This window comes from Amycolatopsis sp. NPDC001319, assembly GCF_042896185.1.
In the GTDB taxonomy this organism is placed as follows: domain Bacteria; phylum Actinomycetota; class Actinomycetes; order Mycobacteriales; family Pseudonocardiaceae; genus Amycolatopsis.
Map to the genome: position 1 here is coordinate 245,273 of NZ_JBIAWY010000001.1, position 391,064 is coordinate 636,336.

At 69.7% G+C, this 391,064-nt stretch carries 364 protein-coding genes, 4 tRNA genes and 2 pseudogenes (1 of these 370 cut by a window edge); 166 read left to right on the forward strand and 204 right to left on the reverse strand.

Features of this window, described 5'->3' with window-relative positions:
• The 7 genes in view from ACFY1H_RS01195 to ACFY1H_RS01225 are tightly spaced (each overlapping or abutting the next) and all read right to left on the reverse strand, a layout consistent with a single transcriptional unit that may run on beyond the window.
• Nucleotides 1–640, reverse strand: partial view of an SDR family NAD(P)-dependent oxidoreductase gene (locus tag ACFY1H_RS01195; RefSeq protein ID WP_366586054.1) — the 5' portion only. Its footprint begins 119 nt before the window's first position; the window shows 640 of its 759 coding nt (coding positions 1–640); its start codon is at nucleotides 638–640; the stop codon falls past the left edge of the window.
• Entirely contained in the window at nucleotides 637–2,061 is a 1,425-nt protein-coding gene (locus ACFY1H_RS01200) for an aldehyde dehydrogenase family protein (protein ID WP_386943772.1), read from the reverse strand. Before ACFY1H_RS01200 ends, ACFY1H_RS01195 begins: the two co-directional genes overlap by 4 nt.
• Complete coding sequence (locus tag ACFY1H_RS01205) at nucleotides 2,054–2,845, reverse strand: ATP-binding cassette domain-containing protein (protein ID WP_366586050.1); 792 nt, start codon at nucleotides 2,843–2,845, stop codon at nucleotides 2,054–2,056. Before ACFY1H_RS01205 ends, ACFY1H_RS01200 begins: the two co-directional genes overlap by 8 nt.
• Complete coding sequence (locus ACFY1H_RS01210) at nucleotides 2,842–3,642, reverse strand: ABC transporter ATP-binding protein (protein ID WP_366586048.1); 801 nt, start codon at nucleotides 3,640–3,642, stop codon at nucleotides 2,842–2,844. Before ACFY1H_RS01210 ends, ACFY1H_RS01205 begins: the two co-directional genes overlap by 4 nt.
• Nucleotides 3,639–4,469, reverse strand: coding sequence for an ABC transporter permease (locus ACFY1H_RS01215; RefSeq protein ID WP_386943774.1), 831 nt, complete (start codon nucleotides 4,467–4,469; stop codon nucleotides 3,639–3,641). The genes ACFY1H_RS01210 and ACFY1H_RS01215 overlap by 4 nt, the downstream gene beginning before the upstream one ends.
• Complete coding sequence (locus ACFY1H_RS01220) at nucleotides 4,469–5,413, reverse strand: ABC transporter permease (RefSeq protein WP_386943776.1); 945 nt, start codon at nucleotides 5,411–5,413, stop codon at nucleotides 4,469–4,471. Before ACFY1H_RS01220 ends, ACFY1H_RS01215 begins: the two co-directional genes overlap by 1 nt.
• A complete protein-coding gene (locus tag ACFY1H_RS01225; protein WP_386943778.1) occupies nucleotides 5,410–6,900 on the reverse strand; it encodes an ABC transporter substrate-binding protein in 1,491 nt (496 codons plus the stop codon). The genes ACFY1H_RS01220 and ACFY1H_RS01225 overlap by 4 nt, the downstream gene beginning before the upstream one ends.
• Before the next feature lie 98 nt (nucleotides 6,901–6,998).
• On the opposite strand from ACFY1H_RS01225, the gene ACFY1H_RS01230 reads away from it, so the two are divergent.
• Nucleotides 6,999–7,739 (forward strand): FadR/GntR family transcriptional regulator, encoded by a 741-nt coding sequence (locus tag ACFY1H_RS01230; protein ID WP_366586040.1) that lies wholly within the window; start codon nucleotides 6,999–7,001, stop codon nucleotides 7,737–7,739.
• 4 nt (nucleotides 7,740–7,743) lie between these two features.
• Here ACFY1H_RS01230 and ACFY1H_RS01235 read toward each other — a convergent pair whose 3' ends face one another.
• Nucleotides 7,744–8,643, reverse strand: coding sequence for a LysR family transcriptional regulator (locus ACFY1H_RS01235; RefSeq protein WP_386943780.1), 900 nt, complete (start codon nucleotides 8,641–8,643; stop codon nucleotides 7,744–7,746).
• 93 nt (nucleotides 8,644–8,736) lie between these two features.
• On the opposite strand from ACFY1H_RS01235, the gene ACFY1H_RS01240 reads away from it, so the two are divergent.
• Both ACFY1H_RS01240 and ACFY1H_RS01245 read left to right on the forward strand, forming a co-directional pair.
• Nucleotides 8,737–9,834 (forward strand): alcohol dehydrogenase catalytic domain-containing protein, encoded by a 1,098-nt coding sequence (locus ACFY1H_RS01240; RefSeq protein WP_386943781.1) that lies wholly within the window; start codon nucleotides 8,737–8,739, stop codon nucleotides 9,832–9,834.
• 46 nt (nucleotides 9,835–9,880) lie between these two features.
• On the forward strand, nucleotides 9,881–10,276 hold the full coding sequence (locus tag ACFY1H_RS01245) for a hypothetical protein (protein ID WP_386943783.1): 396 nt from the start codon (nucleotides 9,881–9,883) through the stop codon (nucleotides 10,274–10,276).
• 16 nt (nucleotides 10,277–10,292) lie between these two features.
• Here the strand turns inward: ACFY1H_RS01245 and ACFY1H_RS01250 are convergent, their stop codons facing one another.
• From ACFY1H_RS01250 to ACFY1H_RS01265, 4 genes are all read right to left on the reverse strand, one after another.
• The gene (locus ACFY1H_RS01250; protein WP_366586117.1) at nucleotides 10,293–10,889 is read right to left on the reverse strand and encodes a class F sortase; all 597 of its coding nucleotides are present in this window, start codon (nucleotides 10,887–10,889) and stop codon (nucleotides 10,293–10,295) included.
• Nucleotides 10,890–10,993: 104 nt separating this feature from the next.
• A complete protein-coding gene (locus ACFY1H_RS01255) occupies nucleotides 10,994–11,743 on the reverse strand; it encodes a hypothetical protein (protein WP_386943784.1) in 750 nt (249 codons plus the stop codon).
• A gap of 248 nt (nucleotides 11,744–11,991) precedes the next feature.
• Nucleotides 11,992–13,020, reverse strand: coding sequence for a trans-sulfuration enzyme family protein (locus ACFY1H_RS01260; RefSeq protein ID WP_386943785.1), 1,029 nt, complete (start codon nucleotides 13,018–13,020; stop codon nucleotides 11,992–11,994).
• A gap of 187 nt (nucleotides 13,021–13,207) precedes the next feature.
• Nucleotides 13,208–16,429 (reverse strand): penicillin acylase family protein, encoded by a 3,222-nt coding sequence (locus ACFY1H_RS01265; protein WP_386943787.1) that lies wholly within the window; start codon nucleotides 16,427–16,429, stop codon nucleotides 13,208–13,210.
• A 149-nt stretch (nucleotides 16,430–16,578) separates the two neighbouring features.
• On the opposite strand from ACFY1H_RS01265, the gene ACFY1H_RS01270 reads away from it, so the two are divergent.
• From ACFY1H_RS01270 to ACFY1H_RS01280, 3 genes are all read left to right on the forward strand, one after another.
• A complete protein-coding gene (locus tag ACFY1H_RS01270) occupies nucleotides 16,579–16,953 on the forward strand; it encodes an FKBP-type peptidyl-prolyl cis-trans isomerase (protein ID WP_364043517.1) in 375 nt (124 codons plus the stop codon).
• 132 nt (nucleotides 16,954–17,085) lie between these two features.
• Nucleotides 17,086–17,841, forward strand: coding sequence for a S1 family peptidase (locus tag ACFY1H_RS01275; RefSeq protein ID WP_386943788.1), 756 nt, complete (start codon nucleotides 17,086–17,088; stop codon nucleotides 17,839–17,841).
• A gap of 147 nt (nucleotides 17,842–17,988) precedes the next feature.
• Nucleotides 17,989–18,735, forward strand: a complete 747-nt coding sequence (locus ACFY1H_RS01280) for a S1 family peptidase (protein WP_386943790.1) — start codon at nucleotides 17,989–17,991, stop codon at nucleotides 18,733–18,735.
• Nucleotides 18,736–18,902: 167 nt separating this feature from the next.
• On the opposite strand, the gene ACFY1H_RS01285 is transcribed toward ACFY1H_RS01280, so the two are convergent.
• From ACFY1H_RS01285 to ACFY1H_RS01380, 20 genes are all read right to left on the reverse strand, one after another.
• Nucleotides 18,903–19,070, reverse strand: a complete 168-nt coding sequence (locus tag ACFY1H_RS01285; RefSeq protein WP_220245467.1) for a hypothetical protein — start codon at nucleotides 19,068–19,070, stop codon at nucleotides 18,903–18,905.
• Nucleotides 19,071–19,109: 39 nt separating this feature from the next.
• Complete coding sequence (locus tag ACFY1H_RS01290; protein ID WP_366586021.1) at nucleotides 19,110–19,913, reverse strand: thiopeptide-type bacteriocin biosynthesis protein; 804 nt, start codon at nucleotides 19,911–19,913, stop codon at nucleotides 19,110–19,112.
• On the reverse strand, nucleotides 19,906–22,143 hold the full coding sequence (locus tag ACFY1H_RS01295; RefSeq protein WP_386943793.1) for a hypothetical protein: 2,238 nt from the start codon (nucleotides 22,141–22,143) through the stop codon (nucleotides 19,906–19,908). The genes ACFY1H_RS01290 and ACFY1H_RS01295 overlap by 8 nt, the downstream gene beginning before the upstream one ends.
• A gap of 4 nt (nucleotides 22,144–22,147) precedes the next feature.
• Nucleotides 22,148–23,632, reverse strand: a complete 1,485-nt coding sequence (locus ACFY1H_RS01300; protein ID WP_386943795.1) for a SagB family peptide dehydrogenase — start codon at nucleotides 23,630–23,632, stop codon at nucleotides 22,148–22,150.
• Nucleotides 23,629–25,962 (reverse strand): TOMM precursor leader peptide-binding protein, encoded by a 2,334-nt coding sequence (locus ACFY1H_RS01305; protein ID WP_386943797.1) that lies wholly within the window; start codon nucleotides 25,960–25,962, stop codon nucleotides 23,629–23,631. The genes ACFY1H_RS01300 and ACFY1H_RS01305 overlap by 4 nt, the downstream gene beginning before the upstream one ends.
• Nucleotides 25,963–25,972: 10 nt before the next feature.
• Nucleotides 25,973–27,868 carry an ATP-binding cassette domain-containing protein gene (locus ACFY1H_RS01310; protein ID WP_386943799.1) on the reverse strand — a complete coding sequence of 632 codons (1,896 nt, stop codon included), beginning with the start codon at nucleotides 27,866–27,868 and terminating at the stop codon, nucleotides 25,973–25,975.
• The gene (locus ACFY1H_RS01315; protein WP_386943801.1) at nucleotides 27,865–29,988 is read right to left on the reverse strand and encodes an ATP-binding cassette domain-containing protein; all 2,124 of its coding nucleotides are present in this window, start codon (nucleotides 29,986–29,988) and stop codon (nucleotides 27,865–27,867) included. The genes ACFY1H_RS01310 and ACFY1H_RS01315 overlap by 4 nt, the downstream gene beginning before the upstream one ends.
• Nucleotides 29,985–31,226 (reverse strand): cytochrome P450, encoded by a 1,242-nt coding sequence (locus ACFY1H_RS01320; RefSeq protein WP_366586009.1) that lies wholly within the window; start codon nucleotides 31,224–31,226, stop codon nucleotides 29,985–29,987. Before ACFY1H_RS01320 ends, ACFY1H_RS01315 begins: the two co-directional genes overlap by 4 nt.
• A 127-nt stretch (nucleotides 31,227–31,353) precedes the next feature.
• The gene (locus tag ACFY1H_RS01325; RefSeq protein ID WP_158688140.1) at nucleotides 31,354–31,497 is read right to left on the reverse strand and encodes a hypothetical protein; all 144 of its coding nucleotides are present in this window, start codon (nucleotides 31,495–31,497) and stop codon (nucleotides 31,354–31,356) included.
• A gap of 50 nt (nucleotides 31,498–31,547) precedes the next feature.
• Nucleotides 31,548–31,697 carry a thiocillin family RiPP gene (locus tag ACFY1H_RS01330; RefSeq protein ID WP_220245459.1) on the reverse strand — a complete coding sequence of 50 codons (150 nt, stop codon included), beginning with the start codon at nucleotides 31,695–31,697 and terminating at the stop codon, nucleotides 31,548–31,550.
• Nucleotides 31,698–31,742: 45 nt separating this feature from the next.
• Nucleotides 31,743–31,892 (reverse strand): thiocillin family RiPP, encoded by a 150-nt coding sequence (locus tag ACFY1H_RS01335; protein ID WP_220245458.1) that lies wholly within the window; start codon nucleotides 31,890–31,892, stop codon nucleotides 31,743–31,745.
• A gap of 13 nt (nucleotides 31,893–31,905) precedes the next feature.
• Complete coding sequence (locus ACFY1H_RS01340) at nucleotides 31,906–32,064, reverse strand: RiPP peptide (protein WP_285971290.1); 159 nt, start codon at nucleotides 32,062–32,064, stop codon at nucleotides 31,906–31,908.
• Between the two features lie 41 nt (nucleotides 32,065–32,105).
• On the reverse strand, nucleotides 32,106–32,249 hold the full coding sequence (locus ACFY1H_RS01345; protein ID WP_220245456.1) for a thiocillin family RiPP: 144 nt from the start codon (nucleotides 32,247–32,249) through the stop codon (nucleotides 32,106–32,108).
• A gap of 40 nt (nucleotides 32,250–32,289) precedes the next feature.
• Nucleotides 32,290–32,430: a hypothetical protein gene (locus tag ACFY1H_RS01350; protein WP_386943805.1), complete on the reverse strand. Its 141-nt coding sequence runs from the start codon at nucleotides 32,428–32,430 to the stop codon at nucleotides 32,290–32,292.
• Between the two features lie 297 nt (nucleotides 32,431–32,727).
• Nucleotides 32,728–33,879 carry an amidohydrolase gene (locus ACFY1H_RS01355; RefSeq protein ID WP_366586003.1) on the reverse strand — a complete coding sequence of 384 codons (1,152 nt, stop codon included), beginning with the start codon at nucleotides 33,877–33,879 and terminating at the stop codon, nucleotides 32,728–32,730.
• Nucleotides 33,876–34,484 carry a response regulator transcription factor gene (locus ACFY1H_RS01360; RefSeq protein WP_285971294.1) on the reverse strand — a complete coding sequence of 203 codons (609 nt, stop codon included), beginning with the start codon at nucleotides 34,482–34,484 and terminating at the stop codon, nucleotides 33,876–33,878. Before ACFY1H_RS01360 ends, ACFY1H_RS01355 begins: the two co-directional genes overlap by 4 nt.
• Nucleotides 34,481–35,602: a histidine kinase gene (locus ACFY1H_RS01365; protein ID WP_366586001.1), complete on the reverse strand. Its 1,122-nt coding sequence runs from the start codon at nucleotides 35,600–35,602 to the stop codon at nucleotides 34,481–34,483. The genes ACFY1H_RS01360 and ACFY1H_RS01365 overlap by 4 nt, the downstream gene beginning before the upstream one ends.
• A gap of 12 nt (nucleotides 35,603–35,614) precedes the next feature.
• A complete protein-coding gene (locus ACFY1H_RS01370) occupies nucleotides 35,615–36,472 on the reverse strand; it encodes an ABC transporter permease (protein ID WP_366585999.1) in 858 nt (285 codons plus the stop codon).
• Nucleotides 36,472–37,389, reverse strand: a complete 918-nt coding sequence (locus ACFY1H_RS01375; RefSeq protein WP_386943808.1) for an ABC transporter ATP-binding protein — start codon at nucleotides 37,387–37,389, stop codon at nucleotides 36,472–36,474. The genes ACFY1H_RS01370 and ACFY1H_RS01375 overlap by 1 nt, the downstream gene beginning before the upstream one ends.
• A gap of 251 nt (nucleotides 37,390–37,640) precedes the next feature.
• Nucleotides 37,641–37,723 (reverse strand) — tRNA-Leu (locus ACFY1H_RS01380).
• Between the two features lie 130 nt (nucleotides 37,724–37,853).
• Between ACFY1H_RS01380 and ACFY1H_RS01385 the strand changes: the two genes are divergently transcribed.
• The 7 genes from ACFY1H_RS01385 to pknB all read left to right on the forward strand — a co-directional run bounded on the left by ACFY1H_RS01385 (nucleotide 37,854) and on the right by pknB (nucleotide 47,334).
• Nucleotides 37,854–39,098, forward strand: a complete 1,245-nt coding sequence (locus ACFY1H_RS01385; RefSeq protein WP_366585995.1) for a DUF3662 and FHA domain-containing protein — start codon at nucleotides 37,854–37,856, stop codon at nucleotides 39,096–39,098.
• Between the two features lie 101 nt (nucleotides 39,099–39,199).
• A complete protein-coding gene (locus tag ACFY1H_RS01390; RefSeq protein WP_037718919.1) occupies nucleotides 39,200–39,661 on the forward strand; it encodes an FHA domain-containing protein in 462 nt (153 codons plus the stop codon).
• A complete protein-coding gene (locus tag ACFY1H_RS01395) occupies nucleotides 39,658–41,061 on the forward strand; it encodes a PP2C family serine/threonine-protein phosphatase (RefSeq protein ID WP_364043452.1) in 1,404 nt (467 codons plus the stop codon). The genes ACFY1H_RS01390 and ACFY1H_RS01395 overlap by 4 nt, the downstream gene beginning before the upstream one ends.
• The gene (locus tag ACFY1H_RS01400) at nucleotides 41,061–42,554 is read left to right on the forward strand and encodes an FtsW/RodA/SpoVE family cell cycle protein (RefSeq protein WP_364043449.1); all 1,494 of its coding nucleotides are present in this window, start codon (nucleotides 41,061–41,063) and stop codon (nucleotides 42,552–42,554) included. Before ACFY1H_RS01395 ends, ACFY1H_RS01400 begins: the two co-directional genes overlap by 1 nt.
• The gene (locus ACFY1H_RS01405) at nucleotides 42,551–44,014 is read left to right on the forward strand and encodes a penicillin-binding transpeptidase domain-containing protein (protein ID WP_366585992.1); all 1,464 of its coding nucleotides are present in this window, start codon (nucleotides 42,551–42,553) and stop codon (nucleotides 44,012–44,014) included. Before ACFY1H_RS01400 ends, ACFY1H_RS01405 begins: the two co-directional genes overlap by 4 nt.
• A gap of 3 nt (nucleotides 44,015–44,017) precedes the next feature.
• Complete coding sequence (locus ACFY1H_RS01410; protein ID WP_386943810.1) at nucleotides 44,018–45,328, forward strand: serine/threonine-protein kinase; 1,311 nt, start codon at nucleotides 44,018–44,020, stop codon at nucleotides 45,326–45,328.
• Nucleotides 45,325–47,334, forward strand: a complete 2,010-nt coding sequence (gene pknB / locus ACFY1H_RS01415) for a Stk1 family PASTA domain-containing Ser/Thr kinase (RefSeq protein ID WP_366585988.1) — start codon at nucleotides 45,325–45,327, stop codon at nucleotides 47,332–47,334. Before ACFY1H_RS01410 ends, pknB begins: the two co-directional genes overlap by 4 nt.
• 81 nt (nucleotides 47,335–47,415) lie before the next feature.
• Here pknB and ACFY1H_RS01420 read toward each other — a convergent pair whose 3' ends face one another.
• The 4 genes from ACFY1H_RS01420 to ACFY1H_RS01435 all read right to left on the reverse strand — a co-directional run bounded on the left by ACFY1H_RS01420 (nucleotide 47,416) and on the right by ACFY1H_RS01435 (nucleotide 50,234).
• Nucleotides 47,416–47,766: a hypothetical protein gene (locus tag ACFY1H_RS01420; protein ID WP_366585986.1), complete on the reverse strand. Its 351-nt coding sequence runs from the start codon at nucleotides 47,764–47,766 to the stop codon at nucleotides 47,416–47,418.
• A gap of 379 nt (nucleotides 47,767–48,145) precedes the next feature.
• Nucleotides 48,146–48,790, reverse strand: a complete 645-nt coding sequence (locus tag ACFY1H_RS01425; RefSeq protein ID WP_386943812.1) for a hypothetical protein — start codon at nucleotides 48,788–48,790, stop codon at nucleotides 48,146–48,148.
• Entirely contained in the window at nucleotides 48,778–49,581 is an 804-nt protein-coding gene (locus tag ACFY1H_RS01430) for an ABC transporter ATP-binding protein (protein WP_366586115.1), read from the reverse strand. Before ACFY1H_RS01430 ends, ACFY1H_RS01425 begins: the two co-directional genes overlap by 13 nt.
• Before the next feature lie 8 nt (nucleotides 49,582–49,589).
• Nucleotides 49,590–50,234, reverse strand: a complete 645-nt coding sequence (locus ACFY1H_RS01435) for an aminodeoxychorismate/anthranilate synthase component II (protein ID WP_366585982.1) — start codon at nucleotides 50,232–50,234, stop codon at nucleotides 49,590–49,592.
• A 214-nt stretch (nucleotides 50,235–50,448) separates the two neighbouring features.
• Between ACFY1H_RS01435 and ACFY1H_RS01440 the strand changes: the two genes are divergently transcribed.
• Nucleotides 50,449–51,768: an FAD-dependent oxidoreductase gene (locus ACFY1H_RS01440; RefSeq protein ID WP_386944820.1), complete on the forward strand. Its 1,320-nt coding sequence runs from the start codon at nucleotides 50,449–50,451 to the stop codon at nucleotides 51,766–51,768.
• Between the two features lie 12 nt (nucleotides 51,769–51,780).
• Here ACFY1H_RS01440 and ACFY1H_RS01445 read toward each other — a convergent pair whose 3' ends face one another.
• The gene (locus tag ACFY1H_RS01445; RefSeq protein WP_386944821.1) at nucleotides 51,781–52,380 is read right to left on the reverse strand and encodes a LuxR C-terminal-related transcriptional regulator; all 600 of its coding nucleotides are present in this window, start codon (nucleotides 52,378–52,380) and stop codon (nucleotides 51,781–51,783) included.
• Nucleotides 52,377–54,239, reverse strand: coding sequence for a histidine kinase (locus ACFY1H_RS01450; RefSeq protein WP_386943814.1), 1,863 nt, complete (start codon nucleotides 54,237–54,239; stop codon nucleotides 52,377–52,379). The genes ACFY1H_RS01445 and ACFY1H_RS01450 overlap by 4 nt, the downstream gene beginning before the upstream one ends.
• Before the next feature lie 169 nt (nucleotides 54,240–54,408).
• Here ACFY1H_RS01450 and ACFY1H_RS01455 point away from each other — a divergent pair, with 169 nt between their 5' ends.
• From ACFY1H_RS01455 to ACFY1H_RS01465, 3 genes are all read left to right on the forward strand, one after another.
• On the forward strand, nucleotides 54,409–55,119 hold the full coding sequence (locus tag ACFY1H_RS01455; RefSeq protein WP_386943816.1) for an ABC transporter ATP-binding protein: 711 nt from the start codon (nucleotides 54,409–54,411) through the stop codon (nucleotides 55,117–55,119).
• A 2-nt stretch (nucleotides 55,120–55,121) separates the two neighbouring features.
• Nucleotides 55,122–55,856, forward strand: a complete 735-nt coding sequence (locus ACFY1H_RS01460; protein ID WP_386943818.1) for an ABC transporter permease — start codon at nucleotides 55,122–55,124, stop codon at nucleotides 55,854–55,856.
• A gap of 93 nt (nucleotides 55,857–55,949) precedes the next feature.
• Nucleotides 55,950–56,342, forward strand: coding sequence for an SCO5389 family protein (locus tag ACFY1H_RS01465; protein ID WP_360598601.1), 393 nt, complete (start codon nucleotides 55,950–55,952; stop codon nucleotides 56,340–56,342).
• Here the strand turns inward: ACFY1H_RS01465 and ACFY1H_RS01470 are convergent.
• The 3 genes from ACFY1H_RS01470 to ACFY1H_RS01480 form a co-directional block, all read right to left on the reverse strand.
• Complete coding sequence (locus tag ACFY1H_RS01470) at nucleotides 56,339–57,274, reverse strand: LLM class flavin-dependent oxidoreductase (RefSeq protein ID WP_386943819.1); 936 nt, start codon at nucleotides 57,272–57,274, stop codon at nucleotides 56,339–56,341. The genes ACFY1H_RS01465 and ACFY1H_RS01470 overlap by 4 nt on opposite strands.
• Before the next feature lie 62 nt (nucleotides 57,275–57,336).
• Nucleotides 57,337–57,495 (reverse strand): hypothetical protein, encoded by a 159-nt coding sequence (locus tag ACFY1H_RS01475; protein ID WP_364174134.1) that lies wholly within the window; start codon nucleotides 57,493–57,495, stop codon nucleotides 57,337–57,339.
• Nucleotides 57,495–58,478: a class E sortase gene (locus tag ACFY1H_RS01480; RefSeq protein ID WP_386944823.1), complete on the reverse strand. Its 984-nt coding sequence runs from the start codon at nucleotides 58,476–58,478 to the stop codon at nucleotides 57,495–57,497. The genes ACFY1H_RS01475 and ACFY1H_RS01480 overlap by 1 nt, the downstream gene beginning before the upstream one ends.
• 799 nt (nucleotides 58,479–59,277) lie before the next feature.
• Here ACFY1H_RS01480 and crgA point away from each other — a divergent pair.
• Nucleotides 59,278–59,544, forward strand: coding sequence for a cell division protein CrgA (gene crgA / locus ACFY1H_RS01485; RefSeq protein ID WP_220245435.1), 267 nt, complete (start codon nucleotides 59,278–59,280; stop codon nucleotides 59,542–59,544).
• A gap of 118 nt (nucleotides 59,545–59,662) precedes the next feature.
• Nucleotides 59,663–60,034: a PH domain-containing protein gene (locus tag ACFY1H_RS01490; RefSeq protein ID WP_366585968.1), complete on the forward strand. Its 372-nt coding sequence runs from the start codon at nucleotides 59,663–59,665 to the stop codon at nucleotides 60,032–60,034.
• On the opposite strand, the gene ACFY1H_RS01495 is transcribed toward ACFY1H_RS01490, so the two are convergent.
• Together ACFY1H_RS01495 and ACFY1H_RS01500 are read right to left on the reverse strand one after the other, a co-directional pair.
• On the reverse strand, nucleotides 60,031–60,783 hold the full coding sequence (locus ACFY1H_RS01495; protein ID WP_366585966.1) for a rhomboid family intramembrane serine protease: 753 nt from the start codon (nucleotides 60,781–60,783) through the stop codon (nucleotides 60,031–60,033). The genes ACFY1H_RS01490 and ACFY1H_RS01495 overlap by 4 nt on opposite strands.
• Nucleotides 60,784–60,985: 202 nt before the next feature.
• Nucleotides 60,986–61,510 (reverse strand): peptidylprolyl isomerase, encoded by a 525-nt coding sequence (locus ACFY1H_RS01500; RefSeq protein ID WP_285971318.1) that lies wholly within the window; start codon nucleotides 61,508–61,510, stop codon nucleotides 60,986–60,988.
• Nucleotides 61,511–61,716: 206 nt separating this feature from the next.
• On the opposite strand from ACFY1H_RS01500, the gene ACFY1H_RS01505 reads away from it, so the two are divergent.
• On the forward strand, nucleotides 61,717–62,340 hold the full coding sequence (locus ACFY1H_RS01505) for a hypothetical protein (protein WP_386943823.1): 624 nt from the start codon (nucleotides 61,717–61,719) through the stop codon (nucleotides 62,338–62,340).
• A gap of 65 nt (nucleotides 62,341–62,405) precedes the next feature.
• Here ACFY1H_RS01505 and ACFY1H_RS01510 read toward each other — a convergent pair whose 3' ends face one another.
• Nucleotides 62,406–62,858, reverse strand: a complete 453-nt coding sequence (locus ACFY1H_RS01510) for a DUF6918 family protein (RefSeq protein WP_366585962.1) — start codon at nucleotides 62,856–62,858, stop codon at nucleotides 62,406–62,408.
• Nucleotides 62,859–62,997: 139 nt separating this feature from the next.
• Nucleotides 62,998–63,534 carry a DUF2020 domain-containing protein gene (locus ACFY1H_RS01515; protein ID WP_386943825.1) on the reverse strand — a complete coding sequence of 179 codons (537 nt, stop codon included), beginning with the start codon at nucleotides 63,532–63,534 and terminating at the stop codon, nucleotides 62,998–63,000.
• 157 nt (nucleotides 63,535–63,691) lie between these two features.
• On the opposite strand from ACFY1H_RS01515, the gene ACFY1H_RS01520 reads away from it, so the two are divergent.
• The 3 genes from ACFY1H_RS01520 (at nucleotide 63,692) to ACFY1H_RS01530 (ending at nucleotide 65,750) form a co-directional block, all read left to right on the forward strand.
• Nucleotides 63,692–64,102, forward strand: coding sequence for a DoxX family protein (locus ACFY1H_RS01520; RefSeq protein WP_366585958.1), 411 nt, complete (start codon nucleotides 63,692–63,694; stop codon nucleotides 64,100–64,102).
• 66 nt (nucleotides 64,103–64,168) lie between these two features.
• Nucleotides 64,169–65,110: a hypothetical protein gene (locus ACFY1H_RS01525; protein WP_386943827.1), complete on the forward strand. Its 942-nt coding sequence runs from the start codon at nucleotides 64,169–64,171 to the stop codon at nucleotides 65,108–65,110.
• Between the two features lies 1 nt (nucleotide 65,111).
• Nucleotides 65,112–65,750 carry a pyridoxal 5'-phosphate synthase gene (locus ACFY1H_RS01530; RefSeq protein WP_386943829.1) on the forward strand — a complete coding sequence of 213 codons (639 nt, stop codon included), beginning with the start codon at nucleotides 65,112–65,114 and terminating at the stop codon, nucleotides 65,748–65,750.
• 962 nt (nucleotides 65,751–66,712) lie between these two features.
• Here ACFY1H_RS01530 and ACFY1H_RS01535 read toward each other — a convergent pair.
• Both ACFY1H_RS01535 and ACFY1H_RS01540 read right to left on the reverse strand, forming a co-directional pair.
• The gene (locus ACFY1H_RS01535; RefSeq protein ID WP_386943830.1) at nucleotides 66,713–66,841 is read right to left on the reverse strand and encodes a hypothetical protein; all 129 of its coding nucleotides are present in this window, start codon (nucleotides 66,839–66,841) and stop codon (nucleotides 66,713–66,715) included.
• Nucleotides 66,842–66,909: 68 nt separating this feature from the next.
• Nucleotides 66,910–67,122 (reverse strand): hypothetical protein, encoded by a 213-nt coding sequence (locus ACFY1H_RS01540; protein ID WP_386943832.1) that lies wholly within the window; start codon nucleotides 67,120–67,122, stop codon nucleotides 66,910–66,912.
• A gap of 552 nt (nucleotides 67,123–67,674) precedes the next feature.
• Between ACFY1H_RS01540 and ACFY1H_RS01545 the strand changes: the two genes are divergently transcribed.
• Both ACFY1H_RS01545 and ACFY1H_RS01550 read left to right on the forward strand, forming a co-directional pair.
• A complete protein-coding gene (locus ACFY1H_RS01545; protein WP_366585952.1) occupies nucleotides 67,675–68,559 on the forward strand; it encodes a hypothetical protein in 885 nt (294 codons plus the stop codon).
• Nucleotides 68,560–68,568: 9 nt separating this feature from the next.
• On the forward strand, nucleotides 68,569–69,495 hold the full coding sequence (locus ACFY1H_RS01550; protein ID WP_386943833.1) for a PHP domain-containing protein: 927 nt from the start codon (nucleotides 68,569–68,571) through the stop codon (nucleotides 69,493–69,495).
• On the opposite strand, the gene ACFY1H_RS01555 is transcribed toward ACFY1H_RS01550, so the two are convergent.
• Nucleotides 69,401–70,033, reverse strand: a complete 633-nt coding sequence (locus ACFY1H_RS01555; protein WP_366585948.1) for a TetR family transcriptional regulator — start codon at nucleotides 70,031–70,033, stop codon at nucleotides 69,401–69,403. The two genes, ACFY1H_RS01550 and ACFY1H_RS01555, sit on opposite strands and share 95 nt — an antisense overlap.
• A 73-nt stretch (nucleotides 70,034–70,106) precedes the next feature.
• On the opposite strand from ACFY1H_RS01555, the gene ACFY1H_RS01560 reads away from it, so the two are divergent.
• Nucleotides 70,107–71,516 carry an FAD-dependent monooxygenase gene (locus ACFY1H_RS01560; RefSeq protein ID WP_386943835.1) on the forward strand — a complete coding sequence of 470 codons (1,410 nt, stop codon included), beginning with the start codon at nucleotides 70,107–70,109 and terminating at the stop codon, nucleotides 71,514–71,516.
• Here the strand turns inward: ACFY1H_RS01560 and ACFY1H_RS01565 are convergent.
• Nucleotides 71,495–72,157, reverse strand: coding sequence for a RibD family protein (locus ACFY1H_RS01565; RefSeq protein ID WP_386943837.1), 663 nt, complete (start codon nucleotides 72,155–72,157; stop codon nucleotides 71,495–71,497). The two genes, ACFY1H_RS01560 and ACFY1H_RS01565, sit on opposite strands and share 22 nt — an antisense overlap.
• Nucleotides 72,158–72,255: 98 nt before the next feature.
• On the opposite strand from ACFY1H_RS01565, the gene ACFY1H_RS01570 reads away from it, so the two are divergent.
• Nucleotides 72,256–73,239: a methyltransferase gene (locus tag ACFY1H_RS01570; RefSeq protein WP_386944825.1), complete on the forward strand. Its 984-nt coding sequence runs from the start codon at nucleotides 72,256–72,258 to the stop codon at nucleotides 73,237–73,239.
• 135 nt (nucleotides 73,240–73,374) lie between these two features.
• Here the strand turns inward: ACFY1H_RS01570 and ACFY1H_RS01575 are convergent, their stop codons facing one another.
• Nucleotides 73,375–74,037, reverse strand: a complete 663-nt coding sequence (locus ACFY1H_RS01575) for a class I SAM-dependent methyltransferase (RefSeq protein WP_386943839.1) — start codon at nucleotides 74,035–74,037, stop codon at nucleotides 73,375–73,377.
• Nucleotides 74,038–74,576: 539 nt separating this feature from the next.
• On the opposite strand from ACFY1H_RS01575, the gene ACFY1H_RS01580 reads away from it, so the two are divergent.
• On the forward strand, nucleotides 74,577–75,041 hold the full coding sequence (locus tag ACFY1H_RS01580; RefSeq protein ID WP_386943840.1) for a DUF732 domain-containing protein: 465 nt from the start codon (nucleotides 74,577–74,579) through the stop codon (nucleotides 75,039–75,041).
• A 1,306-nt stretch (nucleotides 75,042–76,347) separates the two neighbouring features.
• Here the strand turns inward: ACFY1H_RS01580 and ACFY1H_RS01585 are convergent.
• The gene (locus ACFY1H_RS01585; RefSeq protein WP_386943842.1) at nucleotides 76,348–76,905 is read right to left on the reverse strand and encodes a PIN domain-containing protein; all 558 of its coding nucleotides are present in this window, start codon (nucleotides 76,903–76,905) and stop codon (nucleotides 76,348–76,350) included.
• A gap of 90 nt (nucleotides 76,906–76,995) precedes the next feature.
• Entirely contained in the window at nucleotides 76,996–77,484 is a 489-nt protein-coding gene (locus ACFY1H_RS01590; RefSeq protein ID WP_386943844.1) for a helix-turn-helix domain-containing protein, read from the reverse strand.
• An 837-nt stretch (nucleotides 77,485–78,321) separates the two neighbouring features.
• On the opposite strand from ACFY1H_RS01590, the gene ACFY1H_RS01595 reads away from it, so the two are divergent.
• From ACFY1H_RS01595 to ACFY1H_RS01615, 5 genes are all read left to right on the forward strand, one after another.
• Entirely contained in the window at nucleotides 78,322–81,651 is a 3,330-nt protein-coding gene (locus ACFY1H_RS01595) for an error-prone DNA polymerase (protein WP_386943845.1), read from the forward strand.
• 226 nt (nucleotides 81,652–81,877) lie between these two features.
• On the forward strand, nucleotides 81,878–82,402 hold the full coding sequence (locus ACFY1H_RS01600) for a hypothetical protein (protein WP_386943847.1): 525 nt from the start codon (nucleotides 81,878–81,880) through the stop codon (nucleotides 82,400–82,402).
• Between the two features lie 377 nt (nucleotides 82,403–82,779).
• Nucleotides 82,780–84,726 carry a hypothetical protein gene (locus tag ACFY1H_RS01605; protein WP_386943849.1) on the forward strand — a complete coding sequence of 649 codons (1,947 nt, stop codon included), beginning with the start codon at nucleotides 82,780–82,782 and terminating at the stop codon, nucleotides 84,724–84,726.
• A gap of 205 nt (nucleotides 84,727–84,931) precedes the next feature.
• Nucleotides 84,932–85,531, forward strand: a complete 600-nt coding sequence (locus ACFY1H_RS01610; RefSeq protein ID WP_386943851.1) for a hypothetical protein — start codon at nucleotides 84,932–84,934, stop codon at nucleotides 85,529–85,531.
• A gap of 911 nt (nucleotides 85,532–86,442) precedes the next feature.
• Nucleotides 86,443–89,496 (forward strand): hypothetical protein, encoded by a 3,054-nt coding sequence (locus ACFY1H_RS01615; RefSeq protein WP_386943852.1) that lies wholly within the window; start codon nucleotides 86,443–86,445, stop codon nucleotides 89,494–89,496.
• Between the two features lie 757 nt (nucleotides 89,497–90,253).
• On the opposite strand, the gene ACFY1H_RS01620 is transcribed toward ACFY1H_RS01615, so the two are convergent.
• Complete coding sequence (locus ACFY1H_RS01620) at nucleotides 90,254–91,060, reverse strand: hypothetical protein (RefSeq protein WP_386943853.1); 807 nt, start codon at nucleotides 91,058–91,060, stop codon at nucleotides 90,254–90,256.
• Nucleotides 91,057–91,815, reverse strand: a complete 759-nt coding sequence (locus tag ACFY1H_RS01625; protein WP_386943855.1) for a hypothetical protein — start codon at nucleotides 91,813–91,815, stop codon at nucleotides 91,057–91,059. The genes ACFY1H_RS01620 and ACFY1H_RS01625 overlap by 4 nt, the downstream gene beginning before the upstream one ends.
• A gap of 248 nt (nucleotides 91,816–92,063) precedes the next feature.
• Between ACFY1H_RS01625 and ACFY1H_RS01630 the strand changes: the two genes are divergently transcribed.
• Nucleotides 92,064–93,323 carry an HNH endonuclease gene (locus ACFY1H_RS01630; RefSeq protein WP_386943857.1) on the forward strand — a complete coding sequence of 420 codons (1,260 nt, stop codon included), beginning with the start codon at nucleotides 92,064–92,066 and terminating at the stop codon, nucleotides 93,321–93,323.
• On the opposite strand, the gene ACFY1H_RS01635 is transcribed toward ACFY1H_RS01630, so the two are convergent.
• Nucleotides 93,308–94,027, reverse strand: a complete 720-nt coding sequence (locus tag ACFY1H_RS01635) for a hypothetical protein (RefSeq protein WP_386943859.1) — start codon at nucleotides 94,025–94,027, stop codon at nucleotides 93,308–93,310. The genes ACFY1H_RS01630 and ACFY1H_RS01635 overlap by 16 nt on opposite strands.
• 52 nt (nucleotides 94,028–94,079) lie before the next feature.
• On the reverse strand, nucleotides 94,080–94,478 hold the full coding sequence (locus ACFY1H_RS01640) for a hypothetical protein (RefSeq protein ID WP_386943861.1): 399 nt from the start codon (nucleotides 94,476–94,478) through the stop codon (nucleotides 94,080–94,082).
• 616 nt (nucleotides 94,479–95,094) lie between these two features.
• Between ACFY1H_RS01640 and istA the strand changes: the two genes are divergently transcribed.
• Both istA and istB read left to right on the forward strand, forming a co-directional pair.
• Nucleotides 95,095–96,744, forward strand: a complete 1,650-nt coding sequence (gene istA / locus ACFY1H_RS01645; RefSeq protein ID WP_386943863.1) for an IS21 family transposase — start codon at nucleotides 95,095–95,097, stop codon at nucleotides 96,742–96,744.
• Complete coding sequence (gene istB, locus ACFY1H_RS01650; protein ID WP_386943865.1) at nucleotides 96,741–97,556, forward strand: IS21-like element helper ATPase IstB; 816 nt, start codon at nucleotides 96,741–96,743, stop codon at nucleotides 97,554–97,556. Before istA ends, istB begins: the two co-directional genes overlap by 4 nt.
• Nucleotides 97,557–97,653: 97 nt before the next feature.
• Here the strand turns inward: istB and ACFY1H_RS01655 are convergent, their stop codons facing one another.
• The 4 genes from ACFY1H_RS01655 to ACFY1H_RS01670 form a co-directional block, all read right to left on the reverse strand.
• On the reverse strand, nucleotides 97,654–97,932 hold the full coding sequence (locus ACFY1H_RS01655) for a hypothetical protein (RefSeq protein WP_386943867.1): 279 nt from the start codon (nucleotides 97,930–97,932) through the stop codon (nucleotides 97,654–97,656).
• Nucleotides 97,933–98,307: 375 nt separating this feature from the next.
• The gene (locus ACFY1H_RS01660) at nucleotides 98,308–98,481 is read right to left on the reverse strand and encodes a hypothetical protein (protein WP_386943869.1); all 174 of its coding nucleotides are present in this window, start codon (nucleotides 98,479–98,481) and stop codon (nucleotides 98,308–98,310) included.
• A 29-nt stretch (nucleotides 98,482–98,510) separates the two neighbouring features.
• Nucleotides 98,511–99,107 (reverse strand): hypothetical protein, encoded by a 597-nt coding sequence (locus ACFY1H_RS01665; protein WP_386943871.1) that lies wholly within the window; start codon nucleotides 99,105–99,107, stop codon nucleotides 98,511–98,513.
• Nucleotides 99,108–99,328: 221 nt separating this feature from the next.
• A complete protein-coding gene (locus tag ACFY1H_RS01670) occupies nucleotides 99,329–99,568 on the reverse strand; it encodes a hypothetical protein (RefSeq protein ID WP_386943873.1) in 240 nt (79 codons plus the stop codon).
• A gap of 374 nt (nucleotides 99,569–99,942) precedes the next feature.
• Here ACFY1H_RS01670 and ACFY1H_RS01675 point away from each other — a divergent pair, with 374 nt between their 5' ends.
• Nucleotides 99,943–100,356, forward strand: a complete 414-nt coding sequence (locus ACFY1H_RS01675; RefSeq protein ID WP_386943875.1) for a hypothetical protein — start codon at nucleotides 99,943–99,945, stop codon at nucleotides 100,354–100,356.
• 4 nt (nucleotides 100,357–100,360) lie between these two features.
• Here the strand turns inward: ACFY1H_RS01675 and mobF are convergent, their stop codons facing one another.
• The 10 genes from mobF to ACFY1H_RS01725 all read right to left on the reverse strand — a co-directional run bounded on the left by mobF (nucleotide 100,361) and on the right by ACFY1H_RS01725 (nucleotide 112,914).
• A complete protein-coding gene (mobF, locus tag ACFY1H_RS01680; RefSeq protein ID WP_386943877.1) occupies nucleotides 100,361–104,830 on the reverse strand; it encodes a MobF family relaxase in 4,470 nt (1,489 codons plus the stop codon).
• A gap of 220 nt (nucleotides 104,831–105,050) precedes the next feature.
• Nucleotides 105,051–105,962 carry a DUF2637 domain-containing protein gene (locus tag ACFY1H_RS01685; protein WP_386943879.1) on the reverse strand — a complete coding sequence of 304 codons (912 nt, stop codon included), beginning with the start codon at nucleotides 105,960–105,962 and terminating at the stop codon, nucleotides 105,051–105,053.
• Nucleotides 105,963–106,012: 50 nt separating this feature from the next.
• Complete coding sequence (locus ACFY1H_RS01690) at nucleotides 106,013–108,634, reverse strand: hypothetical protein (RefSeq protein ID WP_386943881.1); 2,622 nt, start codon at nucleotides 108,632–108,634, stop codon at nucleotides 106,013–106,015.
• On the reverse strand, nucleotides 108,631–109,383 hold the full coding sequence (locus ACFY1H_RS01695) for a hypothetical protein (protein WP_386943882.1): 753 nt from the start codon (nucleotides 109,381–109,383) through the stop codon (nucleotides 108,631–108,633). Before ACFY1H_RS01695 ends, ACFY1H_RS01690 begins: the two co-directional genes overlap by 4 nt.
• On the reverse strand, nucleotides 109,380–109,589 hold the full coding sequence (locus tag ACFY1H_RS01700; protein ID WP_386943884.1) for a hypothetical protein: 210 nt from the start codon (nucleotides 109,587–109,589) through the stop codon (nucleotides 109,380–109,382). The genes ACFY1H_RS01695 and ACFY1H_RS01700 overlap by 4 nt, the downstream gene beginning before the upstream one ends.
• Nucleotides 109,586–109,996 carry a hypothetical protein gene (locus tag ACFY1H_RS01705; protein ID WP_386943886.1) on the reverse strand — a complete coding sequence of 137 codons (411 nt, stop codon included), beginning with the start codon at nucleotides 109,994–109,996 and terminating at the stop codon, nucleotides 109,586–109,588. The genes ACFY1H_RS01700 and ACFY1H_RS01705 overlap by 4 nt, the downstream gene beginning before the upstream one ends.
• Complete coding sequence (locus ACFY1H_RS01710; protein ID WP_386943887.1) at nucleotides 109,993–110,151, reverse strand: hypothetical protein; 159 nt, start codon at nucleotides 110,149–110,151, stop codon at nucleotides 109,993–109,995. The genes ACFY1H_RS01705 and ACFY1H_RS01710 overlap by 4 nt, the downstream gene beginning before the upstream one ends.
• Nucleotides 110,148–110,531, reverse strand: coding sequence for an SsgA family sporulation/cell division regulator (locus ACFY1H_RS01715; protein ID WP_386943889.1), 384 nt, complete (start codon nucleotides 110,529–110,531; stop codon nucleotides 110,148–110,150). Before ACFY1H_RS01715 ends, ACFY1H_RS01710 begins: the two co-directional genes overlap by 4 nt.
• Entirely contained in the window at nucleotides 110,528–112,573 is a 2,046-nt protein-coding gene (locus ACFY1H_RS01720; RefSeq protein WP_386943891.1) for a type IV secretory system conjugative DNA transfer family protein, read from the reverse strand. The genes ACFY1H_RS01715 and ACFY1H_RS01720 overlap by 4 nt, the downstream gene beginning before the upstream one ends.
• Nucleotides 112,573–112,914 carry a helix-turn-helix domain-containing protein gene (locus tag ACFY1H_RS01725; protein WP_386943893.1) on the reverse strand — a complete coding sequence of 114 codons (342 nt, stop codon included), beginning with the start codon at nucleotides 112,912–112,914 and terminating at the stop codon, nucleotides 112,573–112,575. Before ACFY1H_RS01725 ends, ACFY1H_RS01720 begins: the two co-directional genes overlap by 1 nt.
• A 212-nt stretch (nucleotides 112,915–113,126) precedes the next feature.
• On the opposite strand from ACFY1H_RS01725, the gene ACFY1H_RS01730 reads away from it, so the two are divergent.
• Both ACFY1H_RS01730 and ACFY1H_RS01735 read left to right on the forward strand, forming a co-directional pair.
• On the forward strand, nucleotides 113,127–113,969 hold the full coding sequence (locus ACFY1H_RS01730) for a GntR family transcriptional regulator (protein ID WP_386943894.1): 843 nt from the start codon (nucleotides 113,127–113,129) through the stop codon (nucleotides 113,967–113,969).
• Entirely contained in the window at nucleotides 113,966–114,634 is a 669-nt protein-coding gene (locus ACFY1H_RS01735) for an HAD family hydrolase (RefSeq protein ID WP_386943896.1), read from the forward strand. Before ACFY1H_RS01730 ends, ACFY1H_RS01735 begins: the two co-directional genes overlap by 4 nt.
• Before the next feature lie 20 nt (nucleotides 114,635–114,654).
• Here ACFY1H_RS01735 and ACFY1H_RS01740 read toward each other — a convergent pair whose 3' ends face one another.
• The 15 genes from ACFY1H_RS01740 to dnaA form a co-directional block, all read right to left on the reverse strand.
• Nucleotides 114,655–116,754 (reverse strand): tyrosine-type recombinase/integrase, encoded by a 2,100-nt coding sequence (locus ACFY1H_RS01740; protein WP_386943898.1) that lies wholly within the window; start codon nucleotides 116,752–116,754, stop codon nucleotides 114,655–114,657.
• A gap of 84 nt (nucleotides 116,755–116,838) precedes the next feature.
• A tRNA-Ala gene (locus tag ACFY1H_RS01745) sits at nucleotides 116,839–116,911 on the reverse strand.
• 36 nt (nucleotides 116,912–116,947) lie between these two features.
• Nucleotides 116,948–117,121, reverse strand: a complete 174-nt coding sequence (locus tag ACFY1H_RS01750; protein WP_386943900.1) for a DLW-39 family protein — start codon at nucleotides 117,119–117,121, stop codon at nucleotides 116,948–116,950.
• Between the two features lie 283 nt (nucleotides 117,122–117,404).
• Nucleotides 117,405–117,584 carry a hypothetical protein gene (locus ACFY1H_RS01755; protein WP_386943902.1) on the reverse strand — a complete coding sequence of 60 codons (180 nt, stop codon included), beginning with the start codon at nucleotides 117,582–117,584 and terminating at the stop codon, nucleotides 117,405–117,407.
• 3 nt (nucleotides 117,585–117,587) lie between these two features.
• A complete protein-coding gene (locus tag ACFY1H_RS01760) occupies nucleotides 117,588–118,172 on the reverse strand; it encodes a phosphotransferase (protein ID WP_386943904.1) in 585 nt (194 codons plus the stop codon).
• A gap of 142 nt (nucleotides 118,173–118,314) precedes the next feature.
• Nucleotides 118,315–119,475 (reverse strand): hypothetical protein, encoded by a 1,161-nt coding sequence (locus ACFY1H_RS01765; RefSeq protein WP_386943905.1) that lies wholly within the window; start codon nucleotides 119,473–119,475, stop codon nucleotides 118,315–118,317.
• A gap of 195 nt (nucleotides 119,476–119,670) precedes the next feature.
• Nucleotides 119,671–119,744, reverse strand: a tRNA-Ile gene (locus ACFY1H_RS01770).
• 50 nt (nucleotides 119,745–119,794) lie between these two features.
• Nucleotides 119,795–120,463 carry a DUF3566 domain-containing protein gene (locus ACFY1H_RS01775; RefSeq protein WP_386943907.1) on the reverse strand — a complete coding sequence of 223 codons (669 nt, stop codon included), beginning with the start codon at nucleotides 120,461–120,463 and terminating at the stop codon, nucleotides 119,795–119,797.
• A 35-nt stretch (nucleotides 120,464–120,498) separates the two neighbouring features.
• Nucleotides 120,499–123,129 carry a DNA gyrase subunit A gene (gyrA, locus tag ACFY1H_RS01780; protein WP_366589859.1) on the reverse strand — a complete coding sequence of 877 codons (2,631 nt, stop codon included), beginning with the start codon at nucleotides 123,127–123,129 and terminating at the stop codon, nucleotides 120,499–120,501.
• A gap of 48 nt (nucleotides 123,130–123,177) precedes the next feature.
• A complete protein-coding gene (gene gyrB / locus ACFY1H_RS01785) occupies nucleotides 123,178–125,145 on the reverse strand; it encodes a DNA topoisomerase (ATP-hydrolyzing) subunit B (RefSeq protein WP_366589861.1) in 1,968 nt (655 codons plus the stop codon).
• A gap of 197 nt (nucleotides 125,146–125,342) precedes the next feature.
• Entirely contained in the window at nucleotides 125,343–125,876 is a 534-nt protein-coding gene (locus ACFY1H_RS01790; protein WP_386943910.1) for a DciA family protein, read from the reverse strand.
• A gap of 208 nt (nucleotides 125,877–126,084) precedes the next feature.
• Nucleotides 126,085–127,239, reverse strand: a complete 1,155-nt coding sequence (gene recF, locus ACFY1H_RS01795; RefSeq protein WP_386943912.1) for a DNA replication/repair protein RecF — start codon at nucleotides 127,237–127,239, stop codon at nucleotides 126,085–126,087.
• Between the two features lie 12 nt (nucleotides 127,240–127,251).
• On the reverse strand, nucleotides 127,252–128,142 hold the full coding sequence (gene gnd / locus ACFY1H_RS01800; RefSeq protein ID WP_366589863.1) for a phosphogluconate dehydrogenase (NAD(+)-dependent, decarboxylating): 891 nt from the start codon (nucleotides 128,140–128,142) through the stop codon (nucleotides 127,252–127,254).
• A 47-nt stretch (nucleotides 128,143–128,189) separates the two neighbouring features.
• Entirely contained in the window at nucleotides 128,190–129,323 is a 1,134-nt protein-coding gene (gene dnaN, locus ACFY1H_RS01805) for a DNA polymerase III subunit beta (RefSeq protein WP_285971339.1), read from the reverse strand.
• A gap of 1,067 nt (nucleotides 129,324–130,390) precedes the next feature.
• Nucleotides 130,391–132,109, reverse strand: a complete 1,719-nt coding sequence (gene dnaA / locus ACFY1H_RS01810; RefSeq protein ID WP_386943915.1) for a chromosomal replication initiator protein DnaA — start codon at nucleotides 132,107–132,109, stop codon at nucleotides 130,391–130,393.
• A 599-nt stretch (nucleotides 132,110–132,708) separates the two neighbouring features.
• Between dnaA and rpmH the strand changes: the two genes are divergently transcribed.
• The 9 genes from rpmH to ACFY1H_RS01855 all read left to right on the forward strand — a co-directional run bounded on the left by rpmH (nucleotide 132,709) and on the right by ACFY1H_RS01855 (nucleotide 141,761).
• Complete coding sequence (gene rpmH / locus ACFY1H_RS01815) at nucleotides 132,709–132,852, forward strand: 50S ribosomal protein L34 (protein ID WP_285971341.1); 144 nt, start codon at nucleotides 132,709–132,711, stop codon at nucleotides 132,850–132,852.
• Between the two features lie 21 nt (nucleotides 132,853–132,873).
• Nucleotides 132,874–133,305 (forward strand): ribonuclease P protein component, encoded by a 432-nt coding sequence (rnpA, locus tag ACFY1H_RS01820; protein WP_360607482.1) that lies wholly within the window; start codon nucleotides 132,874–132,876, stop codon nucleotides 133,303–133,305.
• 5 nt (nucleotides 133,306–133,310) lie between these two features.
• Entirely contained in the window at nucleotides 133,311–133,643 is a 333-nt protein-coding gene (gene yidD, locus ACFY1H_RS01825) for a membrane protein insertion efficiency factor YidD (protein ID WP_366589870.1), read from the forward strand.
• 4 nt (nucleotides 133,644–133,647) lie between these two features.
• Nucleotides 133,648–134,844, forward strand: coding sequence for a membrane protein insertase YidC (gene yidC / locus ACFY1H_RS01830; RefSeq protein ID WP_386943917.1), 1,197 nt, complete (start codon nucleotides 133,648–133,650; stop codon nucleotides 134,842–134,844).
• A gap of 28 nt (nucleotides 134,845–134,872) precedes the next feature.
• On the forward strand, nucleotides 134,873–135,448 hold the full coding sequence (locus ACFY1H_RS01835) for a R3H domain-containing nucleic acid-binding protein (RefSeq protein ID WP_366589876.1): 576 nt from the start codon (nucleotides 134,873–134,875) through the stop codon (nucleotides 135,446–135,448).
• Between the two features lie 2,836 nt (nucleotides 135,449–138,284).
• The gene (gene rsmG, locus ACFY1H_RS01840) at nucleotides 138,285–138,965 is read left to right on the forward strand and encodes a 16S rRNA (guanine(527)-N(7))-methyltransferase RsmG (protein WP_220245399.1); all 681 of its coding nucleotides are present in this window, start codon (nucleotides 138,285–138,287) and stop codon (nucleotides 138,963–138,965) included.
• An 87-nt stretch (nucleotides 138,966–139,052) separates the two neighbouring features.
• Nucleotides 139,053–139,979 (forward strand): ParA family protein, encoded by a 927-nt coding sequence (locus ACFY1H_RS01845; protein WP_366589879.1) that lies wholly within the window; start codon nucleotides 139,053–139,055, stop codon nucleotides 139,977–139,979.
• Complete coding sequence (locus ACFY1H_RS01850) at nucleotides 139,976–140,995, forward strand: ParB/RepB/Spo0J family partition protein (protein WP_366589882.1); 1,020 nt, start codon at nucleotides 139,976–139,978, stop codon at nucleotides 140,993–140,995. The genes ACFY1H_RS01845 and ACFY1H_RS01850 overlap by 4 nt, the downstream gene beginning before the upstream one ends.
• A gap of 154 nt (nucleotides 140,996–141,149) precedes the next feature.
• Nucleotides 141,150–141,761: a DinB family protein gene (locus ACFY1H_RS01855; RefSeq protein WP_386943920.1), complete on the forward strand. Its 612-nt coding sequence runs from the start codon at nucleotides 141,150–141,152 to the stop codon at nucleotides 141,759–141,761.
• Here ACFY1H_RS01855 and ACFY1H_RS01860 read toward each other — a convergent pair whose 3' ends face one another.
• Complete coding sequence (locus ACFY1H_RS01860) at nucleotides 141,762–142,706, reverse strand: D-alanine--D-alanine ligase (protein WP_366589886.1); 945 nt, start codon at nucleotides 142,704–142,706, stop codon at nucleotides 141,762–141,764.
• A gap of 34 nt (nucleotides 142,707–142,740) precedes the next feature.
• Complete coding sequence (locus tag ACFY1H_RS01865; RefSeq protein ID WP_366589888.1) at nucleotides 142,741–144,060, reverse strand: PLP-dependent aminotransferase family protein; 1,320 nt, start codon at nucleotides 144,058–144,060, stop codon at nucleotides 142,741–142,743.
• 183 nt (nucleotides 144,061–144,243) lie between these two features.
• On the opposite strand from ACFY1H_RS01865, the gene ACFY1H_RS01870 reads away from it, so the two are divergent.
• Nucleotides 144,244–144,888, forward strand: coding sequence for a GNAT family N-acetyltransferase (locus ACFY1H_RS01870; protein ID WP_360607498.1), 645 nt, complete (start codon nucleotides 144,244–144,246; stop codon nucleotides 144,886–144,888).
• Here the strand turns inward: ACFY1H_RS01870 and ACFY1H_RS01875 are convergent, their stop codons facing one another.
• The 10 genes from ACFY1H_RS01875 to ACFY1H_RS01920 all read right to left on the reverse strand — a co-directional run bounded on the left by ACFY1H_RS01875 (nucleotide 144,889) and on the right by ACFY1H_RS01920 (nucleotide 159,418).
• Nucleotides 144,889–145,524, reverse strand: coding sequence for a DUF4287 domain-containing protein (locus tag ACFY1H_RS01875; protein ID WP_386943922.1), 636 nt, complete (start codon nucleotides 145,522–145,524; stop codon nucleotides 144,889–144,891).
• Between the two features lie 2,663 nt (nucleotides 145,525–148,187).
• The gene (locus ACFY1H_RS01880) at nucleotides 148,188–149,336 is read right to left on the reverse strand and encodes an N-acetylmuramoyl-L-alanine amidase (RefSeq protein ID WP_366589893.1); all 1,149 of its coding nucleotides are present in this window, start codon (nucleotides 149,334–149,336) and stop codon (nucleotides 148,188–148,190) included.
• Nucleotides 149,337–149,618: 282 nt separating this feature from the next.
• The gene (trxA, locus tag ACFY1H_RS01885; protein ID WP_220240252.1) at nucleotides 149,619–149,945 is read right to left on the reverse strand and encodes a thioredoxin; all 327 of its coding nucleotides are present in this window, start codon (nucleotides 149,943–149,945) and stop codon (nucleotides 149,619–149,621) included.
• A gap of 29 nt (nucleotides 149,946–149,974) precedes the next feature.
• On the reverse strand, nucleotides 149,975–150,967 hold the full coding sequence (trxB, locus tag ACFY1H_RS01890; RefSeq protein ID WP_386943925.1) for a thioredoxin-disulfide reductase: 993 nt from the start codon (nucleotides 150,965–150,967) through the stop codon (nucleotides 149,975–149,977).
• A 104-nt stretch (nucleotides 150,968–151,071) separates the two neighbouring features.
• Nucleotides 151,072–151,875 carry a hypothetical protein gene (locus tag ACFY1H_RS01895; protein WP_386943927.1) on the reverse strand — a complete coding sequence of 268 codons (804 nt, stop codon included), beginning with the start codon at nucleotides 151,873–151,875 and terminating at the stop codon, nucleotides 151,072–151,074.
• The gene (gene sigM / locus ACFY1H_RS01900) at nucleotides 151,872–152,534 is read right to left on the reverse strand and encodes an RNA polymerase sigma factor SigM (RefSeq protein WP_220245388.1); all 663 of its coding nucleotides are present in this window, start codon (nucleotides 152,532–152,534) and stop codon (nucleotides 151,872–151,874) included. The genes ACFY1H_RS01895 and sigM overlap by 4 nt, the downstream gene beginning before the upstream one ends.
• 31 nt (nucleotides 152,535–152,565) lie before the next feature.
• Entirely contained in the window at nucleotides 152,566–154,164 is a 1,599-nt protein-coding gene (locus ACFY1H_RS01905; RefSeq protein WP_386943929.1) for a protein kinase family protein, read from the reverse strand.
• An 82-nt stretch (nucleotides 154,165–154,246) separates the two neighbouring features.
• The gene (gene murJ / locus ACFY1H_RS01910) at nucleotides 154,247–156,229 is read right to left on the reverse strand and encodes a murein biosynthesis integral membrane protein MurJ (protein ID WP_366587805.1); all 1,983 of its coding nucleotides are present in this window, start codon (nucleotides 156,227–156,229) and stop codon (nucleotides 154,247–154,249) included.
• A gap of 502 nt (nucleotides 156,230–156,731) precedes the next feature.
• On the reverse strand, nucleotides 156,732–158,897 hold the full coding sequence (locus ACFY1H_RS01915) for a DUF6049 family protein (protein ID WP_386943931.1): 2,166 nt from the start codon (nucleotides 158,895–158,897) through the stop codon (nucleotides 156,732–156,734).
• A gap of 14 nt (nucleotides 158,898–158,911) precedes the next feature.
• Complete coding sequence (locus ACFY1H_RS01920; RefSeq protein WP_285971360.1) at nucleotides 158,912–159,418, reverse strand: NUDIX hydrolase; 507 nt, start codon at nucleotides 159,416–159,418, stop codon at nucleotides 158,912–158,914.
• 113 nt (nucleotides 159,419–159,531) lie between these two features.
• On the opposite strand from ACFY1H_RS01920, the gene ACFY1H_RS01925 reads away from it, so the two are divergent.
• The 3 genes from ACFY1H_RS01925 (at nucleotide 159,532) to ACFY1H_RS01935 (ending at nucleotide 163,178) form a co-directional block, all read left to right on the forward strand.
• Entirely contained in the window at nucleotides 159,532–160,977 is a 1,446-nt protein-coding gene (locus ACFY1H_RS01925) for a CCA tRNA nucleotidyltransferase (protein ID WP_366587800.1), read from the forward strand.
• A 197-nt stretch (nucleotides 160,978–161,174) separates the two neighbouring features.
• Entirely contained in the window at nucleotides 161,175–162,515 is a 1,341-nt protein-coding gene (locus tag ACFY1H_RS01930) for an ATP-binding protein (protein ID WP_366587798.1), read from the forward strand.
• Between the two features lie 138 nt (nucleotides 162,516–162,653).
• Nucleotides 162,654–163,178 carry a DUF4232 domain-containing protein gene (locus ACFY1H_RS01935; protein ID WP_386943934.1) on the forward strand — a complete coding sequence of 175 codons (525 nt, stop codon included), beginning with the start codon at nucleotides 162,654–162,656 and terminating at the stop codon, nucleotides 163,176–163,178.
• 223 nt (nucleotides 163,179–163,401) lie between these two features.
• Here the strand turns inward: ACFY1H_RS01935 and ACFY1H_RS01940 are convergent, their stop codons facing one another.
• The 6 genes from ACFY1H_RS01940 to ACFY1H_RS01965 form a co-directional block, all read right to left on the reverse strand.
• Nucleotides 163,402–165,294 (reverse strand): TNT domain-containing protein, encoded by a 1,893-nt coding sequence (locus ACFY1H_RS01940; RefSeq protein WP_386943936.1) that lies wholly within the window; start codon nucleotides 165,292–165,294, stop codon nucleotides 163,402–163,404.
• A gap of 41 nt (nucleotides 165,295–165,335) precedes the next feature.
• Entirely contained in the window at nucleotides 165,336–166,409 is a 1,074-nt protein-coding gene (locus ACFY1H_RS01945) for an ADP-ribosylglycohydrolase family protein (RefSeq protein ID WP_386943938.1), read from the reverse strand.
• A gap of 28 nt (nucleotides 166,410–166,437) precedes the next feature.
• Complete coding sequence (locus ACFY1H_RS01950) at nucleotides 166,438–168,684, reverse strand: ADP-ribosylglycohydrolase family protein (RefSeq protein ID WP_386943940.1); 2,247 nt, start codon at nucleotides 168,682–168,684, stop codon at nucleotides 166,438–166,440.
• A complete protein-coding gene (locus ACFY1H_RS01955; RefSeq protein WP_386943942.1) occupies nucleotides 168,685–170,067 on the reverse strand; it encodes a TNT domain-containing protein in 1,383 nt (460 codons plus the stop codon).
• Nucleotides 170,068–170,096: 29 nt separating this feature from the next.
• Nucleotides 170,097–170,483, reverse strand: a complete 387-nt coding sequence (locus tag ACFY1H_RS01960; protein ID WP_366587782.1) for a hypothetical protein — start codon at nucleotides 170,481–170,483, stop codon at nucleotides 170,097–170,099.
• Nucleotides 170,484–170,599: 116 nt separating this feature from the next.
• The gene (locus tag ACFY1H_RS01965; protein WP_366587779.1) at nucleotides 170,600–171,898 is read right to left on the reverse strand and encodes an MFS transporter; all 1,299 of its coding nucleotides are present in this window, start codon (nucleotides 171,896–171,898) and stop codon (nucleotides 170,600–170,602) included.
• 168 nt (nucleotides 171,899–172,066) lie between these two features.
• On the opposite strand from ACFY1H_RS01965, the gene ACFY1H_RS01970 reads away from it, so the two are divergent.
• Together ACFY1H_RS01970 and ACFY1H_RS01975 are read left to right on the forward strand one after the other, a co-directional pair.
• A complete protein-coding gene (locus ACFY1H_RS01970; RefSeq protein ID WP_366587777.1) occupies nucleotides 172,067–173,359 on the forward strand; it encodes a cyclopropane-fatty-acyl-phospholipid synthase family protein in 1,293 nt (430 codons plus the stop codon).
• 196 nt (nucleotides 173,360–173,555) lie between these two features.
• Entirely contained in the window at nucleotides 173,556–174,137 is a 582-nt protein-coding gene (locus ACFY1H_RS01975; protein WP_285974395.1) for a YqgE/AlgH family protein, read from the forward strand.
• Here the strand turns inward: ACFY1H_RS01975 and ACFY1H_RS01980 are convergent.
• Complete coding sequence (locus ACFY1H_RS01980) at nucleotides 174,134–174,553, reverse strand: SdpI family protein (RefSeq protein ID WP_366587774.1); 420 nt, start codon at nucleotides 174,551–174,553, stop codon at nucleotides 174,134–174,136. The two genes, ACFY1H_RS01975 and ACFY1H_RS01980, sit on opposite strands and share 4 nt — an antisense overlap.
• 65 nt (nucleotides 174,554–174,618) lie before the next feature.
• On the opposite strand from ACFY1H_RS01980, the gene ACFY1H_RS01985 reads away from it, so the two are divergent.
• From ACFY1H_RS01985 to ACFY1H_RS01995, 3 genes are all read left to right on the forward strand, one after another.
• The gene (locus tag ACFY1H_RS01985) at nucleotides 174,619–175,791 is read left to right on the forward strand and encodes an esterase-like activity of phytase family protein (RefSeq protein WP_386943945.1); all 1,173 of its coding nucleotides are present in this window, start codon (nucleotides 174,619–174,621) and stop codon (nucleotides 175,789–175,791) included.
• A gap of 261 nt (nucleotides 175,792–176,052) precedes the next feature.
• Nucleotides 176,053–178,941: a leucine--tRNA ligase gene (leuS, locus tag ACFY1H_RS01990; RefSeq protein WP_386943947.1), complete on the forward strand. Its 2,889-nt coding sequence runs from the start codon at nucleotides 176,053–176,055 to the stop codon at nucleotides 178,939–178,941.
• Between the two features lie 77 nt (nucleotides 178,942–179,018).
• The gene (locus ACFY1H_RS01995; protein WP_386943949.1) at nucleotides 179,019–179,642 is read left to right on the forward strand and encodes a hypothetical protein; all 624 of its coding nucleotides are present in this window, start codon (nucleotides 179,019–179,021) and stop codon (nucleotides 179,640–179,642) included.
• Here ACFY1H_RS01995 and ACFY1H_RS02000 read toward each other — a convergent pair.
• The 4 genes from ACFY1H_RS02000 to ACFY1H_RS02015 form a co-directional block, all read right to left on the reverse strand.
• Nucleotides 179,639–180,424, reverse strand: a complete 786-nt coding sequence (locus ACFY1H_RS02000) for a hypothetical protein (protein WP_386943951.1) — start codon at nucleotides 180,422–180,424, stop codon at nucleotides 179,639–179,641. The two genes, ACFY1H_RS01995 and ACFY1H_RS02000, sit on opposite strands and share 4 nt — an antisense overlap.
• Nucleotides 180,421–181,296 (reverse strand): ATP-binding cassette domain-containing protein, encoded by an 876-nt coding sequence (locus ACFY1H_RS02005; RefSeq protein WP_366587764.1) that lies wholly within the window; start codon nucleotides 181,294–181,296, stop codon nucleotides 180,421–180,423. Before ACFY1H_RS02005 ends, ACFY1H_RS02000 begins: the two co-directional genes overlap by 4 nt.
• A 155-nt stretch (nucleotides 181,297–181,451) precedes the next feature.
• Nucleotides 181,452–182,189 (reverse strand): TetR/AcrR family transcriptional regulator, encoded by a 738-nt coding sequence (locus ACFY1H_RS02010; protein ID WP_366587762.1) that lies wholly within the window; start codon nucleotides 182,187–182,189, stop codon nucleotides 181,452–181,454.
• A gap of 9 nt (nucleotides 182,190–182,198) precedes the next feature.
• Nucleotides 182,199–182,609 carry a hypothetical protein gene (locus ACFY1H_RS02015; protein WP_366587759.1) on the reverse strand — a complete coding sequence of 137 codons (411 nt, stop codon included), beginning with the start codon at nucleotides 182,607–182,609 and terminating at the stop codon, nucleotides 182,199–182,201.
• Nucleotides 182,610–182,707: 98 nt separating this feature from the next.
• Here ACFY1H_RS02015 and ACFY1H_RS02020 point away from each other — a divergent pair, with 98 nt between their 5' ends.
• The 3 genes from ACFY1H_RS02020 to ptsP all read left to right on the forward strand — a co-directional run bounded on the left by ACFY1H_RS02020 (nucleotide 182,708) and on the right by ptsP (nucleotide 186,692).
• Complete coding sequence (locus tag ACFY1H_RS02020; protein WP_366587757.1) at nucleotides 182,708–183,724, forward strand: hypothetical protein; 1,017 nt, start codon at nucleotides 182,708–182,710, stop codon at nucleotides 183,722–183,724.
• Nucleotides 183,725–183,985: 261 nt separating this feature from the next.
• Nucleotides 183,986–184,858: a ribokinase gene (locus tag ACFY1H_RS02025; protein WP_386943954.1), complete on the forward strand. Its 873-nt coding sequence runs from the start codon at nucleotides 183,986–183,988 to the stop codon at nucleotides 184,856–184,858.
• A gap of 187 nt (nucleotides 184,859–185,045) precedes the next feature.
• The gene (ptsP, locus tag ACFY1H_RS02030; RefSeq protein ID WP_386943956.1) at nucleotides 185,046–186,692 is read left to right on the forward strand and encodes a phosphoenolpyruvate--protein phosphotransferase; all 1,647 of its coding nucleotides are present in this window, start codon (nucleotides 185,046–185,048) and stop codon (nucleotides 186,690–186,692) included.
• A gap of 60 nt (nucleotides 186,693–186,752) precedes the next feature.
• Here ptsP and ACFY1H_RS02035 read toward each other — a convergent pair whose 3' ends face one another.
• On the reverse strand, nucleotides 186,753–187,406 hold the full coding sequence (locus ACFY1H_RS02035; RefSeq protein WP_386943958.1) for a DUF1707 domain-containing protein: 654 nt from the start codon (nucleotides 187,404–187,406) through the stop codon (nucleotides 186,753–186,755).
• A 141-nt stretch (nucleotides 187,407–187,547) separates the two neighbouring features.
• Here ACFY1H_RS02035 and ACFY1H_RS02040 point away from each other — a divergent pair, with 141 nt between their 5' ends.
• On the forward strand, nucleotides 187,548–188,531 hold the full coding sequence (locus ACFY1H_RS02040; protein WP_386943960.1) for a hypothetical protein: 984 nt from the start codon (nucleotides 187,548–187,550) through the stop codon (nucleotides 188,529–188,531).
• A 3-nt stretch (nucleotides 188,532–188,534) separates the two neighbouring features.
• On the opposite strand, the gene ACFY1H_RS02045 is transcribed toward ACFY1H_RS02040, so the two are convergent.
• The 3 genes from ACFY1H_RS02045 to ACFY1H_RS02055 are packed head-to-tail and all read right to left on the reverse strand — an operon-like array spanning nucleotide 188,535 to nucleotide 191,547.
• Nucleotides 188,535–189,185 carry a response regulator transcription factor gene (locus tag ACFY1H_RS02045; protein WP_366587746.1) on the reverse strand — a complete coding sequence of 217 codons (651 nt, stop codon included), beginning with the start codon at nucleotides 189,183–189,185 and terminating at the stop codon, nucleotides 188,535–188,537.
• A complete protein-coding gene (gene macS, locus ACFY1H_RS02050; RefSeq protein WP_386943963.1) occupies nucleotides 189,182–190,339 on the reverse strand; it encodes a MacS family sensor histidine kinase in 1,158 nt (385 codons plus the stop codon). The genes ACFY1H_RS02045 and macS overlap by 4 nt, the downstream gene beginning before the upstream one ends.
• Nucleotides 190,336–191,547, reverse strand: coding sequence for an AI-2E family transporter (locus ACFY1H_RS02055; protein ID WP_366587742.1), 1,212 nt, complete (start codon nucleotides 191,545–191,547; stop codon nucleotides 190,336–190,338). The genes macS and ACFY1H_RS02055 overlap by 4 nt, the downstream gene beginning before the upstream one ends.
• A gap of 338 nt (nucleotides 191,548–191,885) precedes the next feature.
• Between ACFY1H_RS02055 and ACFY1H_RS02060 the strand changes: the two genes are divergently transcribed.
• Complete coding sequence (locus tag ACFY1H_RS02060; RefSeq protein ID WP_386943965.1) at nucleotides 191,886–192,950, forward strand: hypothetical protein; 1,065 nt, start codon at nucleotides 191,886–191,888, stop codon at nucleotides 192,948–192,950.
• A 220-nt stretch (nucleotides 192,951–193,170) separates the two neighbouring features.
• Nucleotides 193,171–196,344, forward strand: a complete 3,174-nt coding sequence (locus ACFY1H_RS02065; RefSeq protein WP_386943967.1) for a PE-PGRS family protein — start codon at nucleotides 193,171–193,173, stop codon at nucleotides 196,342–196,344.
• Between the two features lie 64 nt (nucleotides 196,345–196,408).
• Here the strand turns inward: ACFY1H_RS02065 and ACFY1H_RS02070 are convergent, their stop codons facing one another.
• Complete coding sequence (locus tag ACFY1H_RS02070) at nucleotides 196,409–197,176, reverse strand: class III extradiol ring-cleavage dioxygenase (protein WP_366587736.1); 768 nt, start codon at nucleotides 197,174–197,176, stop codon at nucleotides 196,409–196,411.
• 214 nt (nucleotides 197,177–197,390) lie between these two features.
• Here ACFY1H_RS02070 and ACFY1H_RS02075 point away from each other — a divergent pair, with 214 nt between their 5' ends.
• Nucleotides 197,391–197,702, forward strand: a complete 312-nt coding sequence (locus ACFY1H_RS02075; protein ID WP_386943970.1) for a hypothetical protein — start codon at nucleotides 197,391–197,393, stop codon at nucleotides 197,700–197,702.
• A gap of 87 nt (nucleotides 197,703–197,789) precedes the next feature.
• Here the strand turns inward: ACFY1H_RS02075 and dnaB are convergent, their stop codons facing one another.
• The 14 genes from dnaB to ACFY1H_RS02145 all read right to left on the reverse strand — a co-directional run bounded on the left by dnaB (nucleotide 197,790) and on the right by ACFY1H_RS02145 (nucleotide 209,329).
• On the reverse strand, nucleotides 197,790–199,193 hold the full coding sequence (gene dnaB / locus ACFY1H_RS02080) for a replicative DNA helicase (RefSeq protein ID WP_366587732.1): 1,404 nt from the start codon (nucleotides 199,191–199,193) through the stop codon (nucleotides 197,790–197,792).
• Between the two features lie 701 nt (nucleotides 199,194–199,894).
• Entirely contained in the window at nucleotides 199,895–200,713 is an 819-nt protein-coding gene (locus tag ACFY1H_RS02085; protein WP_386943972.1) for an ESX secretion-associated protein EspG, read from the reverse strand.
• Nucleotides 200,710–202,089, reverse strand: coding sequence for a hypothetical protein (locus ACFY1H_RS02090; RefSeq protein ID WP_386943973.1), 1,380 nt, complete (start codon nucleotides 202,087–202,089; stop codon nucleotides 200,710–200,712). The genes ACFY1H_RS02085 and ACFY1H_RS02090 overlap by 4 nt, the downstream gene beginning before the upstream one ends.
• A 39-nt stretch (nucleotides 202,090–202,128) precedes the next feature.
• Nucleotides 202,129–202,743 (reverse strand): DUF3558 domain-containing protein, encoded by a 615-nt coding sequence (locus ACFY1H_RS02095; RefSeq protein ID WP_386943975.1) that lies wholly within the window; start codon nucleotides 202,741–202,743, stop codon nucleotides 202,129–202,131.
• A gap of 8 nt (nucleotides 202,744–202,751) precedes the next feature.
• On the reverse strand, nucleotides 202,752–203,120 hold the full coding sequence (locus tag ACFY1H_RS02100; protein ID WP_386943977.1) for a hypothetical protein: 369 nt from the start codon (nucleotides 203,118–203,120) through the stop codon (nucleotides 202,752–202,754).
• Between the two features lie 156 nt (nucleotides 203,121–203,276).
• Nucleotides 203,277–203,807, reverse strand: a complete 531-nt coding sequence (locus tag ACFY1H_RS02105; protein ID WP_386943979.1) for a DUF3558 domain-containing protein — start codon at nucleotides 203,805–203,807, stop codon at nucleotides 203,277–203,279.
• Nucleotides 203,808–203,959: 152 nt separating this feature from the next.
• On the reverse strand, nucleotides 203,960–204,586 hold the full coding sequence (locus ACFY1H_RS02110; protein WP_386943980.1) for a DUF3558 domain-containing protein: 627 nt from the start codon (nucleotides 204,584–204,586) through the stop codon (nucleotides 203,960–203,962).
• Nucleotides 204,587–204,711: 125 nt separating this feature from the next.
• Entirely contained in the window at nucleotides 204,712–205,173 is a 462-nt protein-coding gene (gene rplI / locus ACFY1H_RS02115) for a 50S ribosomal protein L9 (RefSeq protein WP_220245348.1), read from the reverse strand.
• A gap of 11 nt (nucleotides 205,174–205,184) precedes the next feature.
• Nucleotides 205,185–205,433 (reverse strand): 30S ribosomal protein S18, encoded by a 249-nt coding sequence (gene rpsR / locus ACFY1H_RS02120; protein ID WP_003098744.1) that lies wholly within the window; start codon nucleotides 205,431–205,433, stop codon nucleotides 205,185–205,187.
• Nucleotides 205,434–205,476: 43 nt separating this feature from the next.
• A complete protein-coding gene (locus tag ACFY1H_RS02125) occupies nucleotides 205,477–205,992 on the reverse strand; it encodes a single-stranded DNA-binding protein (protein WP_386943983.1) in 516 nt (171 codons plus the stop codon).
• Between the two features lie 17 nt (nucleotides 205,993–206,009).
• A complete protein-coding gene (gene rpsF, locus ACFY1H_RS02130; protein WP_220245346.1) occupies nucleotides 206,010–206,336 on the reverse strand; it encodes a 30S ribosomal protein S6 in 327 nt (108 codons plus the stop codon).
• 92 nt (nucleotides 206,337–206,428) lie between these two features.
• Complete coding sequence (locus ACFY1H_RS02135; protein ID WP_386943985.1) at nucleotides 206,429–207,331, reverse strand: hypothetical protein; 903 nt, start codon at nucleotides 207,329–207,331, stop codon at nucleotides 206,429–206,431.
• Nucleotides 207,332–207,416: 85 nt separating this feature from the next.
• Nucleotides 207,417–208,346, reverse strand: a complete 930-nt coding sequence (locus ACFY1H_RS02140; RefSeq protein WP_366587711.1) for a hypothetical protein — start codon at nucleotides 208,344–208,346, stop codon at nucleotides 207,417–207,419.
• Nucleotides 208,347–208,489: 143 nt separating this feature from the next.
• A complete protein-coding gene (locus ACFY1H_RS02145) occupies nucleotides 208,490–209,329 on the reverse strand; it encodes a hypothetical protein (RefSeq protein ID WP_366587709.1) in 840 nt (279 codons plus the stop codon).
• A 111-nt stretch (nucleotides 209,330–209,440) separates the two neighbouring features.
• Between ACFY1H_RS02145 and ACFY1H_RS02150 the strand changes: the two genes are divergently transcribed.
• Nucleotides 209,441–210,214 carry a deoxyribonuclease IV gene (locus ACFY1H_RS02150; RefSeq protein ID WP_386943988.1) on the forward strand — a complete coding sequence of 258 codons (774 nt, stop codon included), beginning with the start codon at nucleotides 209,441–209,443 and terminating at the stop codon, nucleotides 210,212–210,214.
• A gap of 97 nt (nucleotides 210,215–210,311) precedes the next feature.
• Here the strand turns inward: ACFY1H_RS02150 and ACFY1H_RS02155 are convergent, their stop codons facing one another.
• A complete protein-coding gene (locus ACFY1H_RS02155) occupies nucleotides 210,312–211,172 on the reverse strand; it encodes an SDR family oxidoreductase (protein WP_386943990.1) in 861 nt (286 codons plus the stop codon).
• 88 nt (nucleotides 211,173–211,260) lie between these two features.
• Here ACFY1H_RS02155 and ACFY1H_RS02160 point away from each other — a divergent pair, with 88 nt between their 5' ends.
• Complete coding sequence (locus tag ACFY1H_RS02160; protein ID WP_386943992.1) at nucleotides 211,261–211,989, forward strand: TetR/AcrR family transcriptional regulator; 729 nt, start codon at nucleotides 211,261–211,263, stop codon at nucleotides 211,987–211,989.
• A gap of 187 nt (nucleotides 211,990–212,176) precedes the next feature.
• Here the strand turns inward: ACFY1H_RS02160 and ACFY1H_RS02165 are convergent, their stop codons facing one another.
• Nucleotides 212,177–213,760 carry a glycosyltransferase family 87 protein gene (locus tag ACFY1H_RS02165; RefSeq protein ID WP_386943994.1) on the reverse strand — a complete coding sequence of 528 codons (1,584 nt, stop codon included), beginning with the start codon at nucleotides 213,758–213,760 and terminating at the stop codon, nucleotides 212,177–212,179.
• Nucleotides 213,761–213,796: 36 nt separating this feature from the next.
• Nucleotides 213,797–214,864, reverse strand: a complete 1,068-nt coding sequence (locus ACFY1H_RS02170; RefSeq protein ID WP_386943996.1) for an ROK family transcriptional regulator — start codon at nucleotides 214,862–214,864, stop codon at nucleotides 213,797–213,799.
• A gap of 57 nt (nucleotides 214,865–214,921) precedes the next feature.
• On the opposite strand from ACFY1H_RS02170, the gene ACFY1H_RS02175 reads away from it, so the two are divergent.
• Nucleotides 214,922–216,004: a Gfo/Idh/MocA family oxidoreductase gene (locus tag ACFY1H_RS02175; protein ID WP_386943998.1), complete on the forward strand. Its 1,083-nt coding sequence runs from the start codon at nucleotides 214,922–214,924 to the stop codon at nucleotides 216,002–216,004.
• Between the two features lie 211 nt (nucleotides 216,005–216,215).
• Here the strand turns inward: ACFY1H_RS02175 and ACFY1H_RS02180 are convergent, their stop codons facing one another.
• The 3 genes from ACFY1H_RS02180 to ACFY1H_RS02190 all read right to left on the reverse strand — a co-directional run bounded on the left by ACFY1H_RS02180 (nucleotide 216,216) and on the right by ACFY1H_RS02190 (nucleotide 222,663).
• Nucleotides 216,216–218,858 carry a transglycosylase domain-containing protein gene (locus tag ACFY1H_RS02180; protein ID WP_386944000.1) on the reverse strand — a complete coding sequence of 881 codons (2,643 nt, stop codon included), beginning with the start codon at nucleotides 218,856–218,858 and terminating at the stop codon, nucleotides 216,216–216,218.
• Between the two features lie 276 nt (nucleotides 218,859–219,134).
• Nucleotides 219,135–221,744 carry a transglycosylase domain-containing protein gene (locus tag ACFY1H_RS02185; protein ID WP_386944827.1) on the reverse strand — a complete coding sequence of 870 codons (2,610 nt, stop codon included), beginning with the start codon at nucleotides 221,742–221,744 and terminating at the stop codon, nucleotides 219,135–219,137.
• A gap of 517 nt (nucleotides 221,745–222,261) precedes the next feature.
• Complete coding sequence (locus ACFY1H_RS02190; protein ID WP_285971410.1) at nucleotides 222,262–222,663, reverse strand: DUF5318 domain-containing protein; 402 nt, start codon at nucleotides 222,661–222,663, stop codon at nucleotides 222,262–222,264.
• A gap of 257 nt (nucleotides 222,664–222,920) precedes the next feature.
• Here ACFY1H_RS02190 and ACFY1H_RS02195 point away from each other — a divergent pair, with 257 nt between their 5' ends.
• Both ACFY1H_RS02195 and ACFY1H_RS02200 read left to right on the forward strand, forming a co-directional pair.
• Nucleotides 222,921–223,466 carry a PadR family transcriptional regulator gene (locus ACFY1H_RS02195; RefSeq protein ID WP_366587689.1) on the forward strand — a complete coding sequence of 182 codons (546 nt, stop codon included), beginning with the start codon at nucleotides 222,921–222,923 and terminating at the stop codon, nucleotides 223,464–223,466.
• Between the two features lie 72 nt (nucleotides 223,467–223,538).
• Nucleotides 223,539–224,627: an inositol-3-phosphate synthase gene (locus tag ACFY1H_RS02200; protein ID WP_285971412.1), complete on the forward strand. Its 1,089-nt coding sequence runs from the start codon at nucleotides 223,539–223,541 to the stop codon at nucleotides 224,625–224,627.
• 58 nt (nucleotides 224,628–224,685) lie between these two features.
• Here the strand turns inward: ACFY1H_RS02200 and ACFY1H_RS02205 are convergent, their stop codons facing one another.
• Nucleotides 224,686–225,327 (reverse strand): HAD family phosphatase, encoded by a 642-nt coding sequence (locus tag ACFY1H_RS02205; RefSeq protein ID WP_366587687.1) that lies wholly within the window; start codon nucleotides 225,325–225,327, stop codon nucleotides 224,686–224,688.
• A 65-nt stretch (nucleotides 225,328–225,392) separates the two neighbouring features.
• On the opposite strand from ACFY1H_RS02205, the gene ACFY1H_RS02210 reads away from it, so the two are divergent.
• The 6 genes from ACFY1H_RS02210 to ACFY1H_RS02235 all read left to right on the forward strand — a co-directional run bounded on the left by ACFY1H_RS02210 (nucleotide 225,393) and on the right by ACFY1H_RS02235 (nucleotide 233,288).
• On the forward strand, nucleotides 225,393–225,869 hold the full coding sequence (locus ACFY1H_RS02210; protein ID WP_366587685.1) for a MarR family transcriptional regulator: 477 nt from the start codon (nucleotides 225,393–225,395) through the stop codon (nucleotides 225,867–225,869).
• A complete protein-coding gene (locus ACFY1H_RS02215) occupies nucleotides 225,859–227,079 on the forward strand; it encodes an MFS transporter (RefSeq protein WP_386944002.1) in 1,221 nt (406 codons plus the stop codon). Before ACFY1H_RS02210 ends, ACFY1H_RS02215 begins: the two co-directional genes overlap by 11 nt.
• A 92-nt stretch (nucleotides 227,080–227,171) precedes the next feature.
• Nucleotides 227,172–229,271, forward strand: coding sequence for a PhoX family protein (locus ACFY1H_RS02220; RefSeq protein ID WP_386944004.1), 2,100 nt, complete (start codon nucleotides 227,172–227,174; stop codon nucleotides 229,269–229,271).
• 55 nt (nucleotides 229,272–229,326) lie between these two features.
• Nucleotides 229,327–230,778, forward strand: coding sequence for an SdrD B-like domain-containing protein (locus ACFY1H_RS02225; RefSeq protein WP_386944006.1), 1,452 nt, complete (start codon nucleotides 229,327–229,329; stop codon nucleotides 230,776–230,778).
• Between the two features lie 144 nt (nucleotides 230,779–230,922).
• Nucleotides 230,923–232,593, forward strand: a complete 1,671-nt coding sequence (locus ACFY1H_RS02230; RefSeq protein WP_386944008.1) for a hypothetical protein — start codon at nucleotides 230,923–230,925, stop codon at nucleotides 232,591–232,593.
• A gap of 17 nt (nucleotides 232,594–232,610) precedes the next feature.
• Nucleotides 232,611–233,288: an SDR family oxidoreductase gene (locus ACFY1H_RS02235; protein WP_386944010.1), complete on the forward strand. Its 678-nt coding sequence runs from the start codon at nucleotides 232,611–232,613 to the stop codon at nucleotides 233,286–233,288.
• A 4-nt stretch (nucleotides 233,289–233,292) separates the two neighbouring features.
• Here the strand turns inward: ACFY1H_RS02235 and ACFY1H_RS02240 are convergent, their stop codons facing one another.
• Nucleotides 233,293–234,600 (reverse strand): amidohydrolase, encoded by a 1,308-nt coding sequence (locus tag ACFY1H_RS02240; RefSeq protein WP_366579988.1) that lies wholly within the window; start codon nucleotides 234,598–234,600, stop codon nucleotides 233,293–233,295.
• Nucleotides 234,601–234,634: 34 nt separating this feature from the next.
• Nucleotides 234,635–235,105, reverse strand: coding sequence for a hypothetical protein (locus ACFY1H_RS02245; protein ID WP_366579989.1), 471 nt, complete (start codon nucleotides 235,103–235,105; stop codon nucleotides 234,635–234,637).
• Nucleotides 235,106–235,246: 141 nt separating this feature from the next.
• Here ACFY1H_RS02245 and ACFY1H_RS02250 point away from each other — a divergent pair, with 141 nt between their 5' ends.
• Nucleotides 235,247–236,269 carry a CHRD domain-containing protein gene (locus ACFY1H_RS02250; RefSeq protein WP_386944012.1) on the forward strand — a complete coding sequence of 341 codons (1,023 nt, stop codon included), beginning with the start codon at nucleotides 235,247–235,249 and terminating at the stop codon, nucleotides 236,267–236,269.
• A gap of 61 nt (nucleotides 236,270–236,330) precedes the next feature.
• Here ACFY1H_RS02250 and ACFY1H_RS02255 read toward each other — a convergent pair whose 3' ends face one another.
• Nucleotides 236,331–236,984: a response regulator transcription factor gene (locus ACFY1H_RS02255; RefSeq protein WP_366579993.1), complete on the reverse strand. Its 654-nt coding sequence runs from the start codon at nucleotides 236,982–236,984 to the stop codon at nucleotides 236,331–236,333.
• On the reverse strand, nucleotides 236,981–238,780 hold the full coding sequence (locus tag ACFY1H_RS02260) for a histidine kinase (protein ID WP_366579995.1): 1,800 nt from the start codon (nucleotides 238,778–238,780) through the stop codon (nucleotides 236,981–236,983). The genes ACFY1H_RS02255 and ACFY1H_RS02260 overlap by 4 nt, the downstream gene beginning before the upstream one ends.
• Before the next feature lie 178 nt (nucleotides 238,781–238,958).
• Here ACFY1H_RS02260 and ACFY1H_RS02265 point away from each other — a divergent pair, with 178 nt between their 5' ends.
• Together ACFY1H_RS02265 and ACFY1H_RS02270 are read left to right on the forward strand one after the other, a co-directional pair.
• Nucleotides 238,959–239,669: an ABC transporter ATP-binding protein gene (locus tag ACFY1H_RS02265; RefSeq protein ID WP_366579997.1), complete on the forward strand. Its 711-nt coding sequence runs from the start codon at nucleotides 238,959–238,961 to the stop codon at nucleotides 239,667–239,669.
• Nucleotides 239,666–241,930, forward strand: a complete 2,265-nt coding sequence (locus tag ACFY1H_RS02270; protein WP_366579998.1) for an ABC transporter permease — start codon at nucleotides 239,666–239,668, stop codon at nucleotides 241,928–241,930. Before ACFY1H_RS02265 ends, ACFY1H_RS02270 begins: the two co-directional genes overlap by 4 nt.
• A 123-nt stretch (nucleotides 241,931–242,053) precedes the next feature.
• Here ACFY1H_RS02270 and trmB read toward each other — a convergent pair whose 3' ends face one another.
• The 8 genes from trmB to ACFY1H_RS02310 form a co-directional block, all read right to left on the reverse strand.
• On the reverse strand, nucleotides 242,054–242,761 hold the full coding sequence (gene trmB, locus ACFY1H_RS02275; protein ID WP_366580000.1) for a tRNA (guanosine(46)-N7)-methyltransferase TrmB: 708 nt from the start codon (nucleotides 242,759–242,761) through the stop codon (nucleotides 242,054–242,056).
• A 119-nt stretch (nucleotides 242,762–242,880) separates the two neighbouring features.
• Nucleotides 242,881–243,456 (reverse strand): hypothetical protein, encoded by a 576-nt coding sequence (locus tag ACFY1H_RS02280; protein ID WP_386944015.1) that lies wholly within the window; start codon nucleotides 243,454–243,456, stop codon nucleotides 242,881–242,883.
• Nucleotides 243,457–243,659: 203 nt separating this feature from the next.
• Nucleotides 243,660–244,403 (reverse strand): hypothetical protein, encoded by a 744-nt coding sequence (locus ACFY1H_RS02285; protein WP_386944017.1) that lies wholly within the window; start codon nucleotides 244,401–244,403, stop codon nucleotides 243,660–243,662.
• Nucleotides 244,400–245,308: an ABC transporter ATP-binding protein gene (locus tag ACFY1H_RS02290; protein WP_386944019.1), complete on the reverse strand. Its 909-nt coding sequence runs from the start codon at nucleotides 245,306–245,308 to the stop codon at nucleotides 244,400–244,402. The genes ACFY1H_RS02285 and ACFY1H_RS02290 overlap by 4 nt, the downstream gene beginning before the upstream one ends.
• Before the next feature lie 158 nt (nucleotides 245,309–245,466).
• Nucleotides 245,467–246,219 carry an ABC transporter permease gene (locus tag ACFY1H_RS02295; RefSeq protein WP_366580006.1) on the reverse strand — a complete coding sequence of 251 codons (753 nt, stop codon included), beginning with the start codon at nucleotides 246,217–246,219 and terminating at the stop codon, nucleotides 245,467–245,469.
• Between the two features lie 38 nt (nucleotides 246,220–246,257).
• Nucleotides 246,258–247,199: an ABC transporter ATP-binding protein gene (locus ACFY1H_RS02300; protein ID WP_366580008.1), complete on the reverse strand. Its 942-nt coding sequence runs from the start codon at nucleotides 247,197–247,199 to the stop codon at nucleotides 246,258–246,260.
• A gap of 202 nt (nucleotides 247,200–247,401) precedes the next feature.
• Nucleotides 247,402–248,058 carry a response regulator transcription factor gene (locus tag ACFY1H_RS02305; protein ID WP_366580010.1) on the reverse strand — a complete coding sequence of 219 codons (657 nt, stop codon included), beginning with the start codon at nucleotides 248,056–248,058 and terminating at the stop codon, nucleotides 247,402–247,404.
• Nucleotides 248,055–249,257: a sensor histidine kinase gene (locus tag ACFY1H_RS02310; RefSeq protein ID WP_386944829.1), complete on the reverse strand. Its 1,203-nt coding sequence runs from the start codon at nucleotides 249,255–249,257 to the stop codon at nucleotides 248,055–248,057. Before ACFY1H_RS02310 ends, ACFY1H_RS02305 begins: the two co-directional genes overlap by 4 nt.
• Nucleotides 249,258–249,457: 200 nt before the next feature.
• Between ACFY1H_RS02310 and ACFY1H_RS02315 the strand changes: the two genes are divergently transcribed.
• The 9 genes from ACFY1H_RS02315 (at nucleotide 249,458) to ACFY1H_RS02355 (ending at nucleotide 259,626) form a co-directional block, all read left to right on the forward strand.
• A complete protein-coding gene (locus ACFY1H_RS02315) occupies nucleotides 249,458–250,957 on the forward strand; it encodes a dynamin family protein (RefSeq protein ID WP_386944831.1) in 1,500 nt (499 codons plus the stop codon).
• A 32-nt stretch (nucleotides 250,958–250,989) separates the two neighbouring features.
• Complete coding sequence (locus ACFY1H_RS02320) at nucleotides 250,990–251,616, forward strand: hypothetical protein (protein WP_366580012.1); 627 nt, start codon at nucleotides 250,990–250,992, stop codon at nucleotides 251,614–251,616.
• A gap of 119 nt (nucleotides 251,617–251,735) precedes the next feature.
• The gene (locus ACFY1H_RS02325; protein ID WP_386944021.1) at nucleotides 251,736–252,149 is read left to right on the forward strand and encodes a nucleotide exchange factor GrpE; all 414 of its coding nucleotides are present in this window, start codon (nucleotides 251,736–251,738) and stop codon (nucleotides 252,147–252,149) included.
• Nucleotides 252,146–253,972, forward strand: a complete 1,827-nt coding sequence (locus ACFY1H_RS02330; RefSeq protein ID WP_386944023.1) for a dynamin family protein — start codon at nucleotides 252,146–252,148, stop codon at nucleotides 253,970–253,972. Before ACFY1H_RS02325 ends, ACFY1H_RS02330 begins: the two co-directional genes overlap by 4 nt.
• 98 nt (nucleotides 253,973–254,070) lie before the next feature.
• Complete coding sequence (locus ACFY1H_RS02335) at nucleotides 254,071–254,766, forward strand: hypothetical protein (RefSeq protein WP_386944025.1); 696 nt, start codon at nucleotides 254,071–254,073, stop codon at nucleotides 254,764–254,766.
• A 354-nt stretch (nucleotides 254,767–255,120) separates the two neighbouring features.
• Nucleotides 255,121–256,941 carry a phosphoenolpyruvate carboxykinase (GTP) gene (locus ACFY1H_RS02340; RefSeq protein WP_366580018.1) on the forward strand — a complete coding sequence of 607 codons (1,821 nt, stop codon included), beginning with the start codon at nucleotides 255,121–255,123 and terminating at the stop codon, nucleotides 256,939–256,941.
• Between the two features lie 137 nt (nucleotides 256,942–257,078).
• Nucleotides 257,079–257,684 carry an ATP-binding cassette domain-containing protein gene (locus tag ACFY1H_RS02345; protein WP_386944832.1) on the forward strand — a complete coding sequence of 202 codons (606 nt, stop codon included), beginning with the start codon at nucleotides 257,079–257,081 and terminating at the stop codon, nucleotides 257,682–257,684.
• Nucleotides 257,685–257,727: 43 nt separating this feature from the next.
• Nucleotides 257,728–259,005 carry a DUF6297 family protein gene (locus tag ACFY1H_RS02350; protein ID WP_366580020.1) on the forward strand — a complete coding sequence of 426 codons (1,278 nt, stop codon included), beginning with the start codon at nucleotides 257,728–257,730 and terminating at the stop codon, nucleotides 259,003–259,005.
• A 45-nt stretch (nucleotides 259,006–259,050) separates the two neighbouring features.
• On the forward strand, nucleotides 259,051–259,626 hold the full coding sequence (locus ACFY1H_RS02355; protein WP_386944027.1) for an EndoU domain-containing protein: 576 nt from the start codon (nucleotides 259,051–259,053) through the stop codon (nucleotides 259,624–259,626).
• Here ACFY1H_RS02355 and ACFY1H_RS02360 read toward each other — a convergent pair.
• Nucleotides 259,623–259,898 (reverse strand): helix-turn-helix domain-containing protein, encoded by a 276-nt coding sequence (locus tag ACFY1H_RS02360; protein WP_386944029.1) that lies wholly within the window; start codon nucleotides 259,896–259,898, stop codon nucleotides 259,623–259,625. The two genes, ACFY1H_RS02355 and ACFY1H_RS02360, sit on opposite strands and share 4 nt — an antisense overlap.
• Before the next feature lie 373 nt (nucleotides 259,899–260,271).
• Between ACFY1H_RS02360 and ACFY1H_RS02365 the strand changes: the two genes are divergently transcribed.
• Together ACFY1H_RS02365 and mctP are read left to right on the forward strand one after the other, a co-directional pair.
• Entirely contained in the window at nucleotides 260,272–260,550 is a 279-nt protein-coding gene (locus ACFY1H_RS02365; RefSeq protein ID WP_386944031.1) for a DUF3311 domain-containing protein, read from the forward strand.
• A complete protein-coding gene (gene mctP, locus ACFY1H_RS02370; protein WP_386944032.1) occupies nucleotides 260,547–262,208 on the forward strand; it encodes a monocarboxylate uptake permease MctP in 1,662 nt (553 codons plus the stop codon). Before ACFY1H_RS02365 ends, mctP begins: the two co-directional genes overlap by 4 nt.
• Before the next feature lie 3 nt (nucleotides 262,209–262,211).
• On the opposite strand, the gene ACFY1H_RS02375 is transcribed toward mctP, so the two are convergent.
• Nucleotides 262,212–262,871: a hypothetical protein gene (locus ACFY1H_RS02375; RefSeq protein WP_386944034.1), complete on the reverse strand. Its 660-nt coding sequence runs from the start codon at nucleotides 262,869–262,871 to the stop codon at nucleotides 262,212–262,214.
• Nucleotides 262,872–262,941: 70 nt separating this feature from the next.
• Between ACFY1H_RS02375 and ACFY1H_RS02380 the strand changes: the two genes are divergently transcribed.
• Nucleotides 262,942–263,511, forward strand: coding sequence for a peroxidase-related enzyme (locus ACFY1H_RS02380; RefSeq protein WP_366580030.1), 570 nt, complete (start codon nucleotides 262,942–262,944; stop codon nucleotides 263,509–263,511).
• Here ACFY1H_RS02380 and ACFY1H_RS02385 read toward each other — a convergent pair.
• From ACFY1H_RS02385 to ACFY1H_RS02405, 5 genes are all read right to left on the reverse strand, one after another.
• Complete coding sequence (locus ACFY1H_RS02385) at nucleotides 263,499–263,786, reverse strand: hypothetical protein (protein WP_366580032.1); 288 nt, start codon at nucleotides 263,784–263,786, stop codon at nucleotides 263,499–263,501. The genes ACFY1H_RS02380 and ACFY1H_RS02385 overlap by 13 nt on opposite strands.
• Entirely contained in the window at nucleotides 263,787–264,716 is a 930-nt protein-coding gene (locus ACFY1H_RS02390; protein WP_386944036.1) for a GNAT family N-acetyltransferase, read from the reverse strand.
• Between the two features lie 245 nt (nucleotides 264,717–264,961).
• On the reverse strand, nucleotides 264,962–265,111 hold the full coding sequence (locus ACFY1H_RS02395) for a hypothetical protein (protein ID WP_162836041.1): 150 nt from the start codon (nucleotides 265,109–265,111) through the stop codon (nucleotides 264,962–264,964).
• 255 nt (nucleotides 265,112–265,366) lie between these two features.
• Nucleotides 265,367–266,557 carry an AAA family ATPase gene (locus ACFY1H_RS02400; RefSeq protein ID WP_386944038.1) on the reverse strand — a complete coding sequence of 397 codons (1,191 nt, stop codon included), beginning with the start codon at nucleotides 266,555–266,557 and terminating at the stop codon, nucleotides 265,367–265,369.
• Nucleotides 266,558–267,323: 766 nt separating this feature from the next.
• The gene (locus ACFY1H_RS02405) at nucleotides 267,324–268,073 is read right to left on the reverse strand and encodes a MerR family transcriptional regulator (RefSeq protein ID WP_386944040.1); all 750 of its coding nucleotides are present in this window, start codon (nucleotides 268,071–268,073) and stop codon (nucleotides 267,324–267,326) included.
• 189 nt (nucleotides 268,074–268,262) lie between these two features.
• Between ACFY1H_RS02405 and ACFY1H_RS02410 the strand changes: the two genes are divergently transcribed.
• Nucleotides 268,263–268,766, forward strand: a complete 504-nt coding sequence (locus ACFY1H_RS02410; protein ID WP_366580041.1) for a DoxX family protein — start codon at nucleotides 268,263–268,265, stop codon at nucleotides 268,764–268,766.
• Nucleotides 268,767–268,800: 34 nt separating this feature from the next.
• Here the strand turns inward: ACFY1H_RS02410 and ACFY1H_RS02415 are convergent, their stop codons facing one another.
• A complete protein-coding gene (locus ACFY1H_RS02415; RefSeq protein ID WP_386944042.1) occupies nucleotides 268,801–270,090 on the reverse strand; it encodes an acetyl-CoA C-acetyltransferase in 1,290 nt (429 codons plus the stop codon).
• Between the two features lie 94 nt (nucleotides 270,091–270,184).
• On the opposite strand from ACFY1H_RS02415, the gene ACFY1H_RS02420 reads away from it, so the two are divergent.
• Both ACFY1H_RS02420 and ACFY1H_RS02425 read left to right on the forward strand, forming a co-directional pair.
• Nucleotides 270,185–271,519 carry a 3-oxoacyl-ACP reductase gene (locus ACFY1H_RS02420; protein WP_386944044.1) on the forward strand — a complete coding sequence of 445 codons (1,335 nt, stop codon included), beginning with the start codon at nucleotides 270,185–270,187 and terminating at the stop codon, nucleotides 271,517–271,519.
• A gap of 1 nt (nucleotide 271,520) precedes the next feature.
• Nucleotides 271,521–272,357 carry a MaoC family dehydratase gene (locus ACFY1H_RS02425; protein WP_386944046.1) on the forward strand — a complete coding sequence of 279 codons (837 nt, stop codon included), beginning with the start codon at nucleotides 271,521–271,523 and terminating at the stop codon, nucleotides 272,355–272,357.
• On the opposite strand, the gene ACFY1H_RS02430 is transcribed toward ACFY1H_RS02425, so the two are convergent.
• On the reverse strand, nucleotides 272,346–273,020 hold the full coding sequence (locus ACFY1H_RS02430) for a TetR/AcrR family transcriptional regulator (RefSeq protein ID WP_386944048.1): 675 nt from the start codon (nucleotides 273,018–273,020) through the stop codon (nucleotides 272,346–272,348). The genes ACFY1H_RS02425 and ACFY1H_RS02430 overlap by 12 nt on opposite strands.
• A 116-nt stretch (nucleotides 273,021–273,136) precedes the next feature.
• On the opposite strand from ACFY1H_RS02430, the gene ACFY1H_RS02435 reads away from it, so the two are divergent.
• The 3 genes from ACFY1H_RS02435 to ACFY1H_RS02445 are packed head-to-tail and all read left to right on the forward strand — an operon-like array spanning nucleotide 273,137 to nucleotide 275,326.
• Complete coding sequence (locus ACFY1H_RS02435; RefSeq protein ID WP_366580051.1) at nucleotides 273,137–273,751, forward strand: SCP2 sterol-binding domain-containing protein; 615 nt, start codon at nucleotides 273,137–273,139, stop codon at nucleotides 273,749–273,751.
• A gap of 19 nt (nucleotides 273,752–273,770) precedes the next feature.
• Nucleotides 273,771–274,373, forward strand: a complete 603-nt coding sequence (locus ACFY1H_RS02440) for an SCP2 sterol-binding domain-containing protein (RefSeq protein ID WP_386944051.1) — start codon at nucleotides 273,771–273,773, stop codon at nucleotides 274,371–274,373.
• Nucleotides 274,374–274,429: 56 nt separating this feature from the next.
• Nucleotides 274,430–275,326 (forward strand): YDG/SRA domain-containing protein, encoded by an 897-nt coding sequence (locus ACFY1H_RS02445; protein WP_386944053.1) that lies wholly within the window; start codon nucleotides 274,430–274,432, stop codon nucleotides 275,324–275,326.
• Here ACFY1H_RS02445 and ACFY1H_RS02450 read toward each other — a convergent pair.
• The 6 genes from ACFY1H_RS02450 to ACFY1H_RS02475 are packed head-to-tail and all read right to left on the reverse strand — an operon-like array spanning nucleotide 275,323 to nucleotide 281,389.
• Complete coding sequence (locus tag ACFY1H_RS02450; RefSeq protein ID WP_386944055.1) at nucleotides 275,323–275,787, reverse strand: FxsA family protein; 465 nt, start codon at nucleotides 275,785–275,787, stop codon at nucleotides 275,323–275,325. The genes ACFY1H_RS02445 and ACFY1H_RS02450 overlap by 4 nt on opposite strands.
• 49 nt (nucleotides 275,788–275,836) lie before the next feature.
• Entirely contained in the window at nucleotides 275,837–276,337 is a 501-nt protein-coding gene (locus tag ACFY1H_RS02455; protein WP_386944057.1) for a DNA topology modulation protein FlaR, read from the reverse strand.
• 10 nt (nucleotides 276,338–276,347) lie between these two features.
• On the reverse strand, nucleotides 276,348–278,222 hold the full coding sequence (locus ACFY1H_RS02460; protein ID WP_386944059.1) for a hypothetical protein: 1,875 nt from the start codon (nucleotides 278,220–278,222) through the stop codon (nucleotides 276,348–276,350).
• Between the two features lie 55 nt (nucleotides 278,223–278,277).
• Nucleotides 278,278–278,868: an ATP-binding cassette domain-containing protein gene (locus tag ACFY1H_RS02465; RefSeq protein WP_386944061.1), complete on the reverse strand. Its 591-nt coding sequence runs from the start codon at nucleotides 278,866–278,868 to the stop codon at nucleotides 278,278–278,280.
• Between the two features lie 5 nt (nucleotides 278,869–278,873).
• Nucleotides 278,874–280,808 (reverse strand): ABC transporter ATP-binding protein, encoded by a 1,935-nt coding sequence (locus tag ACFY1H_RS02470; RefSeq protein ID WP_386944834.1) that lies wholly within the window; start codon nucleotides 280,806–280,808, stop codon nucleotides 278,874–278,876.
• Between the two features lie 14 nt (nucleotides 280,809–280,822).
• Nucleotides 280,823–281,389: a TetR/AcrR family transcriptional regulator gene (locus tag ACFY1H_RS02475; RefSeq protein WP_386944836.1), complete on the reverse strand. Its 567-nt coding sequence runs from the start codon at nucleotides 281,387–281,389 to the stop codon at nucleotides 280,823–280,825.
• A gap of 129 nt (nucleotides 281,390–281,518) precedes the next feature.
• On the opposite strand from ACFY1H_RS02475, the gene ACFY1H_RS02480 reads away from it, so the two are divergent.
• The 5 genes from ACFY1H_RS02480 to ACFY1H_RS02500 all read left to right on the forward strand — a co-directional run bounded on the left by ACFY1H_RS02480 (nucleotide 281,519) and on the right by ACFY1H_RS02500 (nucleotide 283,876).
• Nucleotides 281,519–282,508, forward strand: coding sequence for a LuxR C-terminal-related transcriptional regulator (locus ACFY1H_RS02480; RefSeq protein WP_386944063.1), 990 nt, complete (start codon nucleotides 281,519–281,521; stop codon nucleotides 282,506–282,508).
• Between the two features lie 70 nt (nucleotides 282,509–282,578).
• Nucleotides 282,579–282,950, forward strand: a complete 372-nt coding sequence (locus tag ACFY1H_RS02485) for a hypothetical protein (RefSeq protein ID WP_366580077.1) — start codon at nucleotides 282,579–282,581, stop codon at nucleotides 282,948–282,950.
• A gap of 15 nt (nucleotides 282,951–282,965) precedes the next feature.
• Nucleotides 282,966–283,352 carry a hypothetical protein gene (locus ACFY1H_RS02490; protein WP_366580079.1) on the forward strand — a complete coding sequence of 129 codons (387 nt, stop codon included), beginning with the start codon at nucleotides 282,966–282,968 and terminating at the stop codon, nucleotides 283,350–283,352.
• 12 nt (nucleotides 283,353–283,364) lie between these two features.
• Nucleotides 283,365–283,547, forward strand: a complete 183-nt coding sequence (locus tag ACFY1H_RS02495; RefSeq protein ID WP_366580081.1) for a hypothetical protein — start codon at nucleotides 283,365–283,367, stop codon at nucleotides 283,545–283,547.
• Nucleotides 283,544–283,876, forward strand: coding sequence for a hypothetical protein (locus ACFY1H_RS02500; protein ID WP_366580083.1), 333 nt, complete (start codon nucleotides 283,544–283,546; stop codon nucleotides 283,874–283,876). The genes ACFY1H_RS02495 and ACFY1H_RS02500 overlap by 4 nt, the downstream gene beginning before the upstream one ends.
• 48 nt (nucleotides 283,877–283,924) lie before the next feature.
• Here the strand turns inward: ACFY1H_RS02500 and ACFY1H_RS02505 are convergent, their stop codons facing one another.
• Genes ACFY1H_RS02505 through pdhA form a run of 3 tightly spaced genes read right to left on the reverse strand, consistent with a single transcriptional unit; the run spans nucleotide 283,925 to nucleotide 287,458 of the window.
• Nucleotides 283,925–285,244, reverse strand: a complete 1,320-nt coding sequence (locus ACFY1H_RS02505) for a dihydrolipoamide acetyltransferase family protein (RefSeq protein WP_386944066.1) — start codon at nucleotides 285,242–285,244, stop codon at nucleotides 283,925–283,927.
• Between the two features lie 16 nt (nucleotides 285,245–285,260).
• Nucleotides 285,261–286,253 carry an alpha-ketoacid dehydrogenase subunit beta gene (locus ACFY1H_RS02510; RefSeq protein ID WP_366580087.1) on the reverse strand — a complete coding sequence of 331 codons (993 nt, stop codon included), beginning with the start codon at nucleotides 286,251–286,253 and terminating at the stop codon, nucleotides 285,261–285,263.
• Nucleotides 286,253–287,458, reverse strand: coding sequence for a pyruvate dehydrogenase (acetyl-transferring) E1 component subunit alpha (gene pdhA / locus ACFY1H_RS02515; protein ID WP_366580089.1), 1,206 nt, complete (start codon nucleotides 287,456–287,458; stop codon nucleotides 286,253–286,255). The genes ACFY1H_RS02510 and pdhA overlap by 1 nt, the downstream gene beginning before the upstream one ends.
• Before the next feature lie 352 nt (nucleotides 287,459–287,810).
• On the opposite strand from pdhA, the gene ACFY1H_RS02520 reads away from it, so the two are divergent.
• The 4 genes from ACFY1H_RS02520 to ACFY1H_RS02535 all read left to right on the forward strand — a co-directional run bounded on the left by ACFY1H_RS02520 (nucleotide 287,811) and on the right by ACFY1H_RS02535 (nucleotide 292,175).
• Nucleotides 287,811–289,241 (forward strand): M20/M25/M40 family metallo-hydrolase, encoded by a 1,431-nt coding sequence (locus tag ACFY1H_RS02520; RefSeq protein WP_386944069.1) that lies wholly within the window; start codon nucleotides 287,811–287,813, stop codon nucleotides 289,239–289,241.
• Between the two features lie 232 nt (nucleotides 289,242–289,473).
• Nucleotides 289,474–290,415 (forward strand): ABC transporter substrate-binding protein, encoded by a 942-nt coding sequence (locus ACFY1H_RS02525; protein ID WP_386944071.1) that lies wholly within the window; start codon nucleotides 289,474–289,476, stop codon nucleotides 290,413–290,415.
• A gap of 24 nt (nucleotides 290,416–290,439) precedes the next feature.
• Entirely contained in the window at nucleotides 290,440–291,405 is a 966-nt protein-coding gene (locus ACFY1H_RS02530; RefSeq protein WP_386944073.1) for an amino acid ABC transporter permease, read from the forward strand.
• The gene (locus ACFY1H_RS02535) at nucleotides 291,402–292,175 is read left to right on the forward strand and encodes an amino acid ABC transporter ATP-binding protein (RefSeq protein WP_386944075.1); all 774 of its coding nucleotides are present in this window, start codon (nucleotides 291,402–291,404) and stop codon (nucleotides 292,173–292,175) included. The genes ACFY1H_RS02530 and ACFY1H_RS02535 overlap by 4 nt, the downstream gene beginning before the upstream one ends.
• A gap of 57 nt (nucleotides 292,176–292,232) precedes the next feature.
• Here the strand turns inward: ACFY1H_RS02535 and ACFY1H_RS02540 are convergent, their stop codons facing one another.
• From ACFY1H_RS02540 to ACFY1H_RS02555, 4 genes are all read right to left on the reverse strand, one after another.
• Complete coding sequence (locus ACFY1H_RS02540; protein WP_386944077.1) at nucleotides 292,233–292,979, reverse strand: ESX secretion-associated protein EspG; 747 nt, start codon at nucleotides 292,977–292,979, stop codon at nucleotides 292,233–292,235.
• Nucleotides 292,980–293,253: 274 nt separating this feature from the next.
• Nucleotides 293,254–294,510: a hypothetical protein gene (locus ACFY1H_RS02545; protein WP_386944079.1), complete on the reverse strand. Its 1,257-nt coding sequence runs from the start codon at nucleotides 294,508–294,510 to the stop codon at nucleotides 293,254–293,256.
• A gap of 2 nt (nucleotides 294,511–294,512) precedes the next feature.
• A complete protein-coding gene (locus ACFY1H_RS02550; protein WP_366580101.1) occupies nucleotides 294,513–295,115 on the reverse strand; it encodes a DUF3558 domain-containing protein in 603 nt (200 codons plus the stop codon).
• Nucleotides 295,116–295,628, reverse strand: a complete 513-nt coding sequence (locus ACFY1H_RS02555; protein ID WP_366580103.1) for a hypothetical protein — start codon at nucleotides 295,626–295,628, stop codon at nucleotides 295,116–295,118. It lies immediately after the preceding gene.
• Between the two features lie 281 nt (nucleotides 295,629–295,909).
• Here ACFY1H_RS02555 and ACFY1H_RS02560 point away from each other — a divergent pair, with 281 nt between their 5' ends.
• Nucleotides 295,910–298,210 carry an oxidoreductase gene (locus ACFY1H_RS02560; protein WP_386944082.1) on the forward strand — a complete coding sequence of 767 codons (2,301 nt, stop codon included), beginning with the start codon at nucleotides 295,910–295,912 and terminating at the stop codon, nucleotides 298,208–298,210.
• Between the two features lie 17 nt (nucleotides 298,211–298,227).
• Entirely contained in the window at nucleotides 298,228–298,689 is a 462-nt protein-coding gene (locus tag ACFY1H_RS02565) for an SRPBCC family protein (RefSeq protein ID WP_386944084.1), read from the forward strand.
• A gap of 717 nt (nucleotides 298,690–299,406) precedes the next feature.
• Here the strand turns inward: ACFY1H_RS02565 and ACFY1H_RS02570 are convergent.
• Entirely contained in the window at nucleotides 299,407–300,063 is a 657-nt protein-coding gene (locus tag ACFY1H_RS02570) for a hypothetical protein (protein WP_386944086.1), read from the reverse strand.
• Between the two features lie 151 nt (nucleotides 300,064–300,214).
• Between ACFY1H_RS02570 and ACFY1H_RS02575 the strand changes: the two genes are divergently transcribed.
• The 3 genes from ACFY1H_RS02575 to ACFY1H_RS02585 are packed head-to-tail and all read left to right on the forward strand — an operon-like array spanning nucleotide 300,215 to nucleotide 304,249.
• A complete protein-coding gene (locus ACFY1H_RS02575) occupies nucleotides 300,215–302,059 on the forward strand; it encodes an NHL domain-containing thioredoxin family protein (RefSeq protein ID WP_386944087.1) in 1,845 nt (614 codons plus the stop codon).
• Between the two features lie 39 nt (nucleotides 302,060–302,098).
• Nucleotides 302,099–302,392: a co-chaperone GroES gene (locus ACFY1H_RS02580; RefSeq protein ID WP_360598303.1), complete on the forward strand. Its 294-nt coding sequence runs from the start codon at nucleotides 302,099–302,101 to the stop codon at nucleotides 302,390–302,392.
• Between the two features lie 24 nt (nucleotides 302,393–302,416).
• Nucleotides 302,417–304,249, forward strand: a complete 1,833-nt coding sequence (locus ACFY1H_RS02585) for a VanW family protein (protein WP_386944089.1) — start codon at nucleotides 302,417–302,419, stop codon at nucleotides 304,247–304,249.
• 57 nt (nucleotides 304,250–304,306) lie between these two features.
• Here the strand turns inward: ACFY1H_RS02585 and ACFY1H_RS02590 are convergent, their stop codons facing one another.
• The 4 genes from ACFY1H_RS02590 to mug form a co-directional block, all read right to left on the reverse strand.
• Nucleotides 304,307–304,582 (reverse strand): GlsB/YeaQ/YmgE family stress response membrane protein, encoded by a 276-nt coding sequence (locus ACFY1H_RS02590; RefSeq protein WP_354865225.1) that lies wholly within the window; start codon nucleotides 304,580–304,582, stop codon nucleotides 304,307–304,309.
• A gap of 229 nt (nucleotides 304,583–304,811) precedes the next feature.
• On the reverse strand, nucleotides 304,812–306,656 hold the full coding sequence (locus ACFY1H_RS02595; RefSeq protein ID WP_386944091.1) for an acyl-CoA dehydrogenase: 1,845 nt from the start codon (nucleotides 306,654–306,656) through the stop codon (nucleotides 304,812–304,814).
• A 159-nt stretch (nucleotides 306,657–306,815) separates the two neighbouring features.
• Nucleotides 306,816–307,604, reverse strand: coding sequence for a response regulator transcription factor (locus ACFY1H_RS02600; RefSeq protein WP_366580117.1), 789 nt, complete (start codon nucleotides 307,602–307,604; stop codon nucleotides 306,816–306,818).
• Nucleotides 307,605–307,900: 296 nt separating this feature from the next.
• The gene (mug, locus tag ACFY1H_RS02605; protein WP_386944093.1) at nucleotides 307,901–308,449 is read right to left on the reverse strand and encodes a G/U mismatch-specific DNA glycosylase; all 549 of its coding nucleotides are present in this window, start codon (nucleotides 308,447–308,449) and stop codon (nucleotides 307,901–307,903) included.
• A gap of 552 nt (nucleotides 308,450–309,001) precedes the next feature.
• On the opposite strand from mug, the gene ACFY1H_RS02610 reads away from it, so the two are divergent.
• Nucleotides 309,002–309,667 (forward strand): class I SAM-dependent methyltransferase, encoded by a 666-nt coding sequence (locus ACFY1H_RS02610; RefSeq protein ID WP_366580121.1) that lies wholly within the window; start codon nucleotides 309,002–309,004, stop codon nucleotides 309,665–309,667.
• Nucleotides 309,668–309,712: 45 nt separating this feature from the next.
• Entirely contained in the window at nucleotides 309,713–309,889 is a 177-nt protein-coding gene (locus ACFY1H_RS02615; protein ID WP_220245205.1) for a hypothetical protein, read from the forward strand.
• Here the strand turns inward: ACFY1H_RS02615 and ACFY1H_RS02620 are convergent.
• Entirely contained in the window at nucleotides 309,830–310,471 is a 642-nt protein-coding gene (locus tag ACFY1H_RS02620) for a VanZ family protein (protein WP_386944095.1), read from the reverse strand. The genes ACFY1H_RS02615 and ACFY1H_RS02620 overlap by 60 nt on opposite strands.
• Nucleotides 310,472–310,562: 91 nt before the next feature.
• Complete coding sequence (locus ACFY1H_RS02625; RefSeq protein ID WP_364169609.1) at nucleotides 310,563–310,694, reverse strand: hypothetical protein; 132 nt, start codon at nucleotides 310,692–310,694, stop codon at nucleotides 310,563–310,565.
• Nucleotides 310,695–310,815: 121 nt separating this feature from the next.
• Here ACFY1H_RS02625 and ACFY1H_RS02630 point away from each other — a divergent pair, with 121 nt between their 5' ends.
• Nucleotides 310,816–311,607 (forward strand): alpha/beta fold hydrolase, encoded by a 792-nt coding sequence (locus tag ACFY1H_RS02630; RefSeq protein ID WP_386944098.1) that lies wholly within the window; start codon nucleotides 310,816–310,818, stop codon nucleotides 311,605–311,607.
• 109 nt (nucleotides 311,608–311,716) lie between these two features.
• Entirely contained in the window at nucleotides 311,717–313,405 is a 1,689-nt protein-coding gene (locus ACFY1H_RS02635) for a bifunctional metallophosphatase/5'-nucleotidase (protein ID WP_366580127.1), read from the forward strand.
• Between the two features lie 154 nt (nucleotides 313,406–313,559).
• Here the strand turns inward: ACFY1H_RS02635 and ACFY1H_RS02640 are convergent, their stop codons facing one another.
• The gene (locus tag ACFY1H_RS02640) at nucleotides 313,560–314,507 is read right to left on the reverse strand and encodes a LysR family transcriptional regulator (protein WP_386944100.1); all 948 of its coding nucleotides are present in this window, start codon (nucleotides 314,505–314,507) and stop codon (nucleotides 313,560–313,562) included.
• A gap of 132 nt (nucleotides 314,508–314,639) precedes the next feature.
• Here ACFY1H_RS02640 and ACFY1H_RS02645 point away from each other — a divergent pair, with 132 nt between their 5' ends.
• The gene (locus tag ACFY1H_RS02645) at nucleotides 314,640–315,917 is read left to right on the forward strand and encodes an MFS transporter (protein WP_386944102.1); all 1,278 of its coding nucleotides are present in this window, start codon (nucleotides 314,640–314,642) and stop codon (nucleotides 315,915–315,917) included.
• Nucleotides 315,918–316,067: 150 nt separating this feature from the next.
• On the opposite strand, the gene ACFY1H_RS02650 is transcribed toward ACFY1H_RS02645, so the two are convergent.
• Together ACFY1H_RS02650 and ACFY1H_RS02655 are read right to left on the reverse strand one after the other, a co-directional pair.
• Nucleotides 316,068–316,598: a GNAT family N-acetyltransferase gene (locus tag ACFY1H_RS02650; protein WP_366580133.1), complete on the reverse strand. Its 531-nt coding sequence runs from the start codon at nucleotides 316,596–316,598 to the stop codon at nucleotides 316,068–316,070.
• A gap of 9 nt (nucleotides 316,599–316,607) precedes the next feature.
• Nucleotides 316,608–316,985 carry a nitroreductase family deazaflavin-dependent oxidoreductase gene (locus ACFY1H_RS02655; RefSeq protein ID WP_366580135.1) on the reverse strand — a complete coding sequence of 126 codons (378 nt, stop codon included), beginning with the start codon at nucleotides 316,983–316,985 and terminating at the stop codon, nucleotides 316,608–316,610.
• Between the two features lie 114 nt (nucleotides 316,986–317,099).
• Here ACFY1H_RS02655 and ACFY1H_RS02660 point away from each other — a divergent pair, with 114 nt between their 5' ends.
• From ACFY1H_RS02660 to ACFY1H_RS02675, 4 genes are all read left to right on the forward strand, one after another.
• Complete coding sequence (locus ACFY1H_RS02660) at nucleotides 317,100–317,750, forward strand: hypothetical protein (protein WP_366580137.1); 651 nt, start codon at nucleotides 317,100–317,102, stop codon at nucleotides 317,748–317,750.
• 99 nt (nucleotides 317,751–317,849) lie between these two features.
• The gene (locus ACFY1H_RS02665; RefSeq protein ID WP_366580139.1) at nucleotides 317,850–318,197 is read left to right on the forward strand and encodes a YciI family protein; all 348 of its coding nucleotides are present in this window, start codon (nucleotides 317,850–317,852) and stop codon (nucleotides 318,195–318,197) included.
• The gene (locus ACFY1H_RS02670) at nucleotides 318,194–319,387 is read left to right on the forward strand and encodes an RNA polymerase sigma factor (protein ID WP_386944105.1); all 1,194 of its coding nucleotides are present in this window, start codon (nucleotides 318,194–318,196) and stop codon (nucleotides 319,385–319,387) included. The genes ACFY1H_RS02665 and ACFY1H_RS02670 overlap by 4 nt, the downstream gene beginning before the upstream one ends.
• Nucleotides 319,388–319,494: 107 nt before the next feature.
• Entirely contained in the window at nucleotides 319,495–319,887 is a 393-nt protein-coding gene (locus ACFY1H_RS02675) for a nuclear transport factor 2 family protein (RefSeq protein WP_366580143.1), read from the forward strand.
• Nucleotides 319,888–320,164: 277 nt separating this feature from the next.
• On the opposite strand, the gene ACFY1H_RS02680 is transcribed toward ACFY1H_RS02675, so the two are convergent.
• Together ACFY1H_RS02680 and ACFY1H_RS02685 are read right to left on the reverse strand one after the other, a co-directional pair.
• Complete coding sequence (locus tag ACFY1H_RS02680) at nucleotides 320,165–320,479, reverse strand: hypothetical protein (RefSeq protein ID WP_386944107.1); 315 nt, start codon at nucleotides 320,477–320,479, stop codon at nucleotides 320,165–320,167.
• A 341-nt stretch (nucleotides 320,480–320,820) separates the two neighbouring features.
• The gene (locus ACFY1H_RS02685) at nucleotides 320,821–321,510 is read right to left on the reverse strand and encodes a hypothetical protein (protein ID WP_386944109.1); all 690 of its coding nucleotides are present in this window, start codon (nucleotides 321,508–321,510) and stop codon (nucleotides 320,821–320,823) included.
• Between ACFY1H_RS02685 and ACFY1H_RS02690 the strand changes: the two genes are divergently transcribed.
• Nucleotides 321,488–322,045 (forward strand): tyrosine-type recombinase/integrase, encoded by a 558-nt coding sequence (locus ACFY1H_RS02690; RefSeq protein ID WP_386944111.1) that lies wholly within the window; start codon nucleotides 321,488–321,490, stop codon nucleotides 322,043–322,045. The genes ACFY1H_RS02685 and ACFY1H_RS02690 overlap by 23 nt on opposite strands.
• 412 nt (nucleotides 322,046–322,457) lie before the next feature.
• On the opposite strand, the gene ACFY1H_RS02695 is transcribed toward ACFY1H_RS02690, so the two are convergent.
• The 6 genes and pseudogenes from ACFY1H_RS02695 to ACFY1H_RS02720 all read right to left on the reverse strand — a co-directional run bounded on the left by ACFY1H_RS02695 (nucleotide 322,458) and on the right by ACFY1H_RS02720 (nucleotide 326,216).
• Nucleotides 322,458–322,685, reverse strand: a complete 228-nt coding sequence (locus tag ACFY1H_RS02695; protein WP_386944113.1) for a hypothetical protein — start codon at nucleotides 322,683–322,685, stop codon at nucleotides 322,458–322,460.
• Between the two features lie 249 nt (nucleotides 322,686–322,934).
• Nucleotides 322,935–323,837, reverse strand: coding sequence for a hypothetical protein (locus tag ACFY1H_RS02700; RefSeq protein WP_386944874.1), 903 nt, complete (start codon nucleotides 323,835–323,837; stop codon nucleotides 322,935–322,937).
• A gap of 87 nt (nucleotides 323,838–323,924) precedes the next feature.
• A pseudogene (locus tag ACFY1H_RS02705) lies at nucleotides 323,925–324,137 on the reverse strand (DUF6575 domain-containing protein); the annotation flags it as partial.
• Nucleotides 324,134–324,529: a hypothetical protein gene (locus ACFY1H_RS02710; RefSeq protein ID WP_386944114.1), complete on the reverse strand. Its 396-nt coding sequence runs from the start codon at nucleotides 324,527–324,529 to the stop codon at nucleotides 324,134–324,136. The pseudogene ACFY1H_RS02705 and the gene ACFY1H_RS02710, both read right to left, overlap by 4 nt.
• A 241-nt stretch (nucleotides 324,530–324,770) precedes the next feature.
• On the reverse strand, nucleotides 324,771–325,433 hold the full coding sequence (locus ACFY1H_RS02715) for a YdcF family protein (protein ID WP_386944116.1): 663 nt from the start codon (nucleotides 325,431–325,433) through the stop codon (nucleotides 324,771–324,773).
• A gap of 15 nt (nucleotides 325,434–325,448) precedes the next feature.
• Nucleotides 325,449–326,216, reverse strand: coding sequence for a GntR family transcriptional regulator (locus ACFY1H_RS02720; RefSeq protein ID WP_386944118.1), 768 nt, complete (start codon nucleotides 326,214–326,216; stop codon nucleotides 325,449–325,451).
• A 183-nt stretch (nucleotides 326,217–326,399) separates the two neighbouring features.
• Here ACFY1H_RS02720 and ACFY1H_RS02725 point away from each other — a divergent pair, with 183 nt between their 5' ends.
• The 8 genes from ACFY1H_RS02725 (at nucleotide 326,400) to ACFY1H_RS02760 (ending at nucleotide 332,856) form a co-directional block, all read left to right on the forward strand.
• Complete coding sequence (locus tag ACFY1H_RS02725; RefSeq protein WP_386944119.1) at nucleotides 326,400–326,852, forward strand: hypothetical protein; 453 nt, start codon at nucleotides 326,400–326,402, stop codon at nucleotides 326,850–326,852.
• 276 nt (nucleotides 326,853–327,128) lie between these two features.
• Complete coding sequence (locus ACFY1H_RS02730; RefSeq protein WP_386944121.1) at nucleotides 327,129–327,374, forward strand: hypothetical protein; 246 nt, start codon at nucleotides 327,129–327,131, stop codon at nucleotides 327,372–327,374.
• Nucleotides 327,358–327,606 carry an AMED_5909 family protein gene (locus tag ACFY1H_RS02735; protein WP_386944123.1) on the forward strand — a complete coding sequence of 83 codons (249 nt, stop codon included), beginning with the start codon at nucleotides 327,358–327,360 and terminating at the stop codon, nucleotides 327,604–327,606. The genes ACFY1H_RS02730 and ACFY1H_RS02735 overlap by 17 nt, the downstream gene beginning before the upstream one ends.
• Before the next feature lie 313 nt (nucleotides 327,607–327,919).
• Entirely contained in the window at nucleotides 327,920–329,464 is a 1,545-nt protein-coding gene (locus ACFY1H_RS02740; protein WP_386944125.1) for an FtsK/SpoIIIE domain-containing protein, read from the forward strand.
• Complete coding sequence (locus ACFY1H_RS02745; RefSeq protein ID WP_386944127.1) at nucleotides 329,461–329,847, forward strand: hypothetical protein; 387 nt, start codon at nucleotides 329,461–329,463, stop codon at nucleotides 329,845–329,847. The genes ACFY1H_RS02740 and ACFY1H_RS02745 overlap by 4 nt, the downstream gene beginning before the upstream one ends.
• Nucleotides 329,847–331,439 (forward strand): replication initiator, encoded by a 1,593-nt coding sequence (locus ACFY1H_RS02750; protein ID WP_386944129.1) that lies wholly within the window; start codon nucleotides 329,847–329,849, stop codon nucleotides 331,437–331,439. The genes ACFY1H_RS02745 and ACFY1H_RS02750 overlap by 1 nt, the downstream gene beginning before the upstream one ends.
• 18 nt (nucleotides 331,440–331,457) lie before the next feature.
• Nucleotides 331,458–331,676 carry an excisionase family DNA-binding protein gene (locus ACFY1H_RS02755; RefSeq protein WP_364169546.1) on the forward strand — a complete coding sequence of 73 codons (219 nt, stop codon included), beginning with the start codon at nucleotides 331,458–331,460 and terminating at the stop codon, nucleotides 331,674–331,676.
• A gap of 1 nt (nucleotide 331,677) precedes the next feature.
• Nucleotides 331,678–332,856, forward strand: coding sequence for a tyrosine-type recombinase/integrase (locus tag ACFY1H_RS02760; RefSeq protein WP_386944131.1), 1,179 nt, complete (start codon nucleotides 331,678–331,680; stop codon nucleotides 332,854–332,856).
• A 94-nt stretch (nucleotides 332,857–332,950) separates the two neighbouring features.
• Here the strand turns inward: ACFY1H_RS02760 and ACFY1H_RS02765 are convergent.
• Nucleotides 332,951–333,021 (reverse strand) — tRNA-Gly (locus ACFY1H_RS02765).
• A gap of 118 nt (nucleotides 333,022–333,139) precedes the next feature.
• On the opposite strand from ACFY1H_RS02765, the gene ACFY1H_RS02770 reads away from it, so the two are divergent.
• Together ACFY1H_RS02770 and dcd are read left to right on the forward strand one after the other, a co-directional pair.
• Nucleotides 333,140–334,336, forward strand: a complete 1,197-nt coding sequence (locus ACFY1H_RS02770; protein WP_366580543.1) for an oxygenase MpaB family protein — start codon at nucleotides 333,140–333,142, stop codon at nucleotides 334,334–334,336.
• 83 nt (nucleotides 334,337–334,419) lie between these two features.
• Nucleotides 334,420–335,001 carry a dCTP deaminase gene (gene dcd / locus ACFY1H_RS02775; RefSeq protein ID WP_366580153.1) on the forward strand — a complete coding sequence of 194 codons (582 nt, stop codon included), beginning with the start codon at nucleotides 334,420–334,422 and terminating at the stop codon, nucleotides 334,999–335,001.
• A 240-nt stretch (nucleotides 335,002–335,241) separates the two neighbouring features.
• Here dcd and ACFY1H_RS02780 read toward each other — a convergent pair whose 3' ends face one another.
• Nucleotides 335,242–336,429, reverse strand: a complete 1,188-nt coding sequence (locus tag ACFY1H_RS02780) for an FAD-dependent oxidoreductase (RefSeq protein ID WP_386944133.1) — start codon at nucleotides 336,427–336,429, stop codon at nucleotides 335,242–335,244.
• A gap of 105 nt (nucleotides 336,430–336,534) precedes the next feature.
• Here ACFY1H_RS02780 and ACFY1H_RS02785 point away from each other — a divergent pair, with 105 nt between their 5' ends.
• Together ACFY1H_RS02785 and ACFY1H_RS02790 are read left to right on the forward strand one after the other, a co-directional pair.
• Nucleotides 336,535–337,005, forward strand: a complete 471-nt coding sequence (locus ACFY1H_RS02785; RefSeq protein WP_366580157.1) for a MarR family transcriptional regulator — start codon at nucleotides 336,535–336,537, stop codon at nucleotides 337,003–337,005.
• Nucleotides 337,006–337,068: 63 nt separating this feature from the next.
• Nucleotides 337,069–342,423 carry a hypothetical protein gene (locus ACFY1H_RS02790; RefSeq protein WP_386944135.1) on the forward strand — a complete coding sequence of 1,785 codons (5,355 nt, stop codon included), beginning with the start codon at nucleotides 337,069–337,071 and terminating at the stop codon, nucleotides 342,421–342,423.
• A gap of 299 nt (nucleotides 342,424–342,722) precedes the next feature.
• Here ACFY1H_RS02790 and ACFY1H_RS02795 read toward each other — a convergent pair whose 3' ends face one another.
• Nucleotides 342,723–342,962 carry a hypothetical protein gene (locus ACFY1H_RS02795; protein ID WP_366580161.1) on the reverse strand — a complete coding sequence of 80 codons (240 nt, stop codon included), beginning with the start codon at nucleotides 342,960–342,962 and terminating at the stop codon, nucleotides 342,723–342,725.
• Between the two features lie 25 nt (nucleotides 342,963–342,987).
• Here ACFY1H_RS02795 and ACFY1H_RS02800 point away from each other — a divergent pair, with 25 nt between their 5' ends.
• Nucleotides 342,988–343,350: a CAP domain-containing protein gene (locus tag ACFY1H_RS02800; protein WP_366580163.1), complete on the forward strand. Its 363-nt coding sequence runs from the start codon at nucleotides 342,988–342,990 to the stop codon at nucleotides 343,348–343,350.
• Between the two features lie 7 nt (nucleotides 343,351–343,357).
• On the opposite strand, the gene ACFY1H_RS02805 is transcribed toward ACFY1H_RS02800, so the two are convergent.
• From ACFY1H_RS02805 to ACFY1H_RS02820, 4 genes are all read right to left on the reverse strand, one after another.
• Entirely contained in the window at nucleotides 343,358–344,359 is a 1,002-nt protein-coding gene (locus tag ACFY1H_RS02805; protein ID WP_386944138.1) for a cation diffusion facilitator family transporter, read from the reverse strand.
• A gap of 27 nt (nucleotides 344,360–344,386) precedes the next feature.
• Nucleotides 344,387–344,848: a DUF742 domain-containing protein gene (locus tag ACFY1H_RS02810; protein WP_386944140.1), complete on the reverse strand. Its 462-nt coding sequence runs from the start codon at nucleotides 344,846–344,848 to the stop codon at nucleotides 344,387–344,389.
• A gap of 252 nt (nucleotides 344,849–345,100) precedes the next feature.
• A complete protein-coding gene (locus ACFY1H_RS02815) occupies nucleotides 345,101–346,036 on the reverse strand; it encodes a hypothetical protein (protein WP_386944142.1) in 936 nt (311 codons plus the stop codon).
• A 149-nt stretch (nucleotides 346,037–346,185) separates the two neighbouring features.
• Nucleotides 346,186–348,486, reverse strand: a complete 2,301-nt coding sequence (locus ACFY1H_RS02820; RefSeq protein ID WP_386944144.1) for a (Fe-S)-binding protein — start codon at nucleotides 348,484–348,486, stop codon at nucleotides 346,186–346,188.
• A 178-nt stretch (nucleotides 348,487–348,664) separates the two neighbouring features.
• Here ACFY1H_RS02820 and ACFY1H_RS02825 point away from each other — a divergent pair, with 178 nt between their 5' ends.
• The 3 genes from ACFY1H_RS02825 (at nucleotide 348,665) to ACFY1H_RS02835 (ending at nucleotide 350,101) form a co-directional block, all read left to right on the forward strand.
• A complete protein-coding gene (locus ACFY1H_RS02825; RefSeq protein WP_366580175.1) occupies nucleotides 348,665–348,991 on the forward strand; it encodes a multidrug efflux SMR transporter in 327 nt (108 codons plus the stop codon).
• The gene (locus ACFY1H_RS02830; RefSeq protein WP_364054429.1) at nucleotides 348,988–349,548 is read left to right on the forward strand and encodes a TetR family transcriptional regulator; all 561 of its coding nucleotides are present in this window, start codon (nucleotides 348,988–348,990) and stop codon (nucleotides 349,546–349,548) included. Before ACFY1H_RS02825 ends, ACFY1H_RS02830 begins: the two co-directional genes overlap by 4 nt.
• A gap of 112 nt (nucleotides 349,549–349,660) precedes the next feature.
• The gene (locus tag ACFY1H_RS02835) at nucleotides 349,661–350,101 is read left to right on the forward strand and encodes a GNAT family N-acetyltransferase (protein ID WP_366580178.1); all 441 of its coding nucleotides are present in this window, start codon (nucleotides 349,661–349,663) and stop codon (nucleotides 350,099–350,101) included.
• A 17-nt stretch (nucleotides 350,102–350,118) separates the two neighbouring features.
• Here ACFY1H_RS02835 and ACFY1H_RS02840 read toward each other — a convergent pair whose 3' ends face one another.
• The 3 genes from ACFY1H_RS02840 to ACFY1H_RS02850 form a co-directional block, all read right to left on the reverse strand.
• Complete coding sequence (locus tag ACFY1H_RS02840) at nucleotides 350,119–350,934, reverse strand: IclR family transcriptional regulator (protein ID WP_366580180.1); 816 nt, start codon at nucleotides 350,932–350,934, stop codon at nucleotides 350,119–350,121.
• Nucleotides 350,935–351,177: 243 nt separating this feature from the next.
• Nucleotides 351,178–352,086, reverse strand: coding sequence for an amidohydrolase family protein (locus tag ACFY1H_RS02845; RefSeq protein WP_386944147.1), 909 nt, complete (start codon nucleotides 352,084–352,086; stop codon nucleotides 351,178–351,180).
• Nucleotides 352,087–352,245: 159 nt separating this feature from the next.
• Nucleotides 352,246–352,785, reverse strand: a complete 540-nt coding sequence (locus tag ACFY1H_RS02850) for a YbhB/YbcL family Raf kinase inhibitor-like protein (protein WP_366580184.1) — start codon at nucleotides 352,783–352,785, stop codon at nucleotides 352,246–352,248.
• Nucleotides 352,786–352,956: 171 nt separating this feature from the next.
• Between ACFY1H_RS02850 and ACFY1H_RS02855 the strand changes: the two genes are divergently transcribed.
• The 6 genes from ACFY1H_RS02855 to ACFY1H_RS02880 all read left to right on the forward strand — a co-directional run bounded on the left by ACFY1H_RS02855 (nucleotide 352,957) and on the right by ACFY1H_RS02880 (nucleotide 358,508).
• On the forward strand, nucleotides 352,957–353,727 hold the full coding sequence (locus ACFY1H_RS02855) for a DUF4097 family beta strand repeat-containing protein (protein WP_386944149.1): 771 nt from the start codon (nucleotides 352,957–352,959) through the stop codon (nucleotides 353,725–353,727).
• A gap of 21 nt (nucleotides 353,728–353,748) precedes the next feature.
• Nucleotides 353,749–353,991, forward strand: a complete 243-nt coding sequence (locus ACFY1H_RS02860) for a hypothetical protein (protein WP_386944151.1) — start codon at nucleotides 353,749–353,751, stop codon at nucleotides 353,989–353,991.
• Nucleotides 353,992–354,304: 313 nt separating this feature from the next.
• Nucleotides 354,305–356,164: a molecular chaperone DnaK gene (dnaK, locus tag ACFY1H_RS02865; RefSeq protein WP_386944153.1), complete on the forward strand. Its 1,860-nt coding sequence runs from the start codon at nucleotides 354,305–354,307 to the stop codon at nucleotides 356,162–356,164.
• Entirely contained in the window at nucleotides 356,161–356,856 is a 696-nt protein-coding gene (grpE, locus tag ACFY1H_RS02870; RefSeq protein ID WP_366580192.1) for a nucleotide exchange factor GrpE, read from the forward strand. Before dnaK ends, grpE begins: the two co-directional genes overlap by 4 nt.
• 33 nt (nucleotides 356,857–356,889) lie before the next feature.
• Nucleotides 356,890–358,068: a molecular chaperone DnaJ gene (gene dnaJ, locus ACFY1H_RS02875; RefSeq protein WP_386944155.1), complete on the forward strand. Its 1,179-nt coding sequence runs from the start codon at nucleotides 356,890–356,892 to the stop codon at nucleotides 358,066–358,068.
• A 5-nt stretch (nucleotides 358,069–358,073) separates the two neighbouring features.
• Nucleotides 358,074–358,508: a heat shock protein transcriptional repressor HspR gene (locus ACFY1H_RS02880; RefSeq protein WP_366580196.1), complete on the forward strand. Its 435-nt coding sequence runs from the start codon at nucleotides 358,074–358,076 to the stop codon at nucleotides 358,506–358,508.
• Between the two features lie 494 nt (nucleotides 358,509–359,002).
• Here the strand turns inward: ACFY1H_RS02880 and ACFY1H_RS02885 are convergent, their stop codons facing one another.
• The 3 genes from ACFY1H_RS02885 to ACFY1H_RS02895 form a co-directional block, all read right to left on the reverse strand.
• A complete protein-coding gene (locus ACFY1H_RS02885; RefSeq protein ID WP_386944158.1) occupies nucleotides 359,003–359,719 on the reverse strand; it encodes a dienelactone hydrolase family protein in 717 nt (238 codons plus the stop codon).
• An 11-nt stretch (nucleotides 359,720–359,730) separates the two neighbouring features.
• On the reverse strand, nucleotides 359,731–360,903 hold the full coding sequence (locus tag ACFY1H_RS02890) for a globin domain-containing protein (RefSeq protein WP_366580200.1): 1,173 nt from the start codon (nucleotides 360,901–360,903) through the stop codon (nucleotides 359,731–359,733).
• A 252-nt stretch (nucleotides 360,904–361,155) separates the two neighbouring features.
• The gene (locus ACFY1H_RS02895; protein WP_366580202.1) at nucleotides 361,156–362,331 is read right to left on the reverse strand and encodes a globin domain-containing protein; all 1,176 of its coding nucleotides are present in this window, start codon (nucleotides 362,329–362,331) and stop codon (nucleotides 361,156–361,158) included.
• A 376-nt stretch (nucleotides 362,332–362,707) separates the two neighbouring features.
• Between ACFY1H_RS02895 and ACFY1H_RS02900 the strand changes: the two genes are divergently transcribed.
• Nucleotides 362,708–363,193 (forward strand): MarR family winged helix-turn-helix transcriptional regulator, encoded by a 486-nt coding sequence (locus tag ACFY1H_RS02900; RefSeq protein ID WP_366580204.1) that lies wholly within the window; start codon nucleotides 362,708–362,710, stop codon nucleotides 363,191–363,193.
• Between the two features lie 37 nt (nucleotides 363,194–363,230).
• A complete protein-coding gene (locus ACFY1H_RS02905; RefSeq protein WP_386944839.1) occupies nucleotides 363,231–365,315 on the forward strand; it encodes an MFS transporter in 2,085 nt (694 codons plus the stop codon).
• A gap of 67 nt (nucleotides 365,316–365,382) precedes the next feature.
• Here the strand turns inward: ACFY1H_RS02905 and ACFY1H_RS02910 are convergent, their stop codons facing one another.
• Nucleotides 365,383–365,700, reverse strand: coding sequence for a hypothetical protein (locus ACFY1H_RS02910; RefSeq protein ID WP_386944161.1), 318 nt, complete (start codon nucleotides 365,698–365,700; stop codon nucleotides 365,383–365,385).
• A gap of 156 nt (nucleotides 365,701–365,856) precedes the next feature.
• Here ACFY1H_RS02910 and ACFY1H_RS02915 point away from each other — a divergent pair, with 156 nt between their 5' ends.
• The 3 genes and pseudogenes from ACFY1H_RS02915 to ACFY1H_RS02925 all read left to right on the forward strand — a co-directional run.
• A complete protein-coding gene (locus ACFY1H_RS02915; RefSeq protein WP_386944162.1) occupies nucleotides 365,857–367,044 on the forward strand; it encodes an MFS transporter in 1,188 nt (395 codons plus the stop codon).
• Nucleotides 367,045–367,138: 94 nt separating this feature from the next.
• On the forward strand, nucleotides 367,139–369,733 hold the full coding sequence (clpB, locus tag ACFY1H_RS02920; protein ID WP_386944164.1) for an ATP-dependent chaperone ClpB: 2,595 nt from the start codon (nucleotides 367,139–367,141) through the stop codon (nucleotides 369,731–369,733).
• 240 nt (nucleotides 369,734–369,973) lie between these two features.
• Nucleotides 369,974–370,634, forward strand: a pseudogene (locus ACFY1H_RS02925) (hypothetical protein); the annotation flags it as partial.
• Between the two features lie 511 nt (nucleotides 370,635–371,145).
• On the opposite strand, the gene ACFY1H_RS02930 reads toward ACFY1H_RS02925, so the two are convergent.
• Nucleotides 371,146–372,021, reverse strand: a complete 876-nt coding sequence (locus ACFY1H_RS02930; protein ID WP_386944166.1) for a hypothetical protein — start codon at nucleotides 372,019–372,021, stop codon at nucleotides 371,146–371,148.
• 55 nt (nucleotides 372,022–372,076) lie between these two features.
• Between ACFY1H_RS02930 and ACFY1H_RS02935 the strand changes: the two genes are divergently transcribed.
• The 11 genes from ACFY1H_RS02935 to ACFY1H_RS02985 all read left to right on the forward strand — a co-directional run bounded on the left by ACFY1H_RS02935 (nucleotide 372,077) and on the right by ACFY1H_RS02985 (nucleotide 380,350).
• A complete protein-coding gene (locus ACFY1H_RS02935; RefSeq protein ID WP_386944168.1) occupies nucleotides 372,077–372,844 on the forward strand; it encodes an SDR family NAD(P)-dependent oxidoreductase in 768 nt (255 codons plus the stop codon).
• Between the two features lie 76 nt (nucleotides 372,845–372,920).
• On the forward strand, nucleotides 372,921–373,664 hold the full coding sequence (locus ACFY1H_RS02940; protein WP_366580217.1) for an ABC transporter ATP-binding protein: 744 nt from the start codon (nucleotides 372,921–372,923) through the stop codon (nucleotides 373,662–373,664).
• On the forward strand, nucleotides 373,664–376,162 hold the full coding sequence (locus ACFY1H_RS02945; protein ID WP_386944171.1) for an FtsX-like permease family protein: 2,499 nt from the start codon (nucleotides 373,664–373,666) through the stop codon (nucleotides 376,160–376,162). The genes ACFY1H_RS02940 and ACFY1H_RS02945 overlap by 1 nt, the downstream gene beginning before the upstream one ends.
• 39 nt (nucleotides 376,163–376,201) lie before the next feature.
• Nucleotides 376,202–376,765 carry an orotate phosphoribosyltransferase gene (pyrE, locus tag ACFY1H_RS02950; protein ID WP_366580221.1) on the forward strand — a complete coding sequence of 188 codons (564 nt, stop codon included), beginning with the start codon at nucleotides 376,202–376,204 and terminating at the stop codon, nucleotides 376,763–376,765.
• 80 nt (nucleotides 376,766–376,845) lie between these two features.
• Nucleotides 376,846–377,394 (forward strand): sigma-70 family RNA polymerase sigma factor, encoded by a 549-nt coding sequence (locus ACFY1H_RS02955; protein WP_366580223.1) that lies wholly within the window; start codon nucleotides 376,846–376,848, stop codon nucleotides 377,392–377,394.
• The gene (locus ACFY1H_RS02960; protein WP_386944173.1) at nucleotides 377,385–377,942 is read left to right on the forward strand and encodes an anti-sigma factor family protein; all 558 of its coding nucleotides are present in this window, start codon (nucleotides 377,385–377,387) and stop codon (nucleotides 377,940–377,942) included. The genes ACFY1H_RS02955 and ACFY1H_RS02960 overlap by 10 nt, the downstream gene beginning before the upstream one ends.
• Nucleotides 377,939–378,307, forward strand: coding sequence for an Asp23/Gls24 family envelope stress response protein (locus ACFY1H_RS02965; RefSeq protein ID WP_386944175.1), 369 nt, complete (start codon nucleotides 377,939–377,941; stop codon nucleotides 378,305–378,307). The genes ACFY1H_RS02960 and ACFY1H_RS02965 overlap by 4 nt, the downstream gene beginning before the upstream one ends.
• The gene (locus ACFY1H_RS02970; RefSeq protein WP_386944177.1) at nucleotides 378,304–378,561 is read left to right on the forward strand and encodes a hypothetical protein; all 258 of its coding nucleotides are present in this window, start codon (nucleotides 378,304–378,306) and stop codon (nucleotides 378,559–378,561) included. The genes ACFY1H_RS02965 and ACFY1H_RS02970 overlap by 4 nt, the downstream gene beginning before the upstream one ends.
• 109 nt (nucleotides 378,562–378,670) lie before the next feature.
• A complete protein-coding gene (locus ACFY1H_RS02975; RefSeq protein ID WP_364054515.1) occupies nucleotides 378,671–379,108 on the forward strand; it encodes an Asp23/Gls24 family envelope stress response protein in 438 nt (145 codons plus the stop codon).
• Between the two features lie 182 nt (nucleotides 379,109–379,290).
• Nucleotides 379,291–379,677 (forward strand): DUF2784 domain-containing protein, encoded by a 387-nt coding sequence (locus ACFY1H_RS02980; RefSeq protein WP_366580545.1) that lies wholly within the window; start codon nucleotides 379,291–379,293, stop codon nucleotides 379,675–379,677.
• Between the two features lie 16 nt (nucleotides 379,678–379,693).
• Nucleotides 379,694–380,350 (forward strand): TrmH family RNA methyltransferase, encoded by a 657-nt coding sequence (locus tag ACFY1H_RS02985; protein WP_386944179.1) that lies wholly within the window; start codon nucleotides 379,694–379,696, stop codon nucleotides 380,348–380,350.
• A gap of 305 nt (nucleotides 380,351–380,655) precedes the next feature.
• Here the strand turns inward: ACFY1H_RS02985 and ACFY1H_RS02990 are convergent, their stop codons facing one another.
• Nucleotides 380,656–381,561 (reverse strand): hypothetical protein, encoded by a 906-nt coding sequence (locus tag ACFY1H_RS02990; RefSeq protein WP_386944181.1) that lies wholly within the window; start codon nucleotides 381,559–381,561, stop codon nucleotides 380,656–380,658.
• 132 nt (nucleotides 381,562–381,693) lie between these two features.
• Between ACFY1H_RS02990 and ACFY1H_RS02995 the strand changes: the two genes are divergently transcribed.
• Nucleotides 381,694–382,716, forward strand: a complete 1,023-nt coding sequence (locus ACFY1H_RS02995) for a glycoside hydrolase family 76 protein (protein WP_366580236.1) — start codon at nucleotides 381,694–381,696, stop codon at nucleotides 382,714–382,716.
• A gap of 181 nt (nucleotides 382,717–382,897) precedes the next feature.
• Here ACFY1H_RS02995 and ACFY1H_RS03000 read toward each other — a convergent pair whose 3' ends face one another.
• Both ACFY1H_RS03000 and ACFY1H_RS03005 read right to left on the reverse strand, forming a co-directional pair.
• Nucleotides 382,898–383,764 (reverse strand): substrate-binding domain-containing protein, encoded by an 867-nt coding sequence (locus ACFY1H_RS03000; protein ID WP_366580238.1) that lies wholly within the window; start codon nucleotides 383,762–383,764, stop codon nucleotides 382,898–382,900.
• Nucleotides 383,765–383,871: 107 nt separating this feature from the next.
• Entirely contained in the window at nucleotides 383,872–384,900 is a 1,029-nt protein-coding gene (locus ACFY1H_RS03005; RefSeq protein WP_366580240.1) for a LacI family DNA-binding transcriptional regulator, read from the reverse strand.
• Between the two features lie 106 nt (nucleotides 384,901–385,006).
• On the opposite strand from ACFY1H_RS03005, the gene ACFY1H_RS03010 reads away from it, so the two are divergent.
• The 7 genes from ACFY1H_RS03010 to ACFY1H_RS03040 all read left to right on the forward strand — a co-directional run bounded on the left by ACFY1H_RS03010 (nucleotide 385,007) and on the right by ACFY1H_RS03040 (nucleotide 390,787).
• Nucleotides 385,007–386,029, forward strand: a complete 1,023-nt coding sequence (locus ACFY1H_RS03010; protein WP_366580242.1) for a substrate-binding domain-containing protein — start codon at nucleotides 385,007–385,009, stop codon at nucleotides 386,027–386,029.
• Complete coding sequence (locus ACFY1H_RS03015; RefSeq protein ID WP_386944184.1) at nucleotides 386,026–387,021, forward strand: ABC transporter permease; 996 nt, start codon at nucleotides 386,026–386,028, stop codon at nucleotides 387,019–387,021. The genes ACFY1H_RS03010 and ACFY1H_RS03015 overlap by 4 nt, the downstream gene beginning before the upstream one ends.
• Entirely contained in the window at nucleotides 387,018–387,842 is an 825-nt protein-coding gene (locus ACFY1H_RS03020) for an ATP-binding cassette domain-containing protein (protein ID WP_366580246.1), read from the forward strand. The genes ACFY1H_RS03015 and ACFY1H_RS03020 overlap by 4 nt, the downstream gene beginning before the upstream one ends.
• A gap of 7 nt (nucleotides 387,843–387,849) precedes the next feature.
• Nucleotides 387,850–388,704, forward strand: a complete 855-nt coding sequence (locus ACFY1H_RS03025; RefSeq protein ID WP_386944840.1) for a PfkB family carbohydrate kinase — start codon at nucleotides 387,850–387,852, stop codon at nucleotides 388,702–388,704.
• Nucleotides 388,701–389,336: a nucleoside/nucleotide kinase family protein gene (locus ACFY1H_RS03030; RefSeq protein WP_366580250.1), complete on the forward strand. Its 636-nt coding sequence runs from the start codon at nucleotides 388,701–388,703 to the stop codon at nucleotides 389,334–389,336. The genes ACFY1H_RS03025 and ACFY1H_RS03030 overlap by 4 nt, the downstream gene beginning before the upstream one ends.
• Nucleotides 389,333–390,079 (forward strand): SDR family oxidoreductase, encoded by a 747-nt coding sequence (locus ACFY1H_RS03035; protein WP_386944187.1) that lies wholly within the window; start codon nucleotides 389,333–389,335, stop codon nucleotides 390,077–390,079. Before ACFY1H_RS03030 ends, ACFY1H_RS03035 begins: the two co-directional genes overlap by 4 nt.
• Before the next feature lie 294 nt (nucleotides 390,080–390,373).
• The gene (locus ACFY1H_RS03040; protein WP_366580254.1) at nucleotides 390,374–390,787 is read left to right on the forward strand and encodes a VOC family protein; all 414 of its coding nucleotides are present in this window, start codon (nucleotides 390,374–390,376) and stop codon (nucleotides 390,785–390,787) included.
• Nucleotides 390,788–391,064: the final 277 nt, after the last annotated feature.

The following is a 391,064-nucleotide window of genomic DNA, read 5'->3' on the forward strand; positions in this document are numbered from 1 at the left end:
GCTCGTCGGCGCGCGCCCAGCGGCCGAGGGCGCCCTTGGTGGCGTAGGCGTCGTACCAACCGGGATTCTGCTTGATCTGCGCGGTGAGCGGGGTTTCGACGACACCCGGCGCGATGGCGTTCACGCGGACGCCGCTCGGTCCGAACTCCGCGGCGGCCGTGCGGAAGAGCTGCACGAGGCCGGCTTTCGTCGCCGCGTACGGGCCTTGGCCCGGCTCGACGGTCGTGCCGCGAATCGAGGAGAACCCGATGATGCTGCCGCGGCCGCGCGCGACCATCGGCCCGCCGAACGCGCGCACCACCTCGAACGCGACCCCGAGGTTGAGCTCCACGACCCGGTCGAACTCCTCGCGGGTGTAGTCGAGGAGGCGTTTGCGGACGTTGACGCCGGCGGTGAGAACGACGACGTCGAGCTCACCCAGCTCCGCGGCCGCCTTCTCGACGGCGCCCGGTTCGAGGAGATCGATCTCGTACGCCTCGGCCACGCCCGTCTCGCGCGCGGCGGCGACATCACGGTCCGCGCAGATCACGTGGGCACCGTGCGCGGCCAACGCGCGGGCGGCTTCGCGGCCGATGCCGCTGCCGCCACCCAGGACGACGGCGCGGCGGCCGTCGAGGCGGAAGAGGTTTTCGTAGCTCACGGGCGCAGCACCGCCATCCTGGTCACGGTCAGTTCTTCCACGGCGAAGCGGGGGCCTTCGCGGCCGATGCCGGAGTCCTTGACGCCGCCGTACGGCATGGTGTCGGAGCGGAAGCCAGGCACCTCGTTCACGACGACGCCGCCGACGTCCAGCTCGTCAAGCGCGCGGAAGGCCGTGCTGAGGGAGCGGCTGTAGACGCTGGCGTGGAGGCCGTAGCGGGAGGCGTTCACGGCCGCGAAGGCAGCGTCCACATCGGACACCGTGCGGAGGCAGACGACGGGGCCGAAGATCTCCTCGTCCCAGCATTCGACGCCGTCGGGGACGTCGGCCAGGACCGTCGGTTCCAGGGCGCCGTCGACCAGCGAGCCGCCGGCCAGCACGCGGGCGCCGGCAGCGGTCGCTTTGTCGACCCACTCGACGACGCGGTCCGTGGAGCGGGAGTCGATCAGCTTGGACACGCGGGTGGTCTCCGCGCGCGGGTCGCCGACGACGACTTCACCGAGGCGAGCCAGGACGCGAGCGGTGAAGTCCGAAGCCACCGACGAAACGACCAGCACCCGCTGCACCGAGATGCACGCCTGGCCGGACGCGTAGAACCCTCCGCGCAACACGGCGTCCGCGGCGGCTTCGAGGTCGGCGTCTTCAGCAACCACCAGAGCCGCGTTCGAGCCCAGCTCCAGCAGGGTCTTGGTCGGAGCGGCGTCGCGGGCGATCTGGTGACCCACCGCGGCCGAGCCGGTGAATGACACCGCGCCGACGCGGCGGTCGGTGACCAGCGCGGACCCGACCGCGGCGTCGCCCGTGACCAGCTGCACCATGGCCGGGATGGGCGCCACCGAGCGGACGAGGTGGACCAGCCACAACGTGGCCAACGGCGTCTGCGGAGCGGGCTTCACCACCACCGGGCAGCCGGCCGCGATGGCCGGCGCGATCTTGTGCGAAGCCAGCAGCACCGGGTAGTTGAAGCCCGCGATCCCGACGACAACGCCGATCGGCTTGCGCTTCCAGAAGCCGACGAGGCCGTCGCCCGAAGGGAGCAGGTCCAGGGGCACGGTTTCGCCGTGCAGGCGCGACACCTCCTCGGCCGCCGCTTCCCACGTGACGATCGTGCGCGCGACCTCGACCCGGCAGTCGCCCAGTGGTTTTCCGGTTTCCAGGACCAGAAGCTGTTCGAACTCCTCCCGATGCGACCGCAGCGCAGCGGCCACGTCGTTCAGCAGCTGCCGCCGCGTCCGCGAAGGAAGAGCCGCGACCTCGTGTGCGACAGCCACGGCCTCGTCGATCGCCCGGGTCGCCAGGTCGGGAGTGCCAACCGGCGCAGACCCGATCACACTGCCGTCGTAGGGAAAAACCACGTCCGAAGCGTCCGAAACAGACACCCAGCCGGCGCCGATCGGCAGTCCTTCAGGGTATTCAGGCATCCGCACTCCCTCCGCTCGGCCTTCCACTCAGCCGGGCCAGCTCGGCGCGCAGGTTGGGCGCGGCCGCCAGCAGTTCCCGGGTGTACTCGTGCTGCGGTGTTCCGTAGACCTCCTCGACGGCGCCGATCTCCACGATCTCCCCGCGCCGCATCACGGCGACGCGGTCGCACACGTGCCGCACCACGCCGAGGTCGTGGGAGACGAACACGAGCGTCAACGAGAACTCCGCCACCAGGCGCGCCAGCAGCTCGAGGATCTGGGCGCGCACGGAGACGTCGAGAGCGCTCACCGGCTCGTCGGCCAGCAGCACTTTCGGGTTCGGCGCCAGGGCGCGGGCGATGGAGATGCGCTGGCGCTGACCGCCGGAGAACTGGTGCGGGTAACGCGAAGCGGCGTCGGCGGGCAGGCCGACGGCTTCCAGCAGCTCGGCCACCCGCAGCGGCGAACGCCGCCCCAGCGGCTCGGAAATGATGTCCCGCACGCGCATCCGCGGGTCGAGCGAACCCATCGGGTCCTGGAAGACGATCTGCAGCGACGACCGCAGGAACCCCAGCCTCCGCTCCGGCAGGGTGTCGATCCGCTGCCCGGCGAAGGAAACCGTGCCCGACGTCGGCCGGTCCAGCGCGGCGAGCAGCCGCACCAAAGTCGACTTCCCGGACCCCGACTCACCGACGATGCCGAACCGCTGACCGGCCTCGACGTCGAAGCTCACGCCCCGCAACGCCTGGACATCGCGGCGCTTGTACACGCGCGTCAGGTCGCGGACCTCGATCACGGGACTCATCGCAACGCCCCATCCTCTGGGGCCGAGCCCCAGACCCCAGCCGGGGGGCGAGCCCCCCTGGACCCCCCAACCGCGTCGAGATCCGAAGCAGCCAGCAAGGCCTTCGTGTACTCATGCTGCGGCGCTGTCAGCACCGATCGCGTCGAGCCACGCTCCACGATCTCCCCGTCCAGCATCACCAGCACCCGCTCGCACACCGCCGCCACCACCGCCAGGTCGTGCGTGATGAACAGCAACGCGGCCTCAGCAGACAACGAACCCTTGATCAACGACAGGATCTGCGCCTGCACCGTCACGTCGAGCGCCGTCGTCGGCTCGTCGCAGATCAGCAGCGACGGCTCGTTGGCCAGCGCCATCGCCAGCACCACCCGCTGCCGCTGTCCGCCCGAAAGCTGGTGCGGGTACGCCCGAGCGGTGCCCGGCAGCCCGACCGCCGCCAGCAGTTCCTCTGCCGGACGCCCGCGCCGGCCGTGCACGCGGAACGGCTCCGTCACCTGCCGGCCCACGCGCATCGCCGGGTTCAGCGCCGTCATCGGCTCCTGGAACACCATCGACAACCCGTTGCCGCGCAAGCGAGACAGCTCGCGTTCGGACGCGCCCAGCAGCTCGCGATCGTTCAACCGCACCGAACCCGTCGCGCGCAGCTCGTCCGGCAGCAGCCCCATGATCGACAACGCCGTGAGCGACTTCCCCGACCCCGACTCGCCGATCAGCCCGACGCGTTCGCCCGCGCCGATCGAGAACGACACGTCCCGCACCAGGTCAGCGACCCGCAGGTCTTGCACCGTGAGAGTCATGCGCGGGCCGCCAATCGCGGGTCGAGCCGGTCGCGCAAGCCGTCGCCCAGCAGGTTGAACCCGAGCACCGCCACCGCGATCGCGACGCCCGGCACCAGCGCGAGCCGCGGGTGGCTGGTCAGCAGCTCCTGCGACTCCTGGAGCATCCGGCCCCACGACGGCGTCGGCGGCCGCGTGCCGAAGCCGAGGAACGACAGCGCCGCCTCCGCCAGCACGGCGATCGCGAACGACACCGACGACTGCACGATCAGCAGGCCCGAGATGTTCGGCAGCACGTGGCGCACGGCGATGTTCCCGCGCGAGCGCCCGGCCGCGCGCGCCGCGAGCACGAACTCGCTGCTGCCCACCTGCAACGTGCCCGACCGCGCGATCCGCGCGAACGACGGGATGGTCGCGATGCCGATGGCGATCATCGCCGTGAGCGTGTCGGCGCCGAACACCGCGCCGAACATGATCGCCAGCAGCAGCGCGGGAAACGCCAGCACCAGGTCGTTCACGCGCATCACGAACTCGCCCAGCCACCGCGGCGCCAGCCCCGCCAGCACACCCAGCGGCGTGCCGATCACCGCGGCGATGCCGACGGCCACCACACCGACGTACAACGTGGTGCGCGCGCCGACCATGATCTGGCTGAACACGTCACGGCCGAACTTGTCGGTGCCGAACAGGTGCTCGGCCGAAAAGCCCAGCAGCTTGTCGGCCGCGTTGACCTGCACCGGGTCGTACGGCGTCCACACGAACGACACCAGCGCGGCCAGCACGACGAGCGCCACCAGCACCGCGCCGAGCACGAGGCTGCGGTTGCGCACCGGGGTGAGCGTGGTCATCACGAACCCCGCAATCTCGGGTCGAGCACCGTGTAGAGCACGTCCACGACGAAGTTCACCAACAGCACTCCCGCCACAAGCACCAACACGATCCCCTGCACCGTCAGCAGATCGCGCGACGACACGGCGTCGAGCAGCATGCTGCCCAGGCCGGGCAGCACGAACACGCGCTCCACCACCACCGCGCCGATCAGCAGCGTCGCGAGCTGCAGCCCCAGCACCGTGACCACGGGCACCGACGCGTTGCGCAACCCGTGCCGCCGCAACGCCTGTGCCGGCAACAGGCCTTTCGACCGCGCCGTGCGCAAGTAGTCCTGTCCGAGCGTGTCGAGCACGGCCGAGCGGACGTAACGCGTGAGCACCGCGCCCTGCACCAACCCGAGCGACAACGCGGGCAGGATCAACCCGCGCACGAACTGCCCCGCATCCTGGTCCGGCGGCGTCCACCCGCCGCTCGGCAGCCAGCGCAGCTGCACCGCGAAGATCTGCACCAGGATGATCCCGGCGAGGAACGCGGGGATCGCCACGCCGATCTGCGACAGCCCGGAAACCGTGACCCCGCTGGGCTTGCGGTGCCGCACGGCCGCGAACATCCCCACCGGCACCGCGATCACGAGCGCCACCACCATGCCGGCGCCGACCAGCCACAACGTCACGCCGAGCCGGTCGAGCAGCTGCGGCCCGATGGCTTCGCGCGTGACGTAGGAGCGACCGAAGTCTCCGTGCAGCACCCCGCCGATCCAGCTGAAGTACTGCGTGACCAGCGAGCGGTCGATGCCGAACTCCGCGCGCGTCTTCGCCAGCAGCTCCGGAGTCGCGTTGACGCCGAGCGCGACCTGCGCCGGATCGCCGGGCAGCACCGCCATGAACAGGAACACCACGATCGACGCCACGAACAGGCTGACCACGAGGATCGCCACGCGGCGGAGCACCTTCACCGTCATGCCGGCCTCAACCCCGTGAGGTCGAACGACTCACTGACCTGGTTCTTCGCGAACCCGGTGACCTTGTTCTTCGCCACGATCACGTTGGGGTAGAGGAACAACCAGTCGGCCGCGGCGTCGGTGTTGAGCTGCCGCGCCACCTGCTTCATGTCGGTGACCTGCTGCTGCGGCGTGCCGCTGTCGGCCTCGGCGAGCAGCTGCTGCACGTGCGGGCTGTCGTAACCCCAGTAGTACGCGGGTTTCCCGAACGTCGTGATGTCGCGGGCCTCCACGTGCTGGATGATCGACAGGTCGTAGTCGTGGTCGGTGAACACCTGCTTGAGCCACACGGCCGGGAAGTCGAGCGGCTCGATCGTCGTCCGCACGCCGACGTCGGCCAGCTGCGACTGCACCACCTGCGCGGCCGACACGGCGTAGGGCAGGTTCGGGATCCGCAGCCGCAGGTTGAGGTTCTTCACACCGGCTTCGGCGAGCAGCTGCTTCGCCTTCGCCGGGTCGTACGGGTAGGCGCCGGAAAGGTCCTCGTACCACGGGTCCGTGGGCGGGACCATGCTGCCGATCAGGGTGCCGCGGCCGTTGAAGACGAGGTCCAGCACGGCTTTCCGGTCGATCGCGTACGTCAGGGCCTGGCGCACGCGTGGGTCGTCGAGCGGCGCTTTTCGATTGTTGAACGCGAGCGTGACCTCGCTGTTGGTGGTGCCCTGCAGCACGGTGAAGCGGTCGTCGCCCTGGAACTGCGGGATCGAGTCGGCCGAGGTGAGTGAGGAGATCACGTCGATGCCGTTGCTGAGCAGGGCGTTGTTGAGCGCGGTCGGGTCGGCGATGTACTTGAGCACCACCGTGGAGTACGCGGGTTTGCGGCCCCAGTAGGCCGGGTTCTCCTTGAGCACGATCGAATCCCCGCGCCGGCGCGACGCGACCTCGTACGGCCCGGTGCCCACGGGTTTGTTCGCCAGGTCGGCCACCCCGGTCGGGCTGAACATCGCGCCGAGGCGGCTGGTGAGGCTGAACAGCCAGCCGTTGCTGGGTTTCGACAGCACCACGCGTGCGTGGTCGGGCGAGACGACGTCGACGTGGTCGACCACGTCCATGGCCGACTTGATCGAGATCGTCCAGTCGGTCTTCACGCGCAGCAGCGAGAACTTCACGTCCGACGCGGTGAACGGCGCGCCGTTGCTGAACTTCACGCCCGGCTGCAGCTGGAAGTCGTAGGTCTTGCGGTCGGGGCTCACGGTCCACGACTTGGCGAGCAGCGGCACGATCCGGCCCTGCGCGTCGAGCTTCACCAGGCCCTCGTAGACGTTGTACAGCAAGGCCTGCGGGATGGCGGCGCCGTCGGCGTGGGTGAAGTCGAAGTTCGCGGGCTCGGCCGTGAAGCCCACCGACAGCGTGTCGGGACCGCTCGACACGCTCGCGCTGGAGCCGGCCGAGCAGGCCGACGCCGCGAGCAGCACCGCCAGCGCCGCGAGGTGGAGCCGGGCTCTCATTCAGCCTCCTGTGACGGGCCCTCGGCCGCTACACTGAGCAAGTACACTGGTCAGACCAGTAGCCTGAGGTTCGCACCGCACGACGCTGAGGTCAAGGGATGAAGTTCGAGCCGGTGGCCCCGGTCCGCGCGTACGAGCGGATCGTGGAGCAGATCGAGGAGGCCGTGGTCAGCGGCCGCCTCAAACCCGGCGAGCGCCTGCCCGGTGAACGCGAGCTCATGACCCAGTTCGGCGTCGGCCGCTCGACGGTGCGGGAAGCGTTGCGCGTGCTGCAGGCCGCCGAGCTGATCCGGTCGCGGCCCGGTGACCCGCGCGGGCCCGAGGTGCTGGCCGCGTCACCGGCGGCGTTGCACCGCTCGATGCACCGGCTCGCCCGCGCCGACCACGTGGGGCTGGCGGAGCTGCTGCAGTTCCGGATGGTGCTCGACGGTTCGGCCCACCTGCTGGCCGCACAGCTGCGCACCGACGACGATCTGTCCGCTTTGGACACCGCACTCGCGGCCATGCGCGCCGGCGCCGAGGAGGGCTTCGCGCAGTTCAGCCACGCCGACGTAGCGTTCCACGAGACGATCGCCCGCGCGTCGCGCAACCCGCTGCTGGTGGTGAGCGCCGAGGTCGTGCGCGGCGTGGTGCTGGAGCTGATCGAGGACAAGCTCTCGCACGCCCGCGACCGTTCGGCGTTGATGCAGTCGTGGCTGCGCCACCACGCCGAGGTGCTCGAAGCCGTGCGCGCGGCCGACGGCGAGCTGGCGGCGCGGCTGGCACGGAGAGCGTTGTACGACAATTACGCGGAGTACGTACCGGAAGAGCAGCGGGCGTTGCTCACGCCGTTGCTGTGAATCGTCACGGCCGGCCGGTGGCGGCGATCGCCTGGGTGACCGCGGTCATCGCCGACGTGGGAGGGCCGGGGAGCCGGGCCACGAAAACCCTGCGGATCTCGGCCGGCGCGCCCTCGACGCGCAGGGAAATCACCCCGGCCGGGGCAACCGGCGCCAAGCCTTCCGGAACGGTGGTGACGCCGAACCCTCCGGCGACCAGGTGCAGTTTCGTCAGCCAGTCCCGTGCACTGTGGACGATGCGTGCTCGCCCCGGCAGACCGGGCCAGACCCCGAGCAGCGGCTCCGCGCTCGACGAGGGGCTGGCGATCCACGGTACGTCGACCAGTTCGTCGACGTGCACGGACGTGCGGCCGGCAAACGGGCCGGTGGCCGAGGCCGCCACGAGGAGCTCGGTGTCCTGAACGGCCGTGAGGTGCAGGCGAGGTGACTCGCCGTCAGGTGGCCGGTGCGGTGGGCGCGAGGTGAGCACGGCGAGATCGATCGAACCGGTGCGCAACGCCCGGGCCAAGCCGGGCGTGGTGCCCTCGCGGGTGGAAACCCGGACGCCGGGCGCGGTCCTGGCGAGCCGGGCGAGCGCGGCGGGCAGGATCACCGGGCCTGCGCTGAAGACCGACCCGAGCCGCACCAGTTCCGTGCGAGGAGCCTCGTCGGTCAGGTCGCGCTCAGCCGCGTCGACCGACGCCAAGATCGTTCGCGCGTATCGCAGCAACGTCAGTCCGCGCGGCGTGAGCCGCACCCCGTCGGTCCGCCGCTCGAACAAGGTGGCTCCGACGCTTCGTTCGAGGGCGATCGCCTGGCGCGAGACCGCGGACTGCGTGTAGCCCAGCTCCGCGGCGGCCGCGGTGAAGCTTCCCGACTCGGCGATCTGGCACAGCACGCGGAGGGTCGCGCTCGAAACGTCCATGCCGACTACGCATAGCGCAGATACCGGATCATCGCTTCCGGCATGCGCCTGACGTACCTAGCGTGGCGAAGGACGAAACAGAAAGGCGTTTCCATGCGTGCAGCGACACTCACCGCGTTCGGTTCCCCGCTCCAGGTGCACCACGTACCCGACCCGCGAACCGGCAACGGCGAGGTACTGGTCGAAGTTCTGGCGACCTGCGTGCCGCCGTATGCGGCCGAGGTGTTCAGCGGTGAACGGCGCTATCCGCTCGAACCACCGGTCGTGCCAGGTGTCGGCGGGATCGGCCGGGTGGTGAGTGTGGGACCGGACGCGACCAAGCTGAAGGCGGGTGACCTGGTGTGGTGCGACTCGACGGTCCGCGCTCGCGACGACGCCCTGACCCCGGACATCACGCTGCAGGGCTGGAGCTCCCGCGGCGAAGGCGGCGCCAAGCTGGCCCGCTACCTGCACGACGGACCGTTCGCCGAGCTCATGCGGGTTCCGACCGAGAACGTGCACCCCCTGCCCGGATCGGCCGCGGCCGATCCCGCCCGCTGGGCCGCACTGGGTGTGCACACCATTCCCTACGGCGGCCTGGTGGCCGGCCGGCTCGCGGCCGGTGAGACGGTGCTGGTCAGCGGCGCGACCGGCAATCTCGGCAGCAGCGCGGTGGCTGTCGCGCTCGCCATGGGTGCCGGGCACGTGGTGGCCCCGGGCCGCAACCGCGCCGTCCTCGACCTGCTCGCCGACCGGTTCGGCGCGCGGGTGAGCCCGGTCGAGCTCAGTGGAGACGAAGACACCGACCGCAGGAGAATGGCAGCGGCCGGCCCGATCGACCTCGTGGTGGATCTACTGCCACCCCAGGCACCCAGCTCGGTGACCCGGGCGACGGTCATGACCGTGCGCGAGTACGGGCGGGTCGTGCTGATGGGTGGCGTCGGCATGCTCGGCGGTGCGGATCTCGCCCTGCCCTACCCGTGGATCATGCGCAACTCGGTGACCGTCCGAGGCCAGTGGATGTACCCGCGGACAGCGAACGTCGCCATGATCCGGCTCATCGCGACGGGGGCACTGGACCTCGCCCCCGAACGCGTCACCCGGTTCGACCTCGACCAGGTCAACGACGCTGTCGCCCACGCCGCCATGCACAGCGGGCCGTTCGACCGCACCGTCCTCACGCCGGGAGCGACGCACCTCGGCGACGGGTGAACCGCCGATGCCACCCCGCCCGTGTCAGAAGGCGAGGAGGTGGGTGATGGAACCCGCGAGTTTCCCGGTCGGCAACGCCACGATCATGTACTTCGGCGAGCACATCAGCGATCGGGCATGGCTGCTGAGCCGCGCGGTTGCGGTGGAGGCCGAGCGGACGGTGGTGCTGGACGTGCCACCGCGCCTGCCGGCAGACGTGTGGAACGAAGTCTTGAAGTACTTCCCACGCAAGCCGGTGCGGGTGGTCGCGGCGCACGTCGGGGCGGAGGAGGTGCAGCGGATGGGACGGTGGCTCGCCACGCGGCTCGGGTATGCCGTGCTGATTTCCACGGGGATGCCGGAGCTCTCCGGGCGCATCGGGTGGTTCCGGGTCGAGCCCGCGCCGGCCGAACCGGTCCGAAAACGACCGCAGCCCGGCCGCTGGTGGCGCCGGGCTGCGTGATCGTGCGGGGGAACGCTCAGGAGACGAGGTTCGCGTACACGATGATGTTGTCCTTGTAGCTGTGCTCAGCGTGGTCGAACACGCCACCGCACGTGATCAGGCGCAGTTGGGGCTTGTCGGTGTTGCCGAAGACCGCCTGCGTGGGGAAGGTGTCCTTGGGGACCTCGTCCTTGTGGTCCACCACGAACTTCAGCTTCTTGCCGTCGCTGCGCTCGATGTCGACCTCGTCGCCGGGGTTGACGTCCTTGAGCTTGTAGAAGATGCCCGGCTGGTGGTTGCCGTCGACGTGCCCCAGCACGATCGCCGGGCCGACGTCACCCGGCACGGGCGAGAGCCGGTACCACGCCGCCTGCATCGGCGTCTTCACCGAAGGCACCGAGATCTGCCCGTCCTTGTTGGGCAGCACGGTGATCAGCGACGACTTCGCGCCGATCTTCGGGATCTCCACCGACGTCGGCCGCAGGCCGGTGAACGGCTTGGTCACCGGCACCGAAGTAGGCGCCGCGCTTGCCGGCTTCGCGGCGGTCGCCGGGGCGTCCGAACCGCAGCCGCTCAGCGTCAGGGAAAGGAGCAGGGCGCCTGCGATCGCGACGCCCTGCCCGTACTTACCAATCCGGCCAAAAGTAGGCCGACCCCCGCGCGGCACGTAACCGTGACTGCGAAGCCGTTCGGCCGTGACTGTGGCCGGATTGGTAACGATCGGCGCAGTTTTCGCCATCAAGCGGCCATGCCGCCGAAGCCGGTCTCGACGCCGCCCTTGGGCGCGTACTTGACCTGCGAGGTGCCGTCACCGTTGGTCGTGCCCGCGGAACCCGCGCCCGCGCCACCGGCCGGCGGCACCGGCTGGTCGCCGGTCTGGTCGCCACCACAGGTCCAGGTCGCGGTCACGTTGCCGGCGTCGAAAGACACGCCGTCGTGGCGCTGCACGAGCCAGCCCCAGTAGCGGCCGTCGGTCTCGTCCTGGTGCGGACCTTCGAGCAGGTCGAAGTCGCTCGAGGACACGTTGGTCGGCTCGCCCGCGGCGCACGCGATCACGAACAGGCCCTGGCCACCGTCGAAGTCGATGCCGTAGGCGCTGTCGTCGACGTACGGCGGCTCCTCCGGGGTCGAGGTCTCTTCGGAGCCCGACGTGGTCGGGGTCGAGGAGTCGCTCGGCTCACCGGTGTTGCCCGGGTTGCCCGGGTTGCCCGGGTCGCCCGGCTGGCTGGTTTCGGTCGGCTGACCGCTGGTGGCCGGCGGGTTGTCCGAAGAGGACGGTGCCTGCGAGGACGCCGGAGCGTCCGAAGACGGCGTGTCCGACGCGGGCGCGTCGGTGACCGGAGTGTCCGAAGTGGGCGGAGTGGCGACCTCGGACGTGGTCGGCGTGCCGCCGTTGTCCTCCTGCGCGAACGCGGAGGGCGTGACGGCAAGGCTGATCAGGGCGCCCGCGAGCACGGCGCCCGCGAGTCTGCCCAGGGTCTTCTTCACGTGTTGTTCTCCCCTGGAAGAAAGCGCGGTGGCCCCCACCGCGTTCGCTGATCCTGCCGGACCAAAGGGGTAAACACGAAACGATTTCGACGGTGATTAAAAGCACCGTAAATAGAGGTAACGAACCCGCGGGGCCCGGCGATGATCTGGCTCGACACCCGCGCCCACACACGAAAGCCGGCGGAACCGTGGCTTTACTGTAACAGTTTCCGGCCCGCCGGCGAATCTCCGTGAATTGTTGACCGGATTCAGCCCAGCGCGGTGACGAGGTCGCGCCAGAGGTCTTCCGGATCCTCCAGTCCGACGCTGAACCGCAGCAACCCGGCGGGCACGCGCTCCTCCCCCGGCAGCCACGCACGCCGTTCCACCAGGCTTTCCACGCCGCCGAGGCTCGTCGCCGCGCGGATCAGCCGGACGGCGGAACACACCTTGTCGGCGGCTTCGGCCGTGGCCAGCTCGAACGACACCATCATCCCGAAACCGGGGTAACGCACCTTCGTGACGGCCGGGTGTTCCGCCAGGCGGGAAGCCAGCAGCGCCGCCGTTTTCGACTGCTCCGCAAGCCGCACCGGCATCGTGCGCAGGCCACGCAACGCGAGCCACGCTTCGAGCGCGCCGGGCGTCGAGCCGATCCGCGTACGCGCCCCGCGCAGCTCGGCCGCGACGGTCTCGTCGGCCGCGACGGTGATGCCCAGCAACAGGTCGCTGTGCCCGCCGATGAGCTTTGTCGCGCTGTGCACCACGATGTCCGCGCCCAGCTTCAGCGGCTGCTGGTGCAACGGCGTCGCGAAGGTGTTGTCCACGACGACCCGGCCGCGAGTGCCGCGCGCGATGGTCTCGATCTCCATCACTTCGAGCGTCGGGTTCGTCGGCGACTCGAGCCACAGCAGGTCGGCGTCGCAGTCGAGCCACGCCTGAGTGTCGGTGGGTTCGAGCTCGGTGACGGTGATGCGGCCCATCTTCTCGGCGTGGTGCATCGCGCCGCGCGTCACCGCGTAGCTGAACGTCGGGACCGCCACGGACGAGCCGACCGTCAGCGTGTCCAGCACGGCCGACAGGGTCGCGACGCCGGAGCCGAAGCTGGTGGCGTGGCCGCCTTCCAGGGCACCGACGGCTTCTTCGAGCGCGTGCCAGGTCTCCGTGCCGTCGGAGCGCGCGTAGACGGAATCACCGCCGGCTTCGAACGTGCTCGTGGCCACGATCGGGGTGTTCAGGGGCTCGCCGGGGCCGTGCGGCCGCCCGGCCGCGATCGCGATCGTGCGCGGTGTCCAATCCATACCGAACACCGTACTGCGCCTTTGTTGCCAATCCGGCCACAGCCACGGCGCTATGACCTGCGTCGCAGGCTTGCGGTTCGTGCCGGGGGTGCGCCTGCTTTTGGCCGGATTGGCAATGGCGCTATCGCGGCCGGGCAGCCGTGATGTGGCGGTCGGCTCACCCGCGCCGGCGAGCCGACCACGCCTTTCAGTGCGCGTACACCTCGAACTCGTACAGCGAGTAGCCGTAACCGGTCCCCCGCTGCACGCCCTGCATCCGGACGAACCGGGCGTCCGACGGCGTGAACGACACGTTGTCCGCGCCGCCGTTGCCGTCGGTCACCACGGCCGCGTCACGCCAGTTCTCGCCGTCCGCCGAGAGCTGCACCTTGTAGCCCTTCGCGTACGCGGCTTCCCACGAGAGCACCACCCGCGCGACCTGCTGCACCGAACCGAGGTCGACGGTGATCGACTGGTTGTCGCTCCAGTCGCTGGCCCACCGCGTCTTCGCGTTGGCGTCCACGGCGTTCGACGCGGGCGAGTTGTAGAAGCCCGTCTCGGCGCTCGTGGCGCTCACCGGTTTGCCGGCCGCGAGGTTGCTGACGTTGTCGCCACGGTGGGCCGGGTACTCGACGACCTGCTGGAACGTCGGCCGGTTCTGCGTGCTGATCTTGTTGTGCGTGATGCCGCCGAGCGGCCGCTGGATCACGGTGTCGGCGCACCACTGGTCGCCGGCGGAGCAGTCGGCGTCACCCGGGTACACGGTGGTGGCGGGCTGCGCCGCGGCCGCCGTGAGCGAGTCGACCAGCGCGGTGCGGCAGGCGGTGAGGTCGCCGCCACCGCAGAACGTCGCGCCCAGCGGGCCGGCGACCGGCTGGCCCAGCACCGTGCGGATGTCCTTGCTGACGTAACCCCACCAGCCGTGCTGGTACGACGAACCCTGGTGCGGCTGGCCGACGTGCTTGCCCGGCAGCTCGTTCTGGAAGCCGGACGGGCTTTCGTTGATCTGCAGCACGTTCGTCATCGCGGTGAAGGCGTCGTCGCCCAGGGCCGGCTTGAACTCCGCGGTGACGAGCAGCGGCCACCACGCGTCCATGATCCGGATCGCGTCGGCGTCGTTGTACATCTTGCTGCCCGGAGAAGACTCCACGCGCTGGTGCCCGTGTTGCAGCCACGTCTTCAGTTTGGCCTCGGCGTCGGCCGCCGCGCCGGTGAGCGGCGTCTTGTCGAGCACCTGCAGCAGCAACGGCAAGACCTCCTCGGCCCGCAGGTCTGCGAGCGCCGCGTCTTCCATGGCCTGCGCGAGGTTCACGCGCGTCACCTTGGTGCCGCTGGTAATCAGTGCCTTCACACGCGTGTCGAGCAGGTCGGCGCGGTGCACGGCCGACTTGTCGGCGCCGCCCGAGGCGTAGCCCTTGGCCTGGGCGTTGTTCCAGCTGACGTAGTAGTCCTGGTTCACTGACTGCGGGTGCTGGGAGGCCGGGGTGTAGTTCGCCTTGTTGCCGTCCGGGTTCCAGCCTTGCCAGTCGTAACCCTCGTCGCCCCACACCGGCATCATCGGGTCCACAGTGGAATTGCGGACGGGGTTGGCGCCGGAGTTGAAGTAGGCGACGTCCTTGGAGTCGGCGTAGAACCAGTTGAAGGTGAAGTTCACGTCGCTCGCGGCCCGCTGGAAGTCGGCCGCGGAGTGGATGAAGTCGGGGTCGTTGAACTCCTGGAAGCCGATGAGCGAATCGACCTCGTGGAAGTACGACGACCGCAGCGACGCGTACGCCACGGGCTTGCCGCCGATCGTCGCGCGGCTGGTCACCGGGCCGTACTTCGTGCGGTAGCTGCGCAGCGTGTACGAACCGGCGGCGGTGCCGTCGGCCACCGTCGGCGACCAGGAGTCCTTGCGCTCCACGGTGTCCATCGGCAGGCACTGGCCCTGGTAGACGTAGTAGTTCGAGTCCTTCGTGGCCGGCTTGCCGCTCGGGTCGCACAGCGGCAGCGCGAACGTGTCGATGATGTCCTGCGCCGACGTCGTGGCGCTCCACGAGTAGTCCTGGCCGCGGCCGAGCAGCACGTACATCGAGATGCCGGCGAACGACGCGCCGCGCGCGCTGATGCCCGGGCCCTGAAGTTCCTGCAGCAGGAGCAGCTGCGGCGCGAAGTACCCGGTCTGCGGGCCGAACACGGCGACCGGGTGACCGCTGGCGGTCTTGCTGCCCGAGACCACGAGCGCGTTGGACATGCCGTGCTTGTCGCTCAGCATGTCGCCGGGCAGCACGCCGTTGTCGAACATGCCTTTCGCGGCCTGCTGGTCCGCCGGCGCCTTGACGTCGACCTTCACCGGTGTGTTGGTCGCCGCCGACCCGGACTGGTCGTACACGAGCTGCTGCGGCGTGACGGAACCCTTGTCCGGCATGGCGAGGCCCTGCGGGTTGGCCGGGGTCATGCCGTAGTCGAAGGTCTGGCCGTCGTGCAATGTCTTCACGGCTTCGGGGTCGTCGGCCGAACGCAGGCTCTGCCACACCTGCTCACCCTTGGCCACGCCGTACTTCTCCTGCAACGCGAGCTTCGCGATCGCGTTCTGCACCTCACCGCCGCCACCGGCGCCGAACTGCGCGCCGACCACGGAGGCGAGCACCACGAGGTCGGTGAGCTTGAACGGTTCGATGGTCCCCGCATTGGTGATCGCGTCGACGTGGCCGGTGAGCACGTACTCGCCCGGGAAGTAGCGGCCGTTGTGGGAGTCGGTGATGTAGGAGTTGATGCCGTCGAGGTACGACTGCGCGTCGGCGAGGCCCTGCTTGCCGCGCGGGCCGCTGGCGGCCGTCGCCTCGATCTGCTGCTGCAGCTCGTCCTCGGTGTAGGGCGCGGCGGCGAAGAACGACTGCTCCAGCTCGCGGTTGGCGGGCGCGCCACCGGCGTACGAGGTCAGCTGGCCGCGGCCGACGCGGCGCATGATGTCCATGAGCCACAAGCGGTCCTGCGCCGCCGCGTAGCCGGCGCCGAACTCCGTGCCGGAACGCGTGGTGCCCTGGATGTGCGGGACACCGGTGGCCTTGTCGCGCGTGATCGTCACGTCGGAGCGGGGCTGCAGCGTGCTCGCGACCTGGTCGGCGGGGACACCGAAGGAGGAGTCGTTGAAGAACTTGCCGATGGTGTCCGTCGTCAGCGTCTTGTAGCCACCGGCGAGGTCGGCGTACTTGCCGAGCTGGTCGTCGGCGTGCGCGGGCTGCGTGCCGAACGCCTTGTTGCCGAGGATCTCCGCGAGCGTCGCGCTGCCGTTCTCCCCCGGCGGGAGGATGTCGTTGCACTGGCCGGCGCAATAGTCGTTGCCGGGCAAGGCCGCCGAGGCCGGTGGCGCGCCGCCGACCGCTGTCACAAGTCCCGCCGCGACAACGGCCAGGGCCGAAACAGCCAGGGTGCGGATGCGTCGTCGCATGCCGGAGCTCCCGTCCACGAGGTTCCCCCAGGGGTGACCCAGCGCACGCTACCGACGGGTAGATGAAGTGTGAAGACTATTCGCGTTTAACCCCTCTTTGGGCCTAGTCCGATCGGCGCAGCCTGCCGCCGCTAGGTACGGTGAGCGCCATGACCTTGGAAAAGCCCGAAATCGACCGCCCGGACGGACCCCCTCCCGCCGAACTGGAGATCACCGACCTCACCGTCGGTGACGGCGCGGAGGCCCAGCCGGGTAACGCAGTGACGGTCCACTACGTCGGCGTCTCGCACTCCACCGGAGCGCAGTTCGACGCGTCCTGGGATCGCGGCGAGCCCCTGCGCTTCGCGCTCGGCGCCGGCCAGGTCATCCCCGGCTGGGACCAGGGAGTGGCCGGCATGAAGATCGGTGGCCGTCGCCAGCTGGTGATCCCGCCGCACCTCGCGTACGGCGAGCGCGGCGCGGGCGGCGTGATCAAGCCCAACGAGACGCTGATCTTCGTCGTCGACCTCGTCGGCGTGAACTGATCGACTTCCGGGCAACCGGGCCGGCCCCGTGGGCAGCCCGGTTGCCCGAACACTTTCGAGTGAACCTCGGTGCTGGCTAGGCTCTGGCCGATCACCGGTTCGACCGGTGCCATCTGACCAGGGGGAAATGACATGCGCGTTCGCGCGATCCTTTCCGCGGCTCTGCTCACGCTTTCAGCCGCGCTCGCCACCGCCGTACCCGCGTCGGCCGTCGCCAACGGATCCGACGTGCCGCAGGGCCGGTTCGAGTTCGCCGCGAAGCTCACGATGACGAACATCCCGCGGCCCGACGGCACGCACTACGACAGCGGCTGCTCCGGCGCCCTCGTCGCGCCGCAGTGGATCCTCACCGCCGGGCACTGCTTCCACGACGTGAACCGCAACCCGATCTCCGGCCCGGTGCCGTACCCGACTTCGGTGCTGCTCGGCACGACCGTGCAGCGCGGCAAGCTCGGCGTGACGCGCCAGGTCACCGACGTGGTCCAGGCCGACGCAGGCGACATCGCACTCGCCAAGCTCGACAAGCCGGTCCGCGGGATCACGCCGCTCAAGGTGAGCCGCTCCGAGCCGACGGTCGGGCAGAAGCTGACGCTCGCCGGCTGGGGCGCGCTGAGCTCGGTGGACGCGGCACCGTCGATGAAGCTGCAGCAGGGCACCGTGGCGGTCGGCGAGGTCGCGGCCACCACCCTCGGCGTGCACGGCGTCGCGCCGGCCGCGGACACCAGCGCCTGCCTCTACGACTCGGGTGCGCCGTACTTCGTGGCTTCCGGCCGCGGCGGCCGGATCGTGGCCGTCGAGTCGGAAGGCCCCGACTGCCCCCACGACCAGCTGGAGACGACCTCGCGCGTCGACGTCGTCGCCGACTGGGTGCTGGCGCAGACCCACTGACACCCGGATACCAGAAGACGGGCTCCGCGCACAGGCCGCGGGGCCCGTTTTCTTTCGCCCGACAAGGGAATTCCTGACCCGGAAGTAGCTGGATAGCGTTGAGGGTCGATCATCGGCGCCCTGCCGGTGGCCCGACGAAGGGAAAGAATGCGCGTCCGCGCCGCACTCACCGCAGCTGCCCTCCTGCCCCTCCTCACCGCCGGCCCGGCCCTGGCCGTCGCCGACGGGTCCGACGTGGCCCCGGGCCAGTACGGCTTCACGGCCAAGCTGACCATGGCGAGCATCCCGCGCCCGGACGGGAGCACGTACACGAGCTTCTGCTCGGGCTCCCTCGTCGCGCCCACGTGGATCATCACGACCGGCCACTGCTTCCACGACGCGCAGCGCAACCGCGTGTCCGGCCCGGTGCCGTACCCGACCACCGTCACGCTCGGCCTGGTGGACGAAGCGAAGGAAGCGGGCGTCACCCGCAAGGCGACGCAGGTGCTGCAGTCCGCGGAGAACGACGTCGCGCTCGTGCAACTCGACAGCGCGGTCCCGGACATCACGCCGCTGACCGTGAACCGCCTGATCCCGGCCGCCGGCCAGCGCCTCACCCTCGCGGGCTGGGGCAGCCACACGGCGAAGAACCCCGTGCCGTCCTCGAAGCTGCAGCAGGGCACCGTGCAGATCGCCTCCGTGGGCAGCGCCACCGTCGGCGTCCGCGGCGTCGCGCCTTCCCCCACCACCAGCGCGTGCGTCTACGACTCGGGCGCGCCCTACTTCGTACCCTCCGGCAGCGGAGGCCAGCTCATCTCCGTGGAGACGACCGGTCCGGACTGCCCCCACGCGACCGTCGAAACGACGTCGCGGGTGGACGTGATCGCGGATTGGATCGCGGCCCGGACGAAATAGGGCGGACAAATAGGTTCGGCCCGAAACAACCGCCCCGGCCGGCGCGGAGAGCGACAGTCAGGATCGCTCTCCGCGCCCCTGCCGGTGGCGGGTCAGTGCGTGACCGCATTGTTCACGCGTAATTTCCCTCGCGGCGCGCGGTCACGTTCGCCGGAATAATCGCGGCTTTACTTGTCCTTTTTCTTCGGCAGCTGGTCGGCGGCTTTCTTGCCCGCCGGGCCGAGTTTGTCGAGGACGGAGCGCACGCCGCTGACCACGGCGTCACCGACGGGGTTCGGGTGGTCGTCGTCCGGGTCGCCGATGCCGCCGGCAACGCCGCTGGAGCCTGAGTCCATGATATTTCTCCCCAACTGTTGTTTTATCGGATTACCCGATCAATTACCGATGCTACGCAATCGCTGCACCCACAACAACCGCGCGATTTGGGCCTCCTCTCCGGGAACTGCGCCGAGCCGGTTGTTCATGAGGTGAACGTGCTGGAACGCCGCCCGGTACGGCGAAACTCGCCGGGCCGATTCGCGGTACTCCGTCCAAAAGCGCTCGGCGTAGCGGCGCAGGGGTTTGCCGACGCGGTCGGTGGCCAGTTCGCGCGTCACGTTCTCGAACAGCCTGCCCGCTTGGCGCACGGCGGCCGGGTCGTCCGGGCGGGCGGTGGCGGCCGCGGGGCGCCAGGCGACGGTGCGGGCGCCGCGGCCCGACCAGTACCACGCGTACTGGTGCAGGAAGCTTATCTGCTGGTCGGCGGGCAGGCCCTCGACGATCGCGGCCGTGTGGGCCGCGGCCTGCGTGATGCGGTGGGCGGAAGCGCGGCCGGGCAGCAGTTCCAGCGCGGTGTCGCTGCCCAGGTGGGCCACGCGCTCGGCGAACTCCACGCCGTCGGGGCCGCGGAACTTCGCCAGCTCCGGCTCGTACCAGCGCTTCACGACTTCGGTGCCGCGTTCGGCGAAGCGGCGGTCCAGGTCGGCTTCGACCACGGCGGCCGAGCAAGGCTCAGGCTGAAGCCGAACGCGCAGCTGGAGGCCCGACATGTCCATGTACTGCAGGAAAAACCAGCGCCGCAACGAGTGTTCACCGACCACCGGCCGCACCACCTCGGTCAGCAGCCGCGTCACGGACGGCAAGTCCGGGACGTACACGCGCCAGTAACGCCAGTCGGGCCGCAGCAGGGTCTCAAGCATGGGTCACCACCGTCAGGAACTCGGTCACGCGCCGGGAGCCGGCGTCGGAAACGGCCGGCAGGGCCTCCGTGAGTTCGAGCTCCTCCGCGCCGGCCAGGCCTTTCAGCGCCGTCCACGCCGCGAGCGGGTGGGCGAAGCTGAGCCACTGCGGTTTGCCCTGCGGCACCCCGCCCGCACCGAGACCGCGGACGAACACCTGCTCGGGCAACCCGTGCTCGGCCAGGAACATCCGGCCGGCGCGGAGGAAGTCCACATCGGGTCCGCCGGCGACATCGGGCAGCGCCGACGCCGGCAGCGTCCAGCGGGCCCGGCGCAGCACCAGCCGTCCGTCCGTCACGCGCTCGCGAAACCCCGCTCCCGGCATCGGCGCCCACGGGCCCAGCGACAGCCACGGATCCGACAGCAGCTGCAGCACACGCGGCACCCCGCGCAGCAGGTGCGCGGGCACGGCGCCGAGGTAGCTCAACGCGGCGGCCCGCCCGGCGGGGTCGAGCACCTCCAACGTCCCCGTGGCCAGGTCGTGGCGCACGCGAAACCCGTCGATCGGCACGCCACCGGGCCCGGCCGAGGGCCGTTCGGCACCCCACGACAGCCACGGCGCCGAACGCACGGCCGGCCGCTGCGTGTCCGTCCAGTCGGCGTGCGCGGTCACCTGGTACACCGCGCAACCGGGGAAACGCTTCTCGTGCAACGAAGTCACGGCCGCCTCGACCCGCGCGGCCAGGCCCGGCACGCCGGCCCAGCGCGAGACGGCGCCGAGGTACCCCGGGTGCACCTGGTTGACCACCAGCTTGTCGCCCGCGACCTGCCAGAACACCGAGTGCGCGGGACGGCCGATGCTCGGCCCGGCGAGGTCGCGCACGTCGGGCTCGGGCACCGCGCAGCGGGAAAGCCACAGCATCGGGTCCAGGTCGCGCACCGCGCGGAACGCGAACTCGGCCAGGTCGGCGACACCGCCGTTTCCGTAGTGGTGCAGGAAAAACCGCACCAGGTCGTAGTACCCGGCCCGCGGCCGCGCGGTCGCGCCCAGCAGGCCGTCGAGCCGGTCCAGCGCCCCCGCCACCCACGCGGGCGGCGCGGTCTCCGGTTCCGGGCCGTGCGCGACGGTTTCGTGCACCAGTCCCAGCCCGCCGAGCCAGCCGACGCGCGCCGGATCGCGTTCCGCCAGCACGGTTCGCAGCCGGCCGCGCAACGCGAGCACGGCGTCGGCCCGGCGCCGGCCGTCCGCGCTGCCGGCCACGACCTTCTCGGCTTCGGCCAGCGAAGGACGGCCCCACGCGGTGAAATGCCGCGGCTCGTCGAGGCGCCACGGCGGGCTCACCAGCAGCAACCCCTGGTCCACGAGCCGGCCCACGTCGTCGACGGTGCAACCCAGCTCCGCGGCCAGCTCACGCAGGCGCCGCGGCCGAGCGTCGAGCGGCACCGGCCCGTCCAGTGCGGTGACCTCGTCCTCGCGGAAGTACACGCCGTGGCGCATCCGGTGCACGGGCAGCGCGGCCAGCCACTCCGCGCCGACGAGGCGAGTGTCCACATTGGGCACCACCACCGGGTCGTCTTCCAGGGCCGCATACGCGAGCCGCGCCGCGACGCGCGAGGAGCTCACCAGCCGGCAGCCCGCGCCCGGGTCGCCCGCGCCGCCGAAGTCTCCGACGCCGACGGTCGTCAGCGCACCGAACGGGCTCGGCTTCACCGTGGTCCGCACCAGGTACGACACGGCGCTGCGGCTGAGCCGGCCACCGGGTTTGCCCAGCTCGGCGCGGCCGGTCAACGCCGTGACGAACTCCGGGCTCGCCAGCGCCAGCCCGGCCAGTACGTGCGGGCTGCGCAGGGCCGAAGCCACGGCGTGCTGCGCCGAAGCCAGCTCCGCGCCGAGCGCCCGCGTCGCCTTTTCCAGCAGCTCACGCTCGCGCACCAGCAGCTGGTGCCACTCACCGAGCCGGTCCGCCTCCCCCGCGGCCAGCACTTCCCGCGCGAGCCTGACGCCGGCTTCGTCGGAGCGGTCGTTGAACACGCTCCGACGAAGCCGGATCAGCCCGCGCCGCTGCTCGCGCGACAGCTCGTCGCGGCCGATCACGGCGTGCAACGCATCGCAAACCGGTTCCGCCAACGCGGTTTTGCGCGCGGCGGCGGACTCGGCCTCCTCCAGCAGGGCGACGGTCTCCGGGGCACGCAGACCGTCGAGCACGCTGGCGGGCAGGCCGCAGATCCGGGAGACGAGCAGCTCGGACACGACCTCACCGCCTCCGCGCGGCGAGAGCTTCGGCCTGCCAGCCCGGGTCGAGCTCGCCCCGCCAGTCCTGCGCGCCGTCACCGCTCACCGGGGCGGGCAGCTCGGCCGGGGCACTGCCCAGGATGAACTCGCCGACCGACGACTCCTTCAGGTAGTCCAGCCCGAACGCACTGGCCGCCGCGTCGGCGTCACCGCTGCCCAGTCCGCAGCCGGCCAGGCCCATCGCGGTCGCCACCAGGTACATCGTCTGGTACAGCGCGCCGGCGTGCTTGAGCGTCACCGCGTACGCGATCGACTGGTATTTCCACGACAGCCGCTGGAACCGCGAGGTCATGGTCACCAGCACGTCGGGCACGGCCTGGCCGCCGGTCGACAGCGTCGCCACGCGCAGCAGCTCGTCACGCGCTTGCGACTCGGTGTTGATCAGCCGCAGCACGTGCTCGCCGGCGTCGTAGTGGTAGATGCCTGGCTCGAGCCCCGTGCACCGGCGGACGGTGACGTACAGCTCCAGCTCGTACCCCGCACCACCGCAGGGGTACGGCCGGCTCGAACCTTCGTACGGCATCCGCGCCTCGGGCCGCGGGCCGTAGGTGCCGCGCACGCGCGCCGTGCGGTAGAGGAACTCGCCCAGCTGCTCGACGGTGATGGGATCTTCGCCGTACGTGCGGATCGACTGGCGCGCCTCGATCGTCTCCTGCAGCCCATGGTCAGCGGCGCGCACGGCGTCGAACGACGGGCGGAACAGCTCCGTGCGCGGTCCTTCCGGCGCGGGCGCCACCGCGGGCAGCGGCTCGATGTCGCCGACGTACGGGAAGCGGCCGCCGAACGCCTCGTCGGTGCGGCCGATCCGGCTGCGGCTGTGGAAGTACAGGTCGTGCACATCCCACTGGCGCAGCACGTCGTCGGAGTCGACGGGGAACTCACCGTCGGCGCCGACGTCGAGGAAGCCCGCGCCCGCCAGCGCGGCCAGCACCGGCCACCACTCGGTGTCCACTTCCGACGTCGGCCGGGCCACGGCGAGCGCCGCCACTGCGCCGGCCAGCGCCGCGTCGAGCAGCACCGCGCGGTACTTGCTCAGCGGCGACTCCACCACCAGCTCGCCGCCGCGGCGACGCAACAGGCTGAACTTGCCCAGCCGCAGCCACGCGCCGGCCAGCTCCGGCAGCTCGGGACGCAGCCCGGTCACGCCGGTGCGCTCCAGCACGGCCACGCGCTCGCCGCGAAGCCGAAAACCCGTGGCCAGGAACGGTTCCACCTTCGTCAGCACGGTCGCGACCGGCGACTGCGGGTGCTCGGCGGCGAGCTCTTCTTCGGTGTGCAGCCCGGCGCGGACCTGCTCCAGAGCCGCCAGCATCGGGGCGCCGACGCCGCGCAGGCGGTAACCCGCGCGGTCGGCCAGGCCGAGCAGGACCTGGTCGTCCTTGGTCAGCACGGCGACGTCGCGGCGGAAGGTGACGGTGTACTCGGCGGTGCGTTCGAGCGTGGTCATAGGAACATCGCAATCGGGTTGAGGTCGGCTTCGGACGGCGTTTCATCGATCCAGCCCAGTTCGCGCGGCACGTCGAAGAGCCGGCCGGGCGCGAAGCGGGGCCAGAAGTGCCGCATCCCCGGCACCAGCACACGCACCACGGGCAGGCCGATGTCCACCCGCGTCTGGTCGAGCACCAGCATTTCCATCCCGCGCTCGGCGACGGCCCGCTCGGCGCGCAGCACGTCTTCGCGCACGTCGGTGCTCTGGTAGCGCTCGAAGTCGGCCCGGGTGCGCCGGGCGCCTTCGGCCGGGAGCACGTACGGCTGGTTCTCCACGGTCGCGTTGCGCCACCAGTGCAGCTGGTCGGGGTCGTTGTAGGCGTAGGAACCAGAACCGTCGGCCTTCATCCCGATCACCGCCGGCAGGAACTGGTTCATCTCCGACAGCGCCCGCCCGATCGCCACCTCCACGTCGAAGTGCGCGCCGAGCGCGAAGAGGATGTCCTGCGCGGGCTTGTCGCGGCGCACGGAAACCGCGGCCACGGACGGAATGCCCAGGTCGTTGGTCAGGTCCAGCACCCAGGTGTCGCGCTCCAGCTCGTCGTAGCGCTGCTGCCACTGCGCGAAGTACGGCACGTCGAACGTCGACAGGTCGATCGCCGGCCGGCGCAGGCGGTGGTACCACCACATCGCCACGGTGTCGCGTTCCACCAGTTCCATGAAGCCCTGCAGGATCGCGTCCTCGAGGCTCGTGCCCGCCGCGCAGCCGTTGGAGTTCGCGCCGGCCTGGAACGGGGTTTTCGGGTTGTGGTAAGCGAAATACAGGCCTGAGGTGGGGAACAGCTTGGTGCGCTGCTCGGTCAGCGACCACACCGGCGACCACTCGATCTCGGCCTGCGGGTCGAGATCGTCGGCGACCCAGTGGAAGTGCGACGGGCGCGAGTTCCACTCCTTGCGGTCGCGGAACTGCGCGTCGCTGTAGAGGTGCAACGCGTTGGGGTGGATCACCTCGGCCGGGTCCAGATCGGCCAGCCGAGCGGTGCGGCGAGCCTCGTCGCCGTGGAACAGCCCGGAGTAGCGCTCGATCGCCTCGCCGACCGCCGACGCCTTGGCCTGCGCGTCGCTCATCCCCTTGCCCGCGCTGCAGCTGCGCAGGCCGGCGCGCAGATCGTTGGCGTTGGCCATGGGGATCGCGAAGTTCTGGCCCGCGGTGTAGGTGTGCAGGCCCTCGACCTCCAACGGCACCTTCACAAGGTTGCTGATCGGTCCCGTGACGGGGCTGATCAGGTGCTCGTAGCGCGCCACGAACTGCTCCGGCGGGCTCGACCGGTAACCACCGTCGCTGCTCGCCATGCGCGGGCGCGGCTCGAGCTGCACGGGCGCCGCCATGCGGTCGGCCTGCAGCTCGGGCTCACCGCACAGCGGGCACTGCGGCCGGCGCTGGAACGGGTGGTGCTCCTGCGTGAGGCTGACCGTGTCGAGCGTGATGACCTCCGACTGCCACGGCGTGCCGTACTGCGCGGCCACCCCGCCCGGCGGCTGCGGCATCGCGGCCCGGCCCGCGGCGAACGCGCCGGTGAGCCACTTGCCGACGTGCAGCGCGGCGAGGCGGTGGGCCAGATCCTGCGTGACGCCGGTGCCGGTCACGGAGTTGACCAGCGCCGGGCTGTCGAGCACTCCGCGCTGGCGCAGGTAGCTCGCCAGCACGTTCTTGTTGGACAGCCGCACCCGCAGGCACTCGTAGCAGCCGGTCACGCCGGGTTCGAAGACCGGGCCGACCCAGATCATGCTGCCGACCGGCTTCACCGGCAGCCACGGCGTGCCCGCCGCGTGGAACTTCGTGCCCCACTCGGCGAGTTCGGGACGCAGGTAGTCGTCGGTGAGCACGACGGTGAAGCCGGCCGGCGCGTCGGGATCCGTGGTGACGCCGGTACCGAGCGCCGCCAGCGCCTCGGTGAACCCGGCCGCGTCGACGTCGCCGGCGGTGAGCACCCGCACGTCCGCACCGGCCAGGCGCCGCACGGCGTCGTCACCGTCCACACCGGATGCTTCCCAGTAGCCGCCCACGCGCGGGTCGACCTCGGGGTCCACCTCGACGACATACCCGCTGCGGCGCAACCGGTCCAGCGCCACGTCGATGCGCGCCGGATCGGCCTCCGCCAGCGCCTGCTTGATGCTTTCGCGGCTGTGCTGCCCGTCGACCAGCAGCGGGGCCAGCTGCTCGACCAACGCACCGGCGAGGCGGGTCTGCGTGGTGCGCTCGCTCGTGAGGTACACCGCGTCGCCGGGCACGGTCAGCACCCGCAACGACCGGTTGAACCTCGTGATCCGATTGATGCTCTTCGTCATGGTTGTCCCCTCAGTCGAGCCGGCGGGCGTTGCCCACCAGCCGGGCGAAAGCCGTCGAATGGCCGGACAGCTTGGCGAACGTGCCGAGGTCGGCGATGCGTCCGTGCTCCAGCACGGCGATCCGGTCGGCCGAGCGGATGGTGGAGAGCCGGTGGGCCACCACCACCCGGGTCAGGCGGAGGTCGTCGACCGCGCGCCGCACCCGCTCCTGCGCGGCGGCGTCGAGTGCGCTCGTGGCCTCGTCGAGCAGCAGCACGGAAGGTCGTTTGGCCAGGGCGCGGGCCAGCAGCAGGCGTTGCACCTGGCCGCCGGACAAGCCGCTTTCCCCGTCGGTGACCTGCGTGTGCAGGCCCATCGGCAAGGCGTCGACGACGTCTCCGAGCTGCGCCTGCTCGGCCGCCCGCTGCGCGAGGTCGAGGTCCACCTCGTCCGCCGCGCCGCAGATGACCTCGGCCAGCGTGCCGCGCATGAGCGTCGCGTCCTGGGCGACGTACCCGATCCGCGTGCGCAGCTCGTCGACGTCGCAGGTGTTCACGTCCACGCCGTCGACCAGCACGACACCGCGCTCGGTCCGGTCGAGGCCCAGCATCAGGCGCAGCAGCGTCGACTTGCCCGCGCCCGACGCACCGATCAGCGCCACGAACTCGCCCGGCTCGATGCGCAGGGAGACGTCCGTGAGCAGGTCACGGGTCTGGCCGGGGTAGCGGAAGCTCACGTCGCACAGCTCGACCGCGCCCCGCGCGGCCGGCAGCGGGGTCGGGCGCGCCGGCGTCTCCGGCCGGGTCGTAAGCACCGGCGCGAGACGGGCGTGCACCGGGCCGATGGCGAACAGGCCGACAAGCGCGCTCTGCAGCCGGGTGGCGGTGAGGTTGAGCGTCATCGCGACCATCACCACCGTCCACTGCCCGGTGAACCCCAGGCCGGACGCCATGGGCAGCAGCACCGCGAGCAGCGCCGGGTAGCAGGCCACGGCCAGCGCACTCGCGATCTCCGCGTAGCGCAGGCCGGCGTCGTCGGATCGCTTCTGCGAGCGGAACGCCTTGCTCCAGCGACCGACCACATAGGACTGCGCGCCGAACGCCCGTACGTCGTCGATGCCGAGCATCGCGGGATACACGGCCGCCTGCACGTCGTCCACGGCGGACAGCACCTCGGTGTCGTGCCGCTGCTGGCGCACGGAAAGCCACAGCATCGCCCCGAGCACGAGCCCGAAGATCCCGACCGCCGCCACGGCCAGCCACGGGTCCAGCAGCGCCAGCAACGCGATCGCGACCAGCGCGAACACCGCGTGCAACGCCGCCGTGAGGCCGCCGCTGCCGAGCAACCCGCGCAGCTGGCCGACCCCGCCGGAGAAGCCCATCAGGCGGCGCAGCGGGTAGTCGCGGAAGAACGTCGCGGGCAGGCTCAGCAGGCGCTGCCAGATCGCCGACTCGATGCGGTCCTGGGCCCCGTCGGTCAGGGTCAGCAGCCCGCGCTCGACCACGGCGGTGGTCAGCAGCTGCAACGCGAGCAGCCCGACCAGCGCGCCGGCCAGGTACGGCAGGGCGTCGCGGTTGTCCGCGGCGATCGCGATCGCCAGCACCATCCCGGCCAGCGGCACGACGAACCCGAACACGGTCGCCAGCAACCCGACCACGGCACTCACCACGAGCCGGGCCCGCTGGCCGCGCACGGCGAAGGACAGCAGGTGCCGGCCGGTGCTGCCTTCGTGGGGCAGAACGGCTTTGCGCGGCTCCGGTACAGGCTTCTGGACAACGGTCGGCGCGGGAGCAGCGTCGTCGATCGGCTGCGGCTCGGCCGTTTCGGGCTTGGTCCGACCGGCGACGGCCTGCCGCAGCGACGCCGCCGTCGCGCCCGTTTCCTCGAACCACGAGCGGGTTTTCTCCGTGGGCACCGTCGTGGTCATCCGGCCACCTCCGCGATGTCGCGGTAGCCGCGGGAGTGGGCCAGCAGGTCGTCGTGAGTGCCGTAGACGCGCACGGCGCCGTGGTCGAGCAACACGACCGTGTCGTCGCCGCGGACCTCGGAAAGCCGGTGGGCCACGACGACCGTGGTGGTGCCGCGGGTGCGCAGAGCGGCGTCGATGCGGGCGGCCAATGCGGTTTCGACCGCGCTGGTCGCCTCGTCGAGCACGAGGACACGCGGGTTGCGGGCGAGCGCGCGGGCCAGGGCCAGCCGCTGGCGTTCGCCGCCGGAGAAGTTGCGGGCCTGCTGGCTGACCTGCGCCGCGTCGATCCCGCCGCGCAGCTCGATCGTCTCGGTGAGCTGGGCGTCGTCGAGGGCGGCGGCGATGGCGTCGTCCGGCAGCGCGGTGCCGAGTTCCAGGTTCTCGCGCACGGTGCCCTCGAAGAACGCCGGCCGCTGCGGAACGTACCCGACCAGGAACGGCCGCACCGAAGGCGGCAGATCCGCGCTGCGCCGCCCGTCGACCAGCGCGACGCCCGACCACGGCCGCACGAGCCCGGCCAGCAGCTTCGCCAGCGTCGACTTGCCGCAGCCGCTCGGGCCGACCAGCGTCATCCGGCCGCCGGGCGGCACGTCGAGATCGAGCGAAACCAGCAGCGGCTCGGTGTTGGTGTCGTAGCCGTAACGCAGACCGCGCACGGTGACGCGCCCCGGCCCGACGGCGACGGGCTCGTCCACATCGGACGGATCGGTCTCGGCGCCGGCCACGTCGTCGTAGGCGGCGAAGCTGCTGCGCAGGCCGCCGATCCGGTGCAGCCCCGTGACGAGGCCGCCGGCGTGCAGCTGCCACACGCCGGCCAGCACGGCCACGGTGATCACCTCGCCTGGCGCGACCAGCGCGGTCAGCGCAAGGCAAGCGGCGTAGCCCAAGGCGTGCAACGCCGTGACGGCCAGGCCGATCCCGTGCTCACCCAGCGCCGCCCGCCGTTGCGCGGCCAGCACCTTGCGCTGCGCCGAAGACCAGCGCCCGAACGCCTGGCGTCCGCTGCCCTCGGCCTTCACCGTGTCGATGGCCGACAGCACGTTGAGCGAAAGTCCGTCGCGCGCCGACTGTTCGACCATCAACGCCGACTGCCGCTCGGTCCCGGACCGCCGCCCGAACCGCACGACCAACGCGGTCAGCAGCGTGCTCCCGGCCAGCAGCGCGGCGGCCGGCGGAGCGAGCACGGCCAGCACCGTGAGCAGGCCGATGACGGCGGCCAGGCTCACCGCGACCGGCAGCACCACCGTGGTCAGCTGCTGCGCGATCGTGTCGGCGATCTGCACCCGCGCCGCGACGCCGCCGGTGAAGCGGCGGTGGAAGTAGCTGCCGGGCAACCGAAGCAGGTGCCCGACGAGTTCGGTGGAGCGCCGCAGCGAGGTGCGCAGCAAAGCGGCCGAAACCAGCCGCTGCTGCGCCCAGCCCGCGAGCGCGACACCCACGGCCACCGCGGCCAGCCACCACGTCGCCCCGGGCCCGGCGGTCGCCGTGACCAGCGAGCGGGCCAGCAGCGCGGCCACCACGGTCAGCCCGGCCGTGACCACGCCGGCCACCACCGCACCGAGCACCACCGGCAGCCCCGCACCCAGCCAGCGCAGCGCACGCGGCAGCACCCGCTGCGGCGCACCGCTCGGCTCGAAGCCGGCACCCGGCCGGAAACCCAGGTACAGCCCCGAAAACCGCTCGCGGAACTCGACGATCGACAGCGTGTGCCGCCCGGCCGCGGGATCGTGCAGCCGCACCTTGCCGCCGCGACCGACGCGTTCCAGCACCGCGAAGTGCCGGTTGTCCACGAAGACCACGCCGGGCGCGGCCAGCCCGCGCAAGGTGGCGACGTCGGCCTCGGCGCCGGACAGCCGGACGCGCTTGGCGCTCACCGTCAGGCCGAACTGCTGGCCGCGCCGGGCGAGTGTCGCGGCGCTGATGCCGTCGCGGCCGCCACCGCAGGCCTGCGAAAGGACCGGCCACGACAGGTACTTGCCGAACCCGGCGAGCAGGATGCCGAGGCAGGCCGCACCGCAGTCGGACTCCTCGACCTGGCGGAACTCGGCTCCGGCGCGAGACCGGTAGCGCGTGCTCACCGGGCACCGCTTTCCGCCGGCGCGGGCGCGAACGTCACCGGCAGCTCGCGCGGCGTCGGGAAAGCCAGCGACGCACGCCAGGGCAGCTCGGCCGGCGGACGGGTCGGGGTCGGCAGCCGGTCGTGCACCGCGGTCAGCAGCGACTGCGCGGTCATCGCGGCCAGCGCGCTGCCGAGGCAGTAGTAACTGCCGTGGCCGAACGCGACGTTGCCGGTCATCGGCCGGTCCCAGCGGAACTCGAGCGGCGCGTCGAACTTGCGCGGGTCGAGGTTGGCGGCGGCGAAGGCGAGGATAACGGTGTCGCCGGCCTTGAAGTCCAGCTTGCCGACGGACAGGTCGTGCGCGACCTGGCGCGACCCGAACGCGACCGGCGTGCGCAGGCGGATGGCCTCGGCGAACACGCGTTCGCCGCAGCGCGGGTCGGCGGCCAGCGCCGCGGCGACGTCGGGCTGCTCGGACAGCACGACGAGCGTGTTGGCCAGCGCGGCCGTCACGGTGTCGAGGCCGGTCATGAACAGCAGCAGCACCATGTCCACGGCTTCGTCGGCGGTGAGCTTGCCCGCCTCCTGCGCCTGGGCGAGGTGCCCGATCAGGTCTTCGGCCGGCTCGGCGCGGCGCTTGGCCAGCAGGCCGGCGACGTAGTCGCGCAGCTCGGCGAACTCGGCGGCGGTGATCGGGGTACCCGCTTCGGGGTGCGTCTCGGTGAGGAAACCGGCGGCGAGCTGGCTCATCATGCCGGTGGCCCGCGCGGTGACGAAGTCGCGGTCGGCGGGCGGCACGCCCAGCAGCACGGCGGTGACGGCGGCCGGCAGCGGCGTCGCGAGCTCGGAGACGAACTCCGCCTCACCGCGACGCAGCGGTTCGGCCAGCAGAGCGGCCACCACGTCGTCGATGCGGTCGCGCAGACCGGCCAGCCGACGGCCGGAAAACGCCCCGGTGAGCACACCGCGTAGCCGCGAGTGCTCCTCGGCGGCCCGCACCGACATGGTGCTCCCGAAGAAGCGAACAAACTGTGGGTTATCTCGGCGGACCACGTCGGTGAAGACGGGGGCCGCCATGGGGAAGCCGGGGTGGGTGCACAGGCGGGTCACCAGCTCGTAGCCGGAAATGACCCACATTCCGTCGAAGCGCACCACCGGCGCCTGTTCCACCAGCTCCGCGAAGAAATCCGGAGCCTGCATTCCGAACGGCTCCAGGCGGGCGAAGTGCCGCCACAACCGCTGGACGATTTCCGACATCCCCCAGTCCTTTCAGAACGCGTGTTTTCCCGCACCGCGTGGTCGCCACCATTAATGAATCATTTTTCGACGGCGACCACGCGGTGTGGGTGGAATAGCTGACCTGCCTCACCTGGAATCAGGTGGCTCAGGTGGCACAGCCGTACGTGCCGAAGCACACCGGGCAGCCGATGCTGCCCGCCGTTCCGAAGCAATTGCTCGCACCGGCCTCGGTGAGCTCCTCGATCACGAGCTCCTCGACCTGCGGGGCCTGCGTGGTAACGTTCTCCATGACAACCTCCCTTCAGAGGTTCGTTTCGCCGCGGATGTCCTGGGGAATTGTCAGCTCGAGCTCGCGGTGCCGACCGTGCCCGCCGAGCTCGGGCACCCCGCGGTGCCCACACTGCCGAGGCAGAAGCTGCCGGCCTGCGCGTCGGAAAGCTGCTCGATCGTGAGCTCGGTCGTGGCCGGCTCGAAGATTTCCTCGTTCATTGCTTTTCCTCCCAACTCAGTGCGTCAGTGGTTCGGATCAGTGCGTCAGTGCGAGCTGACGGTGCCGTAGCTGCCGGCGCTCGACGGGCAGCCGAACGTGCCGGCCGACCCGACGCACCAGCCGGCGCCGGTGGCGTCGGACAGCTCTTCGACGGTCAGTTCCTCGGTGAAGTCCTGCGTTTCCTGCGTCTCCATGACCGTTTTCCTCTCAGGACCAGCTGAAGGCGGTGCCGATGCACGCCGGGCAGGTGGTGGAGCTGATGGTGCCGCCGGTGTTGGTGGTACCGGCGCCGGCGACCTCGCCGAGCTCCTCCACCGTGATGTCCTCGGCGAACGCCTGCTCGACCTGGTTGTCGAACTCGTTCATCTCGATCTCCTCAGGTTCGTGGATCAGTGGTGTGGGACTGCTCAGCCGAAGCTGGACGCCGTGCCGGCGCTGGACGGGCAGCCCGCGCTGCCGATGCAGAAGGCGGTGCCGGCCGCGGTGGTTTCCACCAGCTCCTCGACCTGCAGCTCCTCCACCGCGTCCACGGCGGTCGTGTTTTCCTGCATTCCCTTCACCCCCCTTCAGAAGGTTGAAAGCGAATGGAATTCACGCCTCGGGTTTGCAGGTGACCGTGCCTTGATTCCGGCCGTTGAAGCTGTACCGGTACAGGTATTCCCCGCCGTCGACACCGACGTAATCCCATTTCGCCAGCTCGAAGCCGACGTACGCGTACTGCGTGCTGGGCACGCATCTCGGGGACGCCGGGACACTGGCCTCAGCAGCGGAAACACCGGATAAAACGGACACAACGACTAACGCGGCAACCAAAACAGTTCTCATCACGCAAGCCCCCCCAGGCTTTTGATTCCCCAGTTTCGTGCTATTCGCTCTGAGCGATTCGCACAGGGGGAACGCTAAACCCAACTCGGTAGGCAAGAGGAGGGTAAATCACACATGTCACCCGTCTGGAGTAGTTAGCTGACAGCTATCTTAGGTTTCTCCTAGGGTTCCCTTAAGGTAGATCAACTATGGGTGCCGGAGCGACTACTCCTCGGTTACAGCGAGTACGGCCCGTGCGGCGAGGGCAAGAGCTCGCCACCCGTCGGTGAGCGCGGCCGGCTCCGGAGCGAAGTCGGGTGAGTGGTTGGTGCCGCGCGCGCCGACGCCGAGCGTCCAGTAGCACAGCGGCACGGTCGTGCCGTCCGGCAGAGCGGCCAGGTGGCCGAAGTCCTCGGCCGCGGCCACGGGCGGCGTCCAGCCGACGCGGTCCGCCCCCAGCCCCGCCAGGTGCGCCGCGCGCACGGCCAGCACAAGCTGCCGGTCGTTCGTGGTCGCCGGCGCCGAGCGCACCGTCACGACCTCCGGCTCCACGGGCGCGCCGGACGCGGCGGCCTCGGCCCGGCACACGCGCTCGATCGCGGCCAGCGCCCGGGCCAGCGCGCCGTCGCTCGCCGCGCGCACGCTCACGCCGAGCTCCACGCGGTCCGGGATCACGTTTGCCGCGTCGCCCGCGTGCACGGAGCCGACCGTGACCACCACGGGATCGGCCGGGTTCGTCTCCCGCGCCACCACCGACTGCAGCCGCACCACGAGGTGCGCGGCCAGTACGACGGGGTCCACGGCGAGGTGCGGCACCGCCGCGTGCCCGCCCCGGCCGTGCACGGTGATCGCCAGCTCGGCACACGGCGCGGTGATCTGCCCCGGCGAATGGCCCACCCGACCGACCGGCCCGGGCACGGCGTGCTGGGCCAGCAACGCGTCGGGCGGGCCGAACACGTCGTGCACCCCGTCGGCCACCATGGCCAGCGCGCCCTCGAGCGTCTCCTCGGCCGGCTGCCCGAGCACCACGACCCGGCCGCGCCACTCCGCTCGCGTCGCCACGAGCTCGCGAGCGGCGCCGACCACGGCGGCCAGGTGCAGGTCGTGGCCGCAGGCGTGCATGGCGGAACCGCCGGCCGCGTACGGCAGACCGGTGCGCTCGGCGAGCGGCAACGCGTCCAGCTCGGTCCGCACCGCGACCGTCGGCCCGGCGCCGTTTTCGAACGCGGCGGCCAGGCCGTGGCCGCCGATTCCGCTACGCACGGTGAACCCCAGCGCGGTCAGCTCGCGAGCGAGCACGTCCGCCGTCCGCTTCTCCTCGCCGGCCAGCTCGGGGTGTGCGTGCAGGTCCTGGTACAGCTCCAGCAGGTCGGTCACAGCCAGCCCGCCTCCTCGGCGACGCGGTACGCGGCCACGCGGTTGTCCACCTGCAGCTTGGTCAGCGCACTCGACAGGTAGTTGCGCACCGTGCCCTCGGCCAGCGACAGCCGCGCGCCGATCTCGGCGGGCCGCAGCCCCGCGCCGGACAGCCGCAGCACGTCCAGCTCCCGCTCGGTCAGCGGCGTCTCCCCGACGGCCAGCGCATCGGCGGCGATCTCCGGGTCGACATGTCGACCGCCGGTACAGACCTTCCGCACGGCCGTGATCAGGTCGTCCGGCGAGATGTTCTTGGTGACGAACCCGCGCACCCCGGCCCGCATCGCGCGGTGCAGGTAGCCGGGTTTGCCGTAGCTGGTGACCACGAGCAGCCCGCAGTCCAGACCCTCGGCGCGCACGGCCTCGGCCACCTCCAGCCCGGACATCCGCGGCATGTCGATGTCCACCATGGCGCCGTCCGGGCGCTCGCGGCGGATGGCTTCCAGCGCGTCGGCGCCGTTGTCCACAGCCGCCACCACGTCGATGTCGTCGGCGAGGCTGAACACCGTGCGCAGCGATTCGCGCAGCAGGGCGTGGTCCTCGGCCAGCACGATCCGCAAGGTCATGAGCTCTTCCTCGGCAGGTCAAGGGGCACGCGGGCGGTGAGCACGAAATCGCCGTCGACCTCGCCGTGCTCCAGCGTGCCGCGCACGGCGGCGAGCCGCTCGGCCAGGCCGGTGAGGCCGTGGCCGGCGCGGGTGCCGCCGGCGTGCGGGCGGTCGTTGCGGATCCGGACCAGGACGCACGAGGGGTCCCGCACGAACTCGACGCGGCAGTTCTCGGCGGCGCTGTGCCGCAGGATGTTGGTGCCGCCCTCGCGGATGGCCGAACCGATCGCCTCCGCGACCGGCCCGGGCAATCCTTCGGGCACGGGATCGGCGACCACCCGGACCCCGGCGAGGCTGAGGATCGACGACGTGCCGCGCAGCTCCTCGGCCAGGCTCGGCTGGCGGTAGCCGGCGATCACCTTGCGCAGCTCGGTCACGGACCCGCCCGCCAGCTCCGCGATCTGCACCAGCTGCGCGCGAGCGGCTTCGGAGTCGGTGTCCATCAGCCGCACGCCCAGCTCGGCCTTCAGCCGCACCACCGACAGCCCGCGGCCGAGCACGTCGTGCAGGTCACGGGCGAACCGCAGCCGCTCCTCGACCACCGCCATGCGGGCCAGCTCGTCGCGGTTGGCGTGGACTTCGGCCGCGTAGGTGACGAGCAGCCCCATCCCCGCCAGCACGACGATCGTCACCAGCGACCGCAGCAGCACCTCGGCCACCGCGTACGCCGGCACCTGCATCAACAGGGCCAGAGCGGCGGTGACGAGGAGCACGACCAGCGGGAAGATCCAGCGCTTGAGCCCGGTGAGGCTGATCGCGGAGACACCGGCGACCAGCGACGGCAGCGCCAGCCACGCCGGCCCGAAGGCCAGCAGCAGCGCGAACGCCAGGCTCGTGGCGATCGCCACGTCGACCAGGTGCTCGCCACGGGCGGCGGAACGGCGCACGACCGCCCAGACGATGCGTCCGGTGCCGGCCAGCACACCCGCACCGGCCAGCACCGCGAAGAGCACGTCGAGCACCGGGGGGTGGGTGCTCAGCCACAGGAAGAACGCCTCGACGGTGAACGCGGCGGTGGTCCCGAGGATCAGCAGCGCGACGACGCGGCCCAGTGTCCCGGGGTTCCACCGGTCCACGTCTCCTCCTGCTCAGCTCGACCGCTTCGGGTCCCATTTGAAGAAGCGCTTGCCCAGGCCGAGGGAAACGCCGATCCAGGCACACAGTAGTCCCAGCGGCATAACGCACGCCCTGAACGACTCCAGGAATCCGACCTGGTGCGGCAGCTGCGCCGTCGCCGGATTCGACGCGAAGTCCCGGCCGAGATACGCGGTGCGCACGATTTCCACGACCGAGCTCGACGGCAGGTACTGCACCGGCACCTGCAGGAAGTGCGGCATTTCGGACAGCGGGAAAACGATCCCGGACGCGAACATCATGAGGAACAGGAATGGCGTCACGATCCACGTGGACACCTCACTGGTGGGCAGCAGACCCGACACCCCGATCGCCAGCACCGCGAACGTGAACGCCCCCAGCACCACGCCGACCAGCAGCAACAGCGGGTTCGCGGGAGCAGGCGCACCCAAGTACGTCAGCCCGAAAACGAGCAGGACGACCACCTGCGCGATGCTCGTGACCGATCCGCTCATCGCTTCTCCGGTCATGATGGCGGTGTCCGGCAACGGTGTGCCGCGAAGGCGTTTGTAAATCAGTTTTCCGCGCCGGCTGGTCGCGGAGTTCACCACGTTGTAGACGATCCAGACGAGGACGAATCCCATCATCCCGGGCAGCAGGTACACGCCGCCGTCGACGCCGGCGATCTCGCCCTTGCCGTGCTGGCTGGCCGGCAATCCGATGCCGAGGCCGAGCGGAATGAGCACACCGGTGAGCGCGAATCCGAGATCGCGCCAGTGCACCTTCTGCGACAACAGGAATTGCGACCAGGTGTAGCGCCAGAAGCCGAGTGAACGACGAGGTCCGGCGTACGCGGGGGCGATGGCGGTCATCAGCGCTCCTTCGCGGTGGTGGCGAGGGCGGCCTCGTCGGCCACCTTGAGGAAAACGTCTTCGAGCGAGTTGCGCCGCACCTCGAGGTCCGAGATCCGCGCCCCGGAGCGAGCAGCCCAGTCGAACAGCCGGTGCAGATCCGCCTGCGGGTCCGTGCTGCTCAGCTCGTAGTGGCGCGCGTCCTCCGAGACCCCGGCCAGCTCGACCGGCACCGCCACCTCGCTGACGAACGTGACCGTCGACCCGTGGTCCGCGCCGATCACCTCGTCCACGGACCCGTGCCGCATGATCCGCCCGCGATCCATGATCGCGACGCGGTTCGCGAGGTACTGCGCTTCCTCCATGTAGTGCGTGGTCAACAGAATCGCCATCCCCCCGGCGACCATGTTCTCCAGCACGTGCCACGTCCGCCGCCGCGCCTGCGGGTCCAACCCGGTCGTCGGCTCGTCCAGGAACAACAGCTCCGGCCGCCCCAACACCGCCAACGCCAGATCCAGCCGCCGCCTCTCCCCACCGGACAGCTTCCCGACGCGCGTACCCGCGACCTTCCCCAGATCCACCAGCTCGACGGCCTCGTCGACCGACATCGCATCCGCCGTGAACCTCCGCCACGCCCGAATGGACTCGACCACCGTCAGGTCGTCGAAGAACCCGGCCTCCTGCAACATGATCCCCACCCGCGGCGCCACCTTCTCGCGCTCGTTGGCCGGATCCACCCCGAACACCCGCACACTGCCGGCACTCGGCCTCCGATACCCCTCCAGCACATCCATCGTCGACGTCTTGCCCGCACCGTTCGTCCCCAGCAACCCGAAGACCTCACCGGCCCGCACCGTGAAACTCAACCCGTGCACCGCGACGAAGGCCCCGTACTCGACCCTCAGCCCGTCCACCTCGACAACCACTTCCCTACCCATGCCCCCACCCTGGCGCCCACCCCCTAGCCACCCCCAGACGCAGCCCTCACCAAGGCACCATGCGTTCCCCACCCGCACCGCATGACAAACCTCATAACCCCAGCTCAACACAACCACTACGGGTCTGAACCACGCTGGGTCAGCACCAAAGGCACCGTGGGGGGTCCGGGGGGCTCGGCCCCCCGGGATCAATAACGACCGACAAACGGGAGGAGCCCCAGTCGCGCTAGCGACTGGGGCTCCGACCAAGGTGGGCGAGGAGGGAGTTGAACCCTCACGTCCTTTCGGACACACGGACCTGAACCGTGCGCGTCTGCCATTCCGCCACTCGCCCGAGTTGCTTCTCTCTGACAGCCAGCAAAGCGTAGCAGGGGGTTTTCACGGGTTTCAGCGGGGGTCGTGTCGAGGCTTCCTCTCCCGGATAGGATCGGTGCGGAAGCACACGTGCGAGGAGGTCACCCCAGGTGGGTCGGGTAGAGCGCTTCGACAGGCGTCTCGAGAACCTCGTGGGGAACACCTTCGCGCGCATGTTCGGTGGCAACGTCGTCACGCAGGAAGTGGCGGTGGCGCTCGAGCGGGAAGGCGAGGAAAACGTTCGTGAGCTGGCAGGCGGTCGGCAGCTCGCCCCGAATCACTACATCGTGTCCTTGGGGCAGGCTGACCACGATCGGATGGCCGGCGACGAGCAGCGGGTCACTGCGGTTCTCGCACAAGCTGTGGGCGAACACCTCGCCGAGCACGGCTGGGAGACCTATGGTGACGTCGTCGTATCACTCGAGCGCAACGAGGCGCTGCATACTGGACAGTTCAAGACCCGTTCGTCCGTCGATCCCGACGCCCACGCGAGTGGACCCGGTGGCTCGTCACGGTCGGCACGACCCAGCAACGCAGGAGACCCAGCAATGAGCCAGCCCCCCGGATACGGCCAATACGACCAGGGTGACCCGTACGGCCAGCAGGGCCAGTACGGCTACGGACAGCAGGGTGGCCAGCAGCCCGGGTACGACCAGGGCTATGGCCAGCAGGGCGGTTACGAGCAGCAGGGTTACGGCCAGCAGCCCGGCTATGACCAGTACGGCCAGCCCCAGCAGGGCGGTGCCGCTCAGCCCGGTTACGACCAGGGCTACCAGCAGGGTGGTTACGACCAGGGTTACGGCCAGCCCCAGCAGGGCGGCTACGACCAGTACGGCCAGCCGCAGCAGGGTGGTGGCTACGGCCAGCAGGGCGGTTACGACCAGGGTTACGGCCAGCCCCAGCAGGGTGGCTACGACCAGTACGGCCAGCCCCAGCAGGGCGGCGGCTACGGCCAGCCCGCGGCGGACCCGTACGGCCAGCAGCCCGGCTACGGCCAGCCGGCGGCCGACCCGTACGCCCAGCAGCAGCCCGGCTACGGCCAGCCCGCTCCCGCGGCCGGTCGCGCGCTCGCCGCGAGCCTGCAGCTGGACGACGGCTCGAACCGCACGTACTCGCTGAAGCAGGGCGGGAACGTCGTGGGCCGCGGCCAGGACGCCGACTTCCGCCTGCCCGACACCGGGGTGTCGCGCCGGCACCTGGAGATCACCTGGGACGGCCAGAGCGCCACGCTCGCCGACATCGGGTCCACGAACGGCACGACCGTGAACGGGACTCCGGTGCAGACGTGGCAGCTGGCCGACGGGGACGTCATCCGGGTGGGTCACTCTTCGTTGGTGTTCCGAACCCAGGGCTGACCAGAGGCCGGTGACGGGGTTCCCGCAGAATTGTCGTGCGGGGGGATCCGCGGTGCGCGCGCGCCGCGGCTTGCAGGCAGAGTCGGGAGCGGACACAACAAGTGCCAGAGCTGGTCGTTCAACTCACCAGAGTGGGCTTTCTCGTGCTGCTCTGGCTCTTCGTGTTCGCCGCCCTGCGGGTCGTCCGTTCGGATCTCTACGCCGCGTCCGGCCTGCGGGTGCAGGTGCCCTCGTTCCGGCGGAACAAGGAGAAGAAGCCGCGGGGCAGCAAGGCCCCGCAGCAGCTCCTGGTGACCCACGGGGCACTGGCGGGCACCCGTATCGCGCTCGACGGCCGGCCGATCCTGATCGGCCGTGCCGACGACTCGACGCTGGTGCTCGACGACGACTACGCGTCGACCCGGCACGCCCGCATCGCCCTGCGCGGGGAGGACTGGTACGTGGAAGATCTGGGCTCGACGAACGGGACCTACCTCGACCGGGCTAAGGTCACTGCACCCCTCCGGGTCCCGCTCGGAGTCCCCATCCGGATCGGCAAGACGGTGATCGAGCTTCGCCCATGACTCTCGTCCTCCGCTACGCGGCCCGCAGCGACCGGGGCCTGGTTCGTTCGAACAACCAGGACTCCGTGTACGCCGGCCCTCGCCTCCTCGCGCTCGCCGACGGTATGGGCGGCCACGCGGCCGGTGAGGTGGCCAGCAAGGTCGTCATCGCCTCACTCGCCCCCCTCGACGACGACGAGCCGGGCGACGACCTGCTCGGTCAGCTCCGCGAGGCCGTGACCAACGGCAACGCGGCCATCGCCGAGCTCGTCTCCCAGGATCCCGACCTCGACGGCATGGGCACCACGCTCACCGCCGTGCTCTTCGCGGGCAACCGCCTGGGGCTCGTGCACGTCGGCGACTCCCGCGCGTACCTGCTGCGCGGCGGCCAGTTCGCGCAGATCACCCGCGACGACAGCTTCGTCAACGAGCTGCTGGAGCAGGGCCGCATCACGGCCGAGGAGGCCGCGGTGCACCCGCAGCGTTCGCTGCTGCTCAAGGCGCTCACGGGGCACGAGGTCGAGCCGAGTCTCACCGTGCGCGAGGCGCGTCCCGGTGACCGGTACCTCATCTGTTCCGACGGTCTGTCCGGCATGGTCTCCGACGAGACGATGTCCGAGGCCATCCGCATCCCGGACCCGCAGGACTGCGCGGACCGGATGATCGAGCTGGCCCTCAAGGGCGGTGGTACGGACAACGTCACCGTGATCATCGCCGACGTGGTCGACGTCGACTTCGGTGACGACGCGCCGATCGTGGGCGGCGCCGCCGGCGACGGCAGCGACGAGCAGCACCAGGGCGACTCGCCGGCCGCGCGGGCCCGGGCGCTCACGCAGCCGCCCCCTCAGCCGCGGCCCGAGCCGCAGGCGTTCGAGGAGGACCCGAAGGCCAAGCGCCGCAAGCGGTTCCGCTGGCTCGTCGGCGCCGTCGTGGTGCTGATCGTGCTGGCCGCGGCCGCGATCGCCACGCGCTACTTCGTGCTCAGCCAGTACTACGTGGGCGAGGGTCCCGACCAGGAGGTCGTGATCTACCGCGGGGTGCCGGGCAGCATCCTCGGCATCCAGCTGCACTCCTTCGAGCAGGGCTCGTGCCCGCCGGGGACGCTGTGCACCGACAAGCTGCGCGTGCCGGCCCTGCAGGAGGACGCGCGCATCGCCGTGCAGAACGGCGTGAAGCGCGACAGCCTCGACGACGCCCGCACGTACATCGACGACTTCCTGCGCCTGCGCAAGCAGCTGTCCGACTGCCCGCCGGCGACCCCCGGCACCACTTCCGGCGTGCCGACGGCTCCCGGCGGTCCGCCGGCGTCGTCGAGCAGCGCTGTTCCGCCGCCTTCGAGCGGCGCGTCTTCGTCGGCGAACCAGCCTGCGGGGAGGGACTGCTCGACGTCGAGTACGGCGCCGACAGGAGGCGGTAACTGATGGGTCAGCCCCTGGCCGACCCGTTGTCGGCCCAGTTCGCGACCAATCCGCCCCGGGAGCTGCCCAAGCGCCGGGGCACCGAGCTGTTGCTGCTGGCGTTCGCCGCGTTCATCGTCACCCTCGCGCTCGTGCTCGTGGAGGCCAACCAGGAGCAGGAGCTCACGCTCTCGATCCTGTGGCTGGGCCTCGCCTACCTCGGTGTCCTGACCGCCGCGCACCTCGCCGTGCGCCGCTGGGCGCCGTACGCCGACCCGGTGCTGCTGCCGTGTGTCGCGCTGCTCAACGGCATCGGGCTGGTGATGATCCACCGGCTCGACCTGGCCGAAGCCGAGCAGGCCGCGCAGAAGGGCAGCGAGTACAGCCCCGAAGTGACCAAGCAGGTGCTGTTCACGGTCATCTCGCTGGCGCTGTTCGTGGTCGTGCTGGTCGTGGTCAACGACCACCGCACTCTCACGCGCTACGGCTACACCTTCGGCCTGATCGGCATCGCCGCGCTGGCGCTGCCCGCGGTGCTGCCGTCGAGCCTGTCCGAGGTCAACGGCGCGAAGGTCTGGCTGAAGCTGCCGTTCTTCTCGATCCAGCCCGGTGAGTTCGCGAAGATCCTGCTGATGATCTTCTTCGCGTCGTTCCTGGTGTCCAAACGCGACTTGTTCATGGTGGCGGGCAAGAAGGTCCTCGGCGTGGAGCTGCCGCGCGCCCGTGACCTGGGCCCGATCCTCATCGCCGCCGCAGCGAGCATCGGCATCCTCGTGTTCGAGAAGGACCTCGGCACGTCGCTGCTGTACTTCAGCATCATCCTGGTGATGCTCTACGTCGCGACCGAGCGCGTGATCTGGGTCGTCGTCGGGCTGACGTTCTTCATCGGCGGCTGCATCATCGCCTACAACCTCTTCACGCACGTCCAGCAGCGCGTGGAGAACTGGCTCAACCCGCTGGGCCCGCGCTACGACGAACTCGGCGGCTCCTACCAGCTCGCGCAGGGCCTGTTCGGCCTCGGCACGGGCGGGGTCGGCGGAACCGGTCTCGGCGCGGGCCGGCCGGACATCGTCCCGGCGGCGAGCACCGACTTCATCACCGCGTCGATCGGCGAGGAGCTGGGCTTCATCGGCCTGGCCGCCGTGCTGATGCTGTACCTGCTGATCGCGATGCGCGGCATGCGCAGCGCGCTGGCCGTGCGCGACACGTTCGGCAAGCTGCTCGGCGGCGGGCTCGCGTTCACGATGGTGATGCAGATCTTCGTGGTCGTCGGCGGCGTCACGGCGCTGATCCCGGAAACCGGGATCACGGCGCCGTTCCTGTCCCAGGGTGGTTCGTCGCTGCTCGCGAACTACATCCTCGTCGCCCTGTTGCTGCGCATCTCCGACGCCGCGCGCAAGCCGGCCAAGCGCGCCAAGCCGCAGCAGCCCCAGGCACCGATCGCCGAGGCGCACACCGTGCTGGTGCAGCGCCCGCCGGCCGGTGGCAGCCCGAACGGTGACGGGAGGACCGCGTGAACACTCCCCTGCGCAAGGTCGGCATGGCGATGCTCGTCATGATCGTCCTGCTGCTCGCGAACGACACCTACATCCAGGTCGTCAAAGCCGACGACTACCGCACCGACTCGCGCAACCAGCGCGTGCTCTACGACGAGTACTCGCGCCAGCGCGGGCAGATCGTCACGCCCGACGGCGTGGTGCTGGCCGGGGTGAAGGCCTCCAGCGACAAGTTCAAGTTCACGCGCACCTACACCGACGGCCCGATGTACGCGCCGGTGACCGGGTTCTACTCGATCAACTACGGCGCCGGCGGCCTCGAACGCGCCGAGGACGACGTGCTCAACGGCTCCGACCCGCGGCTGTTCGTGCGCCGCCTGTCGGACATGGTCACCGGGCGCGACCCGCGCGGCGGCAACGTGAAGCTCACGATCGACCCGAAGGTGCAGAAGGCCGCGTACGACCTGATGACCCAGCACGGCTACACCGGGGCCGTGGTGGCGATGGAGCCGAAGACGGGCCGCATCCTCGCGATGGTGTCCACGCCGTCGTACGACCCGAACACGCTGGCGTCGCACGGCAAGGACCAGAACACCGCCTGGGCGAACTACTCCAAGGACCCGAAGAACCCGATGCTGAACCGGGCGATCTCGGAGACCTACCCGCCCGGGTCCACGTTCAAGCTGGTCACCGCGTCGGCCGCGCTCGAGGCCGGTATCGGCCCCGACACCGTGATCAACACCGCGCCCAACGTGAAGCTGCCGGGCACCAACACCACACTCGAGAACTACGCCGGCGAGACCTGCCCCGGCAACACGTTCAAGGACGCGCTGGCGCACTCGTGCAACGTGCCGTTCGCGACCTTCGCGGGCCAGCTCGGCCCCGACAAGATGAAGGCGACGGCCGCCAACTTCGGCATCGGCCAGACCGACCTGACCGTGCCGATGAAGGTGGCGCCGTCCACCGTCGGCGCGCTCGACTCGCAGGGCGCGCTCTACCAGAGCGGCATCGGCCAGCGCGACGTGCGCCTCACGCCGCTGCAGGACTGCCTGCTCGCCGCGACCGTCGCCAACGGCGGCATGGCGATGAAGCCGCAGCTCGTGCAGTCGATCCTGGCGCCGGACCTCTCGACGATCGAGGACACCGACCCGGAGCAGCTCACCGGCACGCCGGCGCTGTCGCCGGAGAACGACCAGATCCTCACGCAGATGATGATCGCGTCGGAAGGCTTCACCGCGGGCAAGGGCAAGGACCCGGCGCTGAAGATCGCGTCGAAGACCGGCACCGCCGAGCACGGCACCGACTCGAAGAACACCCCGCCGCACGCGTGGTACACCGCGTTCGCGCCCTCGGACAACCCGCAGATCGCGGTGTCGGTCATCGTCGAGAACGGCGGCAACCGCGGGCTCGCCGCGACCGGTGGCTCCGTCGCCGCCGAGATCGGCCGGGCCGCCATCGCCGCGCGCCTCGGGGGTGGGTGACCCATGCTGTCCTCGGGTCAGCTGCTGGCCGAGCGCTACAAGCTGACGAACCGGATCGCCGTCGGCGGGATGGGCGAGGTCTGGCAGGCGAGTGACACCCGGCTCGACCGGGTCGTTGCGGTGAAGGTGCTGAAGGCCGAGCTCTCCGGCGACGCCGAGTTCCTGCACCGGTTCCGGACCGAGGCGCGGATGACGGCGTCGCTCAACCACGCCGGGATCGCGGCGGTGCACGACTACGGCGAGACCTTCGCCGGAACCGAGGGTGGCAAAGAGGAAGACGCGCTGCCCATCGCGTACCTGGTCATGGAGTTCGTGGAGGGCGACCCGCTCGCGGGCATCCTCGCCAAGCACGGGCGCCTCTCGGCCGACTACACGCTCGACCTGCTGGAGCAGGCCGGCACCGCGTTGCAGGCCGCGCACGAACAGGGCCTGGTGCACCGCGACGTGAAGCCGGGCAACATCCTCGTCACGCCTGCGGGCCAGGTGAAGATCACCGACTTCGGCGTGGCCAAGGCCGCGCACGCCGCGCCGGTCACGCGGTCGGGCATGGTCATGGGCACGGCCCACTACATCGCGCCCGAACAGGCGCTGGGCCACGACGCCGAGCCGGCCAGCGACGTGTACTCGCTGGCCGTGTGCGGCTACGAATGCCTTGCCGGCCACCGGCCGTTCCTCTCGGAGAACGCGGTGAGCGTCGCCATGATGCACATCCGCGACCTCCCGCCGCCGCTGCCGCCCGACGTGCCACCGGGTGCGCGCGCGGTCATCGAGGCCACGCTGGTCAAGGACCCCCGGCAGCGCTACGCGAGCGGTGGCGAGTTCGCCGCCGCCGTCGCGGCCGTCCGCGCCGGGCACCCCCTGCCGACGCCGCTCGGCCTGGTCAACGCCGCCTACGCGGCGGGCCAGGTCCCCCCGTCGCCGCCCCCCGGGATGCCGCAGGCCGGCGAGCTCCCCCACGTGCCCATCGGTCCTGGTTCCAACCCCGGGTTCCCGCCGCTTTCGCCGGGTTCGGTGCACCCCGTGCACCCGCCCGTGCCGCGGCGGAAGAGCCAGTGGGGCTGGTGGGTGCTGCTCGCGGTGATCGTGGTCGCCGTGATCGTGGCAGCGGCGTTCGTCGTGGCCAAAGTCGTGGGCACCGGCAACGGACAGACACCGAGAAGCGTGGACACAGGCAGACCGGCGCCAGTCGAGCCGACCGGCCGCGCTGGAGGACCGACCGCAGGCGGACCCGCCGAACCGGGTGCGAGCGAGAAGCAGGGCCTGCAAGGCATCATGACCACACCTTGGACGGAATGGAACGGCACACAGAGATGAGCACACCCAGACTGCTCTCCAATCGGTACGAGCTGGGCGAGACGCTCGGCTACGGAGGTATGTCCGAGGTCCATCATGGACACGACGTGCGTCTGGGCCGGGAAGTCGCGATCAAGGTCCTGCGCGCGGACCTCGCCCGCGACCCCCAGTTTCAGGAACGCTTCCGCCGCGAGGCGCAGAACGCGGCCGCCCTCAACCACCCCGCGATCGTGGCGGTCTACGACACCGGTGAAGCCAACACCGACTTCGGGAACCTGCCCTACATCGTCATGGAGTACGTCGAGGGCCGGACGCTTCGCGACATCGTGAAGACCGAGGGCCCGATGTCGCAGAAGCGGGCCATGGAGGTCATGGCCGACGTCTGCGCGGCACTGGACTTCTCCCACCGCCACGGCATCGTGCACCGCGACGTGAAGCCCGCCAACGTGATGATCACGAAGAACGGCGCCGTCAAGGTGATGGACTTCGGCATCGCCCGCGCGATGCACGACGGCCAGTCGGCGATGACGCAGACGGCCGCCGTGATCGGCACCGCGCAGTACCTCTCGCCGGAGCAGGCGCGCGGTGAAGCCGTCGACGCGCGTTCCGACGTGTACGCGGCCGGCTGTGTGCTCTACGAGCTCATCACCGGAGAGCCCCCGTTCACGGGTGACTCGCCGGTGGCCGTGGCCTACCAGCACGTGCGGGAGGACCCGAGCCCGCCGTCGTCGGTGAACCCGGCGGTGACGCCCGAGCTCGACGCCGTGGTGCTCAAGGCGCTGGCGAAGGGCCCGGCGAACCGCTACCAGTCGGCCGCCGAGATGCGCTCGGACCTCGTGCGCACGCTCTCGGGCCAGCGCCCGTCCGCTCCGATGGTGATGTCGGAGGACGAGCGCACCCAGGTGATGAACCAGGACCGCCGGCAGCCCCAGCGCTACGAGGAGTACGCCGACGAGCCGGACGAGGACCCGCGCGTCAAGCGCCGAAACCGCACGATCCTCGCGATCGTCGCGGTTCTGCTCGTGGCCGGCGTGGTGCTGCTGATCTTCTGGCTCAGCGGTGCCTTCCGGGCCGAGACCACCAACGCGCAGATTCCGAACGTGGTGGGCCAACAGGCGGGTGTCGCGAAGTCGAACCTGCAAACGGCGGGCTTCTCGTCGTTCGCCCCGAACAAGAACGTGATTTGCGGCGCGTCGGACCCGAGCACCAACCCCAAGGGCCTGACCTGCACCGACGACATGGTCGACAAGGTCGTCTCGATCGACCCGGGTGCAGGCCAGAACGTCGCGACGACGACGCAGATCCAGCTGTACGTGGGCGCGCGGCCCAATTCGGCCACCGTGCCGGACCTGACCGGCAAGACTCCGGACGACGCGCGCACCGCGCTGGAGCAGGCCAAGCTCGAGCTCGGTGACTCCACCTCGAAGCCGGCCGAGACACCGGACCAGGTCGGCAAGGTCATTTCGCAGAACCCGACGCCGAATTCGTCGGCGCCCGAAGGCACCAAGGTCAACATCGTCATCGGCGGCGAGCTGCAGCTCAAGCAGGTGCCGGACACGACCGGCACCGACTACGACGCCGCGAAGAAGAAGCTCGAAGGACTCGGCTTCACGGTCAAACGGGTCGACGTGGACTCCAACGACCCGAAGAACCAGGTCGTCAATCAGCAGCCGAACGGTGGTCAGGTCGCGCCGGGTTCGACGATCACGCTGCAGGTCTCGAAGGGCGTTCAGCAGATCACGATGCCGGACCTGACCGGTCAGACCGAGGACCAGGCGACACAGACGCTGCAAGGCATGGGCTGGTCGGGCCAGATCCAGACCGAGTCGGTGCACTTCGCCACGGTTCCGCCGAACACCGTGGCGAAGACCAACCCGAAGGCCGGTCAGACGATCTCGCCGACCCAGACGGTCGTGCTGACGATCTTCGAAACCGACAGCGGCGGTGACACCACCACGCCGACCAATCCCGGCAACGGCGGTTCCGGCGGTCTGCCGCCCGGCTTCCCGCCGGTGCGGCATCCATAGCCGGTGAAACGCGACAGGGCCCGCACGGTTTCCGTGCGGGCCCTGTGCTTTGTCCGGAAGTTTCCCGATCCTGGCCGAGACTCAGTCCTGGTCCAAGAACCCGCGGACGCTGGCGAGCACCGCGTCCACGTCGCTGGTCGAACCGCAGTCGACGTCGAGCTCCTCCACCGCCCCGGAGCGCTTCAGCTTGAGCAGCACGCGTTCGTCGCCGCGGCCCTTGCGCAGCCAGCCGAACAGCGAGCGGCACAGCGTGCCCACGGAGCGGCTGCTCACCATGACGACCACGGCGTCACCCGCCGCGTCGTCCGACACGGGTCTCTCGGCCAGCCGGACGCGGTCGCGGAGCTCGTCCTCGGAACGCAGCCAGGAGGCGAGCTGATGCAGCTCATCACCCGAGCCGGCCACGGTGATCGCGGCGATCCCAGCCGTCACGACTCTCCCCTCACGGGTGAACAGACGGCGCGAGGGTAACCGACGCGCCGGCGCGGAGGAAGACCGCCTTCCTGAATTGCGTACTGCAATTTGCATATCACTCCGAGCGATCATTCCGGCCGGGCACCGGCATCCGCCGTCGGCACGGGCGCGTCGTGCAGCCGACGAATGCCGGTGGACCGGTAGACCCACCCGCGGCGCCGGAGCGTTTCCCGACGCCGCGGGCTCTCTCCGCAGCAGTTTTCGCTGCTGGCCGGTGCCACCCGCGTGGGTGAAGGCAAGACATTAGCGTGCTCGGGTGATCTCCGGAAGATCCGAACCGGAAATTGCCATGTGCAATTTGCAGATTTACTCGGAGCACGTTCGAACCGCTCCGAGCTCAGGCCCGCCGGCCCGCCAGCCACCCGACGACGCCGGCACTCACGCCCAGCGCGACCACCGACGTGACCACGGCGAGGACGAGCGCGCCGCCGTAGGGCGCGCTGTTGGTGAGCGCCGTGATCAGCGGGTGGACCAGCGGCACCCACTTGCCCAGCAGGACCAGGCCGAGCACGAGCACGGCCGCGAGCACCGTCCACCCGATGCGCCCGACGAGCAGGCGCGAGCACGGCAGGCCGATCGCGATCCCGAGCACGCCGCTCGCCAGCAGGCTCACGAGGCCGACGCCGAACGCCGCCCAGTTCAGCTGCCACGTCCTGATCCCCGACCACACGATCGTGATCACTGTCAGTACCACCACGCAGCCGAACACCGCGAATACCGCACCGCCGATGGTGCGCCGGCGGCTGCGCGCGTGGCTGAGCGTGACGAGCCGCTGCACCGGATCTTCGATGTCGAGCACGGCGATCGTGAGCCAGCAGCCGAGGACGACCAGCGCACCGCTGCTCACGCCGTAGAGCGGCAGCACCGGCGAGTGCGGGTCGGAGTAGAGGATCACCGAAAGCGCGAGGTAGGCCAGCACTGCCGGCAGGTAACGCTGGGAATGGCCCAGCAGCGCGAGGTAGTAGCGGCTCACGGCGAGCACGGCGCCACCTCCCGCACGGACCAGCCGCCCGACAGCGCCCGCAGGAGCACGGCGTCGGCGCTCGTCGCGTCGACGGTCAGGACCACGTGCGGACCCTCGGCGATCGCGTGGCGCACGCCGGGTTCGGCGGTCCAGTCGGTGCCGGTGCCCGCGAGGACGATGCGGGTGGCGGGCCCGGTTTCCGCTCGGACGCCCACGGCCGTGAGCCGGCCGGCTTCGATGCGGTAGACGGCGTCGGCGTTCTCCCGCACGACGGCCGGCCGGTGGTCGGTGAACACCACACTCGCGCCACGCGCCCGCGTCTCGGCCACCAGCTCGCCGAGCACCGCGTGGGTGCCGACGTCGAGACCCGACCACGGCTCGTCGAGGATCAGCAGATCGGGCCGCGGCAGCACGGCCTGCGCGAGGCCGACCTTCTGCGCGTTGCCCTTCGAGAGTGCGCGCAGCTGCGCGTCAGGCCCGCCGACGAGCGCGAGCCGCTCCAGCAGCGGGTCGATCGTCGACAAGTCGGCAAGTCCGCGCATGCGCGCCATGTGCCGCAGGTACGACCGCGCGCTCAGCCGCTGCCCGCCGGGGAACCGGTCGGGCAGGTAGCCGATCGACGGCGTGCCCTCGACCGTGCCGAGGCTCGCCCGCGAAACACCCGCCAGGATCCGCAGCAGCGTGGACTTCCCGGAGCCGTTGGCGCCGAGGATCCCGACCACGCACGCGGCGGGTACGGCCAGGTCGACGCCGTCGAGCACCAGCTCGCCGCCGCCGTACCGCTTACCGACTCCGACGAGCCGGATCAGCGGGGTGGTCACGCAGCGGCGGCCTTCTGCAGCGCCTTCGTGGCGCGTTCCAGCTCGTCGACCTTCTTCGGGTCGACGGCGTAGCCGGCCGAGGCAAGCCACGTGGCCAGCATCCGGTGCCCGCCCTCGGTGAGCACCGACTCGGGGTGGAACTGCACACCCTCCAGCGGCAGCTCGCGGTGACGCATGCCCATCACCACACCGGACTCGGTACGGCCGGTGACCTCGAAGATCTCGTCGCGGATCGTCTCGGGCAGCACGGTCAGCGAGTGGTAGCGGGTGGCGGTGAACCCGTCGGGCAGACCGGCGAGCACGCCCTTGCCCTCGTGGCGGACCTGGCTGGTCTTGCCGTGCAGCAGCTCGGGGGCGCGGTCCACGGTCGCACCGAAGTGCACGCCCAGGGCCTGGTGGCCGAGGCAGACGCCCAGCATCGGCGTGCGCGTCTCGGCGCACTTCGCGATGACCTCGATGCTCTGGCCGGCGCGCTCGGGCGTGCCCGGGCCGGGCGAGACGAGCACGGCGTCGAACTCGGGCACCCGCTCGAGGTCGACCACGTCGTTGCGCCACACCGTGCACTCGGCGCCGAGCTGCGCCAGGTACTGCACCAGGTTGTAGACGAAGCTGTCGTAGTTGTCGACGACGAGTACGCGCATGCGGCCACTTTACTGATCCGGCCAAAAGTAGGCCGCTCCCCCGAGCGAGACGTAGCCGTCGCTGCCCAAGCCATGCGGCCGTGGCTGTGGTCGGATTAGTAAACAACCGGCACAGTGCCGCTCCCACCTGCTGGACCGTACGCCAGATCACAGTGAAAGTTAGGTAGCCCTAACTTACCGTGGTGCGGTGAGCCGATTCCTTCGCGTAGCGGTCGTGGGCGCCGGCCCTGCCGGTATCTACGCCGCCGACCTCCTGGACAAGTCCGACGCCGACGTGCAGGTCGACCTGTTCGAGCGCATGCCCGCGCCGTTCGGGTTGATCCGCTACGGCGTCGCGCCCGACCACCCGCGGATCAAGGGCATCGTGACCGCCTTGCACAAGGTGCTCGACCGCCCGAACATCCGGCTGCTCGGCAACGTCGACTACGGCACCGACCTGAAGCTCGACGAGCTGCGCGAGTTCTACGACGCCGTGATCTTCTCCACCGGCGCGATGGCCGACCGGCCGCTCGGCATCCCGGGCGCCGACCTCGCCGGCAGCCACGGCGCAGCCGACTTCGTGAGCTGGTACGACGGCCACCCCGACGTGCCGCGCACCTGGCCGCTGACCGCCACTTCGGTCGCCGTGCTCGGCGTCGGCAACGTGGCGCTCGACGTCGCCCGCATCCTCGCGAAGACGGCCGACGAGCTGCTCACCACCGACATCCCGGCCAACGTCTACGAAGGCCTGAAGGCCAGCCCCGTCACCGACGTGCACGTGTTCGGCCGCCGCGGCCCGGCGCAGGCGAAGTTCACGCCGCTGGAGCTGCGCGAACTCGACCACTCGCCCAACGTCGAGGTGATCGTGCACCCCGAGGACATGGAGTTCGACGAGGCCAGCATCACGGCGCTGCGGGCGTCGAAGCAGATCGACATGGTCGTGAAGACGTTGCAGGAGTGGGCAATCCGCGACGAGGGCACCCGCCCGAAGCGGCTGCACCTGCACTTCTTCCACGCGCCGGCCGAGGTCCTCGGCGAGGACGGCCGCGTGACCGGACTGCGCACCGAGCGGACCGAGTACGACGGTGAAGGCGGCGTGCGCGGCACGGGCGAGTTCCACGACTGGGACGTGCAGGCCGTGTACCGCGCGGTCGGCTACCTGTCGTCGCACCTGCCGGAGATCCCGTTCGACCACACCGCGGGCGTCGTGCCGAACCAGGCCGGCCGCGTGCTGGATCTCGACGAGAACCAGCTGCCCGGCGTCTACGTCACCGGCTGGATCAAGCGCGGCCCGATCGGCCTGATCGGCCACACGAAGGGCGACGCGGCGGAGACCGTCGCGAGCCTGCTGACCGACGCGGACACGCTCGCGTCGCCGAAGCACGACTCCCCCGACGCGATCCTCGACTTCCTCACCGGGCGCGGGATTCCGTTCACCACGTGGGAAGGCTGGGGCAAGCTCGACGCGCACGAGAAGTCGCTGGGCGAGCCGCACGGCCGGGAGCGGATCAAGGTCGTAGAGCGCGAAGAGATGATCCGAGTTTCGCGCGACTAGCGCGTCAAGGGATCAACTGGCGCCGAGGTAGGCGAGCACGGCCAGCACGCGGCGGTTGGTGTCGTCGGAAGCGGCGATGCCGAGCTTCGCGAAGAGGTTGGCCGTGTGCTTGCCGACGGCGCCCTCGCTGAAGTGCAGGCGCGCGGCGATCGCGGCGTTGGAGCAGCCCTCGGCCATGAGCTCCAGCACCTCGCGTTCGCGCGGGGTCAAGGCCGCGAGCGGGTCGGAAGCGTTGCCCGCCACCAGTTTCGCGATCACCTCGGGGTCCATGGCCGTGCCGCCGGCGGCGACGCGGCGCACGGCGTCCACGAACTGCTCGGCGTTGAACACGCGGTCCTTGAGCAGGTAGCCGATGGCGCCGGTTCCGTCGGCGAGCAGCTCGCGCGCGTAGAGCTGCTCGACGTGCTGCGACAGCACGAGAATCGGCAGGCCGGGCATCTCCCGGCGGGCGGCGAGCGCCACCTGCAGGCCCTCGTCGGTGTTGGTCGGGGGCATGCGAACGTCCACAACGGACACGTCCGGTCGGTGTTCCCGCAGCGCGACGGCGAGTTCCGGGCCTGAGCCGACCGCGGCGACGACGTCGAAGCCGTGCGCGGCGAGCAGGTGGGTCAGGCCGTCTCGGAGGAGGTACTGGTCCTCGGCGATGACGGTTCGGGGGCGGCCGGCGCCGCTTCCTGGCCCGCCGGTTCCGGGACTGTCTGGCACGGCACCTCCAGGATCGCCTCGGTCGGTCCGCCCGGTGGGCTGGTGAGGCTCAACGTACCGTCGAAAGCCCCCAGCCTGCGCTCGATTCCGCGAAGTCCCGATCCGCGCGCGGCTTCGGCACCGCCGCTGCCGTCGTCGGTCACGACCACGCGCAACACACCGTCGGAGTGCGTCAGCGAGACCAAAACCCGTTTCGCACCACCGTGTTTCGCCGCGTTGCCCAGCAGCTCGCACACGGCGAAGTACGCGCACGCCTCCACCGGCTGCTCGAGGCGGCCGGGCACGTCGGCCGTCACCTCGACCTTGAGCGGGCTGTCGAGCGCGACCGCGCGCACGGCGTCGACGAGGCCGCGTTCGGACAGCACCGGCGGGTGGATGCCGCGCACGAGCAGCCGCAGCTCGGTCAACGCGTCCGCCGACGCGGTGCGCAGCTCGGCCGCCAGCCGTTTGGCCGCTTCGGGATCGCTGTCGATCAGCGCCTCGACCGCGCCGAGCTTCAGGCCCATCGCCACGAGCCGCGACTGGACGCCGTCGTGCAGGTCGCGTTCGATGCGCCGCAGCTCCGCGGCCTGGGCCACGGTGACGTCGGTGCGCGACTGGTCCAGTCGCGCCACGCGCTGCGCCAGCCGCGTCGCCTCCGTCGGACCGAGCCACACGCGGGCGAAGCGGGCCTGCTGCCGGGCGAGCCACGGCGCCGGCGCCAGTCCGGCGACCAGCAGCACAAGCGCGAGCGGCGTCTGCGCGAGCGCGCCGAGGTGCGTCGACACCTCGGGCAGCGGGTACCACTGCACCGGCTGGTCCGGCGCCGTCACGAACGGCCGCCACACCCACAGCGTCGCCAGGCCGGTCAGGCCCCAGCCGAGCAACGCGACCGTCGGCAACGTCAGCAGCAGGCAGACCACGGGGATCAGCGCGCCGCCGGCGAGGTCGCGCCAGGTGGCCCGGTCGCGCAGGACCCACTGCGTGCGGGCGCGCTGAAGGGGCCAGAACGGCTCGTCGTACAGCTGCTTGCCGAACTGGTAGAGCCCGTCGGCGCGCGGCACCGGCAGCCCGGGCGGGGGCAGGTACGGCCGGTCGATGCGCACGCCGGTCCAGTACCCGGCCTCGCGCCGCAGCGTGTCCGTGATCGTCCGGCTGCCCACCACGAGCGACGCGGTCATCGGGGCCGCGCCGACGATCAGCACCAGCTGCCAGACCGAGAAGACCAGGTGCACGCACGCCAGGGCGAGAAGGCCGAACTGGTGGCCAGCCGCCTCGAGGTGGCGGTGCAGCCACCACTTGCGGGCGGGGTCGGCGGCCGGGTGCGGCCCCAGCCAGTGGCGGGTCCAGCGGCCGTACCAGCGCAGTGCGTGGCGTCCGGCCACCACCGACAGCACCGCCGTGACCAGCGCGAACGGCGGGTTGAGCACCTGCCAGCCGAGCTCGCGGCTCGTCGCCGGATCCTCCATGATCCACGTGAAACGTCGGTTCCAGCGGATCCACCACGCCCGTTTGTAGAGCTGGTTGCCGTCGCGGTACCAGCCGTCGCGCTCGCGTTCCGGCTCCGCCGGGGCCGGCCGGTACGGCGTCGCGACCTCGATCCCGCACCACCGGCCGACGAGCTCCCGCGTGCGCGCCGAGCGCCCGCGGGCCCGGTCGATGGCTGGGGTGAAGAAGAAGACCAGTCCGACGCAGAGCAGCAGGAAAGCGAGCAGCTCCACGAGCGCGTCGACCCAGCTCAGCAGCGCGAGGCCGGCGAGGACGAACGCTCGCCGCACGGATTCCATTCGCCGCACCCCCTTTCCCGCAGTCTGACCGAGCCGGGCACTCGGGCGCACTGGCCGAAGCTCCCGTACCGGGGTGGGCCCAGCCCCACCCCCACGTCAGCGAAACCCCACCTGAGCTGGGGTTTCACCGTCATTCTGCCGGACGCCGCGCGCTTCTAGCGTTTGTCGCATGCCACTCATCGAAGTGACCGAGCTCCGCAAAACCTACGGCAAGCGGGTCGCGGTCGACGGCGTTTCGTTCACCGTCGAGCGCGGCGAGATCTTCGGCATCCTCGGCACCAACGGCGCCGGCAAGACCACCACCGTCGAATGCCTCCAGGGCCTGCGCCGGCCCGACAGCGGTGCGATTTCCGTGCTGGGCCTGGATCCCGCGACGGACGCCGCCCGGCTGCACCAGCGCGTCGGCGTGCAGCTGCAGGACGCGCGGCTGCCCGACAAGCTGCGGGTGGCCGAGGCGCTGGAGCTGTTCGCCGCGTTCTACCCGCACCCGGCCGACGTCGGGGTGCTGCTGCGGCAGCTGCGGTTGGAAGAGCACCGGGCCACGGCGTTCGGCAAGCTCTCCGGCGGCCTGCGGCAGCGGCTGTCGATCGCGCTCGCGCTGGTCGGCGACCCCGAGATCGCGATCCTCGACGAGCTCACCACCGGTCTCGACCCGCATTCGCGCCGCGACACCTGGCAGCTCGTGACCGGGGTGCGCGACGCCGGCGTGACCGTCGTGCTCGTCACCCACTTCATGGACGAGGCCGAGCGCCTCTGCGACCGCGTCGCCGTGTTCGACGCCGGCCGGATCGCCGCCACCGGCACCCCGGCCGAACTCCGTGCCACCACGGGGAAATCCACTTTGGACGACGCGTTCGTCACCCTCACCGGACGGAGCTGACCGTGCACACCTTCACCAAACTCCTCGTCACCGAAGCGAAACTCTTCGCACGCACGCCGATGTGGGCGATCTTCGGCGTCCTGCTGCCGACCGCGGTGCTGGTCGGCGTCGGTTCCATCCCCGGCATGCGCGAACCGAGCGAGGTGACCGGTGGTCACCGCTTCATCGACCTGTGGGTGCCCTCGCTCGTGGTCGTCGCGCTCGCGATGCCGGGCCTGCAGTCGATCCCCGCGGCTGTCGCGAGCTATCGCGAGCAGGGCGTGCTGCGCCGGCTCGCGACCACGCCCGTGCCACCCGCGTTCCTGCTGCTGGCACAGCTGGTGCTGCACGCCGTGGTGGCGCTCGCGGGCGTGGCGCTCATGCTGGTGACCGCGCGCGTCGTGTTCGACGTGCCGCTGCCGCGCCACCCGCTGACCTACGTCGTGACGCTGCTGCTGGGCCTGGTGTCGGTGTTCGCGCTCGGCCTCATCGCGGCTTCGATCGCCCGCACGGCGAAAGCCGCGGCCGCGATCGCGATGATCGCGTTCTTCCCGATCATGTTCCTCGGCGGCGTGTACCTGCCGCGGCCGCTGCTGCCCGAGGTGATCCAGCGGATCGGCGCGTACGTGCCGCCGGGCACCCAGCCGTTGCAGGACGCGTGGGTGGGCGCGGGCGTTCAGCCGCTGCAGTTCGTCGCTCTGGCCGCGTTCGCGCTGGGCGGGACGGCGCTGGCCGTGCGGCTGTTCCGGTGGGAGTGATCCACCGAAGTGGTGATGAATACCGTTTTCTCTTGTGGCGTGCTCGGCCGGGCGAGTAGCCAGGAAGGGGAACCACTCACCATGGAGGTTGTCTTGTCTCTGGACGTATCGCCCGCGCTGCTGGAAAAGGCCGAGCGCGGGGAGGTCTCCGACGCCGAGTTCGTCGCCTGCGTGCGGGAGTCGCTGCCGTACGCGTGGGAAGTGATCACGGGCGTGATCGCCGAGGCCGACGGCGCGCCGGACGGCTTCGCCGACAACGAGACGCCGCCGCCGAGCGAGGCCGCCCGCGGGCAGCTGCTGCGCGCACTGGCCTCCGACGCCATCCGCGGCGGGCTCGAGCGCCACTTCGGCGTGAAGCTCGCTTTCCAGAACTGCCACCGGGTCGCGGTGTTCCGGACGTCCGAAGTGGACGGTGACCGCTACCGGGCGTTCGTGTCGGTGCGCGGACAGCTGCTCAACCAGAGCCCGGAGCTGCGCGACTGTTAAGCGCCGGCTTTTGAAACCCTGAGCGCGGGTAGCACTTCGGCGCCGATCCGCGCGATGTTCTCCGCCGTGCCCTCCGGCGTACCGGACGCCTCCACGAACATGATCACGTGGGCGGCCCCGGTGCGCCGGAGGCTCGTTTCCAGCGTCGCCACGCAGTACCCCGGATCGCCGACGGGGTGGATCTCGCACAGGTGCTCGGTGTACTCGTGCGGATCCCGCGACGGACCGGGCCGGCCGTCCACCGTCACGTGCGCGCCGAGCCCGTCGGAAAGCCAGCCGGGCAACGACTTCCGCACCACGTCGACCGCCGCGGCACGGCTGTCGCCGACCTGGCAGAGGACAGTGGACACGTGGTTGTTGTGCCCGCCGTACGCCTCGACCGTCGCGGCCTTCTCGTCGTCACCGGCGTGCAGCCCGAGCAGCATCGGCAACCCACGCTCGGCGGCCAGCCGCACGGCGTCGGACTTCGGGCCGCCGGCCGCCACGACCACCTCCGGCCGCCGCCGCGGTGTCGGCACCAGCGGCACCTCGCGGAAGTTGAAGTGCTCACCAGCCGCCGACGCGGTGCCGTTCGCAGCGGTGAGCAGCACGTCGAGTGATTCCGCGAAGCCGCTTTCGTAGCGTTCGAGCCCGGTGCCGAACACCTCCAGGTCCTGCCACGGCCCGCCGCGCCCGACGCCGAGGCGCAGGCGGCCGCCGGACACCGCGTCGAGCATCGACCACTGCTCCGCGAGCGCCACCGGATGCGTCGTCGACAACACGCTCACCGCCGTGCCGACGGTGATCCCCGACGTGCGCCCGAGCACGTGCGCGGCGAGCGTGATCGCCGACGGGCACACGCCGTAGGGCAGGAAGTGGTGCTCGGCGAGCCAGACGTCGTCGAAGCCCGCCGCCTCCGCGGCCTCGGCCGCGCGCACGGTCCTGAGCAGCACTTCGGCGTCCTCCTGCCCCGGGAACCGCCCGGAGACGAGGAAGACGCCGAAGCGGGTGTGCCTCAGTTGTCCACCGACACTTCGTTGAACGGCAGCAGCGGGTCGAGCCACGGGAACACCACGAACATCAGCAGGGCGATGATGCCGAGCACCAGCACGACGGCGATCGTCAGCTTCGCCGCGAACGGTCCCGGCAGGCGCCGCCAGATCCACGCGTACATCAGGAAGCACCGCCGATCTCGGTCAGCAGCTTCCCGTAGTCCGCCACCTGCGACTTCGGCACCTGCTGCGTGAGCACGGACGTGATGATCAGCCGCTGTTTCGCGGAGAACTGCGGGTGGCACGTGGTGAGCGTGAGCAGCGAGGCCTCCTGCGCCTTGGGCAGCGTGTCGGCCGGCTTGTACGGCACCGGGTTCACGGCGTCGCCCTGGCTCGGGAGCACCACCTTGCGGCCGAACGTCTGGTCGTAGGCGCCGCCGCCCGGAATGCTCGGGTTGCGCAGCGTCGACACGCCCTTGCACTCCGGCTGCGCGCCCTTGCCGCTGCTCCAGCCGGAGATTTCGTCGTCGTAGGGCAGGACCTTGTAGATGTAGAAGTCGGTCTGCGTCTCGATCACGATCTGGTCACACGAGCTGAGGTTGTCCAGGTCGTTGAACGGCGCACCCTTGCCCACGCGGTGACCGGCGACGCCGAAGTTGCCGGGCTCGCCGGGCAGCGCCGTGCCCTTGTAGTGGCCGGGCCCGATCGCGAGCGAGTCCTCGCCGGTGCCCTCCTGGATCGTGAAGTTGAAGTCCGCACCGAACGACGGGATGTGGATGCGCGCGAACGCCTTGCCGTCGACGAGGCCGGGGTGCAGCGTGCGGTCCTTGGCCCAGTCGCCCTCGAGCTGGTCGCTCGCCGCCGACTGCTTCTCGGCCGAGAACAGGTCGGTCACGTAGACCTCGTAGACCATGAACAGCAGCACGACCAGGCCGAGCGTGATGAGGATTTCCCCGGCCGTCCGAATCGCGACGCCCCCCTTGCCCAACGGCGCGGGCTCGGGCTTCTCCTTCACCGCGGTGGCGGTTCCCCCCGCCTCGACGGCCGCGAACACCTCGGTGGGCTGATCGGCCACGACGGGCCGCGGCCTGCGCCTGGGGTCCGGCCCAGCTCCGCCGCGTGGCGGCTGCGTCGGCCGCCCAGTCCCGCGCGGCGGGGTGCCCATGCGTTCGGTGGGCGGATTCCCGGCCCGCTGGGTGCCCCGGGGCGGAGTGCCCATGCGCTCGGTCGGCGGGTCCCCGGCCGACTCGATCCCGCGGGGTGGCGTGCCGGGTCCCTCGGCCCGCGCGCGCCGGCCCGGCTCGCTTGGCGGCCCGCCGGCGTCGGGCCCGGCGGCCATCGGTCCCCCCGCGCCCGGCGCGGCGCCTCGGCGGCCGGCGCCTCCTGGCCCGCTGCCTGCCTGCCCACCTGCGTCGTGGCCACCGGCGTCGGCGCCTCGCGCGCCGTAGGCCGGCTCACCGGCGCCCCGTCGGGCGCCACCTGCGTCCGCGCCCGGCGTGCGCCCCGGCTCGGTGCCGTTCTGCTGAGTGGGACGCGGCTGCCGCTGTTCGGGTGATCTGCGCTGGTCGGCCTGCCTGCTTGCCGGGTCGCCCGCGACGCGGCGCGCGGGCGGGGGCACTCTCCGGGTGGGGTCCTCCGGGGGCTGCCTGCGTGGTCTCGCGGCGCCGTCGGCACCGGGCGGCGGCTGGCGTCGCCGCTGGCCGTCGGGCCCTGGTGCGGGGCGGCGGCGGTCGTCTTCACCCGGCCAATCCTGCGTCGTCACGCAAGCTCCTCTCACACCGCCGGTGGAACTGCCGGTGGCGCTATTGTCACAGTCCGGAAATCCGACCGCTCCCGCCCAGTGCTCTGGAGCCGTCGTTTACGTTAACGTGTTCACGTGGCGCTGGTTGCGCAACCCGACGAGCGGGACGCCCGCGAACAGGCACCGCCACCAGGCAGAGCCAGAACAGCACGCGAGGAACACGATGCCGAAGTCCAAGGTCCGCAAGAAGACCGCGTACACCCCGCCCGTTGATCGCCGGACGCCGGTGAAGGTCAAGGCCGCGGGCCCGTCGAACCTGTTCTACAAGATCGTCATGTTCGGCCTCATGCTCCTCGGGCTGCTGTGGCTCATCGTGAACTACATCGCCGGCGACAAGATTTCGTTCCTGACGTCTCTCGGGAACTGGAACTTCGGCATCGGTTTCGCGGCGATGATCGTGGGCCTGCTCATGACCATGCGCTGGCGCTGATCATTACTCCGGATGGCGGCTTGACACCGAATTACATCGGTGTGACTCATCCCCAGTGTGGATAACCTCTGTGGATAACTACCCCACCTCGTGGGCACCCCGTTCGGCCCTTGTGGTAGTGGCCTGGCTGGTCACAGTCCTGCTGCTCGCCGGCGCGGTGCTCGACGGGCTCTTCGGCGACGGCAAGGGCGCGGTGCTCATGGGGCTCGCCACCGTCGCGATCGGGGCGTTCGCGGTGCACTGGAGCGTGGTGCGCCCACGGCTGTCCGTCGACGCGGACGGCCTGGTCACCCGCACGCTCGGCGGCACGCACCGCCTGCCGTGGGACCGGACGAGCATCCAGCTGCGCACCACCCGCCGGCTGGGCCGCGACGGCGTGACACTGGAGCTCGAACACGACGACGAGCTCTACATCTTCGGCCGCGTCGACCTCGGCGAAGACCCGCGCGACGTCCTCGACGCGATCACCGCCCTGCGCGGCGCGTTCTAGCCGGCCAGCGCCGAGAGCTCAACGCCGCGGTAGACGACCAGGCCCAGCAGCGCCACCACGATGATCGCCACGCCGATCGCCTGCCACCGCACGCGGTTGCGCTCCGGCGCGTAGAGCAGGGCCACGGCGACGAGCGCACCCGTGATGAGCCCACCGACGTGGGCGAGGATCGAGATGCCGGGGATCGAGAACGTGATGTACGCGTTGATCGCCAGTGTGACCAGCAAGCCGGCCGGGTTGAGCTTCAGCTTGACGACGATCACCGCGTAGCAGCCCAGCAGCCCGAACAGTGCGCCTGAGGCGCCGCCGGAGACCTGGAGCGGGTTGTCGAAAAGCAGCACCGCGACGGACGCGCCGAACATCGACACGAAGTAGAGCGCCGTGTACCGGGCTTTCCCGAAGACCTGCTCCAGCGCGCGGCCGATCATCCACAGCGAGAACATGTTCGCGGCGATGTGGATGATCCCGAAGTGCACGAAGCCCGATGTGAAGATCCGCCACCACTCGCCGCCGACGAGTGTGGTGGCGGGCTGCATCCAGCCGAACTGCTCCAGAGGCGCATTGCCGTTGTCGAAAAGACTCTTCGTCTGCAACGCCGTGATCAGGTAGATCAGCACGTTGACGGCGAGCAGCGTCGTCGTGATCACGACGGAGTCCGTCGGCCGGGCTCCCGCGATCGTGCGCGTGCCCATGCCGGAGTTCTGGTATTCGCGGTGCTGCTGCCGCGTCTGCTGCGAGCCGGCGTGCACGCAGTCGGTGCACTGGAAGCCGACGGGGGCTTCGCGAAGACAGTCCGGGCACGCCGGACGTCCGCAGCGCGCACAGCTCAGGCCGGTCGGGCGGTTGGGGTGCCACCAGCAACCGGGGAGCGCAGCCTGCGGAGGGTACGCGGGGGGATTCGGCGGTTGGTTCACGATGACTCCAACCTACCGAAATCCCCCCGAGACGGCCTCAGGCCTCGATGGTGACCTTCTCGATGACGACGTCGGACAGCGGCTTGTCCGCCGGGCCGGTCGCCGCGCGCGCGATCGCGTCGACGACGTTGCGGGACTCCTGGTCCGCCACCTCGCCGAAGATCGTGTGCTTGAAGTTCAGGTGGGTCGTCGGCGAGACGGTGATGAAGAACTGCGAGCCGTTGGTGCCGGGCCCGGCGTTCGCCATCGCCAGCAGGTAGGGCTTGTTGAACTGCAGCTCGGGGTGGAACTCGTCGCCGAACTTGTAGCCGGGGCCGCCACGACCGGTGCCGGTCGGGTCGCCGCCCTGGATCATGAAGCCGTCGATGACCCGGTGGAAGATCGAGCCGTCGTAGAACGGGCCGGAGTTCGTGCCCTGCGCGTTCGGCTGCGTGTACTCCTTGGAGCCGTCGGCCAGCCCCACGAAGTTCGCGACCGTCTTCGGCGCGTGGTCGGGGAGCAGGTTCACGTGGATGTCACCCTGATTGGTGTGCAGGGTGGCCTTGCGGGCGCTTTCAGTCACGCCGCCATCGTGCCATCCCTTCCCACATTTGGGGGGTTCAGGGGGCTCGGCACGGGGGAACCCTGCGGCAGGACCGCAGGAAGATGGGCATTTCCCGAGGTTTCACCGGTTCCCGATGGGGGAAGACACAGCGTCACGCCGGGAAAAAGGGCACGATAGGTTACGGGCAACAGAGCGATATCAAAACGATTGGTGAGGTGAAGGCCATGACCCGGGCCGCAGATTCGGTGAGCGAGTCGGTGAAGGCCGGCGCGGTCGGCCTGCGCAAGCGAGCCACCGAAGTGGGCAAGGCGGGGGCAGCTTCGGCGGCGAAGGCCGCGGAAGCCGGCGCCGAAGAGTTCGCCAAGCAGAGCCGCCGGGCACGCAAGAAGCTCGCGAAGAAGACCGAGCTGACGCGCAAGGAGCTCAAGAAGAGCTCGGCCGCGGCTCGCAAGGAGGCCCTCGCCCGCGTCGCCGAGCTGAAGAAGCCCGGCCGCAAGGCGAAGAAGGCCGCCATCAAGGCCGCGAAGTCCGCCGGTGAGTCGAAGCGCCGGGGCAAGAAGGACTTCAAGGCCGCGAAGAAGGACTTCCGCGCCGCGCTGGTCGAGGCGAAGTCTGCGGCCAAGGGCACGCGCAAGCGCCGCCGCTGGCCGTGGCTGCTCGGCCTGGGTGCCGTCGCCGTCGGCACGGCCGTGGTGCTGAAGTCGCGCCAGCAGGAGCCGCCGGTCGCCCCGGCGCCGCCGAAGGCGACCCCGCCGGCTCCTCCGGCGAAGCCCGCTTCGGAGACCAAGCCGTCTCCGGCGAGCAACGGCAAGGCCCCCAGCACGTCGGCCGCCGAGAAGAAGAACTGAACCACACGCGAAGAGGGCCCCGGGATCGCCGTCCCGGGGCCCTCTTCCGTTGCTACTGAGGCAGATCAGGCCATCGCGGCGTGCTTGTCGATGAGCTGGCCGAGGCGGGGCAGGGCCTCCTCGACGTTCTTCTTGCCGTTCGGGCGCAGCTTCGAGTAGACCTTCTTGATGCTGTCGCGGCTGCTGCGGTCGGCGCGCGAGTCGGTGACGCTCAGCAGCGCGTCGGCGGCCGCGTCGGAACGGCTGGTCAGGTAGGCACCGAAGTCGTTGCCGCCCTGGGCGCGGTAGTCGCCGTAGAACGGCTCGAGGGCCACGGCGAAGTCGTCCAGCAGGGTGTCGACGGCCGAGGGGATGATGCCCGGCTTGATCTTCTTGACGGCGGCGAAGCCGGTCTTGACAACGGCGCCGGAGACCCCGCCCTTGTCGGACACCTCGGCGTCCACGAGGCCCTCGAGGTCGGTGACGACCGACGGGCGACGGCTGGAGTCGAGCAGGATTTCCTTGAGGGTGTCAGCCACGAATCTTGTCCTTGTCGTAGAGATGGCGAAGTGCTTGTGGTGCCGGACGGGCACCCGCCCGCGCGAGTGCTCCAGGGCCTGCGCGTGCCGCACAGGGTAATACAAGATCAACTTCACTCACCCGTGTGGAGGCCACTACTCAGAGCTTCAGGGCCGCGATAGCCTTCTTGGCCACTGTGCGTGCTTTGATGCTCTGCTGTTGGTTACTCGTCACGATGACCGCGGCTCCCCCCTTCGAGACCGCGTACACCACTCCGTCACCAGCCGGCTGGTAGCCGCCCTTCCACCCGGCGGGGTCGGAAGCGGGGTTCGAGGTGTCGACGGGCGCGGCGCGGTTGACCAGTTTCGTCGCGACGTCCTTCGTGCCCACGTACACCTGCACGGTCACCTGGAGCCCGCCGTCGGGGCGGTAGAAGAAGCACGACGGGTGCGGCTTGTCGTCGGACACGCGTACGGTCGTCACGTGCTGGCCGTTCGCGTCCTGCACCGTCTCGGCCGAGAGGTATGGGCACTTCGCTTCCCGGGCCGGCTGCGGATCGGGCGGCAGGCCGGGCTCAGCCGCGTGCTTGGTGGTCGTCGGCGGCGGCGCGGGCTGCGCGGTGCCCGCGATGGGGGTCGACACGCTGCAGCCGGCGAGCAACGCCAGGGCGGGCGCGAGAGCGAGGATTCGTCGCATAGCGCGCACAGTCAATCATGTCCAGTCACACGAGAGTGAAGAGCGAAAGGTTCAAGTTCCAGCGAGTAAGGGATCTTTCACTCACTGTGGTGATAGTTGGCTTGGCTTACCTACCCTGGCAGTCACGTATTTTCCGACTGCCAGGGAGACGACAGCCGTGAAACTCTTCGACAGAGGCCGTGACCACGTCCTCGCGCTCTTCCGCATCGTCCTCGGTTTCCTCTTCTTCTGCCACGGGGCCTCGACCGTGTTCGGCCTGTGGGGGCACCACGCCACGGCCGTCGGCACGTGGCCCGGCTGGTGGGCCGCGCTGATCCAGCTCGTCGGCGGCGCGGCCGTGACGCTCGGCATCGGCACGCGCGTCGCCGCCGTGATCTGCTCCGGTTCCATGGCCTTCGCGTACTTCACCGTGCACTTCGGCAAAGCCGTGCTCCCCATCGAGAACGGCGGCGAGCAGGCCGCCATCTTCGCCTGGGCCTTCCTCCTGCTCGCCTTCACCGGCGGCGGCCACTGGGCCCTGACCGACCTGTTCCGCCGCACCCGCGGGGTCCCCGTCCCCGCCGCTTGACACCCCCGGCCGCCCGGCGTGCGACGATGGGCGCCGGGCGGTCGTTGTCGCGGTCAGGGGGTTCGAGTGTTCACGCCGGATCAGTACCTGCACGTGGTGGCCGAGCGCGTCCAGCGCAGCGGCGGACGGCTCAGCACCGTCCAGATCGGACCCGTGACCGCGGCCGTCGGCCTGTTCACCGAGTCGATCATGTTGTCCACCATGAACTACTGCGTCGTCGCGGCCGCGTACCCGGAGATCGACGCGCAGACGTTGTTCCAGTTCACCGGTCTCGCCACCCAGCACGCGCGCGCCAACGTCCAGGGCACCGTCGGCTGGACCGCCGCCTCCGTCGTGATCGCGGGCCTGGTGGGCCGCGTCCACCCCGACGCCGCCACGGCCGCCTCGGCCAAAACCGCCAACCAGTTCGGCGGCGAGACGCGCATGGTCGCCGTCGACCCGTACGCCGGCATGACGTACGCCTGGGTCGGCGGCAAGTTCTGGGGCGCGGCGGTGCAGGGCTCGGTGAACGCGAAGCTACTGTTCTGCTTTCCCCAGCCGACAGAGGCTTACCAGCAGCTGCAGTGGCAAGCGCAGTGGCAGGCTCAGCATGCCGGGTACAACGCCGGTCCCGGCGTGGCCGGGTACGGCGCGGCTGGTTACGGCGCCCCTGGCCCGGCTGGTTACGTTGCCCCGGCCCCTGGCTCGAACAGCCCTGGCGCGGCTGGTTATGGCACGGCCGGCTACGGCGACAACACCCCTGGCGCGGCTGGCTACGGCGCCCCCGGCCTTGCCGCGAACACCCCTGCCACCCCCGGCGACGGCGCCCCGGACTCCGCACCGAACAACCCCGGTTCAGCCCCTGGCACGACCGGTCCCACCGCCGGCGGCCCCGGCCCCGGCGGCTTCCCCGGCCAACAAATCCCACCCGGCTGGCAACCGCAACTCCCGCCGCCCCCGGCCGCCGGCCCACCCGGCCCGCAGCCACCGCTCTACCCACCACCAGGCCGCCCACCGTACGGTCAGTGACATGGTTTCCCTACGCGGCTGGCAATCCTTCCCCGAACAACTCCCGCCCTTCGACCCGGACACCGCCCCGGAAACCCCCGAAGAGCTGTTCCTCGAATGGCTCACGGAAGCCGGCGAACACGTCCTCGCGCCCCACGCGGTGACCCTGTCCACAGTGGACACCGACGGCTTCCCCGACGCCCGCGTCGTGATCCTCAAGGACGTCGCCCCGTCGGCCTGGGCCATCGCCACCAGCTCGGAAAGCCCCAAGGGCCACCAGCTGGACACCAACCGACACGCCGCCCTCACCTTCTTCTGGCCCGCCCGCGGCCGCCAGGTCCGCGTCCGCGGCACCGTCGCCCCGGCCTCCCCGGAGGTCTCGGCGGAAGATTTCCTGGCCCGCCCGCCGGCTTCCCGCGTCGAGGCGTTCATCGGCCACCAGTCCGAACCCCTCCCAGACCCCGCCAAACTCACCGAAGCCGCCGACGCCGCCGCCCAATGGGTCGCCGACAACCCCGACGCCGCCCCCAAAACCTGGACGCGCTACCTCGTCACCCCCACGACGGTCGAATTCTGGCAAGCCTCACACGACCGCCGCCACCTCCGCCTCCGCTACCTCCGCGACGCCAACACCTGGACCCGCGAACGCCTCTGGCCCTAACCCGACGCCTACCAGGACCGCCGCCCCACCCCGGCCAGCTCACTTTGCCTTCCCACCTGGCGACCCAACTTCGGCTCTCACCGTCAACCAACTTCGATTGACACCAACCCCGCTCGCTCCGGATCCCGACCACCACAGACGGCTCCGCACACCGGCCGCGACAGCCCCCTGACCCGAACGCCACCTCACGCCCACGCCGCCACTCGCTCCACACCCCGAACCGCCGCACAGCCCCGCGCACCCCTCGGCCCCGCACGACACGCCCCCGCCCTCCTCGGCAGGGTTCCGGCAAAGTCGTTGTGGTGTTTAGGGCTGGATGCCGAGCAGGGTGAGTGGGCGAGTGGTGTCTCGGGTCATGTGGCGTATTCCGGCGGCGATGTCGGTCCAGCCTGTGTGGCGGAGTGCGCTGGTGGCGAGGTTGCGCAGGGTCGCCATGACGCGTGGTCCGGCACCGGTGCGAGTGCGGGAGTGGCCTTTGGTGTAGGTGACGTCGCGGACCCAGTGGAGTTTGTTTTCGATGTACCAGTGACTGCGGACGTATCCGCTGATGTGGGCGAGGTGGGCCCACTGGCCGGTGATGTTGGTGAAGCCGAGCGCGGTGTGGGCGGTGTGTTTCCGTTGCTGTGGTGGGTGGTACGGCGCTCGATGAGGAACGCGTGGGTGGCGTGGGGAACTCGATCGCGGGGTGGCCGAGGAAATCCCCGAGTGGTGCGGGCCGGATGGTGCGGTGTTCGGTGCGGCCGTGCCCGCGGTCGGTGGTGATGTGGGTGGGGATCTCGTGCCAGGGCAGCGTCTGGAGCAGGCCGCGGAGGCAGTGCTGGTTCTCTTTCACGGTGAACACGTGCTAGGCGCCGCGGGCATGCAGGCAGCGGGCGTGGGCGGCGGTGGTGTGCAGGGCATCGGCGGTGACCACCCGCCCGGTCAGTTCGAGGGTGTCGAGCAGGGGCGGAAACCAGGTGATCTCACCACTGCCCCGGGGGGACCTGGCGTTGCCCGAGCACGATGGCGTCCACGTGGGTGATGGCGGCGAGCAGGTGCACACCGGCGCCGCCGACGCGAGCGAAGGTGCCGCGCAGGGACTTCCCGTCCACCGCGATCGCGGCGGGCGGTGTGCCGGGATCTGGGGATGTGGGGTGTCGCGCGGTGAGCCAGGTACTGATCAGGTCGCCGAGGATGTCGCCGTCGAGGCGGCTGGTGACTCGGCGCGCGGTGGCTTCGTCGGGGGCGATGCAGCGGCCCTGACCGGGTCGAGCCTGGTGTCGAGCAGGGCCAGTACGTGTTGCGGGGCGTCGGCGGCCCATTCGCCGATCGCGGCGAACGAGCGTGCTCCGGCAACGACTGCCACTGCGGCCAGGGCCAGGATCGAGGCCACTGAATGGCGTATACCGCGCCGGTCTCGTGGATCTGGTACGTGCCGTAGGAGTTCGCGCAGGTCCGTGGCCCGTTCCAGATCGGTGTCCGAGGTGATGAGCGGGACAGGCGATCAACGATGGCGGGGATCAGGCACGATTGCGCAGCGGAACGGCTCTCTCAGACGATCATGGGACTTAGACACTCACATGATCAACCTGAGCCGTGCCGCCCTGCAACCAGCCCACAAGACTTTGCCGGAACCCCCGCCCTCCTCGGGGGGCGTCCCCAGTCCCATTCTATCGAGGTGAGGGGCCAAAAATCGGCCCCGCGGGAATCTGTGGACAGCTTCAGCACAGGGGGGTCGATTGTGGATAAGTCGGCCGAGCAGCAGGCCGGCGAGCGCGAAAGGTGCTAGCCGAGGGCGAGGCAAGCGGGCGTCGACACCACTCCGCCAGCGCGCCTCAGGGGGCTGGTCGCGCAGGAGGGCGCGGATGAGCGCTTCGGTCATGAGCGGTCCCCCGGTGTCCGAACTGTTCAATACGCGCGCGCGCGGGCGTGCGACGGTGGTCGTATGACTGTGAACCTCGCTGCTGCCGCGTCCTTCCTCGCCGCGCACGGGCGGCTGCTCGACCGCCGGCGGTTCGAGCTGCTGTTCGGCGGAGGAGACGGTGATGCGGAGGCCGTGCTCTCGGCCGTCGCGGCATACCGCAATGCCGACGGCGGTTACGGCTGGGGCCTGGAGCCCGACCTGCGCGCGCCGGAGAGCCAGCCGGGCGGGGCGCTGCACGCGTTCGAGGTGTTCGAGGACATCGCGCCGAAAACCACGCCGCTGGCGCTGGAGCTGTGCGACTGGCTGGAGTCCGTGTCGCTGCCGGGTGGCGGGTTGCCGTTCGCGTTCCCCGTCGCGGACCGCGCCGGGAGCGCTCCATTTTGGACGGATGCCAACCCGACGAAGTTCTCGCTCCAGAGCACGGCTTTCGTCGCGTCGACGGCGTTACGCGTCGCGGCGCACGACAAGGCCGTGGCCGAACACCCGTGGCTCACCGCCGCGGTGTCGACCTGTCTGGAAGCCATCGCCCGAGTCGAAGAGCAGCCGCACGCGATCGAGCTGTCGTTCGCCATCCGGTTCCTCGACGCCGCGCACGCGACCCGCCCCGAGGCCGACGAACTCCTCGACCACCTCGGCAAGTTCCTGCCGCCCGACGGCATCCTCCACGTCGCCGGCGGCGGCGAGGACGAGGTCCTGCGGCCTCTGGACTTCTCGCCGATCCCGGGCCCGTCGCGCAAGGTGCTCGACCCCGCCGCGATCGCCGCCGAGCTCGAGCGCCTCGAGTCCCAGCAGCTCGAAGACGGCGGCTGGACGGTCGACTTCGCCAGCTTCTCGCCGGCGGCGTCGCTCGAATGGCGCGGCTACGCCACCGTTCGCGCGATTTCGGTGCTGCGGGCCAACTCGTAGTGTGAGGGCGTGCTGCCGCAGGACAGCCACGTCCACACCGAGTGGTCGTGGGACACCGTCACCGGGTCGATGGTCCAGTCGTGCCAACGCGCACTCGCGCTCGGGCTGCCGTCGGTGGCGTTCACGGAGCACGCCGACCTCACGCCGTGGCTCATCCCCGAGCCGATCCGGCCGCACCTGCCCGACCACTTCCGCGTGCGGCTGCGGACCGACGGCATGCTTGAGCCGCCGGCCCTCGACGTCGAGGGTTACCTCGCGTGCGTGCAGGAGTGCCGCGAGCGGTTCCCGGACCTGCGGATCCTGTCGGGCGTCGAGCTGAGTGAACCGCACTGGCACCGGCCGGAAGCGGACGCGTTGCTGGCCGCGCACCGCTTCGAGCGGGTGCTGGGCTCGGTGCACTCGCTGCCGGAGGGGACTCACCACTACGAGCTGAGCGTGATCGCGGACCGCCCGGCCGACGCGACGCTGCGCGCGTACCTGGGCGAGGTCCTGGGCCTGGTGGAGTCGACAGCCGATTTCGAGGTTCTGGCCCACATCGACTACGCGCTGCGCACCTGGCCTTCGTCGAAACCCTTCGTCGCCGCGGACTTCGAGGAGGAGTTCCGCACGGTCCTGCGCGCGCTGGCCGGCAGCGGGCGCGCCTGGAGCTCAACACGAGAGTCCCCCTGCCGCGCGACGTTCTCCTGTGGTGGGCCGCCGAAGGTGGCCGGATCCTCTCCTTCGGCAGCGACGCCCACGCACCCGAGCTCGTCGGCCACGCGTTCGCCGAGGCCGCCGCGTTGGCGGCTTCGTGCGGTTTCCAGCCCGGCCGCACTCCGCACGACTTGTGGATCCGCCGCGGTTAACTCTTGCCGAGCGTCCCGAGGCCGTTCATCAGCAGGTCGAAGCCCAGTTCGGCCGCCGCGACCGCCTCGGGGTACGCGTCGGTCGCGGTGACGCCCTTCGCCATCCGGTGGTGGTTCTCCAACGACAGCCGCCACTGCACGGCCGCGATCTGCGCGGCCGCCAGGCGCGCCGTCAGCGGCGACAGGTCCGGTGAGTCGCCCAGCTCGGCCGCCAGCGCCAGCTCCCCGCTTTCCCGGAACCGCAACAGGCTCGGCAGCAGGGTCGGCGTGCCCATGATCAGCCGGTACAGCGCCAGCACCTGCGGAAGGTCGCAGAGCCCAGTGATCGGGTCGTGGCGGCGCAGGCCGTCGAGGAAGTGCGCGCGCAACGCGGGAAGCGGTGCGTCGCGGTGCGCGCGGACCACGCGCGCACTTTCGTGCTCGTGGTCCGCCATGCGGTGCAGGACGAGGTCGTCCTTCCCCTGGAAGTAGGCGAACAACGTCCGCCGCGACACCTCAGCGGCCTCCGCGACCTGCGAGATCGACACCTGGTCGAAGCCGTGCTCGAAGAACAGCTTAAGCGCGGCGTTCGAGATCGCCTCGCGCGTGCGCTGCTTCTTCCGCTCCCGCAGGCCGGTCCGCTCGTCCACGAAAACAGGCTACCGCCTTGGTGCACTCAGGGCTATATTGCACTCAGTCTACTTATGCACTGAGGAGCACTTCATGGACGTGATAGTGGTCGGGGCGGGCCCGGCCGGGTTGACGCTGGCGCACGAGCTCGCCCTCGGCGGCGCCGAGGTCGTGGTGCTGGAGAAGCTGACCGAACGCATCGAGCAGACGAAGGGCGGCACGATCCAGCCGCGCACCGCCGAGCTGCTCGACGCGCGAGGCCTGCTCGACGCGATCCGCGAGCGGCAGTTCGAGCGCGCCGCCGTCGGCGGGCACTTCGCCGGCATGCCGGTGCCGCTCGACTGCACGCCTTGGCAGACCAGGCATCCCCATACGATCGGCATTCCACAGTGGAAGGTCGAGGAGGTGCTGGAGGCGGCGGCGACCGCCCGTGGCGCTCGCGTGCTGCGGGGTCAGGACGTCACCGCGATCTGCGCCGACGACACCGGCGTCACCGTGACCACCGACCGGGACCTGCGCGCCCGGTACGTCGTCGCCTGCGACGGCGCGCACAGCACCGTGCGCAAGCTGCTGGACCTGCCGTTCCCCGGACGTCCCGGCACGTACCGGGCGGTGCTCGCCGACGTGCGCCTATCGGCCGTCTCCGAACTGGTGCCCGCGCAGGCCGGCCACATGAGCACGATGACCAGGACCACCGCCGACCACTGGGGCATGCTCGTGCCGACCGGCGGCGACCACTACCGCTTCACCTACGGCAAGCGCGACGAAGCTGAGCCGCCGATGACCGCGGAAGCCGTGCAGCAGGCACTCACCGCGATCTACGGCGAACCCACCACCTTGGCCGAGGTCCGCACGATCTCCCGCTTCAGCGACGCCACGCGCCAGCTCGAAAACTACCGCCACGGCCGCGTTTTATTCGCCGGCGACGCCGCCCACATCCACGGGCCGCTTGGCGGGCAGGGCCTCAACCTCGGTGTGCAGGACGCGTTCAACCTCGGCTGGAAGCTCGCCGCGACGCTGCGAGGAGCCGCGGACAGCCTCCTCGACACCTACCACGCCGAACGCCACCCGAAGGCCACCCGCGTGCTGCACCACACGTCGGCCCAACGCGTTCTCGCCGTGCCGAACCCGGACCCGGATCTGCGTGCGCTGAGCGAGATCTTCACCGATCTCATGCGCCTGCCCGACACCAACCGCTACCTCGCCGGGATGATGTCCGGTTTGGACGATCCCGCTCGGCTGCCCGACCTGGACCTCGTGACCGCCGACGGACCGACCCGCGTGGCCGAGCTCCTGCGCGACGGGCGCGCCGTCTTGCTCGATTTCACCGGCGACGTCGAGCTCCCCGCCGGCTGGGCCGAGCGCGTGAACCTGGTGCGCGCCAAGGCAGACACCGCGTTGCCGGCCGTGCTGCTTCGCCCCGACGCCGCCGTCGCATGGCGCGGTGACACCCCGCTCGAAGACGCCCTGCGCGCGACGTTTCAGCCGGCCTTCGGTGCGTAGCGGATCAGCACGACGTCGCCGATCGCCCGCGTGTCCAGCAGTTTCATCCGCCCGCCCGGGTACAACGCGGGCAGTAGGAACCGCGGCGCGGCGGCGGCGCCGACCACGAGCGGCGCGATGGCGAGGTGAATCTCGTCGGCCAGGCCCTGCGAGAGGAACGCGGTGTGGATCTGCCCGCCGCCTTCAACCATGAGCCGCCGGACGCCGCGCCGGCCGAGGTCGTCGAGCAGCGCGCCGAAGTCGACTTGCGGTCCGAGCGCGACGACTTCGGCGAGCTGACCGAGCCGTTCGCGAGCGGTCGGGGCGCCCGTTTCGGTGGTGTAGACGAGCTTTTCCGCGCCGTGGTGCCAAAACTTCCACTGCGGATCGACGTCGCCCGACGCCGTCACGGTCACCTTCAACGGATACGCGGGTTTGCCGGCGCGCACGCGTTCGGCTCGACGTTCTTCGCTGTTGACCAGCAGCCTCGGGTTGTCGGCGCGGATCGTTCCCGCGCCGATCAGGATGGCGTCGGACTCCGCGCGCACCTGGTCGACGCGGTCGAAGTCCTCGGCGTTGGACAGCAGCAGCCGTTCGGGGGTCGTGTCGTCGATCGCCCCGTCGACACTCGTCGCGACGCTCAGCAGCACGTGGGGACGCATCGGCTCTCCTTTTTCGGTTGACCGGCCCGGCACAGTAGATCTTCGTGACCCACGACGATACGAACACCCTGCGCCGCCTCGCCGGACTCGCCACGCCGATGGCGCTGCGCGTCGCCGTGACTCTCGGCCTGCCCGCGCGCCTGCTCTCCGCCGCGGGACCGTCCGAACTGGCCGCCGAGCTCGGGGTGAACCCCGTCGCGCTCGGCCTCCTGCTCGACCACCTCACGACGCTCGGCGTCCTCGAGCACACCCCCACCGGCTACCGCACCACCGCTTACGGCGACCACCTCCGCGACGACTTCACCGCGACGCTCCTCGACTTGAACACCGCCGGCGGGCGCGCCGAGCTGGCGTTCGTCGAGCTCGCCCACAGCATCACCACGGGCGAAGCCGCCTACCCGCGTCGTTACGGCCAGGACTTCTGGGCGGATCTCGCCGAGAACGAGGATCTTCGCGAATCCTTCGACCGCCAGATGACTTTCCGCATCCGGGAGCAAATCCCGCAACTCGTCGCCGGCTACGACTGGGCACGGTTCTCCACGATCGTCGACGTCGGCGGCGGCCGCGGCGACATCCTCGCCGCCATCCTCACCGCGAACCCCGGCCTGCGCGGCCACCTGCTCGACCTCGCCCCGACCGCCGCCGACGCCCGCCGCACCTTCGCCGCCCACGCCCTGGACGCCCAGGTCACCGCCGGCAGCTTCTTCGACCCGCTCCCGCCCAGCGCCGACGCCTACCTGCTCGTCGACATCCTCCACGACTGGGACGACACCCACGCCCACCGAATCCTCGAGCGCTGCGCCGAGGCCGCCGGCTCGACGGGCCGCATCCTCGTCGTCGAACCCGTCGCCGGCCTCCAGGCGGACACCGCAAGCGCCCTCGCCATGCTCACCATCTTCGGCGGCCGCGAACGCCGCCTCGACGAGTTCCGCACGCTCGCCTCGGCCCACGGCTTGAGGCTGGACGCCGTCACGGACCTGACTTCGCAACGCTGCCTGCTCGAATTCCACCAAGAGGGTGCGCGCGCGATCGTCGCCCATCACCACGACCGGCAGCCGAGCAAAGGGGAATCGAACCCCTGACCCCGCCTGCAAATGCCCGTCCGCAGATCCCGGACGACCTGCCGAGATCTCATGGCGCGTCTACCAGCGGTTTTGCGAGACCGTTCCCGCGAGTCCACGCGTGCACCCCGTTGATCGGGCACACACGAGTCCGCGCTACTCGCCGCTGGCCTCCGGCATTGCCGGGCGTCGCGCGGCGAGCAGCACCTGGGGGCGCGGTTGCGGCGGTTGCGCAGGGATCCGCAGGTCGGCGATCAACTCCAGACCGGCGTCGGCCAGCATTCCGGCCAGCTCTTCGGGGCGGTACAGGTGAGTCGCCCAGGACACCGGCAGGCCGCCGTAGCCCTTGGTCCGCGGCACGTCGCCGTCGCCGACGTGCGTGCCAACAAGAGCCTGACCACCGGGCACGAGCGCCTCAGCGAAGGTCTTCAGCACACCGGGCAGCTCCTCACGCGGAAGGTTGAACAGCGACCACCAGCCGAGCACGCCGCCGAGCGATGCCGGCGCGAGGTCGAGTTCGGTCGCCGAAGCGACGGAAAACCGCAGGTCGGGGTAAAGCCGCCGGGCGTGCTCGACCATGCGCGGCGACAGGTCGACGCCCGCAGCGTCCAGCCCGAGCTCGGTGAGGTGCGCAGTGATGGTGCCCGGGCCGCAGCCGACGTCCAGGACCGGGCCGAGCCCGCGGACGGACTCGGCGAAGGCGGCAAGCGCGGCCCGTAGCCACGGCTCCTCCTCCAACCGACCCACTCCAAGCTCCACATAGAGGTCGGCGACCCGGTCATAGGACTCACGGACCCGCAGAAGATCGGATGGCTGCACGGAGGGCACCGTATCGAGGCATGACGAACGCGACCAGAGACGCTTGCCAGCTCTGAAGGGCGCAGAGATTGAAGGCCGCACTCGGCGCGAGCGCGACCACACGATCGCGGACTCGATGAGCCGCAACATCGAGGCCGCGCGTGAGCGCCCGCAGGGGCACGGCGGGAGGTACGGCCGCCGGATACTACGAAGGCCAGGTCAAAGGAGATCCCCTCTGACCTGGCCTTCGTCGTGTTTCTTGAGCTGTGGAGCTGAGGGGAATCGAACCCCTGACCCCCGCCTTGCAAAAGCGGTGGCCCGTTACCCCGCAGCCGTCCAGCGCTGGCCACGCTGACCAAACCCGTGTCTGTCGTGGCTCCTTTGGATGCTAGCGACGACGTTTCGCACCCATCGTGGCACCCATTGATCAACTCCAGTCTGGCCCGGAGTTGCTGTCAGAGGACGGAGAAGGGCCCACCCTTCGTTGGTTCTGCGAGTTGTCGAGCGCGTGCTCACCGGCACGCGGCGGGGTCCGCCGTGCCCCTGCGGTCCACACATCGGTGAACGCGTCCTTCCGTAACGAAACGGCGCGAAAGCGCGCTTTAGCGACCGTGCGCAAACTTCTCGTGATCTTCGGTGCTCTCGTGCTTCTCGCCGGCTGCGGTAGCCGGCCGCCTGCACCGGCGCCGGTGGTGCCCGCTGCTCCGCCGCGGAACGTCCCGTCGTTGGTTCCGGTGGCGCCTTCAGCTCCGCCGCGGGACGGCTCGGTGGATCCGGTGGCGCCGGTGGAGCGGACCTACCTCGCGGCGCTGCTGCATCAGATCGATTCTGCGCTCGTCGTCGGGCACGCGAATCGCGCGATCGACAATGGGCGGAACGTGTGTGAGGACCTCGCGCAGGGCAAGGACCACGCGACCGTCGTCAAGAACGCGGCCTCGCGCTTCGGCGCCGACGCATCGGTCGACCAGGCGAAGGCCGAGAAGATCGTCGCGACGATCGAGGCGAGCGCGATCTGCAAGCAGTAGAACACGCGAGAGTGCCCGGCACGTTTACCCGCTCCGCGACGTTGCATCCAACACAACATCGATTCATCTGATTCGGGTATGGGTGCTGATCAGCATCGCGGCCCCGCTGAGGCCAACCGCCGGCACTGCCCGGCACCCGCCCTGACCGGCGAAGACTCGGTTGACCACCGAGTGCATCAATGTTGCATCTACTCGAATAAATCCCGAACGCGCACGACGGACACAGTCCCGGTTGGACACCTGTTTCGAGCCTTGCCCGGTCATTGTTGAAGCCTCTTGCAGGTCGTCGCCGGCCCGCCTCCGACGCGCGGGTGCATCCGATACCACCCAGCGCGTGACGCTCTGCCCGATCGCGCGACACGCCGAAGAAAAAACTTTGAGCGACACGCCGGACGAGGTTGCCAAAGTAGTCCACAGACTCTCCCTGTGCTCTGAGCTGGGCTTTTATGGAAATCACGTTCGACTGTCCACATCTGTCCCCAACGCGCGCACAGCTCTAACCGCAGGTGGAAGCACTTGTCCACAAGTAATCCACAGATCGGTCAACACCCGGAATTGCCATCACGCTGCACGTCGGTTCACCATGACCGCGGACCACACGGGCCACAAGCATCCGGCGGTCCACCCCATCCGCCGCGCGCCGGCCGCACCGGATACAAACCCCGCCCCAATCCGGGGCTTCTCCACCATAAGGAGAGTCGTTGACAGACCCGAGCAAGACGCGCAGAAAGCGCCGCACCAGGGGTAACGGCCCTGGTTGGCGCCGTTCGGTTGAACTGCGAACGCAGTACCTCAAGCTGTTGATCGTGCTGATCTCGTTGATAAGTCCGATCGTGCAGCACTACTACCTGCGCTAGCGGCATAACCGCCGGGTGGGCCCGACCGTCGCGCAGTAGCCCACCCGGCGAGGGTGCTTTATCAACTCGCCCTCGGCAAGCCCGAAGTCGTAACAACGACACATCAGCGGCTTGCCGCTGGTGCCGCGGTGTTCACCCTCGGCATTACCAACGATCATCCCGCACTGCCCGAATAGATGATGACCTGCTGTTATACGCGTGCAACGGTGTGGTCCGAGTTGCGCTCGAGCCTGGCGCGAGCTGTTGCCGTCGCACACAGGAGGTCGGATGGCGCAGTGCACGTCGACCAGCCAGTCTCAGGTGCCCGGCTTCGTCGAGCCGATGCTCGCGACTGGTGAGGTCGCGTCTTCAAGTCTCGCGGGTTCTCCGCGGAGGTGACGGTGTGGCTGCGTCGAGCGAGGATGCGCTTCGATGTGGCGGATAATCAATCCTCGAACATGTGTGCGAGTCTACGACCCTGGCGCCAACCGGAAAACTTCACCGACGAAGTTCGGCACCAGCTTGTTGAGGTAGGTGAGCACCGTGTCGACCGACTCCGGCGGGTCGTCACGATCCTCCGCCGTCTGCATCAGAGCCGCCACTGTGGCCTGCGGGTACAGGTCGAGCTGGTTGAGCAAGAACTCATCCGCTGTGACCGCCTTAATGTCGTAGGGATCAAGCGCCGCGGCCGGGAAGTCCTTGATGTTCTCGGTGACGATGACCTGGGCGCCGCCCTTCACCGCGGCGGCGAGGACGTGCCGGTCCTTCGGGTCGTTGGTCATCCCGTCGATGAGGTACTCGTAGCCGGTCACGAGTGCATCGTCGAAGTGCTTCGTCATCGCCTCGATGCGTCGCCGAGCCTTGGGCGGGGCCACATCGAGCTTGATGAGGTTGCGTTCCAACTCGATGAGCACGTCCGACGACCACAGCGGCCTGTAGGCGCTGTCGAAGTCGGGCATGGTCAGCAGCAAGTCCGCAAGGTTGTACGGGACGAGCACGCAGGTGTCGAGGAACGCGGGGAAGGCCACCGAACGATTGTCCCCTACCGAACGGGTGAAGCGTGCGCACGACGAGGCGACGCAGCCAACTGCCGCCCCGCTGATCCCCCGGTCAGGGGATCAGCGGGTGTGGATGAACCGGTTCGTCTTTTCCTCATTGCCGTCGCGGGCACCCTCGCGGGCAAGCTCGGCCAGCGCTTTGCGCCGGTCGCGGCGCGCCTTCTCCTCGTACTCCAGGAGATCAGTGAGGTAGACCCGGCGGTGTCGGCCTGTGGAGTGGAACGGGATCTCGCCAGCTTCCAGACGCCGGACCAGGGTGGGCCGGGCAATACCGAGAAGGTCGGCGGCCTGCTGGGTGGTCAGCTCCGCGTTGGCGGGCTGCACCGTGACGCCTTGACCCCGTTCGAGCGCCCCGGCGACGATGACCAACACGTCGAACAGCTCCTCGGGGACCTCGGCTGTCTTGCCGCCCGGCCCGACGAGGAGAGTCGGCTGACCCTGCTCGGCGAAGGCGCGGCTCTTGGCGAGGACATGCAGGAGATCCGCGTAGTCCGCGCGGTGGCTCTCGTCCGGCGGGCGGACGGTCCGATCCTCTAGCGATGCGGACATTCACTCCTCCTTCGCACGGTCGGGTCGTGCCTGCTTGCGCCGGTCGCGGTTCGTCCTTGATTCCGTCGTCACTTCGTTGGGTGACGTGGTTCGCGCGACAGGTTCGTCGGTCCTTCTTGCGATGGTTCGTTGCAAGTTGTTCCTGATCCGTCCTCTTAACCACAGAGGTTAATCGAACGAAACGAACTCTTCTAGTCTCTTCAAGTATCTTCCCGCGCACACCTTCGTGGCCGACGGTTTAGCTCCGGTCGACTTTACGTGCGCATCTTGGCGCCGAACGTACGTAGCGTTCGCCAGCGTCGCGTTCAGGCGGCTCTACGGCTGCACTGCAGGTCAGCGAGGTTCACGATGGACCGGTGCCCGTGCCGGATCTGCCGCTGAAGCTCGCTGTCGCCGAGCCTGCCGCGGTGCTGCCCGCGGCCGGCCACGGGTATGAACCGAGCTCGACGGCTGGCGATGCCTCATCCACGTCCCCGCCAGGGCGGTCCAGTCCCGCGCCGACAGCAGCCTGGCCGACCGGTTTCCCGGGATCCTCGAGTCGGCGGAGGCGCTCGGCCGGTGGTGCCGTCGCCTAACGCGACCGCCGGCTCGACGCGACCTCAGACCGTCACCTGCCGCAGGCGAGGCAGTGACCGCACCAGCACTCGTATCCTCGCGGCAGCGCGGCACTCAAACAGGCGGTGACAGATACCGCTTACAAGCGACAAGTAGAAGTCACAGTCACAGTGACGTCGGGCATGTTGCGATCAGCGCACGTCAGAGCGATTATACGAACACGTGTTCGATAGTTGCTGGTCGCCGGCCTTCCCACGGCACGAGTCGTTGTGGGAGTTCGTCGTGGCGTTCAACAACCCGCCGATGCCGTGGTCGGAGCTGGAACGGATCGCATCCGGTCGCAGCGGGTCGGCGGTGCGCGGGGATGGCGGGGACTCGCCAGCGTGGTCGCGCAAGCGCGATGGCTATCGTCCGCCCGACGGCTTGCTGCGCCATCCCGCTGACGAGGCCGGCACCGCGCGGGTGTCCTATGCCGAGCTGCACACCCACTCCTACTTCTCCTTCCTCGACGGTGTCTCCTCCCCCGAGGCGCTGGTGGAGGAGGCGGTGCGGCTGGACCTGGACGCGGTCGTACTGACCGATCACGACGGCATGTCCGGCGCGGTCCGCTTCGCCGAGGCCGGCCGCGACCTCGGGATCCGCACCGGCCACGGCGCCGAGCTGTCGCTGCAGCTCCCGGCCCCGCAGGGCGGCATCCCGGATCCGGTCGGTACCCACCTGCTGGCCCTGGCTCGCGACCTGACGGGGTATCAGCGGTTGTGCCGGGTGATCTCCCGCGCCCAGCTCGCCGGCGGCGAGAAGGGCCGCCCCCTCTACACCTTCGAGGAGGTGGTGGAGGAGCTGCGCGGGCACGTGCTGGTGCTCACCGGCTGCCGCAAGGGCGCCGTGCGCCAGGCCCTGGCCGACCGCGGCGCACCGGCCGCCGCGCACGAGCTGCGTCTGCTGGTGGAGTGGTTCGGCCGCGAGCACGTCGCGGTCGAGCTGATCGACCACGGCCAGCCGCTGGACTCGATGCACAACGACCTGCTCGCCGGCATGGCCCGTGAGCTCGGGTTGCCGACGGTCGCGTCGAACAACGTGCACTTCGCCGTGCCGGAGAACGATCGCCACGCGTTCGCGGTGGCCGCGGTGCGGGCGCGGCGCTCGGTCGACGAGCTCGAGGGCTGGCTGCCCGCGGCCGGCGCCGCGTTCCTGCGCTCCGGCGCCGAGCAGGCCCAGGCCTTCACCCGCTACCCGGGCGCGGTGCAGCGTGCAGCCTTGCTGGGCACCGAGGTCGCGTTCGACCTGGCGCTGGTGGCGCCGAAGCTCCCGCCGTTCCCCGTCCCCGACGGGTTCGCCGATGAGACCGCGTTCCTGCGGCATTTGACGTTCGAGGGCGCCCGGGTCCGCTACGGCGCCCGCGCGGACAACCCGAAGGCCTACGCCCAGCTGGATCACGAACTCGAGGTGATCGAGCAACTCGGGTTCCCCGGCTACTTCCTGGTGGTGTGGGACATCGTGCGGTTCTGCCGCGAGGCCAACATCCTCGCCCAGGGCCGCGGCTCGGCCGCGAACTCCGCGGTGTGCTTCGCCCTGTTCATCTGCCACGCCGACCCGGTGAAGTGGGGGTTGTTGTTCGAGCGCTTTTTGGCGCCGGAGCGGGACGGGCCGCCGGACATCGACGTGGACATCGAGGCCGACCGGCGCGAGGAGGCGATCCAGTACGTCTACGCCAAACACGGCCGCTTCCACGCCGCCCAGGTCGCGAACATCATCACCTACCGCGCCCGCTCCGCCGTGCGCGACGCCGCCAAAGCACTCGGCTACTCCGCCGGGCAGCAGGACGCGTTCGGCAAACAGGTCGACCGCTGGTCCAGCGTCGCCTCCGCCCCGAGCGCCGCCGAGCAGGGGCACGGGATCCCCGACGACGTGCTGGAGACCGCCGCCTGGTTGGAGGACACGCCGCGGCACCTCGGGGTGCACTCCGGGGGCATGGTCATCGCCCACACCCCGGTCTCCGAGATCGTCCCGGTCGAGTGGGCCACCGCGAAAGACCGCTCGGTGCTGCAGTGGGACAAGGACGACTGCGCCGCCATCGGGCTGACGAAGTTCGACCTGCTCGGGCTGGGGATGCTCTCCGCTTTGCACTACATGATCGACCTCGTCGCCGAACACCACGACCTGCAGATCGGCCTGCACGACCTCGACTTGGCCGACCCCAAGGTCTACGACATGCTCTGCCAAGCCGACGCGGTCGGCGTGTTCCAGGTCGAGTCCCGCGCCCAGCTCGGTACCCTGCCCCGGCTGCGGCCCCGGAAGTTCTACGACCTCGTCGTCGAGGTCGCGCTCATCCGGCCCGGCCCGATCCAGGGCGGCTCGGTCCACCCCTACATCCGCCGCCGCCGCGGCGAAGAACAGTGGCAGCACGCACACCCCCTGCTCGCCCCCGCTTTGGAACGGACCTTGGGGGTGCCGCTGTTTCAGGAGCAGGTGATGCAGATGGCGCGCGACGTCGCCTCCTTCACCGCCGCCGAAGCCGACCAGCTGCGCCGCGCCATGGGCGCCAAACGCTCCAGTGCGAAGATGCGCCGACTCGCGGGACGGTTCTTCGAGGGCACCGCCGCCAACGGCATCCCCCGCGATCTCGCGGTGCGGATCTTCGAGCAGATCCACGCCTTCTCTGGCTATGGTTTCCCCGAAGCGCACTCGATGAGCTTCGCGCTGCTCGTGTACGCCTCCGCGTGGTTCAAGCGCTACTACCCGGCGGCGTTCTGCGCCGGGCTGCTGCGCGCCCAGCCGATGGGCTTCTACTCCCCGCAGTCCCTCGTCGCCGACGCCCGCCGCCACGGCGTCACCACCCGCGAACCCGACCTCAACCGCAGCCTGCCGCACGCCACCCTCGAACCCGACCCCGACAGCGCCGACGGGGTCGCGATCCGGCTCGGCCTGGCCGGAATCCGCAAGGTCGGCCAGGACGTCGCCGAGCAGATCGTCACCGACCGCGACGCCGGCGGCCCGTTCACCTCGATCGGGCACCTGACCCAGCGGATCCAGCTCGACCGGCCCGTCGTCGAGGCGCTAGCCACCGCCGGCGTGTTCACCCCGCTCGGCCCCGACCGCCGCGCCGCCCTCTGGGCCGCCGGCGCCGCCGCGACGACCCGCGCCGAACACCTGCCCGGGCTCGCCCTCGGCCACGACGCCCCCGCCCTGCCCGGCATGACCACGTTCGAACTGGCCGCCGCGGATTTGTGGGCCACCGGCATCACCCCCGACCGCCACCCCATCTCCTTCCTCCGCACCCACCTCGAGGAGCTCGGCGCCATCCCCGCCAGCCAGCTCCTCGACGTCCCCAACGGGACGCGGATCAAAGTTGGCGGCGCTGTCACCCACAAGCAACGGCCGGCCACGGCCGGCGGGATCACGTTCCTGAACCTGGAGGACGAGACCGGCATGACGAACGTAGTCGTGTCGATCGGGCTCTGGCGGAAATGCCGAAACACATGGCTCACTAGCCCGGCGCTGCTCGTGCGCGGCATTGCTCAAGTCGGCCGAGGCACCGTCTCGGTCGTCGCCGACAAGGTCACGCCGCTGGACCTCAAATCGCTGGCAACGAAGTCCCGGGACTTCAGGTGAGTCCACCAGCCGTGTGCGCACGGGCGTGCCCGCTATCGATTGTGCTGGGTGGTTCACTCCGGTGGCTGTAGGCCATCCGGCTGTTGACGTCGGGAAAGTTCGTATTCGTGAGCCGATGCTGACACGCGGTGTTCACGCCGGTGGTTCTTTTCCTGGTCGCGCCCGGTGGGGTGCGATGTTCACAGCCCTCGGCGACCCGGTCCGGGGACAGTTTCCGGAGGTTTCCATGCGTGTCGTCGTGCGGTCGGTCACCGCGATCTTCGCCGCTGTCGCCCTCACAGGTGGCGGCGTCATCGTCGCCGGCGGTGTCGCTCTGGCCGCGACCTGTTCCACCGCCCGCTTGCCGCTGCCCGACGCGGGCTGTACTCCCGGCACGTACAACCCGGACGTCACCCAGTCCAACATCCACAGCACGATCTGTGTGTCGGGCTGGACCGCCACCGTGCGCCCGCCGACGTCCTACACCAACCCGCTGAAGGTCCAGGGCATCGCCGACTACGGCTACAGCGACACCAGCCTCGCCGACTACGAGGAAGACCACATGGTCCCGCTCGAGCTCGGCGGCGCCCCGCGGGACCCGAAGAACCTGTGGCCCGAGCCCTACTCCGGCTCGCAGACCGCGCACACCAAGGACGGCACGGAAACCAAGCTCAAGAACGCCGTGTGCGCTGGCACCGTGACCCTCTCCGCCGCCCGCTCCGCGATCAAGAACAACTGGACCACCGCCCTGCAGGTCACCGGCATCGGCTGAGTCACTACCTCCTGAGCCACACCTGACGTGTGGCGCTGCTGCCCGCCGGGCTTGGGACACCCCGGCGGGCAGCAGCCCCGGCGGCCTCACCGCAGCCGCCTCCACACCGGTGCCAACGACCGTCTGATCCGTAGTTCTAACGCTGACCTGGGGATACGCGGAACGCCTGGTCGCGGCAGGCACCAGTTGCGCGAAACTGGGCGTGTCCGACACCGGTGGGCAGCAGTCGTGGGCCAGAGTGTGGACCAAGATCAACCTCTGTTGGCGGCTCCGACCGCGATGCCACCGACGCGCGCCGGCCGCATGTCCACACCGCCGGGTGTTGCAATCCCCTCAAGGTGTCTCTTCTCCGGTCGCTGCCGGTAACGTTTTAGCGCGTGACGACAGAAGATGGCATCCAGGAAAAGCTGACCTCTGTCGAACGTGAGTTGGTCGACCATGTCGAGCGTGGCGAAGTTCTCGACCTGACTGCGAACGGGCCCAAGGGGAAACTTGCCACGCAAACGTGGGGAGAAGGGCGGACGATTCGCGCATGGGTCGTGCGTGACATCGTCCGTGGTCGCCTCGCTCCCGACGCGGACCCGCACGGGCTACGTCTGCGAGGGGCCCGCATCGCCGGCCGCCTGGACCTCGACAACATCACCAGCACAGTTGCCCTCACGCTGACCGACTGCTGGCTGGAAGAGGGATGCTCAGCCAACGCCAGCGACCTGCCAGTCCTTGCATTTCCTGGATGCCGACTCGAACATCTTAGTGACGCACCGCTCACTGCCAACGGGGCGGTTACAACCACGCTCAACTTGAATCGAACAACAGTGCAAGCCCACAGCGCGCGCGGCGGGATCTGCTTGATCACAGCTCAAATTGGTGAAGTCACTTGTGTTGGGGCCACCGTACGCAACGACTCGGGTCCGGCACTTAGGGCAGACGGGCTCCGCACCAGCGGAGCGGTGTTCCTAAGCGTGGGATTCTCAGCAACCGGTGACGGAAAACTCGGGGCGGTACGTCTACCCGGCGCGCATATCAGGGGGCCGTTTGATTTCCACGGGGCGACGCTACGCAACGACTCGGGTCCCGCGCTGATGGCCAATCACCTCCGAACCGATGGTCCCGTATTCCTAAACGTCGCATTCTCAGCGTCCGGCGCCGGAGGCGGCGGGACAGTGGATCTATCGAGTGCCCACATTGGTGGCCAGCTGGCCTGCGACGGAGCGACGCTCCGCAACGACACAGGCCCCGCACTGATGGCGAACGGGCTCCAAACCGACGGCTCTCTGCTCTTGGACGACATATTCGCAACAGGCGCCGGAGAAAACGGCACATTAAGCCTCATCGGCGCACACATCGGTGGCGAACTGGCCTGCGACGGAGCGACGCTCCGCAACGACACAGGCCCCGCGCTGATGGCCAATCACCTCCGGACCGACGGCTCTCTACTTCTGCGCGGCGGATTCTCAGCGACCGGCGCAGGAAAGGACGGAGCAGTACATCTACGCATCGTCCGCGTTGGTGGCCAATTGGAGTGTCACGGAGCGACGCTCCACAACGACACAGGCCCTGCCCTGGATGCCGGCAAACTCCAGACCAACGGGCCCTTGTTTCTCGAGTGCGGCTTGTCGGCGAGCGGGGGCGGGGAGGGCCCGGTGCTGGATCTGACCGACCTTCGAGTCGGAGGGGCATTCTTTTTCGATCCGACGTTGTTAGAGCACGTCGACGACATGCATGCTCGGCTGAAAGTCGACGGATTGGACTACACGGGGTTGCCACGGGGTATCTCGTCCGACACGTGGCTGAGGTTGCTGAGCGAGGCCACTCCGGCGTACGCAGCCCAACCGTACCGGCAGCTGGCCGCGGCGCATCGGGCGGCGGGGCATGACCGAGAAGCTCGGCGCGTGCTGATCGAGCAACGACGGGACCAGATCCGACGACGTGCGCTGACTGGACGAGCCGCGCGTACGTGGGCCCGTCTCACCGGGCTCCTCCTCGGCTACGGCTACCAGCCCTGGCGAGCACTCCTGGGCCTGCTCGCCACGCTCATCCTCGCTGCCCTGTTCACCACGGGGTTGGGAGCCCACGGTGGACTAGCGCGAATCCAAACGCCATCGACCCCGACACCAACTGCGTGCACGTTTGTCGAACGCGTCGGAGTTGGACTCGACCTCGGCACACCGTTGATCTCAACCGGAACGCGCACACGCTGCGACACCACCAACAGCGCCACCGGCCAGACGCTCACCGTGCTGGGCTGGGGACTCCGGCTGCTCGCCTGGGGCTTCGCCACCCTCTTCATCGCAGGATTTACCGGCGCGGTCCGCAAGACGTGACCCAGGTAGAAATAGGCTTCCGGCGTCCCTGACGCGGTGGCAGCCTTGTCGGCCAAGACCTGCCAGCGCAACCACTGACCCTTCACCTTGCAAAAGCGCTGGTCAACACCAACCCCGACGTCTGCTACTAATCAGGCTGACCCGGCGGTTGTCTGGACTTGCTCTGATGCACCTGCCTGATGGGCGTTCGCGCAGGATTCGGTGCATGAGTTTGTCTCGAAGATTCATCGCCGTCGCGTTCGTGGCGGCGGCTGCTGCCGGGTGTTCGAACAACGGGAGCGGAGTGGTGGCGGCGGCGCCGTCCTCCCACAGCCCGGCGCCCACCACGAGTGCTCCTTCTCCGGCACCGTTCGTGCCGGCGGTGTCGCCGGCCACGGTGACTGCGGCGTGTCCATATCTGGGCCCGCAGGAGATCGCGAAGGCGATCGAGGACCCGAACATCTACGACAGCACGGAAATATCCCCGAGATCAGCCGGGCACGGGCTCACCGCCTACGGCTGCGACTACCACCGCGCCGACGACCCCGGTTCTCATCTGGCACAACTTGCAGTTCTCCCCACGCCGGTGAAGCTCCCGCAGGCGAAGGCGCTGGAATCGGGCACCGAGGTCTGCGCCGACAAACCGCAGTCGCTCACCGAAACCGCGGTCTACTGCCTCAGCAACGACAATGGCACCGCGATCGTGGTCGCCGCGCTGAGCCACGGCGTGACTCGCGTCGCCATCCTCGAACTGGCCGACCCCGTCAACGACAGTTACCGCGCCGGCTACGTGACCCTGGCGAAAACCCTCGCCGACCGGTTGTGATCACCACACCGCCAGGGCCAACCCGGAACGCGGCGTGGCAACGGAGTTCCGTGAGCCTACGAAGCCGTCGCTGACCTGTGGAGACTGGGCCTTTTGATCCACGGACGGCCGGGAGCGTCGCCGGCTATCGACACTCATTTAGACACTCGATGCGCGCCCAAAGCGGCTGGAACAGAAGGGTCCCCGGGGAGAAGCCCCTCTGTTCCAACCGCTTGTGAAACAACAAGCTAACGAACGAAACGGCCCCGAACACCCCGACACCCTGACCAGCCGCAACAACCGCTCAGCGATACTCGATCACTGAGCGCAGAGCCCGGGCTACCTCCGCATGCTCAGACTGGCGGGAGCATCAAATCTCGGACCATCTGATCCGTAGCTCTAACGCTGGCCTGGGGATACTCGGAACGCCTGGTCGCGACAGGCAGGATTTGCGCCGAACTGGGCGTGTCCGGCACCCGTGGGCAGCAGTTCGTGGACCAGAGTGTGGACCACGAACTGCTGCGCACCCGCCCACGGTCTCGTCCATATTCTGGTCGAGATCGCTGGTCGTGGGCACGCGAGCGTCGCGGGCCGACGCTGTCAGTGCCTCCGCTCCCATCTATGACCGCCCCTCGGGTTCGCTGTGACCACTGACTAGGCGTGTCCTGCAAGTGGTTGACCTCGACCTCTGACGGTTGTGCCTGGTCGTTGGTCGTGGTGAGTTGACCGATAGAGCGTGGGCGGTGGTCGAGTCGCTGCTAACGTCGCAGCAGGGTGGTGGTGGGATCTTTGCCAGGTCATCAACGCCACTCGTGGAAGCTGCGCATCTGGTGCCACAGTCCATCGTTGACGTTCCCGCTGGAGGGCCCCCGTAACGCCCGGCCGCTCCGGCGCGATCGCTCGTGGACAAAGTCCAGTGGCATGGAGGATGGATGGCAACGGCGGTGGAGCGGTATGAGGAGCTCGAGAACAGCTACCTCCCAGACGGCCTTGATGGGGAGGCCGTAATCCACGTCTACATCGCGGCCATCGATTTCCAGCTCCGGTTCGTGACCATGTGCGCCGCCGCCAAGATCCGGGAACTCGACCCGGACCACGTGCGGCTCCACCGCTCCCCCGGGTTCGGCACCTTCCTCGCTTACCTAAGCACCGCACTCGGCTTTCTCAGAGGCACCGTGCAGGCGAGCGCTGATCCGGTCGACGAGCTGATCGAGGCGGTCCTCGCGGAGATTGCTCAAGTAAGCGGCAAAGACCCGCAGTTCGGAACTCTCAAGAAGCTCCGGGACCACCTCTTCCACGGCAACCCGCTGCCCACCGGTGATGCGAGGCGCACCACGACCGAACGAGTTCGCCGAACCATGCAGAACCTCTCGTCCCTGATCCGCGGGTATCTCGCCGAGGCGGAGCTGGGCACGGTCGCCGACGAAAGCGGAATGCACCAGCTTGAGCTGCGATGGCCGAGAAGACGCCTCGGGACATGGCCGTTCATCTGCCTCGACGAAGCCGGGCGGATGTGCGTGCTCACCAGCTTCACCGGAACGGCACCGGCTTACCTCCGCGCCGACCACAGTGAGGTCCGCGTCGAAACCAGCGGCGACGACCTCATGATCGCGCTTAACCGCTCCTTACGCGCGCAGAACGAGGACAGAACCTTACGCGGGTTCGTGGACGACCTGCGGGCCGATCTCGACGGTTTCCGCGACCTCGACCACGCGCTGCACCCCTACGACAAGGACGCCGAGGTCACCGTCTACTGGCACCAGGCCCTCAGCACCGGCGCCGAACCGCGTACCGATCGCTTTCGGATCGGCGACAGCGACCAGCGTCTCTGGCGGGACGACCAGACCAGTACCTGGTTACCGTACCGCGACTTCCTGCGCCGCCTCGCCAACTGGCAAGTGGTGGCCAGCCGGGTCCGCCAGCACCTCGTGGCGGTGGAACACGAGCTGGTCGCCGGTGAGCGCAAGGCACTTGGGTGGACACGGACGACCGACGACCTCGTAACGCCGCGGGTCAAGGTCACCTCGATGCAAGACGCAGAGACCGACGGGTCCGTCGCATACATGGACTTTACCGGCCTGCAGGACGAGATCGACGAGCGGCTAAGGATGCGCAGCACCCAGACCCGAGTCTACTTCGTACGCGGCGAGGCCGGCATCGGCAAAACCCGCGCGCTCGTCACCGCAGCGCTGGACCGCGCGAGAGCGATCGAGAACGAGGACGAGAGCACACCCTCGGACCGGCGGTTGCCGCTCTTCTATTTTGTCCGTTCCACAGGCGAGACCTCGGGAAGTCTGGACAACGCCATCGCGGCTGCCAGTGCCGCGACCCGCAACCTCGAACTCGAGACCGTCAAGACGCTCTGCCGGAACGGGCTGATTGCGCTCTTCATCGACGGCTTTGACGAGCTGCTCGGCGGCGTCGGCTACGAGAACGCACTCGGTTCCCTCAAGCCGTGGATCGACGCAATGGGCGGCCGCGGCGTCATCGTCGTGTCGGCCCGTTCGTCCTATTACCTGAACCAGTACCGGACGAGTCTGGTCAGGGAACAACTGCGGCAACAGGTCCTCGTGCAGCATCGGGTGGCGTCGCTGCAGCCGTGGCGCGAGACGGATCTTGACGGATTTCTACGCAGCCACGGCATCGACCCCGCCACCTTGGACGACCTCGAATCCGAGGATAGGCGGTTGCTGGGGCTTCCCTTTTTTGCCCGTGTCTATGTCGAAGCGGTTACGGCCGGGCGAGCGGGAGCCGCCACGCTCCCCGACATCGTCCTTGAGCAGTACCTGCAGCGGGAATCAATGAAACTCCTCATGGGAGGCGGCCAGGACAAACCCCTGCTCTCGCCCGCAGAGCTGCGCGGTACGTTCGAAGCGATCGCCGCGCTCATGGCGGAGCAGGGCGCCCGGGCGGTGGAACTCAAAGATCTGGAACTTGCCGTCCAGGCCGCGCTGTCCGAAGATGACCTCCAGGTCCGTCCGGGCCTGCTTCAGAGATTGTCGGTCTTGTGCGGGCTCGCGGTCGACGAAGGCGCTGCCGCGAAACGACTGTTCACATTCCAGCATGAACTCTTCTACGACCTGTTTCTCGCCGACGCCCTCCTGTCAGAATTACGAAGAGACAACCTGGACACCGTTGTCGCCATGCTGACCAAGACGCAGCTTCGTGTCGCAACGGCAGCACGCGTAGTCCGGTCGGAACCGCGCGCGGTGGAAGAACTCCTCAGGCTGAACTCAACGCGCGCCGACGACCTCCCCGCCGGACGACAAGAGGCTTACCGCGCGAACCTCGGCTCCCTATGGGCGCTAATCGCCCGCCACGCAAAGACCCTCTGTGACATCGAACTCGAGGGCCTTACCTTCACGGAGCTCGACCTCACGGGGACCGAGGTGGCGAACGTGACCTTCCGCGAGTGCACGTTCGGCAGGCTTGAGCTCCCGGCCGAAAAGGCCACAAATCTGCAGTTCGAGCGAGGCACGATCGATGCCCTGTGGCTACCCCCCGAAAGCCAACACGTCCCGGGCATCGAACGCTTCGAAGGCACTGAGGTTAGCCAGCTGATCGCCCTGGGGTCGCTGTTCGAACGACCACAGGAGATCCAGCGGACGCTGCAGAAGCTCGGCCTCCCGGTCCCGGCCGTCCCCGAAGACGGTCACAACAAGGAGTTCGCCGACGCCGTCGAAGCCCTGCTGAACAACTTCAGGCAGCGCCCCGATTCGGTGGTGGTCTACCAGCGTGACCTGATGCCGGCGGACGACAACTCGCGGTGGCAGCTGGCCTTCGGGTCGGAAGTGTGGACCACTTTCGTCAAGTTCCTGCGGGACTCCCAGTCGGCAAAGCTGGTCCCCATGTCGGCAGGCGGTGCAGCAGTGCAGCGCGTCCGGGTCCAGTTCATTGAGCAGCTGCACCACCGAGACATCGACGACAATCCGCCCGTGGCAGACTTTTGGAACCGAGTCGCGTCTTGCAGCGTCAAACCGAGCTGAGGCCGCTCATAAGGGGATCACCACCGGACTCTCCGACGAGGAGACGGTCAAGATCTTTCGGCGACTACAGCGTTAGGTCGGCCGTGTGCTTCGCGACGCCCTCTACAGCCCCAGCGCCTGACCGGTCGGTCTCCGGAACCCACCACGCCCTCGGCGATCACAAGTGCGCCGCGTCCGGCGCATTAACCCGCTCCACGACGTTGCATCGAACACAACATCGATTCACCTGATAGGGGGCCGGGGTGCTGATCAGCATTGCGGCTCGCTGCGGTCCGCTCGCAGTGAGCCGAAGCCGACCGACCAGCGACACAAGGGCTATCCGCGACAGCCGCCCCGACCGCACGCACCCATCCGCGCCAGTCCGTCTGGCCCAGCACCAGCGCGGTTGGCCGGGCAGGGCTGCCGGTCACGCCTAGTACGAACGCGTCGATGTCGTCGTAGTGGCAGACCTTAACCCACCCGGCGCGGCCACCGCGCAACGGATACCGGCTGGCAGCGGCTTCGCCACGGCCCCCTCGCTACCGACGGCCGCCTGGTCCGCGCTGGTCCACTCCCGACCCTGGGCGACATCAAGCGTCGAGATCATCAGCTGCACGCCGGCGTTGCCCGCGCCGACCATAGCGAGCCGCTCCGGTCGGCGGGACAAAGGCCATAGCCGCAGGTCGCGGGCCGCAGGACCGCAATCGACTGGTTCGGCAGCGACCGACTGAGCGGCGCCGAGACCAAGTCGCACATCGGGCACAGAAGCAGCTGGTGGTCAGCGCGGTAACTGCTTCCCTTCTCCACCATGGGAGACGAGTTCGCGCATGTCACGTATGGCTGCCTCTTCTCGCTGAACATCAACAGTCCGCGACAAGCCTTCAATTGGCCGCAAAATGTGTTCTAGATCCGCTTCCGGAAATATGGTTCTGTCATAAAACGCAATGAAGCTCTTAATGGACCCCGCGTCGCGGACACCTTGAACTCGAGCTCGCAGTTCCCTCGCATCATGGGCGGCATCTTGCGGCTTCCGCGAAGACAACACGTCCATCAGGTGCACTTGACCATTCTCGAACGAATACCGAAATGGGACAAGGTCAGTACCGTCACCAAACCTTGCTTCAACCTCGATGTTTCGCTGCGGCCTAATACCTGCGCGCAGCAAAATCCTATCCACGCGCGCAGTTATTCGCTCTGGACGAGCGATTGCAATTGGCACGGCCGGCGCCTCGACAAGCTCTGCATAGAGGTCCTCCAGGAGTGCCCGCATCGACGTTATATGGCCGAGGTATATACCTCCATCTTCGATATAGAAATTTCGAATTCTGGCCAACTGCATTCTTTCGACATCGGGCCACATTTCATCAGAGGCCTTGCGTCGGTAATAATCTACCCACGTCTTATAGACCTCTGTTTTGATATCTTTTGTCAAAAGTTGGCCGTTTATTGAACCATCTTCGCGTTCCCCTATGAACTTGGTCAGCCAGGGACCATGTTCAGGGCGTAGCACGACTCCGACGTTGCGAGGCTCGCGACGCTGAAGGTCAGGCATGTAGCGGACGAGATACCACGTCGGTGCCGTCATGTCGTCTCCTCTCCGTTCGGTGCGTCCTCTGCGCCGTGGGGTGCTGTATCCTTCAGTCCAAGCGACTGCCTCACCAGGTCAGGCAGCCGACGTCTGCGGTGCTCTAGGAACTCCATGATGCCCTGACATGCATCTGGGGGGTAGAGTTCGAGACTCGCTCCGAGTCGGACAATCCGGGTGATCGCACTGGTCGGCACATGGCGAATCCTGGAAATCCAGTCGTCTACGTGCTTCGGGTGGAGATCAACCCCCCTGAACAGGTGGTATCTGAGAGGCTGGTCACGGTAGCGTTCGAGCACCTCGGGCTCGCCAGTCTTCTTGCCACCGAGGGACTGGTCGTGGTCGATCAGCCACAGCCCGATCTTCGGGTGGTAGATAAGGTTTTCGTCGTGACGGTCTTCGTTCGAGACCCAGACGTCGAAGACGCACATGCCCGCGACAAGGTCCGGCTGGGCAACCTGGACCTCTCCGGCGGCGGGTGGGGCCGTCTCTTGCCCGTCAAGCGTGACCAGCGCGCTAACCCAAACGATCTCGCCGCCGAAGTCTGATGCCACGTCACCGACGGGAACAGGCAGTCCGACGGCCGAGGCCAACCGGGAGCAGAGCAACTCGTTGGCCACCACAAACGGCTGGTCAACTTGGTTTGGCTTCACGTAGATGTTCGCTTTACCGAACCAGGCGCGATCGAGGGAGCCCGTGCCGTCCCGCGCATAGCTGATGAGCTGGAACCCAGGGGTCAAACGTCGGTTGCTCACGCCTTCGTACCCCCACATCGGGCTTCGTCGCACCACTGTCGCCGCTCACGGGTGAGCGACTCGTACAAGAATAAGCCCCACCGTCAGGTCGACCGGCACCCTAAGTACCAAGCTCAGGACGCGGCGGGTCCTCCACCCAAATAGGCTAAGTCAGATTTCACCTGGTCGGACTAACCCATGGTGACGTTTTCGCGGGCGAGAGTCTTGCTCGGGGCAGTTTCGGTGGCCGAGGACGCACCTGCCGAGGCGTGTCCTCGGCCATCCGCAATGGCAACGAGGGTTACGGTGGACGCGATCTGGGGGAGGTTTGGGTGACGCTTGGTGAGCTCACCAGCCGTGCTGCGGTACTCGAGGCGATGAAGCGCTGCGACACCGTCGGTCGTGAGCGGTTTGTCCGCGAGCATGGGTTCGAAGCGGCGCGTGACTACTTGCTCGAGTTCGAGGGGCGCCGCTACGACTCGAAGGCCATCGCTGGTGTCGCGTATGGCATCCAGCACCCCGAGCGAGGCGCTCTGCCTGCGAGCGACTTCAACGGCGGAGCCGCGGGCGTCGCGCGACGTCTCGAAGCGCTCGGGTTCACCGTCGTGACCGCAGCACAGCTGTCGCCACCTGCTCTCGGCGACGAGTACTCCAACCGGACCGCGATTCAAGATACCTACGGCGGCAACAAGGTCGGCGGCATCGTCCGGTTCCCAGGTGAGACCACCGTTAACGCCTTCTCCGACGAGGACGGGCCGTACGCGGACGAGCCGCCGGATGCCGTCTACCCGTTCGAGTACCGCGGAGACGGACGCACGGGGCACCAGCGGCTGGTGCGTGGCAACAAGATGCTGGACCAGGCGCGCCGCAACCGTGAGCCGGTTCGGTTCTGGTACCGGCCCGCCGGCGCGGCTTTCAGGTTCGTCACGTGGGTTGCGGTCCTAGACCGCGCGCAGGTGTGGGCGCTGGATGATGCCAAGCAGCTACGCCTCGAGTACTCGTTCTTGATGATGGCAGTTCCGGCCCCGGATCCGACGACGTGGCCCTTCCGGGTGCGTGAGCTGATCGACGTCTCCGCGATCGTCGACGACCCGCCCCCCTTGCCAGTAGCGCCGGCCGGCGACGGTGACGTGAAGAAGGCTACGTACAGGGACTACGTGAAGGGATTGGGCGACGAGCCCGTCGGCGGGCAGCAGGAAGGGACTCCTACGAAGAGGTCTCGCAACCACTACCAGCGCAATCGCAAAGCGCGCGACGCGGTGCTCCTTCGGGCTGCGAACAAATGCGAGAACGACCATTGCACCGGCATGCCGGGTGACACCACCGCCGACGGCTCGGCGATTCTCGAGGTCGACCATGTCGACGACCTAGCGCTCGGTGGGCCAGACCACCCCAGCCGAATGATCGCGCTCTGCCCGAACTGCCACGCATCCAAGACCCGTGGGCGCAACCGGGCGATACTCACGCGGCACCTGCGCGCGCGAGCTTTCGGGCTACACCGGGAGGCCCTCGATCAGCTGTGTGACTGATCCTGTCGATCGGAGAGCACCAACTCGTCGGATGGAGCCGCGGCGGCCGACTTGCTCAACTCCTTGGCGAGCGTCACATACTGGAGGGCACGGTCGGAGTCGATGAACCGGCTGCCATCGTCGACCGCGTGCGAGACTTTATTCCGCACGGAGGCAAGATCAACAAATGCGGCGTACTCCGAGGAACTGAAAACTTCTTTGGCGACTGTTCTGACGGGCTGTTTCACGCCGAATTGACGACCGAGGTTCGGATGCGCGGCCGCCGCATCCCGTACGGCTTGCTCTAGTTGAGCGAAGCTAAGCAGAACCGCAGCAGGTGGCGACACTCGGACCAGATCCGTCATCTCGTCCGTAATGCGGTAAGCGTCCTCGGTGCTGCGTTCGGCATCCGTCTCGCCCTCCCCGGGACGTACGTCATCGCCGTCTGCCCCGACCTGCTCACGGTGCTCGCCTGCCTCGGCGTGGGCCTGTTCGTGGGCTTCGCCGCGAGGTTCCTTTGCCTCCGAGATGTGGGCGGCAGCCGCCTCCAGCTTCTCGTCTAGGTAGTGAAGTTCTAGACCACCAGGACCCGCCTTGAATGACTTGAGCGGTCGAGCGGTGAGAAGGCGTGCGATCGGCTTGCGCAGCACGATGACCAGCGTCGTGACGACGACGGGCCACGCCAAGGAGCTGACGAGCGAGCTGATGAACTCCAAGACGCCCACGAAGGAGAAGTAAATCACATCGTCGTTCGGTGCCTGCCGACCTCTTTGATGCTCAGCGGGAGAGCCTGCAGACGACCTCACCGCCGAGGAGCGGCTTGTCGTCCGGTCCTTTGAGGTAGGGGGCCACGGTAGATGATCTTGTGGCGCTGGTCGGATGGGTACCACTGGCGGACCTTGTGCACCCGCACCACCCAGCGGTGCCTCCACCGGCCGTCGCCGGCGTCGACGGAGTCAGCTTCCTGGCTGGGCTTGCGGTGCGCAGCTGGACGACGCGCACGTCCGCCGAAACGCCGTGCTTCGTCGCGGCCAGCTGTGCGGCGTGACGGACGTCGGCTGATGCGGTAACGGAGATCTCCTGTGCGCAGAGCCGCCAGAAGGCATACAGGAACCGGATGTCGAACGCGTCGTCGGAGTTGTCGATCTCGCTGCCCGGCTGATACTCGCCCAGCACGCGGTCCTCGTCCGCATGCCGGGCCGCCTGCCTCTTCGGGTCGATGGGGGTTGGTCGTGGTGGCGGTGGTCGCCCGGCGGCGCCCGACGTAGGTAAGGTCGGGGCCGGTCGGGCCAGCTAGTCCCTGTCCCGCCCGCCACCGGTATTCAGAGCGTGGCGCCGCATCCGGGCTTGCAGCAGACCCACACGGTCGGGTCCACGTTGGACTTCACGAAGTAGTGGCCGTCGCCGTTGGCAGGGTCGCAGTTCATGGCGTTCACCTCCCTGCGCGCTGGTGGTCGTGCGGGGAGGTGAACGGAGTGAGCTTCCTGGCCAGTCGGTGGCGCAAGGAGACGAGGTGTTCGACGACCTTGTCGAGTTCTTCGACCGCCCTGTTTTTGCCGGTAGTTCCTGGCCCCACTGCTTCGGGTAGTTCTGGCCCCGGCGTGGGATTTCCGGCGAGTTTTGGCCCCACCTTGTCCGATGTGGACACGCCCACGATGGTGTGACGGGTCGGTGGTCACCCGGCCGGAGCGGCAACGATGGGCGGCCTTAACCACTTGCTCGGTCGTGTCGGAGGCCTGAGTTGTCGTTGTCGCGCGTGGAGCTATTCGCACGCATTCGTCGTGATCGCCGGATGGACCCGGACGTATCGGTGCGGACGTTGTCCGACCGGTATCGGGTGCATCGCCGCACGGTGCGCGAAGCACTGGAGAGCGCGGTGCCGAAGGAACGCAAGAAGCCACCGCCGCGCCGGTCGGTACTGGAACCGGCTCACGGCTGGATCGACGAGATGCTGCGCGAGGACCTGACCGCGCCGCGCAAGCAGAAACACACCACGATCCGCATCTTCCACCGGCTGATCAGCGAGTACGGGTTCGATCAGGTCGGCAAGACGGTGGTCTACGAGTACGTCGCCCGCCGGCGCCCGGAGATCATCGCCGAGGCCAAAGCCGGGCACGCCCACCTCGAAGGCATGGTGCCCCAGCAGCACCAGCCGGGCGAGGAGGCCGAGGTCGACTTCGCCGACGTCTGGGTGCGGCTCAACGGCGAGGCGACCAGGTGCCACCTGTTCACGCTGCGGCTGTCGTATTCGGGCAAGGCGATCCACCGGGTCTTCAAGTCCGAGGCCCTGGAGGCGTTCATGCAAGGCCATGTCGAGGCCTTCGCTGCGCTGGGAGGGGTCCCGACCCGCCACATCCGCTACGACAACCTCAAGCCCGCCGTCTCACGGGTCTGCTTCGGCCGGGAGCGGGTCGAATCCGAGCGCTGGGCTCAGTTCCGCTCCTTCTACGGCTTCGACGCCTTTTACTGCATCCCCGGACAGGAAGGCGCCCACGAGAAGGGCGGAGTCGAGCAGGAAGGTGGCCGTTTCCGGCGCAACCACCTGGTCCCAGTGCTCGACGTCGCCAGCCTCGACGAACTCAACGCCCGCTGCGCACGGATCGACCTAGACGAGGAGGACCGGGTCATCCACGGCCAGCGGGTCACCGTCGGGTTCAAGTTCCGCGAGGAGACCGACCTGCTCGCGCCCCTGCCGCGCGACGACTACGACTGCGGCGCGGTGTTCACCCCGAAGGTCGGCCGCGACTCGCGGATCACCGTCCGCCAGAGCCTCTACTCGGTCCCGGCGCGGTTCATCGGCCGCAAGGTGCGGGTGTCGTTGCGCGCCAACGACCTGCTGGTCTTCGACCGCGGCACGCTGATCGCCCGGCACCCGCGGATGACCCAGCGCGGCTCCTCTCACGACAACCTCGACCACTACCTGGAGATCCTGCTAGGCAAGCCGGGCGCGCTGCCCGGATCGACCGCACTGGCCACCGCGCGAGCCGAGGGCACGTTCACCACGGTCCACGACGCGTTCTGGAACGCCGCGCGCGAAGCCCACGGCGACCGCGACGGCACCCGGCTGCTGATCCAGGTCCTGCTGCTGCACCGCCAGCTCGCGGCCGAATTCGTGATCGCCGGGATCACCACGGCGCTGCAAGTCTGCGGGACCAGCCCGGACCTGGTCGCGGTCGAGGCCCGCAAAGCGGAGAAGGCCCACCGCGACACCCAGCCGCTGCTCGATGACGCCGACTGCGCCGAACTGGGCATCGACACCATCGTCATGCCCGCGATCACCGACGACACACCGGATCCCCGCCTGCACACCACCACACCCGGTGGCGGCGCCGAAGTGATCACCCTGCACCCGCGGGTCCCGGAGCTGGCCGAACGACCGCTTCCTCCGCTGGCCATCTACGACCAACTGCTCACCCGACGCCGGAAAGGCACCAGCGCATGACCATCGCCCCCGCCGAGCGCAAGACCCTGCCCGGCATGGACAGCCTCGACGCCCTGATCGACCAGGCCTGCCGCAACCTTGCGCTGCCCACGATCCGCGAGCGCTTCAGCGAGATCGCCGAGTCCTCCCTGCGCGAGCAGGCCTCCTACAAGACGTTCCTGCTGGAACTGCTCGAAGCCGAGGTCGAGCTCCGCGACGAACGCCGCCGCACCCGGCTGGTCCGCGAGGCAAAGTTCCGCCGCCCCAAGCGCGTCGAGGACTTCGACTTCACGATCAACCCGAACATCTCCCAGGAAGTGGTCAACACCCTCACCGAGCCCAGCTGGGTCGCCGCAGGGCAGCCGCTCTGCCTCATCGGCGACTCGGGCACCGGCAAGACCCACCTGCTGATCGGGATCGGCACCGCGATCGCCGAATCGGGCCTGAAGGTCCGCTACACAACTACGGCGAACCTGGTCAACGAGCTGTCCGAGGCCGCGAACGACAAGCAGCTCACCCGGGTCTATGCCCGCTACGACAAGGTCGACCTGCTCTGCCTGGACGAGTTCGGCTACATGGAACTGGACAAGGTCGGCGCGAAACTACTGTTCCAGCTGTTCACCGACCGCGAGGAACGCCGCGCCATCGCGGTCGCGACCAACGCCCCGTTCTCCGAATGGCCGAAAACCTTCACCGACCAGCGGCTCTGCCGCGCGGTGATCGACCGGATGACTTTCAACGGCACCATCATCGAGACCGGCAGCGACTCCTACCGCGCGCAAAGCACCCAGGCCCGCCTGCTCGAACAAGCCGCGCGTCTTACCGGCGCCTGACCACGTCCTGCGGCTGGTTAATGCTGAATGTGCTGGTCAGCGTCGCGATTCCACGAGACGAAGCGCCGCGCCGAACTCGTTGAGCGTGGCGGGGTAGCTAGTCGCCACCACCTGGAATTATGTTCAGTCCGCGTTGCGGATTCGGCGTGGAGTCGAGTGCTGCTTTGACCGAGAGTCGGTGGCAGAACTCGTCGCGGATGCGTTCGGTCCGGAAGACGATCTCGAACACCACGCCGTGATCATTTACCTGCCACGACCACCGCACGGCCCGATCGGCGATCGCCGCATCGACCAACACGTCAGCGTAGGCGCGACGCCATGCGCTCGCAGGGACTTCCCCATCGAGCACCTCGATGAGCAGCCAAGGATCCGACACAGCTCCCACGATATGCCCGTGAGCACGTCAACCCTGCCGCATTTGCGCCATTCGCCGTATCCGGGTTCGACACCAAGCCATCGTGACATCGTGGTGCTGCTCGCTGGCACCCGGCACAAGGTCGGGGCCCTGCAACGAAAAGGGCCGGCTGCTCACGGCGAGCTGCCCTGTCGGGGGCAGGTCCGTGAGCACCCGGCCCGCACAACCTAATCCTCTGTCGTCTGGGCGACCTTCTCGGACGCGACCGCACGGAGAAATTTCACCCAACCAGGGTGGAGCCAAAACTTCCCGGAATGACCGGCAGCACGTCAAGGCGAGGCTCATCCCGCCACACCCCAGCTGGGGCCAAATCCCACCGGAAAACTGGGGCCAGAACTAGGCGGCAAAGACAACCGCCCTGGCCCCGGCGTGGGCGCGGCCGTCGGTGGACAGGTGCCGCCAGTCGCCGAGGCCGGCCCACTGGAGCAGGCGAACAGCGACGCCCACGCGCAACGCAGCCTCGATGCGTCGGAGCTGGCTGATTGGCTCACGGAGATCGTCGGTGGGCATGGTGTGCTCCTTCGCTCGTAGTTTGGGTGTCAGGAGTCGACGCGGCTGGCGAGGAACGCGGCGGGGTCGTTAGCGCGCGGCGCGAAGGCGCGGTCGTCCTCGGAGATCTCGGCGAGTACGTCGGCGGGGGTCTCGCCGGTCTCGCCACAGCGGCGCAGGACCTTGTGTTTGAGGGCGCCGTAGGCGTCGGACCTGGCGATCGTGTGCAGCGCGTGCGGGAACAGCGCGCCGAGCGCGTCGGCAAACTCGTGCTCGGGCGTGGACGCCGGCATGTGCGGGTTCTGGTCCTGTTCCGCTGGCTCCGTGGGCGTTTCGGCGGTGGTGGCCGACCGGGCGAGCGCGGGGGTCGGCTGGGACACCGGTACCTCGGTCTCTTGGTCGCTGCCGTCGTCGCCGTCGACCTGGAGCTCTGGGGCAACGGGATCGTCGACGAGACCTGTACCGTGCAGCAGGTCGTCCAACGCATGGTCGCGTAGCTCAGCCAGCGCATATTCGGCTTCCGTGACCACGGCCAGCACGTCTTTGGCTTCGTGTGGACGCAGGCGGCCGCATCGCAGCCCGTGGAAGGTGTCCTCGGCCGCGCGGACCACGGCCGTTGCGAACGTGATCGCGTCGACGCGGGTCAAGCGCACCGGGTAGGCACCGTCGCGGGTGGGCTTGTAGTTGGTGTCGACCTCGACCAGCTGGCGAGACTCGGCGCAGTCGGCGTAGTCCAGCTCGGCGTCGGCGACAGTGATCGTCGGGTCGCAGCCCTCGACTGCCTCGACCCGGACGCTGTTGGGCCAGGAGTCCAGGTCGTCGGGATCAGGGCTTCAGCCCTGGAAGTTTGCGGTGAACGGTCGGATGGTCATCGGTTTGCTCCCCGGCCGGTGTTGGTGGCGTTGGGGTCGCAAGCGAACAGCTGTTCCTGGCCCTCGACCGCGCCCCAGGTGGCGAGCTTGGTTTCGGCGCCGGCGGTGCCGGCCGGCCGCTTGCCGCGTCCGCGCGCGGCTTTGGTCTGAGTCTTGGCGTGGCGCCACTGCTCGGCGGTCATGCCGTGCCGCGTGGCGAGTTGCTCGTCGGTCGGCTTCTTCTTGTTCTGTGCCATGGGTGATCTCCCGTTCGCAGGCTGAGCCCGGGCGTGGGTCGAGTGGTTTTCTTCGCTGCCCGTAGGGCTGGGCGTCGGCAGTTGCCGTCGCCCTTTTCGGCGCCTGGCGCGGCCCCAGAGGCTCGCGATCAAGGGATCAGGTCGAAAAGTTTGTGGGGCCACGCGCTTTTTGTGGGCCCACAAAGTTTTCGGGCCCCTTGATCGTGAGTGGGGGCCGTGCTAAGCCGGGCTGCGAAGCTCAAAAGACACAGGCCGCGCTTACGCGGCACCGTGTTCCGCCCGCAGAGGGCGGTGGCAGTGGAGGCGACCGGCGTGGGCGTGCCGGCCCCGTTCGGGCTGGTGTTTTTGTCGGTGCCCCGTGTCACCATCGAGGTATGGAGCTGACCGGACGCGATTTCGACAAGATCCCGCGGCGCAATCTGCACGTGCCGGTGGTCGAGTTCGCGCGCCTGTGGTTCGCGGCCGAGCAGCGCTACGACGTTGAGCGCAGCTGGGCCGCGCTCGGCGTGGTCGACGTGTGCCGCTGGCTGGCTTGCGCCACAGTGCGGTTGGAGACCGGCCGCACGTTCCTCGCGTACGCGCCGGTGACTGGGCGCACTGGCCTGGCGCACGAGGAGACAATCCAGGCCGAGTGCTTGGCGGCGGAGGCGCTGCTGTTCCGTCGGCCGGTGCCGGCGTGGCTGGTCGAGCGAACCGGCTGGCTGGAGTCGATCGTGGTCACCCTGGGGTGGGCGTGGCAGCGCAGCGGGAAACCGCCGATCGACGTCCCCGCCCACATCCCAGGCTGACCGTTCATCGCGCGTAGACCTCGCCGTCGTCGACGGCCGCCTCAGCGGCCGTGGCGGCGGCGTCGTCGTGGTGGCGCCGGTACATTTCCGCGGACTGCGCTTCCTCGTCCGCATGCCGGGCATCGATCGATTGGCGGGCTTCGATCTCCCGCAGGGCCCGCTGGGCGTGGTCGACCGCCTCGGCGGTTTCCTCGGCCGAGGGCACCTGGACCTCCTCCGAGTCGGTGACCGGCTCTTCCTCGGCAGCGCTGTCGCGGACGTCGTCGACACCGGTCTCGACCACCGGCGCCTCGTCAGCCTCAGTCGCCGTGTCGTGCTCGGTCGTCGTGGTGTCGACGGTGCGCTGGTTGACGACGTCGGCCAGGTCGTGTTCGTCGGTGACGTCGCGGTGGACGTCCTCGGCGGCCATGTGCGCGCGGTGCGCGTCGAGCCATTCATCGGCCGTGACCTGCGGGTCCGGGGAGGTGTCGACGTTGCGGCCGGAAAGCTCGATCCCGGCTCGTTCGGCCGCGGCGCGGGTTTCGGCGGTGTGGGCGTACCACGCCGCCCGCGCGTCGTCAGCCGCTTCCAGCTCGGCGGCGCGTCCGGCGAGGACGTCGGCGAGCGCGTCGGCCTCGCCGGCTTCCTGCAGCAGGCGCTCGCGCTCGCCCTCGTCGGTTGCGGCGTCGGCTTCGGCGCGGCGGAGCGCGGCCTCGCGCCGGCGGGTATCGATGGCCTGGTGGGTGCCGGCGAGTTCGTTGGCCACGAACTCCGGGCCCCACGCCTTTTCCCGCTCCCAGGCGCGCATCCTCACGAGCAGCTGCCCGTCAGACATCTCCAGCTCGTCGCGGCCGGACTCCGGCCGCCCCAGCGCCCGCCACGCCGAACGCCACGCCGCATAGGCCTCAACCTGCCCGGCCTTCGGCGCCGCACCGAGCGCGGCCTCGGGGTCTTCGTGCCCGGTCAGCTCGCGGTACGCCGCGACCGAACCGGCCTGCTTGATCCACTCCTTCCGCAGGTTCGGGTCGTCCGGGACAGGCCCGAAGGCCTCGACCGACCACTGCTGCGGTTCCTCGGCCAGGCCGCGGCCGAGCTCCTGCTGACGGGCGTCGGCCGCATCGGCAAGGCTGCGCAGGTACGCAGCCCACTGCGGGTCCTCGACCTGCGGAATCCGGTCGGCGTAGGAGTCCCCGACCGGGTCGAGGGTGACAGACTCGGCGATGCGGTGGTGCAGCACGTTCGTCAGCTGCCGCGCCCCCGACAACGGGCGCGTGGTGACCGCCTCGGTGAGCACCTGGCGCGGGTCGTGCCCGGCCAGCTCGACCCGGCGCAGCAACCGCGCCAGCGTCGGGCCGCCGTCCTCGGCGGCGATGCGGGCGCGCTGGTTTTCCGTGAGCGTGCCCTCGTCGACCAGCGCGTCGAGCCAGCGGGCGGTGCGGCCGGCGGTGGCGAGCTCGGTGGCGTCGGCCAGCAGTTCCGCCGGGGCGCGGATCGCCTCGGTTTCCGCGGCGGACTCGGTGGCCTCGGCCAGCGCGGAGCGCTGCGGCCCGGTGCCGGTGAACGCGCCCGCCAGGACCGCAGACGGGTTGCGGTGCACGGCTTCCAGCGCCGCCCCGTCAGGAGCGTCGACCGGCACGGCGGTCGTGGCGACGTGGGCGGTGTTGCCGTGGCGGCCGCGGGTGAGCCCTACGTAGAGGGCTTCCTGCCCGGTCGACTCGGTCACGACCGAGTGCGCGGTGTCCACCGTGAGGCCTTGTGCACTGTGGACGGTGGAGGCGTAGCCGAGGGTCATGTGCTCGGTCACGTAGCTAGCAGGCAACGTGATCCGCTCCCCCAGCACCTCGCCGACCCCGTCCTCGCGGCCGAGCACGAGGGCCACGATGAGGCTGCCGTCCTCGCGGGCGTCCAGGACGCGGTACTGCTTGCGGTTGATGGGCACCTCGCGGTTGCCCTCCACCCCGGCGAGGTTCCAGCCGTTGCAGCGGGCCTGCACCAGATCGCCGACGCCGGCATAGGTGCCCTGCTTGTCCAGCGGCACCCCAGTCTCGGCGACCTTGCCCAGGCGCACGAGCTCGCGGCGCAGCTCGGCGCACAGGTGCGCGGCCTGCTCGTTGCTGTCCACGATGAGGATCGAGTGCTTCCCGGCGAGGGTGTCGCCGAGCCACGCTTTGGCGGCGGTGGCCTCTGCCTGTTCGCGGGTTCCGCCGTCGAGGATCCGGCCGTACTTGTGGTACTCCCCCAGCACGGTCTCATCGCCCTCGCGCAGCCGCAGCGACGCGGCGCGTTCCCATTCGGCGGCGAAGCGGCGGACCTCGGTCAGCTCGTAGGCCGCGCCGGCCTCGGCCATCAGCTGCATGCCGCCGCCGGCGCCGACGGCGGCGAGCTGGCGGTGGTCCCCGGTGAGCAGGAGCTTCGCTCCGGCTTGGGCGACGTGGTGGTGGATGCGGGCGAGGTCGGCGGTGTTGGCCATCGCCGACTCGTCGACCACCACGAGGTCGCCGGGGTTGAGCTGCCACTCGATGTTCTCGGGGTGAGTGGAGCCCTCGGCGAGCTTGGCTTGCGTGCCCAGCCAGCGGGCGATGTTGCAGGCGGTGAGGCCTTCGCCGGCGAGCACGTCGGTCGCGACCTGGCTGGACGCGAGCCCCACGACGCGGCGCGGCGCCCCGTCCCACAAGGCGGGGTCCTGCCACGCTTTCGCCAGGGCACCGACCACAAACGACTTCCCGGTCCCGGCCGGTCCGACCAGCGACTCGACAGCCGCCCCGGAGGCCAGAACGCCGCGCACCGCGGCGGCCTGGTCCGCGCCCAGGACCATGCCGGTGTCGGTGAGCGCCGCCACGAACCCGTCGACAGCGGCGACGTCCAGTGCTGGGGCGCCGCCGCGGGCGGTCGCCGCGGCGAGCGCGCGCTCGGTGTGGATGTGCTCCGGGGTCGCGTACAGCTTGCGGCCCGGGGCCTCGTAGGCGGACTGGCCGTTGGCGAGCTTGAGCTCATCGGGCAGCACCGCGACACCGGGGCGGTCGGTGGCCAGCGGGGTCGCCAACTTCAGGCCTTCGGCGGTCAGCGTGTCCAGCAGGCGCGTCACCTCGGCGCCGTCAAGGTCGCCGAGCTGATCCGGCAGGGCGTCGCTGATCGCGCGGGTCAGGTCCGGCGCGGTCCAGCCGGACTTGGTCGCCTGCACATCGGCCAGGGCGGTCTTGAGCACCGCCTCCGGCGACCACGAAACCGCCTCGCGGGGCTCGTGGGTCAGGTTCAGCACGTCGCGGGCGACCCCGGCCAGGCCGTCGGCGACCTCGGCGCGCAGCTCACGGTCCCAGCGCTCGAGCCGTGCTTCGGTGGTCTCGCCGTCGTGGGACTTGGCCTTGCGGGTAGCGAAGGTGGCCTGACGCTGCAGCCGGTCCAGCTCCAGCGAGTTCGGCTCGCGCCCGAAGCGGGACTCGAACTGCTCGACGAGGGCCGTGGTCTTCTTCGTGATCGCGCGCCGGCGCGAGGCGAACAGGTCCATCACCCGCTGATCGATCCCGACCACCTCGCGGGCCTTGCCATCCGGCCGGGCCGCGAACCGCACACCCAGCGCCTTCGCCAGGTGCTCCTCGGTAGTGCGCTCCCCCACCGCCGCCGCCGCGCCGCGGTGGGCGTAGAGGGCACGCCCGTCGAGGGTGCGCCACTGCCCATCAGCGCCCTGCACGCGGTTGAGGATCGCGTTGTGGATGTGCAGCTGCGGGTCGTGGTTGCGCGAGTCGTGCTGAAAGAACGACGCCACAACCACATCGTGCGCGTCGATGAACCGGCCGGCGGCACCGCCGTGGTGACCCACCCGCGAGTAGCCGGCGCGCTCAGACAGATAATCCAACGACGCCCGGTTCCCGGCCCAGATCGCGTCCTCCACCGCGTCGCGGTGCGCCCGCCACGACGCCGCGACCGCGGCCGCGTCGTCCCGTTGGCGCGCCAGCTCCGCCAACTCGGCCGGATCCGTCCCCGAGCCGGCCGCCGCGGCCAGCGCGTCCGAGAGGCGTTCAGCCGTCCGTTCAGCCTGAACCTGCTGCGCCTCGAACGAGGTATGCAGGACCGTCACCGACTTCTGAACGCTGAACGTGGCGTCCAAAAAGGCCACGTTCTTCCGCGCCGCCTTCCCCGCCTCCAGCCGAAGTTCAGTCCGGCGTTCAGCCGTCGCCCCCGGCTCGGCGTCCAACGCAGCGGCGTACAACTCGTCCTCCGTCGGATACTTCCGGCCGGTGTGCCCGAGAGTGGACGCCTCGCCCCACCGAGCCGGATCGCTGAACGCCTCATCCCGCGGGTCGACGAAGCACTCGTAGACCGCGCGCATGTCCTGCTCGTCGACGAGCCCCACGAGCCCCAGTTTCTCCGCGCCGGCGCCGTACCAACGCCCCGGCGGCTCCCCCGCCGCGACCGCGTCGGTGTAGTAGTTCTCGCGCCCCTTCGCGACCTCGTCCGTGAGGTATTTGACCGAGTAACCGTTCGACACCGTCAGCATTTCGCCCCCTCAACCAAGATCAACGCGCGGACCTCAAGATCAACAGCGCGGGTCGCGTTCCCGGGCGCCCGCCAGGGCGCACCGGCCCGACAGATCGTGATGCATAGGTGTGCATCGTTCTTTGTCTTTGTCCTTGAGCTGGGAATCGTGGTGAGTGACTTAGTCTTGGTCTTCCTGAGTGGCTTTCTGGTGTCCTGCTTGGTGATCTCGGTTGCTGGGTTCATGAGTTGGCCTGCTGAGTGGTGAGTTCGGTGATCACGTGGAGGGGTGCGGGCTGCTGCCTGAGTTCCTGCAGGGCGGTTCCGGCGGTTCCTCGTGAGACTTCGGCGAGAGACATCAGCTCGTCCACGGTCGGGAGGTTGCCGTGCAAGGCCTGGTGCCGGCGCGCCACCGCGCGCGCCCGATCCTTCTTCGGCGAGGACGGCGCCACGGCCGGACGCTCCGGCTTGGCGGGCGCCTCGGCGAACTCGCGCTCGCCCTCGGACTGGACTCCCGGACCCTGCTCGGCTGTACGTCCACTCGACGCACGCGACGGCGACACGTTCAACGGCCCCGGCTGTACGGAGCCAGGTTGGACGGACAGCGACTGGACGACGGGACCCTGGACCCGGTCCGACTGAACGGCCGGACCGGACGACGCGACCCGATCGGTGACCGCGACCGCGGCACCCGGCGTGGCCTTCACGCCCGCGTCCACTGCCACGGTGTCGGCGTCCGTACGGCGCGCGGTAGCGAGCATGAACAACAGGTGCGCCACGATCGCCGCCGCCAACGCCGGCCACGCCCCGACCCCGAACCGCAGCAGGCTCGACGCTGGCGTGACTGCCTCCACGCCGGCCGCCGCTGCAGCTGCGAGCACGCGCGGATCAACCGGCGCGCCAATGCCACCGGCCAGATAGCTCGCTTGTGCCAGCCCGGACAGACCCGCGGCGAGAATCACCACCGACCACGCGTAGCGGCGGCCCTTCGTCTCCAGTCGCGACGTTGCCGCGTAGGCGACGATGGCCAGACCGTCGGTGATCAGCGGGTAAATCCAGGCGATCTCACCCGGGACGCCGGACGCCACCGCGACCTCGAACAGGCCATGCGCCGTCGCCGCCGCCGCACCCATCGCCACCAGCAACCCCGCCACGAACACTGCTACCGTCGCCGGCGTCGCCTTCTCCTTGGTGCTGTGCGTGCTCACGCGCGCTCCCACCCTTCGGTGCTCTCGTCGGTGCGCTCGCTCGCGTCCTCGACGCTCCAGCGCGCCAGTCGCTCGGCGCGATCGGTGTCCTCGGCCACGGCTTCGCACCGGCGCATCGCGTCGGCCGCGTCGTCGACCGCGCGCCCGCACTGCTCGACCACTTCGGCCAGCGGCGCCGGCTCGGGCTCGGCGAGGACGTCGTCGATCCGGTCGAGCACGTCGGCGGTGTCGCTGCCGACGGCGTCGGGCTGGCTGGTGGGTGCCTCGTCGTGGATCAGGCGCCGAGCGGCTGGGACTTCGGTCTCCCAGAACACTCCGTCGCTGTGGTCGTTGGCGTCGCAGGTCTCGCACTGGTGTGAGGGCAGAGTGCAGCTGAGCACGTGGTTACTGATCTCGGTTGCTTCGGCCCACACCGCCCGTGCCCGTTCCGGCGTCCCCGCGGGGGCGACGCGATCGAGTTCGGCGTGCACTGCGGCCCAGTACTCGGCGACCCACGGCTCGGCGCTGCGCGCCGCCGGACCGGCATCCTCGAACGTGTCGGTGGCTTCGGCGTCCCAGTTGCGCAGCACGCCGGACTGGTTGACGACCATCGGTTCGGCCATGCCGGTGTAGGGGCGGGTACCTTCCTCGCCGGCGTCGTAGTCGAGCTGTTCGGACTCGTCTTCCTCCGGTGTGAGCACGTCGGGCTCGTAGTCGTCGGCCACGGCAAGCACCGGTGTGGCCGGGAGGTGGCGCGCGATCCAGCTACCCGGCTCCGGTTCCCGCTCGGGCACGAGCGAGGACGCAGCCGGGTTCCACCGCCAGTCCGCGTCGTCGACGCCGGCGAAGCGCCACGCGGCGTCGTTGACGTCGGCCTCACCGACGAACTCTTCGGCCGCCTGCGGAGCGGTAGCTGCCGCGTCGGAGACAGGCGCAGCGAACGCGGCAGCCACGGCGGCCGCCTGCTCGGCGCTGATCCGGGGTGTGGCGCGATCGGCCGCTTCCACGACCGCGTGTGAGCGCGCAGCTTCCGGCTCCATGCCGGCGTCGAGCGCGTCGCGCCACTGGCGGATGGTGTCCGCGGCGAGGTCGCGGTCGGTGGAGTCCTGCATGGCCAGCACGGTCTGCAGGGCGGTGTCGTCGTCGAGGCCGCTGGCGCGCTGTTCGTCGTAGGCCGTGATCGCTGCGTCGGCGATCCCGTAGTTGCGCAGGGCGTCCACGGCCGGCATCAGGTTGGTCGGGTCGATGACCACCGTCTCGACATCGTCTTCACGCCCACGGCTCGGTTCGGGCATGCCCTGGTCCTGCTCATCGACCGGGTCAAGCCCGTCGGCGGTGTCGAGCGTGGCGGTCCTGGCCAGGTCGCGGACCCCGTCGACGGCGTGCTGGATCTCCAGCTCCCGCATCGCGTCGTTGCTCTGGCCCCGCTCGGCTGCCCACGAGGTGAAGGCCTCGGCCCGCTCGGCCAGCGCCCGGGCCTCGACCTCCAGTTCGGCCCGCCGGGCCGGGTCTGGCTCGGCTGCCGCATCGAGGTCGCGCAGGACGGCCTGGTCGTGGAGGCGTTCGGCCACCACACGGGTCGCGGCCTGTTCCAGCTCGTCCATCCACTCCGGACGCGGCACCCGCTCCGTGGGGGCACTCTCGCGCGAGATCTCGCGGCCCTGCTCGACGGCCTCGGCCAGCACCGCGTCGTGGACCGCTTGCACGCGAGCCTCAGCCTCGTCGAAGCCGTTGCCGCTCATGTACGCGAACCCGATCGCGGCCTGTCCCGCAAGCGACCGCTCGGGCCCGATCTGAGCCAGCGCCGATGCCTCGTCCATCCCGGCGGCGCGCAGCTCGCGATACCGGTCGATCGCCTGCCCCGCAACGAGGTTCGGTTCCGACTGGAGGTTGCGCGCGATCCAGCTGCCCGGCGCCGGCGCCCGTTCGGGCAGGTCCGACACCGGTGAGGGGTCACCCGGTCCCCAGGCGTCGTTGACGTCGGCCTCGCCGACATCGTGGGTTGCCGCGCGCCAGTCCTCCACGAATTCCGCCAACGACATCCCCTGGTTGTCCTGCCGCCACGCCGCCTCGGCGACCAGGTCGTCGTAGGCGGGATCATCCGGGTGGGTCATCTCGGCCTGGGCACGGCGCAATTCGTGCTCGCGCAGCTCCGCGTCGATCGCCGTGCGGACGGCCTCGACGTCGACCGGCGTGCCACGCTGCTCACTGAGCTGCCGGTAGGCGTCGATCACCGACTGCGGCATCGCCTCGCGGGCGAACATGCCCCACTCGAATCCGGCGGTGGCCTCATCCGTCCGCCCGGCGGGCTCGGCTGCCGTGCCGCCGGTCTGGCGGTAGTTGCCAGATGTGTCGAGATAGCGGGCGACGGCGCCGGCCCACTCGGCCTCGGCAGGTGTGCCCGGCTCTGGGCGGGCGTCGGTGAACAGGTGCTCCAGCGCCTCCAGTTCGTCGGCGTTGTGGCGGCCGTCGAAGTCGGTGGTGCGCGGGCCGAAACCGGTCTGGCGAACGGTGTCGGCGAACAGGTTCAGCATCTCGACCGGCGAATCGGTGGAGATCACCCGCCCGTCGTCCAGGCGCGCGGTGTAACGGCCGTGGCGGTTGATGCTGTTGCGGATCCGGGAGAACAGGCTGCTCATCGCCGACCACCACCGTTGCGGCGCTGGCGGGCCGCGGCCTGGGCGGCGGCGAGCTGGTCGGCGGTCGGTGTCGGGGCGGGGTTGTCGCGTTCCTCGGCCCACCACAGCGCGATCGGGGCGAGGGCTTCGCCCATCGGCACCACCGGCGCCGGACGGTGCGCGGGTCCACCGTCCTGGTGGTTCTCCAGCGAACACCCGGTGGCGCTGGACTTGATCCGGCGGACCACGCCGGGCCGGTAGCGGTCGTGCCAGTCGGCGGCGCGGGCGACGGTGGCGTCGTCGTCGCGGTAGGCGGCGTGCCACGCAGCGGCCAGCCACACGAGTTCCTCGACGATGTCGGGGTGCCACATCCAGCACTCGGGCAGCGCGCCGGCCGCGTCGGGGTAGCGCAGGAAGATCTCCCGCAGCCACACCGTCAGCTCGGTGAGCATGGTCTGCGCGGCGTCGATACCGCCGGGCAGGTCCAGCCACGACCACGACGGCGTGGCGGCGTCGGCTCCGGCGAGCTGGTCAGCGATCGCGCGGACCGTGCGGGCCAGCGTCGAGACCTTCTCCGGCATCAGCTTCAGCGGCTCCACCGTGGTCCGCAGCTCGCTCACCTGCTCGGCGAACTGGGTGCGCAGGCCCTCGACCTCCTTGGCGAGGCCCCACACCGCGCGCACGGTGCTGTCCGGGTTCGAACCGTTGGTGCCGTTGGGGTTCGCGGGCCCGGCGCCCGCGGGGGTCGGGGTGGTGTTGTCGGTGCTCATCGGGTCACCTCCACGAGGTCGTAGCGGGTGTGCAGCTCGGTCCAGTCGGCGTGGTGCCGGCCGTCGGGGGTGTGCCAGCGCCCGTCCGGGCCGGGGCACCACTGGCGCATCAGGTCATCGCGCACGGTCGGGCGGTCCGCCGGCGCCGGGCTCGCGCCGGGCCCGGCCGCCAGCCACACCCGCGCGATCGCGGTTGTGGTCGTCATCGGGGGTCACCGCCCTCGACGTCACCGGCGAGGTAGACGTGCGCCATCCACGAACGAGCCAGCTCCAGGTGCTCGCCATGCTCGGCTTGGTAGATGCGGGTCCGGGTGGCCTGCACGATGTAGGCGACGGTGTTGAACACGGCGGAGTCGGGAATCGCGCGTCGGGCCTGCTGCACCGCGCGGGTCAGCCCGAACAGGACCGCCGCCGCGGCCAGGTGCTCCTTCGGGGCGAGCTCGCTGCGCGCGTGGCGCAGGATCGAGGCGTGCAGCTCGATCAGCGCCGACTTCGTGCTCGAAGCCTGGGCAAACAGGGTGCTCAGCACCTTCAGGTAGGCATCCAGGTCAGCGCGGAAGGTGGTGAATTCGTCGAGGTCGTCGAACTGCGCGTTGATCGCGGTGAGCATCATCGGGTGGCCTTCTTCCGGGAAGTCTCGGTGCGGGCGGCGGCGAGGCGGTTGCGGTGCTGGGCCTCGGCGGCGGGGCTGGTGAGCGCGGCGTGCAGCGCCCACGCCGGTTCGGTCGGCGCCGGGTCGGGCCGGCCGCCGGTCGGGGCGGGGTTCACAGCGCCACCCCCGGGAACTCGGCCGTGTCCGACCAGTCGAGGTGCTGCGACTCGCACCCGGGCCGCACGATCCGGTGGGCCTGGGCCACGAGAATCTCGACGTCGTCGCGGCGCAGCAGCACCGTGCCGGCGCCGTTCGGCGTGACCATGCCGAGCACGACCAGGTCCCCGCGGGCGATGACCTTCAGATCGCCGACCCCGGCGGTGCCGTAGATCAGGGCGTCCGCCAGCAGTTCCCGGCTGACCGCCCACTCCAGGCCGGGCTGCACCGCGTCGAATCCGAACGTGATCGCGTAGGGCTCGCTCGCGTCGTAGCTGGCCGAGATCGTGGCGTGCCCGTTCTCCAGCAAAGCGGGCAGCTGCACCGTGAAGGCGCTCATCGGGCTTCCCCCTCCGACTCGTCGTCGCCGGCGTGCTCGGTACCGGGGGTGGTGGAGAACTCGGCGTCCAGCTCGGCATCCAGCCGGGCCAGGGACTCCTCGTCATCCAGCCGGGTCGCGGTCGCGAGCACCGGGCGCCACGCGCTGTCGGTGTCGGCGGTCGTGCCGGGCTTGGCGGTGCGCTCCTGCATCCGCGCCACCCACGGCTCGACCTTGTCGGCCAGCGCATCGACGAACGCTGCGAACCGGATCGCCCACACGTCGCGGCGCTCCAGCCACCGCTCGAGCAGGGCGGCGTTGCGCTCGGCGCGGGCAGCGGCCTTGACGTCGCGGCGCGTCCACGCCATGTGCAGCTTCCCCACCGCGGCGGGCATGCCCCGGCGGATGATCACCGCGTGCATGGCCGGCAGCTGGGAGATCTGCCCGGGTGAGAGCACCGGCACCTTGCGCAGCGAGCGGCCGGTGACGTTCCCGTCGGCGTCTTCGGTCTCGACGTGCTCGTCGCGGTCGGCGGTGAGCAGCGAATAGGCGTTGAGGTCGTCCGGGTCGCGGGAGCCGCCCAGAACCAGCACGGTCGCCGAGTTCGTCATGATCGACGCCGCCCCGGTGGTGCCCCACCGCTGGATCAGCTGGGCGCGGGACTGGGCTCCGATGTGGATGGTGACGTTGCGGCCACCCATGTCCGCGGTCCACTTGTCCAGCGGAATCGGGCAGATCAGCGCGGCCTCGTCCAGGACCAGCGTCAGCGCCGGGTCAAGCCGGCCGCCGGGCTGTTCCGACGCGATCCAGCGGGCCTCCCGGGCGATGTGCGCGGTCAACGCCGCCACCAGCGGAGCGGTGTGGCCTTCCTCGGCGCCGAGCATGTACACGGTGCCGTGCTCGGCCAGCAGCTGCTCGACGTCGAAGCTGCCGCCCTCGGCCGCCGCCGACGCGGTCGGGTCGGTCAGCCAGCCCAGCGCGGGCATGACGGTCGTGGTGATCGAGGAGCGCGTGCGCTCGTTCGTGGTCAGGAACTGGCGGGCGTCCTGCTCGAACGCCGGTTCCGGCGACCGGCGCAGCAGGCGCAGGACCTCCTCGGTCGAGCCCTCCGGGTCGGCGACCCACCCGAGCACGTCCCGCATCGTCAGCTCACCCAGCGCCGCGGCGTGCAGCAACGCAGCCAGCGCGCGGGAGGCCTGCGACACCCAGTACTCGCGCTCGGAGTCCCCACCCGCCGCCGGCAACAGGTCACTCGCCCGGTGGGTCGCGGTCACCGGCGAGGAACAGCCTGCCAGCGGGTCGAACGTGATCGTCGAGGCGAGCTTGCCCAACCCCGACGGGTTGAACACGTACACCGGGCCCCGGCCACGGCGCACCGCGGCGGTCAGGTCGATCAGGTCCGTGCGGGTCGAGGTCGCGATCACCGCGCCCGGCGCGTCCAGGATCCGGCCCGCCAGCTCACCCGTCTTGCCGGTACGCGGACCACCAACGCGCAGCGTCACGTCCTCAACCGGCGACCAGATCCACTGCCAACCCACCCGCGCCAGCCGCGTCGCGTACTCCGTCACCGGCGTCCGAAGACGGGCCCACCACGACACCTGCCGCAGGCTCGGCTTCAACGACTTCGCCTTCCGGCGCATCGCGTGCTTCGAGGCGACCCGCCAGATCTGCCACCGCGACGCCACACCATCATTGCGGCGCGAACGGCGCGACCACCGGCCGATCAGGCCCCGCGAACCACCCCGGGACCGCAGGCCCAGGACCGCGGCCACCAGCAGGACCGGGCCACCCAGGATCAGGCCCCACGGCCACACGCCGTAGCCCGGCGTCTCCACCGGCACCCAACCGAGGAACCACAGCGACAGCCCCACCAGGCCGGCCGCCACCGTCACCGTCCGGGCCGCGTTGCCCTTCATCAACTCCGCCAAGCCCAGCACACCCGCAGCCACACCGACGGTCACCAGCCACGGCCAGATCGCCGCCACCTTGACGTGCCACCCACTGGCCAGCACGCCCGACCCGATCAGCACCGCCGACAGCAGAAACGCCTTGAACGTCCGCATCAGGCCGCACCCCCAGCCGAAGTCGCACGCCAGGCGTCGACCCACTCGGCGACATCAACGCAGTTGCCGGCATTCGCGGCGAAGTCGAGCAGCTGCTCGACGGCTTTCGCCGGCACGACGTAGCGGCCCTGCCCTGCTCCTCGACGAAGCCGGAGCGCTGGGAACGCGTCGGCGTGGATCAGGCGATAGACGTACTCCTGGGAGAGGCTGAGCAATGCTGCGGCCTCCGGCACCGTGTACGTCGGCACTCCGGCCATGCGCTTCCTCATCGCAGCCTGAAGTGCAAGATCGCGAAGCAGTTCACGGGTCTGGCCGCGAGCGGCCTGCATCTCGCGTGTCATAGCTTGTTCCTGCATCTGGGTCTCCAAATGTCCGATGCGAGGCCCGGGCGGGGTGGCACCCCCGCCCGGGTCGCTTTGTCTCTCCTGCTCCAGCCATCCGAACTTGTCTAGGCTGCCTGGACATGTTTGAAGATACCCAGCATGGCTAGCCACGTCAACTGCTTGTCTAGGCTGCCTAGCTTGGACAGCACAGAGGCAGTACTCTGTCCCTTATGCAACTCGATCCGGACGACCCTCGGCCGCCGTATCAGCAGGTCGCGAACGCGCTTCGTGCGGCGATCCTGACGAGGACGTTCAAGCCGGGCGAGAAGCTGCCGTCAGGCCCGGAGCTGTCTCAGCAGTTCGGGGTTGCGCGGATGACAGTGCAAACGGCCATTCGGGTGCTGCGAGACGAAGGTCTAGTCGTGTCTCGGCAGGGCAGCGGTGTTTACGTCCGGGAGCGCACGCAGCGGGCGGTGGATCTGCGGTCTCACCTTGAGCGTGCCTTCGAGCAGCCCCAGGTGTCTGTCGATTTCGCAGGCTTCTCCGGTGAGACACTGCACGGCGCCATCACTGAGCCGCTGGACAAGATCCGTGACGGTCGCCTCCGGCCCGACTCGCTATCGATTCGGCTGCTAGTGCCGGATCCGCGCCAGCCCTGGTCTCTACCGGCCCAGGTCGAAGACCTTGCCGACAGTCCCGCTTTCAGGGCGCGGGCCACCCGGATCATGGAGCGCCACACGCTCGCGATCGTGGACGCGGTGAACGAGCTCGCCGACCTGGGCCTCGTCCCGGACGCTAAGGCGCAGGTGCGAGTCAATCCAGCCGTGCCGCTGTTCAAGCTGTACGTGATCAATTACAACGAGACGTTTTTCGGGTACTACCCCGTTCAGGAGCACCAGGTAACGCTCGACGGTGAGCGGACGGCGATCTGGGACCTGATGGGCAAGGATGCGATCTTGTTCCACTACTCAGCGGACAGTGACGAGGACAGCCTCGCGTCGCAGTTCACTCGGCAGTCACGGATGTGGTTCGAGTCCCTTTGGACCACCGTGGGCCGGGACTACCTGCCATGACCGCCGATCAGCTCGCTGCTGCGCTGGACCGAACGTCGAGCGTTCTGCTCGACTTTGACGGACCCGTTTGTTCGGTCTTCAGCACCTTCACCCCGGCCGCCGTCGCTCATGAGCTACGGACTCGTCTCAGGCTCGATGCTGCGCCAGAGACGCAGGAACCATTCGACATTCTCAGTTACGTCGCCCGTCACGAACCGACGAGGCTCGTTCGCGCAGAGGCGGAACTGGCCCAGCTTGAGAAGACGGCGGTACTTCGAGCCGCGCCTACTCTCGATGCGGATGCAGTACTCCGACGTTTCAGCGAGTCCGGCCGGTCGGTGGTTATCGTGAGCAACAACTCCGACGCCGCAGTGCGTGCTTACCTGGAGCTGCACGGTCTTGGATCCCTGGTGACCGCCGTGTCTTCGAGGGTCGATCCGGACCCCAGCTTGCTGAAGCCTCATCCGCATTTGCTCTGCCGCGCAGCGGCTACGCTGGGCTGCGATGTGGCTGATTGCCTCATGATTGGCGATTCCGCTACTGACATCGAAGCTGCTCAGGCTGCAGGAGCCGTCGCCGTCGGCTACGCGAACAAGGCCGGCAAGCGCGAACAGTTCGAGCACCTGAGAGCTGACGCGATCATCGACGCCATGAGCGATTTGTTGGTCGTTCGGATGCCTCTGTAGACCGTGCACCGCTGTCTTATTCAGACACGAGCCGCGACAGCGACCACTCCCCACGCCTCGGCGCGAGAAACGTCGACCTGAAGTCGGCGCGCCAGCTCGCCGACCGGACGGCCTGCCTTGAGGGCAAGAACAGCGGCGTCGTACTCGCGGTCTCCAGCAACTGCACGAGGGTCAATCAACAGCAACCCCTCTTCACCACGAAGTACGTTCCCGGACGAAAGGTCTCCGTGACACAAGGAACGCGACTCGTCGACGACGAGCTGATCGAGGATTGATAGGGCGTGCTCGCGTTCTTTGTCGCTCGCCGCCTCGACATCCGGCGGTAGGTCGAGCGCGTCACCACCGAGGAGACGCTCGCGCAGCCAGATGGAGATTGGTGGGAACTCCCGAGAATGCAGGGCCCCAGCAAGTGGTCGAACGACGTCGGCGAGCTCGTCGACCGACGCAGACTGAATGTCTCTCGTCCCTGGCTGCACCTGGTCCATGACCGTCCACGTGCTGACTGCGGACTCAACGACTTGGTGAACAGCCGGCGCCACACCGAGCATTGCGAGCCGTTGCGCTGCGCGAGCCTGGAGGGCACCGGCAGGATCAGGCGTCGACTTCATGATCAGTGGTCCGTTGGGGGTTTCGACCGACACAACAAGCCCGTAGCGCGCGGCCAAGACCTTCTGTGGTTGAGCTTCGTAGCTGCGGCACAGTTCAGCGAACTCTCGTTCCGCCGAAGAAGACCACAGCTCCCCGCGAGTTGGCCAGCGAGAACACACGGCGCGTGTGACTTCGCGCGGCACCGCTACACGCTCGCCACCTGGCAGGACTTCCGGACCGACCTGAGTTCGGCCCGGGCGCTTCATTCGACCTCCGATAACCTCGGCCGCTCGCTTGTCGGCTTCGGCAACCCAAGCGGCGTACACCCGCAGGGTGGTGTTACCGCCGTCGGCGTGGCCGAGACGGCCGGCCACTGTACGGATGTCGACTCCAGCCAAAATAAGCTCGGTCGCGGAGTAGTGCCGCAGGGCATGCAGATGACTGTCGATCCCGAGCGACGAACACATCCGCGAATAGCGGCGACTGAGCCATGATCGATTGTATGGTCGGTCGAACGTCGGCGACGGCGAGAACAGGTACGCATCTTCCGTCGGTGCAACATCGAGGGTGCGCATCCGGCTTTCGTAGTGCAGACGAAGGTCTCGGAGGACGTCAACCGTCGCGGCGTCGAGTGCAATTCGTCGGGGCTGGTCGGTCTTGGTCTCGTGCACGGCCAAGAGCGCCTTCTCGAAGTCGACGTCGCGCCAACGAACCCGGGCAAGCTCGCCGCGGCGCATGCCCGTGACCATGACCAGCCAAACGAGCGAGCCGTACGCGTCGTCCTTCTCCCACGCGGCCTGAATGATCCTCGCAGCCTGCTCTGACGTCGGAGGCTTTGGGTCGGGCTTGGGCGCTCGCGGCTTCCGCGCGTGCTCGGCCGGGTTGCTCTTCACCCACTCCCACCGGATCGCTGCCGCGAACGTGCCGTGGATCATGAAGTGCAGCTTGAGCACGGTCGCCTTCGCCAGCGGCTTACATACGTGCTGTTCGCATCGCGTCACAACGCAACCTGCGTCGTCGCAGTCGTGCGGCGGGTAGCCGGCCGCTGGAGGTCGGCCCGGACGACGTTTGTGCTGCACTATTCGACACTCATGCGGGCCGTCCACCCGGTGCTCGATTCGCGGTTTCCCATCGCAGCGCGTGCGGCAGCGTTGGATGTCGGCGTAGAACTCCTCGAGCATCCGAACTCGGATCTTGGAGAGGGGAACGTCTCCGAACACGGGGTAGAGGTAGTTGCGGGCGTAGCCCTCGTAGGTGTCGCGGGTGTCGTCGACGAGGTCGGCGAGGCGGAGCCAGTCCTGCATCGCGACGCGGAAGAGGCCGTTGCTACGAGCGTGGCGCTCTTCGTTGACCTCAGCGAGGAACCGGGTCCTGATCTTTTCGGCCTCGCGCTCGTCGGTCGTCGACTCCTCAAGGTAGAGGCGCTTGCCGGTCACAGGGTCGACGCCGGCGTAGACCCTCACGCGAAGCGAGTTGCCGCGACGCTCGATCTGGCCGCGTTGTCGCGCACCATCGGTCGCCTTGTTGACCATGAGTTGATCGTACCTGCACCCACCATAGCTCCCATTGATCAACTATGGGGGCAGGTACTGCAGAGAAAGTCCTGGTCAGAAGAGTGGAGCTGAGGGGAATCGAACCCCTGACCCCCGCCTTGCAAAGGCGGTGCTCTACCAATTGAGCTACAGCCCCGGGCGCGGGTGCCCGTGGGTCACCCGCGCGGTGAAGTCAGTTGTGGGAAGCGTCCGCGGCCTTGGCCGGGGTGCTGCCGTTCGCGGAGACCGGGCCCGTGGGGGCGGTCGCCTGGCGCCAGAGGTCCGCCTCGGCCTTGGCAGCCTTGTTGCGCTTCACGACGAACAGAACGCCGCCCGCGACGACTGCGAGTGCCAACAGCTTCTTCATCCGAAGCCCCCTTTTCCAGCTTGCTTCCGTACTCCACGATGCTACTGCACGCGCTGAGCGCCGGATCCGGCGGTTCCAGGGCTTGGTTCCACGTGGAACCACCGGCGACCCGCGTCACAGGCCGAACGGAATACCTCCGGTGGGTGCGCCGTTGAACAAACTGGTCGGTGCGCCCAACGTGTCCCCCGGGCTCACACCTTTGCCTTCGCGGAATACCGTTCGGCTGGAGCCGCGTCGTGCCTTTCGCCGAGAGGCGACCGTACGCGCGCCGATCGCAGACATGTCAGCCCTGCCGGCCTTCTCTTCCCGGCAGGGCTGACTTGCGTCCGGCGAGCCTCGCGCGCACACCAGCCAGACCCGACTCCACCAGGTCCGGCTGCCCCGTCGCGACGCCATGGGTCACCTCGAACCACGGCCCCAGCCGGTGCCACGCCCACGCGCGCCGATGCAGCTCCTCGGTCACGCCCTAGGCCTCGGCCACCCCCAACGCGAACGCCGGCGACGCCCCGAACAGCGCCCACGCCAAGTCCCGCGCCCGGTCGTCCACGCACAGGTCCGACCAGTCGATCACGCCGCTGACCTGGCCTTCGTCGACCAGCACGTGCTCGGGTCCGAGGTCCGCGTGCACCACCGCATCGACGGGGAACGCCCTGATCTCGTCGAGCAAGGCCGCACCTCCGACCAACGGCACGACGACGTCGGCGAACTCCGCCAGCACTTCGGCCCGATCCGTGGCCACCACACCCCGCGCGGCCGCCTCGCCGACGTCCACCGCGTGCAGCACCCGCAGGAACTCCCCGATCACCCGGCCGTGGCCCGCCGTGAGCACGTCGGCCTGCCCGCCGGACACAAGTTCGTGCCGCACCACCAGCGGCTCCTCCCGCCACACGACCGGTACCGGCACCCACACCGGCAGCTGCTGCGAGAGCCACGGCATCACCCGCGTCTCACGCAGCAGCAGCTCACGCACCTCGGCCCGCCGCGGCCGCCGCTCGACCCACCGCCCGTCGACAAGCGTCGCGACGCTGTCCCATCCTTCGCCCAGCCACACGAACTCAGTGTGTCGACGTTGCAGGAATCGTGCTGTGCCAACCATTCGGCGAACCGACCGACCGCATTTCACCAACTGCGCCGGCGAAACAGTCCACACCGGACAGATCCAGCACCGGCGGCACGTCCGGTCGACGCGGTTCTCAAGGGATGTCAGGGAGTTGTGGTGTGGCTGAGGGGTACAGGGCGCCGGTGGCCAGGGCGTGGGCGGCGCGGAGGGCGGCGGTGGTGTTGGGGGCGTGGAGCCAGTCTTGGTCGAGGTCGTCTTCCCAGGTGGCGATCTGGTGGGCGAGGGTCAGGGATTGGTGATCGTCAGTGCGGTGGAGAGCTGCCGCGAGTTCGAGGTAGACGCCGGGTTGAGTGCCCGCGTAGGTAGCTGCGAGGGCAGCCGTTTGGTGCGTCAGGTGCCGGCTGTGCTGTGGGTAGAGCGCCGCAAGGCAGGCCAGAGCGAATTGGATTGCAGGGGGCTCGGCCGGCCAGCGACCCAGCAGTGCCCGCACTTGGTCGCCGACTGCGAGGTGGACCTCCTGGGTCCACGGTGCCGCGGTCGGGAAACGCCTCTGTGCGGCGGCCCGGTCGGCGTCAGCGAGGAGACTGGCCGCCCAGCAGTCGGCTGCGCTGAGAAGCCACACGTGGAGGTCCAGGCGGCGTGCCGGCGGCAAGGCATCCGATATCGCGAGTTGGGCGACGAACGGAAGCGCCGGGGCAGTCGCGGAGTAACAGTCGCCTTGGTGGAGGAGGTCGTCACCGAAGAGCTCGCCGAGGGTCGCGTCCCAAGTGCTGGTGTTCAGAGCGAGGGCGCGAATGAGGGCCGGAATGTTCTCCGCGGACCCGTGGGCATGGTTGAGCGCTGACCACTCGATGACGTCGAGCCCGACCAGCGTGCCGGCGCCGGCGGCGGCGCTGTGCGGGCCTAGATCCAGGGCATGGACCGGGGGCGCCGGCGTGATGACCACATCGGGGATTGGCGGACGCGCGCCAGGGTTGGTGTGGACGATCGGCCCATCCGCGAACAGGTGCAGCATGTCCGGCTCACACTGCCCGCCGCCCTGGCTGTATCCGCCGAAGTCGCGCGCGACGAGCGCCGCGGCACGTCCGACCGCGTCAAAGGTGCGGAACCCCAACGGGCTGACCGGGTAGGGCCCTTCGTCCAACGCATCGACAGCCCACCCGGCGTGGCCCACGGGCCGCGCGACCACCCGCGCGAACCCGTGGGCCGCCAAGGCTCTGGCCAATCCGTCAGCACCGGCGCGATCGCCGACAACGAAACTGTGCGTGCCCTCGATCGCCGACCAGCCGCTCATCCGCGCCGTCTCCCCCACACCAGCTCACCAACGCCAACTCACCAACGCAGGATCACTCACCACAGCATCACCAAAACGCACCAACGCTGGGTCAGTCACATTCCGCACCGTGGGGGTCTGGGGGGTCGCCCCCCAGAAACAAAAAAACACCCAGTCATACGAGCGCTTTCCGCGAGTATGACCGGGCGAAATGGGTGGGCCCACCAGGACTTGAACCTGGGACCTCTTCGTTATCAGCGAAGCGCTCTAACCGCCTGAGCTATGGGCCCGTCGAACGAGGAGAACTTTACAGGACCCCCGGAGGGGCCCTGCAACCGGGTTACTCCCTTTCCGACAGGGTGACTTCGAGGCCGCCCGCGAGGTCGGCGGAGACGTTGTAGATGAAGGCGCTCACCGTGGCCAGGGCGGAGACCAGCACGATGTTGATCGCGCCCAGGATGGCGGCGATGCCGAAAACGCGGCCGGCGCTGATGAGGGGTTCGGTGGAGGCGTTGGCGCCCTCGCCGCCGACCAGGGAGGAGTAGGTGCCGTTCAGTTTGTCCCAGACGCCCATGCCGTCGAGGACCGTGTAGAGCACGCCGACGGCGACCAGCCACACGAAGAACATCGCGACGCCCAGGACGAGCGACAGCTTCAGCACCGACCAGGGGTCGAAGCGCTTGATCTGCAGCGACGCGCGACGCGGGCCGCGGCCCGGGCGGCGCAGGGCGCTCGGGGTGGGGCGGGTGCGGCCGGCCGGGGGCACGTCGGCGGCCGGGGCGGGCGGCGCGCCCTCGGCTCCGAAGAGCCGGGGCGCGGCCGTGCCGCTCACCGCGGGGTAGTCGCTCTCGCTCACGCGCGGTCCGTCCTGCTCATGATCCGAGTAGACCACATCGTCGGTGGCGATTCCGGTCGAGACCGTGGCCTCCGAATCGCCGCCGCCGTCCTTGGCGGTGCGCTGCCAGGGTGGGCTCGACGACGTGCCGTCTGCCTTCTCGGATGGTGTCACGAAGAGTCAGTCCTTACCCGTGCGTGGGGCGCCGCTCACTGCTCCGGCGCCGTGCCGTCTTCTTCCGTGCTCTCCTCGGGCGCGCTGGTCGCCTCGCCGTCGGCGGCGGGGGTCTCCACAGCCTCGTCCACCGAAGCTTCAGAAGCCTCCGAACCTTCCGAAACCTCGGAAGCATCCGCGGAGTCCTCGCCACCATTGGCGACGTCCGACCCCTCGTCCGCGTTGCGTGCGACCGCGAGAAGAGTCGTACCTTCCGCCAGATTCATCAGCCGCACGCCCTTGGTCTGGCGACCGGCCTTGCGCACGTCGCGCGCCGGCGTGCGGATGACCCCACCGCTCGAGGTGATGGCGAACAGCTCGTCGTCCTCGTCGACGATGAGTGCACCCACCAGCCTCCCACGTTTGGTGTCGTGCTGGATGGTCAGCACACCCTTGCCGCCGCGGCCCTGCACCGGGTAGTCCTCGATCGGCGTGCGCTTGGCGTACGCGCCGTCGGTCGCGACCAGCAGGAACTTGTCGGGCTTGACCACGCTGATGCCGAGCAGCTCGTCGCCGTCGTTGAACCGCATGCCGAGCACGCCGGACGTCGCGCGGCCCATCGGGCGCAGCGCCTCGTCGGTCGCGTGGAAGCGGATTGACTGGCCGCCGGCCGACACGAGCAGCAGGTCGTCCTCCGCCGCCGCCAGCACGGCGCCCACCAGCTCGTCGCCTTCCCGCAGGTTGACGGCGATGAGGCCGCCCGCGCGGTTGGAGTCGAAGTCGGTGAGCTTGGTCTTCTTCACGAGCCCCTTCTGCGTGGCCAGCACCAGGTACGGCGCCACCTCGTAGTTCGGGATCTCGATGACCTGGGCGATCTGCTCGTCCGGCTGGAACGCCATCAGGTTGGCCACGTGCTGGCCGCGCGCATTGCGGTTGGCCTCGGGCAGGTCGTACGCCTTCGTGCGGTAGACGCGGCCCTTGTTCGTGAAGAACAGGATCCAGTCGTGCGTGGAGCACACGAAGAAGTGCTGCACGATGTCGTCCTGCTTCAGCGTGGCGCCCTGCACGCCCTTACCGCCGCGCTTCTGCGAGCGGTACAGGTCGGTCTTCGTGCGCTTCGCGTAGCCGGTGCGCGTGATGGTGACCACCACGTCCTCGACCGCGATCAGGTCCTCGACCGACACCTCGCCGTCGAACGGGATGATCTTCGTGCGCCGGTCGTCGCCGTACTTGTCGACGATCTCCATGAGCTCGTCGCGGATGATCGCGCGCTGGCGCTCCGGCTTCTCGAGGATGTCCTTGAGGTCCGCGATCTCCAGCTCGATCTCGGCCAGGGTGTCGATGATGCGCTGACGCTCGAGGGCGGCCAGCCGGCGCAGCTGCATGTCGAGGATCGCCGTGGCCTGGATCTCGTCGATGTCGAGGAGCTCCATCAGGCCCGGCCGCGCCTCGTCGGCCGACGGCGAGCGCCGGATCAGGGCGATGACCTCGTCCAGCATGTCCAGGGCCTTGACCAGACCGCGCAAGATGTGCGCGCGCTCCTCGGCCTTCTGCAGGCGGAACTTGGTCCGCCGGACGATGACCTCGACCTGGTGCTTCACGTAGTGCCGGATCATCTGGTCGAGCCGCAGCGTGCGCGGCACGTCGTCCACGATCGCCAGCATGTTCACGCCGAAGTTCTGCTGCAGCTGGGTGTGCTTGAACAGGTTGTTCAGCACCACCTTCGCCACGGCGTCGCGCTTGAGCGTGATCACGATCCGCATGCCGGAGCGGCTGTTGGACTCGTCGGCGATGTCGGCGATGCCCGTGAGCTTGCCGTCGCGCACGAGGTGCGCGATGTTCTCGACGAGGTTGTCCGGGTTCACCTGGTACGGCAGCTCGGACACGACGAGCGTGGTGCGCCCCTTCGCGTCCTCCTCCACCTCGACGACCGCACGCATGCGCACGGACCCGCGGCCGGTGCGGTACGCGTCCTCGATCCCGGAGGTGCCGAGGATCATCGCCTTGGTCGGGAAGTCCGGACCCTTGATGCGCGTGAGCAGCGCCGCAAGCAGCTCGTCGTCGGACGCCTCGTAGTTCTCCAGCGCCCACACGACGCCGTCGGCGACTTCCCGCAGGTTGTGCGGCGGGATGTTGGTCGCCATGCCGACCGCGATGCCGGAACTGCCGTTGACCAGCAGGTTCGGGAACCGCGCCGGCAGCACGTTGGGCTCTTGCGTGCGGCCGTCGTAGTTGTCGCGGAAGTCGACGGTGTCCTCTTCGATGTCCGCCAGCATCTGCATCGCCAGCGGCGCGAGGCGCGACTCCGTGTACCGCATGGCGGCGGCGGGGTCGTTGCCCGGCGAACCGAAGTTGCCCTGCCCGTCGATGAGCGGGTAGCGCATCGACCACGGCTGGGCCAGGCGCACGAGAGCGTCGTAGATCGCCGAGTCACCGTGCGGGTGGTAGTTGCCCATGACGTCGCCGACGACGCGGGAGCACTTGTTGTACCCGCGGTCCGGCCGGAAACCGGAGTCGAACATCGAGTAGAGCACGCGCCGGTGCACCGGCTTGAGACCGTCGCGCACATCCGGCAGCGCCCGCGCCACGATCACGCTCATGGCGTAGTCGATGTAGGAACGCTGCATCTCCTGCTGGATGTCGACCGGCTCGATGCGGTCGTGCTCCGGCGGCAAGGTTTCCGTCATGGGTTCCTTCTCGGGGAAAGGTCTGGGCAGTCAGGGGGCAGCGGACGGCTACACGTCCAGGAAGCGCACGTCCTTGGCGTTGCGCGTGATGAACGAGCGCCGGGCCTCCACGTCCTCGCCCATGAGGACGGAGAACAGGTCGTCGGCCTGCGCGGCGTCGTCGAGGGTGACCTGGCCCAGCAGGCGGTTGGCCGGGTCCATCGTGGTCTCCCACAGCTCCTCGGCGTTCATCTCGCCGAGACCCTTGTAGCGCTGGATCGCGTCGTCCTTCGGCAGCCGGCGGCCGGCCTCGACACCCGCCTGGATCACGGCGTCGCGCTCCTTGTCGGAGTACGCGTACTCCGGGTCCTGGCGCGGCCACTTGATCTTGTACAGCGGCGGCCGCGAAAGGAACACGTGGCCGTGTTCGATCAGCGGGCTCATGAAGCGGAACAGCAGGGTGAGCAGCAGCGTGGTGATGTGCTGGCCGTCGACGTCGGCGTCGGCCATCAGCACGATCTTGTGGTAGCGCAGCTTCGAGAGGTCGAAGTCGTCGTGGATGCCGGTGCCCAGCGCCGTGATCAGCGACTGGACCTCGGTGTTCTTGAGGACGCGGTCGATGCGCGCCTTCTCCACATTGATGATCTTGCCCCGGATGGGCAAGATCGCTTGGTACATCGAGTCGCGGCCTTCCTTGGCCGAGCCGCCGGCCGAGTCGCCCTCCACGATGTAGAGCTCGCACTCGCCGGGGTCGTTGGAACGGCAGTCCTTGAGCTTGCCCGGCAGGCCGCCGATCTCCAGCGCGCCCTTGCGGCGCACCAGGTCCCGCGCCTTGCGGGCGGCCATGCGCGCCTGCGCCGAGGAGATCGACTTGTTGATGATCGTCTTCGCCTCGGTGGGGTTGCGCTCGAACCAGTCGGCCAGCCACTCGTTCGACTGCTGCTGCACGAACGTCTTGGCCTCGCTGTTGCCCAGCTTCGTCTTCGTCTGGCCCTCGAACTGCGGCTCGGAGAGCTTGATGGACACGATCGCGGCGAGACCCTCGCGCACGTCGTCACCCGTGAGGTTGGCGTCCTTCTCCTTGAGCAGCTTCTTGTCGCGCGCGTACGCGTTGACCACGCGCGTGAGCGCCGCGCGGAAACCCTCTTCGTGGGTGCCGCCCTCGTGCGTGTTGATCGTGTTGGCGAACGTGTACACCGACGGCGTGAACCCGTTGTTCCACTGCATCGCGACCTCGACCTCGAGGCCGGGGCCCTTCGCGTCGAACGAGATCACGCTCTCGTGGATCGGGTCCTTGCTGCCGTTGATGTGCTTGACGAAGTCCTCGAGCCCGCCGGGGTAGCAGTAGACCTTCTCCTTGACGCGGGCCTGCTTGCCCTCCGCGTCTTCCTCGGTCTCCTCGTCGGCCACGCGCTCGTCGCGCAGCGACAGGGTGAGGCCCTTGTTGAGGAACGCCATCTCCTGCAGCCGACGCGAGATCGTCTCGAAGTTGTACGTGGTGGTCTCGAAGATGTTCGAGTCGGCCCAGAAGGTGATCGTGGTGCCGGTGCCGTCGGCCGGGCCGAGGTCCTCCAGCGGTCCGGGGATCTGGTTGGTGTACTCCTGGCGCCAGCTGCGGCCGCCGACCTTGATCTCCGCGAGCAGCTTCGTCGACAGCGCGTTCACCACCGAGACGCCGACGCCGTGGAGGCCGCCGGACACCGCGTAGGAGTCGCTGTCGAACTTGCCGCCCGCGTGCAGGATGGTGAGCACGACCTCGAGGGTCGGCTTCTGCTCCTTGGGGTGCATGTCCACCGGAATGCCGCGGCCGTCGTCGACGACCCGGACGCCACCGTCGGCGAGGAGAGTAACCTCGACCTTGGTCGCGTAGCCGGCCATCGCCTCGTCCACGGAGTTGTCCACCACCTCCTGAACCAGGTGGTGGAGACCGCGCTCACCGGTGGAACCGATGTACATACCGGGGCGCTTGCGGACCGCTTCGAGGCCTTCGAGCACGGTGATGGACGACGCGTTGTACTCGCTCTTGTTCTCGGTCACCGGCGTTGTTTCTCCTCGTCTCGCCCGAGCAGACGCTCGCTACTCCTCCAGTGTACTTGCCCGCGCGCGCTGACATGCGGCAAGGACACCCCTCACTGCGTCACAGAGCCGCGAAATCGCTCGAAGGCGAGTCATCTCGTAGCTCGCGGGTTGTCAAGCGGTTCTCGGGGAACTCACCCGCCGCCGCGCAACCGGAGTCAGCCGTACGTGTCACGCGGCCCGCGGCCCGGCACGACCCGCGGTCCTTTCCGCCAGCTCGGTGCCGTCGGACCCTGGATCCGCATGCGCTTCACGACGCCGTTGCCGACCCCCGCGGCGATCTTCGCGATGAGCTTGCTCTGCAGCAGCCGCAGCTGCGTGGCCCACGCCGTGGAGCTCGCGCGGACGGTCAGCTCGCCGTCCTTGAGCGCCACCGGCTGGGCGTGTTCGGCGACGTCCTCGCCCACGAGCCGGGCCCACTGCCCGAACACGCGCGCGTTGGTCATCGTGTCCTGCCAGCCGCTGTCGGAGACCAGCCGCGAGACGAGCCGGCCGAGCGGCTGCGGGTCGCGCGCGTCGGCTCCGGGCCCTGACCAGCGACGACGGCGCGGGTTCTGGCCCCCGCCGCCCGTGATCCGGCCGTGGCGCAGGTTCGGCGGCGCACCGCGTTCCTTCGCCTTGGCCTTGGCGGCCTCCAACGCGGCGTGCGCCAGGTCCCGCCCGGAGTGCTTCCCGTTCGGCCCAGCGGACACGTCACGCTCGGTGCCGGAACCGGCTTGCCCACGTGGGTGATTCCCCGCTTGGGCGATGTCAAGGCCCTCATCAGGCCGTTTCGTCACGCGCGGCGATAACCCGTTCACGGGTTTATCCACACTGTCCACAGGTTTGTCCCCAGATCGGTGGGTAACTTCTGTGACCGCGGTCACCCGCCGTGGCCGACTTGATCTTGGGGCCGAGAACTCAGGCACGGTTGACCTCGCCATCAGCCACCACGAACCGGCTTCCGGCCAGCTCCGACGGCACGTCCTCGTCCACCGCCGCCGTGATGAGCACCTGCTCGGCACCCGCGGCGACCTCCGCGAGCCGCGCCCGCCGTTTGCGGTCGAGCTCGGCGAACACATCATCCAGCAGCAGCACCGGTTCGCCCGCTTCGCCACGCAGGAGCTCGTAACTGCCGAGCCGAAGTGCCAGCGCGAACGACCACGACTCGCCGTGGCTCGCGTAACCCTTCGCCGGCGCCTCGCCCAGGATCAGCTCCAGCTCGTCGCGGTGCGGGCCGACGAGACTGATGCCGCGCTCCAGCTCGTTGCGCCGGACGTCGGCCAGCGCCTTGAGCAGGAGCTCACGCAGCACTTCCGCGTCCGCCCGCTCGCCACCGGCCACGCCGTAGCCCGGTGGCAGCGCTTCGCCGAGCGACGACTTGTACGCGATCGACGCCGGCCGCGAGTCCGGCGCGACCCCCATGTACGCCTCCGCCGCGTGCGGCCCGAGGTCGGCGATGAGGTTCAGCCGCGCCGCCAGCAGCTGGGCGCCGGCCACCGACAGGTGGTCGTCCCAGACGTCGAGCGTCGAGAGCGCGTACGGGTCCTCCTTGCCGGTGCGGCGTTTGCCCGCGGTCTTGAGCAGGGCGTTGCGCTGCTTCAGCACCTTCTCGTAATCCGCGCGCACGCCCGCGTACCTGGGCGCGCGAAGCACGAGCAGCTCGTCCATGAACCGGCGGCGCTCGCTCGGGTCCCCGCGCACGAGCGCCAGGTCCTCCGGGGAGAACAGCACCGTGCGCAGGATCCCGAGCACGTCGCGCGGCTTGCCGACCGCGCCCCGGTTCACGCGGGCGCGGTTGGCCCGGCCGGCCGTGATCTCGAGCTCGACGGTGAGCTCGCGGTCGTCGTTGACCACGGCGACGCGCACGAGCGCGCGCTCGCACCCGTGCCGGATCAGCGGGGCGTCCGTCGCGACCCGGTGGGAACCCAGGGTCGCGACGTAGCCGATCGCCTCGAGCAGGTTCGTCTTCCCCCGGCCGTTCTGGCCGACGAGCACGACCGGCCCCGGTTCGAGGGCGAGGTCGGCTTGCGGCCAGGACCGGAAGTCGGTGACCTGGAGATGTCGCAGATACACGGGGTGGGGAGGCTAGCTCCCGGCCTTCTTCACAGCGTGGCCACCGAACTGGTTGCGCAGCGCGGCGACGGCGCGCATCGCCGCGGAGTCCTTCTGCCGCGAAGAGAACCGGGCGAACAGCGCGGCCGACAGCACCGGCGCGGGCACCGCGTTGTTCACGGCTTCCTCCAGCGTCCAGCGGCCCTCGCCCGAGTCTTCGACGTAACCCTCGAGGTCGTCGAGCTCCGGGTCCTCTTCCAGCGCGCGCACCAGCAGGTCGAGCAGCCAGGACCGCACGACGGTGCCGCGCTGCCAGCCCTTGATCACGGCGGGCACGTCCTTGACCACGTGCGCGGCCTCGAGCAGTTCGAAGCCCTCGGCGTAAGCCTGCATGATGCCGTACTCGATGCCGTTGTGGATCATCTTCGCGTAGTGGCCGGCGCCCACCGAGCCGGCGTGCGAGAAGCCTTCTTCCCGCGGGCCTTCCGGACGCAGCGTGTCGAAGATCGGCATCGCGCGGGCGACGTCGGACTCGGCGCCGCCGACCATGAGGCCGTAACCGTTGTCCTTGCCCCACACACCACCGGACACACCGCAGTCGAGGTAGCCGATGCCCTTGGCCGCCAGCAGGTCCGCGTTCAGCTTGTCGTCGGTGAACTTCGAGTTGCCGCCGTCGATCACGAGGTCGCCCTCGGACAGCGACTGGCTGAGCTCCACCACGGTCGCCCGCGTCGGGTCTCCGGCGGGGACCATGATCCAGACGATGCGCGGACCCTCCAGTTTGGACACCAGGTCGGCGAGCGACTCGGAGTCGCTGACGGCCGGGTTGCGGTCGTAGCCCACGACCTCGTGCCCGGCGGCACGCAGCCGCTCGCGCATGTTGAAGCCCATCTTGCCCAGGCCCACGAGACCGAGCTGAACCATGAGATCCCCTTAGGTAGGAACGAAAATCCGCGGTTGTGACGCGCCGGTCAGCCCGGGAGCCGGACCGGCATCAGCAGGTAGAGGTAACCGGGGACGACGTTGCCCTCGGCGTCGGCGGGCTTGATGAGCGCCGGCCGGTTGGGGGTGGTGAAGGTGAGCTCCGCGCGGTCGCTGTGCAGCGCGCCGAGCCCGTCGACGAGGTAGCCGGGGTTGAAGGCGATGGTGACCGGTTCGCCTTCGTAGTCGACCTGCAGCTCTTCTTCGGCGCTGCCCTCGTCGTCGCCGCCGGCGGAAAGCCGCAGCGATCCGTCGGCGAACTCCAGCCGCACCTGCGTGCCGCGTTCGGCGACCAGCGACACGCGCTTGATCGACTCGGCGAGCGCCGACACCTCGATCACGGCACGCGACGTGTGCGTCGCCGGCAGCAGCTGGCGGTAGGGCGGGAACTCCGCGTCGAGGAGGCGGGTGGTGGTGTAGCGGCCGTTGCCCGAGAGGCCGAGGAGGCCCTCGCCGCTGGCGAGCGCGAGGCGCACGGTGCTGCCGGCGCCGCCGAGCGTCTTCGCGGCCTCGGCGAGCGTGCGCGCGGGGACGAGCACCGCGGCGTCGGGCAGGCCTTCGGCCGGCTTCCACGTGAACTCGCGCATGGCGAGGCGGAAGCGGTCGGTGGCGACGAGCGTGAGGGTCTCGCCCGAGATCTCCAGGCGCATGCCGGTGAGCATCGGGAGCGTGTCGTCCTTGCCGGCGGCCGTGACGACCTGGGTCACGGCCTGGCCGAACGTGTCGCCGGTGAGCTCACCCGCGAAGGCGGGCTGCGACGGCAACTGCGGGTAGTCCTCGACGGGCATGGTCGGCAGGGAGAAGCGCGCGCTGCCGCACGTGATGGTGGCGCGGGCGCCGTCGACGGAGATCTCCACCGGCTGCGCGGGCAGCGCCTTCGTGATGTCGGCGAGGAGACGGCCGGAGACGAGGAGGCGGCCGCCGTCGGCGATCGTCGCGGGGACGCCCACCGTGGCGGAGACCTCGTAGTCGAAGCCGGACACCGTGAGGGCGTCGGACTCGCCGTCCGCACCCGCGTCGAGCAGCACACCGCCCAGCACCGGCACCGGAGGCCGGGACGGGAGGCTCCTGGCCACCCAGGCGACGGCGTCGGCAAGCCCGTCGCGCTCGACGCGGATCTTCATGCGCGCATCCTTTCGACAGCCGAGCCCCTCGGCTCGTGAAGGGTCGGTGGCTGGCGGTCCACGAGTACTGCGCCGAGTACGCCGCGACCGAGTCCCCACCGGGCCGGCCCGTTTCGGCGTGCCGGGATCGGCGCACAGGAACGGACCAGGTGCAGGCATCCACGTTAGGCCGTCGCCGGGGGTCCCGTCACCTCGGCCTCCCCTTGACTTTGTCGACAAGGAGACAGGCTCGGCGGCTTGTCCCCAACTTCGTCCATCGCCTGTTTTTGTTTTGTTCTTTCTTTCAAAAGATCTAAGAGCAGTAGCAGTAATAGGGGCTGTGGGTTGTGTGGACAGAGCTCGTTCGCGCAGGTCGGCGGGTGCGTCGGCGTGTGGAGAGTCCTGGTGGTGGATCGGTGGATGGTTCGGGCGGTCCGTGGATGGTTTCGGGCCGGCCGCGATCCATCCACATCTCGGGCCGGTTGTCCCCATGGTTGTCCCCAGGTGTGAGGGGAGTTGTACCCAGGTTCTGTGGGTGCGGAAACGGGTCCGAATCGCCCTGGAGAGTGACGGGCTCCCGATGTGGATCACGTGTGGGCAACCTGTGGAATCCCCGTGGACAGCCCTGTGGAAAGTCTGTGGATTCCGTGTGGGCGGGATGTGGACCGTTTCGGCGTCGGTGCAGCTGACGGATCCGCTGGAGTTGTGCACAAACTGCGCACAGGGTGGGGAAAACTGCTTGTGTATCAATGGGTTTGGGGATGGCTGCGTACGCGCACGTACGTGGGCGACGGCACACGCCGCTTGCTTCGCTGCTTCGCCTGTGTACGGATGCTTCGTCCACGTTGGACCCGTGGCGTTGTGGAAGGCATTGTGTGGTAAGAGAAATCGGGCTCGCGGTGGGTGATGGGGCGAGCGCGTGGGGTGCGGTGTGGATGTCGCTGTGGACGGATGGCGGCCTCGGTGCCGAGCCTCAGCGTCGGACTGCGAGCGTCGGACTGCGAGCGTCACCGGGGGGCCTGTCGCGGCCGCCTATATAAAAGGAGGGCGCCGCCCGTAGGCGACGCCCTCCTGGTGAAGCTCCGAAGCTACTGCCGAGCCCGCTGCTTGATCCGCGACGTGAGCTCCTGCACCTGGTCGTAGATGCGCCGGCGCTCGGCCATCTCCTTGCGGATCTTCTTGTCCGCGTGCATCACGGTCGTGTGGTCGCGGCCGCCGAACGTCTGCCCGATCTTCGGCAGCGACATGTCGGTGAGCTCGCGGCACAGGTACATCGCGATCTGGCGCGCCGTGGCGAGCGCCTTCGTCTTGCCCGGCCCGCAGAGGTCGTCGAGCGTGACGTCGAAGAACTCCGCGGTGACGCCCATGATCGTCGGCGCGGTGATCTCCGGCGCGTGCGAGTCGGGGATCAGGTCGCGCAGCACGATCTCGGCGAGCCCGACGTCCACGGCCTGCTGGTTGAGCGACGCGAACGCGGTCACGCGGATCAGCGCACCCTCGAGCTCGCGGATGTTCGCCTCCACGCGGGAGGCGATGAACTCCAGCACCTCACCCGGCACCGCCAGCCGGTCCTGCGCGGCCTTCTTGCGCAGGATGGCGATGCGGGTTTCGAGCTCGGGCGGCTGGATGTCGGTGATCAGGCCCCACTCGAACCGCGTCCGCAGCCGGTCCTCCAGCGTTTCGAGGCGCTTGGGCGGGCGGTCGGAGCTGACGACGATCTGCTTGTTCGCGTTGTGGAGGGTGTTGAAGGTGTGGAAGAACTCTTCCTGCGTACCTTCTTTGCCTTCCAGGAACTGGATGTCGTCGACGAGCAGGATGTCGATGTCGCGGTAACGCCGCTGGAAGGCGACCTTGCGGTCGTCTCGCAGCGAGTTGATGAAGTCGTTGGTGAACTCTTCGGTCGAGACGTAGCGCACGCGCATGCCGGGGAACAGCCGTTGCGCGTAGTGGCCCACGGCGTGCAGCAGGTGCGTCTTGCCGAGCCCGGACTCACCCCAGATGAACAGCGGGTTGTACGCGCGGGCCGGCGCCTCGGCCACGGCCACCGCGGCCGCGTGGGCGAACCGGTTGGAAGCGCCGATCACGAACGTGTCGAACGTGTACTTCTCGTTGAGCTTCGTCTTCGACGTCTGCGGCTGCGCGGGCGCGGTGTAGGGCTGCCCGGCGATCGGCTGGCCGGAGAACGTCGGCCAGATCTCGTGGACGGCGGCGAGAGCTTCGCCTTCCTCGTCCACTTCTTCGTTCGGGTCGTCGGACTCCTCGAGCGGAGCCGGCTGCGGCACCGGGCGCTGGCGCGGCGGCTCGGGCCGGGCGGCGCGCGCGGCGGCCATGGAGGCTCCGTCGATCGGCGGGCGCTGCTGCGCGACGGACCCGTTGTCGAGGCGGCCGTTCTCAAGCCGGCCGTGGTCCGGCCGGCCGTTCTCGACGTGCGTGGGGTCGAGGTGCCCGGATTCCAGGTGCCCGTTGTCGGCGCGGCCGTTGTCGGGGTGCCCGTTTTCCACCCGAGGGGGTGAGGGCACGTATCGCGGCGCGGGCGCGATGGCCTCGGCGCTGTCGACCTTCACGGCGAGCGACACGGCGCGGCCGAGCCGGCGCGAGAGGGCGTCGGTGATCGCGCCCCGCAGCGCGCGTTCGATCGCTTCCTTCGCGAAGTCGCTGGGGGCAGCCAGCAAGGCGGTGCCGTCGAGCAGGCCGATGGGCCTCGTCACCCGCATCCAGGCTCGTTGCTGCGGCGAGAGGGTGCCGTCGGACAGCTCCCGCACCACCTGCTCCCAGATGACGCCCAGATTGTGCTGGTGCTCGGACACCTGTCTGGCTCCCCTCCCCTCGTCGGCGTGAACGGCGGAATCACCCCAAGCACGCCCGTGAAACACTCCCCTGGACGTCATCTTGGACCGACCTGCGCGCGGGCACAGCGAATATCCACATAGTTGTCCACAGCTGTGCACTAATGTACGGCTGCCCGCAGCCACGCCACCTGCGGGCTCGGCGTTCGCCGTGGGCGCCTCCACACCCCGGTGGCGATACCGCCGCTCGCCTCGAGACCGGGCGACCCGGAAGAGGCAACCTAACAAGCCTCGCCCGCTGCCACAAGCCGTCGTCGGGCGCAAGCATTTCACGGTGTACGGCGTGTTGCCATTCGGTGCCCCGGCGTGGGGGAAGGCGAGGTCGAGGGCCGGTCGCCGAGCGTGGCGGAGGGGGTGCCTACACGGCTCCCGACCGGGGTGCGTACCCTCGTAAGGTCTCCCGTAAGCGACGGGTGCGTTTCGCGTGCCCACGTATGTCGTCGCTCGTCGTGACGAGGCCACACGTTGGTAGGAGACACCAGAGACTGCCGTGCGACCGCACGACATGCCGGTAGACGGCCGAAAATCCGTCGCCCGACGGCCGAGACACAGGAGTAGCAGTGAGCAAGGGTAAGCGCACCTTCCAGCCGAACAACCGCCGACGCGCGCGGACCCACGGTTTCCGCCTCCGCATGCGGACCCGTGCCGGCCGGGCCATCTTGGGGGCTCGTCGTCGCAAGGGCCGCGCCGCGCTGTCCGCCTGATCCGGCTCGTCGAGGCGCGCCGTGCTGCCCGCAGCCGCACGTCTACGGCGGAGTGAAGACTTCCGGGTCGTTCTCCGCCGGGGCTCCCGGGCAGGCAGGCGTCGCCTCGTCGTCCACGCGTTGACCACGGACCCGTCCGCGGCCGCACCCGATGCGGCCAGGGCGGGTTTTGTGGTGAGCAAGGCCGTCGGCAATTCGGTGGTGCGCCACCGGGTGACCAGGCAACTGCGGCATCTCGTTTCGGCCCGACTCGGAACACTGCCCCCGGGCAGCTCGTTGGTCGTACGGGCATTACCTCCGGCGGCGTCCGCTTCGAGCGCGGAGCTCGGCGCCGATCTCGACGCGGCGTTGCGCCGGCTCGGACTCACCTCGTCCCGCCGCACCGCCGGGGAAAGTGCTCCCCGGCAACCGCGTCAGCAGGACGCGGCCCCCGACCACGGATCAGCGGTGTAACGGCAATGCAAGCCACTCCCGAGCACACCCACGGCGGCACCGACGTCACCGGGGAAACGGCCCCGCGCCGCCCCGGGCCGGTGGCGTGGGTACTGCTCCTCCCCATCAAGTTCTATCGCAAGGCGATCTCGCCTTTTCTGCCGCCGGCCTGCCGCTTCTACCCGAGCTGCAGCGCGTACGCAGTCGAAGCCCTGACCCGGCACGGTGCCGGCCGCGGCTCCTACCTCGCGCTGCGCCGGTTGCTGCGCTGCGGCCCGTGGACCCCACCCGGTCGCGACCCGGTGCCGGAGAAGTTCTCCTGGCGCCACCGCATGCCTGAAACACCGATCGAGGAGTAGCTCAGTGCTCGATTTCATCTACTACCCCGTGTCCTTCATCTTGTGGTGTTGGCACAAGGTCTTCGGGTTCGCGTTCGGTGAAGGCACCGCGATCTCCTGGATCCTGGCGATCATCTTCCTGACGTTCACCATCCGCGGCATCATGTTCAAGCCGTTCGTGAACCAGGTCCGGTCGATGAAGAAGATGCAAGACTTCGCGCCGGAGATGAAGAAGCTCCAGAAGAAGTACGCGAACGACAAGCAGCGCCAGGCGCAGGAGATGCAGAAGCTCCAGCGCGAGCACGGCGTCAACCCGCTGGGCAGCTGCCTGCCGATGCTGCTCCAGGTTCCGGTGTTCATCGGTCTGAACCACGTGCTGCGCGCGTTCACGATCCAGCCCGCCGGCGGCGGCGTGAAGACCGAGAACTACTTCTTCAACCAGCACGACGTGCAGTCGTACGTCAGCGCGAAGCTCTTCGGTGTCAACCTCGGTGAGGCGGTCTACAACGGCGTCGGCGTGGTGGCCGGTGGCCAGACCGGTGCGGTCGGGTTCCACTGGAGCGTGCTGCCGGTGGCGCTGCCCCTGATGATCGTCGCGTCGATCGCCACGCACCTCACCGCGCGGCACTCGGTGGCCCGGCAGAACGCCGCGTCGGCCACCCCGCAGACCGCGATCATGAACAAGCTGACGATGTACATCTTCCCGCTCGGTGTGCTCGTGTTCGGTGCCCTGTTCCCGCTCGGCCTGCTCTTCTACTGGCTGGCGAACAACGGCTGGACGCTGATGCAGCAGCGGCTCGTGTACACGCGCATCGACAAGGAAGAGGCCGCGCGCAAGGCGGAGGCCGCGGAGAAGCGGGCGTCGCTCGGGCCGAAGCCGGGGCAGAAGCCGACGGCTCCGAAGGTCGGGCAGAAGCCGGTGCAGCAGAAGAAGAACAACCCGTCCGGCAACGGTCAGCAGCAGGGCAAGGTGACCAAGGCGGGTTCGGCGCACGGTTTCGCGCAGACGAAGCCCCCGTCTTCCTCGGGTGGCGTGGAGAGCAAGAAGGCCGCTGCGGCCGAGGCTGCTTCGCAGGCCAACTCGTCCGAGCCGGACACCAAGGCGACCCCGTCGAAGCCGGCGCAGCAGCCGGCCCAGAACGGATCGAAGAAGGAGAACGGAACCGGGGTTCCCGGGCTCCTCAAGGACTCGACCAGGAAGTCGGGCCGGAAGCGTCGCTGACGCCCCCGGTTCGGAGAGGAGACGAATGATGTCGGAGACGGTCGACACGATCGACGCCGATCAGGACGAAGAGACCACGGCCTCGGCCGCACCCACCGAGGGTGCCCCCGCCGACGCCGCCGACGAGAAGCAGGGCGGCGACGACCTGCTCGTGCAGGAAGGCGACATCGCCGGCGACTACCTCGAGCGCCTGCTCGACCTGCTCGACTACGACGGCGACATCGACCTCGACGTCGAAGCCGGCCGCGCCATCATCAGCATCGACGGCGGCGAGGACCTCGAAAAGCTCGTCGGCCCCCGCGGCACCGTGCTCGAGGCCCTGCAGGAACTCACCCGCCTCGCCGTCCAGCAGGAGACGGGCTCCCGCAGCCGCCTCATGCTCGACATCGCCGGCTGGCGCGCCGACCGCCGCGAGGAGCTCCGCGAACTCGGCCGCTCCACCGCCGAGTCAGTGCTGTCCAGCGGCGAACGCGTCCGCCTGCAGCCCATGAGCCCCTTCGAACGCAAGGTGGTCCACGACGCGGTAGCCACCGTGGACGGCGTCACCAGCGAAAGCGAGGGCGAAGACCCGAAGCGCCGCGTGGTGATCTTCCCGGAGGGCTGAGCCTCCTAACCCGCGCCGCCGCTCCCGCCGCGGCTCGATGCGGGTGATCTGGACGCGTCACTGAGTATTGCGAAGCACTGAGCAGAAGCGGCCCACCGGATGTCCGGTGGGCCGCTTCTTTTGTCTTGCACGCTGTTGTTCCGCTACCCGCACCGCTTCGGTGCGGCCGCCACCGACCCGGCCCTTCGGCCGCATGCGGCCTTTGGCTGCCTGCAGCTCACGCCTGCCTCACCACTGCGCCGACCGAACCCACTTCCCACACGCCTGTCCCCTTGTGACCCACCCCGGCTCCGCTCCCGCGTTCGCCGGCTGTGCCTCGCGCATTGCTGCCGCGCACCGCATCACTGTCACGGCCCGGGGCTCCACTCCCCAACTGCCATCCGCTTGCGGCCCTGCTCCCGCTCCGCTCCCGCACTTGGCGGCAGAGTTTCGCAATCTGCTGCGGCGCGCGCCGCCTTACCACCGCGCTCCGGCTCCGCTTCCCACACCCATCTGCCGTGCCCTGACCCGGCTCCGTTCCGCGTTGTTCGGCTGCGTCCCGCGTCGCTGCCGCCCGTGCCGCCTGACCGCTACGGGCCCGGACCCGCTCCTCACACCCATCCTGCCTGCGGCACTGCTCTGGCTCCGCTCCCGCGTTTACCAGCCGTGTCCGGCGCGCTGCTGCTGCTCGTGCCGCTCCACCACCGCTACGGGCCCAGGCCTGCTCCTCGCACCCGTCCGTTTGCGGCGCTGCTCCGACTCCGCTCCCAGGTTCGCCGGCTGAGTTTCGCTGCTGGCGCGCGTGCTGCCTCACTGCTGCGGCCCGGGGCCACTCCTCAAGCCCATCCAATGCGGCGCTGCTCCGGCTCCGCTTCCGCATTTGCCAGCCGCGTCTCACACGCTGCTGCCGCGCCGCAACGCCTGGATCCGCTCTCATGCCCATCTACTTTGGCCCTGTTCCGGGCGTGCTCCGCGGTCGACGCCAGGCCCTGCAGGCTGCTACCGCGCCTGCTGCCCGGCCAGCGTGCCGGGGATTGGTCTCCAGACCCACCTGCTTGCCGTCGCCCAGCCTCGATTCCGTGCTGGCCACGGTGACTCAGCGCGCTGCGGCCTCGATGCCTTGATGCCTCGCCTCTGTGTCGCCTTGCTGCTGCGCCTCGGCTCCCCCGCTGCCTTTGCGGTTTGGCCCCTGCTCCCGCGCGTGTACCTGCCTCCGCGACTTGGTCTTGGCTGCGCAGCGTGCAACCCCTGCCGTACCTATCACCTTGCTGGCCTGAGCCGGTTGCCGTCCTGATCGTCTTGCCCGTGCGCGTCGACCCCGGACAGCGCCCATCGTCGTGTCACTGCGGCTTGAAGGGTTGCCGCGCTCATGCATTGCCGCTGCGGCATTGACCCGGTGCCGCGCTCATCGTCCGGGCTCCGTGAAGCGGGTCCGCTCGCGTGCTGATTGCGTTGCCGCCTCGAACCTGCGCGGGATCTGGTCGTGCGCCTCTTGGCCCGTCACATGGCCCGAACCCAAATCTGCGGTCATGGTCCTGCGGTCTTGATCCGGACTTCGCTCCGGTGCCACTAGGTTGCCCGCTCGCTCGGTCCACGGATTGCGCTCCGGAGATGACGGATTACCGGCGTTGGGCTGGTCCGGCGATCTGGCAACGCAGCGCTCGCACGGCCACGACCCCGCACCTGCCTCACTTCGCCCCGATATCACTGCGACTCGTTCTATTCGTCAAGCCAGTTCCGACTGCGCCCCGGTGTCGCGGGGGCTCGCTCCAGCCGACCCGGCAGCCCCCGGGCTTCGAGACTTGGACGCGGACCTCACACCAACTGATGGCCAACTTGACCGTCGATGCGCCGGCGCGCTCACCCAGCCCGCCGAGCACGACCCGGGCGCACCTCGCGCATACCGGCTCGATCCCGGCGCATCTCCTGCCGCGACCCACACCCGCGGCACCTCAAACCATCTCGCCGGGCGCGGAGCTTCTCCGCCTCTGCCGACTCATCCGACTGCGCGCGCGACCCGGACCCGCCCCTGGGCCAGCGTGGCTGTGCTGCCAGCGGGCCGTTCCGGCAGCGCGGCTGAATACCTCTCGGGAACCCATTCATCGGCAACTGCGCGAGGTGTTCCGCTGCTGCACTCCCAGGCGCTCCTGGACGCGCTGCCACGTGCGCTCGGAGAAGTTCGCTCAGCCACCCGCCGACCTTCGTCCGCAGTCGACGGAACGTGCTGCCTACGCAGGCGCCCCGCCAGGACGGCTCGGCTGCTACCGACTTCATCTGAGTCTTCGCCCTCTCCGAGATTCCACACCCGGCGACTGCCAAAGCTCCGGCCCGTTCGAACGCCACTCAGCGGGCCGGCACCCGCAGCGCCTCGTCCTTATCTGTCCGCCGAGTGGCGCGCTTGGAGTGGCCCGGCGCCGCACTGCACGCTTGCTCTTATTGGCCACCGCAATCAGCTGGACTACATCGCGCGATCCTGTCGGGCCTCCATCGCCCTGCGCTCCCTAGAGCGCCGCACTTGTCCAGATGACTCGGACCTACCCCCATTCGACTCCGGCCGTGCGGCGGCCGAGACGAGAAGCCCGCGAGACGTCGGAGTCCGTCGCCGGTCGACTGCCCTGCCACCTCGGTGCTGGGGCGGCCAGCCGGAGCGAATTACAACCGTGGCGTTTCACGTGAAACCGCGACCGCCGCGCACCACCACGTCGACGTGGTTTCACGTGGAACACGCCTGTGGACACTCGGCTCCCCGAGTGGAGTTGTCCACAGTTGCGGTCTGTCGGCTCGATTTGGGCGCGCCATCGGGGACAATCGAGCGAGCGCGTTTCACGTGAAACGCGCGGACCGAGGAGTGGGTTTCGTGAGCTTGGACGGCGCCACCGCGATGGTGCGGACTGCGGCGGCGGAGGTGTTCGGGGAGCGGGTGGACCGGGCGGCTGGGTACGTTGAGTTGCTGGCTACGCATGGGGTCGAGCGGGGGCTGATCGGGCCGCGTGAGGTGGAGCGGTTGTGGGAGCGCCACGTGCTGAACTCGGCTGTTATCGGGGAGCAGATTCCTGACGGAGCGCGCGTGGTCGATGTCGGGTCAGGGGCGGGACTTCCGGGTGTGCCGCTGGCGATCGCTCGACCGGACCTCGCTATCGTTCTCCTCGAACCCATGGCCCGCCGGGTCGACTGGCTGGCCGAGGTCGCCGAGAAGCTGGAACTCCCGATCACCATCGTGCGTGGACGCGCCGAGGAGCGGTCTGTGCGTGAGCAGCTGGGTGGCGCAGACGTCGTCACCGCTCGCGCTGTTGCTCCTCTCGCTCGCCTCGCGGGCTGGTGTCTTCCGCTGGTCCGCCCCGAAGGTCGTCTGGTTGCGCTCAAGGGAGCCAGCGCGGGAGAGGAAATCGAGCGGGACCGCGTGGCTGTGCGGAAGGCCGGCGGTGCCGATCCAGAACTCGCCGAGTGCGGGAAGGCAGTACTCGAGGTCCCCAGCACGGTCGTGATGATCCGCCGCCTGCCACCGAAGCCATCCCGGCCACGCGGCAGGCGGAGCTAAGCGTACGAGTGCGGCCGCGGCGTTCCACGTGAAACACCGCGGTCCGAACGCCAACGAGTCGTCTATCAAGAGGAGGTGTCGAGACCGGTGAATCCCCGACCGTCCGACCCTGCGAGCACCGGCCACGACTTGGGCTGGACGCCGATCGCCGAAGAAGCCGTCCGCGCCGCGAGCGTCCTGCACCCGAAGGAGGGCACGCTCCCCCGCCCGATCCGTCGTCGGGTGCTGACGGTCGCCAACCAGAAGGGCGGCGTCGGTAAGACGACGAGCGCCGTCAACCTCGCTGCCGCGCTCGCCGTGCACGGGCTGAAGACTCTGGTGATCGACCTCGACCCCCAGGGCAACGCCAGCACCGCGCTCGACATCGACCACCGGTCCGGCACACCGTCGATTTACGAGGTGCTCATCGGCGAAGTGACGCTTGCCGAAGCGGCGGCCGTCAGCGAGCAGTCGTCGAACCTGTTCTGCGTGCCCGCGACGATCGACCTCGCCGGCGCGGAGATCGAGCTCGTCTCCATGGCGAACCGCGAGACGCGGCTCAAGGAGGCGCTCTCGTCCGAGATCCTCGACCAGATCGGCGTCGACTACGTCTTCATCGACTGCCCGCCGTCGCTCGGCCTCCTCACCGTCAACGCGATGGTGGCCGCGCAAGAGGTGCTCATCCCGATCCAGTGCGAGTACTACGCGCTGGAAGGTCTGGGGCAGCTGCTGAGCAACATCGAGCTCGTGCAGCAGCACCTCAACCGCGAGCTCCGCGTCTCCACGATCCTGCTGACGATGTACGACGGTCGCACCAAGCTCGCCGACCAGGTCACCAACGAGGTCCGCAACCACTTCGGCGACACTGTCCTGAAGACCGTCATCCCGCGCAGTGTGAAGGTCTCGGAGGCGCCTGGCTACGGTCAGACCGTGCTCTCCTACGACCCCGGTTCACGTGGCGCCATGAGCTACCTCGACGCCGCCAAGGAGATCGCGGAGCGTGGCGCGACCGAAGGAAGGAGCAGTACCGCATGACTGAGCGCAGAGGAGGGCTGGGGCGGGGGCTCGCGGCCCTGATCCCGACCGGGCCGGCCACCACGGCCGGCCCGGCGTCCTCCGCCGTCGAAGGGGGCACGCCTGCGGACAAAGCGGCGCGTGAGGAGAAGGGCTGGTTCGCGGCCAACGGCGCGGCGACTCCCGTCAGCGGCGAGGTCGCCGGCGCGGTCTACCGGGAGATCCCGGTCAGCGCCGTCAAGCCGAACCCGAAGCAGCCCCGCCAGGTCTTCGACGAAGATGCGCTCGCCGAACTCGAACACTCCATCCGCGAGTTCGGGCTCATGCAGCCCATCGTCGTCCGCGAACTGGGCGACGGCGAGTACGAGCTCGTCATGGGCGAGCGGCGCCTGCGCGCGTCGCAGCAGGCGGAGCTCGAGGCGATCCCCGCGATCGTCCGGCAGACCGCCGACGAGTCCATGCTCCGCGACGCGCTTCTGGAGAACATCCACCGCGTCCAGCTGAACCCGCTCGAAGAGGCGGCCGCGTACCAGCAGCTGCTCGACGAGTTCGCGGTGACGCACGAGGAGCTCGCCAGCCGCATCGGCCGCAGCCGGCCCGTCATCACCAACACGATCCGTCTTCTCAAGCTGCCGCTGGCCGTGCAGCGTCGAGTGGCCGCGGGTGTGCTTTCGGCCGGGCACGCGCGGGCGTTGCTGTCGCTCGAAGATCCGGAAAGCCAGGAAGAGCTGGCGGCCCGGATCGTCGCGGAGGGCATGTCGGTGCGCGCCACCGAGGAAGCCGTCACGCTGAAGAAGAGCGAAAAGCCGGCGAAGCCGAAGCCCGCTCCCCGCAAGCCGATTCAGGCACCGGGACTGCAGGAGTTGGCCAACCGTCTCTCCGATCGCTTCGACACCCGCGTAAAGGTCGACCTCGGCCGCCGCAAGGGACGCATCGTCCTCGAGTTCGGCTCGGTCGACGATCTCGAACGCATCGTCTCGATCATCGACGCGAACTCGACCGAAAAAACGGCGAATCAGACAGAGGAAACCGACTAGGGATCACCCAGGGTCGTTTCGTCACGGTGATGATTGCTCACCGGGACGGTCACCGGCACTCTGGGTGGTCGCCGCGGGCGCGGGAAAAATCGGCGGTCGCGCGGCGCGGAATCCGGGAGAGTTGGCGGAACCAGCTCTCCCGAAGGAGCGTTCCGTGATCTCTTCGCGCCTGGCGCCGTTGCTGAGTCAGTTCGACTTCGCGTACGGCCGGCTCGTCGATCGCCTCGGCGGACCGGCGGTCGACAGCGGCGACGGTACCCCCGTCTCCGTCGACCCGATGACCGACGACGAGTTCCGGTGGGAGCCGGCGCCGGACTGTTGGTCGGTGCGGCGGCGCTCCGCCGGGCCGGGGCCGCGCGCGACGTTCCTCGCCGGCCGCGGCGAGTGGGGCCGCGACTCGGCGCCCCACCCCCACCCGTGGCCGCCGCCCGTCACGACGATCGCGTGGCGGCTCAGCCACCTGAGCGAAATGCTGGTGCTGCGCGCCGACCACACGTCAGGCAGCCACACGCTGACCCGTGACGACTACGTCGATACCGGCGACGCCGCAACCGCGACTGCCGCGTTCCAAACCGGCGCAGCTGCGTGGCGGAAGGTTTTGCTGAGCGTCGACGACGCAGCACTCGACACCGTGGGCCTGTGCACCTATCCCCACGGCAGTGATCCGGACGAGCCGTTCCTCGAGATCGTGTGGTGGGTCAACCAGGAAGTGCTGCACCACGGCGCCGAGATCGCATTGCTGCGCGACCTCTACCGAGCGCGGTGATCAGCGCGCGACGGCCCGCGCCACGAGGTCCGCGAACACCGACCCGAGCGATTTCCCTGCCGCCTCAACGGCCATCGGCACCGTCGACGTCTCGGTGAGGCCCGGCGACAGGTTCACCTCGAGAAAGTGCACTGTTCCGTCGGCGGTGATCACGGCGTCGGTGCGCGAGATGTCACGCAGGCCGAGCCAGCGGTGCGCAGCAACGGCCAGCTCGCCGACGGCCTTCGCCGCCTCCTCGGAAATGCGCGCCGGCGTGAAGAAGTCGGTGAGACCGGCCGTATAACGGGCGGTGTAGTCGTAAACCCCGCTCTCCGGCACGATCTCGACGGCCGGCAGCGCCTCGGCGCCGTGCTCACCCTCGACGACCGTCACGGCCACCTCGACCCCGTCGACGAACTGCTCGGCGAGCACGGTGTCGCCGTACGCGAAGCAGCCGACCATCGCCGCGGGCAGTTCCGACGCCTCGCGCACGACCTGCGTGCCGAGCGCCGAGCCGCCCTGATCCGGCTTGAGGATCATCGGCAGGCCGAGGCGCTCTACCATCGCGTCGAGCACCGACTGCGCGCCGAGCTCGCGGAAAGTGCTGTGGGGCAACACAACCCAGTCCGGCGTCGAGAACCCGGCCTGCTGCACGAACGCCTTCGCGGTCGGCTTGTCCCACGCACGGCGGCAGCCCATGCTCGAAGTTCCGACGAAGGGCACGCCGAGCATTTCCAGCACCGTCTGCACGGAGCCGTTCTCGCCCTCACCACCGTGAAGCGCGACGACAACCGCGTCGGGCCGCTGCGTACGCAGGCGTTCCAGCAGCCCGGCGTCGGTGTCCCACTCCTCCACGGTGAGCCCCTCGGCGCGCAGCGCGGCCGAAAGCCGGCGGCCCGAACGGAGGGAGACGTCGCGTTCGTGGGAAAGCCCGCCTGCGAGCACGGCAACGGTACGGTCGACCACCGTGGGAACTCCTTAGGTTTTGCTGCGGACCCGGTCAGACCGTGTCCGGCGACGGGGTTTCCGACCCCGAGATGGTGCGTGCCTTCACGCTACCGAAGGTGCGGCTGAGGTCCATTTCGGACTCCAGCACCGCCGCGAGCCGGCGCACGCCTTCGCGGATCCGTTCGGGCGTCGGGTAGCAGTACGACAGGCGCATCTGGCGCGAGCCGTAACCGTCGGCGTAGAAGCCGGTGCCCGACGCGTACGCCACGCGCGCGGTCACGGCGCGCGGCAACATTGCTTTGGTGTCAACACCTTCCGGCACGGTGACCCACACGTAGAAACCGCCCTCGGGCATCGTCCACGAGCAGCCCGGCGGCAGGTACTGGTTCAGCGCCGAGATCATCGCGTCGCGGCGCTCGCGGTAGTTCTCGCGGAACTTCTTGATCTGGCCCATCCAATCGTGCGTCGCGAGGTAGCGCGAGACGATCATCTGGTTGAACGTGGGCGGGCACAGCGTCGCGGATTCCGCTGCCAGCACAAGCTTTTCGCGCACGGCGTGCGGCGCGAGCACCCAGCCGACGCGCAGGCCGGAGGCAAACGTCTTCGAGAACGAGCCGAGGTACACCACGTTGTCGGGGTCGATCGAGCGCAGCGCCGGGTAGGTCTGGCCGTCGAAGCCGAGCAGCCCGTACGGGTTGTCCTCGACGATCAGCACACCGTGCTCGCGGCAGATCTCCACGATCTCCGCGCGGCGCTCGACGGCGAGCGTGACGCCGGCGGGATTGTGGAAATTCGGGATGGTGTAAAGGAATTTGACGCGCCGGCCCGTCTTCTCGGCCTGCCGCAGCGCCTCGCGCAGACCCTCGGGCACGAGCCCCTGCTCGTCCATCGCGACGTGCACGACCTTCGCCTGGTACGCAGCGAACGAGCCGAGCGCGCCGACGTACGAAGGCCCTTCGGCGATCACGATGTCACCGGGGTCGCAGAAGAGGCGAGTGACCATGTCTAGGCCCATCTGCGAACCGACGGTGACGACGACGTCGTCCGGGTGCGCCTTGATGCCTTCGAGAGCCATGATCTCGCAGATCTGGTCGCGCAGCGTGGGGATGCCGTGGGCCGACCCGTACTGCAGCGCCACGAGACCCTCGTCGGCGATGATCTCCGCCACCTGCGCCGACAGCGTGTCCAGCGGCAGCGCGGCGAGGTTCGGCATGCCGCCGGCCAGGGACACGACCTCGGGCCGGCTCGCCACCGCGAAGAGCGCCCGGATCTCCGAAGCGGTCATCCCGGCGGTGCGCGCTGCGTACCGGTCGAGGTGAGGGTCGAGATTGTGGCGGCCGGCTTGCGGCTTGACGGGGCGGTTCTCGGTCATCGACACACCTGAGGGCTCGGTGGTACCTGCGGGTAGATCCATCGAGTGTAACCAGGGCCTCTTCCTGGTCCCCGCTCTTCCGGCGCTCATCACATCGTCCTATTCTTCGAGTGGCTCTTCCGGTCGTTCCTGCGCTCTTGCGGGGAGCGGATGCCGGTCGTGAGGGATTCGGGGAGGTTTCAGGTGTCGCGTCGCGTGGTGGGCGTCACACTCGACAACCTCGAAGACCTGCCCAAGAGCTGTCGCCGGTGCGTCTACTGGGAGCTCGCGCCGCACCTCAAGGCCCAGGCGGAGGAGTTCGGCTCCACCGAGGTCGAGAAGGAAGCGTGGGTCTCCAGCGTGCTGCTGGAGTGGGGTTCCTGCGGCCGCATCGTCTACAGCGACACGCTGCCGGTCGGCTTCGTGCTCTACGCGCCGCCGAACGCCGTGCCGCGCTCCCTGGCCTTCCCCACGTCGCCGCCCAGTGCCGACGCCGTGCTGCTCACCGCGTTCCAGGTCCTGCCGGAGTTCCGCGGCGGCGGCCTCGGCCGGATGCTCGTGCAGGCCGTGGCGAAGGACCTGACCAAACGCGGCGTCCGCGCCATCGAGGCGTTCGGCGACGCCGTGCCCGACGAGGTCGACCCGATGGGCCAGCACACCTGCGTGCTGCCGGCGGGTTTCCTGCAGAGCGTCGGCTTCAAGACGGTGCGGCCGCACTCGAAGTGGCCGCGGCTGCGGCTGGAACTGCGCTCGGCGATCACCTGGAAGGAAGACGTCGAGGCGGCACTGGAGCGGCTGCTCGGCCAGGTGACGATCACGACGGCGGAGCCGAGCCTCGGGCGGGCTTGATCAGCGGGTCTCGAGCTGGTTCTTGAGCTTGGTGAGGCTTTCGCGCCAGTAGGTCTTGAAGTCGTTGGCGGTCGCTTCGTCGACAACGCGCTCGTGCGCCAAGGCGATCTGGGTCTTCGTGCGTTTGTCGACAAATCCGATGTTGACCCGCGTGGCTCCGTCGCCCCAGCCGAACCGCGCCGACGTGTTCCGCTGCGTCGTTCTGATCTTGAGCCGATCGCCGTCGAGCCACTTTCCCCTCGCGGCCGCGTCGACCACGGCTTCGTAGACATCCTCGACCCTCGCCTCGATCGTCCGGCTCGCACTCACCGTGAACAGCCCGTCCCGACCCCCGTTGCGCGGCCGCAACCCTCGGGACCGCTCGTACTCGACGGTCACTGTCTGTGCCCACCAGTTGCCCAACCGATGCTCCTCAACGAGCCGGCCGACGATCTCCCCGTGGCCCTGACCACGCGCTCCCCACGCGTCGAGCACCTCACCCCACTCGCCGAACCCTCGCCCGGTTGCCGTACGCACCGCATCGTCCGAGGTCAACTTCGTGCCACCCATGGCAGCCCTCCTTGTCCCGTCAGCCGGAACGTCGCCACCGACCCCAGCCCTTCGACACACCCCCCGAAAGATCTTCGCGACGCCCACCTACCACGGTCTTACCCAGCCCGAAATACCCGATTTCCCCACCTGTGCACAACTGTGGAAGAAACCCCGAGTTATCCACAGATCCCTGATAGACGCCGTGGAAAACCTGTGGATGAGTAGACTGGATCTGGGGACGCCCCCCGAGGAGGGCGGGGGCTGCCCCAAGGTGTGGTGTGTCGCCGGCGGGACGGGCGCAATGGGTTGTGGCGGCCCGCGGGGGCAGTCGAAGCGGTCGCGCGGCTCCGGTTGTGGGGTTGGCGGTGGACTACTCCACCTGGGTTGGCCCGTGCACCGCTTGGGGTGACTTCCGGGCCGGGGTTGTGCACAGGGCGCCAGCGGTGGGCGGTTGGTGACGCGGTGAGTGCGGCTGGTTGTGCGGATGCGCGTGACTACCCAGAGTGGTTGTGGGTAAGTCCTCCGAAGGCGCCACGGCCGGGCATCGGCTCGGGTGGCGGAGGGGTCGAAGCCGCGGTGATGGTGGGTCGGGTCGAATTTGGCATGGTGGCTCGGGCTCGGGATCGGCGATGGGCTTCGGTTGGACCGCACACCGTTAAGTTGCGTGGACGCCAAGTAGTGCCAGGAGCCGGCGACCTGCGTCGCTCCCGGATTGCCGGCCTCGGGCGACGGTGCAGTTGAAGGGTCAGCGGCCGCCTGCCGCAACCAGTGCCCCAACGGCGGCATCGCCACAAGGCTGCCGGACGGCGGCCCAATCGAGGACTCCCAACCAGGGCCGGCGTATTACGGCTCAGTCCTCGCGGCGCGAGCTGGAGCTCCCGGCCGCGACGGTTCGAGTCGGCAGCCAGTGAGCAACGGCGAGCAATCGAAGGCGCGCGGCTACAAACCTCGGAGCCGGGCCTCGCGGCCTGATCTCAGCGCACGATGGGCAGCGACGGGCGGACACCGACCGGCAGACGGCTTGGCGGCGATCTTCGCGGTCCGCAGTGCAGAGATCGGTGGGACCGCGCGGCGACCCGCCGCGATCGCGGCCGACGCCCCCGACCGGCCCAAGAGTTCGGTGGCTTGGGCGGTGGGAAGCGCAGCGATCTGGCGCTGTCATCGGAGGTCGTGGTCGGTGGTGGGTGGCCGGTGCTGAGTCGCGAAAGCTGGGGGCGGTGGCCGCTGATCGGGCGGCGACCAACAGTCGGTGACCAGAACTTGGCTTGGTGGAGCGGAATTCGGGGTTCCGTGGCGGGCTGTGGAAGCGGCGATGAGTAATCGGTGATCGGAGCTCAGCTCGCGGATCGAGCTCGAGCTCAGCGGCCGAGTCCGTGGGGCCGAACAGGTGGCCAGAAGCGGCCAGTGCCTCGGGCTGGAGGCATGAAGTTGCCGGCTGCTGGAAGCGGTCATCAGACGACGAACAGGAGTAGGCGGCGGCACAACGGAAGCAGTCGGCCGCCCCTGCAGCAGAGAGTTAAGACCGGCGGGCGGGGCGCTGCCGCTTGTCGGAGGGGCCGGCGGTCGCTGGCCTGAGTGCAGGTGAGCGGTGACTCGCCCCGGCGGGCAGCGGCGATGGTCGAGCCCGGGCTGCTGACTTGCAGCAGCAGGTTTGGAGCATGGCCTGCACTGGCGAACTGCCGGGCGGGGCGGTGAATCTTGGCCCGGGGCAGATACCAGAGGAGCGATGGCTGAGGCCGGCTAGCGGCGTCTGATTATTGGCGCCACGCGCCAATAATCAGGAGGGCTGACAGCTCAAGCTGGGAGCGGCTGCCGCGCAGTGCCGCTAGGTCTTAAGGATCGCGCCCATGCCCATGCCCATGCCCATGCACAAGGGCGAGGCCAGGATCCACGGGCGAGGTACGGGGCGAGCGAGCCGCAGCGAAGCAGCGGCAAGCAGGAGCAAAAGCTGGGATCAGAAGGCGTTTATCGAGGCCAATGCCCGGGCAACGAGCCCTGACCACGCAGCTGAACAAGGCCGGCAGTCGAGGGTGGAAGTCGTTCGAGAGAGCAGCCGGCTGGTTGCAAAACCACGGGGTCGCGACGGAGCCAACGGGCAATGGATCGACAGTGAAGGGCGGGCCGGTGGAGTGGCGACCGAGCCGGCGGGAGCCATGGCTGCAGATCGAGAACGGGCCCGGGAACGCCGGTTGGCGGGCGTGAGGCAGCCGGTGCTGGGTGGTGGCTGAGCCAGTGGGTGCCATGAGTTGTAGATGGAGAACCGGGCGCACCGATCAGAGAGCGGCAGGCAGCCGGTGCTGGGCGGTGGCCGAGCCAGCAGGAGCCCATGGATTGCAGATCGAGAAACGGACGCGCCGGCTAGAGAGCGGTAGACGGCCAGTGCTGGGCGGTGGCCGAGCCAGCGGGAGCCCGTGGGTTGCAAGATCGAGAACGGGCCGGGCGCGCCGGCCAGAGAGCGGCGGGCAGTCGGTGCTGCGTGGTGGCCGAGCCAGCGGGAGCCCATGGATTGCAGATCGAGAAACGGACGCGCCGGCTAGAGAGCGGCATCCAGCGGTGCTGGACCGTGGTCGAGCCAGCGGGAGCCCGTGGGTTGCAGATCGAGAACGGGCCCGGAGCGCCGATCGGAGAGCGGCAGGCAGGGGGTGGAGGGCGGTGGCCGAAAGACATGGCGGCGACCAGTGGACCAGCGCCAGCGGACCAGCAATGAAAAGACGTGAGCCGGGCCTCGTGGAGGAGGGCCCGGCTCATGCGTGAAGGACGGGAAGACCCTACTCGGCCTTGGCCAGCTCGTGCGCCAAGACGTCGGCGAAGGTGAAGGTGCCCGTGGGTTGGTCGCCTTCGCCGAGGAGGTAGAGGCGTTTGACGGCGATGAGGATGCCCTCGGCGACGATGTCGCGGAAGGCGGGGTCGGCGAGTTTCCGGCTGTCGTCCGGGTTGGTGAGGTAGCCGATCTCCACGCGGACGGCGGGGCAGCGGGTGCGGGTGAAGATCTCCCACGTCTTGTAGTGGGTGCGGCAGTCGCGCAGGCCGGTGCGGGCGACGACCTCGCGTTGGATGAAGCCGGCGAGGAGCTCGCCCACCGTGGAGGTGGTGCCGTTGCCGGTGCCGAAGTGGAAGCTGGCGATGCCCTGGGCGCGGGGGCTGGGGTTGCTGTCGCTGTGGAGGGACAGGAACAGGTCGGCGCCGGCGTCGTTGGCGAAGCGGGCGCGTTCGAAGTCCGTGGGGCTGTGGTTGGGGCCCCTCGAAATCAACGCTTCCATGCCGGTGGCCTGCATGCGGCCTTCCAACCTGCGCGCGAGGTCCCACGCGATGTCGGCTTCGCGGAGGCCGCCGGCGATGACGCCGAGGTCTTCGCCGCCGTGGCCGGGGTCGATGACGATGCGCTTGCCGCGCAGGCGGGGGCCGGCCTGGCGGACCTGCTCCTGTTCGCGCAGGAAGACGGGACGGCCGCCGCGGGCGCGGGGCGAGGAAAGGCGGTGCAGCTCGCGGATGGTGGCCGGGCCGCAGATGCCGTCGGACTCGAGGCGCATGTCGCGCTGGAAGGTGCGGAGGGCGCGTTCGGTCTGCGGGCCGAAGTAGCCGTCGGGGCGGCCGGCGTCGAAGCCGAGCTCGGTGAGGCGCTCCTGCAGCGCGAAGACGTCGTCGCCCTGCACAGGCGAGGACAGCATGTACTGCAGCGGACGGCTCCCCAGGTGGAAGCTCGCGCCCTTCATCGCCTGGAACGTCGCGGGGCCTACCACCCCGTCGGTGATCAGCCCACGACGCTGCTGGAAGGCCCGTACAGCGTGCTCGACGGCGGCGTCGAAGGTGCCGTACTGCTCGGTCCCCGCCACCGGCGGGAGCAGGTCCATCCCGGCAAGGATCGACCTGATCTCGGCGACGTCCGGACCGGCGTCACCGCGGCGGAGTACCCGCATGCACTCCTCGCTCTTCCTAGGGCACCGAAACCGGCTCGATGCGAAAACAGAAAACCTGTGTGGGTGGTAAGCCCAGGGCACCTATTGTGCCCTGTGAACTCTCGGTGAGCGCGTAGGCCCGGTCGGTATGCCCCGGGAGAGCGCAAGCCGCCGCAGGACGGACACGCCCGTGCACCTGCGTGATCATGGCCACGGACACTTCGCCCGAACGTGCGAGAACCCGGGCCCGCGAGACGATTCCCGCAGGCCCGGGTTCTCAGCAGCTGGACAGCGCCCGCTCGATCAGAGGACGTCCTTCAGGTCGGACAGCAGAGCCGCCTTCGGCTTCGCGCCGACGATCTGCTTCACCGGCTTGCCACCCTGGAACAGGATCAGGGTCGGGATGGACATCACCTGGTAGTCACGCGCCGTGTTCGGGTTCTCGTCGATGTCGAGCTTCGCGACGGTCAGCTTCTCGCCGTTCTCGGCCGCGATCTCCTCGAGCACGGGGGCGACCATCTTACAAGGCCCGCACCAGGTCGCCCAGAAGTCGACCAGGACCGGCTTCTCGCTGGTCAGGACGTCGTCCACGAACGACTTGTCGGTCACCTTGACGGTGTTGTTGCCCATGGTTTCTCCTTCGGGTCGGTCTCGGAAAGTCAGTGGGTGCCGGCGCCGTAGCCGCCGCCGACCAGCTCGGACGCCTCGTGGGCGTTCTCGTCGCCATGCTCCGCCAGCCATCGTTCCGCGTCGATGGCCGCGCTGCACCCGGAACCCGCCGCCGTGATGGCCTGCCGGTAGGTGCGGTCCACCAGGTCACCGGCCGCGAACACACCGGGCACGTTCGTGTAGGACGTGCGCCCCTGCGTCACCACGTAACCCTCCTCGTCCAGGTCGACCTGGCCGCGCACCAGAGCACTGCGCGGGTCGTGCCCGATCGCGACGAAGAAACCGGTGACATCCAGCGTCTTCTCGGCGCCGGTCTTGGTGTCGGTGACCTTCAGGCCCTTGACGGTGCCCTCGCCCTCCACCCCGGTGATCTGCGAGTTCAGCTGCCACTTGATCTTGTCGTTCGCCCGGGCCCGCTCCAGCATGATCTTGGACGCGCGGAACTCGTCACGCCGGTGCACGATCGTGACCGACTTGGCGAACTTCGTCAGGAAGGTCGCCTCCTCCATCGCCGAGTCACCACCACCGGCCACGGCAATGTCGTGGTCACGGAAGAAGAAACCGTCACACGTCGCACAGGCCGACACACCACGGCCGAGCAGATCCTGCTCACCGGGCACGTTCAGATAGCGCGCCGCAGCGCCCATCGCCAGGATGACCGCGCGCGCGGCATACCGAACGCCGTTCGCGACCACGTACTTCACGTCGCCCGCCAGCTCCAGCGACTCGACGTCCTCCGCCCGCAGCTCAGCGCCGAAACGCTCGGCCTGCTTGCGCATCTCTTCCATCAGGTCCGGGCCCTGGATGCCGTCGCGGAAGCCCGGGAAGTTCTCGACCTCCGTGGTCGTCATCAGCGCACCACCGAACTGCGTGCCCTCGAACACCAACGGTTCGAGCTGCGCGCGAGCCGCGTACACCGCGGCCGTGTAACCGGCGGGACCCGACCCGACGATGATCAGGTTCCTGATTTCCTCGGCAGCCACCCGTGAACCTCCGCTCGTAGTGACCTGTGCACTGGTCTCAACACGATGGTAGGTGGCGGTGTTCCCGACGGTGACGGCCGCTACTCGCCCGTCCCGACCAGCGGTTATTTCTTGCCGACGACCTTGTCGAACAGCTTGTCGGCGTGACCCGGGCCGCAGTCGGCCCCGAAGGCCACCAGGCGGAACTGCGCGAGCTGACCCGTCGTGTAGATGACCAGCACGCCGGGCTTGCCTTCGACGGTCACCGGCCGCACGCCTTCCGGCCGCACGTTCGGGTCCAGCCCGGCCGCGCTGACACACGCGTCGAGGCGCTGCTCGTCTTGGAGCGGACCGAAATCGCGGACGCCCATGGCCCCGCCCAGCAGCGCTTCCGCCCCGCTGCCGTCGCCGCCCACCGACGGTCCCGCTGGAGCCGGCGCCGCCACCCCCGTGGTGCCGCTGTCGGTCGACGAGCCGGGCACCGTCACGGCGATCGCGACGATCGCCGCGGCGGCCGCAGTCAGGATCCCCGCGCCCCAGCCGAGCCGCTTGTTCCGCCGCCGCCGTGCTGCCGCGAGGTCCACCACGGGCGCCACGCCGGGCTCCGGCGATGCCGGAACCGCACCCGGGCCGGCTGCCGGAAAGGGGGCGACCTGCCGGGACGCGGCCTCCGCGGCCAGCGCCTGGTCGATCCGCGCGGCGAACTCGGCCGGCATCGGCGGCGCCGGCTCGTCCGCCAGCGCGGCCAGATCGGCCGTGGTCGCTTCAAGGGCTTCGATGATCGCGCGCGCTTCCGGGTCCGCCTGGACCCGCGGCCACAGCTGCGCCGCCTCGTGTTCGTCCAGCACGCCGGCGTGGAGGTCGGCCAGCACGTCGACAGACCAAGGCGGACCGACGGTCCCGCCGACCCCCCGACTCTCGTCCGTCATCGTGCCTCCCCGTTCCCCGGCGAGCGGTCGGCTCGCCCGGCACTCCGGGACCCGTCCGAAGTGGCGCTCCTGCGTTTGCTTTCGTGAGTTGGGACGTTCGCATTCGCATCCGGGTTCCGCAGGTGCCCCAGAACCTTCGCGAGTTTGCCCCTTCCCCGCGCGCAGCGGCTCTTGACCGTGCCCTCCGCGATGCCGAGCATCTTCGCCGTCTCGGCCACGGAGTAGCCCTCGACGTCGACGAGCAGGATCGGCGCGCGCTGCTCCTCCGGCAGCTGCTCCAGTGCCTCGCGCACGAGCAGGCTCGTCTCCTTCTCGGACATCGAGTCGCGCGGCGAGGCCGGCTCGTTGAAGCCGGCCTCGGGCAGTGGAACGGTGGGACGCGCCTGTTTGCGACGGATGCGGTCGAGGCACGCGTTGACGACGATGCGGTGCAGCCACGTGGTCACCTGCGACTCGGCGCGGAAGTTGCCCGCCGCGCGGAAGGCCGAGATGAACGCCTCCTGCAACGCGTCCGCGGCTTCCTCCGGATCACGCAGCGTCCGCAGGGCCACGGCCCACAAACGATCGCGGTGCCGCCGGACGAGTTCGCTGAACGCATGCGGGTCCCCGGCGGCGTGCGCCGCTATGAGGTCCGCGTCCGTGGGAGCTGCAGCCGTCACCCGGCAGAGCCTACTGAGTGGGAGATGTCGATCACCCCGCAGGCAGGAAGCTCACGTCTCCGATCTCGCTGATGAAGCCGCCCTCGCTGTCGTCGCCCAGCTGGGTGATCCACACGACGAAGTACTGGCTCTCCGTCGGCGTTGGGAGGTTGATCGTCGTGTCGGTGCCGTTGAGGTCACCGGTGCCGACCACCTTCGTGTCGTCCAGCTTCGGGTTCTTGCTGTCGGCCGAGCGGATCTCGATCTTCGTGCCGGGGCTGTCGGCCGCGATCTTGACCTGCGCGAGCTTCACCGGGTCGTCGAACTGCACCACGAACCCGACGCCGGGCTTCAGCGTGGGCAGCTGCTGCTGGTACTGGTCGGTGCGCCAGACCGTGCCCGGGTCGCCGTCGATCGTGTTCTTCACCCGGCCGGAGTTGTCGCCCGAGCCCTTGGGGTTGTAGATCGTGGCCGCCTTCGGCTCCACGGGCTGGCCGAGCTTCGGCGCGGCCGGCGACGACGGCGGGGGCGCCGCCGAGTTCGCGGGCGGCGGCGCGGTCGCCGTGGGGGTGGCCGCGACGTTGATCGTCGGGCCGCTCGCCTTGGAGTCGCCCTGGAAGAGGTTGATCAGCATCAACCCGCCCCACGCCAGGATCAGCACGGTGGCAACCACCAGCACGGTCACGCCGAACGCCAGCTTCCGCCGCCGCGCGACGTCCTTGACCGGCTTCTTCGTGGTCCAGATCGTGCCGTCGGCCTCGCTCGTCGCGTTGTCGCCGACGGCCTTGATCAGCTGCGTGCGCTCCTCGGCCTCGGCGGCCTGGTCGAGCACGCGCAGGATGGCCGAGCTCGTGCGGATACCGCCGTTGCCGCCGTCCTCGATCGTGCGCACGGCCAGCGACGACAGCTCGGACGGCACGGCCGGGACCAGCGTCCGCGGCGGCACGACGTGGCCCTGCGGGGTCAGCGGCGCCGCGGGGATCGCGGGCGGCCCGCCCGGCAGCGCCCAGCGTCCGGTGAGCAGGAGGTAAAGGACAGCGCCGAGGGCCTTCACGTCGTCGCGCAGCGTCGCGTCCGGCAAGGGGCCGGGGAACGCCAGCTTCAACGCGCCGTTGGGGGTCAGGCGCAGCCGCTGGGGGTGGTCCAGACCGAGGACGAGGCCGTTCTGGTGCGCGTGCTCCACCGCCTCGGCGAGCGCCTGCACCATGCGCGCGGCCGCGGCCGGGGCGACGGGCCGCTGCGCGACCAGGTCCACCAGGTCGCTGCCCTTGGTCCACTCCGCGACGACGACGCCGAGAAGTCCCTCGTTCGAGGTCACGCCACTGCCGAGGCTGAGCACGTCGAGCACCCGTGCGACCCCGCCGTGGCCGAACTTCGACGCGTGCGCCGCGCGCTCCAGCGTTCGCCGGGCCAGCCTCGCGGCCTCCGGATCCGCCGGATCACCGACCAGCAGCGTCAGCGCGACATCGCGCTTGAGCTGCCCATCGCGTGCCCGCCACAGGTGCGCGGCGGCTCGTTCGTCCACCCCGAACTGCGCGAGCAGGCGGTACCGGCCGTCGCCGACGACCCGGCCCGGGGCCAGCGAACCGCCCTGGGCACGGATGCCCGCACGGTTGGCCTCCCCTGCCTGTTCGCTCCGTCTCGTGTCCACCGCTTCTCTCCCGCGTCGCGCTCCCGCACCGAGGGTACCCGGATCAGGTCTGGAGGAAGCGTCGTCAGTCGTGAATCAATCGTTACCCGCGCTTGATCAATCGGGTGATCCTGGACGTGGCCGGCCTCAGCTCCTCCACCTTCAGGGCCATGAGCACGCCGAACGAGACGCCGATGCCCACGATCCCCTGCAGGAAGAGCTTGATCCACGCCTGCAAAGTCGGCCCGAGGGAGTCGGGCACGATCAGTCCCGCGACGTATGCGGCGGCCACCCCGAGCACACACGCGACGACGGTGAAGAGGATCACCCCGATGATGCGCTTGCTGCGCAGGTTGCCGAGCGTGACCCACAGCCAGACCTGGCCGAGCACCGCGCCGACCACGTAGGTGAGCGCGTTGACCATCATCACGCCCAGCACCACGTTCTCGGGCGACAGGACGACAGGGCACAGGTACAGCAGCGGCACCTTGACCAGCGTCATCACGATCATGATCAAGGTCGGCGTGCGCGCGTCCTTCATCGCGTAGAACACGCGCATCTGGAGCATGACCAGCGCGTACGGCAGCAGCGCGAACGACGAGACCGCCAGCGCCTCGCCGAGCCGGGTGGCACCGTCCAGCGAGCCCTTGCCGAAGGTGAACAGCGCGACGCCGATGGACGAGCCGACGATCGTCATCACCGCCGAGATCGGCAGCAGCGTGACCGTGGAGATGCGCGACGCGTACGACAGGTCGCTGATCAGCTTCTTGCTGTCGCCGTCGGCGGCCGCGCGGCTCATGCGCGGCATGATCGCGGTGAGCAGCGAGACGCCGATGACGCCGTAGGGAAGCTGGAACAGCAACCACGCGTTCGTGTAGGCCGTGACACCGCCGGGCGCTCCGTTGGTGAGCACGCGGGTGGTGATCGTGTAGCCGACCTGGCTCACGCCGACGTACCCGATGACCCACAGCGCGAGCCCGCCGAACTCCTTCATCCGCTTGTCGATGCCCCAGCGCCACTTCGGCCGGAAGCCCGAGCGCAGCAGCGGCGGGACGAGGATGATCGCCTGCGCGACGATGCCGCCGGTCACGCCGAGGCCCAGGGTGAGCACCTTGGGGTCGGTGATCGACGGGTGGTCCGTGTCGATCGAGCCGGGCATCACCCACACGACCAGGATCGTGAAGATGACCACCAGGTTGTTGATCACCGGCGCCCACGCGGTCGGACCGAAGATCTGCTTCGCGTTGAGCATCGCCGACAGCAGCGCGAACACGCCGTAGAAGAAGATTTCGGGCAGCAGCAGATAGGCGAACGCCGTGGTCAGGCCGGAGCTGGCCTGACCTGAGGAATCGACGTACAGCGACGTGAAGGCCGGCGCGGCGATCACCGCGATGAGCGTGCCCACCAGCAGCAGGGTCAGCCCCACGGTCAGCAGCCGCTGCGCGTAGGCCGCGCCGTGGTCCGGATCGTCTTGCGAGCGCACCAGAAGCGGCACCACGACACTCGTGAGCACACCGCCGATGAGCAGCTCGAAGATGATGTTCGGCATCGTGTTGGCGACGTTGAACGAGTCGTTGGCGATGCCCGTGCCGATCGCCGCCGCCAGCAGCAGCTTCCACAGGAAGCCGGTGATGCGGGAGATCAGCGACGCGATCGCCATCCGGCCGCTGGCCTTCGCGATCGACGGCGCTTTCGCCGGGGTGGCCGGCTGCTCGCCGGTCGAGCCCGGCTCGGTGGGCCGGACCAGTGGCGCGTCGCCGATCCGCGGCATGACCTGGGTGGCCAGCGCGTCGTACGGGCGCATCGAGTCGGGGTCGGCCACGGGCCAGCGCGAAGCCGCCATGGGGACGCCGGCGGTGCGCGGGATGAAGCGGGTGGCCTCGGGGTCGCGCAGCGCCTCTTCCTGCCACGGCCGGATCGGCGCGCCCGGACGTGGACCGCGGCCGCGGTGCGGCGCGGGGGCCGGGGGCAGCGGCTGAGGTCCGGAGACGGGACCAGCAGCCGGCGCGGGCGGCAACGGTTGAGGCCCGGAAGGCGGACCCGAGGGCTGCGGCAGTGGTCCGGACGGCACCGGTCCGGCAGGCATCGGCCCCGACGGAGGTGGTCCGGACGGCTGCGGAAGCGGCTGCCGCCCCGACGGCGGGGGCGGTAGGGGTTGCCGTCGCGTGGGGGGCGGCGGAGTCGCCTGGGCGCGGGACGCCTGACGCGGCTGCCCTTGCTGCGGCGGGGGTACGCGGCGCTTCGGCCGGTCCGCGCGCTCCTCGGGCGCCGGGCGGCGCTCTTCGGCGGGCACCGGCAGGTGGCGCGTCCGGCCGTTCGCCGGCGGCTGTTGCCGGCGTTCGGAGGGCGCCTGGCCCTGGGGCGGCGGCTGGCGCCGGCCCTCGCGCGCGGCGCGGCGTGGCTGCTCGGTGCGTTCGCCGCGACGAGGAGGCGCGCCGTCGCGCCGAGGACGACTCGCACGCTCGGGTGGTAAGCCCGGCTCTCTGTCCAACGCGCGCCCAATCCTCGGTGCCAGGGTCCCTGCCATTGTGGCAGCGGTCGACCCAGGGTAATCGGGAACGGCCTCCGATACCCGGTCCCCCGAGGACTCAGCGCGATTCGGTCCTGGCGGCCCGGCCTTCCTTGACCCGCCGGTAGATCCGCCGCGACGCCAGGAGGAGCAGGGCGCAACCAGCGACGACGGTGATGATGATCGTGATCGGGCCGTACTCCGTCGAGGTCAGCTCGAAGCGCGCCGTGCTGCCGAGCTGCGTGCCCTGCGGGGTGGTCAAGGACACATCGACGCTGAGGCGGCCGGCGCGCAGAGCCTCGATCTGCAGCAGCTCGTTCTGGCCGCCCTTGGCCGGGATGAACCAGTTCTGCACCTGCTCGGGGCGGATGCCGACCTCGTTCTTCAACGCGATCTGCGCGGTGATGCCCACCGGGAGGCCGTTGCTCACGAACACGGGCAGTGGTGACGAACCGGACGCGAGCGCGATCGTCTGCTTCGGTTGCTCAACGGTCACCTGGTCGCGGATCGCGGCGAGCTCGGCGTCGGCGTTCGCGCCGGCCGTGCTGCCCGACGGCGTGCGGTAGGCCGTGGACGCGCCGCGGACGAGGGCGTTGCGCACCGGCGCGATGATGTCCTCGGGCGGCACGCGGTGCGTGGTGTCCATCCGCATGGCCGAGAGCAGGCCGGCGGCCTGGCCATCGAGGTCCGTGAGCGCGTCGGCGACGTCGCTGCTGCCCGACGGCGGCTGGTCGTGGGTGCCGGCCGCGAACGAAGCCGTGCCCGAAGCGTTCTGGTCGAGCAGGTCCGCCAGCGGCGCCCCGCCGGCGACGCCGCCCGGGCCGAGGAGCTGGCCCACCTGCTGGAGGAACGCGGTGAGTTCGCCCACCGGCACGTCCCAGCGCCGCGGCGGCGCGACCAGCAGCCGCGTACCCGGCTCGATGCCGGTGCGGCCGAGGCCGGCTTCGAACGCGAGGGCGGCGAGGCCGTTCTGGCTCGCGATCGCGGGCTGCGTCGCGGCGCCGACGGTGGTCGGGGTCTGCGGGTTGGGCACGGAGCTCGTCATGGCGCTCGCGATGACGCTGTTGATCGGCTGGGCGCGCAGGCCACCGGGCAGCGAGACGGGCTCGGTGACGGGTGCGTCGGCCTGCAGTTTCGAGCTGTCGGTGAGCACGGTGTGCACGCCGGCCGCCGACATCGCGGTGAGCGCCTGGTCGTCGGGCGTGCCGTCGGGCCAGAGCACGCCCTGGCGCGGCTGCGTGTGCAGGAGGTCGCGGATCGTCGCCTCGCCGCTGAGCGCCGTGCTCAGCAGGCCGGTGTCGGGCGCGCCGGTGGCGGAGCGGACCTTGCCCAGCGTGGTGAGGTCGGCGTCGGCGAAGGGCAGGGCGATCACGCAGTGGCCGTTGACGAGCGCGCGCAGCTGCACCAGCCAGTCCTGCGCCAGCTGCGAGCCCTTGCCCGGCGCGCCGGCGACGACGTAGCCGCCGGTCATCGCGTTGACAGTGCGAAGCAGGTCGGGGTCGACGGCGAAGCACATCGAGTCGCCGACGTTCGGGTCGGCCTGGGCCGCGCGGGCGGCCGCGACGAGGGAGTGGAGCCGGCCGTTGGGGCTCAGCTCGGCCGCGAGGGTGTCGTCGGTGAGCGTGAGCTGGCCGCCGTAGGGCGACGACAGCACGTGCGGCGAGCTGTCGGTGATGGGCCACAGCACGCTGACGTCGGCGTGCTTGCCCGGCGGCGGCGTCGACTTTCCGGGCGCGGACAGCACCGGCATGAGCAGGCTCACGGCCGCGAGCCGCGCGGGGCCGCCGAACTCCGGCGTGCCGTTGACGTTGACCAGCATCGGGTACACGCCGGGCCGGCCGAACTGTCCGCCGCGCAGGCTGTCGAGCGGCACGCTGACGTCGAGTTTCGCGGTCTGCCCCGGCTCCAGCGACTCGGTGAGCGTGGTGAAGTCGGTGAGCGGGCTGTCCTGGATCGGGTCGCCGGCCAGCACGCCCTTCAGCTCGCGGTCGCCGCTCAGGCGCTCGCCGACCTGCAGCCGCACCTGCGGGCGGGAGATGCGGCGGTCGCCGATGTTGGTCACGGTGCCGGACACGGTCAGCGTCTTCGCGGACGTGGTGATCACGCGCGGGTTGAGCTGGTCGAGGTCGAGCCGCAGGCGCGGGGGCTCGGGGCTGGCAGCGTCCTGGGCCTGCGCGGGCGCGCCGAGGAGGGCGGCCGCTGCGAAGACCAGCAGTGACAGGAAGAAGGCGGCGGGCCGCTTCACTCGGGTGCTCCCTCTCAGGCGCGCTCGTCGTGCGCGAAAAGTTCTTTGGCCTTGCGGACCAGCTTGCGCTCGTCCGCGTAGGCCAGCGTCGTCTCCAGCTCGGCCAGCGGCACCCACGCGACCTCGGTGACCTCGACGTCCTCGTCGGAGAGCTCACCACCCGTCGACTCGAGCAGGAAGTGGTGCACGGTCTTGTGCACGCGGCGTCGTTCGGCCACGAACCAGTAGTCGATGGTGCCCAGCGGGCGCAGGACCTGCGCGGAGATGCCCGTCTCCTCCTTCACCTCGCGCACCGCGGTCTGCTCCACCGTCTCACCGTCCTCGATGTGGCCCTTCGGCAACGACCAGAGCAGTCTGCCGTGCCGGTCGAGGCGGCCGATCAGCACCGCGTGTTCCCGCCCGGCGTCGACGACCAGTCCGCCGGCCGACGTCTCGTCGACCGTGGTCAGGCGCCTGCCTCGCTGCCGCCTGCGCCGTCGGCGCGGCTTCGGCGCTCCGGCGCGGCCGGCAGATCCAGGCATGCTGCGATGCTAGAGCAAACGGTTGCCCAGGTACGCTGGCTCTCCGTGTCCGTGTCCGACGGCGTCCGTAGTAGTGGACGCCACTTCCCGTTGTCAGCTAATGGTGGGATGAAGTGAACAACCTGGTCGCCCAGCAGAACGCGGTGACGGAACTGATGCGAGTGTCCCCTCTGGCCGACGAGCTGGCGGAGCGGTTCGCGCGAGCCGGCCACAGTCTCTACCTCGTCGGTGGCAGCGTCCGCGACGCGCTGCTCGGCCGGCTGTCCAGCGACCTCGATTTCACCACCGACGCGAGGCCGGATCGCGTGCTGCAGATCGTGAGCGACTGGGGCGACGCCGTTTGGGACGTCGGCATCGCGTTCGGCACGGTCGGGGTCACCAAGAAGGGCACCACGCTCGAGATCACCACGTTCCGCGCCGACAGCTACGACCGCGTCGGGCGCAACCCCGAGGTCACCTTCGGCGACACCATCGAGGGCGACCTGCTGCGCCGCGACTTCACGGTCAACGCGATGGCGATCGACCTGGTCACGAAGACGTTCATCGATCCCCACGACGGCATGGACGCGCTGCGGCTGAAGGTGCTCGACACCCCGGCGACGCCGCAGGAGTCGTTCGCCGACGACCCGCTGCGTATGCTGCGCGCCGCCCGCTTCTCCGCGCAGCTCGGTTTCACCGCCGCGCCGCGCGTGGTCGAGGCGATGACGTCGATGGCGAGCGAGATCGAACGGATCACGGCCGAACGCGTGCAGGCGGAGCTGTCGAAGCTCATGCTCGCCGACGACCCGCGGCCGGGCCTGGAGCTGCTCGTCGACACGGGGCTGGCCGATCACGTGCTGCCCGAGCTGCCGGGCATGCGCCTGGCGATCGACGAGCACCACCAGCACAAGGACGTCTACCAGCACTCGCTGACCGTGCTGGCGCAGGCGATCGCGCTGGAGACCACGCACGAGCCGGCGTCGGAGCCCGACCTGGTGCTGCGGCTGGCCGCGCTGCTGCACGACGTCGGCAAGCCGGAGACGCGCGAGTTCCTGCCCGGCGGCGGCGTGAGCTTCCACCACCACGAGGTCGTGGGCGCGCGGATGGCGCGCAAGCGTTTGCGGGCGCTCAAGTTCTCCAAAGAGATCGTGGAGCAGGTCTCGCAGCTCGTGTTCCTCCACCTGCGCTTTCACGGCTACGCCAACGGCGAGTGGACCGATTCGGCCGTGCGCCGCTACGTCACCGACGCCGGCGACCTGCTGACGCGGCTGCACAAGCTCGTGCGCGCCGACTCGACCACGCGCAACCGCAAGAAGGCGGCCGCGCTGCAGGCCACGTACGACGATCTCGAGCGGCGCATCGCGACGTTGAAGGAGCAGGAGGACCTCAATCGGGTCCGCCCCGACCTCGACGGCAACGAGATCATGCGGCTGCTCGGCCTCAAGCCGGGTCCGCAGGTCGGCAAGGCGTGGAAGTTCCTCAAGGAGCTGCGGCTGGACCGCGGTCCGCTGGACCACGACGAGGCCGTGGCCGAGCTCAAGAAGTGGGCCGAGTCGGAGGGCATCGCGCCCGCGGAGTGATCTCGCGCTGCGGGCACGGGTGATCACCCTGGGGTGCCCCGGGGTCGTGGTGGGGGCGTTCGAGCGAACACGAGTCGAATTCGTGATCGCGAATCCGCCAAGATCCCCCTTTGGCCTCTGGAACGCGGCCCGGCGAGCGGGAATACTCGCTGCCCCGGGCGCTGCCGGAGGGAGCGCGCCCCGAACCGGGGAGATCGATGACGGCGCAGGCAACTGAGGACCAGGACGGCCGGCCGCCCCGCACGTCGAGCTTCCTCGTCACCCTGTTGAAGCGCGGCACGCCCGCGCTCGCGACGGCGACGACCGGGCTCACCGACGAGATCGCCGACCCGACGCCGCTGCGGGCGTTCAAGCGGATCTCGCGCATGGCGGGCGCGGTCGACGCCAGGTACAACGACGGGCTGCTGCTGCGGGCCGCTCGTTACGTGGTGCTGGTGCCGCTGGCCTACCGGATCGTCGCGGTGCCGGGCGCGTTCGGGGCGTTCGTGTCGGCGCACGGTTCGACCGGTGTGGTGCCCGTGGCGCTGGTGGCGTTGTGCTCGATGGCGATGAGCGCGTTCGGGATCTTCTGGATGCTGCGCAAGTCGCCGTTCCGGCCCGACCTCGCGGCGCGGCTGCTGGTGGCCGACCTGATCATCACGGTGGGGTTCCAGCTGGTCATCGGCCTGGCCGAGCCGACATCGGTGTTCCACGACGCGCTCGGCGTGGCCGACAAGCACCTGCTCGGCGACATCGCGCTGCTGACGCTGGCGATCGGCATCCCGTCGGGGCTGGCGCTGGCGGCGCTGAGCCTGCCCGCGCGGCTGCTGTCCGATTTCCTCAACAGCGGCTCGGCGAACTTCGCGCAGGCCTGGTCGCTGTACCCGACGATGTTCGGGGTCCTGTTCACCGGCACCGGCGCCCTGATCCTGCTGGGCCTCGGTACGCGGCTCGCGCTGGCGTACGGCATCCGCAACGGCCGGCTCGCCGAACGCGCGCAGCAGCACCGGATGCTGCACGACACCGTGCTGCAGACGCTGGAGGCCATCTCGCTCGGCGGCACCGGCGAGTCGGCCGACCGGCTCGTGGAGGTGCAGCGGCTGGCCCGTGCGCAGGCGATGGAGCTGCGGCAGACGATCGAGACCGCCGCCGCACAGCGCGAGGAAGAGGCTTCGCGTCCCCTGGGCGAGAAGCTCGCGGCGCTGGCGGCCGAAATGGCCCGCGACGGCCTGCGCGCGCAGCTCGTGATCGCGGAGCTCGACGAGGACACGCTGTCGGAGGTGCGTCAGATCGCGCTTCGCGACGCCGTGCGCGAGTCGTTGCGCAACACGATGAAGCACTCCGGCACGGACAAGGTCGTGGTGCGCGTGGAGGAACGCGACGGCGGAATCGCGGTGATCACGCGCGACCACGGGCAGGGCTTCAGTCCTGACACGCGGCCCGCGGGGTTCGGCATCAGCCAGTCGATCAACGCGCGCCTCGGCGAGGTCGGCGGCACGGCCCTGGTGGAGTCGACACCGGGCAGCGGCACGCGAGTCACGTTGTGGGTGCCGTTCTGATCTTTTCGACGTGTGGTGCGTCGTGAGGTTGCGCTTCTGAGGGTGATCACACGTCGACGCATCGCAGCAGGGCGCTGCGCATCTTTACCGGTGAGAGATCAAGTTGGTCAATCGATCACCGAATGTGAAGGAGATGCCATGAAGACCACGCTCAAGACCCTCGCCTCGGTCGCCCTCGCCAGTGGGGTCGCTGCGGGCGCTCTGCTGCTCACCGGTGGCGCGGCCAGCGCGATGCCGTCGGACACGCCCTGCACCGCGAGCGACGTCCGGGTGTCCGTCACCCCGGACCCGACGGGCGCCGCGGGCCAGGAAGCCTTCGTCATCCACTACACGGCCGCAGGCCGGACCACCAACTGCCGCCTCGAAGGCACCCCCACCGCGGTGACCTTCACGAAGGGCAGCGGCCACAGCGAAAGCGACGGTAGCAACACCACCGTGACGCCCGACAGCACCGATCCCGGCCAGCCGGTCAACCTCCAGGCCGGCCACCCGGCGGAATCCCGCATCCTCCAGGCATCCGCGGCTCCCGCCACCTTCCAGCCGAGCGTGGTGAACCTGAGCCTGCCCACCGGCCCCAACGGCGACACCGTGACCGTTGCCTGGCCCGCCAACGCCCCGCTGAAGGGCACGACGGCGGAGGTCACGGCGGTCAGCGCCAGCTGACGCCGCCGGTGAGGGGTGGGTGGTAGGCGCACGTTCCACGTGGAACTTCGCCTGCCTCCCCGGGGACAAACGCCCTCCCCAGAGACAAACCCCCGCCCTCCTCCGGGGGGCTGCCCTGTTCCAGTTTACCGAGGTCAGGGGCCCGCAAACGGAGATCGGGGAATCTGTGGACAACTCAGGCTGGACGGGGCTGGCTGTGGACAACTCAGGATCGCCCGACGGTTCAAACCTGAGATAGTGCCCCAGCCTCCACGTGCTGCGCGATCGGTCGCGGCAGCAGGTAAGCCGTCCCGCCGCCCGGGTGCGGGCCCCACGGCGCGGTGATGCCGGTGAGCACCCGAAGCGTCCGCTGCACCCGGTACTCGTGCCGCTCGCGTTCGCGTTCCGGCGACAGCGACGTCTCGGCGAAGCGCGTGCCGGAGGCGTGGACGAGGTTGCCGGCGTCGTTGCCGAAGCGCAGGACCGTCGTGCCGGCCGGAAGGGCGACGACGCGTTTGCCGCGGAAGAAGCTCAGCGGTGGTTCGCCGCGCAGCGGCAGGATCGGCCAGTCGGCGGGCTGGTCGGACTCGTCGGCCGCGCGCGGCGGCAGCATGAGCAGCGTGCCGAGGAGGAAACGGGCGGCGTCGGCCAGGTTGGCGAAAGCCACGGGCGCGACGGCCGGCGGACGGGAGACCTCCCAGCCGTTCTCGGCGCGGCGCAGCGTCCACACGTCGGCGACCGGCACCTCGTTGGCGCCGATCCGATACGCGCTCGCGGGCACGCCGTGTTCGGCCAGACGCTGGTGCAGCAGGGTCAGCGTCTCGGCGGCGTGCAGGTCGAGGCCGAGGTCGTCGCCGCGGACGGCACGGGCGAGACGGCCGTCGTCGGGGAGCTCGGTTTCCGAACGCGTCGGGCGAGGGGCGCCGAGGATTTCGGCCTCGGCCGTCGCGCGGACGAGCTCGCGCACCAGCGGCGGCCGGAACCCCGCGACCCGGATGTGGTCGACCAGCTCGGGCTCGGGCGGCACGCCGTACTTGCGCAGGTAGTGCGGCACGGCCGCGGGCCACACCCAGGTGCCGTCGGTGTGGAAGGCGTGCGGCACGTCGGGCGGCGCGCCCGGGGCGAAGATGTCGTGCTGCGGCTGCGGTCGGTGCAGCACCAGCGGCGCGCGGAACAGGTAGTCGAGCACGCCGCGCAGCTGGTCCGGCGGCACCGGCGGCCGGTTGACGACCGGGCGCTCGTTCTCGTTGTGCGCGTCGACCACACGGGCGTGGCGGAAGGTGACGTCGAGGGTCTGGCGGGCCTTCGCGGCCAGCCAGTCGGGCAGGTCCTTGGGCGGGCGCGGGTACTGCGCGAGCTCCACGGCGTACGACTCGGGCGCGGGCCGGCCGCCGTCGTTCGGGGGGACGCGCCAGGCGGGTTCGTGCTCGGAGTCGAAGTCGAAGTCGAACTGCGCCTCGGTGTCGAGCGTGAACGTGCCCTGGAACCACGTGCCGGCGTCGGGCGCGTACATCGCGGCGCGCAGCCGGGCGAACAGTGCGCTCAGCTTCGGCGGCGCGGGCAGCGACACGGACACGGGACCGTTCTCGTCGCCGACCGCGCGGACCTCCAGCTCCGCGTAGTCCCCGACCTGCCGGAACTGCGCGGCGACGCGGGTCCAGCCGCCCGGCACGGCGCGCAGGGTGCGGCCGATCGCGCGCAGCAGGGTGCCGTGGTCGGCGTCGAGCTCCGGGCGCGGTTCGCCCTGGTCACGGCGCAGCTGCCACAGGCCGGTGACGCGCTTGGCCTCGGCCGTCGTCGAGAAGTCGGTGAGGCCGAGCTGCGCGGCGCGCGCCGGGTCGTGCTGCGTCCAGCGCAGCGTCAGCTCCTTGCCGTCCCCGGGCGCGACTTCGAACAGCTCGTCGTCGTACTCGCAGTACGTGCGCAGCGTGAACGTCGCCGGCACCTCGGTGGCCAGCACCACGCGCGCCGGGCGGCCCTCGTGCTCGCGGTCGAACCCGTCGGGCGCTTCTTCGTCCGGCAGCACGGACAGCAGCAGCGTGCCGTCGGTGGTCGAGCGTTCGGCCGCGAACGTGCGGTCGTCCAGCGTCGCGTACAGGCCGTCCGGACGGTCTCCCGCCTCTACCCGGTAGCGCACGTCAGGTTCCTCCCCAATTCCCCCGGTGACCGGGAAAGAACTTAGTCGACCGGGTAACGCGTGAACCAACCCTCGTCACTCGGTGAGTCGGGGCCGAACTCGGCGAGCGCGTCGTTCGCCAGCCTGGTGATCACGTCGCGCAGTTCGAGCCGCTCCAGCCAGCCGGCGCGCAGCGCCGCTTCGCCGTACATCGCCCCGACGAGGTTGCCGCAGACCGAACCCGTGGAATCGCTGTCGCCGCTGTGGTTCACGGCCGCGAGCAGCGCGGAGTCCGGATCTTCGGTGGTCAGGGCGACATACACGGACATCGACAGCGCCGTCTCGCCGACGTTGCCCGCACCCAGCTCGGCCAGCCGCTCCGGAGTCGGCGGGCCGGACATCGCGAGGGCCTGTGCCAATGCGGCTTCCTGCTCCTCGTGACCCGGGTGGCGGACCAGCTCGGCTCTGGACACGGCGACGGCGTCGAGCAGCGGCGAACCCGCAAGCAACTGCTGCACGATCACCGCGAAGGCGCCGGCCGACAAATACCCGCTCGGGTGACCGTGGGTCAGTGCCGCGAACTCGGCCGCGAGGCGGAACACCTCGGCCGGGTCCGCGGACCACAGCGCGACGGGCGCCACGCGCATCACGCCGCCGCAGCCCTTCGAGTTGTTCACCGGCCGCGAGACGCTGCCGCGCACGCCCGAGCGTCCGTACGCCTCCAGCTCGCCGAAGCACGTCAGGCCCGGTGCGCGGCGGCTGAACAGCGCGGCGTGCGTGATGAGCTCGCCGTCGGGCGCCGCCAGCGCCGAGTGCGGGCCGCGCGCCCGCTCCCACGGCACGCCCTGCGTGTGCAGCCAGCGCTGGTAGGCCAGCTGCACGGACTGCACGACGTCGGAGCTGCCCGTCCGCCGTTGCTGTGCGTGGGCGCGGATGAGCGCTTCGAGGGTGAAGAGCGTCATCTGCGTGTCGTCGGTGAAGCGCCCTTCGCCGCCGTACGCGGGGATGAAGTCGGTGATGCCGGCGGGCCCGGTGAGCTCGCGGATCCGCTCGATCGAATCGAACTCCGTCTTCGCGCCGAGCGCGTCGCCGATGGCGCCCGCGAGCAGGCAGCCCCTCAGCTGCTGTGCCTCCATGACCCCATCTTTTCGAAGCCCCGCGGCGTCAGTGCCGCGGGTAGCGCTGCACCCACTCTTCGCCCAGGAAACTGAGCGCGGAGCGGCGATCGAAGTGCCACAACGCGTCCGTGACGACCTGTTCGATGAGGTGCCGCAGCTCGAGCTGCTCGACCCACTTCTGCGGCAGCCCGGGCACGCCGACGCGGGCGCCGAGCAGCGCACCGGTGATCGCCCCGGTCAACGCGCTGCGCCCGGAGTGGTTCACCGCGCGCAGCAGGGCCTGCTCGGGGTAGTTCTCGAACCCGGACAACGCGGCGAACGCGCGGCCGAGCACCGAAAGCGTGCCCTGGCCGTCGCCGATCAGCTCGGGCATCCGCAGGTCCGGCAGCCCGTGCTCGCCGAAGAACGGCACCGACTCGGCGACCATCGCCTTCACCGGCGCCCACTCGGGACCGCTGACGAACGTGGTGTTGTGCTCGGTCAGGATCTCGCGCGAGAGGTTCCACACGGGGTAGCTGAACGCGTCCTTCGTCAGCACCGGCTCGAAGAGCCAGGCCAGGTACGTCGCCACCGACAGGTCGTCCTCGTGCGAGTGCGTCACGCCGACGAGGTCGCGCACGGCCTGCCGCACGCCGCCGCTGAAGCCCGTTCCGGGGCCGGCCGCGATGAGCGTGGCGGGCAGCGCGGCGATCAACGACGTCGGCCCGGTCAGCGGCACTGCCTGCGGAGATCCGGTGACCAGCGCGTGGTAGGCGTTGAGCTCGGCGTCGTCCGCGGTGCGGCGGACGTGGAGGTCGGGCACCTTCACGAGCCAGCCGTCGGCGTCGTCGTACGGCGCGCCCTGCGTGTGCAGCCAGCGCATCAACGCGCCGCGCACCACGGACGGGAATTGCTGCTCGACGTCACGCGACTCCGGCTGCTCGCGGTGCGGGCTGCGGATCACGGCCTCGGTGTAGAACAGCAGCCGCTGCGTCAGCGAGCCGATGCGGCCCGCCTGGTCGAACGCGACCGGCAGGTCGACCACACCCTCGGACCCGAACTGCGTGACGATCTCGTCGAGCCGCATCCGGTCCACGGCCATGCCGAGCGCTTCGCCGAGTGCGAAACCCACGTACGCGCCCGCCACGCGCTGCCAGCCGTAGCGGAAGTTCTCGAGGTCGCGGTCGGGGTACTTGCCGAACGTGTCCAGGCGCGGGATCACACGGCCGAGGTTGTCCCAGCCCGGCACGAGACCGTTGGCGCGCCAGTCGTTCGGCTTGCTGCGCACCGGCTCCGCCATCGCGAGGCGGTTGAGCCACGACTGGCCCAGCACCGTGCGCTGGCACTCCTCGGCGGTGAGCTCGAAGCCGTGTCGGCGCGCGTTTTCCGCGGCCACCAGCGGAACGGCCACCGGCTCGGCCAGGCCCATCCGCGCGGCGGTGTCGCGGGTGAGCCGTTCGAGGTCCTCTTCGGCCTCGGGGCCGCGTCCGTGCCGGTCGATGCGGGGCTCGTGGCGCGGGAAACGTTTGGCGATGGCGGTGAGGTCCTCGCCGGAGACGTCCTCGAACGTCGCCGGGCCGCCGTTGATCACGAGGTTCGGCGGGTGCTCGAACTCGGCCAGCGTGGCGAGGTCCACGCGCCACCAGGAGTGCTCGCGCGGCGGGAAGTGGCGCGTCGCGCTGAACACGCGCAGCTCGTTGCGCTCTTCGGAGAAGTAGAAGCGGTCCGTGGCGCCGGTCTTCGGGTCGAGCGGCACGAAAACGTCGCAGCGCAGCAGGCCGATCAGCAGCTGCTCGCGCGTGAGCCAGCCGACGCTGGCGAACGCGAGCAGCGTCTCCAGCGTGTTCTCCGGCTTCGGGTAACCACGGCGGATCGGGCCGGCCTTGTACTCGGGGTTCTCGCGCTCGTCGCCGGTCTGGTGACCCTCGTTGTCGACCTTCACCCAGCCGGCCACCGCCTGCAGCGGCACGCCGAGCTCGCCGAACCCGGCCTTGACGTACTCGGGGTCCACGACCTCGCGCCAGCTCTCCTGGCCGGGGAACGCCACGGGGATGCTCAGTCCTCCTGGGTTCGGGGGTGCCTGGCGCAGCTCTCCGTCGGGCTCGCGCACGACCACCGACGGCGGGGGGAACAGTTCCTTGTCCGGGCGCCCGTCGTCAAGGAAAGCGGTGGTGTTGTACGGGATCGACCAGCCTTCGGGGATGCGCAGCACGCGGTCGTGGTCGACCCGCAGCCCACCGGGACCGGCGATCTGGGGACCGTGCACAGCGCGTAGCCAGTTCACGACCTTCTCCATCGCTTCCGCCGCTTCCACCTACTCGATCCTCTCCAGGCTTCCGTCGGACTCGTGCTCCGCGATCGGCTTGGGCAACACGTACGCCACTGCTCCGCCCGGCAGGTTCGCCCAGGGCACCGTGACTCCGGTGACCACGTAGAGTGACCGTCGTAGGCGGTAGGTGTGCGCCACTCGTTCCCGTTCGAGTGGCAGTGACGTCGTGGCGAACCGTACCTCGCCGTGGTGGACCAGGTTGCCCGGTTCCTCCCCGAAGCGCAGGACGACCGTACCTTCGGGCAGTCGGGTGAGTCTCTTGTTGCGCAGCAGGGTGAGGGGCGGGTCACCCGCGGTCGGTTGGATGGGCCAGTCGTCCACCTCCTTCGCCGTCTCGAGCGGGGTCTCGCGACCGCCCGTCCGCCGGGCCGGGTGCAGCAGGAGTGCGCCGAGCAGCTGCTGGGCCGCGTCGGCGAGGTGCTCGAAGGTCCGGCCTTCGCCGGCCGACGAGGTGACGGTCCAGCCGTCGTCGCCCCTGGTCAGGCACCACTTCCCGACCTCGACCGCGCCGATCCGGTAGGCCTGCGGCCACACGCCGAACGACCCGAGTCGCTGCACGAGGACCACCAGCAGCTGGTCGTCGGTCAGGTCCGGATCGGGGCTGGTCTCCAGCTCAGCGGCGACGTCGCCGGCGGTGCGCTGTCCGTCCTCGGCTCCAGGACGTGGCCGCGGGTGGCCGAGCAGGTCGGCCTCCGCCGTGCGGCGCACGAGGTGCTCGACGTACGGCGGCTGGAACCCCAGCTCACGGATGTGCGCGACGAGCTCCGGCTCCGGCGCGATGCCGTGGCGGCGCAGCTGGTGGGGCACGGTCTCGGGCCACAGCCACGTGCCGTCGGTGCGGTGCGCGTCGCCGACCAGCGCTTCGCGCTCGAGGTACTGCAACACGAGCGCCAGCTCGTCGTCGGCCAGCGGCTCGCGCTCCTCCCCCACCTCGGCGGGGCGGGCGCGGCGGAACTCGACGCCGAGCGCCTGGCCGGTGCGCAGCCGCCACCAGTCGGGGATGTGCTCGTCCTCGCGGGGGAACGTCTCGAGCTCGTCGCTGTAGGCGCCGGCGTCGGGCGGGGTCGTCCACTGGGGTTCGCCGTCGACGAAGAAGTCGAAGTCGAACGTGCCGTCGGGCGCGAGCACGAACCGTGCCTGCAGCCAGGTGCCACGGCCCTGTCGGTACATGCCGGCGCGTAGCTCGTGGAACATCCCGACCAGCTCGGGGCCGGCCTCGGTGTTGCGCGGCTGGACCTCGGTGTGGTCGCCGACCTGCGCGAAGCCGATGCCGGCGGGGGCGCCCTCGTCGGGCTGGTGGGCGCGGATCAGGCGCCCGATCTCGACGAGCCGCCCGTGTTGGTCGGCGTCGGAAAGTGGTGGTTCCACAGGTCTCAGCACATCCGGGGTGCGCGGCGTTAGTAGCCGCGGCGCCGGTGCTGCGGCACGGCGCTTCGCGGGGGCAGCGGTCCTTGCGGCTTCACAGCGCCCTGCGTGGCCGGGCTCTGCGTGTTGGGGCTCTGCGGCGCCGGTGCCGTACGCGGGCGCACGCGGCGCGGCGTCGGGCGAGGGGACGGCATCTGGTGCGACGCGGCGTCGGTGAGCGGGGCCTCGGCGAGCTGCTGCACCAGGGCCTGGACGGTGAACGCGAGCTGGGCGGGCGTGGTGCGCTGGAAGGTGTCCGGAGCGAACTCCAGCCGGCCCAGCGTGCCGCCGCTGCCGACGGTGGCCCGGACCAGCCCGTCGGGAGACGTCAGCACTGCAGGAGCGGCTTCCAGGGCGCGGTCGTCCCCTGCGGTACTCACGGTGGCCCCCCGTGTCGGTTGCACTCGCCGGGGTTCACCCGGCCGGGTCACGCGTCACTCTAATGCCAACGCGACGATCACTGACCCCGTTCGGTCCAACGGTTTGCGGCAGCGAATCAGTTCGGCCGGTCCGGCACCGCGCGGCGGCGCGCCACGAGGTAGCCGGCGCCGCCGAGGAAGTAGCAGATCGTGGCCGCGATCATCAGCCCCGGCGAGTACCCGTTGTCCGGGATGAAGACCGCGCCGATGGCCACGGCGGCCACCTGGGTGATGTTGAACAGCGTGTCGTACAGGGCGAACACGCGGCCGCGGGCCTCGTCGGCGACGTCGAGCTGGATCGACGAATCGACACACAGCTTGAGCACCTGCCCCGCGCCCGTGATCAGGAACGACGCCAGCAACGCCAGCGGCAGCACGATCGGCAGCCCGAGCGCCGACTGGGCGACGGCGGCCACCAGCAGCGCACCGAGGATCGAGCGCAGCCGGCCGAAGCCGCGGATCAGCCGCGCGGTGAGCAAACCGGCGACGAGGATGCCGGCGCCGGCGAGCGCGGCCATCTGGCCGAGCCCGGGCAGGCCGGCGCGGAAGACCCCGTCGTCGGTGAAGTAGTTGCGCATCAGCAGCACGGTGACCAGCAACGAGATGCCGTAGGCCGCGCGGTGGGCGAACAGCGCGATGAAGCCGGCCGTCACGCTCGGCGCGCGCCAGGCGTGGCGGGCGCCGTCGGCGAGACCGCGGGCGACGGCGACGAACGGGTTCGGCGGCTCGTCGACGACCGTCGGCCCGAGCACCCCGCGTGTGAACCGCCGGGCGATCAGCGCCGAGAGCAGCGCACCCAACGCGGCGAACGCCGTGGTCTCGGCCGAGCCGAGGTTGTCCGCGCCGAAGACCGCGCGCAGCAGGATGGCGCACCCGCCGCCGACCACCGCCAGCGCCGACCCGAGTGTGGTCGCGAAGGCGTTGGCGGACACGACGCTCGACGCCGGGACCACGTGCGGCAGCGAAGCCGACAGACCGGAGCCGATGAAGCGCGACAAGCCTTCGGCCAGCAGCGCGAGCGAGAACAGCCCTGGTCCACCGAGGCCCGTGCCCACGGCGGCGGCCGAGGCGAGGATGGCGACCACCCGCAGCAGGTTCGCGAACACGAGCACGCGCCGGCGGTCCCACCGGTCGAGCAGCGCGCCCGCGAACGGTCCCACCACGGAGTACGGCAGCAGCAGCACCGCGAAGCCTTCGGCGATGGCCAGCGGGTCGGCGGCGCGTTCGGGGTTGAACAGCACGGCGCCCGCGAGGCCCGCCCGGTACACACCGTCGCCCCACTGCGCGGCGAACCGGGTGTAGAGCAGCCTGCGGAACTCGCGATCACGGACCAGGAGCTTCGGCCCGATCCGCTCCGTTGTCGCGCTGATCGTCACGGGGGCCAGCGTAGCTACGGGCCGAACGGCCCAGAAGGTCCTAATGAGCGCACTTCGCCCAGTGAAGCGCGGGCATTTTTACTGAGCTGTGACGCCCCTGGCGGACTGCTGAGCGGCGTGAAAGCGTTTTACCCAGAAGACTGACGTCTCCGAGAAAGGGGTGTGGCCATGACCGGCGCCGCGTCGCGGCTGGTGGGTGCCGCCGAGAAGCTGCTCGGAGCTGAGCTCCCGCTGCAGATCCGAGCGTGGGACGGTTCCCAGGCCGGTCCGGAGGGCGCGCCCGTGCTCGTGGTGCGCAACCGGCGCGCCCTGCGCCGCCTGCTGTTCAAGCCGGGTGAGCTGGGCCTGGGCCGTGCCTGGGTGTCCGGCGACCTCGGCCTCGAAGGGGATCTCTACATCGCGCTCGAAGCCATGGCGGGGCTGATCTGGGAGCGCGACGAGGCGGAGGGCGGCGGTGTCCTCAGCGCGCTGCGGGACCCGGAGGTGCGGGCCGCGATCGGTGAGCTGCTGAAGCTCGCCGGGCCGCCGTTGCCGCCGCCGCGACCGCCCGAGGAGGTGCGTCGACCTCGTCACCTGCACACGCGGCGCAGCGACAAGCGGGCGATCAGCCACCACTACGACGTGGGCAACGAGTTCTACGAGCTCGTCCTCGGGCCGTCGATGGTCTACTCGTGCGCGTACTGGTCCGAAAGCAGCACGTTGGAGACAGCCCAGCGCGACAAGCTCGAGCTCGCCTGCGCGAAGCTCGGCCTGCGTGAGGGCCAGCGGCTGCTCGACGTCGGCTGCGGCTGGGGCTCGATGGCGCTGCACGCGGCCCGGGAGCACGGCGTCCACGTCGTCGGCGTGACGATCTCGGAAGAGCAGGCCACCTACGCCCGCAAGCGCGTGGCGGAGGCGGGGCTGACCGACCGCGTGGAGATCCGCGTGCAGGACTACCGCGACGTCTCCGACGGCCCCTACGACGCGATCTCCTCCATCGGCATGGCCGAACACGTCGGTGCGGAGAGCTACCTGGAGTACGCCCGCGATCTGTATTCGCTGCTTCGTCCCGGCGGCAAGCTGCTCAACCACCAGATCGGCCGCCGCCCGCGCGATGACGAGTCCGAGTACCAGCTCGACGGGTTCATCGACGCCTACGTCTTCCCCGACGGCGAGCTCGCCCCGATCGGCACGACCGTGACACAGCTGGAGCGCGCCGGGTTCGAGGTGCGCGACGTCGAAGCGCTGCGCGAGCACTACGCGCTGACCCTGCGCCACTGGGTCGCCAACCTCGAAGCCGACTGGGACCGGGCCGCGCGGCTCGCCGGCGCCGGTCGCGCCCGCGTCTGGCGGCTGTACATGGCGGCTTCGGCGCTCGCGTTCGAGGGCAACCGCATCGGCGTGAACCAGGTCCTGGCGGTGCGGACGCCGGACGAGGGCTCGTCGGGTCTGCCGCTGCGCCCGCGGACGTGGCACGGCTGAAAAAGCTGGCGGCCGGCGCACTTGGTCGCCTCTCGGCGGCTTGGCGCAGTGTGGCTCCAGCCGAACTGGTATTCCACAAAGGCTGTTCTTCAGTGAGCCCGGGGGACACGGAGTGCGCCGGCCTACTGTTCCCAACGGGGCACGAGTGGTTGGTGTTCCCGTGCCGACGGAAATTCTCGCGGCGGGAAGTGGGAGGATTGGCGGCGTGCCAGCGGACGCCGAGGTTGAACCGGGAACGCTCCTGGTCGCCGCACCCACGATGTTCGACCCGAACTTCAAGCGGACCGTGGTCTTCGTCATCGACCACCGCGACGAGGGCACGCTCGGCGTGGTCCTGAACCGCCCGAGCGACGTCCCCGTGCACGACGTTCTGCCCAACTGGGGTGGCCACGTGGCGGAGCCGCAGTCGGTGTTCGTCGGCGGTCCGGTGGAGAAGAAAACGGCTCTGTGCCTGGCCGCGCTGCGCACGGGCGAGACGGCGGCGAGCGTGCCCGGCGTGATCGCCGTGCGCGGGCCGGTGGCGCTCGTGGACCTCGACACGGACCCGGAAGCGCTCGTGCCGAAGGTGCGCGGCGTACGCGTCTTCGCCGGCTACGCGGGTTGGGACTCCGGGCAGCTGGCGGGTGAGATCGAGCGCGACGACTGGGTCATCGTGCCCGCGTTGCCGAGCGACATCCTGGCGTCGCCCAACCGCGACCTCTGGGGTCAGGTGCTGCGCCGCCAGGGCGTGCCGATCGCGTTGCTGGCCACCCACCCGGGCGACCTGCAGCGGAACTAGCTGTCGGCCTTCTGGAACACGCCGCAGCCACCCGAGCCGCACGCGCAGCCGGCGCAGCCCGCAGGGGCGGCCGGAGCCGGGGCGGGCACGGTCAGCGCGGCGCGGGCGCCGAGCACCCCGCCACCCACGACCAGCACCAGCATGCCCAGCACACCAACGAAAGCTGCGGCGATGATCCCGGCCGTGGTGCCGGTGGCGATGCCGGCCAGCCCGGCGATCACGCCGACGGCGCCGCCCGCGAGCGTCGGCACGCTCGCCACGCGGTTGGCCAGTTTGAAGGCGGCGTCACTGCGCAGCGAAGCCGCCGTGCGGACACCGGTACCGCTTTCGCGGGTCAGCCGTTCGCGGAAGCCGAGGAAGCCACCCCAGCCGACGACGAGACCCAGCACGATCGGGACGAGCGCGATAGCGAACACCCCCTGAGGATAAGCGTGACCTCGCGGCAACGTGGTGGATACCCTCGTCCGTTGTGCTACACGCCATGTCTTCGTCCAAGCGACGCCGCATGCTCACCGCTGCCCTGATCGGGGCACTGCCCCTGTCCTTGCTCGCCGCCCCGCCGGCGAACGCTGCGGAGAGTCACGCCCGCCCCATCCGCCTCATCGGCGAACAGATCGTGCCCAACGCCCTTCAGTTCCAGGGCACCACCGTCGGCGGCCTGTCGTCGATCGACTTCGACCCGCGCACCGGCGGTTACGCGTTCATCTGCGACGACCGCTCCGCGATCAACCCCGCCCGCTTCTACACGGCGAAGTTCTCCCTCGACGCGCACCACCTCGGCCCGGTGACCTTCACCGGCACGAAGCCGCTGCTGCGTCCCGACGGCACGCCGTACCCGCCGCTCGCGCAGAACAACCCGACAGCGCCGCAGAACGAGCAGACGATCGACCCCGAAGAGCTGCGCGTGGACCCGTGGACCGGGGACTACCTGTGGTCGCAGGAAGGCGAGCGCACCGCCACGACGCTGATCGACCCGTCGATCCGGGAGGCGAGCCGCACCGGCAAGTACGTGCGTGACCTGCCGATCCCGGCCGACGAGAAGATGACGCCCGACGCCGGGCCGCGCCAGAACCTGGTGCTCGAAGGCCTCACCTACGCGGGCCTCGGCTCCGTCGTCGCCAGCGAGGTCGAAAGCCCGCTGCTGCAGGACGGTCCCCTGCCGACCCCGGAGGCGGGCGGGCTTTCGCGGATCACGCTGCAGTCGCGTTTCGGCCCGGTGTTCGCGCAGTACGCGTACCCACAGGAGCCGGTGTTCGCGCAGTCCGTGCCGCCCACCGCGCTCGGCAGCAACGGGGTGTCCTCGATGCTCGCCGTCAACTCGGTCGACCCGACGCGCTACCTGATGATGGAGCGCGCGTTCGTACCCGGCGTGGGTAACAAGGTGCGCATCTACGAGATCGACACGAAGGGTGCGACGAACGTCCTGAACGTGAAGTCGCTCGCCGACGCGAAGCACGTGAAGCCGGTGAAGAAGAAGCTCCTGCTGGACGTCGCCGACTTCAAGCTGTCCACGGTGGACAACATCGAAGGCATGACCTGGGGCCCGACGCTGCCGAACGGCGAACGCAGCCTCGTGCTCGTCAGCGACAACAACTTCTCCGCGAGCCAGGTGACGCAGGTCATCGCTTTGGCGGTCCCTTCAGAACAGCTTTGACCACCACGTGCTGTTGCTGATGGTTACCAATCCGGCCACAGTCACGGCGGAAACCGTTACTTACGAGGTCACGTCCGGTCGGCGTCCGCCTGCTTTTGGCCGGATTGGTAACATGACCTCATGAACACGGCTCGGCTGCTCCTTGGCCTGCCGCGCTGACTCGGCCAACCCTTGGCCCGGCCGGCGCGGCGACCCCTCATGCCTTCGGGCTTGAGGGGTCGAGTTGTTTCTGGAGTGGTCCGATCACGGAGGAAGACGGCGATGACAGAGTCCACGGCGCCCACCCCGACCACGGGTGACGGCGCTCCCGGCGCCGAGAACACCCCGCCGCACCGCTACACCGCGGAGCTCGCGGGGCAGATCGAGCGCCGCTGGCAGGACTACTGGTCCGACCACGGCACCTACCACGCGCCGAACCCGACGGGCGCGCTGGCGGTCGAGGGTGAGCAGGTGCCGTCGGACAAGCTGTTCGTGCAGGACATGTTCCCGTACCCGTCCGGCTCGGGCCTGCACGTGGGGCACCCGCTGGGCTACATCGGCACGGACGTGTACGCGCGCTACCACCGCATGATCGGCCGCAACGTGCTGCACACGCTGGGGTACGACGCCTTCGGCCTGCCGGCCGAGCAGTACGCGGTGCAGACCGGCACGCACCCGCGCACGACCACCGAGGCGAACATCGCCACGATGCGCAGCCAGCTGAAGCGCCTGGGCCTGGGCCACGACGAGCGCCGGTCGATCGAGACGATCGACCCGGCCTACTACAAGTGGACCCAGTGGATCTTCCTGCAGATCTTCAACTCCTACTACGACGACGAGGCGGGCAAGGCGCGCCCGATCGAGCACCTGGAGAAGGCCTACGCCTCGGGTGAGCGCGCGACGCCGGACGGGCGCGCGTGGAGCGAGCTGAGCGACGTCGAGCGCCGCAAGGTCATCGACGACCACCGCCTGGTCTACATCTCCGAGGCGCCGGTGAACTGGGCGCCCGGCCTGGGCACGGTCGTCGCCAACGAAGAGGTGACCGCCGACGGGCGCAGCGACCGGGGCAACTTCCCCGTGTTCCGCAAGAACCTGCGCCAGTGGATGATGCGGATCACCGCGTACTCCGATCGTCTGGTCGACGACCTGGACCTGCTGGACTGGCCCGAGAAGGTCAAGTCCATGCAGCGCAACTGGGTCGGGCGCTCGCAGGGCGCGCGGGTCGCGTTCAAGGCCGGCGACGAGAAGATCGAGGTCTTCACGACCCGGCCCGACACGCTGTTCGGCGCCACCTACATGGTGCTGGCGCCCGAGCACCCGCTGGTCGACAAGCTGACGCCGGCCGAGTGGCCCGGCGAGCACCCGCAGGCGTGGACCGGCGGCGCGAAGACCCCGGCCGACGCCGTCGCGGAGTACCGCCTGGCGACGTCGCGCAAGTCCGATCTGGACCGGCAGGAGAACAAGGAGAAGACCGGCGTCTTCACCGGCGCGTATGCCGTGAACCCGGTCAACGGCAAGGAAATCCCGGTTTTCATCGGCGACTACGTGCTGATGGGCTACGGCACCGGCGCGATCATGGCCGTGCCGGCGCAGGACCAGCGCGACTACGACTTCGCGAAGAAGTTCGAGCTGGAGATCATCCGCACGGTCGACCCGGGCGAGGGTTTCGACGGCGAGGCGTTCACCGGCGAGGGCGCGGCGATCAACTCGGCCAACGACACCGTCTCGCTGGACGGCATGGGCGTGGCCGACGCGAAGAAGACGATCATCGCGTGGCTGGAGGAGAACGGCCACGGCGAGGGCACCGTGCAGTACAAGCTGCGCGACTGGCTGTTCGCCCGCCAGCGCTACTGGGGTGAGCCGTTCCCGATCGTCTACGACGAGAGCGGGCTGCCGATCGCGCTGCCCGAGGACCAGCTGCCCGTGGTGCTGCCGGAGGTCGACGACTACTCGCCGAAGACCTTCGACCCGGACGACGCCGACTCCGAGCCGTCGCCGCCGCTGTCGCGCGCGACCGACTGGGTCGAGGTCACCCTGGACCTGGGCGACGGGCCGAAGAAGTACCGCCGCGACACCAACGTGATGCCGCAGTGGGCGGGTTCGTGCTGGTACCAGCTGCGTTACGTCGACCCGGACAGCCCCGACGTGTTCTGCGCGCCGGAGAACGAGGCCTACTGGATGGGCCCGCGCCCGGCCGAGCACGGCGTCGACGACCCGGGCGGCGTCGACCTGTACGTCGGCGGCGTCGAGCACGCGGTGCTGCACCTGCTGTACTCGCGCTTCTGGCACAAGGTGCTGTACGACCTGGGCCACGTCTCGTCGAAGGAGCCGTACCGGCGCCTGTTCAACCAGGGCTACATCGAGGCGTACGCCTACACGGACAAGCGCGGCGTGCACGTGCCGGCCGACGAGGTCGTGGAGCGCGACGGCAAGTTCTTCCTGGGTGACGAGGAGGTCACCCAGGAGTACGGGAAGATGGGCAAGAGCCTGAAGAACGCCGTGACGCCCGACGAGATGTCGGACACCTACGGCGCCGACACCTTCCGCGTGTACGAGATGTCCATGGGCCCGCTGGACATGTCGCGTCCCTGGGCGACCAAGGACGTCGTCGGCGCGCACCGCTTCCTGCAGCGCCTGTGGCGCCTGCTGATCGACGAGCAGACCGGCGAGCTGCGCGTGACCGCCGACGACCCGTCGGAGACCGACCGCAAGCTGCTGCACCGCACCATCGCCGGCGTCCGCGAGGACTACGCGGAGATGCGCTTCAACACCGCGGGCGCGAAGCTGATCGAGCTGAACAACCACCTGACCAAGGTGTACGGCTCGGCCGCGGGCACGCCGCGCGAGGTGGCGGAGCCGCTGGTGCTGCTGCTGGCCCCGCTGGCCCCGCACGTCGCCGAGGAGCTGTGGCACCGCATGGGCCACGTCGACTCCCTGGTCCACGGCCCCTTCCCGGTCGTCGACGAGAAGTACCTGGTCGAGGACTCGGTGGAGTACCCGATCCAGGTCAACGGCAAGGTCCGCGCCCGCGTGACCGTGCCGGCCGACGCCGCTTCCGACGCCGTGCAGGCCGCGGCCCTGGCTGAGGAGAAGGTCGCCGCCCTGGTGGGCGACAAGACGCCCCGCAAGGTGATCGTGGTCCCGGGGCGGCTGGTCAACATCGTGCTGTGAACCGGCGGCTTGAATCAGCGTGGTGAATTCGTGCGTTCCGGCCCGGGTCTCGTGCCCGGGCCGGTAACGTGCTCGCCGTGCGTAGTCGATCGCTCACCGTTCTGCCGCTGCTGGCGCTGACCCTCGCTCTGACCGGCTGTGCCGTGGCGCCCGGTCCGGCCCCGGGCAAGCCGGCGCCGACCCTGCCCGCCGACTCGATCGCCTACGACCAGCTGCCGACGGTGATCACCCGGCCCAACGTGTTCCCCGACAGCTGCACCCAGTTCGAGCGCAACCCGGCGCTGCTCTCCGCACTCGGTGCCACCAGCCCGCCGACGTTCGACCCGAACGTCAAGGCCTGCGACATCAGCTCGGCCGATGGGCTACTCGTCGTTCATACGGACGCCGCCGACAGCCGCCAATCCGACCCGTGGCAGTCCGCCTGGATGTCCGAGTCGGGGTTGAGCAGCCACTTCCGCCGAGAAATCCTGCTCGGGCGTTACTACGCCGTGACTTCGGCCGGGATTAACGGCTGCTCTCTCATCGTGAACACCGGCTCCGCGGAGCCGGTGGCGTTCGACACCTTCCACCAAGGCGGCGCGGACGACTCGTCCATCGACGGTTATCGCCGCACCGCCGAGAAGTACTGCCCGCCGCTGCGCAAAATGGCGGGCGAGTACCTCGCCGCAGTCGACCCCGGCGGCGGCTCCCTCGTCCGCTAGGCGGATTCCCGTCGCGCAGCGCGGGTAACTCCGAGCGCCGTGACCCCGAGCCAGAGCACCAGCGATGTGGCCAGCGCGATCGGGCCGTGCGTCGACAGCCCACCGAGCTGTCGCGAGGGTTCGACCGGATCGACCCAGCCTGCGAAGTCCTGGTTGGCCTGCACGATCACGAACAGGATCGAGATCAGGCAGTAGGCGGCGATCGCGCCCGCGGTGTTCGGGATCAGCCACGCGATCGAGACGGCCAGCAGGGTCATGAGGAACGACCCGAGCAGACACACGCCGATCGTGGTGCCCACCCGGATCGTCAGCAGGTTCTCGGCGTCGTGGTCGTCGAGCACACCAGCGAAGTAAGTGAAGGTCATCAGGATGTGCAGGCCGGCCACGAGCACCCAGGCACCGGCTGCGATCGCGCCCTGGGCCAGCACGTACCTCAGCCGGGAGGGCTGCGCGAGCAGGGTGGGCTGGGCGCTGCGGTAGTGCCACTCACTCGCGATGAGCTTCACCAGGGCGACGTCCACGAGGATCGCCGCCAACCGAATGGTGGTCACCACGGTCCCCAGCTGTTTGCGCATGGTCACCGGGTTGAACGGGTCGACCATGAACAGGATCGACAGCAGCACCACCGCGATAGGGCCGGCGACCAGCAGGATCTTGTCAGCCGGCGTGGCGGTGAACTTCCGCAGCTCGACACCCACCACCGTGCCGAATGAAGCGCGCTTCGCCGCACCGGTGGCCCACGCCGGCTGCTGTTGCTGTGTAGCCGTCTGCATCGGGATCATCGCGGACCTCCCGTGAGGCGGAAGAAGAGCTCTTCCAGGTTCTGCTGTTCCTCGGCCAGCCCGAGCACCCGCACCTGCGCGCCGAACGCGATCTCCGAGACGCGCTCCGTCTGGGCGGCGACGGACAGCGCGTCGGGGCCGGTCTGGCGGACGTCGAGGCCAGCGCGTTGCAGGGCAGTGCCGAGTTTGGGCACGTCGTTGGTGCGCACGACCGTCCGCGCGGGGCCGGCGAAGCTGGTGAGCGGACCGTCGGCGACGACGCGGCCGTGGCCGATCATCACGATGCGGTCGGCCGTCTGGTCCACTTCGGACAGTACGTGGCTGGACAGCAGCACGGTGCCGCCGCGTTGGGCGTAACCGCGCAGAAGCTGTCGTGTGGAGCGGATTCCTTCGGGGTCGAGGCCGTTGATGGGCTCGTCGAGGATGAGCACGGGCGGGTCGGCCAGCAGCGCGTGCGCGAGTCCGAGGCGCTGGCGCATGCCGAGGCTGTACTTGCCGATGCGCCGGTTCGCCGCGTCGCTGAGCCCGACCTGCGCGAGCACCTGGTCGGCGCGTGAACTGGGCAGCCGCATGAGTTTGGCGCCGTTCACGAGGTGGTGGCGTCCCGTGCGGCCGGGGTGCACGGCGGCCGCGTCGAGCAGCACGCCCGCGACGTGTCCCGGGTTGGGCCAGTCCCCGAACCGCCGCCCGGCGATCGTCGCCGTGCCCGCGGTGGGGCGCGTCAGGCCGCAGATCATGCGCAGCGTGGTCGACTTCCCGGCGCCGTTCGGCCCGAGGAACGCGGTGACGGTGCCGGGCTGCAACGCGAACGACACGTTCTCCACCACCCGGCGCCCGTCGTAGTCCTTCACCAGCCCCTGGACGTGCAGCAACCCCCGGCCCTCCCCTTCAAGATCCGAAGGTGAGTTTGTCACAACCCGTGTCCGTCCGTGCACGAAACCGAACATGCGGGGTTCGGCGACGGACGGCCGAGCACCTCGGTGAGGGCGGGCGCGTGGTCACTGTCGGTCGACGGCGGCCACGCGGCCTAGCCGGCGTACAACCCCACGTCACGGGCCAGGTCGGTGAGGATGGCCTCGAAGAGGATGTCCGGCTTCGACACGGGGATCGGGTAGTTGCCGAACACCTCGAGCGTCACGTGGCCGTAGAGGCGGGCCCAGAACTGGATCATCAGGTACGTCAGCCCGAGGTCCAGCTTCTCGGGCGCGATCGCGCGGCCCGACTCGCCGAGCACGGCGAGCAGCTCGCTCTGGAACGCGGTGAGGTCGTCGCGCAGTTCGGGCGGGACGACGTCGTTCGGCGGCATCACCAGGTCGTGCGTGGCGAGGACCTGGCCGGCGGCGGCGAGGAAGATGCGGCCGAACGGCTCGTCGAGGCGGTGCAGCGCGCTGCCCGCGGTGGTGCCGACGCCGCCCGTGGGCGACGCGAACACCAGCGTGAACTCCTTGGTGTGCGTGAGCGCCCAGCGGCGGAAGCCTTTGCAGATGGCGAACAGCTGCGCCATGCCGTCTTCGGGCAGCACGGCGACGTCCTCGGCCAACTCGGCGGCGAGGTCGGCGATCACGTCGAGACGCAGGTTCTCGACCAGGTCGTCGCGCGATTCGTAGTAGCGGTACAGGGCCGGCGCGGTGATGCCCAGCTCCCGGGCGATCGCCCGGAGCGTCACGGCGTCCGGACCCTGTTCGACCAGCAGTCTCCGGGCGGTCCGGCGGATGTCCTGCTCGGTAGCCGCTCGCGCGCGGCCCCTTCGCGTGGGGCTGCTCATCCGGACATTCTAGGTGGTCGGCACCGTTGTTCCCGTAACAACGCGGCCGGAGAGCAGCCGGGCCTGCAGATCGGTGAGCGGACGCAGCACCCACATGGCCACCACGACCATGCCCAGCGCGCACCAGAAGTGCACGAGCCAGGCCCCCACGAGCGACGGCCCGCCCCACGATTCGTAGGCGGTCGCGGGGTCCCAGAACAGGCCGTAAGTTGCGATCCGCCACACCAGAAACCCGATGAGCAGGGAAAACGGGATGGCCACCACGCTCACCCCGGTGGCGGCCAGGTAGCGAGGGGTCCCTTCGCGCGGCGGGACGTCGAGGAGCCGTTCGGCGAGCAGCTGCCGGGTGCGTCTGCCGCCGAAGCACGCGGGCAGGGCGAGGAGGGCGTAGAGCACCCGTTTCCAGTCCGAGATTTTCATGCGATCGACGCTAGGGACCGTTGAGCTGCGAAAACACCCGGCCGTCCGCCGAACGGGGTAGGGAAACCCCGACCGCGTTCTGTCACACTTCGTCCGAGATGGACGAAATCACGACGGTCACTTACCCCGCGCCCGTCCCGCCGGATGAGGTGCGGCTGGCGACGTTGCTGCTCCTGGTTCCCGGGCTCCTGATCGCGGGCTTCGGCGGCCTCCTCATGGCGGCGAGCCGCGGCGGCCTGTACGTGGGTTCCGTGATCGCCCTGGTCGGACTCGTGTTGCTGGGCTGCATCCCCATCGGGCGGCGCGGCATGCGCAAGGAGCGGCTGAGCGTCGAGGTCGCCCCGCGCGGTCTGCGGTTGCCCGTCCGCGACGCGCGGCTCGTGCTGCCGTGGGAGGACTTCAGCGCGGTCGTGCTGGTCGAGAAGCACAACCGGGTCGAGGTGTACCTGGCGCCGGCTCCCGCTGCCGAGGATCGGCTGGTCAAGCGCTTCAGCCGCCGCGGACCCCACGGCTTCGTCCTGTCGACGCGGTTCGAACCCGGCGAGGCGCACCGGCTGGCGGCCGCGGTCGAGACGGTGCGGCCGGGGCTGGTGCGGTGGCCGTCGCTGGAGGTGCGGCGCGGCGGGTTCGGCCCGCAGCGCGTGGCGACGACCGTGGTGCGGTGGTCTTCGGTGAAGCCGGTGCCGGAGGCCGGCGAGAGCGTGAAGGTGCGTGCGAGCAAGGCTTCGGGCGCGCGGCAAGCGGCGATCGGGGGCACGGTGGCGTTGTTCGTGGCGGTGCTCGTCGTGCGGCTGTGGCTGCCGGTCACGGTGCCCGGGCTGATCGCGGTCGCGGTGTGCGCCGGCGCGCTGGTCTGGACCCGCCACCGCGGCACGCGGGGCGTGTTCACTGTGGACGGCCTTGGCGTCACGTGGATACCTCGGCACGCCAACGGGGTCGTGGTGCGACGCGAAGAGATTTCCGCCCTGACGGCCGAGGCGGGCGGCGTCGTGCGCGTGCTGTCGCGCGACGGCAACGACTTCGTGCTCGCTTCGGACGTTTCGATGCCGGCCGCGCGGACCGTGGCCGCGCTGGTCGGGGCGCCGCCGACGCCGATCACTCGGGGGGCTACGTGATCGGCGCCGGCGACCCGATGCCCTCTCCGGTGCGCTTCCGGTCGGGGCAACGCCACTGGCTCAAGGACAGTGACGCTCCACAAGAGCGGAACCCGTGTCAGAAGTGACGCCTGGGGGACATGGATCCCCCGATCGAGTGACGGGCAGCCGCTGCTCGCCTGATTGTCGCACTGGGCGCCGGATAAGTTACAAAAACCTTCACTTTTGCGCACGGACGGTGGGTGACCTGTGCCCGGGCGCACCCGTGGCAAGGTGTCGACCATGTGCGCAGCCGTGCTGGTGGTGGGTTCCGCCAACGCCGACCTCGTCGTCCCCGTCGACCGCCGCCCGGCCGGCGGCGAGACCGTTCTGGGCGGCGACACCGTCCTGTCGCCGGGTGGCAAGGGCGCGAACACGGCCGTCGCGGCGGGCCGGCTGGGTGCGGATGTGGCTCTGCTGGGCGCCGTGGGATCGGACCCGTACGGCGCGTTGTTGCGGGATTCCCTGGCGGGCGCGGGAGTCTCGACGGCGTTTCTGCGCGTCGTCGACCGCCCGACCGGGATCGCGTACATCACCGTCACCCCGGACGGGGAGAACTCGATCCTGGTCTCACCGGGTGCGAACTCGGCGTTGACGCCCGCGGACATCACGCCCGAGGCTCTCGCCGGGGCCGCCGTGGTGGTCCTGTCGCTGGAAGTCCCGCTGCCGACCGTGGAGCACGCCGTCCGACGCGCGTCCGACGCCGGCGCGAAGGTGCTGCTCAACCTCTCACCCGCCGCCCGGTTGTCCCCTTCGACCCTGGCCGCGGTCGACGTTCTGCTGGTCAACGAACACGAAGCCGCCTACCTCCTCGGCTCGGCCGACGCCGATCCCCGCAAGCTGCTCGACCTGGGCCCGCGCGCCGCCGTCGTCACACTGGGCGCGAAGGGCGCCGCCGTGGTGACCCCTGACGGCGTCACGGAAGTCCCTTCGCCGCCCGTCACCGCCGTCGATACCACCGGCGCGGGCGACGCCTTCGCCGGCGCCCTCGCCGCCTCCCTGGCCGAGGGCACCACCCTCCCCGACGCCGCCCGCCGCGCCGCGCGCGTGGCCGCACTCAGCGTGACTCGCGCGGGTGCACAGCCCTCCTACCCGACGCTCGACGATCTGGAATGACCCAGGGGCGGGCTGACAACCGGAGGACGGGGGTTGCCTTGCGCGAGTGAGGGGACGACCGTCGCAGGGATGAAGCGAGGTGAGGAGGTGGCGAAGGTGCAGCAGAGCCAGGAGCGCCGGCAAGTGTGGCCAACGCCAAGGCCGACGCCGCGAGCCATCCACGGCCATCTGAGCTATGGTCTAGACCATGTCTGAGAGCCAGTCCGCCACCGGCATGACCCTGAGCGGTGTCGCGGTGAGTCCGGGGCGTGCGAGCGGTCCTGTGGTGCGTGTTGCCGAGCCGTTGGGGGAGCCCGCGAGCACGCCGGCGCCGGCTGATGCGGCCGTGGAGGCCGCCCGGATCGAGCCTGCGGCGCAGGCGGTTGCCGCGCGGTTGGAGGCGCAGGCCGAGAGTGCGACGGGTGAGGCGGCGACGATCCTCATCACGACTGCCGCGATGGCGGCCGACCCGGCGTTGGCCACGCAGGCGCGGCAGCTGGTGACGGCGCAGAACCTGCCCGCGGCGCGCGCCGTCTACCAGGCCGCCGAGGGGTTCGCCGAGGCCTTGGCCGCGGCCGGCGGCTACATGGCCGAGCGGGTGCGCGACGTGCGGGACGTGCGCGACCGGCTGGTGGCCGAGTTGCTCGGCGTCGCGCCGCCGGGGGTGCCGGAGTTGGCGGCGCCCAGCGTGCTGGTCGCCCGCGACCTGGCGCCCGCCGACACCGCCGGGCTGGATCCGGCGAAGGTGCTCGCCCTGGTCACCGAGGAGGGCGGGCCCACGAGTCACACGGCGATCCTCGCTCGCGCCCTCGGGATTCCGGCCGTGGTGGCCGTGAGGGGGATCCTCGACCTCGGCGCGGAGGCGCTGGCCGTCGACGGCGACACGGGCCTCGTCCAACCGGCCGACCCGAACGCGCCCGTCGTCGCCGCCGTCGCGCAGGGGCCGGCCGAGTGGAACGGCACGGGCGCGACCGCGGACGGGCACGTCGTCAAGGTCTACGGCAACGTCGGCTCGCCGGCCGACGCGCAGGCGGCCGCGGACGCGGGTGCGGAGGGCGTCGGCCTGTTCCGCACCGAGTTCAGCTTCCTCGACGCCCCGGCGGAGCCGTCCGTCGACGAGCAGCGCAAGGCGTACGCGGCGGTGCTGGCGCCGTTCGGCGGCAAGCCGGTGATCGTGCGGACCCTCGACGCCGGCGCCGACAAGCCACTCGCCTTCCTCAACCCCGACGACGAGCCCAACCCCGCCCTCGGCGTGCGCGGCCTGCGCGTGGCGTTCGACCGGCCCGACGTGCTCGACCGCCAGCTCGAGGCCATCGCGGGCGCGGCCCAGGATTCGGGCGCCATCGTCTCCGTGATGGCCCCGATGGTCGCGACGGCCGAGGAAGCCGCCTGGTTCGCCGAGCGCGTGCGCGCGGCGGGCATCGAGCGCGCGGGCGTGATGATCGAGATCCCGGCTGCGGCGCTGTCCGCGCGGGAGATCCTGGACGTCGTCGACTTCGTCTCGGTGGGCACGAACGACCTCGCCCAGTACACGTTCGCGGCCGACCGCCAGCTCGGCGCCGTCGCGAAGCTGAACGATCCGTGGCAGCCCGCGTTGCTGCGGCTGCTCAAGCTGATCGGCGACGCGGCGAAGGCGACGGGCAAGCCCGCCGGCGTCTGCGGCGAAGCGGCGGCAGACCCGCGGCTCGCCGTGGTGCTCGCGGGCCTGGGCCTCACGAGCCTGTCGATGAACGCGGCGGCCGTGCGGGCCGTCGGCGCGTCGCTGGCCACGGTCACGCTGGCCGAGGCGGAAGTGAAAGCAACCAACGCCCTGGCCAGCGCCGATCCGGTCGCGGCGCGCGCGGCGGCGAACTGAAAAAGACGGAGCCGGACCCGGCCGACGGATGGAAAACCGGGTCCGGCACCGCTTCACTGGTCAGCCGAAAAAGCCCCGCCGAGGGTTGCGGATGACCAGCGAGCCTCCGTGGATACGGCCCGTGATGACGTAGCGCGGGTTGCCGGCGCGGCCGTTGCTGCCGGTCTTGTCGTCGAGTGAGCCGAACTTGATCTCGGTGATCGAGTTGTAGTCCACCGCGGCCTGCGGCGGGATGATGATCTCGACCGAACCCCACTTGGAGTCCAGCTCGATCTCGACGACCGGCGTCGACATCTGGGCCTCGGTGAAGTCCAGCTTCGTGCTGCCGTACTTGTTGCGCACGACCATTGCCGGCGGCACCAGCCACGGGCCGCCGCGCTGCAGTGACGAGTACTTCGCGTTGAGTTCCAGCCGCTGGCCGGGCGCATAAGTGCTGGTCGGCGCCTGGTAAGCCGGGTAGCTCGGCGCGGCCGCCGGGTGCAGCAGCCCCGGCAGATCGGTGAGCACGGCGTTCAGTTCGCCGCGCGTACGCGAGGCCAGCGCCTTGTCGGTGCGCTCCGTGAACTCGTCGAGGTTGAGCATTCCCAGCCCGATCGCCTTCTGCAGGACGGCGACGACGTGTTCGCGCTCGTCGTCCGACACCCGGATGTCGCGCGCGGTCAACGCCTTCGTCTCGGTCGCGGTCTCCGCGCCGGTCGTCTCTTCCTCGGCCATGCAAACGATGGTAGAACCGTATTTCCCTCGTCAGATCGGGGAAAAACCCTGAACAGACCCGTATTTCGCGCCGGCGTCGCCCTCGTTGCGACGAGCTTGCTGCTGGCCGCGTGTACGGGCGGGATCCCCACTCCGGCCCCCGTGCCGACGACCGAGCACGCGGAACCCGTCGAACCCACCGGACCGCCCCCGACGGGGATCACGGGCTCGCTGACGACGGGCGGCATCGGCGTGGAGCTGCTGCTCGCCACCTCGCCGCCGACCCTGTTCGACGCCGACACCGGTGCGAAAGGCGCGGTGCCCGGCGTGCCGGGCGGCGACCGGCTCGTCGCCGTGCAGCGCGTCGGCCACACCCCGGTGATCCTCACCTCGCCCCGGTGCCAGCAGATCTGCCAGCCGTTCGACGTCTACGCCTACGCGGGCGTGGCCACGCCGCTCGGCCAGGCGGTGAGCGTCGCGCCGGGCGCCGACGCCAAGAGCGTGTGGGTCATCCGCCAGGACGGCCCGGACAACTGCCGGCTCGAGCACGTGTCGCTCGCCGGCACGGCGCTGGGCGGCGGCAACACGGCGAGCTGCACCACGATCCTGCGGCAGGAGACCTCCCGAGGCCTGCTGATCACCGTGAACAACGGCACCGCCGAAACCGTCGACGTCCTCATCGACCCCGACACCGGCCGCACCGTGCAGCAGGCCCCGCGCATCCTCGCCGCGGCCGGCGACCGACTGATCCTCGGCGGCCTCACGGAGCTCACCGTCGTCGACCTGCGCGACGGCACCCGCAAAGCCGTGCGCCCGCCGGCGGTCCAGGCCAGCCCCCTGATCGTGCCCAGCCGCGACGGCGCGGTCGCCGCCGTCGACTTCGGCACGCCCTCGTGGCACGGCACCGGCGCCCAGACGCGCGACCTGTGGCTGCTCGACCTCAACGACCTCACCTGGCTGCAGACCCCGTCGATGCCGTACACCACGCCCAACCTCAAGCAGTCGTCGCTGGACTGGACCGATGACGACGACCTGGTCATCGACGACGGGGTCGTCGCCGCCTGGCACCCCGGCGAACCCGCGTGGCGGCTCGGGAAGGCCAAGCTGACCGGCGCCCTGCAGACGGCCGCGGTCAGCGCTTCCTAGCGATCAGTCCTCGTCGAGGCCGTGTTCGATCGCGTACCGCGCCAGCTCCACGCGGTTGTGCAACTGCAGCTTCCGCAGGGTCGACTGCACGTGGTTCTCCACCGTCCGGTGCGAAAGGACCAGCCGTTCCGCGATCTGGCGCGCGGTCAGCCCCTTCGCGACCAGCCGCAGCACGTCCGTCTCGCGCTCGGTCAACCGCGGCGGCGCCGGCTCGGCGGAGGGGGGCGCGTCGGCCATCCGCCGGTACTCCCCCAGCACCAGACCGGCGAGACCGGCGGTGAAGACGGGATCGCCCTCGGCCGTGCGGCGGACGGCGTCCACGAGCTCCGTCACGGACGCCGACTTCACGAGGTAACCCGAGGCGCCGGCTTTCACCGCCTCCAGCACGTCGGAGTGCTCGCCGGAAGCCGACAGCACCAGCACCCGCGTGTCCGGCAGTTCCGTCGTGATCTCGCGGGTCGCGTCGACGCCGGAGGTGCCGTCGAGGTTGAGGTCCATGAGGACGACGTCCGGGCGGACCGTGCGCGCGATGCGGACGGCGGCGGGGGCGTCGGGCGCCGTGGCCCGGACGTCGAAGCCGTTCTCACCCAGATCGCGGGCGACGCCGTCGCGCCAGATCGGGTGGTCGTCGACCACCATCACGGAAATCGTCATCGTCCGCCCCTCGTTTTGTCGGGCCCGCCCTTGGTCGGCACGCGCACCTCCCACTCCGTGCCGCGGCCCGGAGCGCTGTCCAGGGCCGCGGTGCCGCCGAGATCGCGCACCCGGCCTCTGATGGACTCCACCACACCCAGGTGCCCGTCGGCCTCCGCGCGCGCCAGCCGGCCTTCGGGAATGCCCGGGCCGTCGTCGCGGATGCTCACCACGACCTCGCCGCCCAGGTCCTCCAGCAGCACCCACGCGCGGGCGTCCGGACCCGCGTGCTTCTCCACATTGGACAGTGCCTCGCGGGTGACGGCCACCAGTTCCGAAGTCAGGTGCGCCGGCAGGTCGACCGTGCCCGCGGGCGTCGCCACTTGCACCGTCGGCGTGGCCAGCAGCTGCAACGCCGAACGCAGGTCCGCGGTGCCGTTGCTCGCGATCGCCCACGACGGCTCGGTGGTCACCAAGGCGCGCAACGCGATCTCCTGCTCACCCGCCAGCCGCGCCAGGTCGGCTGCTTCGCCGCCCACCTCCATGCCACGCCGGCGCACCCGCGCCAGGACCTGCAGCACGCTGTCGTGGATCGAGCGCGCGAGCCGTTCCCGTTCGGCCGTCGCGGCTTCCGTGCGCAACGCCAGCGCGAGCGCCTCCGCCGAGCGCCGCGCCGTGGTGGCCGCCATGCCGATCAGCATGCTGCTCGCGCACAGCAGCACGCCGTCGCGGAAGACGTCGAGGTCCAGCCGCTCGCGAGCGACGCCGGTGCCGACGGCGACCACGAGTCCCGCCAGCACCCCGCTGCCCGCACCGAAACGCGTCGCCGCCGCGATCGGTCCCACCGCGGCCCACACCGTGGTGATCAGCGGCGCGGCCTCGGCGTACTGCGTCGGCGACAAGATGAAGGGCGACAACAACATCAGCCCCGTCGTCAGCACGACGTCGAGCACCACCAGCCACCGCGGCCGGCCGCCTTCGTGCAGGTACGCGAAGCCCGACACCAGCGTCCACACGCCCATCGCGGCGACGACGGCCCACGCCAGCCACGCGCGCTGGAACTCACCGCGGTGCGCGATCACCACGCCGAGCGCGAACGCCCACGTGACCACCCGCAGCAGCACGACCCCACGCCACAGCGGCGTCGCCGGGTCGCGGGTGACCGGCGTGCTCACTTCTCCTCGTCGTCGCCCCGAGTCGGCACTTCGGCTTCGTCGGAGCCCGGTTCGGCGTCGTTGGGTTGTGCCGCCTGGTCGTGGAGCACGTCGACGGCTTCGGGATCGGGATTGTGTTCGTGGAGCAGCGACCGGATGCCCGCGTTGAGCACGGCCAGCAGCGGCACGGCCAGCAGCGCGCCGGCGATGCCCGCGGCGACGAGGCCGGTGGCGATCGCGAGCACCACGGCCAGCGGGTGCAGCCGCACCGCGCGCCCGAGCAGCAGCGGCTGCAGCACGTGGCTTTCCAGCTGCATCACGCCGATCACGATCGCCAGCACGATGATCGCGCCGATGAACCCCTTGGTGACCAAGGCGATCAGCACCGCGACGCTGCCGGCGATCACGGCACCGATGATCGGGATGAACGCGCCGAGGAACACCAGCGTCGCCAGCGGGATCACCAGGGGCACGCCGACGATCCACAGCCCGATGCCGATGCCCACGGCGTCGACCACCGCCACCGCGGCCGTCGCGCGGATGTAGCTGACGAGCGACGCGAACCCGCGGCGGCCGGCCACGTCCACGCGCTTGCGTACGCGAGCCGGGACGCCGCGCACGAGGAACGACCAGATCTGGTTGCCGCCGGCCAGGAAGAAGATCGTGACGAACAGCGTGAGCACGAAGCCGGTGAGGATCTCGCCGACGGTGCCTGCCGTGGTCAGCGCGGTGTTCGTGAGCGAGGCCTGGTTGTTCTGGATGAAGCCGATCGCGTTGCTCAGGAAATCCTGGATCTGCTCCTGGCGCAGGTGGATCGGCCCGTTGGTGAGCCAGTCCTTGATCTGCGTGAGGCTGTTGTTCAGCTGCTGCTGCAACTGCGGCAGGCCGCTGGAGAACTGCGTGATCACGAACGTGAGCAGCCCGCCCAGCACGGCCAGCCCGGCGATCAGCACGATCGCCGTCGCCAGCCCCCGCGGGAACCGGACGTGCACGAGCTTCTCCACGGCGGGTGCGAGCAGCGCCGAAAGCAGCAGCGCGATCGACACCGGGATGACCACCGCCGACAGGTACCCCATCAGCCAGATCACCGCGTACAGCGCGGCGATCACGACGATGAACCGCCAGCTCAGGGCAGCGGCCACCCGGAGTCCGCGCGGGACTAGACCGGTGACGTCGTTGTTCTCGGGCAGGAACGGTTGCTCGCGCCGTCCGCTTGGTGACTGGCTCACGGTGCCCACCGTATCGGTCTACCCCGTCATTTCCGGGCGCAATCGCGGCGGGGCGTCCGTCGGTTCGCCCGAAGTGGCGCTTGACAGCCGACTGTGGAGTAACCGCGCTCCGCCAGTGGTGATCACCGAACGTGAGATCGGACCACACTCTGTGTTGTTCACACGATGGTGGCATCAAGTCGTGTCAAGGATGCGTGACGGGTGTGACTCCTGGTTTTCTCGGTCGCACACCCGGCGACGAGGAACGCAATTTCCGCGATTCCGAGAAAGCCGGCGGGAACCTCAAAAGCCCGAAAGTTTTTCCCGAGCCAGACGTTTCGAGTTGAGGAGAAGCACGAGTGACGAACGCGGCGAACGAGGGGCGGGACGCGAAGCGCGTCGGCCGTCTCGCGTCGCGTGCGCTGTTCGTCCTCGGTGGCGCGGTCGCCGCGACCGCCGCCGCGTGGGCCGTCTCCTCCTCCGCTGCCTCGGCCGACACCATCCAGGCCGGTGAGGTCGGCGCCAGCGTCACGCCGGTGACCGACGCGACCGTCGCCAATCTCGGCGACGTCACGCGCGGCGTCTCGCAGTTCGCCGGCAACGTCGCCGGTACCGCCGCAGGCGCCGTGCAGAACGTCTCCGCGTGCGAGCAGGACGCCACCACGTGGTCCGAGCCGGGCCACGACCGGCCGATCTGCTCGCTCGACCCGCGCGACCACATCGGTGGCCCGCACCGCGACCAGGTGCGCACCACGGCCGACCACGAGGTGTCCGGGCGCGTCAGCGACGCCGTGACCGACCTCGGTGAAGACGCCGTGCTGCACCCCGCGGCGCGCACGCTCGGCGCGATCGAGCACATCGCCCGCAAGCCCGAGGACACCCGCCGCGTGATCGACGAGGCCACGGCCCCGTCGCCCGAGGCGCAGGACTTCGGCCGCAAGGTGTGGGACCTGCTCGACCCGAGCCACACCGGGTCGCTGGTCGACCTCCCCGAGCTCCCGGGTTCGCCCGTCGAGCCGGCCGCTCCCGTCTCGGCCGCCACCGGCACCACCGGTGACACGGCGCAGAACCTCGGCGCCGCAGCGGTTTCCACCTCCGACGCGCTGCGGGCGATCTTCTCCCGCTCCGCGCACGAGGACCTCGCGGCAGCAGGCGACAGCGTCGACGCGCCTTCGCGTGGCGACCACCGCAACCTGCCCGACCCGTTCTCCCCGGCGCAGCTCCCGATGGCGCCCCCCTCCATCCCGACTGTCCCCGGCGGCGGCAACAACACCGCCCCCGGTGGTCACCTCGACGGCCTCAACTTCGGCGTCCCCTCGTGGGTCACCGCTGCCGTCGACAACGCCGTGGCGGGTTCGACCCGCGCCGGTGTGCGGCACACGCCGCTCAGCCCGGGCGAGCAGCCCGGCGTCACTCCTGACTGATTCACCTCACCCGCGGGGTCGCTGACGCGTCCTGAAGCTCGGGCACCTTCGTCGTGCCGGCTTCGCGTCACCGACTGAACCCCGCGGGTTTTCTCGCGATGCGCCCTTTTCCGCGCTCGCACCGCACCACCCCTCTGGTGCGCTTTCCCTCAATTGATCACGGCGAAAAGCGCACCTCCACAAGCCCGCAAGGGAACCCGAAATGAAGGAGAAAAACCCCATGCAGACCTGGGCAAAGCGCGGACTCCAGACCGCGTTGGTCACGGGTGGGTTGTTGATGCTGGGCACCGGCATCGCCTCGGCCGACGAAAACGTCAACCCTGACACCCCGGCCTCCCCGCTCGACCTCAACGTCACCGTTCCGGTCGACGTCGACAACAACGCCATCGGCACCCCGCTGGGTCAGGTGGACGTTCCTGGTTACCAGGGTGAGGTCAGCACCAAGCCCGTCACCTCCGCCGTGAAGGACGCTCTCGCTTCGGCGAAGAGCCCCGGCGGTGCGGCGAGCAACCTGACGGACAGCCTGCCGAAGGCCGACGCGCCGCGGCAGCTGACGCCGACCCACGACGCCCTCAAGGGCAACAAGGTCTCCGGCGACCTCGTCGTGCCGATCCAGATCGTCGACAACGCCGTCGGTGTGCTGGGTGACGCGAACGTCGACGGCAAGTCGCACGAGCAGACCTACTCGCACAACCAGGACATCGCGACCTCCGGCAAGAACTCCGGGCTCGCGGGCAACGTCGTCGCCCTCGACTGGGCGCTCCCCGTGCAGCTGGCCGGCAACGGCGTCGGCCTCGCGGGCGGCTCCGGCGCGGTGCACGGCGGCTCGGCCAGCCAGAGCACCACCGAGACCGGCAACATCGACACCACCGGCAAGGGCTCCGGCCTGTCCGGCAACGTCGTCGCCGGCCAGTTCGCCACCCCGGTGCAGGTGACCGGCAACGCCGCCTCCTGGATCCTGGGCAACGGCTACAGCCAGTACACCGCCGACACCACGGCCACCTCGGGCGGCTCCGCGCTGACCGACGGCAAGGGCGGCGCGGGCACCGGCAACGTGGTGGGCGCGCCCATCGCCCTGCCGGTGAAGTTCAACGGCAACGCCGGTGGCGTGTGGGGCTCGGACGCCGACGCGTCGTCCTCCTCCTCGGCGGACGCGAAGGCGGGCGACAAGCGGCCGGGCAGCCTGGCCGGCACGCCGACCTACCTCGAGACCGACGGTGACAAGTCGTTCCTCGGCGGCAACGCCGTGGCGGCGCAGCTCAGCCCGATCGCGAACGTCGCGAGCGTGGCGGGTTCGTGGATCGGCAACGCGACCACGGGCATGTCGCCCGAGCGTTCGGTCGGCAGCTCGCACTCGAGCACCGTCGACTCCGGCGGCTTCGTCAAGACCTCGGGCCAGCAGGCCGCGGGCGCGGGCAACGTGGTCGACCCGGCCGTGGCCCTCCCCGTCGAGGTGTGCGGTGTCGGCGGCACCTACATCGGCAACGCGCACGCCGCGTGCGACAACACCACCGACGCCAACGCCGGCAACGGCAGCTACACCCGCGGCAACGACACCGTGCTGGGCGGCAACGTCGTCAACAGCCAGGTGGCGGGCGCTCCCGAGGTGCACGGCATCGGCGGCAGCCACATCGGCAACGCCTCCGGCACGTCGAACGAGACCAAGACCGTCACGGCCGGTGGCTACGACGGCAGCCAGGGCAACGACTCCTCGGGCTCGGGCAACGTCGTCCAGGTCCCGGTGGGCGTGCCCGCCGAGGTCTTCGGCGTGGGCGGCTCGTTCATCGGCCAGGGCTCGGCCGACGCGCACGAGACCAAGGTCGTCCAGGGCGGCGGCGGTGGCAACACCGACGACGACAACGGCTTCCTGAGCTCGAACCTCGGCACCGCCCCGGTGTCGGCCCCGGTGCAGGTCTTCGGCATCGGCGCCGCGTTCGTGGGCCAGGGCCACGGCAACGCGACCGGCGACACCACCTCGGGTGCCGGCTGGGACACGCACGCGAAGGGCACCGGCGGTGCTGGCGCGGGCAACATCATCGAAGCCCCGGTCTCGCTGCCCGTCCAGGGCCACGGGATCGGAGGCGCGGTGGCCGGCATCGGCACCGCGCAGGCCGACAACCTGACGGACTCGACCGCCGGTGGCAACGCGCTCACCGACGGCAAGGGCGGCGGCATCGCCGGCAACATCATCAAGGCGCCGATCGCCGGTGCGGTGAACCCGTCGGGCACCGGTGTCGCGGGTGCGGCGCTGGGCCACGCGGCCGGTTCGAACGACGTCGCGTCGACCGCGGGCGGCTCCTCGCTGACCAACGGCAACGCGGGCGCGGTGGCGGGCAACGTCATCGGTGCCGACCCGCTGGCGGCCGTCCCGGTCGTGGCGGACTCGGTGTCCGCGGCGGGCGTGTCCTCGGCCGACAGCATGAACACGCAGGACGTGACCGCTGCCGGTGACGACACCACGTCGGGTCTCGAGGGCTCGGTTTCGGGCAACATCCTCGACATCCCCGTCAGCGCGGTCCCGCACGTGGTGACCAACGCCGTTTCCGCGGCCGGTGTCGCCCACGCGACCGGTGACAACAACATCACCGCGACCAACGGCGGCAACCCCACCACCGACGGTGACGGAAGTGCGCTCTCGGGCTACAACTTCTACCACCACCTGCCGGTCAACGTCCCGGTCTTCGGCGTCCCGCTGGAGCTGCTGGGCACCGCGACCGCGGAGGGCACCGACAACACCGTCGTGTCCGAGCCGTCGATCGACACCCCGCTCGGCAACGAGCTCGGTGCCGCTCAGCTGCCGGCGCTGCCGGCTCTGGCGTCGCTCCCGACCTCCGGCGCCACGCCGGGCCTGCCCGCGCTGCCGGGTCTGCCCGCCCTGCCGGACGCCGGCGCGCTGCCGGCCCTGCCGGACGCCGGTGCTCTCCCGGGTCTGCCCGCCATGGCGATGCTGCCGGGTGCCGAGCGCGCCGACCTGCCGGTCAGCGGGCTGTCGGCCCTGAACGAGCTGGGCCAGCTCAAGGGCGCCACCTCCCTGCCGGCCGTGTCGGGCCTGGGCAACGGTGTGCACCTGCCGGGTCTGCCCTTCGGTGGCGAGCGCGCGGACGCTCCGGCTCTGCCGGCGCTGCCCGCCCAGCTCCCGGTGAAGGCGAACCTGCCGACGCTGCAGCAGCTCCCCGCCGTGACGGCGCTGCCGGCTCTGCCGGGCGTGCCCGCCACGCTGCCGACGTCGGGTGTCCCGGCGCTGCCGACCGCGGGTCTGCCGGCTCTGCCCGCGCTGCCCGCCGTCCCGGCGCTGCCCGTGGCTCAGGTCCCGGCGCTGTCGGGCATGGACTCCTCGCCCCTGGCGATGATCCAGCAGCTGGCCGCGAAGGTGACCGGCTTCTTCAAGAAGTGAGCATGTAGCTGAACCCGAAACGGGCCCGGAAGCAGCCAGCTTCCGGGCCCGTTTTGTTGGTGCGTCAGGAAAATTCGAGCGAACGCTTCGCGAGGCCGTGCCAGAACCCGTCGATCACGGTGCGGCCGGTCGTCTCGCTCGCGCCGAGCGTGACGAACAGCGGCGCGAAGTGCTCGATACGCGGGTGCGCGACGGCGGCGGCCGGGGCCTTGTGCTGGAAGTCGAGCAGCGCGTCGACGTCGCCCCGGTTGATGACCTCGTCGCCCCAGTGGTCGAACTCGGTGGACCACCGCGGCGGCGTGCCGTCGGTGCCGTCGGTCTCGCGCATGGCGCTGAGGTTGTGGGTGAAGAAGCCGCTGCCGATGATCAGCACGCCTTCGTCCCGCAGCGGCGCGAGCTTGCGGCCCAGGTCGAACAGCTCCTGCGGGTCGAGCGACGGCATGGAGACCTGCAGCACGGGGACGTCGGCGTCGGGGTACATCTCGACGAGCGGCACGTACGCGCCGTGGTCGAGTCCGCGGTCCGGCGCGTCGTGCACGGGGGTGGTGGACTTCAGCAGCTTCCGCACCTTCGCCGCCAGCTCCGGAGCCCCGGGTGCGGCGTATTTCACCTGGTAGAAGCGGTCGGGGAACCCCCAGAAGTCGTACACGAGAGGCACGGTCTCGGTCGCCCCCAGCGTCAGCGGCGCCTCCTCCCAGTGCGCCGAGACGACCAGGATCGCCTGGGGCTTCGGCAGATCCGCGGACCAGCCGGCGAGCTGCCGCGTCCACCGCGCGTCATCCGCCAGCGGCGGCGCACCGTGGCTGAGGTAGAGAACCGGGGTGCGGGACATGCGTGCCTCCAAGTGTTTGAAACTTCAACTACTAGAGTACTCGACGCTGCGAGGGTCGGCGATATTTCCGATTGCGTGGGGTTTTCATCGGTCCCGCACCCTCCCCACCCTGCGACGCGGCGGGCGTTTGGTTAGCGGCGTGCGTTGCGGGAACCTTCCTGCTGGCGCGGCAAGAAGCCATCGGTCACTGACCACAAGTGGCAAGGTGATCGACATGGACGACTCCGGTCGCGCGGGCGCCTTCGCGTCCTCCGAGCAGATCCGCGTCGCCCGCGCCGCGGCCGCTGCGGCGCCGCACGCGGCGGCCCTGATGGCCCAGCACCTCGGCGACCAGGACGAACTGCTGCCGACCATGTACTTCGACGCTCTCGGCGTCTGGTACCTCGCCGCCTGGCGTCGCCGCGACGTCGACCCCGAGCAGTTCGCGCAGGCCGGCGCCGTCGCGGCCGTGCTGGACGCCGAGTTCAAGGCCGATCCCCAGGTCGAGAACGCCATCGCGGTCGGCTTCGTGGAGACGTTCACCTAACCTGCCCGCGTCCGAACAAGCCGCCGCGGCGACTCTGCCGCCGGTGCTGCGGGCCGAGTACGCCGCGATGGCCGCCTGGCGCCCCGGCTAGTCGTGGGCGAGGTCGGCGAAGCGGCTGTAGTGCAGCTGGTGCGCGACGACGATCGTGCTCGTCGGGCCGGCGCGGTGCTTCGCCAGGATCAGGTCGGCTTCGCCGGCGCGGGGGTCGTCGCGTTCCCAGGCATCGGGGCGGTTGATGAGGATGACGATGTCGGCGTCCTGCTCCAGGGAGCCCGACTCACGGAGGTCGGACAGCATCGGCTTCTTGTCGGTGCGCTGTTCCGGACCACGGTTGAGCTGCGAGATCGCGATGACCGGCACTTCGATCTCCTTCGCGAGCAGCTTGAGCTGCCGCGAGAACTCCGAGACTTCCTGCTGCCGCGACTCGACGCGCTTGCCCGAGGTCATCAGCTGGAGGTAGTCGACGACCACGAGCTTGAGGTCGTGGCGCTGCTTGAGCCGGCGGGCCTTCGCGCGGATCTCCATCATCGTCATGTTCGGCGAGTCGTCGACGAACAGCGGTGCCTCGGAGACCTCGCTCATGCGGCGGGCCAGGCGGGTCCAGTCGTCGTCGGACATCTTGCCACCGCGCATGTCGGCGAGGCGGATCTTGGCCTCGGCCGAGAGCATGCGCATCACGATCTCGGTGCGGCTCATTTCCAGCGAGAAGATGACGCTGGTCAGGCCGTGGCGGATCGACGCTGACCGCACGAAGTCCAGGCCCAGTGTCGACTTACCGACACCGGGGCGGGCGGCGACGATGATCATCTGGCCGGGGTGCAGGCCGTTGGTGAGCTCGTCGAAGTCGGCGAACCCGGTCGGGATGCCCTGCGACTGGCCGCCGCGCGACGCGATGGCGTCGATCTCGTCCATGGTCGGCTGCAGGAGGTCTTCGAGCGCGACGTAGTCCTCGCTGGTGCGGCGCTCGGTGACGTCGTAGATCGCGGCCTGCGCGCGGTCGACGACCTCGTCGATGTTCGCGCCGTCGGCGGCCGCCGCGCCGTAGCCGTACTGCACGATGCGCGTGCCCGCCTCCACGAGCCGGCGCAGCACCGCCTTCTCGGCGACGATCTCGGCGTAGTAGCCGGCGTTGGCCGCGGTGGGGACGGTCGCGATGAGCGTGTGCAGGTACGGCGCCCCGCCGACGCGGCCGAGCTCGCCGCGGCGCTCCAGCTCCGCCGACACCGTGATCGGGTCTGCGGGTTCGCCGCGGCCGTAGAGATCGAGGATGCAGTCGTACACGGCCTGGTGCGCGGGCCGGTAGAAGTCGCCGGGCCCGAGCGCCTCGATCACGTCGGCGATCGCGTCCTTCGACAGCAGCATGCCGCCCAGCACCGACTGCTCCGCCGCCATGTCCTGCGGCGGCTGCCGGTCGAACCCGGGCCCCGGGTCACTCGGGCCCGGATCGGAGTCCGAGTCGTACATCGGACCGCGGTCGTCGGTGAGCGCCACCGCCCCGGACACCTCCTCGACCGGCGGGCAAAGCCGCGGTCATCCCCTGACACTCGTCACGTCTTGTGTCGAACGGCGCCGCGCGAGCCCTCCTCGTGCGAACACCTGTTCGATTATGCCGGATCTTCTCCGACTTTCCCAGCCCAACCGCCGGGCCCTCCTTGATGATGGACCGGCGTCCCCCTCGCCGATGATCTGCCACGCCGGGCGCCACCGTGAGTGCTGGCCGAGAGGGGACGCTAGATCCCCCGGACGGACGAGCGCAATTCCGGGTGTTGACCGTCCTGTGGATAACTTGTGGACGACTGGAGGTAACCAGTCACAGGTAGCCGCCACGCTGTGGACAAGTTGGGGACAGTCCTGATCACCTTCACGAAATCCCCAGGTCAAGGCCTGTGTAGAGACTGTGGAGAACTTTGTCGAAACTCGTCCGGCGTGTCGCGCGCGGCGCGTCGTTCGGCGTGTCGTCCGGGCGCGTGCACACCTGCCTGTGGATGAATGCTACGGAGCGTAGAGGCGTGACCCGGTGGGCTGAACGAGTGGCCACACCGGTCGCGTACCGGGAATTCGGTGCTCTGAGTAACCGCTGAGTGAGAACACGCTGGTAGGCCGCCCGCAATACAAAAACCGGGTGGGGTTCACCTGGCGGCAACCTGAACGTGCCGCGCTCGAAACCCCACCCGGAGTAGCGCTCTAACGGGTCAGCCCAACGCGCTCTGTGCGGTCCGCAACCGATCCCCGATCGCCTTCGGCGTCCCCGGCGTGAACACGACCAGCGAGTCGTCCCGCCCGGGCCGCTCCTCCATCAGCCACCGCCCCTCGGCGGTGTCCACGAAGTTGATCGGCTTCGGAATCCGCCGGCGCCGCCCCCCATTCGACCGCGCCGCGACGTACAACGACCCCGCCCCGGTCCGCGGCGCCTTGAGAATCCGCTGAATCTCCTTCAGCGGCGCGAGCGCCTCGTTCCGCCCGGGCCCCGTCTGCATGATCGAACGCTGCGACACGTCCTCAGACCCCGCCGCGTGGCCACTCTCGAACTCGGACTTGCTGGTCACCAACGGCTGCCCCTGCGCGCCCTGGCCCGCCGGCATGAGGTCCAGGAACGTCGGGAGCAACAGATCGGGCCGCTGGCGCACCACGGTCACCGTCTGATCGCCGATGACCCGGAGCAGCGCGAAGCCCCCGCCGTTCCCGCTCCCGACGAGCACGGCGTAGTTCGAGGGGCTGCCGTCTTCGAACTGCCCGTCGAACCACCCGTAGTACTCGAGCTGCGGGTGGCAGATCGACTCGATGAGCGCCAGCAGGTCACGGTCCATCCCTCGCGGACCCATCAGCCCGATCTCGGTCAGGACCTTGTTCACGTCCTGGTCGATCGTCCGCTCGGCGTCCGGGTCCAGGAAGACCGGCATGTCCGCGATGACCTGGTGCGGCTCACCGCCCCGGCGCTTGATCAGGTTGAACAGCGTCGGGAGGGTGAACTTGTTCGGTTGATCAAGGGTGATCACGTCGTTGGGCCTCATTCACCGATCACGGGTGGCGCGGTCAGCTCGTCGGTGCCGAACAGCTCGTTGGCATCTTCTTCGACGAGGTACTTGGTCTGGTGCTCCTCGTCCTCGGTGCCCTTGCCGCCCTTGGCGCCGCCCGCACCCATGCCGCCCATGCCGGACGCGCCGGCCTTCCCGGCCGCGCCTCCCATGGCACCGCCACGCATGCCTGCGCCGGCCGCGCCCTCACCGGCACCAAGCCCGGCCGCCGCCCCAGAGGCCGCGCCCCCAGGCCCGAAGCCGCCGCCGAACGCACCGGGCCCGAAGCCCGCGACGGCACCCGACCCGGCGCCGCCACCACCGAACCCGCTGCCACCGCCGGCGCCTGCGCCTGCGCCGAAACCACCTCCCGGCCCGAAACCGCCCCCGGCACCGCCCGGCCCGAACCCGCTCGAATCGAACGACGACGGTGTAAAGCCCTGTGCCGTGGTGCTGTCCGAGCCCGTGGGGTTGTAGGTCCCGGTCGGGATGCCGGTGTTGTTGGGGTTGTTCGGGTCGTTGATGCCGCCGTGGCTGGTCGAGAAGTCGGTCGGCTTCGCGTCGAACTTGGGCATGTTCGCGGGGTTGAAGCTGCCACCACCGCCGCCACTGGGACCGCCACCACCGCTGAAGCCACCACCACCGGGGCCACCGCCGAAGTTGTTGCCGCCACCGCCGTCAGAGATGTTGTTGCCCTGCCAGGCGCTGTACTGCGGCAGCCCCTGGGCGTTGGCGCCCGAAGCGTTGAAGTACGCGGTGTAGGCCTGAACGTTGGCCGTGCCGACCTGATTGTACTTGTTGATCTCGTCGTCTTTGTCACTGAACGGGTTGACGCCGTCCAGGAAGCCGGCCGACGGCGGGTCCTTGGCGATCTCCTGCACCTTGTTGTGCACGGTGCTGAAGCAGTCGACCTGGGTGTTCAGGTAGGTGTGGCTCTTCTGCAGGTTTCCGGCAGAGTTGTCGAGCCAGATCCCCAGCGGATGCGCGCCGGCCTGTGCGGCGGTGGAACCGCCACCCTGCCAAGCGGCGTCCATCGCCTTGTTGAGATCGCCGATGTGGGTGGACCGCGCGGAGTGGTCTTTCTCCAGATCGGACGCGGCGGCAGCGCCGTCCTTCAAGGAGTCCGCACTGCCCGGGTGAATGGCTTCCCAGATCGCGCGTGCGTCGATGGACCGACCACCCAGATCAGCCTCGGCGTGCTGGGCTTCCGGCCCGCCGCTGAAGATGCCGACCAGGCCGCCGACGACCGCGCCGACGCCCGCACCGACCGCGGTGCCGACGCCGGGGACGACGGAGCCGATCACGGCGCCGTACCCAGCACCGATCGCCATCCCCTTGACTTCCTTGCCCATGGTGTTGGCGTCATTCCCCATGATGAGCCACTCCTTCTCGAGCTTCCAGGTCGACGGCTGTCACGCCGCCCCCTTGAGGTGTTCGATCATCGCCGTGGCGACCTTCTCTGCGATCGGGCACGGGTTCGACTTGTTGGACCCGACGCCGATGGTGGTACCGACTGCCACGGCAAGTTGATCGGTCACACCGACCCAGAGCTGGCATGTGCCACTCGATCGGAGGTCCGCCTTGTCGGTGTACACGCCGGGGTAACCGTCGACGGTGGTCGGCGTGAAGTACGCGGCCGACGACTTTCCGTCGTAGATGTCGCTGATGCCGGCCGCGTTCTGAGGCAAAGCTCCGATGCCGACGGAGTTCTGTGCGAGGGTTGATGAGACCCACGAGCAGGCCTTCGGGGTCCTGTCGTCGGGCACGCCCTCCGTCTTGAGACCGATCGTGGTCAACTGGCTCGCCGAGAGGACTGCGCACGGGTTGTTGAGCAGGTCACCGGTAGGCAAGGGGGCCGGAACCTTGAGCGCCGGGTCGACCCCGTCTCCGCCCGAGCTCCCGGAACTCGGGGCACTGGACGGGGTGGTCGACCCTCCGGAGTCTCCGCCGCTGCAGGCAGCGAGCAGACCAGCCGCGGTCAGTGCCGCGACGGTGGTGGCGACCAGGCGAACGGTGCGGGACTGCATGAGTGCGCTCAGACTCCTTGACCTTGCTTGGCTGCGGCGTCGCGGGCTTCCTGCTCGGCCACGGTGATCTTGTTCTTTGCCGCATTCAGGGCCGTGATGTAGTTGGTTACGTAGTCGACCATGCGCTGGTGCTGCTCGAGCAGCGTGCTGCCTGATGGGTTCGCGCCCTTGCTCACGAAGTCGTTACTTGCAAACTCAGCGGCAGGGGCTTTGACCGAAGCAATTCGCTCGGCTCGGCGGAGGTCCTGCTGCATCTCGACAAGCAGGTCTCCCCACTTCTTGATGACGCCGTCGACCTCGTCTTCGCTGAACTGGTACCCGCCGGCAGTCCCGTAGTTGCCGACTTTGATCGGCGCAGGTGGTGGGACTTCGGACATCGGCGTTACCCCCTTGGGCTACCTCTCGCTCCCCAAACGGCGAGATCAGCAGGTTGGATGGTAACGCACGGCCGTTGGTTCCCGCTCGGGTTCAGGCGAGTTCGGGAGGAGGTCGAAATCGATCTTGAGGTGGGCTGGACCAGCGGTTCCAGACGGTCAGGATGGGGCTTTCAGGTGTCCGATCATCGCGGCCGCGAACTTCTGCGCCAGCCCGCACGGGTCGTGCTTGTTCGGACCCGCCGAGATCTGTGGAATGATCGAGACGGCGAGCTCGTCGGTGACGCCGACCCAGAGCTGGCAGTTTCCGGAAGGTCTGCCGTCGTGGGTGTCGGCGAGTGCGCCTGGGTACCCGCTGATCGAGACGGGCTCGAAATAGGCCGATTGGGCCTTCTGGTCATAGATGTCGCTGATTCCGTGCGGGTTCTGTGGAACGGCACCGATGCTGATGGAGTTCAGCGGATTGCCTGAAGACCTGAACGAGCAACTGGGGGAAGTCTCGTTGACCGGCCTGCCGGGGTAAGCGAGGCCGACTTGGGCCGCTTCGGCGGCGGTGAGGACCTTGCACGGATCGTTGAGTAGACCGTCTGTGGGGAGAGGACTGGGGACGCGGGGACCAGAGGCGGCGGCCGAGGTTGTCGGAGTGGCGGGTTCCGTGCCTCCGCTGCACGAGGTCAGCAGAATGGCCATGGCAACCGCAGCGATCGGCGGGACAGAGCGGCGTGCCATTGCGGAACCCCCGGTTTGCACAACTCAGCAAGATCAGCGGCGAGGATAACGCACCGAATTCACTCGATTGCGTTCCGCGGTAGCGGTCACTCGAAAGGGCTTCGGGTCGACGGTCACGCCGCGCCTTTGAGGTGGTCGATCATCGCCTGGCCGGCCTTCTGGGCGATCGGGCAGGGGTCGGACTTGTTCGCGCCGACGTTGATGACCGTGCCCACCGAGACGGCGAGCTGGCCGGTGATGCCGATCCACAGCTGGCACGAGCCGGTTGAGCGGTCGTCGGTCTTGTCGGTGAAGACTGCCGGGTAGCCCTCGATCGTGACCGGGGTGAAGTAGGCGGCAGAGGACCTGCCTGCATAGATGTCGGAAAGCCCGTTCTTGTTCTGCGGCAGTGCGCCGATTCCGACTGAGTTCTCGGCGTTACCCGAGGATTCCCAGGTGCACGCCTTGGGTGCCCGATCATCGAGCTTGCCGGTGGGATTCAAGCCGATCTGTGCGGCCTGGCTCGGGCTCAGCACCGAGCACGGATCGTCGAGGACCGCGTCGGTGGGGAGCGGGGTCGAGACCTTGAGCGCCGGGTCGACGTTGCCGCCGGCTGCGGAGCTTGCCGAGGGGGACGGAGCGGGTGAGCCGCCATTGTCGCCACTGCTGCACGCGGTGAGCAGGCAGGCCGCGACGAGTGCGGCGACGTAGCGGACGGGGTGAGGCAGCATGGCGGTGCTCGGACTCCAGTTCTTGTCCACGAGGCGAAGATCAGCCGTGACGATAACGGAAAGTCGTCGATCGGCTCCCCGGCGTGCCCACGCTGGCGCAAAGAGAAGCGCCCCTCGGGTTGGGATCCGAGGGGCGCTTCGTCAGAGCAAAGCCGTCAGACCGAAGTCGCCTTGACTTCGAGGCGGACGTCGACCTTCACGTCGGGGTGGAGGCGGGCGTTGACGGAGTGCTTGCCGACCGTCTTGATGTGGTCGCGGAGGTCCAGGACGCGCTTGTCGAGGAGCGGGCCGCCCTGGGCCTTGATCGCGTCGACGATCTCGCCGGCGGTGATGGAGCCGAAGAGCTTCTTCGAGCCCTCCGCCGCCTTGCCCGTCAGCTGGATGGCGCCGAGGCCCTCGAGGGTCGCCTTGATTTCCTTGGCGTGGTCGAGGTCGCGGATGCGCCGGGATTCCTGCGCGCGCTGGATGGTGCGCACGTTCTTCTCGGCGCCCTTGCTGGCCACGATGGCGTAGCCGCGGGGCAGCAGGTAGTTGCGGGCGTAACCGTCCTTGACCTCGACGATGTCGCCGGGGCCACCGAGGTTCGCCACGTCGGTGGTGAGAATGATCTTCGCCATGACGAGCCTCCTCAGCGAGCGGTCGAGGTGTAGGGCAGCAGCGCCATCTCGCGCGAGTTCTTCACCGCGATGGCGATGTCACGCTGGTGCTGGCTGCAGTTGCCGGTGACGCGACGGGCACGGATCTTGCCGCGGTCGGAGATGTACTTCCGCAGCAGGTTGGTGTCCTTGTAGTCGATCAGTTCCGGGCGGCCCTTCTTCTCGGCCTTGCAGAAAACGCAGACCTTCTTCTTGGGCTTACGGATGGGTGGCTTGGCCACTGTGTTCTCCTGGATTCAAATCTTGAGGTGTAAAAGTGCGAGATCAGAACGGGGGTTCGTCGGCGAAACCGCCGCCGCCACCGCCCGCGGGCGGAGCGGAGCCCCACGGGTCGTCGGCCGGCATGCCGCCGCCACCGCCGCCTCCGCGGTTGCCACCGCCACCGCCGCCGCCGAAGTCACCGCCGCCGCCACCGCGGCTGACCTTGTTGACCTTCGCCGTGGCGTACCGCAGCGAGGGCCCGATCTCGTCGACCTCGAGCTCGACGACGGTGCGCTTCTCGCCTTCCTTGGTCTCGAAGGACCGCTGCTTGAGCCGGCCCTGCACGACCACACGGGCGCCGCGGGTGAGCGACTCGGCGACGTTCTCCGCCGCCTGGCGCCAGATGTTGCAGCGCAGGAACAGCGCCTCGCCGTCCTTCCACTCGCCCGACTGGCGGTCGAGGGTGCGCGGGGTGGACGCGACCGTGAAGTTCGCGACCGCCGCGCCGGACGGGGTGAAACGCAGTTCCGGGTCGGAGGTCAGGTTTCCGACCACCGTGATGACGGTGTCTCCAGCCACGGGGACGTCCCTTCGGCTCAGGCCTTGGCGGCGACGGGCTTGGCCGCGGCGCGCTTGACCTCGCGGCGCATGACCTTGGTGCGCAGCACGGTCTCCTGCAGCGACAGCTGACGGTCGAGTTCCTTGACCGCGTCGGAGTCGGAGTTCAGGTCGAGCAGCGCGTAGATGCCCTCGGCGTGCTTCTTGATCTCGTACGCCAGGCGACGGCGGCCCCAGACGTCGACCTTCTCGACGCTTCCGCCCGAAGTGCGGATCACGTTGAGGAAGTTGTCCAGCGTGGGGGCGACCGTGCGCTCGTCGAGCGTGGGGTCCAGGATGACCATTACCTCGTAATGGCGTGACACAACCACTCACCTCCTATGGGCTCGCGGCCACGGACTGTCCGTGGCAGGAGGGTTTGTCCAGGTAAGAGTACCTGGGGGTACCGACAGTCCCGTCAGGAGGCCCGGCGCAGCGCCCAGGTGCGCACCAGCCCGGCCGTCACGCCCGCCAGCACGATCACCGCGAGCAGCATCGGCAGCTGGATGTCGGACGCGCCGCCGGACGTCGCCAGAGCTTCGGCGTTGCCGGCGTTGCGCACGTCCGGGCCCTGGCTCTGCGTGTCCTGGCCGCCGGTCACGGGCGCGGCCGAGCCGGGCAGCGTGCCGTTGGCCGGGTAGCGGACGCCGGGGGCGATGGCGGTGCCGGGCGTCGCGGTCGGGATGCCGTTGTAGTCGCGCTGCGGGGCGGTGCCCGTGGACCCGGGGATCAGGTTCGCGAGCGGGCCGCCGTCCGAGCCCGGCGAGGTCGAGGGCGAGGTCGACGGCGAGCTGCTGCTCGGCGGCGTCGACGAAGAGGTCGGCGGCGTGTAGTTCGTGGCCAGCGTGGTCAGGCCGCAGTTCGACGCGACGGACGTGGTGATCGCGTCGAGGACCTGCTTCTTCGTGTCGGCGCTGTAACCAAGTGCGGCGTTGCCCTGCAGCGCCTGCCCGACGGCGTTGCCGATGCTCTTACCGTCGATGGTGCCGCCCGACGAGCTGGGCACGGTGCCGACGGTGAGTGTCTTCGCGGATAGCGCGTTGGCCACGCCATCGGGGTTCACGCCGTTCCACGAGATGAGTCCGAGCAGCGTCTGGGATTTCGACGCGGCAGCCTGCTTCGCCAGCGCGCTGACGGAGGAGCCCGGCAACGCGACCGTGTCGCCCATGCCGCCGCTGACCGAGCCCGTGCACTGGTTGGCCAGGGTCGTGGCCGCCGAAGCGGTGCCCGAACCGAGGAACGCGCCGCCGGTCACCAGGGCGGCCAGCGCGGTGACGCTCAGTGCACGCCGGGTTCTCAGCCAGGTGGGGTTCTTCGGCACGAGCGCAGTCCTCCAGGGTCTATGGGCGTCGACCATCGCAACGGATAAAACGAAGGAGACCCCGAAAAGATACTGGTGAGTCGGCCTAACTCGCAGCGGCCATTCGGCGGAGCACCCAGGTGCGAACCAGCCCCGCGCTGACTCCGGAGAGTGCAAGAACTGCCACCAGTACGGGCCAGTCCAACCCGTTCGTGTGGTTGTCCCCGGTGGGCGGTAACGCCTGCGCCTCGCCCGCGTTCTGGACGCTCGCGTTGCCGGCCGACGGCTGGCCCGGGTTCGAGAGGCCGTACTGCGGCGCGTACCCCGGGATCTGGCTGCCGTAGCGCAGCGCGGGCGACGGCGAGAACAGCCCGGCCATCGCCATCGGGATGTCGCTGTAGTCGCGCATCGGCGCGTACCCGGTGCTGAACGGCAGGTTCGAGAAGTTCGCGAAGCCCGGGAACAGCGACGCGAGACCGCCGCCACCGCCCGAGAGCGGCAGCAACGGGCTGTTCGGCGGCGGGATCGGCGTCTGGCCGGCGGGTGTGCCGCCCTGCGGCGCGCCGGGACCGGTCGCCGGCGGCTGCTGCGGGCTGCCGGGGTTCTGCTGCGCGGGCGCCCCGCCCGTCAGCGCGCGCTGCGTGGAGTCGACGCCCTGTTGAAGGGTGTTCGTGGTCCCCGAGACGGTCTTGTTCAGGGCTCCCGCGGCCGGTGCGCCGACCACGGGCACCGGCGCGACGACGGTGTCGACCACGTTCACGGTGACCTTGCAGACGGTGCCGAGCAGCGCGTTCACGGTCCCGGTCAGCACGCCGGACACCTGGCCGACCACCCCGAGGTCGAGCGGGATCCCCAGCAACGGCGTGGTCGCCTTGACCTTGTCACCCGGTTTCGCGGTGATCGTGGAGCCGCACGGCGTGGTCAGCGTCTCCGAGGCGGATGCCGTCGTCGGCGCCGCGAGCGCGGCCGAGCCGGCCAGCACGAAGGCGGCGGCTCCCACCGCGGTGGCCCTGCGTGTGCGGTGCTGCCTGGCCATCGAGCCCTCCGCCGAGTCCGGTCCGAACCTGTCTCCCCTGGACAACGACGGTAACGGGAACGGGTGACGCCCGCTCAGCCACCGATGTCAGGCATTCGGGTGGAAGCGGGCGTCACGGCCCGTGTCAATCAGAAGGCGGGAGGTCAGGCGGTCTTGCGGCGCAGCCACGCCCGCACGAGCGCCGCCGCGACGATGGCCAGCGCGAGCACCGCGATGAGCATCGGCAGCTTGGCCGGCGGCGTCACGGCCGGCAGAGCCTGCGCGGTGCCCGACTTCTTCGCGTCGACGGTCGGCACCTGGTCCGCGGGCAGCTGGCCTGGGATGACCTGCGTGATCACCGGCGGCGCCTGCACGAGCCCGGACGGCAGCATGGCGGCGTTGGTGAAGATGCCCGCGATGGAGTCGAGGCCGGACAGGTCGCCCGAGCCGGTGATCACCGGGTCGAGGCTGCTGCCGGGAGCGCCGGGCTGCCCGGGTCCACCAGGGCCACCCGGCCCGCCGGGCGGGGTGCCGGGAGGAGTTCCGGGCGGGTTGCCGCCCGGCGGGTTGCCGGTGGGCGGCACGATCGGCGCGGTCACGCCACCGACCAGGCTCTGCGTGGCGTTGCCGACGCCGTTGGCCGTGTTCTGCGCGAGCGGGCACACGGCGTTCGTCGCGGCGTCACCGACCACCGGCACCTCGCCGACACCGAGGCCGCGCACGACATCACCCACCGGGAGCGTGAAGAGCGGGTTGCTCCCGTCCGACTGCTTCGCCTTCGAATCGAGGCCGACGGTGAGCTGGTTGGGGGCGTTGAGCGGCGCGCCCGCGTCGAGCGACAGGCCGTTGCCGGACTTGCCGTTCTGCAGCGTGGCCGAGCAGTCGCCGTCGAGCGTGGGGCTCGGGTCCGCGGAAGCCGTGGCGGGGAGCGCGAGCGCGGCCGAGAGCACCGGCAGCGCGACGGCGACCCCCAACGTGGCGATCCGGGCGGCGTGCTTCCCCATGCAAAACCCCTCCGTCGGCCCGAACTGGATCACGGAACGCGCTCACGGTACTCCACGAGCGTCACCAACTGGGGCGTCAGGTGCGGATTCACCCGGGGGTAGCGTGCTTGCATGCAGATTGGCGCCCATGTCCGCGACGACGATCCGCTGGCCGCCGTCGCCGAGCGAGAAGCCGACGTCGTCCAGTTCTTCCTGTCCGACCCGCAGGGGTGGAAGGCTCCGAAACCGCACCCGTTCGGGGACGCGATCAAGGAGTCGCCGGTCGAGGTGTTCATCCACGCGCCGTACCTGATCAACGTCGCGTCGCTGAACAACCGCATCCGCATCCCCTCGCGCAAGAACGTCGCGCAGCACGCCACCGGCGCCGCCGCGATCGGCGCGAAGGGACTCATCGTGCACGGCGGCCACGTGGGCGCCGGCGACGACGTGGCCGAGGGCCTGGCCAACTGGCGCAAGCTCTTCGAGCGCGAAGCGGACAAGGGCGGCTTCGCCGTGCCGATCCTCATCGAGAACACCGCGGGCGGCGAGAACGCGATGACCCGCGAGCTCGACGTGATCGCGCGCCTGTGGGACGAGGTCGGCGAGTTCGGCGCCGGGTTCTGCCTCGACACCTGCCACGCCTACGCCGCGGGCTGGGAGCTGGCCGCCGCCGTCGAGAAGGTCAAGGCCATCACCGGCCGCATCGACCTGGTGCACCTCAACAACTCGCGCGACGAGTTCGGCTCCAACCGCGACCGCCACGCCAACGTCGTCGGCGGCGACGGGACGATCGACCCCGAGCTGCTGGCCGACGTCGTCCGCAAGGCCGGCGCCCCCGTCGTCGTGGAGACGCCGAGCGAGGGCCAGGCGGCCGACATCGCCTACCTGCGCAAGCAGACCGCCTAGGTGTAGTGACCCGCGGGGCGCGTGTTTCACAGGGTGATCACCGCGCGTTGCCGGGTGCGTCCCTGCGGGCCCACGCCTTCTGCGCGCCCCGCAGGGTCTATTCGGCCCAGGCACGCTCCAGCAGGGTGTCGAAGGTGGCGGGCTCTCGCCCGATGAGCTTGGCCAGCGTCGAGTCGACGGCGGTGAACTCGCCGTTCCGCGCTGCCGCGAAGATGCTCAGCATCAGGTCGGCGATCGGTGCCGGGGCGCCGTGCGCCAGTGCCTGCTCGCGGAACGCGTCGTCGAAGACCACGGTACGGGTGAAGCGCCGTCCGACGGCCTGGGACGCGATCTCGGCGATGGTGCTGAAGTCGAGCGCCGCCGAGCCGGTCAGTGGTGGGGTGGGCCCCTCGAAGCGGCCCTCCTCGGTGAGGATCGCCGCGGTGGCCTCGGCGAGGTCGTCGTGGCCGGTCCAGGCGACGGGGCCGTCGGCGGGCAGGGCGACGTCGCCGGTGTGGCGGGCGGACTCCAGGAACTGCAAGGCGCTGGCCGCGTAGAAGCCGTTGCGCAGCGCCGTCCAGGGCCGGCCCGTGGCGCGCAACAGGTCCTCGGTTTGGGCGTGGTCGCGGCATGCCTGGAAACGGGAGTCGTGCGCGGCACCCATCTGGCTGGTGTAGAGGATGCGGCCGACGCCGACCTTCACGGCGGCGTCGACAGCGGTGCGATGGCCGGTGACGCACGCCTCGCCCGTGCGGTCGAGGGAGACGAGGAGCAGCTGCTCAGCCCCCTCGAAGGCATGCGCGAGCGAGCCCGGGTCGTCGAAGCTGCCCTGCCGGACACGAACGCCGCGGTCAGCGAGGTCTTGGGCCTTGCGGGGATCGCGCACACTGACGCCGACGTGGTCGGCGGGGACGCGCTCCAGGAGGCGTTCGACGACGCGGCGGCCGAGGTTTCCCGTGGCTCCGGTCACGATGATCATGAGGTTCTCCCGACCCTGTTTCCAGTGGAATCATTTTGATGGTAACACTGGAATATCACTGGAACCAGATCTTCGATATCATCGGTTCATGGCTACGCGCGAAACCACCGCCGGCCCTCGTCACCGCATTGTCGAGGCAACCGTCGAGCTCCTGGAGAGCGGCGGTCCAGACGCGGTGAGCACCCGCGCGGTCGCCGCCGCGGCCGGGATGCAGCCGCCGGCGATCTACCGCCTCTTCGGCGACAAGGAGGGGCTCCTCGAGGCCGTCGCCGAGCACGGCTACGCGCAGTTCCTGGAGAGCAAGCGTGCGCAGCTCGACCCTGACCCGCAGGACGCGGTGGAGGACCTGCGCCGCGGCTGGGACCTGGTGGTGGAGTTCGGGATCTCCCGCCCCGAGCTGTTCGCGGTGATGAGCAGGGCCACCGGCCGGGGGGTGGACATAGCACACCGCGCGGGCCTCGAAATCCTCCACGGCCGGGTGCGCCGCCTGGCGGCGGGCGGGTGGCTGCGGGTCGACGAGGAGCTGGCCGCCCAGATCATCCAGGCCACCGGCCGAGGCGCGGTCACCACCTGGCACTCCACCCCGGCCGAACGCCGCAATCCGGCGCTGCTGACCATCCTCCGCGAGGCCATGATCGCCGCCATCACCCGCGCCGAACCGACGGTCCCCGCCGCGGAGACCGGCCCCGCCGCGGCAGCCCGCGCGCTGCGCGCCGCTCTCCCCGACGACGCCGATGTCTTGAGCGACGCCGAGCAGCACCTGCTGCGCGAGTGGCTCACCCGCCTGGCAGCGGACGGTGGCGCTCCGCACGCCTGATCGCGCGTCAGGATCCCTCGTGTCGGTCAGACCTCCCGAGGAGAGATCGTTCGACGAAGCAGCGTCCATCGAGAAGGACCAAGGGCGGCCGCACGGCTCCGGCCGGCATTCCCCCTGTCCACAACGCGCCGCCGACCTTGACCACGGCGCCACCGCCCACGGTTGACAACACCCGTGGTCAATGCACCTAGGACTGGGGAACGGGAGGCACGGGGGGCGCTGTCGACGCAGGCCGGCGATGCTTCCCGAAGCCGGGGAACGTCACGCGGTCACGCGCCCGTTCCAGCACGCCGCCGGCCGGGTCGTCGTCGCCGGCGAGCCGGATGAGGTCCGTGCGCGGCCGGTAGATCTCGCGGATCACCAGCACGCAGAGGCCCACCACGGCGAGATCGCGCACCACGACCGTGCCGAGGAACCAGCCCTCGGGCAGTCCCTTGTGGTCGATGCCGAGGTAGTAGAACATCCGCGGTGCCCACACCAGCGCGTCGATCACCATCCAGCTCAGCAGCAGCCGCCAGCGCGGGATCGCGAGCACCGCCAGGGGCACGAGCCACAGCGAGTACTGCGGGCTCCACACCTTGTTGGTCAGCAGGAACGCCGCCACCACGAGGAACGCGAGCTGGCCGAAGCGCGGCCGCCGCGGCGCGGTGAGGGCGACGTAGGCGATGCCGGCGCAGCAGAGCAGGAACAGCACGGCGATCACGGTGTTGAGGATCGCCGGCGTCTGTCCTTTTTGGAGCACGCCGTCGAAGCCGGTCCAGCCCGTGGTGTAGGAGATGACGTTGTAGAGCGAGTCCGGGTCCATCGGGCGCAACGTGTTGAGCCGGAAGAACTCCCACCACCCGCGCGTGGCCACGAGGATGAACGGCACGTTCACGATCAGCCAGGTCAGCACGGTGACCCCCGCCGTTCTGCCCCACGCGCGCAGCTTCCCGGCGCGCAGGCACAGCACGAACAGCACCCCGAGCAACAGCAACGGGTACAGCTTCGCCGCGGCACCGAGCCCCAGCAGCACGCCGGCGATCTCCGGCCGTTTTCGCGACCACGCGAGGATCCCCGCCGCCGTGCAAGCCGTGGCGATGGCGTCGAAGTTCGTGAACGCCTGCACCAGCACCAGCGGCGAGATCGCCACCAGCACCGCGTCCCACGGCCGGCGTTTCATCGTGCGCCCGGTCGCCCACACCGTGATCAGCCACGCGAGGGAGAGCCAGAACGCAGAGATGTTGAAGTAGATCGCCACCGGCAGCGCGCTCGGCAGCCAGCCGGAGTTCGCGACCGAGAGCCAGCCCGCCGCGAGCTTCGCGTTGACCCACTGGAACAGGCCCGTGAGCACCGGGTATTCCATGTAGCGGGTCTGGTTCTCCGCCGTTTGCGTGTCCTCCTGCCAGGACGAGACGTACGGGAAGGTCTTCGGATCGTTGAGCCGCTCGGAGCTGTAGAGCGGCACGATGTCCGAGTAGCACATCGCGACGAACGGGCGGCCCGCGCGCCAGTCGAGCTGGCTGGCGCCGGTGGAGTCCTGGTACTGCTGGATGCAGGACGCCTTGCCGAACCAGCACAGCACCAGCGCGAGGATCGCCAGCCCCAGCCCTACGCGCTGCGGTGACCAGAACCAGTGCCGGCCCACGGCGGCGTGTTCGCCCAGCGGCCCGCCGATCGGTCTGGTCGACGCGGCGACGAGCGGGTCGTTCCAGCTCGGCACGATCCGCTCCGCTGGCGTCAGCGTGCGGGGAGCCGCGTCCGGCTCTTCGGCGGTGGCTTGGTCGGGCACGTCGCGGATGCTATCTGCCCCCAGGTCAGGCGCCTGTCATTTAGGGTCTTCGTAGAACCGGGCAAGTACCTCGAACGCCCCACCGAGGGCCACGGCTTCCTCGCCGAGGTCGCTCAGCTCCACGTCGATGCGCTGCCAGTGCGGCACCGGCAGCAGCTCGCGCAGCTGCGCCGAGACCGTGTCGCGGTAGACCTCGGGCGCCGCGCGGATCGTGCGGCCGAACAGCACGATCCGCTCCAGGTCCAGGACCTGCACGAGGTCGGCGAGCCCGATCCCCAGCAGCTTCGCGGCCTCGACGGGAGTGGCCGCCGAGCGGTGCATGATCTCGACGCAGCCGCGCCGTCCGCAGGCGCAGCGCGGGCCGTCGTAGGCGATCGTGGTGTGGCCGAACTCACCGGCGTTGGTGCGCGGGCCACGGTAGACGTTCCCGTCGACCAGCAGCCCGACGCCGACGCCGGTGCCGACGAGCACCACGGCGGTGGCGGTCTCCGGCGTGTCGGGCCACGTGTGGGCGACCGCGGCGGAGTTGGTGTTCTTGTCGAGCGTCACGGGCAGTCCCGTGCGCTCGGCGAGCAGGTCGCGAAGGGGCACGTCGTGCCAGCCCGGCATGTTCGTGGCGTCGCGGACGCGGCCTTCGCGGCGGTCGAGCGGTCCCACCGCGCCGACGCCGAGGCCCAGCACCCGCGCCGGATCGACGTCGGCGAGCAGCTTGCGCGTCGCGTCCACCACGGCGGTCACGGCCTGCTCGGGCGTGAACCCGACCGGCAGCGGACCTTCGACGGTGTCCTCGACCTCGCCCGAAAGGCCCGTGCGCAGCGCGAGAAACCCGTCGCGGTCCAGCTGCGCGCCGAGGGCGCACTTCGCCGACGGCCGGATCCGCAGCTGCGTGCGCGGCTTGCCGACGCCGGCCGCGGCCTGCCGCTCGACGTCGAGCAGCTGCGTCTCGAGCAGCTCGGCGACGATCTTCGACACGGCCTGCTGCGTCAGCCCCGTGCGTTCGGCCAGCTCCACGCGGCTGAGCCCGCCCGCGCGCAGGATGTGACCGAGGAGCAGCGCTCTGTTGTAGCGGCGCAGCCCGCGCAGGTTGACCCCGGTTTCCGCCATCCGGAGATCCTCCCGAAGAACTGGCTAGTTACGCAACAGTGTTGTTTAATGGGTGGCATGGCTGATGACTTGCGAGTCGGCATCCTCGGTTACGGCATCGGCGGCCGCGTCTTCCACGCGCCGCTGGTGGCTTCGACACCGGGCCTGGTGCCGTCGGCGATCGTGACGGCGAACCCGGAACGCGCCGGTCAGGCCCGTGCGGAGTACCCCGGCGCCGAGATCGTGCCCGACGCCGACGCGTTGTTCGCCCAGGCGGGTGACCTCGACCTCGTCGTGGTGAGCACTCCGAACCGTACCCACGTGCCGCTCGCGCTGCGCGCCATCGAGCTCGGCCTGCCCGTGGTCGTGGACAAGCCCTTCGCGCCGACCGCGGCCGAGGCCGAGCAGGTCGTGGCGGCGGCGAAGGCCAAGGGCGTCGGCCTCACCGTCTTCCAGAACCGCCGCTGGGACTCCGACTTCCTCACCGTGCGCAAGGTGATCGAGTCCGGCCGCCTCGGCGACGTGTTCCGCTTCGAGTCCCGCTACGACCGCTGGGTGCCGAAGATCAAGGACAACTGGCGCGAGTTCGGCGACCCCGCCGAGGCCGGCGGCCTGCTCTACGACCTCGGCGCGCACATCGTCGACCAGGCGCTGCAGCTGTTCGGCCCGGTCACGCAGGTCTACGCGGAGGTCGACCGCCGCCGCGCCGGCGTGCAGGTGGACGACGACGTGTTCGTCGCGCTGCACCACGCCAACGGCGTCCGCTCGCACCTGTGGGCCTCCGCCCTGGCGGCCACGCGCAACCCGCGCTTCCGCGTGCTCGGCGACCGCGCCGCCTTCACCAAGTACGGCCTCGACGTGCAGGAACCCCAGATCAAGGACGGCCTGCGCCCCGGCGACGAGGGCTGGGGCGTCGAGCCCGAGGCCGACGCCGGCACCCTCGGCGTCGACGACGGCACGGACCACACCGAAACCGTGCCCACCGAGGTCGGCCGCTACGAGGACTTCTACGCCCAGGTGCGCGACGCGTTGCGCGGCGAAGCGGCGTTCCCCGTGGACCCGGCCGGTTCCGTGGCCGCGCTGCGGGTGATCGAGGTCGCCCACCGCTCCGGCACCGAGGGCCGCGTCATCACGCTCGATTACCAATCCGGCCAACAGTAGGCCGACCCCCACGCGGCAGGTAACCGTTGCTGCGGAGCCATTCGGCCGTGACTGTGGTCGGATTGGTAATTATCGGCACAGTACTCGCCGCGACCTCGGCAACCCCCAGTGCCGAGCTCGCGGCCTCCCGCTTTCCTTTGCGGGCGCGAAAAAAGGCTCCCCCCGTCCGGAAACCCGGATGGGGGGAGCCTTTCTCTTTGCGACTCCCTCGTTATTGGCTGGGATCGCCGGTGCCTCCGGGGTCGCCGGTATCGGTGGGACCACCCGTGGGCGTGTTCTTCGGCGGTTTCGGCGTATGGGTCGGGAACGACGGGAAGTTGCCGCCCGGGCCGACCGGGCCGCCGGGACCGTTCGGGTCGCCGGGGTTCACCGGGTTGCCGCCGTTGCCGTTACCCGGGTTGTTCGGGTCGTTGGGGTTGTCGGTCGGCGTGATGTCGCCCTGCGGGATGTTCGTGTCGCTCGGCTGGTCCGACGGAGGCGCGGCGTCGCCGATCAGGTCCACCTGCGAGAAGCGCTCGGCCGGCTTGCCCGCGAGGTAGTTCGTCATGAACTTCTGCCACAGCGGACCGGCGATGGTGGACCCGAAGATCGGCGTGTTGCCCTTGCCGTGCAGGGCCAGGTCGCCGTCGCCGCCGACCCAGACCGCCACGGAGACCGACGGCGTGTAGCCGACCATCCACGTCTGCGCGTTGGCGTTCGCAGCCGAAGCCGGCTCACCCGCGCGCTTCGTGTGCTGCTGCGTCCCCGTCTTGCCGGCGCATTCGTGGCCTGAGGGGCACTTCAGCTTCGAAAAGCCGATCACGGGCTGCAGAGCCTTGGTCACGTTGCCCGCGATCTGCTTGCTCAGCTCGGAGTCGCCGTCGGCGAACGCCGATTTCGCGGGCTGGGCCTGGGCTTCGTAGGCCACCTCGTTCTGCGAGTTCGTCACCTTCAGCACGAAGTGGCGGTCGCGCTGCTGGCCGTCGCCCGCGAAGGTGGCATACGCCGAGGCCTGGTCGGCCGGCGTGATCTTGGTGTCGCCACCGCCGAGGGAGATGTTGTTGTTCGAGATGTCGATCTGCGAGTTGCCGCCGCCGTTGTCCTTGGTCTTCACGCCGGCTTCCTCGGCGGCCTGCTCGACCGGGCCCTGCTTGGTGACGTTGAGGACCATGTCGTAGAACACCGTGTTCGCCGAGATCTTCATGGCCTCGGCCACGGTGCACTGTTCCGAGCAGCTGTCGCTGTCACCGGCGTTGCGGACGATGCGCCCGTCGAACTCCCGGTTGTTGCGACCGTCGAAGGTCGAGTTGATCCCCTTGCCCATCTTGAGGAACGCCGTGAGGTCGTACGGCTTCATCGACGAACCGGGGTTCTGCGGCGTATCGGCCCAGTCGCGCGCCTTCTGCTTCTGGCCGTTCACGTCGACGGTCGTCGGCCCGCCGTAGTACGCGAGCACGCCGCCGGTTTTCGGGTCGACGGCCACGAGCGCGTCGAGCAGCCGCTTGTCCGACTGGTTCGCCAGCGCGTCGGCACCCGCTTGCATCGCGAGGTCCTGCGCCTTCTTGTCGATCGTCGTCTGGATCGTGTAGCCGCCGGAGTAGTACTGGTCGTCCGAGATGCCGTGGGCCGCGAGCTCGGTCTTCACCTGGTCGGAGATGAAGCGGTACGGCGCGGTCGAGTCGTCCTGGTCCTCCGACAGCGGGATCGGCGTGGGGAACACCGCCGCCTTGCGGTCGGCCGCGGTGATGTAGTGGTTCTCCACCATGCGGTCGAGCGCAGTGTTCCAGCGGTCGTGCGCCACCTTCGAGTTCTCCGACCGGCCCGGCTGCTGGATGAGCCCGGCGAGCAGCGCGGCTTCGGAGAAGCTGAGGTCCTTGACGTCCTTGTGGAAGAAGGCCTGTGACGCCGCGCCGACGCCGTACGCACCACGCCCGAAGTAGATGATGTTCAGGTACGCGGTGATGATGTCCTGCTTCGAGTACGTCTGGTTCATCTTGAACGACTTCGCCAGCTCGGTCCACTTGCGGGTGAGCGTGGGCGCGTCGTTGTCGGTGGCCTTTTTGATGTACTGCTGGGAAATCGTCGAGCCACCGCCGGTGCCGCCGGTGACCTGGTTGTACACGGCGCGCAGGATGCCGGTGACGTCGAAGCCCGAGTTGGTCTCGAACGACGAGTCCTCGGTCGCGATCGCGGCGTGCTTCATGATGTCGGGGATCTGGTCGGCCGTGAGGATTTGCCGGTTGCCGCCCGCGGGCACGTCTTTGCCCATCGGGCTGCCGTCGGCGTACAGGTACGTCACGGCCTGGTTCTGGTTCTGCGCCACGCTCTGCGGCGAAGGCACGTCGACGCTGAAGTACGTGATGACGAACGCGATCGCCGGGATCACGATGAAGATGCCGACGAACGCGTAGATGCTTCGCCGGATGATCTTCCAGCGCCGCTTTTTCTTCTGCGCGGCCGTGAGGACGGGCCGGCCCTTCTTGTCGAGCTCCGGCTCGTCCGGGTAGCCGTCGTCGGGGTCGAGCGGTCCCCCGGAGTCGTACCGGGCGTCGTAACCGTCGTCGGCGGTGCCGTTGTGCACGTGGTGCGTCATCAGCTCCGGCTCACGACGCGGCGGCGGGGTCGGGCGGCGCGCGCCCGGCGGTGGCTGGCGGAAGCCGGGCGGCGGGGTGCCGGGGCGGTTCTGCGGCGCGCGCGGCGGCTGCCCCGGCTGACCGGGCTGCGCGGGGTTGCCGGGTGGGGGCGTGCGAGGGGCGCCGCCCGCAGGCGGCTGGTTGCGGGCCCACGGCGGCGGCCCCTGCCGTCCGGCGGGGGGTGGTTGACGCCGCGGATCGGGATCCCGGTCGGGCCAGGAGCGGTTGCGGTCGTCGTTCACGTGCGGATCCTCTTCTCGGACGCGGGCGTGCTGCGGGCGCAGATCCCCTCTCCACAAGGGGACGCACCGCGGGTGGGGTCGGTTCACTCGACCGGCGGGACGTATCTCTGGGTAACGGCCCCGGCGCGGCGTGAACCGGACAAAACTACGCCCAGCGTGGCGGCTGGGCGATGTCGCCTGGGTCACTCCGGCAGGGGCACTCCGGGCGTGGGTCGCGGCGGCCCGGACACGACGAGGGGCTCCCCTCCTGACCGGAGAGGAGCCCCTCGCCACGTGTTATCCGCCTGGCTGTCTCGGCGGCGGAGTCACCTCCACCCCGCCGCCGTCGCCGCCACCGCCGTTTCGGCCGGGACCGCCACCGTTGCCAGGGCCACCGCCGAAGATGCCGCCGGGACGGCTGGTCGTGGTGGTGCTCGACGTCGTCGTCTCGCTCGACGTGGTGCTCGACGTCGTGGTCGGGGTCGACTGTGTGGTGGTGGGGCTGGACGTGGTGGTCACCGAGCTCGACGTGCGGGTCGTGGGCGTGACCGTGTCGGCGTCCTTGCCGATCGGGTCGACCTTCGGGAACTTCTCGGTGGGCTTGCCCTTGAGGTAGGTGTCCATGAAGTCCTGCCACGCCGGGCCGGCGATGGTGGCACCGAAGATCGGCTTGTTGTTCTTGTCGTGCAACGGCTTGTTGCCGTCACCGCCGATCCACACCGCCGCGGAGATCGACGGGGTGTAGCCCACCATCCACGTCTGGGCGTTGCGGTCCGCGTAGCCCTTCGGCAGGTTCTTCTGGTTGCCCGGGTCGAACTGCTGCGTACCGGTCTTGCCGGCGCACTCGTGGCCGGTCGGGCACTTGAGGTGCGATTCCTTGATGACCGGCTGGAGCGCGTCGGTGACGTTGCCCGCGATCTGCTGGCTCTTCTGCTCGTCGGGGTCGAACGCCGGCTTGCCCTGCAGCGTCGTCTCGTCGAACTCCACCTCGTCCTGGGAGTTGGTGAGCTTCGAGACGAAGTGCTGCTGGCGGTAGATGCCGCCCGAAGCGAAGGTCGCGTAACCCGCGGCCTGGTCTTCCGGCGTCAACGACGTCTCACCACCGCCGAGCGCGATGTTGGCGTCGTTGGTGCCGAGCTTGGCCTTGCCCTTCGGTGCCGGCTGCACCCCGGCTTCCTTCGCGGCTTCGGCGACGGGCGCGGGTTTGGTCACGTTCAGCACCATGTCGTAGAACACGGTGTTGGCCGAGACCTCCATGGCCTTCTTGACCGTGCACTGCGGGCCACAACTGGCACTCTCACCCGCGTTGCGCACGATACGGCCGCCGAGCTCGCGGTTGTTGGTGCCGTCGAAGGTCTCGCCGAGGCCCTTGCCCATCTTGAGGAACGCGGTGAGGTCGTACGGCTTCATCGACGAGCCCGGGTTCTGCGGGGTGTTGGCCCAGTCGTTGGCGAGCTTGTCCTTGCCGCTGTCGTCCTTCACCGTGTTCGGGCCGCCGTAGTACGCGACGACCCCACCCGTTCTCGGGTCGACGGCGACCAGAGCTCCCAGGATGTCGGGGTCGGTTTGCCCCTTCATGTTGTCCTGCACGGCTTGCACCGCCGCCTGTTGCGCCGCGGGGTCGATCGTCGTGTAGATCTTCGCGCCGGTGCTGTAGAGCTTGTCCTGGTCGTAGCCCTTGGCTTCGAGCTCGTCGAGGATCCGTTGCTGGATGAAGTAGTCGAGCGTGCCCGCGTTCTCCTTCGCCTGCGAGCCCTTGGGCACGAGCTTGGGGAACGTCGCGGCGTCGCGGTCGGCCTTCGACAGCCAGCCGTTGGCCACCATCTGGTCCATCACGTAGCTCCAGCGCCTCTGCGTGTACGCCGGGTCTTCCGAGCGGCTCGGCAGCTGGATCAGACCGGCGAGCAGCGCCGACTCCGACGGGGAAAGCTGGCTCACGTCCTTGCCGTAGTAGGCCTTCGCGGCCGCCGCGATGCCGTTGGCGCCGCGGCCGAAGTACACGATGTTCAGGTAACCCGTGATGATGTCCGATTTGGACTCTTCGTTGTTGAGCTTGAACGACTTCGCGAGCTCGGTCCACTTACGGGTCAGCGTCGGCGCTTCGTTCTCGGTGGCCTTCTTGATGTACTGCTGCGAGATGGTCGAACCACCACCGGTACCACCGGTGACCTGGTTGTAGACCGCGCCGAGGATGCCCTTGATGTCGAAGCCCGAGTTGGTCTCGAACGTCTTGTCCTCGGCCGAGTACACGGCGTGCTTCACGACGTCGGGAATCTGGTTCGGCTGCAGCAGCTCGCGGTCGCCACCCGGCGGGACGCTGCGGCCCATCACCTGGTTGTTGGCGTAGTAGAACGTGATGGGCTGGCTCTGCAACGCCTTCACGTCCTGCGGGGAAGGAACCTTCACCAGGAAGTACGTGATCACGAAAGCGACGGCCGGCACCACGATGAACAGACCCACGCACGCGTACGCGATGCGCCGGATGATCTTCCAGCGGCGCTTCTTGCGTTGCTTCGGCGTGAGCGGCGGCTTGATCGGCTTGCCGTTCTCGTCGAGCTCGGGGCCCTCGTCCTCGAAGTCGTCCTCGTCCGAGTACTGGGGGTGTTCGGAGCTGTCGTACCGATCGTCGTAACGGTCGTCGTACGGGTCGTAGCCGAACTCCGTGCCGTTGTGGACGGCGTGGGTGATCAGGTCCGGTTCGCGGTCGGGGTACGCGGGGGCCGGCGGCTCCGGCCGGCCCTGCGGCGGACGGCGGACGGGACCGGACGCGGTGCGGCCTGGACCACCGGGCCCGGGCGGGCCCGGCTGGCGGAATCCCTGCGGCGGGCTCGCGGTGGGACCGTTCGGGCCGGGTGGACGGCCACCGGGCGGTGGCGGGGGCGGGGGAGCCTGCCGGCGTGGCGGCATGCCGCCCTGGCCGTTGGCGTTCGGCACGCGCTGGGACTGCTGGGGGCGCTGCGGCGGCCGCTGCGGACGGCGAGGGGGCTCGTCAGCCGGCCACTGAGGGTCTGAACCGCGCGGGTCCGCACCACGCGGGTTCGAACCACGGCGGTCTGCACCACCACGCGGGTCTGGACCACGGCGGTCCGCACCACGCGGCTCGTCACCGCTGGGCCACGCGGGCGCGGCACCACGAGGCTGCCGCGGCGCGGCCCCGTTGGGACTGCGCCGCGGTGGGGCCTGCCGCTGCGGGCGGCGAGGGGCGTCCTCGCCCGGCCAGGCGGGACCCGGTTCTTCCTCCGGCCATTGGGCACGGCGAGGTGCATCTGGCTCCTGGCCGGGCCAGGAGCGGTTGCGATCGTCGTTCACGAATGGGCCTCCGAAGGCGGCACTGCCGGCACTGCCGGTACCGGCAATGCCGGCACCGGCGTTCGGGAAAAGCCGGAGCGTGCAGCCCTGTGCTCTGCAGCGGTTTTGGTACTCGTCACTGGCCCGCTGTCCTCCGCGGCCGGGTGGGCTGGGGCTCGCCCGTGCCGAGGACGTAGGACAGGACCAGGTGATTCCAGTGGCACGTCCGGCACACCTCTACGTCGTAGACGGTGAACTCGCCGAACAGCCCCGCCATGCGGGCCAGTTCGTCGGGTGTCCGCGCCGATCCCGAGACGTGCTTCAGCTCGTCGCCGTAGACCCACGACACGAGGGTCAACGGCGTCCGGCGGCACATCGGGCAGGCGCGGTCGTCCGGCCTGCCGTGGAACTTCGCCGCTCGGAGCAGGTACGGGCTCGCGTCGCACACCTCATGGTCGCCGACGCGTCCGGAGCGGACGCCGGCCAGCAGCGCACGGCGCTGCAAGGCGTAGTCCACGACCTGCCGCTGGGTAAGCACGAGGAACAGAGTACGGGCTCTTCCTGTGTGCGCAGTGCCCCCTGCGGGAGGCCACCCAGGGCGACCGGTCGGACACGCCGGAAATTCGATAACTCTCTGGTGACGTTCGCCCTGGTCTGACCACTTCCGGGGGTTACTTCCGCCACTTCGATGTATCGGCGCGATATAGTTGCCGAGTAGGTTCGTGGAGGCGGCCGGCCCGGTGACCACTGGGCCAACGGCGGCCGCTGCGGTTTGTTCCCGTGAGGGGGTGCGGTGTGCTCGAACTCGCGATCCTCGGGTTGCTGCACGAGGCACCCATGCACGGGTACGTGCTGCGCAAGCGTTTGCACGAGACGCTCGGGATGTTCCGGGCGTTCTCGTACGGCTCGCTGTACCCGACCCTGCGTCGGTTGCTGCGGGCGGGATTCCTCGTCGAGGAGCTCGACGAGGCGGACGACCGGGCCTGGTCCCGGCGCGGCCGCCGCGTCTACAAGCTCACCGCCGAGGGCAAGGAGCGGTTCGCCGAACTGCTCGGTGACGCGGGTCCGCAGACCTGGGACGACGAGGGGTTCGGAGTCCACCTGGCGTTCTTCTCGCGGACACCGGCCGACGTCAGGATGCGAATCCTGGAGGGCCGGCGGCGTCGCGTGGAAGAGCGTCGCGAGGGTTTGCGCGAGGCGCTGGCCAGGGCCGAGGAGAGGATCGACCGCTACACCCGCGAGCTGCACCGGCTGGGACTCGAGTCGAGTGAGCGGGAGGTGCGCTGGCTCAACGAGCTGATCGCGCACGAACAAGCCGAGCAGCGTGACCCGCAGGAGTGAGGGCGCGCCGCTCGGGCCGCAACGTCGCGGCCAGACCTGCAGATGAAGTAACGGATTGAAGGAGAAACCGGCATGGGCGAGAACCGCCGCGTTCGGGTGGCCATCGTGGGCGTCGGCAACTGCGCCTCCTCGCTGGTCCAGGGTGTGCAGTACTACCGCGACGCGGATCCCGGCACGCGCGTGCCCGGTTTGATGCACGTCCAGTTCGGCGAGTACCACGTCAGCGACATCGACTTCGTCGCCGCGTTCGACGTCGACGCCAAGAAGGTCGGCCACGACCTGTCCGAGGCGATCTTCTCGAGCGAGAACAACACGATCAAGATCGCCGACGTGCCGCCGCTCGGCGTGCCGGTGCAGCGCGGGCACACCTACGACGGGCTCGGGCGGTTCTACCGCGAGACCATCTCGGAGTCGGACGAGGCGCCCGTCGACATCGTCGGCGCGCTGCGCGACGCGAAGGTCGACGTGCTCGTCTCCTACCTCCCCGTGGGTTCGGAAGAGGCGGACAAGTTCTACGCGCAGGCCGCGATCGACGCGAACGTGGCGTTCGTGAACGCGCTGCCGGTGTTCATCGCGTCGGACCCGGTGTGGGCTAAGAAGTTCGAAGACGCCGGTGTGCCGATCGTCGGTGACGACATCAAGTCGCAGGTCGGCGCCACGATCACGCACCGCGTGCTGGCGAAGCTCTTCGAAGACCGTGGCGTGCAGCTCGACCGCACGATGCAGCTCAACGTGGGCGGGAACATGGACTTCCTGAACATGAAGGAGCTCGAGCGCCTCGAGTCGAAGAAGATCTCGAAGACCCAGTCGGTGACCTCGCAGGTCGACCGCGAGCTCGGCAAGGGCAACGTCCACATCGGACCGTCGGACTACGTGCAGTGGCTCGACGACCGCAAGTGGGCCTACGTGCGCCTCGAGGGCCGCGCGTTCGGCGACGTGCCGCTGAACCTGGAGTACAAGCTCGAGGTGTGGGACTCCCCCAACTCGGCGGGCATCATCATCGACGCGGTACGCGCCGCGAAGATCGCGAAGGACCGCGGCATCGGCGGCCCGATCCTCTCCGCGTCGTCCTACTTCATGAAGTCGCCGCCGGAGCAGTACGACGACTCCACCGCGCGCGACGCGGTCGACAAGTTCATCCGCGGTGAGCTGGAGCGCTGACGCGTTTCCTCGCCGGTAGAAGGGCTCCCCGGTTCGCCCGGGGAGCCCTTCTCGGCGTTTACAGGCCCAGCGCGGCCGGGAGCTCGTTGATGTCGCGCAGCACGGCGGTCGCCTGCTCCAGCACGGCCGGGTCCGGCGGGAAGTGCGGGTTCGGCACCGCGTACACGGCCATTTCCGCAGCCAGTGCCGCCTTCAGCCCGTTGGTGGAGTCCTCCACGGCGGCGCACGACGCGGCCGGCACGTTCAGCAGCTTCGCCGCGCGCAGGTAGACGTCGGGCGCGGGTTTGCCGGCGCCGACCTCCTCGCTCGACACCGCCACGGGCACCAGCGACGTGAGGTCGCAGGCCTGCAGGAACGCCTGGATCAGCACCGGCGGTGACGAGCTCGCGATCGCCACCGGGTAGCGGCGGGCGACCGCGCGGACCACGTCGGGCGCGCCGTCGATCACGGGCGGGCCCGATGCGTAGCGCTGCGCCATCCGGTCGATCACGGTCTGCGCGATCTCGTCGGGCGTCAGCCGTGCGCCGAGCGTATTGACCAGGTAGGCCGCCCACTCGGGCGTGCTCATCCCTTGCTGTTCCCTGGTCGATTCGGGTAACCAGGTACCGCCGTGCTCCGCGACCACGGCGCGGCGCACCTCATCCCACGTCTTTTCCGAGTCCACCAGCACGCCGTCGAGGTCGAAGATCACCGCGTCCATGCCTGCAGCCTAGTCTGTGAGGCGAATTACTTCGCCACCCTAACTAAATTTGTTAGCCTGGCTAAGTGACTTCCGGAATCGTGGATCTCGCGCACCGCCTGTGGCCGGTCGTGTTCCGGCTCTACTACCTGGTGCGCCGCGAGACTTCGCAGGCGTTGACGCCCACTCAGGGCTCGGTGCTGTCCGAGCTGGTGCGCGTCGGGCCCAGCCGCATGAGCCGGCTGGCCCAGCTCGAAGGCGTGCGCATGCCGTCGATGACCGACGTCGTCGGGCGGCTGGAGCGGCTCGGGCTCGTGGTCCGGCGCCCCGACCCCGACGACGGGCGGGCCGTGCTGGTCGAAGCCACCGAGGCGGGCGAGGGCTTCTACGCCGAGCTCGTCGCGGCGCGCGAAGCGCAGATGCGCGATCGGCTGCTGGAGCTGACCGACGAGGAGCGCGCCGCGATCGACGCCGCCCTGCCCGCGCTCGGCAAGCTGATCCGCGATTTCCACGTCGTACCCGGGAAGAAAAGTGAGGAGGAACTGATCAGCGATGAGCGCTGAGCACCACTCAAGCCTGCTGGACGCGGTCAAGGGCCAGCCCAAGCAGGTGTGGATCACGGCGTTCGCCGCGGTCATCGCGTTCATGGGCATCGGCCTGGTCGACCCGATCCTGCTGTCGATCGCCAAGGGCCTGAACGCGTCGCCGTCGCAGGTCACGCTGCTGTTCACGTCGTACCTCGGCGTGCAGGTGATCGCGATGCTGTTCACCGGTTCGATGTCCGCGCGCTTCGGCGCGAAGCGCACCGTGCTGGTCGGGCTGACGCTGATCGTCGCCGCGACCGCGTTGTGCGCCGCGGCCGGTTCGATCGAGCAGCTCGTCGGCCTGCGTGCGGTGTGGGGCCTCGGCAACGCGTTCTTCATCGCCACCGCGCTGTCGGTGATCGTCGGCGCCGCCACGGGCGGGCAGTCCGGCGCGATCCTGCTGTACGAGGCCGCGCTGGGTGTCGGGCTGTCCGTCGGCCCGCTGCTGGGCGCGCTGCTCGGCACGATCTCGTGGCGCGGCCCGTTCCTGGGCACGGCCGTGCTGATGGCCGGCGCGCTCGTGCTGTGCTCGGTGTTCCTGAAGAGCGACTCGCACGAGAAGCGTGAGCCGATCAAGCTGCTCGACCCGATCCGCGCGCTGAAGCACCCCGGTCTGCTGCGCACTTCGGTCGCGTCGGCGCTGTACACGGCGGCGTTCTTCGCGGTGCTGGCGTGGTCGCCGTTCGTGCTGGGCTGGAGCGCGATCGCCGTCGGCCTGATCTTCTGCGGCTGGGGCCTGTGTGTCGCGGTCGCCGGCGTCGCGTTGGCGCCGAAGCTCGCCGCGCGGTTGGGCGAGCGGCACGCGGCCGCGCTCGCCGTGGCCGGCTACACGGTGCTGATGCTGGTGCTGGCGGTGCCGAACAAGGCCGTGGTGGTCGTCGGCATCGTGCTCTCCGGCCTGGTTTCGGGGCTGCTGAACACGTTGTTCACGGGCACCGCGATGTCGATCAGCGCCGCACCGCGCCCGGTCGCCAGCGCGGGCTACAACTTCTGCCGGTGGTTCGGCGGTGCCGTCGCGGCCACGCTCGTCGGGCACGTCGCCGACTGGCTCGGCTGGGAGCAGGGCCCGTTCGTGATCGCGGCCGTGCTGTGCCTCATCGCCGCCGTGCTGCTGTCGTTGCGGGAGAAGAAGGCCGACCCGCACGACGTGCCGAAGGAAGCCGCTCTGGTGGGCGAAGAGGAACTCTGAACCCGAGCCGAATACATCTGTTGTTCACTTGAAGGTCCGTTTTTGCCGCATATGGTCGCTTTGTTCCCTTACTGAAGTGACCTGGAGGCCCTGTGTCGACGGAACGCGGGCGACTGCTGCCCCTGTTCGCCACTCACCCTGGCGGCCGTTCTCCCCTGACCTGCGAGTACCGCTGCGGCAACGCCTGTTCGCACGAAGCGCCGAACCCCTCGGGCAACGAGTACTTCGGTGACGTCGCGAAGGGCGTGTCCCGGCGTGGCGTGTTCAAGGCCGGCGCCGTGATGGCCGCGGCGGCCGGCGAGTTCGCCGCCCTGTCGGGCTCGGCCGCGGCTTCGCCCGCCCACCACAGCGGACAACCCGGCGGCCACAGCGGCGGCGGCCACCCGCGTCCGGTGCCCGGCACCGACTTCGACGCCGTGGCGCCCAACAAGCTCGACCGCGTGAGCATCCCCGAGGGCTACGACCAGCACGTGGTCATCCGCTGGGGCGACGCCGTGGTGCCGGGGGCGCCGAAGTTCGATTTCCACAGGCAGACCGCGGCCGCGCAGGCCAAGCAGTTCGGCTACAACAACGACTTCGTCGGCCTGATCCCGCAGGATTCCCTGGGGCTGCGCAACTTGCTCGTGGTCAACCACGAGTACACCACCGAGGTGCACCTGTTCCCGGCCGACCAGTACGACCCGGCCAACCCGACCGAGGAGCAGGTGAAGATCGCCTGGGCGGCCCACGGCCTGTCCGTGGTCCAGACGCTGCGCGACCCGATCGGCGGGGGCCTGCGCACCGTGGCGAGCCCGCTCAACCGGCGCATCACGCTCGACACGATCTTCGAGGTCCGCGGCCCAGCGGCCGGTTCGAAGTACCTCAAGACGTCGGCCGACCCGTCGGGCAAGCGCGTGCGCGGCACGCAGAACAACTGTTCCGGTGGCGTCACGCCGTGGGGCACCGTGCTTTCCGGCGAGGAGAACTTCCACCAGTACTTCGCCAACGCCGACCAGGTGACCGATCCGGCGCAGGCCGCACGGCTCAAGCGGTACGTGATCGGCACCGGAGAGAGCACGCGCAAGTGGGAGCGGTTCGACAAGCGCTGGGACGTGCCGCGTGAGCCCAACGAGCCCAACCGCTTCGGCTGGGTCGTGGAGATCGACCCGAACGACCCAAACTCCACGCCGGTCAAGCACACCGCGCTCGGGCGCTTCAAGCACGAGGCCGCGAACGTGAAGATCACCGCCGACGGCCGCGTCGCGGTGTACTCCGGTGACGACGAGCGCTTCGAGTACATCTACAAGTTCGTGTCGAAGGGCAAGTACAAGAAGGGCACGTCCGCCCTGGCCCGCCGCCACAACTCGGCGCTGCTGGACGACGGCACGCTCTACGTCGCGAAGTTCACCGGCGACAGCCCCGCCGCGGAGATCGACGGCGCCGGCAAGCTCCCGGAAGACGGCGAGTTCGACGGCGCCGGCGAGTGGATCCCCCTGGCCAGTGGCAACAAGTCGTTTGTGGACGGATTCACCGCCGAGGAGGTGTACGTCTTCACTCGCCAGGCCGCCGACAAAGCGGGCGCCACCAAGATGGACCGCCCGGAGGACATCGAGCCCAACCCCGTCAACGGCCGGATCTACGCGGCCCTGACCAACAACACCGACCGCGGCGCGGCCGGCAAGGCGGGCGTCGACGAGGCGAACCCGCGCAACGGCAACAAGAACGGTCATGTGCTCGAGTGGGAAGAAGCGCGCGGCGACTCGGCGTCGACGCGGTTCGCCTGGCGCCTGCTGCTGGTCTGCGGCGACCCGGCCACGGCCGACACCTACTTCGGCGGCTTCCCGAAGAGCCAGGTCAGCCCGATCTCGTGCCCGGACAACGTCGCGTTCGACCCCCACGGCAACCTGTGGATCTCCACCGACGGCAACACGCTCGGCGCCAACGACGGCCTGTTCTCCGTGCCCGTGTCGGGTCCGGAGCGCGGGCACGTGAAGCAGTTCCTGTCCGTGCCGGTGGGCGCGGAGACGTGCGGGCCGGTCGTCACCGACCACCTGGTGCTCGTCGCTGTGCAGCACCCGGGTGAGAACGCGGCGAGCTCGGCGAACCCGTCGTCGCACTGGCCCGACGGCGGCACCGCGCAGCCGCGCCCGGCCATCGTTTCGGTGTGGCGCAAGGGCCGCTTCGGGCTCGCCGGCCGCATCGGCGTGCGGTAACTCTTTGGAGTGGCTTCCGCTGCGCCGAACCCGTGCGGAGTAATAGCTTCGGTGGGTGAGGCGGGCAGGAAAAGTCGCGATCGGACGTTCGGCGGGCGCGTCGGCCTGCACCCTGGTGCTGGCCGGTGCGCTCGTCGTCGTCCTTCCGGGTTCCGCTCCGGCAGCCGACACCCCGGCGTGCGGCGGAGTGGCCCCCAACCCGAGCGTCGAGCAGGCGAATTCGCCCGGCGGACCACCGGCGGGCTACGTGTTCACGCCCGCCGCGCCCGTGCCGCGCAGCACGCCGCCGGACAAGGTGCCGAAGCTCGTCACCGACACCGCGCACGCGTCCGACGGCAAGCTCAACGCGCAGATCCAGACGCCCGACGGCCGCGTCAGCTCCGCCACCCAGACCCTGCCCGCCGCGCCCGGCGGCATCTACACGCTCTCGGCGGCGACGGGTTCCGTCGGCTCGGCGCTGGCCGACCGCGCCAACGCCCAGTCGACCGGCCTGCGCTTCACCGACTCCGCCGGCCGCACGCTGCTCGAGAAGTCGCAGAACGTCACGCACGACGTGCAGTCCGACGGCAAGCTCGCGCGCCAGGACTTCCCCGCGCAGACGGCGCCGGACAGGACCACGTCGGTGGTGTTCTTCGCGACCACCAACCGCAACTGGGTGATGTGGGACTGCGTGAACCTGCAGCTCGCCGCGTACACGGTGAAGCTGGAGGTGCAGAACCCCGCGACCGGCGAGTGGGGCCCGTCGGCCACGATCCCGGCCGGCGAGACCGCGCACTACCGCACGACCGTCACGAACTCGGGCTCGCAGCCGCTGACCGGCGTGCTGCTGAAGGACTCGTGGTGCTCGTCGCTGCCGGGCGCGTTCGACCTGGCGCCCGGCGGGTCGAACGCCGTGCCCTGCGACCACCCGAACCTGGCCGAGAACGACACCGGCCACGTGAACAAGATGCGGATCACCGGCGTCACCTCGCCGAGCGGCGCGCTGACCGACCAGTCGGCCACGGCGTCGATCACCGTGACGCCGCTGCCGCTGATCGACAAGATCGGCGACCGCGTGTGGCGTGACACCGACCGCAACGGCCTGCAGGACGACGGCGAGCCCGGCGTCGCCGACATCCCCGTGACACTCAAGGACGGCGCGGGCGGCACCGTCGCCACCACGAAAACCGCGGCTGACGGCTCGTACCTGTTCGACAAGCGCAAGGACGGGACGTACCAGGTCTGCTTCGACGTCTCGCACCTGCCGGACGGGCTTACCGTGACGAAGCGGGCGGCCGGCGACGCGGCGCGCGACTCCGATGTCGACCCGGCCACGGGCTGCACGGCGGCGTTCACCCTCGGCGGGGCGACGCACGAGAACCTGAACGCGGACCTGGGCCTGGCCCCGCCACCCCCGCCGCCTCCGGCGCCGGCCCCGACGTCGAGCGCTCCCCCGCCACCGCCTTCTCAAACCCCCGCACCTACGGAAACCCAGCCCCCTTCGGCGAGTCCGACCCCTTCGGCCTGACCCGACCACCCCAATGTGGCGTTCGTTGCGTTGAGCGCACCGAACGCCGCATTGGGTGCGTTGAGCGCAACCAACGCCGCATTGGGGCGCTTGCCGTCCAACCCCGGATGCGAGACTGGGAAAAGACCACCGGGGAGAGGGGCCATGACGACAGCCACCACCGCCACGACGAAATCCGTGGCGGCGCCCACGCCGTGGCTCAAGTCCCCGACCACGTGGCTGACTTTCGCGACGCTGGCGCTCTACGCGTACCTCGCCTGGCGCCGCCGCTGGATGTCGGACGACGGGTTGCTCGTCCTGCGCACGGTCCGGCAGATCCTCGCCGGTCACGGGCCCGTGTTCAACGTCGGCGAGCGCGTCGAGGCCAGCACCAGCCCGTTGTGGACCTGGCTGCTGGCCGCGCTCGGCACGATCCCGGGCCCGGCGCTGGAGTGGCTGTCCGTGGTCACCGGCCTGGTCTGCGCCGTCGGTGGGCTGTTCTTCGCGATGGACGGCGCTCGTCGCCTCTACGACAGCCCGGTCGTCCCGGCGGGGGCGCTGATCGTGTGCGCGCTTCCGCCGTTCCGGGACTTCGCGACGTCCGGCCTCGAAACCGGGCTGGCGATGCTGTGGATCGGGCTGACGTGGTGGCTGCTCGTGCGCGGCAAGGCGCCCAAGGCCACGGCGTTCGTCATCGGTCTCGGGGTGCTGGTGCGGCCTGACCTGGCGTTGTTCAGCATCGTCGCGTTCGCCGCGTTGGTCTTGCTGCGCCGCCCGCGCCTGCGTGCCGGCCTCGGCTGGCTGGGCGTCGGGCTCGCGTTGCCGGTGGCGTACCAGGTCTTCCGCATGGGCTACTACGGCCTGCTCGTGCCGAACACGGCGCTGGCCAAGGAAGCGGGCACGAGCAACTGGTCGCGCGGGTTCGACTACCTGCTCGACCTCGTCGACCCGTACTACCTCTGGCTGCCGATCCTGGCGCTGGCGGTCGCGGCGTTCCTGAGCCGGAAGTCGCGGATCCTCACGCTCACGCCGGTGGCGGGTGCGGTGCTGCTGGCCGCGTACGTGGTGCGCGTCGGCGGCGACTTCATGCACGGCCGGATGCTGCTGCCCGCGTTGTTCGCGCTGCTCCTGCCGGTGATGGCGGTGCCGTTGACGCGCAAGACGTTCGCGCTGCTGGCGGGCGTCGCCGTGTGGTCGGTGGCCGCGGCGGGGTGGCTGCGCGTGCCGTACGCGAACGACCACGCGGCCGTCGGCGTCACCGACGAGCGCGCGTACTGGTCGTGGGTCACCGGGCACGAGCACCCGGTATTGGCGTCGGACTTCCTGGGCGAGCCGGTGATGCGCGCGGCCGTCGAGGCCACCGACGCGACGCGCGCGCCGGCCGTGCTTGTGTACAGCTACGGGGAAAAGCGCTGGTACACGTTCCCGACGGACCGCCCGTACGTCACGCTCGCGGCCGACAGCATGGGCGCGATCAGCAACCTGGTGTCGCTCGATGTGCGCGTTCACGACGGCTACGGCCTGGCCAGCGACCTCGGCTCGCACTCCACGTCGATCCCCGGCGGGCGGCCCGGGCACTCGAAGTGGCTCACCGCCGCGTGGGAGATCGCCGACGCCGGCCGCGGCGACGTCGCAACGGACGGGCAGATGCATGTCTTCACCCCGGCCGAGATCGAAGCCGCCCGGCAGGCGCTGCGCTGCCAGGGCGAGCAGGACGTGCTCACCTCGACGCGCAGTCCGTTGACCTTCGGTCGATTCGTCGACAATTTCGCGGGATCTTTCAGCCGTACGGGCATCCGGTTCGACCGCGACCCCCGCGCGGCGGCGTCCTGCTGACGCTTACGGTGGATCGCATGACCGATCTTCCACTCGCCCTGGTCACCGGTGCCTCGCGTGGCATCGGCGCCGCCGTCGCCCACCAGCTCGCCCCGACCCACCGCCTGCTCCTCGGCGGCCGCGACGAGGCCGCGCTCGAGAAGGTGGCCGCCGAGCTGCCGGGCGCCGCGCCGTGGCGCGTCGACCTCACGGACGAGGCTTCGCTGGCGGCCGCCGCTGCGCAGATCGAGCGCCTCGACGTCCTCGTGCACTCCGCCGGCGCCGCCCGGTTGAACACCGTCGCCGAAGCCACCGCCAAAGACTGGCGCGTGAACTACGAGGTCAACGTCGTCGCCGTCGCCGAGCTCACCCGCCTGCTGCTGCCCGCGCTGCGCGCCGCTCGCGGCCATGTCGTCGTGATCAACTCCGGCTCCGGGCGCACTTCCCGCGCCGGCTGGGGCCCGTACGCCGCGAGCAAGTTCGCCGCCCGCGCCTTCGCCGACGCCCTGCGCGAGGAAGAACCGGACCTGCGCGTCACCACCGTGTACCCGGGCCGCACCGACACCGACATGCAGCGCGCGGTCATCGCCCACGAGGGCGGTGAGTACGACTCGGCGCGCTTCCTCCGCCCCGACTCCGTGGCGACGGCCGTGCTCACCGCGGTGAGCGCGAGCCCGGAAGCGCACCTGACGGAAGTGATCCTGCGCCCGCGCTGACCGATCAGGCGCGCAGTCGCGCAGCGGTGTCGGCGACCGACGCCTGGATCTTCGCGCGGTCCACGCGCGTCGGCTCGGCGTCGGCGACGACCTGCTCGCCCGCGACCCAGACGTCGCGCACGCGGCGGGAACCCGCGGCCCACACGAGGTTGGACAGCAGCTGCTCGTCGGGCACGTCCAGGCCGGCCGCGAAGGCTGGGTCGTCGAGGTCGACGTGGACGAGGTCGGCCCAGCGGCCCGGCTCGAGGGCCCCGATGTCGATGCGGCCCAGCGCGTCGGCGCCGCCACGGGTGGCCATGACGAAGACGTCGGCGGCGGTCAGGACCGTGGAGTCGTCGTTGGCGAGACGGGCGAGCATGGCCGTGAGCTGGAGCTCTTCCCACAGGTCGATGTCGTCGTTCGACGCCGGGCCGTCGGTGCCGAGGCCGACGGCGACGCCGGCCGCGCGCAGGTCCTTGATGCGGGCGATGCCCGACGCGAGCTTCGCGTTCGAGCCCGGGCAGTGGGCCATGCCGACGCCGCGGGCGGCGAAGAGCGCGATGTCCTCGTCGGACAGGTGGATGGAGTGCGCGGCGAGGGTGCGGCCGGCGAACATGCCGAGCGAGTCGAGCAGCGCCGGCACCGAGCCGTACTCCTTGCGCTGGGCGAGGTCCTCGTTCGCGGCCTCCGCCACGTGGATCTGCACCAGCGCGCCGCGCGCGGCCGCCGATTCCGCGGTGGCGCGCAGGCCGTCGGGGTTGAGCATGTACGCCGAGTGCGGGCCGTAGCCCAGCTCGATGCGGTCGCCGGGGCCGAAGCGCAGGCCGTCGGCGTCGATCCAGCGGTCGATGGCCGCCAGCGACGTGCGCCAATCCATGCCCGGCAGCTCCATCACCGGCGGCGCCACGAGCACGCGCCCGCCGGTGGTGAGCACCGCGTCCACGAGCTGCTCGCCCTCGAAGTACATCTCGGCGCTGGTCGTGACGCCGTGGCGCAGCATCTCGACGGACCCCAGCAGCATGCCGGTCCGCACGTCCTCGGGCCGCAGCTTCGCCTCGGTCGGCCAGATGATCTCGCGCAGCCACCGCAGCAGCGGCAGGTCGCCACCCATGCCGCGCAGCAGCGTCATCGGGCTGTGCGCATGGGTGTTCACCAGGCCGGGCAACAGGATCCCGCCGAGCCGCGTCACCTCGCCGGTGAACTCGGGTGCCTCGGCGACCGGGCCCACGAACGTGATCCGGCCGCTGTCGTCGACGTCCACGACGGCGTCGCGCAGCAGCGAGCAGGCGGGATCGGCGGGCAGGACGACGGGCGCGTGGAAACGGTGCGACATGCGGAGATAGTACGGGCGTCCCAGACAGCTGTGGTCAGGGTGTCTTCTTGATCAGCTTCCCGTCGGCCCCGACGACGAACCACAGGTTGTCCACACCCTGGCCGTCGATGTCACCGGGACCCTGGTCGCCGACGTAGTAGTACAGCGGCCACACCCCGTACTTCGCCTGCTCGACACCCGGCGTCCGTTCCGTCGCGGTGAGCAGTTTCTGATCCGCGCCCGCGCCCGCGGTGAAATTCTTGTCGCCGGTCAGCGCGGGCCACGTCGCGAGGCAATCGGACTCGCACGTGCTGGTTCCCGTTTTGTCATCCGCGAAGGCATAAAGGGTCCGACCCTCGGAGTCGGTCAGAATGGGGCCGACGCTGGACTGCCCGATCTTCACGGCGCCCACTGGCGCCGGCGTCGACCCTTCGGGTGCCGAAGCAGATCCGCTGGTCGCGGTGCTTCCGCAGGCAGCGAGGGTGCCGAGCAGGGCGGCACCGGCCAGGACGATCGAGACACGCATGAGAACTCCTCCACCGATTCACGTCGAATTCGCGACGAGACACGGCGGGCGCGGCGAAACGGTTCAATCGAATTTTTCCCTGAACCGCCGAACGCTGGATTCCGTGTCGGCTGCGGAATCCGACGTGAAAGGACGAACCTGATGCGAGCACGAATCGCGGCACTGGCCGCGCTGACCGCCGGCCTCGGCCTGCTCGGCGCCGTCACCGCCACCGCCAGCCCGATGCCCGGCACCCCGACCACACCCGACATGCCCGGCATGAGCGGGATGAACATGGACATGCCCGGGATGGACATGTCCGGCCAGGGCGCCTCGACCCCGGCCAAGGCGCCGGCCAGCCTGTCGACGGCCATCCAGCGTTCCCAGCAGAAGCCGATCTTCCTGCAGGCCAAGCTCACCGGCGCCAACGAGGTCCCGGTGGCCGGCAAGCCCGCCGTGGGCGACCCGAAGGGCAGCGCCACCGGCATCGTCGAGGTGCAGGGCGACAAGGTCACCTACGCGTTCTCGTGGAAGGGCATCAGCGCCCCCACTCTCGGCCACATCCACGAGGGCAAGGCCGGGGTGAACGGTGACGTGAAGGTGCCGCTGTTCGGCACCGCGATGCCCGACACCGTGACCGCGGCCGCCGGCACCGCCACGATCACCGACCAGGCCACGGCCGACGGCCTGCGCAAGAACCCGTCCGGCTTCTACCTCAACCTGCACACCAAGGAGTTCCCCGGCGGCGCCGTCCGCGGGCAGCTCACGCCGCTGCGCTCCTCGGTCGACATGCTGAAGCTGCTGCACGGCGGTGGCCTGCACGCGTTCATGTCCGGCAACCAGGAGGTCAAGGCCGCCCCCGGCGAGCCGAAGGCCGGTGACCCGAAGGCCAACGCCGTCGGCTTCGTCCGCCCGACCGGCACGCAGGTGCAGTTCTCCTTCGCGTGGTTCGGTTTCCAGCCGACGCTCGCCCACATCCACAAGGGGAACTTCGGCAAGAACGGCGCCGTGGTGGTGCCGCTGATCGGCACGACCGTGCCCGCGGGCGTGTTCGCCGTGTCCGGCACCGCGACCGGTCTCGACTCGGCCCTGGTCAAGGACATCGCGCGGCACCCGCTGTCGTACTACGCGAACCTGCACGACGCCGCCTTCCCCGGTGGCGCCGCGCGCGGCCAGCTTTTCTGATCCAGCACTGAAAACGGGGGCCGGCTCACCAGCCGGCCCCCGTTTTCCTTGGCGAGAAAACTCAGTTCACGACCCCGCTGCGCCAGGCCCACGCGGCGATCTCCACGCGGTTGCGCGCCCCGACCTTGCCCTGCACCGAAGCCAGGTGGGTCTTCACCGTCGAGAGCGACAAGTACAGCTCCGCGCCGATCTCCGTGTTCGTCAGGCCACGAGCGGCGGCCTTCACCACGTCGAGCTCACGTGCGGTGAGCGGTTCGGACGGCGGCGGCACCTCGCGCTTGTGCCCGTTGGCGCCGTCGAAGTGCTTGAGCAGCCGCACGGTGATCTGGGGCGACACGAGCGCGTCGCCGCGTTCGGCCGCGCGGATGGCCTCGATCAGCAGCGCCGGGCCGGCGTCCTTGAGCAGGAAGCCGCTCGCGCCGTTGCGCAGCGCGGTGTGCACGTACTCGTCGAGGTCGAACGTGGTCACGACCACGACCTTCAGCGGGTCGGTGACGTCCGGGCCGGCGAGCTGCCGCGTGACCTCGAGGCCGTCGAGGCCCGGCATGCGGATGTCGAGCAGGCAGACGTCCGGGCGCAGCTCGCGCGCCTTGGTGACGGCCGAGACGCCGTCGGCGACGTCGGCCACCACCTCGATGTCGTCCTGCGCGTCCAGGATCATGCGGAACCCCATCCGCACCATCTCCTGGTCGTCCGCGATCAGTACCCGGATCACCCGTCATCCCCGTTCGCCTCGAGTGGCAGCCAAGCTTCCACGCGCCAGCCGCCGTCGGGCCCGCGCCCGGCCGTGAGCCGGCCGTGCAGCAGGGCGACGCGCTCGCGCATGCCGACCAGACCGTAGCCGCCCGACCCGCCGGCCGGTCGGTGAGCCTTCTCCCGGCCGTCGTCACGCACCGACAGGTGCAGCTCGCGGCCGGTGACCTCGGCGTGGACCAGCGCTTCGGTCGCGTCGGCGGCGTGCTTGCCGACGTTGGTGAGCGACTCCTGCACCAGCCGCAGCGCCGAGCGTCCGACCTCGTGCGGCAGGTCCGGCGGCAGGTCCAGCACCAGCGTGGTCTTCACGCCGTGGTTGGCGCCGTCGACGAGCTTGCGCAGGTCGGCGGCCAGATCCGTGGTGGCCTGCTCGCTCAGGTCGCTCGCGCCGGCGGGCGCGTCGCCGCGCATGCTGCGCACGAGCCGGCGCATCGCCGCGAGCGCTTCCGTGCCGGCGTCCTCGATGCGGCCCATCGCCTCGAGCGCGAGCTGCGGGTTCTTCTCGCCCATCATCCGCGCGGCCTGGGCCTGCACGACGATGCCGGTGACGTGGTGGGCCACCACGTCGTGCAGCTCGCGCGCGAGCGCCATCCGCTCGGTGGTCTGGGCGTCGGTGACCGCGGCCTTCATCACCTGCGTGCGCTCGGAGTCGCGGGACCGCAGGAACATCCCGACCGCGATGGAGATGCCGAGCACCAGGCCCGCGCCCACCGCGAACGAGCCGATCTCCTGCGGATCGGTAAGCGGGGAGAAGCTCGACCGGCGCGTGTTGAGGATGGTCCCGACGGCCACCACGGCCGACAGCACGGCGATGCGCGGCCACGCCTTCACCAGCGGCACGGCGCGGACCAGGTTCACCACCACGCCGATCCCGGCCGCCATCTGCGCCGGCGGGATTCCACCCGCCAGCTGGTAGTCGTAGCCGAGTTTCAGGAACGGCATGACCAGCGCGGACAGCAGCATCAGCCCGGCCACGCCGAGCATCGCGTCGCCCGGCCGCCGGGGCGAAAGCACTGCCACCACCGCGGCGCCGATCGAGCAGAACAGCACCGGGAAGCCCGATGCCCCGCCGTCGTAGGTGAACCCGAACTCGAACAGCAGCGTGATCGCGAGCGCGCCGATCAGCGGCCACTGCCCCATCGCCAGCGCGTTGACGCGGCGCAGCTTGCGCAGCCGCTGCTCGCGGACTTCGCGCCGTCCGTCCGACTGCGTGCGGCCCGCCACCCCGATCACGACGGCCGCGGTGAGCAGGGTGGCGCCGAACAGCATCGCGGACACGATCGTGGAGGACGAGACGTCGCCGTAGGTGTAGCGCCCGAACACTGCGATCAGCGCGCCGACCACGAGCGACGAGATCGCCGCGAACGCGACTCCGGGGCGGGCTCGGCGGGCGAGGTAGTAGACCATCTCCGTGCCCGCCACCACGTCGGTGATCGAGAGGTTCGCGAGCACGCTCGAATACGCCGGCGTATGCAGGTAGCGCTGGAAGATCGTGAAGAACGCGAGCGCGAAGGCCGCGACCATCGCCGCCACTGCCGCGCGCCGGCGGGCCCAGATGGCGCATCCCGCCATCGCGAAGATGCCGGGGAACAAGGCGAAGTCGACGAACTTGGGGCCGTGGTTGTCCAGCGCCGCGTCGGTCACGAACACCAGGTCGAACAGGAGCGCCGCGAGCAGCACCACCACGGGCATGCCGAGGCGGCGCACGACCTCGGTCACGCGCGTGGAAAAGGAGGAAGACGGCGGAGCTTGGGACACAACCGAACGGTAGAGGATCTCGGGCCGCGCGCACCTTGGCCAGGTGGTTCGAGCCGCATCGGCCGATCGGCCGATGCGGGTGATCGCCGGACTGGCCGTCTGCCCGAAGTGGACACCGGCCCCGATCCGTGAAGGTGGTTCCCGACAAGCCGATGATCAACGAGGGAGAAGCACCCGGATGAGCAATCCACAGTGGACTTCCGGCCCGGTGCTGTCGGGGCGGGGGCTGGTGAAGCGGTACGGCGGGCAGTACGCGCTGGCCGGTATCGACATCGACATCCAGCCCGGCGACGCGGTGGCCATCGTGGGGCCGTCCGGGTCGGGCAAGACGTCGCTGCTGCACGTGCTCGCGGGCATCCTCCGCGCCGACGGCGGCGAGATCCACCTGATGGGCCGGCGCATCGACAACCTGAACGAGAAGAAGCGCAGCGAGCTGCGGCGCACGGAGTTCGGGTTCGTCTTCCAGTCCGGGATGCTCGTGTCCGAGCTGACGGCCGAGGAGAACGTGGCGCTGCCGTCGCTGCTCGCGGGCAAGGCCCGGCGGGAGTCGATCGCCGCGGGCCGCGAGTGGCTGGCGCGCCTCGGCCTCGCCGGCAAGGAGCAGCGTCGTCCGGGTGAGCTCTCCGGTGGTGAGGCCCAGCGCGTGGCCATCGCCCGGGCGCTCACGCACCGGCCGAAGGTGATCTTCGCCGACGAGCCCACCGGCGCCCTCGACACGCGGACCGGCCGCGAGACCATGCAGGCGCTGCTCGGTGCCGCGCAGGAGTCCGGCGCCGCCGTGATCGTCGTGACCCACGACCGCGAGCTCGCCGAGTCGATGCCGAAGACCGTGGCCATCCGCGACGGCCTCATCGCGGCGGCGTCTCAGCAAAAGAGGTTGGCGGTATGAACTCGCTCCAGCTCGCCCTGCGCGTGCTCCGCGTCGACCGGCGGACCCGCACCTCCGCGATCCTCACCGCGGTCGGCGTCGCCGTCGCGACCGGGCTCGTGCTGCTGCTCGCGTCACTGCCCTTCGCGACGCAGGTGCGCGAACAGCGCGGCATCTGGCAGTCGTACTACAACTTCGACACCAGCGGCACGCCCGTCATGCTCGTCACCGGGGCCAAGGACTACTTCCACGGCCAGGAGATCATCCGCGTCGACGTCGCGGCCACCGGCAACACGGCCGGGGTGAAGCTGCCGGCCGGGATCCCGAAGCTGCCCGGACCGGGCGAGACGCTCGTGTCGCCCGCGCTGGGCCGGCTGCTGAACAACACGCCGGCCAACCAGCTCGGCGACCGGTTCGGCAAGCCCGTCGCCGCGCTGGGCGACGAGGCGCTGAAGTACCCGGAACAGCTCGTGGCGCTCGTCGGCCACAGCGAGCAGGAGCTCAGTGCGACGGAGGCCGAACGCGCGACGGAGGCTGTCGCGCAGCCGGTGAGCGCGTTCCCGGACCAGAAGGCGAAGGCGGATCCGCTGCTGACGCTGCTGGCTTGGGTCGGCATCATCGTGCTGCTCGTGCCGAGCCTGGTGCTCGTCGCGTCGTCGGCGCGGCTGACCGCGGCCCGGCGTGAACGCCGGCTCGCCGCGATCCGCCTGGCCGGTGCGACGCCGGGGCAGGTCACGTCCATGGTCGCCGGGGAAACGATCCTGTCCGCGGGCGTCGGGGCCCTGCTCGGCCTGGGGATCAGTCCGGCGCTGCACGGCCTGGCGAGTTTCGTCCCGTGGGACGGCGGCACGTGGCTGGCCACGGACTTCACGCTGCCGATCCCGCTCGCGGTGTTCATCGTGATCGCCATCCCGGCGCTCGTGGTGCTGGCCGGCGTGCTCGGCCTGCGGCGCGTGCTGCGCAACCCGCTCTTCGCGACCGGCGGCCACACGGTGAAGCCGCTGCGCTGGTGGCGCCTGCTCGTGCTGCCGGTGGCGGGCCTGTTCTTCCTCTACGCCGTGGTCGGCTCCCGGGACGGCGGCTCGGCCGACATGGTGCTGGTCGGACTGTTCCTGCTGATCGCGTCGGCGATCGTGGTCGGTCCGTGGGTGACCTCGGCGGTCGGCGGTACGTTCGTGCGGGGCTGGCGCGGACCGTCGGCGCTGCTGGCCGGGCGCAGGCTGCGTGACGACCCGAAGGGCGCCTACCGCGCCACGGCGGGCATCGTGCTCGCGGTGTTCACCGGCTCGATGGCGCTCACGCTGCTGCCGTCGTTCGAGTCGCTCGCCGGTGGCGGGCGGACGTACGCCGACTCGGTGCTCTACGCCGACAGCACCCCGGACAAGGCCGCGGCCGTCGTGGACCACGCCAACTCGACACTGGCCCGCTACGGCCAGCAGGAACGCGCGATCGCCGTGGGCCAGGTGTACCTCGTGCAGGGCACCGGCAACGAGCGGTCGTACCAGCGGGCACTGGTGATGTCCTGCGCCGACGCGGCCCGGCTCACCCGGCTGGGGATCACCGCGGCCGACTGCAAGCCCGGCGTCGGGCTGTATGCGCCGTACGAGCTGAACCCCGCCGAGTACCACGTGGTCGGCGACCCCGAGCCCAGCGACCCGGGCCAGCCGCTCGGCTCGGTGCCGGTCGGGACGTTCAAGATGAGCGACAACGTGAGCAGCTCCTACCTGCTCGACCCGGCGGCAGTGCCGGCCGGCGTGAAGCTCGGCGCGGCCACCGTGATCGCCCCGACGACGGACGCCGACCGCGAGATCGTCCGCACCGCCCTGGCCTCGGCCGCGACGGGCGCGGAGGTCGGCAGCCGCGACCAGTACCTCTACGACCAGCAGACGCAGCTCTCGGACCTGCGCCGGGTGACCGTGATAGGCCTGGTGGCCGCCGGCATCCTCGCCGGCTGCAGCGCGGCCGTCGCCACGGCCGGCTCGATCATGGACCGGCGCCGGACGTTCGGGGCTCTGATGGCGGCCGGCACCCCGGTGAAGGTGCTGTCGAGGGCGCTGCGCATGGAGACGGCGCTGCCCGCGCTGGTCGCGACGATCGGCGCCGGCGTGGTCGGCATCCTCGTCGGGATCGGGCTGTTCAGCACGGCCGGAGAGGGCGGCGTCGTGTTCAGCCCGTGGATCTTCGCCCCGGTCGTGCTCGGCGTCGGGGTGGCGCTGCTCGGAGCCTCGATCTGCACGCCCGCCCTGCGGCGCGTGCAGGCGGAACCGCTGGCCGACGAGTAGCGGGCGGTCCGCCCTTCACGGGGTGGGGCGGACGCCGGGGGTGAAAAAGGGGGAGAAAAGGGCCGCTGCCGGGGGTGGGAACCCGGCAGCGGCCCTTTTCGAAGACCTTTTTACGACAAATTGTCAGCGTTTCTCGAAAATGAGGTCGTGTGACACGCGGCCTTCGGCGTCGGCGCGCTGTTCGAACTTCGTCCGCGGCCGCCATTCGGGCCTCGGTGCCCAGCCGCCCGGTTCGTCCGCGTAGCGGTTGCGCAATGCGGGCTCGGCTGAACACACTTCCAGCATCTGCTCTGCGTAGTGCTCCCAGTCGGTGGCGAGGTGGAAGGTGCCGCCCTGCGCGAGCCGCGACGCGACGAGAGCCACGAAGTCCGGCTGCACGATCCGGCGCTTGTGGTGGCGCTTCTTCGGCCACGGGTCCGGGAAGTACAGCCGCACGCCGGCGAGCGCACCGGGCTTGACGTGCTCGGTCAGCAGCACCACCGCGTCGCCGTGCATCAGCCGCAGGTTCTCGACGCCGAGCTTCTCCGCGCGCAGCATCAGCTGGCCTAGGCCGGGGTCGTAGACCTCGGCGGCCACGTAGTTGAGCTCGGGCGCGGCCGCCGCGAGCTGCGACGTCGTCTCGCCCATGCCGGAGCCGATCTCCAGCATCACCGGCGCCTCGCGGCCGAACCACTCGGCGAAGTCGACGGGTCCGGCCGGCAGGTCGGCGACCGTGCGGCCCAGCTGCGGCCAAAGTTCGTCCCAGGCACGCTGCTGGCCGACGGTCATCCGGCCGCCGCGGTTGACAAAGCTGACCACGCTGCGCAGCCGGGGCTGGTCCTCGTTCTCCACCCCGACAAGATACTGATCCGGCCAAAAGCAGGCCGACGCCCACGCGGCACGTACGGTTGCAACGAAGCCATTCGGCGTGACTGTGGTCGGTTCAGTATCCCTCGGCGCAGCCGGGCGGGTCAGCGGACCGCTTCGAACTCCCCGAGCCGGGAGCGCAGGCCGGCGAGCCCGGACACGGCGATCGGGTGCGGCGTCGTGCCCGTGTGGGCGGGCAGCACGTCGATCCAGCCGGGATGGCGATCGGTGTTCAGCACGGTCGTTGGGACGGAGTGCCCGGACTTCCCGCGCTCGGACGGCATGAACTCCCAATAGCCCGATTCGCCGTCGGCGGCCCAGGGCACGAACTCCCAGCCGGAGCGGCGGGAAAGCAGTTGCTGGATGCGGTCTTCGATGCGGAACCCGAGCTCACGCGACTCGAGCCGGCCGCTCGCGACGGCGCGCAGCCACCACGGCGCGGGCAGCGGACCCTGCATGCCGCTGGCTCTCCGGTAGAGGGCGAGCACCAGGTCTTCGGCCGCGCGGTGCACCCACGCCTGGCGCAGGTCGCCGGGTTTCATCGCGGGCTGCGCGAACCGGGGCAGCTCGATCGCCTGCGACCATTCGAGGTCCAGCATCGGTTCGAGCCGGGGTTGGGGCGCCGCTTCGTTGTGGCTTTGGGAGGCCGCTTCGGTGCGGGCCGAGGGAATGGGACTCATGAGCCCCTGACCAGCGTCCACCGTCAAGGTTCACCTCCGGGGAGCTGAGACGGACGAGCACGCTCTTGATCTCGAATATCCTGGGGACTTTGCCAGTATGTCCGCTCCCTGTGAGAGAAGCCACAACGACTTAACGCGGTCTTAATCCGTTTGCCTCGTGGACACCTGTTCTGCACGTGCAGATTAACGCGAATGTGCTCTCGTCAGGCGTCGCGGCGGTTCGCGGTCACCACGCCGGCGACGAAGAACGCGAGACAAATGCCGCCGAAATACGCGAGGTAGCCCCACGGGCCGAAAGCGGGCGTCACGTTCAGCGCCGCTTGCGTGAAATCCCCACCGGCGAACTGCCCGGCCGCGAAGAACGGCAGCCACGGGTAGACGTCGGGGCCGACGCGCGGGATCAGCAGCACCAGCCCCTCCACGAGCTGGGTCCAGACGAGCACGAGCGTCAACGCGAGCGCGGTGCTCCGCAGCAGCAGCCCGACGCCGACGCCGAGCAGCCCGGTGAGCGCGAAGGTCACCGTCTGCCCGAGCACCAGCCGCCAGTCGCCCGCGGAGTGCAACGCGAGGTCCGCGTCGGGGCGGATCAGCGCCGCGATGCCCCACGAGCCCACGCCCGCGAGCAGCCCGAGCACCGCGCAGACGACCAGGACCACGGCGCCCTTGGCCAAGAGCGCGGGCACGCGCGTCGGCACGGCCTGGAACGTCAGCCGGAGCGTGCCCCAGCTCGCGTCGGAGGTCGCGGCGAGCACGGCCAGCACCAGCGCGACCGTGCGGCCGATGCCGGTGGCGAGCTGGGTGTTGCCGACGCTCGCGGTGACCTCCGAACCGGCGAGCGCGAAGAACAACGTCGTGAACACCAGCGGCGCGAGCACCGAGAGCGCGCCGCACCACCAGGGCGCGCGGGTGGAGAAGAGCTTGATCCGTTCGGCCCGCAGCACGTTCACCTGGCACCTCCGCTCGTGAACTCGGCCGTCTGGCCCGTCAGCTCCAGGTATGCCTGCTCCAGCGACCCGGCCAGCGGGCTCAGCTCGTGGAGGGTGGCACCGACCGTGAACGCGACCTCACCCACGGTGTCGCTGTCCACTTCGGACACCACGAGCGCATCGCCCTCGTCGGTGAACGTGATCCCGCGCTCGGTCAGCGCGGTGCGCAGGGCGCCGGCCTGGGGTGTGCGCACGCGGACACCGCGGGAGCCGGCGCGGTGGACGAAGTCGGCCATGGTGCCCTGGTAGGTGAGCCGCCCGCGGCCGATCACCACGAGGTCCTGCGCCGTCTGCTCCATCTCCGGCAGCAGGTGGCTCGACACGAACACGGTGCGGCCGTCGGCGGCCAGCGAGTGCATCAGCTGCCGGACCCACAGCACGCCTTCGGGGTCGAGACCGTTCACGGGCTCGTCGAACAGCAGCACATTCGGGTCGCCCAGCAGCGCGGTTGCGATGCCGAGGCGCTGCAGCATGCCGAGGGAGAACTCGCCCGCGCGTTTCTTCGCGACGGACCCGAGGCCGACGAGGTCGAGCACCTCGCCCACGCGCCGCTCGGGCAGGCCGTTGGTCGCGGCGAGCCAGCGCAGGTGCTGCCGGGCGCTGCGGCCGGGGTGGCGCCAGGTCGCGTCGAGCAGGGCACCGACCGTCCGGAGTGGATCGGCCAGCTGCCGGTAGGGCTTGCCGTCGATGTGCGCGGTGCCGGCCGTGGGCGTGTCGAGACCGAGCAGCAGCCGCATCGTCGTCGACTTGCCGGCGCCGTTCGGGCCGAGGAAGCCGGTGACGCGGCCGGCTTCGGCGGTGAAGGTGAGGTCGTCGACGGCCAGGGTTTCGCCGTAGGACTTGGTCAGCCCGTGGGTCTCCAGCACGCGGGCACCCTACCGAGCCGAGCGCGTGCCGAAAACGAAAAGATCCGGGTCGCCCCCCGAATTGGCGACCCGGATCTTTCTTCTATCCCCTTTTCCCCCGTTCAGCCGGTTTCGGCCCCCGCCGCTTCCGCCCGAACGTCCCTGTGGTGGGTCTTTCGTCAGGCGTCGCGTTTCTTCGCGACGCCGATCGCGATGGCCAGGAGCACGATCGCGATGCCCGCGAAGTAGGCCAGCGACCAGCCCTGCGAGAGCACTGCGTCGGACTGCGGCGGGCCGCCCCGCGTCGCCCCGCCGCCACCGCGGAGGAACTTCTCCGCGACGTTGAACGGCAGCCATTCGTGGATCTTCGGGCCGACGGTCGGGATCAGCTGGACCAGGCTTTCCACGGCCAGCACGTAGATCAGCAGCAGCGCGATCGCGCCGGCGCTGTGGCGGATCAGGATGCCGACCGCCACCGCGATCACCGCGGCGAAGGCGAAGAGCACGCCGACGCCGGCCACGTTGATCCACTCGGCCGAGGTGTCGAGCGCCAGTGCGTCCGACGGGCGGATGGCGTAGCCCAGTGCCCAGGCGCCGAATGCGCCGACCTCACCGATCACGAGCGAAAGCAGCGCGACGACAGTGGCCTTGGCGATGAGCACCGACGTGCGGCCCGGCACGGCCTGGAACGTGGTGCGGATGGTGCCGAAGCGGTACTCGGTGGTCACCGAGAGCGCCGCCAGCACCATGATCACGGCGATGCCGAACTGGTAACCGAACTGGGTCGTCGCGACGTCGATGGTCTCGTCGCTCGACGCCGCGCTCGCCACGAGCGCGGAGAAGCCGGCGGTGAGGATGATGGCGATGAGAGCGCACCACCACGGTGAGCGGGTGGTGAACAGCTTGATGCGTTCGACCGCGAGCAGAGTCATGGTTCTTTTCCCCGGAATCCTTGTCGTACGAGTGGTCGTCAGCGGGCGGTGGGCTGAAGGGCTTGCTGCGCCTCGGCCTCGAGCCCGGTGTGGTACTCGACGGAGTCGCCGGTGATCTGCATGAAGGCCTGTTCGAGCGAACCGGTCTGCGGGCTCAGCTCGTGGAGCACGACGTTCGCGGAAGCCGCGAGCTCGCCGATCTTGGCACTGTCCATCCCGGACACGATGAGCGCTTCACCCGAGTCGGTCACCTGGGCGCTGGCGCGCACCAGCGCCTCGCGCAGGACAGGCAGCTGCGGCGAGCGCACCTTCACGGTGTTCTCGGCGGCGCGCGCCACGAACTCCTCGGTGGACGACTGCGCGATCAGCTGACCCTTGCCGATCACCACGAGCTCGCTCGCGGTCAGCGCCATCTCCGAGAGCAGGTGGCTCGACACGAACACCGTGCGGCCGTCGTCGGCCAGGCGGTGCATGAACTTGCGGATCCAGAGGATGCCCTCGGGGTCGAGGCCGTTCACCGGCTCGTCGAACAGGAGCACCTCCGGGTCGCCCAGCAGCGCGCCCGCGATCCCCAGCCGCTGCGACATGCCGAGCGAGAACCCGCCGGCGCGCTTGCCGGCCACGCTGGTGAGACCGACGACGTCGAGCACTTCGTCCACACGCGACGCCGGGATGCGGTTGGACTTCGCCATCCACGTCAGGTGCGCGCGGGCCGAGCGGTTGGGGTGCACCCACTTCGCGTCGAGCAGCGCGCCGACGGTGCGCAGCGGGTCCTTCAGCTCGTGGTACTTCTTGCCCCCGATGCGGACCTCGCCGCCCGTGGGGTTGTCCAGCCCCAGGATCATGCGCATGGTGGTGGACTTGCCGGCGCCGTTCGGGCCCAGGAAGCCGGTGACCTTCCCCGTGGCCACGCTGAACGACAGGTTGTTCACCGCCAGCGTGTTCCCGTAACGCTTGGTGAGACCTGATGCCTCGATCATTCCTGCTCCCTCGTTGACGGCTGTGCCGCTGTACCCGCAACATCGTGACCGAGCGAGACCGGTCTTCGCGTCATCCTGTGGGTCGAACTCGTCACCCGACCTGAGTAGTACCCAACCGCTCCGGCGGTGGATGTGCGATCGGTGAAACCCCTGAGACGACCCTGAACTTCAGCGTCCGAAATGGATCAAGTGGATCAAGACCTCAGCCGAGGCCGGGGCGCGCGAGTCCGGTCTCGTAGGCCAGCACCACGGCCTGCACGCGGTCGCGCAGGTCGAGTTTCGCCAGGATACGGCCCACGTGCGTCTTCACGGTCGCTTCGGAGAGGAAGAGGGTTTCCGCGATTTCGAGGTTGGACATGCCCTTCGCGATGAGCACGAGGACTTCGCGTTCGCGGTCGGTCAGCACGTCGAGCTCGCTCGCGTCGCGCACCGGGGAGCCGCCGGCGCCCACGAAGCGGTCGAGCAGCCGCTTGGTCACCGAGGGTGACACCACGGCGTCGCCCGAAGCCACCGACCGCAAAGCCGACACGAGGTGGTCCGGTGGCGTGTCCTTGAGCAGGAAACCCGACGCGCCGCCCTGCAGGGCCGCGTAGACGTACTCGTCGAGGTCGAAGGTGGTCATCACGAGCACCCGCGCGGTCCCGGCGGCCACGATCTGCTTCGTGGCCTCCACCCCGTCGAGCACCGGCATGCGCACGTCCATGAGCACGACGTCGGGCCGCAGCTCGTCGGCCAGCCGGATGGCCTGCGCGCCGTCGCCGGCCTCGCCCACCACGTCGATGTCGGACTGCGCGCCCAGCACCATGCGGAAGCCGACGCGCATCAGTTCCTGGTCGTCCACGACCACCACTTTGATCACGGCGCCAACCTAACGGGCAGCACGGCCCGCACCTGCCACCCACCGGCGGGCGCGGGGCCCACCTCCAGCGTTCCGCCGTACACGTTCGCGCGCTCCCGCATCCCGATCAGCCCGTTGCCGCCCGCGACCTGCAGCCGTGGGGTCTTCTTCGACGGCGCCGCGGCACCCACCGTCACCTGTTCGAGCTGGCGAGCGCGGCCGGCGCCGTCGTCGCGGACGAGCACCTCGACCACGTCGCCGGTCTTGCTGTCACCCTTGCGGTGCACGTGGACCTCGGCCCGCGCACCGGTGCCGGCGTGCTTGAGCGTGTTCGTGAGCGACTCCTGCACGATGCGGTAGACGCCGAGGGAGACGCCGGCGGGCAGGTCGGCGAGGCCTTCGCCCACCTCGAGGTCGACGGGCACGCCCGCGCCGCGCATGCGTTCGGCCAGCTCGCTCAGCGCGTTGGCGTCGGGCTGCGGCACGCGGGGCTCGCCGTCGCCGTGGTCGCCGCGCAGCACCTCGAGCAGCCGGCGCAGCTCGCCGAGGGCGCCGCGGCCGGTTTCGGAGATCGTGTGCAGCGCGCGCCCGGCCAGCTCCGGGTTCGTGGGCAACGCGAGCGCCGCGCCGTCGGCCTGCACCACCATCACGCTCACGGAGTGGGCGACCACGTCGTGCAGCTCGCGCGCGATGCGGCCGCGTTCCTCGGCCACGGCGATGCGCGTGGCCTGGTCGCGTTCGGTCTCCAGCAGGTGCAGGCGGGCTTCCACTTCCAGCTGGTACGCGCGCCGCGCCCCGACGAACTCGCCGAGCGTCCAGCACAGCGCGATGCCGAAGGCGGTGAACAGCGCGTTGCCCAGCCACGGGGTCGACTTGTCGGTGAACACCTCGACCCCGGTCATCAGCACGAGCGCGCCGACGTAGATCAGCCCCTGCTTGCGCCCGATGTAGACGAGGATCGAGTACAGGCTCATCGCCAGCGCCGCGACGGAGGAGAAGCCGAGCGACAGCGCCCCGTGCGCGATGGCGACGAAGAAGACCACGTAGGCCGAGACCAGTGGCTTCTTCCGCCGGAACACGAGCGGCGCCACCATGGCGACGTCGATCGGCAGCGTGATGAACCACGGCGGTGGATGGTTCTCGCTCCCGACGGTGCCGCCGACGAACAGCACGAAGTCGATGAACAGCAGGACCACGGCGAGCAACGTGTCCCCCGCCATGGGGTGGGCACGCATCCAGAGGCTCAGCCGTCGCACCCGACAAGATTAGGTCGGCACTCGGGCACGCCGCGTCATCCTCGGGTAGCACTGTCGGTAGCACTCGCGGCGACGTGGCATGGCACGATTTCCCGGCGAGAGCAGCCGGGCGAGAGGGGACTGGGGCCGTGACGGAGCCGGGGCGCCTCGCGGGCCCGCTGTCGATGTCGGTCGCGAACCTGTGCCACCGGCTCGCCTCGCAGGTCTCGCCGCGTACGGCCGCCGGGTTCGCCGAGGTGCAGCGCCGGCTCGCCGCGCCGCTGCAGGTGGCTGTGGCCGGGCGGATCAAGTCGGGCAAGTCCACGCTGGTCAACGCGTTGATCGGCCGCCGGGTCGCGCCCACCGACGTCGGTGAGTGCACGCGTCTGGTCACGCGCTTCCAGTACGGCACGGTCGACCGGGTCGAGGTCGTGTTCACCGACGGCACCAAACAGGTGCTGCCGTTCGCCGCCGACGGGTCGATCCCGGCCGAGCTGGGCGTGGACATCAAGAAGGTCTCGCACCTCGAGGCCTACCTGACCAACGCGGTGCTGCAGGGCATGACCGTGATCGACACCCCGGGCCTGGGCTCGCTCGACGCCGCGTCCGTCTCGCGCACGGAGCAGCTGCTGGGTGCCGCGCAGGAGGACACCGGTTCGGACCACCTCGACGACACCTCCCGCAACGCCGTCGCCGGCGCCGAAGCCGTGCTCTACGTGGTGACGCAGGGCGTGCGCGCCGACGACCAGCAGGCGCTCGCCGCGTTCACCGCCGCCACCGCGAGCCGCGAGGCGGGCCCGGTGAACGCGATCGCCGTGCTGAACAAGGCGGACACCATCGTCGCCGAGACCGTCGAGGGGTCGGGTGGCGACATCTGGCTGGCGGCGAAGTTGCTGGCGGAGAAGCAGGCGAGCACGCTCAAGCCGCGCGTGGCCGACGTGCTGCCGGTGATCGGCCTGATCGCCGAGTCCGCCGAATCGGGCGGCTTCACCTCGGCCGATGCCGACGCGCTGCACCAGCTCGCCGCCCTCGAAGACGACGTCCTCGAGACCATGTTGATCTCGGCCGACATCTTCACCAGCTGGGAGTGCGACGTCCCCGCCGGCGTCCGCCTGCGGCTGCTGGAGAAGCTCGACCTCTACGGCGTCCGCCGCGCCGTCGACGCGATCCGCGCCGAGCCCGCCATCACCGCCGGCGCGCTGCGGAGGGTGCTGCTCGACGCGTCGGGACTCGACGCCGTGCGGCAGCGCCTGGCCGTCGTCTTCGCCGCGCGCGCCGACGGGATCAAGGCGGCCGCGGCGCTCGCGTCGGTGACCGCGCTGGCCCACGCGTCGGGCGATCCCGGCGAACGCCAGCGTGTGCACGACGCGATCGAAGTCCTGCTCGCGAAGCCGGAGGCGCACCAGCTGCGGCTGCTGGAAGCGTTGACGCTCGTGGCCTCCGGAGCCGTCGACATGCCGGAGGACCTCGCCGAAGAGGTGCTGCGCGTCGGCAGCAACGCCGATCTCGGCGCGCAGCTCGGCCTTCCCGGCGCCGCCCGGCCGGAACTGGCGGCGCACGCTCTCGAACGCGCGGGCTGGTGGCGCTCCTTTGCCTCGTTCGGCGCAACGCCCGCGCAGAGCCGCGTGGCGCACGTCGTCCACCGCGCCTATTTCCTGATCTGGCAACAGATCCGCATGCCCTAGGTTTGTCGCCGTTCACGCGTAGGGTGGATTTCGTGCGGCTGGAGAACACCACCTCGTGGCGGGCGTCCTGGGGGAGCGAGCAGGAGATCGACATCGCTCTGTACCTCCGGGACGTGCTCGCGCTGTCGGTCGCCGAGGGCCAGCTCCTGCCACCGGTGGAGCCCGCGGTGCCGGTGCGGGTGCCGCCGGCCATCGACCGCGCCGCCGTGCAGGCGCAATGGGCGGACTGGTGGACCGATCTCCTGGAGTTCGTCCGGCTCCGCGGTGAGTCGGGTTCGCGGACGCCACGCGGCCGCTTCGGCCGGCCTGCTCCCGGCGACGGCTCGGCCATCGACCTGGCCATCCAGCACTTCACGCCCGCGGCCGCGCGCCACTTCACGGAGGCCCGGCGGCCCGCGCTGCACGCCGCGTTGGGCGCCGCCGGCTTCTACCGGCGCCAGATCGTGGCGGGCGACCGGCTGGGGCAGCTCGTCCGCGAGACCGAGGTCGACCTGGGCCGGCGGGCGCGGCCCTTTCGGCTGTCGGTCATTGAGATCTCCGTGGCGGGCCGCGTCTGGCTCCGGACGGCCGAGGACCAGATCCTCGTGTCTTCGCGCTTCGCCGAAGACGTGCCTTCGCTGGAACAGGCGATGCGCTCGGTGATCCGCGACCTCGCCTGACGCCGTTCGCAAGCGTTTGCGCTCCCGGATTCGCGCCCGACTGGCGAAGATCTGCTCCAGACTGGTGCAATCCCGGTGGGCCGAACGGGCGGTCCGCGGGGCGAGGCGGGGGTGAGGGTGTGGCCTGGTTCCGCAACCGCGGCACGGAACCCGTCGACGGGGAGCCCGGAACCACCGCCGACCCGGCCACGTCGAACACGGATGTGGACGTCGTAGCTGCCCCCGGTGATCTCGAACGCGCGCTGGCCGATCGTCAGGCGCTCATCCAGCTCTGCCTCTACGCGCTCGACCGCGCCCGCAGCGGCGGCGTCGTCCAGCGGCTCGAACACGGCCTCGCCGACATCGGCGTCACCGCGCTGCGCCCCGACGGCGAGCGCTTCGACCCCTCCTGCCACGAGGCCGGCGGCGCGATCCCCACCGACGACCCGGCGCTCGACGGCGTGGTCGCCGAGACCGAGGTGATCGGGTTCGCCGAGGGCGAGCGGCTGCTGCGCGCGCCCGTCGTCACCGTCTACGCGAAGCGAGCCCAGTGACCTCTCCCAGCCTTCCCGCCCAGGTCCAGGCCGCGCGCGAGCAGCTGCTCACCGTGGTCCGCGACGCCGACCCGCAGGCCGCCAAGTGGGTGGACGACGTGCGCCGGGCGCGCGCGGCGAAACCGTCGGTCGTGGTCGTCGGCGAGACCAACCGGGGCAAGAGCACCCTGGTCAACGCGCTGCTCGCGACCCCGGGACTGTCCCCTGTGGACGCCGACGTCGCCACGGCCACGTACCTCGTCTTCGAGCACGCGCAGGAGTGGGACGCGCAGGCCTGTTACCCCGGGCAGCTCGCGCCCGTGCCGATCCAGCTGGGCGAGCTGGTCAATTGGGTCTCGGCCGCCCACGAGCTGCCGCCGGGCCAGATCCCGCCGCGCTACGTCGAGGTCTCCGGGCCGGTGCCGCTGCTGGAGCGCCTGACGCTCGTCGACACCCCGGGCGTCGGCGGCCTCGACTCGCTGCACGGCGAGCTGGCCCGCGAGGCGGCGGCGAGCGCGACGGCGCTGGTGTTCGTGCTCGACGCGTCGGCGCCGTTCACCTCCACCGAGCTGCAGTTCCTCCGCGATGTGGCCGACCGGGTCGAGACCGTGCTGTTCGTGCTGGCCAAGACCGACGCGTTCCGCGGCTGGCGCGAGATCCTCGAAGCCGACCGCCGGCTGCTCGCCCAGCACGCTCCGCGCTTCGCCGACGCGGTGTTCCACCCCGTCTCGGCACGCGTGTTCGAAACGGCCGCGAAAGCGCCGAACGAGCAGGTCGCGGCCATGCTGCGGGAGAAGTCGGGCATTGCAGCCGTGCAGGTGGCGCTGCAGGAGATGCTCGTCGGCCGCTCGATGATGCTGGCCGAGGCCAACACCCTGCGCGCGCTCTCCAGCGCGTTGGCCGGCATCAAGGCGAAGCTGCAGGCCGAGAGCCGGGCGCTCTCGGCGGGTGAGGCCGAGGCGGAGCAGCTGCGCGAACGCCGGGACCACCTGCAGGCCGAACGCCGTTCGTCCACCCGCGGCTGGCAGCTCAAGCTGCGTGGCGAGATCCAGCGCACCCGCGTGGAGGTGGGCCACGAGAGCAGCCGCGAAATGCGCGACGCCCAGACCCACTTCCGCCAGCGCATCGACTCGGCGAAACGCGACGAGCTGGCCGCGTTGCCGCAACAGGTGGACCTCGCGTTGCAGACGACGTCGCAGCGCGTCTCGATGCTGCTTTCGCAACGGCTGAACCACGTGACCAACGTGGCGTTGTCCGAGCTGTTCTCCCCCGAGGAGCTTGACGTGATCCGCGCACAGTTCGCCCGGGCCGGCGGGCCGCCCGTGGTGCTGCGGCCGCCGGACAAGAAGCCGCCGACGGCCGAGGACAAGCTGCTGGTGTTCATGGGCATCTCGGGTGGCGTCGGCGCGGGCAAGATCGCCGCGTTGCCGCTGGCCGGCGTCGCGATCCTGAACCCGGTGGTGCTGCCGGCCACGATCATCATCGGCCTCGGCGCCGGCTGGTGGATGGCCCGCACGCGCAAGCACGCCGCCGACAAGCAGCACATGAAGCAGTGGCTGGTCGAGGCCATCGCCGACGCGCGCTCCACGCTCGACCAGCTCGTGGCCGAGCAGCTCATCGAAGCCGAGCAGCAGCTGTCGATGGCGCTCGACGAGGCGCTGAGCCGCCGCATCGAGGCGATCGAGGCCGAGCTCAAGGACGTGGACCGTACGATCAAGATGGGCGCGCAGGAGCGGGCGAAGAACATCGCGATCACCGCCAAGCGCCTGAAGGAGGCCACCGACGGCCACGCGAGGGCGGAATCGCTGCTCGGGCGCATCCGAACGCTGCGTGACCGGGGTTGATCAGCTTGTGGACGGGAACCGAACCGGCCTAACGTGAGTCCTACCGATCGACAGCAGACGCAGCCGGCGAGACCCGGTCCTAAAAGGGGGCTTTTCCCATGTGGGTCGACGAGAGTGGCGGCACCGACACCGACGCCAACGGACCCGAGTCCATGACGGTCCACGTCGAGGGCCAGGACTACCAGGCGGAGGTCAACTACGACGTCGACTCCGACGGCGTGAACGACACCGCCATCGTGGAGCACGACGACGGCACGGCGCAGGCGTTCATCGACTCGGACGGCGACGGCGTCGCCGACCAGTACGCCGTGCTGGACAGCTCCGGCCACGCCGTGGACCAGGCGGTTTACGACGAGGCGAGCGGCGCGTGGGTCGAGTCCGGCGGCGCTGAGCACCCGGGCGGCACCGACACGCACTCGCAGGACGACTCCACGACCGGCCACATCCACGCCGACCTGCCCGACGGCGAGGTCGACGCCGGCGTCGCCACGATCGACACCGACCACGACGGCCACAACGACACCGCCATCGTCGAGACCAAGGACGGCGGCACGATGGCGTTCACCGACACCGACGGAGACGGCGAGGCCGACGTCGCGGTGGAGATCGGCGCCGACGGCAGCACCGCCACCTACGAGCACACCGGCGCCGGCCAGTGGACCGAGGCCGAAAGCGCCGGCGTCCGCGCGGCCGACCCGGCGAGCGACTCCATCTGGGGCGGCGACGGCACGCAGCTGCTTTCGGGAGTCGCGAAGATCGATTCGGGAACCGGACAATGGATCAGCCCCAACTGACCCATTTGTAACTCACGTCACAACGGGCCCGGCACTCGCCGGGCCCGTTGTCGTTTCCGGGCCCGCTGACCCTCGTCCGAATTGGGTACCCCGCATCGAAAGGATTTCCGGCACTGGACCAATCCGGTGACAACTGAATCGATTCCCTTATCGTTCTTGTGAGAGAACCGACAGGTCAGCTCTCGGTTACCTGCCGGTCATCCGGCTACAGTCGAGGAATCCCAAAAACCCGCACACCGGCTCACCCCCGGTGTGCGAAGCCATTCGGTCGCCGGCAACGAGGCCCGCACCCGGACATCGCGGTCCGGCGTGTGGGCTTATTTGTCGTCGGAAGTTCGGAAGTCAGGAGTAGAGATGACCGCAGTCGCCATCCCCGGACTGGACAATGCGCCGACGACGCACAGTGGCGTGCTGTCCTGGGTCCGGGAGGTCGCCGAGCTGACCACCCCGGACCGCGTGGTGTGGGTCGACGGGTCCGACGAAGAGGCCGCGAAGATCAACGACGAGCTGGTCGAGGCGGGGACCTTCGTGAAGCTGAAGGCCAAGCCGAACTCCTACTGGGCCACTTCCGACCCGGGTGACGTCGCTCGTGTCGAGGACCGGACCTTCATCTGCTCGCAGCGTGAGGAGGACGCCGGCCCGACGAACCACTGGGTCGCGCCCGCCGAGATGAAGGCCACGATGACCGAGCTGTACCGCGGGTGCATGCGGGGCCGCACGATGTACGTCATCCCGTTCTGCATGGGACCGCTTTCCGACGAGAACCCCAAGCTGGGTCTGGAAATCACTGACTTCGCCTACGTCGTGGCGTCGATGCGCGTGATGACCCGCGCGGGCAAGGCTGCACTGGACAAGTTCATCAACCCCGACGGCACCGAGCGCGAGTTCGTGCCGGCGCTGCACTCGGTGGGTGCGCCGCTCGAGCCGGGCCAGAAGGACGTCGCCTGGCCCTGCAACGACACCAAGTACATCTCGCACTTCCCGGAGGAGCGCGCGATCTGGAGCTACGGCTCGGGTTACGGCGGCAACTCCTTGCTGGGCAAGAAGTGCTACTCGCTGCGCATCGCCTCGGTCATGGCGCGCGACGAGGGCTGGCTCGCCGAGCACATGCTGATCCTCAAGCTGATCTCGCCCGAGGAGAAGGTCCACTACGTCGCGGCGGCGTTCCCGAGCGCCTGCGGCAAGACCAACCTCGCGATGCTGCAGCCGACCATCCCGGGCTGGCGCGCCGAGACCCTCGGCGATGACATCGCGTGGATGCGCTTCGGTGAAGACGGCCGCCTCTACGCCGTGAACCCGGAGTTCGGCTTCTTCGGCGTCGCGCCGGGTACCGACTGGCACACCAACCCGAACGCCATGCGCACCATCGAAAAGGGCAACACGGTCTTCACGAACGTCGCCCTGACCGACGACGGCGACATCTGGTGGGAGGGCATGGAGAACACGCCCGAGCACGCCACGTCGTGGAAGCACCAGGACTGGACGCCGGCGTCCGAGGAGAAGGCCGCGCACCCGAACTCGCGCTACTGCACGCCGATGTCGCAGTGCCCGATCCTCGCGCCGGAGTGGGACGACCCGCAGGGTGTGCCGATCTCGGCGATCCTGTTCGGCGGTCGCCGCAAGACCACGGTGCCGCTGGTGAACGAGGCCCGCGACTGGCAGCACGGCGTGTTCATGGGCGCCACGATGTCGTCGGAGACCACGGCGGCCGCGGCCGGCGCGGTGGGCAACGTGCGCCGCGACCCGATGGCGATGCTGCCGTTCCTCGGCTACCACGCCGGTGACTACTTCAAGCACTGGCTGACGCTGGGCAAGAACGCCGACGCCAACAAGCTCCCGAAGATCTTCTACGTGAACTGGTTCCGCCGCGGCGACGACGGCCGCTTCCTGTGGCCGGGCTTCGGCGAGAACTCGCGCGTGCTCAAGTGGGTCATCGAGCGCGTCGAGGGTAAGGGCAACGCCGTCGAGACGCCGATCGGTTTCGTGCCGCGCGCCGAGGACCTCGACACCGAGGGCCTCACCGAGCCGGCCGCCGACATCGAGGCCGCGCTCGCCGTGCACCCCGAGGAGTGGCGCGAGGAGCTGCCGCTGATCGAGGAGTGGTTCGCGAAGATCGGCGAGGTGCCCACTTCGCTGCGTGACGAGCTCGACGCGCTGGCCCAGCGCCTGAGCTGACGTTCTGTCCGAAGGGGACGTTCGCACCGTTGTGGCGCGAACGTCCCCTTCGTGCTGCCCGTGGCCCCAAGATCGTCGGCGGCGCCCGGTAGCGTGAGCCGCATGCAAGCGTTCGCGCACGGGTGGTCCCGCCGATGATCATCGACGCCCGCGGCCTCGGCGTGAAGGCCGGCGACCTGTGGCTGCTCGACGAGCTGGACTTCTCCGTCGACCCCGGCGAGTGCGCCGTGCTGGTCGGCCCCAACGGCGTCGGCAAGTCCACCCTGCTCCGCTGCCTGTACGGCATGCAGGAACCCCAGCGCGGCCGCGTCCGCATCGACGGCGAAAAGCCCGACGAACGCAGCGTCGCCTTCCGCCGCAAGGTCTCCGTGCTCTTCGACGACTCCGACTTCTTCGCGGAGCTCACGCCGATGCAGCACCTGGAACTCCTGGCCGGCTCCTTCGGAGTCGATCTGGGCGACTTCGACGCGCTGCTGGCCGACGCCGGCCTCGCCGACCGCGCCCGCGTCACCGCCGGCCACTTCTCCGCCGGCCAGCGCCGCCGCCTGCTGCTGCTCGGCGTCACGGCCCGCCCGCACAAGGTCCTGCTCCTGGACGAACCCGAACGCGCCCTCGACACCGCGGGCAAGGACTGGCTCGTGGACCTCATCAAACGCTCCACGTCCTCCGGCGCCGCCGTCGTGGTCGCCACCCACCACCAACCCCTCCTCGACGCGGCCGACAGCGTCCTCGAACTGTGGTGACCTCGACCTGCCCCGCGTGCGCGGCCGAGAGCGGGGCCCTCCCGTGGTAGCCCTCGCCACCCGCCTGCGCGTCCCCGGCCGGAAGCGCTTCGGCGGGATCTTCAGCGGCGACAGCGCCACCTTCGTCCTCATCTTCGGCGTCGGCTTCCTCTTCACCGCGTTCTTCCGCACCGAGGCCTGGCATCGAGTCCTTTTCGGACCGTCCCCTGTGGACTACCCCGCCGTGCTCGGCCTGGTCACGCTCTGCTGCGCCGTCGGCTGGCGAAGCCTGCTCCGGCGGGGCTTCGTCTGGACCGAACCCGCCGAACTCACGTGGATGGACTTCGCCCAGGTCGACCGGCGCCGAGTCGTGGCGGCGCGGCTGGCGGGCGGCCTGACCGGCTTCGTCATCGTCGTCGCGTACCTCGCCGGGCTGATGCTGGCGGTGGGCGGCAGCTCCCTGGACCTGTGGCGCGCGGCGCTCGCCCTGGTCGTGAGCAGCGCGGTCCTGGTGTTCGCGACCGCGCGGCGCACGGCGTTGCGGATCGACACCGCCGGGCCGGTGCTGCTGGCCGTGCTGGGTGTCGTGGTCGCGGCCGCGCACCTCGGGCCCGTCGCGGTGCAGTACGCGGGCGGCGGCATCCTGTTGTGCGCCGTCGCGTTGTCGTTCGGCGGTGAACCGGTCACGCGTGCGGGCCGGGCGATCCTGCTGGACGGCTGGAACGCGCGCGTGCTGCGCTCGGTCGCCGTCACGTTCCTCGACCCGATGATGATGCTGCCCGAGGCCACGGCGTCGGGCCGGTGGTCGCTGGGCCGGCCGACGCCGCTGAGGCTGGCCGTCGCGGGCATCGCCGGTCGTTCGCGCTACGCGGGGATGCTGCTGCTGGTCGCGCTCGCCGTCGCGGTGGGGCACGTGGCCGTGCCGACGTTGCCGGGTTCCGTGCTCGTGGGCCTCGGGGGTTACGTCGCGCTGACCCCGTTCGGCGCCGGGCTCGGCGTGCTGTGGCGCAACCCCGGCCGCCGGCGTTGGCTCGGCTCCACGGATTCCGAGCTCGTCGTCGCCCACGGCGTCGTGCTCACCGTCGTCGCCGTCGTGTGGTCGGCGCTGCTCGCGGCCGCGCTCGCGGCGCTCGGCACGTCGGTCGACGCGCGGTCGTGGGTCACCGTGGCACTCGCTGTGCTGTCGGTGTTGCGCACGGTCACGCGCAAGCCGGTGGACTACAGCAGCGCCGGATTCGTCGACACCCCAGCCGGTCCGCTGCCCGCCAACCTCGCCCGCCAGCTCTTCCGTGGACCGGACCTCCTGGTGGTCGGAATCGCGGCGCTCTCACTGCTCGGCTGACCCGCGTCCGGCGGGTTAGGCTCCCACCGGACGAGAGGAGCTGACGTGGGCGGTGGACACGCTCCGGGCACCGGCCGCCGGGCAACCAGCGAGTTCCCATCCGGCTGGAGCGACGAGCAGATCATCGCGGTGATCAAGGACGTCGCCAACGATCCGAGCGAACCCCGCACCCGGCAGTACAACGGCCGCTGGCGCTGCGTCGGCGAACGCTACGGCGCGCAGGTCGTGGTGCTCGTCGACCCGGAGGGCTTCGTCCACACGGGATACCCCATCGCCGGCGACGGCGTGATCCGCAACCCGGACACCGCGCGCGACCCCGCGAACCCGACGGTGGCCGACCGCGCCGAGAACCGCATCAGCTACTTCACCGACAGCCTGCTCGACCTGCTGTCCGACCGCCTCCCGCCCGAGGACCTGGCGCACTACCGCACGCTGCAGTGGGCCGGCGAATGGGAAGAGCTCACCGACACCCTCGCCGCCCACATCACCATCGCCGACGTGCCGCTCAACCCGGACGAGACCTCGGACCTCGAGAAGCTCCTGAACTCCTTCGACCTCCCGGTGCGCGCGTGCGCGTTCATCAACGACCGGGAGCACATCCTCGCGAAGCTGCGCGCCTAGCTGGCCTGCGACATCTTGAACGCGGGGTCCGGCTCCTCGCACGCCGTCCGCAGCACGTCCAGCGGCACCCCCACCGCCTCGGCGATCGCCGAGACCGTGAAGAACGCCGGCGTCGGGATGCGCCCGGTCTCGATCTTCCGCAGCGTCTCCACCGAGATCCCGGCCTCGGCCGCGACGTCGACCATGCTGCGGCCCGCGCGGGCAGCGCGCAGCGCCACCCCGAGGCGCTCACCGCGGGAGCGCTCTTCGTCCGTCAACGGCACCCGAACCATGCCTCGCAGTCTAGTCGAAAGTTGTCCACTGCCTGTGGACAACTCTGTGCACAAGGTGTGGAAACCGCCGCGAGCCACGCAACCACAACACCTGGGCGACGCCGAGCCGGGCGCCCACAGCCCCTAGATCAACGCCGAAGCCGTCCCCAGGCAGCTGTCCACGAGGTTGTCCACAGCTCGGATCCGGACACTTCGTCCCCCGAAGGCCGGATTGACCGGGTCGGCACAAGTGCCCTGGAAACGGCCCCGAAGATCGTTCCCAAGTCGTTGACCTGGGCTGATCAAATCGTTGTGCCGTTCACGTGACGCCCGTGTGGCCGAAGTTCTAGGGTCAGGCCCGTCGCGTGTTGCGTGAGTGTTAGGTGAGGTCCCGATGTCCACAACAAAACCGGACGGGCGGGTGGGCGGGTTCCAGTTCAGCCCGTGGAACCTGTTGCTGATCGTCCCGCTGTTGATCCTGGTCACGCCGTTGTTCAACTTCGACGGCCCCCGGCTCTTCGGCATGCCGTTCTTCTACTGGTTCCAGCTCGTGTTCGTCGCCGCAGGCGTGCTGTGCACCGGCATCGTCTACTGGGCGACCCGCAAGGAGCCGACCACCGACGAGCCGGACAAGCTGAGCGTGGACGACCTCGACGAGGGTGAGAGCCGATGACCATCCAGTGGGTCCAGCTGACCATCTTCATCATCCTCTTCGCGCTCGTCACCGTGCTCGGGTTCGTCGCGTCGCGCTGGAAGGCCGGCGCGAACCTCGACCACCTCGACGAGTGGGGCCTCGGCGGCCGCAAGTTCGGCGCGTGGATCACGTGGTTCCTGCTCGGCGGTGACCTCTACACGGCGTACACGTTCGTCGCCGTGCCCGCGCTGGTGTTCAGCGCCGGCGCGCTCGGCATGTACGCGCTGCCCTACACGATCGTCGTCTACCCGATCGTGCTGCTGCCGGCGCTGCGCATGTGGTCCGTCAGCCGTTCGCGCGGCTACGTGACGCCGGCCGACTTCGTGCGCGGCCGCTTCGGTTCGCCGACGCTCGCGTTCCTTATCGCCATCACCGGCATCGTCGCGACCATGCCCTACATCGCGCTGCAGCTGGTGGGCCTCGAGGCCGTGCTGCGCACGATGGGCATCAACGGCTCCGGCATCGTCGGGCACCTGCCGCTGCTGGTCGCGTTCCTGATCCTGGCGCTGTACACGTACCAGTCGGGCCTGCGCGCGCCGGCGCTGATCGCGTTCGTCAAGGACATCCTGATCTACATCGTGATCATCGTGGCGATCGTGTACCTGCCTTCGAAGCTCGGCGGCTGGGACCACATCTTCAACCAGGCGGCGACGAAGCTGGCCACGCCGAGCCCGGCCACCGGCAAACCGGCCGGCTCGATCCTGCTGACGTCGACGAACCAGCTGCAGTACGCCACGCTGGCCCTCGGTTCGGCGCTCGCGCTGTTCCTCTACCCGCACTCGCTCACGAGCGTGCTCGCCTCGCGCGGGCGTAACGTGATCAAGCGCAACATGGTCGCCCTGCCCGCGTACTCGCTGGTGCTCGGCCTGCTCGCGCTGCTCGGGTACGTCGCCATCAGCGCCGGTGTGAAGCCGCTGACCAACAACGCCACCGGCAAGCCCGACGGCAACACCATCGTCCCGCTGCTGTTCGACTCGCAGTTCGCGCACTGGTTCGCCGGTATCGCGTTCGCCGCGATCGGCATCGGCGCGCTGGTGCCGGCCGCGATCATGTCGATCGCCGCGGCGAACCTGTGGACGCGCAACATCTACAAGGAGTACATCCGCAAGAACGCGACGCCGAAGCAGGAAGCCAAGCAGGCCAAGCTCGCGTCGCTGATCGTGAAGCTCGGCGCGGTGCTGGTGATCATCCTGATCGACCCGCAGTTCTCCATCGACCTGCAGCTCATCGGCGGTGTGCTGATCCTGCAGACGCTGCCCGCCGTGGCGCTCGCGCTGTACACGCGGTGGCTGCACAAGGCCGGTCTCATCGCCGGCTGGGTCGTGGGCATGGGCTGGGGCCTGATCATGCTGTACGGGATCCCCAACCCCGCCAACGGAAAGCTGCACTTCGGCGGCTCGGCGCTCGCGATGGGCAACCTGTCGATCTTCGGCTGGCACCCGTTCTCGGGCACCGGCCTGGCAACGGTGCAGATCTACCCGGGCTTCGTGGCGCTGATCGCGAACATCGTGGTCGCCGTGATCGTCTCGGCCATCGCGCACGCGGCGAAGTGGAACCCCGGCGTCGACGAGACCCAGCCGGAGGACTACCACGCGGACGAGCACGACAAGGACCTGCGGCCCATCGGCGTGCACTGAGTTCTAGTCCACTGTGGACGGCCCCTTCGCCGGATTCGGTTCCGGTGAGGGGGCTTTCTCTTTGCCGATCATCGCGTTCGACACCACGTAGAGCACCACGGCGTTGAGCAGGTGCCACAGGAAGTGCGTGCCGACGGGGAAATCCCCGCACACGACGCCGTCGATGGTGCGGAACGCCAGCGACAGCGCGAACACCGCACCCACCACGGCGAAGTGCGTCCAGTACGGGTCGCGCGCGTACGCGAGCACGCCGGCGAACACCGCCAGCCCGATCAGCGCCGGCAGGTACAGCCCACCGCCGAGCGCCGCCAGCGCGGCCGTGAGCACCACGAACGCGGGCGCCGCGAGCCAGGACCATTTCGGCCTCACGCCGAGGAAAACGTGGGGGAACTTCGCGGCGTAGTAGAGCACGAACACGAGGATGAAGCCGGAGTCGGCCGCCCCGCCCCAGCGCGTCGCGAGCAGGTGGAACACCGTGCTGGCCAGGAACACCAGCCCGACGAGCACCGCGAGCGTCCGCCCGATCCGCCGCCCGTCGGCGCGCCACCACACGGCGATCGCGGACACGAGGAACGCCAGGTTGGTGACGTCGTTCAGCGGCTCGCCCCACAGCCCGGGCGCGAGGCGTTCGCAGTAACCGTCCACGTATGCGGTCCAGTTCACGGGGTAAGCAAACTCCACCCGGGTGAACGCGTGGTGCCAAGGGTGGCGTGTTTGGCGTTAGCGTGGGGCTATGAGCGACAGCCGGTTCCCCGTGACCGAACTCGAAGACCTGCCCGAAGACCTGCGCGCGCGGGTGGCCGCGATCGCGGAGAAATCCGGCTTCACGCCGAACATCTTCCGCGCGCTGGGCCACCGGCCGGCGGAGCTGCGGGCGTTCATGGACTACCACGATGCGTTGATGGAGCGCGAAGACGGCTTGACGAAGGCCGAGCGCGAGCTGGTGGTCGTCGCGACGTCGGGGGCGAACCACTGCACGTACTGCATCGTCGCGCACGGGGCGATCCTGCGGATCCGCGCGAAGGACCCGGAGCTGTCCGACCGCGTCGCGGCGAACCCGTGGCAGGTGGAGCTGGACGAGCGCGGCCGGGCGATCGTCGACCTCGCGCTGGCGCTGGCGCAGGATTCCGCCCTGTTCGGCGAAGCCGACCTCGAGGCGGCGCGCGACGCGGGGCTGACCGAGGACGAGATCTGGGACGTCGGCGCGATCACGGCACTGTTCGCGATGTCGAACCGGCTGGCGCACCTCACCGCGCTGAAGCCGAACCCGGAGTTCTTCCTGATGGGGCGTCAGAAGCGGTAGAACGGGCCGGGCAGGTCGCGGCTCACCTCGAAGTGGCCGCGCAGCCAGGAGCGCAGCTTGTTCATCGGTTTGGTCCAGATGCGCGGCGCCGGCCCGAAGTAGCGCGGGTCTTCGTGCGGGGTGAACGCGTCGCCGGTCAGGATCACCACGTCGTGGCCGCGCGGGCAGTGGCCGGACACGGAGATCATGCCGCGCGTGAGGTTCTCGACCCACTCGACCTCGTCGACGCCGAGCAGGGTGCGGCGATCGCAGACGGCGCAGTAGACGACGAACATCTAAAGCTCCATCCGCCAGGTCTCGCCGGTGACCGGCGGGCCGAAGTCGCGGGTGGGTTCCGCGGTCTGGAGTTCGAACCCGGCGCTGCGGTAGATGCCGCGGGCGGCGTCGAGGGCCGAGAGCGTCCAGAGCTCCATGGCCGCGTAGCCACGGCCGCGGGCGAACTCGACGCATTCGTGCACGAGCCGTTTGCCCACGCCGTGGCCGCGGGCGGCGGGTTCGAGCAGCAGGAGGCGGAGTTTGGCCGTGCGTTCGTCCGCGCTCGGCATGCAGAAGATGCTGCCGACGCGTTCGCCGGCGAGCTCCGCGATCCACGCGGCCTGGCGCGGGTCGTCGCGGTGGTCGGCGAAATCGGCGACCACGCGGGCGACGAGGGCTTCGAAGCGTTCGTCGAGGCCGTACTCGCGGGCGTAGAGGGTGCCGTGGCGGTGGACCACCCAGCCGAGGTCGCCCGGTCGCGGGGTGCGCAACACGAGCGTGGGGTCGGTGGCTTTCTCACCGACGAGCTGCGTGATGGTCCCCATCGCGCCGAGCAGGCGGCGCTGGTCTTCGTCGGGGAAGCGTTCGAGGAGGCCGCCGATCTGGCGCACCGAGCGGCCGTCGAGGTCGGCGAACGCCTCTCGGCCGGCGTCGGTCAGGCGGACGATCTGGCGGCGGGCGTCTTCGCCGCTGCGCTCGCGGAGGACCAGCCCGCGGCTCTCGAGGCGGCCGAGCAGCCTGCTCGCGTAGCCGCCGTCGAGATCGAGGCGTTTTCGCAGGTCACTCACGTGGAGCTCGGTTTGTTGGGCGACCTCGAACAGCACCCGCGCTTCACTCAGCGAATATTCGGCGTCGGCCGGCCCTTCGTCGAGGACGCCGATCACCCCGGTGTACAGGCGGTTGAACGCGCGCACGGTGGCAACGCGCTCGGCCAGGCTCACGTCGTTCATTGACCACCTCAACCAAATCGTTGACGGAGTCAAGCATCGCGCCGCAAGCCGGTTCGCGCAAGGGTTTCGGGGAATCGGACAAAGGGTCCAGACATATGGAAACCCCGTGATGCTGCCAGGTCGGGGGTCCGCCAGCATCACGGGGTCGTAGTGGGTATCGATGCCGCGAGTCGCGGCGTTACACCCACAGCACTTTGTGGTCTAGGTCACTCATGTGAGTGACACACTAACCAGTTACGGCTGGGTCAGCGCATGAACGGCTGACGCGCCTGGGCGAGGGCGATGAGCTCCTGGCGCACCGTCGAGGTGGCCGCGGTGTCGATCGCCCGGTTCAGTGCCCGGCGAGTACGAGCCTCGGCGCGACGAGCACGGAGCTTGGCGGCGATGTTGCTCATTGTTTCTGCATCCCCTTTGGAGGTTCTCGGTGGCTGTGTCTCTAGTATGCGCCTTTTTTCACAAGGATGCCAACGAATCAGCGGTGACGTGGCTTACTTGCCGATGAATCATCGGCAGTGTCCTGGTTTACGCCGGACAGATCGCGTGTCCCGGGTCACTTTGCGGTAACGGCGTAGCGACGTATCGGCTTGTCTAGCGTTATTGCTAGATATTGCTAGGCAGCGTCATACAGCGGTAGTGAGGGAAGACGGCGCTCAGTCGCGGCCGAGCAGGTAGTGCCCGAAGTGGGGCACCGTGAAGGCGATCTGCCCGCGTTCGGCGGAGTAGACCAGGCCCTTCTTCATGAGGCTGTCGCGCGCCGGCGACAGCGAGGAGGGCTTGCGCCCCAGGTAGACGGCCACGTCGGCGGTGCCGGCGGCCTCGTCGCGGCCTTGGGTCAGCTCGGCCATCGCGAGCAGGTACTCGCGCTCGGCGGGCGTCGCGCGCTCGTAGCGCGAGCCGAAGAACCCCACGGCCAGCTCGGACTCCGCCTCGGGCGCCGCGACCTGCACGTCCTTCACCGTGATCGGATCCGCGGGCGCGGCGTCCCACGCCGCTTTGCCGTAGGCCTGGATGAAGTAGGGGTAGCCGCCGGACGCGTCGAACAGCGCGTCGAGCGCCTCGGGCTCGATGCCGGCTTCCTCGCGCTCGATCGGCGCCATCACGGCGAAGTCGGCGTCCTCGCGGCTCAGCCGATCGATCCGCGCGTAGCGGAACAACCGTTCCGAGTAAGACTTCGACGCACTCAACACGGCCGGCACATGCGGCAGTCCAGCCCCGACCACCACCAGCGGCGCCCCGGACTGCGACAGCTCATGGCACGCGGCGCACAGAGCCGAAACGTCGTCGGGCTGCAGATCCTGGATCTCGTCGATCAGGAGCGCCACCCCGGTGCCCACGTCGGCGGCCAGCTCGGCGACGTCGGTGAACAGCTCCACGAGATCGATCTCGATGTCCCCGGAATCGGCCCGCCCCTGCGCGGCCGGCGCCTCGATCCCGGGCTGCCACCGATCCCTCAGCTTCGCGTCGGCCTTGTTCGCCTTCAACGCGAACGCCTTCAGCACCCCCAGGACCTCTTCAACCCGATCCGGCGCCCGGTGCCGGACCGCGAGATCCCGAATCGCCCGGTGCAGCGCAGCCGACAACGGCCTCCTGAGCTCCGCATCCGGCCGCGCCTCGATCTTCCCGGCGCCCCACCCGTGCCGGATGGCCATCGACCGCAACTCCCCGAGCAGCACGGTCTTCCCCACGCCCCGCAGCCCGGTCAACACCAGACTCCGCTCCGGCCGCCCCCTCGCGACGCGCTCCAGGACCACCTCGAACGCCCCCAGCTCACGCTCCCGCCCCGCCAACTCAGGCGGCCGCTGCCCAGCCCCGGGCGCGAACGGATTGCGGATGGGGTCCACTCTGCCACCGTATCGGCCTATCTAGCGTGGGCCCGATATTGCGCCATATCCCGCTAGCGCGTGTCGCCCCTCGCCGCGCTGCGGCCGTTTGCTCTGCACGACCGGTCCCCTCGCCCCCGCCCCGGCCTCGCGACCGTCCCCTTCGCGCCGGCCTCGGAGCGCGAACGGACCCCTCACACCACGCCCGCACGCGAACGGACCGTTCGCACCGGCGCCCCTCCCGACAGACCCGTCGCATCGGGCGAAATGCCCGAGTGGACCCTTCGCGCCCACGCCGCCACGGGACGGGTCCGCCTGCACCGGTTCCGCAGCGAACGGACTCTTCGCCCTCGGCCGCGTGCACGAGAGGACCGTTTGCGTCAGTGCGCGGCGCGCGGGGACTGTTCGTGCCCGGTCGGCCGGGACGGCTGGACCGTTCGCCGTTCCCTTGGCGCGCGAGGGGACTTTTCGCGTCGTGTTGCGTGTGCGAGTGGACCGTTCATTGCCATCGCGTCGCGCGAAGTCACCTTTCGTGCCGGTGCGAGGGGTGCGACTGGACCGTTCGCACCGACGCCGCACGAGGGGTCCGTTCGCGTCTGCGCGCGGCGCGAGGGGACCGGTCGTGCCGGGCCCAAGGGCGCCACTGGACCGGTCACGAAGAGACCGGTCGTGCCAGTCCAGCAGGCGCCACTGGACCACTCGCCAACACCGACCAACCCAAGCCAGAGGGATGGGCGGGTCTGCAGCCCCGACCATCCCCACCCCCAGCGCTCACTCCGACGTCGCCCTACTCCGTCAGGTTCCGTTCCGCATAGATCCGCATCGCGTCCCGGATGTACGCCGCCGTTCCGGGGCCGAAGTCGGCGTCGTAGGACCCGTACCGCGGATCGTCGACGTACAACTGCCCCAGCCCCGCGAAGTACCCGCGCGACACCGTCTTCACCGCCGGCCGCAGCCAGGCGTGGAGCCGGCCCGCGATCGCCTGCGCCTCGGCAGACTCAACCGACCACCCCGCAGCCCGCGCCGCCCCGAAAGCGGCCGCGATCTCGCCCTGCTCCCGCTGGTGCGCCGCACGCTCCGAAGCCGACAACGACCGCCACCACCGGTCACCGGTGCGGTAAGCCGAAGCGCCCCAACGGGACGTCACCTCAGCCTCGTGCACTGTGTGGTCGAAGCCGTCGAAAACTTCCTCCGCCATGAGTGGTTCACCTCCCTCCAGTTTCCTCAACGTGGTCCGTACGGAGTCGATCTGCCGCCCGATCCGCGCCCGCTCCTGTTCCAGCAACGCGAGGTGCGTCGACAAGGCGACAACGCTGTCGCGCTCGCCGTCGAGCACGGAAGCGATTGCGGGCAGCCCCAGGCCGAGCTCACGCAGCAACAGGATCCGCTGCAGCCGCACCAGGGCGGCCGAGCCGTAGTAGCGGTAGCCGTTGCCGCCGATGCGGCTGGGTGCGAGCAGCCCGACGGTGTCGTAGTGCCGCAGCGTGCGGCTGGTCGTGCCCGCCGCTCGGGCGATGTCCTGGATCGACCACTCCATGTCGTCAACGGTAGAAGTTGACGCAGCGTCAAGGTCAAGCAAGACGGAGCCGCTAAAGCCCTCTAAGTAAATCTAGTAAAAACACGATAGATACCTAGGCAACGCTAGCGCGGTTCGGCGACCCGCCGGCGGGGAATCCCGGTTGTAGGTTCGACCAGCACCGAAGACCTCGCAGGAAAGGCGACGACCGTGATACTGCGCCGGGTGGCCCGTCCACTGCTCGCGTCGACGTTCATCTATGGCGGTATCGGCATGCTCCGCGACACCCAAGGGCACGCGAAGGCGATCGAGCCGTTCCTCACCGAGACGTTCGACAAAGTCGAGGGCCTCGTCCCCGAACAGGTGCCGCGGGATCCCGCAACGCTCGTGCGCATCGACGCCGCCGTGAAGATCGGGGCCGGCCTCGCGCTCGCGGCGGGCAAGGCGCCGCGGCTGGCGTCGCTCGCGTTGCTGGGCACGCTCGTGCCCACGACGGCCGCCGCGCACCGGTTCTGGGAGATCAAGGACCCCGCCGAGCGGCAGGCGCAGCAGGTGCAGTTCCTCAAGAACGCGGGCATCGCCGGCGGCCTGCTGCTGGCCGCGAGCGACACGGCGGGCAAGCCGTCGCTCGGCTGGCGCGCCCGTCGCGCCGCGAAGCAGGCCGGCAAGCAGGCAGAAAAGCTCAGCAAGAAGGCCGAAAAGCAGCTCAGCTGACGACAGGCGGGCCCCACGCCGGGGGCCCGCATCGTCACTTCTCCAGAATCGCCGTCACACCCTGGCCGCCGGCCGCGCAGATCGAGATCAGGCCACGCCCGGATCCCTTCTCGTGCAACAGCTTCGCCAGCGTCGCCACGATCCGCCCGCCCGTCGCGGCGAACGGGTGTCCGGCGGCGAGCGACGAGCCGTTGACGTTCAGCTTCGCGCGGTCGATCGAGCCCAGCGGCGCGTCGAGACCGAGCTTCTCCTTGGCGAACGCCGGGTCCTCCCACGCCTTCAACGTGGCCAGCACCTGCGACGCGAACGCTTCGTGGATCTCGTAGAAGTCGAAGTCCTGCAAGGAAAGTCCCGCGCGGTCCAGCATCCGCGGCACCGCGTACGCGGGCGCCATCAGCAGCCCCTCGGCGCCGTGGACGTAGTCGACGGCCGCCGTCTGCGAGAACGTCAGGTACGCCTGCACGGGCAGGTTGTGCGCCTTCGCCCACTCGTCCGTCGCGAGCAGCACGGTCGACGCGCCGTCGGTCAGCGGCGTCGAGTTGCCGGCCGTCATGGTGCCGTCCGGGCCGCCGTACACGGGCTTGAGCTTGGCCAGCTTCTCGACCGTCGAATCCGGCCGCAGATTCTGGTCCTTGGCCAGCTTGAGGAACGGCGTCACGAGGTCGTCGAAGAACCCGCGGTCGTACGCCGCGGCGAGGTGCTGGTGGCTAGCGGCGGCGAGCTCGTCCTGCGCCTCTCGCGTGACGTCCCAGACCTTCGCCGTGAGCGCCGCGTGCTCGCCCATCGACAGGCCGGTGCGCGGCTCGGCGTTGCGCGGGATCTCGGGCACGATCTGGCCCGGCCGCAGCTTCGTGAGGAGCTTGAGGCGGTCGCCCAGCGTCTTCGCGGAGTTGAGCTGCACGAGGATCTTGCGCAGGTCGGCGTTTACAGCCAGCGGAGCGTCACTCGTGGTGTCCACGCCACCCGCGATGGCGGAGTCGATCTCCCCCAACGAGATCTTGTGCGCCACGTTGATCACGGCCTGCAACCCCGTGCCGCACGCCATCTGGACGTCGGACGCGGGCGTCGCGGCCGAGAGCCGGCTGCCGAGCACGCTCTCGCGGGCGAGGTTGAAGTCTTTGGAGTGCTTGAGCACCGCGCCCGCGGCGACCTCGCCGATCACCTCGTCCTGCAGCGCGAAGCGGCTGACCAGGCCGTCGAGCGCGGCGGTGAACATGTCCTGGTTCGACGCCTTCGCGTACGGGCCGTTCGACCGCGCGAAGGGGATGCGGTTGCCACCGATGATCGCGACCTTGCGGACCGCGGCGGTTTTCCTGGTCGCCATGGCGTCCACCTCTCTGAGTCGTCCCTTTCACACTGTAACCTACTAGTGAGTAGGTTAGACTGCGACGTGACGCAGACGGCACGGGAGGCGCTCGATGGCTGACAGGTACCAGCAGTTCACGAAATCCCCGGTGGGGAAGTTCGTGGTGCCGAAGCTCGGCCTGCCCAACCCCGCCACGCTGCGCCGGTACCGCGCCGGCCAGCCCGCACTCGAGGGTCCCGCACTCCTCGGCGCCGCGCCGGGCGGACGGCTCGAAAAGACCCTGAAGAGTCAGCTCGACGATGCCGGCATCGAGGTTCTTTCGACCGCCACCGACCGCCACGCGGCCCTCGTCTTCGACGCCACCGGCATCACGGACCCCGCCGACCTGCGCGAGGTCTACCGCTTCTTCCACCCGGTGATCCGCAAGGTCGGGCCGTCGGGCCGGGTCGTCGTGTTCGGCACGCCGCCGGAGCTGGTCGAGGGCCGCGAGCGGATCGCGCAACGAGCGTTGGAGGGCTTCGTGCGCTCCGTGGGCAAGGAGCTGAAGCGCGGCGCCACGGCGCAACTCGTGTACGTAGCCGAAGGCGCCGAAGCCGCGGCCGAGTCGACGGTGCGGTTCCTGCTGTCGGCGAAGTCGGCGTTCGTCGACGCGCAGGTGATCCGCGTCGGCACGCACGGCACCTCCGCCACGGCGCCCGCCAGCTGGGAAAAGCCGTTGGCGGGCAAGGTCGCGCTGGTCACCGGCGCGTCGCGCGGCATCGGCGAGGCCATCGCGGAGACCCTCGCCCGCGACGGTGCCCACGTCGTCGCCCTGGACATCCCGGCGCAGGGCGCCGATCTGTCCACAGTGGCCAATCGCGTCGCCGGATCCGCGCTGCAACTGGACATCACGGCGGCCGACGCGCCGGCCAAGCTCGCCGAGTACCTGACCACGCGCCACGGCGGCGTCGACGTCGTCGTGCACAACGCCGGCATCACGCGCGACAAGACGCTCGGCAACATGACCGAGGGCGGCTGGGACGCCGTGCTCACCGTGAACCTCGCCGCGCAGCTCGCGGTGAACGACAAGCTGCTCGCCGACAAGGTCCTGCGCGAAAACGGCCGCATCATCGGCGTTTCGTCGATCGCGGGCATCGCCGGCAATGTCGGCCAGACGAACTACGCGACGTCGAAGGCCGGCGTGATCGGCATGGTCAACGTCGGCGCGCCGCAGCTCGCGGAGTACGGCGGCACGATCAACGCCGTCGCGCCGGGCTTCATCGAGACGAAGATGACCGCCGCCGTCCCGCTGTTCATCCGCGAAGCCGGGCGGCGCCTGTCGAGCCTCGGCCAGGGCGGCCTGCCGGTCGACGTCGCCGAGACCATCGCCTGGTACGCCAACCCGGCGTCGGCCGCGGTCAACGGCAACGTGGTCCGCGTGTGCGGCCAGGCCCTGCTGGGGGCGTGACATGTCCGTTCGCGAGCTGACCAGCGCGCCCAGCCTGGCGACGCTGTACCCGAAGGCCCTGCTGCGCCGTGGCGGCGGCTCGACCCTGCCGGACATCGAGCTGGTGCGGCCGTCGGTCACGGTGTCCTCGGAGCACGTCGCTGCGTACGCGCAGGTGTGCGGGTTCCGGTATTCGGATGTGCTGCCCGCGACCTACCCGCACATGCTGGTGTTCGGGCTGCAGATGGCGCTGATGACGGAGCCGGGATTCCCGTTCCCGCTGCTCGGCCTGGTGCACGTCGCGAACTCGATCACGGTCCGGCGCCCGCTGTCCTTGACCGAGACGTTTTCCGCGCGCGTCCGCGCGGAGAACCTGCGGCCACACGAGAAGGGCCGGCAGTTCGACATGGTGAGCGAACTGTGGGCCGGCACGGAGCTGGTGTGGTCGGAGGTGTCGACTTACCTGCGCCGCGGCGGTTCCTCGGGCTCCTCGAAGCCGCACGCTTCTTTGGTCGCCCCGACGCCGACCGCCCTGTGGACCGTCCCGGGCGACATCGGCCGCCGCTACGCCGACGTCTCGGGCGACCGCAACCCCATCCACCTGCACCCGCTGACCGCGCGCCTGTTCGGCTTCCCCCGCGCCATCGCCCACGGCATGTGGACGAAGGCCCACGCCCTGGCCTCCTTCGAGGGCCGCCTACCCGACGCGTACACGGCGTCTGTCCGCTTCAAGCAGCCCGTGCTCCTACCGGCCCGCGCAGCCTTCACCGCCTGGCCGACGGACGACGGGTGGGCGTTTGAGCTGTGGAATGCCCGGAAACCGAAGCCGCACTTGGACGGCGTGATCTCAGCCCTCTGAGTTCATTTCGGGCAGCGGCTTCCAGACCTGACCTTCGACGAGGTCGTTGAACCCCAGCCACACCAGGTTCATCAGCCACGACGCCAGCACACCGTCGGAGATCTCCGGGTGGTCCAGCGCCCAGTCGGCCAGCGATTCCGCCGCACCGACCAGCGCGGCGGCCAGCCCGGCGCCCGAGAACTCGGCCTGCTCCCCGAGCCCCTTCCGCGTTCCCGCCGACACCACCAGCGCGGCGACCAGCTCGATCGCGCGCCCGCGCATCGCCGTGATCTCCGCGGCGAACGTGCCGCCGACCGTCAGCGCCTGGCGGTGCAGCACCGTCCACGACTCGCGATACTCGGCGACGAAGCGGTAGAACGAGCGCAGCCCGTGCCAAAGCTGCATGTCCGGCGGCAGATCCGGCTGGACGCCCGCCTGGATGGCCTCGAGCAGGCGCGTCGCCTCGCGCTGGATGCTCTTGCCGAAGAGGTCTTCCTTCGAGCCGAGGTAGGTGTAGATCATCGGCTTGGAGACGCCGGCGACGTCGGAGATCTCGTCCATCGAAGCCGCGTGGTAACCGTGGCGGGAGAACACGCGCACGGCGGCGTCCAGGATCTGCCGCTCACGCACCGCGCGCGGCAGCCGCCGGGCCCGCTCGGGCGGGCGCTGATCTTCGTCGGGCACTCTCCGACCTCCCTCTCGCCAGCAGGAGACGGTACCTGCCGCCGTGGTCGCACGTGCTTGCCCGCTTACCTACTCATGGGTAGCCTTTGCTGGAAGATCACGGAAGGGGCTTTGCGATGGACCTGTCCGGCCTGCGCGGCGCGGCCCTGCTCGACGCCCTCGACCACGTTGCGCCCGACGGTCTCGACGTCAACACCGTCGCCGACGCCATCGACCCCCGCGAACTCGGCCGCGACGACTTCCGCCGCCTGCTGGAATCGCTGATGCGCCTCTCGGAAGACGCCCCGGCGTTCTCCCTGGCCAAGGTCGACCCGACTCGCTTCGCCACGCTCGTCTCGCGCGCGTCCCGGCCGCAGCTGGAGGCCGTCGTCGCCTCGCTGGAGCTTCGCGAACGCGTCCTCGACGAGATCTTCGCCCGCATGGGCGCCCACCTCCGCGTCGACCGGCCTCTCGAAGCGGTCATCCACTGGCGCCTCTCCGGCGGCACCGGCGCCGGCGGCTACGACCGCTACGCCACCACCATCTCCGGCGGCTCGTGCACGGTCTCGCGGACCGTCGAGGGCGCCCGCCCGCGCGTGACGATCACGTTGTCCCCGGTCGACTTCTTCCGTCTCATCACGCACCAAGCCACCCCGGCGGTGCTGTTCGTGACGGGCAAAATCAAGGTGAAAGGCGACCTCGCATTCGCGGCCGGTTTGATCGGCTATTTCGACCTCCCGAAGCCCGCCTGAGCCGTTAGACTCCGTTTTCGTGTCCCGATTCTCGCGTTCCCGTTCCGCCGCCTCCGAGGGGCACGCGGTCAACGGCTTCGCCCGCAAGCTGGACGTCGGCAAGCTCACGCCCGCGCAGTTCGTGCAGGTCCTGGAAACCTTGCACATGCTCGGAAACGCGGGCGCCGGCATCGAACTGAGCAGCCTGACGACGCAGGCCCTGGTCGACGTCGTCCACCGCGCCTCTCGCGACCAACTCAAAGCCCTGGCCGACCACCCCGAGTTACGCGCGGTCTTCCTCGACGAGATTTTCCGCAGAATGTCCGAGCATTTCCGCGCCGACCGCGCCCGCCACGTCGACTTCGTCGTTTCCTGGCGCTTTTCCGGCGGCACCGGCGCCGACGGCTACGACCGCTTCCAAACCGTCATCGAATCCGGCGCGTGCGTCTCCAGCACCGACCTGTCCCGCACCCCGGACACCACCCTCACCCTCTCGGTCGACGACTTCATCCGCATGGCGACAGGCACGTCCGCCCCCGCGGCCATGTTCGTGACGGGCCGCGTCAAGGTCAAGGGCGAGTACGCCCCGGCGGTGCGGTTCTCGAGCTACTTCGACATCCCGAAGCCCAGCACTGGCAACTAGCCACGACGATTGGCAAGTTGCAGATTTTGTCGGTGGGGCGTCCTAGAGTGATCAGCATGTTCGGTGAGATCGCTGGGGTACCCGAGGGGACGCTGTTCGCCAGCCGCAGGGAAGCCTATGACGCTTATGTACATCGAGCGTTGCAGGCCGGCATCGTCGGAACTGCTGTCACGGGGGCGCAGTCTGTTGTCGTGTCTGGTGGTTATCCCGATGTCGATGAGGGCGCGCGGCTTCTCTATACCGGGCATGGCGGCCGGGACGCTTCAACAGGTCAGCAGACCAAACACCAGAGCTTCGGTTCACCGGGTAACGCGGCTCTGGAGACCAGTCGGATCCAGGGGATGGCGGTCCGGGTCATCCGCAAGGTAGGCACCAGATATCGATACGACGGGCTCTACCGCGTTGAGGAGTCGATGCTGGTCTATCCCGACGACGGGGAGTTCAAAGTCTGTCGATTCGAGATGGTGAAGATCGACAAGGCTGTTGACGCTACGTACGCGCCGATTGAGGGAAAGCTCTCGCCCGAGGAGCACCACGCTGGCCAACCGATCGGCAATCCTGCTCCGGGGCGGCGCTCCACCAACGTTCAGCGCATCATTCGCGCCACGAACGTCGCTGACTGGGTAAAGGAACTCTACGACCACACATGCCAGATGTGCGGGACTCGTCTCACCATGGGTGACCGCGGCTATTCCGAAGGTGCGCATATCCGACCGTTGGGTGGGCTACACCAAGGCGAAGACGTTGTCGAAAACCTGCTGTGCCTCTGCCCGAACTGCCACGTGCTCTTCGACGGCGGCGCACTCACGGTGGAGGAGGACCGATCTTTGCTGCTCAACGGGGAGCCGGCTGTACTGAACGGTAGCCCTGCGGGGAAGCTCCACGTGGACGACAAGCACCTCGTCGGCGATGAGTACCTCAATCACCGCCGCGAATCACGCAAGGAGTCCTAACCTTCGACGATGCGCCCCTCGATCACCGGGTGGGTGGTCGGCCGAGGATCTTCGGCGACGACCTCGCTGTCCACCACCATCACCGGGCCGCGGCGGGTGTTGGCGTACCGGATCGCGCGCTTCTCAGCGCGGTGCAGCCACCAGCGGCGCACCAGCGCGCGCGAGGGCGGGAGCAGCACGAACAGACCCAGCAGGTCGCTCACGAACCCCGGCACCATGATCAGGATGCCGCCCACGGCGATGAGCATGCCGTCGGTCAGTTCTTTGTCGGCGGGGCGGCCCGATTGGGCCTTGGTGACGAAGGCGCGCATCGCCTTGCCGCCCTCGCGGCGGGCGAGCCAGGAGCCCACGAAGGCGCCCGCGATGAGCAGCGCGATCGTGCCGAGGACGCCCACCAGGGAGCCCACGGCCCAGATCGCGGCGACCTCGGCGATGACGTAGAGCAGGAACGCGACAGCCATACTGTCTCAACGAACGGGCTGTCCGTTTTTCTCCCGACCCGCGAGACGGTTAGACCGAGGCCAGGAAAGCCGCGACGTCCGGGCGAGTGCGCAGCAGGTGGTGGCGGGCCTGCGGAGCGTCCGCGGCCACCGACGCCAAGAGGCGGCTGCGGTGCGTACGCGGCCAGTTCCAGATCCACTTCACGAACTCGCCGTCGAGCTTCGAGACGCAGCCCGGCGCCTGGGTGTCGCGGCCGCGTTCGCGCAGGTGGCGGAGCAGGACGCGGCGCACGCTGGTGGTGCGGGAGACGTCGAGGAACACGACGGTGTCGGCCAGCGGCAGGCGTAGGTCGAAGCCGGAGCTGTAGTTGCCGTCGATCACCCAGCCGTCCGTGGCGACGGCAGCGGCCTGCGCGGCGCGGAACTCCTCCGGCGGCGCCGGCACCCAGCCGGGGCGCCAGTACAGCTGGTCGAGGTGGGTTACGGGCACGTCCAGCACCGCGCCGAGGCGCCGGGCGAGGGTGGACTTGCCGCTGCCGGAGGGGCCGAGGACGAGGACGCGCCGCTTCACCGCGTGAACCCTAGGGCAGCAGCCCGCAGAGCAGCAGCCCGATTATCAGCAGGTCAGGGCCACGGGCGAGCTGCCGCAGCAAACCGGTGGGGATGAGGACGCCCTCGTACAGCACCAGCCCCATCGACGAGAACTCGAGCGGCCCGCGCGTGACGGTCCGCACCACCGAGTACGCGGCCACCACCACGGCGACCAGCGAGCCGAGGGTCACGGGGGCGCCGAGCAGCGCGACCACGGCCGTCCAGCACGCCGCGAGCGCGACCAGCACCGAGGCCATCACCAGCCGCAGGCGCAGCTCCGACGCATCGAGCCAGCGGCGCAGGCCCGGCACGCGGTGCAGCTGCGCGATGGGCGCGGCGAACGGCAGCAACGCCAGGTACGAGCCGAGCCCGAGCAGCCAAACCGACGTCACGCCCGGGAACGTCGTGTGGGCGGCCGTCACAGCGAGTGCCAGGAACACCGGCAGGCCCAGCGCGTGGCGGCGCGCGAGAGTCCCCGTCACGACGTACCGCGTGACGATGAAGCGACCGTCCAACGCGCGGCGCCAGCGGACGGGACGGCCGGCGGGCAGCAGCGCCCACACGTCAAGGAACGCCGCCGACGTCCGGCGCACCAGGCGTTCGCGGAAGTGGCGGACGAGGGTGTCGCGCGTCGGCAAAGGGGGCGGTGACCAGGCCAGCAGCAAGGCGGCGGCCGCGGCCACCGCGGCGAATATCCACAGTGGAGTGTCGGGGAAAACACCCAGGACAGCCGGCACGAGCGGCAGCACGGCCTCCCCGAGCAACGGCCGGCGGCGAGCCATTACCAGCGCTAGCGCCGCCACGGCGACGGACAGCGCGAGCGGTCCCACCACGTCCGGCGGAAAGCCGATGAGCACCCCAGCGACGACGAAGAAGTACGCGACCGTCGCGAACCGCGCGGCCCAGCCCGCCAGCAGCCGCTGCCGCAGCACACGCGAGCGGCCGCCGTCGGAGTACGCGACGGTCGCGAACCGCGTGGTCCAACCCGCGAGTAGCCGTCGGGGCGGCGTGCTCTCGCTGCGGTCGTCGACGGACGGGACCGTCGTGAATCGTGTGGTCCAGCGCGCGAGCAATCGTGAGTGCAGCGCGCCCTGACGGCGGCCGTCGGCGGATGCGGCCGTGGTGAATCGTGTGGTCCACCCTGCCAGCAGTCGTCGGGGCGGCATGTTCTCGGGACGGTCGTTGACGGGCGCGGCCGTCGCGACCCGCGCGGTCCGGCCCGTCAGCAGCCGCCGCGTACGTGAGCGGCGATCGTCGATGGACGGGACCGTCGTGAATCGTGTGGCCCAGCGCGCGAGCAGTCGTCGGGGCGGCGTGCTCTCGCGGCGGCTGTCGGCGGATGCGGCCGTGGTGAATCGTGTGGTCCAGCCTGCCAGTAGCCGTCGGGGCGGCATGTTCTCTCGGCGGTCGGGGACCGTCGTGAGCCGTGCGGCCCAGCCTGCCAGCAGCCCTCGGTGCAGCGCGTTCTCGCGGCGGTCGCCGACAGGTGCCGCCGTCGCGACCCGCGCAGCCCGATCCACCGGCAACCGCCGCCCCCGCCGACCCGAGTAGCCGTCGTCGAAGTCCGACCAGGTCAGAGCACCCGGATCGGCCCAGACGTGGCTGCGGCGGAGGGTTGCGCGCCAGGCGAGGGCGAGGCCGGCGCACAGGACGGCGACGCTGCCGTGTGGCCCGACTGCCGCGGCGCCGATGAGTTGGGAGCGCACGAGTGCGGTGTTGTAGAGCGGGGAGCCGAGCAGGCCCAGCGCGATGAACAGGCCGAGTAGCACGTCAGGGCGCTTCAGGGACGCGGCCAGGTGGCCACCGATGAACAGTGGCCGCGGGTCGACCGAGCGCGGAGTGCCGAAGCGGCTCAAGCGTGTCACCGAGCCTCACCGATGACCTGCACGCCGCGATACCGCGCGACGAACCCCAACCACCTCACAGCTCAACCACGTAATCCGCCACAGCCTCGACCAACCCCGTGTCGTGGCTCGCCACCACCACCGCCGCGCCGGACGACAGGCTCGTCGAAACCAGGTCCGCCAGCCCGGCGCGCCCCGCGGTGTCCAGGGCGCGCTCCGGTTCGTCCAGCAGCAGCACCGAGTGCGGCCGCGCGACCGCCGCGTGTAGCAGCAGCCGACGGCGCTGGCCGGCGGAAAGGTCGCCGGCGGGCACGTCCGCGCGCGAAGCCAGCGAGGCCGGCACCGTGCACGAACCGCCGAACGAACGGCCCACCAGGTCCAGGTGCTGGCGCGGGGTCAGCTCGTCGAACAGCGCCGAGTCGTCCAGCACCGCCGAGACGCGCCGGCGGAACCGAGCCGACCGTTCGTCCGGCGCGCGCCCGCAGACGGAGACGGTGCCGGACGTCGGCGCCTGCGCCCCGTACAGGCAGCGCAGCAGTGTCGACTTGCCGGCGCCGTTCGCGCCTGTCACGACCAGGCACTCGCCGGCGTCGACGGCCAGGTCCAGTTCCTCGAAGAGCACGGCCGGACCCGCCGTGACGCCGAGCCCCCTCGTCTGAACCAGCATGCCCGTCACACTAGATAGGCCTGCGCCTGCAAGGTGAAGAGTTCCGCGTACCCGGCCTTGGCGGCCATGAGCTCCTCGTGCGTGCCGTACTCCGCGACCTTGCCGTGGTCCAGCAGCAAAATCCGCTCGGCCTGGCGGACCGTCGAGAACCGGTGCGAGATGTACAGCGTGGTCCGGCCGGCGGCCAACGACCGCAGCCGGGCGAACAGGTCGTGCTCAGCCTGGGCGTCGAGAGCCGACGTCGGTTCGTCGAGGATCAGGATCGGGGCCTCGCGCTGGAAGGCCCTGGCCAGGGCGATCTTCTGCCACTCGCCACCCGACAGCGAGACGCCCTGGTCGAACCAGCGGCCCAACGGCGAGTCGTAGCCGGACGGCAGGCGCTCGATGCGTTCGTCGGCGCCGGCGCGACGGGCGGAGTCCTCGATGTGCGGGCGGTCCTCCAGCCGGTGGAGGTCGCCGAGGCCGATGTTCTCCGCCGCCGTGCCCTGGTACGTCACGTAGTCCTGGAACATCGCGCTGATCTGGGTGCGCAGCTCGTCCGGGTCGTACCGGCGGATGTCCACGCCGTCGAGCAGGATGCGGCCGCCGGTCGGGTCGTACAGGCGGCACAACAGCTTGAACAACGTCGACTTGCCCGCACCGTTGCGGCCGACCACCGCGACCGTCTCGCCCGGGCGAATCTCGAACGACACCCCGTCCAGCGCGGGTTCCTCGGCGCCCGGGTAGGTGAAACTCACCGACTCGAACCGGATGTGTCCCTCCACAGTGGACGGCAACGGCAGCGGCGAGTCGGGCGCCACGATCTCCGGCGAAGTGTCCAGGAACCGGTACAGCGTGTCCAGGTACAGATTGTTCTCGTACATCCCCGAAAACGCCGTGAACAGCCCCGAAACCGAAGCCTGCACCGACGTCGCCGCGGCCGTGTACAGCGCCAGGTCACCCAGCGTCAGGCGCCCGCCGACGGCCTCCAACGCGATGTACAACGCGATCGCCGAGCCGGCCAGGGTGGACAGCAGCCCCCACGACGTCGAGCTCACGTTGCGGCGAACCGTCAGCCGCCGTTGCCGCTCGTACGACACCACGCCGAGCTGCCGGAACCGCTCCACGAAGTACGGCCCGAGGCCGAACAGCTTGGTCTCCTTGGCGTACGTATCCGTCGTGACCAGCGAAGACAGGTAATCCATCCGTCGCTTGATCGGCGACATCAGGAACGTCAGCCAGAACGCGCGCGACCCGTACTTCGACTGCGAGATGAACGCGGGAATCGGCGCGAGCAGCGCCACCAGCGCCAGCAACGGGCTGATCGACACCAGCAGCGCGATCATGCTCGAGAACGTGATCGCCGTGCGCACCAGCCCCAGCGCCGACGTCATCATCGACAACGGCCGCGTCGGCGCCTCCTGCGCGGCCTGGCGCAGCATGTCGTACGACGTGGAGCCCTCGAAGTACGCCAGCTGCAGCTTGCTCGCGTGGTCCATGACCTGGTGGCGGATGGTCAGCGTCATCCGTTCCTGCAGCAGCGTCTGCGCGATCGACGTGATCGCGCTGCTGATCGCGGTCGCGGCCAGCACGCCGAACTGGAACAGCGTGATCCGCACGATGTCGCCGGTCGTGCCCTTGTGCTGGATGGCCGCGACCACCGCGTCCAGCAGCAGCTTCGCGATGTACGCCGTGGCCGTCGGCAGCAGGCCGGACAGCAGCGTGACCAGCGCGAGCAGGATCGTCAGGGTCGGGCTGGCCTGCCACGTCAGCCGCGCCACCTTCGGCAGGCCGCGGACGGTGCCGGACACCGACGTCTTCATCCGGCCGAAGCGCGACTTCAGGTCTTTGGGCAGGTCCGGTTGCGGGGGCTCCGGGATGTCGACGGGACCGGTCAGGCCGCTGTCGGGCACCGTCTGTGCCGGTCTGCGCCGCCGTCCGCCGGGCCGTCCGCCCGGCATGAATCCGCCTGGGATCACGCGGACACCGCGCCGTGCAGGAAGACGTCGATCATCTCGGTGGCCTCGGGCGAACCGGGCATGGGCCGGCTCTGCGCGAACAGCATCGAGAGGAACATGGCCGCGGCCTGGTTCACCGGCAGCCGCAGGCGGTCGGCGTCCGGCACGAACAGCTCACGGACGGCGCGGTGCATCGCCTCGAACGACTCGCGCCGGCTGTCGCCGGTCACCGACTTGCGGTTGCGGGCCTCTTCCGGGCGCGTCCGGCCGGCCCGGATCGCGCCCATCACGGCACCCAGCCGCTGCATGTGCGCGGTCAATGCGTCAACGGCTTCCAGGAGCCGCTGCTCCAACGGCAGCTCACTCGGGATCTCCCCGATCATCTCCAACGCCTCCCCCGGGTCGAGCGCGGCTTCCACGCACGCGTCGAACAGCTCGTCCTTGTCGGTGAACACGCGGAAGATGGTGCCCTCGCCGATGCCGGCCGCCCGGGCGATCTGCGCGGTGGTGACCCCCCGGCCGTGTTCCACGACCAGCGGGAGCACCGCACGCACGATCATCCGGCGGCGGTCGTCGGGCGCCATCCCCGGCGCGCGCTTCCTCGTCTCCATACCGACCAAAATACGGAGTGAGTGCTCACTCCGTCAACTGGGTAACGCGAAGCGACGAGCCGTCGACTTAGGGACGCACATCCGCCGACCCGAGGAGCGCCGGTGCGCGGCAAGCCGTTCGACGAGCCCACCGCGGGACGCCTGCGCCAGGCGCGCGAGGTCCTGTCCGCCGAGGCCGAGAAGAGCCATCACGTGCTGTACGCGAAGCTGCGCGAGATCGTCGGTGGCGTGATGGCGCTGGACGCCTTCTTCGTGGCCCTCTTCCGCGACGCCGGCCACGTGCTCTACGCCTACCAGTACGACGGCGCCGAGTACGCGCTCCCGGGCGTCCGGCCGGTCAACCCCGAAGGCCCCACGGGCTGGGTGCGTACCCACAACCGTTCCTACGCCTACCGCGCCGACGCCGGCGCCGTGCTCAACCGCGGCATCCCTTGGGGCGACAAGGAACGCCGCTCGGCCGACGCGCTCGTCGTCCCGATGCGCCGCACGCACACCGGCGAGGTGATCGGCGTCGTCTCGGCCCAGACGTACACCGCCGACAGCTACGGCGACGCCGAGCTCGCCGCGCTGGAGTGGCTGGCCGAGGTGGTCGCCCGGATCCTGTCGGCCGAGGACGAGGACCGCGAGCTCCTGGCGCAGCTCGACGACGGGCACCGGCCGGCCGCCGAACGCGTGCTCGGGCGGACGGTGTCGGCGCTGGTCGTGGAGCGCGTGGCCGTGGTGTGGCAGGCGGCGGCGCAGCTCGCGACTGAGCTGGAGGCGGAGGGTCACCGCCTCGGGGCACGGGCGCGGGACCTGGTGCGCGAGTGTGAGCGGCTGCAGATGGATTCCGCGGAGATCGAGTTCGCCGGCTACCGCGAGGCGGCGGCGCGGTTCGGCTCGCTGAGCCCGCGCGAGCGTGACGTCGCCGAGCTCCTGCGCTTGAGCGACGGCGAAATCGCCACACAGCTGTACGTCGCCCGCTCCACGGTGAAGACCCACGTGCGCAGCATCCTGCGCAAGTACGGCGCCAAGAGCCGTTCGACGGTCGTCGAGGAGGTCTCCACCTATCTCGGTTACGCCCGTGAGCGAGGCGGCTCATCCTCGGGATGAATCGGTGCGGGCTTATTTTTCATCCTCGCGCCGAGAGAATCGTTGTGGTATCGCGGATAACATGGTTCCAGTGCGCGTGGAAAACGGCTCCGTGTGGAGTGTGCCGCTCGAATTTCTCATCGCTCTCTGGTGGTTTTTCGTCGCGATCGGAATTGCGAAGTTCATCGTTGTTCCCCTCGTCAAATGGTTGCTGGTTACCGTGTTCGAGTCACTCAAGGGCGCCTCGGGCGCGGGCCGGACGGTGCGCCGGCTGCTCGCCGTACCCATCACGGGTTTGCTGAGCAGGCAACGCAAAGCGCGCGGCGGTCACCGGGAAAGCCGGCTCGACCTCTTCGTCGTCGACTTGGTTTTCGGCGTGGCGGTGAGCGGTTTTCTCCAGGGAATCCTGCTGACCGCGGTGTCGACCATCGTGGTCGTCGTTATTTGTTTTCTGGTTTTCTGAACGGAGCGGTGAATCTTGGCTGGCGACGAGTTGGTGCCGAGCGGCCGGAGTGTGCCGTTCGAGGTTCAGGACGCGAATGGGAATCTGCCGGCGAGCGGCGGCGCCGATCTCGCGGAGGTCGTGGTCAGCGCGATCGCCCACGCTCTCGGCTTCCCGACGGCCGCGCTCGTGCGTTCGGTCGTGGTGGTGGTCGCGCGAACGTACTCCGAGATCAAGGTGGAGCTGCAGGGGCAGCGGGTGGACCGGCGGATCAAGCTGCAGACGATGACCATCGAGCGGTTCTACACCGCGATGGCGCGCGTGGACGCCGATCCCTACTGGCCCCCGGAAGCGAAAGCGACGCTCGCCGAGGCCGTGGCGGCGGAGATGAAGCAGGAAATCGCCCGGCTGCTCCGAAGCTAGAGAGGAACTGCGATGTCCGAACTGATCAGGAGGACCGACGCCGAGGTCGAGCGCCGGCCGCTCGAGAAGGCGGTGGAGCTCGCCGCCACCGCGCACCGCAAGGTCGTGGTCAAGCGTCAAAAGATCCGGGTGGCGCTCACCATCGCCGAGCTGACCGCGGAAGCCGAGATCCGGGCCGACCGGCGGCGGCGATGACCGGCACGGAAGAGCTGGAGGGGCTCGTGCGGACCGTCGTCGAGCGGCCCGCCGCGGTGCGGTTGCAGCAGCTGCTGGCCGAAGGGCTGATCACCGCGGCCGACCGGGACCTGTTCCTGGTGTCGGCACAGAAGTACCGGGAAGCCGCGTTCGCGCAGTACGCCGACTTCGACCCGGCGGTGCGCCACGAGCTGGTGAAGGCGCTGCTCGTCGACTACCAGCAGGAACTCGGCCGCCTGCTGGACGAGATGGCCGCGCGCCGGCGTCCGCCGGCGGAGATCGAAGCGAGGGGTGGGGTCCTGCGCGGGTTGTGGCGCAGGATCCGGTGAAGCGGTTGCGGCCCGGAAACCACCGGGCCGCAACCGCGCCGGAACGGATCAGTACGTGATCGCCACGGCCGGGTCGGCGAGCAGCGCGCCGACGTCGGCGAGGAACTCCGAGCCCTGCTGGCCGTCGACCACGCGGTGGTCGAAGCTCAGCGACAGCTGCATCACCTTGCGGACCTTGATCTCGCCGTCCACGACCCACGGCGTGTCGCGGATCGCGCCGACCGCCAGGATCGCCGACTCGCCCGGGTTGATGATGGGCGTGCCGGTGTCGACGCCGAAGACGCCGACGTTGGTGATCGTGAACGTGCCGTTCGCCATCGCCGCGGGCGTGGTCTTGCCCTCGCGCGCGACGTCGGTGAGCTCGGTCAGCGCGACGGCCAGCTGCTTGAGCGACATCGCGTCGGCGTCGAAGATCTTCGGCACCACGAGCCCGCGCGGGGTCGCCGCGGCGATGCCCAGGTGCACGTAGTCCTTGTAGACGATCTCCTGCGCCGCCTCGTCCCACACCGCGTTGACGTCGGGCGTGCGCTTCGCCGCGAGGCACACGGCCTTGGCGGCGAACGCGAGCGGCGTCAGCTTCACGCCGCTGAACTCACGCGACTTCTTGAGCTTCTCGCGCAGTTCCATCATCGGCGTGACGTCGACGGTGAGGAACTCCGTGACGTGCGGTGCCGTGTAGGCGCTCTGCACCATCGCGGCGGCGGTGGCCTTGCGGACGCCCTTGATCGGCACACGACGTTCGCGGGTGGCGGCGTAGGTGGTGTCCACAGTGGACGTCACGGCGGCTGCCGGGGCTGAGCCATTGGCGGCGCGCTCGACGTCTTCACGGGTGATGACGCCGCCGTCGGCGGTGCCGGTGAGCGCGTAGAGGTCGATGCCGAGGTCCTTGGCGAGCTTGCGCACCGGCGGCTTGGCCAGCGGTACGTAACCACCAGTGGGAGCCACGGGAGCCACCGGCACAGGCGCCGGAGCCGGCGGAGCAGCACCAGCCACCGCGGCCACGGGAGCGGCCTTGCGCGCCCGCCGCTTCGTCTCCACCGCCTTGGAGCCGTACCCGACCAGCGGCTTCATCTCCTCCTCGGCCGGCGCGGCGGCCTCGGGAGCGGGCGCCGCCTTCCCGTCCGGGTCCACGTCCAAGGTCAGCAACGGAGCCCCGACCTCGACCGTCTGCCCCACCTCGACGAGCAGCTCGGTGATCACCCCGGCCCACGGGATCGGCAGCTCGACAGCGGCCTTGGCGGTCTCGACCTCGACCACGATCTGGTTGACCGTGACCGCGTCGCCCGGCTTCACGTGCCAGGCGAGGATGTCGGCCTCGGTCAGCCCCTCTGCCGTGTCGGACAAGGGGAACTGTTTGTACTCAGGCATTTCAGCGGGTTCCCCCTTACCAGTTCAGCGAGCGGTCGACGGCGTGCAGCACCCGGTCCAGGTCGGGGAGGTAGTGCTCCTCGAGCTTGGCCGGCGGGTACGGCGTGTCGAAACCGGCGACGCGCAGGACGGGGGACTCCAGGGAGTAGAAGCACTCCTGCTGCACGCGGGCCGCGATCTCCGAGGTCAGCGACGACTCCGACGGCGCCTCGCTCACGGCGATCAGCCGGCCGGTCTTGCGCACCGACTCGAACACCGGACCCAGGTCGAGCGGCGAGAGCGTGCGCAGGTCGATGACCTCGAGCGACTTGCCCTCGTCCTCGGCGGCCGCGGCGGCGTCGAGCGCCACCTTCACCGACGGACCGTAGGCGACGACGGTCGCGGTGGTCCCCTCGCGCACCACGCGCGAGCTGAAAACGCGGCCCGGCGAGGTGTCGGTGTCGACCTCCATCTTCAGCGCGCCCGAGTGGTAGAGCTTCTTGGGCTCGAAGAAGAGGATCGGGTCATCGGAGCGGATGGCCTCCTGGATGCCCCAGTAGGCATCGACCGCGTTGGAGATCGAGACGACCTTCAGGCCGGCGATGTGCGAGAACAGCGACTCGGGCGACTCCGAGTGGTGCTCCACCGCGCCGATCCCGCCGCCGAACGGCACGCGGATCACCACGGGCATCTTGATCTTGCCCTGCGTGCGGTAGTGCAGCTTCGCCAGCTGCGACGAGATCTGGTCGAACCCGGGGAAGATGAACCCCTCGAACTGGATCTCGCACACCGGCCGGAACCCGCGCACGGCCAGGCCCACGGCGGTGCCGATGATGCCCGACTCGGCCAGCGGCGTGTCGAGCACGCGCTGCTCGCCGAAGTCCTTCTGCAGGCCGTCGGTGATGCGGAAGACGCCGCCGAGCTTGCCGACGTCCTCACCCATGATCAGGACCTTCGGGTCCTCTTCCATCGCGCGGCGCAGGCCGAGGTTGATGGCCTTGCCGATCGTGAGCTTCTGCAGGTCCGCCATCAGTGCTCACCCGCCGTGGCAAAACCGTCCAAGTAGGACAGGAACTCTTCCCGCTCCGCGTCGAGAACCGGCGACGGCTCGGCGTACACGTTGGCGAAGATCCGCTCGGGCGGCGGCTCCGGCATGTTGAACGTGTAGTCGCGAAGCTGCGTCGCGAACTCGTCGGCTTCGGCCTGCACCGCGTCGAAGAAGTCGTGGTCCGCACCGCCGCCACGAGCGAGGTACGCACGCACGCGCTCGATCGGGTCCTTCAGCTTCCACTCCTCCAGCTCGTCGGAGAGCCGGTAGCGGGTGGGGTCGTCGGTGGTGGTGTGGGCGTCCATCCGGTAGGTGAAGGCCTCGATCAGCACCGGGCCGTTGCCGTGCCGGCACTCCTCCAGCGCCCACCGGGTCACGGCGAGGCAGGCGAGCACGTCGTTGCCGTCCACGCGGATGCCGGGGAAGCCGTAGCCGCGGGCGCGCTGGTACAGCGGCAGGCGCGACTGGCGCTCGGTCGGCTCGGAGATGGCCCACTGGTTGTTCTGGCAGAAGAAGACCAGCGGCGCGTCGTAGACGGCGGCCCAGACGAAGCCTTCGTGCACGTCGCCCTGCGAGGTGGCGCCGTCGCCGAAGTAGCAGATCGTGGCTTCGCCGTCGTCGTCGCCGACCTTGCCTTCGAACTTCTGGCCCATCGCGTAACCGGCGGCGTTGAGCACCTGGTTGCCGATGACGATCGTGTACGGGTGGAAGCCGTGGGCCTTGTAGTCCCAGCCGCTGTGGTCGGTGCACCTGAAGATGCCGAGCAGCTCACGCAGGTCCACGCCGCGCGTGTACGCGACGCCGTGCTCGCGGTAGCTCGGGAACGCCATGTCGGTGGGCTTCAGCGCGCGGCCGGAGCCGATCTGCGCGGCCTCCTGGCCCAGCAGCGGGACCCAGATCCCCAGCTGGCCCTGGCGCTGCATCGCGTTGGCCTCGCGGTCGGCGCGGCGCACCAGCACCATGTCGCGGTACAGGTTCCGCAGCACCTCGTCGTCGACGTCCGCGACGTACTTGTCGAACTGCGGCGACGGGACTCGCTGACCTTCGGGGGTGAGCAGCTGAGTCAGCTCAGCGCCACCTTCGCTCGTTGCTCGCAGACCCGCGATCACCTGTTCGGGCGAGGGCTTGGCCGCTACGGCGGCGGGCCCGTCTCCAGGTTCCGGGTGCGTCCACTGTTCGGACGGCATGCGCTGTATCTCCTCGGTGTCGGCGCCACGGTGGCCGCTTGTGGCGGCCACAGCGACTGCACCGGCGGGAACCAGCGCCCCGGATTCGGGGCGCCTGGCCACCGTCGGCGTTGACGGTTCTCGCCGCCATCCTGGCACGAAGCCCGGCGCGATGGTGAGCCGCGGATGCTGATTTGTTGCTGAGATCCGGGCTCCTGAACAGGCAAAACGCTGGGAACTCCGAGTATGGGACGGACGATGATCGGGAATCCGCACCGGTGCCCACCAGGCGTCACCGGGTGGGCACCGGCCGCGTCCGGGTGGTGGGTTTCACGAACTCGAGGGCGGTCGTGACGTCGGTCACCGTGGCAGGATGGCCGGCGTGGAACAGAAATCCGTACGTGAAACCGTCGTCTCGACGTGGATCAACGACGTCGTGCCGAGCCTGTCCGGGCTCGTGGCGATCCCGGCGTTGTCCCCGGCGTTCGACGGGGACTGGGCCGCGAGCGGTCACCTCGCCGCGGCCGTCGAACACGTGAAGACGTTCATCGCCGGGCGCGACCTGCCGGGCGTGTCGATCGAGGTCGTGCAGCTCGAGGGGCGTTCCCCGCTGCTGTTCGTGGACGTGCCCGCCACCGCGGGCGCCACGGACAAGCCGACCGTGCTGATGTACGGCCACCTCGACAAGCAGCCCCCGGTCGGCGGCTGGTCCGAGGGCCTCGGCCCGTGGACCCCGGTGATCCGCGACGGCCGCCTCTACGGCCGCGGCTCCGTCGACGACGGCTACTCCGGCTACGCGGCCGTGTCCGCGCTGGAGGCCGTGCGCGCGGCCGGCGGCGAGCACGCGCGCACCGTGGTGCTGCTGGAGACAGGTGAGGAGTCGGGCAGCCCCGACCTGCCGGCGTACGTCGAGCACCTGTCCGAGCGGCTCGGCGAGGTCGGCCTCGTCGTCTGCCTCGACGCCGGTGGCATGGACTACGAGCGGTTGTGGCTGACCACGAGCCTGCGCGGGATGCTGCACCTCACCGTCACCGTGCAGCTGCTGGCGACGGCCCAGCACTCCGGCCTGGCCAGCGGCGTGGTCGCCTCGTCGTTCCGCGTGCTGCGGCAGCTGCTGGAGCGCATCGAGAGCGGCGAGACGGGCGAGATCAAGCTCGCGGAGCTCAACGTCGAGGTGCCGGCCAGCCGCCTGGCCGAGATCGAGGCCGTCGCCGAGGTTGCGCCCGAGAAGCTGCAGACGGCGTTCCCGCTGGTCAGCGGCGGCCGGACGATGTCGGAAGACGCGCTGGAGCTGCTGCTGAACAACTACTGGCGGCCCACGTTGTCGATCATCGGCGCCGACGGTTTCCCGCTGCCCGCCAACGCCGGCAACGTGCTGCGCGAGAGCACCACGCTCACGCTGAGCTTCCGCCTGCCGCCCACGGCCGAGGCGGCTCCTGCGTTGGCCGCGGTCAAGCGCGCGCTGACCACGGACGTGCCGTATGGCGCTTCGGTGACCATCCACGAGGACGCCCAGGCCGAGAACGGCTGGAACGCGCCCGAGGAGGCGCCGTGGCTCTCGGCCGCGCTGCGCCGCGTCAGCGACGAGGTGTTCGGCCGCCCCCACCGCGCCGCCGGCATGGGCGGGTCGATCCCCTTCATGGGCCTGCTCGGCGAGAAGTACCCGCAGGCGCAGTTCCTGGTCACGGGCGCGTGCGGCGCGGATTCCAACATCCACGTGCCGGACGAGTGGCTGAACCTGGACTACGCGCAGCAGGTCACGGAGGCCGTCGCGCACATCCTCGACGCGCACGCGCGCAGCTGAGGTCGTGGTGAAAAGTCCCGGCGCCGGTTGGCTGGTGCCGGGACTTTCCCAACCGCGGATATCCACTGTAGACCTTGTGGTTTGGACCACACACTGTTCGCGTCTCACCTGACACCGGGAGTCACGACTGCATAGGGTGAAACTGCGCCGTAACGTACAGGTGCTGTGCTTACCCGCTATCGAGTGGCAATATGCGTGCTCTCGACAGTTGAGAACTACGAGGAGTGACGAAGTGGCCCGAGGACACCAGATGAAGGCGCTCGCCCTTCTCCCGGCTTTCGCGCTGGTCGGCCTGACCATGGCCTGCGGCGCGGGCGGCAGTGGCGCGGGCGATGCGGGGAGCAACAGCTCATCGGCTGCGGCTCCTGGGGGCTCGTCGGACATCCCGGCCGTGGCCAAGGACGACAAGCTCGCCGCGATGGTGCCGGCTTCGGTCACCAGCGACGGCAAGATCCTGGTCGGTCAGGACCAGACCTACCCCCCGAACGAATTCCAGGACGAAGGCGGCAAGGTCACCGGTTTCGATGTCGATCTCGGCACCGCCATCGGCCAGAAGCTGGGGCTCAAGATGGAGTTCCAGAACGCCGCCTTCGACGGCATCATCCCCGGCATCCAGGCCGGCAAGTACGAGCTCGCGATGTCGTCGTTCAGCATCAACCCCGAGCGGCTGCAGACCGTCGACATGGTGAGCTACTACAAGGCCGGCACGTCGCTTGCCGTCCTGAAGGGCAACCCGGACGGGCTGAACCTCGACGACCTGTGCGGCAAGAAGATGGGCGTGCAGAAGGGCACCACGCAGGTCGACGATCTGCAGACGCGCTCCGACGCCTGCACCAAGGCGGGCAAGCCGGCCATCGACGTCACCCAACTGCAGGCGCAGACGGACGTCAACCTGGCGCTGACCGCCAAGCGCGTGCAGGGCGAGCTCGCCGACTCCCCGGTGATCGACTACGCGGTGAAGCAGACCGGCGGACAGCTGGAGGTCGTCGGCGCGCCGTACGACACCGCGCCCTACGGCATCGTGCTCAAGAAGGACAGCGGCGACTATACGAAGGCCGTTCAGCAGGCCGTGCAGGCGCTGATCGACGACGGCACGTACAAGAAGATCCTCGACAAGTGGGGCCTGTCCGGTGCGGGCGCTGTGACCACGTCGGAGATCAACCCGGCTTCCTGAGGCCGTAGATAGGACGCAGTTCTCGTGCCCAGTAACTTCGACGCTCCTCCGACCGTGGAGGTGCCGGCCGACACGACACCCATCAAGGCCGTCCCAGTGCGCCACTACGGGCGCTGGGTGGCCGGGGTGATCATCCTTTTCCTCGCGTTCATCGTCATCCGCAGCGTCGTCACCAACCCCAACCTGCAATGGTCGGTGGTCTGGGAGTACATGTTCAACGACCGTGTGCTGCGCGGTCTGCAGAACACGTTGATCCTGACGGTGATTTCGATGGTCATCGGCATCATCGGCGGTGTCCTTCTCGCCGTGATGCGGCTGTCGCCGAACCCGCTCATGAAGGGTGCTGCGGGGATCTACGTCTGGTTGTTCCGCGGCACTCCGCTGATCACGCAGCTGGTGTTCTGGAACTTCCTGGCGTTCGCGTACCCGCGGCTGGGCCTCGGCATTCCGTTCGGCCCGGAGTTCGTTTCGTGGGACACCAACACGCTCATCAACCAGTTCACGGCTTCGCTGCTCGGCCTCGGGCTGAACGAAGCCGCCTACATGGCGGAGATCGTGCGCGGTGGTATCCAGTCGATCGACTCCGGCCAGCTCGAAGCGTCGTCGGCCCTGGGGATGAAGCGCACGACCACGTTGCGGCGCATCATTCTTCCGCAGGCGATGCGGGTGATCATCCCGCCGACGGGCAATGAGACGATCTCGATGCTCAAGACCACGTCGCTGGTCGTGGTGATCGGGTACTTCGAGCTGATGGTCGCGGTGCAGACCATCTACGCGCAGAACTTCAAGATCATTCCGTTGCTGCTGGTGGCGGTGATCTGGTACCTGATCATGACGTCGATTCTGACTGTCGCCCAGTACTTCATCGAACGCCACTTCGCGCGGGGCTCTTCGCGTTCGATCGCCGAAAAGAACAAGTGGGGTTCCCGAATGCTCGGATTCCGGTTCGGTCAGGGCGGCGGCGGCCAGGGCGCAGGTGGTGTCGGATGACCCCCGTCGTTTCCGCACAGAAGATCTGCAAGAGCTTCGGTTCATTGGACGTGCTGAAAGGCATTGATCTCGAAGTCCACGAACGTGAAGTGCTGTGCCTCATCGGCCCTTCCGGCTCCGGCAAATCCACCCTCCTGCGTTGCATCAACCACCTGGAGAAAATCGACGCCGGCCGCCTGTACGTCGACGGCGTCCTCGTGGGCTACCGGCAGCGAGGCGACAAGCTCCACGAACTGCGGGAAAAAGAGGTCGCCTTCCAGCGCAAGGACATCGGCATGGTGTTCCAGCGCTTCAACCTCTTCCCCCACATGACCGCGCTCGAGAACGTCATGGAGGCCCCGATCCAGGTCCGCCGCGAACCTCGCTCCGAGGTCCGCCAGCGCGCCCTGGACCTTCTCGACCGCGTCGGCCTGGCGGACAAAGCGGGTTCCTACCCCGCCCAGCTTTCCGGCGGCCAGCAACAACGCGTCGCCATCGCCCGCGCGCTGGCCATGCAGCCCAAACTGATGCTCTTCGACGAGCCCACGTCCGCCCTGGACCCGGAACTCGTCGGCGACGTCCTGGGCGTCATGCGCCAACTCGCCAAAGACGGCATGACCATGGTCGTGGTCACCCACGAAATGCAGTTCGCCCGCGAGGTGGCCGACAAGGTCCTCTTCATGGACGGCGGCGTGGTCGTCGAGGCCGGCCCACCCGACCAGGTGATCGGCGACCCGCGTCACCAACGCACGAAGGAATTCCTCGCCCGGGTCCTGAGCCCGAACGCTTGATTCACCAGTGTGGCCGCTTCCCCACGGGAGGCGGCCACACTGCTGTTCAGGCCTTGATCAGCGGCTGCTGCGCAGCTCGTTCTCCAGCTGCTGCACCTTCTTCACGAGGTCCTGCGGGCCCGCCCCGGCCAGGCTGATCCACCCGGACTTGTCCACCCCGAACATGATCCGCCCCTGTTCCGTGTCGATCCACCCCGGCGGATTCTCATTCCGCAAGCGCTTTCCCCGGCTGTCCCGGACCGCGACGTACAGCCGCCCGAAATACGTCTTTGGCGTCCGCAGCCACTGCACCACCTGTTTGGCGTCGCGAATACTCGGGCTCGTTTTGCTGGGAATCACGCCACTCTTGATCGCGTTGAAGTCTGCGTCCGAACAATTCAACGACGCGATCCGCGCCGCCGGCGCCTCCGGCAGCAGCAACGCGAACTCCCGCGCCAACGCCTCCGCCGAACACGGCGCGATGTACAGCACCTGATCGACCGCCACCACAGTCACCGCGTCCCGCCCACTCGCCGCGGCGCGCACGGTCCGCTCACCCTTGTCCGACTTCACCCACGAGTAGTACTCGACCCCCGGGCGCTGCAGCAGCTGCAGCGCCTCGACGAAGTCGTCGTCCAACCGTCCGCCGCGCGCCAGCCCCCGTCGGTTCAGCTCGGCGTCCGTGTCGGCCGCCAGCTGCTTCCGCTCGTCCGGCGAGTACCACAACGCCCCGCGCACGAGCGTCGGGTGGATGTCGCCGAGGTTGAGCCGCTCGAGCAGCACCTCGTACGTCTGTAGGCTCAACTCCGCCGGCTTGCGCAGCACTTTCCCACTCCCCCTTTGTCAGACTTCGGCAGCCGGCGCCGACGGAATTGTTGCTTGCCATCGGAAAGCGGCCGTCCGCCATTTAGTCCGTCTGGCATCGCCGCCGTGCCTCCCCGCACGGGCCGCTCCAACTCGGGTGCGGCCTACCCTCTGTTCAAGTCCCGCTTCGCTAGGTGACTTTAACAGGGCTCAACCGTCCACAAGGACGCTTCCGCCCCAAGATCACCCGCCTCGGTAGGGCGGCCGACCACCCGCCGGCCGCCCTCGGCTTGTCCTACGCCCCAATCACCGGCGGCGTGGGCTTGTCGCCGTCGTACCCGCCGAAGATGGAATCCGGGTCCTCTTCGGACAGGAGAATCTTGCGCTGGTGCTCCTCGTCCTCGGGCCCCTTGCCACCCTTGGCCCCACCGGCACCCATGCCACCCATCCCAGGCTGGCCCTTGGCACCCGCGGCACCCATCCCACCGGGCCTGGCCGCACCCGCACCTTCGCCCATCGCGCCGGCCCCAGTACCCGCACCTGCGCCGACGCCGCGCCCCATCCCGGCCGCACCGCCGCTCGACGCACCGCCACCGCCAGGCCCGAAACCACTACCGCCGCCACCCGGCCCAAAGCCACCTCGGCTGCCGCCCGGCCCGAAGCCACCGCCGCCGCCGATCCCACCACCGAAACCACCGACGGGCCCGAATCCGGGACCGAAGCCGCTGCTATTGCCACCGCCGGGCCCGTTGATCCCAGTTCCCCCAGGGCCCTGCCATGACGGCGATCCGGGTCCACCCGGGGTCTGCGTCGGCCCCGCAAACGCGGCACTCGTGCTGTCATTCGCCGCCGGCGTGTTCACGCCCGCCGTCGAGTGCCCGGGCGGCGGCGGTGCGTGGTAACCGGCCGCTCCCGGCGGGGCGGTGTACGTGCTCGGTCCGCCGGTGTAGCCGCCGGAGTACCCGCCAGAATGCCCACCACTACCGGAAACATGGCTGCCGCCGGGCTTCCCGGTGTCGATGCGATCGGGCGTGATCCCACCGGAAGACACGCTGGGGTCGTGCGCCGCAGGATAGTCCACCGGGATGTTTTCGGATCGGGCCTGGCTGCCGCCCGAGTACTGGTTGTAAGTGGCGACGTTCGCATTTGTGTCGGTGTCGAACTTCGCCGCTTTCTTCTCGTCGTCACTGGCGCCGATCGATAGCCAGTCTTCGATCGTGTTGTCATCTGGCCTGGAATCGTCCACCGGTACGACGGAATTCTTCGCCGTGGTGAATGCGGCGGACTGCTGCTCGATGGACTCACGCATGGTGTCCATCTTGTTGGCTGCGGTGCGCGAAGTCGTGATAAGAGGCGTGAGACCCGCGCTTCCCGAGTCGGCAGCTTGACCTTTCCAGAAGGTGTTCAACGTGTTCTGGCTGTCGGTCAATTTGTCGGCGACGTCGTTGTGGATGGTCTTGAGATCTCCGCACCCACGGCCTACCCGGTCCATGCTGGAGGTGTCGCCAGGGTCGTGAAGCTGCTTGTAGATATCAGCACCTGTCAGCGGCATGATCAGCTCGCCTTCAACCGATTGATGACGACCGCGCCCAACTGGGCGGCCATTTTGCAGGGGTCGGAGAGCTCCGGGTTGCCGTCACGAAGGTGGGTGATCACGGTGTAGGTCAGGTCGTCGCGCACGCCGATTGCCAAGGAGCAGTTGCCCGGCCCCTCGCCGCCTTGGCTGTAGACCACAGCAGGGTAACCGGCGACAGGGTCGGAGGGCTTGAACGTGGTCAAGTGCCCAGCCTTGTTCTCGAGATAGAGGCTGTTCAACCCTTCCTTGTTCCCGGTGATGAAGGCGCCGGCGATGTTCCCGGTGTCATTGGCGAAAGTCCATTGGCAGGTCTTGCCTGGAACGGATTCGTAGACGCTGGTTCCCTTGACTGGGCCGCCGAATTGTGCGACTTCATCCGTGGTGGCCGCCGCGCATGGGTCTGTCTCGTAGCGCTGAGTGTTTGTCAGAGGCTGGGAAACCTTCGGCGCCAGCATGGAACCACCGGTCGGCGAGGTTGGCGAAGCCGGTGCTGCCTGCCCGCCGGTCGACCCGCCGCACGCAGACGCGGTAAGCGCCGCAAGGCCGATGACGAGCAGCGGGAATACGCTTCGGTTTCGCATTCAATCGACCTTCCTGAGCCCGCGAAGCGCGTCGATCGCGGCCTGATCCTGGTTCACGTACGCAGAGCGGATTTCTTTGAGGGCGTCGACGTACGCTTTGACGTACTGCACCGTGCCCTGGAGGTACTGGTTATAGACGATGGTGGAGTGGATGGCCGCGTCGATGTAACCCCCGCTCGCCTGGTCGCTTCCGGGGGGTCGGACCTGCGCGAACTGCTCCGCGATGCTTTGGGCTCTCGTGTAGTCGCCGTCGAGGCTGTCCTCGAGTTGCTGGATCACTTTGTCCATGGAGGCGGCGTCGAACTGCCAGCTGCGATTGTTGGCCGCGGCGGCGAAGTCGGCCTTGGCCTGGCCGGATCCCAAGGCCGTGAAGTCCGGAGGTGGGCCCGAAGTCACCGTCTGGCCGCCCGCCAGGGGTACCGGCGGTGCGCCCGGTGGCGGCGGTGCCGTCTGCCCCGGTGTGGCGAGCTCGTTTTGAAGACCCGACAGCTGGCCGGGTTGTCCGTCTGGCATCGTCGTGCCTCCCCGCACGGGCCGCTCCGGTCCGGGGTGCGGCCTACCCTGTGTTCAGATTCAGCTCCAGCAAGTGACCTTAACAGGGACGACTCCCCCACAGGATCGGTTCCCACAAGATCACCCGGCGTGCTCAAGTAGCTCGTCAAACGTTGAAAATCCCGCCCTAACTGGCGATCTGCCAACAACCACCCGCTACTCCATTAGGACGCTTGCCATTCCTCCTACCTTCCGATTCGCTTAGGGCACCACCAGCGGCAGAAGGCAGAGCGAGGGGGCACGTGCCGACCGACACGACGCTGCCGCCGCTGGATCCGTTTGCCGGGGTGCCCGACAAGAGGTACGAGGTGAAGGCCGCGGACCTGCTGAAGCCTGGGTCAACAGGGATCCTCAGGTGGCGCAGGCAGGCGACCAACGCGCCGATCGTGCAGGTCGAGGACGCGTACATCACCGGGACGTTCGACCTCAGGGCCGCCGAGTCGGGCTACCTGTTCCGCTTCGAGCGGTGCCGGTTCGAGTTTCCGCCGGATGTGCGGGAGGCGAACGTGCTGGGGCTCGTCTTCCGGAAGTGCTGGTTGCCGGGGCTGAAGGCGCGCAACCTCAGGAGCCGCAACGATGTGCGGTTGATCCGGAGTGTCGTGGAGGTCGGGCCGGAGGACAGTGAGATCCCCGAGACCACGATCATGCGCGGCGACGATCGCGAGCGCGGCATGCCGAACGCCGCCGTGAACCTCACCGACGCCGTGATCGAGGGGTCGGTCGTGCTCACGCGCACGACGATCAAGCACCCCCACGGCAAGGCGATCCAGGCCGACCGGCTCGTGATCACGGGTGCGCTGCTCGCGTATCGCATGGTGGCGCGCGGCGAGGTGCGCGTGCCGGGCATGCGCACGGGCGGCAACGTGAACTTCTCCGGCGCGACGTTCGACAACCCCGACGGCTTCGCGTTCAACGGCAACGGCATCCACATCGGCGGCAGCCTGCTGTGCGAAGTGGACAACTACGGGCCGGCCGCCGAGCGGAAACGGTTCTCCGCCAAGGGTATCATGTACTTCCCGAGCGCCACTGTGGACAGTGACATCGTGCTGCGGGAAGCGAAGCTCACCGTGGACCAGCGCGGGCCGGTGGCCGTGGACGCGTGGAAGTCGAACGACCCGTACCTCGACCCGCGGCCCGCGCTCGTCGCCGACCGGCTGAAGGTCGACGGCAACCTGGAGCTGTCGGACGGGCTGCAGGCGTTCGGCACGCTGCGCATGGTCAACGCGCGCATCGGCGGCTCGCTCAGGCTGGCCGGCGCGGAGATCAAGATGGTGCGCGGCCGCGCGACGCCGTACTACGACCGCGCGTTGCACCTCGACGGGTCGTCGATCGGGGGCGACGTCGAGGCCACCAGCCTGCGCGTGCCCGTGGGGCAGCTGCGGATGGCCGACGTGCAGATCGGCGGCAACTTCCTCGCGTGGAACTCGATGTTCCTGCATCCCGGGCGCGACGTGTTCTCCGCGCGGCGCGCCAAGATCGCAGGTAACTTCCAGCTCACCGACGCGACGTTGCAGGGCACGGTGCGCCTGCAGGGCGTCGAGGTGGGCGGCAGTGTGAACCTCTACGGCAGCAAGCTCACCGAGCCGGGGCAGCGGACGTCGTCGAGCTTCTCGCTGGACGTCCGCACCGCGCGCATCGGCCGTGACCTGGTGCTGACGGAGAACAAGGACCGCGCGTTCGTCGCGGAGGGCGGCGTCAACCTCGACGGCGCGCAGATCGCGCGCCGCCTCGAGCTCGGCGGCGCGCAGCTCGGATCCCTTCCGTCGCACGGGATCGCACTCGACGCGAGCGACGTCACGGCCGACGAGTTCCTCTTCGGCTTCCACACGCCGCCCGCGGGACGCGTCGTGCTGCGCCGCGCGCACTGCGGGACCCTCGGCGACACGGAGGAGTTCTGGGCCGCCGAGGACGGCATCGAGCTCGACGACTTCCGTTACGACGCCCTGAAACGCGGCATTCCCCTCGACGACGACCGCGCCCTGGACCACCGCATCGCGCTGCTGAGCAAGGCGATGCGCGGCTACCGGCCCGGCCCGTACGACCAGCTCGCCGCGACGCTGCGTGCGGCCGGCAACGAGGAACACGCGTCGACGGTCGGGTTGCGCAAACAGCAGTTCCGCTACGACGCGCTGGCGAAGGGGTTCAAGGTCTTCGGCCCGGGCGTGCGGCTGTGGAGCTTCCTGCAACGCTCGATGGTCGGCTACGGCTACCGGCCCGTCCGCGCGCTCGGCTGGCTGCTGACGCTGCTGGTGCTCGGCAGCCTGTGGTTCGGCCTCGGCTCGGACGACTGCGTGCAGAACCCCGGCCGCTACGCCGTCAGCGGGCCGCGCTGCCTGGTCAACCAGCAGGACACGGGGCTGCAGTGGAACCCGGTGATCTACACGGCCGACCTGCTGGTGCCCATCGTCGACTTCGGCAACAAGTCGCGCTGGTACATGCACGGCGCGGACAACTGGGTGGCCGCCGGCTTCACCGTCTCCGGCTGGCTCCTCGCGACGACCGTCGCGGCCGGCTTCGGCCGCATGGTGCGCCGGGACAGCTGAGGCCATACCCTCGGTATGTGACGGCACCCGCGGCTACCGGCTCCCTCTCGATCGCGGCGCCTTGTTCGGTCGTCTACGCGCTGGTCAGCGACCCCGCGCGCCTCGCCGACCTCGCCGCGGAGTACCACGCCCACCGCTGGCTGGACGGCGCCACGCACGCCACCGTCGGCGCCCGCTTCCGCGGCACGAACCGCCGCGGCCTCCACCGCTGGACCACCACCTCGACGATCACCGCCGCCGACGAGGGGCGCCGCTTCGCCTTCGACGTGGCCTTCGGGCCAGTGCCGATCTCGCGGTGGGAGTACGTGATCTCCCCGGCCCCCGGCGGCTGCGTGGTCACCGAGAGCACGTGGGAACGGCGGCCGGCCTGGTTCCGCCTGCCGGGCGCAGTGGGCACCGGCGTGTGGCACCGCGCGGCGGCGAACCGGGCGAACATCGAGGCGACGCTGGCGCGGTTGAAGGCCGCCGCGGAGGCTTGAGCTCAGCCGTCCTTGACCGCCCGCTGAAGCTTCGTCGGGAGCCTTCCTTCGCGGCTTTCCAGTGGCACAAGTACGGCTCTTACCAGCTCTTTTGCCCCATCGGCGCCGCCCGGACATGCCCCCGCCCTCCCTGGGGGGCGTCCCCGCTCCAGTCTACCGGCGGGGTACGACAGGGAGCCCGGAAAACGGGCGGGGAGGGCCGAGTTGTCCACAAGTGGAGGGGCGGTGTGGATAACTCGGGATCCGCGGTGGTCGGAGGCGAGCGGAGGGTTCGAACCCCCGGAGAGTGCGGGAGCAGTGGTGCTTCGTCAAAGGCGTGGGTCGAAACGTCGACCGCTTGGGCGTGGTCGAAATGTTGACCGCTGTGGTCACGGCTCAAGTGGCGCTTCGGCGGTGTTTCGGCCACGGCGGGCGGGCGGGCGGGTCGGGTACAGAGGCGACCCTGCGACGGCCTCCAATCAGGCACGGCCGGCACTTCGGCGACCGCGGGCGTCTCGCACGCGCGGCGGGTGATCGACACCAAAGCTGCCCGCGATGCCCTCAAGCCAGCCACAGTCGACACTCGGCGACCGCGGGCGCCTTGCACGCGAGGCGGGTGGCCGACATCAAGGCCGCCCGCGATGTCCTCAAACCAGGCCAGGTCGACACCTCAATGACAACGCGCCAACACGGCTGGCCGACGACAAAACCAGCCACAACCTCAACCCAAACCCGGCCTCAGTCGACCAGTTCCGACCAGAACTCCACCTCACGAACCCCACCCACCGGCTCATCCCCCAACACCCCCGCCGACGGGCTGGTCGCGCTCACCGACCCCAAAGGCGCCCCAGACAGCCCCAAACCGCCACCCGAATCCTCAACCGGTTCCCCACCGAACTCCCGCCGCACATACCCCCGCAGATCCCGCCCGCACACGGCCACATCGGCCTGATACACCGACAACACGGGATACCCCGCCTCACCAGCCACTCCCGGCAAGTACCGATGCCCACAAACCGGCACCAGTTGCGGCACCGCAGCCAATAACCGCCGAGCACATGCCAGCGCGTTCGACATAACCCGAGGCCGCGCGCCCCAGGAGTCGTGCCAGAAGCCGTTGTGTTCGATCGCGTACAGCAGCCCGTCGACCGGCCAATCCAGGCGTTTGCGCAGGTGGTCCGGGTTGCCGTGCAGCCAGTCCGGCCAGCGGTCGCCCACGGGGACGCCGGCGGTGAGGAACACGCGGTGGTCCAGGGAGAACCGGAAGCCGAACTGGGATTCGACGTCGTCGAGTTCGGTCGGCGACAGGCCCGGGCGCAGGGGTTCTCCTAGGCGTTCTTGCAGGGCGCGAGCCTCCTCCAGGGTGAGGATTTCCGCCGGCTGGACGTGTGGCATGCGAAGAAGCGTACGTACCGCCAACCGCGCCCCGCGCGTCCTTTTTCGGCGGCTTGACGGTCGTCCGGAAAACTCCCTCGGCGGGGTGAGGTTCTTCTCTCAGACCGTGGATAACGGAACACGCGGCAGCTACGTGTAGTTCACTCGTCGCGTGAGTTCCGCACAGGCGCGAGTACGCGCACCCGAACTGACCGGCGACGTCTGGCTCAACACCGGCGGCCGGCGACTCTCCCTCGCGGAGCTGCGCGGGCGGATCGTGCTGCTCGACTTCTGGACCAGTGGCTGCATCAACTGCCTGCACGTGCTCGACGAGCTGCGCCCGCTCGAAGAAGAATTCGGCGACGTCCTGGTGACCGTCGGGGTGCACTCGCCGAAGTTCCTGCACGAGGGCGAGCGCGCGTCGATCGAGGCGGCCGTGCGCCGCTACGAGGTGCACCACCCCGTGGTGAACGACCCGAAGATGGAGCTGTGGTCGCAGTACGCGGTGCGTGCGTGGCCGACGCTGGTGGTCGTCGACCCCGAGGGTTACGTCGTGCACGTCGCCGCGGGTGAGGGGCACGGCGAAGCTCTGCGGCGCGTCGTGGCGGAACTCGTGACGAAGCACGCCGCGAAGGGCACGCTGCGCCGCGGCGGCAACCCGTACGTGCCGGTCGAAGAGCAGCAGACGGAGCTGCGCTTCCCGAGCAAGGCCGTCGCCACGGCGGGAGGCCGCATCCTCGTCGCGGACACCGGGCACCACTCCGTGGTCGAGTTCGCGTCCGACGGCGAGACTGTGATCCGCCGCTTCGGCAGCGGTGAGCGCGGCGCGCAGGACGGGCCGTTCGACCTCGCCAGCTTCACCGAACCCTCGGGCATCGCGCTGCTGCCCAACGACGTCGCGCAGCGCGCCGGCTACCACGCCGTCGTCGCAGACACCGCGGGTCACCGGCTGCGCGGCCTCGACCTCAACACCGGCGAGGTCACCACCGTCGCCGGCACGGGCAACCAGTGGCGCAACGGCACCGACACCGGCAAGGCCCTCGACACCGACCTCACCAGCCCGTGGGACGTCGCGTGGTGGGCGCCCGCCGGCGGCGTCGTGGTGGCCATGGCCGGGAACCACACGCTCAGCGTCTTCGACCCGATCTCCGGCGACATCCGCCGCTTCGCTGGCACCACCGTCGAAGGCCTCAGAGACGGAGACGTGCGCGAAGCGTTCTTCGCGCAGACGTCCGGCCTCGCGCCCGACGGCGACAAGCTGTGGCTCGCCGACGCGGAAACCTCGGCGCTGCGCTGGATCGAGCCCGAGGGCGAGACGTTCACCGTGCACACCGCCGTCGGCACCGACCTGTTCTCCTTCGGCCACGCCGACGGCCCGGCCGACGAAGCGCTGCTGCAGCACCCACTGGGCCTGGCCGTGCTGCCCGGCGACCGCATCGCCATCGCCGACACCTACAACGGCGCCGTCCGCCGCTACGACCCGTTCACGCGCGAGGTCACCACGCTCGCCACGGGCCTCGCCGAGCCGCAGGGCCTGCTGCTGCACGACGGTGAGCTGTTCGTCGTCGAGTCAGCCGGCAACCGCCTCGCGCCGGTCGGAGCCCAGGTCACGACCGTGGCCGGCGAGAAGAACGCAGTCCGCCGCCCGCCGACGGTGCTCGCGCCCGGCGACGTCGAGTTCGCCGTGGTCTTCACGCCGCCGCCGGGTGAGAAGCTCGACGACCGCTACGGCCCGTCCACGCGGCTGGAGGTCAGTGCGTCGCCGCCGGAGCTGCTCGCCGACGGTGCCGGCATCGGTACCGACCTCACCCGCCGCATCCGGTTCGCCGACGGCGTAACGGAAGGCGTGCTGCAGGTCGTCGCCCAGGCGGCCAGCTGCGACGAGGGCGGCGAGCACCCCGCGTGCCGCATCACGCGGCAGGACTGGGGCGTGCCGGTGCGCTTCGAAAGCGGTGGTGTGCGCACGCTCAGCCTGGTCATGGCGGGTGAACCGAAGCCGGCGGCACCCGGTCAGTAGCATTGGGGCGTGCCTGACAAGCCCAAGCTCCAGATCCAGATGCTGCAGGACCGCGTGCTCGTGCGCCTGTCGCCGGAGGAGGGCGAACGCCGCAGCAGCGGCGGAATCGTGATCCCGGCGACCGCGCAGGTCGCCCGCAGGCTCGCCTGGGGTGATGTACTGGGCGTCGGCAACAGCGTGCGCAACGTCAAGCAGGGCGATCGCGTGCTCTTCAACCCGGAGGACCAGCTCGAGGTCGAGATCCAGGGTGAGGGCCACTTCGTGCTGCGCGAACGGGACATCCACGCCGTCGCCACCGAGCGGACCGAACACGGCACGGGGCTCTACCTGTAGCTCCCCGGCCACGGGAGGGCAGGCGTGCGCGAAGACGAGACCCCGCAGGACCTCTTCATCGACGACCTGCTGCCCGAGCGCGACGAAGACGACCTCGCCACCGAGATCTTCGCCGTCGTCGACGGGCCGCCGCTGCCGGAGACCCCGCAGCGGCGCCTGCGCAAAGGGGTCGCGCGCACGTTCATGATCGTCGGCTGCGCCCTGGGCCTGTTCGTGCTGCTGTACGCGATCGACCTCGTCACCAGCGCCGGCGACGTGCCGCGCGGCGTGCTCGTGGCGGGCGTCGGCGTCGGCGGCCTCTCCCACGCCGAGGCCGAGGCCAAGCTGCGCGCGGAGCTGCAGCCGCGGCTGACCCAACCGGTGGTCCTGCACGCGGGCGACGTCACGACGTCGATGGTGCCCTCGGAATCCGGCCTCGGCCTCGACTGGCCGGGCACGCTCGCGCAGGCCGGGCACCAGCCGTTGAGCCCGATCACGCGGCTGCTGTCGTTCTTCACCACGCGCGACGTCGGCGTGGTCACCCGCTCGGACCAGGAGCAGGTGGCGCAGGCGCTGGGCACGCTCGCGACGGACAAGCTCAACCACCCGCTGGTCGAGGGCAGCATCGGCTTCCAGCCGGGGGCCGACGGCGCCGTCACGGCGTACCCCGTGGAGCCGCGCCAGGGCCAGCAGCTCACCGACGTGCGGGCGGCCGCGCAAACCGTGGCGGACGGCTGGCTCGCGCCCGGCGGCGTGACGCTGCAGATGGCCGTGACACCGCCGAAGGCCACGTCGAAAGGCGTCCACGCGCTGCTCGACCAGGTCGTCGACCCCGCCGTCGCCGCGCCGGTGGTGTTGCACGGGCAGGGCAAGGACGTCGCGCTGACGCCGGCGGCCATCGCGGCGTCGTTCCAGTTCGCGCCGCGCGACGGCGGTTCGCTCGAGTTGCGCATCGACCAGGGCAAGCTGCAGCAGGCCGTGGAATCCGACCTCGCGTCGACCGAGACCGACGGGCGCAACGCGGAAATCGTGTTCACCTCGGGCACGCCGACGGTCAACCCGTCCGAAGACGCGCGGAAGATCAACTGGGCCAACACTTTCAAGACGCTCACGACCGTGCTCGCCAAGCCGACGGGACGTGACCTGCCGGTGGCCTACGACGCCACGAAGCCGAGCCTGTCCACCGATGCCGCCAACGCGCTGGGCATCAAGGAAGTGATCGGCGAGTTCACCACGAGCGGCTTCTCCGGCCCCTCGGCCACGAACATCCAGACGCTCGCCGACCGCGTCTCCGGCGCAATCGTGAAACCCGGCGACACCTTCAGCCTCGGCGCCCGTTCGGGCGCGCGGACCGCGGCCGCCGGCTACGTCAGCGCGCCGGCGAACGAAGACGGCACCGGCCCTTCCGTTGTGGGCGGCGGGGTTTCGCAGCTCGCGTCCACTTTGTACAACGCGGCGTACCTGGCCGGCCTCGGCGACGGCGGCCACCTCGCCCACGACCACTACCTCGACCGCTACCCCGCCGGCCGCGACGCGAAAGCCATCGACGACGCGGGAAACCCGGTGGAGCTGAAGATCACCGACAACGACGACACGGGCTTCGCGATCCAGGCCAGCGTCAGCGGGGATTCCCTCACCGTGCGGATCTGGGGCACGAAGCACTACGTCATCGAGGGCCGCACCGGGGGCACGTCGGACGAGGTGTCGCCGACCGTCCAGTTCGGACCCGGGTCCGACGGCGCTTGCCGGCCGTCGATCGGCGCGCCGGGCTTCAGCGTGTCCGACACGCGTGTGTTCCACGACCTGGCGACGGGCAACGAAGTCCGCGAAGAAACGCGCAACACCACCTACGCGCCGCAGCCGATCGTGATCTGCTGACGGGCGTCCACGCCGGACGGAACAGCCCGGCCCGCAGAAGGGGGCCGGGCCGCGAAGTCATCTGTTGATACTTCGCTTGCTCCACAGGCTCGCCACCAAGGCCACGCCGAGTGCGGCGACTCCGACCTGGGTGATGATTTCGAGCCAGTCGATGCCGCTCGTATCGGCGTAACCGATGCCGCGCGCGATGGCGCTGCCGATGAAAGCGGCCGCGATGCCCACGAGGAGCATCAGCCAGATCGGGATGTTCTGCTTGCCGGGCACGACCAAGCGGCCGAGCAGGCCGAGGATCAAGCCGACCACGATGGCGCTGATGATGCCTGAGACGGTCATCGAAACTCCTCTGCCAGATGGGTTCCGGGCCGAGCCGCGGACTTGGCGCCCGGATGCCCTGGGAACGGACGCCCGAAACTCGAGACCACGGCGAAATCACCCACCTGGCACCAGCGTGCCGCGACCCGCGGCGGGAGCTCTCACCCGCAGCGGGCGAAGTCACCCGGAGAAACACGGATGCCCCCGGCCCGAGCTGGGCCGAGGGCATCCGCAGGGGAACAGGGAGGGCTCAGAAAGCGGCCTCGTCCAGCTCCATCAGCGCGTTGTCGGCGCCTTCGACAATCGTGCGGCGCGAGGACAGCTCCGGCAGCACGGACTTCGCGAAGAACGAAGCGACGGCCACCTTGCCCTCGTAGAACGGCACGTCCTTGGCCGCCGCGCCCGCGTCGAGCTTGGCGATCGCGACCTCGGCCTGCTTGAGCAGCTGCCAGCCCACCAGCAGGTCGCCCATCGACATCAGCAGCCGCACGGTGTGCTGGCCGACCTTGTTGATGCTCTGCGCGTCTTCCTGCGACGCGGTGAGGTAGCCGATCATCGCGCCGAGCATGCCCTGCGAGTCCTCGAGGGCCTGCTTCAGCAGCGCACGCTCGTTCTTGAGCCGGCCGTTGCCCGCCTGGGACTCGATGAACTTCGTGATCTCACCGGCGACGAAGGCGAGCGCCTGACCCTTGTCACGCACGATCTTCCGGAAGAAGAAGTCGAGCGACTGGATGGCCGTCGTGCCCTCGTAGAGCGAGTCGATCTTCGCGTCGCGGATGTACTGCTCGATCGGGTAGTCCTGCAGGAAGCCGGACCCGCCGAGCGTCTGGAGCGACTGCACGAGCTGCTCGGTGGCGCGCTCGGAGCCGACACCCTTGACGACCGGCAGCAGCAGGTCGTTGATGCCGTGCGCCAGCTTCAGCGCCGCCTCATCGCCGTCCTGCGTCCACAGCTGGTCCTGGAACGACGCCGTGTACAGGTAGACGGCGCGCAGGCCCTCCGCGTACGCCTTCTGCAGCATCAGCGAGCGGCGCACGTCCGGGTGGTGCGTGATGGTGACGCGCGGCGCGGTCTTGTTGAGCATGTTCGGCAGGTCGGCGCCCTGCACGCGCTCCTTGGCGTAGTCGCGCGCGTTGAGGTAACCGGTCGACAGGGTGGCGATGGCCTTGGTGCCCACCATCATCCGGGCGTACTCGATGACCTGGAACATCTGCGCGATGCCGTTGTGCACCTCGCCGAGCAGCCAGCCCTTGGCCGGGGTGCCGTGCTGCCCGAAGGTCAGCTCGCACGTGGTGGACGCCTTGATGCCCATCTTGTGCTCGACGTTCGTCACGAAGGCGCCGTTGCGCTCGCCCAGCTCGCCGGTCTCGGAGTCGAAGTGAAACTTCGGCACGAGGAACAGCGAAAGGCCCTTGGTGCCCGGCTTGGTCTCGATGCCGGGACCCTCGGGGCGCGCCAGCACGAGGTGCATGATGTTTTCGCTCATGTCGTGCTCGGCCGAGGTGATGAACCGCTTCACGCCGTCGATGTGCCAGGAGCCGTCCTCCTGCCTGACGGCCTTGGTGCGGCCGGCGCCGACGTCGGAGCCCGCGTCGGGCTCGGTCAGCACCATCGTGGCGCCCCACTGGCGGTCGATCATGAGCTGCGCCCAGCGCTTCTGCTCTTCGGTGCCGTTGTTGTTCACGATCATGGCGAAGTTCGGGCCCGCCATGTACATGAACAGCGGTGCGTTGGCGCCGAGGATCAGCTCGGACGCGGCCCACTGCACCGTGGGGGGCAGGCCGAAGCCGCCGAGGTCGTTGGTGAGGCCGAGGCGCCACCACTCGCCGTCCAGGAGCTGCTTGTAGCTCTTCTTGAACGACTCGGGGATCTTCACGCTGAAGGTCTTGGGGTCGTACACCGGCGGGTTGCGGTCCGCGTCGGCGTAGGACTCGGCGAGCGGGCCGGTGGCGAGCTTGTTCAGCTCCGAGAGCACGCCGCGCGCGGTCTCCTCGTCCGACTCGGCCAGCACGCCCTTGCCAAGGCGGTCCTGCACGCCGAGTACCTCGAAGAGGTTGAACTCCAGGTCTCGGACGTTGCTCTTGTAGTGGCCCATGTCGTCACTCCGTGTCGTGTTCGGCTTTCCGGCCGGGCACATGTTCCCTTACTCGCCGGTAACTTCAGGATATTACCTACGAGTAACTGGAGCAAGCGGTTCCGCTCTTCCAGGGGTGTGGATTCAGCCGAAAAACCGACATCGACCAGGAAGCCGACCTCAGGGGGTGCCGCGCGCCACGGCGCGGTCGGCGGGCAGGGGCGTGTGGGCATCGTCGGTGTGGGGCACGAGGATGCCGCTGCGGAACGCGATGGTCACCGCGTGTGTGCGATCCCGCGCCGACAGCTTGCGCAGGATGCTCTTCACGTGCGTCCGGACGGTTTCGACCGAGAGGAACAGCAGCTTTGCGATCGCCGAGTTCTCCAGGCCTTCGGCCACGAGCTGCAGCACCTGGTACTCGCGGCGCGACAGCGGCATGGCGCCCTTCGGCTGGGTGAGGTGCTCCTCGGCCGGCGCCGCTCTGGGCGACGGCTGCCGTTTCGGCCGCGCGGTGAGCGCCGCCAGCGCCGGGTCGATGTAGCGCCGGTCGGTGTGCGCGCGTCGCACGGCTTCGGCCAGTCGCCGCGGGTCCACCGCCCGCGGCACGATCGCGTGCGCGCCCGCCGCGATGGCCGTGGCCAGGTACTGCTGCGTGCGGTTGACGTCGCGCACCAGCGTCACCAGCACCACGGCGGGGTCGCCGGAGTTGAGCAGCTTCGTGAGGTGGCAGTGGGGGTCCAGCGCCGAGTCGAGGATCACGACGTCGGGACGCACCTGCTCGCACAGCTGCATCGCCGCGTGGTGGCTCGCCGCCTGGCCCGCCCAGTGCAGCCCCGGCGTCCGGTGGACCATCGACGCGAGGCCCTCGCGGAAGATCGGGATGGGATCGACGACGGCCACCCCCAGGCTGCGGTTCGCGGTCGGTTGTCCGGGCACAGCCGGCGTTCGGTGGGGCTCGATGCCGCGCATCTCGGGCCTCCGTCTTCCAGGTCGTTCCCGGGTCGCCCGGACGCCCGCGCACGCCCCCCGGCGTGCCGTCCTGACACCACCCGATCCCCCCTGCTGGGACCGGACAGGAATGACACCTTGTCCTTGATTCGACTCCTCCGGAAGGCGCTTGTGACGCGGTTTCCCCCTCATGGCCGTATCGGCCGGTTGCAGCAAACTCTCCGTAGAAAAACGGCCGTGATCTGCGGCTTTTTGGCCCTGTACGACGGCGGGTGCTCCTCCGTTTGCTACTGAGGGTGTAGCCCGAAAGATGGCCGCTACGTGACAACCCGTGCACGCAGCGCGGCGAACTCACTTGCCAGCCCGGCGGGCGTCCAGTGGGCGTTGAGGCCACTCGGGTTCGGCAGGACCCACACGCCGGTCTCGCCGATCACGCGCTCCTGCGGCCCGACTTGGGCTCGCTTCTCGCCGAACGCGGTGCGGTACGCGGTGATACCCAGCACGGCGAGCCAGCGGGGCTTGTGCGCGAGGACCTTCTCGACGAGCGTCTTGCCGCCTTCGCGCAGCTCGTCGCCGGTCAGCTCGTCCGCCCGCGCGGTGGTCCTGGCGACGACGTTGGTGATCCCCAGGCCGAGGTCGAGGAGCTCGTGCTGCTCACTCGGGTCCAACAGCCGCGGCGTGAAGCCCCCGGCGTGCAGCGCGGGCCAGAAGCGGTTGCCAGGCCTCGCGAAGTGCAGCCCCAGCGCGCCCGAGTACAGCCCGGGGTTGATCCCGCAGAACAGCACGTCCAACCCGGGCGCGATGACGTCGGGGATCGTGCTGTCCTGCGCGGCGGCAAGCTGGTCCTTGGTGGGTCGGGTGGGCATGCGCCCAGTCTCGGGCATGCGGGTCTCCATGACGCCCGCCGGTCGACCTCTCGCTGCGGCTACCTGCGGCGGGCGAACCCGAGATCGGACCCGGCGCGATGCCCACCTGCGTGGGACAGACCACTGCCGCGGGGTGAACCCCCGGCGCGGGACAGGCCACCGCCGCGGGACGGACCCCCGCCCTCCTCTGGGGGGCTGCCCTGTCCCAGTTTACCGAGGTCAGGGGCCTGAAAATGGCGATTGTGAAATCTGTGGACAACTCGGGGTCGGTGGAGCCAGTTGTGGATAACTCTTGTCTGGGGGCCGGCCGGGTCTGTCTCCCTGCCCGGCGGCCGGCCGGTTCCGACGCTTGTCCCGGGGCCGGCCGGGTCTGACTCCCTGCCCAGCTGCCTGCCGGGCAGGGACGCTTGCCCGGAGGCCAGCCGAGTCCGACTCCCTGCCCGGAGGCCAGCCGGATCTGTCTCCCTGCCCAGCCGCCGGCCGGGACCTGCCTCCTCACCCTCGGCGTGGGTCGGACGAGCCATGGGCCCAACCTCGGGCACCCTGTCAGACATGACCACCACGCCCGACGGTTGCTCGGTGGACCTCTACCTGCGGCTGCCCGCGGCCGGCGAACCGGAGATCGTCCACGGCGCCGTGCCCGCCGCCGCGTCGATCCTGGAGCTGGGCAGCGGCTGCGGGCGCGTGACGCACCCGTTGCTGGAGCTCGGTCACTCCGTGGTCGCCGTCGACGAGTCGCCCGAGATGCTCGCCCACGTCCGCGGCGCCGAGACGGTCTGCGCGCGGATCGGCGACCTCCGGCTGTCCCGCGAGTTCGACGTGGTTCTGCTGGGCAGCCACCTGGTCAACACGGCCGATCCCGCGGAGCGCCACGCGCTGCTCGCCGCGGCCCGGCGGCATCTCGCGCCCGGGGGCCGGCTGCTCGTCGAATGGCATCCGCCGGAGTGGTTCGACCACGTGGCCGACGGGCCGGGCGGGCTCCTCGGGGAGATCGGCGTTTCGCTGCACGACGTCGTCCGTGAGGGCGATCTGCTGTCCGCGACGGTGCGCTATCGCGCCGCCGAACGGGTGTGGCACCAAGAATTCACCTGCCGGCGCCTGGGTTTTCCGGCGTTGTCCGAGGCGCTGACCTCGGCCGATCTGACCTTCGGCGAGTGGCTGACCGCTGACCGGGATTGGTTCTCGGCACGCGGGGTAGCGGATCAGGTACCGATCTAGGTAGCCTGTGTGATCTCTCGCACAACGTCGTAGGGAGGAGCCCGCGTGCAGCTTTGGGTTGTCCTCGCACTGGTGGCCCTCATCCTGGCAGCCGCCTCGCTGATCGTGGTTCTGGAAGACCGGCGCGCCGCCAAGCGGGCGGCGCTGCGGCGCAAGGCGCGGCTAGCGCGTCTGGGCGAGGTCGATCCGCTCGCGCCCGGCCGGCTGAGCGTGGATCGCTGAAGGGATTGCGCGCAGGGCGAGCAGCAGGGCGCCGAAGAGCCAGCCGAGGCCGGCGCCGAAGGTGTTGGTCATGAGGTCGTCGACGTCGAAGATGCGGTAGACGAACGGCGCCGTCCCGAAGTTCGCGGTGAGCTGCGTGATCTCGATGGCCAGTGACACCGCCGCGCCCACGGCCAACGCGCCGACCAGGCCCCGGCGCCACAGGACGCGGGCGAAGATCCCGAGCGGCACGAAGAGCAGCACGTTGAGCGCGACCTGCTGGAACGTCTGCGTGCTGAACCAGTGCGCCGCCGAAAGACCGTGCTTCACCAGCTCGGTGTGGATGTCGGCGATCCACTGGAACGGCCGCAGCTGCACCGTCTGCTCGAGGCGCCGGCCGTTGGCGCTCGGCAGCGGCAGGAAGACGACCGCGAGCGCCATGCACGCGTAGAAGACGACCGCCGCCGTGGTCACCAGGCGGCGCAGCCGAGGGCGGCCGTAGCGCGCCAGCTGCAGCACGAGCTGCGGGACGAGCAGCGTGCCCCACACCGCGAGGAATCCGATGAGCCCGTACTGCAGGGCCGTGACCTGTGCGTTCGTCATGCCGAGAACGTTATGGATCTTGGAGGTCACGCCACTTCGGTCGAAGAGCCGGACGGAATCCGGCCGGGTCGGCCATCTGGCCGAGGGCCGCTTAAGCCGATCGGTCAGGCTCCTCGTCGCGCTGCTCGTCCTCGGCGCGCTCCGACCGCCACGCCGCGAACACCGTGCCGCCGACAAGCAGGGCGACGACCACGATCACGGTCAGGACGATCTGCAGTTCCATGTGGCTCCCCAGGGGTTCGGCCGATTGATCGCTGCGGAGAAACCGACCGTTACGCGCTACCGGAAGTAACTGTTACCGCAGGTTGTGGAAATCGCCGCCACCTGTGCTTACGCTGTCGATCATGGACGACGTGGTCTACACCAGGGCCGGCACTGGAGCGCCGCTCGTGCTTATCCACGGGGTCGGGCACCGCCGGCAGGCGTGGGACCCGGTGCTGCCGCTGCTCACGCCCCACCGCGACGTGATCGCCGTGGACCTGCCGGGGTTCGGGGAATCGCCGCACCGCGAAGGCGCGTACGGCGTGGGGCCGGCGCTGGAGCTGTTCGCGAAGCTGTTTCTCGACCTGGGGATCGAGCGGCCGCACGTGGCGGGCAACTCCCTCGGCGGCCTGCTCTCGCTCGAACTCGCCAAGGCCGGCCTGGTCGGCAGCGCCACGGCCCTGTCACCGGCCGGGTTGTGGACGCCGCTGCAGCGGCACTACGCCCTCACCGTGCTGCGCACCTTGCGCACGCTGGCCCGGCACACGCCGGAGCGGAGCGTGCGCCGGCTGGCCATGAAGGGGGCGGGCCGCGCGGCGCTCACCGGGATGATCTACGGCAAGCCCGAGCGGCTGGCCCCGCAGGTGATCGTCGACGACGTCCGCGCGCTGGCCGGCGCCGAGGGCTTCGCCCCGACGCTCGCCCAGGCCAAGGGCGGTTTCCGCTTCACCGGGCCGGTGCGCGCCGACGTACCTGTCACGATCGCGTGGGCCGAGCACGACCGCGTGCTCGCGCGGCCGAAAGCGTCGGCGCTCGAGGAGATCGCACCGCACGCCCGGCTGCTCACGCTGCCGGGTTGCGGTCACGTGCCCATGGGCGACGCGCCGGGCGTCGTCGCGCGGGTGCTGCTGGACGGCAGCGAAAACGCCGGGTGACATTTCCCCATCACCCTCCTTTTTCCTCTGGTGAGGCTCCTCCCGTTTGGGCAGACTGCACCGCCGTGTGCCTGTTCCAGGGGACGACGGGCGCGAAATCGGAGGAAACATGAGGCTCTTCACCCGGCTCGCGGTCACCGCCGCGGCCGCACTGGCCACTGTGGCCGTTACGAGCGTGCCGGCGTCGGCCGCGCAGACCACGGACGTCCGGATCATCACGCTGAACGACCTGCACGGCAACCTCGAGCCGCCGGCCGGATCGGCCGGCAAGGTGTTCATGGCCGACGGGACCAGTGTGGACGCGGGCGGCGCCGCGTACGTGGCCACGCACGTCAAGCAGCTCGAGTCGCAGGTGCGCAACTCGATGGTGCTCTCGGCGGGCGACAACGTGGGCGCGTCGCCGGTGATCTCGGCGCTGTTCCACGACGAGCCGACCATCGACTTCCTCAACGAGCTGGGCGTGAAGGCCTCCGTGGTCGGCAACCACGAGCTCGACGAGGGTTACCAGGAACTGCTGCGCATGCAGTTCGGCGGCTGCAACAAGACCGACGGCTGCCAGTTCCGCCCCACCTACCAGGGCGCGGACTTCCCGATCCTCGGGTCCAATGTGTACTTCACCAACGGCCTGCCCGCGCTGCTGCCGTTCTCGGTGCAGTTCTCCGGCGGCGTGCCGATCGGCATCATCGGCGCCACGCTGAAGGACCTGCCCTCGGTCGTCACGCCCGACGCCATCAAGGGCCTCAAGTTCGGCGACGAGGCCCAGGCCATCAACCGCACCGCGAACCTGCTCGACCTGCTGGGCATCAAGGCCCAGGTCGTGCTGCTGCACCAGGGCGACGAGACGCTGCCCGGCGCCGGTCCGAACGACTGCAAGGTGGCGCCGGGCGGCGAGGCCGACGTCATCGCGAAGAACGTGAGCCCGAAGGTCGACGCGATCTTCACCGGCCACAGCCACCAGCAGTACAACTGCGTGATCAACGACCCCGCGGGCCAGCCGCGGCCGGTGATCCAGGGCGCGTCGTTCGGCCGGCTGCTGTCCGTCGTGGACCTGAAGATCGACCTGCGCACGCGCGACGTCATCCGGTCGCAGACCAAGGCGCACAACGAGATCGTGACCCGCGACGTGACGCCGGACCCGGCCGTCGCCAAGCTCGTGGACGAGGCCAAGACCAAGTCGGGCCCGATCGCCAACAAGCAGGTCGGCACCATCACCGCGGACCTCACCGCGGCCGGCGCGCCCTCGGGTGAGTCGACGATGGGCGACGTGATCGCCGACGCGCAGCTCGAAGGCACCAAGTCCAACAACGCGGTCGTCGCCATCACCAACCCCGGCGGCATCCGCGCTGACCTCAACTACGCGTCTTCGCCCAACGGCGAGGGCGACGGCGTGGTCACCTACGGCGAAGCGTTCACAGTGCAGCCGTTCGCGAACATCATGCAGACGATCACGCTCACTGGCGCGAACCTGAAGAACGTGCTGGAGCAGCAGTGGGGCCAGCCGGGCGGCACCAAGATCCTGCAGATCTCGAGCAGCCTGCACTACACGTACTCGGCCTCGGCGCCGATCGGTTCGCGCGTCTCGAACATCACCGTGAACGGCACGCCGGTCGACCCGGCCGCGACGTTCCGCGTGTCGGTGAACAACTTCCTCGCCGCGGGCGGCGACGGGTTCACCGAGTTCACGAAGGGCACCGACCTCGCGGGCGGTCCCGTGGACCTCGACGCGCTGATCGCGTACCTCGGCGCACACCCGGGCGTCACCCCGCCGCCGGCGGACCGGATCACGATGGTTCCGTAGTTCTGTTCCGAGTAGCCCCGCCCCTCTTGCCGTTTCGAGGGGCGGGGCTCTCGTTTTTCAGGCTTTTGGGGGCTCATCGCAGATGAGGGTGGACTGGGAACTTTGACACGGCGACGGTGTCGCAGCTGCTGGCCAAAAGTTGCCGCTGCTCTGACTAATGGCCGTGGCGCGCCCAGGACGGGCGCCAGCTGTCGCTGTCTTGTCGGCCGGCGAAGTCGGCTTCGAGGAAGGCGAGCAACTCGGCCAGATCGGGCTGCCGGTTGTCGGTACGCCAGATGACCCAAAGCGGGAAGACCGGTGTGGGGTCGACGATCGGGATTCGTCGAAGGTCGTAGTGCGCGGGCCAGAGATAGCGGGAGCCTTCGCCGACGAGGTTCGCGAGTGTCGCCGACTCGGCGATCTCGGTCACCAGCACCTCGGCCCCGAACGCAGGGCCCAGGACGTCGATGGTGATCCCGAAAGTGGCGGCGAGCTCGTCGTAGTAGGCCGCGACTTCGTCCCCGCTGGGCAACCCTGGCATCCAGATCGGGTGATCGGCGAGCTGGCGTGGGGTCACAGACGGAGCATCCGCAAGCGGGTGCTTCGGGCCGACCAGAAGCTCGTGGCGGTCCTCGATGACCAGGGCGCTGGAGAGTCCCGTGCCTGAGAGTTGCCGCCTCGGGTCGGTCAGGCCGCGGAAGGTGGCGTCGACGGTGCCGCTCGCGACCGCCGCGAGCGCCGCCTCGAGGTTGAGGTCGGCCAATGCGACGACGTTCAGGTCGAGCGCGCGGCGTTGCTGGTAGAAGGCATGCAGAAGCGTGGCCGGTGCCGTCCGCCGGTTCCGTACGTCGACTCGGAGCGCTCGGCGTCCGGGCATCACCGATGCGAGGGCGCGATCCTCGGCCTGGAGCAGCTCGCGGGCGTGCGGCAGGAACGCCTGGCCGTCGACCGTCAGCGTGGCGCCGCGGGGCCCGCGGGCGAAGAGAACCACGCCGAGCTCACGCTCGAGGGCACCGATGCGCTTCGAGACGGCCTGCTGGGTGACGCCCAACTCGTCGGCCGCGCTCTGGAACTGTCCTTCCGAAGCGACCTGGAGGAAAGTCCGTACCGCATCGAGATCCACACACTCACCGTAGTGGCACAACGGGGAGTTGTGGCGCGCCGCCAGATCGGTTGTTACCTCCCACGTCGTCAGTCGGGATTGCATATCCGGAGCAGTACGGGCGGTTGTGGATACACGAGATGGAGGACCGACGTGGCACGCAGGAAGCTCGGGCGGCAGTTCGGATGGCTGTGGGCCGCGAACGCGGTCAGTGCCTACGGCTCCGGTCTCGGGTTCGGCGCCTTCGGCCTGATCGCCATCAGCGTCCTGCACTCCAGCCCCGCCGGCGTTTCCGCGCTCTCGTCGGCAAGCCTCATCGTCGGTGCCCTCGTCGCTGTCCCGACCGGGCCCTGGATCGAAACCCGACGCAAGCGGCCCGTCATGATCACGATGGATCTGCTGCGCTTCGCCGCGATGGCGACCATTCCGCTGGCCTACTGGCTCGGCTGGCTGACCTACGTGCAGCTGTTGCTCGTCGCAATCGTGGTTGCCGCCGCCAAGATCGGGTTCGCCACCGCCGGCGGCGCCTACCTGAAGTCGGTCGTGGCCCGCGACGACCTCCTGGCAGCCAGCAGCCGCTTCGAATCCACCTTGTGGAGCTCGATCGCGATCGGCCCGCCGCTGGGCGGCGCCGCGATCGGGCTGTTCGGCTACACCACCACCGTTGTCGCCGATGGCCTGAGCTACCTGCTCTCAGCGCTCGGCATCACCGCCATCGGCGGCCGCGAGCCGACTCCCGTGAAGGATGCGGCGAAGAAGGTCACCCTGCGGGATCTGCCGGACAGTTGGCGGTACCTGCTCAGCCACCCGCGGCTGCGTCCGGTATTCCTGAACCGCCTCGCCGTAGGCGGCCTCATCATGGCGCAGGAACCGATGGTCGCGGTGCTCATGCTGCGTGACCTCCACTTCGCGCCGTGGCAGTACGGACTCGCCTTCGCCGTACCGTGCATCGGCGGATTCGTCGGCTCGCGCCTTGCCGGTCCGACAGTCGCCAAGTACGGCGAGCACAAGGTCATGTGGCTCGCGGCCATCGGCGCGGTCCTCTGGCCGATTGGACTGGCGTTCATTCCCGCAGGCATCGCCGGACTGCTGCTGGTCATGGTCATCGAGTTCGGTGTCATCGTGCCGATGAGCCTGTTCAACCCGGTGGTCGCGACCTTCCGGCTCAAGCACATCGAGCACGAGCGACTCTCACGGACGCTGTCGGCGTGGCAGATCAGCAGCAGCCTCGCCACGGCCTTGCTCACGCTCGTCTGGGGCGTCCTGGCCGCGCTGACGTCGACGAGGATCGCGATCGGGCTGGCCGGCCTTCTGCTGCTTGCCACGCCCCTGCTCCTGGTCCGGGCTGCGACATCGCGCGACAGCGCCCCTGCGCGCACCGGGGCACCCGGCGAGCGCCAAACGAGGCCGCTCATCACTGAGGAGATGTGACCACCCGCCATACGGCGGCGGGTCCGAAGGCAAGCGGCTGCTGATCGATGACGGCAGAGATCTTGTCAGTCCGGCGCGGTTGTGCTCAGGCCCGTGCGGGACTGGGCCAGTCTCCCGGGTTGCCGAGCGAACGCCTGGACGTTCCGGCCGTCAGTCGATGAGCTCGGGTTCCAGCAGGCTCATCAAGTACATGTCGTAGTACTTCCCATCGCTGCCCCGGAAGCACTCGCGGTGCCGGCCGTCCTCCACGAAGCCCACCTTGCGGTAGACGTGGCGCGCGCGTTCGTTGTCGGCGACCACCCACAGGGCGATGAGGTGCAGGCGCATCACGTTGAAGCCGTAGCGGCACATCAGGCGCATGGCCTCGGTGCCGTAGCCGCCGTTCCAGTGGTCCTTCTCGCCGATGTAGATGTCGAGCTCGGCGCGGCCGATCTCGGGCTCGGCGTCGCGCAGGTCGATCACGCCGAGCAACGCGCCCGATGCCACCGACTCGATGCCGAGCACCACGTGCTCGTACGTGTTGACCTTGCGTTCCTCGCAGCGCTTGCGCACCTGGTCCAGTGAACGCGGGTGCGAGCCGGTCATGAACTGACCCACCTCGTCGTCGTGGATCCAGCGGTACAGGGACTCCGCGTCCGACGGCTCGAGCGCCCGCAGCCGCACCAGCTTGCCCGAGAGCACCGCTCCCCCTCACTCCCGCCGCAGCAGCAGGAAGTCCTCGACCCCGACGAGCCCGAGGAACTGACGCACCCCGGGCGGCATCGGACGGCGGGACCCATCATGCACGAGCCGTGGATCGGTGACGCGCCATTTTTTGCCGCGCGTGACGAGCTCCGCGTGGCCCGCGGCCAGCACGTTCTTGACCCAGTCGGTGTCCGGGCCGTAGGTGAGGGCGACGACGAAGCCGTCGTCGGTGCGGAAGACGTTCAGCGGGGTGCGGAACTCCTTACCGGACCGGCGGCCCTGGTGCACGACCAGGCCGAAGCCGGGCAGCCACCCGACGAACGGTCCCGTGACCCGGTTGGTCACCACGCGGTTGAAGTGGGCGAGACGTTCTGGCAGCACCATCCGCCCAGGGTAATCCAACGTCCGTGGAATTAGCGCGTTTTCGGCCCGGTGCGAGGCCGGTTCGCACGTCTGGTGGGATGTTCGCGGACGCCGGCACGACGCGGGGAGAAGAACATGTCGAACGACTGGCCGCTGCGACAGGACCCGGAGTCGCCCGTGATTTTCGCGCGGGCGCTGCTGGAGGACCCCGCGCAGCTCGCGTTCGTGGTCCTCGACGATGACGACGACTGGTTCATCAGCGACGGCGCCGAGTTCGACGAGGACATGGACGTCAACCGCGAGCAGTTCGGCGCGGTCCCGCTGCGCGAAGCCGTCGAGCTCATCCCGCAGCTCACGGCGCTGGCGTCGCTGCCCACCGGCATGGCGGCCGACTGGGACCCGGAGCGTTCGGCGTGGCTGCTGAGCTCCGTCGCCGACTCCGACGACGAGGCCGAGGACCGCGAGATCCGCGAAGCCCGCATCGCCGCGTGGCAGCACCCGGGCTCGCCGGTGGACGAGGTGCAATTGTCGACCGGGCTCACCGAGATCGTGACCGGGGGTGACGCGCCCGTACGCGCCGTGCGCCAGGTCGTGCGCGAGGGTGACGGCACGTGGCTCTTCGTGGGCTTCGAGGTGCCGGAAGCCGAGGACTTCGAGGTCGAGGGCCTGGAGCTGGAGCACGTCGTGAGCCTGTACCCGGACGTCGTGAACGTGCTGCAGGCCGCGCCCGGTCAGGTCTTCGACCGCGCGGAGCCGGGTGCCGAGTGGGAGCTCGTCGAGGGCTGAAGTTTTTCCGCGGCGATTGTCCTGGCGCGTTGGGGGCCGTTCGTCCTTAGAGTGTTAGCCGGCGAACGGCGCCGGTCCGGACACTCATCAGGAGCAGCCATGCCCACCTATGCCGCGCTCATCTACTCCGCCGACGTGGACCCGACGCAGCCGGAAGCCGCGTCGATGATGAAGGACTACAACGAGTTCGGCGCGGCCGCCGCGGCCGTGATCCGCGGTGGCCAGGCTCTGTACCCGACCGCGACGGCCACCACCGTCCGCGTGAACGGCGGCAAGGGCGGCGACATCGTGACCAGCGACGGCCCGTACGCCGAGACGAAGGAAGCCCTCACCGGCTTCTACCTCATCGAATGCGCCGACCTCGACGAAGCCGTCAAGGTCGCCGCTCAGATCCCGGCCGCGTGGGACGGCGCCGTCGAGGTGCGCCCGATCGTCGAGTTCTCGTGACGGTCGCCGGTGACACGCTGGCGCGGCTCATCCGGGATGAGGGGACCCGGGTGCTCGCCACGCTCGTGCGGGTCATCGGCAGCGTGGACCTGGCCGAGGACGCGGTGCAGGACGCCGTCGTGCGGGCGCTCGAAACGTGGCCCCGCGACGGCGTCCCGGACAACCCGCGGGCCTGGCTGCTCGTGACGGCGCGGCGACGCGCCGTCGATGTGCTGCGCCGCGAGGCCAAGCGCGTCGGGAAGGAGGCGGACGCGATGCCGCTCGCCGACGACGACCCGCCGCCCTCCGTGATCCGCGACGACCTGCTGCGCCTCGTGTTCACCTGCTGCCACCCGTGTCTGTCGGTGGACGCGCAGGTCGCTTTGTCGCTGCGGACACTCGGCGGTTTGTCGACCGCCGAAGTCGCGCGTGGACTGCGCCTGTCCGAGGCGACGGCGGCGAAGCGGTTGACGCGGGCGAAGCAGAAGATCGCGACGGCGGGGATCCCGTACCGCGTGCCGGCGGCCGAGGAGCTGCCCGAGCGGCTTTCCGGTGTGGCGGCGACGGTGTACCTGATCTTCAACGAGGGGTACGCGGGCGTGCGCGATCCGCTGGTCGACGAGGCCGTGCGGCTGGCGCGGCTGCTCGCGTCGCTGATGCCGGACGAGCCGACGGTGCTGGGGCTGCTTGCGTTGCTGTTGCTGCACGACGCACGCCGGTGCACGCGCGTGGCCGACGACGGTTTGCCCGTGCTGCTGGCCGATCAGGACCGTTCGCTGTGGGACGCGGCGCTGATCCAGGAGGGTGTTTTGCTGGTGGGGCGCGCTTTGCGGCGCACGCCTTCCGCGCCCAACCCCTACGTGGTGGAGGCGGCGATCGCGGCTTGTCACGCCTTGTCGCCGACGTACGCGTCGACCAACTGGGACGCCGTGATCTCTTGGTACGACGTGCTTTTCACCGTCCGCCCGAGTCCGGTGGTGTCACTGAACCGCGCCGCCGCGATCGCCGAACGTGACGGGGCCGCGGTGGCGCTGCCGCTCGTGGACGCGTTGGACGTGCTGGCGGACTACCCCTGGTGGCACGCGACGCGCGCGGAACTGTTGTGCCGCTTGGGAAACCTCTGCGAGGCTCGTGCCGCTCTCGAACTCGCCGAGGCGACGGGCCTTGCCTGCGGCCACGCGGCTCTGCTGCGTCGCCGGCTGGGTGAATAGGGCGGTCTTGACACGTTCGCGGCCCGGCGCGTTCGATGGTGCCACGCCCTGCGGCCGGTGAACACGCCCGCGCCCAGGGCGCCCAACTTTCTTTGCAGAGGGGGCCCATGGCCGAACACCCCAACGCGACGCTCATCCGCCGCGGTTACGCGGCCTTCTCCGCCGGCGACGTCGCGGCCCTGTCCGAGCTTATCGCCGCCGACGCCGTGCAACACATGCCGGGCCACAACGTCTTTTCGGGCGACCACAAGGGCCGCGACGCGATTCTGTCGATGTACGGCCAACTCGCCACCCGCAGCGACGGCACCCTCCGCGTGGCCCTCGAGGAGGTCTACGCGAACGACGACGAGGTCGTCACCGTCTACCACTCCACCGGCACCCGCGGCGACAAACACCTCGACACCCGCCACGCGCTCGTGTTCCGGATGCGCGACGGCCAAGCCGTCGACCTGCTGGACGTCTCCCAGGACGAATCCTCCGACGACGCTTTCTGGGCGTGATCACGATGTCCGTGCTCATGCTCCTCCGCGTCCCCGGCAACGGCGCCTAGTTCGAGAAGGCCGCCGCCTCCAACCCCGCCCGCATATCGACCATCATCGCCTCCGCCCGCGCCCACGGCCTCCAGTCCCACCACTTCTGGGCCGACGACAAGGACATCCTGGTCGTCGACGTCTGGCCGGACGAGGCCTCGTTCCAGGCCTTCTTCTCATCCGAAAGCGACCGCATCGGCGCCCTCATGGCGGCAGCCGGCGTCACCACCCAGCCGACCGCGACCTTCTACCACAAACTGGACATCGGCGACGACGTGTGACTCTGTCTACGTGGATCGACCCTCTTGGTGAGCTCCACCCAGGTTCCGGCCCACCCACTCGAGACGGCGATCTCTTCGAGAGCTCCGGTGGGGAGGAAGAGTTCTCTGAGGCGTTTTTCTGCTTCGGGGTCGCCTTGTCGGATGCGCTCTTTCAGCTGTTCCAGCTCGGTTACCGCGTCGCCGACGGAGCGGTAGCTGCTCCAGGCCGTGTCGTGCTCACCGGTGCGGAGGATGTGCAGGAGGTCGTCGATGACTTCGCAGAGCTGCTCGCCACGCGTCATGGGAGGGATTATCCCCTGGTTGGTGGTGGCGGTGAAATAGCAGTGAGGGTGTTTCCCGATTGTCGGAAAACACCCGCACTGCATTTGTGGAGCGGATGACGGGAATCGAACCCGCGTATTCAGCTTGGGAACCAGCCGTTGACACCTGAAAAGTGCCCCTGACGTGCGGACGGGCATGTGCGCGGGGTGCCTCTGTTGACCGTGGTTGACCGGGGCGTGTTGTTGGCATGTTGCTGGGAGTTTCCCCAGAGCCCAGGGGATGAGGAGATCACCGGGCTGCTGCTCCCCTGATCTCCGAAGCGGTGCCGGGTCCAGGGCAGCGCCCTGGCCGCCGGAGGCCATCACGGGGGTGTGGTGCCCTCGGCTGTGAGGATGATCCGGTGGGTGCTGTCGAGCAGTCGGGATACCGTGTAGTGGCTCGTGGTGCCGATGGCGGGCGGTGTGCCCAGCCAGGTCACCCTGGCCCAGACGTCGTCGAAGCGGACCGTGTACCACCGGTTGCTTCTCGCGATGTTGCTGACGGTGCCGGTCACCGTTGCGCCCAGCGCGTACCGGGCTTTGATGCTTGCCCACTGTTCGTTGTCAAAGCCCCAGTGAGCGGCCTGAGGGTTGCGCCAGCGTCGGTCGAGCGGCCAGAGTCGCGGCTGGCACCTGTGCGGCTTGTCGTAAACGCTCTCGTACAGGTCGTGGCGGAGGACTTCGAACTGAACGACTTCTCCGACGGGTAGCCAGTCCTTGTGTCGCAGGTGCTCGCTGTCGACGAAGCCCAGCACGCCCGCCCCGAGGTCGGCCATCAGGCCGGTGCGCTGATTGGGATTGAGGTAGTTCCTGATGGGCGCGGAGATGTGATCGCCGATCGGAAACCGCTGGATGACCGCGTCGATGTTGGCCGGTTCTGCCATGTCCTGACTGTGCCACTTGGCCCTTTGGATCGACAGGTCGGATCGCTGGCACTTCGCCCTTGAGGTGTTCGAGTTGGCGTCGAAGATGCCGGACCGGTGGGCCGCAATGGTTCTGCTCGCGGCCTTCACGTCGCTGCGCTACGGAGAGGTGACCGTGTTGCGGCGGTGCGACCTCGCCGAGGACGCGAGCACGGTTCGGGTGACGAGGGCGTTCGTCGACGTCCCGGGACAAGGGCTGCTGGTCGGTCCTCCGAAGTCGCGGACAGTGATCGTTCCGCAGGCAGTTCGGTCGTCGCTGCTGAAGCACCTGGCGCTGTTCGTGGAGCCGGACGACGAGGCGCTGTTGTTCACCGGCAAGAAGGGGGACGCGCTGCGCCGGCCGAACTTCGCGCAGCTGTCCAGGTGGACGGAGGTCGTGGCGGGCATGGGGTTGAAGGGCCTGCACTTCCACGACCTGCGGCACGCGGACAACGTGTGGGCGTCCAAGGCCGGCATGTCGACCAAGGATCTGATGGCGCAGATGGGTCACGACGGCATGCGGGCGGCCCTGATCCACCCGCGGGCGACGGATGAGGCGGGCGAGCGGATCGCCGAGACGTTGTCGAAGCTCATCGAAGCGCGACGGCGGGAGAAGAAAGAGCGCGGAAATGGAGCCGCCGAGTGATGTTGCTGGGATGTTGTTGGAACGGTGCCTAGAAAGCCAGAAGGGGTGCTTCCCAAACTTGGGAAGCACCCCTTCTGAGCTGCAAGAACAGTTCTTGGAGCGGATGACGGGAATCGAACCCGCGTATTCAGCTTGGGAACCAGGGTGATCATGCTCGACAGCGGCCCTGACCTGCGGTTCCGCCTGCCTGGTGCTGGCCCCTGTTGACCGTGGTTGACCGGCCTGAATGGCACGGCAATGGCACGCCGCCGCCTGACCCACTCCCCTCCCTTCACCCCGATACGAAGCCCGCACGCGGCCGGTGGCGCCGGGTCAAGGCACGCTTTCCCGCCTTGACGCGGTGTCGCCGGCCGTTGTCACGATCCGGCTTCGGGGTGGAGCCTGGTGACCTCCGTGTCTAACGCTCGCGGCTCTATCGGTCTCCCAGCTTGCGGCTGAGGGTATCCATGGCGCCGGCCAGGTCAGCGGCACCTCGGAGGGTGATGGTGTCGTCCTGCATGTATTTGAGCTGGTGGAAGACGGCCAACAGCCCCTCTGCGGTCGCAAGGCTGATCGGGTCGGCGGTACCCCTGCCCTGCTCGATGGCTTGGCGTGCGGCTGCGGCGTGGACTTCTGCGGTTACGCGGTCGGACGTCGGCATGAAGTCGACCTTGCCAGCGGGCCTCTCCGGCGTAACTAGGCCGATGAGCTGATCGTCGCCAGCGGGGGCGCGCTGCACGGTGCTGCGCCGTCGGCGGGCTGCCCGGCGACCGGCGGCCGAAGCGGAGCGGCAGGCCGTCCGTGTCGCGATCGGGCGGGCCCGCCGTACGCGTGGCGACGTGCGCGCCGCCGCTGGCGGCGCCTTGATCCCATAGAGCCAAGTTCGGCAAGCACCCGAAAGCTATCTCGACTAATCCGGATCCACTGACGAAAGCTGCACGAGTGAATACGTTACCGTTGTCTCGCCAACTACCTCGTCTAGAACGGATACTTCAAAGAGGACCACGTCATATGGATCGTCCAGCGTCGCAGAGTGCACGGCAGAGAAGGCCCTGTCATCAACCTTGCCCTCGTAGGTATCACCGGTACCCTCATCACGCAGACCGAAAATTCTGCGCTGTGTGTCTCCCAGATAGAGAGTCATGCGCCCGCGAATCTCTCGAACATCATCGTCAGGAACTAGATTGGTCAGTATGCTCACAAGCGTTCGCAGTCTTTCCGGCGAAAGCTCGCGCGAGAAATATGACATATGAGCGCCGGCTGCAGCTACCGTAGCGCCACCGTTAGTATTGGCGAGCCCTGTCACAAATCGCCTAAAACTTTTTGCCGCTCGTGGTCGCAGTGCCGCAAGCTTCTCGCTGAGCTGACTTCGATCAAGTTCGGCGTCGAGGAGATCCATTAGGCTTTTTGTTGACCGCGTAAAGAGCGCTTCGCCAAACAGGTCATCATATGTACTCGACGCGAGTTCGAGAACGAAACTAGCCGCAGATGCCCCCACGAGGTTACTGGCGGTCTGCTCGGCCACGTTGAAGGGTATCCGTCCAGATTGAGGCGGATTATCGTCGTGCAGTGCCAGGCCAATGTTGTCGTAGACGTTCTGCGTCAACAGCAAGAGTTCGCCTACGGCGCGAGATGAATACTCTGTCGCACGCATGTTGGGCGGGTCTATCTCGATGCGAAGACGGGTCCTATTCTCTTGAAGCGCCAGTCGTTCAATCTGAGACGGAGTTATGTGCGGCAGCGTTGCCACATCTAGTTCCAGTCTGAAATCTTCTCCAGGTAGCCAATCATCAATAAGGTCCCCTGGCTCCACTGGGGCAACAGTATCGTTATCGTCAACAGAATGTGGCAACGACACTACATACAGAATGGATTCGGGTGACGTAAACGCTTGGCGAACAGGGATGCTGCCGGCGCGTACTAGGTCGAGTCTATGTTGAGATATTGGGACATAAAGCCAGAGATCCCTGGACTCGCCTTCCTCTGCCCAGGCTGATAAATACCTTTGATCTGTTAACGATTCACAGCTGAATAGGCGTGGACCGTCGTAGAATACGAACGTTTCCAATAGGCGCAGGTCGCCTAGGATCGATGAACGCGGAAGCCAACTCATGATGCGACGACCGAGAACGTCTTCCAGGCCTCATCGCCGACGGGACGCCACCATGTGTGATGGGAAGGAGTCCGCTCGGAAGGCGTGTGTTTGGACAGGCCAGAACCGGCGATTTTGCCACGCGCTATGAGCTTCTTGCGGAGTGGCCCCACCGCCTGCCTCTGCTTCTTGCTCTCTTCAAGCTCTCTGTAGAGGCTAAGGCCCGCTGCCTTGCAGTCGTCGTCCCAGAACCGGGAGCGCACTCGGCCAAGTGCGAGCAGCTCGTGGTGGTTGTAGAAGTCGCTCTCCGTGATCGACTCGGCGCCGACGAACCGATAGAAGTCGCCGTTAGGTGGGGTCACAGCATCCTCCGGAGGGCAGGACGGGGGGAAGGTCTCTGGCCACTCCGTCATGCAAGGTCCCGTCCGTCATGCCGCAAGTATGCGACCCACCACCGACAACTTCACCGATCGTGGTGGCACGACCCTCCGTTAACGATCGGGTGATATTGAGATCAACCTGAGTCCAAGGGTTACGGACGGAGCCAGATGATGCCTAGAGGCAACCAGGTGACATCTTGATCGCCAGACCCCCATTGGCAGCTCGATTGGTCCGTTAGGAGTAGCAGCTCAGCTGCGCTTGGTCGCGACCTCGTCAGACCAAGCGTTGGTCGTATCCTGCTCGCAGCAGTCGTTCGTACGCACCAACGACGCTAAGTGGCATGGCCTGGGTCACGGCGAAGCCTTGTTCGGCATAGACATCGATTCGCTGAGTATCGCCGACGAGCATGTTGATGACGCGGTTGACGTCGCCGATGCTCTCGATGTATTCGTCCAGCGGCAGTGGTCGTGACGCGCAGATGATGTCGACCTCAGGCCAGAGCTTCTTGCAGGTCGCGTAGGCGCGGCGCTGCTGGTACGGGCGCGAGATCAGCGTGACCGACTTGACCTCGATCCCCCGTGCCTCAAGCAGCTGCCGACTGAGCGTGATGTTGTCCCCAGTGTTCCGCGCCTCCTGCTCGACCAGGATCGCGTCATCGGGAACCCCCAGTTCCAACGCGTGCTCCCGGTAGTGCACAGCCTCCCCGCGAGGAAACCGGTCGACAGTAGTAGGCGCGTTCGCCCCGGTGAAGACGATCCGCGGGAAGTACCCCTGCTGATACAGCTCCGCAGTGAACGTGGCGACGCCGAGATCATGGCTCCCCAGACCGATCCCGACATCCGTGGGCCGGAGTTCGTGGTGCATGTCGTGGTAGTCCCAGAGCGTTTGGACGTCGGCGCGGAGGTTGGCCGGCAGGGTGGTCGAGCGCTCGGGCATGCAGAGACTCCGAAGTCAGTCGGGGAGCTTGAAGGTATACGACCAGGAGAAACGGCTCGCGGCGTGGATGCCACGCGCGAACTCGACGACGCGGCCGTCTGCGGTGAACGTGCGGCGCTGCAGGACCATGACGGGTTCGCCGGCCGGAAGCTCTAGCGTCTCGATCTCGTCGGGCGTCGGCATACGTGAGTAGAAGGTCTCGCTGATCGTGTCCGGTTCGAGGCCCTGCAGCGTGAGGACCAGGAACCCGCCACCTCGACCGGCCGGCCCTGGGGTGTCGTCGACGAGGCGAGTGCCCTCGACGTCTTCGGGCCGGTAGTAGCTGGAGAGGGTGTGCGTGGGGTGGCCGGCGTCCTTGACCAGGCGCGCACGCTCGTAGACGAGTGAGCCGACGTCGACGCCCAGGGCCTCGGCGATCTCCTTGTCGGCCTCGACCTTTGAGACGGTCTGCGTCTGGTCGGTGGGCTTCCACTCGCGGCCGGACGCCTCGCGGTCGGCGATGAACGCAACCGTGTCGCCGTACTTCCACTTGCTCTTGGCGTAGCGGTCCGTGCCGAGGCGCTTCATCGGCGGGCGGGCGCGAACGACGGTGCCGCGCCGGCGGATCGGTGTCACCAGTCCCTCGGCCTCCAGGACGCCGACGGCTTTGCGGACCGTGTTGACGTTGACGCCGTACTCCTCGGCCAGCTCCTCTTGCTTCGGCAGCGTCGAGTCCGGGGCGTAGTCGCCCCGCTGGATCGCGTCGCGCAGGCTCGCGGCCAGCTCGCGGTACCCAGTGCCCACGTGGTCCTCCTCTGTCGGTCGATAACGCTAGCGGTATCGGCTTATCATGGTCTACTGAGCGTGTTAGAGATAGTTCTATTGACAAGTTGATCGTCGCGGCCTCTAATAGAACTACTTCTAACGGGGTGGATGGTCCCACAGGGACCCCAGAGACCAGACGTGACGACAGAAGGGGCAACCACCATGGCGATCAGCAAGGGACACCGGTTCGCGATCGACTTCGACGAGGCTTTCCCGCTCGGCCTGGTGCTGGTCGGCGAGGTCGCGCCGGACAACGAGTACCAGTCGCGGGAGGACCGGGCTGCGGGTCGGCCCGCTCGCCAGCGCGTTGACGAGACCACGGGCAAGCGGCAGTGGAAGGCGACGGTCACCGACCCGAACGAGACCAACTCCAAGCGCGCGTCGTTCGACGTGACGTTCCTGGCAGACGTGCAGCCGGTGCCGACGACCTCCGAGGCGCTGCCGGGGATGCGGCCGATCGAGCTGGAAGGGCTCACCGCCGAACCCCGCGTGGCCGGAAACGGGGAGTTCAAATACCAGTCCTACGCCTTCCGCGCGACCGGATTCAAGGCCAGTGCCAGCGCAGCGAAGCCGACCCGCAACGCCTCGACTGAGTCGGCGCAGAAGGCGGCGTGATGAAGCGGGTCCCCGCCGGGGTCGACTTGGTGCAGGCGTGGGAATACGCCTACCGCCGGTACGGCGCTGCGTCGGAGTTCGCGGCTCGGGTGGGCCGGGGAGACCACGGTGGGGCTTCCGCGATGGCGGACGCGTCGTGGTCGGTCGCTTCGGCTTGGCGGGCGCTCGCAAACAACCGGGACGACTTGGAGTGGTGGCTCCTCGCAGCCGTGGAGTCGGCCGCCGAGGCGTTCGAGGACCAAGCACGGTATTGGCAGCAACAGGAAGGACTCGACGGTGGCGTTCAACGCGACCTGGACCCCGGGAGCGGAAGCGGTCGCCGGGATGCATCAGCTTGGTTCGACACCGCTTCCGGGGCTAGTGCTGTACCTCGCCCCGGACAGCCTGGCGATCACTCCGCCGGCCGACCCGGCCCAGTGGCCGAGGTTCGTGGAGTTCCTTCGCCAACTCCGCGACGGGGCGGAGCAACTGGCGGCCTCGCTCGACGCGCGGGGAGGCCAGACGCATGACCACGATGGCTGAGCCGACGACGTTGCTCGAAGCCCACGACGTCGCCAACGCTCGGCGCCCCGCACCGGGTGCAAACGCCTCGGCGTGGCTGGCTTTCCACCAGGCGAACGCGCGCATGTATCGAGCCGTCGCGGGTGTGGACCGCTGGCACCACCACGAAGCCAACTACTGGGCCGGATTCGAGGAACGCCAGGCAACCGCAGTGTCCGAGCGGATGCAGGAGGACAAGACGGAGCGTCGTTAGTCCTTTGTAGAGGAAGAAACCAAGAACGCGCGTGAGGACGTGCGGCGCTGAAGCGCGCCCTCATGCGGTGGTGTGAAAAGTAAGGCGCAGAAGCGGAAACCGGCTACCAACCATGCCGCTCCTGCGCTGTCCACAACCAGCGGAAGTGAACAATGACAACGCTAAACGATGGTAATCGGCGCGTGTCAACGGGGGTCACCCGGACGCGTTGCTGCTCCTGCAGGCGATTCGCGAAGCTGCTTCCCGGCGAGACGAAGTGTGCAACGTGCTCGGGAATGCTCCCCTTGAACCTCACGTCGCGAGGTGGTCGCTGATGTCGGCCGGATTCGTAGTCGTGGCAATGGCGGCGCTCGGCGTCGGTGTGTGGGTGTTGCACAAGGTCGGCCGTGCGCTGGCGTCGGTGGCGGAAGCCCTGGCGGCGGCTGCGGTGGTCTTCATCGCGCTCTGGTGGGTGTGCAAGGCAATCGTCTGGGCACTCGCGCAGCTCGTGACACGGTGGCGGACCAGCCTCGCCGTAGTGGCGGTCGTCGCGTGGTGTGCGGTGTTGGGTTGGATCTCTCTTGCTGCGGTGCTCGGTGGTGTAGCGCTCGTGCTTGGTGCCTGGCGGTTGATCGACGCGGTGTCGTTCGATCAGTGGTGCTGGCGGTTCCTGCGCTCGTGGTGGGCGCGGTGGTGGATGTACAACCGCAAGCTTCCGGCCTGGCTGCACGCCTGCGGCCTGTCGGTGCGTGATGGCTCGTTGCCGGTCGTGGTGGATGTCAACCTCCTCGGGCGTAAGGCCAGCCGCTCGACGTCTCCGAGCGCGACGCGGATTCCCAAGGTCCGCAAGGTTCGGTCGGGTGCCTCGTGGGACGAGGTGCGGGTGGAGCTCGTGGCCGGCCAGAAGCCGGAGGACTTCGACGAGGCCGCCCGGGCGCTAGCGGTGGCTCGCAAGGTCGCGCGGTGCCAGGTGCGAGAGGTCGCGCCGAACGTCGTCTCTATCGACTTTCAGCGTCACGACCGGCTCTCGTCGCTCGTGCATTGCCCGCCGCTGCCTGAGGGTGTTGAGGCCGGCAGGGTTGATTTGCGCAACGTATCGGCGGGTCGGACGGAGTACGGGAAGGACTGGCGTATCCCGCTCCTCGGCTCGGGCGCCCACACGCTCACGGCCGGGGCATCGGGTGCGGGCAAGAATTCGGTGATGTGGTGCCCGCTCGTCGCGGCTGCCTCGGCGATCCGCTCCGGCGTGGTTCGCATGTCCGGCATCGACCCTAAGGGGATGGAGCTGGCCTACGGGCGCGGGATCTTCTCTCGCTACGCGGTCACCGGCACGGAAGCTCTGGAGGTCTTGAACGGCCTCGTGGACGAGATGGAGTCACGTAAGCGGGCCTTCGCCGGGCGAGTGCGCACTATCCCGGTGTCGACGAAGTACCCGTTGGAGCTGCTGGAATTCGACGAGATCGGGGCGCTGACCAAGTACACCGACCGCAAGACCCGTGACGCCATCGTGGAGCGCGTGGCCCTGCTGACCACACAAGGTCGGGCGCTGGGCATGTCGGTCCGCGGCTACGTCCAGGAACCCACCAAGGACACCGTGCCGGTCCGGGAGCTGTTCACGCGGCGGGTGTGTCTGCGGGTGACCTCGAAGACGCACGTCGGCATGGTCCTCGGCGACGGTGCTTACGAGCGGGGCGCCTGGGCCAACCGCATCGGCGATTCCGCGGCGGGCGTGGGCTACGTGTGGGGCGAGGGCATCCGCGAACCCCTGCGGGTCCGTGCCGGCTGGGTGTCGGACGAGACGGTCAAGGCACTGGAGCAGTACGTCACCAACGGCGGTCGTGCAGATCTGGGCGCCCGTGGGATGGGGGTGGCTGCATGAACCGGCTGATGGTCTTCCTCGATGCGGTCCGCGACCACTTGGACCTGCACCATTTGCCGCCAGCGGCGTCGGTGACCGTCACCGCCTGGTCCGATCCGCTCGTCGTCCAGCTCGATGTGACCGACCTGTCGGGGGTCGCGGCCGGCCTCCTGCGGTGGGTCTCGACGCTCGACGAGGTGGCGGCCACGATCTGGCGACCTCGTTCAAGCGGCCGGGTCCACCTCGTCATCAACGGTCGGACTCCGTGCGGCGTCCCGGTGCAGGTCTACGGCGGGGTGCGGTTCGACAAGGTGACGTTCCCGGATCTGCCGGAAGGCGTTCGCCAAGACATGCCCGTTTTCGTCCTTCGGAGCTGGGCCGATGCCGGGGAGGTGGCTGCCTGATGGCCGAGACGCGCGCTGAACGGATGCGCCAGCCCCTCGCGGCTGACGTCATCAAGGCGACGGCGGAGAAACACGGCGTCTGCGTTCGACCCTTCACGATGGAAGTCGGCGACAAGGAAACCGGGGAGCTGCAATACGTTCCTATCCCCTGTGGATCCACTGTGGAATCGGTGTGCCTGCCCTGCGCCCGCAAGGCCAAGGCGCTTCGGCAGGTTCAGTGCCGCGAGGGCTGGCACATGACCGAAGAACCCGACCTCACAGCAGAGGACCCCACCGAAGACCAGACGGAGCTACTGACGTACCGCGCCGATCTCGTCGCGGCATACCGGGAGGTGGTGGACGACGATCCGGCCGAGGCGGAGGAGGTGCGGGCCGAGGTCGCCGGAGTGGATGAAGAACTTCGGCAACTCGGGGTCCGGGGCCGGCTGCCCTCCCTTGACCTGCCCCCGAAGAAGCCAGTGAAACGCTCGACCAAGCGTCGCCAGGACGCGCCCAACCTGCCCCGGAAGAAGGTCGCCAAAACGACCGTGGGCAGGGAGTTCGCGGGCAAGTTCCGGCCGTCGATGTTCGTCACGCTCACCTGCGACACCTACGGCCGGGTGCGCTCGGACGGCACGCCGGTTGACCCGTCGAAGTACGACTATCGCCGGGCAGCTCGGGACGCGGTGCACTTCTCCGCGCTCGTGGACCGGTGGTGGCAGAACCTGCGCCGGGTCGTGGGCTGGGACGTGCAGTACTTCGCCACGGTAGAGCCACAGAAGCGGACGGCACCGCACCTGCACACCGCGCTCCGCGGTTCGATCTCGCACGAGACCATCCGCATGGTCACTGAGGCGACGTATCACCAGGTCTGGTGGCCCAACCACGACCAGCTCGTCTACACCGACCGCCTGCCCACCTGGGATGGGCCGGAACGTGGCTTTGTCGACCCGGAGACACGTCGACCGCTGACAACCTGGGACGACGCCGTGGACGAGGTCGAGGAACCGGCGCACGTGGTGACCTTCGGGCGGCAGGTGCACTCCAAGGGCATCCTCGGCGGTACCGAAGAGGCCGGCCGTCACATCGGCTACCTGACGAAGTACCTCACCAAGTCCACCGGCGAGGTTGTCGAGGCAACCGGCGCGCCCCAGGCCGCTCACCACGACCGGCTTCACGCCGAGCTGGCCATCACCCCGTGCTCGCCGCGCTGCGCGGTCTGGCTGCTCTACGGCATCCAACCCAAGGGCGCCAACGGCAAGATGACGCCCGGGCACTGCAAGGGACGTGCTCACCGCCGGACCACCCTCGGGCTTCCGGGGCGCCGCGTGCTGGTGTCGCGGAAGTGGTCGGGCAAGACGCTCGTGGACCACAAAGCCGACCGCAAGGCCTTCGTGAAGCAAGCCCTCGCGGTCGTCGGGATCGAGAAGCCCGAACCCGATCCGGCCCGGCTCGTCTGGCGCAAGGTCGAGCCCACCGACGCCCACGTCCCACCTCGGGACCACCTTGTCATGCGTGCCATCGCCGAACGGATCACGTGGAAGGCCGAATACGACCGGGCGCTACTCGCGGCGGGGCCGCCAGAAACTTCGGCAAATCAGCTCGCGGCCTGATTCCGGAAGGGGGAACGGATGGAGACGAAGTACCTGACGGTCGATGAGGCGGCCGAGTACCTGAACACCGGCGTCCGGTTTGTGCGACGGCTGATCGCGGAACGACGGATCGCCTTTCACAAGGCCGGCGCGCACGTGCGGCTGGCGGTGCCCGACCTGGAGGAGTTCATGCAATTGGGACGCGTCGAGCCGATCACCCGCGCTTCGGTTCGCCGAGATCTCGGAAGGGCGGCCTGAAATGGCGAACAAACACGGCCATCGAGGATTCGGAAGTGTTCGGCAACTCCCGTCAGGTCGCTGGCAAGCCCGATATCCCGGGCCGGATGGCATCACGAGGACGGCGCCCAACACCTTCGATACGAAGCGGACGGCGGAACGTTGGCTGTCCGAGGTCGAAACGCAGATCGCGCACGGCGACTGGATCGACCCGGAACGGGCGAAGCGCAAGCTCCGCGACTACGCGGGCCAGTGGATCACTGAACGGCCGGGACTGCGCCCGCGCACGGTCGAGCTGTACAAGTGGCTGCTGCGCAAGCACATCGATCCCGGTCTCGGTGGGGTGGAGTTGGGCAAGCTCTCCCCGGCCTTGGTGAGGCAGTGGCGGTCGGATCGGTTGGCGGCGGGCGTTTCGGAGTCGGTGACGGCCAAGTCGTACCGCTTGCTGCGCGCGATCCTGAACACGGCGGTGGACGAAGACAAGATCCTCATGCGAAACCCATGCCGCGTTCGGGGCGCTGACCGGGAGAACCCAGACGAACGGCCGGTGCTCACGGTGCCGCAGGTGTTCGACTTGGCCAGTCGCATGCCGGAGCGGTTCCGTGCGCTGGTGCTACTCGCTGCGTTCGGTTCGCTGCGTTGGGGTGAGGTGACCGCCCTGCGCCGGTGCGACGTCGCCGAGGACGCGGCGTGGGTTCGGGTGTCCCGGGCGATGGTCGAGGTTCCTGGTCGTGGGCTCGTCGTCGGGCCGCCCAAGTCGCGGGCGGGTGTGCGCACGGTGATCATTCCAGCGGCCGTCCGGCCTGACCTGGTTCAGCACCTCAAGACCTGGGTCAAGCCACCGCAGGATGCGCTGCTTTTCACCGGGGAACGAGCCGGCCATGCGGTCCGCCGGCCGAACTTCAGTCAGCGGACCAGGTGGACGGAGGTCGTGGAGAAGATGGGCCTGAAGGGGCTGCACTTCCATGACCTGCGGCACGCCGGGAACATCTGGGCGTCCAAGGCCGGCACCTCGACCAAAGACCTGATGGCGCGGATGGGGCACGACGACATGCGGGCGGCCCTGATCTACCAGCGAGCGACCAGCGACGCCGACCAGCAGATCGCGGACCGGCTGTCCAAGCTCGTCGACCGGCACCGGAAGGGCATCGTGCCGGAAGACGACGAGGGTGAGGACGGCCAACCGGTTCCGGCCGGCTAATGGCACATTAATGGCACGCGAGAAATGTCAGCGAGACAAAACGAAAGCCCCAGGTCCACAGTAGACACCGTGTGACCTGGGGCTTTCGCATGAGAGCGGATGACGGGAATCGAACCCGCGTATTCAGCTTGGGAAGCTGATGTTCTACCATTGAACTACATCCGCAGTGCCTCGCCAGCTTACACGGGGGCGTGGTCCGTGTGTCCAGTGGGGCGTGGGTTGACGGCGCCGGGGGCAAGTGACAACACTTGTTGTCGGACGGGTGGCGACGCCGGAGGTGGATGTGGTGGACGACCCGGTGTTGTTCCGGCAGGGCGGGTTTCGGCTGGTCGCGCGGTTGCGCGGGGTCGAGGGGTTGCGCGCCGGGGATGAGCAGGTGCTGCGGCTCAGGGAGTTCGCGCAGCGGCAGGACGCGCCGGCGGATGCGTTGGTGGAGTGGTTCGGGCGGGATGCCGGGAATCGGGCGCGGTTCGAGCGGGCGTTGGTGCATGGGGTCGGCGCGGAAAGTGGCGCTGAGCTGCGCGAGTTCATGGCGGGCGTCGAGGCGACGCCGTATTGGGTGGATCGCGCGAGGCTGGAGCGTGGGGCGCGGGCGATCACGCGCGCGGGGTTGCTGGGGCTGTTTCCGCTGGGTGACATGTCCTTGATGGGCGGATACCTGGCGTCGCGGGCGACGAAGTCGTTGGTGGGGACCGGGGAGATCGAGTACCGGGCGCCGAAGCGGCTGGTGGAGACCGCCGCGTGGTGGATCGACGTCACCACGCCCGGGGCGATGGACCGCAACGCGGCCGGATTTCGGGCGGCGGTGCGGATCCGGCTGGTGCACGCTCACGTCCGGCGGGCGATGAACCAGCGCGAGGACTGGGACTACGAGCAGTGGGACCGGCCGGTCAACCAGGTCCAGACCGCGGGCACGTTGCTGCTGTTTTCGCTGGTCTACGTCTTCGGCACGCAGCTGCTCGGCCTCCGCTACACCGAACGCGAGCGCGCCGACATCCTGCACCTGTGGCGCTACATCGGCTGGCTGATGGGCGTCGACGAGGAACTCCTCCCCGCCGACGAGGACGACGCCTGGCGCTTGCTCTGGCTTCTCGCCGCCACTGAATTCATCCCCGATGACGACTCGAAACGCCTGGCCAAGGCCCTTGTCGAGAGCCATGCGGCGATTGGCGAGGGGCGCGGGGCTGCGGGGAAAGTGCTGGCGCACGTGAACGTGTCGGTGCACTCGGCGATCAGTCGGCTGGTGCTTGGCAAGGAGAACGCCGATTTCCTGGAGCTGCCGGATGACCCGGTCGCCCAGGCGGCGGTCGTGGCGGTGGCCGGGGTGAATTTCGCAGCGGAGACGGCCCGGCGGTTGATCCCGGGGGCGACGGCGTTGCAGGAGCTGCTCGGTGGGCTGGGGCGTCGGCGGTATTTGAAGCGGGTGCATGAGGTGTTCAAGGCGGATACGTCGTACGGGAGTGGCGAGCGCGCCGCCTGAGCTGCTGGTTCGGATTGGAACAACTGTCATCATCTGAACCAACCTGATCCAACCTGCTTCAAAGCAGACGTTAGGCTGCGTCCGTGCTGCTCAGTGACCGTGACCTCCGCAAAGAGCTCGATGCCGGCCGGCTCGGGATGGATCCGTTTGATGCCGCGATGGTGCAGCCGTCGAGCATTGATGTGCGGCTGGATCGGTTCTTCCGGGTGTTCGACAACAGCAAGTACACGCACATCGACCCGCAGTTGCAGCAGGACGAGCTGACCTCGCTGGTGGAGAAGGAAGGCGAGGAGCCCTTCGTGCTGCACCCGGGCGAGTTCGTGCTCGGGTCGACCTACGAGATGGTCACGCTGGCCGACGACCTCGCCGGGCGCCTCGAAGGCAAGTCGTCGCTGGGGCGGCTGGGGTTGCTGACGCACTCGACGGCGGGTTTCATCGACCCGGGCTTCTCGGGGCACATCACGCTCGAGCTGTCGAACGTCGCGAACCTGCCGATCACGCTGTGGCCTGGCATGAAGATCGGCCAGCTGTGCATCTTCCGCCTGTCCAGCTCGGCGGAGTTCCCGTACGGCTCGAAGGAAGCGGGCTCCCGCTACCAGGGCCAGCGCGGTCCGACGCCGAGCCGGGCGTACAAGAACTTCCACCGCGTGGACACCTGGCGTTAGACCGGTATCCGGCCGTCCAGTCGATGCGGCGACCCGAGTGGTCCCACCTGGCGCCGGCTCGACGCTGGGTGCAGAGTGCGCCGCGGTGCGAGGCGGGGTCGGGAGTGCGAGAGGTGTCCGTGGACCTGGCGTCAGACCGGCGCACGCGTTGCCCAGTCGACATGGCAGCTGTGTGATCTGGGCGGTCGCACCTGACGCTGGGCCCGGAGCGCCGGGCGGCGACGACGTGGATACCTGGCGTTAGGCCGACACCGGGGCGGCCCAGTCGATGCGGTGGTTCCACATGAAGGCGTTGGGGTCGGCGCCGCCGGTGTTCTTCATGGCGCGGCGGATGAAGAAGTCGCGGGCGAGGCGGCCGAGGGGGCCCGGGGATTTGTCGTCGCCGTTGCGTTTTCCTTGGGCCACCACGGCTTCCACGCGGGAGCGGCGCAGCGACTCGAAGGTCGGCAGTGCGGCGTCCGGGCTGAGGTCGCGGAGGCATTGGGCCAGGGTGACGGCGTCTTCGATGGCCATGGACGCGCCTTGGCCGGCGGCGGGTGAGGTGGCGTGGGCGGCGTCGCCGATGATGCCGATGCGGCCGCGGTGCCAGGTGGGCACGGAGGGGAAGTCGTAGGTGGGCCACGGGGCATAGAGGTGGTCCGTGGCGGCGATGATGTCCGCGGCGCGAGTGCGGTCGCGGCGGACCAGGGCCAGCAGGTCGGCGCGCCACTGAGCGCCGCTCGGGACCGGTGACGACGGGGTCGGCTCGGTCGGGCGCGGGACGTTGGCGAACCACCACACCGAGCCGTCCGGGTGCACGACGTGTGCGAAGAACACCTTGCGGCCGAAGGCCATGTGCATCACGCCTGGTTCGTCGTCGATCCGCACGCCCTTGGTGAAGCCGCCGGTGTTGAGCAGGGGGACGTACCGCGGCGCCGGCGCGGCCGGGTCGAGGATCCGGCGCACGGTCGAGCGCAGTCCGTCGGCGCCGATCAGGAGGTCGCCGGACTCCGACGAGCCGTCGGCGAAGACCGCGGTGACCTCGGACGACGTCTGCGAAGCGTCGGTGAGCCGCCGGCCGAAGTCCGTGCGCACCCCGCGTCTGGCGGCCTCGTCGCGCAGCGCGACGTAGAGGTCCGAGCGGCGCACGGTCTGGCTCACCGTGCCGTCCGGCAGCGGGCCGCCCAGCGGGAACTCGGCCAGCCGCTTCCCGTCGCCGAGCCCGATGCTCATCCTCGGTGTGTCGAAGCCCAGGTCCTTGACCAGGTCTTTCAACCCGAACGGGGCCAGTGCGTCGAGCCCGTTCACGGCCAGCGTGAGGAACGCGCCGACCCCCTCGGCCGTGCGGTCGTACGCCTCGAACAGCACCGGCTCGTGGCCCACCTCGTGCAGCGCGATCGCCGTGATCGTGCCCGCGATGCCCCCGCCCGCGATCAACACCCGCGACATCCTTCGTCCCCTCGTATAGTTCCAGGCTGCGTATAGTTCGCAGACTCGAATATTTCGATCTGTCGAATAATACTGACGATCGAATGATGCGCTAGGCTGGCCGTCGTGTCAACCGAGCACGAGAAACTGGTCGACGAGCTGCTGCTCAAGTCGCGGGAGCTGTCCACGGAGACGGTCATGTTCCACACCGCGATCGCGATCCTGCGCGACCTCTCGGCGGTGGAGAGCAAGGTCCTCGACTACGTCGCGCGCCTCGGTCCGCTCACGCCGAAGGAGCTCGCGGAGTACGCGGGCCTGGCGCCGGCGTCGATCACCGCGCTGATCGACCGGCTCGAGCGCAAGCAGATGGTCACCCGCTCGCCGCACCCGGACGATCGGCGCAAGGTGCTCGTGGGCGTGGAGGAGGAGACGATCGAGCGCGCCGTGTCGCTGTGGGACCACATCGTGGCCGCGACGCGCGAGCTCGCGAACGACTACTCCGAAGGTGAACTCCGAACGGTGATCGGGTTCCTCGAAAAAGCCGCGGCGGTCACCCACGAGTCGACCTTGCGCATCACCCGTCGCTCGCTGGAGTGAGTTGCGGCCACGGCCGGGTTGGAAAACGCGATTCGTTCACCGGTTCGTGGAAAGCTCGCGGACATGGGCTCGGCCGGGAAACGTCTGCTCGCGGTACTCGGCCTCCTGGCCACGTTCGTCGTGCCCGCGCACGCGGAAACCGTCAAGGGATTGCAGCAGAATTACCACCAAGTGGTGTACGGCGATTTCCTCTACGCCGGCAACAGTGTGGTCGAGTGCACGCCGAGTGATGCCGACTGCGCGAAAGCCGCCAGTCGCGAGACGAAGAAGCCCGCCGGCGATTTCGCGCTGCGTTGGTCCGATGTGGACTCCGACCCGAGCACGTTCGACTCCTCCGCGGCGTCCGTCACGATCCCGCCCGGCGCGAAGGTCGCCTTCGCGCGGCTGAGCTGGGGCGGCACGAGGACGGGGTGCGCGAGCCCCGCCGGCGCGCCGAAGACGCAGGCCGTGCGGTTTTCCGTCGGCGCAGCGAAAGCCGACGTCACGCCCGGGTCGTACGCCGAGGACACCAAGTTCTACTCCGCCTACGCCGACGTGACCGGTCAGTTCGCGACCGCCCCGAGCGGCGCGCCCCTCACCCTCACCGCGGCCGACGTCTGGACCACCGCCGGGCGCGGGTGCGGCGGCGGCTGGTCGGTGGCGATCGTCTTCTCCTACCCCGCGCGCGATCCGCAGTACGCGCCGGCCAAGCGCGCGATCTACGTCTACGACGGCCACGTGCCGCAGAGCGCGAACGGTCCCGCCACGACCACCGCTGTCACCGGGTTCCGCGCGGCCTCGGCCGACGCCCACGTCGGCGTGACCGCCGAAGGCGGCGACTGGGGCACGACCGGTGACCGCTTCTTCATCAACGACAAACCCGTCGCCGAACCCGGCACCGGCGCGTCCGACAACTTCTTCGTCGCCAGCACCGACAACGCCGCGAAACCCGTCGTCAAGAACACCTTCGGCATCGACGCGAAGGCGTTCAGCAGCGACGCCGTGCCCAGCGGCGCGACCAGCGCGAAGCTCGCGTTCAGCACCACCGGCGACGATTTCGTCGCGCAGAACCTCGTGTTCTCCGTGCCCGTGCCCGATCTGCAGCTCGTGACCCACGCCGATCCGCCGCGCGCGCACGCCGGCGACCAGGTCACCGTGACTGTCGGCGTCACCAACCCGAACGACACCGCCGCCACCGGCGTCGAGGTGACCGACGACCGCTTTTCCGCCTGCACCAAGAAGATCGGCGAGCTCGCCGCGGGCGCGACCACGGGTTACCAATGCACGGTGACCGCGCCGGACGACGACGTCACGAGCGCCGCGAAGGTCACCGGCACCAGCACGCTCGGTGACGCACTCGACGGCAGCGCGACCACTCGCCTTGACGTCGTGCACCCGGCGATCACGCTCGCGCAGCAAGTCGACAAGGCGGCTTATCGCGCCGGTGACCCGGTGACGTTCACGGTCACCGCCACCAATACCGGCGACGTCCCGCTGCACGACGTCGCCGTGACCGACGCGAAGGTCGGCGCGTGCGCGCGCACGATCGGGACGCTCGCGCCGGGCCAGCACACCACCAGTACCTGCGCGGCGAAGGCGCCGGTCCCCGACACCAGCGCTTCCGTCGCCGGAACCGATCCGCTGGGCAAGACGGTGACCGCCGACGCCGACGTGAAAGTCCCCCTCATCGCGCCCGCGCTCGACGTCACCAAGACGGTGGACCCCGCCGTCGTCCACGCCGATGAGCCGGTGACCTGGACGATCACCGTGCGCAACACCGGCGACAGCCCGCTGAACCCCGTCGTCGTCACCGACGCGACCACGCCGGAGTGCTCGCGGACGTTCGGCGCGCTCGCCGCCGGCGCGCAACAGAGCTTCCCGTGCGCGGCGAACCCCGCGCTGACCATGACAAACACGGTGACGGCGACCGGCACCGACCTCTCAGGGCAGCTCGTCACCGACACCGCGTCGGCCACGGCGAAAGTGATCCACCCGGCGTTGTCGCTCACGAAAACGGCCGCGCCGGCACAGGTGCGCGAAGGGGACAGCGTGACCTTCACCGTCACGCTCAAGAACATCGGCGACGCGCCGCTCGACGGCGTCGCAGTGGCCGACGACCGCACCCCCGGCTGCGTGCGGAAGTTCGGGACGCTGGCACCGCAGGCCACGCAGACCTACCAGTGCGACTTGCTCGCGCCGGGCGACGACTTCACGGACCCTGCCGTCGCGACCGGCAAGGACGAGCTGGGCAAACAACTCAACGTGACGGCCGATGCGCCGGTCGACGTCATCCACCCCGCCGTCGCGGTCACGGAGTCCGCCGCGCCCGTGCAGGTGCGCGAGGGGGACCGCGTGACCTTCAGCGTCACGGTGAGCAACACCGGCGACGCCGAGCTGAACGCCCTCGCCGTGACCAGCACCGAGGTCCCCGGCTGCGCCAAACAGCTCGGAATCCTGGCACCACAAGCGAAACAAACCTTCACCTGCACAACGGTGGCCGAAAAAGACGGCTTCACCAACTCCGTGACAGCCACCGGAACCGACCCGACCGCTCGCACGGTCACCGCGTCGGCCGACGCGAAGTTCACTGTGCAGCACCCGGCTGTCACGCTCGCCACCACCGTCCAAGGTGGACCGTTCCGCGAGCACGACAGCGTGCCGCTCCAGGTCACCGTCACCAACACCGGCGACACTCCGCTCACCAAGCTGCACGTCACCACCGCAGCCCGCGCCGACGCCTGCACCCAAGACCACGACACCCTGGCACCCGGCGCTACCTGGACCTTCACCTGCACCACCACGGCGCCGGCCGACGACGTCACCGAATCGCTCACCGTCACCGCCACCCCGCCGGTGGGACCGGTCGTGACGGCCAGCGCAGAAGCCGCCGTCGACGTGATCCACCCCGCCATCGCCGTCACACAGACGGTGGCGCCGACGGTCACCAGGCCCGGCGAGCCGGCGACATTCACCATCACCGCCACCAACACGGGCGACGCCAAACTGCACGACGTCACCATCGAAGACCAGGCCGCACCCGAATGCGCCAAATCCGTCGGAACCCTGGCCCCCCAAGCAAAACAGACCTACATCTGCACCCACTCCACCGGCGACGACCTCACCAGCACCGCGAAAGCCACCGGCAGCGACCCGTCGAACCGCCCGGTCACCGCGTCCGCCGACGCACACCTCGACGTGATCCACCCCGCCGTCACGATCACCCAGTCGGCCACGCCGCAGCAAGTGCGCCAAGGGGACCAAGTCACCTTCACGATCACCGTGAGCAACACCGGCGACGTTCCGCTCACCCAGATGTCCATTGTGGACGACAAGACTCCCGCCTGCGCCAAGACCGACGGCCCGATTCTCGCCCCCGGCGCCATCGACCACTACACCTGCGCGACCCAAGCCGGCCCCGACGGCTACACCAACACCGCGAAGGTCACCGCCACCGACCCGCTTGGCGGCGCCGTCACCGCGACGGCCGACGCCGCGTTCACCGTCGTCCACCCCGGCCTCTCACTCACCCGCACCGTGCACGGCGGTCCCTTCCGCGCCGGCGACGCCGTGACCACGACACTCACCGTCACCAACACCGGCGACTCACCCGTTGCCGCTGTGCGAGTCACCGACGACCAGACACCGGCCTGCGCCAAGACCTTCGACACCCTCGCCCCGGGCGCGCAGCAGTCCTACGACTGCACCTCACCCGCCCCGGCCGACGACATCGTCCTCACGGCCCACGTCACCGGCACCCCCACCACCGGCCCGTCGCTCACCGCGACCTCCGATGCGAAGATCGACGTGATCCACCCGGCGCTCACCGTGAAACCCGTTGCCGCACAACCCCAAGCCCGGCCCGGCGACAACGTCACGATCACCGTCACCGTCAACAACACCGGCGACACCCCGCTGACGAAGATCACCCTCACCGGCTGCCCCCACTCCGAGGACCAGCTGGCCACTGGCGCCGCCGTCACCTACACCTGCGCGATCAAAGCCGCGCCCGACGACTTCACCACCACCGTCAACGCCACGGCCAACGACCCGACGACCCGCCCCGTGACCGCGTCCGGCACCACGAACGTCGACGTGATCCACCCCGAGCTCGCGATCATGACCGACGCCGAGCCGTACCAAGTCCGCGAAGGCGACACGGTCACGTTCTCCGTGCTGGTGAAGAACGTCGGCGACGTGCCGATCATCCAGGTGTCCGTTGTGGACGATCGCACCGCCGCGTGCGCCCACAGCGTCGCCGCCCTCGCGCCCGACGCCGAGGAGACCTACACCTGCACCACCGTCGCGGGTGAAACCGGCTTCACCAGCACGACCAAGGCCACCGGCGCCGACCCGACCCAACGCGCGGTGACGGCGTCGGCGCAGGCGTCGTTCGAGGTGCTGCAGCCGAAACTCACCGTCACGAAAACCAGCACCGAAGGTCCCTTCGCGCCCGACGAGTCCGTGCGCTTCGACCTCGTCCTCACCAACACCGGCGACACCGAGCTGCACGACGTCCGCGTCGCCGACTCGCAGGCTCCCGAGTGCGCGCGGATCTTCCCGACGCTGCCCGTCAACGGCATCCAGCGCTACCCGTGCACCACCACCGCGACCGGCTCGACCACCGACACCACCCAGGTCACGGCCACCCCGTCCCGCGGCGCGCCCATCACCACCACGGCAAGCAACCCCGTCCCCGTGATCCACCCCGGACTCACCGTCACCACCGCTCACCTGAACCAGCCCATCCGCTCCGGTGACCCCGTCACGTACCTGACCACCGTCCGCAACACCGGAGACGCGGAACTGCACGACGTGACCGTTCGCGCCAGCGACCCGGTCTGCGCCTTCACGTTGCCCAACCTCGCGCCCGGCACCCAAACCCTCCGCGCCTGCACCCTCACGGCCACGACGACGGCCGTCACGAACACCACCGCCACCGCCCAAGACCCCGCCGGCCACGGGCTCACGGCAACCACCACCACGACCACCGACGTCCTCGGCTCGCACACGACATTCGCGCAGCCGGTCAAGGCGGTCCCCCGACCGGCCCTCCACGTCACCGAACAAGCCGACCCCACAGCCAACCCGGGTGACACCGTCACGTTTCTCGTCACCGCCGCCAACACCGGCGACACATCCCTGACGATCGACGGCCACCACCTCGACCCGGGCCGCCGGCGCGAATGGGCCCGCACCGCCACCGCACCCCGCGGCGGCACGCTTACGGACGCCGTCGAGGTCACCGCCTACCCCGTCGGCACGGAACCGCTCACCGTCCGAGCCGCCGCCGCAGTGCGGGTCCTCGACCCACGCGCGCGAACATCCGCGGAAAACGAACCCCTTCCCGGCCCCGATCCCGACTTCACCCTCTATGTCCTGCTCGGCCTGGCGCTCCTCGGCTCAGGCGCCCTTCTCCTGCGCGTCACGCGCGTGAGGTGAGTCTCCCGGCCTGCGCAGACGCATCACCGCACGTCGAGATCAGCTTGCGCCTGCACCAGGAAAACGACGCCGGGCAAAGATCATTTCCGACGCTTGATCAAATAAGGCACTGCGCCTTTCGGGGGTAACGGTCGTAATCGGTTCGTGATAGTTTCCTCGCCCGTGTCCCCCATTGGTGCGCGCGGTCGAGTGATTTTGGTGTCACTGAGTGTCCTTCTCGGCGGTTTCTCCGCCGCTGGGGGGACAGTGTGGCTCCACGACAGACCCAGCGTGGCGACGCTCGGTAGCGTCGTCGCAGGTCAGTCCGACCCGCTTTCCGGCGTGCCGCCGGTCGATCCGTACGCGAAGCAGCCGTCTTCGTCGACCGGTGCAGGGACCCCCGCCCCGAACGGCACGAGCGGCACCCCGACGTCCGGCTCCACCGCCCCCACAACGTCGACTTCAGCCGGCCCCAACCCGGCCCCGACGACCGCGCCCGACGCCCCGAACTCAGGCACCCCCGCGCCCCCGAAGCCGCCGAGCACCCCGACGTCGACCACTCAGGCCCGGACCACGAACCCCTCGATGGCCGGCCAGGTCGTGGACCTCGTGAACGACGAGCGCGCCAAGGCCGGCTGCGACCCCGTCGCCGACGAGTCCCACCTCGACCAGGCCGCGCAGGACCACAGCGACGACATGTCGGCTCGCAACTACTTCTCGCACGACACCCCCGAGGGCAAGCACTTCGACGAGCGCATCCGCGACGCCGGCTACAGCAAGCCGGGCGCCGAGAACATCGCGAAGGGCGCCACGAGCGCGAAGCAGGTGATGCAGCTGTGGATGAACTCCAGCGGCCACCGCGCGAACATCCTGAACTGCTCGCTGACCAAGCTCGGCGTCGGCGTGACCACCGACGGCTGGTACTGGACGCAGGACTTCGGGTACTGAAACCCGGCTACGAATCCTCGATCGGCCGCGTGCTCAGGTCGCCGTAGCGCGCCAGCACCGTCGCCCGCAGGTTCGGATCCGACCGCGGCACGGGCTCGATGAACACCTCGGTGACGTCGTGGAACTTCTCGGTCAGCTCCCCCGCGATCCGCACGCAGGCGAATTCGACGTCGGCCGCCCCCAGCGTGTCGTCGAAGTCCACCCGGGCGCACACCAGCACCTGGTCCGTGCCCATCAGCATCGTCTGCAGGTCGACCAGCGCCTCGATCTCCGGCGCCGACACGAGGTGGTCACGCACCCCGCGCACGATCCGCGGGTCGGCCTGACGGCCCACGAGCAGGCCCCGGTTGGTGCGCCCCAGCAGGTACGCGACGCACGCGAGCAGCAGGCCGATGAGGATCGACGCGATGCCGTCCCACACCGACGAACCCGTGAGCTGGTGCAACCCGATGCCGGCGAACGCGAGCAGCAGACCGATCAACGCGGCCGAGTCCTCGAACAGCACGGTCTTCGGCGCGGGGTCGTCGATCATGCGCAGGTAGGTGAAGAACGAACGCCGCTCCTGGCGGGATTCCCGGCGCACCTGCCGGATCGCCTGCAGCCACGAAGTGCCTTCGAGGATGAACGCGATGCCCAGCACCGCGTAGCCGACGATCGGGTTCGTCTGGTCTTCGCTTTCGCCGAACACCGTGGTGAAGCCCTCGTACAGGGCGAACATCGCGCCGGAGGCGAAGATCGAGACGGCCGCGAGCAGTGACCAGAAGTAGCGCTCCTTGCCGTAGCCGAACGGGTGGACCCGGTCGGCCGGGCGCTCCGACCGCTTCAGCGCCGTGAGCAGCAGGACTTCGGTAATGGTGTCGGCGAAGGAGTGCGCCGCCTCGGACAGCATCGCGCCCGAGCCGGTGATGATCCCGGCGATCAGCTTCAGGATGGCGATGGCCAGGTTCACGCCGCCGGCCAGCAGCACCGTGAGGGTGCTCTCGCCGCCCGATTCCTCTTGCTCGCTCACGGCCAGAACACTAGCCGCGCGCGGACGTCAGAGTCGGTTGAGACCCGAAAGCACCCGTTCCATGAGCGCGATCGCCGGGCGCCCGTCCTCTTTGCGCTGCGGCGCGTGGATCGTCACGAGGCCGAGCTCGGCCAGGTCGTCGAGCAGGATGCGGGCGACGCCGAGGGGAACGCTTAGCGTGGCGGCCACCTCGGCGACCGACCGCGGGTACAGGCACAGCGACCGCACGATGCGGAACTCGCCCTTCACCTGCGGCGAGGTCCAGCGCGGGTCGCGGGCGTTGGCCTTCACGAGCGCCTCGACGGCGAGGTTGCGGCGGGAGCGCGTGCGGCCGCGGGTGAGGACGTACGGTCGGACGAGCGTCCGCGGGCCGGGGACCGGCGACGGGTCGGAGACCCAGCCGTCGCCCACCACGGGCTCGCCCGCGAACTCCTCGGGCGCTTCGCTCGGCCAAACGGGTTCAGGGGTCCGGCTCGGGGCGACGCTCACTCGCCCGGAAGGCGGAAAGGGGGTGCCGGAGTGGCCGGTGTAACCAGGCCCGCTGTACCCGTTCACCACGTCGCGCCCCCTTATGTCGGTAGCCGAATTCATTTCCCGCAAGCGGCGCCGGTCGCGAGGAACCGTAGATTACGCCCGTTGTCCTGTCTGTCATCGGCAATGTGACGAAGCCGGACCAGGGGTGCAGAAATTGTGCACGGAAAACGTTTTCGCGGGTAATTCGGTACGTGCGTACCTCTCGTGTCAAACGTTTACCGGAATTCGCCGGCGGGTCGCGAGACCCAACACGAGCAGGGCTGCGGCGACCAGGACCACCTGTTCGATCAGCGCCACCGGGTTGCCCGCGGCGGTCAGCAGACCGACCCAGCAGTACGTGACAATCGCGCCTGCTGCCAGGGAAAACGCGGGCGGACGCGAGCGCATGGCATAGCCCACAACGGCCGCTTCGAGCGCCGGCATGAGCGTGACCGTGCCCCACGAATGGAGCAGTGCGGTCTTGTCCACCAGGTGGAACAGCGTGCTCGCCCCCAGTCCGACGGCGAACCCGCCCCAGGCCGAGCCGTGCTTGTCAAGGGTTCGGATGGGCAGCCGCAAGGCGAACACGACCAGTGCGCCGGCGACCACGGCCGCGCCGAGTAGCTGTCCGGGCGCCGCGAGGAACGCCGTCGTTCCCATCATGCGAGACACCAGGAACGTGCCCGCCGCACCGACGAGCAGCGCCACGGTCCACGCCACGGTGCCCGGCCGGCGCAGCCACGGCTCGCGCCCGAAGAACGCCTCGGCGACCGCGATCGGCGCCGCGATGCTCCAGACCACGTGCAGGGTCAGCACGAAAACCGTCCACTGGCCACCGATGCCGAGCCCGGGCACGTGCGCGGGGCTCAGCAGGTCGAGGCCGAGGTAGTGCGGGTTGAACAACGTTTGCGTGAGCAGACCTTCTTCGACAACACCGAAGGCCAGCGCGAGGATCAGGATCGTCGGCCAGCCACGGCCGCGGCGGCGCGCGAGCTCGCGGACCAGCACCGCGGCGGAGCCGTACAACGCCACGAACATCGCGAACATGCCGAGCTGCTGTCCGAGCTCGGGCGGGCCGGCGAGGTACTGATCACCGAGGAGGAACTCGGCGACGAACGGCGAGAACAAGGCGAGTGCGGCGACCGCGGACTTGCGAAAGGGCATGAAGTGATCGTGTCGCTGTGCGAGCATTCGCACACGGGCCGTAAATCACGACTGTCCCCATGACAAATGTCGGGGCCGGGAACGGGCGAACGCCCCTTTCACGACCGTTGTTGATCGTGAAAGGGGCGTTCATTCGAGCTTGATACGGGCTATTTGTCCCCGTCCGGCAACGGGGTGCCGGTCGCCTTCTCGTCGGTCGGCACGTCGGGCTTGCTCGTGAGGTCGGCGTCCGACTCGCCCTCGAGCGAGGGCGCTCCAGCCGCCACGAGCGCCGGCTCGGGCTTGCGCTTCACGGCCGTGAGCAGCAGCTGAGCCACGTCCACGACCTCCACGCGCTCGCTCGCGAGGCCGTCGCTCTGGCGCGCGGTCACGCCGTCGGTGAGCATCACGCGGCAGAACGGGCAGCCGGTCGCGATCTTCGACGGCGCGGTGCCGAGTGCCTCGTCCACGCGCTCGACGTTGATCCGTTTGCCGATCTTCTCCTCCATCCACATCCGCGCGCCGCCGGCGCCGCAGCACATGGACCGGTCGCCGTGGCGCGGCATCTCGCGCAGCTTCGCGCCCGAAGCGCCGACGAGCTCCCGCGGAGCGTCGTAGACCTTGTTGTGGCGGCCCAGGTAGCACGGGTCGTGGTAGGTGACGTCCTCCGCGACGGGCGCGACCGGCGTCAGGTACTTCTCGCGCACCAGGCGGTTGAGCAGCTGCGTGTGGTGCACGACGTCGAACTGGCCGCCCAGCTCCGGGTACTCGTTGGCGAGCGTGTTGAAGCAGTGGGCGCAGGTCACGACGACCTTACGCGCCTTGCGCTCGCGGCCCTCGAACACCGAGTTGAGCACCTCGACGTTCTGCTGCGCCAGCATCTGGAACAGGAACTCGTTGCCCGCGCGTCGCGCCGGGTCACCGGTGCACGACTCCTCCGAGCCGAGCACGGTGTACTTCACGCCCGCGATGTGCAGCAACTCCGCGACGGCCCGCGTGGTCTTCTTCGCGCGGTCCTCGAACGCGCCGGCGCAGCCGACCCAGAACAGGTACTCCGCGTCGCCCAGGTCGCCGTCGAACACCGGCACCTCGAAGTCGAGGTCCTCCGTCCACTGGAGACGGTCCTTGGCGTTCTGGCCCCACGGGTTGCCCTTGTTCTCCAGGTTCTTGAACATGCCGTTGAGCTCCGTGGGGAACGACGACTCGATCATCACCTGGTAGCGGCGCATGTCGACGATGTGGTCGACGTGCTCGATGTCCACCGGGCACTGCTCGACGCACGCGCCGCAGGAGGTGCACGACCACAGCATGTCCGGGTCGATCACGCCATGGTCGTCCGCGCCGCCGATCAGCGGCCGCTCCGACTCGGCCAGCGCCAGCACGTCGATGCCCGCGTGCGGGTTGTCGCCGGTCAGGCCGATCTCGTCGCCGGCCATGTCGCGCTTGCCGCCGGCCAGCAGGTAGGGCGCCTTCGCGTACGCGTGGTCGCGCAGCTGCGTGATCAGCAGCTTCGGCGAGAGCGGCTTGCCCGTGTTCCACGCGGGGCACTGCGACTGGCAGCGGCCGCACTCGGTGCAGGTGGAGAAGTCGAGCCAGCCCTTCCAGCTGAAGTCCTCGACCTTGCCGACGCCGAACGTGTCTTCGTCCGGATCGGCTTCCTCGAGGTCGAGCACCTTGCCCTTGCTCATCATCGGCTTCACCGCGCCGAGGGCGACGCCGCCGTCGTCCTCGCGCTTGAAGTAGATGTTGAAGAACGCGCTGAACCGGTGCCACGCGATGCCCATGGTCATCGTGCGGGCCACCACGATCAGCCACACCGTGGCGCTCATCAGCTTGATGAACGCGAACACGGACACGAGCGCGGCGCTGGCAGGCAGCGCGTGCGACAGCGGGTTGGACACGAAGGCGGCCCACGTCGGCGTCTCGTGCACGCCCATCGCGGCCTTTGCCGCGCGCACACCGATGATGCCGATGCCCTCGATGATCACCACGGCCTCGACGAAGTAGGCCCACTTGAAGTTCGAGCCCGCGAAGCGCGACTGCCGGTCGGCGCGGCGGGGGTGGTTGGCCTGGCGGATGAGCACCAGCCCGATGCCGCCGACGATCGTGGCGACGCCGAGCAGCTCCATGAGCAGGCTCCAGAGCGACCAGTCCTCGAGGACCGGCCAGCCCCACGTCGGCACGAACACCTCGCCGTAGGCCTCGAACAGCGCGAGCGACCCGATGAGGAAGCCCCACATCACCATCCAGTGCCAGGGCGCGACCTGTCGGAACTTCGCCATGCGCGTGTGCGCGGCGAACTCCTTGATCAACGTGCCGAGCCGCGGCATGAACGGTCCGTTGCGCGTCGGGTCGGGCTGGCCCAGCCGGATCACCCGCACGAAGCGGGCGATGGTGGCGATGAACAATCCCCAGGCGACGATGCCCAGGAGGACCGAGATCCCCCCGAGCGTCAGCTCTACAGCGCCCATCGTCGGGTGCCTTTCGTCCGGTGTGGTGGTGCCGGTGCGTGTGCGCGGGTCACAGCACCGGTGCCGAGCAGGGTAACGCTTCTTACTGATGGGTAACTGGTTGGCAGCGCCCAAGTCCCACCGATGTGGTGCACGCCTCGCTGGCTAGTGAGACGATCGTTCAGGTAGTTTCGTACTCATGGGTGCTTACTTGTACCTCGCTTTGGCGATCGCCGCAGAAGTGACGGCCACCGTTTCCCTGAAGCTCTCCGAGGGCTTCACCAAAGTCCTGCCGTCCGTGCTGGTCGCCGTGGGGTACGGCGTAGCGTTCTTCGCACTTTCCCGCGTGCTGAAGTCGGGGTTGCCGCTCGGCATCGCGTACGCGGTGTGGGCCGCCGTCGGCGTGGCGCTCGTGGCGATCATCGGGGTCCTGTTCCTCAAGGAACCGATCAACCTGGTGATGGCCGGTGGGCTCGTGCTGGTGATCGGCGGGGTGGTGCTGATCGAGGTCGGGAGCAACCAGTGAAGATCCAGGTCGACGGTCGCAAGGCGCGCGGCGAGAAGCGGCGCGCGGAGATCATCGCGGCCACCCTGCGGGTGATCGAACGCGACGGCGTCGCCGGAGTCACGCACCGCACGGTGGCGGTGGAGGCCGACGTGCCCACCGCGTCGACGACGTACCACTTCGCCTCGCTCGACGACCTGCTCGTGGCCACGCTCATCTCCTGCGCGCGCGACATGGCCACCGAGGTCTATTGGATGATCGACCGCGCCCGTTCGCGCGGCAGCCGCGGCGCCGAGGAGGTGGCCGGCCTGCTCGCCGAGGCGCTCGGGCCGCGGCGCGGGCGCACGATGGCCGAGTACGAGCTGTACCTGCTGGCCGCGCGCAAGCCCGAGCTGCGCCCGGCCGCGCGGCGCTGGCTCGACGTGCTCACGTCCATGGTCCGCCACGACGACGAGGTCGCGTTCCGCGTGTTTCTCGCGGGCATCGACGGTCTGCTGATCCAGGGCCTGATCGACGACGAGCCACCCTCGGCCGACGAACTGCGGCCGGTCGTCGACTACCTCCTCAAACCACGCTGACTGAGCTGATGGTTACCAACCCGGCCACAGTCACGGCGGGAACAGTCGCCGGCTGTTGTCAGGTCCGGTTGCGTACCCGCCTACTTTCGGCCGGATTGGTAACTTGCGGGACATGCGGATCGCAGGTGACTACGAACTCGACGACGACCCCGGCCGGCTCGACCTCGACGTGCTGTGGAAGTTCCTCTCCACCGAGGCCTACTGGGGCCGCTGGCGCACCCGTGATCAGGTCGAAGCGGCCATCGCCGGGTCCTGGCGCGTGGTCGGCGTGTACGAACGCGCCACCGGCCGCCAGGTCGGCTTCGCGCGGGCGATCTCCGACGGCGTGACGTCGGCCTACCTCGCCGACGTGTTCGTGGTCGAGGACGCGCGCGGTTCGGGGCTGGGCAAGGAAATCGTGCGGGAGATGATCGACAACGGCCCGGGCGCGGGCATGCGCTGGATGCTGCACACGGCCGACGCGCACGGGTTGTACCGGCAGTTCGGGTTCGGTGAGCACACCAAGGGCCGGTTCCTCGAACGTGAGGGTGCCAACCGCGAGGCGCTGCGGTAGACCGGTCGGTCGAATTTTCAGTTGTCCTTGGCGGACAACAACTTCGAGAAGTGCGCGGCCCCCGCGCGCGCGGCGCGTTCGAGGTCCGAGCGCCGGTCGGCGAACTGGTGCACCGGCACGGAGAACGCGACCGCGCCCGTCACGCGCTGCTGGGTGTCGAGCACCGGGGCCGACACGCACGCGAGCTGGGGCTGGAACTCCTCGATCTCCAGCGCGATCCCCGAGCGCGCCACGGTTTCGAGCTCAGTTTCGAGATCGCGGGCCGTCACGCGCGTGCGGTCGGTGAGGCGGGGCATCCCGGCTCCGGCGAGGTAGTCGCGGCGCTCGCGCGCGGGCAGCGACGCCAGCATCACCTTGCCGAACGCGGTGGCGTGCGCGGCTTCGTGGAAGCCGAAGTCGAGCGGCTGGGCGCGCGGGAACTCGGGCGAGTCGGCGACGGCCGCGACGACGACGTCGGTGTCGCGGAAGACCGTGTAGTACGCGGGCGCGCTCACGCGCAGGTGCAGCTGGTGCAGGCCGTCGCGCAGCTGGTGGTCGACGTCGAGCTCGCCGAGCAGGCTGTGGTAGAGACCGCCGACCTTGTAGCCCAGGCCGAACCCGCGGCCGTGGCCGAGGCGGATCAAATAGCCTTCGTGGACCAGCGTGTTGAGCAGGTGGTAGGTGGTCGAGAGCTTGTAGCCGGCGCGCCGGGCCACGGCCTTGGCCGCGATGCCGTCGCCGGCGCCGGCCACGATCTCGAGCACGCGCAGCGCCCGCTGCGCCGAACCGATCAGCCCGCTGGGTTCCTTCTCGGTGGTGTCGTCGTCGGAAAGCGGCAGGGCGGGTTCGGACACAGCGGCACCTCCGTGAACCGTTCGGCAGTGAACGGGCGATCACATGCGCCCTCCACCATACGTGCTCCGAACGGCTCAAGCGGAGCCCCCGGTCGGCAACGATTCCGACGCCGTCTCGGCGCTCACGCTGATCGTCACCCGGCTTCACCCGGTGAGATCAGTGCAGGTCGTCAGCCCACGGGCCGTGGTGACTCCGGCGTACCGGGATTTCGGCCCATTGGACCGAACGGGTGAGTCCCGGCGTCACACCGGTACTTTCGAGTTCGAACCGATCTCGTCGCGTTCGGCCGCCGCTTCGGTGGTCCCGCACCCGTCCGGCACCTCGAGGTCGTACAGGCGCGCCGCGTTGAGGCCGAGGATCTTCTTCTTCACGTCCGTGGTGAGCTCGCCGTACTCGTCCTGGAAGTCCTCCGGCATCTCGAAGTCCACAAAGGACTCGATCAGCCACTTCGGGTGCTGGCGTCCGTAGTCGCTGGCGAAGATGATCCGGTTCTCGTCCATCCAGTAGAGCAGTTCGCCGACGATCTCGGCGAACTGGCGCGGCCGGGTGAGGATGGCGGGCAACGCGAGCGCGAGGCCGGCGTACACGTTCGGCTCCTGCGTGGCGATCCAGCAGAAGTCCTGCAGCCGTGCCAAGCCCACGTGCTCGACGATGAAGCGCAAGTCCGGGAACGCCGCGGCGACCTCGTCGAGACCGGCGGCGTCGAAGGCCGCGGACGCGTCGGCGCCGTCCGGGCCGCCCAAGCCGCTCGTGCCGTCGCGGTCGAACGGACGGATCGAGGGGACGGCGTGGAGGTGGACGTTGCGGATGCCGAACTCCTGGCACTTCTCCAGGAAGCGGTAGGAGCACGGGTCCGACAGCTGCCGGCCCGCCTGTTCGGTGGTGACGAGCTTGACGCCCTTGATGTTGCCGACCACCGGCTCGAGCCCGGCGACGGTGAACCGGCCGGGGTACCGCTCGGTCAGCGCGCTCCCGGGTGCCGCGCCGTCGGGGTCGGCGGGCTGGAAGATCGCGTGGTCCACGTACCCGGTCTCGAACAGGTCGTGGCTGATCGTTTCCTCGCACTGGCGGCGAAATCCGTCTTCGGTCGGCTTCCAGAAGTGCACGTGACCGTCGACGATGAAGTAGCGCTCGCCGTCCTTTTCGTACATCGGTGCCGGCTCCCTTGCGGTACGAGGTACGTGCTGATGTGCAGCTTCCGATCGTCTTCCCCGGCGAGGGAGCGGGTCAACGGCAGTGATTCCACCTGTCGGAAAAACACCGCAGGGCCACCGCGAGCGACCCCGCGGTGGCCCTGGTACCGGTGAAACTCAGCCCTTGTTCTCGTAGACCGCCATGATCGTGGCGCGAGCCAGGGTGTGGCCGAACAGGTTGAAGCCGAGGAACGCGGGCGTGGCGTCGCCGTCGATCTCCAGGGAGTCGACGTCGAGCGCGTGCACCACGAAGTAGTAGCGGTGCGGGCCGTGCCCGGGCGGCGGGGCGGCGCCGAGGAACTGCTTCACGCCGCCGTCACCCTTCAGAGTGACAGCGCCCTCCGGCAGGCCCGAGCCGTTGGCGTCGCCGGCGTTGGCGGCCAGCTCGGTGACCGACGCGGGGACGTTGAACACGGCCCAGTGCCAGAAACCGCTCGCGGTCGGGGCGTCGGGGTCGTACATCGTGACCGCGAAGCTGCGCGTCTCCTCGGGGAAGCCCTCCCACGACAGCTGCGGCGACCGGTCTTCGCCACCGGCGCCGAAGATGCCGGACAGGTGCGGCGTCGCGAGCGTCTCGCCCTCGGCGATGTCCGTGCTGCGCAGCGTGAACGACGGCACGGACGGCAGGAAATCGTAGGGATTGGGCGATTGGGGCATCAATCCTCCTGAACACGTTGATCTTGGAAGTCCAGTCGACACCAGGCTATGACCCTGACCCGGACCCCGGCACCTCAGGGATGTTTCGGGGGGTTTACCGGATGTCGCGGCACCCGTGCCCCTCCTACCGTTTGCGGAAGACGGATGAGCAGTACTGAGGGGACGGACACCATGGCACGCCCGCTTCTGGCACTGGGTGGCGTAGTTCTGATCGGCGTGGGAGTGGCCATAGCGCTCGGCTGGGGGCTGGGCAGCACGGTGGAGCGCAGCGCGACGGTCTCGCAGCAGATCCGCGGCGTGAAGCTCGCCGCGAACTCCGGCGACATCCGGATCCGCACCGGCTCCGGCGCGATCTCCGTGCACCAGAAGCTGCACTACAACTTCCGCGGCGAGCCGGGCGACGCCTTCCGGGTGGAGGGCGACCAGCTCGTGCTCGGCGACTGCGGCCGCAACTGCACCGCCGACTTCGACGTCGTCGTGCCGGCCGGGGTGCCGGTGACGGGCCAGTCCGATTCGGGCGAGGTGGACGTCACGGGCGTCGCGAGCGTCGACGTCACCGCCGACTCCGGCAGCGCGCACGTGACGAACGTCGCGGGCCTGGTGAACCTGCGCCTCGACAGCGGTTCGATCGACCTGCAGAACGTCGGGCCGGTGCAGCTGCACAGCGACTCCGGCCACGTGAAGGCCGACGGGGTGCGCGGGCCGGTCGACGTCTCCGCCGACTCCGGCAGCGTCGAGCTGGCCCTGGCCACGCCCAACGACGTGAAGGTGCACGCCGACTCCGGCAGCGTCGACGTGCGGGTGCCGGACGGGTCGTACAGGGTGATCGGTGACACCGACAGCGGGCACCGGAGCGTGGACATCCCCACGTCCAACGGCGCGGATCAGAAGACGCTCGACCTCAACACCTCCAGCGGCAGCGTCACCGTCAAGGCCGCCTGACACCTTCGGGGGAACAGCCACATGCGCAAGATCGAGAACCGGGTCCTGGCGGCCGTCCTGACCGGGGCGGTGGGGGCGTTCGTCGTGACGGCGAGCCTGGGCCTGGCGGCCAAGCCCGACGCCACGACGCCGGTCCCCACGCCCGTCGCCGTGGTCCAGGTGACGGTGCCACCTGGAGACGTGCGGCTCGCGGAGCCGGTACTGGTGCGGGACGAGGGGTCCCACCGCGCTCTCCGGCCGCTCGCCGCGGCTCGTCCGGTCTGACGCCGGGCGTCCTCGGCTGCCACCGACACCGCCGGTCGTGCGCTTCGGCGCCGGCCGGCAGCGGTTTGTCCGGGGACAAATACCTGGTGAGCGGCCTCACACCCCCTCGCGGCACGATCTGCCGGTGAGCCCGGGAACAAGAGCCACTACCCCTTCGTTAGCCTGATACGAAGGTTGAGTGCAGCTGACTCAAGTCTGGCTTGACGAAGCGCGCGAAGGCCCGATAGAACTTGCCAGGGGTCCGCTCAAGGCGGACCCGAAACATGCAGGTCACGAACATAGCAGTCGAGCTGCGAACACAGGAGGAAGCACCATGGCGCGAGCGGTCGGCATCGACCTCGGCACGACCAACTCGGTCGTAGCCGTCCTTGAGGGCGGCGAGCCGACGGTCATCGCCAACTCGGAAGGCTCCCGGACCACCCCGTCCATCGTCGCGTTCGCCAAGAACGGTGAAGTGCTCACCGGTCAGTCGGCGAAGAACCAGGCCGTCACGAACGTCGACCGCACCATCCGGTCCGTCAAGCGGCACATCGGTACCGACTGGAACACCGAGATCGACGGCAAGAACTACACGCCGCAGGAGATCAGCGCGCGCGTGCTGATGAAGCTGAAGCGCGACGCCGAGTCGTACCTGGGCGAGGAGATCACCGACGCGGTGATCACCGTCCCGGCGTACTTCGAGGACGCACAGCGGCAGGCCACCAAGGAGGCCGGGCAGATCGCCGGCCTGAACGTGCTCCGCATCGTCAACGAGCCGACCGCCGCCGCGCTGGCGTACGGCCTGGACAAGGGCGAGAAGGAACAGACCATCCTGGTCTTCGACCTCGGTGGCGGTACGTTCGACGTGTCGCTGCTGGAGATCGGCGAGGGTGTCGTCGAGGTGCGGGCGACTTCCGGTGACAACCACCTCGGTGGTGACGACTGGGACGAGCGCATCGTCAAGTGGCTGGTCGACAAGTTCAAGGCCTCCAACGGCATCGACCTGACCAAGGACAAGATGGCCCTGCAGCGCATCCGCGAGGCGGCCGAGAAGGCGAAGATCGAGCTGTCCAGCTCCAACTCCGCCGGCATCAACCTGCCCTACATCACGGTCGACGCCGACAAGAACCCGCTGTTCCTGGACGAGACGCTGTCGCGCGCCGAGTTCCAGAAGATCACCGCGGACCTGCTCGAGCGCACCCGCAACCCGTTCAACAACGTGATCCGCGACGCCGGCATCGCCGTCGGCGACATCGACCACGTCGTGCTCGTGGGTGGTTCCACCCGCATGCCGGCCGTGTCGGACCTGGTCAAGGAGCTGACCGGCGGGCGCGAGCCGAACAAGGGCGTGAACCCGGACGAGGTCGTGGCCGTGGGTGCCGCGCTGCAGGCCGGTGTCCTGAAGGGTGAGGTCAAGGACGTCCTGCTGCTGGACGTGACCCCGCTTTCGCTGGGCATCGAGACCAAGGGTGGCGTGTTCACCAAGCTCATCGAGCGCAACACCACGATCCCGACCAAGCGTTCGGAGATCTTCTCCACGGCGGACGACAACCAGCCGTCGGTGCAGATCCAGGTGTTCCAGGGTGAGCGCGAGATCGCGGCGCACAACAAGAAGCTCGGCATGTTCGAGCTGACCGGTCTCCCGCCGGCCCCGCGTGGCGTGCCGCAGATCGAGGTCACCTTCGACATCGACGCCAACGGCATCGTGCACGTGACCGCGAAGGACCTGGGCACGAACAAGGAGCAGTCGATGACGATCACCGGTGGCTCCGCGCTGCCGAAGGACGACATCGACCGCATGGTCAAGGACGCCGAGGCCCACGCCGAGGAAGACAAGAAGCGCCGCGAGGAAGCGGAGACCCGCAACCAGGCGGAGACTCTCGTCTACCAGACCGAGAAGTTCGTCAAGGACAACGAGGACAAGCTCCCCGAGGACCTCAAGGGCAAGGTCAAGACCGCCATCGACGAGGCCAACGAGGCGCTGAAGGGCACCGACTCGGCCAAGATCCGCGAGTCCATCGAGAAGCTGAACACGGCTTCGCAGGAGCTGGGCACCGCGCTCTACGCCAACCAGGGTGCCGCCGGCGCCGACGGTGGCGCTCCGGGTGCCGACGCCGGTTCCGCCGGTGGGGCGCAGGACAAGGCCGATGACGTGGTCGACGCCGAGATCGTGGAAGAGGACGAGAAGAAGTGACCCCACGACACTCCGAAGCCGAGGGCCGGGGCCCCGAGGAACCGGTGGTCGTGCGTGACCGGCGGCGGGTCGACCCGCAGACCGGTGAGGTCCGTCCTCCTGCCCCGGAAGAAGTCCAGGTCGACGAGGCGCCCGCGCAGCACGCGGGCCCCTCGCTCGGCGACTCGGTGGACGACGCGGTCACGGTCGCGTCCGACGTCGAGAAGCAGCTGGCCGAGCGCACGGCCGACCTGCAGCGCCTGCAGGCGGAGTACGCCAACTACCGCAAGCGCGTGGACCGCGACCGCGAGGCCGTGGTGCTGGGCGCGAAGGCGTCGGTGGTCGGTGACCTGCTGCCCCTGCTCGACGACCTCGAGCGGGCCGAGCAGCACGGTGACCTCACCGGTGCGTTCAAGGCGGTCGGCGACAAGCTGGTGAGCGGCTTGCAGCGAGCCGGTCTCGAGTCGTTCGGCGCGGAGGGCGAGCCCTTCGACCCGAGCGTGCACGAGGCCGTGCAGCACAACACCTCGCCGGACGTGGCGGGTCCGACGGTCACCGTGGTCATGCGCCGCGGTTACCGCTTCGGCGACCGGGTCCTGCGGGCGGCGCTGGTCGGGGTCACCGACCACGAGCCGGCCGCGGCACCGGTCGACCCGCCCGTCGGCGGCGAGCTGCCGCTGGACGGGTCGATCGATGAGCCGAACCAGCAGTAACAACCGTTTCGTAGCGAAAGGAGGAGGCACCCGATGAGTGCTCGGGAGTGGATGGGCAAGGACTTCTACAAAGAGCTGGGTGTCTCCTCCGACGCCACTGCGGACGAGATCAAGAAGGCCTACCGCAAGCTGGCCAAGGAGAACCACCCGGACGCCAACGCGGGCAACACCGCGGCCGAGAACAAGTTCAAGGCCGTGTCCGAGGCCTACGGCGTGCTGTCCGACGCCGCGAAGCGCAAGGAGTACGACGAGGCCCAGCGCCTCTTCGGCTCCGGCGGCTTCGGCGGCGGGTTCCCGGGCGGCGCCGGTGGCGCGGGCGGCTTCGACATGGGCGACATCTTCGGCCAGGCCGGCGCTGCCCAGCAGGGCGGCTTCGGTGGGCTCGGCGACATCCTGGGCGGCATCTTCGGCCGTCAGGGCCGGGCCGGCGGGGCCGCGTCGGCCAACCGGCCGCAGCGTGGCGCCGACGTCGAGACCGACGTGCGGATCGACTTCACCGAGGCGGTCAAGGGCGCGACCCTGCCGCTGCGCCTGTCGAGCCCCGCGACGTGTTCGACGTGTGGTGGCAACGGTGCGAAGCCGGGCACGTCGCCGCGCCAGTGTCCGACGTGTGGCGGTTCGGGTCTCGTCAGCCGCAGCCAGGGTGCGTTCGCGTTCTCCGAGCCGTGCCGCGACTGCCGCGGCCGCGGCCAGATCATCGACGACCCGTGCCCCGAGTGCGGCGGCGAGGGCATCAGCACCCGCACCCGCACGCTGACCGTGCGCATCCCGCCGGGCGTCGACGACGACCAGCGGATCCGCCTGGCGGGCCAGGGCGAACCCGGCCGCGGTGGCGCGCAGGCCGGTGACCTGTACGTCCGCGTGCACGTGGCACCGCACAAGCTGTTCGGGCGCAAGGACCTCGACCTGACGCTGACCGTGCCGGTCGACTTCACCGAGCTCGCGCTGGGCACCACGATCACGGTGCCGACGCTCGAGGGCAAGGTGTCGCTGAAGGTGCCCGCGGGTACCGCGAGTGGCCGAGTGTTGCGCGTGCGCGGAAAGGGAATTCAGAAGCGGGACGGTTCGCAGGGTGACTTGCTCGTGACCCTGCAGGCGGCGGTCCCCGCCAAACTGGACGACAAGGCGCGCGAGGCCCTCGAGGCCTACGCGGAGGCGATGAAGGGCCACGACCCGCGGCCTGAGGTGACCGAGATGCTCGAAGGCAGGTGAGGGTGATGTTCGGCGGTATCCCGGGACTCCCGCACGGCGCGGACGAGGACACCCCCGTGTTCGTGATCTCCGTGGCAGCCCAGCTCTCGGGCCTCCACGCGCAAACCCTGCGCTCCTACGACCGCCAGGGCCTGGTCTCCCCGGGCCGGACCTCCGGCGGCGGCCGGAGGTACTCGATGCGCGACATCGCCCTGCTGCGCGAGGTTCAGCGCCTCTCGCAGGAGGACGGCGTCAACCTGGCGGGCGTGAAGCGGATCATCGAGCTGGAAAACCAGGTCGACGCCCTGCGCGCCCGGGTCCACGAGCTGACCGAGGAGCTGGCGTCCGCCTACGCCGCCGCCGAACAAGCCGCCGCGGCGGTGCACGCTTCGTACCGCAAGGACCTGGTGCCGACCCGGCAGCAGACGTCCTTGGTGGTGTGGAAGCCCAAGCGCCGCTGAGGTTTTCGTGGGACAGCCCCTTTGCCACCGGGTCGGTGGTGGAGGGGCTGTTTCGCGTTTGAGGTGCGGTGGTCCTTGCGCGCGGGTGCGTGTGCCGGTAGTGACCGGTCCGCTCGCGCGCGGTCCCCGAGTGGTCCCCTTGCGCCCCGGTTAGTTCCGCGACCGGTCACTTCGCGCCACGGCACCTACGTGACTGGACCTTTCGCACCGCACGGCTCGGCACGAGCGGTCCGATCGGGCTCTGGCGGCGGTGCAGGCGGTCCCGCCGCGTCCTGTCTGCGGCGCGAGTGGTCCCATCGCTACGGGTTGCGGATGCGAGGGGACCGGTGGCGTCGCCAAACGTGCGCGAGTGGTCCCTTCGTGCCGTGCGCATGCGAGCTGGCCCTGCTGAAGAGCCCGACTGGACCGTTGGCGCTGCGCGTGTCTGCGTGAGGGGACCTTTCGTGCAGCAGCGCAGCAGTGCAGCAGAGAACCGGCGAACCACCCAGACCGCGTCAGCCTTCCGAACCGTTCGACGGCTTCTTCAGGTACTCCCCGAAGAACGTCATCACCCGCTGCCACGCGTCGCGGTCCGAAGGTTCGTGGTAGCCGAACCCCACCACCTTCGCCAACGCCTGCACCGGCGCCGGGCCCATTTTGTTCGCGAAGCTGTGCCCCGCGTCGGGGTATTCCTTCACGTCGTGGGGCACGTTGCGTTCCGTCAGGGCGGCCGAGAGCTTCGCCGCGGCGCCGCGCAGGGAGGGGTCGCGGCGGCCGAAGCTGGCGACGACGGGGCAGGCTTCGTCCAGGACGGACAAGTCGCGGGGCAGCTGGCCGTAGTACGGGGCCGAGACGTCGAACGAGCGCGAAGCCGCCACGAGCGCGAAGCCGCCGCCCATGCAGTAGCCGGCGATGCCGATCTTGCCGCTGCAGTCCTCACGCGCGGACAGCAGGACCCGCGAAGCCTCGATGTCGTCGAAGGCGCGGCCGCTGCGCGCGAACATGTCCTTGAACACCTGCCGCACGCAGCGGAACAGGCCGCCGCGCGAGTAGAGGTCGGGGCTGAGCGCCAGGTACCCCGCGGAGGCGAACCGGTCGGTGATCTCACGCGCGTCCTTGGACAGGCCGATGGCGTCGTGGATGATCACGACGGCCGGGAAGGGGCCTGGACCAGCGGGGACTGCGAGGTAGCCGTCGATGTCGCCCGCCGGCGTGGGGATCGTGATCTCCATGGACCAGCACACTAGTCCAAAGTGAACGGGTCATACCGGATTCGTTCGAGGTCCACTCCCGCGGCCAGCAGTTTCGCGATCGTGCCGCGGATCATGTCCGGCGAGCCCGCCACCAGCACCTCGTGGTCCTTCCAGGCGCCACGCTGCGTCACCGCGGTGGCCAGGGTGCCCCGGTCGCCGCCGGGGACCGCGCCTTCCTCCGTGACCGGGGTGACGGTGAGCCACGGCGACGTGACGGCCAGCCGGCGCAGCTCGTCGAGCGCGTACAGGTCACCCGGCTTGCGGCCGCCGAAGAACAGGTGCACGGGCGGGTTGCGCTTCCAGCGGGACAGGTCGTCCAGGATCGCCATCAGCGGAGCGACGCCGGTGCCGCCCGCGATCATCAGCAGCGGCCGTTGGTCGGCGGTCGGCACCACGGACAGCGCGCCCAGCGAAGGACCCAGCCGCCAGACGTCGCCGGCGTGGGTGTGGTTCACGATCGCCCGCGAGACCCAGCCGCCGGTGACCGCGCGCACGTGGAAGGTGAGCAGGCCGTCGTCGCGCGGCGCCGTCGCCATGGACAGGTACCGCCACAGCCGCGGCCGCTGCGGCACCTCGACGCTCACGTAGCCGCCGGAGCGGTACGGCAGCAGCTGCTCCGTGCGCACCCGCACCAACGCGACGTCGGCCGAGAGCTTCCGGTGCTCCAGCACCGTCCCGCTCCACCACGCCGGCCCCGTCTCCTCGCCCGCGGCTTTGCGCATCGTCTCGGAGATCAACTGGTACGCCGACGTCCACGCCGTTTCCACCTCGGGCGTCCACGCTTTGCCGAGAAATCGTTTCATCGCGCTGATCAACGCGGTTCCGACGGCGTCGTAGTGGCGCGTCACCACGTCGAACTTCCGGTGGTCGCGGCCCAGTTGGCCGAGGAACGTGGTGAGTTCGTCGGGCCGGTCCACCATCTGCACCACGTACACGAGTGCCCGCAACAATCTGCTCCGTTGTGTGGCCATCGTCACCGGGAACAGATCGCGGGCATCCGGCGCGATCACGAACAGCGCTCCGTAGAAGTACTGCGCCAGCTCCTCGGCTTTCGGCTCGACCAGGGCGAAACTCTCGCGGATCACCCGCGCGGTCTCGGAACCGGGCAGCGGTCTGCGGACCACGGCGGGAGCAAGGTCGATCTTCACGGATTCAGCACTCATCGGGAACGGTTTTCTCCAGTCATGCCAAGCAGTTTCAGTCTTCACGCGGCTTTGCGTACGCGTGCCGCCCCCGAGGAATCCCGACTGTAGGCGCCACTGGAGAAAAACGGGTGTAGTTAACGCCGTTCCCGCTCGAACGGAGCAATTATCGACACGGCTGGTAAACCTGATCTGGCGCTCTGTGAAAATGATCTTCCGCGGTTTCCCTTGGCAGGGAACACTTTTCGTGGGCCGATAACCGCCCAGGGCGGATCAATCGATGGTGAACGGGTCGTACTGGATCTGGCCCAGCACACTTCCGGCGACCAGCATGCGGGAAACTGTCGCGCGGATCATCGAGGGAGAACCCGACACGAGGATGTCGTGGTCGGGCCAGGCCCCATACCGCGTAACCGCTTCCGCCAAGGTCCCCTGCTCGCAACCGGGCAGGTGGTCGCCGCGTTCGACGACCGGGGTCACGGTCAGCCACGGGTTCGTGGACGACAGTGCGCGCAGCTCCTCGAGGTCGTAGAGGTCCTCTCGTGCGGGCCCGCCGTAGAACAGCCGCGTCTTGGGGTTCTCGCCCCACATCGCCAGGTGGTCGAGGATCGAGCGCAGCGGCGCGACACCGGTTCCGCCGGCGACCATCACGACGCCGCGGGACCGTTCGCGGTCCACGGCCATGCGCCCCAGTGGCGGACCGAGCCGCCAGACGTCGCCGGGCTGCGTGTGGCTCACGATCGCCCGCGAGACCCAGCCGCCGTCGACCGCGCGCACGTGGAACTCGATGCCCCCGTCCTCCCGCGGCGCGTTGGCCGGCGAGAGGTAGCGCCACAACCGCGGCCGCTGCGGCACCTCCACGCTCATGTACTGCCCCGGCAGGTACGGCACGGGCTGCTCGGGCAGGAGCCGCACCAGGGCCAAGTCCCACGTCAGCCGCCGGTGTTCCACCACCGTCGCGTGCCACGACGCCGGGTTCACGTCCGCGGCCGCCGCCTCCTGCATGGCGCGCGCGACGATCGTGAACGCCTCCGCCCAGGCGCGCTCGACCTCCGGGGTCCACTGCGGCCCCAGGTGGTTCTTCAGCGCGGCCAGCAGCGCCGTGCCCACGGCCTCGTAGTGCCGCGGGATCACGCCGAACTTGCGGTGGTCGCGCCCGAGCTGGCGCAGGAACGGCACGAGGTCGTCGGGCCGGTCCACCATCTGCACGATGTGCACCAGCGCGCGCACGAGCCGCCCGCGCTGCACCTCCATGTTGATGGGGAAGAAGTCGCGCGTGACCGGGGCGAGCGTGAACAGCATCCCGTAGAAGAACTGCGAGATCTCCGGGATGAAGGGCTCGGACATCGCCCAGGTGTCACGGATCAGCCGCACCATCGCGGCCACGGCGGCAGGCGTCTCGCGGGGCGCCGCCGAGCGGGGGATCGGGCTGATCGAATCGGCTGTCATCGAGTGTCGTTCGCAGGTCGGGGGCGGTTCGGGGACGCGGGCGGAGCGATCACGGGCGAGTGGCCGGGCCGTGGCAGCACTCCGGCTCGGGCCGGCCTCTGCGGTCGGCGCCGAGGGAATTCACCACTGTCCCACCTCGTTCCCCTCAATAGTCTTCAGGACGCTGTCGTCGCGTCCCCTGACTGCGGCTCGTCCGCAGAGTAGCCGCCCTGCGGCCCTTTGCCAGCAACGTTGCTCCGGTCGGGTTACCGGTCAGGTCGGCGAGCGTGGGGCAGGTCACCGGATAGATAGTTGCCCTACGCAACCATCAGGACATAAACTTGTATGGCACAACCAAGTGGGCGCTCGAACAGTGTCCGGCCCGGAAGGAAAGCCCATGAGCTCTGCCGACGACGTCAGGGTCGAACTGATGCGTGAGCTCAGGAACGCTTCGCAGCTGCAGCACCTGTGGATCATGCAGGCCTGGGAGGCCGAACCCGGCCTCCACCCCGCCGCCGGGATGCTGCTGTCGGACCTCGCGAAGCACGGTGAAGCCCGGCCCTCCGAGCTGGCCAAGCGCAAGCTCGTGGACCTCTCGGTGGTCAGCCGCCAGATCTCGCAGCTGCAGGCTGCCGGCCTGGTGGACCGTCGCCCCGCCCCGGAGGACGGGCGCGCGTCGCTGATCAGCATCTCCGAGAAGGGGCTGGCCGAGGTCGAGAAGTGGCGGGAACGCTACATCGCGTTCTTCGAGAAGGCCCTCGGTGGTTGGGACGAAGAGCGGATCGCCGACCTGACGACCCGGCTCGCAGAACTCAACAGCGGTCTCCGCACCGTGCTCGGGCCCCCCGAGTGCGCCGTGGACCAAGCGGAAGTCGGGAAGTGACCCAACGCAAGTGAGTACCGAAGTCGCCGGCGAGCAGATGAGCCACCGGCAGATCATGAAGGCCTTCTCGGGCCTGTTGCTCGCCCTGCTGGTGGCGATCCTGTCGTCGACGATCGTGTCCAACGCGCTGCCGACGATCCTCGCCGACCTGCACGGTTCGCAGAGCCAGTACACGTGGGTGGTCACCGCGACGTTGCTGACGTCGACCGCGACCACGCCGATCTGGGGCAAGCTCTCCGACCTGTTCAGCAAGAAGCTGCTGTACCAGCTCGCCATCGTCATCTTCACGATCGGCTCGGCGCTGGGCGGCATCTCGCAGTCGATGCCGGAGCTGATCGCGTTCCGCGCGCTGCAGGGGGTGGGCCTCGGTGGCCTGCAGGCGCTGATCCAGGTCGTGATCGCCGCGATGATCGCCCCGCGCGAACGCGGCCGCTACTCGGGCTACACGGGCGCGGTCTTCGCTGTCGCCACGGCCGCCGGGCCGCTGATCGGCGGCCTGATCGTGGACTCGCCGCTGGGCTGGCGCTGGTGCTTCTGGGTCTGCGTGCCCATCGCCGTGATCGCGTTCGTGGTCCTCGGCCGCACGCTGCACCTGCCGGTGCTCAAGCGCAAGGTGCGCATCGACTGGCTGGGCGCCACCCTGCTCGTCGGTGGCGTGGCCCTGGTGCTGATCTGGGTTTCGCTCGCCGGCGCCACCTTCGCGTGGGCCTCGTGGACGAGCGTGGCGTACGTCGGTGGCGCTGTGGTGGCGCTGGCGCTGGCGGTGCTCGTGGAATCGCGCGCCGCTGAGCCGGTGGTGCCACTGCGCCTGTTCCGCAACCGGACCTTCACGCTTTCGGTGCTCGGCTCGCTGGCGGTGGGCACCGCGCTGTTCGGTGGCTCGGTCTTCCTCGGGCAGTACTACCAGATCTCGCGCGGCTTCTCGCCCACGCACGCGGGCCTGATGACGCTGCCGCTCGTGCTCGGCCTGGCTGTCGCGTCGACGAGCGCCGGACAGGTCATCTCGCGCACGGGCCGTACGAAGCCGTTCATGATCACCGGCGGGATCTTGCTGCCGGCCGGGCTCTTCCTGCTCAGCACGGTGGATCACGCGACGAACCTGACGCTGATGGGCGTCTATCTCGGCCTGGTCGGCATCGGGCTCGGGTTCCTCCTGCAGAACCTGGTGCTGGTCGTGCAGAACACCGTGGCCATGAAGGACATGGGTTCGTCGTCCTCGGTGGTCACGTTCTTCCGCTCGCTCGGCGGCGCCGCCGGCGTTTCGGCGCTCGGCGCGGTGCTGTCCGCGAAGGTGGCCACGAACATCACGTCGTCGCTGACCCGCCTCGGCCTCCCGGCCGGCGACGCGGTGCACGGCGGTGGCGGCACGTTCGACATCGACGGCCTGCCCGCGGCGCTGCAGCCGATCGTCCGCGCGGCGTTCGGCGACGCGACCGGCACGGTGTTCCTGTTCGCCGGCTTCATCGCCGTGGTGACGCTGCTGGCGGTGGTTTTCATGAAGGAGGTCCCCTTGCGCCGGACTCTCGACGCCGACACCACTCCGGCCGTGGCGCCCGCGCCTGCGGCCGAGGTCGCGACGGCTCTGCGCGGCCGCGTCCTCGACGCCGACGGCCGCCCCGTCCCGGGTGTCGTGCTCACGCTCACGGACGCGTCGGGCCGCCAGGTCGACGTCGGCCGCAGCGCCCGCAACGGCGAGTTCGCCCTGGTGGCGGGCGCCACCGGCGAGCACGTGCTGCTCGCGACGGCGGGCTCGCTCCCGCCGGCCGTGTCCACGGTGCGCCTCACCGGCACACCGGCGTGGCACGACCTGCTGCTCGGCGGCACGGGCGGCGTGACCGGCCGCGTCCGCACGGCGGGGCGCCACGCCGCGGTCGCCGGCGCGGCCCTGACGCTCACCGACAGCGCCGGCAAGGTCGTCGCCTCGGGCCTGAGCGGCAGCGCCGGCGCGTACGACCTCGACGGCGTGCCCGCGGGCGCGCACACGCTCACGGTCACCGCATACGGCCACGCGCCGCACGCCGAGCCGCTCACGGTGAACCTCGGCACCCCGGCCCACCACGACGTGGTGCTGGAGGCCGAGCCGGACTTCGTGCGCCACAGCGGCACGCTCAATCTCGGCTGAACCTCGACCAGCGGAAACGCCTGAGCCCCGGCCCCCTGCGCCGGGGCTCAGGCAGTTCCGAGGCCGCTCACGTGGTCTGCGAGCAGCTCAGCGTCACGGTCGCGGTGAAGATCGGGGACGGGTCCGGCTGCGTCTGCTGCAAGTTCTGGCCGGACACCGAGCAGTCGTTGTAGCCGTTGTACTGGTTCAAGGCCGCCTGGTTGCGCGCGTCGAGCGTCGCGCTCTGGACGGCGGCCGGCGCGTAGGTCGCGGTGGCCGTGCCGGTGAAGGTGTTCCACCGGAAGCCGGCTGGGTCGGCTGGATTGGCGGAGGCCGCGGGCGCCACGACGGCAAGAGCAGCGGCCGCGACGAACGTTCCGGCGATCGTCTTGCGAAGAGTTCCCATGCCCGCCAACGTAGATCCGCCGGCCCGGGACCCCTCCCGGTCAACCGGACGGACGTGGCCGGGCCGGCCCGCTCTACCGCCAGTGGCATTCGGCGGCTCGTGAAGTCTCCTTCCGGCCCTGACCTCGGGTCCTGTCCCGGCGGTAGCGTCCAGGTCGTGACGCGGAGCCGGGTCGCGTTGTTGTGCGCGCTGGGGATCGACAACTTCGGCTCCGGCCTGTTCCTGCCGCTGGCGCTGGTCTACGTGACGCGCGTGGTCGGCGTCCCGCTCGCGTTGGCGGGCACGGCCGTGACGCTCGGGACGCTGGCGGGACTGGTCGTGCCGCCGCTCGCGGGCCGGCTCGTGGACCGCACGGGGCCGCGCGCGGTGATCGTCGGCGCGCAGCTGCTGCAGGCGGCGGGCGCGGCGGCGTACCTGATGGCGGACGGCGTCGCCGCGGTCGTGGTGGCGGCGGTCCTGCTGGCGGCCGGACAGCAGCTGTTCTACAGCTCGCTGTACGCGCTGATCGCCGACGTCGCCGGCGACGTGCCGAAGGACCGGCCGTTCGCGGAGGTCGGCATGGTGCGGGCGGGCGGTTTCGGGCTCGGCGGGCTGACGTCGTCGGGGATCCTGCTGTGGATCGGCGACGACGGGTACAGCGTGGCGCTGGCGCTGGATGTCGCAACGTTCGTGGTGGCGGCCGTGCTCATCGCGGGGGTGGTGCGGCCGCAGCGGCGAAGCACGGCGTACCCGAAGGCACGCAGCGGTGTGCTGCGCGACCGGCCGTACCTGGCGTTGATCCTGTTCAGCGGAATGTTCGGGCTGTCGCTGGACTTCTTCCTCATCGGCACGCCGGTGTTCGTGCTCGACCTGCTCCACGGCCCGCGCTGGCTGCCGGGCGCGATCCTGTTCCTGCTCACGGTGGTCACCAGCGTCGGCGGCACGCTCGCGTTGCGGCTCACGCGCCGGCTCAACCGGGTCGCGGCGATGCGCGGCGGCTCGGCGCTCTTCGCGGCTTGGTGCGTGGTCAGCCTGGGCGTGCTGGTCGTGCCGCGCAGCTGGCAGGTGGTGTACCTGCTGGCCGCGACGCTCGTCTACGCCGCGGGCGACCTGGTCTTCGGGCCGCGCTCGGGCGCGCTCGCCGAGGCCGCCGCCCCGCCGGAAGCGAAGGGCCGGTACCTGGCCGCGTTCCAGTACGCGTTCACCGTCGCGCAGGTGCTGGCGCCGGCGGTGGTGGCGTTGTTCTCCGTGTCGGCGTGGTTACCCTGGGTGCTGGTCGGCGGCTGCGCTTGCCTCGCCGTGGCGGGCCTGGGCAGGCTGGGACCGAGGCTTCCGGCGGACGCGGTGACGCCGGTTCAGAGTTGAGCGGAACAGACTCAAGTTTGCTGACGTTGTACAAGTCGATGGTCCTTGGTCAGGGCTGTCACCTGGACTTTTCACAGAGCGCATGAGGTGAGGGATGGACGCTTTCAACCCGACCACGAAGACCCAGCAGGCGATCTCGTCGGCGGCACAGGCGGCCACGATGGCCGGCAACCCGCACGTTTCGGCCGCCCACCTGCTGGGCGCCCTGCTGGCGCAGGGTGAGGGACTGACCGCACCACTGCTGACCGCGGTCGGGGCCGACCCGGAGGTGGTGCACAAGGAGCTCGACCCGATCATCCACGCGTTGCCGTCCGCGACGGGCGCCACCGTGTCGACTCCGCAGTTCGACACGAACGCCGTGAAGTCGCTGACGCACGCGCAGAAGCTCGCCACCGAGCTCGGTGACGAGTACGTGTCGACCGAGCACCTGCTCGTCGGCCTCGCCACCGAGGGTGGCCAGGTCGCGGAGCTGCTGAAGCGCCACGGCGCGACACCCGAGGCGTTGCAGGAGGCGTTCGCGAAGGTGCGGGGTTCGGCGCGCATCACGAGCGCGGACCCGGAGAGCACGTTCAAGGCGCTGGAGAAGTACGGCGTCGACCTGACCGAGCGCGCCCGCGCCGGTGAGCTCGACCCGGTCATCGGGCGCGACACGGAGATCCGCCGCGTCGTGCAGGTGCTTTCGCGGCGCACCAAGAACAACCCGGTGCTGATCGGTGAGCCGGGCGTCGGCAAGACAGCGATCGTCGAGGGCCTGGCCCAGCGCATCGTCGCCGGTGACGTGCCCGAATCGCTGCGGGGCAAGCGCGTGGTGGCCCTGGACCTCGGGTCCATGGTGGCCGGTGCGAAGTACCGCGGTGAGTTCGAGGAGCGGCTGAAGGCCGTGCTCAAGGAGATCACGGACTCGGCCGGCGAGGTCATCACCTTCATCGACGAGCTGCACACGATCGTCGGCGCCGGTGCCACCGGCGAGGGCGCGATGGACGCGGGCAACATGATCAAGCCGATGCTCGCGCGCGGTGAGCTGCGGATGGTCGGCGCGACCACGCTCGACGAGTACCGCCAGCACATCGAGAAGGACGCGGCTCTGGAGCGGCGCTTCCAGCAGGTGCTGGTGGGCGAGCCGTCGCCGGAGGACACGATCGCGATCCTGCGTGGGCTCAAGGAGCGCTACGAGGTGCACCACGGTGTCCGGATCACGGACGCCGCGTTGGTGGCCGCCGCGACCCTGTCCGATCGCTACATCACCGCCCGGTTCCTGCCGGACAAGGCGATCGACCTCGTCGACGAGGCCGCTTCCAAGCTGCGCATGGAGATCGACTCGCGCCCCGTCGAGATCGACGAGGTGGAGCGCGCGGTGCGGCGCATGGAGATCGAGGAGATGGCACTGTCCAAGGAGGACGATGCCGCTTCGTTGGAGAGGTTGTCCGCGTTGCGGGCCGAGCTGGCCGAGAAGCGGGAGACGCTGACCGCGTTGACCGCTCGCTGGCAGAACGAGAAGGGTTCGATCGAGCGCGTCCGCGAGCTCAAGGAGCAGCTGGAGCAGCTGCGCGGCGAGTCGGAGCGCGCCGAGCGCGATGGTGACCTGGGCAAGGCCGCCGAGCTGCGCTACGGCCGGATCCCGGCGCTGGAGAAGGAGTTCGAGGCGGCCACGGCCGCGTCGGAGGTCAGCCAGCAGAACGTGATGCTGAAGGAAGAGGTCGGCGCGGACGACGTCGCCGACGTGGTCAGCGCGTGGACCGGCATTCCCGCCGGCCGGCTGCTCGAGGGCGAGACGGGCAAGCTGCTCCGCATGGAGGAGGAGCTCGGCCGCCGCGTGATCGGGCAGGAGCAGGCCGTGCAGGTGGTGTCGGACGCGGTCCGGCGCGCCCGCGCCGGTGTTGCCGACCCCGACCGTCCGACGGGTTCGTTCCTGTTCCTCGGGCCGACGGGTGTCGGCAAGACGGAGCTGGCGAAGGGCCTGGCCGAGTTCCTGTTCGACGACGAGCGCGCGATGCAGCGCATCGACATGAGCGAGTACTCCGAGAAGCACTCGGTGGCGCGGCTCGTGGGTGCCCCTCCGGGCTACGTCGGCTACGACCAGGGCGGCCAGCTCACCGAGGCCGTGCGGCGCCGCCCGTACACGGTGGTTCTGCTCGACGAGGTCGAAAAGGCGCACCCGGACGTGTTCGACGTGCTCCTGCAGGTCCTCGACGACGGCCGGCTGACCGACGGCCAGGGCCGGACGGTGGACTTCCGCAACACCATCCTCATCCTGACGTCGAACCTCGGCTCCCAGGCCATCGCCGACCCGTCGCTGGACGAGAACCAGCGTCGCGACGCGGTGCTGGAGACCGTGCAGCGGCAGTTCAAGCCGGAGTTCCTGAACCGGCTGGACGACATCGTGGTGTTCCACGCCCTCGGCACCGAGCAGCTGACGTCCATTGTGGACATTCAGGTCGCGCGGCTCGCGGCCCGGCTGGCCCAGCGGCGGCTGCACCTGGAGGTCACCGACGGGGCTCGCGAGTGGCTGGCCCTGAACGGCTTCGACCCGATCTACGGCGCCCGGCCGCTGCGCCGGCTGGTGCAGTCGGCGATCGGCGACCAGCTCGCGAAGAAGCTGCTGTCGGGTGACATCCGCGACGGCGACACCGTGCGGGTGGACATCCCGCAACTGGAGGCCGGAGACACGCTGACGGTCGAGCGGGTCTGACGGTTGCCGGGTTTGAACGGCCCTTCCACTTCGGTGGGAGGGCCGTTCTGCTGTGTTCGGGGCTTCGCCCGGGTGGCCCGCTGGTGCCACGAGACGGGTCGGCGGTGGGGCGCCGTGCTGCTGAAAAACAGGCAGACAAGGCGATTTGTCGACCTCGTTTCGACAGCTGCCTCGAAAGGGGCGCGCCGACACGGTGCGGGCGTTCGGATGTAGAGCCCGAGCAGCGATACCCTCACCGTCGTGGGTATCTCGGCGTGGATCTGGTTCGTCATCGCCGCCGTCGCGCTGGTGGCGGGGCTCGGCCTGCTCGCGGCCGACCGGGCCAAGGAAGGCTCGCGCAATCGCGAGCGCATGCGCTGGGCCCAGTTGCGCGGCTGGCAGTTCGTGGAGGAGGACGAGCGGCTGCCCCGGCAGTGGTCGGGCGGCGCGATCGGCTACTTCGGCGCCGACGCGGCGGTGAACGTCGTCGCGGGCTCCACCTTCACCTCCGACGGCCGCCGTCCGGTGTTCATCTTCGACATCGAGTCCGAAGGCCAGATCCCGGCGACGGTCGTGGCTGTGCGCTGCAACAAGACGCACCGCGTGCCGGTGGAGATGTGGCTGTCGAGCGTGCCGTTCCAGCGCGAGAACATGCCCGAGATGCTCGGACCGATCGGCCAGCGCTACGCCTTCGCCGACGACTCCGAAGGCGCCCGCGCCGTCATCACCCAGGAGCTGGTGGACGCGGCCGACCAGCTCGGCGGCGACGTCGGCGTCGCCTGGCTCGAGAACGAGTGGGTGCTGGCGAGCGTCGTGCCCAACGCCGGGCCTTCGCGCCTCGAGCGCCTGCTGCGCGACCTCGGCGAGATCGCCGACATCGTCGACCCCTTCGACGAGGACTACGACACCGGCCGCACCTGGACCCCCGCCGCCGGCACCCCCGCACCCGCCGCCGCTTCGGAACCCCGCTCGGCCACCCGCGCCCCGTCCCCGGCGGACACCCGCGCCACCACCCCGGTCGACACCCGCGCGACGACCCCCGTCGAAACCCACCCGGCCGACGCCCCGACCCCGCCCGAGCCCCGCACCCCGTCGAGTGGCCCGAGCACCTACGGCTCCGTCCCGGCCGCCCCACCGGCCAAACCCGACCCGGACGTCGACGACGACTGACCCCGAACGCGAAACGGCCGCCCCGAAAGAGGCGGCCGTTTTATGTCCGGGTCAACACCTTCATGTCGGTTCCGCCGCACGTCAACGGTGCATCGCATCCGCCCCGTTCATGGCCTCGCCGGCGAAGCCAGACCCTGAACGCGACGAAGCCTGACCCGTGCGCGAGTACGGCCGCCCGCAAGGCGGCCGCCCGACGGCGAGGCTTCATTGCACGAGAAACGGCCGTCCCGAAAGAGGCGGCCGTTTTCATCTCCGGAAGCAGCTCACCCCAACGGCGGCGTCGAAAACACCACATCCGGCACCACCGGAGCCCCGAACGCCGTCGCCCCCACCGACTGCGCGTGGCCGACCCGCGGCGAAACCGAAGTCCCCGTCGAAACCCGCGCCGAAGTGGCGTCCGCTGCCTTCAGTTCGCCGCGGAAGTCGTTGCCCGACAAGGACTGCGTGGTCAGCAGGAAGCCCGAAACCGGCCCGGCGTCGGCTGTCGCGATGTGGCGCTGGCCGACGTCCGAGACGTCCAGGGAGCCGACGAACTGGCCCGTGGCGTGGTGCGCCGAGTTGGCCACCACCGAGCCCGGCCCGCCGAAGTCCACGGCGTAGCCGGACGTGCGGTGCACCCCCACGCCGCCGCCGAGGTCGCCGGCGAAGCTGCCGGCGCCGGAGGAGTCCGTGGGGACGTCGACGCCGTAGGGCAGCCAGACGCCCTCTGCCGTGGAAGAAGCGGGCGAAGTGGACGTGACCCGCGACGAGTTGCCCGCCATCAGCCGGACCGGCGAGCCCGTTCGCACTTCGTGGCGCTGTGACTGCGAAAAACCGTTGGTCGTTTTCACCGCTGTGAGTGAATCCGAAAGGCCGTACCCGGTGGTGTCGGACACCGCCTGCGTCAGGGAAGAAGCAGTCGACACCGGAAGCCCGTGGGTCGCCACGGAGGTGTCGCGGGCGACCCCCACCGATGCGGCCGAGGAGTGCACGGAGTGGTCGAGCGTGCCGTGCTGCTGCAGGTCCAGCGGCAGGCCGTCGAGGGGAAGAGTGGGATCGGCCAGCGCGGACGCAGGGCCGGCGAGCAGCAGTGCGAGGGGTGCCGCACCGGAGGCCACCTTCGGGAGGTAACCGGGCTTTCGCTGGGTGTGCTTGCCCATGGGCCGGACCATACTTCGCCACTGGGACAAACGCGACTGCAGGTAGGTTCGCCCCATGACCGCCACCGCCGTGATCACCGGAGCCACCGCGGGCATCGGAGCGCAGTTCGCGCGCACGCTCGCCGCCGAGAAACACGACCTCGTGCTCGTCGCCCGCGACCGAGCGCGCCTCGAGGCGTTCGCCAAGCAATTGGCAGATCGCCATCAAGTGAACACCGAGGTGCTCCCCGCCGATCTGTCCGAAGTGGACGGCCGCGCGAAGGTCGAGGAACGGCTCACCGCGGAACCAGTCGACCTGCTGATCAACAACGCCGGATTCGGCCTCTCCGGCGACTTCTGGAAGATCTCCCCCGACGCGTTGCAGCGCCAGCTCGACGTGAACGTCACCGCCGTCCTGCGCCTCACCCGCGCCGCGCTGCCCGGCATGGTCGAGCGCGGCCACGGCGACATCATCAACGTCTCCAGCGTCGCCGGATTCTTCTCCGGCCGCGGCTCCACGTACACGGCCAGCAAGAACTGGGTCACGTCGTTCACCGAAGGCATCGCAACGTCGCTGCCGCCCGGCGTCCGCATGATGGCGCTCTGCCCCGGCTTCACCACCACGGAGTTCCACGAGCGCGCCGGCCTGGAGAAGGAAGGCCCGCAGGCGTTCTGGCTCGGCGTCGAGCAGGTCGTGAACGAAGCGCTCGCGGATCTGCGCCGCGGCAAGGTCATCTCCGTGCCGAGCCTGCAGTACAAAGCGCTGGTCGCCGTCACCGGGCTGCTGCCGCGCGGGGTGCTGCGCCGCCTGTCGGCCGGGTTCGGCAACCGAAGCCGCACGTGAGGTAGGGCTGCCCCCACCCCGGCCCGGCGAGCTGGCACCAGGGTGCGAACCGCCGTCGCTGCCTAGCGTTTTCCCCATGACGGATGAGGCGGTGCGGCTGCAGGCCGTGCGGAAGGACTACGGGCGGGTCACCGCGCTGGCGGGCGTCGACCTGGTGTTCCCGCGCGGCGGGTTCACCGCCGTGATGGGGCCTTCGGGCTCGGGCAAGAGCACGTTCCTGCACTGCGCCGCGGGCCTCGACCGCCCGACGGCCGGCTCGGTGCACCTCGACGGGCAGGACCTCGCGAAGCTGTCGGAGACGCAGCTGACGAAGCTGCGCCGCGACCGGATCGGCTTCGTGTTCCAGGCGTTCAACCTCCTGCCCGCGCTGACGGTCGAGCAGAACGTGGTGCTCCCGCTCCGCCTGGCCGGCCGCCGCGTCGACCGCAAGCTGGTGACGCGGATGCTCACGCATGTCGGCCTCGCCGACCGGCGCCGGCACCACCCGGGTGAGCTGTCCGGCGGGCAGCAGCAGCGCGTGGCCATCGCGCGGGCGCTCGTGGCGCGCCCGGCCGTGCTCTTCGCCGACGAGCCCACGGGCGCCCTCGACACGCGCACCGCGGCCGAAGTCCTTGCCCTGCTGAGGGATTCGGTGCGCGGCGGGCTCACCGTCGTGATGGTGACCCACGACCCGGTTGCCGCCGCGCACGCCGACCGCGTGGTTTTCCTCGCCGACGGCCGGGTTGCCGGCGAGCTCGCGCACCCGACTCCCGAAGCCGTGGCCGCGCGGATGACGCACCTCGGCGCGTGGGCCGGCGCCGTCGCGGTCGGTGGTGCCTGATGTTCCGGCTCGCGCTGCGCACGCTCCGGTTGCGCAAAGGCGGTTTCCTCGCGACGTTCGTGGCCGCGTTCCTCGGCGCGGTGATCGTGTCGGCGTGCGGTGGCCTGATGGAGACGGGCATCCGCGCCGACGCGCCGCCGCAGCGGCTGGCGGCCGCGCCGATCGTCGTGGCGGGGCAGCAGGAGATCCGGCTCCCCAAACGGGATCCGGGCGAGGGCAAGCTCAAGACCGAAGGGGTCGCGCTGCCGGAGACCGTGCGCCTGGATCCGGCGCTGGCCGCCAAGATCGGCGCGACGCCCGGAGTGTCCACTGTGGTCAGTGACGTGACCGTTCCCGTGGCGCTGCCGCAAGGTCCGGCGACCGGCCACGCCTGGGATTCCGCCGTCCTCACGCCGTACACGCTCACTTCCGGCCACGCTCCTGGCGACGGTGAGGTCGTGGTCGCCGACGTGACCGCGAAGCCCGGCGACACCATCCAGCTCGCCGCCCGCGGCACCACCGGCACCTACCGCGTCACCGGCATCGCCACCGCGTCGACGACCGCGCCCACGATCTTCTTCACCGCCACCGAAGCCGCGCGGCTGGCCGGAAACCAGATCGACGACTTCGGTGTGTTCACGAGCGAAGACCCCGCCACCGTCGCCGCGCGCCTGAATCTTGGCGACGGAATCGTCGCGTTGACCGGCGACGACCGCGGCCACGCCGAGTTCCCGCAGGCCGACGCCAGCGGCACCAACCTCGTGGTCCTCTCGGCTGTGTCCGGTGGCCTGTCCGTGCTCGTCGCGTTGTTCGTCGTGGCCAGCACCTTGGGCCTCGCGACGCAGCAGCGCCGCCGGGAATTGGCTCTGCTGCGCGCCATCGGCACCACTCCGCGGCAGCTGCGCCGGATGGTGCTCGGCGAGGCTGTCGCGATCGGCGTGCTCGCCATCGCCGCGGCCGCCGCGCTCGGCCCGTTGCTCGGCCGCCGGCTGTTCGGCCGTCTGACGAACGCCGGCGTCGTGCCCGACGTCGTGCAGTTCCACCAGGGCTGGCTGCCGATGGTCGTCGCCGCCGGCGCGACGTTGCTCGCCGTGGTGCTCGCGGCCGTGGTCGCGGCCCGGCGCGTGAGCCGGATCCGGCCGACGGAAGCGCTGGCCGAAGCCGCGGTCGAACGCCGGTGGCTCACGCCGTTGCGGCTGATCGTCGCCGTGCTCTGCTTCGGCGGCGGCACGGCGCTCGGAATCGTGACGCTCGCGGTGATGACCGGTCCCATCGCGGCGAGCACGGCGGGACCCGCGGTGATGCTGTGGGCGATCGGCGTCGCGGCGATCAGCCCTGGCGTCACGAAGCTCATGGCGCTGCTGCTTCGCGCTCCAGTCCGCCTGTTTGGCGGCGTCACCGGCTGGCTGGCGCTGGCCAACACGCGGGCCGCGGCGACGAAGGTGTCGGGCGCGGTCACGCCGATCATGCTGGCCGTGGGCATCGCGACCGCCAACATCTACCTGCAGACGACCACCCAAGCGGTGTCGCAGCAGGCTTTCACCGAAGACCTGCGTGCCGACGCCGTGGTGGCCGCCCCGGCCGGCGTCAGCCCCGAGCTGCTCCGGCGCGTGCAGGACGCACCGGGCGTCGTCGCCGCGTCGGAGTACGTGACCAGCACGGTCTTCGTCACCGCGCCCTACGACGACAGCCAGGACGACGACGGCCACCCGGCCCTCGGCCTCACCGCCGGCAGCGCCGCGCAGACGACGTCGGCGAAGGTAACCGCGGGCAGCCTCGACGCGCTCACCGGCGACGCCGTCGCGTTGCCCGCGAGCGTGGCCACAGGGCTGCACCGCGGAGTCGGCGACGTCGTCACGCTCCGGCTCGGGGACGGGTACGAGGTGGCCGTTCGCGTCGTCGCGCTCGTCGACCAGCGCGCCGGGTTCGAGACGCTGCTGTTCCCCGCCGGCCTGCTCGCCGCCCACACCACCGCGGGTCTTGCGCCGCAGGTGCTGGTGCGCGCCGCGCCCGGCGTCGACCAGGCGCGGCTCACGGCGAACCTCACCACGGCCACCGTCGGCCAACCCGTGTCCGTCGGTGACCGCGAGTCGCTGCTCGCCGCGCACGCAACCGGTGACGCGGTGGGCGCGTGGGTCAACTACCTGATGATCGGGATGATCATCGGCTACACCGTGATCTCGGTCGTGAACACGCTCGTGATGGCCACCGCGCGCCGTCGCCGCGAGTTCGGCCTCCAGCGTCTCGGCGGCTTCACGCGGACGCAGGTGCTGCGCATGGCCGGCGTCGAAGGCGGCCTGATCGCGACGATCGGCGTGGTGCTCGGCACGGTCGTCTCCGCGGGCGCGATCGTGCCGTTCTGCCTGGTGGCCACGGGTTCGCCGCTGCCGACCGGGCCGATCGGGGTCTACCTCACCGTGGTCGCGACCGCCGCCGTGCTCGCGCTGGTGGCGTCGCTGGTGCCCGCCTGGGTGGCCACGCGGACGCGGTCCGTGACGGCCGTCGCGCTCGGCGAGTGACGAGCGGGCCTGTCGGTGGCGTGTGTAAGACTCTCGGCCGTGGCGTACCCCGGGTTGGATCAAAGTGCGAAGCTCGAACTGGCCAGGCTGGTCACCGAACTGGCCGTGGTGCACGGCAAGGTGACCCTATCGTCGGGCAAGGAAGCCGACTACTACGTCGATCTCCGCCGGGCGACCCTGCACCACGCGGCGGCGCCGCTCATCGGGAAGCTGCTGCGGCAGCTCACGGCCGACTGGGACTACGTCGCCGCCGGCGGCCTCACCCTCGGCGCCGACCCGGTCGCGCTGGCGATGCTGCACTCCGCCGCGAGCGACGGGATGGTGCTCGACGCCTTCGTCGTCCGCAAGGCGGTGAAGGAGCACGGCATGCAGCGCCGCATCGAGGGCGTCGAGGTGCGGGGGCAGCGCGTGCTGGCCGTCGAGGACACCTCGACCACGGGCGGCAGTGTGCTCACGGCCGTCGAGGCGCTGCGCGAGGCCGGGGCGATCGTCGCCGGCGTCGCCACGGTGGTCGACCGCGACACGGGCGCGCGTGAGGCCATCGAGAAGGAAGGTCTCGAGTACCGCTACCTGCTCGACAAGGACGACCTCGGCCTGAGCTGAGCGCGATTCTCGAAGATCACCGAGAATGCGTGCGTGACGAACGCCCCCTCGCAGGTGTCCCCCTGGTGGAAGGGGGTGCCGTGACCACGACGGAGCTCGACGACGCGACGCTGGTCGGCCGCGCCCGAGACGGCGACGTGCGGGCGTACGAACAGCTCGTGCTGCGTTACCAAGCACCCATGTTCCGGCTCGCGGTGAAGATGCTCAACCACCGTGGCGACGCCGAGGACGTGGTGCAGGAGGTGTTCCTCGGCGCCTGGCGCAAGCTCGCGCAGCTGCAGGACGACAGCGCGTTCGTCGGCTGGCTCTACCGCAGTACCGCCAACCGCTGCCTCAACGTGATCCGCGCGCGCCGTCCGCAGGCCGACGTCGACCTGGAGCTGGCCGAGTCGCCGCGCACCGACGGACAGCCGGAGCACGCGGCGCAGGTCAACGGGCAGCTCGAAGCGCTCAACGCGGCGTTGCAGCAGCTCACGCCGCCGCAACGCGTGTGCTGGCTCCTGCGTGAGGTCCACGGCCGCTCCTACGACGAGATCGCCGAGGTCGTCGGGGTGAACCCGGCGGCGGTCCGGGGCCGCATCGCCCGGGCTCGGGCGCAGCTGGCGGAGGTGATGAAGCCGTGGCGGTGAACCAAGGGTATGAACTGCCCTGCGGCCGGGACCTGGACGCGCTCTGGGACCGGCTCGACGCGGTCGACGAGCACGAGGCGACCTGCCCGCACTGCGGCACCGCGCGCGCGAGCCTCCGGGCGTTGCGTGAGGCAACGGCCGAGCTCGTCGCCGAGCCGGATCCGGTGCCGCCGGGCCTGGTGGGACGCATCATGTCGGCCGTGCGCGCGGAGGCGCGGCGCGGACAGATGCTCGACCTGCCGACGCCGGAACCAGGGCGCGTGGAGGTGAGCGAGGCGGCCGTTGCCGTCGTGCTCCGGTATGCGGCCGACTCCGCGGGTGACGTCCGCGCGCGGCGCTGTCGCGTCCGCGCGGTCGGGGTGGCTTCCGACGGGGGCGGGATCGTCGAAGTCGAGCTCACCCTCGCGGTGCGGCTGGGCAACGTCGCCGGTGCCGAGACGTTGGCCCGGGTGCGCGAACGCGTCACGGCCGCGGCCGCGGCGCGCGTCGGGCTGACGCTCGCGAAGCTCGACCTGCTGGTCGAAGACGTGTACGAGGACGGGGAATGACGGGCGAGGCCGAGTACGTGATCGCGGACCCTGTGGTCGCGAGCGTCGCGGCCCGGGCCGCGCTCGACACCCCCGGCGTGGTGCGGCTGGAGCCGGGCTTGCGCGGTCTCGTCACGGCGTGGACGCGGGCGGCGCGCGGGCGGTGGCAGGGACTGGATCCGGCCCCGATCGACGGGGTGCGCGTGCGCAACGTCGAGGGCGGGCTGTCGGTGGAGGTCGACGTGGTGACGTCGGCGTTCGACCAGGCCGCGGCCGTGGGGCGAGCGGTGCAGCGGTCGGTGACGCGCGTGGTGGCCGAGCAGACGGGGCTGGCGGTCGGCGCCGTGGTGGTGTCCATTGTGGATATCGAGCTGGAGCGCCGGTGAGCGTCGCCGAGCGCGTGGTCGCGGCACTGGCCGATGTGGAGGGATTGCGGCCGGCCGTCGAGCGGAGTTGGGGTTCTGCGGTGGATCTGACGCCGGCGGCGGTGCAGGTCCGGCTGATTGCCACGCGGCTGCCGCTGCCGCCGTTGCTGGCGCGGGCGGAGGCCGTGGTGCGGCCCGTGCTGGCGGACACGGAGTGGGCGGGCGCGACGTTGCGGCTGATCGTCACCGACGTCGACGCCGGCGCGTTCTCCTGAGCGTCACACGATCGGGTCGTGACGATCACCGGACCGTTGTGTCGAAGAGGTGACGGGGCAGGAAAGCCTTGTCCCGCCGCGTTTCCCAACCTACTGAGGGAGATTTTCGATGACTGTCGCCGAGAAGACCGTTGACCTCGTGGTGGCTCCTGGCCTCGTGACCGACCAGGGCACCACGACAATCGCCGACGTGGTCGTGCAGAAGATCGCCGGTCTCGCCACGCGCGAGGTGCCGGGCGTCCACGCACTGGGCGGCGGCGCGGCGCGGGCGCTGGGGGCGCTGCGCGACCGCATCCCGGGCGCGTCGGCGAGTGCCGGCCAGGGCGTGGCCGTGGAGGTCGGGGAGAAGCAGGCGGCGGTGGACCTGGAGATCGTCGTCGAGTACGGCGTGCCCATCGCGGACCTTTCGCGCCAGGTGCGGCGCAGCGTGATCGGCGCGATCGAACGCATGACGGGGCTGGAGGTCGTCGAGGTGAACATCAACGTCGGCGACGTGTACATCCCGAGTGCGGACGAAGAGCCCACCACGAGTGATCGGGTGCGGTGAGGGATCTTTCCGGCACGGAGTTCGTACCCGGAGTGACCACTCCGTTACCCCTTGGGTGAACGCGTTGCTCCCCTGGGTTGAACATCACAGCGAGTGAGGAATTTTCGCCCGCCGGGGCACGGTTACCGGAGTAACGTCGCTGGTAGAAGCCGTGGGGAAAGGGGGCGGTGGTGAACGCTTCGGTGGCGCATTTCCTCGCCGACGTGACGGTGGCGGTGCACATCCTCGCCCTCTTGTTCATCGGGCTCGGCGGTTTCCTCGCGTGGCGCTGGCCGCGCGTCGCTCTCGTGCACGTGTTTTTCGCGGCGTGGGGCGTGCTGGTGAACGTCACCCCGGTCCCGTGCCCGCTGACCGCGGCGGAGAACTTCTTCCGGCACCAGCAAGGACTTGGTGACTTGCCGGGCGGGTTCAACGCGTACTACCTGTACGACACCGTGGTGCCGCGTTCGCTGCTGCCGGCCGTCGCGGTGATCGCGTTGGCGCTGGTCATCTTCTCCTACGTCGGCGCCTACCACCGCTGGCGTCACCGCCACGACGACACTCCGGCTCACCGCGTCCGCCTGGGCTGAGCGAGAATCGTCCCTTGTGACGGAAGATCCCGAGGCCGGCCCCACCGAGTGGGTGGGTCGTGAGCCGGTTGGTGTGGGTCCTTGGGTGGGCCCGTGGCCCACGGACCCGCGGTACGACCCTGAGTTGCTGGAGCACGGGGACCATCGGAACGTGGTGGACGCGTACCGGTACTGGCGCCGCTCGGCCATCGTGTCCGATGTGGATGCTCGGCGCCATCCGTTCCACGTGGCCATCGAGAACTTCCAGCACGACCACAACATCGGCACGGTCGTCCGCACGGCCAACGCCTTCGCCGCCGCCGAGGTACACATCGTGGGGCGCCGGCGCTGGAACCGCCGCGGGGCGATGGTGACGGATCGGTACCAGCATCTGCGACACCACGAGGATGTCGCGGGGCTGGTGTCTTTTGCCGCTTCTGCCGGGCTCGCGGTGGTTGCGGTGGACAACACGCCGGGTTCGGTGCCGGTGGAGGTGGCTTCGTTGCCGCGGCAGTGCGTGCTGCTCTTCGGCCAGGAGGGTCCGGGGCTGTCGGAGGAGGCTCAGGCTGCTGCGTCGATGGTGGTGTCGATCGCGCAGTTCGGGAGCACGCGGTCGATCAACGCCGGGGTTGCGGCGGGGATTGTGATGCATGCTTGGGTTCGGGAGCATGCTGATTTGTCGCGGTCTTGGTGATTTCGCCGAGGACCGGCTCGACCCGCTGGCGCGGATCATTGCCTTGTTCCGCGGTGTGCGCGGGCACCCCGATTTTTTAGTGTCACTACGGTCTGGACCACTTGTCAAGGCGGGAAAGAGTACCTTGACAAGTGGTCCAGACCGCGTGGAAGGCGGGGATCGAGGTGCAGGGCCGGGTCTGGGTGCGCCTCGGGTTGTGTAGGTCGGTCGCCGGATTTCGGTGTTGTGGGCCGCTTCTTTGAGTTTGTTGCGGGGTTGGGCTGGGGTCGCTGGGTGGCTCCAGCTGGGCGCCTGGGTTAGGGCTTTCAGCGGTGGGCGGGCGCCGGAGCGGTGACGCCGGTGCGGCGCTGGGCAGGAGCCGGGGCGGTGACGCGGGTGCGGCCGACGGCGGCAGTGGTGCCGCGCTGCGCGGGCGCGCTGATCCGTCGTGCGGGAGCCGCGGCACTGCCGCGCTGCTCGTGAGCTGCGGCGGCAACACCGGTGCGACCGGTCGGCGCCGGCGCGCTGGCCGGGGCGACGCCCCGAGCGGGAGCAGCGGTGCCGCGCTGGGCAGGAGCAGGTGCAGAAGCGCCGATGCGACCGGCCCGGGCCGGGGCAGCCGTGCCGCGCTGGACCGGAGCGGGGGCGGTGGTGCTGCGTTCGGCGGGTGCGGAGGCGCCGGTGCGGCCGGCCGGTGCCTCTTGACGCCGGGCCGGGGCAGCCGTGCCGCGCCGGGCGGGAGCGGGTGCGGTGGTGCCGCGCTGGATCGGAGCGGCGACACCGGTCCGACCTGCCGGAGCCGTGGCCGCTCGGCGCTGGGTCGGGGCAGCCGTGCCGCGCTGCGCCGGAGCGGGTGCGGTGGTGCCGCGCTGGACCGGGGCGGCGACACCGGTCCGACCTGCCGGAGTCGTAGCCGCCCGGCGCTGGGTTGGGGCAGCCGTGCCGCGCTGGGCGGGAGCGGGCGCGGAGGCGCCCCGTTCGGCGGGTGCGGCGACATCGGCGCGGCCGGCCGGGGCCGCTTGACGCTGGGCCGGGGCAGCCGTGCCGCGCTGGGCGGGAGCGGGGGCGGTGGTGCCGCGCTGCGCGGGTGCAGGAGCAGCGGTGCGCTGGGCGGCAACCGGAGCCGGAGCGCTGGTGGTCGCGGCGTTGGCGGCCGGGCCGAAAAGCGCGAGAGCGCCGCAGGCGGCGGCCACGCCGATGAGACCGGAAACGGTGAGCTTATTGGCGTTCATGGTGTTCTCCCCGACTGTCGAGTGGATCTTGGGCCCCACCGAACGTAGGGGCGGGTTGTCAGGAACCGGTTTCAATCGGGTCAGGCCGGGATCAGGGGGCGGCATCCTGCGCGAACGGGCAGAATCGCGGGTATGAGCGTCGACCGGGTTGGGCGGGCGGCTGCGGCGGAGCGCGCCGTGCGGGGGCGGCACCTGCGGCGCGTCTGGGGTGTGCCCGGGACGGTGCTGGGGCGCAGCGGCTGGCCGCCGACCGTCGGGCAGCGGTTGCACTGGCACTGGAACTACTGGTGGCAGGCGCATTTGCTCGACTGCCTCGTCGACGCCCAGCTGCGCGACCCGCAGCCCGAGCGGGCGAAGGTGATCGTGCGGTTCGCGAAGTCCGTGCACTTCCGCAACTTCGGAAAGTGGATCAACGACTACTACGACGACATCGCCTGGCTCGGCCTTGCCCTGCAACGCGTCCGCGCGCTCGACCTGTCCGATGTGGACCGCGCCATCGCGGACATCGACGCCCAGCTCCACGAAGGCTGGACCGATGACGCCGGCGGCGGCATCTGGTGGCGCCGCGGCGACACGTTCAAGAACGCCCCCGCCAACGGCCCCGCCGCCATCTTCCACGCCCGCGAAGGCGACGCCACCCGCGCGCGCGACATGACGAAGTGGCTCACCGACACCCTCGTCGACCCCGCCACCGGCCTCGTCTGGGACGGCCTCCGCGTCGACACCGGCGAGCTCATCAAGCACATTTTCACCTACTGCCAAGGCGTCTACCTCGGCGCATGCCTCGAACAGTCCAATGTGGACGCCGCCTCTCGCACCGTCCGCGCCATCGCCACCCACCTCGCCCCCTCGGCCATCCTCCGCGGCCAAAACGGCGGCGATGGCGGCCTCTTCGCCGCCATCGCCGCCCGCTACCTCGCCCTCGCCGTGCCGCGCCTGCCCACCCCCGAAGCCGCCACCGCCCGCACCCTCGTCCTCACCACCGCGGACGCCTGCTGGTCCGGCGCCACCCAGACACCCACCGGCCCCCTGTTCAGCGCCGAATGGGCCACCCCCGCGCCCCTGAGCCCACCCCCCGCTGACGCTCCCGAACGCGACCTCTCCGTCCAAACCGGAGCGTGGCTACTCCTCGAAGCCGCCGCGACGCTCGCCTAGGCCGACGCTTGTCCACAGGCACCCCGAGTTGTGGACAACTTCGGCCCTCGCGCCTCGATCACGAATTTTTGTCGGTGGGGGCCGATAGAATGGGTCCAGGGCCTGCCCCCTGGGAGGGCGGGGCCGCGTGCCGGCGGTGGTGAGAGCGAAACCGGGCGGGGAGAGCGAAAGCCGTGAAGCTCTAGCAGCCGCATGAAGCGCGGTGCAAGAACCGTGGCGCAAGCCGCACCGCTTCCGGGCGGCGGTCTGGCTCCTGCACCCGCGCCATGAGCAGCTGCACGGCCCGGCGGCCGATTTCCGAGATCGGCTGGGCCATGGTGGTGATGGCGGGAGACACGGTGCGCGCCCAGGCCATGTCGCCGAAGCCGACGACGGCGAGTTCGGCGCCGATGTGGATGCCGCGGCGGTGGGCTTCCCATTGGACGCCCATGAGCATCGACTCGCCGGCGACGACCACCGCGGACGGCGAGGGCCAGCCGTCCAGGAGTTTGGCGGCGGCGCGGGCCGCGCCGCCCGGGGAGGACATGCCGCAGGCGACGAGTTCGGGGTTGTAGCGCAGGCCGGTGCGGTCGAGGCCGAGGCGGTAGCCCAGCGTGCGTTCTTCGCTGACGGCCGAGTCGGCGGCGCCGGTGATCATGGCGATGCGCCGGTGCCGCCGCGAAGCCAGGTGCTCCACCAGCGAAGACACCGCCTGGATGTTCTCCGAGCCCACCTGGTCGACGTCGTTGCGGCCGGCGATGCGGTCGACCAGCACCGTGGGGACGCCCGTGCGCACCAAGCCGTTGATGACCGCGTCGTCGCCGGGGGCCGGGACCAGGAGCACCCCGTCGACGCGGTCCGCCCGCAGCGCGCGCACCACGGCCGCCTCTTCGGCGACGGAATCGTGGGTGTCGGCGAGCATGAGGTCGCAGCCGGCGCGCGCGGCGGCGCCGCGGATCGCGCGCAGCAAATCGCCGGTGTACGGGTTCGCGTGCATGCCCAGGGCAACACCGAACCGGTGCGTGACCGGCGTACCCCAAACCGGGATCTCCGGCGCCAGAGCGGTCATGTGCGTGGCCCTCGTCGTCGTGCTTACCCAACGGTAACCGCTCGGGAGGCCCAGCCGAGATGCGCGAAAGGCGATCCACTCCAAGAATCACCAGTGTGAGTGAACGGTCAGGCCGCTCCGGGGCACCCGCACGACTGCCGGTGGCGCAGCGTGGGCGGCAGCCGCACGGTCTCGGCCGCGCGCGTCGGGTCGGCGAGGCGGGCCAGCAGCAACTGCACGGCGCGGCGGCCGATCTCCTCGATCGGCTGCGCCATCGTGGTCAGCGGTGGATCCACCAGGTCGGCCCACTCCACGTCGTCGTACACGACCACCGGCAGGTCACGGCCGATGCGCAAGCCGCGCCGGCGGGCCTCGTGCAGGACGCCGACCATCATGCTGTCGTTGGCCACCACCAGCGCCGTCGGCGGTTCCGGCAGCGCCAGCAACGTGCTCAACGCCAGCGCGCCGCCGTCGCGGTGCGAGTTCCCGCAGGCCACGAGGTCGGGCGACCACGCGAGCCCCGAACGGCCCAGGCCCAACCGGTAGCCGAGCACGCGTTCGTCGCTGGTCGTGAGGCCGGGCGCGCCGGAGATCATGCCGATCCGCCGGTGCCCGAGCGACGCGAGGTGCGCCGTCAAAGCCGAGGTGGCCTGGATGTTCTCCGCCCCGACCTGGTCGACGTCGGTGCGGGTCGAGAGCCGGTCGATGAGCACCGTCGGCACGTCCAGCGACACGAGTTCACCGATCACCGAACCGTCGCCCGGGGAGGGAGTCACCAGCAGGCCGTCGACGCGACGGGACCGCAGGGCCCGCACCACGTCACGTTCGGTCGCCGTGGCGTCGTGCGTGTCGGCGAGCAGCACCGTGTAGCCGTTGGCGGAGGCCTCCCGCTCGATCGCCTGCATCAGCGCCGCGAAGTACGGGTTGGCGACCAGCGAGATCGCCATCCCGATCGAGCGCGTACCGCCCGTGACCAGCGAACGAGCGATCGCGTCACCGGTGTAGCCGGTGGTCTCGATGGCCCGCAGCACGGCGGCCTTCGTGTCCTCCGCGACGGCGCGCGTGCCGTTGACGACGTGCGAAACCGTCGTGATCGACACCCCGGCGAGCTCCGCGATGTCGCGCTGGGTGGGCCGGGAGGAGCGGGTTGGTGGCATGTCAGTCCTTCACGAGGTTCACTCGCAAGCGTTTGCGCAAACGCTTGCGACGTGTGCTGAGTCTGTCTACCTTGCCGACCATCGGCAACCTCGCAGGAGGGCATCCATGAGACAGCGCAGTCTCTCCGCACTGGTGCTGATCGTCGCAGTCGGCGCGATGGTCACCACCGGCTGCACGGTCGAGCGCCACTGGGGCGGCAACACGACCCCGGCCGGCAGCGGCAAGGCCAAGGTCGGCCTGGTCACCAAGACCGACACGAACCCGTACTTCGTCGAGCTGCGCAACGCGGCCAGTGCGGCCGCGAAGGCCAACGGCGCCGACTTCAGCGCGCTCGCCGGCCAGTTCGACGGCGACAACGACGGCCAGGTCCGGGCCATCGAGAACCTGATGCAGCAGGGCGTGAACACGATCCTGATCACCCCGAGCTCGTCCACCGGTGTGCTCAAGGCGATCAAGGACGCGCGCGACGCCGGCGTGCTCGTGATCGCGCTCGACACCGCCACCGAGCCGGCCGACGCCGTCGACGCCACCTTCGCCACCGACAACTTCGCGGCCGGCCAGCAGCAGGGCGCGTACGTCAAAGCCGCGCTGGCCGGCGTCGACCCGAAGCTACTGATGGTCGACGGGACCGCCGGCTCCTCCGTCGACACCGAACGTCACGGCGGTTTCCTCAAGGGCATCGGCCTCACGGACTCCTCGCCCCAGATCAAGGGTCACACCGCGGCCAACGGCGACCAGAGCCTCGCGCAGCAGGGCATGGAGAACCTGTTGCAGCGCACCACGGACATCAACGCCGTGTACTCCATGAACGAACCCATGGGCCGCGGCGCGTACGCCGCGCTCAAGGCCCGCGGCCTCACCGACCGCATCGTGATGGGCTCGATCGACGGCGGCTGCGAGGGCGTGCAGAACGTCAAGGACGGCCTCTACGCCGCCACGGTCATGCAGTTCCCGAAGAAGATGGCCGAACAGGGCGTGCTCGCGGCCGTCGAATACGCCAAGACCGGCAAGAAGCCCACGGGTTTCGTGAACACCGGCTCCACCGTGATCACCGACAAGCCCATGCCGGGCGTCCCCAGCCAGAACACCACGTGGGGCCTGCAGAACTGCTGGGGAGGCGCGAAATGACCACCGCGACGGTGAACGGCACCCGGGAGCGCGAGTCGCTCGGCGAGTTCCTCCTGCGCGCGCCCGCGGTCGGCCCCGCGCTCGCGCTGATCGTGGCCATCGTGGTCTTCTCCCTGGCCACGGACACGTTCTTCGACCTCGACAACCTGTCCACAGTGGTCCAGCAGTCGCTGGTCGTCGGCACGCTCGCGCTCGGCCAGACGCTGATCATCCTCATCGCCGGCATCGACCTGTCCAACGCGGCGTCGATGGTCGTGGCGACGCTGATCATGGCCAAGCTCGCCGCGGCCGGCATCAACGGCTTCGTCGCGCTGCTGGCGGGAATCGCGTTGACGGTGCTCGTCGGCCTGTTCATCGGCACACTCGCCACGCGCATCAAGCTGCCCGCCTTCATCATCACGCTCGGCACCTTCACCGGCCTCACCGCCGTCGCGAAGCTGATCGCCGGCGGCCAGGCCGTGCCGGTCACCGACGGGCTCCTGCAGTGGCTCGGCACCAAGCGTTACCTCTTCGGCGGCATCCCGATCACCTACGGCATGACGCTCGCGCTGATCATGTTCCTCATCGTCTGGTACTCGCTCACGAAAACCGCGTGGGGCAAGCACGTCTACGCGGTGGGCAACGCGCCGGAGTCCGCACGCCTGTCCGGCATCAAGGTCAACCGCACGGTGATCTCCGTGTACCTGGTCGCGGGCTTCTGCTTCGGCATCGCCGCGTGGCAGGCGCTCGGCCGCACGCCGAACGCCGACCCGAACCAGTTCCAGCTCGGCAACCTCGACTCGATCACCGCCGTGGTCCTGGGCGGTACCAGCCTCTTCGGCGGCCGCGGTTCGGTGCTGGGCACGCTGTTCGGCGCGCTGGTCGTGGCGGTGCTGCGCTCGGGCCTCACGCAGATGGGCGTGGACGGCAACTACCAGGACCTCGCGACCGGCGCGCTCCTCATCGCCGCCGTGGTCGTCGACCGGATCGCACGGAGGCAGCAGCAGTCATGACTTCCGACAACGGGCAGCAGACCACGCTTTCCGCGCGCGGCCTCGTGAAGCGCTACGGCCGCGTGACTGCCATCAACGGCGCCGACTTCGACCTCTACCCCGGCGAGGTGCTCGCCGTCGTCGGCGACAACGGCGCCGGGAAGTCCAGCCTCATCAAGGCGTTGTCGGGTGCGCTGATCCCCGACGAGGGCGAGATCCGCGTCGACGGCCGGGTCGTGCACTTCAAGTCCCCTTTGGACGCTCGCCACCACGGGATCGAGACGGTGTACCAGGACCTGGCCGTGGCGCCGGCGCTGGACATCGCGTCGAACATGTTCCTGGGCCGGGAAAAGCGGCTGCGCGGGCCGTTCGGCGGCATCGCGCGCAAGCTCGACACGGGCGAGATGCGCAAGGAGGCGCAACGGATCCTCGACGAGCTGGGCATCAACATCAAGTCCATCAACCAGCTCGTCGAGACGCTTTCGGGCGGCCAGCGCCAGGGCGTCGCGGTGGCCCGCGCGGCGGCGTTCGGCACGAAGGCCGTGATCATGGACGAGCCGACGGCCGCGCTCGGCGTCGCGGAGTCGGCGAAGGTGCTGGAGCTGATCGGGCGCATCCGCGACCGCGGGCTGCCGGTGGTGCTGATCAGCCACAACATGCCGCACGTGTTCGACATCGCCGACCGGATCCACGTGCACCGGCTGGGCAAGCGCGTGGCCGTTGTGTCGCCGAAGACGCACACGATGAACCAGGTCGTCGGCCTGCTGACGGGCGCGCTGCAGCTCGACAAAGGCGGTGAGGTCGTGGAGGTCGCGGCCACCACGCACGCCGGGCTCACCTGACGTGCGCGTGCTGCTGGCGGGGTTGTGCACCGTCGACGTCGTGCAACGGGTCTCGCAGTTCCCGGCGCCGGGCGAGAAGGTGCAGTCGCTGCGGGTGGACGTCGCGGCCGGCGGGCCGGCGACCAACGCCGCGGTGACCGTGGCCGCGCTCGGGGCCGCCGCGACGCTCGTGACCGTCGTCGGGGCCCACCCGCTGGCAGCGCTCGCGCACGCCGACCTCATCGCGTGCGGGGTCGACGTCGTGGACCTCGACCCCGCGCGTACCGATTCGCCGCCGCTGAGCGCCGTGGTCGTGCGCGCCTCCGACGGGGAGCGAACGGTCGTTTCGCGCAACGCGGCTTCCGGTGCGCCGGTGGAGGTTCCGGATCTCAGCGAGTTCGTGCGTCAAGCGGACGCCGTGCTCGTCGATGGGCATCACCCCGAGCTCGCGCTCGCCGTCGCGCGGGCCGGGCGGTCACTCGGCGTGCCCGTCGTGCTCGACGCCGGCAGCTGGAAACCGGTGCTCGACGACCTGTTGCCGCTGGTCGACGTCGCCGCGTGCTCCGCGCACTTCGCCGCGCCCGGGCCGGGGCTGCGTGAACGCGGAGTACCCGTCGTGATCAGGACCGCGGGGCCGGATCCGGTGCGCTGGAGCACTGCGGAAGACTCAGGCCAGGTGCCTGTCAACGATGTCGAGGCGCGGGACACACTGGGGGCCGGCGACGTGTGGCACGGCGCGCTCGCGCACGCGATCGCGGCCCGTGGAAGCTCGGTGGACGGGTGGATCCGGCACGCGAACGCGGTGGCCGCCGAGCGCGTCCGCCACGTGGGGCCGCGGTCGTGGACGGCGGCGATCTCGAAGTTGGGAGAAGGAGTGCGATGACGGCGTTCGAAGACCTCCTGGCACGGGCCGAAGGGCTCGCCAAGCCGCGGCAGCGCAGCGTGCTCGGCATCATCGGCGCGCCCGCGTCCGGCAAGACCACGCTGGCCTGGGCGATCGCCAACGCGCTCGGCTCCCGTGCGGCCGTCGTCGGCATGGACGGCTTCCACCTCGCGCAGGTGGAGCTGCGCCGGCTCGGCCGCGCCGAGCGCAAGGGCGCGCCCGACACGTTCGACGCCGCGGGCTACGTCCACCTCATCCGCCGGCTCGCGAAGGGCAAGGAAACCGTGTACGCGCCGGAGTTCCGCCGCGAGATCGAGGAACCCATCGCCGGTGCGGTCGCGGTGGCGCCCGAGGTGCAGCTCGTGATCACGGAGGGCAACTACTTGCTGCTGCCCGACGACCCGTGGAGCGGCGTGCGCCAGTACCTCACCGAGGCGTGGTTCCTGGCGCCCGACGAGCCGGAGCGGATCGAACGGCTGGTTTCGCGCCACCGTCGTTACGGCCGGTCACTGGTCGAGGCGCGCCAGCGGGCGCTCGGCTCGGACCAGCGCAACGCCGACCTCATCGCGAGCACGCGTGACCGTGCCGACCTCGTGCTGGAGAACCTGCCGCTCGTGAACTTCGCCCTGTGAGCGGAGTTCTCGTTGTCACGGGCGGCAGCCGGGGCATCGGCGCGGCGATCTGCACGCTCGCCGCTTCGCGGGGCTACGACGTGGTGGTCAACTACTCCGGCGACTCGGAGCCGGCCGCGGAGGTCGTTTCGCAGGTGCGCGCGCACGGGCGCAAGGCCTTGGCGGTGCGCGCCGACGTCGCCGACGAACGGCAAGTCCGCAAGCTCTTCGGCACCGCCGGGGAGATGGGGTCGCTGGTCGGCGTTGTGAACAACGCGGCCATCACGGGCAACACGCCGGGGCGCCTCGACGAGCAGAGCGCGGCCACCGTGCGGCGCGTGCTGGAGGTCAACGTCGGCGGGGTGTTCCTGTGCTGCCGCGAGGCCGTGCGGCGGCTCTCGACTCGGTACGGCGGTCCCGGTGGCGCCATCGTCAACGTCTCGTCCACGGCCGCGCGCACGGGCTCGGCCGGCGAGTGGGTGCATTACGCGGCGACGAAGGCCGCCGTCGACACGCTCACGTACGGCTTGGCGCAGGAAGTGGCGGGCGAGGGGATCCGGGTGAACGCCGTCGCGCCCGGCCTGGTGGCCACGGGCCTGCACTCCGCTGCCGGCTTGCCGGACCGCCTCGAGCGCTTGGCGCCCGGGATCCCGCTGGGCCGGCCGGGCGAGCCCGCGGAGATCGCCGAGGCCGTGCTGTGGCTCCTGTCACCCGCGTCGTCGTTCACGGTCGGCGCCGTGCTGGAGGTCGGCGGCGGCCGCTGAAAGTGCGTCCCACCATGTGGTCTTCGCGCATTTCAGCGTTCCGCTGGGGCGCTACTCGTGTTCACGTCATCCCGGCTTGTGGGACGCCGGGCGACGAGGAGATCACGATTCGTGGCGGAAGTCGGTGAATCCGCCCGCCCGATCGGGGCGGCTGTGTCACTCTGGTGGAGCCTCCGGGGCAGTCGGACGACCGGGGCCACGGCGGCGCCGGTTCACGGGGTGGGTGACAAGCGCCCCGCGTCGCAAACGCACGGAGTGCGCAGCCGGGGGTCGGAAAGGACGGCCGCAAAAGTCATGCCCAAGCTCACGTCTGTGCACCATCTGGCGCTCACCGTGACCGATGTGGAACGAAGCGTCCCGTGGTACGCGCGGGTGCTCGACCTCGAGGAGTGCCACCGCCGCGAAGACCCGGAAACCGGGATCCACAAGGTCGTGCTGAAGTCCGCGGGCGACGGGTTCTCCGTCGTCCTGGTCCAGCACCCCGACACCGACCGCCGCTGCTTCGACGAACGCCGGACGGGGCTCGACCACGTCGCGTTCTCGGTGTCCTCGAAGGCGGAACTCTGCGAGTGGGAGGACCGGCTCTCGGAGTACGGGGTGTCGTACCTGCCGCCCACGACGTCGCGCACTTTCGAGGGCTCGTCGGTGATCGTGTTCCGGGACCCGGATGGGATTCAGCTGGAGATCTGGTCGGATCCGGAGCTGTAGCGCCTCGTTTTGCCGGGCTGGCCTTGTTTTGCTGGGCTGGCCTCGGGTTTTGTCGAGGCGGGTTTGGTTGTGGCTGAGGTTGGTTGTCCGAGCTTCGTTGTGGTGGCGCGGTTTTGGCGGCGCTCGGGCTTGAGCTGTGGTGGTGGCTGGGCTCGGCGTTGGTGATGTGGTCGCCGGAAGCCCGGAAGCCCGGAAGCCCGGAAGCCCGGAAGCCCGGAAGCCCGGAAGCCCGGAAGCCCGGAAGCCCGGAAGCCCGGAAGCCCGGAAGCCCGGAAGC

Bases quoted from the DNA above. Each gene is read 5' to 3' on its own strand.
- ACFY1H_RS01200 (WP_386943772.1), bottom strand. From the start codon at position 2,061: ATGCCTGAATACCCTGAAGGACTGCCGATCGGCGCCGGCTGGGTGTCT.
- ACFY1H_RS01205 (WP_366586050.1), bottom strand. From the start codon at position 2,845: ATGAGTCCCGTGATCGAGGTCCGCGACCTGACGCGCGTGTACAAGCGC.
- ACFY1H_RS01210 (WP_366586048.1), bottom strand. From the start codon at position 3,642: ATGACTCTCACGGTGCAAGACCTGCGGGTCGCTGACCTGGTGCGGGAC.
- ACFY1H_RS01215 (WP_386943774.1), bottom strand. From the start codon at position 4,469: ATGACCACGCTCACCCCGGTGCGCAACCGCAGCCTCGTGCTCGGCGCG.
- ACFY1H_RS01220 (WP_386943776.1), bottom strand. From the start codon at position 5,413: ATGACGGTGAAGGTGCTCCGCCGCGTGGCGATCCTCGTGGTCAGCCTG.
- ACFY1H_RS01225 (WP_386943778.1), bottom strand. From the start codon at position 6,900: ATGAGAGCCCGGCTCCACCTCGCGGCGCTGGCGGTGCTGCTCGCGGCG.
- ACFY1H_RS01230 (WP_366586040.1), top strand. From the start codon at position 6,999: ATGAAGTTCGAGCCGGTGGCCCCGGTCCGCGCGTACGAGCGGATCGTG.
- ACFY1H_RS01235 (WP_386943780.1), bottom strand. From the start codon at position 8,643: ATGGACGTTTCGAGCGCGACCCTCCGCGTGCTGTGCCAGATCGCCGAG.
- ACFY1H_RS01240 (WP_386943781.1), top strand. From the start codon at position 8,737: ATGCGTGCAGCGACACTCACCGCGTTCGGTTCCCCGCTCCAGGTGCAC.
- ACFY1H_RS01245 (WP_386943783.1), top strand. From the start codon at position 9,881: ATGGAACCCGCGAGTTTCCCGGTCGGCAACGCCACGATCATGTACTTC.
- ACFY1H_RS01260 (WP_386943785.1), bottom strand. From the start codon at position 13,020: ATGGATTGGACACCGCGCACGATCGCGATCGCGGCCGGGCGGCCGCAC.
- ACFY1H_RS01265 (WP_386943787.1), bottom strand. From the start codon at position 16,429: ATGCGACGACGCATCCGCACCCTGGCTGTTTCGGCCCTGGCCGTTGTC.
- ACFY1H_RS01270 (WP_364043517.1), top strand. From the start codon at position 16,579: ATGACCTTGGAAAAGCCCGAAATCGACCGCCCGGACGGACCCCCTCCC.
- ACFY1H_RS01275 (WP_386943788.1), top strand. From the start codon at position 17,086: ATGCGCGTTCGCGCGATCCTTTCCGCGGCTCTGCTCACGCTTTCAGCC.
- ACFY1H_RS01280 (WP_386943790.1), top strand. From the start codon at position 17,989: ATGCGCGTCCGCGCCGCACTCACCGCAGCTGCCCTCCTGCCCCTCCTC.
- ACFY1H_RS01285 (WP_220245467.1), bottom strand. From the start codon at position 19,070: ATGGACTCAGGCTCCAGCGGCGTTGCCGGCGGCATCGGCGACCCGGAC.
- ACFY1H_RS01290 (WP_366586021.1), bottom strand. From the start codon at position 19,913: ATGCTTGAGACCCTGCTGCGGCCCGACTGGCGTTACTGGCGCGTGTAC.
- ACFY1H_RS01300 (WP_386943795.1), bottom strand. From the start codon at position 23,632: ATGACCACGCTCGAACGCACCGCCGAGTACACCGTCACCTTCCGCCGC.
- ACFY1H_RS01305 (WP_386943797.1), bottom strand. From the start codon at position 25,962: ATGACGAAGAGCATCAATCGGATCACGAGGTTCAACCGGTCGTTGCGG.
- ACFY1H_RS01310 (WP_386943799.1), bottom strand. From the start codon at position 27,868: ATGACCACGACGGTGCCCACGGAGAAAACCCGCTCGTGGTTCGAGGAA.
- ACFY1H_RS01320 (WP_366586009.1), bottom strand. From the start codon at position 31,226: ATGTCGGAAATCGTCCAGCGGTTGTGGCGGCACTTCGCCCGCCTGGAG.
- ACFY1H_RS01325 (WP_158688140.1), bottom strand. From the start codon at position 31,497: ATGGAGAACGTTACCACGCAGGCCCCGCAGGTCGAGGAGCTCGTGATC.
- ACFY1H_RS01330 (WP_220245459.1), bottom strand. From the start codon at position 31,697: ATGAACGAGGAAATCTTCGAGCCGGCCACGACCGAGCTCACGATCGAG.
- ACFY1H_RS01335 (WP_220245458.1), bottom strand. From the start codon at position 31,892: ATGGAGACGCAGGAAACGCAGGACTTCACCGAGGAACTGACCGTCGAA.
- ACFY1H_RS01340 (WP_285971290.1), bottom strand. From the start codon at position 32,064: ATGAACGAGTTCGACAACCAGGTCGAGCAGGCGTTCGCCGAGGACATC.
- ACFY1H_RS01345 (WP_220245456.1), bottom strand. From the start codon at position 32,249: ATGCAGGAAAACACGACCGCCGTGGACGCGGTGGAGGAGCTGCAGGTC.
- ACFY1H_RS01360 (WP_285971294.1), bottom strand. From the start codon at position 34,484: ATGACCTTGCGGATCGTGCTGGCCGAGGACCACGCCCTGCTGCGCGAA.
- ACFY1H_RS01370 (WP_366585999.1), bottom strand. From the start codon at position 36,472: ATGACCGCCATCGCCCCCGCGTACGCCGGACCTCGTCGTTCACTCGGC.
- ACFY1H_RS01375 (WP_386943808.1), bottom strand. From the start codon at position 37,389: ATGGGTAGGGAAGTGGTTGTCGAGGTGGACGGGCTGAGGGTCGAGTAC.
- ACFY1H_RS01395 (WP_364043452.1), top strand. From the start codon at position 39,658: ATGACTCTCGTCCTCCGCTACGCGGCCCGCAGCGACCGGGGCCTGGTT.
- ACFY1H_RS01400 (WP_364043449.1), top strand. From the start codon at position 41,061: ATGGGTCAGCCCCTGGCCGACCCGTTGTCGGCCCAGTTCGCGACCAAT.
- ACFY1H_RS01410 (WP_386943810.1), top strand. From the start codon at position 44,018: ATGCTGTCCTCGGGTCAGCTGCTGGCCGAGCGCTACAAGCTGACGAAC.
- pknB (WP_366585988.1), top strand. From the start codon at position 45,325: ATGAGCACACCCAGACTGCTCTCCAATCGGTACGAGCTGGGCGAGACG.
- ACFY1H_RS01435 (WP_366585982.1), bottom strand. From the start codon at position 50,234: ATGCGCGTACTCGTCGTCGACAACTACGACAGCTTCGTCTACAACCTG.
- ACFY1H_RS01450 (WP_386943814.1), bottom strand. From the start codon at position 54,239: ATGGAATCCGTGCGGCGAGCGTTCGTCCTCGCCGGCCTCGCGCTGCTG.
- ACFY1H_RS01455 (WP_386943816.1), top strand. From the start codon at position 54,409: ATGCCACTCATCGAAGTGACCGAGCTCCGCAAAACCTACGGCAAGCGG.
- ACFY1H_RS01475 (WP_364174134.1), bottom strand. From the start codon at position 57,495: ATGTACGCGTGGATCTGGCGGCGCCTGCCGGGACCGTTCGCGGCGAAG.
- ACFY1H_RS01480 (WP_386944823.1), bottom strand. From the start codon at position 58,478: ATGGGCACCCCGCCGCGCGGGACTGGGCGGCCGACGCAGCCGCCACGC.
- crgA (WP_220245435.1), top strand. From the start codon at position 59,278: ATGCCGAAGTCCAAGGTCCGCAAGAAGACCGCGTACACCCCGCCCGTT.
- ACFY1H_RS01505 (WP_386943823.1), top strand. From the start codon at position 61,717: ATGACCCGGGCCGCAGATTCGGTGAGCGAGTCGGTGAAGGCCGGCGCG.
- ACFY1H_RS01515 (WP_386943825.1), bottom strand. From the start codon at position 63,534: ATGCGACGAATCCTCGCTCTCGCGCCCGCCCTGGCGTTGCTCGCCGGC.
- ACFY1H_RS01530 (WP_386943829.1), top strand. From the start codon at position 65,112: ATGGTTTCCCTACGCGGCTGGCAATCCTTCCCCGAACAACTCCCGCCC.
- ACFY1H_RS01545 (WP_366585952.1), top strand. From the start codon at position 67,675: ATGACTGTGAACCTCGCTGCTGCCGCGTCCTTCCTCGCCGCGCACGGG.
- ACFY1H_RS01560 (WP_386943835.1), top strand. From the start codon at position 70,107: ATGGACGTGATAGTGGTCGGGGCGGGCCCGGCCGGGTTGACGCTGGCG.
- ACFY1H_RS01565 (WP_386943837.1), bottom strand. From the start codon at position 72,157: ATGCGTCCCCACGTGCTGCTGAGCGTCGCGACGAGTGTCGACGGGGCG.
- ACFY1H_RS01570 (WP_386944825.1), top strand. From the start codon at position 72,256: ATGGCGCTGCGCGTCGCCGTGACTCTCGGCCTGCCCGCGCGCCTGCTC.
- ACFY1H_RS01590 (WP_386943844.1), bottom strand. From the start codon at position 77,484: ATGTCCGCATCGCTAGAGGATCGGACCGTCCGCCCGCCGGACGAGAGC.
- ACFY1H_RS01600 (WP_386943847.1), top strand. From the start codon at position 81,878: ATGCGTGTCGTCGTGCGGTCGGTCACCGCGATCTTCGCCGCTGTCGCC.
- ACFY1H_RS01610 (WP_386943851.1), top strand. From the start codon at position 84,932: ATGAGTTTGTCTCGAAGATTCATCGCCGTCGCGTTCGTGGCGGCGGCT.
- ACFY1H_RS01615 (WP_386943852.1), top strand. From the start codon at position 86,443: ATGGCAACGGCGGTGGAGCGGTATGAGGAGCTCGAGAACAGCTACCTC.
- ACFY1H_RS01620 (WP_386943853.1), bottom strand. From the start codon at position 91,060: ATGACGGCACCGACGTGGTATCTCGTCCGCTACATGCCTGACCTTCAG.
- istA (WP_386943863.1), top strand. From the start codon at position 95,095: ATGGACCCGGACGTATCGGTGCGGACGTTGTCCGACCGGTATCGGGTG.
- istB (WP_386943865.1), top strand. From the start codon at position 96,741: ATGACCATCGCCCCCGCCGAGCGCAAGACCCTGCCCGGCATGGACAGC.
- ACFY1H_RS01660 (WP_386943869.1), bottom strand. From the start codon at position 98,481: ATGCCCACCGACGATCTCCGTGAGCCAATCAGCCAGCTCCGACGCATC.
- ACFY1H_RS01670 (WP_386943873.1), bottom strand. From the start codon at position 99,568: ATGGCACAGAACAAGAAGAAGCCGACCGACGAGCAACTCGCCACGCGG.
- ACFY1H_RS01675 (WP_386943875.1), top strand. From the start codon at position 99,943: ATGGAGCTGACCGGACGCGATTTCGACAAGATCCCGCGGCGCAATCTG.
- mobF (WP_386943877.1), bottom strand. From the start codon at position 104,830: ATGCTGACGGTGTCGAACGGTTACTCGGTCAAATACCTCACGGACGAG.
- ACFY1H_RS01690 (WP_386943881.1), bottom strand. From the start codon at position 108,634: ATGAGCAGCCTGTTCTCCCGGATCCGCAACAGCATCAACCGCCACGGC.
- ACFY1H_RS01695 (WP_386943882.1), bottom strand. From the start codon at position 109,383: ATGAGCACCGACAACACCACCCCGACCCCCGCGGGCGCCGGGCCCGCG.
- ACFY1H_RS01700 (WP_386943884.1), bottom strand. From the start codon at position 109,589: ATGACGACCACAACCGCGATCGCGCGGGTGTGGCTGGCGGCCGGGCCC.
- ACFY1H_RS01705 (WP_386943886.1), bottom strand. From the start codon at position 109,996: ATGATGCTCACCGCGATCAACGCGCAGTTCGACGACCTCGACGAATTC.
- ACFY1H_RS01715 (WP_386943889.1), bottom strand. From the start codon at position 110,531: ATGAGCGCCTTCACGGTGCAGCTGCCCGCTTTGCTGGAGAACGGGCAC.
- ACFY1H_RS01720 (WP_386943891.1), bottom strand. From the start codon at position 112,573: ATGCGGACGTTCAAGGCGTTTCTGCTGTCGGCGGTGCTGATCGGGTCG.
- ACFY1H_RS01725 (WP_386943893.1), bottom strand. From the start codon at position 112,914: ATGACACGCGAGATGCAGGCCGCTCGCGGCCAGACCCGTGAACTGCTT.
- ACFY1H_RS01730 (WP_386943894.1), top strand. From the start codon at position 113,127: ATGCAACTCGATCCGGACGACCCTCGGCCGCCGTATCAGCAGGTCGCG.
- ACFY1H_RS01735 (WP_386943896.1), top strand. From the start codon at position 113,966: ATGACCGCCGATCAGCTCGCTGCTGCGCTGGACCGAACGTCGAGCGTT.
- ACFY1H_RS01740 (WP_386943898.1), bottom strand. From the start codon at position 116,754: ATGGTCAACAAGGCGACCGATGGTGCGCGACAACGCGGCCAGATCGAG.
- ACFY1H_RS01750 (WP_386943900.1), bottom strand. From the start codon at position 117,121: ATGAAGAAGCTGTTGGCACTCGCAGTCGTCGCGGGCGGCGTTCTGTTC.
- ACFY1H_RS01765 (WP_386943905.1), bottom strand. From the start codon at position 119,475: ATGAGCGGCTGGTCGGCGATCGAGGGCACGCACAGTTTCGTTGTCGGC.
- gyrA (WP_366589859.1), bottom strand. From the start codon at position 123,129: ATGACGGAAACCTTGCCGCCGGAGCACGACCGCATCGAGCCGGTCGAC.
- gnd (WP_366589863.1), bottom strand. From the start codon at position 128,142: ATGGTTCAGCTCGGTCTCGTGGGCCTGGGCAAGATGGGCTTCAACATG.
- dnaN (WP_285971339.1), bottom strand. From the start codon at position 129,323: ATGAAGATCCGCGTCGAGCGCGACGGGCTTGCCGACGCCGTCGCCTGG.
- yidD (WP_366589870.1), top strand. From the start codon at position 133,311: ATGCAAGCCACTCCCGAGCACACCCACGGCGGCACCGACGTCACCGGG.
- ACFY1H_RS01835 (WP_366589876.1), top strand. From the start codon at position 134,873: ATGTCGGAGACGGTCGACACGATCGACGCCGATCAGGACGAAGAGACC.
- ACFY1H_RS01850 (WP_366589882.1), top strand. From the start codon at position 139,976: ATGACTGAGCGCAGAGGAGGGCTGGGGCGGGGGCTCGCGGCCCTGATC.
- ACFY1H_RS01865 (WP_366589888.1), bottom strand. From the start codon at position 144,060: ATGACCGAGAACCGCCCCGTCAAGCCGCAAGCCGGCCGCCACAATCTC.
- ACFY1H_RS01880 (WP_366589893.1), bottom strand. From the start codon at position 149,336: ATGCGGGTACTCCGCCGCGGTGACGCCGGTCCGGACGTCGCCGAGATC.
- trxA (WP_220240252.1), bottom strand. From the start codon at position 149,945: ATGGGCAACAACACCGTCAAGGTGACCGACAAGTCGTTCGTGGACGAC.
- ACFY1H_RS01895 (WP_386943927.1), bottom strand. From the start codon at position 151,875: ATGACGGACGAGAGTCGGGGGGTCGGCGGGACCGTCGGTCCGCCTTGG.
- murJ (WP_366587805.1), bottom strand. From the start codon at position 156,229: ATGCCTGCCGGACCGGTGCCGTCCGGACCACTGCCGCAGCCCTCGGGT.
- ACFY1H_RS01920 (WP_285971360.1), bottom strand. From the start codon at position 159,418: ATGCCTGGATCTGCCGGCCGCGCCGGAGCGCCGAAGCCGCGCCGACGG.
- ACFY1H_RS01930 (WP_366587798.1), top strand. From the start codon at position 161,175: ATGACGGCGCAGGCAACTGAGGACCAGGACGGCCGGCCGCCCCGCACG.
- ACFY1H_RS01935 (WP_386943934.1), top strand. From the start codon at position 162,654: ATGAAGACCACGCTCAAGACCCTCGCCTCGGTCGCCCTCGCCAGTGGG.
- ACFY1H_RS01945 (WP_386943938.1), bottom strand. From the start codon at position 166,409: ATGGAGGCACAGCAGCTGAGGGGCTGCCTGCTCGCGGGCGCCATCGGC.
- ACFY1H_RS01970 (WP_366587777.1), top strand. From the start codon at position 172,067: ATGACCGGCGCCGCGTCGCGGCTGGTGGGTGCCGCCGAGAAGCTGCTC.
- ACFY1H_RS01985 (WP_386943945.1), top strand. From the start codon at position 174,619: ATGTCTTCGTCCAAGCGACGCCGCATGCTCACCGCTGCCCTGATCGGG.
- leuS (WP_386943947.1), top strand. From the start codon at position 176,053: ATGACAGAGTCCACGGCGCCCACCCCGACCACGGGTGACGGCGCTCCC.
- ACFY1H_RS02000 (WP_386943951.1), bottom strand. From the start codon at position 180,424: ATGATCCCGATGCAGACGGCTACACAGCAACAGCAGCCGGCGTGGGCC.
- ACFY1H_RS02010 (WP_366587762.1), bottom strand. From the start codon at position 182,189: ATGAGCAGCCCCACGCGAAGGGGCCGCGCGCGAGCGGCTACCGAGCAG.
- ACFY1H_RS02015 (WP_366587759.1), bottom strand. From the start codon at position 182,609: ATGAAAATCTCGGACTGGAAACGGGTGCTCTACGCCCTCCTCGCCCTG.
- ACFY1H_RS02020 (WP_366587757.1), top strand. From the start codon at position 182,708: ATGGACGAAATCACGACGGTCACTTACCCCGCGCCCGTCCCGCCGGAT.
- ACFY1H_RS02025 (WP_386943954.1), top strand. From the start codon at position 183,986: ATGTGCGCAGCCGTGCTGGTGGTGGGTTCCGCCAACGCCGACCTCGTC.
- ptsP (WP_386943956.1), top strand. From the start codon at position 185,046: ATGTCTGAGAGCCAGTCCGCCACCGGCATGACCCTGAGCGGTGTCGCG.
- ACFY1H_RS02035 (WP_386943958.1), bottom strand. From the start codon at position 187,406: ATGGCCGAGGAAGAGACGACCGGCGCGGAGACCGCGACCGAGACGAAG.
- ACFY1H_RS02045 (WP_366587746.1), bottom strand. From the start codon at position 189,185: ATGACGATTTCCGTGATGGTGGTCGACGACCACCCGATCTGGCGCGAC.
- ACFY1H_RS02065 (WP_386943967.1), top strand. From the start codon at position 193,171: ATGCAGACCTGGGCAAAGCGCGGACTCCAGACCGCGTTGGTCACGGGT.
- ACFY1H_RS02070 (WP_366587736.1), bottom strand. From the start codon at position 197,176: ATGTCCCGCACCCCGGTTCTCTACCTCAGCCACGGTGCGCCGCCGCTG.
- ACFY1H_RS02075 (WP_386943970.1), top strand. From the start codon at position 197,391: ATGGACGACTCCGGTCGCGCGGGCGCCTTCGCGTCCTCCGAGCAGATC.
- ACFY1H_RS02085 (WP_386943972.1), bottom strand. From the start codon at position 200,713: ATGAGGCCCAACGACGTGATCACCCTTGATCAACCGAACAAGTTCACC.
- ACFY1H_RS02090 (WP_386943973.1), bottom strand. From the start codon at position 202,089: ATGGGGAATGACGCCAACACCATGGGCAAGGAAGTCAAGGGGATGGCG.
- ACFY1H_RS02095 (WP_386943975.1), bottom strand. From the start codon at position 202,743: ATGCAGTCCCGCACCGTTCGCCTGGTCGCCACCACCGTCGCGGCACTG.
- ACFY1H_RS02100 (WP_386943977.1), bottom strand. From the start codon at position 203,120: ATGTCCGAAGTCCCACCACCTGCGCCGATCAAAGTCGGCAACTACGGG.
- ACFY1H_RS02105 (WP_386943979.1), bottom strand. From the start codon at position 203,807: ATGGCCATTCTGCTGACCTCGTGCAGCGGAGGCACGGAACCCGCCACT.
- rplI (WP_220245348.1), bottom strand. From the start codon at position 205,173: ATGGCGAAGATCATTCTCACCACCGACGTGGCGAACCTCGGTGGCCCC.
- ACFY1H_RS02140 (WP_366587711.1), bottom strand. From the start codon at position 208,346: ATGGCCAGGCAGCACCGCACACGCAGGGCCACCGCGGTGGGAGCCGCC.
- ACFY1H_RS02145 (WP_366587709.1), bottom strand. From the start codon at position 209,329: ATGGGGAAGCACGCCGCCCGGATCGCCACGTTGGGGGTCGCCGTCGCG.
- ACFY1H_RS02150 (WP_386943988.1), top strand. From the start codon at position 209,441: ATGCAGATTGGCGCCCATGTCCGCGACGACGATCCGCTGGCCGCCGTC.
- ACFY1H_RS02155 (WP_386943990.1), bottom strand. From the start codon at position 211,172: ATGATCATCGTGACCGGAGCCACGGGAAACCTCGGCCGCCGCGTCGTC.
- ACFY1H_RS02160 (WP_386943992.1), top strand. From the start codon at position 211,261: ATGGCTACGCGCGAAACCACCGCCGGCCCTCGTCACCGCATTGTCGAG.
- ACFY1H_RS02170 (WP_386943996.1), bottom strand. From the start codon at position 214,864: ATGGCGGAAACCGGGGTCAACCTGCGCGGGCTGCGCCGCTACAACAGA.
- ACFY1H_RS02175 (WP_386943998.1), top strand. From the start codon at position 214,922: ATGGCTGATGACTTGCGAGTCGGCATCCTCGGTTACGGCATCGGCGGC.
- ACFY1H_RS02185 (WP_386944827.1), bottom strand. From the start codon at position 221,744: ATGCCGCCACGCCGGCAGGCTCCCCCGCCCCCGCCACCGCCCGGTGGC.
- ACFY1H_RS02200 (WP_285971412.1), top strand. From the start codon at position 223,539: ATGGGCGAGAACCGCCGCGTTCGGGTGGCCATCGTGGGCGTCGGCAAC.
- ACFY1H_RS02205 (WP_366587687.1), bottom strand. From the start codon at position 225,327: ATGGACGCGGTGATCTTCGACCTCGACGGCGTGCTGGTGGACTCGGAA.
- ACFY1H_RS02215 (WP_386944002.1), top strand. From the start codon at position 225,859: ATGAGCGCTGAGCACCACTCAAGCCTGCTGGACGCGGTCAAGGGCCAG.
- ACFY1H_RS02230 (WP_386944008.1), top strand. From the start codon at position 230,923: ATGACGACAGCCACCACCGCCACGACGAAATCCGTGGCGGCGCCCACG.
- ACFY1H_RS02235 (WP_386944010.1), top strand. From the start codon at position 232,611: ATGACCGATCTTCCACTCGCCCTGGTCACCGGTGCCTCGCGTGGCATC.
- ACFY1H_RS02240 (WP_366579988.1), bottom strand. From the start codon at position 234,600: ATGTCGCACCGTTTCCACGCGCCCGTCGTCCTGCCCGCCGATCCCGCC.
- ACFY1H_RS02245 (WP_366579989.1), bottom strand. From the start codon at position 235,105: ATGCGTGTCTCGATCGTCCTGGCCGGTGCCGCCCTGCTCGGCACCCTC.
- ACFY1H_RS02250 (WP_386944012.1), top strand. From the start codon at position 235,247: ATGCGAGCACGAATCGCGGCACTGGCCGCGCTGACCGCCGGCCTCGGC.
- ACFY1H_RS02265 (WP_366579997.1), top strand. From the start codon at position 238,959: ATGAGCAATCCACAGTGGACTTCCGGCCCGGTGCTGTCGGGGCGGGGG.
- ACFY1H_RS02270 (WP_366579998.1), top strand. From the start codon at position 239,666: ATGAACTCGCTCCAGCTCGCCCTGCGCGTGCTCCGCGTCGACCGGCGG.
- ACFY1H_RS02280 (WP_386944015.1), bottom strand. From the start codon at position 243,456: ATGAGTCCCATTCCCTCGGCCCGCACCGAAGCGGCCTCCCAAAGCCAC.
- ACFY1H_RS02295 (WP_366580006.1), bottom strand. From the start codon at position 246,219: ATGACTCTGCTCGCGGTCGAACGCATCAAGCTGTTCACCACCCGCTCA.
- ACFY1H_RS02300 (WP_366580008.1), bottom strand. From the start codon at position 247,199: ATGATCGAGGCATCAGGTCTCACCAAGCGTTACGGGAACACGCTGGCG.
- ACFY1H_RS02310 (WP_386944829.1), bottom strand. From the start codon at position 249,257: ATGGCGGGGGACACGTTGCTCGCCGTGGTCCTGCTGTTCATCGACTTC.
- ACFY1H_RS02315 (WP_386944831.1), top strand. From the start codon at position 249,458: ATGTCGGTCGCGAACCTGTGCCACCGGCTCGCCTCGCAGGTCTCGCCG.
- ACFY1H_RS02335 (WP_386944025.1), top strand. From the start codon at position 254,071: ATGTGGGTCGACGAGAGTGGCGGCACCGACACCGACGCCAACGGACCC.
- ACFY1H_RS02340 (WP_366580018.1), top strand. From the start codon at position 255,121: ATGACCGCAGTCGCCATCCCCGGACTGGACAATGCGCCGACGACGCAC.
- ACFY1H_RS02360 (WP_386944029.1), bottom strand. From the start codon at position 259,898: ATGGTTCGGGTGCCGTTGACGGACGAAGAGCGCTCCCGCGGTGAGCGC.
- ACFY1H_RS02365 (WP_386944031.1), top strand. From the start codon at position 260,272: ATGTCCACAACAAAACCGGACGGGCGGGTGGGCGGGTTCCAGTTCAGC.
- mctP (WP_386944032.1), top strand. From the start codon at position 260,547: ATGACCATCCAGTGGGTCCAGCTGACCATCTTCATCATCCTCTTCGCG.
- ACFY1H_RS02380 (WP_366580030.1), top strand. From the start codon at position 262,942: ATGAGCGACAGCCGGTTCCCCGTGACCGAACTCGAAGACCTGCCCGAA.
- ACFY1H_RS02385 (WP_366580032.1), bottom strand. From the start codon at position 263,786: ATGTTCGTCGTCTACTGCGCCGTCTGCGATCGCCGCACCCTGCTCGGC.
- ACFY1H_RS02390 (WP_386944036.1), bottom strand. From the start codon at position 264,716: ATGAACGACGTGAGCCTGGCCGAGCGCGTTGCCACCGTGCGCGCGTTC.
- ACFY1H_RS02395 (WP_162836041.1), bottom strand. From the start codon at position 265,111: ATGAGCAACATCGCCGCCAAGCTCCGTGCTCGTCGCGCCGAGGCTCGT.
- ACFY1H_RS02405 (WP_386944040.1), bottom strand. From the start codon at position 268,073: ATGGAGTGGTCGATCCAGGACATCGCCCGAGCGGCGGGCACGACCAGC.
- ACFY1H_RS02415 (WP_386944042.1), bottom strand. From the start codon at position 270,090: ATGGCGACCAGGAAAACCGCCGCGGTCCGCAAGGTCGCGATCATCGGT.
- ACFY1H_RS02420 (WP_386944044.1), top strand. From the start codon at position 270,185: ATGGCTGACAGGTACCAGCAGTTCACGAAATCCCCGGTGGGGAAGTTC.
- ACFY1H_RS02425 (WP_386944046.1), top strand. From the start codon at position 271,521: ATGTCCGTTCGCGAGCTGACCAGCGCGCCCAGCCTGGCGACGCTGTAC.
- ACFY1H_RS02435 (WP_366580051.1), top strand. From the start codon at position 273,137: ATGGACCTGTCCGGCCTGCGCGGCGCGGCCCTGCTCGACGCCCTCGAC.
- ACFY1H_RS02445 (WP_386944053.1), top strand. From the start codon at position 274,430: ATGTTCGGTGAGATCGCTGGGGTACCCGAGGGGACGCTGTTCGCCAGC.
- ACFY1H_RS02450 (WP_386944055.1), bottom strand. From the start codon at position 275,787: ATGGCTGTCGCGTTCCTGCTCTACGTCATCGCCGAGGTCGCCGCGATC.
- ACFY1H_RS02465 (WP_386944061.1), bottom strand. From the start codon at position 278,868: ATGCTGGTTCAGACGAGGGGGCTCGGCGTCACGGCGGGTCCGGCCGTG.
- ACFY1H_RS02470 (WP_386944834.1), bottom strand. From the start codon at position 280,808: ATGCCGGGCGGACGGCCCGGCGGACGGCGGCGCAGACCGGCACAGACG.
- ACFY1H_RS02475 (WP_386944836.1), bottom strand. From the start codon at position 281,389: ATGGCGCCCGACGACCGCCGCCGGATGATCGTGCGTGCGGTGCTCCCG.
- ACFY1H_RS02495 (WP_366580081.1), top strand. From the start codon at position 283,365: ATGTCCGAACTGATCAGGAGGACCGACGCCGAGGTCGAGCGCCGGCCG.
- ACFY1H_RS02500 (WP_366580083.1), top strand. From the start codon at position 283,544: ATGACCGGCACGGAAGAGCTGGAGGGGCTCGTGCGGACCGTCGTCGAG.
- ACFY1H_RS02505 (WP_386944066.1), bottom strand. From the start codon at position 285,244: ATGCCTGAGTACAAACAGTTCCCCTTGTCCGACACGGCAGAGGGGCTG.
- ACFY1H_RS02510 (WP_366580087.1), bottom strand. From the start codon at position 286,253: ATGGCGGACCTGCAGAAGCTCACGATCGGCAAGGCCATCAACCTCGGC.
- pdhA (WP_366580089.1), bottom strand. From the start codon at position 287,458: ATGCCGTCCGAACAGTGGACGCACCCGGAACCTGGAGACGGGCCCGCC.
- ACFY1H_RS02520 (WP_386944069.1), top strand. From the start codon at position 287,811: ATGGCCGGCGTGGAACAGAAATCCGTACGTGAAACCGTCGTCTCGACG.
- ACFY1H_RS02535 (WP_386944075.1), top strand. From the start codon at position 291,402: ATGACCCCCGTCGTTTCCGCACAGAAGATCTGCAAGAGCTTCGGTTCA.
- ACFY1H_RS02545 (WP_386944079.1), bottom strand. From the start codon at position 294,510: ATGCCGCTGACAGGTGCTGATATCTACAAGCAGCTTCACGACCCTGGC.
- ACFY1H_RS02550 (WP_366580101.1), bottom strand. From the start codon at position 295,115: ATGCGAAACCGAAGCGTATTCCCGCTGCTCGTCATCGGCCTTGCGGCG.
- ACFY1H_RS02555 (WP_366580103.1), bottom strand. From the start codon at position 295,628: ATGCCAGACGGACAACCCGGCCAGCTGTCGGGTCTTCAAAACGAGCTC.
- ACFY1H_RS02570 (WP_386944086.1), bottom strand. From the start codon at position 300,063: ATGCCACACGTCCAGCCGGCGGAAATCCTCACCCTGGAGGAGGCTCGC.
- ACFY1H_RS02580 (WP_360598303.1), top strand. From the start codon at position 302,099: ATGCTGCAGGACCGCGTGCTCGTGCGCCTGTCGCCGGAGGAGGGCGAA.
- ACFY1H_RS02590 (WP_354865225.1), bottom strand. From the start codon at position 304,582: ATGACCGTCTCAGGCATCATCAGCGCCATCGTGGTCGGCTTGATCCTC.
- ACFY1H_RS02595 (WP_386944091.1), bottom strand. From the start codon at position 306,656: ATGGGCCACTACAAGAGCAACGTCCGAGACCTGGAGTTCAACCTCTTC.
- ACFY1H_RS02600 (WP_366580117.1), bottom strand. From the start codon at position 307,604: ATGCGCGGCATCGAGCCCCACCGAACGCCGGCTGTGCCCGGACAACCG.
- mug (WP_386944093.1), bottom strand. From the start codon at position 308,449: ATGCCCACCCGACCCACCAAGGACCAGCTTGCCGCCGCGCAGGACAGC.
- ACFY1H_RS02610 (WP_366580121.1), top strand. From the start codon at position 309,002: ATGACCACCACGCCCGACGGTTGCTCGGTGGACCTCTACCTGCGGCTG.
- ACFY1H_RS02620 (WP_386944095.1), bottom strand. From the start codon at position 310,471: ATGACGAACGCACAGGTCACGGCCCTGCAGTACGGGCTCATCGGATTC.
- ACFY1H_RS02625 (WP_364169609.1), bottom strand. From the start codon at position 310,694: ATGGAACTGCAGATCGTCCTGACCGTGATCGTGGTCGTCGCCCTGCTT.
- ACFY1H_RS02630 (WP_386944098.1), top strand. From the start codon at position 310,816: ATGGACGACGTGGTCTACACCAGGGCCGGCACTGGAGCGCCGCTCGTG.
- ACFY1H_RS02635 (WP_366580127.1), top strand. From the start codon at position 311,717: ATGAGGCTCTTCACCCGGCTCGCGGTCACCGCCGCGGCCGCACTGGCC.
- ACFY1H_RS02655 (WP_366580135.1), bottom strand. From the start codon at position 316,985: ATGGTGCTGCCAGAACGTCTCGCCCACTTCAACCGCGTGGTGACCAAC.
- ACFY1H_RS02660 (WP_366580137.1), top strand. From the start codon at position 317,100: ATGTCGAACGACTGGCCGCTGCGACAGGACCCGGAGTCGCCCGTGATT.
- ACFY1H_RS02665 (WP_366580139.1), top strand. From the start codon at position 317,850: ATGCCCACCTATGCCGCGCTCATCTACTCCGCCGACGTGGACCCGACG.
- ACFY1H_RS02675 (WP_366580143.1), top strand. From the start codon at position 319,495: ATGGCCGAACACCCCAACGCGACGCTCATCCGCCGCGGTTACGCGGCC.
- ACFY1H_RS02680 (WP_386944107.1), bottom strand. From the start codon at position 320,479: ATGACGCGTGGCGAGCAGCTCTGCGAAGTCATCGACGACCTCCTGCAC.
- ACFY1H_RS02690 (WP_386944111.1), top strand. From the start codon at position 321,488: ATGGTTCTGCTCGCGGCCTTCACGTCGCTGCGCTACGGAGAGGTGACC.
- ACFY1H_RS02695 (WP_386944113.1), bottom strand. From the start codon at position 322,685: ATGCCGACGTCCGACCGCGTAACCGCAGAAGTCCACGCCGCAGCCGCA.
- ACFY1H_RS02710 (WP_386944114.1), bottom strand. From the start codon at position 324,529: ATGACGGAGTGGCCAGAGACCTTCCCCCCGTCCTGCCCTCCGGAGGAT.
- ACFY1H_RS02715 (WP_386944116.1), bottom strand. From the start codon at position 325,433: ATGCCCGAGCGCTCGACCACCCTGCCGGCCAACCTCCGCGCCGACGTC.
- ACFY1H_RS02725 (WP_386944119.1), top strand. From the start codon at position 326,400: ATGGCGATCAGCAAGGGACACCGGTTCGCGATCGACTTCGACGAGGCT.
- ACFY1H_RS02735 (WP_386944123.1), top strand. From the start codon at position 327,358: ATGACCACGATGGCTGAGCCGACGACGTTGCTCGAAGCCCACGACGTC.
- ACFY1H_RS02740 (WP_386944125.1), top strand. From the start codon at position 327,920: ATGTCGGCCGGATTCGTAGTCGTGGCAATGGCGGCGCTCGGCGTCGGT.
- ACFY1H_RS02745 (WP_386944127.1), top strand. From the start codon at position 329,461: ATGAACCGGCTGATGGTCTTCCTCGATGCGGTCCGCGACCACTTGGAC.
- ACFY1H_RS02750 (WP_386944129.1), top strand. From the start codon at position 329,847: ATGGCCGAGACGCGCGCTGAACGGATGCGCCAGCCCCTCGCGGCTGAC.
- ACFY1H_RS02755 (WP_364169546.1), top strand. From the start codon at position 331,458: ATGGAGACGAAGTACCTGACGGTCGATGAGGCGGCCGAGTACCTGAAC.
- ACFY1H_RS02760 (WP_386944131.1), top strand. From the start codon at position 331,678: ATGGCGAACAAACACGGCCATCGAGGATTCGGAAGTGTTCGGCAACTC.
- ACFY1H_RS02780 (WP_386944133.1), bottom strand. From the start codon at position 336,429: ATGTCGCGGGTGTTGATCGCGGGCGGGGGCATCGCGGGCACGATCACG.
- ACFY1H_RS02790 (WP_386944135.1), top strand. From the start codon at position 337,069: ATGGGCTCGGCCGGGAAACGTCTGCTCGCGGTACTCGGCCTCCTGGCC.
- ACFY1H_RS02800 (WP_366580163.1), top strand. From the start codon at position 342,988: ATGGCCGGCCAGGTCGTGGACCTCGTGAACGACGAGCGCGCCAAGGCC.
- ACFY1H_RS02815 (WP_386944142.1), bottom strand. From the start codon at position 346,036: ATGCCCTTTCGCAAGTCCGCGGTCGCCGCACTCGCCTTGTTCTCGCCG.
- ACFY1H_RS02820 (WP_386944144.1), bottom strand. From the start codon at position 348,486: ATGGGCGCTGTAGAGCTGACGCTCGGGGGGATCTCGGTCCTCCTGGGC.
- ACFY1H_RS02825 (WP_366580175.1), top strand. From the start codon at position 348,665: ATGGGTGCTTACTTGTACCTCGCTTTGGCGATCGCCGCAGAAGTGACG.
- ACFY1H_RS02835 (WP_366580178.1), top strand. From the start codon at position 349,661: ATGCGGATCGCAGGTGACTACGAACTCGACGACGACCCCGGCCGGCTC.
- ACFY1H_RS02845 (WP_386944147.1), bottom strand. From the start codon at position 352,086: ATGTACGAAAAGGACGGCGAGCGCTACTTCATCGTCGACGGTCACGTG.
- ACFY1H_RS02850 (WP_366580184.1), bottom strand. From the start codon at position 352,785: ATGCCCCAATCGCCCAATCCCTACGATTTCCTGCCGTCCGTGCCGTCG.
- ACFY1H_RS02855 (WP_386944149.1), top strand. From the start codon at position 352,957: ATGGCACGCCCGCTTCTGGCACTGGGTGGCGTAGTTCTGATCGGCGTG.
- ACFY1H_RS02860 (WP_386944151.1), top strand. From the start codon at position 353,749: ATGCGCAAGATCGAGAACCGGGTCCTGGCGGCCGTCCTGACCGGGGCG.
- dnaK (WP_386944153.1), top strand. From the start codon at position 354,305: ATGGCGCGAGCGGTCGGCATCGACCTCGGCACGACCAACTCGGTCGTA.
- dnaJ (WP_386944155.1), top strand. From the start codon at position 356,890: ATGAGTGCTCGGGAGTGGATGGGCAAGGACTTCTACAAAGAGCTGGGT.
- ACFY1H_RS02880 (WP_366580196.1), top strand. From the start codon at position 358,074: ATGTTCGGCGGTATCCCGGGACTCCCGCACGGCGCGGACGAGGACACC.
- ACFY1H_RS02885 (WP_386944158.1), bottom strand. From the start codon at position 359,719: ATGGAGATCACGATCCCCACGCCGGCGGGCGACATCGACGGCTACCTC.
- ACFY1H_RS02890 (WP_366580200.1), bottom strand. From the start codon at position 360,903: ATGAGTGCTGAATCCGTGAAGATCGACCTTGCTCCCGCCGTGGTCCGC.
- ACFY1H_RS02895 (WP_366580202.1), bottom strand. From the start codon at position 362,331: ATGACAGCCGATTCGATCAGCCCGATCCCCCGCTCGGCGGCGCCCCGC.
- ACFY1H_RS02900 (WP_366580204.1), top strand. From the start codon at position 362,708: ATGAGCTCTGCCGACGACGTCAGGGTCGAACTGATGCGTGAGCTCAGG.
- ACFY1H_RS02905 (WP_386944839.1), top strand. From the start codon at position 363,231: ATGAGCCACCGGCAGATCATGAAGGCCTTCTCGGGCCTGTTGCTCGCC.
- ACFY1H_RS02910 (WP_386944161.1), bottom strand. From the start codon at position 365,700: ATGGGAACTCTTCGCAAGACGATCGCCGGAACGTTCGTCGCGGCCGCT.
- clpB (WP_386944164.1), top strand. From the start codon at position 367,139: ATGGACGCTTTCAACCCGACCACGAAGACCCAGCAGGCGATCTCGTCG.
- ACFY1H_RS02930 (WP_386944166.1), bottom strand. From the start codon at position 372,021: ATGGGCAAGCACACCCAGCGAAAGCCCGGTTACCTCCCGAAGGTGGCC.
- ACFY1H_RS02935 (WP_386944168.1), top strand. From the start codon at position 372,077: ATGACCGCCACCGCCGTGATCACCGGAGCCACCGCGGGCATCGGAGCG.
- ACFY1H_RS02940 (WP_366580217.1), top strand. From the start codon at position 372,921: ATGACGGATGAGGCGGTGCGGCTGCAGGCCGTGCGGAAGGACTACGGG.
- ACFY1H_RS02945 (WP_386944171.1), top strand. From the start codon at position 373,664: ATGTTCCGGCTCGCGCTGCGCACGCTCCGGTTGCGCAAAGGCGGTTTC.
- ACFY1H_RS02965 (WP_386944175.1), top strand. From the start codon at position 377,939: ATGACGGGCGAGGCCGAGTACGTGATCGCGGACCCTGTGGTCGCGAGC.
- ACFY1H_RS02975 (WP_364054515.1), top strand. From the start codon at position 378,671: ATGACTGTCGCCGAGAAGACCGTTGACCTCGTGGTGGCTCCTGGCCTC.
- ACFY1H_RS02990 (WP_386944181.1), bottom strand. From the start codon at position 381,561: ATGAACGCCAATAAGCTCACCGTTTCCGGTCTCATCGGCGTGGCCGCC.
- ACFY1H_RS02995 (WP_366580236.1), top strand. From the start codon at position 381,694: ATGAGCGTCGACCGGGTTGGGCGGGCGGCTGCGGCGGAGCGCGCCGTG.
- ACFY1H_RS03000 (WP_366580238.1), bottom strand. From the start codon at position 383,764: ATGACCGCTCTGGCGCCGGAGATCCCGGTTTGGGGTACGCCGGTCACG.
- ACFY1H_RS03005 (WP_366580240.1), bottom strand. From the start codon at position 384,900: ATGCCACCAACCCGCTCCTCCCGGCCCACCCAGCGCGACATCGCGGAG.
- ACFY1H_RS03010 (WP_366580242.1), top strand. From the start codon at position 385,007: ATGAGACAGCGCAGTCTCTCCGCACTGGTGCTGATCGTCGCAGTCGGC.
- ACFY1H_RS03015 (WP_386944184.1), top strand. From the start codon at position 386,026: ATGACCACCGCGACGGTGAACGGCACCCGGGAGCGCGAGTCGCTCGGC.
- ACFY1H_RS03020 (WP_366580246.1), top strand. From the start codon at position 387,018: ATGACTTCCGACAACGGGCAGCAGACCACGCTTTCCGCGCGCGGCCTC.
- ACFY1H_RS03030 (WP_366580250.1), top strand. From the start codon at position 388,701: ATGACGGCGTTCGAAGACCTCCTGGCACGGGCCGAAGGGCTCGCCAAG.
- ACFY1H_RS03040 (WP_366580254.1), top strand. From the start codon at position 390,374: ATGCCCAAGCTCACGTCTGTGCACCATCTGGCGCTCACCGTGACCGAT.